The sequence below is a fragment of the uncultured Roseobacter sp. genome (assembly GCF_947488185.1).
GTDB lineage: Bacteria > Pseudomonadota > Alphaproteobacteria > Rhodobacterales > Rhodobacteraceae > Roseobacter.
In genome coordinates this window covers 340,594-794,900 of record NZ_CANKYM010000003.1, presented here as the reverse complement: position 1 = coordinate 794,900, position 454,307 = coordinate 340,594, and the positions used below count along the sequence as shown (strand labels likewise).

Below are 454,307 nucleotides of genomic sequence, written 5' to 3'. Positions count from 1 at the left end.
GCAACTTCACCCACGAGGGTTATAAGCAGGCCGTCGAGACCGCCAAGGACTACATCCGCGCAGGCGACATCTTTCAGGTGGTCCCAGCGCAACGCTGGGCGCAGGATTTCAAGCAGGACCCCTTTGCGCTCTACCGCTCGCTGCGGCGCACGAACCCCTCGCCCTTCATGTTCTATTTCAACTTCGGCAGCTTTCAGGTCATCGGGGCCAGCCCGGAAATCCTCGTACGCGTCTTTGGCAATGAGGTCACGATCCGCCCCATCGCGGGCACCCGCCCCCGCGGTGCCACGCCGGAAGAGGACAACGCGCTGGAGGCCGATCTGCTGGCCGATCAGAAGGAGCTGGCCGAACACCTCATGCTGCTCGATCTGGGGCGCAACGATGTGGGCCGCGTCGCCAAGATCGGCACCGTGCGCCCTACCGAAGAATTCATCGTCGAACGCTACAGCCACGTGATGCACATCGTCTCCAACGTGGTGGGCGAGTTGCAGGACGACAAGGACGCGCTCGATGCGTTTTTTGCGGGCATGCCTGCGGGCACCGTCTCAGGCGCGCCCAAGGTGCGCGCGATGGAGATCATCGACGAGCTGGAGCCTGAAAAGCGCGGGATCTACGGCGGCGGTGTTGGCTATTTCAGCGCAGGCGGCGACATGGACATGTGCATCGCGCTGCGCACGGCGGTGGTGCAGGGTCAGACGCTCTACATCCAGGCTGGCGGCGGCGTGGTCTACGACAGCGACCCCGAGGCGGAGTTCCAGGAAACGGTGCATAAATCCAACGCCATTCGCCGGGCCGCCGCAGATGCCGCGCGTTTTTCAGGTCAGGGCAACAGCTGATCCATGCCGCGCCAGCCCTTTGAAATTGCGGGAAAACACATCGGGCCCGGCAGTATCGAAACAGTCCACCTTCCCGTCTCCATCCTGCCCGACCACACGCCGGTTAACCTCTCCGTGCAGGTCCATCACGGCAAACGCGCGGGGCCGGTGATGTTCATCTCGGCGGCTGTGCATGGGGATGAGGTGATCGGGGTTGAGATCGTGCGGCGTCTGCTGCGCGCGCCGCAACTCAAATCCCTGCGGGGGACGCTGATGGTGGTGCCCGTGGTGAACACCTTTGGCTTTCTCAACCGCTCCCGCTATTTGCCTGACCGGCGGGATCTGAACCGCTGCTTTCCCGGTCACCCGTCGGGCTCGCTCGGCTCCCGTTTGGCGCATATCTTTCTGAACGAGGTCGTCTCGCGCTGCGATGTCGGGATCGATCTGCATTCCGCGGCGATCCACAGAACGAACCTACCGCAAATCCGTGTCTCGCCCGGTGATGCAGGAACACGGGACATGGCCGCAGTCTTTGGCGCCCCGGTTGTTCTGACATCGCCCTTGCGTGACGGGTCGCTACGGGCAGAGGCCGCCGCGCGCGGCACACCGGTTCTGCTTTATGAGGCGGGCGAAGGCCTGCGCTTTGACGAAATGGCCGTGCGGGCCGGGGTCGCCGGGATCCTGCGCGTGATGCGCAGCATGTCGATGCTGGCGGCGAAGGGCATCGCCAAGGCCAAGGCCAAACCCTATGTCTGCACATCCTCCACCTGGCTGCGGGCGCCTGCCGGGGGCCTCTTGCGCACCTTCCGCGCAGAGGGTGAAACTGTTGTCGCAGGTGACGTTTTGGCCACGATCTCGGACCCCTTTGGTGGGTTGGAAACCGATCTCATTGCCCCCTCGCCCGGCATCCTGATCGGGCGCGCGATCCTGCCGCTGGTGAATGAGGGAGACGCGGTCTTTCACCTCGCGGCCCTCAGCCCCAGCGTTGCGGAAGACACGGTTGAAGACCTGGCTTCCCAGCTCGAAACAGACCCGCTCTTCGACGAAGACGAGATCATCTGACACCGGAAACTGCATCCATTTTTCAGTAAATCCGTCTCAATTGCGGGCTAAAAACCGGGGTCGCGCGCCGCCCAAGCCCGGTTTTCTTGAGAGTATCGAAACTCAGGCAGGTCATTTTGTCAGGACAAGCAGGGCTTTTGATCCGTTGGGGGGTCGCCTTGCATCGCGCAACGACGTCTGGGGCCCGGGTTGACTGGTATTCTCAAAAAGCTGACACGCGGATTTATCCGCCATGTCTGTATCACGAGACCACAATCCTTGTGGAAGCGATACGCCTTGGGCCTGTGTATCGTCTGCATCACGATCTCGGGCGCACATTACGCCTCCATCGTCGCCATTTCCGAATCCGAAGCGGACGCCGAAGCAAGCCAGATCAGCACAAGGCAGGTCATGCTCAGCCAGCGCATCCTTTTCCTGATGCGCGAGAGTGAACGCAACCCGTCAGCGGAAACGGAAGCGCGGTTGCTGTCCGCCATCAAGCTGTTTGAGGATTCAAATATCTGGCTTACAACGCGCAGGGATCTGTCATCGGAACTCCAGCGCCTCTACTTTGACGATCCTGAATTTCCTCTGGACTACTTTTCCCGTCGATTTGTCTCCACCGCGCGCTACACCATCGAGGCCGGCGGTGAGGTAAAGACGAACATGCAAAACCAACTGGTGGCACTGGGTCAGCAAAACCTGCTGTCGGCCCTGAACAGGGCGGCCAATCTGCACGAAGCGCAATCCATAGCGCAGACCCACTGGCTGCACCGGCTGGAAACCATCGCACTGGCCACGGCGCTGTTGATCCTCATGATGGAAGCGTTATTCATTTTCCTGCCCGCACAGGTCTCTGTAAGCCGCACCATCCGGCGGTTCGAACGCCGTGGAAAGCAGCTGAACGCCTCTTTTGAATCCATCCGTCAACGCAACAAAGAGCTGGTCGCCGCACGCAATAACCTGACCCATGCGGCCAATCACGATGCACTCACCGGCCTGCTGAACCGCCGGGCGCTCTATGACTATCTGTCCGGGATCGGAACAGGTTCCAGCGGAGACGTTGCGGTCAGCGTCATGAAAATCGACCTGGATCGTTTCAAGGCCGTCAACGACAGCCTGGGGCATAAAGCGGGTGATGACGTTCTGATCGAAGTAGCCCGAATCCTGCTGGCGCATGCCCGCTCAGATGACCTTGTCGCCCGGATTGGCGGTGACGAATTCGTCATTGTCGTCAAGGCACCAAAGTCAATGGATGACCTCGAACACTTGGGTGACCGTCTGGTGACGGCCATAAGCCAACCCATGCAGATTGAAGGCACCCCCTGCGAAATCGGCGCCAGCATCGGTTTTACGCTGGCAACCTCATCAGTGGCGACGCCGGATCAATTGCTGATCGAGGCGGATCTCGCTCTTTACAAGGCGAAACGCGACGGCAGAGGGCAGGTTTGTGCGTTCTCCGGCGATCTGCGCGAAGAAATCAGCAATCGACAAGCGCTCTTTGCAGAGATCACACATGCACTTGAGGCGGAGCATTTCGAACCGCATTTCCAGCCACAGGTCTGTACCGACAGCGGTCAGCTGTTCGGGTGTGAAGTTCTTGCGCGCTGGCGGCACCCAGACCGCGGCTTGATCGCGCCCGCCACTTTTATTGCTGCAGCGGAAGAAGCAGGTCTGATCCGCCAAATCGATTTGATGATGCTGGAGAAAGGGTTGGATGCCCTGGAAGATTTCCGCACGCGCGGCATTGACGTGCCGACCATCTCGATCAATGCCTCCCCCGCAACTCTGCGTGACCCGAACCTGCCAGACCGCCTACTACAGGAAGTACTCGCTCGTGGCATGGCACCTAGCGATCTGACGATCGAAGTCCTGGAAAACACGCTCATCGAAAGCGACGATGACGATGCCATCCAAACCGTGGAGAACCTGACAAAAGCTGGGTTCTCCGTGGTTCTGGATGATTTTGGCACCGGCTATGCTTCCATGTCGAACTTGTCACGGCTCCGCATTGACGGGATCAAGCTTGATCGATCCATCGTGGAACCGGTGCCGAAAGTCCGCGCCGAAAGCATCATTTCCGCGCTTGTGGCCCTGTCCCGCAATCTCAACATGCGCGTGGTGGCCGAGGGCGTTGAGAATGACGCGCTTTTCGCCCGGATCAAAGAGCTGGGATGCGACGTTGTGCAGGGCTACGCCATCGGGCACCCCATGGCTGCAGAGGATTTTGCCGATTGGTATCGAAACTTCGTCGATAAAACGGCCCAACGCGCCTGAAGAAGTCTATTGCTGCGTGGTCAGCGCTGCGGAAACCGGCACCAGCGCCACCTGCTCCGCACGATCCTGCAACCCCCATAGCAGCAGAGCCGAAATTGTATCTTCACGCAGACGCCCCAGCATGATCACCGCACCGTCCCGTCCCGCCCGAAACGCTGCCTGATCCAGAAAACGGCGGATCACGCTTGGGGTCTGATCGCTGCTGTCAAAGTCTCGGAATACCACAGCAGATGGCACTCCGGCCCTGGCAGCAAGTTTCTGTACGGTATTGAGGCCCTTGTTTTGGGTCACAAAACCATGGCCACTCGCAGCCAGAATTTCGGTTACCTGCCGCGCAGCGTCCCGGGAGCTCTGAACCCCTTCACCCACACCTTCCAACACCCCAACAGCCTCCGGAACCGCATCCAAGGCCACAGCCAGCGACACCTCTGCATCACCCGCCTTCGCGCTCTGCGGCAAGTTCACGGTGGCCAGCACTTCAAACCCCTCTGCGCGATAGGCCGCCATCCGTTCTTTCGCATCGGGCAGGCTGCTGTCGACTGCAAAGCTGATCGGATAGGGGAAACTGCGCAACGCGGGCAGCCCAATCGTATCACGTGATAAATCGACACCTTCGTCCATCAGCACGATCGCCATTACCGGCTTCCCATCCAGATTATCATGCGGCACGGCGAAACGCTCAACAGGACGTTCAGAAATCGTAACCTCTGCTGCCGCATCCTCTTCCGCCTCTGGTAAGAGTATCTCTTCGGGGCCTTGTGCCGCGGGATCGTTCAGCGTCGGCAGGCGGTTGATCTGAACATCCGGTGCCAGATTGCCAAAGGTCCCGACCGGGGTGCCGATGCCTGCCAAGACATCTTCGGAAGCCAGTTCCGGCGCGTCTACGGCATCCTGCGGTAGCGGCGGAGGTGATATGTCGGCAGTCTCGACGTCGTCCTCCACGTCCGAGGCAGACGGTGAAGGCGCGGTCACTGCAGTCTGCGCCGGTTGTGGCGCGGGCCCATCCTCTGCCGTGGCAGGCGTATCGCTTGGCGTGGGCGCATCCGGTTCAGGCTCAAATGCTTGTGTCTCGGACGCAACATCAGGGAGCGGCGGTTGAACAGGTTCCACTGAAATGGACGTGTCTGCAAAATCTGCCTCGGGCGCCACGTCACCCTCCGGCGCAAGACCCGAAGGCTGCACGTTTACAGAGGGTGACTCAGGCTGCGCCGGATCTTCGCTGAGTGCCAGTTCCTGCGTGACTTCCGGCTCCGGTGGCTGTGCAGGGTCCGTGGAGACATTGATCCCCGCATCAACCACCGGCGCTCTCAATCCCATGGCTTGCGGATTGGGCACAACGGGTGTCTCCGTCGTACCCGCACTGATGACGGTTTGATTGCTGTCCACTCCCGGATCACTCAAGAGCGCGGCTGTCCCCGTTTCCGGCTGAGCCGCGGATCGGACCGTGTCCTCGCGCACCGCGGCAAGCGTGTCAGGTTGAGGGGCCGGCGCTTTTGGGGCCTCCTGCCCAGTCACTGGCACACGGTCGCCGCTGGTCGTCTTCGCAGCGGTGGTTGCCGGTTGAGGCGCGTCATCTGTTACGGGCGCAGAAGCCTTGACCACCGGCGCGGTCGGTCCTTCCACAACAACAGATGCAACGCCCGCCGCACACAGGCTGGCCGCCGCACCCCATAAAGCGCCTCTCAGAAATCCTCGTGCCACGCTCCGCTCACCTCTTCGTCTCACACCCGGCTCCGCTGCTGCGTCGAAGACCGGTCCCACTGTGCGGTTCAGACCGCCCCTCACCTTTGCGCCCCTTGACGCAGCGCTGCAAGCCTGAACATGTATGCGCGATATATACCGCGCTAGAGCCCCCGGCCTCCAGCCCTGAATTCAAAGTTTTGGACATGCTGCTGCTGATCGACAACTACGACAGTTTTACCTACAACCTTTTGCATTATTTGGGCAGCCTTGGGGCGGATGTTGTGGTCCATCGCAACGATGCTTTGGATGTGCAGCAGGCCATGGCCATGAAACCGCAGGGCATTCTGCTCTCGCCGGGCCCCTGTGACCCGGATCAGGCAGGAATTTGCCTAAGCCTCACCCTTGCAGCGGCGGAAACCGGCATCCCCCTGATGGGCGTTTGCCTCGGGCACCAGTCCATCGGGCAGGCTTTTGGCGGCAAGGTTGTCCAGGCCAAGGACATCGTGCACGGCAAGCTGGGCCAGATCAGCCACACGGGCAAAGGTCTTTTTGCCGGGCTGCCCACCCCCTTTGCCGCCACGCGCTATCATTCGCTGATCGTGGATCGGGAGACGCTGCCCGACGCGCTGGAGATCACGGCCGAGCTTGATGATGGCACCATCATGGGGCTGCAGCACCGGCATCTGCCCATCCACGGCGTGCAGTTCCATCCGGAATCAATCCGGTCCGAGCATGGTCACGCGCTGTTGCAGAATTTCATCGACGAGATGAAGGTGCCGGCATGAGTGACGCGCTCAAGCCGTTGATTGGCGCGGCAGCCACCGGCCCCTTGACCAAGGATCAGGCCGAGGCGGCGTTTTCCATCCTGTTTGAGGGCGAGGCCACACCCAGCCAGATCGGCGGGCTTCTGATGGCACTGCGCACGCGCGGCGAAACCGTGGATGAATATGCCGCTGCCGCCGCCGTGATGCGCGCCAAATGCAACGCCGTGCGCGCGCCCGAGGGGGCGATGGACATCGTCGGCACCGGAGGGGACGGCAAGGGGACGCTGAACATCTCCACGGCAACCGCCTTTGTCGTGGCGGGCGCCGGTGTCATTGTCGCCAAACACGGCAACCGCAACCTCAGCTCCAAATCCGGCGCGGCGGATGCGCTGACCCAAATGGGTTTGAACGTTATGGTAGGCCCGGATGTGGTCGAAAAAGCGCTGAAGGAAGCCGGGATCGGTTTCATGATGGCCCCGATGCACCACCCCGCCATTGCCCATGTGATGCCCACGCGGGCGGAGCTCGGGACCCGCACGATTTTCAATATCCTCGGCCCGCTGACCAATCCGGCGGGCGTGAAACGTCAGCTGACCGGCGCGTTTTCCCGCGACCTCATCCGCCCCATGGCCGAAACCCTGGGCGCACTGGGGTCAGAAAAGGCATGGTTGGTGCATGGGTCAGACGGCACGGACGAGCTGACTATCACCGGGGTGTCCTGGATAAGTGCGCTGGCGCCGGACGGCACAGTCTCTGATCTGGAGGTGCACCCCGAAGATGCCGGTCTGCCCGTGCATCCGTTCGAGGCGATCATCGGGGGGACGCCAGAGGAAAATGCGCGCGATTTCAATGCGTTGCTGGACGGAAAAACCTCCGCCTACCGCGATGCCGTTTTGCTGAATGCCGCGGCGGCGCTGCTGGTTGCCGATGCGGTCGCCGACCTCAAAGAAGGGGTCGAGAAAGCCGCCGCGTCCATCGACAGCGGTGCTGCACGGGCCAAGATCGACGCGGTCGCGAAAATCACGCAAGCCGCGTGAGCGGTTACTCTCTCAGCGCGTTGGGGCAATGGCGTAGCCTGCCTTTTTTTACGGAGACCTGGCCGTACTTGCAGGAACAGCTGGCCGCAGACACGCGCCAGATCCTGCCGCCCGCGCCCCAGGTGTTCCGCGCCCTGGAGCAGGTTCAACCCGGTGACGCGCGGGTCATCATCCTCGGACAGGACCCCTATCCGACGCCCGGACATGCCCATGGCCTGGCGTTCTCCGCCGATGCGGACACACGGCCACTTCCCCGCTCATTGAACAATATTTTCAAAGAGATGCAGGAGGATATCGGCACACGCCCGCGCACCGCAGACCTTGGTTTTTGGGCCGATCAGGGCGTTTTGCTGCTCAACACCGTGCTCACGGTCCCCGCAGGCGAGGCCAAGGGGCACGATAAACTGGGATGGCAGGCGCTGACCACGCAAGTGCTGGACCGTTTGTCCGATCAGCCCCGTGCCTATCTGCTTTGGGGGGCGGGTGCGCATAAAGCGGCTCTGGGGGTTGATGCGGACGTCAATCTCAAGATCGAAACGGCCCATCCGTCGCCTCTCTCCGCGCGGCGTGGTTTTTTTAGCTCTCGCCCGTTCAGTCGCACCAATGCGTGGTTGCAGGCTCGTGGTGACCGCGCCATAAATTGGGCCAACCCGCCGGAGGCACCATGACTGAAACCATTCTCGACAAGATCAAGGCCTACAAGCTGGAGGAAGTGGCCGCCGACAAGGCCGCCAAACCGCTTGCAGAGGTGGAGGCCGAAGCACGCGAAGCGCCCCCCGTGCGCCCCTTTGCCGATGCGCTGCATCATGCCTCGATCCATGGCTATGGGTTGGTTGCGGAAGTGAAAAAAGCCAGCCCGTCCAAAGGGTTGATTCGGGAGGATTTCGACCCCGCCGCCTTGGCGCAGGCCTATGCCGAGGGGGGAGCAACCTGTCTTTCCGTGCTGACCGACACGCCGAGTTTCCAGGGCGCCAAGGAGTTTCTGGTTGCCGCACGCGGTGCCTGTGACCTGCCCGCGCTGCGCAAGGATTTCATGTACGATCCCTATCAGGTTGCCGAAGCCCGCGCGCTTGGCGCCGATTGCATCCTGATCATCATGGCCTCTGTCAGCGACGAGCAGGCCGAGGAATTGGAAGAGGCCGCGACCGAATGGGGCATGGATGCGCTGCTTGAAGTCCACGACGAGGCGGAACTGGACCGGGCCGGGCGGCTGAAAAGCCGCCTCATCGGCATCAACAACCGCAATCTCAAGACCTTTGAGACATCCCTGGATACGACGCGCACCCTGTCCCGCCGGGTGCCGGAGGATCGGTTGATCGTCGCGGAATCGGGCCTGGGTACGCCCGCGGATTTGGCGGATATGGCGCAGTATGGCGCGCGGATTTTCCTGATCGGGGAAAGCCTGATGCGGCAAGAGGATGTGGAACAGGCCACGCGCGATCTTCTGGCCAACCCGATCACGGCTGGAGGCATGTAGCATGGCCGGCAAGCTCACCCACTTTGACGGCAAGGGCGACGCGCATATGGTGGATGTCGGCGAAAAGCCGGTCACCGACCGGATTGCGACGGCACGCTGCAACGTTAAGATGGCGTCGGAAACCTTTGATATCATTTCAGAAGGGCGCGCCAAGAAGGGCGACGTCCTCGGGGTTGCACGGCTGGCGGGGATCATGGCGGCCAAGCGCACCTCAGACCTCATTCCGCTCTGTCACCCGCTGCCCATCACAAAGGTTTCCGTGGAATTTGCGCCCGATCCTGCGCTGCCCGGCTTTGAAATCGAAGCGACGGTGAAGACAACCGGCCAGACCGGGGTAGAAATGGAAGCGCTGACAGCAGCCTCCATCACGGCGTTGACGATCTATGACATGGCGAAGGCCGTCGACAAGGCCATGCAGATCACCGACCTGCGTGTGGTTCTGAAAGATGGCGGCAAATCCGGCCGGTTCGAGGCGTCATGATACCGGTTGCCGAGGCGCTGGCGCATCTGTTTGCTCTGGCGGACCCGATGGGCACGGAAACCGTGCCGCTGCGCGCGGCGGCGGGCCGTGTTCTGGCGCAGGATGTTCAGGCCAGCCGCACCCAGCCGCCCTTTCATGCGTCTTCCATGGACGGCTATGCGCTGCGCCGCGCAGAGGTTGAACCGGATGCGATGTTCAAAGTCGTCGGCGAAGCGGCGGCAGGGCACGCGTTTGACGGCAAGGTCGGCCCCGGCCAATGCGTGCGTATTTTTACTGGTGCCCCGGTGCCAGACGAAACGGATTTCGTTGTCATTCAGGAGGACGTCACCCGGCGCGGCGATCTGATTACGCTGAACCGCGACATGGATGGCAAGGACAACGTCCGCCCCGCCGGCGTCGATTTCAAAGCGGGGGACAGCATGACAGCGCCCCGGCGTCTTCGCCCTTCCGATGTGGCCCTGCTGGCGGCGATGAACATCGCGCAGGTACCGGTGATCCGCCGCCCCTCGGTGGCGATCATGGCCACGGGCGACGAGCTTGTCATGCCGGGAGAGACACCCGGCCCCGATCAGATCATCGCCTCCAACACCTTTGGGCTTGCCGCGCAACTGGAGGCCGAGGGGGCAGATGCCCGCCTCATCCCCATCGCGCGGGACACAGCGGCCTCGCTGAAAACGGCGTTTCAACTGGCCGCCACCGCCGATCTGATTGTCACCATTGGCGGCGCGTCTGTCGGCGATCATGATCTGGTGGCGCCCGTTGCCGAAGAGCTTGGCATGCAACAATCCTTTTACAAGGTTGCGATGCGCCCCGGCAAACCCTTGATGGCCGGGCGGTTGAACGGCACGCCGATGATCGGCCTTCCCGGCAACCCGGTCTCCGCGCTGGTGTGTGGCAAGGTGTTTGTTGCGCCCGTGATCCGCGCCATGCTGGGCCTCGGGGCGCATCCCGCACCCCAAATGCAGACGACGCTTGCCGCCGCCCTGCCCGCAAATGGCCCACGCGAACATTACATGCGCGCGACCGTCGCATCGGATGGCCTTCGCGCCTTCGATCAGCAGGACAGCTCTCTGCTCAGCATTCTGGCACGCGCCAATGCGCTTTTGGTCCGCCCGCCGCATGACCCCGCGCGCGATCCAGGTGAGCGGATTTCCTATCTGCCGCTCTGAAACCGTTGACACAAAACGGGAACATCTCTAGAACAAATGTTAATTCAGGCGTCGGAGGACCATGAGATGCTCACCAAGAAGCAGTTGGATTTACTGGAATTCATTCACAAGCGCGTGCAACGCGATGGCGTGCCGCCCAGTTTCGATGAAATGAAGGAGGCCCTCGACCTGCGGTCGAAGTCCGGCATCCATCGGTTGATCACGGCGCTGGAGGAACGCGGGTTTATCCGCCGCCTCGCCCACCGCGCGCGCGCCATCGAGATTGTCAAATTGCCCGAAAGCCTCGGCGGCGCTTCGACCTCCGGCTTTGCGCCGCGTGTCATTGATGGCGACAAACCGGACGCGCCGATGCCCGCAAATGCACAATCTGTCCGCCCTGTGGCGGCGACCGAGGTACCCTTAATGGGTCGGATCGCAGCGGGCGTGCCGATTGAGGCCATCAGTCAGCATTCCCAAAGTGTCGCGGTTCCCGGTCAGATGCTGTCCGGCTCCGGAGAGCACTATGCGTTGGAAGTGCGCGGCGACTCGATGATCGACGCCGGGATCAACAATGGCGATGTGGTCGTCATCAAAGAGACGAACGTGGCAGATAACGGCGACATCGTCGTGGCCCTGGTCGAAGATCACGAAGCAACGCTGAAACGCTATATGCGCAAGGGCAATGCGATTGCTCTGGAGGCGGCCAACCCGGCCTATGAGACCCGCATTTTCAACGAAGATCAGGTCAAGGTGCAGGGCAAGCTCGTTGGGTTGATCCGCACTTACTGACGGCGCATCTTGTCGCGGTACCACGGGGTCCAGAGCCTGTCGCCCGTCCGGTCACGAACGGAACTCAGGCGCACCCCATCTCCGCTCTGCATGATGGCAACGGCCCCCATGTCCTGTAGACGTTCCGGGTCAAGTAGGATGCAAGATGACGCGCGTTTCGGCAGGTCCTGATTGGCGACGACAATCTGCCCCTCGGCGCATCCGTCAAAAGCCGCAACCGCCTTTTTGCCGGACAAGTGGGTCACACCGATGCCCCCCGGCAGAGGGGCTGCGGGTGTCTCGGGCCAACGCGCGGCCGCCGTGAACTGATCGGTCGCATCGCCGTCATTCTCAAGCCAGTTCTGCGCGACAAAGCCTGCGCCCTTGGCCTTGCTGAGCGCACGGCCCTGATCCGTCATCACCCCCACAAGCGCGCCATTCTCGGCGATCAGGCCTACCGGGCGATCCGTCGTGGCCCAGAGCCAGAAGGCGACAAGCACAGGCGCAACCCCGATCAGCCGCGTCCGCCCCTGCCACAGGCAGAGCCATAAGAAGCCGAGGGCAATCATCGGCAAGACAATGACTTCGGGTCCATGGACAAAGGAGCGCGCGCCATCCAGATTGGCCACGAAACTGCCCACCCAGAGGATCCAGCGCAGCCCGACCCCCATGATCCACAACCCGATCCAGTCCAGCCCGAGAGGAGCCAGGATCAGCGCCAGCACGGCAGCGGGGATCACCACCGTGCCCATCATCGGCACCGACGTCAGGTTGGCCAGCAGCCCGTAATGCGAAATCGCGTTGAAATGCGCAGCCCCGATGGGCGCCGTGGCCAACCCGGCCACCCCTGAGGAAATCAACACCGCGACAACGGGCTTGGCCCATTTCGGCCCCATGCCGATGCGGTGATCGCGCATGTATCCAAAGACCGCGACAAGGGCGGTCGTGGCGGCGAAAGACATCTGGAACCCCGGACCAAGCAAGGCTTCGGGCCGCAAGAGCAGGACAATCGTGGCAGCGATGGCGACGGCGCGCAGGGAAATCGCCCGACGGTTCAGCATCAGCGCCGTCAGCGCCACGGCCACCATGATGAACGCCCGTTCGGTTGCGACATTGCCGCCCGACAGGGCCAGATAGCCGGAGGCCACGATCAGCGCGCCGCCCGCCGCCAGTTTGCGCGCAGGCACCCGCAGTGCCAAAGGCGGGACCAGCGCGATTGTCAGGCGCAGCAGGGCAAAGACGAACCCGGTCAACAGGCCCATGTGCAGCCCGGAAATTGCCAGCAGATGCGCCAGATTGCTGGCGCGCAGGTCATCGAGCGCTTCCTGGCTGATCGAACTGCGCGCACCGGTGGTGACCGCGACGGCAAATCCGCCCACGTCACCGGGCAGAATATCCAGCATGCGTTTGGCAACGGCCATCCGCACCCGGAACACAGCCAATTCCAGTTGATCATCCTGGGGTGGTGCGATTGCCAGCAGCGGCACCCGCGTGTAACCGACCCCGCCCAATTGCCCGAACCAGGCGTGGCGCTGGAAATCAAATCCCCCCGGTTCCACCGGTCCGCCCGGCGGGGAGAGATGCGCCGTGGTCATGACACGCAGGCCCGGTGCCGGGGCGATGCTGAGGCTCTGATCGCCGTGCAGCGAGATGCGCACCCGCTCCGGCGTACGTTGGGGCGAGACCCGCTCCAATACCACCTGATCCAATGTCACGCGCAGCGCATCTGAGCTGCTGCGGTCCAGATTGACCACACGCCCCTCGACGGGTCCGTAGTACCGCCAGCCCATGACCGGGCTTGCCACATCATGCGCCCGGTAGGCCGCCAGCAGGAAACCAGATGCGACAAGGACAAGGGCGATGGCCAGCGGGCTGAACGCCTCCCCCAACCACCGGCCCGCCAGCAGGATCAGAAAGGCACCCAAGCCCACGCTGGCCAGAAAGACGGTGGAAGGTTCGAACCGCAGCAGAAAGTAGAGGCCGATGCCAATGGCAAGACACACCGGGACCCATTCAAAGAGCGACCCGCGTTGATCGAGCAAAATGGCCCGGATCCGTGTCACGCAGCACCTCCTTGCCCCCGGTTAGCGCACTGGATAGACAGACACTCTAGATTTACGCCCCTCATGGTTACTGAAAGGTAAACACCTGCATGTCCGCGCCCGTTGTCACCCGTTTCGCGCCCTCTCCCACCGGTTTCCTGCATATTGGGGGCGCGCGCACGGCGCTCTTTAACTGGCTTTATGCGCGAGGACGTGGCGGCAAGTTCCTGCTGCGGATCGAGGATACGGATCGCGCCCGCTCCACCCCCGAAGCCACAGCCGCCATCCTTCAGGGCATGGCGTGGCTGGGTCTCGATCACGATGGCGAGATCGTCAGCCAGTTCGAAAACGCGCCCCGTCACGCCGCCGTGGCCGAGGAGTTGCTGGCCGCCGGCAAAGCCTACAAATGCTTTGCCACGCAGGAAGACATCACCGCCTTTCGTGAAGCCGCGCGCGCCGAAGGCAAAAGCACGCTCTACCGCTCCCCGTGGCGCGATGCGGACCCAAGCACCCATCCCGATGCACCCTATGTGATCCGGATCAAGGCACCGCAATCGGGCGAAACCGTGATCCGGGACCGCGTGCAGGGCGATGTCACCATCCGCAACGACCAACTCGATGACATGGTGCTGTTACGTTCCGATGGCACGCCCGTCTACATGCTGGCGGTTGTTGTCGATGACCATGATATGGGCGTGACCCATGTGATCCGGGGGGACGATCACCTCAATAATGCCGCGCGCCAGATGATGATCTACGAGGCGATGGGCTGGGATGTGCCGGTCTGGGCGCATATCCCGCTGATCCACGGACCCGATGGCAAGAAACTGTCGAAACGCCACGGCGCATTAGGCGCACAGGAATATCAGGCGATGGGTTACCCGGCAGCGGGCATGCGCAACTACCTCGCCCGACTGGGGTGGAGCCATGGCGATGACGAATTTTTTACCGATGCGCAGGCCCGCGACTGGTTCGATCTGGATGGAATCGGCAAAAGCCCGGCGCGGTTTGACCTCAAAAAGCTGGAAAACCTGTCGGGCCAGCATATCGCACAATCCGATGATGCCGCGTTGCAGCAGGAAATTGCGGAATACCGTGTCGCGGCAGGAGAACCTGCGTTGACGGACGCGCAGTCAGACGCCTTGCTGCGCGCCATGTACTGCGTGAAAGAGCGTGCGAAGACCTTACCCGAACTCCTTGATAAAGCACAGTTTGCGTTAACCTCCCGCCCTGTAGAACCGGACGAGAAAGCAGCCAAGAACCTTGATACGGTATCCCGTGGTATACTCAAGGATTTGACGCCGCAGTTGCAAACTGATAGCTGGGACAGAGAAAATCTGGAGGGCCTCCTGAACGCTTTTGCGGCAAGCAAGGACACCAAGTTCGGGAAACTGGCCGGGCCTCTGCGCGCAGCGCTTGCAGGCCGGGCGGTCACACCTTCGGTATTCGACATGATGCTGGTTCTGGGCCAAGAAGAGACCCTCGCCCGTTTGACAGATGCAGCTGAAGACGCCGGGTAATACCCTGCGCAAGGAATTGGCCCGATGCGCCCTGCATCAAGAGCCGGATGGCGGGTGCGCCCGCGAGCAAGACAGGAAGGACGTCCCATGGCCGAAAGCACAAAATCTGCAAAGCTGAGCATTGACGGCAAGGAGTACGATCTGCCGATCTTTTCCCCGACGGCCGGGCCGGACGTGGTTGATATCCGTAAACTCTATGCTCAGGCCGGGGTGTTCACCTATGATCCCGGTTTCACCTCGACCGCAAGCTGCGATAGCACCATCACCTTCATCGACGGTGACAAAGGCGAGCTGCTGCACCGGGGCTATCCCATCGACCAGCTGGCCGGCATGTCGCATTACCTGGAGGTCTGCTACCTGATGCTCTACGGCGAGCTTCCCTCGCCCGCGCAGCTGGAGGATTTCGAGAGCCGTGTGACCAATCACACCATGCTGCACGAGCAGATGATGAACTTTTTCCGCGGTTTCCGCCGGGATGCGCACCCCATGGCCGTTATGGTCGGCGTGGTCGGCGCGATGTCCGCCTTCTATCACGACAGCACCGATATTGCCGATCCATGGCAGCGCGAGGTCGCCTCGATCCGCCTGATTGCCAAGATGCCGACGATTGCCGCGATGGCTTATAAGTACACAATCGGCCAACCCTTCGTTTACCCGCGCAATGATCTGGATTATGCCTCCAACTTCCTGCGCATGTGCTTTGCCGTGCCTGCCGAAGATTATGAGGTCAATCCGATCCTCAGCCGTGCGATGGACCGGATCTTTACCCTGCACGCGGATCATGAGCAGAACGCGTCCACCTCCACGGTGCGTCTGGCGTCCTCTTCAGGCGCGAACCCCTTTGCCTGCATCGCAGCCGGTATTGCCTGCCTCTGGGGCCCGGCACATGGCGGGGCGAACCAGGCCTGCCTGGAGATGCTGAACGAGATCGGGACCGTGGACCGCATCCCCGAATTCATCGCCCGCGCGAAGGACAAAGAGGATCCCTTCCGCCTGATGGGCTTTGGTCACCGGGTTTACAAGAACTTCGACCCCCGCGCCAAGGTGATGAAGCAATCCGCTGACGAGGTGCTGGACCTGTTGGGTGTGGAAAACAACCCGATTCTGCAGGTCGCCAAGGAGCTGGAAGCCGCAGCACTGGCCGACCCGTATTTCGCGGAGAAAAAGCTCTTCCCGAATGTGGATTTCTATTCCGGCATCATCCTAGAGGCGATGGGCTTTCCCACGTCGATGTTCACGCCAATCTTTGCGCTGAGCCGCACGGTCGGCTGGATTTCGCAGTGGAAAGAGATGATCGCTGATCCGCAGAACAAGATTGGTCGCCCGCGCCAGCTTTACCTTGGCGAGACCTCGCGCAACTACATCGACATCGAAAACCGCTGACAAACCGTCCTGCGTCGGCATGTGCCGGCGCGGGGCCCCGCAACAGGCGAATCACCTGAGAGTGTCGCTGTGGACAAAGCGCCCTTTCTGCTGAGATTACCGATATTTGCGGCGCGGACTGTCTCTCAATCCTTCAGCGAAATGTGTTCGAAATGTGTCATTGTTTCGGACCTCTGCATAATAAACCGCATTTCTTGACCCTTTGGATCACGACCCTTTAGGTAGAGGCGTCGGGTGCGCAGACCGACCCGTCGATCCCTGCCATATTTCGGTAGGATTTCGAAGGACGAGGTTTTCTGCGCCAGTTGAATTGGGTTACGCGGGGTTGGGTGCGTCAGGCACCCGCATGTGCAGGGCGCATCATCGCGGAATGGTATTGTTGCGAGGCGCGGATGACACGACAGATGGACGGCTCTTATCAGAAAACTACCCCTCTGGCGCGGCGGATGCCGGTGACCACGGGCCCCGCCAGCGGACTCGAAGGGGCGATTATCCCCGACGTGGCCGAGGATGAGGACAAGATCGCCGTGGTTTACGACAAGGGAGAGGCACCGCCCACCATCACCATCACCGACGTTTCAGGTGGGGTGCAGACCGTGCATGCAAACGGCGTGGCCGTGGCCATTGTTGCCTGTGCCGATGGTCCGCGGCTGACTGTGGACGATGTACTGCTTGTAGAACGTTTCGTGACCGCCAGGGACTGACCCTAGCGGCCTTCGAACTGGGCGGGGCGTTTTTCGGTGAAGGCCAAGACACCCTCTTTGAAATCCCGTGATTTGCCGCAGTGGCCCTGCTGCTTGGCCTCCAGCGTCAGCTGGTCTTCCATCGAATTGTCCCAGCTGCCCCGGATGACCTTCTTGATCGCCGCATAGGCCGCCGTCGGGCCCTGCGCCAGATGCGCCGCGCGGGCCTTCCAATGCGCGTCAAATTCCGCATCCGGCACCGCTTCCCAGATCAGGCCCCAGTCATCAGCCTGCCGGGCGCTGATCTTATCGGCAAAAAGGGCGGCCCCCATGGCCTTGGCCGTGCCCATGGTGCGCGGCATTACATAGGTGCCACCGGCGTCCGGGATCAGGCCAATGCGGGCGAAAGCCTGCAGGAAATAGGCGCTCTCCGCCGCGATCACCACATCGGCCGCCAGCGCAAGGTTCGCCCCTGCCCCTGCCGCCGGGCCGTTCACCGCCGCAATGGTCGGCACCGGGCATTCGATGATCGCGTGCAGCATCGGCTGGTATTCATCGCGCAGGGTGCGTTCCAGATCGAGGTTGGCGGCACTCACCCGGTCGCCCAGATCCTGACCGGAGCAAAAGGCCTTGCCCGCGCCGGTGATCACCACCACACGCGCAGTCTTGCCCGCCTCGGACACGGCATAGGCGATCTCCGCCCGCATCTGCGTGCTGAGCGCATTCATCTTCTCGACCCGGTTCAGGGTGATCGTCGCCACGCCATCCTGCAGCGTGTAGATCAGCGTCTGATAGTCCATGTGGCTTCCTTTTCTTACCGCGCCCCCTGTCATAGCAAACTGACCGGTTCAGAAAAGAGCAACGAGGCGTCAATCTTTCAGGATTTCACGCAGGCGCGCCTCTTCTTCCGCTGACAGGGCTGCTTCCTGCGGCGCCTTGGCATGGGATCGCCCGCGCAGATATCCATAGCCGACGCCCAGAGCCAGCAGCAGCATCGCCGGTCCCGCCGCCCACAAAAGCCAGGTCGACCCGCTGGCGCGCGGTGACATCAGGACAAATTCGCCATAGCGGGCCACGAAGAAATCCAGCACCTCGGCATCACTGGCCCCCTCGGTGATCAGCTCGCGCACGGTGCGGCGGGCGTCCTCGGCCCAGTTGGCGTTCGAAAAGGCCACCGATTCCGACTGGCACACCACACAGCGCAGGGCGTGATCAATCGTGCGGGCCCGCGCCTCCAGCACCGGGTCGTCCAGCGCCGTGGACGGGTCCAGCGCCCAGAGCGGGCAGGCCAGCAGCATCAGGATCAACGCGAGGCGTATCATTCCGCAGGCACCGGAACAGCGCCCTTGCGCGCACCGGCAGCAACGCGGAACCGACGATCCGAAAGGCTCAGCAATCCGCCCAGGGCCATCAGGCCGGAGCCGATCCAGATCCAGTTGGTCATCGGCTTGATGTAGGTCCGCACCGCCCATCCACCGTCGTTCTGACGGTCGCCGATCACCACGTAGACGTCGCGCGCCAGGTCATAGTCAATCGCCGCCTCGGTGGTGGGCATCTGGGCCACTGGGTAGATGCGTTTTTCCGGCCGCAGCTGTGCAATCTCGCGCCCGTCCTGCGCCAGCGTGATGAACCCCGTGGTGGCGAGGTAATTCGGCCCCTCGCTGTTCACCACATCATCCAGCGTGATCGTGTAGCGCCCGATGCTGTAAGGTTCGCCGAATTGCGCGACGCGGATGTCCTCCTGCTGCCACGCCATCAGGCCCGACACACCCATCATCGTGATGCCAAGACCGGCATGGGCAACCATCTTGCCCCAATCGGCGCGGGGCAAGCGCATCAAGCGGCCCAGGCGCCCGGACCCACGCCCGGTGCGTTGTGCCAGATCGACGATGGTGCCCATGACAACCCAGGCCGCAAGGAACATGCCGATGGGCCCCAGCAGGGTCCGCCCCGATTGCATCGCATAGGCCAACCCGCCAATCGCCAGCGCCAGTACAAAGACATAGCGCAGGGGGCGCATGGCCCGCATGATCCGCGCGCGTTTCCACGGCATGGCCGAACCGATGGGCAGGATCAGCCCCAACACAAGCATGAATGGCGAAAACGCCATGTTGAAGAAGGGCGGGCCGACGCTCAGCTTGCGGTCAAAGAACATCTCCGCCACCAGCGGCCACATCGTGCCCACGAAGACCACGAAACAGGCCACGGCGAGCAGCAGGTTATTGGCGAGCAATGCGCTTTCGCGGCTCACGAGGCCAAAGACGCCTTTGGCTTCCATCGTGCTGGCCCGCAGCGCAAAGAGAATGAGTGCGCCGCCCATAAAGAACCCCATGATCATCAGGATGAAGACACCGCGTTCGGGATCATTGGCAAAGGCGTGCACGGAGGTCAGCAGGCCCGACCGCACGATGAAGGTGCCGATGAGCGAGAAGCCAAAGGCGAGAATGGCCAGCAGGATCGTCCAGCTTTTCAGTGCCTCACGCTTTTCCACCACGATGGCGGAATGCAGCAGGGCCGCAGCCAGCAGCCAGGGCATGAAGGAGGCGTTCTCCACCGGGTCCCAGAACCAGAAACCGCCCCAGCCGAGCTCGTAATACGCCCACCAGGAGCCCAGAGCGATGCCAATGGTCAGGAAAATCCAGGCCGCCAGCGTCCAGGGCCGGACCCAGCGGCCCCAGGCCGCATCAACCCGACCTTCGATCAGGGCGCCGACGGCAAAGCTGAACGCCATGCTCAAGCCGACGTAACCGAGATAGAGAAAGGGCGGATGGAAGGCGAGGCCCGGATCCTGCAGCAGCGGGTTCAGGTCCTGCCCGTCGAAGGGCGGCACCGCCAGCCGCAAGAACGGGTTCGACGTGAAGAGGATAAAGGCGAAAAACGCCACCCCGATGGCGGATTGCACCGCCAGCACCCGCGCCCGCAGGGTCGGTGGCAGATTGCCTCCGAACCATGCGGCCATCGCGCCGAAGAGCGTCACGATCAGAACCCAGAGCAGCATGGAGCCCTCGTGATTTCCCCATGTGCCGCTGATCTTATAGATCATCGGCTTGGCCGAGTGGCTGTTCAGCGTGACCAGACGCAGGCTGAAGTCAGAGGTGATGAAAGCATACATCAGCGCGGCGAAGGAAAAGGCCGTCAGCAGAAACTGCGCGGAGGCAGCGGGCTCCGCCACCGCCATCCACGCGGGCCAGCGCTTGTGCGCGCCGACCAGAGGTACCACCATCTGAACAATGGCCACCAGGAAGGCCAGGATCAGCGCGAAATGTCCAAACTCTGTGATCATGGCCCTGAGTATACGGGGCCACGCAGAGGCTTCCAATGACAATCGCGCCAGCCGAGGCGATCACTTTGTCGCGGCTGGACCTTTCCGGGCACGCCAGTCGACAAGGGCGGAGTTATCATCCGGCAGCACCGACAGGCTCGCCAGGCGCGCATCGTGACCGGTATCGGCAAGACCCGGCGACGTGGGCCGCAACGCGCGGAGCGTGGAGAGATTTTCCGCCACCTTCGGCGCCAGCGACATGGTTTGCGCAATGGATCGCTGGAATTGCTGGCTTTTGACCTGATGCCGCGCGCCGAAGTAGAAGGACACCACCACCCCCAACAGCCACCACAAAGGTTCCGGCACCAGTGCGATGCCCTGCATGCGCGCGGAAAACCAGATCGGGTCAATCATTGCCGCAAGGAAAAGCCCCAGCGTCCCCAAGGCCAGCGCCGGACGTGGTATCCGGTTGACGCCATCCATCACCTGATCGAACCAGCCCTGTTTGGAGGCTTCGAATTCGCGGGCGAACTGTTTCATCGCCTCAAGGCGCAGCTCCTGCGACCGCTCCGCCCCCTCTTCGGTGTTCTCCCGAAACACCTCCGCAGTTTCCAGTATCACGTTGCGATCATTTCCAAAAATGATGTTGAGAAATCCCGAGATCAGACCCATCCTGCCACCCTTTGCTTAAATTGCTGCTCTGTCATGTGATATTGCCGGGAGATGAACTCCTCGGCCCGCTTGATCCAACCGCCTTTGCCGCCGGCACGTGTGCGGGCATATTTTCGGCTAGCAACACGTCTGTCCGCGATGCGGAAATAATAGTTCCGCCGGGCAATCCCGTAGGCGTCGGCCAGATGGTTTGGCGCGTCGAGATAGGCCGCCTGTGCCGCCGCAATGCTCTTTGGCCCCAGAATGCCATCCACGGCAATCTTGTGCCCCATATCCCGCAACAGCCGCTGCAGGATTTTCACCGCATTGGCGCCCGCGTTAACATACATGTCAAAGACCGAGGCTTGCAGCACCGGCGGCAGCAAAGCGATCAGCGGTTTCTCGAAATAGTGTTTTTCAAAGATCTCAATCGCATGCTCCCGGGTCAGCGCGCGCACGTCGGAGATCGTCACCGCCCCATCCCGGTCCAGATCGATGCCCAGGGCCCGCATGGTATGGATCGTCACGCCGTAGTTGGTGGCCCCGCCCGGGTCGTCGGGGTCGTTCACGAACCCCCCCTCGCGTGCAACGATTTCCGTCGCGATCTCTCTGACCGTTTGCATATTGACTGCCCTCCGCTCGCATCACGTCGCGGCGGATAAAGTCAATTAATGGTAAACATGGGCTAACGGTGCGTTCTTAACCACCGTACGGTGCTAACCGTTCGGGTCCTGATAGACCCCTTGCTCCTTGAGCGCATCCACGACCTCTGCAGGCATGTAGGTTTCGTCATGTTTTGCAAGGATTTCATGGGCTTCGAAGACGCCGTCAATGTAGCGCCCGGTGCCGACCATCCCCTGATTTTCCTCGAAAAGATCAGGCAAAACGCCGGTGTAGGTCACCGGGACAACGGCACCACCATCGGTCACGCTAAAGCGGATCGTCTCGCCCTGTCCGCGCACGATGGAGCCTTCCTCGACCAGCCCGCCGATGCGGAAGACCTCAGATGGTCCCGGCGGTTCGGCCACGATCTGGCTGGGCGCGCGGAAGAAGTTGATGCCATCGCGCATCGCATAACCGATCAGCGCCGTCGAGAGCGTCAAGGCCACCACCGCCACGGCGATGACCTGAATACGACGCTGTTTCTTGAGACTTTTCATCCATCCTCACGGGAAAAGCGGGGCCATCATCAGCCCTGCGGTCTCTTCAATATCTAACATCAGGTTGGCATTTTGCAACGCCTGCCCGCTGCTACCTTTTGTCAGGTTATCAAGCGCGCCAATGATGATCGCCCTGCCGTCAATGCGGTCCGCCGCAACGCCGATATGACAGAAATTGGAGCCACGGACATGGTGCGTGCTGGGGGTTTCTCCGAACGGCAGCACCTCGATGAAGGGCTCGTTCTCATAAGCATCCACCAGCGCCTGATGAACCGCATCTGCCGCCCCCTTGACATAGGCGGTCGCCAGAATGCCGCGATTGGCCGGGATCAGATGGGGCGTGAACTGTATCTTGACCGGCCTGCCCGCCAGGGCGCTGAATTCCTGATCGAATTCACCCAAGTGCCGATGCGTCCCACCCACGGCATACCCGTGGTAGCCTTCGGACAATTCGGCATGTAGCAGGTTTTCCTTCAGGCTCCGCCCTGCCCCGGACACGGCGCATTTGAGATCGAGGATGATCTCGTCGAGGTCGATCAACCCGGTCTGGATCAGGGGACGCAGCACAAACTGCCCGGTCGCCGCATTGCACCCGGTGCCAGCAACCAGCCTCGCCGATCTTATTTCGTTGCGGTAGAACTCGGTCAACCCGTAGACCGCTTCCTTTTGATGCTCCACCGCGGCGTGTTCATTGCCGTACCACTGCCGGTAGGCCTCCGGGTCCCGCAGACGGAAATCCGCGCTCAGATCGACGATCTTCAGGTCGGCGGGCAATTTGGCAATCACCTCCTGGCTGGTCTTATGCGGCAGGGCGCAAAAGCACAGATCGATGTTTGCAAAGTCGATGTCACCTATTGGCAAAAGCGTGGGCAGGTCCAGATGGCGTAGATGCGGGAACACCTGCGCCATGGACTGCCCGGCTTTGGAATGTGCGCCAAGCGCGGTGATGTTCAGATGAGGATGCTCGGCGATCAGCCGAATGAGTTCTGCGCCCGTGTAGCCAGAGGCGCCAAGGATGGCGATGGAATAGGTCATGGAAGGTCCGTCTCGATAGAGTTGAAATGCTCAGGCAGATTGAAAGGTGATCTGTCGTCGCAAAAACTGTGTCGCCCGGTCGCTCACACGGCGCGGATCGCCGGTGGTCAGGAAATCGCTGTCGCCCGCCCCCGCCATATCGGCATGACGGGTCAGATAATCCGCCAGGCTCTCTGCAACCAATGTCGCCTGACTGAATACCCGCACGTTCTCGCCAAGGGCATCCTGAAAGATGTCCTGCAGCAACGGGTAATGCGTACAACCCAGAATGGCCGCATCCGGATCGGGCATCTTGCGTTTGAGCGCGTCGACGTGGCTGCGCACCAGCGCCTCCGCCAGGATCATATCGCCATCCTCTATGGCATCGACAACGCCACCGCAGGCCTGCGCCTCCACATCCACGCCGATGGCCCGAAACGCCAGTTCCCGCTGAAACGCGCGGCTGGCAACGGTGGCAGGCGTGGCGAACAAGGCGACATGTTTGACGTCCACTTCGCGTGGCGGGGAATTGTCCCCCCACTGCCGTTCAGTCATCGCCTCGATCAGCGGCACGAAAACGCCCAGCACCCGCTTGTCCTCGGGCACCCAGGATTCCTGCATCCGACGCAATGCTGCCGCCGACGCGGTGTTACAGGCGAGAATCACCAGATCACACCCCGCCTCGAAAAGCCGCGAGACTGCCGTACAGGTCAGCTCATAGATATCATCCGCCGTGCGCACTCCGTAGGGCGCATGGGCACTGTCCGCCAGATAGACAAAGGGCACCTCAGGCAGACGCTTCTGCGCTGCCTCCAAAACGGTTAACCCGCCCAATCCGCTATCAAAAATGCCAACTGCCATGCGTCCGGTGCCTTTGTGGCACCCGCTCAGGACCGGTGCCGCTCTTCGAATTCATAACCCAGATCAAATCGTTTATCCGGGTCCGTGGAAAGCTCATACGTTGCTTTGCGCAGGAAATCCATCATCGCTTTGCCGTCTTTCGCCAAAGGGTCGAGCACATCACGCCCAATGGGCTGCCCAACGGCAATGCGGACGGGCGTGTCCACGCGTTTTCGGAACTCCTTGATCAGCAATCCCATGCGCAGCGTGGAATGCATGTGACTGGCGATCTGAAACAGGCGGCTGGTGTGCCCGTCAAAGTAAACCGGCAGGACCGTGGCACCGGACTTGCCGATCATGCGCGCGGTAAAGCTGCGCCAGCCCGGGTCCATGGGGCGCGAAAACGGGCGCGCGGCGGTGCTGACCGTGCCGCCCGGAAAGATACCAATCGCCCCCCCATCGCGCAGATAGTCGAGCGCCGTTTTCCGGGTGGCAATATTGAGCGCCAACGCGTCCTTGGTCGTCTCGAAACTGATCGGCAGAATGACACGGTTCAGATCCTCGGCCTTGCGGAACACTGAATTGGCCAGAATGCGGAAATCGCCCCGCGTCCGCGCCAGAATGTGCCCCATCATCAGACCGTCGAGAATGCCATAGGGGTGGTTGGCGATCAGGACCAGCGGTCCGCCGCGCGGAATGTTATCCAGCGACCCCGACACGACATCGAGGGAGAGACCATAGCGGTCCACCATAACATCAAAGAAATCGCGGCCCCTCGCGACCTCACGTTCATACCCGCGGGCCCGCTTAATGAGACGCAGACGACCGGTGCTGTTCTCCATTACGCGGATCAGGGCACGGCCACCTTTGGTTTCGGCGGAGTATGAATAGCTGATATCCCGCGTGATGTTGCGGCGCATCCCTTTGGCTCCGTGCATGGTCGGTCTGGCCAAACCCTAGCTTTGGTGACGCTCTATGCCCAGTGATTATAACACCAATGTGACACTACTCCGCGGCGCGCGCCGTTTCCGTGCCCCCGGCGCGTATCGTTGCCAGCAATTCCTCGCGCCGCTTGGCCGCTTTTACTTCATGCGCTTCCTTGACTGGCCCAAACCCCTTGATCTGAAGCGGCAGTTCCGCAAGCGCAATCATGGCAGGCTTCGTCGCATCGCTCAGCAGGGGCAGAACCTCGCGCATGTCACGCTCATATTGCTTGATCAGCGCGCGCTCCATGCGGCGTTCCCGCGTGTATCCAAATGGATCGAAGGGCGTGCCGCGCAACCGCTTGAAGCGGGCCAGGATGCGCAGCGGTTTTTCCAGCCATGGACCGAAGGTGCGTTTCATGGGCCGCCCGTCAGGGCCCTTTTTGGACAACATCGGCGGGGCCAGGTTGAAGGTCATTTTGAAATCACCGTCAAACTCTGCCGTAGCCTTCTCCCGGCTCGACAAGAGCAGGCGCGCCACTTCGTATTCATCCTTGTAAGTCAGCAGCTTATGATACCCTTTCAAAGCGGCATCGCGCAGATTTTCGTCTGAAATTCCCTCGAGGAACTTGCGGTACTTCCGCGCGAGCCGACCGCTTTGATAGGCGGTGAGGTGATCCGCCCGGAAAGCAATCTTCTCCTGCTGCGTCTTCGGAAGCTGAACGACCTTGGGCGACAACACCGCCGCCGCATCTTCCGGGAACAGCACCGCCCACCGGCCAATGTCAAAGGCGCGCAGGTTCCGCTCCACCGCAGCGCCGTTGAGCGTGATGGCTTGCGTAATGGCCTCAGCCGATAGAGGGATCAGCCCTCGCTGCCAAGCCGCGCCGAAGATCATCATGTTGGAAAAGATGGAATCGCCCAAGGTTGCCTTGGCGAGGTCTGAGGCGTCAAAGAGATCAAGCCGGTCTTTCAGCCGCGCTTCGAGCGCCAGGGACAACCGTTCGCTGGGCAATTGAAATTCCGTGTCGCGGGTAAAGTCGCCGGTGATGATTTCATGGCTGTTGACCACGGCCCCGGTACGGTCCGCGCGCGTCAGACCAAGTGTCTTTGCCCCGGCAGAGACAACAAGATCACCGCCAATCAGCGCATCCGCCTCGCCGGTTGCCACTCGGATTGCGTTGATATCCCCGGGTTTTTCGGCAAGGCGGCAATGGATATGCACGGCGCCACCTTTTTGCGCCAGCCCGGCCATCTCCATCATACCAGCGCCCTTACCATCAATATGCGCCGCCTGCGCCATCACCGCGCCGATGGTCACGACACCCGTGCCACCGACGCCTGTGATCACCACGTTCCACGTGCCGTTGATCGTGGGCAGATCAGGCTGTGGCAGGTCGGGCAAGTCCAGCTTTGTGGTCGGGTCTTTGCGGACTTTGGCCCCCTCCAGCGTCACAAAGGACGGGCAAAAGCCTTTCACACAGCTGTAGTCCTTGTTGCAGGAGGATTGATCAATGGCGCGTTTGCGCCCCAATTCCGTTTCCTTTGGCACGATGGACACGCAATTGGACTGCACTCCGCAATCGCCACAGCCTTCACAGACGTCCGTGTTGATGAAAACGCGTTTGTCCGGATCGGGGAACAGCCCCCGCTTGCGGCGCCGGCGCTTTTCAGCGGCACAGGTCTGGATGTAGACAATCGCCGAGACACCAGACTGCTTTGCAAACTTCTCCTGTACAGTTTGCAAATGTGCTCTCTCGTGGATTTCAACATCGGAAAACGCCTTGAGATCAACATCTTCTTTCTCATCATAGACCACGGCGATGTTCGGCACACCCATCGCCTGCAGCTCCTTGACGATCCGAGGCGCATCCAGATCCCCTTCATTGTGCTGTCCGCCGGTCATGGCCACGGCGTCATTGTAAAGGATCTTGTAGGTAATGTTGGTCTTCGCGTTCAACGCCGCACGAATGGCCTGCACACCGGAATGGTTGTAGGTGCCGTCTCCGAGGTTCTGGAACACATGGCCACGCGTAGAAAACGGCGCCTCGCCAATCCAATTCGCGCCTTCGCCGCCCATGTGGGTGAAACCGGTGGTTTCACGGTCCATCCACTGCACCATATAATGACATCCGATGCCTGCGTAGGCACGTGACCCCTCCGGCAGTTTCGTGGAGGAGTTATGCGGGCAGCCGGAGCAAAAGTACGGCAACCGGGTCGCGATATCCTCGGCATTGTCGTTTCGGCGGGCGTCTTCAAGAACTTTGAGGCCTGCAAGTAACCTATCGTTATCACGCCCTTCTTCGATCAAAATGCCGCCCAACTTCTCGGCAATCATGATCGGATCGAGCGCGCCGCGTGTCGGGAACAGCTCTTCGCCGTGCATCGACCCTGCACCGCCGCCCTTGTGCCAGCCATAGACCCGCCGGCCGCGGCGATCATCGAAAATCGCTTCCTTGATCTGCACTTCGATCAGCTTGCGCTTTTCCTCCACAACGACAATCAGATCGAGGTCTTCGGCCCAGTCGTGGAAGCCTTTCATATCAAGCGGGAAGGTCTGGCCAATCTTGTAGGTGGTGATGCCCAGCCGCTCCGCCTCCGCACCGTCGATGTTCAAGAGCGTCAGCGCATGTTCCAGATCGAGCCAGTTCTTGCCCGCGGCGACAAAACCGATCTTGGCACCCGGTTTGCCCCACACACGCTTGTCCATCTTGTTGGCGTGGCTGAAGGCTTCCGCGGCAAAGCGCTTGTAGTCGATCATGCGCGCTTCCTGCGCGTGCGGCGTGTCGATGAGCCGGATGTTCAGCCCGCCGTCCGGCATCTCAAAGGTCGGCAGAACAAAAGACGCGCGTCCGGAATCCGCGTCGACGACGGATGTCACTTCGATGGTGTCCTTCATCGTCTTCAACCCGACCCACAGGCCGGAAAACCGGCTGAGCGCAAAGCCGTAAAGCCCGTAGTCGAGGATTTCCTGCACCCCTGCGGGGCTCACGACCGGCATATAGGCGTCCACCATGGCCCATTCGGACTGGTGCAACACCGTGGAGCTTTCGCCGGTGTGATCATCGCCCATGGCCATCAGCACGCCGCCGTGCGCAGAGCTGCCCGCCATATTGGCGTGGCGCATCACATCGCCGGTGCGGTCCACCCCCGGGCCCTTGCCGTACCACAGGCCAAAGACACCATCGAACTTGCCTTCGCCGCGCAGTTCCGCCTGCTGGCTGCCCCAGAGCGCCGTGGCCGCCAGGTCTTCGTTCAGGCCCGTCTGAAAGGTAATGTCATGTTCGGACAGGGGTTTCAGCGCCCGCTGCATCTGTATGTCCACCGCGCCCAGTGGTGAGCCACGGTATCCCGTGACCAGCCCAGCGGTGTTCAGCCCCGCGGCGCGATCCAGCGCTTTCTGCATCATCATCAGGCGCACAAGAGCCTGCGTGCCATTCAGCAGCACCGGGCTCTTTGTCAGGTCGTAACGGTCATTTAGCGATACTTTCTGAGTGCTCATCGGTCGCCTCCCCAGCGTTTGCCCAGTCTTGCACAGATTTACCGCAATATTAGGTCACAAAGACTGACCTGTATAGGGGATTTTTTACTTTTCGCCGCTCAGATCACCACCTTCTCTGTATTTCGAAACAATATGTCGCTAGGACGTGCCGGAGGGTTTGCACGGGATGCGACATGGATTGGGATAAGCTTAGAATATTTCACGCAGTAGCGGATGCGGGGTCTTTGACCCACGCCGGCGATAAGCTGAATCTGTCGCAATCGGCGGTCAGTCGGCAGGTGCGTGGGCTCGAAGAGATGCTCAACACCACGCTGTTTCACCGCCACGCACGGGGCCTGATTCTCACCGAACAGGGGGAATTGCTGTTCGACGCAACGTCGGCCATGACCAAACGGCTCGACACGGCCTCTGCGCGCATTCGCGACAGCGAAGAAGAAGTGTTTGGCGAGCTTCGGGTCACGACGACAACCGGGTTCGGCACGCTCTGGCTCGCGCCTCGCCTGCCCAAGCTCTATGAGCAATACCCGGACCTTAAAATCGACCTGATGCTCGAAGAGCGCGTGCTCGACCTGCCAATGCGCGAGGCGGATGTCGCCATTCGCATGAAAGAACCCAGCCAGGCCGACCTCATTCGCAAAAAGCTGATGATGATCCGCATGTGTCTGTTCGCCACGCCCGATTACCTGGCAGAGAACGGCACGCCCAAAGAAATCGAGAACATCGCGGACCACAGGCTCATCTGCCAGAATACGGACAGCGATCAGGTGGGCGCCGGTCTGAACCTCGTCCAGCACCTGATGACCTATGACATCCGCTCGCTTCTGACGGTCAACAATTACTTCGGTGTTCTGCAGGGCGTCCTGCACAACCTCGGAATCGGCGTACTGCCGGATTACGTCACACAGGATTTTCCCGATCTGGTGCGTGTGCTGCCGGATTTGGAATCCGCAGATGTGCCTGTTTTTCTGGCATATCCGGAAGAGTTGCGGCATTCCCAGCGGGTCTCTGCCTTCAAGGATTTCGTTCAGGAAGAGATCATCAGTTACCGCAAACAGTTGAGAGACAAACAGAATCCTTGATCATCCGGTCAGCTATGCAAAATCCGCATATCTGACATGCTGACTCTTATACAGAATTAGCCTTGATCGTGTGCAGGTCGCCACTTATTTGATCTCGTGAAGGAGCGGATGCCCTGCATCTGCCTTCATACCTCCCTGTTGGACTTGGCCGAGCTTCGTGCTCGGCCTTTTTTTTTCGTCAAGGCCGATCCGGCTTTGCCCTTTTCCCTGCCTGCCCCTTCCTCTAAAGACAGCGCAACACTGCCACGGGGGGCCTGACGCGCGATGACTGAACCTGCCATCACACCGGATCTGATCGCAAAACACGGGCTGAGCCCGGATGAATACGAGCGCATTCTCGAAATCGTGGGCCGCACGCCGACATTTACCGAATTGGGCATCTTCTCCGCTATGTGGAACGAGCATTGCTCCTACAAGTCGTCCAAGAAGTGGCTGCGCACCCTGCCTACGGAAGGTCCGCAGGTAATCTGTGGCCCGGGCGAGAACGCGGGCGTCGTGGACATCGGCAACGGCCAGGCGGTCGTGTTCAAGATGGAGAGCCACAACCACCCCAGCTATATCGAACCCTATCAGGGCGCGGCCACCGGGGTGGGCGGCATTTTACGTGATGTCTTCACCATGGGTGCACGGCCCATCGCGGCGATGAATTCGCTGAGCTTCGGAGAGCCCGCGCATCCCAAGACCCGGCAATTGGTCAACGGCGTTGTCGAGGGCATCGGCGGCTACGGCAATTGTTTCGGTGTCCCAACTGTCGGTGGCGAGGTCCGGTTTGATCCGGCCTATAACGGCAACTGCCTTGTGAATGCCTTTGCCGCCGGTCTCGCGGATGCAGACAAGATTTTCTACTCCGCCGCCTCGGGTGTCGGCATGCCGGTGGTCTATCTTGGTGCCAAAACCGGGCGCGACGGTGTCGGTGGGGCCACCATGGCCTCTGCCGAGTTTGACGATACCATCGAGGAAAAACGCCCCACCGTGCAGGTTGGTGACCCCTTCACCGAAAAGCGCCTGATGGAGGCGACGCTGGAGCTGATGCAGACGGGTGCCGTGATCTCCATTCAGGACATGGGGGCCGCCGGGCTGACCTGCTCCGCCGTGGAGATGGGCGACAAGGGCAACCTCGGCGTGCGGCTCGATCTGGAAAACGTGCCCGTGCGCGAAGACGCCATGACCGCCTATGAGATGATGCTGTCAGAGAGCCAGGAGCGCATGCTGATGGTGCTGCGCCCCGAGCTGGAAGCGGAAGCAAAGGCGGTGTTCGACAAATGGGACCTCGATTTCGCAATTGTCGGCGAAACCATTGCCGAAGATCGCTTCCTCATCGTGCACAATGGCGAGGTCAAAGCCGATCTGCCGCTCAAGACACTGGCAGGCACGGCCCCGGAGTACGATCGCCCGTGGGAGGAAACCCCCGCCCCCGCCGCCTTTACCGAGGATTTGGAAGTCGATCCGATGGATGCCCTCAGGAAGCTTATTCTGAGCCCGAACTACGCGGCCAAGGAATGGGTCTACACGCAATACGACACAATGGTCATGGCCGATACCGTGCGCATTCCCGGCATCGGCGCAGGCATCGTGCGGGTGCACGGCACCGACAAGGCGCTGGCCTTCACCTCGGATGTCACGCCGCGCTATGTGCAGGCCAACCCGGTTGAGGGCGGCAAACAGGCCGTCGCCGAAGCCTACCGCAACCTGACCGCCGTCGGGGCCACCCCCTTGGCAACGACCGACAACATGAATTTCGGCAACCCGGAAAAGCCGCGCATCATGGGCCAGTTCGTCGGCGCGATCAAAGGCATTGGAGAGGCTGTGAAGGCGCTGGATATGCCTATCGTTTCGGGCAACGTATCGCTTTACAACGAAACAGACGGCGCGGCGATCCTGCCGACACCAACCATCGGCGCGGTGGGTCTGATTGCGCATGTGGATGACATCATCGGCTGTGACGTGAATGAAAATCAGGTGGCGCTGGTGCTGGGGGAAACCGCCGGGCATCTGGGGCAATCGGCCCTGCTGGCAGAGGTCTTTGACCGTGCCGAGGGCGATGCCCCGCCGGTGGATCTGGCACAGGAAGTGGCGCATGGCGATTTCATTCGCGCCAACCGCGCCGCCATCGCCGCCTGTAGTGACTTGTCTGATGGCGGTCTGGCATTGGCTGCCTTTGAAATGGCGGAAAACGCCGGGTTGGGTGTGACACTGGAGACGGGTGACACCGGCAAACTCTTTGGCGAGGATCAGGGGCGTTACCTGATCTCCTGCGAAGCGGATGACGCGGAAACATTGCTGGCTGCGGCCAAAACGGCCGGTCTCACGCTGGAGAAAGTCGGCACCTTTGGCGGCTATGACGTCAAGATGGGTGGCAGCACCGCGTCAATGACGGCGCTTTCCGTCTTGTACCGCAGCGCCTTTGCCGATGCGGTCGCCTGACGTCTAGCTGTCGATCAGCCGCATGAGCCGGTCTTTCTCGCCCATGTCATCAGGGCGGGAGAGCGAGGCTGCGAGGTCTTCAAGCGAGGCAATGGAATGCCCAGCGCGAAAGCTGTCCACATGGGGCAGCATCGCCCGGATACCCTGCGCCTTTGGGGCAAAACCTTCCCAGCGCAGCAAGGGGTTCAGCCAGATCAAACGACGGGCAGAGAGATGCAACCGCTCCATCTGACGGGTCAGCGCCGCCGGGTCATCCCGGTCCAGCCCGTCGGTGATCAGCAAAACCACCGCGCCCTGCCCCATGACCCGGCGGGACCAGTCGCGATTGAAGCTGGTCAGACAATCGCCGATGCGCGTGCCGCCTTCCCAATCCTGCGCCTCGGCCCCGGCGGCGGCCAGGGCCGCGTCCACATCCCGCTGTCGCAGATGTCGCGTGATGTTGGTCAGCCGCGTGCCAAAGGTGAAGGCATGCACCTTGGCCCAGCCCGCGCCCTTGGCATTGGCCACCGCGTGCAGAAAATGCAGCACCACCCTACTGTACTGGCTCATCGAGCCTGAAATATCGCAGAGCACGACCAGATTGGGCCAGCGCGGGCGCGGCTCCTTGAGGGCAATCCTGTGCATCTCGCCACCCTGCCGCATTGACGCTCGAAGGGTGCGCGCTGCATCAACCCGGCGGCCGGTCAGGCTCGCCTTGGCGCGGCGTGACAGGATCGGCGGAACCGGCAGGTTCAACCGGGCCAGCATGCGTTTGGCCTCCGCCATTTCCGCCGTGCTCATCTGTTCGAAATCGAGGCTGCGCAGCCGTTCCTGACTGGACATGGTCAGGCTGGCGTCGATCTCAATCTCGGTTGTGTCTTCATTCTCCGGCACATCCTCGCCAAAATCCGGTGCTTCGGCCCCGTCCAGCAACGCTTCGGCGGCGCGTTTCTCAGCGGACTGCGCCTTGCGATCCTCCTGCACCCCGCGCACCGCCGGGATCATGTAGGACATCATGTGCTCCAGATAGCGCGGATCGCGCCAGTAGAGCCGGAAGATTTGTGCAAAGACCAGACGATGCTCGGGCCGGTTTACGAAACAGGCATGCAGCGTCCAGTAAAAATCCCGTTTGTCGGTGAACCCCGCTGCTTCGACCGCGCGAATGGCATCAATCACCCGCCCCGGCCCGATGGGAACCCCTGCCCGGCGCAGGGCGCGGGCAAAATGCGTGATGTTGCCCGCCAGCTTGGGGTCATCCGGCAGCTCAAGGGGGGCGTATTCAGGCATTGTAGTTCAGATAAAAAGCCACACCCACTGAAGCCAATGGCAGCAACAGATGCCAGCCAAACACGTAGAAGCGCGCAAAAAAATCAAAACTTCTCATATTCCAGCGAATTTGATCAACATCTTTAGTGAGCTTTTCGAGATCACTGGAAATCCGTTGTAAGTCCTCTTTTCCATCAGGCAATACTGCAATTCCGTCGACGATGTCTTGAAGTCGTGTCTCATTTGGAGCCCCCCACCGGCTGCCGCCAGGTAGTTTGCCGGTCACATTCCATCCGCGATATGAAACGTAGTCACTATACCACTGGACCAAGTGTGCTGCTGCAATGGCACACAAAAGTTGGAGAAGTGGGATGAATTTGGCATGGATGACTTTCAGTCCGATCAGAGAATTGTCAGCAACGTCGATCCAGCCAACTCCGGCCAAGCCGAGCAGCAAGGAAAGAAACAAAGTCGTTCTTCCAGTGGCGCGTGTTGGTCGAGAAATTGCGCCCTTTCCCTGAAAGTTCACGCCACCTCCAGCGTCGCTTTGACCTGATCGAGGATGCGTTTGGCCTCGGATCCCTGCAGTTTCTGGATGTCGTCCTGATACTTGAGGATCGCGCCCAGCGTATCGGCAATCACCTCTGGGCTGAGGTTGATCACATCCAGCGCCAGCAGGCATTTCGCCCAGTCGATGGTCTCGGCCACGCCGGGCTTCTTGAACAGATCTTCGGTCCGCAATTGCTGCACAAAGGCCACCACTTCCCGGCTGAGCGCGGCAGCCGCTTCGGGGGCGCGCGCGGCTAGGATTTCCATTTCCCGCTCGAAATCGGGATAGTCCACCCAGTGATAGAGACACCGGCGCTTCAGCGCGTCATGCACTTCGCGGGTGCGGTTGGAGGTCAGGATAACGATTGGCGGTTCCGGTGCCTTGATGGTCCCCAGTTCCGGGATCGTCACCTGAAAATCGCTCAACGCCTCCAGCAGGAACGCCTCAAAGGGTTCATCTGTCCGGTCCAACTCGTCGATCAGCAGCACCGGCGCGCCGTTTTCATCCGGGCGCATTGCTTCCAGCAGTGGCCGTTCGATCAGGTAGTCGTCGCTGAACAGCTCCGCCTGCAAATCCGCGCGGGACTGATCGCCCGCCGCTTCCGCTGTGCGGATGGCGACCATCTGGGCGGGGAAATTCCACTCGTAGACGGCGGTGGATGCATCCAGCCCCTCGTAGCACTGTAACCGGATCAGCCGCCGGTTCAGACCGGCAGACAGGGCCTTTGCAATCTCGGTTTTGCCAACGCCTGCCTCCCCTTCGAGAAAGAGCGGACGCCCCAGACGCAGCGCCAGAAACACCACCGTGCCAAGCGCCCGGTCGCACACATATCCCTGCGCCGACAGCATCTCCTGAACGGCGTCAATCGTATCAAACCCGGTCATGCATTCTCCTCTTTTCCCGCAAACAACCTGCACTCCACGGCAGGCGGGTCAAGCGTTGATGACTTGCCATTTGGTCTACGTTGACGCGATTTACCGCAAGTGGCATGGTCAATCGGCGACAATTGAGAGGATCGGCAATGACCGATATCCCCCGGCAGACGAGCACATTCTCCATCAGGCGCGTTTCCGGAAAGCCGACGCGCTGTGTCTGATCAGCGACCAAGGATCACCGCCGTATTGACGGTCAGAAACGAAGCGGCGTTTTTGCTGGAATGGCTGGCGCATCACCGCGCGGCAGGGATCACGGATTTCGTAGTCTGCTCGAACGATTGCAGCGATGGCACCGACGCGATGCTGGACCATCTGGAGAGTCTCGGCTGGCTAGCGCACATCCGCAACGACGGACCCTATGGAAAACGCGGCATCCAGTTTACCGCGCTGCATCTGGCCGACAAACATCCATCCGTCCGCAATGCAGACTGGCTGCTGCCGCTCGATATCGACGAATTCGTCAATGTGAAATGCGGCGACCATACGCTGCCCGCGCTGATCGCCGCGCTGCCTGAGGCCACAGCCATTACCCTGACATGGCGCCTTTTCGGCAATGCAGGCGTTCAGGATTTCACAGACACTCCGATAACCCGGCAGTTCACACGCTGCGCCCCCGAGGTCATCTATTGGCCCTGGCGGGCGGCGATGTTCAAAACACTGTATCGCAACGATCAGACCTACGGAAAACTTGGGGTGCACAGACCGAAGGCACCGGACGCAGATCGGGTTGGCGGTGCAAGGTGGTTTGACGGTGAAGGGCGAGAACTGGGCACACCCTTCAAACGCAACCGCATTTTCTCTGACTACGGGCAACCCAATCACGCGCTGGTGCAGCTCAACCATTACCCGTTGGGCGCAATGCAAAGCTTTGTTCTAAAGGCCGATCGGGGACGCGCAGTGCACGCGGATGACCCTCTCGCGCTCGATTACTGGGTGGAGCGGAACCTGAACACCGAGGAAGATACGTCAATTCACGCTCTCCTGCCCGCCAGCACGGCAGCGTTGAACGACCTGATGGCCGATCCTATCCTGGCCAATCTGCATCACGCAGCCGTCGCGTGGCGCAAGGCACGGTTTGAAGCCCTGATGCTGCAAGACCGATTCCGCGCGCTTTATTCGCGGCTTCTCATGACGCAGCCGTCGCAGCCAGTTTCCCGCATAGCGGCAGCAGAGCTGGTGCACTTCGCCCTTCAGGATCGCCAAAACAGCAACAATTAGCGAAAATTCCGCACGTTGTTTCCGCAATTTTGCCTCAAACCAAGCTTAGTTTACAATGACAAGCCCTGCGGCATATGACCGAAGGCAGGTTGAGGAAGCGTGCCATGCCGGACGCGGCAATAAGTTTTGAACATTCGCTGGGCAACATGACCCGGCAAGAATGGATATCCGAGGTGACCGACCTGGTCGATGATCACGGATATCTGACGCCGCTCGGCCGCAAGCATATCGCCACTTTTGTCGAAGACGGCACCACGCTGCTGGTGACGTTCGAGACCCATCAAGGTATCCAGACCCTTTCAGAGCAAGCACACCCGCTGGGATGGGACATGGTCAAACGCGCCGGATGGTCCCACCTGGGGGTGATCAGCAACGGCGATACCTGGTTTCGCGATCCGGCAGTCTACGCATTTTTCGATCGCCTCGTGGACGACGGGTTTTTCGACGAATTCGATACGGTCCTGTTTTATGGCGCTGGCCCCTGTGGGTATGCGGCGGCGGCCTATTCCGTTGCGGCGCCAGGCGCAAAGGTGCTGGCCATCCAGCCACAAGCAACGCTCGACCCGCGGGTGACTGAGTGGGACAAACGCTTTACCGAAATGCGCCGAGTGAATTTCACTGATCGCTATGGGTACGCGCCGGACATGCTGGATGCGGCCTCGGAAACCTTGATCATTTTCGATCCGACCGAGACCGAAGACGCGATGCACGCCGCCCTTTTCACCAAGGCCGGTGTAACGAAACTGCCAATGCGCAACATGGGGCGAATCCTTCAGACAAGCCTCTTGCAGATGGATGTGCTGCATGCGCTGATCCTTGCGACCGGGGAAGGCGACCTGAAGCCGGGCCGCTTCGCGAAACTGATGCGGGCGCGGCGCGACCACCTGCCTTACCTACGACGCCTGCTGGCAAAGCTCGACCAACAAGGGCGGCATACTCTGGTTCACGCGCTCTGCCGTAACGTCGCTGAACGCCTCCAAGCGCCCCGCTTTATCAAGCGTCTGCAGCAGCTGACCGAAGCGGAAGACGGCTGATACTGGCACTACGGGCAAAGCTGTGCTAGCGCAGCGACATGAGCCAGACACTGACCCTGCGACGCCCGGACGATTGGCACTTGCACCTGCGTGACGGTGCGATGTTGGAGGCTGTCCTACCTGCCACTGCCCGGCACTTTGCCCGCGCCATCATCATGCCCAATCTGGTGCCGCCGGTGGTGACCGCCGCGCAGGCCAGCGCGTACCACGACCGCATCCGTGCCGCGATTCCCGAAGGCATGGATTTCACCCCGCTGATGACCCTCTATCTGACCGAAGACACCGATCCAGCGGATGTCGCAGCCGCACATGCCTCAGGTCTTGTGCATGCGGTGAAACTATATCCCGCGGGGGCCACAACCAATTCCGCCAGTGGTGTGTCCAACTTTGACAACGTGCATGCGGTGCTGGAGAAAATGGCCGAAATCGGCCTGCCGCTCTGTGTGCATGGCGAGGTGACGGATGCCGAGATCGACATCTTTGACCGTGAGGCGGTGTTCATCGACCGTGTGCTTGACCCGATCCGTAGGGCAACGCCCGGTCTGCGCGTCGTCATGGAACACATCACGACGCGGAACGCAGTGGACTATGCCCGGGCGCAGGACGACAGCCTGGGAGCCACGATCACCACGCATCACCTCGTGATCAACCGCAATCACATCCTCGCCGGCGGCATCAGGCCACATTACTACTGCCTGCCGGTCGCCAAACGGGAAGAGCATCGGCTGGCCCTGCGCGCGGCGGCCACGTCGGGAGAGGCGCGGTTCTTCCTCGGCACCGATTCCGCCCCGCACACGGACACCAACAAGCTGCTACCCTGCGGGTGTGCGGGCTGCTTTACCGCGCCCAACACCCTGTCCATTCTCGCCCATGTCTTCGAAGAGGAAGACGCGCTCGACCAGTTGGAGGCGTTCACCTCCCTGAATGGCCCCGCCTTTTATCGCCTGCCCGCCAATACCGACACCATCACCCTGGAAAAAACCGGTGCATCCTACCCCTCTCACATCGAAACCGCTGACGGGCCGGTCACCGTTTTTGATCCCGGCTTTCCGCTGGCATGGGCCGTGCGCTAGTTTCTTCTGGCCAGAAATATCCCCGCCGGAGGCAAGACTCATTCCGTCACGACAGCAAAGGACCACATGATGACCCCCAGCAGCTACCCCGACGCCACCGAAATGGCCCGCCTCACCGCGCGCATGCTGCTGGAAATCAAGGCCGTCCACTTCAACGCGGCCGAGCCTTTCACCCTCGCCTCGGGCCTGCCCAGCCCCACCTACATCGATTGCCGCAAGCTGATCAGCTATCCGCGCATCCGCTCAACACTCATGGATTTCCTGACCGTCACCGTGATGCGCGACGCGGGCTTCGAAGCCTTCGACAACATCGCCGGCGGCGAAACGGCGGGCATCCCCTTCGCGGCGTTGGTCGCCGAACGGATGGGCCTGCCGATGACCTATGTGCGCAAAAAGCCCAAGGGCTACGGTCGCAATGCCCGTATCGAAGGCGACATGAGCGAAGGGCAACGCGTGCTGCTGGTCGAAGACCTCACCACCGATGGCGGCTCCAAGCTCTCTTTTGTCGATGCGATTCGCGACACGGGTGCGACCTGCGGGCACACGGCGGTGATCTTTTACTACGGGATTTTCCCGGAGACGGAAAAGACCCTTGGCGATCATGGGGTTGCTCTGCATTCCTTGTGCACCTGGTGGGATGTGCTGGCTGAAGCCAAGGCGCAGGCTGCGTTTGACGCCACAACGCTGAGTGAAGTCGAAGCCTTTCTGAACGATCCCCGTGCTTGGCAGCATGCGCGCGAAAACACCTGATCTTCCACCACATCTTGTTATCTTCGTGCATGAAGCGCCAGCATGATGTAGTCTTGGGTTTATCCACAGGTTGTCCAGAGAAACATACAATTTGCCTCTGGTGAAACGGACGAGCTAAGAAACCGCCGGGACAAGGTGAGACAGGCATGAACGAAATCGCAGCATTCAATCCAACCGGCGTCGACGTGCAATCGCCGGAGACCATGCCGCACTCCATCGAGGCTGAGCAACAGCTTCTGGGCGCGATCCTGACCAACAATGACATCTATGACCGGGTGGCCTCTATCATCGGTCCGAAACATTTTTATGACCCGGTGCACGCGCGCATCTTTGAAATTGCCGCCGCCCGGATCGCCAAAAACAACCTCGCCTCTCCGGTGACGCTCAAGGCCTTCATGGAAGATGATGAGGGCTTGAAGGAACTGGGCGGCCCCGCCTACCTCGCGCGCCTCGCCGGGGCGGCGATTTCCGCCTTCGCCGTGCGCGACTACGCACAGATGATCTATGATCTTGCCGTGCGCCGCGACCTGATCCAGCTGGGCCGCGAAATCTCCGACAAGGCGGCGACGGTCGATGTCGCCTCCGAGCCGCGCGAGCAGATCGTGGAGGCCGAACAAGCCCTCTACAAACTGGCGGAACAAGGTCAGGTTGAAAGTGGTTTTCAGAGCTTTCTCAAGGCTGTAACGGACGCTGTTAATGTAGCTAATGCCGCCTATCAGCGTGACGGCGGCCTTGCGGGCGTTTCCACCGGCCTGATCGATATGGACAAGAAACTGGGCGGGCTGCACCGCTCCGACCTGCTCATTCTTGCGGGCCGTCCGTCCATGGGCAAAACCTCGCTGGCCACCAATATCGCCTTCAACATCGCCAAGGCCTACAAGCGCGGTCAATTGCCGGACGGCTCCGAGGGGGCCATCGACGGCGGCGTTGTCGGCTTCTATTCGCTTGAGATGAGTGCCGAGCAGCTCGCCGCACGGATCCTGTCAGAGGCAGCAGAAGTGCCCAGCGAACAGATCCGTCGCGGCGATATGACCGAGACTGAATTCCGTCGTTTCGTCGATGCCGCCAAGGCGCTGGAGGCCTGCCCGCTTTACATCGACGACACGCCCGCGCTGCCGATCTCGCAGCTGGCGGCCCGTGCGCGGCGTCTGAAACGAACCTACGGGCTCGATGTGCTGATCGTGGACTACCTACAGCTGGTGCGTGGCACCGGCAAATCCGAGAACCGCGTGAATGAAATTTCCGAGATTACCATGGGCCTCAAGGCCATCGCCAAGGAGCTGGACATCCCGGTGATTGCGCTCTCGCAGCTCTCGCGTCAGGTGGAAAACCGCGAGGACAAGCGCCCGCAGCTCAGCGACCTGCGCGAATCCGGCTCCATCGAACAGGACGCCGACGTGGTGATGTTTGTGTTCCGCGAGGAATACTACAAGGAACGCGAAAAACCTGGTGACCACGATCTCGAAGCCATGGCCAAGTGGCAGGAAGAGATGGAACGCCTGCACGGTCGCGCCGAGGTGGTGATCGGCAAGCAACGCCACGGCCCTATCGGCACGGTTGAACTGAGCTTCGAGGGCCGCTTCACCCGCTTCGGCAACCTCGTGCAGCCCTGGCAGCAAGGCGGCGACCGGGAATTCTGACCCCGACCGGGTATCTTCACGTATCCTAAGACAGTTAAGTGCTGTCGCGTGCAACCGCATGCGCAAGGCGCAGTACGTCATCGACGTGCGCGCTGCAGGAAAGCCTCCCCTCTAGAACATCGGTCGCAGGCACCCAGGCCGCCGCGCTCGCGTCGTCATTCGCGTCCGGCGTTCCGCCCAGGTAGTCGCAGAGCACCGCCGCGAGCAGGAAATGGAACTGCATATCGCCGCTTGCGTCGCGGTGGATGACATCAATGTTCGTGAGATACTGCACCGGTCGGCCATGCACGCCAGTTTCCTCCCGCAGCTCCCGCGCCGCAGCAGCAAGCGCCGTCTCTCCGAGGTTCACATGCCCGCCGGGAAACCCCCAGAGGCCTGCATCCGGCGCGTTTTTGCGCTTTACCAGAAGGACATGATCCACGCGGATCACCACGGCAAGCGCTGCCAGTCTGGGCGTGCTGGTCATGATCGGTGCGATTCCCCCCCGTGCCGTGTCTTCAGATCACCATAGGTGGAAAGGAGGGCGCCTGGGCAACAAACATCATGCAACGACAATCCAGCCGGATGATCTCGACCCAGCGTGCTGGTTGTACATCCCCACCCGCTACTCTCGACATACGCGGGTGCGGTTTGCGTCGGATATCCTGCCCGAATTTTCGCGAATTGCCCCGTTGCATGCAGCTTTGTCATTTGTGATTGGACAGGCTCCGCATTCTCTGGCGCAATGGGCGCATGCGACACTGGCTTGCCTTGCTCCTGATCCTGCCCACCTTCCTGTCCGCACAAGATGTCGAAGTGGATGTGGAGCTTTTCCTCGCCGTTGATGTCTCGCGTTCCATGTCGCCTGCAGAGCTGGAAATCCAACGCCGGGGCTATGCCGAAGCGCTCACCAGCCCGCAGGTGATGAAGGCCATTGAGAACGGTCTGCTGGGCCGCATCGCCATTACCTATGTGGAATGGGCGGGCGAGTATTCACAACGGGTTGTCGTGCCCTGGACCTTGCTTGCCACGCCCCAGGAGGCACAAGCGATTGCGCATAGGATCACGGCGCGGTTCGATGCGGGCCTCAGGCGCACGTCGATCTCGGGCGCCCTGCTCTATGCCGCAGAGGATTTCGACGGCAACGGTTTTCAGGGCCTGCGCCGGGTAATTGATGTCTCCGGTGACGGACCGAACAACCAAGGTCGCCCGGTGGAACGCGCCCGTGACGCGGCGCTGGCGGATGGGTTCATCATTAATGGTTTGCCGTTGATGACGCAGGACCCTTTGAGCGAGATTTGGGGCATTCCAGATTTGGACATTTACTACCGGCACTGCGTGATCGGGGGCCCGGGCGCTTTTGTGATTCCGGTTCTGGCCTGGGATCAGTTCGCAGATGCCGTCAAACGCAAGCTGGTGTTGGAGATTGCCGGCCTGCCTGCGCGCATCTACCGTGCACAACTCACACAAGAACAACCCTACGATTGCCTGATCGGTGAAAAGATGTGGGAACAGAACCGGGCTTATTTCGACATTCCCTGACCAGGCGACGCCATCTGCGCACGGGCTTGCCCAAGGCCCAATTTTCACTTGACGCTCGCCCGATCCCTGTCAAAACGCGGGAATGGCCAGTGCAATTCTTTCCATCGACATGACCGCCCTGATTGACAATTGGCGCAACCTCAGCGCCATGGCGCAATCGGATGCCGGTGCCGTTGTCAAAGCGGATGCCTACGGTCTGGGCTTGAAGCCCATCGCCAGTGCGCTGGCGCGGGCCGGGGCGCGCACGTTCTTCGTCGCCATGGCCGAAGAAGGCGCTGCCCTGCGACAGATCCTTGGCAAAGGCCCAAAGATCAACGTCTTTTCGGGGCATATGGAGGGCGACACCGCCCTGATCCGCGACGCTAACCTGACGCCGATGCTGAATTCCATCGACCAGATGCTGCGCCATGTGGAAGCCCTGCCCGGTCACGCTTTTGGTATTCAGCTGGATACCGGCATGAACCGGTTGGGTATGGAAGATGCGGAGTGGGCCGCCCTGCGTGACGTGGCGCTCAGCCAGAACCCGACGCTCATCATGTCGCACCTCGCCTGTGCCGACGCGCCCGATCACGCAATGAACGCCCGGCAGCTGCAGACCTTCGTAGAGATGACGCAAGGGATCGACGCGCCGCGCTCTCTGGCGGCGACAGGTGGCATCCTGCTGGGGTCTGACTACCATTTCGACATGATCCGCCCCGGGATCGGCCTGTACGGCGGCCTGCCTTATGTGGACGCCCGCCCGGTTGTGGCCCTGCATGTTCCCGTGATCCAGATCCGTGATGTAAGCGTGGGCGAGACGGTGGGCTATTCGAACACCTGGGTGGCGCGCGGCCCGTCGCGGATTGCCACCATCGCCGCCGGATACGCGGACGGGATCATCCGGGCCATGGGACCGCAGGCGCATCTGCACACCGGCAGCTCCGCCGTGCCGGTAGTCGGGCGGGTTTCCATGGACATGATCGGTGTGGATGTGACCGGGCTGGCCGAAGAGCCGGACACCCTGGAGCTGATCGGCCCACATCAATCGGTGGACACCGTCGCCGGATTTTCCGATACCATAGGCTACGAAGTCCTGACCTCTCTGGGAGCGCGGTACAAACGCGTCTACGTCTGATGAAACCGCTCGCCCTGATAGGCCGCACAGTGATGGCGGCCCTGGCCACGATTGGCCGGATCGCGCTCTTCGGCGTAGAGGCCATCAGCCATATGTTGCGCCCGCCCTTCTATGGCCGCGAGTTCCTCTCCGCCCTGCTCAACATTGGATGGCTATCATTGCCGGTCGTCGGGCTGACGGCGGTCTTCACCGGAGGGGCGCTGGCGCTCCAGATTTACGCGGGTGGCTCGCGGTTCAACGCCGAGGCGGTGGTGCCGCAGATCGTCGCCGTCGGCATGGTGCGCGAGCTTGGCCCGGTGCTGGTCGGCCTCATGATCGCTGCGCGCGTGACCTCTTCCATTGCCGCCGAAATTGCGACGATGAAAGTGACCGAACAGATCGACGCGCTCGTCACCCTCTCCACACACCCGATGAAATACCTGACCGTGCCGCGCGTGCTGGCCGCCGTTCTGGTGGTGCCGCTGCTTGTCGGCGTGGGGGACATCATCGGGGTCTTTGGCGGCTATGCCGTCGCCACCGGCACGCTGGGGTTCAACCCGGCAGGGTACATCCGCAATACGGTCAATTTCCTTGAGCCGTTGGATATCATCTCCTCGCTTACAAAAGGCGCCGTGTTTGGCTTTGCCGCCGCACTCATGGGCTGCTTTCACGGCATGAATTCGGGCCGTGGCGCCATGGGCGTGGGACGGGCCACGAAGTCCGCCGTCGAAGGCGCTGCAATTCTTATCCTGGCTGCCAATTTCGTGCTCACAGGGGTGTTTTTCACGCTATGATCGAGATGAAGGGCATCCAGAAATCGTTCGGGTCAAACCACGTGCTGCGGGGTCTCAACCTGTCGATCCCCAAGGGAACCTCGATGGTGATCATCGGCGGTTCGGGCACCGGTAAATCCATTGCGCTGAAGTGCATCCTCGGCCTCGTCAAGCAGGACAGCGGCAGCATCACCGTCGATGGCAAAGACGCGGGCACCGGTGACCGCGATGCCTTTCTGGCGCGGTTCGGCATGCTGTTTCAGGGCGGCGCGCTCTTTGACAGCCTCCCCGTCTGGCAGAACGTTGCCTTCCGGCTGCTGCGCGGCTCGCTTAAACGTCCGCGCGAAGAAGCCCGTGAAATTGCCATCGAAAAGCTGCGCCGCGTCGGCCTGAAATCGGACGTGGCAGACCGGTTCCCCGCAGAACTTTCGGGCGGCATGGCCAAGCGCGTGGGCCTCGCCCGCGCCATCGCCGCCGAGCCCGAGATCATCTTTTTCGACGAGCCCACAACCGGTCTCGACCCGATCATGTCAGGCGTGATCAACGAACTCATCCGCGAGATCGTGGTGGAGATGGGCGCGACAGCCATGACCATCACCCACGACATGACCTCCGTACGTGCCATCGCCGACAATATCGCCATGCTGCACGACGGCGTGATCCAATGGACGGGACCGGTGAGCCAGATGGATAACAGCGGCAATCCTTATCTGGACCAGTTCATCCAAGGCAAGGCCGACGGCCCGATTGAAGCTGTCAGGTAAGGTTTTTGGCGACAATCCAAGCCACAAAACGCGTTTGATCACGGACAGCGAACAATCTTCGCGCGTAAGGTACGCCGTTCACCAATATCCTGCTTTCATTATAATTTTTGCCAGTTTTGGTGTATTCTGTCCCAGTAACGGTGTTTTTTGCCGACCTGTAATGATTTTGTTCGGAGTATTTCATCATGGAAATAGCCCGCCCTCTTGTCGCGATTATCCGCTCTGTCTGCCAGACCTTTTCGCTCTTTCTGATCGTCACATCCGCCTGTCTGCTGGTGATCGGTTCCGCCCTTGCCTTTAGCGGGCTGCTGCCGTGGGTGGAGCTCTCACTGGGCATCAATGGCGTACCAGTGGATCAGGCGGGCATGTACGCACAGCTGACTTTGACCGCCTTGCTTCTGGTGTTGTGCTTTTTTGTGCCCACCAACAACCGCATCATGCGGCTGGAGGCGGCGCATCACCGCTTTTCGATGCGCATGGAAGACGTGACCCGGGCCTACGCTTTGGCCCATGCAGAAGACCGCAAAGGCACCTTTCAGGCCGCGGCGGAATATGACGCCGTCAAGGAACGCATGGAGTTTCTGGGCGATCATCCGGATCTGAGCAGTCTGGAGCCCGATCTTTTGGAAGTGGCCGCCCAGATGAGCCAGATCAGCCAGAACCTCGCGCAGGCCTATGCCGACGAGAAGGTAGACCGCGCCCGTGAATTTCTTGTGCAGCGGCAGCAGGAGGTCGCGCTGTTTCAGGAGCGGCTCGACCATGCCAAGGCGCTGAACTACGACATCCGTCAGTGGCTGAACCGGGTGGAGATGGACGAAGCCGTGGCGCAGTCCCAACTGGATAGGCTGGTCAGTGAGTTGGATGAGGTCCTGCCCGAGGCCAGAAAACAGGCAGCGGGCATGGGCGGTCGCGTTGTGCGTCTGAGCAACGTCGCCGCTGAGTAGCCCGCGCTTTACCCTTTGACGCGGCAGGACGGCTGGGGCATGAAAGCCGAATGGCAAAATCCCCCTCCTTTTCCTGTTCCGCCTGCGGCAATGTCACCACCAAATGGGCCGGGCGCTGCGAAGCCTGCGGCGAGTGGAACACCATCTCCGAAGACGCCGGCATCTCGAAAGGCCCGGCGAAATCGCTGGGCGGCAAGCGCGGTGCGTCGATTGTCCTGACCGATCTTGCGACCCAAGAGGCCCCGCCGCCCCGTACAAAAGCGGGGATCGAGGAATTGGACCGTGTTCTGGGCGGGGGTCTGGTACCGGCCTCTGCGATCCTTGTCGGTGGCGATCCGGGTATCGGCAAATCCACCCTGCTCTTGCAGGCCGCGGCGCAATTTGCCCGCTCCGGCCTCAAGACCATCTATGTCTCCGGCGAGGAAGCCGCAGCACAGGTGCGCATGCGCGCACAACGCCTCGGGCTGGCAGCCGCGCCGGTGAAGCTGGCCGCTGAAACCAATCTACGTGATATTCTGACCACGCTGGAAACAGAAAAGCCACAGCTCGCCATCATCGACTCCATCCAGACCATGTGGGCCGACAACGTGGAATCAGCGCCCGGCTCCGTCAGCCAGGTCCGTGCCGCCGCCCATGAGTTGACCAGTTTTGCCAAACGCAAGGGGATCAGCGTGATCCTTGTGGGCCATGTGACCAAGGACGGCCAGATCGCGGGCCCGCGCGTGGTCGAGCACATGGTCGATACCGTGCTTTATTTCGAAGGCGAGCGCGGGCACCAGTTCCGCATCCTGCGCGCGGTGAAAAACCGCTTTGGCCCGGCGGACGAGATCGGCGTGTTCGAAATGACCGGCAAAGGGCTTTCAGAGGTGGCCAACCCGTCCGCACTTTTTCTTTCTGAACGGGGGGAGCCGTCGCCCGGATCGGTGGTTTTTGCCGGTGTCGAAGGCACGCGCCCCGTTTTGGTGGAGTTTCAGGCCCTTGTCGCCCCCTCACCGCATGCGCAGGCGCGGCGCACGGTTGTCGGCTGGGACGGCGGGCGGCTCGCGATGATTCTTGCCGTGCTGGAGGCGCGCTGTGGCATCCCCTTTGCGGGCCTCGACGTCTATCTTAATGTCGCGGGCGGCATGAAAGTCTCGGAGCCCGCCGCAGACCTCGCCGTGGCCGCCGCCCTTCTGAGCGCGCGGGAGGACGTGGCATTGCCCGCCGACACGGTGGTTTTTGGCGAAATCAGCCTCTCTGGCGCGCTGCGTCCCGCCACCCAGACCGAAAACAGGTTGAAAGAGGCGCAAAAACTTGGTTTCACCGCTGCAATTGCCCCCGGGGGCGGCAAAGCTGTTGGTGTCAGCGGGATTTCCCTGAACACGATGAGCGATCTGACCGGCTTTGTGGGCGAAATATTTGGCGCAGGCTGAAAGCCAAAAACGGAGAGGCGTTGAGCACTATGGAAGGTTTTACCATCATTGACGGCGTTGTGGCGCTGGTCATCATCGTCTCGGCGCTTCTGGCCTACGGGCGCGGGCTCGTGCGCGAAGTCATGGCGATTGTCGGCTGGATCGCCGCTGCTGTGCTGGGGTTTCTCTTTGCGCCGCAGGTGGAACCGCTGGTGCGCGAAATCCCTGTTGTCGGCGAATTCCTCGCAGACAGCTGCGAGCTGTCGATCATCGGCGCCTTCGCCCTCGTCTTTGCCGTGGCGCTGATCGTGGTGTCGCTCTTCACCCCGCTCTTTGCCTCGGTGGTGCAGCGTTCCGCTCTGGGTGGCATTGATCAGGGGTTTGGATTTGTTTTTGGGGTGGCGCGCGGCGTGTTGCTCGTGGCCATCGCCTTCTTTGTCTATGAGACCGTGGTCACGGGCGAAACTTACACCGTTGTCGATGAAAGCCGCTCTGCCGTGGTTTTTGCGCAAGTCTCCGACCGCATTCAGAACTCAGAGCCCGAGCAGGCACTGGGTTGGATCACCCAGCAATATGAAACCCTGGTCGGCAACTGCGGCACCTGATTTTTCAACGAATAGTCACTGGCTTCCCGCGAGACGTGTTGCCACCGTTGCCGCGAGGCGACAATTCCACATCAGATCATGATAGTTTCGTGACAGTGGCGGTCTGACGCCCTACATACAGGGCGACGCCTCTTACCGGATTCGGAGCTGCCCCGTTGTCCAAGATCATGCCTCCCGCACATCCTTTTGACACCTCCTTTCTGCGCGACGCGGATGAGGACGACAAGCTCAAGGAGGAATGCGGGGTTTTCGGGGTCATCGGCGTCGGGGATGCTGCGAATTTCGTAGCCCTCGGGCTGCACGCCCTGCAACATCGCGGGCAGGAGGCTGGCGGCATCGTCAGCCATCACCCAGAACACGGGTTCCAGTCCGCCCGGCGCTTTGGCTACGTGCGCGACAATTTCACATCGCAGAAGGTGATGGAAACCCTGCCCGGCCCGCTGGCCATCGGCCATGTGCGCTATTCCACCACCGGCTCCAAGGGCCAGACGGCGATCCGCGACGTGCAGCCCTTCTTTGGCGAGTTTGCCATGGGCGGGGCGGCGATTGCGCACAATGGCAACATCACCAATGCCAACGCCCTGCGGCGCGAGCTGATCGAGCGTGGCTCGATCTTCCAGTCGTCGTCGGACAGTGAATGCATCATCCACCTGATGGCCCGCTCGCTGCAACGCACGATCCCCGAACGGATGGAAGACGCGCTGCGCCGGGTTGAAGGCGCCTTCTCCGTGGTCGCCATGACCCGCACCAAACTGATTGGCGTGCGCGACCCGCTGGGCGTGCGCCCGCTTGTCCTCGGCAAGGTCGGCGAAGGCTGGGCGCTCAGTTCCGAGACCTGCGCGCTCGACATCATCGGCGGCGAATTCATTCGCGAGATCGAGCCGGGCGAAATGGTGGTGATCACCGCCAACGGCGTGGAATCGCACTTCCCCTTCCGTCCGCAAAAACCGCGCTTCTGCATCTTCGAGCATGTGTATTTCAGCCGCCCCGACAGCATCCTCGGTGGCCGCTCCGTCTATGAAACGCGCGAGGCCATCGGGCGCGAGCTGGCCAAGGAATCCCCTGTCGAGGCGGATCTGGTCTGCCCCGTGCCGGACAGCGGCACGCCTGCGGCCATCGGTTATTCGCTGGCCTCGGGCATTCCTTACGCCATGGGCATCATCCGCAACCAATACATGGGCCGCACCTTCATTGAGCCGACCGAGCAGATCCGCAACATGGGCGTACGGCTGAAGCTCAACGTGAATCGCGCACTGATCAAGGGCAAGCGGGTTATTCTGGTAGACGACAGCGTGGTGCGGGGCACCACCAGCCGCAAGATCAAGGAGATGATCCTGGATGCGGGCGCCAAGGAAGTGCATTTCCGCATCGCCTCGCCGCCCACCGCCTGGCCCTGCTTTTATGGGGTCGACACGCCACAGCGCGAAAAACTGCTCGCCGCGACCATGTCCGAAGAGGAAATGCGCGATCATCTGCAGGTGGACAGCCTCAAATTCATCTCGCTGGATGGTCTCTACCGCGCCGTAGGAGAGGCCGATGGGCGCAACAGCATGCAACCTCAGTATTGCGACGCTTGCTTCTCCGGTGAATACCCTGTTGAGCCTGCCGATCAGATCGAAAGCGGATTTGAGATGAAGGCGGCGGAGTAACCCCTCCTGCCGCAATCCGTCAGCAAGCGGCGCCAGGATTAAAAGATGCACCCGCTCTCCGATGACATCGCCGCTGTGATCGAAAAATGGCCCGAAGCAGCACAGCTTAAATTCGCCGCGCTGCGCGAGACGTTGCATGACGTCGCCGCCCACGCCGAGGTTGGCGAGGTGACAGAAGCGCTGAAATGGGGCCAACCCTCCTGGCTGCCCGCCAAGCCGCGTGTCGGATCGACACTGCGCTGCGGCTGGCACGCCAGCGAGCCAAAAAAATTCAACCTCTATGTGCATTGCCAAACCACCCTGGCGGAGACGATGCGCAGCCTTTATCCGCAGGCCTTCGAGTATGACGGTCAACGGGCGCTGCGCATGGCCCTTGAAGACCCTGCACCAGCGGAGGCAATCGAGCACTGCGCCCTTCTGACGCTGACCTATCACCGCAAGAGCGCTTGACGCGCGCGCGCAACCCGCGCATGACCGCCGCATGATAAAAACAGCCCTTATCACCGGCGCGTCCCGTGGCCTCGGCGCCGCCCTCGCCGAAGCCCTGTGCCCATCCCACCACATCATCGCCGTGGCCAAAACCACCGGCGCGCTGGAGGAACTGGACGACCGGATCACCGCACAAGGCGGCAGCGCCACGCTGGCGCCGATGGATGTGACCAACGCAGAAGCCATGGCGACACTGTGCCGAGGTATCTTCGACCGCTGGGGCAGCCTTGATCTGTGGCTGCACACCGCCATTCACGCGGCCCCTTTGGCGCCCGCCGATCACATTGATGCAAAGGATTTCGCCAAATCCACCGCCTGCAATGTCACCGCCACCGCCACCCTGATCAGCTATGTTGCCCCTCTGCTGGGTCAAAACGGGCAGGCGGTGTTCTTCGATGATCCAAACGCAGGCGCAAAATTCTTCGGCAGCTACGGCGCCACCAAATCCGCGCAAATCACCCTTGCAAAAAGCTGGCAGGCCGAAACCACAAAAACCGGCCCCAGGGTTCACATCCTGACACCAGAACAGATGCCCACTGCCACCCGCGCCCGCTTCTTTCCCGGCGAAGACCGCGCGCCCCTGAACGATCCCGCCGGTCAGGCGAAACGGCTTCTGGCAGAGATACAGGTTTCATCGGCACTATAAATATGCCCGCCGGAGGCACCCACCCTTGCCGCCTGCACACCCCTCGCCTATCAAGGCGCAAAGGGACCCATTCATGCGCATTCTCATCACAAATGACGACGGTATCAACGCCCCCGGTTTAGAGGTACTTCACGCCATTGCAACCGAACTTGCCGGCGACGGCGGCGAGGTCTGGACGGTCGCCCCCGCCTTTGAGCAATCGGGTGTTGGCCATTGCATCAGCTACACCCATCCGATGATGATCAGCGAATTTGGACCGCGCCGCTTTGCCGCCGAAGGGTCACCCGCCGATTGCGTACTCGCTGGGCTGCATGACGTGATGAAGGATTCGCCCCCTGATCTCGTGCTGTCTGGCGTGAACCGGGGCAACAACTCCGCCGAAAACACGCTCTATTCCGGCACCATCGGCGGCGCGATGGAAGCGGCCTTGCAAGGCCTGCCCGCCATTGCCCTGTCGCAATACTACGGACCGGGTAATGCCAAGACAGAGAACCCTTTCGAGGCAGCAGCCCAGCATGGCGCCGAGGTCGTCCGGCGCATTCTGGCCCGCACGCCGGAAGAAAACGGTGGCTACCGATTGTTTTACAACGTGAACTTCCCACCGGTCACGGGTGCGGACGTCAAGGGCATCCGGCTCTCCACCCAAGGCATGCGCCCGGGCACGGGGTTTTCAACCGAACCACATCTCTCCCCTTCTGGCCGCCGCTTTCTCTGGATCCGGGGCGGTAACCAGCAGATCGCCACAGCCCCCGGCTCGGACGCTGCCGACAACCTTGAGGGCTACGTGTCGGTGACGCCGATGCGCGCGGACCTCACGGCCCACGACATGATGGATCAGCTCTCGGACATCGCCACATGAGCGAGGACGCGGAACGCAAAATGCAGTTTCTCTACGCGCTCCGCTCCAAGGGGGTCACAGACAAACGTGTGCTTTCCGCGATGGAGGCGATTGATCGCGGACCCTTCATCCGGGGCATCTTTTCGGGTCGCGCCTACGAGGACATGCCGCTGCCCATCGCCTGCGGCCAGACCATCAGCCAGCCCTCAGTTGTGGGATTGATGACGCAGGCGCTGCACGTCAGCCCACGCGACAAAGTGCTCGAGGTTGGCACGGGCTCGGGCTACCAGGCCGCCATCCTCAGCAAACTGGCCCGGCGCGTCTACACCATCGATAGGCACAGCCGCCTGGTGCGCGAGGCGCGTGACCTTTTCGACGATATGGGTCTGACTAACATTACGGCGATCACGGCAGATGGCAGCTTTGGCATTGCAGATCAGGCCCCCTTCGACCGCATCATCGTAACCGCCGCCGCAGAGGACCCGCCCGGCACCCTGATGGAACAACTCAAGGTCGGTGGCATCATGGTGGTCCCTGTCGGGCAATCCGATGCGGTGCAGCACCTGATCGTGGTGCGCAAATCGGCAGAAGGCATTGAATACGAAGAATTGCGTCAGGTTCGTTTCGTGCCTTTACTCGAAGGCTTGGGAAAGGACACATAAGCTGTTATAAAGGGTGTTATAAAGTGTTGGACCAACCAATGCGTGGCCCGATTGAGGACAAGCAGATGACCCTGACGATTTCGCGCAGACGAGCGCGCCTTTCGCTGATGACCGTAACGTCACTGGTAGCACTGACCGCCTGTACCGATCCGCTGGACTTCGATCTGCGGGGCGGGCTTGGGGGCTTCAGTACCGCAAGCGCCGCAACCGGCGCCGCAACGGCCGAGCGACCACAGCCCGATGATCGCGGCGTCATCTCCTACCCGAACTACCAAGTGGCGGTGGCCGAACGCGGCGATACAATCCAGAGCATTGCATCGCGCCTCGGCGTCAGCACACCAGAGCTGGCGCGGTTTAACGGGATCGAGGCCGATGTGCCGCTGCGACAGGGCGAGGTGATTGCCTTGCCGAAACGCGTGGCTGAACCCTCCCCTGCAACGGGCGCCGTGGGAACCGGCCCGATCCAGTCCGGCAATGTTGATATCGGTACGCTGGCCGGCGACGCGATCAACCGGACGCCAGAAGGTCAGGGCGTGCAAACGGCTGCCCTTCCTCCGGCAACAACGGCAGCAACGCCAAAACCACAAACCGGTGATGAACCCACCCGCCACAAGGTTGAACGTGGCGAAACCGCCTATACCATCGCGCGCCTCTATCAAGTACCGGTCAAATCGCTGGCTGAATGGAACGGGCTGGGCTCAGATTTTGCCATTCGTGAGGGGCAGTACCTATTGATCCCGGTTGCGAAACAGGCGGCCCCGGTTGCCGCCACTGTCACCAAGCCCGGCGCAGGCTCTCCCACGCCGACCCCGCCCAGTGCTGTGAAGCCTTTGCCCGAGGCCGAGCCTCAGAAGACTGTCGCGGCCCCACCGCCGGTGGATGTGGGCGAACAGACCCAAACCTCTTCGGACGCGCGTATGGTGTTCCCCGTTACCGGTTCGATCATCCGCGAATACGCCAAGGGCAAGAACGAAGGCATCAACATCAAGGCCGACGCCGGCGCCCCCGTCAACGCGGCGGATGCAGGTACGGTGGCTGCGATCACGAAAAGCGCCGATGGCATTCCGATCATTGTTGTCCGGCACGACCCTGAGTTGCTGACTGTCTATGCAAATGTGACAGATGTTTCCGTGGAAAAAGGCACCAAGATCAAACGCGGTCAGCCCATTGCAAAACTGCGCAGCGGCAGCGATGCCTACGTGCATTTTGAGGTGCGCAAAGGCTTCGACAGTGTCGATCCGATGCCCTACCTGCAGTGATAGGCGCGCCGATCAAAACAATCTAAAAGTGTTAACGCACTGAAATAACCCGGGAAATGCCCTGATCCTGCCCCAATGCCGGATCACGGGCCATTCTGCTGCCGCGTTTCACCGTCAGAAACAATCCAACAGGTTTTCAACCATTGGACGGCACCTATGGCGATTTTCTACGCCTATACATTCGCCATTTTCGGCACACAGTCATCAACCACTGGTGGCGCGGCGATTGACTATCGCTTCGCCCCCAGCGGGGTCTGGCGCTATACCGGCACCGACACCTATTTCGTTGTCGAGGAAAACGACGGGGCCACCCAATTCAATGGCGATCCGACAAATGAAGAAGTCTCGGCGCAGGAACAGATTGGCGGTACCTGGGAGCAAACCACCGATATCGGCGGCACACAGACCCAGCTGATCTGGGACTATACTTTCGAAGTGACCGACGGCGCCGATACGTGGCGAGTCGCTGTCATCGACGTCGATCTGAACAATGACGATGCCATCCAGGCAGGTGCGGAAAACGGATACTTCCTGGTCTTTCCCGACGGCATGCCCCCGGCAGACACCGACCTGAACGTCCTTGGCATCGTCGAGAATGATAATAGCACGCCGCATCTGGGTCTCGGGGCTACTGTTGTCTGTTTTGCGGCGGGAACGCTGATCGAAACACCATCCGGGCCGCGGGCTGTAGAGACGTTGAAGGCAGATGACATGGTGTTGACACGGGAAGCTGGCGCACAGCCGCTGCGATGGGCGGGCGCGACCATGGTGCCCGCAGTGGGCGATCTTGCGCCCATCGTCATTTCAGCAGGCGTTTTAGGAAACGACCGCGATCTGATTGTCTCGCCACAACATGCCTTGCTGCTGGAAGACTGGCGGGCGGAGCTGCTGTACGGCGCGCCGGATGTCCTGGTACGCGCTGTCGACCTTCTGGGACACGACGGTGTCTACAGACGCCCCGGGGGTATCGTGACTTACTGTCACATCCTCTTTGATGCGCATCATCTGGTGCAGGCCTCGGGATTGTGGTCGGAAAGCCTCTATCCCGGTGACATGACGCTGCAGACTGTGAATCCGGCGGCGCGGATGGAAATCGAAACGCTCTTCCCGGACCTGCAGTCCTTTGGACCCAAGGCCGCGCGCTGCTTGCGCCGTTTCGAGGCGGCGTGCCTGCTCTCATGACCCATTCCTTGAGAAAAACCGCACAGACGGTCACGGCATCGTTCTTTCTCGGCAACAAGGACAGCGGATTCTGCAAATCGCTTTGCATCACTTTGCAACGCAACCGAACGGCAATGAGATGCTCTGGACGCCGCACCAAGGTTGTTCGCCTGGTTCAGCCCGTCAATCGGCCAACACCACACCCCGCCTGCCCGCCAAATCGGTAAAGTACTGCCAGGCCACGCGGCCCGAGCGCGCACCACGTGTGGCCTGCCATTCAATGGCTTCCGCATGCAGGTCATCTTCCGAGATTTCGACACCATAGGCATCGCAATAGCCGCGGATCATCTCCAAATACTGGTCCTGGTCGCAAGGGTGGAAGCCCAGCCACAGCCCAAACCGATCCGACAGCGATACCTTTTCCTCAACCGCTTCGGAGGGGTTGATCGCGCTGCCACGCTCGTTTTCGATCATGTCACGGGGCATGAGGTGGCGCCGGTTCGATGTCGCGTAGAACACCACATTCTCCGGTCGCCCTTCGATACCACCGTCCAGCACCGCTTTCAGGCTCTTGTAGTGCGCATCATCATGGCCAAACGACAGATCGTCGCAAAACAGAATGAAACGATAGGGCGCACCGCGCAGCAGGTTCAACAGGCGCCCAACGGAGGGCAGATCCTCGCGCTGCAATTCGACGATGCGCAAAACCTCATGTTGTGCACGAACTTTGCCATGTATTGCCTTCACAAGGCTTGATTTTCCCATACCTCGTGCGCCCCAAAGCAGCGCGTTGTTTGCGGGCAATCCGCGGGCAAACTGTTCGGTATTCTTCAGCAAGGTATCCCGTGATCGGTCCACACCAACCAGCAAAGGCAAATCCACCCGCGCGACATGCTGCACCGGTTCCAGACGATCCGGGTCCACATGCCAGACAAAGGCCGGAGCCGCGGAAAAATCAGGCGCGGGTTGCGGCGCTGGCGCCATGCGCTCCAGTGCCGCCGCGATGCGGTCCATCGGATCGTCGATCACTTCAGTTGGTCCTCGGAGATGTCATCGGCTTCTTCATCGTCATCCTCGAACCAGACACCTTCCTCGCGCAGCTTCGCTTCGCGCTTGGTCTCCACCCGCCGGACAAGGAAAATAGACACCTCGTAGAGCCCGTAGACCACTGTGAAGAGAATGCCCTGCGTGATGACATCGGGCGGCGTGACCAAGGCAGCCAGCACGAGAATGGCCACGACAGCATATTTCCGGACATTGCCAAGCCCCTCGGCGTTCACCAACCCGGCCTTGCCCATCAGGGTCAGAAGCACCGGCAGTTGAAAGCAAAGCCCAAAGGCCATGATGAATTTCAGCGTGATATCAAGGGATTCGTTCACCTTCCCGAAGAAGGTAATGCGAATACCCTCCTGCGCAGCGCCAGCGGCAACCGGTACCTGATCCGCGCCAGTGACAGACCCCATAAGGTCCGCGATGATCGAGGGCACATCCGCAAAGCCGAGGAAAAAGGCCATGGCCAGCGGCGTCACGACGAAATGTGCAAAGGATGCGCCCAGCAGGAACATGACGGGCGATGCGATCAGAAAGGGCAGAAAGGCGTTCTTTTCCGTACGGTAAAGCCCCGGCGCGACGAAGCGCCAGAGCTGCACCCCGATCACGGGAAAGGCCAGCGCAAAGCCAAAGACCATGGAGATGCGGAACAGGGTGAAGAGGTATTCCTGGGGCGAGGTGTACTGCATGGTGGGCGACGGATCGCCCAATTCCCTCAGGGTTTCCTCGATCGGACCCAGGAGGAATTGCAGAATCGGCTCGGCCACCGTGAAGACCAGCACGATACCGATCAGGAAGGCGATCACAGAGCGGATCAGCCGTGTGCGCAACTCCGCCAGATGCTCGATCAGCGGGGCGGCGCTTTCGTCAATGTCGTCAGATGCGCTCATGTTTCACTCTTTGCAGGTGGCTCGGAATCACGCGCCGCCTCAAGCTCGGCCGCCTTGGCCTGCGCTTCCTGCGCCTCTTTCATCTTGCGATCCGCTGCAGCGCGCGCCGTGGCGGCCTGAATTTTCTTGGTGTCTTCCGCCCGTTGAGCCGCCAGCTTGCCGGTCTCACTGTCAGGATCGAAGTTGCCCAGATCGGCAGCGGCGGATTTGACACCATCCATCGCGGAGTTAATCGGGTTCGTTGCCGTTTTCAGCCCCTTGGCCACGTCTTTCATACCGGTTTCATCGGCGGCATCATTCATGGCCCGGCTGAACTCGCGCGCCATGCCCTTGGCCTTGCCCACCGCCTGCCCCAGCTTTCGGAACAGAACCGGCAAATCCTTGGGACCCACAACAATGAGTGCGACGATGCCGATGACCAGCATCTCCGTCCAGCCGATGTCGAGCATGGTTTAGACCTTGTCTTTCTCGGTCTCGGGGGTGACGTCCTTGGCCTCTTCGGCCTTGGCGATTTCGTCCTGGCCTTCGCTGATGCCTTTCTTGAACGAGGTGATGCCCTTGCCCACTTCGCCCATGAGGCTCGAGATTTTGCCACGGCCAAAGAGCACAAGCACCACCACGGCAATCAGCAGCAGGCCCGGCAGACCAATATTGTTCAACATGTCATTTCTCCCATATCGTGCGAATCCCGACAGCAGGGCCCCGCTCAAGTCGCGTATACAACTACGGAAATCCTGCAGATCCCGAAAGCGCTGATGCGTCCAAACGGCCTTGGACACCTGTCACTTATTCAAGAAATCACAGCCTTTGAACATCAACTGACAGGTTTATGTCAGTTGATGTCTGCCATGTCCACGTCGAACGCAAGATACAGAAAGGATACGTTCATGCGCACACTCACGCGTCTTACCCCCCTTTTACCATTTGCGGCAGCGGATACTGCCGGGGGCGGCACGGCACAGATGCCGGTTGCCGAAATTGTAACCTACACAGTCAAGGAGGGTATCAAAACCGAAGACCTGTTGCAGGCGGCGCGCAAGACCGAAGCCTTCCTGCGCGACACCGGTGCCGTTCTGTCCCGTCAATTGTCGCGGGATGAAAACGGCCTCTGGACCGACTACATCCTCTGGACATCGCTTGACGCGGCCAAGACCACCGAAGCGCAGGCAATGGAACGCCCTGAATTCGCTGCGTTCTTTGCCATGATGGCGGAGGGATCAGCACAGTTGCGCCATGCGCCGGTTCTGATGCAGATGGACTAGACAGCGGGTCGGTGGCAGGGTCGGCCCATGCGCCGCACTGACCGCCTTTTCGATATAATACAGATCCTGCGCGACGGGAAACTGCACCGCGCGCAGGACATCGCGGAAACCCTTGAAGTCTCAACCCGCACGATTTACCGGGACATGGACACGCTCGTGGCCTCTGGCGTCCCGGTGGAGGGCGAACGCGGCGTGGGCTACATGATCACCGAAGCGATCAGCCTGCCGCCGCTGAACCTGACCGTGGCGGAGCTGGAGGCGCTGAACCTCGGCATGGCGATTGTGGCGGAAGCCGCTGACCCTGATCTGAAAGCTGCCGCGCTCAGCCTTGCCGACAAGGTTGACGCGGTTCTACCCACAAAGACCATCGCCGATGCCGATCAGTGGAAATTTGCGGTCTACCCTTTCGCGGATGCTGCACGCGGGTTTGCCCACATGCCGACGCTACGCGCGGCGATCCGGGCGAAACAGAAACTGCGCCTGACCTATACCTCCAAGGAGGCCCGGGTGACCACACGTACGATCCGCCCCCTGCATATGGAGTACTGGGGGCGGATCTGGACGCTCACATCATGGTGCGAATTACGCAATGATTTCCGCGTGTTCCGGGTCGATCTGATCCAGACGGCGGAGGCGCTTCCCGAGCTTTTTGTCGATGAGCCCGGAAAGACGCTGGCCGACTATGTACCCTGAGGCGTCGCAGATCGGTCACCGCGCAAGGAACGCGAGACATTAACGCTTTCGCGCTCAGCAGCCCGCCGCGTTGTTCCCGGCAAGGCCACCCGCAACCGCACCACCGGCAGTCAGGATGTCTCTGCCGGATCCGCCACCCAGCTGATTGCCAACAGCAGCACCGGCCAGAGCACCGGCTACACCGGCGCCGGTGCATCCGACCTGCCGTTGCTGTTGCGGGGTTGTTGCACAGGCCTGCAGCAGTGCCATCACACCCAAAGCGCTGAGAATACCGAATTTTTTCATCGTACTGGTCCTTTTTCAAACATTGGGTCGCCCGCGACATGCAGCGCGCCCGTAAAGGGATAACGCATAAAGTCCGAAAATAGTCCAAACTATCGAAAAAAATTACTGGCTTTGAGCGCGCAGCCGCCAATCGGTTTGCGGCGGCAGAAATGCCTCCACGCTGGCTTGCGCGATCACAATCGGGTCATCCGTGTCCGTGCCGACGTTCAGCCCACCCTTGACCACAAGCACCTCTGCACGGCCCCGCGGCAGGGTTGACACGAGGGCGTCCACATCCACGGCCTCGGGGTCTTGCACCCCGACGGTGACCTGAACCCGCATCTGGTCGTGGCTCAGTCCAACCACGCCAAAGATCGGCAGCGACGAATGCCGAAACGCATCCTCGATCGCGCGTTTGGCCGCCTTGGTGTAATCCTGCCCGTGCAGGTCGTTGCCCATGCCCATTTCTATGATCAGACGTTGTTTAGCCATCGGCCCGCTCCATGTCAAAGCCCACGGTCAGCGCCACATTGGCCATGATCGTCGGGTTGCCCTCGCCCTCAGGGCGCGCAATATCCAGCCCGCCGTGCTGCACATGCACCTCTGCCTGACCGTAGGGAAAAACCTCGAGCACCTCGGCCACATTCACCGCCTCGGGATTTTGCACACCAATGTCGACGCGGATCTGCATATCCGTTTTCTCAAACCCGAAAAGCTCCGCCAGGTTGATCGAATTGTGCCAGAGCGCGTCCTTCACCCCCCGCACCGCCGCCTGCGTATAGTCGCCGCGCCGCAGCGACGTGCCCATCCCGAATTCCACCAGCAGTCTTGTCATCGCCATCCTCCTCTGCGCCCCTCAGGCATCGAATACAAAGCATCTGTCACGCCGGATCGTCAGCCACATGACGGTCCCCGGTTGCGGCAGGAACACATTGGGCACCGTCGCGCGCAGGACGGAGCCGTCATAGTCCATCGCAAACTCCACAAGGCTTTCATTGCCCATGAACCGCGCCCGCTGCACGACGCCCCGCGCTGCGGTGCCGTCCGTCGCGGTGGGTTTGGGCCCCTGCCCGTTGCGGTCGAAATCAATGCGCAGGTGTTGCGGTCGAAAGACGATATGTACGTCCGTGCCATCCGGAACACCGGGCGCCAGAAACTGACCGAAGGGGGTTTCCGCCAAGGCGCCGCTCACCGTGGCCCGCAGCACGTTGGCATCCGAAAAGAAAGCCACGGCGGCGCGGTCCACGGGCCGGGTATAGACATTATAGGGCGCGCCCTGCTGCACAATCCTGCCGTCGCGCATCAAAGCGATTTCATCGGCCATGCGCATGGCCTCTTCAGGCTCGTGGGTAACCAGCAGGACGGCTGTGTTCTCTTCCTTAAGGATGGTCAGGGTCTCGTCCCGAATGCCGTCGCGTAGGCGATTGTCGAGGCCAGAGAAGGGCTCGTCCATCAGCATGATCTTGGGCTTCGGTGCCAACGCGCGGGCCAGCGCAACGCGCTGCTGTTCCCCGCCTGACAGCTGATGTGGAAAGCCATCGATGAAGCGCATCAGGTCCACCCGCTCCAGCAGCTCCTCCACCCGCGCGCGTTTCTGGACTTTGGTGGCCCCCTTCAGGCCAAAGGCCACATTGTCGGCCACGCTGAGATGCGGGAAGAGGGCGAAGTCCTGAAACATCAGGCCGATCTCGCGCCTTTCCGGCGGCAGGCGGAAAATCGTGTCACAGACCAGTTGGCCGTCCACGTAAATCTCGCCGCTGTCCTGCATCTCCACGCCCGCGATCATCCGCAGGGTCGTGGATTTACCGCAACCCGAGGGCCCCAGCAGGCAGGTCACCTGCCCCGGCTGAATGGCAATGCTGACGTTATCAACCACGGCGCGCCCGTCAAAGACGCGGCGCAGGTTCCTGATTTCCAGCCGTGCAGGGGGAGTGGTCACGTGGCGGTCCAAATCCGATAGAATTCATCGGGTAACGGGCTATCAGCCCTTAGGCGCGCCCGCAAGCACTGTAGCCGCGCGCGCGCCTCCACAGTACAGGCAGATCGTCCCGCCCGAGATTCAACCGGCGCGGCCAAGACCCGCCTCAGCCCAGTTCGAAGGATGCCTGCGCGCGGTCCACGCCATTGACCTGAACCGTGATCAGATGTGTGCCGGGGTGCAGCGTAAATGTCGTCGCGTCGCCTTTCAGCTTGTGAACCTTACGCACCTCGAAGGGTTTTGCCGGGGTGCTCCTGCCCTGCTTCAGCTTGAACACTTTCGCCGCCTGTTTGCCGCCCGGACGGGCAAAGGTGATCCTGTAGTCCACCAAGAGCGGCAGATCGACCTCCGCCGCGACACGGCAGGAAAAGCACAAGGCCTCCCCCATCGCGACCTGCGGCGTTTCGATATCAAGGGCGACAGACACCGGCACCTCCCCGTCAAAGCCCAGGGCAGTCATCGCTCCTGGATGCCCCTGTTTGATCAGGGTGCGCAGGGCGTGACGGGTCATCCAGTCCAACTCCTTGGGTGTCTGCGTCGCCTTTGCCTGCCACGCCGACAGCCTGCCGAGCACCAGATCGTCATGAGTTTTGGAGAGGTCATTGAGATGGTTCGCGACAGAGCGCGTCACATAGCGCGTGGGATCCCCCTGCAGCCGGTCGAGCAGCGGCAGGGTCTGATCCGGTGTCAGCGTCACGGCCTTGGCCCAGGGCAGTTTCGGACGGGTGCCTTCGCTCACCAACCGCCGAACATGGTAGTTCTGATCCACGGCCCATGTGTCCAGATCGGCAAGCGTTGCCTCGGTCCAGCGGTTGAGGAAGGGGCGGATGTAGAATTCCATCGAGAACCGCTGCGTGGCGCGGTAAAGCAGTTCCATCGCGCGGTCCCGATGGTCCTCCAGCCCGTGCCGTACGGCCAGAATGCCCGGCACCGCGTGAATGAATTTGCCAAAATCATCGTCCTTGAGGCTGGAGTCCAGCGGCGCGGGCATAGCGGCTTCCAGCTGGTCCGCCATGGTCGGAAAGTCTCCCGCCAACTGCGTCTCGATGCAATCGGCGAGCCAGTCCAGTCGCGCCATCAATTCACGGTCGGGAAATCCTGCCAGCGCCTCCGCCTGAAACCTGTCGGCATCAAAGCCGGGGACAGCACCGGCGTATTCGCTGGCCAGCTGGCCAACGGTCTCGGCATTGAAAAGCGCATCTTTGAGAGAAAACCGTTCCGCCATGGATCAGATCGTGGCGTTGGTGGCGCCGCCATCGCACAGGATGTTCTGCCCGACGATAAACCCCGCGTGCTGCGAACACAGGAAGGCGCAAGTGGCACCGAATTCCTCTGCCGTGCCATAGCGCCCAGCGGGGATGGTGGCCGAGCGGCGCGCGCGCGCTTCTTCGATGGTGATGCCTTCCCGCTTGGCCACGGGGCCATCCAGCGCTTCGGCCCGGTCGGTTGCGTGAATACCCGGCAGCAGGTTGTTGATCGTCACGCCCGAGCCCGCCACCTGACGGCTGGTGCCCGCGACATAGCCTGTCAGCCCGGTGCGCGCCGCATTGCTGAGTCCCAGCTGCGGAATCGGAGCCTTGACCGATTGCGAGGTGATGTTGACCACCCGGCCCCAGCCCCGCTCCATCATGCCGGGCACCAGCGCCTTGATCATCGCGATCGGCGTCAGCATGTTGGCATCCAGCGCCTTGATGAAGTCTTCCCGATCCCAGTCATGCCACATGCCGGGGGGCGGGCCGCCTGCGTTGTTCACAAGGATATCAGCGTCTTGGGCTGCGTCGAGCACAGCCGCGCGCCCCTCCTCACCGGTCACATCCGCCGCCACCGTTTGAACGGACACACCGTGGGCCGCGCGGATTGCGTCGGCTGCGGTTTCCAGCGCATCTGCACCCCGTGCATTCAGGACGAGATCGCAGCCCGCGGCCGCCAATGCCTGCGCGCATCCAAACCCCAACCCCTTGGAAGAGGCACAGACAACCGCCCGTTTACCATTAATACCCAAATCCATGTCATGCTCCTCCCGTGATTCATCGCATGCGTAGCACCTCGCACGCGGTGGAGACCAGTAAAACACCGGAAAGTTGACCGGTACCCGCCACAATTCTAGGTTAATGCGCTGATGCACCTTGAAGAAAGCGACCGCCGCTGATGTCCCTGATCACCACCAGCCAATCCGTATCCGTTTTGCGGGCTGCCGATTTCTTGGTGATCTCTGGCGCGAACGAAGGGGACAGCCTGAGCTTTGCCGATGATCTGATCATGGACGATATCTATGGGCTGCGGTCGGACGCCGAGCTCGCGCGGCTGGCCTTGTTGCGGGCGCACACCCACGAAATGGTCATCGGCACTGACACGGAATTGGGCACACCGGGCGCCGAGGTGCACTTGGACTGTGCGCTCACATTGATGTCACAGGATGCTCCGGTGACCGAAGTGCTGATCCTTGTGCAAGTAGGCGCTGATGGCCATGCGGAGGATGTTTTTGCGCTGCCGCTGGCACCGCTTATCCCCAAGACCGAATACCAACTGGTCGGGATCGACAGGTCCGATGCCGCCCGAAAACTGGCGCAGGTGGCCTGTGTCTCCTTTTCTCGCGGCACGCATATCACCATGGGATCAGGCCGCCAGCGCCCCATCGAAGAGCTACAGCCGGGTGATCCGGTACTGACCCGCGATGATGGGGTGCAACCGATCCGCTGGGTCGGGCACAGCACTCAACGCGCGGTAGGCGAGTTTGCTCCGATCCGCATCGCGGCAGGCACGCTTAACAACACTCGAAACCTGATTGTGAGCCCGGACCACAGGCTTTTCATCTATCAGCGGACAGATCGGTTGGGGGCTGGGCGCTCGGAATTGCTCGTCAAGGCCCGCCATCTGGTCAACGGGCAGAGCGTGACAGTGCAACAGGGCGGATTTATCGATTATTTTCAACTGCTGTTTGACACCCACCAGATCATCTACGCCGAAGGTATCGCGGCGGAATCGATGCTTGTGGATGACCGAACGGCACCCTTGCTGCCACCTGTGCTGGGACAGAATGGTCAGGACGGGCGGCCTCAACGGCACCATGATACGTTGCGGGGGCTCGACGTACAAAAGGACCTGTTGAACCATCCAGATGCGGCCGAGTTGCTGCGTCGCGCCTCGCTGCGCTGATCACAGGTGGCCTAAAGCCCACCCTACCTGCCCACCGGGAGCGCAGCGCTTGCTGTGCCCGGTCTGCCTCGCTATATGCTCGCTCATGTTGGACACCACCAAAAACCGCCCCGATCTGCCGCCTGAAATCGCGCGCCGCCGCACTTTTGCGATCATCAGTCACCCGGACGCGGGCAAGACCACGCTGACGGAAAAATTCCTGCTGTTTGGCGGGGCGATCCAGATGGCGGGCCAGGTGCGCGCCAAGGGCGAAGCCCGTCGCACCCGCTCTGACTTCATGGCGATGGAAAAGGACCGTGGCATTTCCGTGTCCGCCTCGGCGATGTCATTCGATTTCAGGGAATTCCGCTTCAATCTGGTGGACACGCCGGGCCACTCGGATTTCTCAGAAGACACGTACCGCACGCTGACGGCGGTGGATGCGGCGGTGATGGTCATCGACGGCGCGAAGGGCGTTGAGAGCCAGACGCAAAAGCTCTTTGAAGTCTGCCGCATGCGCGATCTGCCGATCCTGACCTTCTGTAACAAGATGGACCGCGAGAGCCGAGACGTCTTTGAGATCATTGACGAAATCCAGGAAAACCTCGCCATTGACGTGACGCCCGCCAGCTGGCCCATCGGCGTCGGGCGCGACTTTCTGGGGTGTTACGACATCCTGCGCGACCGTTTGGAATTGATGGACCGGGCCGATCGCAACCGGGTCGCCGAAAGCGTCGAAATCAATGGGCTGGACGACCCGAAACTGGCCGAGCACGTGCCCGCCGAGCTGCTGGAAAAGCTGCGCGAGGACCTGGAAATGGCACGCGAATTGCTCCCCCCCCTCGACATGGCCGCGATGCACGAAGGATCGCTCACCCCCATCTGGTTCGGCTCTGCGATCAATTCCTTTGGCGTCAAGGAGCTGATGGAGGGCATCGCTTCTTATGGTCCGCAGCCCCAGATCCAGTCGGCCGAGCCGCGCCAGATCCTGCCCGAAGAGAAAAAAGTGGCCGGATTCGTTTTCAAGGTGCAGGCCAATATGGACCCGAAGCACCGGGACCGCGTGGCTTTTGTGCGTCTGGCCTCGGGGCATTTTGAGCGGGGCATGAAGCTGACCCATGTGCGCTCCAAGAAACCGATGGCAATCACCAACCCGGTGATGTTTCTGGCCAGTGACCGCGAGTTGGCCGAAGAGGCCTGGGCGGGGGATATCATCGGCATCCCCAACCACGGGCAACTGCGCATCGGCGACACTTTGACCGAAGGTGAGGCGATCCGCGTCACCGGCATCCCCTCCTTTGCGCCGGAACTGCTTCAAGGCGTGCGGGCGGGCGATCCGCTGAAAGCCAAACACCTTGAAAAAGCCCTGATGCAATTTGCCGAAGAGGGCGCGGCAAAGGTCTTCAAACCCTCCATCGGGTCGGGCTTTGTCGTAGGTGTTGTCGGACAGTTGCAGTTCGAAGTTCTGGCCAGCCGGATCGAGCTGGAATATGGGCTGCCGGTGCGCTTTGAGGCCTCCCAGTTCACCTCTGCGCGTTGGGTCAGCGGTGACAAGCAAGCCGTTGATAAGTTTAGTGAAAGTAACAAGCAGCATATCGCGTATGATCACGATGGCGACATTGTGTACCTGACCCGCCTGCAGTGGGATATCGACCGCGTTGCACGTGATTATCCGGATGTGACATTGACCGCCACCAAGGAAATGATGGCCTGACACCTGCGGCACGCCGGTAGGAAAACCCGGCGGCCGCGCATGCTGTATCCTATTTGGACAGATCAGGCGCATTTATGGTAGGAAACTGGATCTGACGCTAGGGCATCCCGTCATTTCCCTTAATTCATCAAGACATAGCGCATCTGTTTGACGCTGGAGGCACATGTTGCTATGGACGCACATCATGTCGCGACATCGGTCGCCACTTGGGCCATGCGGGCCGACATGGATGCTGCTGCGGGCCAAGAAAGTGTCCGCCAAAACCGGACACATATGACCAAATTTTCTGACCTGAATCTGAATCCAAAAGTTCTGAAAGCCATTGACGAAGCGGGCTACGAAAGCCCCACCCCCATCCAGGCCGGTGCGATTCCGCCCGCTCTGGACGGCAAGGACGTCCTCGGCATCGCCCAGACCGGAACCGGCAAGACCGCCAGCTTTACGCTGCCGATGATCACCATGCTAGCGCGGGGTCGCGCGCGGGCGCGAATGCCGCGCAGTCTCGTGCTCTGCCCCACACGGGAACTGGCAGCACAGGTGGCCGAGAACTTCGACACCTACTCCAAACACCTGAAACTGACCAAGGCGCTGCTCATCGGCGGCGTGTCCTTCAAGGAACAGGACAAGCTGATCGACAAGGGCGTGGACGTGCTGATCGCCACGCCAGGCCGTCTGCTCGACCACTTCGAACGCGGCAAACTGCTGCTCACGGGCGTGCAGATCATGGTGGTGGACGAAGCCGACCGGATGCTCGACATGGGGTTCATCCCCGACATCGAACGGATCTTCTCGCTGACCCCTTTCACCCGCCAGACGCTGTTCTTCTCGGCCACCATGGCGCCGGAGATCGAGCGGATCACCAATACATTCCTCTCCGCGCCCGAGCGGGTCGAAGTGGCGCGCCAGGCCACGACCGGTGAGAATATCGAACAGGGTGTGGTGATGTTCAAAGGTTCGCGCAAGGACCGCGAACCCTCTGAGAAACGCAATGTTTTGCGCGCCGTGATCGACGCTGAAGGTGAGAAATGCACCAATGCCATCGTCTTCTGCAATCGCAAAGTCGATGTGGATATCGTCGCCAAGTCGCTGAAGAAATACGGGTATGACGCAGCCCCGATCCATGGTGATCTGGACCAGTCACAGCGCACCCGCACCCTTGACGGTTTCCGCGATGGCACGTTGCGGTTCCTCGTGGCCTCCGATGTGGCCGCACGCGGGCTCGATGTGCCGTCGGTGAGCCACGTGTTCAACTTCGATGTGCCCAGCCATGCGGAAGACTACGTGCACCGCATCGGCCGCACGGGCCGCGCGGGGCGGGACGGCAAAGCCGTGATGATCTGCGTGCCCCGCGATGAAAGAAACCTCGCCGATATCGAACGGCTGGTGCAGCGGGAGATCCCGCGGATCGACAACCCGCTCAAAAGTGCCGCACCGGTGGCAGAAAAGCCCGCCAAGGCAGAACAGGCATCCGAGGAAAAACCCAAGCGCAGCCGATCCCGCAGTCGGAAGACGGATGAGGCGGACACCGCTCAACCGGAAACTGCGGCGAAGGCCGAGCCCAAGTCGGATCCCAAGCCAGAAGAGCAGCCCAAACGCAGCCGGGGCCGCCGTGGTTCAGGGGGCGGTCGGCAAAACGACCAATCAGAGCGGAGCGGCAACAAGGTCGTGGGCTTGGGCGATCACACGCCCGAATTCATCGGCCTCAGTTTCAAGGAACGCAGCGCGGGCTGACACGCCCCCGCTTCTTCTGGCCTCAAGTATCCTCCCCGAGGGGCCGGGATGCCAAAAGCCCCCCGGCCAGACAACTCAGCTCAGACGGCTGACAACAATCGTGACCTCGGGTTTGCGCCCGATCTCGTCAAGTGCTGTCTGACGCACCGTGCGTTTCAATCCTTCATGTAACTTGTCATCGTCGCGCAGGGTCTTGGCCCCTGCCCGCGCCAGCCATTGCCCCAGATCGGTCTCCAGCACGTCCACCAGCGACGCGCGGCTGCTGCCGGTTTCCGGCAATCCTTTCAACTCGCACCATGGCTCACCCAAGGGTTCATCCTCATCATCCAGAATGACCGTGACCACCACATGCCCGTTCAGCGCCATGCGGATCCGGTCGCGTACGACCCCGTCCAGCGCGCCGATCTGCACCGACCCATCCAGATAGGTGCGTCCGGTCTCGATGTAATCCGCGATCTTCGGCTGGTTGCCGGACAGATCCACCATCATCCCGTTCACCGCCAGAACCCCGGTCATGCCATTGTGCTCCGCCAGCTTCACATGCTCGCGCAGATGCCGGTGTTCGCCGTGCATGGGGATCACGACCTGCGGCTTCACGATGCTCGTCAGCCGCTCCAGATCAGGCCGGTTCGCATGGCCGGAGACGTGATAGCGCCCGGTGCTGTCGTCGACCACATCGACACCCTGCTCGGAGAAGGCATTGATGATCCGGATCACACCTTTTTCGTTGCCCGGAATGGTCTTTGAGGAAAAGAGGAACAGATCACCCTCTTTCATCTCGATCCCCTGATACTTGCCTCGCGCCAACTGAGCAGAGGCCGCGCGGCGTTCCCCCTGTGACCCGGTCACCAGCAACATGAGGTTTTCACGCGGGATCGATTTGGCATCTTCCGGCGGCACAACAGGCGGGAAATCGGTGAGCACACCGGTTTCCACCGCCGCCTCCACCATGCGTTTCATCGCCCGCCCCATCAGAACGATCGACCGCCCGGCCCGTTCGCCCGCCTCGGCCAGCGTTTTCACACGCGCGACGTTGGAGGCAAAGGTCGTGGCGACCACCATGCCCTTGGCAGATTGCACCAGTTTGGTAATTTCCGGACCGACACTCGCCTCAGACCGCCCGGGGTCCGGGGAAAAGACATTGGTACTGTCGCAGATCAGCGCCTTCACGCCCCCCTTGCTGACCTCTGCCCAGAGCTCCGGGTCAAATGGCTCACCCACCAGCGGGGTTTCGTCCAGCTTGAAGTCACCGGAGTGGATGACCCGCCCGTCCGGGCTGTCGATCACCATCGACGAGCTTTCCGGGATCGAGTGCGAAATCGGCAGGAAACCCACGGAGAACGGCCCCGCCTGCACCTGTTCGGGCCAGGCCGAGACCACCTGCACCGCATCCTCGGGATGTCCGTGTTCTTCCATCTTCCGCGCAGCGATATTGGCTGTGAAGGGGCGCGCATAGATCGGCGCCTTGAGCTGCTCATAGGTATGCGCCACAGCGCCGACGTGGTCTTCATGGGCGTGGGTAATGAACACCGCCTCAATCTGGTCCCGCCGCTCGATCAGCCAGCTGATGTCCGGCAGGATCAGATCGACGCCAGGGCTTGTTGCCATGTCGGGAAAGGCCACGCCAAGGTCGACGACAATCAGCCGCTCCTTGCCCGGGCGACCGTATCCGTAGACATAGCAGTTCATGCCAATTTCACCCGCGCCGCCAAGCGCGAGGTAGATCAATCGTTCATTGCTCATATTATTTAAGCGGCGTCCTTGTTGAATTGGTGGATCACGGTCAGCCCGTGAATTGTCAGATCATCCTCGAAAGCGTCGAAAAGCGCCTCGGATTGCTGGAAAAGCGGGGCCAGCCCCCCCGTTGATATCACGCGCATCTCGCGTTCGCGTTCTGCCTTGATCCGGGCACATATCTCACGCACGAGCCCGACATAACCCCAAAAAACACCTGATTGCATGCAAGTCACCGTATTGGTGCCGATGACCGCCTGCGGCTTGGAAATATCTACATGCGGCAGGGCGGCGGCGGCCTGGTGCAGCGCCTCGAGGCTGAGATTCACGCCCGGCGCAATGACCCCTCCGATATAGGCCCCATCCCTGTCGACCACATCAAAGGTCGTGGCCGTGCCAAAATCCACCATGATCAGGTCGCCACCGTAAAGATCATGCCCCGCCACCGTGTTCACCAACCGGTCGGGGCCGACAGCCGTGCCCTGATCCACCCGCACATCCACCGGCAGCAGACAATCCGGTTTACCCACCACGAGAGGCCGCGTGTTGAAATACCGATCCGCCATGACGCGCAGGTTGAAGACCACCCGCGGCACCGTCGAGGAGATGATCATATCGGTGATCTGCGCCTCGATCCCCTGCAGTTTCATCAGCGTGCTCAACCAGACGTAATACTGATCCGCCGTGCGCTGCCACTCCGTCGAGGTACGCCATGACGCCAGAAACTGCTCGCCATCCCAGATCGCAAAAACGGTGTTGGTGTTGCCGCAGTCGATGGCCAGAAGCATGGCACTCCCCCTTCAAAAAAATACATCCGCCGCGGCGATAGCACGGAGCCCTTTGGGCGTGCGCAACAGCAGGTTACCATCCGCGTCCACATCCTCAAAGGTGCCGGTGATCTCCTCGCGCCCGGTGCGCGCAATGATCGTTTCCCCAAGGCGCGCGGCATGCTCCATCCAGGCGGCGCGGATCGGCGCAAAGCCCAAGGTTGTGAACTGTTGCTCCAACGGCGCATAAGCGCGGGCCAGGGCGTCCAGAAAGGCCTCTGGTCCCACGGTGATCCCCGTCTCACCGCGCAGCGACACCGGTTGCACAGCCCCCGCCTCTACCTCATCCGCCACTGGGGCCGCGACGAGGTTCACGCCAACGCCGATGGCCAGCGGCCCCATCGCAGCCCCCTGCCCGGTGCTTTCGAGCAGAATGCCTGCCACCTTGCCACCGCGCAGCAGCACATCGTTTGGCCATTTCAGGGCAAAGGCATCCGCCCGCCCGCAGACCTCGACAAAGGCGCGGTGCAGCGCCAGCGACATGACAAAGGAACGCAGAGCGGCGACATGTGGAGGTTCTGCCGGACGTAACAGCAAAGTGGCGGCAAAATTGCCCTCGGGCATCGACCAGGCCCGCCCGCGCCGTCCACGCGCTGCGGTCTGCTTGTGCGCAAGGAGCCAGAATGGCGCCGGTTCTGATCCGGCGCGGCGCTGTACCTCGTCCAGGGTCGAGTCGACCTGGGGCAAGACATGCCGCCCGTATCCTTCAGGCCAACCGATCATGGGGTCCTCGGCTCAACGTCTTCTCCCGGAGGATCAGGGGACCAGACGCAGGATGGTCAGTTGACAAGTGTCGCTGCGGCTGCTGCGGCCGCAGATTCCACGCCGAACATATTGGCAATGCCCAGCACCATCACGGCCGCTGACGCCATCAGGAAACCCCAGAGTATGGTGGAGCCGCCACTGTCCAGCCCATCGGCATTTTCGTCGCCGAAGTACATGTAGAAGACGATGCGCAGGTAGTAATAGGCACCGATGACCGACGCGACCACACCGGCAATTGCCAGCCACGCCAGATCCGCCTCATAGGCCGCGCGCAGCACGTAGAACTTACCGAAGAAGCCCAGCATCGGCGGCACGCCTGCGAGAGAGAACAGCAGCACCAGCATCGCCAGCGCCTTGCCCGGTTCGCGCTTGGCGTACATGTTCAGCGCCGCGATATCGGTCACCGGCTGGCCGTCTTTTTCCATCATCAGGATGAAGGCGAAGGTGCCCACGTTCATGGTCACATAAATGGCCATGTAGATCAGCATCGCCTGCACGCCGAGCACGGTGCCTGCCGCCAGCCCCATCAGCGCATAGCCCATATGGGCAATTGAGGAGAAGGCCATCAGACGTTTGATATTGGTCTGACCAATCGCTGCCACGGCACCGAGGAACATGGACAAGACCGACAGCAGTGCCACGATCTGGCTCCAGTCGCTGACCGCATTGCCAAAGGCATCATGCAGCACCCGCGCGAAAAGTCCCATCGCGGCGACCTTGGGGGCGGTGGCGAAAAAGGCGGTGACCGGGGTGGGTGAGCCTTCGTAGACGTCCGGCGTCCACATGTGGAACGGTACAGCGGAGACCTTGAACGCCATGCCCGCCATCAGGAACACGAGACCAAATAGCAGGCCCAGCGAGACCTCCCCCGCCTGCGCGGTTTCGATGATGCCAGAGAAGAGCGTGGTGCCCGCATAGCCATAGACCAGCGACGCGCCATAGAGCAGCAGACCAGAGGACAGCGCGCCCAGCACGAAATACTTGAGACCCGCTTCGGTGGATTTCACGCTGTCCCGGCGCAGTGAGGCCACCACATAGAGCGCCAGCGATTGCAGCTCGAGCCCCATGTAAAGCGCCATCAGATCCGCCGCCGAGACCATGACCATCATGCCCACGGCGCTCAACGCCACCAGCAGCGGGTATTCGAACCGCAGCAGATCGCGGGATTTCATGTAGCCTTCCGACATGATCAGCACCGACGCTGCGGCCAGCAGGATCGTCACCTTGGCAAACCGCGCAAAGCCGTCGATCATCAGCATGCCGTTGAAGGCGCTCTTGGCCCCTTCGCCGGTGACACCGATATAGGCGGCCAGGGCCACCATCACCCCGGCGGTCATCCAGACCAGCGTCGAGGCCAGCCCGTCCTTGGAGGTGTAGACCGCGACCAGCAGCATCACCATGGCATAGACCGCCAGCAGGATTTCCGGCAGCACGAGGGTCAGATCAGCGGAAGTCATGCGTTAATCCTTCAGTTCGACGCAAGCTGGGAGGCGGCTTCTGCCGCGGCCAGCGCCGTATCGTAGTTTGAAACCAGAGCCGCGACTGCAGGTCCGGTGATATCCAGCACCAGCGCCGGGTAGACACCCAGCAGCAGCGTCATGGCCACCAGCGGCGCAAAGATCCAGCGCTCACGTGGTGTCATGTCAGAGATCGAGCGCAAACTCTCCTTGATCAGATCACCCATGACCACCCGGCGATAGAGCCAGAGCGCATAGGCCGCCGAGAAGATCACGCCGGTGGTCGCCACCGCCGCCACCCAGGTATTGACCTGGAAGATCGCCACCAGCGTCAGGAATTCACCCACGAACCCCGAGGTGCCCGGCAGGCCCACATTCGCCATCGTGAAGAGCATGAAGATCAGCGCATAGGCCGGCATCCGGTTCACGAGGCCGCCGTAGGCGTCGATCTCACGGGTATGCATCCGGTCGTAGATCACGCCCACACAGAGAAAGAGCGCGCCTGAGATGAACCCGTGGCTGATCATCTGGAAGATCGCGCCATCAACGCCTTGCTGGTTCGCGGCAAAGATGCCCATGGTCACAAAGCCCATATGCGCGACCGAGGAATAGGCAATCAGTTTCTTCATATCCTCCTGCACAAGTGCGACCAGCGAGGTGTAGACAATCGCGATGGCGCTCATCCACAGCACCAGCGGCGTCAGAACCTCGGCCCCGACCGGAAACATCGGGATCGAGAAGCGCAGGAAGCCATAGCCGCCCATCTTGAGCAGGATCGCGGCCAGCACGACCGACCCGGCGGTCGGCGCCTGCACGTGTGCATCCGGCAGCCAAGTGTGCACCGGCCACATGGGCATCTTGACCGCAAAGCTCGCGAAGAAGGCGAGGAACAGCAGCGTCTGAAACCCGCCCACGATGGTCACACCGGCAAGGCTGAAGGTCTCGAAATCGAACTGGTGGATCAGCAGCTGCTCTATGTCCGTGGTGCCCGCTTCGGCGAACATGCCCACCATCGCCACCAGCATCAGCACCGAGCCGAGGAAGGTATAGAGGAAGAACTTGAAGCTCGCATAGATGCGGTTCGCGCCGCCCCAGATCCCGATGATCAGGAACATCGGGATCAACCCGGCCTCGAAGAAGAGGTAGAACAGCACCAGATCGAGCGCCATGAAGACGCCCAGCATCAGCGTCTCCAGCATCAGGAAGGCGATCATGTATTCCTTGACCCGCACGGTCACGTTCCACGAGGCCGCAATCACCAGCGGCATCATGAAGGTGGTCAGCATGACGAAGAGCACCGAGATTCCATCGACGCCCATCTTGTACTGCAGACCCAGCAGCCAGGGCGCCTCTTCCACGAACTGAAAGCCGGTGTCGTTGGGGTCGAACTCCGCCAAGATGAACAGAGACACGAGGAACGTCACCGTGGTCGCCGCCATCGCCAGCCACTTGGCGTTACGGTTCGCGGCGTCATCGTCCCCGCGCAGGAAGACCAGCAGAATCAGCGCTGCCACGGCAGGGATGAAGGTCACAATCGACAGAAGGTTGTCCATCAGTTTGCTCCCCCGCTCAGCGACATCCATGTGACCAGCACCGCAATGCCGATCACCATGGCAAAGGCGTAGGTGAAGATGTAGCCGGACTGCGCGCGGCCTGCGAGACGGGTGAAGAACGGGATGATGCCCATGGCCACGCCGTTGAGGCCGCCGTCAATAACGTCGCCGTCCCCGCGCCGCCAGAAGAAGCTGCCGATCCATTTGGCGGGCCCGACGAAGATGACCTCATAGAGCTCGTCAAAATACCACTTGTTCTTGAGGAACAGATACAGAGGGCGCTGGTTCTCGGCCAGACGTCCGGGCAGCGAGGGGTTCTTGATGTAGAACCAATAGGCGGTCAGGAAGCCCAGCAGCATGGCCGCAAAGGGCGAGGTTTTCACCCAATAGGGTACTTTATGCGCATCATCGAGCAGCGTGTTGTCGGGTGCGATGTAGAGCGCGCCCTCCCCCGGCTGACCGGCAAAGGCATAGTGATGCTCGCCTTCTTTGCCTTTTGCGTCGCCGTGATCGTCACCATGGTCATCAGCCTTCGCTTCCCCGTGATCGTCGCCATGCGCGCCTTCTTCCGCGTAGGGAATGCCGTAGAAGGTCGCGACCTTGTCGGTGTGGCCAAAGAACGATCCGTACCAGACCATGCCTGCGAAAATCGCACCAAGGCTCAGAACCCCCAAGGGCACGATCATCGTCATCGGGCTTTCATGCGCGTGGTCATGGGTGTGCTTGTCGCCGCGCGGCTCGCCGTAGAAGGTCAGGAACATCAGCCGCCAGCTGTAGAAGCTGGTGAAAAGCGCCGCGATCACCAGCGCCCAGAAGCCGTACATGCTGCCTGCGGCATAGGCGCTTTCGACAATCGCATCCTTGGACTGGAAGCCTGCAAACCCAATCGGAATTTCGCCCAGCGTCAGGATCCACACCGGGATGCCCACGCCGGTGATCGCCAGCGTGCCGATCATCATCGCCCAGAAGGTATAGGGGATCTTCTTGCGCAGCCCGCCATAGTTCATCATGTCCTGCTCGTGATGCATCGCGTGGATGACCGAGCCCGCGCCCAGAAACAGCATCGCCTTGAAGAAGGCGTGGGTGAAGAGATGGAACATCGCGGCCGAATACATGCCCACACCCGCCGCCACGAACATGTAGCCGAGCTGCGAACAGGTCGAATAGGCGATCACGCGTTTGATGTCGGTCTGCACAAGGCCCACGGTCGCGGCAAAGAAGGCCGTGGTGGCGCCCAACACGGTCACGAACATCATTGCCTCAGGTGCGAACTCCATGATCGGCGACATGCGGCAGACGAGGAACACGCCTGCGGTCACCATGGTTGCGGCATGGATCAGCGCGGAGACCGGCGTCGGGCCTTCCATCGCGTCCGGCAACCAGGTGTGCAGCAGCAGCTGCGCCGACTTGCCCATGGCCCCAATGAAGAGCAGGAAGGCCACCAGATTGGCCGCATTCCACTCCCCCCAGAGGAAGTTGAGCTGCGTCTCTGCCAGATCGGGTGCTGCGGCGAAGACGTCGTCGAAATTGATCGAATCTGTGAGGAAGAACAGCGCAAAGATCCCCAACGCAAAGCCGAAATCGCCCACGCGGTTGACCACGAAAGCCTTGATCGCCGCGGCATTGGCCGATGGTTTGCGGTAGTAGAACCCGATCAGCAGGTAGGAGGCGACGCCCACGCCTTCCCAGCCAAAGAACATCTGCACCAGGTTGTCGGCGGTCACCAGCATCAGCATCGCGAAGGTGAAAAACGACAGATAGGCGAAGAAGCGCGGTTTGTAGACTTCACCTTCTTTCCACTGCGGGTCGTGATCCATGTAGCCAAAGGAATAAAGGTGCACGAGGCTGGACACCGTGGTGATCACGATCAGCATGATCGCCGTCAGCCGGTCTAGCCGGATCGCCCAATCGGTGCTCAGCGTGCCGCTTTCAATAAAGCGCAGGATTTGGATCTGCTCGGTCGTGCCGTCAAAAGTCAGGAAGACAACCCAGCTGAGAATGGCCGAGACAAAGAGAAGGGACGTGGAAATCCACATCGCCGCCGTCTCGCCAAAGATTCGCCAACCGAAACCGCACAAGAGCGCGCCGACCAGCGGGGCAAAGAGGATGATGGTTTCCATGATGTCTTAGCCCTTCATCACGTTGACGTCTTCCACGGCGATGGTGCCGCGGTTGCGGAAAAAACAGACCAGAATGGCCAATCCAATTGCCGCCTCCGCCGCAGCCACCGTGAGCACAAAGAGCGTGAACACCTGCCCCACCAGATCATCCAGAAAGCTGGAGAAGGCGACAAGGTTGATGTTCACCGCCAGCAGCATCAGTTCGATGCTCATCAGCAGGATGATGATGTTCTTGCGGTTGAGAAACAGCCCGAAGATGCCGATGACAAAGAGCGTCGCCGCCACGGTGAGGTAGTGTTCTAGTCCAATCATTCTGTCCCTCCCGGCGTCTACGACCGGTTGAAGTATCCAAACGCCGCAACAACGGCAACACCTATGGCAATCAGTATGGCAACCTGATCTCCGTCCATCACAAACCCTGCCCCGGTTTAACGTCTTTGAGTTCCATCGCCAGGGCCGGGTCGCGCATCATCTGGGCCACAACATCCTGGCGTTTCACATCCGAACGGTGACGCAGTGTCAGCACAATCGCCCCGATCATCGCGACCAGCAGGATCAAACCGGCCAGTTGGAACAAGAGGAAATACTGGTCATAGAGTATCATCCCCAGCGCCTCGGTGTTGTGCCGATCAACAGGCGTGACGTTCGCGCGCAGACCTTCCGCAGCGGCATTGGCTTCCCACGACCCAAACGCCATGACGAATTGCATCAGGATCACCACGGCAATCAGCAGCGCCAGCGGCATGTATTTCGCCATCTCCGCCTTCAGCTCCGCGAAATCGACATCGAGCATCATGACGACAAAGAGGAACAGCACCGCCACCGCGCCCACGTAGACGATGATCAGCAGCATGGCCACGAACTCGGCCCCCAGCAGCACGAAGAGTCCGGCGGAGCTCAGAAACGCAAGGATCAGCCAGAGCACCGAATGCACCGGATTGCGGCTGATGACCGTAAAGAGCCCGCCCGCAATCACGCTGACCGCAAAGAGATAAAAGGCAAAAACCGTCATTCTTCGTCCTTTCCTTCGTCGAGCACCTGCTGGGCCAGTTCCAGCGCGCGTGTCATCGCAGGCAGACCTGCAAACATCGACATCTGGCCGATCGTCTCAACAATGTGCTGCTCGGTCGCCCCGGCCTCCAGCGCGTGGCGCACCGCTTGCCGGAAGGCCACGTCATTCTGTGCGCCCTGCATGGTCAGCCCCGCGAGCGTCAACAACATGCGCGTACGCGCATCCAGCGAGCCTTCGTTCAGCGCGTTGCCGAACATCATTTCCATCATGTCCTTGGGCATCGTGCCCATCATCTTCTCGAAGCCCTTGGGCGAAAACGCCTCCATCGCAGGGAAGCTCTTGGCCATCTCCTTCGCCTGGCTGAACATCGCGGCAAAGGGGTTGGCACCCTCGAAGGGGTTTTTCGGATCGCTCATGCGGCCTCCTCCTCGAAGACCTCAAGCGCGGAATTGAGCGCGTTGATCATCGCCGGGAAGCCGCCGTAAAGCGCCATCTGGTTGATCACCTCGGCCACCTCGCGCTGGGTCGCGCCAGAGCGTAGCGCGTTGCGGATGTGCACCTTGAGCTGCGGCCCGGTCTGTCCACCCAACGCCGCCAATGCGGCGACGGTTGCGAGATACCGCGTCTTATCGTCCAGCCCGTCGCGCGTGTAGTAATGCCCAAACGCCACTTCCATCATAGAGGTCGAGAACCCCGGCAGGATGGCGTCATAGCGCGCCGCCAGCGCATCCTCGATGCCCGGGTTCGTGGCCTCCGCCATCGCCTTGCCGCGCGTATATGCGTCAGAGGTGGTCATCTGTACGGCGCATCCAGTTCCAGGTTGCGGGCGATCTCGGCCTCCCAGCGTTCGCCATTGGCCAGCAGCTTTTCCTTGTCGTAGTAAAGCTCTTCGCGGGTCTCCGTGGAGAACTCGAAGTTCGGGCCCTCGACAATCGCATCCACCGGGCAGGCCTCCTGACAGAAGCCGCAGTAGATGCATTTGGTCATGTCGATGTCATAGCGCGTGGTGCGGCGCGAGCCATCCTCGCGCGGCTCCGCATCAATGGTGATCGCCTGCGCGGGGCAGATCGCCTCGCAGAGCTTGCAGGCGATGCAGCGCTCTTCGCCATTCGGATAGCGGCGCAGCGCATGTTCGCCGCGGAACCGGGGCGATAGCGGCCCCTTTTCATGCGGATAGTTGATCGTCGCCTTTGGGGCAAAGAAGTATTTCAGCCCCAGTTTCATGCCGGTCCAGACATCCTGCAGCAGGAAATATTTGGCGGCGCGGGTGTAGTCGATCTGTGTCATTGAGCAGCCTCCGCTGTTTGCCTCAGTGAGCTTCGTTCTTTGCCAATTGTCTCGTAAAAGCCGTCGAAGAACTCGATCTCGGACGGATATTCAGGCTCATACCCAAGCTCTTCCGTGCATGTCAGCCAATCATCAACCAGTATGAATCGAGTTGCTGCGGTGGAGCTTACCGGTCGGTCCCGCTCCAGGTTGAATTTAACCTTCACCATTTCGTCGATGTACTTGTAGATGGCCATAGCTTGTTCTTTGCCAGCATGGGTCTTTGCATTCATGTACATTTCCTGCGCACCCGCCACCTGATGTTCAGGCAACGCTTCAATCCACCGCGTGAATGCAGCTTCGCAGTCTGCGACTGCGGCAGAGCCGTGCATCGTACCGGAGAGACTGAGGATTGCAGCAGCCATCTTCACCCTCCCATGCCCCAGCGAGCATAAGCGCCCCAGAACCAGTCGAATTTGGCAGCAAACGCCACGAAAACCACCCAGACAAGGCTGAACGGCAGGAAGACTTTCCAGCCCAGCCGCATCAGCTGGTCATAGCGATAACGCGGCGTGATCGCCTTCACCATCGCGAAGATGAAGAAGAAGAATGCCATCTTGGCCACCATCCAGAGCGCACCATCGGGCAGCCCGGGAATGGGCGACAGCCAGCCACCAAAGAACAGCAGCGAGGTCAGCGCGCACATCAGGAAAATCGCGATATATTCCCCCGCCATGAAGAGCAGGAAGGGCGTCGAGGAATACTCCACCTGGTAGCCTGCCACCAGTTCGGATTCCGCTTCCGGCAGGTCAAACGGCGGGCGGTTGGTCTCGGCCAGACAGCTGATGAAGAACAAAAACACCATCGGGAAATGCGGCAGCCAGTACCAGCTGAAGAAGCCATACGGCCCGTCCTGTGCGGCCACTATGCCGCCGAAATTCATGCTGCCGGTCGAAATGATCACCCCGATGATGATCAGCCCCAGCGAGACCTCGTAAGAGATCATCTGCGCCGCCGAGCGCAAGCTCCCCAGAAACGGATACTTCGAGTTCGACGCCCAGCCGCCCATAATCACGCCATAAACCTCCAGCGAGGAGACCGCGAAGACAAAAAGGATCGCGACGTTGATGTCGGACAAAACCCAGCTCTCGTTGAACGGGATCACCGCCCAGGCGATCAGCGCCAGCACAAAGGAGGTGAGCGGGGCCAGCATGAAGACCGTCTTGTCCGCACCCGCAGGCACAACAACCTCTTTCACCACGTATTTCAGCGCATCCGCCACGGTCTGCAGCAGCCCGAAGGTGCCCACCACGTTGGGCCCGCGCCGCATCTGTACGGCGGCCCAGATCTTGCGGTCGCCGTAGACCAGAAAGAGCAGCGACACCATGACAAAGCCGATCACCGCCAGCACCTGTGCCAGGATCAGGACGGCAATGCCGCCGGGGGTGGTAAAGAAGTCAGCCATAGGTCCTCACACCGTCGGTATTCCAGTTTCCTTGCAAGCGGCCACGGTGACTTCGGCGTCGACTGTAGCTAGCCCGTCAGGCAGGGTTGGCGAAATCGTGTAAACAGCATCTGCTGCCCACACGCCACCCTCTTCGGTCACATTTGTGCGCAAATGTCGTACAAATCCGTATCCGCGGTCCATGGTATATTGCGCCGCCGCGCATTCAGCATAGCGCCGCACATCCTGCTCGGAGAGTGCTTTGGTCATGGCCACGTTAAATTGCACGAGATCGCCGTCCAGCGGCACTGTCTCAACCCCGAGATAATCAGGGATGAAATCCTCTGCCATTGGTACGGGCGGCGCGCAGGCCACAAGCGCCAAGGGGGATATGAGCGCGATCCGCCTCATTCAGCTGCAATCGCTTCCTGTCGGCGTGCCTTGGCGTTCGCGCTAAGTTCTGCCATCAGTTCGGACGCACGTGCAATCGGGTTGGTCAGGTAGAAATCGGTGATCGCCTGTTTGAAGGGCGCATTCGACAGGGTGCCCCCTTCAATCGGGCGAAGGGTTGTCTCGGCGATCTCGTCAATCTTACCCAGATGAGAAATCTCATCCACCAGCATCTTGCGCAGCTGTCCAATACTGTCATAGGGCAGCTGAGCACCCATTTCAGCCGAAAGCGCGCGCAGGATCGCCCAGTTTTCCTTGGCGTCCCCTGGGGCAAATCCGGCGCGCAAGGCCAATTGCGGGCGGCCTTCGGTGTTCACAAACAGGCCCGGCTCTTCGGTATAGGCCGCGCCCGGCAGGATGATGTCCGCCCGATGTGCGCCCCGGTCACCGTGGCTGCCCTGATAGATCACGAAGGGGCCGGCATCGATATCGAATTCATCGGCGCCAAGGTTGTAGATCACCTCCGCCTGCGCCACCGCCTCCATACCGCCCGGGTTGGTTGCGCCCACATCCAGCGCGCCAACACGGCTTGCCGCCGTGTGCAGCACCATGAAGCCCGCGCCCGCCGCCTCGGCAATCGCCATCGCCTCGGCCAGCACCGCCAACCCGTCGGGACGCCGCAGCGCCCCCTGGCCAACAATCACCAGCCCGTTGTCCGAGAGGTTCTCTACCGCGCAGTCGCGATACTTGGTCAGATCTGCAGGACCGCCTCCAAAATGGGCATACTCATAGGTCAGATCGACCTCTTCGCCCACCAGAGCGATATCGGCACCCTGCGTCCAGGCCTTGCGGATACGTGCGTTCAGCACCGGCGCCTCCACCGCCGGGTTCGACCCGATCAGCAGGATGTTACGCGCCGTGTCGATATCCTCGATGACCGCTGTGCCCATGTAGGCCGAGCGGTTGGTGTCTGGCAGTTGCGTGCCCGCGGTGCGGCATTCGACAACGCCGCCGCGACCTTCGACCATCTGTTTCAGCGCATAGATCGCTTCTACCGGGGCCAGATCGCCGATAACACCCGCAACCGATTTCCCTGCCATCGCCTGTGCCGCCGCGCTCAGCGCCTCCGGCCACGTGGCCGCCCGCAGCTTGCCGTTCTCACGGATGTACGGCTTGTCCAGCCGCTGCCGCCGCAACCCGTCCCAGACGAACCGCGTTTTGTCCGAAATCCATTCCTCGTTCACGCCGTCATGGTTGCGCGGCAGAAAGCGCATCACTTCGCGCCCTTTGGTGTCAACGCGGATGTTGGATCCCAGCGCATCCATCACATCGATACTCTCGGTCTTGGTCAGCTCCCAGGGCCGTGCGGTGAAGGCGTAGGGCTTGGAGACCAAGGCGCCCACGGGGCACAAGTCGATGATATTACCCTGCAAATTCGAATCCAACGTCTGGCCCAGGTACGACGTGATCTCCGCATCCTCGCCACGCCCGGTCTGGCCCATCTGGTGAATACCCGCCACTTCCGTGGTGAACCGCACACAGCGTGTGCAGGAAATGCAGCGCGTCATATGGGTCTCGACCAACGGGCCGAGATCAAGGTCTTCCGTCGCGCGCTTGGGCTCGCGGTAGCGCGAGAAATCCACACCGTAAGCCATCGCCTGATCCTGCAGATCGCACTCGCCACCCTGGTCACAGATCGGGCAATCGAGCGGGTGGTTGATGAGCAGGAATTCCATAACGCCTTCGCGCGCCTTCTTGACCATGGGCGAGTTCGTTTTCACGACTGGCGGCTGGCCCTCGGGTCCGGGCCGCAAATCCTTGACCTGCATCGCGCAGGAGGCCGCAGGTTTCGGTGGCCCGCCCACCACTTCGACCAGACACATGCGGCAGTTGCCCGCAATCGTCAGCCGCTCGTGGTAACAAAAGCGCGGGATCTCGATGCCGGCCTCTTCGCAGGCCTGGATCAGCGTCATCGCGCCGTCTACCTCGACTTCCTGATCATCAATTATGACTTTGCGTAAGTCGCTCATATCATGTGCCTTTGTTCCACATGCAGCCTTGGCCGCAGATCAATTCTGTTCGCGCAGCAGCACACCAACGGTGCTGTTACGTTCAATTTCCGCCCTGCCCAGGGCACAGTATCCCGCCGCGTCCGGCTTCAGTCCTTGCGCGGCCATATAGTCTGCCGCGCGGGTGCGCAGACGGTCTTTTTCCGCATCCGAGTCGATATGGGCATCAATCTCCGACTTCGTGTAGCCCATCGCAAGCGCCTGAGAATGCAAATCCTGCAGAGCTCCCAGCGCCCGGAAGACCCGTGCCGAAATGTCGGGGCAATTCTTGCGGATTTGGTCGGCGAGACCGACCACAAAAAGCCCATCATCAATGGATTTCACTTCCCGCAGTGGCGGGTTGTCAGCGGTCGCACCTGTTACGGTCAACGCGGCCACCGTGGCCAACGTCACAACACTCTTTTTCATATCCGGTCTCCTGCGCAGGGCAGTATGCCCCATCCACCCCATGAAATGGGGAGCGCAGGTCTTGCTATGCAATAACATGCGGCGAGACGCCAGATATGCGACGCGTGGGGTCACTGCGGGCAGGCCCCCTGCAATGTCAGCGTGTTGTTGTCGATGGGCAGCGCCTCATCAGGGTCATCGGGCCCCACAACCCATTCGATGGCGGAACTGCCATATTCGTTCACACAGAATACCGTCGCCTCATAGCGCGCTGCCTCACGGGCCCCTTCCAGCGAGGCCGATACCGGTGAGGCCGTCACCTGGAACTTGTGCCGCTCGTCCAGATCGGACAATTTCGTACGGTAGAACTGCCCGTCGAACCGCAATTTCTCTGCATCGCTGCTGCATCCGGCGAGCACGGCGCAAACAATCAAACTTCCAACGGTAAATCTCATGACACTCACTCCGCCGCCACCGGCGCGCAGGTATTGCGCTGCCACAGGTGGGCCTCTTTTAAATGCGCCCAGCCAAAGGCGTGGTCGCTGTCCCCATGTTTTTTCAGGTGTTCCAACCGGTCGAGCGCTTCCTGAAGCGTCGGTTCATGCCCTTCGGGCACCCACCACATCACAAAATGCATCTCTCCGAGCACCTCGAACCATTCGGCCCGCCGGTCGTAGAACTGCTTGTGGATGGTCCCCCAGACAAAGGTCTCCAGCGCCTCAGCCGTTTCCCAGACACTCAGGTTCGGTACAAAGAGCGGATCGCCCCCGATCGCGTTTTCCGTATTGCCGGTGCCCGGCGCGCCAGAGCCTTCCATCATCCACACGAACCCCGGCATGCGCTTGCCCAACCCGTTGATCCGGTCGAGGTTCGCCATGAAGTCAGCGACGCGCGGATCATCGATGGGGGCGACAAGGCGACCCACATTGAGTTCAGCAAGATGATGTCCGATCATGCCGCGGTCCCGCATTGCTTTTGCTTCCAGAGCTGAGCATCTTTCAGATGCGACCAGCCAAAGGCATGTTCCGTTTCGCCGTGTTGTTCCAGATGACGGAACCGCGCCATGGCTTCCTCGATGGAGGGCCGATGCCCTTCCGGGACCCACCACATCACCAGCCGCAGCGTCTCAACCGCGCCGTACCATTCTTCCTTCCGGTCATAGAACTGCTTGTGCACCGTGTTCCAGACAAAGTGCTCAAGGCTTTCGGCGTCCTCCCAGACCGAGAGCGTCGAGGCCGTGCGCGGGTTGCCCCCGAGCGGCCCGTCGGGATCAGTTTGCGCCGTCTCCATCGCCTCCTCGTCCATCATCCACACAAAACCCGGACTGCGTTGCGCGATCCCGTTCACAAGGTCCATCCCGTTCACGAAATCCGCCACACGCGGATCGTCCCAATCGTATTGGAGGATGCCGATGTTGAATTCAGCGAGGTGGCGGGCAACAGTCATGGAAGCATCTTACTCGAGGCCGTGCCTGAACAAACCACGCGGTTCCCAGCTAATGTAAGGATCCGCAAGTGTCCCCAGCGCGATGACAACCGCCGCCAAGACAATACCTCCGACAAGATAGATGTGCCAGTTACCCTTAGCCATTCGGACAGGGCGTGATGGTGCCTTTGCATATTCAATGAATTGACCACAGTCCCGACAATCGAAGGCGCCATATTGCGTGCCATTGTCGTAGCCGCATGCAGGACAGGCACCGTCAACGGCCTTGCTGAAGATAGGGTCTGCTCGCAACCAGCGCACGTCATCACTCCGCCGCCACCGCGCTCACGCGGCCCGTGCGCTTGTGCTTGTGCTTGATCCGGTCCTCGATCTCATCCCGGAAATGGCGGATGAGGCCCTGGATGGGCCATGCTGCCGCATCGCCGAGCGCGCAGATGGTATGGCCTTCGACCTGTTTGGTCACATCCAGCAGCATGTCGATCTCTTCGGGCTCGGCCTCGCCGGTGACCAGACGGTCCATCACCCGCATCATCCAGCCGGTGCCCTCGCGGCAGGGCGTGCACTGCCCACAACTCTCGTGCTTGTAGAACTTCGACAGCCGCCAGATCGCCTTGATCACATCCGTAGAGTTGTCCATCACGATCACCGCTGCCGTGCCCAGACCTGACCGCTGCTCGCGCAGGTAGTCGAAATCCATGATCGCGTCTTTCATGTCCTTGCCCGGGATCATCGGCACCGAGGACCCGCCGGGAATGACCGCCTTGAGGTTGTCCCAGCCGCCGCGGATACCGCCGCAATGGGTCTCGATCAGTTCCTCGAAGGTGATCGACATGGCCTCTTCGACCACGCAGGGGTTGTTCACATGGCCCGAAATCGCAAAGAGCTTGGTGCCTGCGTTGTTCGCGCGACCAAAGCCTGCGAACCACTCCGGCCCGCGCCGCAGGATCGTCGGCACTACCGCAATCGATTCCACGTTGTTCACCGTGGTCGGGCAGCCATAGAGCCCCGCGCCCGCCGGGAACGGCGGCTTCATGCGCGGCATGCCCTTCTTGCCCTCAAGGCTTTCCAGAAGCGCGGTCTCTTCACCGCAGATATAGGCGCCCGCGCCATGGTGCAGATAGAGATCGAAGTCCCAGCCGGATCCGGCGGCGTTCTTGCCGATCAGCCCGGCGTCATAGGCCTCGTCAATGGCAGCCTGCAGCGCCTCTTTCTCGCGGATGTATTCGCCGCGAATGTAGATGTAGCAGGCATGCGCGTTCATCGCGAAAGACGCAATCAGGCAGCCTTCGACCAGCGTGTGCGGATCATGCCGCATGATCTCCCGGTCCTTGCAGGTGCCCGGCTCGGATTCGTCGGCATTCACCACCAGGTACGCGGGCCGCCCATCGCTTTCCTTCGGCATAAAGGACCACTTCAACCCCGTCGGGAAGCCCGCGCCACCGCGCCCGCGCAGACCGGAGGCTTTCATCTGGTCCACGATCCAGTCGCGCCCCTTCTTGATGATGTCCGCCGTGCCATCCCAATGGCCACGTTGCTGTGCGCCCTTCAGCGTGCGGTCATGCATGCCGTAGATATTGGTGAAGATCCGGTCCTTGTCCTGAAGCATTGCGCTCCCCTCTCACTCGTTGCCGCGCGCGTGTTTGCGCGCGCGCCGTATCTGTAATGACACCACCAGCGCCCAGAAGAGCCCTGCAAGTGCCGCAAAATCGAACAGAAACGCATAGCGTCCGGGCATGCCCAGCTTTGGCCCCAGCCAGAGTGCGAGCAGCCACAAGACCATCGTGCCCACGATCACAAGGCTGACCAGCCGCCCCTTGGCGGCCAGCGCGCGCTCACGCGCCTGCCTGTCCTGATCCTGCGCACTCATGAACGGTCTTGCCTTCCGTCTTTCGCTCTATCGTTTCGTCGCGTCTATTCGCCGCTGGCCAGTTTCTTGGCCTGTCCCACCCAGTCGTCCCGTTCGATCCGGCCTTTGAAGCGCAGACGCTCGTCAACCCAGGCGATGTCCGAAGGCGTCAACGCCGCCACCTGATCGAAGTGCCAGATCCCCAGCCCATTCAGCGTTTCTTCCAGCTTCGGGCCCACACCGCTGATCTTTTTCAGGTCATCCGCCCCACCCGCACGAGGTGTATCGGACAACGCCGCGGGGCGCTCCGCACTTTCGGTCGCCGGTGCCGCCTTTTTCGCGACTTTCTTCACCGGCTTGACCACAGATTCGGCTTCCGGCTCCTTTTCGTACTTCCAATCCCCCTTTCGCGCGGACAGCTCTTCCTGACCCGGCAGGCGCTTGGACGGTTTGACCTTCGCCTCCTCCGACGGGCTTGGTGCGACAGCCGGGGCAACCGGGGCGGCCTGAGCCGCGGGTTTTGCGGGGGCGGCCGCAGGCGCATCCGTTGCCTGAGTACGCGGGGCGTTCGGCGCAGACAGCGGACGGCTCATGATCCAACTGATGACCCCGCCAAAGATGACAAAAACCAAGAGCCCGACAAAGGCGCCCTGCATGAAACTCCATCCGCCCAGAACCCACAGCAGAACGGCCGCCAAGACGCCCCCTGCCAGTGCCACAAGCCAACTCCCCAGAGCCATGCCGATCATTCCGTTATTGTTGTCCATCCCGGTACCTTTTTTTCCTGTTTTTCCCTGTCAGTCTCTCACATTATCGGATTTTAACAATTTTGGAAATTCACGTGGATGCGCCATCAGCGAGGCTGCGCGCCTGCGCGACCCAGTTGTCCCGCGTCACGCGGCCCTTGAAGCCCTCCAGGTTCTCATCCACCCAGGCCACTTCCGTCTCCGTCCAGGCAGCGATCTGATCAAAGTGGTAAAAGCCCATGGTGTTGAGCAGCTTCTCCAGCTTCGGTCCGATCCCCTTGATTTTCTTCAGATCATCCGCGCCACTGTCCCGCGCGGCGGAAAGGGCTTGCGGCTTCTCACCCGGGCCCGGGTCCGCCTTTGACGGTGGTTTGGCCTTCGAGGTCTCCGTGGCCTGCTGTTCGGTCACGCCGGTCCTGTCCGCCGGAGCCCCTTCGGCAGGGCGCGCATCTTTCGCAGGCTTACCGGATGCATTGGCCGGTTTGCCCTGCCACGGCATCAACAGCGGCACCTCTTTTCCGTCGATCCGCTTGACGGTGTCGCCGATGTCCACGGCCAGCTGTACGCTCGCATTGTACTGCGTCTTGCCGCTGTCATGATCTTTCAGCGACGTCAGCCCGTCCAACGGCTCTGCTGCATAGCGCCCGTTCTGCGGGCCTGGCACGGGTACCTTGCCTGCGGCGAGCTCATCGATGAGCTCGCCCATCCGCGCGGCGGTCAGATCTTCGTAGTAATCCTTGCCGATCTGCGCCATCGGCGCGTTGGAGCAGGACCCGAGGCATTCGACCTCTTCCCAAGAGAAATTCCCATCTGCCGACAGCTCATGAGCATTCGGCGCGATCTTTTCCTTGCACACTGCGACAAGATCTTCGGCACCGCAGATCATGCAGGAGGTTGTTCCGCAGACCTGAATATGCGCAATTTTACCAACGGGTTGCAGCTGGAACATGAAGTAGAATGTCGCCACTTCCAAAGCGCGGATATAGCTCAACCCCAGCATCGCCGCCACATGTTCGATCGCCGGGCGGCTCAGCCACCCTTCCTGCTCCTGTGCCCGCCAGAGCAGCGGGATGATGGCCGAGGCCTGTCGCCCCTCGGGGTATTTTGTCATCTGACCCTCTGCCCAGGCCTGATTGTCAGGCGTAAAGGCGAAGCTCTCGGGTTGGTCGGGGTGAAGGCGTCTCAGCATTTAACTCTCAAGCTCATCTATGGCAACGCAAACAGCGCGCGCGTCCTGAACACCGCTTGTTCCTTCAGCGGCGAAACGGGTGAAATCATCATCGGAAATCGCGACCTGACACAGGGATGTGGCAGCGCCATCCTGGACAAGGATCACCCCGTCACGAACATTCTCATAGCCTTCCGAGTCGTCGATGAAATCGGTAAAGTCGCGTTTGCCCGAGGAGACGAAATCAGCGTCGAGCAGACCGTAGGGAAAACAGGTTATGTTGCTACCGCTCACCGGCGCGCCCTGCGCAAAGGCCGTAAATACCTCGTCACCGACGTCAATCTTGCAGAAGCTTCCGCCGGTCTCCGTTTCAATGAACACGACATTATCGCGGATCTTGACGTGGCCTATGGACGCGTCGATCAACTCGGACATCGTTTCTGCCGACGCCAGCCCGCATCCAAAACAAACTGCAGCGCTCGTCAGAACCATCGTTACCCGTGATCCGGTTTTCGACCTGACGTTCAACGATCAACCTCCCCGAAGACCACGTCCATGGTTCCGATGATCGCCGCCACATCCGCCAGTTGGTGGCCGCGCGACATGTGGTCCATGGCCTGCAGGTGCAGGAATCCGGGCGCGCGGATTTTGCAGCGGTAGGGTTTGTTGGTGCCATCGGCCACCAGATACACGCCGAACTCGCCCTTGGGCGCCTCGACCGCGCAGTAGACCTCGCCTTCGGGCACGTGGAAGCCTTCGGTGTAGAGCTTGAAGTGGTGGATCAGGCTTTCCATCGAGGTTTTCATGTCTGCGCGGCTCGGCGGGGTGATCTTGCCACGCGCAAGGATGTCGCCCTGCCCGTCTGGCGCGCGCAGTTTCTCAATCGCCTGATGGATGATCGAGACCGACTGGCGCATCTCTTCCATCCGCACCAGATAGCGGTCATAGCAGTCGCCGTTCTTGCCGACGGGGATCTGGAAATCGAACTCGTCGTAGCATTCATAGGGCTGCGCGCGGCGCAGATCCCAGGCAAGGCCGGAGCCGCGCACCATCACACCGGAAAACCCGTATTCAAGGATGTCTTCCTCGGTGACGACGCAGATATCCGCGTTGCGCTGCTTGAAGATGCGGTTCTCGGTCAGCAGCCCGTCGATATCGACCATAAAGCCGGTCATGAATTTCTTGGCCCAGGCCTCGATATCGTCGAGCAGCTCTGGCGTGAGGTCCTGATGCACACCGCCGGGCCGGAAATAGGCCGCGTGCAAACGCGCGCCGCAGGCCCGCTCATAAAAGATCATCAGCTCTTCGCGTTCCTCGAAGCCCCAAAGCGGCGGGGTCAGCGCGCCCACGTCCATCGCCTGCGTGGTGACGTTCAGCAAGTGGTTCAAGACGCGCCCGATCTCGCAGAAGAGCACGCGGATAAGGCTGGCGCGGCGGGGGACTTCCACGCCCGTCAGTTTTTCGATGGCCAGACACCAGGCGTGCTCCTGGTTCATCGGTGCCACATAGTCGAGCCGGTCGAAATACGGCAGGTTCTGCAGGTAGGTCCGGCTTTCCATCAGCTTTTCGGTACCCCGGTGGAGCAGCCCGATATGCGGGTCGCAGCGTTCCACGATCTCGCCGTCAAGCTCCAGCACCAGCCGCAGCACGCCGTGGGCCGCCGGGTGTTGTGGTCCGAAGTTGATGTTGAAGTTGCGGATTTTTTGCTCGCCCGTGAGGGCGTCTTCAAAGCCTTTGGTGCCGTCCATCATTGTGTCGTCCTCAACCCATTTGGGGGAACTGGCGTAACAACGCCGTTGATATTGTTGACTTTCCAGGGGACGTGGAATCCCCCGCCATCAGGAATCAGCTTTTTTTTAAATTGCGCCAAGCTCACAGATGTGGCGGCTGCCAATCCAGCCAAAAACGCTCCCAATTCTCCGAGAAACTCAAACCACATCACCGCTTCTCCAGTTCCTGCAGCTTCAGGCCCATCCACCACAGCAGGGCAATTGTGCCCAGCGGGATCAGGCAGGCCGCCGCCCAGTATTTGTTGATGCCGAAAAACGGCAGCAGCTTGATCATCGGGATCGCTGTCAGGGCCGAGAGGATCAGCCACCACATGCCGTCCATTACTTGGCCTCCTGCTTTTCATCTCCCGGCAGGATGTATTCCGCGCCCTCCCAGGGGGACATAAAGTCGAACTGCCGGTATTCCTGGACGAGGCTGACGGGCTCGTAGACCACGCGCTTCTGTGCCTCGTCGTATCGCACTTCGGTGTAGCCGGTGGTCGGGAAATCCTTGCGCAACGGATAGCCGCGAAAGCCGTAGTCCGTGAGGATGCGCCGCAGATCCGGATGGCCGGAGAAGAGGATGCCGAACATGTCGAACACTTCGCGCTCGAACCAGTTGGCGGAGGGGTGCACCGAGATGATCGAGGGCACCATGGCATCCTCGCGGATGCTCACCCGCAGGCGAATGCGGTGGTTCTGGTACATCGACAGCAGGTGGTAAACCACGTCGAAGCGCTTGGCGCGGCCGGTGTAATCCACCGCCGTGATGTCCACCAGCGAGGAGAACTGACACGTCGCGTCGGCCTTCAGAAACTCCGCCAGACCGGTGATGTTCGAGGGCGTCACGTCGAGGTTCAGCTCGCCATGGGTCACGTCCCAGGCCAGCACACAATCGGTGCGTTTGGCCTCGATATACGCGCCCAGCTCTTTCAATGCGTCAGACATGGGGCCTCCTCAGCGTACGATTGTGCCAGTGCGGCGGATTTTGCGTTGCAACTGCATGATGCCGTAGAGCAGCGCCTCCGCCGTCGGCGGGCAGCCGGGCACATAGATGTCGACCGGCACGATGCGGTCACAGCCGCGCACGACGGAATAGCTGTAGTGGTAGTACCCGCCGCCATTGGCACAGGACCCCATGGAGATCACATAGCGCGGCTCGGGCATCTGGTCGTAGACCTTCCGCAGCGCGGGCGCCATCTTGTTGGTCAGCGTGCCGGCCACGATCATCAGGTCCGACTGGCGCGGGCTGGCGCGAGGTGCCGTGCCGAAGCGTTCAAGGTCATAACGCGGCATGGAGGTGTGCATCATCTCCACAGCGCAGCAGGCCAGACCAAAGGTCATCCAGTGCAAGGAGCCCGTGCGCGCCCAGTTGATGATGTCCTCTGTCGAGGTCAGCAGGAACCCTTTGTCCTGCAATTCACGGTTCAGATCCTGCGTGGCGACGTCGCGGTCTACACCGGCGACGTTGGCTCCGGCGGCTACTGCCATTCCAGCGCTCCTTTTTTCCATTCGTAGGCAAACCCGATCGTCAGCACCGCGAGGAAGACCATCATCGACCAGAAGCCCACCATCGAGATGTCCTTGAAGGCCACGGCCCAGGGGAAGAGGAAGGCGATCTCGAGATCGAAGATAATGAAGAGGATCGAGACGAGGTAAAACCGCACGTCGAATTTCATGCGCGCGTCGTCAAAAGCGTTGAACCCGCATTCGTAGGCAGAGACCTTCTCGGGGTCCGGATTGCGCACCGCCAGCACCACGGCGGCCAGGATCAGAACAAGGCCCAACCCTATGGCAACAGCCAGAAACATCAGGATGGGTAGGTATTCCCGCAGCATCTCGTCCAAGGGTTGGCTCCTTTTGTCTGCTCTGACGTGCGACACGCCATGCTGCCCCGCAGCGACTGGGGCTGCAAAGGGTTTACGCCGCTCCTCCGGCAGGGTCAACAGATGCCGCCCCGGAAAACCCCTTGATTTGGTTGCATTCCGGCAAGCGGCGTTAGCGCTGTCATTGTGCGTATTTCCGCTCAAAAAGCCAGTGTAACCGGACATATGTGATCTGATGTCACACCCAACCCGTACACAGTGTCTACGACAGGGAAACAAGGCCACTCCGGCCTTGCATGAATACGACCAAACATCAGAAGGACAGACCATGAACAGACGTTCCGCCCTCAAAGCGACCCTCGCCGCTGGCGCTCTCGCCGCCCTCACCGCCTGCGCACCTGCGCAACAAGGCAGCGATATTGTAGATATCGCGGCGTCCAACGGCAATTTCAATACGCTGGTCGCCGCCGTTCAGGCCGCAGGCCTTGAGGACACGCTGCGCAGCCCCGGCCCGTTCACCGTCTTTGCCCCCACGGATGCGGCATTTGCCGCACTGCCCGCCGGTACAGTCGAGAGCCTGCTGCTGCCTGAGAACAAGGATCAGCTGGTCAGCATCCTGACCTATCACGTGCTGCCGGGCGCAGTTCAATCGGGTGATGTACTGGGTTCGGTGACCAATGTCGCCACAGTGCAAGGCCAGACGGTGCGCGTCGACGGCACGGGCGGCAAATTTGCCGCCGCGGTCCGCGTGAACGATGCCAATGTGACGGCGGCAGATATTCTGGCGACCAACGGCGTCATCCACGTGATCGACAAGGTGCTGCTGCCAAACTAGTTCAGGCCCGGACCAGACCTGTAAGAGAAACCCGCCAGCACAGTCTGGCGGGTTTTTTGTTGGGGTTTAGGATGATCGACGATGACAACCCGACCGGCCAAACCTGTTATCTCGTTCACAAAAGACATCAATTGCGGTCAAGCGCGCCACCCGTATTCTGATGCAGTGTGTCCAGGTGAACCACAGGAACGCACCATGGCCTTGCTCGACAAACTGATCTGGCAGATCGAAGCCCATCTCGACGGGCCACTTCCCCTCAACCAGTTGGCGGATCGCTGTGCTGTCAGCACACATCACATGTGCCGCGTCTTTCAGCGCGCCAGCGGTATGTCCATCATGTCATACGTCAGGGCCCGCCGCCTCTCCGAGGCCGCAAGAGCCATTGCAACACAAGATGTGGACATTTTGCCGGTGGCGCTTGATGCCGGATATGCGTCTCACGAAGCGTTCACACGTGCCTTCGCCCGCTACTTTGGCGTGCTGCCGAGCACGGTGCGAAAGGCGCGCTCCCTCTTACCCCTTACCCTCATGGAGCCATTAGAGATGAAAAAAGAAATGATTGTAGATGTTGCAAAGCCCGAAATTCGCAATCGCGCAGGCTTTCGTGTCGTTGGCCTGAGCGACAGGTACAGCTTTGAGAATATCGCCGGTATACCAAGCCTTTGGCAAACCTTGAACAACCGCAGCACCGAGATTGAGACAGCTGTTCCCGGAGTAGCTTATGGTGTTAGCTGCGATGAAGATGGCACCGGGTATTTTCGCTACCTTGCCGGTGTCGAAGCGACAGAAAAGGCGCAGGGCATGGATTTCGTGGATATCCCGGCCAACCGCTATGCCGTCTTCATCCACGACGGGCACGTGTCCGATCTTCCAAAAACCGTTTACACAATCTGGAACAAGGCACTCACAGATGCGGGGCTTGAATCCGCCTCCGCACCGGATTTTGAGTGCTACGGCCCTCGCTTTGATGCCGAAACCGGACGTGGCCGCGTGACAATCTGGATTCCTTTGACCTGATTGGTACGTGGTCTTGAGAAAGCTGCCAGTTCAGGCCCCCCACCCTGACCTGGCGCCTTACTTTGACCTCGCGCGCCCGTACTGTTCGCAAGTCTGGCTGCTGCCCTGACCTTTACTAAGATGTCATCCATCCGGGCTTACGCTTCTCGAAAAACGCCCCAATGCCTTCGACAGCCTCCGCACTCTCCCAGCGTGCCGATAGGGCGGCAATCGTGTGCTCGACGACCGCGTCGTCAATGCGCGGTCCCAGATCGCGGGCCAGCTGCTTGGCCGCTGCTACCGCACCGGGCGCGCAGGCGAGATAGGGCAGCACCTCCGCCTCCACCGCCTCGGCCAGTGCCTTGGCAGGCACAACGCGGGCCAGAATACCCAATTCTGCCGCCTCTGCCGCGCCAAAAATCCGCGCCGACATGAAGACCCGCCGGGCGCGACCCTCGCCCATGCGGGCCAGAACATAGGGCCCGATGGTTGCAGGGATGATGCCGAGCCGCGTTTCGGTAAACCCGAACTTGGCGCTGTCCACTGCGATTGCCGCATCGCAGACGCAGGCCATGCCGACCCCACCACCGAAGGCATTGCCCTGCACCGCCCCGATCAGCGGTTTCGGCAGGGCGTTGAGCGCGCCCAGCATCGCCGCCAGTTTGCGTGCCTCTGCGGATCGTGTCTCCGCATCCATCTCGCGCTGAGCCTGCATCCACGCCAGGTCACCACCCGCGCAGAAGCTCTTGCCCGCGCCCGTCAGAACAACAACACGCACCGCTTTATCCGCGCCCAGATCGGCGGCCGCCTGTGTCAGTTCCGCCAGCATCAGGGCCGACATCGCATTATGCTTTTCCGGCCGGTTCAACGTCAGTGTCGCCACGCCACGCGCATCTGTCTCAATCGTCAAGGTCTCAAACATCTAAGCTCTCCAGTCCCGGCACGGCGCGGCCCGCGCGCACCCAATCGTCATAAATCCAGACCATGCGGTCCACGAACCATATCTTGGGCAGCGCCGTCAGGATCATCCCAAAGACCGCCCCTTCCCACCACAAAACGTAGAGACCCCAGATCATGATCCCCGCGCCCGGCAAGCTCAGCGCACTCAGCACAGCCGCAACCCGCCGGTGATGCGCCGCGATCTCGCTCCGGTGCGTCAGGAAGATACGCTCTCCCAGCACGCCCCGGCTCGCCCAGCTATCGAGACGTTTGGGCGGCGGAAAAGCACGCGGGTTGATCCAGATCCAGAGCAGCGCCAGCACGATGGGGATCAGCGCCCAGACCCCCAGCCAGACCCGGCTCCAGATCGCCAGCACCAGCAATGGCAGGGCGGTCAGCATCCGCGTCCAGACCGACCACGGGTTTGCGTGACGCAGCCAGACCGCATCATCCATGGACATCAGCCGTTCCGCGCCTTTGAAGATATCCATACCTGTGCCGTCAGCCTTCGCGCATGGCGCGCGCCATCTCTGCGGCTTCCTTGATCACGTCGATGTCGAGCCCGGTGTCATACCCCAGCGCAGTCAGATGCGCTGCCACGGCTTCGGTTGCCACATTGCCCGCTGCCCCCGGCGCGTAGGGGCATCCGCCCAAACCACCAACGGCCGCATCAAAGACCCGCACGCCGAGGCTGAGCGAGGTGTCGATGTTCTCAATCGCGCGTCCATGAGTGTCGTGGTAGTGGCCTGCAAGCCGCCCCACTGGCACCACGTCGCGCACCGCCAGCAGCATGCGCGCGATGCTGTCGGGCGTGCCCGCGCCGATGGTATCGCCAAGGCTGATCTCGTAACATCCCAGGGCGAACAGCCGGTCGGCCACGTCGGCCACGGCAGCAGGGGCCACGGTCCCGTCATAGGGGCATTCGACCACGCAGGAAACATAGCCGCGCACCGGCAGATCGATATGACGCGCCTCTTCAAGGATCGGCTCGAACCGGGCGATGCTCTCGGCGATGCTGGCGTTGATATTGGCCTTGGAAAAACCTTCTGAGGCGGAAGCGAAAACCGCAATCTCATCGACACCCGCTGCCTTGGCATCCTCGAACCCGCGCGGATTTGGCGTCAGCGCCGCATAGCGCACGCCCTCGGCACGGCTGATCCCCGCCATGACGTCTGCTGAGCCCGCCATCTGCGGCACCCATTTGGGAGAGACAAAGCTCGCGACCTCGATCCGGGAGAACCCCGCACGGCTCAGGCAATCGACAAGCGCCACCTTTTTGGCCACGGGGATATCCCGCTTTTCGTTCTGCAGCCCGTCACGCGGGCCGACCTCGAAAATCTCGCAAGGCCCCAAGCTCATATCTCATCCTCCCCGGTATGGTCTGGCCTAGTCTACAGGCCAGGGCGCGTAAAAGTCTTGCGCATAAATCCCGTCGCCCGCTGGCAGCGACGCTTGGAACCCCTCGCGCGCCGTGATCCGTGCATACCACGCAGCCGTCGCCGGAAAATCGTCCAGCGTCGCGAAATGCCGTGCCATGTAAACCGCCTGCCCCACCGAGATATCAGCGGCTGTAAAGCCTGACGTCAGGAGGTAATCGCGTTTCTCGCCGGGGGTGCTGAGCCCTGCTTCGATTGCCGCGTAGCATTTGCGCACGCGCGCGGCCTCCAGTTTCATCACGACGTGGCTGCGCATGTGATCTTCATAGAGCGCCACGTGCTGCTGGGTCAGCGCAGCCGCGTGCTGGCTGATCGTTTCCGCAAAATGCAGCCAAACGAGCCAACTCATCCGGTCGAACGACCCAGGGCTCCGGCCCAGCCCGTCCGGGCTGAACCGCTCGCACAGATACTGGGTAATTGCGCCGGTTTCGAACATGTGTTCGCCATCGATATCAAGGGCGGGTACACGGCCCGCAGGCGAGAGCCTCAGAAACTCAGGACTGCGCAGGGTGCGATCAAACGGGTAGCTCTGCACCTGGAACGGCACATCCAGTTCATGCAGCAGCCAGAGCGTGCGCATGGACCGGGTCTGCGGACAATGATGCAGGGTGATCATGCGCTCTCTTCTGCCTCCAGCCTTATGAGTGCGGCCCCCGCTTCGACCTGATCGCCGGCGCTGGCAAGCACCTCGGCCACCACGCCGTCGCGGGCCGCCAGCAGCGCGTGCTCCATCTTCATCGCCTCCAGCACGGCCAGGCGGTCGCCTGCGCTGACGGCCTGGCCGATGGCGGCGTCGATGGTCTTCACGAGGCCCGGCATCGGCGCTTCGATGAGGTTGCCGTCCCCGGCTGCCCCACCCGCCTGATCCAGCGGATCGATGTAGGTAAAGAAAAGCCCATAGTGATCAAAAACCGTGATGTCATGGCCTGCCGCCGCCACCTGCGGTGCGACATGTCCGTCAAAAACCCACTGACCGTTGCGACGCTCCGCCAAGACCTGCGTGCCGGCCACGTCCCAGCGCTGTTGGTCGGCAGAGAGCACCTCGACCGAAAGCGCATGCGTTTCATCGCGCCAGAGCAGCTGCACGCTGCGCCGCAGGGGTGCCCACAGCGTGAACCCGGTGCCGGGATCAGGGTCGGTCAGGTCAAGGGCGGCCATGCCTGCCAGTGCCAGATGCCACGGCTGCGCTTGCGGAATTTCCATAAGCGCATCGATGTCGCGAGCAATCAGTCCGGTGTCAACGTCACCCTGACCAAAACCCTTGTGCGCGGCCAGCGCGCCGAGAAAGGCCAGGTTGGTCACCGTGCCTGCAACCTCGCACCCGGCCAGCCCCTGCCGCAGGCGCGCGAGTGCGACAGCGCGGTTCGGCCCATGCACGATAACCTTGGCAATCATCGGATCGTAAAACGGGCTGATGGTGTCCCCGGCGCGTACGCCACTGTTGGCGCGCACCATCTCGGGAAAAAGCAGATGGCTCAGCGTGCCTGTTGCAGGCAGAAAGCCTGCGGGCACGTCCTCGGCATAGAGCCGCGCTTCGAACGCATGTCCGTTGATCGACAGTTGGTCTTGCGCGGTCGGCAGGCCTTCGCCTGCAGCCACCCGCAGCTGCCACTCCACGAGATCGACGCCCGTGATCGCCTCTGTCACAGGGTGCTCGACCTGCAGGCGGGTGTTCATCTCCATGAAGAAGAAGCCATCAGGCCTGAGCCCGCCCGATCCGTCCACGATGAACTCCACGGTTCCGGCGCCGCTGTAGCCAATGGCCTCCGCCGCACGCACCGCCGCATTCCCCATGGCACTGCGCATCTCCTCGGTCATACCGGGCGCTGGCGCCTCTTCGATCACCTTCTGATGGCGGCGCTGCAGGGAGCAATCGCGTTCAAAGAGATGTACCGCCTGCGTTCCGTCGCCAAAGACCTGCACTTCGATATGACGCGGTTGCGTCACGAACTTCTCGACCAGCACGTCCGGATTACCAAAGGCGGTCTGCGCTTCGGATCTCGCGGAGGTGAGCGCGGCGGCGAATTCACTTTCTTTCTCGACAAGCCGCATGCCTTTACCGCCCCCCCCCGCGACGGCCTTGATCAATACAGGATAGCCGATCTTTTCGGCCTCCTGCGCCAGCAAGGCATCGTCCTGATCCGACCCGTGATAGCCCGGCACCACCGGCACGCCTGCCTCGACCATGAGCGCCTTGGCCGCGTCCTTGAGTCCCATGGCGCGGATCGCGGAAGCGGAGGGTCCGATGAAGACCAGGCCCGCGGCTTCGACGGCCTCGACAAAATCCGGGTTCTCGCTGAGAAAACCATATCCGGGGTGAATGGCCTGCGCGCCACTGTCCAATGCGGCCTGAATAATCACCTCGCCCCGCAGATAGCTTTCCGCCGGGGGAGAGTTCCCGATATGCACCGCCCTATCCGCCATCGCGACGTGTTTCGCCCCGGCATCGGCGTCGGAATACACGGCGACGCAGCCCACACCCATGGCCTGTGCCGTTTCCATGACCCGGCAGGCGATCTCGCCCCGGTTGGCGATCAGGATCGTGTCAAACATTTCCATTCTCCAAATCTGGCCCTGAGCCGATGGAAGGCCTTATACGCTCGTTGATCCGACGCGAAACCGCGCCCGATGTGCCACCGTGCCTCTTCGCGCCGCTCTGATGAGCAGCTACCGTGGATCTGTGCTCTGCATCTGCCACGGGCCACCTCACATCCGGAAGACGCCAAACCGCGTCTCCTCTATCGGAGCATTGAGCGCTGCGGATAGCGACAGGAAGAGGACATCTCGGCTCTTGCGCGGGTCGATCACGCCGTCATCCCAAAGCCGCGCGGAAGCGTAGAGCGGGTGGCTCTGGCGCTCGAACATATCAATGGTCGGTTGTTTAAAGGCGGCCTCGTCTTCGGCAGACCAGCTCTCGCCCGCGCGTTCGATCGCATCCCGTTTGACCGTGGCCAGAACGCCTGCAGCCTGCGGCCCGCCCATGACCGAAATGCGGCTGTTGGGCCAGGTCCACATGAAGCGTGGAGAATAAGCGCGCCCGGCCATGCCGTAGTTGCCTGCGCCGAAGGAGCCACCCACCAGCATGGTTACTTTCGGTACATTGGTCGACGCCACAGCCGTGACCATCTTGGCCCCATGCCGCGCAATCCCCTCGTTTTCATATTTGCGACCGACCATGAAGCCGGTGATGTTCTGCAGGAAAACCAGAGGGATCGCGCGCTGTGAGCAGAGTTCAACAAAATGCGCACCCTTCTGGGCGGCCTCCGAAAAGAGCACACCGTTGTTTGCGATGATCCCGATGGGGCAGCCCTTGAGATGTGCAAATCCGGTCACGAGGGTTTCGCCGAAACGCGGTTTGAACTCATCGAACCGCGAGCCGTCCACCAGCCGCGCAATCACCTCGCGGATATCGTAAGGCGTGCGCAGATCGGCGGGCACCACGCCCAGGATTTCCTCGGGCTCGTAGGCGGGCTCTTCGGGGCTTTCCCATTGCACCGTTGCGGGCTTGCCGCGGTTCAGCGAGACTAATGCCCGCCGTGCCAGCGCCAGTGCATGTGCGTCATCCTCTGCCAGATAGTCCGCCACACCGCTGAGACGTGTGTGCACATCGCCACCGCCCAAGTCCTCGGCGCTGACGACTTCACCCGTCGCCGCCTTCACCAGCGGCGGCCCGGCGAGGAAAATCGTGCCCTGATCACGCACAATGATCGTCACATCGGACATGGCGGGCACGTAAGCGCCGCCCGCCGTGCAGGACCCCATGACCACGGCAATCTGCGGGATACCCAGCGCCGACATCCGCGCCTGATTGTAGAAGATACGGCCAAAGTGATCGCGATCAGGGAAGACCTCATCCTGATTGGGCAGGTTGGCCCCGCCGCTATCGACGAGGTAAATACAGGGCAAATGGTTATCTTGCGCGATCTCCTGCGCCCGCAGGTGTTTTTTCACCGTCATCGGGTAATAGGTGCCGCCCTTCACGGTGGCATCGTTGCAGACCACCATGACCTCTTGCCCCTGCACTTGACCAACACCGGCGATCACCCCGGCGCAAGGCGCCGCGCCATCGTAAAGCCCATGCGCCGCCGTCGCCCCCACTTCGAGAAACGGGCTGCCGGGATCGAGCAGGTTCGCCACCCGCTCGCGCGGCAGCATCTTGCCCCGGCTTACGTGGCGCGCGCGGGACCGCTCCCCACCTCCCAATGCAGCTGCGCCGGCCGCCTCGGCGATCTCCTCCAATGCCGCCAGATGAGCGGACCGATTGGCCTGGAAGCCTTCCGAGGCGGGCAAAGCCTGTGATGTCAGTTTCATGGAACCTCCTTCATCGCAGGACCTCGCCCGCGCGGCATTTTCATGTCTGGGGGACGCCGGGTTGCGTCCTCCCGTCTGGCATGTCCAGCAACCGCCCAAAACGGTCTACCGGATAGTCGAACTGTCGTCCCGCCTGCGTGCATCGGACGATGATCCAGACACCCTCGCCCGTGCCCGGCAAACCGGTGCAGTCGGTCAGAAGCGCCGTAGAACCGGCCTCCTCCAGATAGCGCTGTGCGTAGGTATTGATTACGTCGGATTCCGAAATGGTGACGGCGATCCACCCAAGCCGAAATGCCCAGATCGCAACAGCAACCACCAGCAGGGCCAGAGGGGTAAACCATAACCATCGCGGCATCAGCGCCAGGGACCGAAGGGCCGTTTTGCACCTTCCGCCGCATCACTTTTGCAGATCCTCAGAACCGGTTTCCGAACGGCTCTTCGCACCTGCGGCAATTTTGCACAGCCCGTCTTCGCACTCTCTTGATCTGCATCAATGCCCACACGTCGGGTCCGGCGCATCAGGGGCCAGAATTCAAAAACGGAAAGAGAAAGATCATGAAGATCACCATCAAAGCCCTCCTCCTGACCAGCGCGCTGGCGCTTGTCACAGGCCCCGCGCTGGCGCAATCTCAAGGCGATTGGACAATCGGTGTTGGTGTCGCCACCGTGAACCCGAAATCCGGCAATGGCACCCTTGCTGGCGGCGAGGCGGACATCGATGACGATGTCAGCTTTACCTTCACCTTCGAATACTTCATCCGCGACAATCTGGGACTCGAGTTGCTGGCGGCGACCCCGTTCGAGCATGACATCTCGATTGCCGGCATCGGCGCGGCTGGCAGCACCAAGCATCTGCCGCCCACCCTGTCTGTCAACTATCACTTCCCCAATGCAAGCAAGTGGAAACCCTATGTTGGCGCGGGGATCAACTACACCACTTTCTTCGAAGAGGAATCCCCGTTGGGCACCCTCGAACTGGATGATTCCTGGGGTGTCTCGCTGCAGGCCGGCGTCGATTACCAGATCAGCGATGCAGGGTCCTTGCGGCTGAACGTTCGGTGGTTTGACATCGACACTGACGCCACTCTCAACGGTGCATCCATCGGCACTGCCGAGATTGACCCCTTCCTCTTTGGTGTGGCCTACGTCCACAGGTTCTGACGCACAGGAGGCACGCAAAAGGGTTGATCCGATTTCCCCCATTGGGTCAGCCCATCGCCGCCATTAACTCGCGGCCCACAAGCATGCGCCTGATTTCAGAAGTGCCTGCGCCGATTTCCATCAGCTTCGCATCCCGGAAGAGCCGCGCCACGGGGCTATCGTTCAAAAACCCCGCGCCGCCCATGGCCTGCACGGCCTGATGCGCCTGTTTCATTGCCTCCTCCGAGGCGTAAAGACAGCAGGCCGCCGCATCCTGACGGGTTACATCCCCGCGGTCACAAGCCTTGGCCACCTCATAGACATAGGCACGCGCGGAGTTCATCGCCGTGTACATATCGGCGATCTTGCCCTGCATCAGCTGGAAATTCCCGATGGGTTGGCCGAACTGCTTGCGCTCGGAGAGGTACGGCATGATCGCATCGAGGCAGGCCGCCATGATGCCGGTGCCAATGCCCGCCAGCACAACCCGTTCGTAGTCGAGGCCTGACATCAGCACGCGCACGCCTTTGCCCTCCTCGCCGAGCACATTCTCGAAAGGCACCTCGACATCCTCAAAGATCAACTCGGCGGTATTCGACCCGCGCATGCCCAGCTTGTCGAAATGCGGGCTCGTGGAAAACCCGGTCATCTCCTTTTCGATGATGAAGGCGGTTATGCCTTTGCTGCCCGCCTCCGGGTCGGTCTTGGCATAGACCACCAGCGTATCCGCGTCCGGACCGTTGGTGATCCAGTATTTGGTACCGTTCAACCGGTAGTGGTCGTTGCGCTTCTCAGCGCGCAGCTTCATCGAAACCACGTCCGATCCCGCGCCCGCTTCGGACATTGCCAGCGCACCCACATGCGTCCCGGAAATCAGGTCCGGAAGGTATTTCTGTTTTTGCTCCTGCGTGCCATTCAGCTTGATCTGGTTCACGCAAAGATTGGAATGTGCGCCATAAGACAGCGACACCGACGCGCTGGCGCGGGCGATTTCCTCAATAGCAACGGTGTGGGCCAGATAGGACATGCCCGCCCCGCCAAACTCTTCATCGACGGTAATGCCAAGCAGCCCCAGCTCCCCCATCTCCGGCCAAAGCTCCGGGGGAAAAGTGTTTTTCTCGTCGATATCTGCTGCCATCGGCTTGACGCGGTCCTGCGCCCAACGGTGCACCACGTCGCGCAGCGCACCCACGTCCTCGCCCAGATCGAAAGCCATGGTTGCCATAAACATCGCGCCGCCCTCCCGTCAGAATTTATTGAACACGCGTTCATAAATGACACATGCCCCCTGATTGGTCAAGATAACACGCCGCCCCGTGCGTGTTACTCGGCCGCAGTCGATTGCGTCTGATAGACCGCGCCGACCTCTGCCCGGATGATCCGCGCAATCAGGTCACAGTCCTCCAGAGAGAACGTCAGGGGCACGCGCATGTCCACGATCCCCGCCAGTACCCGGTCGGAATCGGGCATCTGCGGTGTCTCGGCATAGCGCCAGCTGTCGTAGCGGCTGGTAAAGCCCAAAGGCTCCGGCGCGCCGAACCACTTCAGTTCCACCCCGCGATCCGCGCAGCGGGCCAGAACCCGACGCACATCATCGGCGGCCCAGTCGAGCAGCAGGAACTGGATGGAGGATCCGACAATCGTTTCCTCTTCGGGCCGGTCGATGACGGTCAGCCCCGGCGTACCCCGCAGCCCGGCCTCCAACCGGTAATACCGATCGTTCCACCGGGCACATTGCGTTGCCAGATCAGCCACCTGCGGCCGCAGGATTGCCGCGCGCAGGTTGTCCATCCGGCCCGAGATGTTCGGCGTTTCATAGCGGATGGTCTCAAAGGCTTCTTTCGGCGGGGCCGCCAGATGGCGTTCATAGAGCATATAGGAGCCGGACAGCATCACCGCGCGGGCGGCCACCTCTGAATCATCCGTCACCAGAAACCCGCCCTCGCCGGAATTGACATGTTTGTAGGTTTGGCAGGAATAGCAACCGACCAGACCGTGCTGCCCTGACGGAACCCCGTTCCACGCCGCACCCATCGTATGCGCGCAATCCTCGATCACCTTGATGCCAGCTGCGTCACAGATCGCCACCAGCGCCTCCATGTCGCAGATATGACCGCGCATGTGGCTGAGCAGCAGCACCTTCGCCTGCCCCGCCTTGGCCCGCAGATCATCCAGATCAATGGTCAGGGCTTCGGTCACGCCGACAAACACCGGCTTGGCCCCCTGGGCGGCGATGGCCCCTGGCACCGGGGCCAGCGTGAAGGCATTCGACAGCACCGGATCGCCGGGCTGCACGCCCAGCGCGCGCAGGGCCGTGGCCATAGCATACCCGCCCGAGGCCACGGCCAGGCAGTATTTGGCACCAACGGCTGCGGCGAACTCCTGTTCCAACAGGGCCGTTTCGCTGATCTCTTCGGCGGAGGTGTTGTAGCGGTGCAGCCGACCATGGCGCAGCACCGTGAGCGCCGCCTCGATACCGGCTTCGGGAATGGGCTCCTGCTGGGTGAAGCTGCCCTTGAAAATCTCTGTCATCTGACACCCCTTGGTTGATTGCAGCTTTGCCGATGGCCCCGGCCCCGGTCAAGCCAGCAGACGGTCCACCATCTGCGGCAGATCGGCGTAATCCGCCAGCAGGCCTTCCGGTTCCAATGCCGCCATATCGCCCCCCGCCGGGCCAAAGGTGACCAGCACACAAGGCACCTGCGCCGCCCGCGCTGTGTTTCTGTCGGTATCTGAATCGCCGATCAGCACCGAAAGCGCAGGTTCTCCCCCGGCGCGCCGCACCGCCTCATAGAGCGGCGCCGGATCCGGTTTGCGCACAGACAAGGTGTCAGCGCCGACCAGCGAGGCAAAGGCATCCCTCACGCCCAGCTTTTGCAGCAACGCCTCCGCAAGGCCCTCAGGCTTGTTGGTGCAGATGCCAACGCCATAGCCGCCGGTTTTCAATCGCTCAACCGCCTCCATTGCCCGCGGATAGACCTGCGTGTGGACGTCGATGGCCGCACCATAGGCCTCCAGCAAATGGGGATAGTAGTGATCAATTGTCGGTTCCATTTCCTCGCGACCAAGACGCGTCAGCCCGGCACGCAGCATCGCCCGCCCGCCGCGCAGGGCCGTGCCCGCATCAGCATCGGGGTCCAGCACATCGCCTTCACCCATGGCCCGGAAACAGTGATTGGCCGCCGCAATCAGGTCGCCACTGGTGTCGGCCAAAGTCCCATCCAGATCGAAAATAACAGTTTTCATGCCCGTTCTCCGCCTCATCCTTGGGCGAATGACCGCCCAGACATGTTGCAAGCCGCAACCTTCTTTGATGCCTGCGTGGCTTGCGCCGCTGCGCCAGACGGATAAACAGGGCCGAAGCAGAACACAAAGAGAAACGACATGAAAACCGCTTTGGTCATCCTCGCCGCAGGCAAAGGCACCCGGATGAACTCGGACCTGCCCAAGGTCCTCCACCCGCTCGCAGGGGCGCCGCTTTTGATCCATGCGATGCACGCAGGCGCGCGCCTGATGCCCGAAAAAACCGTCATTGTCGCGGGGCATGGTGCTGACCGGGTGCGGCGTGCCGCACTCAGCCACGATGCATCCGTCGAGATCGTGTTGCAGTCTGAACAGTTGGGGACCGCACATGCCGTGGATCAGGCGCGCGCGGTACTCGAAGGCTTCGACGGTGATGTTGCGGTACTCTTTGGCGACACTCCGTTTTTGCAGGCGGAAACCCTCGAGCGCATGCTCGCCGCCCGGGCAGAACACGACATCGTTGTGCTCGGATTTGATATCGCCGAAGTGCAACCGCGGTACGGGCGCCTGATCATGCGGGGTGACCGGCTGGAGCGTATAGTCGAGTACAAGGATGCCACCGAAGAGGAGCGCGCCATTCGCTTTACCAACAGCGGGTTGCTGCGATGCGATGCGAAACTCCTCTTCGAACTAATTGCGGAAGTGGGCAATGACAATGCGTCAGGTGAATACTATCTGACGGAGGTTGTGGCGCTGGCCAACGCGCGGGGCCTCTCCGTGACGGCGGTCAAATGCGATGAAACCGAAACGCTTGGCATCGACAGCCGCACCGATCTGGCAGCCGCCGAAGCCGGGTACCAGGCCCGTGCGCGTACCAAGGCTTTAACAGATGGTGTGACCCTGCCCGCACCCGATACCGTGCATTTCGCCTTTGACACCGTGATCGGGCGCGACACGGTCATTGAGCCAAATGTCGTCTTTGGTCCCGGCGTCACCGTAGAATCAGGCGCGACCATCCGGGCGTTTTCGCATCTCGAAGGCTGCCACGTGGCCCGTGGCGCGGTTGTGGGGCCATATGCCCGGCTGCGCCCCGGTGCCGAGCTCAGCGAGAACGTGCGGGTCGGCAATTTCGTCGAGATCAAGAACGCGCAGATCGGCGAAGGCACCAAGGTCAATCACCTCAGCTACATCGGGGATGCCACGCTTGGGGCGCAGACCAACGTCGGCGCGGGCACGATCACCTGCAACTATGACGGCGTTCTGAAACACCGGACCGAGATCGGCGACAATGTCTTTATCGGCTCCAACACAATGCTGGTCGCTCCGGTGTCGATCGGAGACCGTGCCATGACGGGCAGCGGATCGGTCATCACCTCGGATGTGGAGGCCGATGCGCTGGCCATCGCCCGCGCGCCGCAGGTCGAGAAACCCGGCATGGCAACGAAATTGTTCGATATCTTAAAGGCCAAGAAAGCCAAACTGCAAAGAGGCAGCTGAAAATGTGTGGAATTGTAGGGGTCCTGGGCAGTCATGAAGTAGCGCCCATTCTGGTGGAAGCACTAAAACGGCTCGAATACCGCGGCTATGACAGTGCCGGGATTGCCACGGTCGAAGACGGCATTCTCGACCGGCGTCGCGCTGTCGGCAAGCTGGTTAATCTTTCGGACTTGCTGGTACATGAACCGCTGACCGGAAAGTCGGGCATTGGTCACACGCGGTGGGCGACACATGGCGCACCCACCGTCGTCAATGCGCATCCGCATCAGGCAGGCCGCGTCGCCGTGGTACATAACGGGATCATCGAGAATTTCCGCGAATTGCGGGCGGAACTGGCCGAGCATGGCGTTGAGTTCGTGACGCAAACGGACACCGAAACCATTGCTTTGATGACCGAACACTACATGACGGAAGGCTCGGACCCGGTCGAAGCAGCCAGCAAGACGCTGGATCGCCTGACCGGCGCTTTTGCCCTCGCCTTCCTGTTTTCGGGTGAGGACGACCTGATCGTGGCAGCACGGAAGGGCTCGCCGCTGGCCATTGGTCATGGCGACGGCGAGATGTTCGTGGGTTCGGATGCAATTGCGCTGGCACCGCTTACCGACCGCATCAGCTATCTTGAAGAGGGCGACCGCGCCATCATAACACGCACCGGTGTCGAAATTCGCGACGCGCATGGCACACTGGCCAATCGTCCTGTCAAAACCGTGCAAATCGGGGATACACGGATCGACAAGGCAGGCCACAAACACTTCATGGCCAAAGAAATTGCCGAGCAGCCGACGGTTATGGGGCAAGCGCTCGGGAACTACCTGGATGCGAACGGCGAGATTACCCTGCCCGACCCCGGCATGGATTTCTCAAAGGTGGACCGTCTGACGATGGTTGCCTGTGGCACCGCCTCCTATGCCTGCCTCACGGCAAAATACTGGTTTGAACAGATCGCGCGCCTGCCGGTTGACGTCGATGTCGCCTCCGAATTCCGCTATCGCGAACCGCCCGTGCCGGCGCGTACTACCGCGCTTTTTGTCAGCCAGTCGGGTGAAACCGCTGACACGTTGGCGGCTCTGCGGTATTGCGAAGGTAAAGCAGACCGCATCGTCTCTGTGGTGAACGTGCCGGAAAGCTCCATCGCGCGGGAAAGTGATCTGGTGCTGCCGATCCATGCCGGGGTCGAGGTCGGCGTCGCTTCCACCAAGGCGTTCAGCTGCCAGCTTGCGGTACTGCTCATTCTGGCGCTCAAGGCCGCGCGGGATCGCGGTGAAATCGACGCCGAAACGCTGGCCGATCACCTGTCGGCCCTGCGCGGCATGCCCAGCATGCTCTCGACCGCGTTGGAAGCGAACAAAGCAATGCAAAAGGCCGCGCTCAAAATAGCCGAAGCACGTGATGTACTGTTTCTGGGACGCGGCATGATGTTCCCGCTGGCCCTTGAGGGCGCGCTTAAACTAAAAGAAATCAGCTACATACACGCAGAGGCTTATGCTTCGGGCGAACTCAAACACGGCCCCATCGCCCTTGTCGACAAATATGTGCCGGTCGTTGTAATGGCACCCCGCGATGCGCTTTTCGACAAGACCGTCAGCAACATGCAGGAGGTCATCGCCCGCAAGGGCCGCGTGATCCTTATCTCCGACAGGCAGGGGATTGAGGAGGCTGGCGAAGGCACCTTTGCCACCATCGAACTGCCCACGGTGCCCGACATCATGACGCCGATCCTCTATGCGATCCCGGCGCAGCTGCTGGCCTATCACACCGCTGTGGCCAAGGGCACGGATGTGGACCAGCCCCGCAACCTTGCCAAATCCGTCACGGTGGAATGACCCATGGCTAAGCAGTTTGATGCGCTGAGCGACGCGTTGATCCGCTTTATCGATGCCCAGCACATGTTCTTCGTGGGCTCTGCCGCGCCGGAAGGTCGGGTCAATATTTCCCCCAAAGGCATGGACAGCCTGCGGGTGCTGAGCCTCAACCGCATTGTCTGGCGCAACCTCACAGGCTCCGGGAACGAAACCGCCGGTCATCTGGCGCAAATCAACCGGATGACTCTGATGTGGTGCGGGTTTGAAACTAAACCGATGATCCTGCGCTGTTACGGCAGCGCCAAAACTCTGCACCCCAGGGATACGGAATTTGACGCGTTGAATGCGCTGTTTCCAGCCTCACCCGGCGCGCGACAGATTTACGATGTTGCGGTGGATCTGGTCCAAACCAGCTGCGGCTACGCCGTACCCTTCATGGAGCACAAGGGCGAGCGCGACGTGCTCAGCAAGTGGGCGGACGACCGGGGTGCCGAGGGTATCTCCGACTATTGGGAGACGCGCAATCAGACCACGATTGACGGCGCGCCCACGCATATTCTGGCGCAGGGCAGCGACTGAGGTTACGAGCTGACGTCCACGGTGACGAGATCGGCAAGGCTGACCTCCAGCGCCCGCATTGCAGAGAGGGACATGCGGCTGCCGGCGGTTGCAGGCCCCTCAATCGGGATCAGCGTGACGGCGACGGATTTGCCGGTTGCCGGATTTCTCACCCGTCCGGCCGATTGAGCGCTTACAAGGGGCGTCTTCAACCAAAATCCGGGCTCGGATGGGCTGCCGAGGGAGGCCACGGTTTGCCCCAACGCCCGGCCCGCCCCGCGTGATCGGGTGGCGGCCACGCGCTCCTCGGCCGTCGACTGGTCCAACGCTTCGGCTGTCCGTGCGGAACCGGTCGGAATGGCCTGCGTCTGTGCAGGCGCAGAGACGGCGGGTTCTTCCAACAGATCACCACCCCCCAAAGCCAAGTTAATCTGGTTCAGCTGCGCACAGGCCGACAGGCTCAGCACGACGGCAAGGGCAGTCAGACGAAATGAAAGGATGCGGGACATGCTCTCTCTAAACCATAGCCGCCATTCAGCATCAATGGCGTTAACCTCTTGCTGCGCCTGCCCGGGAGGATTACCTATAAAGATATGACAGTCCCATTGATTGATCCCTTTGCCCGCGCCATCACCTACCTTCGGGTGTCCGTCACAGACCGGTGTGACTTCCGATGTGTCTACTGCATGTCCGAGAACATGACCTTCCTGCCGAAAAAGGAGTTGCTGACGCTGGAAGAACTTGATCGCCTGTGTTCCACCTTCATAGGGCTTGGCGTGGAAAAGCTGCGGATCACCGGGGGGGAGCCTTTGGTGCGCAAGGGCATTCTGACTTTCTTCCAGGGCATGTCACGACATTTGGAAGCGGGCACGCTGAAAGAGCTGACGCTGACCACCAACGGCAGTCAGCTGGAGCGCTTTGCCACCGATCTTTATGCGGCGGGTGTCCGCCGGGTGAATGTCTCGCTTGATACGCTGGATGAGACGAAATTTGCGGAAATCACCCGCTGGGGCCGCCTGCCACAGGTGTTGCGCGGGATCGATGCGGCTCAGGCTGCCGGGCTGCGGGTGAAACTGAACGCGGTCGCCCTGAAAGGGTTCAACGAGGACGAACTGCCCTACATCACTGACTGGTGCGCCAAACGCGATATCGACCTGACCTGGATCGAGGTCATGCCCATGGGGGATATCGGGAATGAAGACCGGCTGGAGCAGTACTGGTCGCTGAAAGATGTCCGCGCGCGCTATGCGGAACATTACACCGTGACCGATCTGGCGGAACGCACCGGCGGCCCCGCGCGCTACGTGCGGCTGGAAGAGACCGGGCAGAAGATCGGCTTCATCACCCCGCTCAGCCACAATTTCTGCGAAAGCTGCAACCGGGTGCGCGTGACCTGCACCGGCGAGATTTTCATGTGCCTCGGACAGGAAGACGCCGCCGACCTGCGTGCCCCCCTACGCGCACATCCGGATAACGACGGTCCGTTGGAAGACGCGATCCGCGCGGCGATTGCCCTCAAGCCCAAGGGGCATGATTTCGACTATTCGCGTCAGCGGCTGGATGGGCAGATGCCACGCCACATGAGCCATACAGGCGGCTGAATACGTCCATGCGCGCGCCGCCGCTCTTTCATCTTTACGTGGCGGCGACGGTGCTGCTTGCCCCCTTTGCCGCCTGGGCTGAAATCCGCAAGCTGCGCAAGCAAGGCATTTCCGCCCTGCGCGCCCATGAGAAAATGGGGCATGCAAGCCAGCCGCGCTCGGGCAGCGGGCCGTTGATCTGGTTTCACGCGGCCTCCGTTGGCGAAAGCCTGTCGGTGCTGGCTCTGATCACCCGGATGGGCGAACTGTTGCCGCGCGCACATTTCCTGATCACCTCGGGCACGCCAACTTCCGCGGAACTGGTGGCCGCCCGTATGCCCCCCCGCACCGTACACCAGTTCGCGCCGCTGGATGCCAAGGGGCCGCTGAGCCGGTTTCTGGGACACTGGCGCCCGGATGCCGCGGTTTTTGTGGAAAGCGAGCTCTGGCCCCGCATGCTGCGGATGACGCACGAGCGCGGCACCCCCATGGCGTTGGTGAACGCGCGGCTCAGCGCCAAATCCCGCGCGGCCTGGGCACGCCGCCCGGAGTTGGCCGCCTATATCCTGCAGGTCTTTGATCTGATCCTGACGCAGAATGACGAAATGGCGCAGGCGATGGTGGATATGCATGCGCCTGCGGATCGGGTAGCACGCGGCATCAACCTCAAATCTCTCTCTGCTCCGCTGCCTACCGATCCGGCGGTGCTGGCGCAGGCACGCGCCGCCCTCAAGGGAAGACCCGTTTGGGTTGCTGCCTCTACACACCCAGGGGAAGAGCAGATCGTTCTGGCGGCGCACAAGACCTTGCTGGCGGATCATCCCGATCTCATGCTGATCCTCGTGCCCCGCCATCCTGATCGCAGTAACGCGGTGATCGACCTGATCCGGCAAAGCGACCTCAGCTTTGCAGTGCGCTCGGAGGGTGCCTGGCCCCGCGCGGGCGAAGCCGTCTATCTCGCCGACACGCTGGGGGAGCTGGGCAATTGGTACGCCCTGACGGACACGGCATTTCTGGGTGGCTCTCTGCTGCCCATCGGTGGACATAACCCGTTCGAAGTCGTCGAGGCCGGGGCCGCGGTGTTCACCGGCCCACATGTGACCAACTTTGCGGAAACCTTTGCCGATATGGAAGCGGCAGGGGCCGCGAAAACCGTTCCTGACGCCCATGCTTTGGCGCAAGGGGTCGATACCCTGTTAAGGGATCAGGCCGCCCGCGCAGATGCCTTGCAGGCCGCAGCAACCATTGTAAAAGGCAAATCCGAGGCGCTTGGCAGCATTGCCGCCCGCCTTGTCCACATGCTCAAGCTGGAGGATGACGCCTGATGACGCCGCCTGCCCCGTTGCCCTTGCGCGACATCGAGGTGATTGCCCCGAATTTCAAACGCCGTCATTCCGGCGTGACATCGACGGTGATCCGTCTGGTGCCCTTGCAGGCGCAGGATATCGCGATCACCGCCTCGGCGCCCGATCTGCCGCCTGAAGTGCCCAACATCGCCCCCGCCCGCCTGCTGTCGCTGCCCCGGTCCGGGCCTTCCGGCGCGCGGGTCTGGCATGCGCGCCGCAACGTGGAAATGGTGGCCGGTCTGGCGTTGAAGTATCTCGGGGCAAAGCGTCTGAAACTGCTCTTTACCTCGGCGGCGCAGCGGCGTCACACCGGCTTCACGCGCTGTCTCATCCGGCAGATGGACGATGTGATCGCGACATCTGCCAAATCCGCCAGCTATCTTGAACGCCCGGCCACCGTGATCAGGCATGGCGTGGATTGTGAGCAATTCGCCCCCGTGGCGGACCGTGCCGCCCTGCGCCGGTCGCTAGACCTGCCCGAAGAGGGCCCGCTGATCGGCTGTTTCGGGCGTATCCGGCACCAAAAGGGCAATGACCTTTTTGTCACCGCGATGGTGGAGGTCTTCAAAAGCCATCCGCAGGGCAAGGCTTTGATCATGGGCCGGGCCACGGCGGAGCATCAGGATTTTCTCAAGTCCCTCAAAGAGGAGGTCGCCGCCGCCGGTCTGACGGAGCGCATCCTTTTCCGGGACGAAGTACCGATTGCCGATCTTTCCCAGCACTTTCAAGCGCTTGACCTCTATGTCGCGCCGCAGCGCTGGGAGGGTTTTGGCCTGACCCCGCTTGAGGCCATGTCCTGTGGGGCACCGGTTGTCGCGACAAAGGTCGGCGCCTTTGAGGAGCTGATTGTCGAAGGGGAAACCGGCTATCTGGTCGACATCGAAGACGCCGCCGCCATTGCCGAGCGCGTCAGTCGTATGCTGTCCGATCCCCAAGCACTGGATACCATGTCGAAGGCAGCGCGGCAGAACGTGCTGGACCATTTCCGGATCGAACAGGAAGCCGCCGCCATTATCGCGGTATATCGCGCCCTGCTCGCCGCCTGACGCACCGCCGAGCGCTGGAGCTTAGCCTGCGGCAGGAAGACGCTGTTCCACAATTTCCGCCCACCAGCTACAGCCAGCCGGGATGGTGTCGTCGTTGAAGTTGTATTCGGGGTGATGCACCGCCGCGCTGTCGCCGTTGCCAACCAGAATATAGGCGCCGGGGCGCTCTTCAAGCATGAAGGCAAAGTCTTCTCCGCCCATGACCAGTGGCGCGTCTTCACACACCCCGGCGACCGATGCTGCGACGGCGGCCGCAAATTCCGTCTGCTCGGGGTGGTTGACCATCACCGGATAGTTGCGCGTGTAGTCCACCTGTGCCTGAGCCCCAAAACTCTCGGCCACACCTTCGGCAATTTTTTTCAGGCGCATCTCTGCAAGGTCGCGCATCTCATCCGACAACGTGCGCACGGTACCCTTGAGGGTCACGCGCTGCGGAATGACGTTGAAGGCCTTGGAAGAGGTCTCGAAAGAGGTGACCGAAACGACAATCTGATCCACTGGATCAGCATTGCGGCTGGCAATGGTTTGTGCGGCAATGACAATGTGGCTGGCCACCACGGTCGTGTCGATGGTCTCATGCGGTTTCGCCGCGTGCCCACCAAGGCCCTCAACCTCGATCTCGAAGATATCCGTGGCCGCGAAGAAGGCACCGGGACGAATGGCAAAACTGCCCATCGGGCGGCCCGGCCAGTTGTGCATGCCATAGACTTCCTGAATACCAAACCGCGCCATCATGCCATCGTCGCACATCTCGCGCCCACCGCCGCCGCCCTCTTCTGCTGGCTGAAAGATCACGACGGCGGTACCATCAAAGTTGCGCGTCTCAGCCAGATATTTCGCGGCCCCCAGCAACATCGCGGTGTGCCCGTCGTGCCCGCAGGCATGCATGGCTCCGGGGGTCTTGGAGGCGTATTCCACACCTGTCTGTTCCAGAATTGGCAACGCATCCATGTCCGCGCGCAACCCGATGACCTTGCCCGAAGTGTCCGATTTTCCCTTGATCACCCCGACAACACCCGTGCGCCCGATCCCGGGAACAACCTCGTCACAGCCGAATGCGGCAAGCTTTTCCGCAACCAACGCCGCGGTGCGATGGGTGTCAAAGAGCAGCTCCGGATGTGCATGCAGGTCGCGGCGCCATTCGGTGATTTCATCGTGCAATTCGGCGAAGCGGTTTTTCACGGGCATCGGATATCTCTCCTTGAAGTGACACGGGCCGTCCGGGCTGATGTCGCTGTCGAATGTCGATCTGAAACAGACACGACTGCCTTGATCTGCACCGGGAACTCTGAACGATTCTGGCCCCTTGCAGCTATCTTAATCCTCTGCCCGGCGGCTTCAACCCGAAGCTGAGTACGCATGCGTCAGCAGCATTACAGCGCCGGTCCAAGCACCATCGGCGTGCCATCGGTGAAGCGATCCAACCGGAACCGGGTCAGATCATGACCCGGCGGATTGCCCATCACCATATCTGCAAGAATGCGGCCCATGGCGGGGCCGATGCCGAAGCCATGGCCGCTCATCCCCGTGCCCAGCGTCAGGCCCGGCAGTGCGGAAATGCGGTCCACGACGGGCACGACATCAGGCATCGTATCGATCATCCCCGCCCAGGCATGCGAGATATCGAAGTGAGGGAGCTGCGGAAAGAGCGTCGCAAATTTCCGCTTCAGATCGCGGACCTTCGCGGTGTTTGGTTGGGGGTTCAGCACCCGCTGGTTCTCGAAAGGGCTTGGCGCGTCACCGGACCAGCGGCGCGCTGTACCCCAGGCATCCGGATACCCTTTGGGCGCCGTGGGCAGGAAACGGGTGCCAAAGGGATCGGCCCGCAATTGGGTGAGGAATTTCGGCAGGGCGCGCAAAGCGTCCCACCCGAGGAACAGCTCGTGGAACCCGCCGGGGGCCAGCGTGTAGCCGCCATCCGCGCGGTGACGGAAGGCAATCCGGTTGTCCGCCACACCGCCCGCTGCCACGGCGGGCAGTTCGGTCGTTTTTGCAACCGTCGCCCGCACAGAGAGCTGTGGCAGGGCGACGCCGTGGTTGCGCAGGAAGAGCGATGACCAAGCGCCCCCCGCCAGAACCACCTCCGACGTGGCGATGCGTCCGGCTTCGGTGACAACACCCGCCACACGCCCCGCCGCGAGATCGAGGCATCGCACAGCGCAGCCCTCGCGGATCTGCGCGCCCGCACGCGCAGCAATTTCCGCGAGCGCCGGTACGGCGACCCATGGTTCTGCACGCATGTCAGAGGCCGTGTGCAGGGCACCTGCGTAGGATTTACCAGTGTCGGGCAGCAATGCGCGGGTCTCAGCGGCGGTCAGCAGGCGTGTGTCGACACCCCGCGCCTGCGCAACCGGCAGCCAGTCGGCGTAGCGCGCCATCTGCGCGTCATTGTCGGCCAGATAGGTGACGCCGCCCTGCGTCAGGCCGATGTCCCGGTTGGTCTGCGTGGCGAGTTTGCGCCAGTGCTGATTGGCCTCCACCATGATGGGAAGCTCGTCGGGGTCGCGGCCTTGTTGGCGGATCCACCCCCAGTTGCGGCTGGATTGTTCCCCGGCGATCCGGCCTTTTTCGAGCAGGACAGTCGATTGCCCGGCACGCGCCAGAAAAAGCGCCGTGCAGACACCAATGACACCGCCGCCGATCACCACCACGTCTGCCTCCGCGGGCAGCGGGTCAGAGAAACGAACAGATGTCTGTTCAGAGATCGGAAAGGACATCACCGCAGACTGTCCCCATCGCGCGATCCGGGTGGCCTGAAGCCCACCCTACCTGCCGGACGTAAGGGGAGCGGTCCGGAACTCCTGTAGATCATTGCCGCAGGCGGTCGACGAGACGCTGCATAAAGCCGTGTCCTGCCTCAAAGTCCACCACCGAGATGAACTCATTGGGCTGGTGCGCCTGTGCAATGTCACCCGGACCGCAGATCACCGCCGAATACCCGGCCTCCTGAAACTGTCCGGCCTCAGTGCCATAGCTGACCACGTTGCTGGCGTTGTCGCCGGTGACGCCGCGGACGAGATTTTCTGCCGCACCATCCTGTTCCGGTTGCAAGGCGGGCACGTCAAAACGCGGCGAAATTGTGATCCGTGTGTCCGGGACAATCGCCTGCATCTCGGCTTCGACCTCGGCCACGCGTGCACGGTAGCGGGCTTCCCATGCGCTCTTGTCCTCACCCGGCACCACGCGGAAATCCATGGCAAAGTGGCAATCCTTGGCCGTGATGTTATGCGCGGTGCCGCCCGAAATCTGCCCCACATGCAGCGTGGTGAAGGGCGGATCGAACATCGCGGCCAGATCATCGGGCTCTGCCGCCTGATTGATGGCGTTCATCTGGTTGGCCCAGTCGATCAGTTTCGCGCCGAACATGATGGCGTTCACACCGCGATCCAGCAACGAACTATGCACTTCAAACCCCTGCACATGGGTGTCAAAGCCCGTCCCACCCTTGTGACCGGAGACCACGCGCATGGACGACGGTTCGCCCACGATCACCGACGCGCCCTTGGGCAGCACCGGCTGCATCGCCGCAATCATCGGCGGCGCCCCGGTGCAGCCGATCTCTTCATCAAAGCTCAATGCAATCTGCAAGGGACGCTTGATCCCTGCGTGATGCGCCTCGACCACGGCCCAGAGCGCAAGGGCGTCGAAGCCTTTCATATCGCAGGTGCCGCGCCCGAAATAGCGGCCATCCTTTTGCACCACATCAAAGGGGTCAGTGTCCCAGGGCTGGCCGTCCACCGGCACCACATCCGTGTGACCGGACAGCACAACGGCGCCCTCTTCCCAGGGGCCAACATGGGCAAAGAGCGCGGCCTTGGGCTCATCAGGGTCGGTGTAGCGGTGGGCGGAAATGCCATGGTCTGCCAGATAGTTTTCGACCCAGTCGATCAGGGGCAGATTGCTGTCCCGGCTGACGGTGGGAAAGCGGACGAGCTGTGTCATCAACGCCAGCGGGCTCAGTCTTTCAGTCATAAAGGCGACGTCCGCTCAGGTCTTCCGGGGCATCCTGTCCTTCGCGCAGCTTGTTTTCGGTCCGCACCAGAGCCGCGTCGCGTTTGTAGCCGCCCCAATCGCCTTGCAGAACGAAATGGCCGGGCTCAACTTCATCATATCGCGATGGTTCGGGCACGTAGTCGGCGGGATGGATGGGGGACGGGATCGGTTTGAAATTCAGGTCCCGCTCATCCTTGCGCTGGCGCGGATCGGCGATGGGCACGGCCTTCATCAGCGCCTGCGTATAGGCATGTTGCGGATTTTCGAACACCCGCGCGCGCGGTCCCAGCTCCACGATCCGGCCCAGGTACATGACGCCCACCTGATGGCTCACCCGTTCCACCACCGCCATATCGTGGCTGATGAAAAGAAAGGAAAGGCCAAGCTCCGCCTGCAATTCCAGCATCAGGTTCAGCACTTGCGCCTGCACGGAGACATCGAGCGCAGACACTGCCTCATCGGCGATAATCAACTTGGGGTTTAACGCCAGGGCGCGCGCGATGGCCACGCGTTGGCGTTGGCCGCCCGAAAGCTCATGCGGGAACCGGCGCATGAAGCTGCGCGGCAGTTCCACCCGGTCAAAGAGCATTGCCACGCGGTCCTGCACCTCCTGCCCTTTGAGCGTGCCGAAATTGTGGATCGGTTCGGCCACCTGATCGCTCAACTGCATCTGCGGGTTCAGCGACGCAAAGGGATCCTGAAAGATCATCTGCATATCAAGCCGCGCCTTGCGCAGCTGCGTCTGGTCCAGCGCCATGACATCGACGCCATCGAGATTGATCTCGCCCGAGAGCGGATCGACCAGCCGCAAAATCGACCGTCCCGCCGTCGACTTGCCACAGCCGCTTTCGCCTACAAGGCTGAGGGTTTGACCCCTGTTCAGCGTAAAGGACAGATCCTCGACAGCGTGCACATTCGCAACCGTGCGGCGAAAGAAGCCGCCCTTGACCGGGAAGCGCGTGGTCAGGTTCTTGACGCTCAGCAGGACCTCATCCGTGCCCTTGATCGGCTTGATCTCGTCGCCTTGTGTCCCGAGCAGCTTCATCGGTTCGGGATAGGCCTTGCCGCGCATCTCGCCCAGTTTTGGCACCGCAGCCAGCAGCGCCTTTGTATAGGGATGCTGCGGGTTTTCGAAAATCTCGGCGACCGGCCCTTCCTCGACCTTGTTGCCGCGGAACATGACCACCACGCGGTCGGCCATCTGCGCCACCACGGCCATGTCGTGGGTGATGAACATCACCGCCGTGCCGGTCTCCCGTTTGAGCCGGTCCATCAGGGCCAGGATCTCCGCCTGAATGGTCACGTCAAGCGCCGTTGTCGGCTCATCCGCGATCAGCAGGCGCGGCTTGCAGGCCAGCGCCATGGCGATCACGACCCGCTGACGCATGCCACCTGAAAGCTCGTGTGGATATTGGTCGAGCCGTCGTTCGGGTTCCGGGATACGCACCTCGCGCAGCAGCTCCAGCGCCCGTTGGCGGGCCTCGGATTTGCCCATCTTCTTGTGCAAACGCAGCCCCTCGGTCAGCTGTCGCCCGACCGTAAACACCGGGTTCAGCGCGGTCATCGGCTCCTGAAAGATCATACCGATTTCGTTGCCGCGAATGGAGCGCATCATCTCCGGATCAGTTTTGGCGAGATCAACATCATCCGTGCCGGGCCGGTCAAACAGCAGCTGCCCGCCGGTGATCTCGCCGCCGCCGAACTCCACTAATCGCATCAGCGACAACGAAGATACAGACTTGCCCGAGCCGCTTTCGCCAACCACGCAAACGGTCTCGCCGGGATCGATGTCGAAAGAGACATCCTCCACGCCCACCACGGGACCATCCTTGGTCTGAAATTCAACACGCAACCCCTTGAGCTGCGCGATTGGCTGCAGCCCAGCGCTCTGTTGATCCTGATCCAGCATTGCCGCCCCTATTGTCGTTGTTGCAGGACGCTAAAGCCATCCAGCGGGCGGTGTCAAACCCGTCCGCGGCAGTTGCCACAAAGTCATCCATCACAAGGGTTGCTTTTTCCACAAAAGATGCTTCGATGGTCACATGCATCCGGGGTTCGGCTCAAAAATTGCGTCTTTCCGCAACGTTAGGCCAGTGCAGGCGCACTGCTCCCGGTCAGCACCGCTGCGCGCATGTAAAAAACGAGGCGTGCAAAGGCATTCACGTGTCCAACATGGAGTATAAAATGAAAATCAGAACCCTATTGATGGGGGCAATCGCAACAACCGCTTTCGCACCTGCTGTCTATGCAGATGGTCACGAAGGCGAGCGTGGCAGAGACGGTCAGGTCAGCATTCTTTACTGGCAGGCCCCGTCGATCATGACGCCTTACCTGTCCGGCGGCACCAAGGATCTCGAAGCAGCGTCGCTTGTGATCGAACCCCTCGCGCGCTACGACGAAAACGGCACGCTGACCCCCTGGCTGGTTGACGAAATCCCGACGGTTGAGAATGGCGGTGTCAGCTCTGACCTCAAGTCCATCACATGGAAGCTGACCGAAGGCCTGATCTGGTCCGACGGCAGCCCCGTCACCTCTGCGGATATTGCGTTCACCGCCGAGTACTGCATGCACCCCGAAGGCGGTTGCGCCTATGCGGGCAAGTTCGACGGCGTTGACAGTGTCGAGGTGATCGATGACCTGACGGTCAAGGTCAATTTCGTCGACGCCAAGCCGAACCCTTACGGTCCGTTCACCGGCGGCACCTCGCCAATCATTCAAAAAGCGCAATTCGCGGATTGCCTCGGCGCCAAGGCGCCAGAGTGCACCGAGGCGAACTTCAATCCGATTGGGACAGGACCCTTCGTGGTCGCGGATTTCCGCCCCAATGACGTGATCCAGCTGGAAGCGAACCCCAATTTCCGCGATCCCAACAAACCGGCCTTTGCCAGCGTGACCCTAAAGGGCGGCGGTGATGCCACAGCCGCCGGCCGCGCGGTCCTGGAGACCGGCGAATTCGACTATGCGTGGAACCTGCAACTTGCGCCCGACGTGTTGGCGAAAATGGCAGAAGCCGGCAAGGGCGAGCCGATTTCGGCCTTTGGCACATTGGTGGAACGTCTGGAAATGAACCTGACGAACCCGTCGCCGGATCTGCCCGAAGGTGAACGCTCCACCGTCGCGCATCCGCACCCTTTCCTGTCGGATTTCAAAGTGCGCAAAGCGCTGTCCATGGCCATTGACCGCGAACTGCTGGTCGAGATCGGGTATGGTCAGGCGGGTCGCCCGACCTGTAATCTGGTCCCTGCCCCGGCACTCTACGCCTCGGACAACACAGAATGCCTGACGCAGGATCTCGACGGCGCCCGCGCGCTGCTGGACGAAGCCGGGTGGGTGGACAGTGACGGTGATGGTGTCCGCGACAAGGATGGCGTTAAGCTGTCGATCCTCTACCAGACATCGACCAATGCCGTGCGTCAGGATTTCCAGGCGCTGATCAAGGACTGGTGGAACCAGATCGGCATCGAAACCGAACTGCGCAACATCGACGCCTCGGTCTTCTTCGGCGGTGATCCCGGCAGCCCGGATACGTTCCAGAAGTTCTATGCGGACGTTGAAATGTACGCCAACAACTTCGACGGTACCGATCCGCAGTCTTACCTGTCCGGCTATCGCTGCGGGTTCGAGCCCAAACCGTCGAGCCAGTGGCAGGGTGAGAACATCAACCGCTTCTGCAACGAGGAATACGATGCGCTGCTCGATGAGCTGGCCCGCACCGGCGAACTCGACAAGCGCGGTGAGATCGGCAAACGGCTGAACGATATCATCACCAAGGAAACCATGACAATCGTGCCATTGGTGGACCGTGGCCGGGTATCGGCACGCTCCAACTCTCTGGGTGGCGTGATCCTGAACACATGGGATTCCGAGCTTTGGAATGTCGCCGACTGGTACCGCATCGGCAACTGATGAGAAATGTGGCGGGGCGCATTAATTCTTGCGCCCCGTCCCCCAGGTACCTATTGCGGCCTTGATCAAAAGCCGTCTGTTTCCAGACAATAACAAGACTGACGCATAAAGGCGTAGCGCATGCTGACATACACCATCCGACGGCTGTTTCTGTCGATCCCGACCTTGCTGTTCATCAGCGTCGTGATCTTCCTGCTGTTGCAACTGGCTCCGGGCGACCCGATGGCCCAGGTGCCTCTTACAGTTCCTCCCGATGTGAAACAAAAGATGCGCGATGCCCTTGGGCTTGGTGCGCCAATCCACGTGCAATACTGGAAGTGGCTGGTCCAGTTCTTCTGGATTGAGCCGCAGGTGCTGATCGACCACTGGTTCGGCACCGGGCTGGCCGAGGGCAAGCTGCGCGTGATCTCCTGGCAGACCCGCTCGCCCGTGATGGACATCGTGGTCCAGCGCATGCCGCAGACGCTCTGGGTCGTGGGCATGTCCTACGTGGTGGGCATCCTGATCGCCCTGCCCATTGGTGTTTACTCCGCCTACAAGCAATACTCGCTCTTCGATCAGGCGGGCACCTTCGTGTCGATGATCGGGTTCTCTATCCCACCCTTCTTCTCCGGCGTGCTGGTCATTGTCATCTTTTCGGTCAATCTCGGCTGGTTCCCGTCGATCTATGACACCACCCATGTGGTCACCGACTGGGCCAGCTTCAAAATTCAGCTGCAGCAGATGGTCATGCCCGTCATGGTGCTCGCCCTGCAGACCACGGCACAGATCAGCCGCTTCATGCGCGCCTCCATGCTCGACAACCTCAACCAGGACTATGTGCGCACCGCCCGCGCCAAGGGCCTCAAGGAAAGCGTTGTGGTATTGGTCCACGTGTTGCGTAACTCAATGATCCCAATCGTCACCGTGATCGCCCTCGGCATCCCGTCGATCTTCGGCGGCGCCATCATCACCGAAACACTCTTCAAGGTAAACGGCATCGGGCAACTGTTGCTGACGGCCCTCTTTGCCAATGACCTGCCGATGGTGATGACGCTGACCTTCATCTTCGCCATCCTCATCGTGCTCTTCAACCTGATTGCGGACGTGCTCTACGGTATTCTGGATCCGAGGATTCGCTATGACTGATCAAAATGTGAATGCCGCAGCCGCCGAGATCGAGATGTACGGCGCCCTCAAGGACAAGGAACCGCCCAAGGAACCCCGCAGCCAGTGGCGTGATGTCTGGGACCAGTTCCGCAAGCACAAAGGCGCGCTGATCGGGGGCGGTTTCCTGCTCTTCATCACGCTGGCTGTTCTGATCGGGCCGCTGATCTGGCAGGTCGATGCCAAGCAACTGGACATCCGCAACAAGGACATGCGCCCACTCTACACCCTGCTCTGGGACGGGGATGCGCGCACCAGCTGGGCCAAACCACTGGGCTCCGATAACCTCGGCCGCGATATCCTCGCGACACTGATCGCCGGTGGGCGTGCGTCGATGGCCGTGGGCTGGACGGCGATGATCCTGGCGCTTTTCATCGGCACGGCGGTGGGCGTCTCTGCCGGGTATTTCCGGCGGCTTGACGGACCGCTCATGCGCCTGACGGATCTGTTTCTGTCCTTACCCATCCTGCCGCTCCTGCTGGTCGCCGTGACCCTCTTCCGCCAGCCGCTCAGGGCAAGTTTCGGGCCCGAAACGGGCATGTTCATCCTCATTGTCGGCGTCATTGGCATCACCTCCTGGATGCAGACCGCCCGCATCGTACGTGGCGAGGTTCTGGCCCTGAAGGAGCGCGAATTCATCCTCGCTGCCCGCTCCATCGGCACCACGCCGTTCAAGATCATCCGGCGACACCTGCTGCCCAACGTGGTTTCCCCCATCATGGTCTCCGCCACGCTGGGCCTGGCCACAGCGATCATCACCGAAAGCGCGCTGAGCTTTCTGGGCGTCGGTTTCCCATCGGATTTCCCCACCTGGGGCAAGCTGCTGTCGGACGCGGTGCCGCGCATGGAGGAATTCCCCGAACGTGTGATGCTGCCCGGCATTCTGATCTCGCTCACGGTGCTCTCGGTGAACTATCTCGGTGACGGGCTGCGAGATGCCCTGGACCCCCGGATTCGCGGTCGATAGACCGCGGATCCGCGTGCGGACAGAGCGCAAATCCGCAGGGTTTTGGCGGAGTCCGGCACCCCGTCTCAATTCCGGATACCAGACATGGGACGGCGGGCGGGGCGTCTTTCGCGCAAGCAGAAAGAGCGCCGTCCCGCTGTCCTGTGAATACTGAAACCGTTCGGGACTCCGCAAAAATCCTGCGGATTTGCGCTCTGTCCCTTTGGTCGACTTTTCTGCGAAAAGATCGACCTATTCCACACTCTTCCTTAGCCGCCGAACCATCCACCACACCAGCAACACCACCGGCACAGTCGCCAGCGCCGTCAGCATCCCCTTGCTCAGCCCCGTGGCCTGCGTCAGCGGATAAAGCAGATACCCCACCAACGACACGGCGTAATAACTGATCGCCACGACAGACAACCCCTCAACCGTGCGCTGCAAGCGCAACTGCAGATCGGACCGTTTGTCCATGCTCTCCAGGAGCGTCTGGTTCTGGGCCGACCGCTCGACATCCACCCGTGTCCTGAGCAGGTTCGACGCCCGGATCGACCGGCTCGACATGGCCTCCAGCCGCGCCTCCGCCGAATGCACCGTGCGCATCGCCGGTGCATAGCGCCGCATCATGAACTCACCGAACTGCTGCCGCCCCTGAAACCGTTCTTCGCGCAGCGCCGCAATCCTCTGGTCCACCAACGCCTCATAGGCCCCCGTCGCCCCGAACCGAAACGATGACCGCGCCGACAGCGTCTCCAACTCCGCCGAAATGCTGAGCAGATCGTGCAACGTCTCCTCCGCAGACGCACGCTCATCACTCATCGTTCCCATCAGCCCCGTCAGCTTGGTATCAAGCTCGTTCAACCCCGGCTGCAATGCCCGCACCCGCGCAAACCCGAGCATCGACATGGTCTTATACGTCTCGATCTCGCACAGACGCTGCACAATCCGGCCAATGCGCCGCGCGCCGGTCTCCGCCCCGGCAAAAACCGCAAAGCGCAAATGACCGTTCAAATCGATCCTGAAATCCCCGGCCATGATCGCCGCACCGTCCAGCACCTCCGACGCTGCCAAGCTCTCCGAGACAAACCACTCATCCAACGAACCGGTCACAGCCGCATCCTCCGCAGGCCTCGGCACGATGTTGAGCAGGATGGACGTCATCCGTTGACCTGGCGCGCTCTCCAGCCAGTCCGACGGAAAGACATCGAATTCAGCCGGGTCAAACGGTCGCGCCACCGCCCCTTCGGAAAAGGCGGTGTAGGTCACAAACTCCGTGTGCTGCTCCCACTTCAGCCAGTATTTCCCGATCTGGCCATAGTAGTGCGTCGCCCCCGGTTGCGGATGCGGCGCACCATGCCGATCCAGCAACGCCGTCAAATGCGCCAGATCCTGCGCACGGTCCCGGCTCACAGCATCCTTAGGCTGCTTGATCGCAACATAGGCCGCGGAACAGGGCGCCTTCATCGATGGAAAAGGCCGCGCGTGCAGCTCGTTCGCCAGTTTGTAGCGCAAGGGATGATCAGAAATCGATGACATGGTTCGCTCCAGTTTCACCCCCAAGGCATAATGCCCGACCACGCGATGTCAAATTATTTTATGAATATTTTTCAAGGTGTTAACCGAGTACAATCGTATACATGGATGGGCGGCGGATACAATTGCCCCATCCATACCTCGCAAAGCCACCCGCATTCTCCAAAACACGGCACCATCCAATCCGACAGGTAGGGTGGGCCTCGGGCCACCTTTCCCCCAAAAAAACGCCGCCCCTGGGGACGGCGTTTTCCAGTATATTTCACCTCTGCTCAGTCGATCATCGGCAACAGCTTGTCGAGCGATGCCTTGGCATCTCCGTAGAACATCCGCGTATTCTCCTTGAAGAACAGCGGGTTCTCGATCCCCGAATACCCGGTACCCTGTCCGCGCTTGGACACAAAGACCTGCTTGGCCTTCCAGCACTCCAGCACAGGCATGCCCGCAATGGGCGAGTTCGGATCGTCCTGAGCCGCCGGGTTCACGATGTCATTCGACCCGATCACAATGGCCACATCCGTCTCCGGAAAGTCCTCGTTGATCTCATCCATTTCCATCACGATGTCATAAGGCACCTTCGCCTCGGCCAGCAGCACGTTCATGTGCCCCGGCAGACGCCCCGCCACAGGGTGAATGGCAAAGCGCACATTCTTGCCCTTGGCGCGCAGCTTCTTGACCAGCTCGCTGACCGCCTGCTGCGCCTGCGCCACCGCCATGCCGTAGCCGGGGATGATGATGACGCTTTCGGCTTCATTCAACGCCGTGGCCACGCCATCGGCCTCAATCGCAATCTGCTCGCCTTCCACGGCCATCTGCTCACCCGCCGGGCCGCCAAAGCCCCCGAGGATCACCGACACAAAGGAGCGGTTCATCGCCTTGCACATGATGTAGCTCAGGATCGCACCGGAGGAGCCCACCAGAGCGCCCACCACGATCAACAGGTCGTTGCCCAGCGAGAAGCCAATCGCCGCCGCCGCCCAGCCGGAATAGCTGTTCAACATCGACACAACGACCGGCATATCCGCCCCGCCGATCCCCATGATCAGATGGTACCCGATGAAGAGCGCCAGCAGCGTCAGCAGGACCAATGTCCAGCTGCCCGCCCCGCTCAGATACATGATCGTAAAGAGCAGCGACAGCACCGCAGCGCCCGCGTTCAGCAAGTGTCCACCCGGCAGCTTGTTGGCGGATGTATCCACCTTGCCCGCCAGCTTGCCATAAGCGATCACGGACCCGGTAAAGGTCACCGCCCCGATCCAGATGCCCAGCACCAATTCAATGCGTAAGATGTTGATCTCCACGGAGGTCTTCTTGGCAATCAGCTGACCGAAGGACGACAGCCCCTCATAGATGTCCTTGGGCAGGCCCACGGCCGTGTAACCATCTGCGGCCACCGCGCCCAGAACACCACCGTTTTCAACAAAGAGCGCGCTCATATTGTTGATCATGATGTCCGCATTGAAACCGACGAAGACCGCCGCAAGCCCGACCAGGCTGTGCATGATCGCCACCAGCTCCGGCATCTGTGTCATCTGCACCTTGGTGGCCAGTTGGTAACCGACTGCGGCCCCCAAACCGATCAGGATGATCGAGACACCAGACAGCCCCCAACCGGGCCCAATTAACGTGGCCAGAACCGCAATCGCCATACCGGCAATGCCATACCATACGGCGCGTTTCGCACTTTCCTGCCCGCTCAATCCGCCCAGGCTAAGGATGAAGAGAACTGCCGCGACCGCATAGGCCGCAATCGTAAATCCGTATTCCATTGTCCCCTAACCCCTTACGATTTCTGGAACATGGCGAGCATGCGCCGTGTCACGAGGAAGCCGCCAAATATGTTGATCGACGCCATGAAGACCGCAAGCGCGGCCAGCAGCGTGATCAGCATCGAGCTTGATCCGATCTGGATCAAAGCACCCAGAATGATGATCGACGAGATCGCATTCGTGACCGCCATCAGCGGCGTATGCAGGCTGTGCGCCACGCCCCAGATCACCTGGAAGCCGATGAAGACCGACAGGATGAAGACGATGAAATGCTGCATGAAGCTCGCCGGGGCCACCAGACCCACGGCCAGCACCAGCGCGCCGCCCACGGCCAGCAGACCCACCTGATTGCGCGTCTGTGTCTTGAACTCTGCAAGCTCCTTGGCGCGCTTCTCTTCCGCTGTCAGCTCCTTGGGCGCTTCTTTCTTTGGGGCTGCTGCAATCGCGGCCACCTTGGGCGGCGGCGGCGGGAAGGTGACCTCCTTGGCATGCGCAATCGTCGCACCGCGGATCACGTCGTCTTCCATGTTGTGATCGATCACGCCGTCTTTTTCCGGCGTCAGATCCGTCATCAGATGGCGAATGTTGGTGGCATAAAGGCTGGAGGCCTGGGTGCCCATCCGGCTGGGGAAATCGGTGTAGCCGATGATCGTCACACCGTTGTCGGTCACGATCTTCTCATCCGCGACCGTCAGCTTGCAATTGCCGCCCTTCTCCGCCGCCAGATCGACAATCACCGATCCCGGCTTCATGGAGGCCACCATGTCCTCGGTCCAGAGCTCCGGTGCCTCGCGGTTCGGGATCAGCGCGGTGGTGATCACGATATCGACGTCCGGCGCCAGTTCTCGGAACTTGGCCAGCTGCGCCTCGCGGAACTCCGGCGAAGACACGGAGGCATAGCCGCCCGAGGCGGAGCCATCCTGCTGCTCTTCCTCGAAATCGAGATAGACAAATTCAGCGCCCATGGATTCAACCTGCTCAGCCACCTCCGGCCGCACATCAAAGGCCAGCGTAATCGCGCCAAGGCTGGTCGAGGTGCCAATGGCCGCCAGACCGGCCACACCGGCGCCGACCACAAGAACCTTGGCCGGGGGCACTTTGCCCGCCGCCGTAATCTGACCGGTGAAGAAGCGGCCAAAGTTGTTGCCTGCCTCGATAACCGCACGGTAGCCCGCGATATTGGCCATGGAGGACAGTGCATCCATTTTCTGTGCGCGAGAAATCCGGGGGATCATCTCCATCGCGATCACAGTGGCGCCCTTCTTGGCGGCCTGCTTCATCTTGGCTTCGTCCGCCACCGGGCTGAAGAAGGAAATCAGCGTCTGATCTGCACGCAGCCGCTTCATCTCCGTGTCATCGGGCACCCGCACCTTGGCCACAACATCCGCGGCCTTCCACAGCGCCGCCGCCGTCTTGGCAACCTCGACGCCTGCGTCCTTGTAGTCGGCATCTGCAAACCCGGCCTTCGCCCCAGCGCCCGTCTCAATGATGCACTCATGACCCAATTTCTGAAGCTGGGCGGCGCTCTCGGGCGTCATGGCCACCCGTGCTTCGCCTTCAAAAATCTCTTTTGGTGTCCCGATCTTCAACTGAAGCTCCCCCGTTCTGGTTCGTTTCGGCGCGATCACGCGCAAAGGTAATTTGTCCACTACCGCGCGCTGCGACGAGGTACAAGCACTTGGCCCAGAGGGCCGCGCAATAAACGCAAAGAAATCAGAGCCACCTGCGCACTTTTTGCTCATATCGCGCAAAGTCAGCCCGAAAGACGCGGCGCATCCGGTTCTCTTCCGGCACGATGAAGCGTCTCTCCAGCACCCAAACGAGAATGGGCACGAGGGCCAAGGCCAGTACGGCGTCCCACCAGAGGCAGAGCCCTGCGAGGATCAGCACATCGGCCAGATAAATGGGGTTGCGCGAACGGCCAAAAACGCCGGACTGGATCAGGCTGTCCGGGGTTTCATGCGGGATGATCGTGGTTTTGTGACGCCGGAACTCCATCACCGCCAACAAGGTCAGCACGATGCCTGCACCGACAAAAAGACCGGCCAGAAGCAAGGTCACAGGATGCGCAAGGCTCAGACCGAACGAGAAATACTGGCTCTGGAGCCAGGCCAGCACTGCAAAGCCGACCAGCCAGACCGGCGGCACATCAAGCCATTTCATACTTTGGTTTCGACCTCTTGCGGTTGCCAAAGCTCGATCGGGTTGCCTTCCGGATCATAGACCCGCGCAAAACGTCCGTTAGGCAGTTCCTCGGGGTGCATTTCCACCTCTTCACCTGCATCGCGCAATTGGGCAACCATCGCATCGAGATCATCGACGCGGAAATTCAACATCCACTGCTTTTCAGAATTGCCGAAGTATGTCGTGTCCTTGGCAAAGGGCGCAAAAACGGTAGGCCCCTGATCTTGCGTCCAGACCGGCGTTTCGTAGTCCTTGGGTACTTCGGAAATTCCGAAATGGCGCGCATACCATGCCGCCAGACCTTCGGGATCTTCCGCACGAAAAAAGAAGCCACCAAACCCTGTAATGCGCTGCATGAGCCCCTCCAATCACATTGGACAAAGACAGATTACGCCGATGCTGCGTCCAAGACAATCACCCGCTGCTCTTGTGCTGCCCCGTGCCGCGGCTAAGCTGATCAGAGGTGGCACAAGGAAAGAGACAGGATGACGCTTGCAGGGAAACACGCATTGGTCACGGGCGGTGGTACGGGGATCGGTCTGGCAATCGCCAAGATGTTGGCTGCAGAAGGATGCCTGGTCACGATCACCGGCAGACGGCAGGCGGTTCTGGACGAGGTGGCCGGTGACGGGATTTTCGGCATGGCCATGGATGTGCGGGACGAGGCCCAGGTGGTGGAGACCATCAGCGCCGCAGTCACCGCGCGCGAACCGATACAGATATGCGTGGCCAACGCCGGCATCGCCGAAGGCCGCGCCCTGCATAAAACCGATCTGGCGTTCTGGCGCGACATGATGTCCACCAATCTCGACGGTGCCTTCCTGACCATTCGGGAAGCTCTGACGTCCATGCGCACGACAGACTGGGGCCGGGTGATTGCCGTGTCCTCGATTGCGGGGCTGCGCGGTTTGCAGGGGGCGTCCTGCTACACAGCGTCTAAACACGGGATGATAGGTCTCATTCGCGCGCTGAGCGAGGACTACTTGGGCAAACCCATCACGTTCAACGCTCTGTGCCCCGCCTATGTGGACACGCCGATCATCGCCCGCAACACCTCCTCCATCGCGGAACGGGCGGGCGTGAGTAAAGACAAGGCGCGCGCCATGATGATCTCTGCCAACCGCCATAACCGGTTGATTTCCCCCGAGGAGGTGGCCGCCGCGGCGCGCTGGCTGGTATCGACGGGATCGGAAAGCGTCAACGGACAAGCCATCGAAATCGCCGGCGGGCAAATGTAGCCGGGTGGCCTGAAGCCCACCCTACCTGCCTATCTCAACCGGTGCGCCCAGCAGGTAGGGTGGGCTTCAGGCCACCCTTGTTTGGAATTTCTTAACCATAGGGTTGATACGCTTGCCCTATGTCCAAATACATCCGGTCCCAGACACCCGGCGCCACGTACTTCTTCACCGCGCGCCTAGCAAACAGCCGCAGCACCTTGCTGACGGATGAGGTCGATTTACTGCGGCGCTGTGTGCGAGAGACCATCACGCGCTACCCCTTCGCAATCGACGCAATCGTGATCCTGCCTGCAGCGATCCATACCCTCTGGACGCTGCCGGAGGGCGATGCGAATTTCAGCACAAGGTGGAGTTTCCTGAAATCGCAATTCTCCCGCGCGCTTCCGGACCTGTCTGTGCGCACAAAAACGCAATGCGACCGCAGGGAAAAGGGCATATGGCAACGCCGTTTCTGGGAACATCGCATCCGCTCTGCACATGATCTTGAATTGCACCGCACGCTCATCCACACGGCGCCGGTTCAGGCCGGCCTCGCGGACAGGCCATCCGACTGGACCTGGACATCGCTGCACCGGGATTTGGCCGCGTCAAATGTAACGGCAAATGCGCCGCCGCCCGTGCGGTTCAGCACAATGGGCCTGAAGACAATCGCGCCCGCTGATACCTAAGCAACCTGAGCGGGCGTGAGCTTACGTCCATTCGACCACGCACGCGCCGCACGGCCAAAGGCCGAGAACAGCGGCTGCGACACCGGGTCCTTGGCCGCTTCGTACTCAGGGTGCCACTGAACCGCTAGGGTGAACCCCGGAGCATCCTTGATGAAAATCGCCTCCGGCGTGTTGTCCGGTGCAACCCCATCGACAACCACCCGTGGTGCGGCAACCTTGATCCCTTGCCCGTGCAGAGTATTGGTGACCACCTCCTGCGCCCCCATCAAACGGTGAAAGACGCCGCCCTCGGTAAAGGATACGGTATGTCGGTTCTCGAACTTTTCCTGCAGGGTCCCGTCAGGCGGCATGCGGTGGTTCATCCGTCCAGGCAAATCCCTGATCTCGGGGTGCAGAGAGCCGCCCATCGCCACGTTCACTTCCTGAAACCCGCGGCAAATGCCCAAGAACGGCTGACCGCGTTCGACGCAGGCCCGTACCAGCGGCAAGGCAATCGCATCGCGGGCACGGTCGAAATCGCCATGCGCCTCCGTTGCCTCTTCTCCATATTCCTCGGGATGCACATTCGGACGCCCGCCGGTCAACAGGAAACCGTCGCATGTCTCCAGCAGGTCATTAATAGACACATAGTCAGGGTCAGATGGGATGATCATCGGGACGCAGTCAGACACAACGGACACCGCGTCCGAATTCATTTTGCCGCCCGCATGCACAGGGTATTCATCATTGATCAGGTACTGATTGCAAATGATGCCAATGACCGGCCGCGCCATGGATGTTCCCTTCGGTTCACTTCCCGCAGATATAGCTTTGCATGGCGCAGGTTAACAGTCCATGACCGCGCAGAAACCTGTGCAGAATTGCAAAATGCCTCAACTTTCAGCACTCAGCCCCGCCGCATCAATACCCGCAAGCCCCGCAATTACATCGTTGTCCGATGTATCGCCGGTCACACCGACGGCACCGATCACCACGCCCTTCTTGTCGCGCAACAGGATACCTCCCGGAACCGGGATGACCTTGCCGCCATAGGCACCGTTCACACAGGTCATGAAATAAGCCTGCTGTTCCGCCCGCGCCATTTGCGCCGAGCCCGGAATACCCAACATGACCGACCCGTAGGCCTTGCCAAAGGCAATCTCGAACCGCCCGGGTGCGGCACCATCCTCACGCTCGAACGCCTGCACATGGCCACCGGCGTCCAGCACCACAGCGGACAGCGGCTTCAAGTCCAGTTCCCGCCCCTTCTCAAAAGTCTTGCGGATGATGGTACGGGCTTTCCTCAGGCTGATGGTCATGACGGCTCCTCATTTCATTGTTCGAAAAATATGCTGGCGCGCGCACGAAACGCGCGTAGAGACGGGCTATGGAGTCACCGGCGGCCTCAGGCGCTTGCCTTCAATTCCAGACGTCGCGCATGCAGCACCGACTCCGTATAGCCTGACGGCTGAACCCGCCCCTTGAACACCAGATCACACGCTGCCTGGAAGGCGATCCCGTCAAAACCCGGTGCCATCGGACGGTAGAGCGGATCATCCGCATTCTGCCCGTCCACCACAGCAGCCATCTTGCGCATCACCGCCATCACCTGCTGGGCATCCACAACGCCGTGGTGCAGCCAGTTGGCAATATGCTGCGCCGAAATCCGGCAGGTGGCGCGGTCTTCCATCAAGCCCACATCGTTCATGTCCGGCACCTTGGAACAGCCCACGCCCTGATCGACCCAGCGCACGACATAGCCCAGAATGCCCTGCGCGTTGTTCTCCACTTCGCGGGTCTTCTGATCGTCGCTCCACTTCTGATACTCGGCCAGCGGGATGTTCAGCACCGTATCCACATAGGCGCGCCGCCCGCCCGCTTTCAGTTTCTCCTGCACCGCAAAGACATCGACCTTGTGATAGTGCAGCGCATGCAGGGTCGCCGCCGTCGGGCTCGGGACCCAGGCACAATTCGCACCCGACTTCGGATGCTCAATCTTCTGCTCCAGCATTGCCGCCATCAGGTCGGGCATCGCCCACATGCCCTTGCCGATCTGCGCCTTCCCGCTCAGCCCGCATTCCAGACCGATGTCCACGTTCTGGTTCTCATAGGCGCCGATCCAGTCCTTGCGCTTGATGAAATCCTTGCGGCTGAACGGCCCCGCCTCCATCGAGGTGTGGATTTCGTCACCCGTCCGGTCGAGAAAACCGGTGTTGATAAAGGCAACCCGCGATTTCGCCGCGCGGATACATTCCTTGAGATTGACGGAGGTGCGCCGCTCCTCATCCATGATCCCCAGCTTCACCGTGTACTGCGGCAGCCCCAGAATCTCCTCGACCCGCGTAAACGTCCGATCGGCAAAGGCCACTTCTTCGGGCCCGTGCATCTTGGGTTTGACCACATAGACCGAGCCTGTCAGCGAATTCCCCCCATCCCTTTGCAGATCATGCATCGCAATCAGCGTGGTGATCATCGCATCCATCACGCCCTCGAAAACCTCATTGCCGTCCTTGTCCAGAATGGCAGGGTTTGTCATCAGATGGCCGACATTGCGCACCAGCATCAACGCGCGTCCCTTCAACGTCACCTCTGCTCCATCCGGTCCGGTAAACGCGCGGTCCGAATGCAGGGCGCGGGTCACCTGCTGGCCACCTTTCTCGAAGGTGTCCTGTAGATCGCCCTTCATCAGACCCAGCCAATTGGCATAGGCAACGACCTTATCCTCGGCATCGACACAGGCGACGGAATCCTCACAATCCATGATCGCAGAGACCGCGCTCTCCATCTGCACATCCGCAAGCCCCGCCTGATCCCGGCTGCCGATCGCATGTGTCCGGTCAAAGACCAGCACCACATGCAGGCCGTTGTTCCGCAAAACCACACTGTCTGGTGCCTTCGGGTGGCCGGTGTAGCCGATGAATTTCTCCGGCTGCATCAACGGCTGATCGTCGATCAGCAGAGCGCCATTGTGAATGTAGTAGCGCCGCGCATCGGCGTGGCTGGTTTTCTCAGCCGGAAACGCTTCATCCAAGAACACGCGCGCCCGGGCAACGACGCGCGCGCCGCGGCCCTGATCGTAGCCGCCTTTTGGTGGGGCGCTGCCCATGGCATCCGTTCCGTAGAACCCGTCATAAAGGCTCCCCCACCGGGCATTGGCCGCATTGAGGGCGTAGCGCGCATTGGTGATCGGCACCACCAACTGCGGCCCGGGCACACGCGCGATCTCGTCGTCGACATTTGCCGTGTCGATCTCAAAAGCGTCGCCTTCTTCAACCAGATAGCCAATCTCACGCAGGAAAGCGCAATAGGCCTCGTGGTCATGCGGGCTGCTACGCCGCTCCACATGCCAGGCATCGATCTTGGCCTGGATATCTGCGCGCAGACCCAAAAGCTTGCGATTTTCGGGAGCCATCTTATGCACCAGGTCGGAAAATCCCGACCAGAATGCTGCTGCATCCACCCCTGTGCCCGGCAGTGCCCGCTCTTCGAGAAATGCGACAAGTGTGTCCGCGACGCTCAGGTCACCTTTTTGCTGAAAACCGGCCATGCGTTGCACTCCTCGCTCTTGATATTCTGGCATATGCCAGAAGGTGTAAGAGGAATGTTTCCGATAGGCAACAAAGTTGGTAATGTTATTTTACCAATCAGTGGCCTGCGCTGCGAGACCGGTCGCGGCGACACCGTTCAGAGCAGTAGCGGACCTCTGCCCAGACCTTTTCCCACTTCTTGCGCCACGCAAAGGGCCGCCCGCAGACCACGCAAGTCTTTTGTGGTAGATCCCCTTTGCGGCGCATAATTCAGATGACCAGATGCAGCGCTTCAACAGCGGCAGCGACCTCGTCTCCACTCATCAGCCAAACGAAGATGGCAATCACGATCACAGCCAGAAACAACCCACCCCACAGGCCCCAAATGGCCGGTTTATGGCGTTTCTTCTGGCGTTCGATGTTTGTGTCAGGCGCGGACATGGTCTCTCCTTTTCACGGCTGTGCAAGCCGACTTGCGACTTGCTTCTCATCCTCCTAACGTTTGCGCTGTCTGTTCCGTTCCATGAAAGATGAAGGTGACCCATGCGAGATGCCGCCCCGCAAACCATCTATCTGCGCGACTACAAACCATTTGGGTTTGAGGTCACCTCCGTTTCCCTGACTTTTGACCTGGATCCGACCGCAACCCGCGTGAAAAGCCGCATTGCCTTTGTGCCAAAGCCGGACGCCGGGGGCCGCATGTTCCTGCACGGCGAAAAGCTGAAACTGATATCTGCCCAGATAGACGGGGCACCCGTCACGCCGGACCTGAGTGACGAAGGCCTGACCTGCACGGTGCCCGATGCGCCCTTTATCTGGGAAGCCGAGGTCGAAATCGATCCGCAGAACAACCTCGCCCTCGAAGGGCTCTATATGTCGAACGGCATGTATTGCACGCAATGCGAGGCCGAAGGGTTTCGCAAGATCACCTACTACCCCGACCGCCCGGACGTGATGAGTGTCTTCACTGTTACCATAAACGGCCCGCATCCGGTGCTGCTGAGCAATGGCAATCCGGTCAGCGCCGCTGACGGTCACGCTGAATGGCACGACCCCTGGCCCAAACCCGCCTATCTCTTTGCTCTCGTCGCAGGTGAACTGGTGGCGCACCCTGGCACATTTACCACGCAATCCGGGCGCACCGTGGATCTCAATCTCTACGTCCGTCCCGGGGATGAGGGCAAATGCGCCTTTGGCATGCAGGCGCTCGAGGACAGCATGAAGTGGGACGAAGACGTCTATGGGCGCGAATACGATCTGGACATCTTCAACATCGTGGCCGTGGACGATTTCAACATGGGCGCGATGGAGAACAAGGGGCTGAACATCTTCAACTCCGCCGCCGTGCTGGCCTCGCCCGAGACCTCCACAGATACCAATTTCGAGCGGATCGAGGCGATCATCGCGCATGAGTATTTCCACAACTGGACCGGAAACCGCATCACCTGTCGCGATTGGTTCCAGCTCTGCCTCAAAGAGGGCTTGACCGTCTTTCGCGACAGCCAATTCACCTCGGACATGCGCTCTGCCGCGGTGAAACGCATATCGGACGTGATTGATTTACGCGGACGGCAGTTTCCGGAGGATCAGGGTCCGCTGTCGCATCCCGTCCGGCCAGAGAGCTTTCAGGAGATCAACAATTTCTATACGGCAACGGTTTATGAAAAAGGCGCCGAGGTCATCGGCATGCTGCGCCGGCTGGTGGGCGCTGATGCCTACGCCAAGGCGCTTGATCTCTACTTTGACCGCCACGACGGTCAGGCCTGTACCATCGAAGACTGGTTACAGGTGTTCGAGGATGCCACCGGGCGCGATCTAACCCAGTTCAAACGCTGGTACAGCCAGGCTGGCACGCCGCGTGTGACTGTAAAAGATGCTTGGTATGCAGGAAGTTACATCCTGACCTTCACGCAAAATCTTAAGCCATCGGCAACCACGCCCGACCCGCAGCCGCAGGTGATCCCAATTGTCACCGGGCTGCTGTCGCCATCGGGTGCAGAGTTGGTGCCCAGTCAGGTGCTGGAACTGACGGAGGCGACGCAATCCTTCACCTTCGAAGGACTGCCGGAACGGCCTGTCCCATCGGTTCTGCGCGGATTTTCCGCGCCGGTGGTGCTGGAAAGCGAGCTGTCGGAGGATCATGCGGCCTTCCTGCTGGCCCATGACACCGACCCGTTCAACCGGTGGGAGGCCGGGCGCGGATTGGCCAGGGCCAGCCTGCTGGCGATGATCCGCGGCGGCAGCGACCCGGACCCAAAATACCTGGACGGCATTCGGGCGGTCCTTGGAGATGCAGAGCTTGACCCGGCCTATCGCGCGCTGATGCTGAGCCTGCCCAGCCAATCCGATCTGGCAACCGCGCTGCACGACGCGGGCGAGACCCCCGATCCGGCAGCAATCTGGGCCGCCTCCGAGGCGATGCGCGAGGCGCAGGCCCAGCACCTCGCGGATCTGCTGCCGGGGCTCTATGCAGACCACCAGATCACGGAAAGCTTTGCGCCTGATGCGTCCCAATCCGGACGCCGCAGCCTCGCCAATGCCACGCTCTCTCTGCTGGGCCGTCTGGAAGGCCCTGAACGCGCGCAGGCGCAATTCGATGCCGCCGACAATATGACCCAGCAGCTTGCGGGCCTTGCCGTGCTGCTGCGCCAGAAGGCCGGCAAGAGCGCCCTTCAATCCTTTGAAACCCAATGGAAAGAAGACAGGCTGGTGATGGACAAGTGGTTCGGCCTGCAGGTCATGCAGGCCGAGCCGGACGCCGTGGCATCAACCGCCGCAGCGCTGACCGGTCACGCGGATTTCAACTGGAAAAACCCCAACCGGTTCCGCGCCGTTCTGGGCGCGCTCGCCACGCATCACGCCGGGTTCCACCACGCCAGCGGCGCTGGTTACCGGCTGCTGGCGGATTGGCTGATCAAACTGGATCCGCTTAACCCGCAAACGACCGCGCGCATGTGTTCCGCCTTCCAGACGTGGAAACGCTATGACGCGGACCGTCAGGCGCTGATTTCGACCGAACTTGATCGCATCCTCGCCCTGCCCGACCTCTCCCGCGACACCACCGAAATGTTGACCCGAATTCGAGGATCCTGACCCATGAAACCTGTCCTGCTCATCACCGGTGGCTCTGCCGGTATCGGCGCTGCTTGCGCGCGTATCGCGGCTAAAAAAGGCTATGATCTGGCACTGAACTTCCGCACCGATACCACCGGGGCCGAAGCCGTCGCCGCAGAGTGCCGCGCGGCAGGCGCGAAGGTCATCCTGTGCCCCGGCGATGTGTCTGACCCCAAGGCCATCGCGGATATCTATGAAAAGGTTGATGCCGAATTCGGTCGTCTCGACGCGCTGATCAACAACGCCGGTGTGGTCGATCAGACCGCCAAGCTGACGGACATGGATCACGCCCGGCTGAGACGGATGTTCGACATCAATGTGATTGGCGCGATGCTGGTCGCCAAGGAGGCGGTGCTGCGCATGCAGGCGCAGGGTGACGGCGGTGTGATCGTGAACATCTCCTCCGCCGCCGCACGTCTGGGGTCGGGCAACCAATACGTGGACTACGCCGCCTCCAAGGCCGCAATTGACTGCTTTACCAAAGGCTTGTCTGACGAAGTTGCAGCGGACAACATCCGCGTCATGGCGATCCGTCCCGGCCTAATCGAAACGGAACTGCACGCCAAGGGCGGCGAACCGGGCCGTGCGGACCGGCTGGCGCATATGGTGCCAATGAAGCGCAAGGGCTCCGCCGACGAAGTGGCGCAGGCAGCCGTCTGGCTGCTCACGGATGAGGCAAGCTATGTGACCGGATCGACGCTGGACGTCACGGGTGGCCGCTGAGCCGTTCAGCTATCAACGTCAGGGCCGCAATCGGGCAACGCTCTGGGCGGTTCTTGGCGTCTGGACCGTTTTGCTGCTCGCCATCCTCTGGGTCGAGGCCGCGCCGTGGCTGATGGGGATCGTGGCGCTCTTTACCCTGCCCGCGCTCTGGGAGCTTTACGCCAACCCCGCCGCCGGGCTGACCATGGATACGGAGGGCATCTACTGGTCCACCGGCAGGCGAGAGGCCGCGCTGCGCTGGTCAGAAGTGGATCACATGCGGCTCGACACCCGTCTCGATTTTTCGGTCCGGGCAACGGCGGTGCTGACCTCGGGGCGCAAAATCCGCCTGCCTTATGAATGCACGCCACCTCACCAGCGTTTCGAGGACGCGCTGCACGGGTTTGGCATCCGAACCGAACGGCACCATTTTTCGCTGATCGGCTGATCTAGCGATCTTCCCCGTGGGTTTGACGGGGCCTGCTGCGCGCGGCCCGGACCGGTTTTGGCGGCGCCGCGCAATAGGGCTGCTCCTTGACCCATGCGGCAATATCGCGGCGTTTGGACGGCACCCGCATCGGACCCCAATCCGCTGCCACGCCGCGCCATTTGGTATCCCGGCCCGCAATCACCCCGTCGCGCGGTACCGTAACCGCCATGATGCGGATGGCGCAGCTGAGGTTGTCACCGCCATCCTTCAACGCCTCACCGCTGCCAGCGCGGCATTCGTAGCCACGTGCAGTCGCCGGGGCGATCTGCAACAACCCATACCACTTGCCACCGCCACCAACGGCCCAGGGTTTATAGGTGCTTTCGTGTTTCGCAAGCGCGGACATGAACCCAACCCAGAAAGCCTCACGCCCAGCGGTACCTGCCACTTCATAATAAGGACACCAGTCAGCGATATCCGCGGGCACCATATTCACCAGCGCCTGGCCATGACTTTGCAAGGCGCGCAGGGCCGCCGCGTTCCACAGACGGTGGTTTTCCATGTGGCTCCACCGCATACTTGGCAGTGGTTCACGCGCCTCTGCCGCCTGGGTAGCTTGCGCAAAGACCGGGCTCGTCGTCAGGCACATCAGGCCCGCAACAAAGGTCAGGATCATCTTCATTCAGCCTCTATGCGACGAGACTGGCCCAAGGTGCAAGCGCCTCTGCCGTGCATCAAACGACGCAGTCACAAATCCGCTCAACCCCCGCGTGAAACCAGACAAAATCATCGTTACCAATTGATAAACAACCGCACTTCATTGTCTCTGCGTCCGGGCGCAATCAACGAGATATCTCCGTGCCGGTGCCATGTTTCAGCCCCAAACAACCGGCATCCTTCACAGCGTACCAAGTTGGAAGTTTTAAATGTCGCTGCTGCACCGTTACGCCAAAACTGCCTTGGCCCATTTGCGTCGATCTGCGCCTACACCTGCTGAACAGAGTATGGACAGGCCGATCCATGCGGGCCTGCAAAGACCTACCCGCCCGGAAAGTGCTCTCATGATCGCCTGTCCGAATCCAACCGAAGAAGAAAATGCCCGCGATACGCATCAGTTGCGCGGCCAGTTTCTCGCACGTCAGGACCGATGGATGGAATTGGCCGAGGGCATTCGCCTCGCCGAAACCGTGCGGCGGGCCACGCCGGGCGGCATGCCGGTTGCCGATCTACTGAGCTATGGCGCGCGCTCGGATGTTGTGCTCGCAGTAGAACATGCCCTCTTCGATGGACGGCCTGCGCGCGGCGCCCCGTTGTTGAGCGGAATCGAAGCGTTGGAGCTGATGCTCTCTGATGCTGAGAATGACGTGACCCTAGCCACTATCGTGGCCCAGGCGCATATGGACATCGGATGGGCGTGGCGCGGCACGGGATGGGACAGCCAGATACCGCGTCGCAACCGCGAGGCCTTTAATGCACATTTCGACCGTGCACGTGACATCCTGATGCCGTTTGATATGCGAAAGATCGACTCGCCTGTTCTGGCCGCCGCAAAATGCGCGCTGCATGGTGCCGGGCGCGGCACGCCTGATGATCTGGCCCGCGACTACGAGACATTGATCGATCTTGATCCGGGCAACCCTGGTCCAATGCGGGCGCTTGGCAACTACCTCAGCCCGCGCTGGTTCGGCACCCATGCCCGGCTGGAGCTTGAAGCCCGGCGGACTGCGGCCCGTACCCAGGCGATCTGGGGCGCAGGGGCTTACACCTGGGTTATGTTTGATGCGCTCTCAGGGGATGACACAGCCTGCGCGGAACTGGATCTCGAGTTTTTCGTTGAAGGGCTGCACGACATCCTGGATCGCAAGCCACATCAATACACCGTCAACCTGCTCGCCGCCTATTGCGCCAATACCGTCGGCAGCAACTTCAGCGGTTACGATCCCGCCGATCAGGCACGATCACAAATCGCGGCCTGTGCAGATTGGATCGTGCGCACGCATATGACCGAATTGCATCCGCTGATATGGGCCCACGCCGCGACCGGCTTCGACAACAATCTGCGGGTGCATTCCCCGCGTGGCTTTGCGGCGGCAGGCCAAGCCGAAGCTCTGCGCATCATCGCCGATCTCTTTCGCCGGGAGATCGCGCAGGGCAAACGCATCATTTTCACCGCCAACGGTCCCGTGACCAAACCAACCTGAACCCGTCGAAAGGAAGCATCATGGGCACGATACCCGCAGACGCCACCCACTGGGACAGTGGAGACTGGATTGACTGGCATCGCAAGGGCACGCCGCCGCATGGAGATACGTGCACCGGGCCATCCGATGACCCTGCGGCTCGGCTGCACACTTTGTACATGCGCCTGCTACAGTCTGCCCGCGCCTATTTCGAGCTAACGGGCGAGCATCTGCCGATATACGAGGGCATCGCCCGCCTGCACGTCGCCATCGCCTTTGATCTGCCGACGCGAGGACCGGTTCGTTGTCACGATGACTGCAAACCTGCTCAACTGATCACCATCGCACCACACGGACCCCACGATATCGTCAGTGTTGATATGTCGCTCCCGTTTTGTTGTCTGATTGTCGTACGGATTAAGGATAACTTCACCAGCGAAGCCCGCATGGTGCCAGCCGACGCCCTGCCAGACAGCGCGGGAGATACCGTGCAACTGCGCTGGCGCGATCTCCCAAGCACCCACTGATGGACACCCGCGACGGGGGCTTGCAGCACTGCGCATGCTGGCCTAAACCCGGTCCCACACTGAGACTTGCCTCATGAGGGACCACAATGCTGGATCTGACCTACGACACCCCGAAACCCAAAGTCATTTCCGGCGCGAAACATGACTGGGAACTGGTCATCGGCATGGAGGTCCACGCGCAGGTCACCTCAAAGGCGAAACTCTTTTCCGCCGCCTCCACCACATTCGGCGCGGAGCCCAACAACAACGTCTCATTCGTCGATGCGGCCATGCCGGGCATGCTGCCCACGATCAATGAGTACTGCGTCGAACAGGCGGTGCGCACCGGGCTGGGGCTGAAGGCAGAAATCCATCTGGAGAGCGCTTTCGACCGCAAGAACTACTTCTACCCCGACCTGCCGCAGGGCTATCAGATTTCGCAACTCTATCACCCCATTGTGGGCGAAGGAGAGGTGCTGGTGGAAATGGGCGACGGCACCGCGCGGCTGGTCCGCGTCGAACGCATCCATCTCGAACAGGACGCAGGCAAATCGATCCACGACATGGACCCGAATATGTCCTTTGTCGACCTCAACCGCACGGGCGTTGCGCTGATGGAGATCGTCAGCCGCCCTGACATTCGCGGCCCCGAAGAGGCGGCGGCCTATCTGGGCAAGCTGCGCCAGATCCTGCGCTATCTCGGCACCTGCAACGGTGACATGCAATCGGGGGCGATGCGCGCGGATGTGAACGTGTCGATCTGCCTGCCCGGTCAGTATGAAAAGTATCAGGCGACACAGGATTTCAGCCATCTGGGCACCCGCTGCGAGATCAAGAACATGAACTCCATGCGCTTCATCCAGCAAGCCATCGAAATCGAAGCCAAACGCCAGATTGCCATTGTCGAGGCGGGCGGCGAGGTCGATCAGGAAACGCGGCTGTTTGACCCCGACAAGATGGAGACACGCTCCATGCGCTCCAAGGAAGAGGCGCATGACTACCGCTATTTCCCCGACCCCGACCTGCTGCCCCTGGTGATCGAACAGGCCTGGGTCGATGAGATCGGCGCAAACCTGCCGGAACTGCCGGACGCAAAAAAGGCGCGGTTCATCAGCGATTTCGGTCTGTCGGATTATGACGCGTCAGTACTGACTGCCGATCTCGACTCCGCAGGTTATTTCGAAGCCGTAGCTGCAGGCCGTGACGGCAAGATGGCGGCGAACTGGGTGATCAACGAGCTTTTTGGTCGCCTCAAGAAAGACGACACCGACATCACCGACAGCCCTGTCTCCCCAGCGCAGCTTGGGGGGGTCATCGACCTCATCGCGTCTGACGCGATTTCCGGCAAGATTGCCAAGGACCTCTTTGAAATCGTCTACACCGAAGGGGGCGACCCGGCAGAGATCGTCGAGGCGCGCGGCATGAAGCAGGTGACCGATACCGGTGCCATCGAAGCAGCCGTGGATGAGATCATCGCAGCCAACCCCGACCAGGTTGCCAAGGCGCAGGAAAATCCCAAGCTGGCGGGCTGGTTCGTGGGACAGGTGATGAAAGCCACGGGCGGCAAGGCCAATCCCAAGGCCGTCAACCAATTGGTGGCGCAGAAACTGAAAGGCTGATCGCGACCGACAAACTGCGCGAAGGCAACGCAATACACTTGAAAATCTACGGTAACATGGGTGCCCCGCCGACAATCAATTGGCGGCGATGCACCGACTTGATATAAAACAGATCACAATGCGGGAGACCGGCAAAATGCCACAGTATCAGTACCGGGTGATCAGCGCCCCAAACCGGGGCGTGAAGGCCAAGGGGATCAAATCTGCAGAGGACCGGTTTTCCCATGCGCTGGAAGACGTCATGAACCAGATGGCCGCCGAGGGCTGGGAATATCAGCGCGCCGAAACCCTGCCCTCTGTCGAACGCTCCGGGCTGGCCTCGACCACCACGAACTGGCGCAATGTCCTGGTCTTCCGCAAACCGCTGGACGAAGCTTTGCCCGACCCCGCCAGCATCATTATGCCGGTCGCGGTAGAACGCGCGGAACCGCCGCTCGCCACGCCCCAGACACCGGAAGATGACGCCTCTCAGAGCGCAGGCGCCAGCCGGATGCTCAGCGACAATGGCGTTGAGGAGGCCAGCGAAGTCTCTGGCATGACCAGCTCTCTGAAAAAGCTGGCCGCCGTCAGAAAAGAAGAAAAATCAGACAGCTGACCGGCGAGCTTAAACGTCCGCGTCAATCGCCAGCGCGTGGATTTCCGAAATCAACTGCGGCCCGAGGGCCGCGTGGATCGCCCGGTGGCGCGCAACCCGGGTCATGCCCTTGAACTGGCCCGCCCGGATCGCCACGTTGAAATGGCTTTCACCGCCCTCCGGGTAACCGGCATGGCCGCGATGGCTTTCGCTGTCATCGATGACTTCCAACATGTGGGGCGCAAAAGCTTCGCGCAACCGATCTTCAATCTCTTGTCGTTTCGACATTTTTTTGCCCAGACCCCTTCACTCTTTCCGTGTGCAGTCTAAACTAAGCGGCCTCGACTCGTATAGGTGCCAATATGCCAAAACAAGATCCCTTTGGATTCGATATGTCCGTCTCTTCTTCCAAGAAGAAAAACCCACGTGGTCGGCGTGGCATGTCCGGTGCCTCCGAGACGTCGACACGCGTCTGCGATCACGAGGGATGCAACGAGCCGGGCAAGTATCGCGCACCAAAAGCGCCGGACGTTCTGGATGATTTCTTCTGGTTCTGTCAGGCGCATGTGCGCGAGTATAACCTGAAGTGGAACTTCTTTGACGGCACCACCGAGGCCGAGCTCAACGCCCAGATGTCAAAGGACAAGGTTTGGGAACGGAATACAAAACCGATGGGCGACCCGGAGGCACGCGCCTGGGCGCGGCTGGGCATCGAAGACCCGCATCAGGTGCTGGGCGCGAATGCCACGCAGAACCCGGGACGCGGGGCACAGGCGGGCCGCCGCCTGCCGCCCACCGAACGGCGCGCGCTGGAGATTCTTGAGGCCAAGGACACCTGGACCAAGCCCGAAGTGCGCAAAGCCTACAAGGCGCTGATTAAGGTCTTGCACCCGGATATGAACGGCGGTGACCGCAGCCAGGAAGAACAGCTTCAGGAAGTGGTCTGGGCCTGGGATCAGATCAAGGGCAGCCGCAACTTCAAGGATTGATGGCACCATCACTTTCGCCCAACTGGACCGCCCCTTCCCCTTGCACCTGCGCAATATATGTTGCACCAGATGATCCGGGCCCGCGCGGCCCGCTTTTCGCATTTTTGTAAAGGGGGTATGACCTCATGGCCGACGGCGCACTGGATATCAACACTAAGCCCACCGAAGAGATCCACGTCCGCGACGTCTTTGGCATTGATACGGACATGGTGGTCAAAGGCTTTGCAGACCGCAGCGACCGCGTGCCGGATCTGGACACGACATATAAGTTCGACCCCGACACGACGCTGGCGATCCTGGCAGGTTTTGCGCATAACCGCCGCGTGATGATCCAAGGCTACCACGGGACGGGCAAATCCACGCATATCGAACAGGTTGCCGCGCGCCTCAACTGGCCTGCCGTCCGGGTGAACCTCGACAGTCATATCAGCCGGATCGACCTGATCGGCAAGGATGCGATCAAGTTGAAGGACGGCAAGCAAGTCACTGACTTTCAAGAAGGTATCTTGCCATGGGCCCTGCGCAATCCGACCGCGATCGTCTTTGACGAATATGATGCGGGCCGGGCGGATGTGATGTTCGTGATCCAGCGGGTGCTGGAGGTGGACGGCAAGCTGACGCTGCTTGACCAGAACCAGGTGATCACGCCGCATCCCTTCTTCCGCATCTTTGCAACGGCCAACACCGTAGGCCTTGGGGATACTACCGGCCTCTACCACGGTACCCAGCAGATCAACCAGGGTCAGATGGATCGCTGGTCTCTGGTCGCCACGCTGAACTATCTCAGCATCGATGCCGAAACCGCCATCGTTCTCAGCAAGAACCCGCATTACAACACCGAGAAGGGCCGCAAGATCGTCAAGCAGATGGTCACCGTGGCGGACCTGACGCGCACGGCTTTCATGAACGGCGATCTGTCGACCGTGATGTCGCCGCGCACGGTGATTGCCTGGGCGCAGAACGCTGAAATTTTCCGCAACGTGGGCTATGCGTTCCGCCTCAGCTTCCTCAACAAATGTGACGAGCTGGAGCGGCAAACCGTCGCGGAATTCTACCAGCGGCTCTTTGACGAAGAGCTGCCGGAGAGCGCGGCCAGCGTCAGTCTGGGGTGATCTGCATGCGGGGATCAGAACCATGCACCTGGGACTGATTGGAGGCATCGGCCCCGCCGCGACCGTTGTTTATTATCAGCGGCTCACCTCCCTTGTGCGATCTAGGGGACATCGGCTGGAGCTGACGATTGTGCATGCGGATGTGGATGAGTTGATCCGCAACAACCTTGGCGATCTGCGGCAGGAACAGGCAGAGGCATACGCGCGGCTGATTGATCGGTTGACGGCAGCGGGAGCCGATTGCGCGGCGATCACCTCTTTGGGCGGGCATTTCTGTTTCGCCGAGACCGAAGCCCTCTCCTCCCTGCCTCTGATCAGCGGCGTGACCCCTCTTGATGCGTATTTTGCGGAGCAAGGTGTCAAGAGGATCGGGCTTTTGGGCACCGAGGTTGTCATGCGCACCAAGCTCTACGGGCAGTTGAGCCGGACACATGCCGTGGCGCCCGACGGCAACATGGAAGAGGTCGGCACCGCCTACCGGAACATGGCCGTGCGCGGCGACTGCGCCGAAGAGGATCGCGCGCTGTTTTTCGAGGCCGGACGCCGGATGGTTGCGGATCAGGGTGCCGATGCAGTGGTTCTGGCCGGGACGGATCTGAACCTTGCATTTGACGAGCACGACCCGGGGTATAAAGTGATTGATGCGCTGGATGTGCATGTTGCGCTCCTGGCCGATCTGGCCACGGGCAAGGCGGCCCTGCCGCACCCAACGAGAGGCACCCAAGGATGAGCAAACCGTCAGACAATCCGGCAGACGCGTTCAAGAAGGCGCTGTCCGAGGCCACCAAGGTGATGGCGCATGACCCGGAATTGACGGTGTCCTATTCCGTGGACCCGGCAGGCCTGTCGGGCGATGCCATGCGCCTGCCGCAGGTCAGCCGCCGGATGACGCGGGACGAGGTGATGCTGGCGCGGGGCACGGCGGATGCGCTGGCTTTGAACCGGCGCTATCACAACGGTCAGACCCATGCGAAGTATCAGCCGCAAGGAGACATGGCGCGCGATTTGTACGAAGCGATGGAGACCGCCCGCTGCGAGGCGATGGGCGCGCGCGACATGCCCGGCACGGCGGGCAACATCGATGCCAAGATCGCCCATGAGGCGATGCGCAAGGGCTATGATCAGGTCACCCAGGCGGCGGATGCGCCACTGGCAACGGCGGCGGGATATCTGATCCGCCATCTTGCGACGGGTCGTGACCTGCCGGCGGGTGCCCAGAACGTGATGGAGCTCTGGCGCGGGTTCATCGAGGATCAATGCGGCGGGACGCTGGATAATCTCGATGAGACGCTGAGCGACCAGTCGGCCTTTGCGAAATTTGCCCGCCAGATGATTTCCGATCTGGGGTATGGCGATCAGCTGGGCGACGATCCCGACCAGATTGACGAAGATCAGGAAGACGAGGCCGAGGAGGGTTCCGAAGACGACAGCGAGCCTGACAGCACCAGGCAGGATGATCAGGACGACGAAGAGGCCGAAGGCTCCCCCGAGCAGAGCCAGGAAGAGCAGCAGGACGCCAGCCAGGCCCAGGTTTCCATGGATGACATGGCTGATCAGGAAATGGGCGATGAGGCGGAGATGCCGGAGGGGGAGGCCCCGATGGAGCCGCCTGCCCCGCCCCCTGCATCGGATGCGGACCCGAATTACCTTGTGTACCTGAATGATCATGATGAAGAGATCGGGGCGGAAGAGCTTGCCGAACCGGTGGAGCTGGAGCGGCTGCGGGCCTATCTTGATCAGCAGTTGGAGCCCTTGAAAGGGGCCGTGAGCCGGTTGGCCAACAAACTGCAGCGCCGCTTGCAGGCACAACAGAACCGGTCCTGGGAATTCGATCTGGAAGAAGGCATGCTGGATGCCGGGCGATTGGCGCGGGTGGTTGCCAACCCGACGACGCCCTTGTCCTTCAAGGTCGAGAAGGACACCGAGTTCCGGGATACGGTTGTGACCCTGCTTTTGGATAACTCCGGTTCCATGCGGGGACGACCGATTTCGATTGCCGCGATCTGTGCCGATGTGCTGGCGCGCACGCTGGAGCGCTGCAACGTGAAGGTCGAAATCCTCGGCTTTACCACGCGGGCGTGGAAGGGCGGACAGGCGCGCGAGGCCTGGTTGAACGACGGACGCCCACAGCAACCCGGGCGGCTCAACGATCTGCGCCACATCATCTATAAATCCGCAGACGCGCCCTGGCGGCGGACACGGCCCAATCTGGGACTGATGATGAAAGAGGGGCTGCTGAAAGAGAACATCGACGGTGAAGCGCTGGAATGGGCGCACCGCCGGATGCTGATGCGGCATGAGGCGCGCAAGATCCTGATGGTGATCTCCGATGGTGCGCCGGTGGATGACAGCACCCTGTCGGTGAACCCGGCGAACTACCTTGAGAAGCATCTGCGCGACGTGATTGCCATGGTGGAGAAACGCCGGGCGGTGGAACTGCTGGCCATCGGGATCGGGCATGACGTGACGCGGTACTATGACCGCGCCGTCACGATCACGGATGTGGATCAGCTGGCGGGGGCCATGACCGAGCAGTTGGCGGCCCTTTTTGACAGCGATCCCCGGGCGCGGGCGCGTGTGATGGGGATAAAGCGCGCAAGCTGATCCCGGCCCTCCGGGGGGCATATTGATCGGAACAATGAAAGGGCGTCCATGTTTCAGAGCTTTGAAGTCACCGCACGGCCCGAGCAGGGGCCGCCCCGGCTGGAGGCCCTGAGGGAGATGATTGCGGGCGAGGGGCTCGATGGGTTTCTGGTGCCGCGCGCGGACGCGCATCAGGGCGAGTATGTCGCAGCGCGTGATGAGCGGCTGGCCTGGTTGACCGGGTTCACTGGCTCTGCCGGGTTTTGCGCGGCACTGGCGGAGGTGGCCGGGGTTTTCATCGATGGGCGCTACCGGACGCAGGTCAAGGCGCAGGTGGCGGAGGCATTCACGCCGGTGCCCTGGCCCGAGACGTCGCTGGGTGCGTGGCTGCCGGAGCAACTGCCGGAGGGGGGTGTGGTTGGGTTTGACCCCTGGTTGCACAGCGCCGGGCAGATCGAGACCCTGCGCAAGGCGCTGCAGGATACCGGCGTGGAGATGCGGGCCTGCGACAATCTCGTGGATCGCATCTGGTCGGATCAGCCCGAGGCGCCCTTGGGCGTGGTCAAGGTGCATCCGCTTGAGTTTGCCGGGGAGAGCCATGATCAGAAGCGCGCCCGGCTGGCCGAAGAGCTGCGCGAGGATGGGCATAAGGCGGCGGTGATCACGCTGCCGGATTCGCTTTGCTGGCTGCTCAATGTTCGTGGGTCGGATATTCCGCGCAACCCCGTGGCGCAGGGGTTTGCCATCCTGCACGATACCGGCGCGGTGGATTTATTCATGGCGGCAGAGAAGCTCGCGGATGTGCGCGATCATCTGGGCCCGGATGTGACGCAGCACACACCAAGCGATCTGACGGCGGCGGTGGATGCGCTCGACGGCGAGATCCGCGTGGATCGGGGCACCCTGCCCTTTGCGCTGGCGGAAATTCTGGGAGACCGCGCGGTCTTTGACGGCGACCCCTGCGCCCTGCCCAAGGCGCGCAAGAATGATGCCGAGATCGAGGGCGCCGCTGCCGCCCACCTGCGCGACGGCGCGGCCGTGGTGGAACTGCTGGCCTGGCTTGATGCGCACCCCGCCGGCAGCCTGCGTGAAACTCAGGTGGTGACCAAGCTGGAAGGCTTACGCCGCACGGACAACGCGCTGCAGGACATCAGTTTCGAGACCATCGCCGGCACTGGACCGAACGGGGCCATCATGCACTACCGCGTGACGGAAGAGACCGACAGCGTGCTGGAAGACGGTCAGTTGATCGTGCTGGACAGCGGCGGGCAGTATCTGGACGGCACCACGGATATCACGCGGACCATCGCCATCGGTGCCCCGCCTGAGGACGCCTGCGAGGCTTTCACCCGCGTGCTGCAGGGGATGATCGCGATGAGCCGGCTGCGCTGGCCTGTTGGGCTGGCCGGACGGGATATTGAGGCCATTGGGCGGATGCCGCTCTGGCTTGCCGGGCAGGATTTCGACCATGGGCTTGGCCATGGCGTTGGCACTTATCTGAGCGTGCATGAAGGACCGCAGCGCCTTAGCCGGGTGAGCCATGTGCCTATCGAGGCCGGGATGATCCTGTCGAATGAGCCCGGATACTACCGGGAGGGCGCATTCGGCATCCGCATTGAAAACCTGATCGTGGCCCAGGAGGCGCCGGACAAACCCGGCGGCGACAATCACCGCAAGATGCTGAACTGGCGCACGCTGACCTTTGCGCCGATCGACCGCCGCCTGATCGTCGCTGAGCGGTTGACGGTGGCCGAGCGCGACTGGCTCAATGCCTATCACGCTGAGGTTTCAGAAAAAATCGGCCCCCGCCTATCGCCCGCTGCGAAAACGTGGTTGGATGCCGCAACTGCGCCCATCTGACGCCCGCCGCGGCGTCATCGTCCTGTTACAGGCGGCGCGGATAGAGTTTGACGTCAAGAGGGGGAGACGCTTGCCATGGCAGACCATATCACCATACGGAAGGCGGACGGCACGTGGAGCGTGCGCGCTGGCGGTGCCGTGCTTGGGGAAAGCACCGAGGCGCTGGAACTGGTCGAGGGCGACTACCCGCCCGTGATCTATTTTCCGCGTGGTGATATTGCGATGGCCTTTCTGGACCGGACGGACAAGTCGACCCATTGCCCGCATAAGGGGGACGCCAGTTACTATTCAGTTGTCACCAAGAGCACGACGCTCAAGGACGTCGCCTGGTCCTACGAAGATCCCAAGGACGGGGTGGCGCGGATCAAGGATCACCTGGCGTTTTATGCAAACGGGGATGTGACGGTAGAGCAGATCTGATCAGGAGTGCTCTTCGGCCGCCGTGGCCGCCAGAGCGCGATTGTAGACCTTCAGTGCATCCACGTGGAACAAAGCCCCTTGTAACTCAGGGGGTGACGCATCCGCGCTCAGTGTGACCACGGGGATGAACCGCACGCCAGTCTCGAAAATGGGCATGGCGGATTCCAGCGTGGCGTTGGTGTCGATGTAGACCCCGTCGCCGATCATTTCCCAGCAGGCATCTTCGCTGGCGGCCCGTTCGTCATCCATCGGGCGCATGACTGTACCGACCCGGAACATCGCCAACAAGTAGGCTTGCGGTCCCGCAGCCAGATGAATGCCCCGGCGTTCAAGCTGCGTCAGAAAGAAACTACGGTCAACGAGGCGCGAAGCCAGCGCGGTGGACATCGAGACGGCCACCATCACGGCGAGCCCGGTTTGCCAGTCCCCGGTCAGCTCGAACACGATCAATGTCGTCGAGATCGGGGCACCCAGGACGGCTGCCGCAACCGCGCCTGTTCCTGCCAGCGCATAGAGAGATATGGAGCCTGAGACATCGGGGAAAATGCTGGTTGCGATCAGCCCGAAACTCAACCCCGTGAGCGCGCCGACCATCAGCGACGGTGAAAAGATGCCGCCCCCCATGCGCCCGGCCATGGTGATCGCCACGGCGACGGCCTTCAGAACCGCGAAGATCACGGCCTCGTGCAGCAGCAGTTGACCGTCCATGGCCAAGAACGTCGTCTCATACCCAACGCCGATGATATGAGGGAACCAAATCGCGATTGTCCCAAGCATGGCACCGGCGACTGCGGGGCGCAGCCAGCGCGGCAAGCCCGTCCGATCCTGCAAGCGGTTGCCGAAATCCTCCGCCCAGAAAATCGCCTTCATCAAGGCCACGGCGACGAGCCCGCAGACCAGGCCCAGGATCAGGTAGGCCGGCATTTCCTGATAGAACTGCACTTCGTTCACGGTTGTGAGGGTGAATTCGGTCACCCCGCCAAATTCCAGCCGGTTGATCACCGTCCCCGCCGCACTGGCGATCACGATGGGGGCAAAGGCGTGCACCGCAAAGTGACGCAGCACCACCTCAAGGGCAAAGAGCGCCCCGGCAATTGGCGCGTTGAAGCTGGCCGACACGGCCGCGGCCACGGCACATCCCAGAAGATCGCGCCCGGTGATCCCATTCGCGTGCATGCGCCGGTTGACCCAGGTGGAGATTACGGCAGCGAGGTGGACAACCGGCCCTTCCCGCCCGGTTGAGCCGCCAGTCCCCAGCGTGATCATTGAGGCCAGCGCCGAGGCCAGGCCTGCGCGGGTTTCCACGCGGCCATTGTGCATCGCGGCACCGTGGATCACATCCGCCACCGACCGCGCCCGACCGTCCTTGGTGAAAACATGCAGGATCACGCCCACGACCAACCCGCCACAAATCGGGATGATCAGCACCAGATACCACGGCAGGGATTCCGCGAAACTATGCAACAGACGGACATCTTCGGTCCCATAAAGATAGGTTTGCAAGGCATTGACGCCCTTGCGAAAAAACAGCGCGGCAAACCCCGCGGCGATCCCGATAAGCAACGCGATGAACCAGAACTGGATTTGGTTGGGCCCCCGGTGACGCAGCAACCGCAACCCATCCCGGCAGGTGGTCAGCGCTACGTCGAGCTGCTGGGATAAGATGGATCGCTTGGACATCACTTCGTACTCTGGCTACACCCTGTCTAGGCCAAGCCGCCTATGGGGGAAAGCCCTTTGACCACTCTATCCCGCGAGGAGGGCACGCGCAGCGCCCCGTGCCTCTTCCGTGATCGTATCGCCGGAGAGCATGCGCGCAATTTCGTCGACCCGGTCCGGCGTCGGCAGCGGTGTCACGGTGGAGGTCGTCATGCCATCCGACACCTGTTTTTCCACCCGCCAGTGATGCGCGCCCAGGGCCGCGACCTGCGGCGAATGCGTCACCACCAGCACCTGCCCCTCGCTGGCCAGCGCCGCCAGCCTGCGCCCGACGGCATCTGCCGTGGCCCCGCCGACACCCCGGTCGATTTCGTCAAAGATCATCGTCAAGCCGGTCTGGCCCTTGGTCAGACAGACCTTGAGCGCCAACAGGAACCGGCTGAGCTCCCCGCCGGAGGCAATCTTGTTGAGCGGCCCGGAGGGCGCACCGGGGTTGGTCGCCACGGTAAAGGCCACGGCATCGGCACCTTCGGGTCCCGGTAGGTCCTCGGAGATCTGCGTCTCGAAGACGGCACGTTCCATCTTGAGGGGGGCCAGCTCCGTACTGACGGCCTTGTCCAGCTTTTTGGCCGCCCGGCGACGCACTTCGGTCAGAGCTGCCGCAGCAGATGCATAGCGCGCTTCTGCTGCCTCGCATTGTTGGCGCAACGCCGCCAGATCGGCATCACCGGCATCGAGGGCCGCAAGCTTGTCCCGCAGGGTTCCCGCGAAACCGGCCAGATCATCGGGGAGGACGTCGTGCTTGCGGGCCAGCGCGCGGATGGCAAAGAGCCTTTCTTCGGTGTCCTCAAGCTCCGTTGGATCAAAGGACAGCCCGTCAATAGCAGCAGTAATGCCCCCCATCGCGTCATGGAGTTCCACCAAGGCGCGGGACAGCGATGCCATGGGGGCTTCCAACGCTCCCTCCGCTTGCTCTGCAGCGCCATCCAGCCACCGCAGCGCGTCGCTGAGCGCGGCTTCCGCGCCCTGCTGGCCAAGGATCTCATGCGCGCGGATCACATCACTGCGGATTTTCTCGGCCCCTTGCATGGTCCTGCGACGCACGTCCAGCGTGGCCTCTTCTCCCGGCTCGGGCGACAGAGCATCCAGCTCGGCAACTGCATGACGCAAGAACTCTTCTTCGTCGCGAATTGCGGCCATCGCGGCTTCTGCCGCCGCCAGCGCCTTCGCTGCCTTGCCCTTCTCCGCCCAGGCCGCGCGACATTTCGTGATGGCCGCCTCGAGACCGGCAAAACTGTCGAGGATCAGTCGATGCCCCCGCGGGTTCAGCAGCCCCCGATCGTCATGCTGGCCATGCAGTTCCACCAACGTGTCCGAGAGCTGCCGCAACACATCACCCGAGCAGCGCCTATCGTTGACCCAGGCCGTCTTGCGCCCCTCCGAGGTATTGATCCGGCGCAGGATCAACTCGTCTCCCCCCGGCAATCCCGCCTCCTCGAGCACGGCATGGGCGGGGTGGTCGTCAGGCAAATCGAACCAGGCCGTCACCTCGCCCTGCGCCGCCCCCTGCCTGACCAGATCGGCACGGCCGCGCCAGCCCAGCACAAAGCCCAGGGAATCCAGCAGGATCGACTTGCCTGCCCCGGTCTCGCCCGTCAGCACGTTCAGACCCGGCTGGAAACTCAGTTCCAGCCGGTCGATGATCAACATGTCGGAGATATCAAGCCCGCGCAGCATATATCGCCCCGCTTGTCATGGCTGTCGGATCAGAGCCATTCGCCCTTGACCGTCTGGCGGTACACCTGCCGCAACCAGCTGTCACCGGCGGCCTCCAGCGTCAGCCCCTGCCCGGTCAGCAGCGCAAAGCTGTCCTCGTACCAGTCGGTGGAGCGGTAGTTGAAGCCCAGAATGGCGCCCGCCGTCTGGGCCTCATCGGTCAGCCCCAACGACAAATAGGCTTCCACCAAGCGGTGCAAAGCTTCGGGCGTATGGGTGGTGGTCTGGAAATCCTCAACCACCACGCGGAAGCGATTTATCGCCGCCGTGTAGTGATTCCGGCGCAGGTAGTAGCGCCCGATTTCCATTTCCTTGCCCGCCAGATGGTCAAAGGCGAGGTCGAATTTCAGGATTGCGGAGCGGGCATAGTCGCTATCCGGGTAGCGCTCGATCACTTCGCGCAGCGACTGCAGGGCCTGAAACGTCAGCCCTTGATCCCGCCCGACCTCATCAATCTGATCATAGTAGCTGAGCGCCAGAAGATACTGTGCATAAGCCGCATCGTCGTCTTCGGGGTAGAAATCGATGAACCGCTGCGCAGCAGACCGGCTGTTGGGGTAGTCCTGATCCCGATGATAGGAAAACGCCTGCATGATCAGCGCACGACGGGCCCAGTCGGAATAGGGATAGAGCCTTTCGATTTCGGAGAAGAAGAAGGCGGCATCATCAGGCCTGCTGCGGTTCAGCTCAAACTCGCCGCGTTCAAAAATCTGCTCTGCTGAATAGGTCTCCAGCGGAATCTCTTCGGGGTTGAAAAAGTTACCACCCGAGCGCCCCGAGTCCCTGCCGCCGCATGCCGCCAGCGTTGCCGCCACCAGCAGTGCCGTGATTACCCGCTTTCGCGACCCAAGCTTACTCATGCTCTGCCACCTTTATTCCGTACCCCCGCACGACGCAATTTGCGCGAACTCTGAGAGGTCCTAGCACAGAAATTTCCCGTGCAAAACGCCCATTGCGCCCTTTGTGTGCGCACGTCTTATAAAGCTTGCTTGAGAAAAGGCACCACCGGGAATGAAGAGGCGCGTCATCGGGTTAGGCGACGGCTGGAATCTCGTCCCAGATCAGGCCGTAGCCCGGCAGGCGCGATGCCACGGTCTTGTCGCAGACCACCATGCGCACTGCACCCGGTGTCGCGAAAAGGTTGCGCAGCAGCGTGTTGGTCAGAGAGTGCCCTGCACGCACCCCGGTATACAGCCCGATCAGTGGTGCACCGGCCAATGCCAAATCGCCCAAAGCATCCAGCATTTTGTGGCGTACAGGTTCATCCATGTGCCGCAATCCGCCCGGGCTCAAGACACGATCACCATCGAAAACAACCGCGTTCTCGCCAGGTGCTCCACCGAGCGCCAGACCGTTCGCGCGCATCGCGTCCACATCCGCCTGACGACAGAAGGTGCGGCTATCACAGAGTTCGCGCGCGAAACTGCCATTGTTCATCACCAGCGACTTTTTCTGGTGACCGATTGCCGCATCGGCGAAATCAATCTCGAAGTCGATCTGCAACGTGTCCGCAGGTGCCAGCGTTGCAGATGCTTCGCCATCAGTTACGGTCACAGTTTTCAGAACTTCCAGCGCCCGCACCGGTGCGGGCAGTGTCCGCAGACCGCGCTGCATGATGCCGCGCACGAAGGGCACGGCGGAGCCATCCAGGATCGGCACTTCCGGACCGTCAATTTCCACCAGCGCATTGTGCACGCCGCAGCCCGCGAGTGCCGCCATGATGTGTTCTACAGTAGAAACCTGCAGACCGGCTGCATTCTGAATCTTTGTGCAAAGAGGGGAACGCAGAACGGCGTCCCAGCGTGCGGGGATCAGGCGATCCCCGACGGCGACGTCTGTGCGGGAAAACCAGATGCCATGCTCTGCGGTCGCCGGTCTGATCGTGACCGTCGCCTTGTGACCTGTATGAAGGCCACAGCCCGAAAAGCTGATCGCTGATTTGATCGTAGTCTGCACAATAGCCCCACAAAACCCACGGACCCTCCGGTCCTGTTGAACCCGTACCTATGGATTGAACCTATGAGGCTCAACTCAATCTTTGCAACGGACTGAAACACATCTGTTACATTTAGGCACAAAGGCGCCTGCACCACGTTAAGATGCTGATTATAAAAGAAAACGGGCCGCAAAAAAGCGACCCGTTCTTGCAAATTCGTGAAGAGATCAGTTGGCTTGGCGACGCAAAAACGCGGGAATTTCGATGCGTTCCTGATCTGGATCAGCCTGTTCCTGCGGCATTGGGGCCGGTTCTGCTGTCCGCTGCTGTACCGGGGGCTGCTGACGCGGAGCTGGCTGTGCACCGCCTTCACCATGGCCCGTCATCCGGTTAATCAGCGAATTGATCCCGAAGCGAGGGCGCTCCTCCTGCGCAGCAGCCGGCGCTTCCGCAGGGCGATGAGCCTGCTGTGGGCTCGCCTTCTGAGCCGCAGCGCGCAGGCGGGCCATTGCTTCGGGCGACGGAGTGCCGGGTGTCGGTGCGCGCGGGGCAACGAAGGCCTCTGGTTCCGCTGGCGTATCGACGCGGTTGGGCTCAAAAGCCGCGACCTGAGGCTGATAGGCTGGTGCCGGAAGATCATCGTCGTCATCGCGAGAAAAAATATCTTCGCCTCTGCCTTCCGCCGCCGTCTGCTCCGCTTCGAGCGACTCAAACAGCATCGGCTCTTCGGCTGCCTCTGCTACAACACTTTCCTGCGGCTCTGGCATGGCCATAACCGCCGCTGTTGGCGCGGGCGCTTCTTCTTCAGCAACCACCGCAGGTTTCAGCGGCTGCGACAAAGACCGGCGTGGCACGGGAATTTCCGTGTTCACATCCGTTGCGTCGATGCCGGTGGCAACAACGCTCACGCGCATCAGGCCGCCCATGTCCGTATCCAGCGTGGAGCCGACGATGATGTTCGCCTCCGGGTCCACCTCTTCGCGGATGCGGTTGGCCGCCTCGTCCAGTTCGAAGAGGGTCAGGTCGTGACCACCGGTAATGTTGATCAGCACACCCTTTGCGCCGCGCAGGCTGATTTCGTCCAGCAGCGGGTTCGCAATTGCCTTCTCAGCCGCCTGAACCGCGCGATCCTCGCCATCTGACTCTCCCGTGCCCATCATCGCCTTGCCCATCTCGTCCATCACGGCGCGTACGTCGGCAAAGTCGAGGTTGATCAGGCCCGGACGCACCATCAGGTCCGTCACACCCTTCACGCCCTGATACAGAACGTCATCCGCCATGGAGAAGGCTTCGGTGAAGGTGGTTTTTTCATTCGCCAGACGGAAGAGGTTCTGGTTCGGAATGATGATCAGCGTATCGACAACCTTTTGCAGCGCTTCGACGCCATCTTCGGCCTGACGCATCCGCTTGGCGCCTTCGAACTGGAAGGGCTTGGTCACAACACCAACAGTCAGCACACCCAATTCGCGCGCAGCCTGCGCGATGATCGGTGCCGCTCCGGTGCCGGTGCCGCCGCCCATACCGGCTGTAATGAAACACATATGCGCACCGGCCAGATGGTCGACGATCTGCTCGATGCTCTCTTCAGCGGCAGCAGCGCCAACAGAAGCACGCGCACCGGCCCCCAAACCTTCGGTGACTTTGATGCCCAACTGCACGCGATTGTCGGATTTGGCTTGCTGCAGCGCCTGCGCATCGGTGTTGGCCACGACGAACTCGACGCCATCCAGCTCTTTCTCGATCATGTTGTTGACCGCATTGCCACCGGCACCACCCACGCCAAACACGGTAATACGAGGTCTGAGGTCCGCCTGTCCGGGCATCGAAAGAGTAAGGGTCATAATACAATCCGCCTGTGCTGCTGCCCCGCATTCACGGGTGTTTTTGGTGCCTATTCAGGGCTGACACTACCCTTTGAGCGTCGAAGCGTCACGTAAAAAACATCATTTCGACACAAAATATGGGCTAAAAACGGCGTCAAACCCCTGCTAGCGGTAGTCTTTGGCAAGATGTCGCGCAACAGCGCGCAACCAACACTAGAAAACGCGTAAGGGATTCGGTCGGATGCGAAGCACCCGATGCGCGACTCGCGCGCCAATTCTCACAATGTCTGACGACTGCTCGGTCGCCTTGGGGCCTCTTGCGGGCCTTGTCTGGAAGGTACCATAGCGCATGGGCTACGTCACCGTGATTCGTATTGCCGTGCCCTTACCAATTGTCGCGAAACCAGCGGACCGCACGTTTGAGTGACCGGTTCGGATAGCGTTCCGCCGGGATATCGAAATCCCACCACTCGTCTTGTGGGTGGGCGGCGAAAAGTGTGAGACCAACCACCGAGGCAAAGCTGGGGCCGGTTGCGACCTGCGGCAGCCCGTGCACCCGCAGAGGACGGCCCAGACGCACCTGTTGCCCAAGGATCTTGCTGGCCAACCCGTCAAGCCCGGGTATCTGACTGCCCCCACCTGTCAGCACAATCTGTTGGCTGGGCAGATGATCAAACCCGGCCGCATCCAGACGGGCCCGCACCTCTTCCAGAATCTCCTCGACACGGGGACGCATGATGCCGATGACCTCGGCACGGCTGGCGGTGCGACGGTCATGTTCGAAATCGCCGGTGTCACCGCCAATCTCGATCATCTCACGGTCGTCCATACCGGTCGCATGCACACCACCATGCATGGTCTTGATCCGTTCGGCCATGGACATGGGCACCTGGAGGCCCATGGAAATGTCACCGGTCACATGATCCCCGCCCATCCGCACGGTATCCGCAAAGATCATGTGCTTCTTGATGAAGATCGACACGCCCGTGGCCCCGCCGCCCAGATCGATGCAGGCAGCCCCCAACTCCTGCTCGTCCTCCACCAGCGCCGCGATGCCGCTGACATAGGCCGACGAGGCGATGCCTGCGAGTTCCAGATCGCAGCGTTTGATGCAATGCGCCAGGTGCTGCACCGCCGAGCCATCGACGGTCAACATATGCATATCCACCGACAGCGCATTCCCCAGCTGCCCCCGGGGATCGCTGAGGCCCGAGCGGTGATCCAGCGCGAAATTCACCGGCTGCGCGTGCAACACTTCACGACCCACGCCGTAGTCAGGCACATCGCAGGCGGCCAGCGCCCGCGCCACGTCCTGTTCATCCACTGCCTTCCCTTCGAGCTCGACCTGAGCATCGAGCCCGTAAGACCGCGGATCGGCCCCGGCAAAGCAGGCGATCACGTGATCGACCCGGATGCCCGCCATCTTCTGCGCGCCCTGCAGGGCGGTCCGAATGGCCCGCTCCGTCTCCTGCATGGCGTGGATCTCGCCGAAACGCACGCCGCGCGAACGGGTGGTAGCAGCACCAATCACCCGGAACTGTGACTGTCCGGCGAGCGACCCGATTTCGCCCTCTTCACCCAGATCGCCGATGCCGTCAAAGCGCAGCACAAGGCAGGAGATTTTGGAGCTTCCCACGTCCAGAATGGCCACTACACCGCGCTGCATGGCCGCTTTGCGCATGTTGCGCATCTGGCGCTGGCTTTCATACAAGTCCATCATTCCTATTGCCCCGAAACCTTTTTTATTTCCCACCACAACGTGGCTGCTTGTTCGCTCATCTGCACCGTCGGGCGGGTGCCAAGGCGCATATCAACCCGCACCACATCACGCCCGAGCACATCCTCGGCCGCGTCCAGCGCGATCACCCGTTCGAGCGCCTCAACCGCCCCCTGCTCCGGCAGCAGAATCCGCTGATCCCGGTCCAGCACCACGTCCCAGCGACGCGCACCCATGCGCACAATGCCGCGCAACCGGACTCCAAGAGGGGCGGCTGCCCGGTAGAGATTGAGCGCCTCTTTCACGTCGCCTTCCGCGCCCTCGCCCGCGATGACCAGCAGGTCAGGCCGATCCATGCGCTTGTCCAGTTTGCCCAAATGCGCGCCGGTGATGTCGACCAGGGTCAGACCGTCCCGGCTGCGCCAGATGGCAACCGGCGTGCGCGGTGTGACATCGACCTGCAGCACCCCGCCGGGACGGATGCGCACGCCCACCGTCTTGACCGGCGCGAGCCCGGCGATCTTGTTCCGGATCTCTGTCAAGTTGAGGTCGAAAGAGCTGATCGGGAAATCCAGCGGCACGATCTCACGGATGTCCTGTGCGAGTCCATCGTCGCCGCCGTCAATCGCCATCAGCTGAACCATGAACTCGGGCCGCGTCTCGAAACTGGCGCGGGCCTCGGCGACTGTGTCGCGGATCATCTGGCGGTTGGCGTCCTCGGACAGCCACCATGTGGCGGCCCCAAATGTGAGCGCCATCGGCACGCCTGCACGCAACATCAGCAGGAACGCGGGCGTCAGCATCAGCCGCTGCATCCGCCAGGCCCAGCGGGAAGGTGCAGGATCGCAAGGCCCCGGCTTGCGCGACATCAGCGATCGCATGAAGCGTCCTCCACCATCCAGGCGCAAAGCTGCCCGAAACTCATGCCGCAGGCCTGTGCCTGTTCCGGCGTCAGCGACGTCGCGGTCATACCGGGCTGCGTGTTGGTTTCCAGCAGGATCAGCCCCGCCGTGCCTTTGCTTTCATCCCAGCGGAAATCGGTGCGGCTCACGCCCCGGCATCCCAACGCGCTGTGCGCCCGCAGGGCATAGTCCATGCAGAGGTCAAAAATCTGAGGCGGCACGTCCGCAGGCACCACGTGCCGCGACCCGCCGGGTTTGTATTTGGCATCGTAGTCGTACCAGCCATCGGTCAGAATATCCGTGACCGTCAGCGCCCGGTCCCCCAGAACGGTGGTCGTCAACTCGCGGCCCGGCGCGAAGGCCTCGACCATCACCTGTTCCGGCATGTCCGCTGCCAGTTGCGGCGGGCCGTTGCTGTCTTCATGCACAAGATAGATGCCGACGGACGAGCCTTCGTTGTTGGGCTTCACCACATAGGGCGGCGGCATGACATGGCGGCTGCGCACCTCGGCTGAGGGGACCAGAATGCTGGGGACCGTCGGCAGGCCTGCAGCAGCAAAGGCCGCCTTGCTGCGCTGTTTGTCCAAGGCCAAAGCGGAAGACAGCACACCGGAATGGGAATAGGGCATGCCGATCCACTCCAGCAGCCCCTGCACGCAGCCATCCTCGCCCCAACGCCCATGCAGGCAGTTCAGAACAGCATCCGGTTCGAGTTCCGCCAGAACAGAGCACAGATCGGGGCCCGCATCGACCTCGATCACCTCAAATCCTTCTCCCCGCAGCGCGGCAGCACAGGCTTGTCCACTTGACAGAGACACTTCGCGCTCAGCCGAAGGGCCGCCCATCAATACCGCCACACGTTGGGGTGTCCTGCTCGACTGACCCACTTGGTGCCTCTTTACCAGACCTCTGGGGCCCGTTCCTCGTTGTTCTGGTCCGACTTTTGCGCCGGTTCACCGTCATTTATTTGCATGCAGTCTGGCGGGATCGTGGTTAAGGAACCCTTAATTCTCGCCCACGCGCATGATTTCCCATTCTAGCGTGATACCGCTTTGGGCGTAAACCTTTTTTCGCACCGCTTCACCCAATCCTTCCAGATCCGCCGCGGTGGCGCCCCCGGTGTTGATCAGGAAGTTGGAGTGCTTCTCGCTCATCTGGGCGCCGCCAAGCTGCGCCCCGCGCAGGCCAGCATCGTCAATGACTTTCCACGCCTTGAGATCATGCACGTCATCCGCCCGCCCGGTGGAGGAAAACCCCGCCGGATTTCGAAAAGTCGACCCGGCGCTGCGGTCTTTTGTTGGCTGGGTTGCGTCACGCTTGGCGATCTGATCAGCCATGCGCGCGTGTAATTCTGCGGGATCGCCTTTGGGCGCGGCAAATGTGGCCTGTGTCAGGACGCAGCCCTTGGGCACCTGGCTCTGGCGGTAGGCAAAGCGCAAATCGTCTGGCCGAAGGGTGATGATCTTGCCGTCGCGGGTCACGGCCTGCGCCTCCACCAGCACATCCGCCGTATAGCTGCCATAGCAGCCCGCGTTCATCCTGACCGCCCCGCCAATGCTGCCCGGAATGGTGCGCAGGAATGTCAGATCGCGCCCGGCATCCGCAGCCTTTTTCGCCACATGGGCATCCAGGGCGGCAGCCCCGGCGGTCACAAGACCGTCCGTCACCTCGATCCCGTTGAAGCCACGCCCCAGACGGATCACCACGGCGCGCAACCCGCCATCGCGCACGATCAGGTTGGAGCCGACACCCATGGGGAAGACGGTGATTTCGGGTGACAGACTGGCCAGAAAATCGCTCAGGTCCTGCAGGTCCGCCGGTTGAAAGAGCCAGTCCGCAGGGCCTCCGACCCGCAGCCATGTCAGATCGCTCAAGGACCGGTTGGGCGTCAGGCGGCCACGGACGTCAGGCATATCTGTCATGGTGGGAGCCTAACGCAGGGTCCGGCGTTTGATCCAGCGCCCCAGATAGATCACCGGCCAGCGCAGCACCGACACCCCGCCCGCCATGACCAGCAAGCCGAGCCAAGGCCCGTGCAGCCAGGTGACATAGCCAACGATCGGAATGCCGATGGCGATCAGCATATAGGCGTTGCGCCAATGGTGGTCCTTGCTGGGGGTCATGGCCAGTACATTGGCCACCACGGCCCAGAGCGCGGCCAGAATGAGGGGAAGGCTCATTTCGGGATCTCCGGTCTTTCGCCACGGGCCCGGGCCAGAAAATAACGCAGCGGATTACGAAACATGGATACAAAAGCAAAAAGCGCGAGGGCCGCAGCCCACCAGCTGACGTCAAAGCCGATCCAGAGGATCAGGCAGGGGGCGGCGATCAGAAGGGTGACACCGGGGATGTATTGATGGCGCATCGGCAGCATCGCCACCAGGGCGGAGGCGAAGACCCACGCGATGCAGACCCAAAGCAGCATCAGGCGGCCCCTTTGCGCAGACGGTCGGGCAGGCCATTGGCCCAGGTGCTGATGGTACCGGCGCCGAGGCAGACAACCATATCGCCTGGACGGGCCTGTTCGCGCACCAGCCGTTCCAGATCGTCTTCGCCAACGACGGCACGGGCATGGCGGTGACCGTGACGAATAAGGCCTGCCACCAGATCATCGCGGCTGGCGCCCTCGATAGGGTCCTCCCCGGCACCGTAGACTTCGGCAATGCCGACTACGTCGGCGTCGTTGAAACAGGCACAAAAGTCATCGAAAAGACCAGAAAGCCGCGTGTAGCGGTGCGGTTGGTGCACGGCAATCACGCGGCCTTCGGTCGCCTGCCGCGCCGCTTTCAGCACCGCGGCGATTTCGACCGGGTGGTGGCCATAGTCATCAATGATCGTCACGCCACTAACTTCGCCCACGCGGGTGAAGCGCCGGTTAACGCCGCCAAACTTGGCTAACGCGTCGCGAATCTGCTCGCCCTTCATGCCCAGATGGCGCGCCACCGCGATCGCGGAAAGCGCGTTGGAGACATTGTGGTCCCCCGGCATCGGCAGGGTGCAGCCTTCGATCAGAATGTCTTCGGCCTGCAGCGCCACATCGAAATGCGCAATGCCGTTTTTATAGCTGAGATTGGTGGCACGCACGTCGGCCTGCGCATTGAACCCATAGGTCACGACGCGGCGGTCGGTGATCTTGCCCACCAGCGCCTGCACCTCCGCATGATCGGTGCAGCAGACGGCGACCCCATAGAACGGGATGTTGGAGACGAAATCCAGAAACCCCTGCCGCAGCGTGTCGAAATCGCCCCAATGCTCCATGTGCTCGGGGTCGATGTTGGTCACGATGGCAATGGTCGCGGGCAGCCGGTTGAAGGTGCCGTCGCTCTCGTCGGCCTCCACCACCATCCATTCGCCCTCACCCGCCCGCGCGTTGGAACCATAAGCGTGGATGATCCCTCCGTTCACCACCGTCGGGTCAAACTCGCCTGCGTCGAGCAGTGTTGCCACCATCGTGGTCGTCGTGGTCTTGCCATGGGTGCCCGCCACCGCGATGTTGGATTTCAGGCGCATCAGCTCCGCCAGCATCTCCGCCCGTCTGACGATCGGCAGACCCTGCGAGCGCGCGGCATCAAGTTCGGCGTTCCCGGGCTTGATCGCGCTGGAAATCACGACAACCTCGGCATTTGCGATATTCTCGGCGCGCTGCCCTTCAAAGACATGCGCGCCCAGCTCTTCGAGCCGCCGGGTGATCGGCGTTGCCTTGAGGTCCGAGCCTTGCACGGTATAGCCATGGTTCAGCAGCACCTCTGCGATGCCCGACATGCCGATGCCGCCAATGCCGACAAAGTGGATGGGCCCGACGTCGCCGGGCAGTTTGGTTGCTGCGCTCATGTGCTTTGCCCTTTTGCTGCCAGCTGCTCGACCATCTCCACCAGTGCCTCCGTGGCGTCCGGCTTGCCGAATCCGGCAGCGGCGCGCGCCATGTGCATGGCGGCGTCCGGATTGTCCAGCACCGTCAGAATATGTTCCGCAACGGCATCCACGTTCAAACGGCTTTCCGGGATCATGATCGCCCCGCCCGCCTGCACCAATCCGCGGGCATTGGCGGTCTGGTGATCGCCTGTTGCCGCCGCATAGGGGATGAGGATCGACGGTCGGCCAATGACCGACAGATCGGCCACGGATGACGCCCCTGCCCGGCTGATCACCAGCTGTGCTTCGGTCATGCGGCGCGGCACATCGTTGAAAAAAACCTGCGCGTCGGCGTTGATCCCGTGTTCGGCGTAGAAACTCGCAACCCGCTCCAGATCTTCCTCCCGCGCCTGATGGCTGACCCGGATGTTGCGCAACATCTGCATTGGCAGCGCGGCGATGGCGGGCGGGATGACGTCGCTGAGAATACGCGCCCCTTGCGAGCCGCCAATCACCAGCAGCTCCATGGGATAGTCGCCCGGGGCAATGTACCCGGCCTCCGCGCGATCAAGAATGGCACGCCGTACCGGATTGCCGGTGTGGTGACCCTCCACATCCCCGGGCAGGTCGGTGGGCCACGTCCCACATGCGATGGCATCGACGCGGGGGGCAAAGACCTTGTTCACCCGGCCCAGAATTCCGTTCTGTTCGTGGATCATCCGGGGCAGTTTCAGCAGATGAGCCGCCGAGAGCGCCGGGATCGTCGGATACCCGCCAAACCCCACAACCACGGCCGGTTTGTCCCGCATGAAGCCCCAGATCGACGCAAGCGTCCCAAGCACAAGGCGCGGGGCCACCACCGCCTTGGCCAGCAGCCCGCCGCGCGCAAAGGTGGCGCTGCTGATTTCTTCGATCTCGGTGGAATGCGGGAAGCCCTGCGTATACCGCGCACCGCGCGCATCGGTGCTGAGCTTCACCCGCCAGCCGCGATGCAACATCGCCTCGGCCAGCGCCTGCGCGGGAAACATATGCCCGCCGGTACCGCCTGCGGCGATCAGCACGAGCGGTTGCGCGCTCACGGCGCGCGCCCGCGCGACAGCAGATCGCTGATTTCACCCTGTGGCCGTGTCCGCGTGAAAGCAAGCAGCATGCCCACGGCGATGCCGCTGGCAATGACCGAAGACCCGCCATAGCTGACAAAGGGCAATGTCATGCCCTTGGCAGGCAGCAGGCGCACCGCGACACCCATGTTGATCATGGCCTGGACGCCCAGCGTGCAGGCAAGCCCGGTACCCGCAAGACGGATGAAAGGATCGCGCTCGCGCACCAGCCGCAGCAGCGACCGCACGACCACAGTGGCATAGAGCGCGATGATCACCAGTACGAGGATCAGCCCGTATTCTTCGGCGGCCACCGCGATGATGAAATCGGTATGCGCATCAGGCAGCGACCATTTCACCTGCCCCTCGCCCACGCCGACGCCAAAGAATCCACCCTCCTGAATGGCGTTGGTGGCATAGCCAAGCTGCGTGCGTGGATCGATTTCCGGCGACAGGAATCCATCGATCCGCCGCGCGAAATGCTCGGACCCGGAATAGGCCAGCGTGCCCCCAAAGACGACCAGCGCCGCCATACCCACCAGCAACACCATCGGCGCACCCGCCACGAAATACATCACGCCCCAGCTGAAGAGCACCAGACAAGCCTGACCGAAATCAGGTTGCAGCACCAGCATCGACGCAATGGCGACACAGAGGGCGAGCGACCATGTCTTGCCGGGCGGGCCATTCAGCTCCGTCGAGGCGGCCATCATCCAGGCCGCCACGATCACGAAGGCGGGTTTCAGAAACTCCGACGGCTGCACGGAGGCGAACCCAAGCCCGTACCAGCGCACGGCCCCCTTGCCGAAATCGGTGCCGAAAAAGGGCAGCAAGGCAAGGGCGACAAAGGCGGCGACGAACCCCAGAACCGCCAGACGCCGCACCAGAACCGGCGACATCATGGAGGTGAGGATCATAGCCACCAGGGCAAACATGCCGAAAACCGCCTGGCGCTGCACATAGTGAAACGGTTCGAACCCGTTTTTGGCCGCAAGTGGCGGCGAGGCCGCGAGCCCCAGCAAAAGCCCTACGGCAAAGAGCATCAGAATGCAGGACATCGCCCATTTGTCGATCGTCCGCCACCATTTGGGAAGGATCGGCTCGCCATCGCGAACCGGAACTGCGCCATAGACCATTTCCGTCATGGGTGCCTGCCTTGACTTACTATACTGCCTCGATGCGCCCCTTTTCGGGGTCTGCTGCCGTCACAGTAGCGCGAAATCCTCCCCAACGCCAGCCTCAAGGCTTGCCATTGGTCGGTTTTCGCGCCAGTTGGCGGCGATGCAGGTTGATACGGCAATCATAGGCGCAGGGGCCGCTGGCATGATGTGCGCCGCCCACGCAAAAGGGCGCATTCTGCTGGTGGATCACGCACGCGCACCGGGGGAGAAAATTCGCATCTCCGGCGGCGGGCGCTGCAATTTCACCAATCTCTACACCGATGCCGGGGCATTTCTGTCCAGAAACCCGCATTTTGCCAAATCGGCTCTGGCCCGCTACACGCAATGGGACTTCATCGATCTCGTCGATCGCCACAGCATCGCCTGGCACGAAAAGACGCTGGGCCAGCTCTTTTGTGACACCTCCGCCAAGGAAATCATCGCGATGCTCCGGGGATTGATGCAGCAAAACGGCGTCGATCTGCGGTTGCAAACCACGGCACATGGTTTTGCAAAATCGCCCGACGGGTTCACCTTCACCTTGAGCAGAGACGCGGCTGCGACACCGGTCACCGCGAATACCCTCGTGATCTGCACAGGCGGAAAGTCGATCCCTAAGATGGGGGCGACCGGTCTCGCATACGACCTTGCCGCCCAGTTCGGCCTGCCGGTCACCGAAACCCGCCCCGCACTGGTCCCCTTCACCTTTGACAAGGAACGGTTTGCCGATCTTGCGGGCGTCTCCGCCAAGGCCCGGATCACGGCGGGCGCCCAAAGCTTTGACGAAGCCCTGCTGTTCACCCACAGAGGCCTCTCCGGCCCAGCCGTCCTGCAGGCGTCCTCCTATTGGCGGGAGGGCGAGGAGGTTTCCGTCAATCTTTCCCCAGATACCGACCTCATGGACAAACTGCGCAGTCAGCGCAAACAGTCGGGACGGCGCAACCTGACCACGGAACTGGCGGCCCACCTGCCCGCACGTCTGGTGGAGCATCTGGCGCGCGAAATCGACCTGACGGGCAATCTCGCGGACCAGTCCGACCAGCACCTTAGCAGCATCTGCAACAACCTGTCCGACTGGCGGCTGAAACCCACCGGCACCGAAGGCTACCGCACGGCGGAAGTTACGCTAGGCGGTATCGATACCGATGCTCTCTCCGCCCAGACGATGGAGGTAAAGTCAGTACCCGGGCTTTACTTCATTGGCGAAGCGGTCGATGTCACCGGTTGGTTGGGTGGATACAACTTTCAATGGGCGTGGTCTTCAGCCATGGCCGCAGCACGGGCGCTCAATACCTGAGCCTTCATTGTTCTGAAAATATGCCCGCCGGAGGCAGCCCAAAGCCCGAAAAGAGCAAAAAATCAGAGATAAGCCCGAACCGCCGCCACGAAATCGTCACCGCGCTGCTCGAAGTTGTCATATTGATCGAAACTGGCCGCCGCAGGGGCCAGCAAGATGACATCCCCCTCCTCCGCCTCGGCCACGGCCCGCGCCACCGCCTTTTCCATCGTGGTGCAAACCTCGGCCTCCATCGGCAGCTGCATGGCAAAGGACGCGGCCTCCCGACCGATCACATAGGCCTTGCGCACCGAGGATGCGGCGCCAAGCTCTGCCAATCCGCCCTCTTTCTCCAACCCGCCGCAGATCCAGCGCACCCGCTCGAAGGCAGACAGCGCCTTGGCCGCCGCATCCACATTCGTGGCCTTGCTGTCGTTCACAAACCGCACGCCGTCCTTTTCGCCGACCAACTGACTGCGATGCGGCAACCCGCTGAAACTGTGGAACGCGCCTTCGATCACCTTCGGCGCCAATCCCAGAGCCCGACAGACAGCATAGGCCGCACAGGCATTCTGGTGGTTATGGGCCCCCGGCAACCCCGGCACCCCGCGCAGATCGATGGACCCCGCCTGCTTGCCTTTGCGGTACTCCGACAGGAACCCCTTGCGCGCAAAGACCTGCCACCCCGGCCCCGTCAACTTTCCAGCGACAGAGACGCGAATGACCCGGTCATCCCTGCGCCCCTCGGAGAGCTGTCCGGCCAGATACTGCCCCTCGGGCTCATCCACGCCAATCACCGCCCGGTCCGGCCCGCCTTCGGAAAAGAGCCGCCGCTTGGCGGCAAAATACCCCCCCATCCCCGCGTGCCGGTCCAGATGATCCGGTGAGAGATTGGTAAACACTGCGATATCCGGCGTCAGGCTGCGCGCCAGCTCGGTCTGGTAGCTGGAGAGTTCCAGCACGACAACTTCGCCGTCAATGGGCGGCTCCAGATCAAGCACCCCACGCCCGATGTTCCCGGCCAGCTGACAGGGACGCTCAACCTCTGACAGAATATGGTGGATCAATGCGGAGGTCGTGGATTTCCCGTTCGACCCGGTGACAGCCACAACGCGCGGTGCAACGTCAAACCCGTTCCACGCATGTGTCGCAAAGGACTGAAAGAAGAGACCAATGTCATTGTCGACCGGCACCCCCGCCGACAGCGCGGCTGCAACAACCGGGTTCGGGGTGGGGTAGAGATGCGGAATGCCGGGGCTGACGATCAGACGCGCGATATCGTCAAAATCAGCCGCCGTGCGAAACGGCTGGCAGGTGAACCCCTCCGCCTCGGCGCGCTCCCTGGCAGCCGGGTTGTCATCCCAGCAAAGCGGCGTCGCCCCGCCCGCCGCCAAGGCGCGCGCGGCACTCAACCCCGAGCGTCCCAGCCCCAGCACGGCAACTTTCTGACCTTGCACACCTACAACCGGAATCACGCGCGGCTCTCCTTTCACGTTTCGGAGACACTGCCGCCCGGAGCGCCCGGGGGCAAGGCGGTTAGTGCATTGGTGGCAATGTGCAGACTGCTTTTAGGGTACCTCGGCGGTCGGACGCAAGGTTCACAAGAGTTTCAAGGCACAAGCGTTAACGATTATATCGAGTAGGCTCCTTGCTAAGCAGTACGCCTTTGCATGTGTCGGCGCCCGAAATGATCGATAGTGCGCAGCGCGTCTAACTAGGGTCTGACCGCACGGCAAGCAGTAAGGTTGCCTTCAATTTGTTGAATATGCGAATGATCTGGCGGAAGAGCCGATTTAAAAATTTTCAGAGCTCGAATGTAGTACTGCTCCGCTTCCTCGAAGCGATCCAGCCCCAGCACCACAAAGGCGAGGTTGTTGAGATGGATCGCATAGTTGATATGCGCATCTCCTATTGTAATCCGATCAATCTCTAACGCCCGAAGGTAGAGTTCTTCCGCCTCCCCGGACCGCCCCATTTCATTGACTAAACGCGCGAGGTTGCTGAGGCGAATTGCATAGCTGGGGTGCTCCTCACCGATAGCTACACGGTCAATCTCAATCGCCTCACGATACAGCCTCTCGGCCTCCTCAAGCCGCCCCTGTTCGCGCAAAACGCCTGCGAGGTTGTTTAGGCGGGTTGCATGTTCCGGATGCCCCTCACCGATGGTCACACGATCAATCTCAAGCGCCTCACGGTAGAGACGCTCTGCGTCGTTCGGACGACCATGTGCTCGTACAATACCCGCAAAATTGTTGATTTCGGTCGCATAAGCCACGCACTTATCACCTTCTCTTACCTTAACATGAGCTACAACAAGTTCTTGCGCTTGCAATGCCTCCATAAACTTGGCCAAACGCCATGAAATACGGGCGTAAGCCCGAAGGTAGTTGAGATCACTCTGCATCTCGGCAGCGCGTTTATAGTGGGTGTAAGCGTCTTGCCACCTGATAGCGTCCTCAGCCACCATACCGCGTCCGTAGGCCGCTTTGGCCGCCGTTATCAGGGCGCGCTCTTCCGTTTCCGCCAGAAGTGCATCAATTTCACCGTATTCGAGCTCCCGAAACGCTGCCAAAGCGCTGCGAATGCGGTTTTCGCCTAAGGCATGCTGCGTCGCTGTATCGTCGAGCAGTTGTTCAATCTGAGTTACACGGTTAGTATGCTCTTGCAGAGCCTGCTCGGGGTTGGCAAGCCTTTCATTCAAGTCCGACTTTTTTGCGCGCAACTCAGTCAGTTCTCGCTCCAGCTCCGCCCGTTCAAGTTGGTTCACCTGACTGACAAGGGCGTCTTTCTCGGCAATCAACGCGTCGATGCGGGCGTCCTTGCGACGCATTTCCTCAATAAAGAGTGCCGGATCGATACCGTGTATGTCACGACCTGCCTGCTGAACACCTGTGGAATCCGCTACGTTGTTGTCTGTGCGTCCGATCATCCGGCTTGATCAATGTCTGTGCTGTTTCGGGATTCGTTGTGAGTTGTTCCCACGCTACCTGACTGCCGGACCCGCGCCGAACTATCAACGATATTGATCTTTTTTGCTTCGCTTTGGATTTGATGAACTGTCGCCACCCAATGTAAACGCTAGCAGCAGCCACGATCACGCCTGCGATCACCCAATAATCCATACCCGTTTGCGGCATATACCACTCCATCATTGCCCTGTTGCAAGTGTGTGGCATGTCCAATGTTCTGCCAAGCGTTAAGGGCGATCGTCGGGCGGTACATAGTTTCGGCAGGTTGGCCTTATCGCACTTTCAGTGTGGCCAGCCCGATCATCGCGAGGATCAGGGAAATGATCCAGAAACGGATAACAATGGTGCTCTCGGCCCAGCCTTTTTTCTCATAATGGTGATGGATGGGAGCCATCAGGAAAACGCGTTTCCCGGTACGCTTAAAATAGAGAACCTGAATGATCACCGACAGCGCCTCCACCACAAAGAGACCGCCGACGATGGCCAGTACGATCTCGTGTTTGGTGCTGACGGCGATGGCGCCCAGGGCACCGCCCAGAGCAAGGCTGCCGGTGTCGCCCATGAAAACAGCGGCGGGGGGCGCGTTGTACCACAAAAACCCAAGGCCACCGCCAAAAAGGCCTGCGCAGAAGATCAGGATCTCGCCCGTGCCGGGCACGTAGTGCACATCGAGGTATTCGGTGAAATCGACCCGGCCTACCGCATAGGCAATGACACCCAGTGTACTGGCCGCGATCATGACCGGCATGATTGCAAGCCCATCCAGTCCGTCGGTGAGGTTCACAGAGTTGGCCGCACCCACGATCACGATCATGCCGAAGGGGATGAAGAACATCCCCAGATTGATCAGAACATCCTTGAAAACGGGCAGCGCGAGACGCCCGGCAAGCGGATCATACTCCGCCACCCGCGCCGCCAATTCTACGTCATTCGAGGCGTGGATCGACATGGCCCAATAGGTCGCAATCCCCGCGATGACGAACCCTAGCAGCAGCCGCACCTTGCCCGGCACCCCCTTGTGGTTGCCCTTTGACACCTTGGCGTAATCATCGGCAAAGCCGATGGCGGCAAAGCTGAGCGTCACGCAGAGCACGATCCAGACAAATGGGTTGTCGAGCCGCGCCCAGAGCGCCGTGGAAGTCACCAGCGCCCCCACGATCAGCAGACCGCCCATGGTCGGCGTGCCCGCCTTGGCGAAATGCGTCTCGGGACCGTCGTCGCGGATGGGCTGGCCCTTGCCCTGACGCTTGCGCAACACGGCGATAAGCGGTTTGCCAAAGAGGAATCCAAAAACCAGCGCGGTCAGAAAGGCGCCGCCAGCGCGGAAGGTAATGTAGCGAAAGAGGTTATAAAAATCCCCCCCATCCGACAGCAGCGTGAGCCAGTAAAGCATCGATTATCCTTCTTCCACATCCAGCGGGGCATGTCCCATTTTGCGGATGGCGTCAACGATGAGACCCAGCTTCATGCTCAGCGACCCCTTGGCGAGCACCACATCGCCACTGTCGAGCCTGCGTTTCAGACCTGGCAGCGCCTCCTCGGCGGTCTCGAACCACGCCCCGCGCTGCGCCTCGGGCAGAATATCGTACAGCGATCGCATGAGGGGTCCGATGCAATGCACCACGTCCAGCGATTGCATCGCCTGCAAGTGCGCGAGACCGGCATGCAGGGCAATCTCATCCGGCCCCAATTCCTTCATATCGCCCAGAAAAGCGATGCGCCGCCCGCGTGAGACGCGCCCGATGTCATTGGTAACCGGGGCTGCGGCAAGCACCTCCAGCGCCGCCTGCATGGACGTCGGGTTTGCGTTGTAGCTGTCGTCGATCAGGTCCAGCGTCATGCCCACTTCGACAGCATCAAGGTGTATGCGTTCGCGTTGCCCCCGCCCCTTGTAGGGTTTCCACCGGCCTAGGGCGGCGACGGCCAGCGCGATATCGGCATGCAGGGCAGCCACCACCGCCAGCGCGCCGAGCGCGTTCATGGCAAAGTGACGTCCCGGCGAGGCGATTTTGTAAAGCAAGGGCTCCGCCCCGATCTGCGCCTGAACGACCGTGGTGTCCTCCCGCAGATCGGCCCGGATCAGTTTGAAATCATAGCCGTGTTCGCCAAAGCTGATATCGCGCAGTTTGCAATCCTGGGCCTTGGCCATGAGGATCGCCGCAGTTTCGACGTCTGCATTCAGCACCGCGATGCCGTTCGGCACAACGCCCTCGAAGATCGAGGCTTTTTCCACGGCGATGCCGGTGATGTCGTCGAATGCCTCCAGATGCGCGGCGGCCACGGTGGTGACCAGCGCCACATGCGGTTGTGCCATCCGGGACAGTGGCGCAATTTCGCCGGGGTGGTTCATGCCGATCTCGATCACCGCATATTCAGTGTCGGCGGGCATGCGCGCCAGCGTCAGCGGCACGCCCCAGTGGTTGTTGTAGCTGGCCACGGAGGCGTGGGTGCGGCCCTGCACGCGCAGCATCTCCAGCAGCATCTCCTTCGTCGACGTCTTGCCGACAGAGCCAGTGACCGCCGCGACCTTACCTCCCATGCGCGCGCGCCCCGCCCGTCCCAGAGCCTGCAGCCCCGCCAACACGTCAGGGACAATCAAGAGGGGCGCATCTTCCGCCACGCCATCGGGCCGGTGTGTGACTAGGGCTGCCGCAGCGCCTTTTTCCAGCGCTTGGGCCAAAAATTCATGACCGTCACGCTGATCTTTCAGGGCCACGAAAAGGTCACCCGGTTCGATACTACGGGTGTCGATGGATACGCCCGTCGCGGTCCAATCGGTGGTGGCCTGCCCGCCTGTCGCCGCCGCCGCGTCCTGCGCGGTCCAGAGGGTCATGCGAACCTCCCGTCCAAGGCCGCCACCGCGACGCTGGCCTGCTCCACATCGTCGAAGGGCAGGACATCGTCGCCCACGGTCTGGCCGGTCTCGTGGCCTTTGCCCGCGATCAGTAGCGCATCCCCGGGCCCCAGCGCGTCCACACCGCGCAGAATAGCCTCGGCCCGGTCACCTACCTCCTGTGCGTCGGGCGCGCCCAGTAGCACCGAGGCACGGATCGTCGCGGGGTCCTCGGAGCGGGGGTTGTCATCGGTCACGATCACCAGATCGGCGTTCTCTGCCGCTGCCTGCCCCATCAAGGGACGTTTGGTGGCATCGCGGTCCCCGCCTGCGCCAACGATTGCGATCAGCCGCCCGACGACATGCGGGCGCAGCGCCTTGAGCGCGGTGGCAACGGCCCCCGGCGTGTGGGCGTAATCCACAAAGACCGTGGCGCCATTGTCGCGTGTCGCCGCCAGTTGCATCCGACCCCGCACAGTCCTGAGATCCTCGAAGGTGTCGAACACCACGTTGGGCTTTTCACCGCAGGCGATCACCAGCGCGGCGGCCAGCAAAACATTTTCGGCCTGAAAATCCCCAATCAGGTTGAGGCGGCGCACGTAGGATTTGCTCAGATGGAAGAACTGGACCGTCTGGCCGGTGGCATCGACCTGAATGTTGCCAAGATGGAAATCGCCGATGTCCCGCCCGACGGAGACCACAGGGCAGCCGCGTGCATTGGCAATCGCCGCCATATCGACGCCGCGCTCTTCCTCGATGTTGATTACCGCCTTGGCCTCTTCGGGCAGCACCCGCGCGAACAGCCCCGCCTTGGCATCGAAATAGGCCTCGAAGCTTTCGTGGTAGTCGAGGTGGTCCTGCGAGAAATTGGTAAACCCGGCAGCCTTGAGCGTCACGCCGTCCAGACGCCGTTGATCCAGCCCGTGGCTGGAGGCCTCCATCGCCGCATGGGTAACCTCGTGCTCGGCGGCCTCGGCGAGCGCGCGGTGCAGGGTGATCGGCTCGGGCGTGGTGTGCATCAGCGGCGCGGTCCACGCGCCTTCCACACCGGTGGTGCCAAGATTGATCGCGGCGTGACCCAGCAGCGTCCAGATTTGCCGCACGAAGGTGCTAACGGAGGTTTTGCCATTGGTCCCCGTGACCGCCACCATCACCGGTGGCTGCCGCCCAAACCAGAGCGAGGCGGCGCGCGCCAGAGCCTCGCGCGGCTCGGACGTCACGACCAGGGCAACCTCGCTGGCGTCCAGCTCCTCCGCCGCGATCTTGGCCCCTTCGGCATCTGTCAGCACAGCCGCAGCCCCCATGCGCAGGGCGTATTGGATGAACTCGGCCCCATGCATCTTGACGCCCGGCATGGCGGCAAAGAGAAACCCCTCCTGCACGTCGCGGCTGTCCACGGCCAGCCCGGTGACCTCCGGATTGCGCCCGGCTTTGGCCGTCAGGCCGAGGGAGGAAAGTGTCTTTGCGTCTGTGCTCATCGGCTCCGCCTTTTCCGGCTCAGTTCCGGGTGAGCTTTACATCGGTAAGCACAGCAGGTTCAACGGTTGGCCTGAGACCCAGCAGCGGGGCGATGCGTTTGATCATCTCCGCCGCCACGGGCACGGCGGTCCAGCCGGCGGTGCGGCGCGGTTTTTCACCGGTGGTGTCCACGGCCTCGTCCAGCGTCACGATCAGCACATAACGCGGGTCATGTGCCGGGAAGATTGAGGCAAATGTCGCGATCACCTTCTCCTCGTAATACCCGCCCTGCGGGCGCGGTTTATCCGCCGTACCGGTCTTGCCACCCACGGCATACCCCGCGACATCGCCAAAGCTGGCGGTGCCCTCGGTCACCACCCGCCGCAGCATCTTGCGCGCAGCACCGGCAGAACGTTCGGAAATCACCCGTTCCCCGGCCTGCGGCCCATCCTGCTTGAGGATCGTCGGTTGCACCTTCAGGCCGCCATTGGCAATCGCCGCATATCCCGCCGCGAGGTGCATCGGGGATATCGACAGCCCGTGCCCGTAGGAAATGGTCATTGTACTGAGTTCGGACCAATTCTTGGGCAGCAGCGGTTTGCCCGTCGCCGCCTCGACAATCTCGAAACCCGTGGCCTCCAGCATGCCCATGGTGCCCATGAAATCCCGCTGCCGCTCCACGCCGATCTGCTGGGCAAGGCGGGCGGTGCCGATGTTGGAACTTTTCTCGATAATCTTGGAGACGGTCATCGCGTTGCCGTAGTGGCGGAAATCACGGATGCGGAATTTGCCCCAACGCAGCGGCCCCTTGGTGTCGATCACCGTATCGGGGCTGACCAGCCCCAAATCGAGCGCCTGTGCGACCGCAAAAATCTTGAAGGTCGAGCCCAACTCATAGACGCCCTGCACCGAGCGGTTAAAGAGCGGGCTATCCGAGGCATCGCCGGTGACCGCCGGACGCGGACGGTTGTTGGGATCGAAGCTGGGTAGGGACACAACACTGACGACTTCGCCGGTGTGGACATCCATCAGGATGGAGGTCGCGCCCTTGGCGTTCATCAGCTTCATGCCACCATAGAGCACACGCTCGGCCGCGGCCTGCACAGTCAGGTCGAGCGATAGTTCCAGCGGCTGGTTGCCATTGGCAGGATCGCGCAGATGATCGTCAAAATACTTCTCGACCCCGGCGACGCCAATCACCTCGGCGGCATGCACCCCTTCGCGCCCATAGCTGGCCCCGCCCAGCACATGCGCGGCCAAGCGACCATTGGGATAAAGCCGCATGTCGCGTGCGCCAAAGAGCAGGCCCGGATCGCCGATCTCATGCACCGCCTGCATCTGTTCCGGGCTGATCTTGCGCTTGATCCAGATGAATTTGCGCTTGCCGGTAAAGTCTTCCAGCATGTCTTTTTCATCCAAGTCAGGGAAGACACGCGCCAATTCACGTGCCGAATGCGCAGGATCGACCATCTGCGGTGGTTGCGCATAAAGGGAATGCGTCTCGAAATTCGTGGCCAGCAAGCGCCCGTGCCGGTCGACGATATCCGCGCGGCTGGCGTGGATCCGGGCGCCCGGCGCCTCAACACGCGGCTCCGTCGGCTCGGCTGTCGCCAAAAGCCCCATGCGGGCACCGATCACGCCGAAAGCCACCACGAAGAAGAGCCCCAGCACCAGCAAGCGCCCTTCGGCGCGCTGGCGGGACTGATCGCGCATCTGCTCGTGCCGGATGCGGATGTTTTCCCGCTCAATAGCGTCGGGGTTCTCCCCCTTGGCGCGGGCATCAAGAATGCGCGCCAGCGGGCGCAGGGGTGTCCGGATCATGGGCGGCTCTCCTCGGTCACATCACCGGCGAGGCTGGAGACATCCACTGGATTGGTGATCGGCAGCAGTGGATCGGGCGGATAGGCCACCTGCCCCACAAGGCCGAACTGCTCTGGGCGCAATTCCAACAGGCCAAGCCGGTCAAAGTTGATCTCCGCCAGATCGCGGAGACGGTCGGGCCGGTTCAGATAGGCCCATTCGGCGCGCAGCACCGCCAGCCGTTCGTGTGCTTCGCGAATGTCCAGCCGCAGCGCGCGGGTATCCGCCAGCGCCGCCTGTGTGGCATAGTTTTCCCGATAGGCCCAGAACGCCAACCCGATCACGGCCAAGGTGGTCAGAATATACAGAACCGTTCGCATTAACTCACCTCCTTGACCATCGGCATGCCGATGGATTTTGCGTCGACCTCGCCCGCCGGGGCATCCGTGCGGACCGCCACCCGCAGCTTGGCCGACCGGGCCCGCGGGTTACGCGCAATCTCTTCTGCATCCGCCGCGATTGCCTTGCGCGATTTGAGCGTGAAGGCCGGTGGGGCCTTTTCCTGTTCCGGGGCATATCTGTTGGCATTGCCGCCCGTCCCTGCCCGCGCGGTCAGGAAGCGTTTGACCATGCGGTCCTCGACCGAATGGAAGGTGACAACGGCCAATTGCCCGCCGGGCTTGAGCGCGCGCTCCGCCGCCATGAGCCCCTGAAACAGCTCACCATATTCATTGTTCACTGCGATCCGCAGCGCCTGAAAACTGCGCGTGGCGGGGTGCGACTGACCGGGCTTGGCGCGCGGCAGACAGCCCTCGATGATGCCCGCAAGGCGCAAGGTCGTCGTGATTGGGTCCTGTTCACGCGCGCGCAGAATGGCTTTTGCAATCCGGCGGCTGGCGCGTTCCTCGCTGTATTGGAACAGGATGTTGGCCAGGGTCGCTTCATCCGTCTCGTTCACAATGTCGGCGGCGGACGGGCCATCCTGGCTCATGCGCATGTCCAAAGGCCCGTCGCGCATGAAGGAAAATCCCCGCTCCGCCTGATCCAGCTGCATTGAGGACACGCCCAGATCGAGCACGATCCCATCGAGATCGCTGGCATATTCGTCCATTTTCGAGAAAACACCGTGCTGCTGCGTCAGCCGACCCCCGTAGTCAGCCGCCCAATCCGCAGCCATCTCGAACGCCAGCGGATCGCGGTCCACCGCAATCACCCGTTCAGCGCCCGCCTCAAGGAACCCGCGCGTATACCCGCCCGCGCCAAAGGTGCCGTCCAGCCAGACACCGGTCACCGGCGCCACCGCCCTCAGAATGGCGGGCAACAGGACGGGAATATGGGGGGCGGATGTGTCAGAGGAGGCCGCAGCAGCCATGGCTCACTCCCCTTGCTTGGAATCCAGGAAGACCAGCGGATCGAAATCATCCGGCAATTCATCGAGCCAGGCCTCGGTCTTGGCCGCTTCCTCCGCCTCATAGGTCTCGGGCTTCCAGATCTGGAAGGTATCACCGGCGGCGATGAAAAACGCCTCGCCGTCCAGCTCAATCTTGTTGCGCAGCTTCGCAGGCAGCACCAGACGCCCGGTTTCGTCGACAGAGGTTGGGAAAGACTGTCCGTGAAAGAGACGCTGGAGCATCTTGCGCTCCATCGCGCCGCGCGGCAGTGCGTCGATCTTGTCGTCCACCTCGTTGATGGCCTCGATCGTGTAGCATTCCAGGTAGTTGCGGCGGTGATCGCCGTAGACGATGACCAGTTCCGGGGCGTCACCGGAGGACCAATTGGGATCGGCGGCCTCGATCACACGGCGAAAAGAGGCTGGGATAGAGACCCGCCCCTTGGTGTCGACCTTGTGATGGCTTTCGCCTCTGAACCTGCGGCTCACTGCCTTATCCCAATCTTTGACGCCACTTTAAGATTGACGCCTATCCCCCTGCCGTGAAATGGAAACGGCGGGTTGATCTGCTGCCACTGATCAACCCGCCGCCCTCGTCCCGCATCTGCGGGGAAGTCCAGCTGCGCGCGCCACCTGGGGGGATGTCTGCTCGCTCGCGCGCCGGATCTCTTGGTCGGATGAAAGCGAGGTGCCTGTATGAAACCTGCTAGAGTTTTTATTTGCGTGGGGTCGTTTGCTGCCCCGGTCTCGTTCTCATCTGATGCAATAGGGATACAGCGGGAAAGTATGGGATAGCAAGGGATTTTTAGTTAGCAAATCTCTAATTTTCCTCTTTTGGCGTTAACAAACAACAGATGCAAGAGGAGTTGGCAGGTAAAGTCTTCCACAAGTTGACAATATGGCTCAGCCAAACACTATATATAGTAGACCCTCTGCTTCACAAAAATTTCCCCTAATATCCCAACAATTTTGCAACCCTGCCTCACACTCTCCTTTTGTTTCCTTTTTGTTCCATCAAATTCCCTAATATCAAGACTTTTTTTTTGATTCGCGATCTCCTCCAACGCCGTGCCAGACCCTACTGACCGCGCAGACGCATCATGTCCCATGATGTCCCATGGCAATCCAAACGCCCGGCAGAAAGCGCGGGATAACGTGTGAAACCGGTCACGAGGATTCTAGTATGAAAACTGACATCGCTATATTGCGCCACACCTTCGGGCTGATTTTTTCGAGCCCCTGGCAGACCCTGGTAGTCACAGCCCCGGGAACACTCACCTTCGTTGCAGCATTTTTTCTTTTTGGTCGTCTGGTCTTTTCGGATGCCGCCATGCAGTCAAGTTCGTTTTTCTCGCTCGCACTACTGCTACAGTTCGTGGCAACGATTTTTGCCAGTATTCTGATCGCTGTGATGTGGCATCGCTATGCTCTCCTGCAGGGCGATGACAGAGCCCTTATCATGCGGCCAAAACCATCCGCCTACGGCCGCTACTTTTTCGCTACGATCTTCATTGGCCTGATCGTCTTGCCAATGTACTTGGCTGCGGGCTTTGTCATTGGCTCGGCGACGACAGCCCTCCTCGACCCCTTTGCGCAGGGGCGACTTGGAGCCGGGATCGCGATTGGTCTGGTCCTGACACTTCTCATATCCTGGGTCTTGATACGGATTGGCTTGATCCTGCCCGCAATAGCGATCAACGCACGACTGAGCATGATCGACAGTTGGAAAGCAACAGCATCCGTCTCATTTGTATTGATCCGGGTAATCCTCATCATCGCCGTGCTGAATATCCTGTTGAACATAGCCCTGGTTCAGTTTGTGTGGGCCATGCCGCTGACCGGAATCGCGGTTCAGGTCCTGCTGTCTTTTTTCCAGATACTGGTCACACTCAGCCTACTCAGCACGCTATACGGATATCTGATCGAAAAACGGGAACTGGCGTAGCCCGCCAAATCAGGCCATGCCTCCCTTGATCAGACCCTCGGCGATACGCGCGTAGGCCTCAGCCATCGCCCCGTCACCAGCAGCCACGGGTGTGCCACCGTCGCCCGCAAGGCGTGTGTCCAGATCGATCGGCAGTGCGCCCAAGAGAGGCACACCCAGTTTCTTTGCTTCGGCGGCCACACCACCCTGCCCGAAGATCTGATGCTCAGACCCGCAATCGGGGCAGACGAACATCGACATGTTCTCGATCAGCCCCAGCACCGGCGTCTTCAGCGTGTCGAACATATCGAGCGCCTTGCGGGCATCTATAAGGGCCACGTCCTGCGGGGTGGAGACGACGATCGCCCCGGTCAACTCACTCTTGGTACAAAGCGTCAGCTGCACATCCCCCGTGCCCGGCGGCAAATCGACGAGCAGGATGTCCAACTCCCCCCATTCCACCTGCCCCAGCATCTGCTGCAGCGCGCCCATGAGCATCGGCCCGCGCCAGACCACCGCCTTGCCCTCCTCCAGCATGAAGCCGATGGACATCAGCGTGACCCCATGGGCGTGCAGCGGGATGATCGTCTTGCCGTCGGGCGACGCGGGGCGTTTGTTCACCCCCATCATGCGCGGTTGGGAGGGACCGTATATATCAGCGTCGAGCAGCCCCACCTTGCGGCCCGCCCGCGCCAGTGCCACCGCGAGGTTCGACGATACCGTGGATTTGCCCACCCCGCCCTTGCCAGAGCCGATGGCGAGAATGCGTTTCACCCCACTTGGCTTGGTCGGCCCTGCCTGCGGTTTCGGGTGCCCGCCGATCTTGAGGCTGGGCGGCGCGGGCTTTTTCTCCGCCGGACCATGGGCGGTCAGCGCGACCGAGGCTGTCTCAACCCCCGGCAGCTCCCGCACAATCTGCTCGGCAGCATCGCGGAGTGGCCCCATCTGGCGCGCGACCTCCGGGCTGGACGCCTCGATCACGAACTTCACAGTACCGCCGTGAATGGTCAGGGCACGAATCAAATCATGTTCAATAAGGCTCTTGCCATCCGGTAACGCCACACGCGCCAGCGCTGCCTCAATTTCGGCCTTCGTTACAGACATGCTCAATTTCTCCTCATATGCGCCGTTTTGGTAAGCGCCTGTTTCCGCTAACAGTATTTAGGGTCAATAACTGCTTAACCCTATAGCAACACGCATAAATTTACGCTAGGTCGCCCATGCATTTGCTGCATAGCAGCATTGTTTAGCTGTCTATTGTGCAGTCGCAGCATAAGCTTAAATATGGGTCACAACAGAACGACGAACGAAAGATGAGGCACAACAAATGGCCTACTACACACAAACGAATTCCGCATCCACCAGCCTGATTGAACGGGCGCTGGCTGCAACCGCGAACCTGCTTCAGGCTGCCGCGCAACGCTATGCGACATATCGCGTGTACCGTGAGACGTATAACGAACTGGCGCAGCTGAACGACCGCGACCTGAACGATCTGGGCCTGTCCCGGTCGATGATCCGCGGCCTGGCGTTGGAAGCAGCGGAAAAATACGCAGGTAAGTGAACCTGTTTATAGATCAGACATTCGTCTCCTCCCTAGAGTGTCTGTAACATGCGACGGCATTCATCCTCCTCCCGGATGTCGTCGCCCTTACAAAAGCGCATGAAAATGCGCGCCTCTCCCTCCGGCCCATCGGGCAGCCGGGACAGGTTACCAGATCAGGCGCGCCTTTCCTCCTCCCTGGGGCGTCTGTGACCAGGCAGCGGCATTCATCCTCCTCCCGGATGCCGCTGTCCCTAACACCCAAGCCGAGATGGCTTGTTGTCATACGCTGCAGGGGCTTTCCTCCTCCCTAGTCGCTGCAGCGGACAAAGAAGGCGGCTCCCTCCTCCCGGGTGCCGCCTTTTTCCTTTACGGGCAAGGATTGCAGCCCTTTGGCAGGGGCAAGGACCGCTGGCCGATAATAGCTAAAATTTCGTGACATGGGTGACTTGGCCCCCTGTTCTGGCAACCTTGCGCCACTGGGACCATCCAGCGCGGTCCTGCCCTTGACGCCAGGCCTCAAGAACGTAGAGACAATGACGGCCTCTTCAATTACTGCGAAGTACTTTGGCGCCAGGACCGTTTCATGTGTCGGTTTCTGCCATTTCTGCAGCTTCCCAACCTACCAGCTTGGGAAATGGCGTCACAACGTCGTCTGAGTAAAATGGTAAATTGTCGAACCAACCGTTCGCGCTTGCCGTTGCCAGCGCTTGAAAGATCGTTTCCACATTCAGTTTTCGCCGGATTGATACCTGCAGGGAGTTATTCCCTCCATATGGCGAACTCATTGTCAGCGCGCTGGCCGGGTGCGAACTTGTAGCCAAAGTGTGCAGAAACCGGAGTTCCTGCGCTGACAGAGTATTGTCGTCTAAGTTCGTCAAAGAGGCGCAGTGTTGGAAACCTTCTATTGCGAGCTGAGCCACGGCTTCCAGGTCCGAACGGTTAAACCGGATATTCTCGCTAAACTTTTCTTCGCTGTCCGAAGATGAAAACGTTACTGCGATACGTGCGCCATTTGGCCGTGTGCTCGCATAGCACATTCCCTTGGTCCCGACATTGTGCTCTTCCCTGTCATCCCAAAACTCTCTTACAAGTGGAGATGACGTACTCAGATCGCTAAACAGAAAACTGTCATTTCCGGACTTTGCTTCCAGAAAGACTGGATCGACGAATTGATATGACTTCTCCTCGTGTCGCCGAAGCCAATTTTGCCCGTATGACGTACACATGCGCGATGAAAAGTTTGCGGATCGTCCCTGCTCGACAACAAACAGAGAAAAATGCTGGAATCCCGAGTTGGTCGCAGCCTGCCAAAGAAGCTGCGAAAGCTCAGTAAGGTTGTCGCACACACTGATCGAGTTGGCCAGTTCCTCCATGTCATCCGTGCGAAACTGGATGGCATCAGACTCTTCGATGATGTGCGAAATCCTTTTCAGCCCCTCCATAACTTGGGCTGGTCGCTGTGCATCATTACCGATGGCTTCTTCCAGAACTGCTCTTACCCAGTGCGACATGGTCTCTTTCCAGCTGCCTTCACCTTGGTATCGATAGCTCTGGTTAATATAGGCTAAATCTTGCCGATAATTTTTGACTTTTTTTCTGTATGTTAGCAGGATTCAAGAAGCCATCCGCAACGCATCGGCAGATTACCGCTGATTCTAAGGAGTATTGTTGAGTGTCACCAAGAGCTCCGGTTTCGATCCAGAAATAAAAAGCGCGAATTGTCGCGGCTTGGTTGGCCGAAGTTGGTTTCTATCCTCTCTCATATGGTCGAAAGTAATGCGAGAAGCTACTCGCCATTTATGTCTAGGGACCAAAAAACTCGCAGTGAAGTCACTCATATTAAGGGTAGCAAGCTGACCTGAGCGATCTTCGGAGCCAGCAGCAACATAGATTAGACCCTCTTGCCTATTCATTCTGTTTACAGAAGCGTCTGTTTGCGTCACCTGAATCCAAAACAGCTCGGTTACAGCAGGACCCGGACAGCGCTTGTTAGAACGGGATATCGTCGCAGCCGGTCACGAATTTCGCCACGACCTTCTTCACACCTGCCTTTTCAAAGGCAATCTCCAGCTTGTCACCTTCGATGCCCTGAATGGCGCCGTAACCGAATTTCTGGTGGAAGACGCGCTCCCCCATGGTGAAGCTGGAGACCGCAGACATATCGATCACCGTGTTCTTGCTTTCGCGGGGCTGGCTGACCGGGCGGTCCTGGCTGCGCGCCTGCAGGCGGCGCCATCCGGGTGAATTGTAGACATTTGCCTCGGCGGCCGCATTGTGCAGGTTCGATGTCGGTGCCGCCGCGCCATAGCCGCCCCCATAAAGGCCCGGCGGGGTCAGCACCTCCACATGGGCCTCGGGCAATTCGTCAATGAAACGCGACGGCATGGATGACTGCCACTGACCAAACACCCGACGATTGGCGGCAAAGGAGATGGTGCACAGCTCTTCGGCCCGCGTGATGCCCACATAGGCCAGCCTGCGTTCTTCTTCGAGGCCCTTCATACCGCTTTCATCCATCGACCGCTGCGAGGGGAAAAGACCGTCTTCCCACCCCGGCAGGAAGACCACGGGAAATTCCAACCCCTTGGCCGCATGCAGCGTCATGATGGAGACCTTTTCGCCGCCATCATCGGTCTCGTTGTCCATGATCAGGCTGACATGTTCGAGAAACCCCTGCAGGTTCTCGAAGTTGTGCAGCTGGTTGATCAACTCCTTGAGATTTTCCAGCCGCCCCGGTGCTTCGGGCGTCTTGTCGTTCTGCCAATGCGCCGTGTAGCCGCTTTCATCGAGGATTATTTCGGCAAGCTCCACATGGCTCACATCTGGGGGGCCATACTCCAGCTTGACCGGACCCTCGTCGATCACATCGTCGGTCTCAGAGACGGAGATCAGGCGACCCTTCGTCATCTGGCCCCAGCGGTCGATCCCGTCAACAAGCTGCGCCAGCGCCGCGCCGCCCTTGCCGCCGATGGCGCGTGTTTCCCCAACCAGACGCGCGCCTTCCAGCAGGGAGACCCCGTTTTCACGCGCGATGCGCTGGATGGTTTGCCGCGCCTTGTCGCCAAGGCCGCGTTTGGGCGTGTTCACGATCCGCTCAAAGGCCAGATCGTCGTCGGGGCTGACAGTGATGCGAAAATAAGCCATCGCATCGCGGATCTCCATCCGCTCATAGAACCGCGGGCCGCCGATCACACGGTAGGGCAGCCCGATGGTCAGGAAGCGATCCTCAAAGGCGCGCATCTGGTGAGAGGCGCGCACCAGAATGGCCATCTGGTCGAGGCCAAAAGGTTTCATACCCCGCGTGCCGCGCTGCGCAGCTTCCACTTCTTCGCCGATCCAGCGGGCTTCTTCCTCGCCGTCCCAATGGCCGATCAGACGCACCTTCTCGCCCTCAGTGAGGTCCGTGAAAAGCGTCTTGCCCAACCGGCCCTCATTGCCCTCGATCACCCCGGAGGCCGCGGCGAGAATATGCGGGGTGGAGCGGTAATTCTGTTCCAGCCGGACCACATGGGCACCCGGAAAATCCTTTTCGAACCGAAGTATATTACCGACCTCGGCCCCGCGCCAGCCATAGATCGACTGGTCATCGTCGCCCACGCAGCAGATGTTCTTGTGTCCACCCGCCAGCAAGCGCAGCCAGAGGTACTGCGCAACATTGGTATCCTGATATTCATCCACGAGGATGTAACGGAACCAGCGCTGATATTGCTCCAGCACATCCGGGTGGGTTTGGAAAATCGTGACCATATGCAGCAGCAAATCGCCGAAATCTGTGGCGTTCAGCTCGATCAGGCGCCGCTGGTACTGCGCATAGAGCGCAACACCACGGTGATTATAGGCGCCTGCGTCGCTGGCAGGCACCTTGTCAGGCGTGAGCGCACGGTTCTTCCAGCCGTCAATGATGCTTGCCAATTGCCGCGCAGGCCAGCGCTTGTCGTCGATCCCGTCGGCCGCCACCAGCTGTTTCAGCAGCCGCAGCTGATCGTCCGTATCCAGAATGGTGAAGTTGGATTTCAGCCCCACCAGTTCCGCATGGCGGCGCAGCAGCTTCACGCAGATCGCATGGAAGGTGCCCAGCCAGGGCATCCCCTCGATCTGCTGGCCCAGCATCTGGCCAACGCGCTTTTTCATCTCGCGCGCGGCCTTGTTAGTGAAGGTCACGGCCAGGATTTCGTTGGGCCGGGCAGACCCGGTGTTCAGCAGATGCACGATGCGGGCGGTCAGCGCGCGCGTTTTGCCCGTCCCCGCCCCGGCGAGCATCAGGACCGGCCCGTCCAGCTTCTCCACCGCTTCGCGCTGCGCCGGGTTCAGACCATCAAGATAGGGTTGCGACCGCGCGGCCATCGCCCGCGCCGACAGCGATGCGCCGTCAAAGGCGTCTATTTCATCGTAACTGCTCATGGCGATATCGTACCGAAGTCAGGCGGCGATTTAAAGCTATGTTCTTATAATGTTCAATAATCTGCACATCGGACCCGAAACGGCTCAATCTGACGAAAACTGGACTTAAAAACCAATCACATGCAGGCTACCGCCCCCCAAAGTTTAAGGAATTGGAAATGTTACCACTTCATCCCTTGGCATGAGGGTGCACAAGGAGTGTGTTAGTGGAAACCGCAGAACAGACAAAGAAGCTCGCGGAAATCGTGACGCAGGAAAATGCCAGCGCCAAAGCCCGCAAATATGGCGTGGTGGCGCTTTTGATCGTCATGGCGGCGGCCAACATCTTTGCGAACATCAAGCTTCCCTACCCGATTGTCGACCGCATGCTGGAGGCCGACATCAAGGAGGAAGCCAAGCTTTGGCGCAAACGCGTTCTGGACCAGCTCGGTCATGGCGCGGAGACGTTCGAGCTGACCACCGAAGCAGACACCTCGGGTGAAGACTTGAGCGCCTACGGCGGTGCTGGCGGCAATCAGCACGGCCTCACCGATCTGGACATTTCCTTCCTCAGCCAGATCACGCGCGCCTCGGACATCTACCGCTTCAAGATGTTTGACGCCGAGGGTCGGGTTTTCTGGTCCAGTCGCCCGTCCGATATCGGGGCGATCAACACCAAACCATACTTCATCGGCGAGGTGATGAATGGCGAATCTTACTACAAACACGAGATGAAACCGGCATCCGATGTAGATGACTTTGAACTGCACGCCCTGGCCGATACCAATGAGATGACGCGCGAAGTCGCCGAGGTGTACACGCCCGTGGTCCGGAATGGCTCTGTGATCGGGGCGATCGAGTTTTACACCGACATCACCAAAAAGCGCGACACCTTCGCTTGGCGCATCGAATGGTTGATGATGATCGTCTCGACCGTCTTCATGACGATTTTTTCCATCATCGTTTTGTCCGTTCTGCGGCGCGGACGGCGTCAGATGCACGAACTTGAGACGCGCACCACCAAGGAACGCAAAAGCCTGGAGCGCCAGATGCAACTGGCCCGCGAGGTGAGCCTTCTGGGTGAGCTGAACGAGTGGCTGCAGTCAAGCCGGTCACTGGACGAATTGTTCGAAATGGTCGCGCGTTTCATGACGCATATGCTGCCCGACTGCGAGGGCAGTGTGTATGTCTACTCCAATTCCCGCGACGTGTTGGATGGCGCGACTTCCTGGAACGAGGGCGACCACAAGGCCCATATCCATCCCGAAGAATGCTGGGGGCTGCGCCGGGGCCGGACCTATGTTTACGGCACGTCCAGCATCGATTTTGTCTGCGAGCATGCCGAACCTCATGATGACCGGCCTTACTTCTGCTTCCCGATCCTTGCACATGGGGAGACGGTTGGCCTGATGCACCTGAAAGCGAAGACGATGATGTCGGTCGATGCCTTCAAGGAATATCAGAAGCTGGCGCAGATGTGCGCGGAACAGATCAGCCTGGCCATTGCCAATGTGCAGATGCGCGATCAATTGCAGGAACGGTCCGTGCGCGATCCCTTGACGGGGCTCTTCAATCGCCGCCACATGACGGACTATCTGCGCAAGATGATCCAGAGCGCGCAGCGCACCGAAGAGGTGTTCAGCATGCTGTATCTCGACGTGGACCACTTCAAGAAATTCAATGACAACCACGGCCATGATGCGGGCGACATGGTGTTGCGGACGGTTGGTGAAGCTCTGGAACGGGCCTGTGATGGCGATGAAATCGCCTGCCGGATGGGGGGCGAGGAGTTCATGCTTTTGCTGCCGGGCACAGATCGGAAAACCGCTGAAAGCCGGGCGGAAAAACTGCGCCGGGCGATAGAGGCAATCACACTGCGCTATGGTGAAAAGAACCTGCCCCGGATCACGGTGTCGGTCGGCGTGGCGCTGTTCCCCGATCACGGACACATGCCACAAGACCTGTTGCGCGTCGCTGATGACGCCATGTATGAGGCAAAGGCGCAGGGCCGCAACCGGGTGGTCGTGGGCAGCACCGAGGCCGACACCTTTGACGGGGACGCTGAGACAGAGGCGGACCGTGCCTTTGAGGAACATGCCAAGGTCGGGACCATTTCGGCCGCCAGTTGAACGCCACCGGGTGGAGCCTGCGCAAAGCAGGCAAAGGACGCTTTCCGCGCCGCCCATTGGTTGCTAGCTTCGCGCCATGGACCTGCACAATACCTACCCCAGCCTCGTCGATTTGCGCCAGCGCGCACAGCAGCGCATCCCGAAATTTGTCTGGGAATACCTTGACAGCGGGACCGGGCAGGAAGCCACAAAGGCGCGGAATCGCAAGGCCTTGGACCGCATTGGCTTTGTCCCGTCCATCCTGCACGGTGAATTCGATCTTGACTTGAGCATGCCGCTTTTTGGGGACACCCTTCCCCTGCCCTTTGGCATCGCACCCGTTGGCATGTCGGGGATGATCTGGCCGGATGCGGAAGCGCATTTGGCCCGCGCTGCGGGCCGGGCGGGCATCCCCTACAGCCTGTCTACCGTGGCCACCCAGACACCCGAAGACATCGCCCCACACCTTGCGGCGGATGGCTGGTTTCAGATGTACCCGCCACGTGACGAGGCCATTCGCACCGATATGCTGAAACGCGCCCGTGCCGCGGGTTTCTCAACGCTTGTGTTGACGGTAGACGTGCCGGTGGCCTCGCGCCGCGAGCGCCAGACGCGCTCTGGCCTGACCCTGCCGCCCCGGCTAACGCCACGTTTGATGGCCCAGGTCGCCCTACGCCCCCGCTGGGCATTTGAAATGGCGCGGCGCGGATTGCCCCGGATGCGCACGCTGGAGAAATACGCCAGCGTGGCCACCACGGCACTCTCCTCCACGGCGCATGTGGGTTATCTGCTGCGCACCTCGCCCGATTGGGACTACGTCGCCTGGCTGCGTGATGCGTGGGAAGGCCCCTTGCTGATCAAGGGCGTTCTGCGCGCCGACGATGTGCCTGCCTGTGAAAAGATCGGTGTGGACGGGCTTTGGGTGTCCAATCACGCGGGGCGCCAGTTCGATGGTGCGCCAGCTTCAATCGAGGCGCTGCCGCGCATCCGCGCAGAAACCGACCTGCCGATCATCTTCGATTCCGGGATCGAAGGCGGGCTCGACATCCTGCGGGCGCTGGCGAGCGGCGCGAATTTCGTCATGTTGGGCCGCGCGTTCCACTTTGCCCTTGCTGCCCTCGGCCCCCCAGGTGTCGATCACCTCGTGGACATCCTGCGCAAGGATTTGGCAGCCAATATGGGGCAATTGGGCGCGCGGGATCTGGCAAGCCTGCCGCCCCCCACTGTCCTGTCTTAACCTGGATCGACCCCAACGGTGACATGGGTGTTTCGTGCGAGCAGTCCCGGCCTTGCGCGCCACCCAACCCCGGGGCGGCCAGGACACATTACCCATCTCGAACTCTCTGTCAGAGGGGATCACATGACGTTGATACCCCGGCCAATGTGCACCCTTTTCAGACGTCAGGGAAGTTACCGGAAAGCTCAATCAAGAGGGAATATCCCCGCTCCAACGGCGTTTACAGAGGGTTCAACCGTCGCAAAACGCCGTTCAAACACGGATTCTTGCGATATACCCACTACTACGTGTTGTTGCAGTTACCCAAACGTCATACACGTTGCTGCACCTGCACAATAGCCCGAAAGACCGGAGCCTCCTATGACCGACTTCCGCAAAATCCTGATCGCGAACCGCGGTGAGATTGCCATCCGCATCATGCGTGCCGCCAATGAGATGGGCAAGAAAACGGTGGCCGTCTACGCGGAAGAGGACAAACTCGGCCTGCACCGGTTCAAGGCGGATGAGGCTTATCGCATTGGCGAGGGGTTGGGGCCCGTTGCTGCATATTTGTCGATCGATGAAATGATCCGGGTCGCGAAGGCCTCCGGCGCGGATGCGATCCACCCAGGCTACGGGCTGCTGTCGGAGAACCCCGATTTTGTCGATGCCTGTGATCAGAACGGCATCACCTTCATCGGTCCGCGCGCGGAAACCATGCGTGCCCTTGGCGACAAGGCCAGCGCCCGCCGGGTGGCCATGGAGGCCGGTGTGCCGGTCATTCCCGCCACGGAAGTGCTGGGCGATGATATGAAGTCCATCAAGTCGGAGGCGAAGGAGATCGGTTACCCGCTGATGCTCAAAGCCTCCTGGGGCGGCGGTGGGCGCGGCATGCGTCCGATCCAAGGCGAAGGTGAGCTGGAAGAGAAGGTGCTGGAGGGTCGCCGCGAGGCCGAGGCCGCCTTTGGCAATGGCGAGGGCTATCTGGAAAAGATGATCCTCAAGGCGCGCCACGTGGAGGTGCAGATCCTCGGCGACAAGCACGGCGGGATGTATCACCTTTACGAGCGGGATTGTTCGGTGCAGCGCCGCAACCAGAAGGTCGTGGAACGCGCCCCTGCCCCCTATCTGACCGACAAGCAGCGCGACGAGATTTGCGAGCTGGGCTATAAAATCTGCAAACATGTGAATTACGAATGCGCGGGCACCGTCGAATTCCTGATGGATATGGACGACGGCAAATTCTACTTCATCGAGGTGAACCCACGCGTGCAGGTCGAACACACGGTGACCGAGGAGGTCACCGGTATCGACATCGTTCAGGCGCAGATCCTGATCGCCGAGGGCAAGAGCATTGCCGAGGCGACGGGCAAACCCACGCAGAAAGACGTGCAATTGAACGGCCACGCGCTGCAGACCCGGATCACCACCGAGGACCCGCAGAACAACTTCATTCCTGACTATGGCCGCATCACCGCCTTCCGCGAGGCCACGGGCATGGGCATCCGTCTGGATGGTGGCACCGCCTATTCCGGCGGTGTGATCACGCGCTACTACGACAGCCTGCTGGTGAAGGTGACCGCCAAGGCGCAGACGCCGGAGGCGGCGATTTCTCGCATGGACCGGGCCTTGCGCGAGTTCCGTATCCGGGGCGTCAGCACCAATATCGCCTTTGTCGAAAACCTGCTGAAGCATCCGACGTTCCTCGACAACACCTACCACACCAAGTTCATTGACGAGACGCCGGATCTCTTCCACTTCACCCGCCGCCGGGATCGCGGCACCAAGGTCTTGACCTATATCGCGGACATCACGGTGAACGGGCACCCGGAGACCAAGGACCATCCGCGCCCCGCAGCCCATGTGCGGAACCCCAAGCCCCCCGCGCTCAAGGCCGACCCGATGATGGGCACGCGTAACCTGCTGGAACAGAAGGGGCCGCAAGCGGTTGCTGATTGGATGAAACAGCAGCGGCAATTGCTGATCACCGACACCACGATGCGGGATGGACACCAATCCCTGCTGGCTACGCGCATGCGCAGCCATGACATGATCAAGGTGGCCCCGACCTATGCCGCCAATCTGCCACAGCTTTTCAGCGTGGAATGCTGGGGCGGCGCGACCTTTGACGTGGCCTACCGGTTCCTGCAGGAATGCCCCTGGCAGCGCCTGCGTGACCTGCGGGCCGCCATGCCGAACCTGATGACCCAGATGCTGCTGCGCGCCTCCAACGGCGTTGGCTACACCAACTACCCTGACAATGTGGTGCAGGAATTCGTGCGGGTAGCGGCCAACACCGGTGTCGATGTCTTCCGCGTCTTCGACAGCCTGAATTGGGTTGAAAACATGCGTGTCGCGATGGACGCAGTGATCGAGAACGGCAAGGTCTGCGAGGGCACGATCTGTTACACTGGCGATATCAATGATCCGGATCGCGCCAAGTACAATCTGAAATACTACGTCGATATGGGTAAAGAGCTGCGGGACGCTGGCGCCCATGTGCTGGGCCTCAAGGACATGGCTGGGCTGCTGAAGCCCGCCGCCGCCCGTCAGTTGATCAAGGCGCTGAAATCCGAAGTTGGTCTGCCCATCCACTTCCACACGCATGACACCGCAGGCGTAGCCTGCGCCACAATCCTCGCGGCCTCCGAAGCAGGCGTGGACGCAGTGGATTGCGCGATGGACGCGCTCTCGGGCAACACGTCTCAGGCGACTCTTGGTTCTGTCGTGGAGGCGCTCAAGCACACGGATCGCGACACCGGGCTGTCCATGCAGGCGGTGCGTGAAATCTCTGACTACTGGGAAGAGGTGCGCAGCCACTATGCGGCCTTCGAGACCGGCATGCAGGCCCCCTCCTCCGAGGTTTATCTGCACGAGATGCCCGGCGGTCAGTTCACCAACCTCAAGGCGCAGGCTGCCAGCCTCGGTCTGGAAGACCGTTGGCACGAGGTGGCGCAGACCTATGCCGATGTGAACCAGATGTTCGGCGACATCGTGAAGGTGACACCCTCGTCCAAGGTGGTGGGTGACATGGCGCTGATGATGGTGTCACAAAACCTCTCCCGCGCGGACGTGGAAAATCCTCAGACCGATGTCGCCTTCCCCGACAGCGTTGTCGATATGATGCGCGGCAACCTTGGCCAGCCTCCCGGCGGCTTCCCGGCTGGCATTCTGGAAAAAGTGCTGAAGGACGAAAAACCCAACACCGAACGCCCGGGCAAGCACCTGCCCCCCGCCGATCTGGAAGCACTGCGCAAGGAAGCGTCGGATGCAATGGAAGGCCGCGAGGTCGATGATGAGGACCTCAACGGGTACATGATGTATCCCAAGGTCTTCCTCGACTACATGGGACGGCATCGCACCTATGGCCCCGTGCGCGCACTGCCGACGAAGACGTTTTTCTACGGCATGGAGCCCGGCGAGGAAATCTCTGCCGAGATCGATCCCGGCAAGACTCTGGAAATCCGTCTGCAGGCGGTCGGTGACACCAACGAGGATGGCGAGGTCAAGGTCTTCTTTGAACTCAACGGCCAGCCCCGCGTAATCCGGGTGCCCAACCGCCTGGTCAAGGCCACTACGGCGCAGCGTCCCAAGGCGGAAGTCGGCAATGCCAATCACATCGGCGCGCCGATGCCCGGTGTCGTCGCCTCGGTCGCCGCCAGCGCCGGCAGCAAGGTCAAAGCAGGCGATCTGCTGCTGACCATCGAGGCGATGAAGATGGAAACCGGCATCCACGCCGAACGCGACGCGGTGATCAAGGCGGTGCATGTGACGCCGGGTGGTCAGATCGATGCCAAGGATTTACTTGTGGAGCTTGAATAGCCGAGACTTTCCAATGGAAATGAAACACCCCGCCTTGTTGGAAAGGCGGGGTGTTTCTCCTTCGCGAAAAAGGCCCCACACAGGGGCCTTTTGTCATTCATGATGTATTGAAATCAGGTTTTACGGAAACGACGCATCGCGCCGAGACCACCAAGACCGGCGATCAGCATCCAAGCGGCAGCTGGCAACGGAACCGGCGTAGTCGGATCGCCCATGTACCAAGCGTTGATGTGCGAGAATGCACTTCCGGCGCCGGAATTTGCATTGTCATATGTGAACCACGTCCCGGACAGAGCCTTGGTCAGATCGAGGTTGTAGAATGCAAATCCGTTCCCGTGCTTCACGGAAATGCCCACTGTCGCGTAGTTGTTTGGGTTGATAATCGACCAGGTGTTGCTGGCCACGCTCACAGTCAATCCAAGGTTGCCGTTTCCCTGACCGCTCGCGCCGTCAGGATTATCCCCCTGCACTTCTGCCCCGGAAATCCATCCAGCGGCCGAAATCGGACTGTTGTTTCCGGTTGAGTTGCCCTGTGATCCGCCAAGATTTCCGCAGATCGATCCGGCGTCAGCAACGGAAAGATCCATGCCAGCCTGTGTTGCGGAAAAACTCTTGCCTCCACAGCCTTCAATAACCGCCGCACTGGATGTGCCAACACTTAATCCGAGCGCGACAAATCCGACCGCCGCTACTCTAAAAATCCAATTCATTTCAATTCTCCAAACCCCATGCCGCTAAAGCAGCAATCCCCAAAAAGGCGCGAAACAGACGCCCTTACGTCAACGTAACAAAACCTCGGCCAGTTACATGGAAAAAAAGGTTGAAAACGCTTTTTTTTGCCGCAATTGAGGATGTTTCACTACCAACAGTGGAAACTATCGGGGTGGCTCTCCTGTTTGACTGCCTAATGCAGCGTCAATCAAGCTGCTTTCGACTGCGGCACGAGCGTACATCTCATGATTCGCGGACATGGCATTGCGCGAACTCAGGTTGATGATCGCTCTGCCAAAAATTCTGCTGTCAGCCATATCTTGCCCTACCAACAATTTCCATGACACAGCTTGCCTATGAAAATATCTTCCTTTTCCATCATCGTCCCTGACTATGACGCGGGCCTTGCGTTTTTCTGCGGCGTGCTCGGTTTTGATCTGATTGCCGACATCCCGCAGGGCCGCAAACGCTGGGTGGAGGTGCGTGCCCCCGGTGCTGCGCTCTCTGTCGTACTGGCGCAAGCGGACGGCGCGACACAGCGGGCGATGATCGGAAATCAGGGTGGTGGTCGCGTCTGGCTGTTCCTGGAAACCGATGACTTTGCGCGAGACCACGCACATCTCAAGACACATGGCATCGTTTTCGAAGAAGAGCCGCGCACCGAAATCTACGGCACCGTGGCCGTCTTTCGCGACCCGTTTGGCAATCGGTGGGACTTGATTCAGAAAACTGTTTGACTGCTTTGCGAAACACGTTTTGCACAGCGGAAAAACAGAAATTTTTTTGCTTTGGGGCGCGGTTTTCTCTTGCAGGCACCGAACAGCAGAGGTATCTCACGCCTCACCCAAGGATGCGGGCGTAGCTCAGGGGTAGAGCATAACCTTGCCAAGGTTAGGGTCGGGCGTTCGAATCGCCTCGCCCGCTCCAATGGGGACCAATCACGAAGAATCACGTCAAAAAGAGAGACCTGTCTTCCGTTGGGTTTCGGCTATTTGATCAGCAGCCGTTCACAATCGGAATATGTGATCCTTTTGGTCGGCCAAATGCTCAAGGCAGACATTTGGCCGCAATGCTTTTCGTGATCGCCTTTCAGCAAGGCACCGGACGTATGGAAGTAAGACAGATATGACCCGTCTTACCCATTTGTTGCTCGGCAGCAGCTTGAGAAAACTCGCCTGTAGTTTCAGCCTTCCAGCCGTCGGCTGGTGTCTTCGGTCCGATCTCCGGATGCCATTCTGGAGAATGCAACACGCCAGCCCTCGGCGAGTTCAGGCACCATCGCCAGCTCCGCCGCATCCTCCTCGGAAATACGCCGCGTGAGGCGCGCAGCCGTAACGCGCCTGACCGACCAGTCGGGCTGTCGGCGCTCGATGAGCTGCACCTCGTCACCCACCGCCACTCGGCCATTCTCTAAAACCCGGTAGTACCAGCCCGTCCGCCCTGTCTTCTGGAACAGATAGGCCATACGGCTGTTCTGCGTATGCTCGGACACCTTCCAGCAAGGCTGTCGCCCTTGACTGATCTGAACGACAGCCGTTCCGAAACGCAGGATATCTCCGACACATAGCATATCTTCGGTCATGCCGGACGTGGTGACGTTTTCGCCGAATGCAGCCGGGATCGTCCTCACCGGAATCTCTCCTTCTGCTATCCATGATGCGTAATGGTCCGAAGCATAGTGGTGGATCGCCTTGTCACATCCGCCGTGGTTCTTGAGATCGGCCTGCGCATCCTCAACAAATCCGTTTTCGTCGATCAGCAAGGGGCCGGCCACCGCCGTTTTGCCAATCGCCGAGGGCTCCCGGCCCTCCCAGCGATTTTGTATCTGGCCAACGAAAAGCCCGTTTATCCGGGATGTCAGGAATGCCGCGGTCATACGCTCTCCTGTTCATGACAGATCTGATTTCCTTCATCAGGTGACAGCGTCACGTCCAGCAATGCGCAAAAGGGAACACCTTCAACGTTTCGATGATGAATGCAGGTTTTGCACAGACCGAATTCGCGGCCCTCATTTTCAGCGAGCGCATTTTGAAGCGCGTTGCGCAGCAAGCTTTGCAAGGCGTTTTGATCGTCCCTGCCGAGCGCAGACACTGCACTTTGCAACGGCGCAGGGCGCTCCGCCGCTATGCGTCCCGCTTGCGTCAATTCATAGCTGATAACCCGTCTGTCATGCTCTGAACGATGCTCCTTCACGTACCCTTTCTGGAGTAGGGATTTCAGGGATTGGGTTGTCGTTCCCCGAGTTGTTCCAAGATAATCCGCCACATGCGACGGGCTTCTGGAAAATCGGTTGGCCCGACAAAGATAGCCGAGTACGGCGCGCTGAGAGGGGTTCAAATCCCCTGCCCAGCCAGCGGCCGCATCCAACCTTGCAAGTCGATTTATCAGTTCACGGATATGCGTATCTGTTGCCATGGACGAAATGTATCGAGTCGAAATTACTATTGCAATAGTTTCGACTCGATATTATTAGTGAGTCGAAATCACCTAAAAGGATACGACATGACCAAAACTCTCTTTGCCCTCTCTGCGGGTATTGTCCTTCTCGGCGCGACAGCCTTCGCGGCGGGCAATCACGATTACGGGCACGCAGTCACCCAGAAAGGCGCCGTTCTCTCAGATGCAGATGGCACAAAGGTTGCCTCATTTGACATTCTGGCGGCACATGCGCACCGCACCGGCAATGTCGTCACGTTCCATATGACCACAAACGGCATGGCGGGCGCCGATGTCCCTAACCCCATTGGTGAAGTGGGCGGTTCGACCGTGTTGTCCTATGTCTGGCCCACATCACTGGATCCTTCCGCCGTCGGTTTCGAAAGCGGCACCGGAATTCTCGCGCTGGCGGCAACCAGCCACCCGGACTTTGACGACACGCCGCTCTATGATGAAAACAACGATGGCGATCCGACCAATGACGGCGTGATCTGGCACAGTCATTGGGTGGTTCTGACACCGACCGAGGCATGCGGCGTAGGCGCGCTTGCAGTGCGCGATATTCCCGAGGGGGAGACCCCCCAACTCCCGGCGACTTGGCCAGGCTTTCCGATCTTCCTTGACAGTCCGGGGTTCACACCGCTTTTTGATGGACCAGAGATTGCGATCAACGTCGGCTTTCGAAGCGATGTCGAATTGGCAGGCGTCGCCTACGACGGCGTGACATCCGCCTTGCGCGTGAATGCGAACATTCATTCACCTCTGCTCTGCGTCGTGGATGTTTTCGATGTCGCCTCTGGCGATCTGAGCTTGCCCGGAAGAATTAAGTAGAGCCAACCTGGGGGGCCAGTGGCCCCCCTATCTCTTCAAGGTACCGCTCTCTGGTATACGTCAGGACTGAGGGTCATGCTTTCGGAAGAGCCGGTTTTCTCTCCAGCCAGATTGGTCGCCAGATGTCAGACGCGACACTTACCGCCTCCGGAACGGTAACTAGCCATTCATGTCCTGTAGCAAGCGCCCGTGTTTTTGAGTGGCCTCCAGCAGGTTGCCAAACGTGCGAACACCTTTGCCCTCAAGCAGTGGCAAAAGCTTGACCAAGGCTTGCGCAGTCGCTTGAGCATCACCGAGCGCGGTATGACGTAGATGCGCTGGCAAGGTCACCGCCAGACGGTCGCAAAGCGCATCGAGGGAGTGCTCCTCATTGGTGCCGAAGACCACGGCAGACAGGAGCACGGTGTCCAATACCGGATGGTTCCACTCCACTTCCATGTCGGATTGGAACCTGCGCAACAAACCTATGTCGAAAGGCGCGTTATGCGCGACGAGAACGGCATCTCGGGCGAAGTGGTGAAAGCTGCGACCAGCCGTGCCGATGTCGGGCGCTGCTGCGACATCGGCATCAGTCACACCGTGAATCTTCGTTGAGGCGGGCGGGATGGCACGGCCGGGATTGACATAGGTATCCAGCACTTCACCCTCGACAATCCGACCATTCAGCACCCGTACGGCGCCCAGCTGAACGATCGCATCCTTTTCGACCGACAGACCGGTTGTCTCGGTATCAAAAGGCACGAAGCAAAGGTCGCGCAGCGGCATTTCCTTGATCTCTTTTGTCTCGGACGCATTCATCAGATCAAAATCAAACACCAGCGGACGCGGGTCTATCGATGGGCTTTTCACCGTCTTTACGTCCAGACAGAGCATATGACCATCGCCGCCCAGGGCTTTCAGCCTTGCGTTGAAATCGCCATTTCCAGCGGTGTCCTGCAGTGTAAAAGTTACCTCTCCCGCCCCTTTCGACAAAGTATCCATCGCCTCATGCAGCGGGCCGAGGTCGAAGTAGTCGGCGAGCGGTGCTTTCAAGCGCGGCGGTGCAATCTGTGACAGCACGTCAGCAGCCTGTGCATCATAGAGCACGATTTCCCGTGCCGGATTGAGCAGGATCGTTGCAATCGGGATTTCGGTGAGCAGCGCGGTGAGCCGCGCGCTCTCCGCTTTAAGCCGCTCCGTCTCGCGCGCGACCTCGGCGGCAGTGTCCATGACCGAGCTGCTCATCGTCTCCGACAGCGCGCTGGCGGCGGGCGCCAGATCGCCGAGATAGCGCGCCGCTTCGGTATCGACGGCACAGTCGACACCGGAATGCGCGCGCAAGCGCAGATCGGCAGAGAGGCGCGTGATGGGTTTGGCCATATTCTCGTCGAACAGCAGCCAGATGCCGAGCGCGAAGCCGGTATTCAGAAAGGTGAAGGCAATGAATGCGGTGAGAAAGGGCGCCGCGGGCAAGCCCGCTTCACCCCGCGACCACCCGAAGGCCAGCGCCCCCGCCGCCAGCGCCGCACTCACAAATGCCACGAGGCAGAAGAAGAGAAAGACGCGAAAGCGCAAGGAGAGGTTGGTGAACATCTCAGGTCTCGCACACCAGTGTCAGGATCGGATCATCCGCTGGCATTGTCTGCCAATCAGCATCGGACACGGTGCCATCCGCGGCAAAATCAGCCCCGTCAATCAGCAGGGCGGATTGCGACAGCCTGCAATCAAACAACATCGGGGCCTGGTTGACCGGCGACCAGCGGCCAAAGAAATAGATATCCGCAAGCCGCTGATCGGGCAGGTTCGGGTGTCTACGCGCCGTGCCCGTGTCTACGGCAGCAAAGCGTTTGGTATAGGGCCACACCTGGGTCCACGGACGTAGCCAGCCTTGTTCCTCAACCGTTGTGGCGATCTGCACACCCTGGGGCAGTCTTTCTGCAGTACGTCCAAACCAAGTGTATTCGTTCGAGATGGTCATGCCGATCATGCCCGCGCCAGCCGCCACCGGCATCACCCACTTCGGCAGGCGCCGACCGGTGATGATATTGAGCAGCATGGCAACGCCAGCACAGGCGATCCCGGCGAAGATAGTGGCGATGAGTTCGACAAACATGGGCCTATCCTAACGCGCCTTTGCCCGATCCTACAGCGGATTGCATCGTCTTCACGACCACGAAGGCGTCCCGCAGGTGGCTGCGTTCGAAATCCGAGAGCGTTGCGGGATCGAGATAGTTGTTCGGTTTGTTGCCTGCCTTGATCTGCGCCGCCTGATGGTCGAGCCGCGTCGTCGCGATCAGGTCGTAGGCGTGCAGCAGGTCGGCGCCGCCCGAGGCCGAGAGCACGCCCGCCCTTTGTGCGGCCTCCAGCCGGGCGCGGGTGTTCACCGGGCTGAGGTGTCCCTGCAGCGTATAGACACGGCCGAGATCGACGATGGGCACGACACCGTTGTGCTTGAGGTCCAGCTGGTTTCGGTGCTCGCCCGAGCGGATGGTCGCAAGCCCGCGCAGCAGTCCCAGCGGCGGCTGGTGTTTGAGCGAATTGGCGATCATATGCGCAGTGAAGATCGAGTTCTTCGACGCCGCCGCCAGCGTTGCCTCTTGCAAGTCACTGAAAAGGCTGTGATCCCCGCCAATGGGGCGCAGGTCGAACATCACCGAGGCGAGCATCTGTGCTTCGGGGTTTGGCGTGGCGATCCAGCCACGGAAGTAGTCCTTCCAGACCTGCAGCGGCTGGCACCAGCGCGGGTTGGTCGCCATCATATCGCCGGGGCAGTAGAAATACCCGCAGGTGTCGAGCCCGTCGCTCACGTATTTTGCCAGGGCGGCGAAGTAAGGTTGGTGCGCCTCCATCATCTCATCCGACAAGATCAGGCAATTGTCCTGATCCGAAACGCCTGTCTGTTCCTGCCGACCCTGGCTGCCGCAGGCGAGCCAGAGGTAGGGCACCGGCGGCGGCCCAAGCTCCGCTTCGGCCAGCGCCAAAAGCCGCCGGGTCGCGGTGTCTGCAATATCGGTGATCAGCCGCGTGACGACCTCATGCCGATTGCCCGCCTCGACCAGCTGCACCAGCAACTCCGGGATTTTTGCCGTCGCCCGTGCCATCTCGGTGGCATCGGAGGCTTTGGCCACGCGGCCCACCAGATCGGCCGAGGACATGGCTTGTGCCCGTGTCAGATCCGTCTGCGTCACAATGCCCACGAGGTCCGCGCCTTCGATAATCGGCACATGACCAATCCCGCGCTCGACCATCAGGTGCAGCACATCCGTGACCAACGCTTTGGGGTCCAGCGTCATCGGGTCCTCCGTCATGATCGAGGAGACCGGGGCCGTGGGGTCATGGCCTTCAGCGATGACGCGCCCGTTCATGTCGCGCAGGGTGACGATACCACGAAAACCCGCACTGTCGCTCACACAGATCGACGAGATGCGCTTGGCGTGCATCTGGCCCGCCGCGGTGCGGATCGGTGTCTCGGGCGCGCAGGTCATCGGATCGCGCGTCATCAGCTGCCCAACGGGCAGCGTTGTGAGATCGGTTTGATCGGTGCGGGCCGGTCGTCGTCGGTCAAAGAATTTCGCAACCGGCGTATGGGCGTCGATGAGCGCAAAGAGCGTGTCCGATGGCATCACGATCAGCGTTGTGTCATCGGTTGGCGTAGCCGTGCGGCTTGCGTCTTCGCCGCGCAGCAACGCGCGCTCGCCAAAGGAGTTGCGTGGACCAAGGATTGAAATCTGGACGTCGGTCTCGTCGGTGACTTCGACCTCACCGGCGGCGATGATATAGAGGCTGGTGGCAGCGTCGCCCACTGCAAACACTGTCTCGCCCGGCGCATAATCCTTCGCGTCGCAGACCTTTGCCAACGTGTCGAGATCGGCATCCGACAGGCTGTCATACGGGTGCACGGAGGCGAGGAACTGTCTGTGATGGGCCGGAAGGGGCATGTGTCAGCCTCTTGAAGCGGGATGCCCTGCCCGAAGGAGGATCGGGCAGGACGGGCCTGATATGGGAGGCACCGCCACGGTTCCCCGTGGCGGCGTCAGGCAGTCTTAGTGGCCGTCAGCGGCCACGCCAGCACCACGCGGGATGCGGACGCTTTCGACGAGGTCCTTGATCTCCTGCGGGGTCTCTTTGGTCATGCCGGAGACCACATAGGCCACCGCGAAGTTGACCGCCGCCCCGATGGCGCCGAAGGAGGTCGACTTGATCGGGCCCAGCAGCGGGTCAGCATCCGTGAACGTGTTGGTGTCCGGGATGAAGAACCAGCCTTTGTGCAGGAAGATGTAGAGCAGCGTGACCACCAGACCGGCAAGCATGCCTGCCACCGCGCCGACGTTGTTGATGCGGGTCGAGAAGATGCCCATCATCAGCGCCGGGAAGATCGAGGCTGCCGCGAGACCGAAGGCCAAGGCCACCGTTTGCGCCGCAAAGCCCGGTGGATTGAGGCCCAGAAGGACCGCCACCACAATCGCCGCCGCCATCGACACCCGCGCCGCCAGAAGCTCGGATTTCTCCGACATGTTTGGCGTCAGTTGCCCTTTCAGCAGGTCGTGTGAGACCGCCGAAGAGATCGCCAGCAACAACCCTGCCGCCGTCGACAGCGCTGCCGCAAGGCCACCCGCCGCCACAAGGCCGATCACCCAGCCCGGCAGGCTTGCAATCTCGGGGTTGGCAAGCACCAGGATGTCGCGGTTGAAGTTGGTCAGCTCATTGCCTTCCCAGCCGTTCTCCGCGGCCTTAGCTTGCAGATCGGCGTTCTGATCATTGTAGTACTGGATCTTGCCGTCGCCGTTCTTGTCTTCCCAACCCAGCAGGCCAGTCTTTTGCCATGTGGCCATCCAGGCGTACTCGGGGTCGGTTTCGATCTGCTCGACGCTGACCGCTTCGCCGCTTGTGCCATTGGGCCACATCAGCTCGGAGATATTCAGCCGTGCCATGGCACCCACAGCAGGGGCTGTCAGATAGAGCAGCGCGATGAAGACCAGCGTCCAGCCTGCGGACCACCGTGCATCGGACACACGCGGCACGGTGAAGAAGCGCATGATCACGTGCGGCAGACCGGCGGTGCCGATCATCAGCGACAGGGTGAAGAGCACCATATTGATGGTCGACCCATGCGCTGCGGTATACTCGGCAAAGCCCAGGTCGGTCACAATCTGGTTCAGCTTGACCAGCAGCGGCTCGCCACTTTCCGTACTGCCGAAGAGACCCAGCGCCGGGATCGGGTTGCCCGTCAGTTGCAGCGAGATGAAGACCGCCGGGATTGTATAGGCGGTGATCAGCACGCAGTATTGCGCCACCTGCGTATAGGTCACGCCCTTCATGCCGCCGAAGACCGCATAAGCGAAGACCACGCAGGACCCGATGAGCAGACCCCAGAAGGCGTCGATCTCAAGGAAGCGGCCAAAGGCGATGCCCACACCCTGCATCTGGCCGATCACGTAAGTGATGGAGGCCACGAGCAGGCAGATCACAGCGACCATGCGCGCGGTGCTGGAATAGAACCGGTCGCCGATGAACTCGGAAACGGTGAACTTGCCGAACTTGCGCAGATAGGGCGCAAGCAGCAGTGCGAGCAGCACATAGCCACCGGTCCAGCCCATCAGGAAGGACGAGTTGTCGTAGCCGGTGAACGCGATGAGCCCCGCCATCGAAATGAAGGAGGCGGCAGACATCCAGTCAGCAGCGGTCGCCATGCCGTTGGTGACAGGATGCACGCCGCGCCCAGCGGCATAGAATTCTGATGTGGAGCCCGCGCGGGCCCAGATCGCAATGCCGATGTAGAGCGCGAAACTCGCGCCCACAAACAGCAGGTTGAGTGTAAACTGGTCCATTGTTCCTATTCCTCGTCCACGCCGTGTTCACGGTCGAGCTTGTTCATGCGCCAGGCGTAAAAGAAGATCAGCGCCAAGAAGACGAGGATCGACCCTTGCTGTGCGAACCAAAAGCCCAGGTCGGTGCCGCCGACGGCGATCCCGGCCAGAAGTGGGCGCAGGATGATCCCGAACCCGAATGAGACCAGCGCCCAGATGGCGAGGCTGATCAGGATAAGACGCACATTGGCACTCCAATAGGCGTTGGTGTCGTTTGTTTGGGACATATTGCCCTCCTCCGTGTGATTCCCTGAGGCCGGGGCGGCCTCCCTCAGTTGGTCAGGCCGTGGCCTGCGCCACCACGCTTTCGAGTGCGGTGGCAATCTCGTCAATCGCGCCCATGGCCGGGATGCGCGACAGCGCCCCTTGGCCCGCGTAGTAGTCGATGAGCGGCGCGGTCTGTGCGTGATAGGCTGCGAGCCGCTGCGCCACCGTCTCGGCATTGTCATCGGCACGGCGCTTCATCTCGGTGCTGCCGCAATGGTCACAGACGCCCGGCTTGGCCGTCGGTTTGAACGTGTCGTGATAGCCTTCGCCGCAGCCGCCGCAGGTGAAGCGGCCCGAGATGCGGTCGACCATGGCCGCGTCATCCACTTCAAGGCTGATCGCGGCATTGATCCGCTGGCTCGTGGCTTGCAGCAGCGCATCCAGCGCCTCGGCCTGCACGGTTGTGCGCGGGAAACCATCGAGGATTACGCCTCGCACGCAATCCGCGTCAGCCAACCGATCACTCAGGATCGCGATGACAATCTCATCGCTGACCAGATCGCCGGCCTCCATCACCGCCTTGGCGCGCTGGCCTGCGGGCGTGCCCGCAGCCACCGCCGCGCGCAACAGATCGCCGGTGGAGAGCTGGACCAGGCCATGCCGGTCTTCGAGCATCCGCGCCTGGGTGCCTTTGCCGGCACCGGGAGGGCCAAGCAGGATCAGAACCGGGGCAGTGACGGGTGTTTTCGAGCCATCCATCATGCATCCCCCCGGTTCATGCGGTTTTCGATGAGGTCATCGACCACGGACGGGTCCGCGAGAGTCGAAGTGTCACCGAGCGCGCCAAAGTCATCCTCGGCGATCTTGCGCAGAATGCGCCGCATGATCTTGCCGGAGCGTGTCTTCGGCAGGCCCGGCGCCCATTGAATGAGGTCCGGCTTGGCGATGGGGCCAATCTCGGTGCGGACCCATGTTTCCAGCTCCTTGCGCAGCGCGTCCGTGGGCTCTTCACCGTTCATCAGGGTCACGTAGGCATAGATGCCCTGCCCTTTGACGTCATGCGGGTAGCCGACCACGGCGCTTTCGGCGACCTTGGCATGCGCGACCAATGCGCTTTCCACCTCAGCCGTACCCATGCGGTGACCGGAGACGTTGATCACGTCATCCACGCGGCCCGTGATCCAATAGTCGCCATCTTCATCACGGCGGCATCCGTCGCCCGAGAAATAATAACCTTTGTAATCAGAGAAGTACGTCTTCTCGAACCGCGCGTGATCCCCCCAGACAGTGCGCATCTGACCGGGCCAGCTGTCCGCGATGCACAACACGCCGTCGACGCCATTGCCCTCAATCACCTCGCCCGAGGTCGGCTCCAGCACAACCGGCTGCACGCCAAAGAACGGCTGTTGTGCGGCACCTGGCTTCAGCTTGGTGCTGGGCAGCGGGGTCAGCATGTGGCCGCCCGTTTCGGTCTGCCAGAAGGTGTCGACGATGGGGCATTTGCCCTTGCCGACGACCTCGTTGTACCAGTTCCAGGCTTCGGGGTTGATCGGCTCACCGACCGAGCCCAGCAGGCGCAGGTCGGACAGATCGTGCTTTTCCACCCACTCCTTGCCCGCGCCCATCAGCGCGCGGATCGCGGTGGGGGCCGTGTAGAACTGGTTGACCTTGTGCTTGGCGCAGACCTCCCAGAACCGGCCCGCATCTGGATAGGTGGGCACACCTTCGAACATGATCGTGGTCCCGCCATTCGCCAGCGGACCATAGACGATATAGCTGTGGCCAGTCACCCAACCCACATCCGCGGTGCACCAGAAGACATCGCCGTCGTGGTAGTCGAAGGTGATTTCATGGGTCATCGCAGCATAGACCAGATAGCCGCCGGAGCTGTGCACAACGCCCTTGGGCTGGCCCGTTGAGCCGGAGGTGTAGAGGATGAAAAGCGGATCTTCCGCGTTCATCTCAACCGGCGCGCAATCCGCCGAGGCCGCAGCCATCAATGCCGTGCAATCGTAATCGCGATCTGTCCATGTGGTCTGCCCGCCGGTGCGTTTGACCACCAGACACTTGACATCGTCCTTGCAGTGCAGCAGCGCGGTGTCGGTGTTGGATTTCAGCGGCGTTTCGCGTCCGCCCCGGGGGGCATAGTCTGCAGTTATGACGACTTTCGCGTCACAGCCGTTGATCCGCGCGCCCAGTGCGTCCGGGGAGAAACCGGCGAAAACGATGGAATGAATGGCCCCAATCCGCGCACAGGCGAGCATGGCATAGGCCGCCTCGGGGATCATGGGCAGGTAGATGACAACACGGTCGCCTTTTGCGACGCCCAGCTCCCGCAACACATTGGCCATTTTGCTGACAGAGCGGTGCAGATCGTTGTAGGTGATGTGCTGGGCTGCGTCCTTCGCCGGGTCATCCGGCTCCCAGATGACGGCGGTCTGGTCGCCGCGCGTCTCAAGGTGGCGATCGATGCAATTGGCCGAGACGTTCAGCGTGCCATCTTCGAACCAGCGGATGTCAATGTTGCCGGGCGCAAAGGACGTGTTCTTGACCTTGGTGAAAGGCTTGATCCAGTCGATCCGTTGACCTTCCTTGGCCCAAAAGGCGTCAGGGTCCTGCACGGATGCGTTGTATATCCGCGCATAGTCCTCTGCAGTCACATGCGGCCGTTTACGCGCGGTGCTGTCTGGCGACACCTCGGTCGGCGCTAGCAAGTCTTCCGTTGTCATAGGTATCCTCCTCGTGCTGCGCCGCGTTGCATCCCAACCATCGGGGGTACGTGGCGCTTGCCGTCAGAGCATACTCAGAATTGTAAATTGAGCATCCTTTTCATTGGTTTCATTGGTATTTTTTGTAAATGTTTTTTCGGAAATAGCGATTTCTTGTAAAAGACTTCTCAGGTGGCGAGATTAATCAATGATTACTTCACCGTAACAATCTTGCTCCAACCCATGGTCCACGGCAAAAATATACCAAAGCACACCAGCCAGTATCAGACTTGGGCTTTGGAGCTGCGACAAATTGTCCACTCGCTCAAAATTCCCGTCTACCGGGAGTTTCGCCAACGCCCTTTTGGACGCACTACAGGAATTCGCACTGGTGTAATCATGGATGTGAGTCGCCCGAAGTCTTGGGCGGACCTAACTGCTAAAATCACAGGATAAATGCCCTAGTTTACCGGATGCCCGTCATTTGATGAGACCATCAAAAGTGCCTCAAGAGCTCTGTCGGGCACGCAGCCTACGGCAAGGCAAAGAAGTACCAGCCGCTTTCGCAAGGAACGATCTGCCCCCCTCCTCGCACAACCTGAGCCCTGTTGTCAGTTGGCCTGATTAAATCGGCGCAAGACAGCATCCCCACGCCTCTGGGCGCTGTCGAGAGCCGATTGCGCATCTGCTTCTCCTGACCAGACCGCCTCAAGCTCTTCGTTGATGATCCCACGCAGCAGGTCCAGCGCATTCAGGCGCACCCCTCTTGAGTTATCTGTCAAAACGTCAACAGAAATCTGCGTCACGGCGACATCCGTGCCCGGGTTCGTTGCATAAAACCCCTGAGCCCTTGTGAGCTGTACCGCATTATAGGTGATCGGCAGATACCCCGTCGCTTGATGCCAACGCGCCTGCGTGTCGGCCGCGCTAAGATAGGCCAGAAATGCGGCCGTGGCCTGATACTCCGCCTCTGTCTGCCCTTCCATGATCCAGATGGACCCGCCGCCGACAGTCGAATTCTGCGGCCCGTCCACCAAAGCTGGCCAGTAAGGCAGAGGGCGCACGTCAACATCGAAATCCGCGCTGGCATGGATCGAGGCGTATGCCGCAGAGCTTTCTGTCAAAAGCGCGCATTCCCCGGCGCGGAACTTTGCACCCGCGGCATTGCGACGTCCTTCGTAGACGAATTTACCTTCCTGCGCCCAAACACCCAAAGCGTTGATGTGCGCCACCTGCGCGGCACTGTTCAGGGCAAGCGCTGCATCACGCCCGCCCAAACCGTTTGCCTGCGTGGCAAAAGGCACGTCGTGATAGGCTGAGAAGTTTTCCAGATGAATCCAGCTAGGCCAGCTGGTTGTCAACGGACAGGTACTGCCTGCTGCCTTCAATAGGCTCAATACATCATTGACCTGCTCCCAAGTGGACAAATCAACTTCCGGATCAATCCCGGTAGCGGCAAGCGCGTCCCGGTTCACCCAAAGCACCGGTGTTGACGTGTTGAACGGCAAGGAAAGCATTCTGCCGTCCAGGTCCGAAAAAAGAGCCCGGATGCCGGGGATGTAAGTGTCACCTGTGAACTCGGGGTCGCGCATGACCATCACGTCATGCAGCGGTTTGAAAGCACTTGGGGTCGAGACCATGGCAGCGGACCCGACATCGTCGACCATTAGCAGGTTTGGCCGATCATCCGCACCAAGAGCCTCGAGACCGGCGCGAAGGGTCTGCCCATAATCCCCCTTGCGAACGGCGGTTACTATCACGTCGTTCTGCGCGGCATTGAACGCGTCAACTTGTGTGGACATGAGCTCCGCCAGCCCCCCGGAGAACGCATGCCAGAACGCGATTTCCGTCTGCGCCGCGAGCGGAGACGCGGGCGAGCAAAACAGGGCTGCAGCCAAAATCATATCACTAAATTTCACCGGGCACTCCATTTTCGGATGACAATCGCCACCGCACGGGACGGATATCCCAGTGATCGTACAACAGAGAGTTTGAGACAAGGTTTAAGGGTACACGTTTGGCTCATTTCGCATGTCCCAATGCGCGTATCGACACCCAAACTCCGCGCTATTCTTTAGAGACCGTGCGCAGCTCGGAGAACTCCGGGTGACATCCGAGTTACATATATGGACACCAGGGCACTTCGCCATTCGTTCAAAAAGTTTATTGCCGTTTCAAAGCGTAAAGCCGCTTGCGCCCATTCCTCACGCAGCCTTGAATTGACAGGGCATATTGCGCTCGTGTTTTTTGCGCCAATTGTATCGCATATTAGTCTGGAAATTTCTGTCAGACACCACATGCACGTAGCAAGGGGGTATTTTACCATGTCATTTATCCAATTTCGCACGGCACCTTTTGCCGTTGGACGCTGGCGGGTTGATCCCGGCGCCCGTGCCATCAGCGATGGCTACGTTGAAAAAAGACTTTCTCCACGGGCTTTTGGCGTGCTCTCAGAACTATGCACCGCCGATGGGCAAACGGTCACTCGCGAGGCGCTTCTGGATGCTGTCTGGCCCAATGTCACAGTGACCGACGAAAGCCTCAGCCAGGCGGTGGCAGAACTGCGGCGGGCCTTCCGCAACGGGAGAAATGCCGAACCAATGATCGGCACCGTCGCCAAGGTGGGCTACCGGTTACTGGTGCAAACCCGGCCGCTTGACAGCGTCACGCCACAGTTCTCGCCGCAGGTCCCGGCAATGTCGATCGATGCGTATATTCGTGTGCTCGAATCGCGTACCGCACTGGCACGCGGAGACCGCGACGCGGTACGTCGCGCAACAGAATTGAGCCGTGAAGCCGTTGCACTTGCGCCGGAGGCTGCCATGGCGCAGGCTCAGCACGCAATTTCGCTGGCGCACACGGGGCTCTATGGCGGTGGCACGAGACAAACACTGCTGGCGGCTGCGGAACATGGCCAGATCGCGGTTTCCAGCGCCGCAACCTGCGCCATATCACACAGCGCATATGGTTTTGCACTGGCCAGCCTTGGCCGCGATTCTGAGGCGAGTATGGCCTTCGCGCGCAGCATCGAGCTGGGAGACCGGGATGGCGAGGGTCACTACCTCGCTGCGCGCTCGGCCTTTGCGTCCAGACGTCATCGCGAGGCCGCCACGCTGGCGATGCGCGCCGCCGAACTGACCGTGGATCCCGCGCGCGCACTCTTTCTTGCGGCCCGCGCTGCCAAGGCTTTCGACTCTTCGCTGTCTTATCGGATTTCGGCGATTTGTCGGCGTGGGGTGGAGGCGCAACTTGCACTGAACCCCGATGATCCAAGGTCCTGTCAGACGCTTGCCCCTGTACTGGCCCTGCTTGGCAAGTCCGAAGCAGCATTCAACAAGCTCTGCGGCCATGGCGCGGCAACTTCGCTCTGCCAGATTCACGACACCTTTGCCTTTGCCACGATGGGCGAACATGATCGTGCATTCGAGGCCCTCTCTTCGGCCGTTGACGAAGGCTACCGGGATCACATGTGGCTCGAGCAAGAGCCCATGCTGCAGAACCTGCGAAAAGACCGCCGATATGCGCGGATCACGCGCCATCTCGCCGCCGCGTGACAACGGCTGGCGTCCTCTTCAATTGATGGGAAACTGCGCCAGGCACTGATTGGCGTAGCGTCGGAAATCATCCAGTGTTTCGATGACATCACGCCGGTCACGCACGATGCGAAGCGCCGCCTTTTTCTGCCGCCATGTGCCGCTGACATGGTCAACGAGGATGCGGACGGTGATGTCCAGCATCACGTCTTTCTCCAACTGGCCGATCCCGCCCGACGATTCCAGGGCCACCGCTGTGAAAGCAAGCGTATTGGCACAGCGCAAGGCGGCGGCCTCTTCGCCGGCGTAGGTTTTCTGCCCTGCCGCCAGGGGCCCGGCACAGATCACCAGCGCCAGCGCGCCAAGGCCACGCCGCAACCTCAAAAGACCTTGAACGTCATCGTCGTCAGCGACCGCTCAATCCCTTTGATGTCCAGTAAATGATCATTGATGTATTTGCCCACATCTTCGTCCTTGGGAATGTAGAGCTTCATCAGCAGGTCGAAATCGCCGCTGGTCGAATAGAGCTCGGAATGGATTTCGCGCAGGGCGATCTCCTCCGCCACCCGGTAGGTCGTGCCCGGTGTGCAGCGGATCTGGATAAAGACGCATGTGGCCATGAATGCTCCTGGTTGGGCGGTTCGCCTCGGCCCCAAGCTGACATATACGGCACGGGCGCTGCAATCCCGAATGTCACATCTTGGCGCGGACCCGCAGGCTGCTATAAGGGCGCGCACTCACTTCAGCCCGGAGGCCCCTATGCGCAGCCACACCCTCACCCGTTCCACTGCGGAGACGGAGATCACCGTGACCCTCGATCTGGATGGCACAGGCTCTTACGACAACCAGACCGGTGTTGGATTTTTCGATCATATGCTGGACCAGCTGGCGCGCCATTCGCTGATCGACATGACCGTGCGGGCACAGGGCGATCTGCACATCGACGACCATCACACGGTGGAGGATACCGGCATCGCCATCGGTCAGGCGCTGGCTGCCGCCCTGGGTGACAAGCGGGGCATCCGCCGTTATGGCGCCTGCCTTCTGCCGATGGATGACGCGCTGGTGCGCGCAGCACTGGATCTATCGGCGCGGCCTTTTCTGATCTGGAACGTCGATCTGCCCACCGCCAAGATCGGGACCTTTGACACTGAATTGGTGCGCGAATTCTTTCAGGCGCTGAGCACCCATGGGGGCATCACGTTGCACGTGGACATGCTGCATGGGCTCAACAGCCACCACATCGCGGAAGCGGCGTTCAAATCAGTCGCCCGCGCGCTGCGCGACGCGGTGGAGGTTGACCCGCGCAAGGCGGATGCGATCCCCTCGACCAAAGGTGCGCTCTGACGTGCTGACGGCGATTATTGACTATGAAAGCGGCAATTTGCATTCGGCGCAAAAGGCGTTTGAGCGCATGGCACGCGAAACCGATGGCGGCGAGATTGTCGTGACCGGGGACGCGGATGTTGTGGCGCGGGCGGACCGCATCGTATTGCCGGGCGATGGCGCCTTTCCCGCCTGCATGGCCGAATTGAAAGGCCATTCCGGCCTCTACGCGGCGATGGTCGAAGCGGTGGAGACCAAGGGCCGTCCCTTCATGGGGATCTGCGTTGGCATGCAGCTGATGGCCAGTTGGGGGCGCGAATACACCGATACCGAAGGGCTCGACTGGATCGCAGGTGACGTGCGCAAGATCGAACCGTCAGATCCCGCGCTCAAGGTGCCCCACATGGGCTGGAATGATCTGGTGCTGGACGGTGCGCACCCGGTCTTTGACGGCATCAAGACCGGGGATCACGCCTATTTCGTGCACAGTTATCACATGGAAGTCGCGCGCGACGAACAACGGTTGGCCCATGTGGACTATGGCGGCGATGTCACGGCGGTGATCGGCACTGGCACGATGATCGGCCTGCAGTTTCATCCGGAGAAAAGCCAGGCTGCGGGTTTGCGCATGATCGGGAATTTCCTCACCTGGCGCCCCTAAGCGGACCGACCGAGTGATACATGGGATGGGCATCCGCGCACTGCCCGCGCGGGTGTCACTCCTGATACTGGCTCGCGACCACGATTGGCGGCGAGCCGAAAGAGACCGTGTTGCCCTCATTGTCCAGTACGGACCAGCGCGCCGCAAAGAGGTAGTAACTGCGCGTTTCCCACCCCGCCTGGTCACGCTTGAAGCGCGGCCGCCACGCGCCTTCGATCAGAACCGGCAATCGAATGTGGTCCGTATCCGGCTCCTTCGCACCACTGGCCGCCGCTTTCTTGACCGCATGAGTCATCATGGCGCGCAATCGCGCCTCCAGCGGGCCCACTTCCTTGACCCGCCGCCCGGCGAAGGCCACTTCGATCTCAATCGTGCGGTTCACGAACCCCCGTACGACAAGATCATTGCGCCCGTTACGCATCATCTGCGGCACCAGCTCAACCGAGAGCTGCCCGACCTTGTTCTTGAACAGACCTGAATCCTCGTATTCAGGTGTCACTTCGGATGCTGGTTTGCGGCGTTGTGGCATTCGGCGGCCCGGTGCGAGTTCCCATCAGAAACGCCCTACCCCCAAGGCGCGGGAGCAAGGATCAACACCTGTATTAAGCCACTACCTGTTAATGAAGCGTTGAGCGGGGGGCTTCGGTCAAGGCCCAAGTCAGTTCTTCCGCCCACATGTAAACGCGGCAGGCTGCCCTATTTTGCGCGCGACCATGTCTGCTTGGAGCAGATCAAGCCACCTGCCACGCAGCCCGACAGGCGCATGCTATCACCGTCAAGTGCGATTTTGCCGATGTAGATTTTATCGTTGGACGGGCGCCAGACCTTACCCTTGTATTTGCCGCCGCCTTCCGCCGCCATATCGATCACCAATGTCTTCCCGATGTTGTTGGACTGGTATTCACCATCCGCATTGAACGTCCGCTCGATCGTGCCGCAGTAGTTCGGCCCACAGGGTGCCATTGCGACCAGAGCATAGGCGCCGTCATCCGGCTGGGTTTGCCAGATGCCTTCGATAGGATCGGCCAGTGCTACACCGCCGCATGTCGCGAGTGCGAGTGCTGCTGTTGTCAGGTTCTTCATATTGTCCTCCCTTTTGCGCGGCAGTCTCCGCATTCCGGGGCGGGCTCTGCAAGCATGACCCTGCGTCGCGTTGCAAAACCATGCCAAAGCGTGCAAGAGACGGTCTATGCCATACCCCATATCGAAACAGGACCCGCACCATGATCCTTTACCCTGCCATTGACCTCAAGGACGGTCAGGCCGTGCGCCTTTTGCACGGGGATATGGACAAATCGACCGTCTTCAACGATGACCCGGTCGCCCAGGCGCAGGACTTTGTCACCGCCGGGTGTGAATGGCTGCATCTGGTTGACCTGAACGGCGCTTTCGCAGGAGAGCCGGTGAATGCGGCCCCGGTCGAATCGATCCTCAAGAGCTGCACCATTCCGGTGCAATTGGGCGGCGGCATCCGCGATATGGCTACAATCGAAGCCTGGCTCGAAAAGGGGCTGACCCGCGTCATTCTAGGCACCGTGGCCGTCGAAAACCCCGATCTGGTGCGCGAAGCGGCACGCACCTTCCCGGGGCATGTGGCAGTGGGCATTGATGCCCGCAACGGGTTTGTCGCCACCAAAGGCTGGGCCGAAGAAACGGACGTACGCGTGACCGAGCTGGCCAAATCCTTCGAAGACGCCGGGGTTGCGGCCATCATCTACACCGACATTCTGCGGGACGGCGCGATGAAAGGCCCCAATATTGACGCCACTGCGGCGCTTGCTCGCGCGGTGTCGATCCCGGTGGTCGCCTCGGGCGGCGTGTCGTCGCTGGAAGACCTGATCGCCCTGCGCGATTGTGGCGCAGATCTTCAAGGCGCAATTTCCGGTCGCGCCCTCTATGATGGGGCCATCGACCTGAAAGAAGCACTTGCAGCACTGAAGGCCTGACAAGCATGATTCCAGTCGTCACCAAAACCGACTTGCCTGTGCAAAGCCGCCTGCACGCACGGATGGCACCGGGTGACTTTCTGGATTGCTACCGGGTCGCCAGCACCCTGCCCGCGCCCTCGGCGGCACGCATCATCGTGGATTTTCCGGGATGGGCAAAAGGTCTTGTCGCCCTGCGCAACCTGCTCACCGCGCCCTTTGGTCTGATGAAGGACGGCCCGGAGGCGGCGGAAAAAATTGGATTTTTCCCCGTTGAATACAGCGCAGACGACGAAGTCATCGCTGGCTTTGACGACAAGCACCTCAATTTCCGCGTCAGCGTCCTGAGCGATGCCGGCATCGTCTTTCTAGCCACCTGGGTGCATCCGCATAATCTGGGGGGGCGCCTCTATCTGCGGTCCATCCTGCCGTTTCACATCCTGATTGCCCGCAACGCGCTGGCCCGTGTTGCCCGCGCTGAACGCGATGGCCGGTCCACCCTCCTGCCGGAATGAGTGCCACATGCTGAAAACCCGTATCATCCCCTGTCTGGATGTCGCCGAAGGGCGTGTCGTGAAAGGCGTGAATTTTGTCGATCTGCGCGATGCGGGCGACCCGGTGGATGCGGCCATCGCCTATGATGCGGCGGGGGCGGACGAGCTTTGTTTCCTCGACATCACTGCCACCCACGAAAATCGCGGCACGATGTTCGACGTGGTCAGCCGGACCGCCGAACACTGCTATATACCGTTGACGGTTGGGGGCGGTGTGCGCACCTCCGCCGATGTGCGCGCCCTGCTGCTGGCGGGCGCCGACAAGGTGTCGTTCAATTCCGCCGCTGTGGCCAACCCCGATGTGGTGGCGGATGCCGCGAACCAGTTCGGCAGCCAATGCATCGTGGTGGCCATCGACGCCAAGACCGTCAGCCCCGGCAAATGGGAGATTTTCACCCACGGTGGCCGCAAGCCAACCGGCATCGACGCCGTCGCATTCGCCCGGACCGTGGCGGCAAAAGGCGCGGGTGAAATCCTGCTGACCTCGATGGACCGTGACGGCACGCGCGCCGGGTTCAACCTGCCGCTGACCCGCGCCATTTCCGATGCAGTACCGGTGCCGGTGATCGCCTCGGGCGGCGTGGGCACGTTGGATCACCTGGTGGATGGCGTCACCGAAGGCGGGGCCTCTGCGGTGCTGGCCGCGTCGATCTTTCACTTTGGCGACTATACCATTGCCGAGGCCAAGACGCATATGGCCGCTGCGGGCATCCCCATGAGGCTGACATGACCCTAGACGACCTGTTCGAAACCATCGAAGCCCGCAAATCGGCGGACCCTGATAGCAGCTGGACGGCACAACTCCTGGCCAAGGGCCCGGAAAAATGCGCCGAGAAATTCGGGGAAGAGGCGGTAGAGGCGATCATCGAGGCGGTGAAGGGCGACAAGGAGCGCCTGACATCGGAGGCGGCAGACGTGCTCTACCACCTGCTGGTCATGCTGGCCGCCTCGGACGTGACGCTGGATGAGGTACTGCGCGAGCTTGGCCGTCGTCAGGGCCAATCCGGACTGGCGGAGAAAGCGGCACGCTCCTAGAGCCGTGATGAGACGATCCCGGTGGCAAAGCCACCCATGCGCAATTCCCCGAACAAACGCTGATATTCGATCTTAGGGCAGCGATTCTGGATCACGGTGACACCGCGCGCTTCGGCCTGTGCAGCGGCATCGGCATGTTCCACCCCGATCTGCATCCAGATCGTCTGCAGCTTTGGAAAATGCGCCAGGGCTTCATCGACAATTGGCGGCACGGCGTCTGAGCGGCGGAAGATATCGACCATATCCACACCACCTTCGATATCGGACAGCGCGCCCCGCACCTTTTGCCCCAATAGCACCTCCCCGGCATGACGCGGATTGACCGGCACCACCTGAAACCCCTTCAGGGACAGGTACCGCGCCACGTAGTAGCTGGGCCGCACCGGGTTCATCGACACGCCCACCACAGCAATGCGGCGCGTGCGGGTCAGAATTTCCTTAAGCTGGGCGTCCGAATAAGTCATGACTCTTCCTACCTGTCCCGACGCCCGAAAAAAAGAGCGCCCGATGCTATAAAGCAAGGGGCGCGCAGAGGTACGGAACGAGGGACAGTCATGAAATCAAAAAGCGTTCCGAGCTCTTTGACATGACACTTAGATATGCGTGCAAACCCGCATATCCAGACTGTCTCGCAAATCTGTGAACGAAACGTTAAGTTTTCGCGCAGAAACCCGCCAGAATGCTCAATCAAAGATATCTTCGATCACGTCAAAGGCCTCTTCCATCAGATGCTGCATGAAACCCTTGCGCCGCTTGTAACTCTGGCGCCGTGGTTTTTGTTTTTTCATTTTCGGGGTTTTGGCCGGTTTCGACGATTTGCGCACGGCGGAGGGGCGCACAAGCTCGGTTTTCCCGGGATGCTCCTGCGGCAGGCGTTTCAACTCGTGCAGCGGCGCGCCGCAGCTGGAGCAGACCAACTCGTGCCGATCCCGGCCCAGCACCAGCGCGGCGCGTGTCCCGCAATAGCAACATGTTGCAATCTTCGTTGAATGAGCCATTCAGCGCGTCCTAAACCTCAAGCGTCATGCGGACGCTCTGGATGCATACAAGGCGATTGCTGCCGCGTTCGAGACGTTGAGCGAGCCGAATTGACCGGCAGCGTCGATCCGCACCAGCGCGTCCACCGTTTCCTTGGTTTTCTCGCGCAGCCCCGGCCCTTCGGCGCCCAACACGAGCGCCACGGGCCGGTCGCGCTTGCCCTCGACCGCCGCCTCAATGGTTTGGGTCGCCTCACCATCCAGCCCCAGCACCAGATAGCCCATGTCCTGCAGGGCCTTGATCGCATCGGCCAGATTGCGGACGCGGATATAAGGTTGGCGTTCAAGGGCGCCGCTGGCGGTTTTGGCCAAGGCCCCGGTTTCAGGGGCGGAATGGTGCCGCGTGCCTACCACGGCAGATGCCCCCAGAACCTCGGCCGACCGCAGGATCGCGCCCACGTTATGCGGATCCGTGACCCGGTCGAGCATCACCACGCGCGGCGATGCCGGGCCGATGCAGACATCCTCCAGACGCCCCCAATCCAGCGGTTTGACCTCCAGCGCGGCCCCCTGATGCACCGATCCAGGATCGAGCGGGGCTGCAAATTTGCGCGAATCGACCACTTCCGGCGTTACGCCGGCGCTCTCGATGGCCTCCGCGAGCTTGTTGTGCGCGTTCAGCGTCACCACCAGCCGCAGTTTTTCCCGCGCAGGGTTCATCAGCGCATCACGCACGGCATGCAGGCCAAAAAGCCAGACCGTCTCGCGGCCTTGCGCCTTTTTATCCTGCTCTTTCTGCACAACCCACTTGGGTTTTTTCATCGGATCGATCCTGTTCATTCAAGCGCCAAAAAGGTTCTGATTTCGCCTTGACGCCTCTGGGCACCGCTTGTAATCACGCCTCCACCGCAGGTGCAATGCATCAGCGGCGTGGGCGACAGGCCGCAAGGTGTGGCAGGGGACTGTAACTCCCTCGCGGAGACGCACGCCTGGTTCGATTCCAGGGTCGCCCACCATCCCGCACTTTGGGGTTGAAATATCTCCTAACACCTTGAAAGGATAGGTGTTTTTCGCGGTTCGATAACCCTCTTTCCGGCAGTACCGCAATGGCTCGGAAAACACCAGTTTGAGCACTGTTCGCTTGAGTGCGAGACTGCCTTTTATATAAAGATTACAAGGATTTGCGAGGAACTCGAACACCGGTTCGATAAACTCGTCATGGTGTCCTTTCGGCGGCAAGGTTTGCTCCGCCTGCTCCACCAGCAAGATCCTCTGACGTTCCAGCTTTTCGATACGGCTCTCGCAGGCTTTCACGACCGTGGAGCTACCGGATTCGACGATCCGGTCGAGTAGCTTTTCGATCTGGCTATCAACACTGCTGATCTGTTCCTGTAGCGCCTCCTTGGCCCGGTGAGCCTCGGACAGGCGCAGCTTCCACCCTTTGACGAACATGGCCTTCGCCAGCCCCAGGATGTGTGTGGCGGGCTGTAAATTCCGCAATAGCGCCTCAACCCCGCCCTCGATATCGGCACGCCGGATGGACTTGCGCTTGGAGGCGCAGGTAGGCGTATCGCAGAGATAATAGGGATAATGCTTGTTGCGGCCCTTTGACCAGCACGAGGTCATGGGCTGCTCGCAATCATCGCACAGCACGAAGCCACGCAAAGGGAAATCCTCGTTGATATCCTTGCGCGCGGGCGCATAGACAGCGCCGCCCAGAATTTCCTGAATGCGCTGATGGATTGCAAAGCTGATCAGGGGTTCATGATGCCCCTTGCGCAAGGAGACGTTCCAATTGGGCGCTTCGACATACCCGGCATAAACGGGCTTCCTCAGCATGTCCTTGACCTTGCTGGGATGCACATAGCCGCTGGTGCCGCTTTTGGGGAATTCCGGCCTGGACTCCAGAAATCGCTTCACTTCGGCTTGCGATGCAAACATGCCGTTGGCGTAGCCGTGCAGAGCTTCGGCAATAATGGAGGCCACAGGCTCATCACGCACGAGAATTTTCCCGTGCGCCTTGTCTTTCGCATAGCGATAACCAATCGGCGGATGGAAGACATAATAGCCCTTCTCCACACGTGCGGTCATTTTCTGGACAACCTGACGGCTGTTTTGCTCCCGCTCCAACTGGCCTTGCGCCGCAAACATCGTCTCGACAAAGCGGCCTTCGGGCGTATCATCGAACTTGAAATTCGGAGACTCCACAACCGCACCGAACGCATCCAGCTTTTCTCGCAAGGTCCAGTGGAACTTGGTGTCACGGGCCAGCCGCTTCAAATCATCGAAAACGACGATGTAGTTTTGATCCTTTTCAGCAGCCAGATAGGCCAGCAAAGCCCGCATGGCCGGGCGTTTCATGAAATCGCCCCCACCCGTGAAATCATCGGTGAAGACCATTTCAACGCTGTAGCCGCGCTCATCTGCATATTGGCGGCAGCGATGTTCCTGGCTCTCCAGACCGTGGCCATCTGTCTTTTGCTTCCGGTCAGAGACCCGGCAGTAAATCACCGCCAGTGCTTCCTTGTCGGGCATCAGGTGTTGTTTTGATTGCATGAGCGATACCTTTCCCGGAAGCGACACCGATCAGTTAGCCATGATCGGGGTCGTCCGTAATTTTGTCAGTTTGTTCGGCAATATTTGCGTTTCCTCTATCGGAATCCGTTTGAGCATCCGTTTCAAGGTCTTTTGTGAGTTGTCCACAGGCCAGTTGGACAGGATGCGTCCCGAACCCGATTTCCACGAAGGTCAGGATGATCGGCCATAGGGCCTGAATGACCTGTCGTTTCTGATCTTCGCTCAGGCCTGGATCATCCAGAAACTCCATGAACCCGGCTTCATCAGCAGCGCTTAAAGACTTCCTTTCGTCGTCTTTCGACGCCGCTGTATCAAAGGCCTGCAGCAGATCGCTGCGCTCAAAATTGTTGCCGTCCATCACTTTCCATCTCCAATTCTTGCATGAGAATAAATCTCGTCATGGCCCGCTGGCCGCATGAGTTGGGTTGTGATCGCCAAAATGGCTGTTGAATGGTTTCCGGCTTCATTGCGCGATCCTTGCGCCCCGGATTATTGGTCTCAGTTTGGGCGAAATTCCTTTGCAAGCCGCTACGGACCTGCGTTTTGCCCGGACCATCACTTACCATTTTACCACCATAGGTAGCATTATCGCAAATATCACCCGCAAAATATGGGGTTTTCAGAACACTGGGCATAGCGAAACGACCTCCTCAGAACGGAATTTCATCGTCGATATGTGACCGCCCGAGGGCCTCGTTAAGCGCGCGCATGGCGGCGTTTCGCTTGTCATCAAGATGCGCGAGATAAGCGATGTGGATGGCCATGGTGGCGGCTTGATCCAGGCTCCGGTCATGATGACGCGCCAGCTCATCAAGCTGGGCCGTGGTAGCCGGACCAAGGCCTAAGTCCGCCAAGGAGCGCTGCTGTTTGCATGTGTGGTGCATAGTGTTTTCCTTCTATCGTTCCTGTTCCTGATCACGGCCTTTGCGGCCAAAATCATGGGCCGTGCGAAAGTCTTCCCGGCCCTTTTGCGAGCGGCTGTGAAAGCGCCATCGCATGCGCCTGGCCAGCCTCGCATTCTCCTGCACAGCCTTTTCGCGGGACGCCGCATCTTCCGGCGTAAGCTCCAGCGATGGATCATCAGGTTTGCGCCGTTCCATCCAATCCAGCATCTCGCGGGTCTTGATGCGTTTCTCGAACAGCTCTTGCGGGGCGGCCTTGCCGTCGCGACGCTCTTGCGCTTGCCCCTCGGCACCGGCCTTGAATTGATCACGGATACCCATCACCGCTCACGCTCCTGATCACGATCTTGATCGCGTGCCCGCGTGGTTTGACGGATTTGGGTGCGGCGCTCGCGGATGGCGTCATAGGATTTCTCGGCCAAACGCGAGAGCTTGAGCAGATCATTTTGCCCAAAGCTTTGCGTGTCGCGATACTGCCCCTCCTTATCCTGGTAGGACCGGGAGAAAGTGACGCTGTGATGTGCGCCTTTCTCATGGGTGTTCTCCCACACGCTGGCCTTGATGTTGCCATCACGCAGGCGTTCTACGGGTGTTTTCTTTTTCTGTTCGTCAGCCATTTTGATCTCCTTTCCTGGCTAGAATTTTGGTTTAAAACCATCGACATATCGCAGCGGCAGGCCGCCGGAATATTGCGGTAGATGTGCGAGGCGCTCTGGCGCGGCCTCTTCGATGATCTTGCGACGGCGTTTGCCGAAAAAAGTGCGCACATGGACGGACTGCATGTCTCGCTCTTCATTGGGGTTCGGCAGGTAGTGCCCGGCAAACCGCCGCTGAGTAAAGTAAGGGCGCTTATCCGCAATAAAGGGATGGAGGTGATACCCCCGCGCAATGACCAGCATGCGACCCTCATCCAGATTCAAAAGCTGATCCGGTTCCATCAGGGCCTTGCGCATCTTGGTCTTGTGTTGCGCCTCATAGTCGTAGCGGCGCATTTGCAAGCCTGCCTCGTATGGGTCGCCGCCTTCCAGCATGACTTTCCGCCATGCTTCGGCAGCGGCCACCTCGGCACGTTTCTGGATCAGCGGATCATCCACGGCGATGGTCTGGAAGCCCAAGGCCAGAGACCGCGCTTTGGCCGTCTCAAAATCTCGGATGCCGCCGCCTAGATCGAGCGTGATGGCCGCGTTGGCCTCAAGCGTGGCCTTGCCTGTAGAACCAAGATTGCGCAGGATTTGCCCGTCATCCTGATAGAAGACGTATGGCGTCAGGCCGTAGCCCCGGCCAATCGAGAAGAACTCTGCCAGTTCGCCAAAGCGACCGAGACGCGCCGCCTCATCAATCAGCAGATTGACCGACCGGGCTTGGGGGCTCCGCTGCTTGATTGTGCGAATGGCCGAGAAAAACTGACGCACGAGCGGCGCGAGCGGCTCCAACTTGTCATCGGCGATGACGAACGAGACGATCACTGGCCTGTTGCCTGTGATAACCTCCAGCGAGAAATCCGCCGCCTTGTCATCCACGAAGGTGTCCCGCAAATGCGAATCGGTCATGAATGAGAGCGCATTGCTCAGGCCGCCCATGATGCTGTCAAACAGCTTCGGTGATCCGGCGTAGGTCTCTTTGATTTCCATGAAGGTGGCGCGCAAATCCGGCGTGCCAGCCTCCGTCGCCAGATCAGCCCATGCAGTAAAAGCTTCAAAATCTGCGCGCATTGCGGCCACGATATTGAACAGCGCCATAAACGATGTGCCGCCAGACAGATGGACATCGCCGCGCACAATCGCATCGCCAAAGCGGCGCGCCGATTGATCGAAGAATTTGTTATCGCCGCTTGAATCCGGCAGAAGCGTCAGCATGAAACGCTGGCTATCCGGCACAAGGCTGGTTGAATCTGGCTTAAGGTGCGAGAGCAACGACACGCGGAGCGCCGGAAAGTCTGCGACGCCGAAAGGATCAATGACGTAAAGTGGCTTACCAACCTGCGCGCAATGCGCTTCGATTATTCGGCTTAGCTCAGCGTTCTTCACATCCAGCAGAACGAAGGACTCAGCTGGACTTCCGAGGATCATGGGCACTGCGATTTGTGAGGTTTTACCGCAACCCGCACCGCCTGTAATTTTTACGCCAGCACGGTTGCTGTGATGGATCGGCTTCTCGCCAACAAGCCCAAATTCAACGCCTTTGGGCTTAAGCAAGCCCGTATCTTGCACCTCATCAAGGCGCGCAAAACGGGCATCGCCATAGGGCGAGCTACTCTGGTATGTCACGTGGATTGTCCTTAGATTGGGCCGGTATGGCGGCAGACTTTGCTGCCATACCGGGACTTCATCGTCTCAAAGTGGGAGGCTGGTTCGGGTCCAATCGACGCCAGTCTCTCACTTCTCGGTGTATTGCCGCTTCGAGGGGATCAAAGACGCGATCTTGAAAAGGATAGCTGATAACGCTCCAAGCCCTGCGGTGATCATCACACCCACGGCGAGCGCGTCGTTTAGATACGCACCATAAAGCATGAAAAGCGCAAATACACCGATGCAACCAGCAAGTCCTTCAAGGAAGGATTTGAAAGGTCCCGAGACTTTTGTTTTCTTAAATTCAGCCATGTTTACTCCTTTTGGCTTGAGACCCAGAAATGGGCGGGAATTGACCTTTGACAGGATTGTCAAAAGCCAAGAACGGGCAGCGGAGACCCGCTACGAACTGTGAAGGTGATGGCGCTCAAGATCAGCGCGGTCAGCACGATCTTGAAGAACTTGTAGGCGATACCGCCACCAAGAACGTAAGTGCTAAGCGTGGCGATATAGGCCAGTTCAACTGGAACCCTCGCTTCGAAGTAAGCAAGCACGGCATCAAAGTATCCTTCAATTGCATTGGCCATCACGAAGATGGTCAGCACTGCCGATAGTAAGCCTGCCAGATGCTCGACATCCCTTCTTTTATTGTCAGGTGGTTGGTTCAATTTCATTCCTTTCATGTGCGCAGAAGACGTAGGTATCCTGTCACCGGACTCGCGCTTTTTCCGGCGGGGAATTGGGTTCTTTTGTAGATCAATCGTGGAAGCATATGTGTTAACACGTGATACCTATTTCAAGGCATCAACGGTATAATCTGCTAACATTTCTTGTGAAAACTAGGAAATCTCTGGTTTTTCAGTATCTTCGCCCGGTGTCGGTTCCAGCAAAGCGCGGACATCAAGCCCTTCTTCAATCGCTTTTACGACAGCAGCGCGCAGCCAGTCATTACGCGGAACACCCGCTTCATCGGCAGCGCCGACAACGGCATCAAAAAGGCTATCTTCCAAACGAAGGCCCACTTGTTTCTTGTGAACTTTTCCTGACGTGGACAAACCCTCAACCTTTACACTCTGTGGAGATGATCCGCCTTTTACTGGCGGCGGTGATTGCTTTGCGGCCCCGGCTGCGAATTGTCTGCGCATCCATTCCTGCTGAGACAGCCCTGCATCGCGCGCAGCATTTTGAACAGCTTCCAGAAGCGTTTCGCTTAGTCTGACTGATCTTTGTACAAGCTGGCCGTCGTCCTTATCCAATTTCTCTTCAACATCTTGATTTTTATTATTTTTATTCCCTCCAATATACCCGACCATCGCATTTGGGTCAAATTCCGCTGGCTGGTATTGCTCCAGTTCATCCTGCAACTGAGCAATTTGATCTTTGAGAAATAGCTTCTGTTTCCTCAGGCGTCCCAGAGTGAGGACATCAGCGTTCCGCATTCTATCAATTGCGTCGACAAGATCACGGTGTTCCTGTTCCGTCACCCGGAGTTTAAGTCTCAGAAGCTCTTCAGCCCGCATCGCGCCTGCAACACCTTCCTCCTTTAGGTCATCACTCATCGGTTAGCCTCCATCTTGTATAAGTACGGCGCGGTATCATCTGTTAGCAGATATGCGAGGAATGTCAAAAGAGTTGGTGTTGCACATGGCCAGTTAACGCCGCCTTAACCAATTTTATGCATAATATTCAGTGTGATACGAGATATTGATCTAGAAACGTTCAGCCTGAAAGCGCAATTTACTAAACACGCGCAGGATTTTGACGACCTGCAGAATGAGATGGCCGGGCGCGATGTCGGGCGGATTGAACGGTTCCTGAACGCTGACATCCGCGAAGACAAGATCAGCGGCAAACGCGGCACCCGCAAAGATGCGGGCCTGACCAATCTGCAAATCCTGATGATAAACAATCCGGCCTATGCCGCGCTGTTCGAGGAAACCTTTCAGGTTCTAAGTGACGCTCAGCGCGAGTTGGATGACTTGCTCCAGCGCGTTCAAGCCGAGATCAAACAAGCCAATGCTGCGCTTGACGACAAGTTGGATCGCGCGGCGAAACTACCGGATGGAACCAAGGTGTTCAAAGATCAAAACGGCGATATCCGCACAGAGGATGGCACATTGGTGGCCCCGGAACTTGCAGCCACAATTCTCTGGCGCGGCGATGAACCAACACTTGAAGCGGTCAATGCGGACAAGGAACGGCTCAATCGCCTGAGTGATTTGGCCGATGATGTGCGCGCTGGCCAGGCCGAGATCGGTGGCATGCAATCCGGCATGGCGGATGAAACCGAGCCGCCAAGCGCCGATGACTTGAACGGTTTCAAGAAACGCGCCGAGGAAATCACCCAAGGCACCGAACAACGATTTGAACAGGAAATGACGCGCTCAGCGCCAACTGTCTCTAAGACCAGCGTAGAAGCTACGTCTGACTTGGTCGTGCCAAAACTCTAACCATATCAGAAATCCCCGCACTCCTTCTCAATCACGGCCAGGATGACGGCTTGAGGGTGAAAGTCCGGCAATCCGCGCATCACTTCTAAAATTCGGGCAGATCGCTGCGGTTGGCTGGCGTCGCCGCCGCCAAACCACGCATCAATGCATTCCGCAATATGGCCATGCTCACCCGTTTGCGTTGCGACAATCCCGATCATGGTGACAGAGGCCTGAAAGTAACCGTCCTGCTTGTCTGCGCTCCATTCCAGTACATCCGCGCTGGTGAACCCATCGGCAAAAGATTGCTGTGGACAGACTAGGCAAACCGCCAGAAACGCTTTGCCGGATGCCTTTAATACATTGATCATAAACGAAGGTTTTTGATCACCCGCACTTTAACAGGAGGAAATATGGGCGTATACACGGAAAGCCGCGATTTGCGGCGCATCGCATCGGCAAAACGGGTCAAAGCGGTGCGACAGCGGTCTTGCTCAGAAAGGTTCGTTTTTGAGCAGCACCGGAGGCCCAGCTCATGAGTATTTGGCCGAGTATTCACGCGACCGGGCGACGGATTGGCTATGCCCGCGTATCCACCAAAGACCAAAAGCTCCGCATGCAGCGCGATGCACTCAGCGATGTGGCATGCGATAGAATTTTCGAGGATCACGGCATCTCTGGCAGCACAGCCAGCCGTAGCGGGCTGGATGCGATGCTTTCCGAACTGCGAGAAGGTGACACTGTTGTTGTCTTCAAGCTAGATCGTCTGGGCCGCTCTGTCCTGCATCTCTCTGATCTATTGGTCCGGCTCAGAAACGATGGCATCCATTTCTGCAGCCTGAGTGAGGGCATCAACACCACCACGCCTGGCGGCAAGCTGATCTATCACGTTTTCAGCGCCTTTGCGGAGTTCCAGCGTGACCTCATCGTGGAAAACACATTGGCTGGACTACAGGCCACGAAACGGCGCGGCACAAAGCTCGGCAGGCCGCCTGCGCTGAATATCGAAACGGCAATATTGGCGCATCAAAGCATCCGCCAGAACGGCCTCTCCATCTCCGAAGCCGCCCGCCGCATCGGCGCGGACCGCTCCACGCTGACCCGTTGGCTCAGTGCAATCGACGGCGAGTAAGGCGGCTTTATTCACTCGCGGCCCTTTATCTCAACTATCAGACGCAATTCATCTCTGAAGCCCGGCACATCAGAAAACGCTAATGAACGATGGATCATGGCGCTTTTGGGAAAGTTAAAAAAGTTATCCCCAGACAAAGAATTACTTAGTAGTCGTATTGATTTCAAAGCACCCATGGGTGTGGCAGATTATTCTGCCGCAATAGTTAGTTAGTATTTCGAGGTGTTAACGAATGAGTTTGAAAAGCAAAATACCTAAGAAGCCACTGAGCTACCTTGTTCTTTCAGTGATCGTTGTTCCGCTATTATTAGCGCTAGGTCTTGATTTTCGGTTTGGGCCTGATCTTAGGCTTAGCACGAAGGTTATTGACCCAAAGGACTCGGAATATAATCCAAAATCGTTTCTAGTAGCTGACTACAACGACTATCAGGACCTATTCGAGGCTCTCAAAGGAACGTTCAAGTTTGGAAGCAGTCCCGAAGAGATTGAAGGTGTTCTTCAAAATTCAAAACTTAATATCAAAGTAAATCCAATTTTACGAAAAGATGAAAAGCTTGAAAAACAGCTAATCTACTCTGTTTCATCTAGTGGCTATTGGCCCAGTGGCTTCTTGTGCCGTGGGAGGTCATCAGACCAGATTCGTATTGAATTTACGTTTGATGAAGCGGACGAGTTACGCGGAATAAGAATTTTTGAACCATGTAACTACTGGGCAACATTTAGGGTTAAGGAGCTAAACTAATGAGTAATGGTAAAATTTATGTTGGCAGCAGTGAGGTCGATTACTATCTGACGATACCTACTGGATTCAATCACACTTTTATTTTTTACGATCAGGACGGCGACCTAAACACGACGCACGATCAATTCTTTATAGATGCCGTTCCTAGCAGCATAAATCCTTTCACAAATCAATTGACGGTTCGCTCAGGCGACTTTGCTGGACTAGACGACAAATTGGACTTGGATACAGACAACGATGGTTTTGCCGATATTGCTCCCTCCACTTTGAACTTAGTTGATATTACTTCCAACTTTTCTGATGCGGCTACTGGTTGGGCAGACCTAAAGGACCATGCTGAGCGCTTAGGAACTTACGAAGCTGCAATAGCGTCGCACAACACTGGAACGGACTATTCTGCGTTTTTCTTTAACTGCAACATGGTCACAAACACCTTGCTGGTTGGTGCAGGAACAAACCTTATTCTCAATATCCCGCAAGGGACTGGCGACTATGTTTGGCTGGCAGATATACCCGGCTACAACCGCGTTCTCGACAGCACGCAAGCAGACGCTCTAACACTGGCTGCTGGCGGGAACTACGTATTCACTGACAAGGCTGAGACCTCTGGAACAGACACACTCACACTGCAAGACGGAGCAACGCTTTTTCTCTCCAGCGAGGACGGTAATGCGCCAGTCTCAGATATTGAAATCATCCTGCAGGGCAATCCGTCCGGGGTCGTGACCTACCAAGCGCGGGGTTGGGACGATCTAGCGGTTCTCGTCGACGGCGAAGAAGTGATTTACATTGAAGACGGGCGCAGCACAGCAGCTGGCGTTGACCTTGATCTCAAGGTCGATCTCGGCAGTGGCACCTACTCGCCGATCAAGGACCTAACCACTCTCACATCAGCTGATTTCGAAAGCACACAGCTCGGCGGAATATCTCCGTGGTTCACATCGGCGCTCGGTTCACTTTCCGCATTACGCACGACATGGGACCCTCTCGTGATCGACATGGACTCTGACGGCCTTGCTGTCGATTACATGGCCAGCAACTCGGTCTACTTTGATTTGAACAATGACAACTTCGCCGAAGCAACCTTTTGGCATGGTGACGGATTTCTTGTGCGTGATTTGAACAGCAATGGCCGGATCGACAATGGTGGAGAAATGTTTGGCACAAGCACTATGGATGGCTTTACGCATCTGGCGACGTTCGATGCAAATGCCGATGGCGTGATTGATGCCAGTGATGCAGTTTGGTCTGATCTGCAAATCTGGCATGATACGAACGCCGATGCGCAGACCCAGAGCGATGAATTATTGAGTCTGGCGTCGCAAGGCATCACAGCAGTTAATCTGACTTCGACAGCAACTGGCAATCAGGCGGGGTTGACCCATACTGGAACCGTTTCAACCACCACAGATTCAGAACAAATCGGGAACTATTTCTTTAGTACCACGACTGCCAACAGCCAATATGCGCTGGACTACAACTTTGATATCCGCGCAGCTTTCCTGCCGAATTTGCGTGGCCACAACCAAATGGCAGATCTGAGCATCGCGATCAGCCTAGATAATGATGAAACCGACCCTGACAGCCTGATCTCTATTGTGACGGATATTGCCTCCTACAGCTTGAGCGAGGTTTTCGAGAACTGGGATACCGTAAAGGGCAAGATCAATGATCTGCTATTCCGCTGGGCGGATGTCGATGCGGTCAGTCCAACGAGCCGGGGTGATTTCGCAGACGGACAGAAAGTCGCCTTCCTTGAAACCTATCTTGGTGAAGGATTTGTCGATAACGCCGGGTGGGGTAATGACCTCGGCGTTGCGCAGGCAAACGAGTTTGAAACCATCTGGGAAGGAAATGTCTTCGCGCGGCTCATGAGTTCGGTCCTTGTGCAAACCGCCGCCGGTAGTTTGCTGGATCAGGGCTACGATTTTGATAATACGCGAATTGATGATTACACCAATCTGACACTTGATCAGACAGCGCTGGATGCCCTTGAGGCTGCGGCCACTGCACTGCCAGATACGGCGGCAAGGGAGGCATTCTGGGTCACTGTCGGCGAATTCATCATGAATGCGCGCGAAGCCAATGCACAAGGGCAAGTCACGATTTCATCGACAGAAGAAGCGAAGATGAAGGCGGCCATCGAAGGTAGTGATACAGCGCTCACATGGGAACTAGCTGATCACGACCCTCAAAACGGCACGACATCAATAGAATACAAGCTGTTCAATCCATCCGGTGACGTTGTTAACGGCGACGCAAATGCAAATGATTACACGATTGATAGCATCTATGGCGGGACTGCCGATGATGATGAGATTTACGGCTTTGGCGGTGATGATGTTTTGGCGGGCGGTCAAGGCAATGACGTTCTGGAGGGCGGAGACGGCAATGACACGCTCTTAGGTCAGGCTGGCTTTGATATCCTGATCGGTGGTGCTGGAAATGACACCCTGAAAGGCGGTGGCGGCGTCGAAGGTGATCAGCTTCATGGCGGTGAAGGCGACGATATGCTGGAAGCAGACACCACGTCTCAAGGCATGGTGTTGCTTGAAGGTGGGAATGGCGATGATACCTATCGCGCTGGAGCAAATGCTTGGATAGACGAAACGACCGGCAGCGGTACCGACACAATTGTTCTCGGTAACGGCATTATAGCCGCAGATTTGAGCTACTCCCGTATTGGGAATGGTGATCTGGCGGTAGACACGAACGGCTATGGCAGCTTCTTCATTCGTGATCACTTCAATTCGCCAACAACGCCTGTGGAAACTATCACTTTTGATGCAGGCGGGCCTGATGTTGATCTTACCACACTCGCTATCCAGGTGACCACCAACGGAACGGAATTCGATGATGTCTTAGACGGTGTCACGAGCGGCGGCAGCGTCGTGGATACGATCTACGGCAAGGCCGGAAACGACACCATTAACAGCGGCGCGGGGGACGACACGGTATATGGAGAAGATGGCAATGATCAGATTGACGGCGGGGCCGGTGATGATGATCTACGCGGCGGGAAAGGTGATGACATCTACATCGCCAGCGCTGGAAACGACATCATCAATGAAGGGAATACCGGCGACTACGATGTTCTGAAATTTACTGATGGAACCGTATTTGACGATCTTGCATTTACTAGAGACTCCACAAGCACCACAGTTACCATCACGCACAACACCGGCAGCATTGATCTGATCGCTGGTACAACGCGGGACAAGATCCAAGAGTTTCAGTTTGCTGATGGATCAACTGCGTTGGCAAACGCTGCTTCGGTAACGACGACCGGCACATCTGGTGACGATGTGCTCTTTGGTTTCGTTAGTTTTGCAGACTACGATACGCTAATTGGTCTTGACGGCAATGACACGCTCGTGGGCGGCAATAGTGATGATTTTCTTGATGGAGGAAATGGTGACGATGTTCTGCGTGGAGAAGGCGGAATCGACACAATAACCTATGCCTCTGCAACAACGGGCATCACGGTTGATCTCGGATACGCTTTTAATCAGATTACCGGCCAAGGAACTGACAAAATCACCGATGTTGAGAATGTTATCGGCTCGGCTTACGGCGATACGCTGACAGGAAGCTCAAGCGATAACCTGTTTGAAGGTGGGCTTGGCAATGACACGTTGGACGGTGGAACTGGCGTGGATACCGCTTCTTATGCGAATGCGAGCGGCGCGGTCACTATCAATCTGACGAGCCAATCTGCATCCGGCGCAGATGGATCGGACACTTTCATCAGCATAGAGAATGCGATTGGATCGGATTACGACGATACCTTTGTCGGCGGCGCTACGGCCAACATACTGCGCGGGAATGGTGGTGTGGATACCATCACGGGATGGGCCGGGGCCGATATTCTCTACGGTGGTACAGGCAACGATATTCTTTACGGCGATGATACCAACTCTGTTGCGAGCTATGTTGGTGCTGGTGATGACACCATCTACGGTGACGCGGGCGAAGACACGATTGCTGGCGGTGCAGGCAATGATACGCTGTATGGTGGTGATGATGATGACACAATCTATGGCGCAGCCGGGGACGATGTTATTCACGGCGACGCTGGTGATGATCTGATCTACGGTGACTATGCGGTTGCGGGCGCGAATGACGGGTCTGACACGATCTTCGGGGGCGCTGGAGCAGATACGATTGTCGGGTCCGGCGGTGATGACGAACTGCATGGCGGTGACGGTGTGGACACCATTCACGGCGGCGGCGGTGAGGATGAAATCTTCGGTGATGGCGGGAACGACATTATCTACGGTAATGACGATGACGATACGCTACATGGCGGTGATGGCGAGGATGTCATCTACGGCAATGGCGGACTGGACACCATTTACGGTGATGGCGGCAATGACCAGATCAATGGCAATGAAGTGACCGACTACATCTATGGCGGCGAAGGCCATGACTGGATTTGGGGGTACGAGGCCGATGATGTTCTGTATGGCGGCAACGGCAATGACACGATCTATGGCGATGATCAGTATAACACCAGCGGTTTTGTTGGCGCAGGTAACGATGAAATTCACGGCGAGGCCGGGAACGATGTTCTTTCTGGTGGCGATGGGAATGACACCATTCATGGTGGTGATGATAGTGATACGCTTTACGGCCATAACGGCAATGACGTTCTGAACGGCGATGCCGGGCTGGACCTCATGTATGGTGGAAACGGCAACGACACCATGCGCGGCGGCGGAGATGCCGATACGCTTCTGGGCGGTGACGGGGCCGATACGCTTTATGCGGATGAAGGCATTGATAAGCTCTGGGGACAGGGCGGCGTTGATACGTTTGTCTTTGAAGGTGAAACCGCCTTTAATGGGCGCGATCTGGTGCGTGATTTTACTGCTGGCGAGACCATCGATATCTCGGATGTCTTGAGCGATTTTGGCTATGTGGATGGCACGGATGTCTTAAGCGATTGGGTGCAGATCACCTATGCGGGCAATCACAGCTTCCTGGAAGTGGACCGTGACGGCACGGGCACGACCTATTCCATGGCGGATTTGATGTATACGGAGAATTACAGCACATTAGCTATGAGTGATGTGGTGACTGTGTAAGCCCGATTTCACAACGTTTTGCGGGTTAAGGCGCGACGCAAGATGTTGGTGGTAGTACCACTTTGAAAATTTTGACAAATTCTCAAAGGCAGTACTTTCACCCATCTTGGCAAGGGAGCCCGCTGCGCGCTCCCGTTGCATCCCACCGGCTGTGGCTCTTCCTTGGTTTCGAACCCAACTCAGAGCCAGTAGATCGTATCGCCGATCAATCACTCGCAGGAGACTTCGCTCTCCCTGCACCCATCGACTTGGCGGGCGTTCCTGCCCCCAAGACCCCAGACCATGTCATGGAGACGATTTCATCGAGAGCAAAGGGCGTTCCTACCCTTGTGCAATCCAGACCAGGACGGGAGCTATCGCGCTACCCTTCCTTGGAACCATCCTATCGACCAAGGCTGTTTCACGCCCTTGGAGCCCAGACCAACCCTGCGCGGATTGGATGTCGCCACCTTATCAAAGTTGGATCATGTTCAAGGGACCTTTAGCGGTCCTTTGGCATCCAGACCGGCGTGGTGTGGATAATCGTTGTTAAAACGGGATTTCGACATCCACCTGATTTTGAACAGAAACTTGAATTGGAGTATGTAAATCAATGTCCATGTTTGGAGCACTCAGCGTGGCGATAAGTGCGTAGCGACCCGTCCTGCGACAATTTTTCGCCGATTGACGCCACCAACCTACAACCGGTTTGACACAGACTAGGTCTCGCGCTGCCAGAGCAGCAGCTGGACCAACCCATTCGTCACTGTGAAGGGAACCAGCAGAAACGCTGTTCGGACCAAATTTCCAACCAGAGTTATCTCCGCCTTTTGGACCTGGGCCTAGCGGGTCTTCGCGTTCTTTCGGGTTGGTACGTTTGATGAAATCATCTTCAGTTTCGAGGCGTCGCTTCAGATCAAATCTTAGGCCGAAAGATTGATATCTCTGAGCATCAATTGAAGCAAACCTTCCAGGATTTGGTTCGACAAAATAGGATAGTGTTAGTTTAAGTCGCACATCCTGATCGCCAATGCCCTCCAGCAACTGTTTTGGCCATGGGAGCTTATAGAAATGACAGTCAGAAAACTTCTTTTGCCCATCCTCAACCTTGAACGGTGTAATGGAATTTTGGGCAATTAAAGCAAGATGATTATTTGCGGAAGCCGCTGCCCTCGAAAAGTCGGGGACTCCGTGACCATATCGACGCAAGAAAGATTGACGAGCAGTCATTCCGCCAGCGTTATCCATTTCTTGAAGCATTTTTGGCGTCCATTCAGCGCTGTGTACGATCAGCGCGCGAATGGTTTCTGGCCAAAAGTCTGGGTAGGTCGCACAAAGCTGCGTTGCTAGACGTGCACACTGCGCCGACGCTGCACTTGTTGCTGCAAACGGCATCAAGGGCTGGGTGTCTACGTTCCCGCCTGTAGTTAGCAACGCCAACGAGTCGAGACTAAGCGCTTCAGTACCTGCGGGGCTAATCGCCCTGTTTCCGGCCTCCATGACCACATCAGGTTTGAAAGCTGTCCGGCTTTGTGGCCAAGTGACTGACGTCCTAGTGAAAGGGCTGAGATCACCAGCATCGGCTATAGCTGTCCACCCAATGTAACCCGCGTCATCGATATCTGTCTTGTTGGTATACCCGCCGACGCTTAAGGCGTTCCATGCCTGCGAGGGGTCTTCTATAGGTAGTTGATCAGCAGGGAGGATGTTGTTTACGTCTATTTCTGACGGCGCATTTCCAGCTGAAACGACAAAAAGTCGTGACGGCGCACCGTCTTCATCTCCTGCCATTTTGCCAACCGCAGCTTGGTCAATCGCTGAGCTCCATGTCGTAGCTCGCGCGCCAGATACATTATCGTTTGTGACAGCCAAACAGAATACTCGTTTCCGTTCAGCATTATTGATCTCAGCCAGAGAGGTTGCTGATTGGGTAATCGAGCCGTAAGACTTTGGGTCGTTTGCAGGAAAGCCATCTGGAGGTAAAATCTTCACAGATTCAACTCTATGCTGGAGATTGATCGCGCTTTGATCTTCAAGGCGTGGTGTTAGGTCGCCGAGCAATGCTAGGCCTGCCATACCCGTACCATGACCTGTGTCATCAGTAGCGCCCCAATCCGCATTCACCGTTAAGAGGTCGCCAGTAGAGATAGCCGGTTCAAGAAGTATATGGGCTCTGTTCACACCTGTGTCTAACAGGCAAACTGCGGGAGCATCACCCGCAGGCCATGTCACCCGTTCTGCCAGATTTTCTGTCCATTGAGTTTGATCAGCATGATCGGCCTCAATGAAAAACACAGGAGTCGCGCTCGCCCGTCTTAATTCTGAGATTCCTGCTGTGGCAAACAGGAGGAGCTCAATTGTAACCCTGATAGCTCTAATTGGTATGACTGTGCTTTCAGGGAACTTCAGCCAATAATGGCTCTCAGCAACAACGCAATTTATCGCTTCGGCGGCATCTTTGACTTGATCAGCCAATTCGGCGTAGCACCAAACTTCCCACCAAATCTCATCCTGTGCTTCTTGTGGCAGCGCATCTGGCTCATCAGTCCAAAATGTTTCCAATCGGGCGCGTCTGATCGCTTCGATAGGTTCGACCTTATCTCTTTTCGGTGGAGCCCCACGGTCGTTCAAATCACCATTAATATACTCATCGATGATGTTCTCCAGAACTGGCCGTGCATCATCTGGCACGAACAGGGCAACACGGATCTCGTTGTCATTCGTGGTCGAGACAGCACCCGGTCTAATTTTGTCTCTTTTGCGCTCTAACGTGTCTATAGGGTTGGTTCCGCGTCTCAGTGCCACCTCTAGGAACACGCCATCTGTATGATCTAATCGATCATCTTCGAGCCGATCATCGTCCGCTTCGACGAATGCCGCTCGCATTTCGGCTTGAAGCCTCGCGCCATGTTGCGCTCGAATTCGCGGCGCCGCACCTCCGCCCATCTTTTGTCTTGAGGCTTGGTAGGGTCGAGGAATAACTCGCGTGGTGATGTCAATGTGAGGTTTATCAAATTCTGCCATGAGCTAGGCGCATTATCTTTCCACCTTCGAGAAAGCGTCCCGCATCTCTCTCCGGTCATTTAGACGCCGAAGGACATCTTCTGTTTTTATGGTGTCGCGTTCGTCAAGAATGGCTGTTTTTACGGCGTCCTCAGAGGCACGTGCAATTTCAGATTGGCTAAGCCCCGCCGCAGCCTCGGTGATTTTTTTCCACGCTAACCTCGGACGTTTGAGTGGCTTGAGGCATTTCTCAATTAGAGACTTTATCTGTTCATTGGAGGGGGACTCAAACTCTATCACAGTATCAAAGCGCCTGAGGAGCGCGCGATCCAGAAGCTCTGGATAATTCGTAGCGCCTAGCAGAATACTATCCGTCGCATTGGGCTGTTCCATCAGCTGCAAAAATGAATTCAAGACTCTCCGCATTTCGGCCACGTCATTCGTTGCTTTTCGGTGACCGCCAATCGCGTCGAACTCATCGAATAAATACACGCCCCGGTGCTTGAGAGTTTCGTCAAATACTAGGCGAAGCTTCGTAGCTGTTTCCCCCATAAATCTTGTGATCAAAGATTCTAGCCTTATCACAAAAAGGGGTAGGTGCAGCTCACCGGCAAGCGCTTCTGCCGTCATCGTTTTCCCGGAGCCGGGAGGGCCAACAAATAGCACACAGCGGTTCGGTGTTTTTCCGTGCTCTCGAAGCCAATCCCGTTTCGCCTGTTGACGGATAAGGTCCTCTAGTTTTTCAACAACAGGTTCGTGCAGCACTACATCCTTGAGGCGAAGTCGTGGTTCTCTGAGGTCAATCAGGGATTCAAGTTCACCGCGTGGCTGCGCAAACGGGATAGAAACACTCGCGCCCCTCGATTTTGCCGCTCTTGCTTCATCAACAGCAGCCCGAAGGTCTTCTGCTGTGGTACGGTGGCCTTGTCTCGCTTCAGCAGCCGCAATCTGCAGGGCAATTGAGTAAAATTGCTCGTCATCTCCGGATGCTCTGCTCTTGAGCATCGCCAAAATTTGTTTCGTGTTCGACATGTTACGTTTGCCTGTGCCGGATTTTTACCAGCTTTGGTTTATTGTCTATAGATCATTATAACCCATCTATATTCTTGCTGGTATTGATTTTTTCGACAGCACGTTCGGATGAGTCGTTCCAGAGTCGTCCCTAACATCATGGATGGTGCATGCTGCCCTGACAAGGCGGTCTCTCAACATGTTTTGGGTAGAAGTGCATCCTTTGCGCACCCTGCTGGGCCTGGCTTTCGTGAACTGAGCCCGCATTCGTCGGTCTCAGCCATTCGGCTTCCATCCCTTGCGCATCTATCGCCAGTCCTGATGGACTGACACTTCTCTCCTTTTGTTTGGGGCTTGCAGCCCCTGACCATCAAGACCCAAGCGCCCTGTTGGGCGCGCTTTGGCGCGTATCCCCGTCCTTCCTCCCTTTGGTCGTGCAGGGCGGGCGATCCCCCTCGCGCCTTCGCGGATCATTGACGGCCATCCCCCTGCTCATTGGCACAGGCCTAGTCCAGTTGCATGCGCAACTGACTATCCAATGAAGGGAAAAGACCAATGAAAAAGGACATTTATCAGAAAGTAACAAACAAGATTATTGCCGATCTAAAACAGGGCGAGCTGACATGGCTCAAACCGTGGAGCGCTGGCAACACGGATGGGCGGATTATCAAGCCCTTGCGGCATAACGGGCAACCTTACAACGGTATCAATGTGCTGATGCTTTGGGGCGCAGCCGTGGATTGCGGGTTTGTTTCACCGCATTGGATGACCTTCAAACAAGCAAAACAGATGGGCGCGCATGTGAAAAAGGGCGAGCGCGGCAATTTGGTGGTGTATGCCAACACCATCACCAAAACCGAAGAACAGGAAAACGGCGAGGAAGAAGAGCGGAAAATCCCCTTCATGAAGGGCTACAGCGTGTTCAATGTAGAGCAGATCGAAGGTTTGCCCGAACACTACTATGCCAAGCCGCCGCAAGTGATCGCCCCCGCTCAGAGGATTGATCATGCCGATAGGTTTTTTGACGCATTGGGCGCTGATATCCGAGACGGTGGAGCCAAGGCTTATTACAGCGGCGCAAGCGATCATGTGCAAATGCCGAGCTTTCAGGCGTTCCGCAGCCCTGAATCCTATTATGCGACCTTGGCGCATGAGCTGACCCACTGGACGAAGCACAAGAGCCGTTTGGATCGTGAGTTCGGGCGCAAGAAATGGGGTGATGAAGGTTATGCCAGAGAAGAGCTTGTGGCTGAATTGGGCGCGGCCTTTCTTTGTGCTGATCTGGCACTAACACCGGAGCCCGGCACAGATTACGCAGCCTATATTCAAAGCTGGCTCAAGGTCCTGAAAAACGACAAGCGCGCGATCTTTAGCGCCGCAGCCCATGCGCAGCGCGCAGCAGACTACCTGCACAGCCTCCAACCCTTGGCAGAAGAGCAACCCAAGCAAGCAGAAGGAGTTGCCGCGTAAGCGGCGGCTCCGGCCAAAGGAGGATAAGATCATGAAAAATCACAACATCACATGGCGCAATATCGAGATTGAGATTACTTACACGCCGGACAAATTCGGCTTGGTCGATCATATCGAACTGCATTTTGACAAGCGTCTGTCGCTGCCGGTTTCTGACACTGGCTATCGTTCCAACTTCATTCCCACGGGCACGGTCAATGCGCATGGCGGCGCAGTCCTATTTGTTACCAAGTGGCTCGATCACGAGGCGGGGCGCACCGGATGGAACGGCGCGCAGATGTCATTGTTTTAACAAAAAAACGCGCCCGCCATCTGGCGGGCGCGTGCTTCGCAAGATCATGGCGATCTCGAAGCAAGTTCAGCGCGGATCGTCTCAATGGACGCCAGCGCATTGTCGCGTTCTTGCGAATGTTGAGGCCGAGTTGCCGCAGCATTGAAAGCCTTGCGCAGCAGACCGCGCAATTCGGCGGTGCTAAGTGCGGCGGCTTGAAAACGTGTGACCAGTTTCATGTGATCCTCCTGTTTTTCTCAGGAGGCCCCGACCATCGGAGCCTTTCGGCCCCGGACCACACATAATCATCGGGTTGTGAAGGTTCCGCATGGATCGGCGGTCACCACCGAAACAGGGAAGATCACATTAGAAACGTCACGCTTGATAGCTTCAGTCAGTTCACGACAGATTTCGACTGGTGCAAGCTATAATTCTAGGGTGATGTGAGAAAATTGGACTGAAAAGCACTGGTCGTCGTTTATGGTAGCAACAAATAGCCCAGTCAAAATCAGATGGAGTGCGGCCAATGCCTTCGGACAACAACCAAAACGAGGAGCCTGATGATACAGCGCTGGGCGGAGCTAATGGTATTACGAACCCTGCTTCAAAGATTTCAGCGGAGATGTGCAAAGAAATCTACAAGGAAAACATGGGCCATTACAGGTATTTTGGAACTATGAGAGCCAGAATTGCCTACGCACCAGCGACGATTGCTCTCGCGGTTGTGTCTGCCTTTGCAGTCACGAACGATAAGATCAGAATATCGATGGTATTCATTGTGATCGTATTTGCACTCATCTACGTCATAAATGCACTTCTTCAAAAAGAGCAAAGTATATGTGCGAAAATTTGCAAGATCGCGCAAGAAGAATGGAGAAACCACATCTCAGGTAATCAGGGGGAGCCTCCAAATTCTAAGGAATTCAGACGAAGAGCAAAAGATGGCTTGCCCATGAGGGGCTTTAGGCCCGACTTTGCTTCGCTGGTCTTGCTGGTTTTTTTAGTAACGTTGGGTTCATTCCCAATCGCTGTACTTAGCCCATACGCTACGGATGTTTCACAGATGGCTGATCCTGAACCTTCTGTTGTTGAGCCTCTTCTGCCTGCTCCGCAGGATAAAAATATTGGTACGCCAGATACTGAGAAGCACCCAGAACCGACGCTACCGTAATAAACAGCGCTGTTATGGCTCCCGCTTCCTTAAGTTTTTCATTGCGCTTCTCCTTTGAACTCATGACCGATACTCCAATTACTGGTTAAAAAAATGAATGAAAATAGCACTTTGCTTGTCGATCTGTCAAATTTCACAAACGCTAATTCTTCGCCATCAGATCAGAGTAGCAAGACCTTCTAAAACGGGCCGTCATTGCGCGAAGGTCCGCGCGGCTTGAGTTCAGGCACCATCACATCGGCCTTATTTTTGTGATTGGTATGGGCAAGACGGATAGACAGGCGCACTGTATCTTCTGCCGCCAGTTTGAAATGGCGACTTAACTCGTCGAGTTGACGGGCATGCGCCTCATCTAAATTGAGCATGAGTGTGTGTCTCAGCCGAGGAGATTTTCTCGAATCTCTCGACCAAATCGGGCGCTGCATCCTCATATCCCTTCAATATGTCCTTATTCACAACGGCATCAATTCGGTTTGACCTAAAGCCTACAACAATCTCAGCGCTCGGTCAGCCTTCCACCATATATGTTGATGAATGATAACTTTCTGCTTTGAGCCCATAGTGCCAGCAATTCTGTCGTGATAAAATATTGACACGGGGAACTGGTTGAGGTCCGAAATTTTTGTGAAGGCAGGCTTTGAAGGTGAGTTTGGAGAAGGCGCTCAAAACGGCATCAGAAATCTACGCGGAGCACTACGCCGATGCTACCGTGGTTCTGCTTGCTGGGTCCGTCGTTCGTGGTGAAGCTACGCAACATTCTGATCTGGACTTAATCATCGTCTATGACCTGCTTGATCAGGCGCGCCGAGAATCTTTCTTTCACGACGGCTGGCCCGTTGAAGCCTTCATTCATGATCCGAAAACGTTAGATTACTTTTTTCGAAAAGTTGACCGTCCTTCAGGCGTCCCATCTCTACCTGACATGGTGGCAGATGGGGTCGAGGTGTCCCAACCAAACAAAACCACAACTGAAATCAAAACACTGGCACGAACAATTCTGGACGAAGGCCCACCGGTCTGGACTGATGTGGACAGGAATAATTCACGCTATGCAATTACTGATTTAGTCGATGACATCCGTTCGCCCCGGTCTGTTCATGAGCTCCATGCGACACTCATGTATCTTTACCCTGCCATGGCAAACCATTATTTCCGTTCAAGAGGCATTTGGGCGGCCAAGGGCAAATCTATTCCCCGGAAACTGGCTGCTATCGCCCCGGAATTCGCAAAGCGATTTAGTTCAGCCTTCGACGCCGCGTTGACAACTGCTGACACGGACCAAATTATTCAGCTATCGGCAGACTTGTTAGAGCCTGATGGGGGATTTCACTTTGATGGAAATTCTCGTTTGGCCCCTAAAAATTGGCGAAGTAGCTGACAGCAACATCTGATCTGAACGGCAATAAAGTCCGCTCTGTGTGAATTCATGCGCTGCGCAGCGAACGACGGCTCACCGAATGACAGGGGGGATCAAATTAGAAGCGCCATGCTTGAGAGCCGCCATCGATCACGACGAGTCTCGGTTCGGTACATAAGCCATATGTCAGGGCTTGAACGTAGTCCCAAACTTGCGCCCAAAGTTTCTCATCCGATTCACTGGCCGCATCAAGCATGATTTGCGCTTGCACGTAGATATCCAAACCGCACCGGTCACAATTTTCATCTAGATTCGACGCTGCAAAATAGGCATCCGCCGACATTGGGATCACCCAAATCTGGGGCTCATTCGGAATCGTATACAACTGCGCACCCCCCCCCCTTTAAAACGGGCCGTCATTGCGCGACGGTCCGCGCGGTTTGCATTCCGGCACCATCACATCGGCCTTGTTTTTGTAATTGGCATGGGCAAGCCGAATGGACAGGCGCACCGTATCCTCTGCCGCCAGTTTAAAATGGCGGCTTAACTCATCGAGTTGACGGGCATGCGCCTCATCTAGATTGAGCATGAGTGTATGTCTCATGGCATTCTCCTTTTCTTAGGTTGGTTTAAAATCATTGCCGCGATTGGGTTCCTGGGATCGCTCGCGCTGCTTGGTTCGGCTTCGATCTTGCGCTTGCTTTTCTGGTACGCGGCCAAGCTTCATAGCGCCCGCAACAGCGCGGTTCAGATCTTGCAGTCTTTGCTGTTGTTTTTCGCGGGCAAGCTTGATCTGACGTTGCAGATTGCGCCGCTCAGCTAATTGCCGCTGAATAACTTGCTGCTTTTCGGCACGGTCGCGGGTTTGCGCACGCGCAATTTCAGCCTCGTTCTGCTGACGGATTTGGCGGTTCTTACCGGTGATCCAGCCCCAGAGGCCGCGAATACCCTTCGGCGTGCGATCCGCACGAGTTCGTTCCTCACGCAGCCATCGCTCTTCTTGCACGCGTTTGGCGTCTTCGCGAGTTTTCCGGTGGCGCTGCACCATCTGCTCACGTTGAAATTCCGCAGCGAGATTGGTCTTTTGGGCTTTCTGCTCTTCTTCCTTCGCCCAGGCTTTAAGCTTGGGCGTCAAAAGCCCCCCAACCTTGGCCTTGGCTTCGTTAGTGGATAGCAGCTCTTTTGGATCACCGAGGCGGGCTTTCAGGTCTTTGGCCTTAGCACCACTCATGCGAGAGAGCGAATAAACCTCACCTCGCCAATCCACCGCAACAAAGCCGCGTTTATCACCGCGCGCGAGCCAGAGGCCCTTATCCTGCAAGGCTGCCTCAAAAGCTTGCGCATTATCAGAGCCGTTCCAGCATTCGCGGATCAGGGATTTTGTGAGCTTGGGGTCTTGTTTGGTACGCTTGGCTTGCTGCCATTCTTCCAACGTAAAGGCGAGCGGATCACGGTTCCGCTTGTCGCGAAACCCGTCCGGCAATCGCCAACCATGTTCCAGATACAGCTCCCGCGAGACATCATTCAGGCGGTTCTTGTAGAATGGCATGTCGATAGCCTTCATCTGCTCGCCATCGATCCGTGACCAGACGCAGTGCGCATGCCTGCGGCCTTCCTTTTCGTGAAAGACGATGGCGCGGGGCTGGTTCTCCAGACCGAGCTGGATTTCGATCTGGCCGATGGCCGATTCAAATGCCTCGACTGGCACATTCTCATTTTCTGGTGGGTTGAGGCTCAGGGAAAAGAACGGCTTCTTGCAGCGCGTTCCGCGCGCCACGGCCTCGCTTTCCTGCATTGCGCCATGCATGTCATCAGACACAAAGCCGCGCAGATCATGTAGCTCGACATGCTCGTTATCGCGGGCATTCATCAAATGCCGGGCGAGTTCCTTGCCAGAGCCGCGCACATTGCCTTTCAGGATCATGGGCCACCATCCGATCCAAGCGCGCGCAGTAGTTCACCCCGCATCGCCGCAATGTCGGCGCAGGCTTCTCGTAATTCGGCTTCTATTTCAGGGTGAACAGGCAGGGTTCCGGTGTTTACGGCCCGTGCAAGCTGATTGAGGTTGTTGGATAAACGCGAGCTGCCCAAAGACGCCAATACCCGCCCCAGAGCCTCATGATCGGCCACAGGCTTGGTATTGCGCCGCCGGACCTTGGACAGATCGCCATCGAACAGAACAGCCTTGATATACGCCCCCAAAGGCACGCCATTGGCCGCTTCTTCCAGCCTGGCACGTTCTTCAAAGGTCAAACGCAGCGAAAACGGCGCTTCCCGCTTCTTAGGCCCGCTTTTGGCTAACTTATTGAAATTATGGCGCGATATTGTCATTTTCGCACCTAAGATCGTCTAGATCAAAGTGCGAAAGCTGACTTTCCCAATCCTGTAGAATCTCGAACAAGCGGTTCGATTCTTCTACAGTCAGGTCCACCATTCACGACATCTCATCCAACCTCTTACGCGCAAACCGCTTTAGTCGTGACCGACTTGGCCCTATAGTTGGGGCAAAATACCTTCAACGAACAGGCGGATATGGCCGCAACGGCTGAGAATTTCACACCAGATTTCAACGTGGTGGTCGTCGCCCATGAGGGTCGGTTGACCTATGAGGCGTTGCTTTTCGCGGCTTCTCTGCGCCGCTCCAGCCCAGACTTCAAGGGTCGCCTGCTGATCGCAGAACCGCAGCCCGGTCCCTTGTGGCCGAAGGACCCCCGCATTTCAGATCGGGGTGTACTGGAGATGCTGGCGCAGCTTGAGGCAGAGATCATTCCCTTCGAGTCTCGCCATTTTGGGGCCAGGTATCCTTACGGCAACAAGATCGAGATGCTCAGGGAGCTGCCCGAAGGCGCGCCCTTTGTCTTTTTTGACACTGACACGCTGATTAACGGGGATTTGACTTCCGTGCCTTTCGACTTTGACCGCCCCTCCGCCTCGCTCAAACGAGAAGGCACATGGCCGAAACCGGAACTCTACGGGCCAGGATACAGCGATTTGTGGCGGTCGCTTTACGACAAGTTCGGGTTGGACTTCGAAAGCTCGCTTGATCGGAACCAACCGGATGAATACTGGCGGCGCTATCTCTACTTCAATGCAGGTTACTTCTTCTACAGCTGCCCGCGCCGCTTTGGTGCGCTCTTCGAAGACTATGCCGTAGCCATCCGGGACGACCCGCCAAAAGAACTATGTGCGCAGGAAATGACCCCCTGGCTGGATCAGATCGCGTTACCGCTGGTGATCCATGCCCTGGGGGGCGGGCGTGACACGCTGCCAGAGGGGCTGCTCGACGGCTCCGTCAGCTGCCATTACCGCATGTTCCCGCTGCTCTACGCCCGCGAAAGCGACACGGTGATCGAGGTGCTCGAAGAGATCGCGGCCCCCAACAAGATCAAGAAACTGCTCAAGGCGCACGCGCCGATCAAACGGAATGTCTATCAGGGACGCGGGGCGAAGGTGCGGGCCCTTTTCGATCAGGAAAACATGCCACGCCGCGAGGCTGCCATCCGCAACCGGATCAAATCGGCTGGCTTCTGGATGCGCTGAGGCAAAGGCCCTGCAAGCTGGCACTCTTGTATGCCTGCCCCCCATCGCCTAACGATACCGTTAACGAAGTCCTCAGGAGGAACCCCATGACAGACGGCCCCGACTACGGTTTTGACACCCTGCAGATCCACGCAGGCGCCCGTCCCGACCCCGCGACCGGTGCGCGCCAGACCCCGATTTACCAGACAACGGCCTATGTGTTCCGGGATGCGGACCACGCCGCCGCTCTCTTCAACCTGCAGGAGGTGGGGTTCATCTACTCCCGCCTGACCAACCCCACCGTCGCCGTGCTGCAGGAACGGATTGCAACGCTGGAGGGCGGTGTCGGGGCGGCCTGCTGTTCGTCAGGGCATGCAGCGCAGATCATGGCGCTCTTCCCGCTGATGGGGCCGGGCAAGAACATCGTCGCCTCCACCCGTCTTTATGGCGGAACCGTTACCCAGTTCAGCCACACCATCAAACGGTTTGGCTGGGAGTGCACCTTCGTGGATTTCGACAATCTGGACGCGGTGAAAGCGGCGATCAACGACGACACGCGCGCAGTCTTCTGCGAGTCCATCGCCAACCCCGGCGGCTACATCACAGACCTCGATGCGATCTCGAAAATCTCCGATGCGGCGGGCATTCCGCTGATCGTGGACAACACCTCGGCCACGCCCTACCTCTGCCGCCCGATCGAGCATGGCGCGACGCTGGTGGTGCATTCAACCACCAAATACCTGACCGGCAACGGCACCGTCACCGGGGGGTGCGTGGTGGACAGTGGCAAGTTCGACTGGTCGGCGAACGACAAATTCCCCTCGCTCAGCCAGCCCGAACCTGCCTATCACGGGCTGAAGTTCCACGAGACCTTCGGGCCGCTGGCCTTCACCTTCCACTCCATCGCCATCGGGCTGCGCGATCTGGGCATGACCATGAACCCGCAAGCCGCACACTACACGCTGATGGGTACCGAAACGCTGAGCCTGCGCATGGAGCGGCATGTGGAAAACGCCGAGACCGTGGCCGGTTGGCTCGAAAAAGACCCGCGCGTTGACTATGTTACCTATGCCGGGCTCAAGTCGTCGCCTTACAATGATCGGGTCAAGAAAATCTGCCCCAAGGGCGCTGGCGGGTTGTTCACCTTTGCGATCAAGGGCGGGTACGAGGCTTGCGTGAAATTCGTGAACGCGCTGGAAATCTTCAGCCACGTGGCGAACCTCGGCGATACCCGCAGTCTGGTGATCCACTCGGCATCGACCACTCACCGGCAGCTCACAGCGGAACAGCAAGAAGCCGCGGGCGCAGGACCCAGCGTCGTGAGGATTTCCATCGGAACCGAGAATGCCGAAGACCTGATTGCCGATCTCGATCAGGCGTTGTCGAAAGCCGCAAGCTGACCTCCGCCACGTAAAAAGGGCGCCTCAGCGGCGCCCTTTCGATTTGGTTTGCGACCGGATCACTCCACAATTGCAAACACGACATTCACTTGTGAAGCAACCGACACTTCACCCTGCGCAATCGGCACATCCGCTGCCGAGCGCGACATCGGCATATTCATCATCTCCGGCCGGGCACCGCCAACATATTCGCTAATGCTCTGGATCGGGCCAAGGGTCACCCCCGCAGCCTCGGCCAGTTGTTGCGCGCGATCTATCGCATCCGCCACCGCCGCAGCGCGTGCAGCATCCTGAGCGGGTTTCGGTTCCTGCAAACCAAAGGAAAGACCGTTGAAGGAATTGGCCCCATCCGTGATCACGAGATCCAGCACGCGCCCGAGCGTATCAAGGTCCCGCACCCGGACCATCAACATGTTGGTGGCTGAAAACCCGGTGATCCGCCGAGTGTTCAAGGTGTAGTCAGACCAGACCGGCTGGAGCGAGAGCTGATCTGTCTGTATGTCCCGCGCGGCAAGACCTGCCTGTTCGAGCCGACTGAGCACAGCGGCGACCCCTTCGCTGGTGGCGGACATGGCCGCTGCGGCCTCTTTGGCCTGATGGGTGACGCCAAGACGAAGGGTCGCCATATCCGGTACGGTCTCAGCAGTGCCGATACCAGTGACCGTGATGATCCGGTCCTCATCCGCCATTGCGACCCCTGTGGTGAGGATCACCAGTAGCATCGCCTTCAAAACATGTCTCATTGTTAATCTCCTGATTGCAGCGGCATCTGATACGGCCCTTACGGTTTGAACAAGTGGTAAACTTGGCGTTTACTTTTCCTCGGCAAAGACCCGCTATATGCTCTGCCAATATATGATCGATCTGTGCAAGAACCACGATGACTGGTAAACCCGCGCTATGAAACCAAACTTCGCACTTTCCCTGTCGTTCGACAGCATCCGTCTGCTACATCGCTCGGGGGACGGGTGGCGCGTGATCGGCGAGGTTTCGCCGGAAGCCGAGCAGGTGGGCGCAAAGCTTACCGTGCTACGCAAAACGGCCACCGCGATGGCCCCGGATGGGCTGCGCTGCAAACTGGTTATCCCCAACGAGCAGCTGCGCTACCTCAGGCTGGCGACCCCCGGGCTCGACCTCGCGGATCGGCGCGATGCGGCACGCGATGCCTTGGCGGGGGAGACGCCCTATGCGCTTGATGACCTGGCTTTTGACGTAGCGGTAGACGGCGATACCACGGATGTCGCCGCGGTGGCCCTTGAGACCCTGCAGGAAGCAGAGGACTTCGCGGTAAAGCACCGGTTCCATCCGGTAAGCTTCGTCGCGATGCCAGAACCGCAGAACTACGCGGGAGAGCCCTATTTCGGGCCAACCCGCGCCGCGCGGGAACTGCTTGACCCCGGCCAGACCGTGGAGCCGGATGGCGTTTCCATTGTTATTGTTGGCGATGTGGAAACCCCGAAAGGCCCCGTGGCAAAGGAACTGCCCGGCATGCCGCCGGTGGCCGAGCCTGTTGTCAAACCCAAGACTGAAGCCCTAACGTTCAAATCGGCCAGACAGGCGGAAGCGGAACGGGCAGACAGCCTGCAGGATGCCTTGCAAAGCCTACGCGCCTCGGAGCCTCAGGTGGCCGATGTCACGGCGCCTGATCTGCCCCCACGGGATATCGAGGCTGAGATCGCCCCATTTTCCAGCCGCCGCACATCCTCGGACCCGATATCTGGACCCCGTGACACGGCGCCTGCCTCGGCAGCCTTTGGCTTTGCAGAACCCGCAAAGCCCTACACCCCAAAACAAGACGCCCCCAAGGCCAGATCGGTCCGTGTTCCCCTGCCAGCTGCGGCACCCATGGCAACGAAACCCGCAAATGAAGCCGAACGCTATACCGTTTTCGGCGCACGTGAAACGCAGGAAGTGGCGCCGCGAAAGCGGGTGTTGCCCTTGGGGCTTGCGGCGGTTCTGGTTCTGGCTGTTGTGGGTATCGGCACCTGGTCCTTCGGGAGCCTGCAGGACCGCATCGCCGGGTGGCGCAATGGCGCGGCACCCGAGATCACGGCTGTCGAGGTCGCCCCGCCAATCCAGCCGGCCACATCCCTGTCAAATCCGAACGCAAGCGATGCAACGGAACTTTCCCTGCTGGACCCAGGTCTCACGGATGAGGATGCGGCGGTTTTGGATGCTCTGCGCACGCCCCTTTCCGATGACACAGCGCCCGAACAATCGCCCGACGATTTTCGGGCAAGCTATGCCGTGACCGGTATCTGGCCGCAGGCTCCCGATGTGCCAACGCCGCCACCTCTTGTGGACATCGAAGACCTATACGTGACCAGCATCGATCCGATTGAGCCCGCCTTTGATGCCGTGGCACTGCCGCCTGCCACCTCATTTTCTCAGGACGTTGCTCCTGATGCTCCAACCTCACCTGCCGCAGCCGGTACGACCTTCGCATTGGACAATCGTGGTCTTGTGGTGCCGACGGCGCAGGGCACGCTGAACCCCGATGGCGTAAAAGTCTTTGCGGGCGCGCCTCCTACACGTCCGACGGCATTCCCATCGCGCGCAGCTGCGGCGACCGAATTGGCCCCGGTCCAAACGGCACTCGCTGCGTTCCGACCACAAACACGCCCTGGTGATCTGGTCGAAACAACGGAGCGGGCGACCCTCGACGGGCTCACCCGCTCGGAGCTTGCGGAATTGCGCCCCCCCGCTCGGCCTGCACCAGCGCTTGTGCCTGCAAATGCAGCCAAGGCTAGCCTTGTCCCGCTGGGTGACGGTGCCGCCCCCCTTTCGGAACAGGGGTCAGATCGTGTTGTCGCCAGCAGCGAAGAGTTGGCTCTCGCCGCGTCGTTGCGGCCGGACGCCCGGCCCAACAACTTCGGACAGATCGTCGCGAGAGCGCAACGAACCGCGGCTTCAGCTGCCGCCGTTGGCGCGGCCAGCATCGCCCCACGCGCGGTTGCGCCGAGCATCCCTTCAAGTGCATCCGTGACGCGGGAGGCAACGATCCGCAACGCGATCAACCTGCGTAAAGTGAACCTGATCGGCGTCTATGGCACACCGTCAGACCGCCGTGCACTGGTGCGGCTTTCCAACGGCAGATACAAGAAAGTTCAGGTCGGCGACCGTATCGATGGCGGCCGGATTTCCGCCATTGGCGAAGGCGAGTTGCGCTATCAGAAACGGGGGCGCAACCTCGTCCTCAAGATGCCCAAAGGGTAGCGCTGCCACCGGCTATACATAGGCACCTAAGCACCAGCAGGTAGGGTGGGCTTCAGGCCACCCCTACTCCGCCGCCAGTTCTCCGCTGTCGATCTGCTCTTGCTCGATGCTCTCGAAAAGCGCCTTGAAGTTTCCCTCGCCGAACCCATCATCACCCTTGCGTTGAATGAACTCGAAGAAAATCGGCCCGATCACCGTCTTGGAGAAAATCTGCAGCAAGATCTTGGTCTCGCCACCGTCTACAACGCCTTCGCCATCGATCAGAATGCCGTGTTTTTTCATCCTGTCCACGGGTTCGTCATGGCCGACCACACGGTCATGACTGAGCGTGTAATATGTCTCCGGCGGACCGGGCATGAACTTCAGCCCGCGCGACGCGATCTCATCCGTGCTGTCATAGATGTCGCTGGAGCCTACGGCGATGTGCTGAATACCCTCGCCCTTGTATTTCTTCAGGTAGGAAACGATTTGCCCGGTCTCTCCCCGATCCTCGTTGATCGGGATACGGATACGCCCGCAGGGCGAGGTTAACGCACGGCTAAGCAGCCCGGTAAACTTGCCCTCGATATCGAAAAACCGGATTTCACGAAAGTTGAACAGATCGCCGTAGAACCTGAACCATTTGTCCATGTTCCCCTTGTGCACGTTATGGGTCAGGTGATCGAGATAGTAGAAGCCAACACCCGCAGGCTTCGACTGGGCAATCCAGTCATACTCTTCGTTGTATGGGCTGGTATCGTAGTATTGATCCACGAAATACAGCAGCGACCCGCCAATCCCGACAATGGCTGGCACGTCCAGCACTTTGCCCGCCCCCTCATAGGGCTCCGCGCCTTTCGATACGGCATGGTCGAATGCTGCCTGGGCATCTGCGACACGCCAACCCATAGACGGCGCGCAGGGACCATGCGCCTCGACGAAACGCGCCCCGAAACTGTCTGCTTCGGCGTTCAGCACGTAGGTGATATCGCCCTGCTGCCACAACTCAATGTTTTTGGCCTTATGGTTGGCCACATGCGCATACCCCATGCGCGCAAAGAGATCCCGCAACTCTTGCGGATCAGGATGGGCAAACTCCACGAACTCGAACCCATCCGTCCCGGCGGGGTTCTCCCCGGTGATCGTGGATTTCGGTGCGTCATGCGGGAAAGGGCCCATGGTGATCTCCAGTCAGCAAAGCGAGTCGCGCCCGATGCGCGAATTTTAAGCAGAATACAGCCTTTCACGCGCATTTTCCGCGCAATTTCCATAGCAAGTGTAGACTAAGGCGCGGAATTTCCGCATGATGAGCGCAACACGTGCGAAAGCCCCGCATCATGCTCGACGACACCGACACCCGCCTCTTGCAAGCGCTGCAACGCAACGCCCATCTGACGGCGCAGCAATTGGGCGAGATGTTGAATCTCTCCTCCAGCCAGGCAGGCCGCCGCCGCCAGCGGCTGGAAGCCGATGGCTACATCCGCGCATACGTCGCCCGGCTCGATCCCGCGCATCTGGGACTGCACGTTCAGGGCTTTGTGCAGGTGCATCTGGGCACGCACGGACCGGATCACTCCAAGAGCTTTGCCCGCCTCGTCAACACCCGCCCGGAGATCACGAGCGCATGGACAATGACCGGCGATGCGGATTATCTTTTGCGGGTTTACTGCGCTGACTTACCGGCCCTGAATGCGCTGATCCACGACGTGCTGCTGCCGCATCCGGCTGTGGCGCGGGTGCATAGTCAGATCGTGATGGACCAGCTGAAATCCGATGGGCCCCTGCCCACCTGACCCCCGATGAGGAGACGTCACCCACATGGATAGCTTCCTGTTCCAGGCCTCCATCTACCTGGCCGCCGCCGTCATTGCGGTGCCCTTCGCCTCGCGCCTGGGGCTGGGTTCGGTTCTGGGCTACCTGGCCGCGGGGATCATCATTGGCCCGCTTCTGGGACTGGTCGGGTCTGAAACAGAGGATTTGCAGCATTTCGCCGAATTCGGCGTGGTGATGATGCTCTTCCTGATCGGGTTGGAACTCGAACCCCGTGCCCTCTGGGACATGCGGCACAGGCTCATCGGATTGGGCGGGTTGCAGATCACGATCAGCGCGCTTGCGCTCATGGGGATCGCCATGGCTTACAATCAGCCATGGGGTGTTGCACTTGCCATTGGTCTGGCGTTGTCGCTGAGTTCTACCGCGATCGTTCTGCAAACCCTTTCGGAAAAGGGCCTGATGCAGACAAGTGGCGGGAGATCTGTTTTTTCTGTTCTGTTGACCCAGGACATTGCCGTTATTCCCATCCTCGCCTTTCTGCCGCTGCTCGTCGCCACAGTGCCGGCGCAGATTGCGACAGACGGCTCGATCCAGCGCAGCGGCGAGGAGGCCCATGACAAGGCGCATCAGAGCCTGTCTCTGGTCGAAGGCTTGCCCGGCTGGGGCGTGACGCTGGTGACCATCGCGGCCATCGCGGCGGTCATCTTTGCGGGCATCTTCCTAACGCGCCCCGTTTTCCGATACATCCATTCTGCGCGCCTGCGCGAAATGTACACTGCGCTCGCGCTGCTGATTGTCGTGGGCATTTCGTTTCTGATGACGCTGGTAGGCCTCTCACCAGCTCTGGGCGCGTTTCTGGCGGGTGTGGTGCTGGCCAGCTCCGAATTCCGCCATGAGCTCGAGACTGACCTTGAGCCGTTCAAGGGCCTGCTTCTGGGGCTCTTTTTCATTACCGTCGGCGCGGGCATCAACTTCACGCTGCTCTTTGACAATGTGCTCAATATCGTCGGGATGGCCTTGCTGGTCATCCTGATCAAAGGGCTGATCCTGTTCTTCCTAGGCCGCGCTTTCAAACTCAAGGGCAAGGATCACTGGCTCTTTACCCTCGCGCTGGCCCAAGCCGGGGAGTTTGGCTTTGTCCTTGTGTCTTTTTCCGTCGTGCAGGGGGTCATTCCACGCGGCGTGGCGGAAACGCTGCTGCTCGTCATCTCGATTTCGATGCTGATCACGCCCCTGCTCTTCATCATCTATGATCTGCTTTCGAAACGCGCGCCCGATACGAGCGAACAGCATCCAGACGACGAGATCGACATCGAAGGGCCGGTCATCATCGCGGGCATTGGTCGTTTCGGTCAGATCGTGAATCGGCTGGTGCAGGCAAATGGCTTCAACACCGTCGTGCTTGATCATGACATGGAAACCATCGCCGTGATGCGACGTTTCGGGTTCAAGGGGTTTCTGGGCGACCCGACCCGCCCCGATATCCTGCGCGCGGCCGGTCTGGAGTCCGCCCGTGTGCTGGTTGTCGCGTTGGATGATGCCGAGGCGGCAATCAAACTGGTGCAATATGCGCGCAAGCTGCGCCCCGGGTTACACATCGTCGCCCGTGCCCGCGACCGGACCCACGTCTACCGGCTCTACCAGGCTGGTGCGGATGACATCGTGCGCGAGCTTTTCGACAGTTCCCTACGCGCCGGGCGCTATGTGCTGGAGAACATGGGGCTCAGCGAATACGAGGCTTCGGAGGCGGAGCGGATCTTCTACCATCACGACCGCCACTCCGTACAGGAGTTGGCACAGCTTTGGGATCCGGAGGTTCCGGCCAGCCAGAACCCCGCCTATCTCGCTCGTGCCAAGGAGTTGCAAAAGGAACTCGAGACCGCCTTCCTCAGCCGGGATTCTGAAAAAAAGCAAGCCTGATGCAGTTTTCACGGCGCTCAAGGATCAGGCGTCGGTGACACCGGCTTCTGCGAAAGTCGCCATGCCGCTTAAGCAGGCAACGGCGCCTTTCAACACACCGATGGAAAGCGCCGCGCCCGAGGCTTCGCCCAAGCGCAGGCCAAGCGACAACAGCGGTGATTTACCCAGGGCGTCCAGCATCCTTTGATGCGCGCCCTCGGCACTGAGATGGCTGGCAACGCAATGATCCAGCGATCCGGCCACGGTCTTTTCCAGACAGGCGGCGGCGGCACAACAAATGAAGCCGTCCAGCAGGACCGGGATACGCAGGCTCCGCGCCCGCGCAATCGCGCCTGCCATGGCCGCCACCTCGCGCCCGCCCAAACGGCGCAGGGTCTCCAGACCATCACCCTGGCCGCCGTGCAGCGCAACGCCTTCGGCCACCACGCGGGTCTTGGTCTCCAACCCCGCATCATCCACGCCTGTGCCGCGCCCGGTCCAGTCGGACGCAGTGCCCCCGAAAAGAGCCGCCGCCAGCGCCGCTGCAGAAGTGGTATTGCCGATGCCCATCTCGCCGGTGACCAAAACGTCTGCGCCTTCATCCACCGCTGTCCAGCCTGTCTGCAGGGCCTCGACCAGGTCCGCCTCGCTTATCGCGGCGGTTTGCGTGAAATCCGCGGTCGGCCTGTCGAGCGCAAGCGCATGCACGTCAAGCTGTGCGCCAAAGGTGCGCGCCAGCTGGTTGATCGCCGCACCGCCGTGCTGGAAGTTCAGCACCATCTGCGCGGTCACTTCCGGCGGGAAGGCCGACACCCCCTGCGCCGCAACCCCGTGGTTTCCGGCGAAGACAATGATCTGAGGTTTCTCGACCACCGGGCGCGCGGTGCCGCGCCAGCCCGCATACCAGATCGCAAGATCCTCCAGACGCCCGAGCGCGGCGGGCGGTTTGGTCAACTGACCGTTTCGCGCGGTGGCGGCGGCCATGGCTTCTGTGTCGTTGCCCGGCTGTGCGGCCAGAAGGGACCGGAAACCGGCCATGTCCGAAAAAGCTGCTGTCATGGGGTCCCTCGGTTGCAACATCCTGCGCACCTGATTACCCAATGAACACGTCCCCACAAGCCTCGAACGACACGGCACCCTATGAAAACCGACAAAATCCCTTTCTGGCTGACCGATCTTCTGCTCGCAGGGTCTTTGCTGAGCCGACTGCCCTTGCCGCATGTGCCGGACACCGCATTCGAGCGCGCGGCACATGCCTGCTGGGCCTATCCGGTTGTGGGGGCGGTGATCGGGGGTCTTGCCGGGATTGCAGCCAGCATTCTGCTGGCGATGGGGCTGCCAGCCGTTTTTGCGGCAGGCGGTCTTCTCGCCGTTCTGATGCTGCTGACCGGTTCCATGCACGAGGATGGGCTTGGCGACACGGCGGACGGTTTCTGGGGCGGGTTCGACCGAGCGCGGCGGCTTGAGATCATGAAGGACAGCCAGACCGGCACCTATGGCATCCTGGCCCTGCTGATCGTAACCGGGCTGAGGTGGTCTGCCTATGCGGCTCTCCTGCCCCTGGGCCTCTGGTCGGTGGTTGCGGCCGCGACCCTCTCACGCGCGATGATGCCCTGCATGATGGCCGCCCTGCCTCATGCACGGGAGGCTGGCCTGTCGCAGAGCGTGGGGCGTCCGGATGCGCCGACGGCGGTTCTGGGATTGGGCACAGCGCTCTTGCTAGCCGGGCTATGCGTCGGAGGCGCGGCCATCGGCGGCCTGCTGGTCGCGCTGGCTGTCACCGGCGCGTTGGGCTGGCTCGCACACCGGAAGATCGGCGGACAGACCGGCGATGTCCTCGGCGCGACGCAGCAACTGGCCGAGGTTGGCATTCTGGCAGTTTTCGTGCTGCTGCTGACATAGAAAAACCGCGCGCCCGGCGGACACGCGGTTTTTTCAAGAGCAATAGGGGGATCAGGCCGCAACGCGGCTTTCTAATACGTCGCCCACCTGCTTGGCAGCGGCCAGCTCATCGCCACCGCTCACAGCAGCCACTTCCCGCGTCAGACGCTCCAATGCGGCCTCATAAAGCTGACGCTCCGAATAGCTCTGCTCGCGCTGATCATCGGTGCGGTGCAGGTCGCGCACCACTTCGGCAATCGCAATCAAGTCACCGGAATTGATCTTCTGCTCATATTCCTGCGCCCGGCGCGACCACATGGCCCGCTTGACCTTGGCTTTCCCTTTCAGCGTCTTCATCGCATGGGTGATCACGTCCGGCGAGCTCAGCGCCCGCATCCCGATTTCCGTGGCCTTATGCGTCGGCACCCGCAGCGTCATCTTGTCCTTCTCGAAGGAGATCACAAAAAGCTCCAGCGAAATCCCGGCCACTTCCTGTTCCTCGATCGACAGAATTTGACCCACGCCGTGCGCGGGGTAGACGACGAATTCGTTCGGGCGGAAATCAAGTTTCTTCGATTTGGTCATTCAGTGTTCCTTAGAAAACGGCAGTGGCCCGCAGGATTTTGACAGTCAAAAACACACTGAGCGTTGACCGTGAGGCCGCGCGTTCGAGTGTGTGGCTATCGATTTTCCAGTGCCAGCCACCGATCAGGTCGCAAGGCGATGAGCATATCCGTTATTGCTTTGTGACGACAATATAACACAAAAACGGGCCGCAAAAAAGCGGACCCTACGTCAATTCAAGGAAAACACCGCGAAACGAAGCGATTAAAGAGGAAATACCGGCGCGAATTGCTTCGAATCAGCGCGAAATTTGCCTCATCCGCCCTCGCCGGGCTTCTCGGAGAAGTACTTTTCGAGCTTCCCGGTCTCACCATCGCGCTCTTCAGCATCGGGGAGCGGGTCCTTCTTGGTGATGATGACCGGCCACATCTCGGAATACTTGCGATTGAACTCAACCCATTTCTCCGTATCCGGCTCGGTATCCGGGCGGATCGCGTCCGCGGGGCACTCAGGCTCGCAGACGCCACAATCAATGCATTCATCGGGGTGAATGACCAGCATGTTCTCACCCTCGTAAAAGCAATCCACCGGACACACTTCGACGCAGTCGGTGTATTTGCAGGCAATGCAGCTGTCGTTCACGATATAGGTCATCGGACCCTCTTTTCCCCAGTCTCTGAAGGGTAGCTAAATGAGCCAACCCGATCATTCAAGGGAGCGCGCCTTAGAAAGATCAAGGATGCGGCGATCCCGCTTTGTCGGGCGACCTTTTCCCTCAAAGGCCGGGTTTTCCGGGGTGGTTTCCTTTGATCTGGGCTCCGGCGGGGACAAATCGGTATAAAGCGTCTGCGCTTCGGGGGCCGGACCGCGCCGCACGCCTATGGCCAGGATGCGGATCACCCGAACGTGATCGCCCTGCGCAAAGGTCAGCACATCCTCGGGGCCCACCATCTGGCTGCGTTTCTCCGTACGCACTCCATTGACGCGCACATCCCCCGCAGCCACCCGCGTGGCCGCCAGCGAGCGGGTTTTGAAGAACCGCGCATGCCAGAGCCATTTGTCGAGGCGGAGTTTTTCAGCCAATCACTTGGTGTCCTTCAGCCCCATGAGGGCGGCGGCAAAGGGGTTGTCCGGGTCGATCTTCTTCTCCGGCTTGGGCGGCCGGGCGGAGAATTTCTGCGCGCCCTTGTCCTTGTCTCCACGGGGGCCGCCGCGTTTGCCTTTGCCCCCCGGTTTGCCCTTACCCTTGCCTTGCGGGCGATCCCCGCCCTGACGGCGGTTGGACGCCCCGGCGTTGCGCGGCGGGCGACCCCAGGTGAACGTGTAGAAGGTTTCAAGCTCCGGGCCTGCCTCTTCCGCATCCGGGGCTTCCCCAAGGGGCGTCTCTTCGGCAGGTGTCACCGGAACAGGCGTTTCGCTGTCAGGTGTCTCCGGCGTTGGGATGGCAGGAGCCTCGGCGGCCTCCGCCTGATCCATAACCGGTGTGTCGCCTTCCGCTGGTGCGGGCTCGCTTGGTGTCACCACGGCATCGACCGGTTTCACCTTGGTCCGCTCGCCTTTGTCGGCCTTGTATCCAAGACCCTGCATGAGATCGGCAAATTGCTCGAGCGTCATCCCTGTGATGGAGAGCATGTCAGCGTTGGCTTCGAACCCGGCGCGCGAATTCTCGCCGCGCAGCATATCCGCGAGCCGCTCCAGCATGTCGATGCGGATCGCGCGTTCCCCCGCGTTACGGTAGCCGGACATCGTGTCTGCACCCGCCGGGGCCGTCTTGTCCGCAGGAATGGTCACCAGACCGGGGGGCGGGGCTTCGGGGAAATCCTGCACGCCCTGCATCAAAGACCACAGCACCAGCCGCAAGCGCGTCGGCGCGGGTTTCAGCAGAAGCGGCATGAAGATCGTGAACTGACCAAACCGGATGCCATGCTTGCGCAGCGCGCCGCGCGCATCCTGATCTAGTGCCTTTACATCGTCGGCCACGGTGGCCCGCGGCAGCACACCCAAGGCCTCCACCATCTGGAAGGCGAACCCGCGCGCCAGACCGGCGAGTTCCTCGTCCCGGCTGAGGTTCAAGAGCGGCTCGAACAGGGCTGCGATCTTGCGGTCGATGAAATGCTGCAACCGGCGCTGCACCTTTTGCGCAACCTCGGGGCCTGCCACATCATCCACGAACACCTCGACCTGCGGCTTCAGCGCATCGGCACCGGCCACCAGTTTGCCGACGGCGTCCTTGCCCCAGATAAGCCCCCCCTGCTCGGTGAAATCGATTTCCGTGTCGGGCGCATTGTAGAACCGATCCGCGCGCAGATGGAATTGCGGCCCAAGCGCCTGCAGCGCCGCCGATTTGATCGTCTTCGCCTCGGCGCCACCGGCACCCTTGTCCTGTGAAAAGCGGAAACCTTCCAACCGCCCCACAAACTCACCTTCGACGGTTACTTCGCCGGTATTCGATACTTCTGCCACCATGGCTTCCTTCTGGCCGAGCCGGCGCAAGAGCACGGATGTGCGCCGGTCTACGAATCTTTGCGTCAGACGCTCGTGCAGCGCATCCGACAATCGGTCTTCTACAGAACGCGTTTGCTCCCGCCAATGACTTTCATCAATCGTCCAGCCTTTGCGCTGCGCGACATATGTCCACGTGCGGATAAACGCCAATCTCTTGGATAACGCATCAATGTCGCCATCGGTTCGATCAATTCTGTTTATACGCTGCGCCAGCCAGTCGTCGGGTAAGTTGCCACGCTCGTGCAAATGGTTGAAAATCGCCTCCAGAAGGCCCGTGTGCTCGGCGTGGCTAATGCCGCGAAAATCGGGAATGCGGCACACGTCCCACAACAGCCTGACGGAGGGCCCGTCGGTGCACCGCGCCGCCACTTCGGCGTCCTGTGCCAGCACCTTGAGCGCACCCAAATCGTCCGCTTCACGGGCTTTGACCAGCACCTCGCCATTCGGCGGGGCTTCAAGGCTGGCGATCAGACCGTCGATGGTGCCGAATCGCAGTGCATGATTGCGCCAGTTGAGCTTTTTCAACGGTGTGAACCGATGCGACGTGATCGCCTCGGCCACCCCTTCGTCCAGCGGAGAAGCATCGCCCGTGACCCCGAAGGTACCGTTTTTCATACCCCGCCCGGCACGCCCCGCGATCTGGGCCAGCTCGTTCGGGGCCAGGGGCCGCATCCGCCGCCCGTCGAATTTCGACAGCGCCGAAAACGCCACATGGTCCACGTCAAGGTTCAGCCCCATGCCGATGGCGTCCGTGGCCACCAGATAGTCCACCTCACCGTTCTGGTACATGTCGACCTGCGCATTGCGCGTACGCGGGCTGAGCGCCCCCATGACCACCGCCGCACCGCCCTTCTGACGCCGAATGAGTTCGGCGATGGCATATACATTCTCAACCGAAAACCCGACGATGGCGCTGCGCGGCTTCATCCGGCTTATCTTTTTCGGACCAACATAGGTCAATTCGGACATGCGCTCGCGCTGAACGAATTGCGCCTGCGGCACCAACGCGCGGATCGGGCCGCGCATGGTGTCGGCGCCCAGAAACAGCGTCTCGTGCAGCCCTCGCGCGCGCAGCAACCGGTCGGTGAACACATGGCCACGCTCCGGGTCGGCGCAGAGCTGGATTTCATCGACGGCCAGAAAATCGCAGCCGATCCCGTCCGGCATCGCCTCGACCGTGCAGATCCAGTATTGCGTGCGCGGCGGCACGATCCGCTCCTCACCCGTCACCAGGGCCACCACGGAAGGGCCACGCGCGGCCACCACCCGGTCGTAGACCTCGCGCGCCAAAAGCCGCAGCGGCAGGCCGATCACCCCTGTGCGGTGGCCCAGCATGCGTTCGATGGCATAGGTGGTCTTGCCTGTGTTGGTCGGGCCCAGAACGGCCACGACCCGCGTGTCACCTGTCACGGCGCTGTCCTTCGTTTGTTGCTGCTCAGAGGGTCCGACCGATGCCGCGCCGCTTGAGCTGCTCCATCGCCGTTTTCGCGTTCTCATGGTTGGGATGCAAGGCCAGAACACGTTCAAAGGCCGCGGCGGCCCGGTCATGGTCGCCGAACTCCTGCAACATCACGCCAAGCCCGAAGATCGCATTGTAATTGTTGGGATTTAACGCCAGCGCCCGCTCCAGATCATCCAGCGCGGGGCCATAGAGCCCGGCCTGATAGAAGGCGGTCGCACGCGCATGCCAGCCTTCGGCAAAATCCGGCGCATGGTCGGTCAGCGCTGTCAGGTGATTGATGGCCTTTTCCGTCTCCTCCTGCTCCAACGCGTCCCGACCACGTTTGAGCAAAAGGTCCATCGACGCGGACCCCGACCTGTCCCAGATCAGGGACAATTCACGGTCCAACCGCGACGCCTCTGATTCGGGCGCCTCGCGCAACTGTTGCAATAAAGCCTCTTCGCTTTGCTGAGCTTGCGCTGGCGCGACAAAAACGAGCGCGATGACAAATGCCGTAACGACACGTTTGAGGAAATAGAGTTTCATGGCCATAACACACTTGATTGTAACAGGCATGCAGGGCAATTCCAGTGCCCAAAGATGCCGTGAACCCAAAAGGGCGTGAAGATGAGCGATATTGTGACCGAAGCCGTGGCGGCGCTGAACGAAAAACTGGCAGGATCGGATTTTGGCGGCACGGCAAAATTTGACATCGCGGGCGAAGGCTGTGTGATGATGGACAGCTCCGGCGCGCGCGCGGGCGACGAGGCCGCAGACGTGACACTGAGCGCGGATGCCGAAACGTTTAAATCCATTCTGGACGGCGATACGAACCCCACAAGCGCCTTCATGACCGGTAAGCTCAGCGTGGACGGCGACATGGGCATGGCCATGCAACTCGCCTCTGCGCTGGCCTGATGAGCCTCAGCCCCGCCCCTTTTCTCAGCGACATCGCTTTTGGAGAGAAAGGCGGGGCTGCGCATTGGGCGCAGACGTCTGACGATCTGCGTGTGCGGATCGGCCAATGGTCGAAATCGGAGGCAAAAGGCACGGTGCTGATCTTTCCCGGACGCACCGAATTCATTGAAAAATATGATGGTTGTGCGGCCGCACTGGCTCGGCGTGGTTTTGCCAGCATGGCCATTGACTGGCGGGGCCAGGGTCTGGCAGACCGACTGCTCGACAATCCGTTGATGGGCCATGTCGAGCATTTCAGCGACTACCAGAAAGACGTGAATGCCTTGGTCCGGGCAGCGCGGACGCTGGAGATGCCACGCCCGTTTTTCCTGCTGGCCCACTCCATGGGGGGTGCCATCGGCCTGCGCGCGGCGATGGAGGGGTTGTCGGTGCAGGCCACGGCCTTCACTGGCCCGATGTGGGGCATTCGCATTGCGCCGCATTTGCGACCGGTGGCCTGGACGCTCAGCCATGTGATGCCGCGCGTCGGACAGGGCCACCGCCTGCCCCCAGGTACCACGATCGAACACCATGTCCTGACCGACGGGTTTCAGGACAATCTGCTCACGCGTGACCCGGAGCAGTTCGAAATGATGCGAAAGCAACTCGAAGCGCACCCCGAACTGGCTCTGGGCGGGCCCAGCTTCGTCTGGCTGCGCGAGGCCTTGCTAGAAACGCGGCATCTGGCCAGCCGCCCGTCACCCAACCTGCCTTGTGTCACCTTTCTGGGCACCAACGAACGCATTGTCGATATCAGCGCCGTACACCGCCGCATGGATGCGTGGAAACGCGGCACGCTCGAACTGGTGCCGGACGGCGAGCATGAGGTGCTGATGGAAAGCGCGGCAGTGGCTGATCCGCTCTTTGATCGCATGGCTGAGCTTTTTCTCAGCGGCGGCCACGGCTAGGGTCTGGGCAAAAGCTGCCAGCCGTCTAGATTGGCTGACATGAGTTCTTCCCCCTCCCTCACATTTACAGACCATGGCATCTACTGCGCTGCCGGTGATTTCTACATTGATCCCTGGCGTCCGGTGGAGCGTGCCCTGATCACCCATGGTCACGCGGATCACGCCCGCAGTGGCCACCAAAGGTACCTTGCGACGAACGCAGCCCTGCCGGTCATGCGTCACCGTCTTGGCGAAATCAACGCGCAGGGCATGCCCTATGGCGAAGTGGTCTCCATCGGCGATGCGCAGGTCTCTTTCCACCCTGCAGGCCATGTGCCCGGCTCCGCGCAAATCCGGGTAGAGGTCGCCGGGGAAATCTGGGTGGCCTCAGGGGATTACAAGACCGAAGACGATGGGCTGTCAGAGCCGTTCGAGCCGCAGAGCTGCCACCACTTCATCACGGAATCGACCTTCGGGCTGCCGGTCTTTCGCTGGCAGCCTCAGGCCCAGATCGCGCGGGAGATCAACGACTGGTGGGTGGCCTGCGCAGCAGCGGGCAAGACCGCGTTTCTGGGGGCTTACGCTCTGGGCAAGGCACAGCGATTGTTGACCATGCTGCATGCGGATATCGGCCCGATCCTGACCCATGGCGCCGTGGAAGCCACCAACAAGGTGCTGCGGGCGCAGGGGATTGACCTGCCGGACACCGTACATGCGACGGCTGAGATCGACCCCAAAGCCTATCCGGGCGCTCTGGTGCTGGCGCCGCCCTCCGCACTGGGCAGCGCCTGGGCCCGGAAATTCGGTGCGCAGGAAAACGCCTTTGCCAGCGGCTGGATGCAGTTGCGCGGGGTCCGGCGCAGGCGCGCGGGGGATCGGGGTTTTGTCATCTCCGATCATGCAGACTGGCAGGGACTGCTCGACACGATCAGGGAAACCGGCGCAGAAAACATCTATGTGACGCATGGGTATACGGATATCTTCACTCGGTATCTGGTGGAAAACGGCTGGAAAGCGCAGGTTGTGCCCACCGAGTTCGAAGGAGAGACGCTGGACACGGAGGGCAAGGAATGAAGCGCTTTGCCGCCCTCTTCAACGCCATCGATCAAAGCACCAAAACCACCGTAAAAGTTTCTGCTCTGGCGGATTACTTTGCCGAAGCGCCTGATATGGACCGGATGTGGACCATAGCGCTGTTCTCCGGGCGCAGACCGAAACGGGCGGTGACCACCACCAAGCTGCGCGAATGGGCGGCGGAAGAGGCGCGCATTCCGCCCTGGCTCTTTGAGGAGAGCTACCCAATTGTCGGCGATCTGGCCGAAACCATCGCGCTGGTGCTGCCCCCGAATGAAACGTCTTCAGACGAAAGCCTGTCGCATTGGATCAACGCCTTGCGCGCGCTGGCCAGTGTCGAGGAAGAGGACCGGAAGGCCGCGGTTCTTCAGGCTTGGGCGCAGCTTGGCGGGACGGAACGCTTTGTTTTCAACAAGCTGATCACCGGCGGGTTTCGCATGGGGGTCAGCCAGAAACTGATGACCCGCGCGCTGTCCCGCGCCACCGGCAAATCGGAGGCGGAACTGGCGCACCGCCTGATGGGCAACTGGCACCCTGACGACACCACATGGGATGCGCTGATCGAGGCCGAAGACGCCTCTGCCGATGCCTCGCGCCCCTACCCGTTCTATCTCGCCTATGCGCTGGAAGACGGCCCCGACGCCCTTGGCGCGCCCCAGGATTGGCGCGCAGAGTGGAAATGGGACGGCATTCGCGGCCAGCTGATCCTGCGGGACGGGCAGCACTTTGTCTGGTCGCGGGGCGAGGAGTTGATGACTGACCGGTTTCCGGAACTGGCGCGCGCGGTGGATTTCCTGCCCCCGGGCACGGTGCTTGATGGGGAACTGCTGGTCTGGCATCCGCAGACAGAAAGCCCTGCGAGCTTTAACGCGCTTCAGCGCAGGATCGGGCGCAAGACGGTGCCGAAAAAGCTGCTGGCCGAAGCGCCCGTCGTTCTGCACGCCTATGACCTGCTCGAATGGGAAGGGGCCGACATGCGCGAGACCCCCTTTGCCGAGCGCCGCGCCGTGCTGGAACGTGCCTGCGCCGATCTGCCCGCCGAAGCGCCGGTGCGGCTCTCTCCCCAGCTTGATTTCGACAGTTGGGAGGACCTCGCGGAGGTCCGATCCGTCGCACGTGACGAAAACGCCGAAGGGCTGATGCTCAAACGTGCCGACAGCCCCTATCTGGTGGGCCGCAAGAAGGGCGACTGGTGGAAGTGGAAGCTCGACCCGCTGACCATCGACGCGGTGATGATCTATGCCCAGGCGGGCCACGGGCGGCGCGCCAATCTCTTCACCGATTTCACCTTCGCGGTCTGGAACGGCAATGATCTGGTGCCCTTCACCAAGGCCTATTCCGGCCTGACGGATGCGGAGTTCCGCGAGATCACGAAATGGGTGCGCAAGAACACGCTGCAACGCTTTGGTCCGGTGCGGCAGGTGACGCCGCATCATGTGTTCGAGATCGCCTTTGAAGGCATTCAGGCCAGCCCGCGCCACAAGTCTGGCGTTGCCCTGCGGTTTCCGCGTATGTCGCGCTGGCGGCGGGATAAACCGCTGCAGGAAGCCAACACGCTGGACGACTTGAACGACATGCTGAGGATTTATGGATAAGCCGGACGCCATTCTGCCACCGCCCCCACAGGCGCCCCTGAAACGTGCGCCCGATGGGGCCTGCGACGCGCATGTGCATCTGGTTGCCAATCGGGAAGAATTCCCCTTGTGGGACGGTCGGGCGGAGAACCCCGCCCCCGGCCCGGATCTCGACGGCTGGCTGGAGATGTTCCGCACCCAGCTGAATACGCTTGGATTTTCGCGTGGCGTGATCGTGCATTCCATTCTCTACGGTACGGACAACAGCGTCACCGTCGAAGCGGTTCGGCGCATGGGGCCCGGTTTCAAGGGTGTCGGGCTGCTCGCCGATGGTACCTCCGACCGGCAGATGGATGATTTTGTGAAATGGAACATGGCCGCCGTGCGGCTCAACTACGTGCACGGCGGTGTCCTGAGCTGGGAGGGTGCCAAAACCATGGCCCCAGCCTTGGCCGAACGCGGCCTGCACATCCAGATGCTCTGCCACGCGGATCAGCATATGGCTGAGATTGCCGACGATGCGCGCGCCCTGAAGACCGATGTCGTCTTTGATCATATCGGCTGGCCCAAGGATGCGTTGACGCCAGACTCCGCTGGTTTTCAGGCGCTCTGCCGCCTGCTGGCCGACGGGAAGGCCTGGGTGAAGCTTTCGGCGTTGTATCGCCTGTGCCCTGCCCCTTACACACAGGCGGACCCGCTGGTGGCCGCGTTGATCGCGGCCAACCCGGAGCGTTGTCTTTGGGGCTCTGATTGGCCGCATCTGATGCTGGCGGATGCGCAGATGCCGCAGGCTGCAGACCTTCTGAACGCCTTTGATCGCGTGGTTCCCGATGAACAGACCCGGCAGCGCATCCTCGTGGACAACCCGGCGCGTCTTTTTGGGTTCGACACTGCATGAAGGCAGCGGCCCCGCTTGTCCCGCCGCCCTGCCCGACATAGGTATAGCGAAACACTGATGAGGTCCTTGATGTTTCAACTCCCCTTTCCCCTGCGCGATGCGAATACTGCCGGTACCGGCGCCCCTCTGGGCGATTTGCCTGAGTGGAATCTCGATGACCTCTACACCGGGGAAGACGCCACCGAACTCAAGCGTGATCTGGACTGGCTGGAACAGGCCTGCGCGAGCTTTGCATCCGACTACGAAGGCAAGCTGGGCGAGCTGGATGCCCCGGGATTTCTGGACTGCGTGTTGCGGAACGAAAAGATCAACCAGATCGCCGGGCGCATCATGTCCTTTGCCGGTCTGCGCTACTACCAGCTGACCACCGATGCGGGCCGGGCCAAATTCATGTCCGACCTGCAGGAGAAGATCACCAACTTCACCACGCCGCTGGTGTTTTTCACGTTGGAGATCAACCGCCAGCCGGATGATCATCTGGAGGGTCTTTACGCCCAGAACGCCGATCTGGCGCGCTACAAGCCGGTCTTTGACCGCATCCGGGCGATGAAGCCCTATCAGCTGAGCGACGAGTTGGAGAAGTTCCTGCACGATCTTGGCGTCGTCGGCGATGCCTGGGAGCGGCTTTTCGATGAGACCATCGCGGGGCTGGAATTCGAGGTGGAGGGCGAGACGCTCAACATCGAAGGCACGCTGAACCTGCTGACCGATCCGGTGCGTGGCAAGCGCGAGGCGGCGGCGCGGGTGCTTGCCGAGGTGTTTTCCGACAACATCAAGACCTTCGCGCGGGTGCACAATACGCAAGCCAAGGAAAAGGAAATCGTCGACCGCTGGCGCGGGATGGAGACGGCGCAGCTGGGTCGTCATCTCAGCAATCAGGTAGAGCCCGAAGTGGTCGAAGCGCTGCGCAACGCCGTGGTCGACGCCTACCCCAAGCTCAGCCACCGGTATTACGAGCTCAAGCGCAAGTGGCTGGGCCTCGACAAGATGCAGGTCTGGGACCGCAATGCGCCGCTGCCGATGGAAGACACCCGGATCGTCAACTGGGCCGAAGCCGAGAACACGGTCATGGACGCCTACAACGCCTTTGATCCGCGCATGGGCGAGATTGCAGCGCCCTTTTTCAGCAAAGGCTGGATCGACGCTGGCGTGAAGCCGGGCAAGGCCCCGGGCGCCTTTGCACATCCAACCGTCACCAACGTGCACCCCTACGTGATGCTGAACTATCTGGGCAAACCCCGTGATGTGATGACGCTGGCACATGAGCTGGGCCACGGCGTGCATCAGGTGCTGGCGGCAGAACAGGGCGAAATGCTGTCCTCCACCCCGCTGACACTGGCCGAAACCGCGAGCGTCTTTGGCGAAATGCTCACCTTCCGCAAAATGCTCGACCGGGCCGAGACGCAGGCACAGCGCAAGGTGCTGCTGGCCGGCAAGGTCGAGGACATGATCAACACGGTCGTGCGGCAGATCGCGTTCTATGATTTCGAATGCAAACTGCACGCCGCGCGCCGGGGGGGTGAGTTGACGCCTGATGACATCAACGCGCTGTGGATGAGCGTCCAGGCCGAAAGCCTTGGGCCTGCCTTTGAATTCATGGACGGCTACGAGACCTTCTGGGCCTATATCCCGCATTTCGTGCATTCGCCCTTCTATGTCTACGCCTATGCCTTTGGCGACGGGCTGGTGAATGCACTTTATGCGGTTTACGCCGAAGGCGACGCGGGTTTTGAAGACAAGTATTTCGACATGTTGAAAGCGGGTGGTTCCAAACACCACAAGGAATTGCTTGCGCCATTTGGGCTTGATGCGTCTGACCCTGCGTTCTGGGACAAGGGGCTCAGCATGATCTCGGGCTTCATCGACGAATTGGAGGCGATGGAGGACTGATCTCAGCCCTCCGGCCTGCCACCCGCCTCGAAAACCATATCCATCATGGCCTGCGTGCCCTTGCTGAATTCCAGCGGGCACGCATAGGGCACGCCCTCGCGGACCGATTCGCCGAAGGCTTCCACCTGCAGGACGTAATGGTTTACACCGGGGAACCTCTCGATCACGCGGGTGTGGACTTTGGACTCCAGACATAACTCCGCCTGATCGAAGACGCCTGCATTGAATGGGCAGGTCACGCGCAAAACGCCCTGATCGCCGTGAAACACGATCTCCTGCCGGTTGAAGAGACGCATGGAGACCACCGCGGAATAGGTGAAATCGGGGAATTTCGCAGCCATCTGCACAAAGGTATCGACACCGTTTTCGTAGTCGATATGCGCGAAGGGCACCGAAAGCGGTTCCTGCCCGGTAACATACCGCACCGACCCGAAGGTGTAGACGCCAATGTCCGGCAACCCGCCGCCCCCCGCCGCCGCCTGATTGCGGATGTTGCCCTGATCCGCGTTGAAATAGGAGAATACCGCGTCCACGTGGCGGAGTTGCCCGATCGCTCCCTCCGCGATCAATTCTTTGGCCCGCACGAATTGCGGATGATGCACGATCATGAACGCCTCGGCGGCCAGCAGCCCGGAGGCATCGCGCGCCGCAATCAGCCCGTCGAACTGATCCGCCTGCAGGGTCATCGGCTTTTCACAAAGCACATGTTTGCCAGCCGCCAGCGCTTTCAGGCTCCAGTCGACATGCAAGTGGTTGGGCAGCGGGATATAGACGGCATCCACCTGTTCATCCGCCAGCAACGCATCATAGCTGTCATGCACCCTGAGCCCCGGTGCAAGGGCATCGAAAGGGGCCACCTTAGCCGGAGCCGACGTGGCCAGCGCCATCAGTTGCGAACCTCTGGCGGCATGGATGGCGGGCCCCATGAAGTTTGCTGCAAAATTGGATGCGCCCAGAATGCCCCAGCGTAGTGATGTCATGCCCATATCTCCCTGTTTCAACGCAGATTAGTGCAAACAAGCGGACAGAGGGTAGGCGTCTTTTCAAAAAAGAAACCCCCGCAACCGTCAGGCTGCGGGGATTCGAGAAAGTGTTATGAGGTGTAGGATCAGGCGCTGGCCATCATTCCCTTTTCCTTAGCAAGGTCGCGCATTTTCTTCTGAAGCTTTTCGAATGCGCGCACTTCGATCTGCCGAATCCGTTCGCGGCTGACGTCGTACTCAGCGCTGAGATCTTCAAGAGTGACCGTCTTGTCGGACAGGCGACGTTGCGTGAGAATGTCCTTCTCGCGATCATTGAGAACGCTCATGGCCTCGCCCAGCAGCTCGCGACGCGCTTCGAGCTCGTTGCGCGCCTCGTAATCGCCAGCCTGGTCGGCATCTTCATCTTCGAGCCAATCCTGCCACTGCATCGCACCTTCGGTTTCAGACCCGACGGTGGCATTCAAGGATGCGTCACCGCCCGACATGCGCCGGTTCATTGAGACCACTTCGGCCTCTGTCACACCCAGATCGGTGGCGATGCGGGTCACGTTTTCAGGACGCAGATCGCCCTCTTCCAGCGCGCCAATGCGGTTTTTTGCCTTGCGCAGGTTAAAGAAGAGCTTTTTCTGGCCGGATGTTGTCCCAAGCTTCACCAGGCTCCAGCTGCGCAGGATATATTCCTGGATAGAGGCACGAATCCACCACATGGCGTAGGTCGCAAGGCGGAACCCTTTTTCCGGGTCAAACCGCTTCACAGCCTGCATCAGGCCCACGTTGGCCTCCGAAATCACCTCAGCCTGCGGCAGGCCATAGCCGCGATAGCCCATGGCGATCTTGGCCGCGAGACGCAGGTGAGATGTCACCATCTTATGCGCCGCAGCGGTGTCTTCCTTCTCAACCCATGCCTTGGCGAGCATGTATTCCTCTTCGGGTTCCAACAGCGGAAACTTGCGAATTTCCTGCATATAGCGGTTCAACCCGCCTTCTGGCGTTGGCGCCGGTAGATTTGCATAATTTGCCATAGAAGCCTCCCAATGTTTACGGGCTTAACATGCTAGATAGGGTCTGAACTGATCAGTTCAAGTTGTCAGACCCGAAAATGTTAACGGAAACGATACAACCGTCGGATTAACGAAAGACTGACACAAAGCGCCAGCGTTAACACTTCACGTATCAGTGCGCTCACGCAGGCTTGCTGTTTGTGTCAGAACCGCGCGCTACGTCGATCAAATCGCTCATATCCTGCGGCAAAGGTGCCTCGAACCGCGCATTTTCGCCGGAAATAGGGTGTATGAACCCCAAAACAGCCGCGTGCAGCGCCTGGCGCGGGAAATTCTTGATCGCTTCGGCCGCCGGTTCGCTCATCGCCTTCGCAGCAAGTTTACGCTTGCCGCCATAGGTGGGATCGCCCACCAAACCGTGCCCGGCATGGGCCAGATGCACCCTGATCTGATGCGTTCGGCCCGTTTCCAACCAGCATTCCATCAAGGCCAGAACCGGCGGCTGGCCAAACCGCTCCACCGTGCGCGCCCGCGTCACCGCGTGACGCCCTCCGTGAAACAGCACCGCCTGCCGCTGCCGGTCGGTGCGATGGCGCGCCAGCTGGGTGGTCAGCTTCAAGATATTGCCAGGCTCAAAACTGGCCCCTTTCACGCCGCGTAACCGTGGGTCATTCGCATCGGGCACGCCGTAAACAAGCGCCTGATAGTAGCGTTCCACCGAATGCGCCTCGAACTGCGCGGCCAAACCGTGATGGGCCGCATCCGATTTCGCTACCACCAGCAGGCCCGATGTGTCCTTGTCGATCCGGTGCACGATACCAGGGCGCTTCAACCCGCCGACACCGGACAGATCGGACCCGCAATGCGCCAGCAGAGCATTGACCAGCGTGCCCGACGGCGTGCCCGGCGCAGGGTGCACCACCATGCCCGCCGGTTTGTTGATCACGATCAGATCGTCGTCCTCGAATACCACGTCCAGCGGGATATCTTCGGGCAGGATATGGCTGTCCTGCGCCTCTTCCACGTCAATGATCACCTCTGCTCCCGCTTCGATCCGGGCCTTGGGGTCCTGCGCCACGGTACCGTCTACCCGCACCGCCCCTTCTGCGATCAGGCGCCCGATACGGGTGCGCGACAAGGCCGCCTCCACTGGCACATCGCGCGCAAGCGCCTTATCAAGGCGCGACGGCGGTGTTTCGTCGATGGAAAAGCGGATTTGGCGGAGCGGCATGGATAGTCCTGAAATAAGGCCGGAAGACGAGGGTCAAGAACCCGCCAACCTGAGGTTTCTGCGGCGGTTGGTGACAGTGCTGACCGCGACGATGATTGGCGGTGTTCTACTGATCATCTTCCTGATTGTCATGCGTTTCAATGATCCCGCGCCCGATCTGCCGACCGAGATCACCTTGCCCGGCGGCGCGCGGGCTATTTCCTTTACCCAAGGACCCGATTGGTACGCCGTGGTGACGGATAACGACGAGATTCTGATCTTTGACCGCGTCACGGGTCAGCTCGAAAAAACGATTTCCGTTCAATAGCTTGATTGCAGCTTCAAGTGGCCGGAGGGAGGGTGGTACCACCTCCCCGGCTTGAACGGGGGACCTCCTGATCCACAATCAGGCGCTCTAACCAACTGAGCTAAGGCGGCACTGGGTTGGATTTAACGGCCCCATTTACAGATTGCAAGAGGGTTAGAAGCGATAGCTCCAGCTCTGTTCGACCAGATCCTGGCCAAAGGAATGCACCGGTTTGGTGCTCTCCAACTGCCAGCCATGGGCCTTGTAGAGCGCGCAGGCCGCCTTGTGGCTTTCATGGGTCCAGAGTTGCATGCCCTGATAGCCACGGTCCTTTGCAAAGCCCATGCAGGTCTCCAACAGCCGTTTGCCCAGGCCCTTCCCCCGCGCTTGCGGGACGAGCAGGAACAGCCGCAGTTTGGACGTCGTTTCGGACAGTCGAACGCAGAAAATCGAGCCGAGGCGTGCGCCGTCTTCCTCTGCAATCCACCCGCGTTCCAGTTCTGGATCGTGTTCGGCGATGAAGGCGTCCAGGATATCGCCCACCAGAATACCAAAGCTGTCGTCAAACCCTTCGGTCTTAGCATAGAGACGACCGTGCTGATCCACGAGCCAGTCTCGGTCATCGGCGGTAAACTGTCTGATGGTCACGCTATCCATGTCCGCACCAAAACCCAAGTCGTCTTGCCTTTCAACCCCGCTCAGGCTAGCGATGCACCCACTTCACTCAGGAGAAATCACATGGGCATCGACACCGAACGCGAGATTGAGGCCAATTTGCAGATCGGGCCCACCGACAAGGGCATGGTCCGGATCTATGTCGAATCGCAGGGCCTTGAAATTCCGATGGATTTCTCGCCCGATGATGCTGATGAAATCGCCGATGAGATCACCGCCGCCGCCAATCGGGCGCGGAACATGCGCGGCGGCAAACGCTAACCCCAGTCCAGCCCTATGTCAGGGTCACGCAACCCTTGCAAACGGCGCGCAGCCGTGGTCGCGAGTTTCTGAACCATCGATTTCCGGCGCGCAGCCGCCAGCTTGTCTTCAGGCCCCATGCGGATGACTTCCGCGCCATAGGCATCCGCGATGATCAGACCGGTTTCCAGTGGCAGCAGTTCCGTCGGGAAGCTGTCATCCACGGCCCAGAAGAACCGATCGCACCATTCCAGGTAGCCCTGCCACTTGCTGTCTGACTGATAGTCGGCCCGGCTCGATTTGCATTCGATCACCCAGATCTCGCCTTTCGGACCCAACCCCATCAGATCGACCCGCAATCCGCGGGCGGGCACAAGCTCTTCAACGCTCGCGAACCCGTAGCTCGCCAGAAGCCGCGCCGCCCCACGGGCCAGAAGCTGGCCGGGTTGGAAACTCTGCAGATCATCATGCGCCATGCATCAAATATGAACATATCGGGAACATCGCGCAAGGATATTCCTGCGCTCTGTTGGTATTGCCCCTTGTTACCCGGTGGGTGGCGGCCTAAGTGAGACAGGTGACGGGTTCTGCTCTTCGCGTGACTGGTTACGTTCCAGTGGCCTTAAGCAAATCCGAGGGAGCTGGCTCTGTCCTGGCCCTGGCCAAGTTACCTGGCGCCCACCTGTACATACAGGTCCTCGGGAATAAAAAACCAAACGGCTGCAGCGGGCCCGTCACACAGACCCGCAGGACAATTCATCGCTCAGACAGAAATCCGATGGCGGATCAGCGACGCTTGTGCAGCGCCCGCTTTTCTTCGACACGGACAGGGATCAGCAATTCCTCGCGCTGCGGCTGCGCGAACGCACTGCGGATCAAACGAAGGATGAAATTGAACATTGCCAGTCTCCTTTGTCTTAGAAGATGGCACTTGATGCCGAAATGTCCAGAGGCAAATGACGCGAAATAGCGCTAACAGGACTCTTTACGCACCGTCTCTGCAACCAGCACGGGCACCCCCTGCCGGGGACCGAAACCACCATCATCGCCCGAATCGGGTTTGTCCGCCATCGCAGTGATCGCCCAGGCAAATTGCACGCCGGAAAACACAATGCCGTTAAGCACCCAGAAGACGGCAACGGCCATGACGGCCACGTCCGAGCCGGACACAAGATGCCACAGATTGGCGACGTTCAGCCATAAAACAAGGAAAACAAAGGCGCCCGCCGCCGCAAATCCGGTCAACGCGCTTTTCACGTATAATCTGACGACTCGCGGCATGGATTTCTCCTTTGCCCTGATCATAGCGCCGTCACGCGCGAATTCAAAAGGCTTCCGGTTGCGCTTCGCGGGCCATGTGATCCAGCACCGCATTCACGAATTTCGGTTCCTTGCCGTCAGGGAAAAAGGCGCGCGCCACGTCGACATATTCGGTAATCACAACTTTGGGAGGCGCGTCCTTGCGTTGCAACTCTGCCCCTGCTGCCCGGAAAAGTGCCCGCAGCGTCGGGTCGATCCGCGCGATGGGCCATTTCGCCACCAGCGCCCGATCCGTCATCTGGTCAATCGGCGCCTGGGAGTTCACCGCGTCTTCAAGAACGGCCGCGAAAAGCTCGATGTCGCCATCCTGCATCTCGTCGCCGTCATAGGTCGCGCCAAAACGATGGTCGAGGAATTCCGCCCGCACCGCTTCGACGGTCTGCGCGGAATGCTCCATCTGGAACAGCGCCTGCACGGCGTAAAGCCGGGCGGCGGATTTCATTTTCCGGCGCTGGTTGCCGGAGAGGTTGCCATGCAACGATGTCATGCGGTTTTGGATCCGTCACTTGAACCGGCGATCAGCGTGTCCTGCCCTGCTGGCTTGAACCCGATGCCTTTGGATTGGGTGGCCCATTTACGGGCCATTGCCACCAGATGCAAGGCCGCCGCCGCCGCCCCGCCGCCTTTGTTCTGGCCCTGCACATCGGCGCGCACCTCTGCCTGCGCCCGGGTCTCCACCGTCAGGATACCATTGCCGATGCAAAGCCCCTGCAGGCCCAGCAATTGCAAGGCCCGGCTGCTGTCATTGCAGACGGTTTCGTAATGCGTGGTCTCGCCCCGGATCACGCAGCCAAGCGCCACGTAACCATCGAAGTTGCTGCGCCGGTCGGAGATGCCGATGGCCGTCGGCACTTCCAGCGCGCCGGGCATTTCGACCAGTTCCCAGGTGGCACCTGCCGCTTCGATCTCGGCTTTGGCCCCGGCCACCAGATTATCGGCGATATCCTTGTAATAGGGCGCCACGACGATCAGGATTTTCACCGGCTTGTCGAACTCCGGGCGTGGCAAGACATAGTGCTCTTCATTCACAGCCATGGATCACTCCTTGGTAATCGGGCGCGTGCCCACGATGGTCAGGTTATAGGCCTCAAGCCCGAGGTATTTTGTCTGCGGACTGTCGGTCAGCAGGATCAGCTCGCTCAGGCCCAGCGTTGACATGATCTGCGCCCCGACACCGGTGCGTTTGATCGTGCGCGGGCCATCGTCTTCATCCCCGTCCAGACGCAGCTTGGGATGCGGCTCCCGGAAAAGCAGCACGGCACCCCGCCCCTCTTCGGCGATGATCTCCATCGCGCGGGGCAGTTCGTCGGCCGGGCTTGGCCCCAGCCCCAGCACATCTTCGAGCGCGTTGAGCGCATGGGTCCGGACCAGCACCGGGGCATCGGCGCTGATATCGCCTTTCGACAAGATAACATGATCTGTACCAGTAATCTCGTCGGAGAAAATACGCATATCCCAGTCCCCGCCATAGGCGGAGGTGACGGTGCGCGCGTCGCGCTGGCGCAGCAGATTGTCGTGCTTATGGCGGTAGGCGATCAGATCGCTGATGGTGCCGATTTTCAACTCGTGTTCAGCAGCGAAATCCACCAGATCCGGCAGACGGGCCATGTCACCATCGGGCTTCATGATCTCGCAAATCACGCCCGAGGGGTGCAGCCCCGCAAGGCGGCTGATGTCCACGGCGGCTTCGGTATGCCCGGCGCGCACCAGCACACCGCCCTGCCGCGCGCGCAGCGGAAACACGTGACCGGGCGTGGCGATATCTGCCTGCCCCATGTCCTCATTGATGGCCACGGCCACGGTCAACGCCCGATCCGCCGCCGAAATGCCCGTACTGACACCCTCGCGCGCCTCGATGGAGACGGTGAAAGCCGTCTCGTGACGAGAGGAGTTGTTCACCGCCATCATCGGCAGACCCAGCGTCTCGACGCGATCTGCCGTGAGCGGCATGCAGATCAGCCCGCGCCCATGGGTCGCCATGAAGTTGATCGCATCGGCGTCGGCAAATTGCGCCGGGATCACCAGATCACCCTCGTTTTCGCGATCCTCGTGATCGACCAGGATGAACATGCGTCCCTGCCGCGCGTCTTCGATGATCTCTTCGATGGGTGCGATGCTGGCCCGCAGGTCTGTCTCAACCGGTCCGGGTGTTTCAAAGCTCATGGCGCGCGTGCCTTTCGTTTCACTTGGCTGGCTCATATCGCAGCGCCCGCACCTTGACCAGACGCGCGCTGCGCTCAGGTGCTGTGCATTTCTCCAAGGCGCGCGACGTAACGGGCCAACGTATCGATCTCGAGGTTGACCGCATCTCCGACAGCCACATCGCCCCATGTTGTCGCGACTTTCGTATGAGGGATGAAGTTGATGCCGAAATCGCAGCCCGACACCTCGTTCACGGTCAGCGAGGTGCCATTCAACGCAACCGATCCCTTAGGGGCGATGAACCGCGTAAGTTCAGGCGGCGCACGCAGAACGACACGGGTACTATCCCCTTCTTCAGCCACTGAAATGACCTCGGCAACCCCATCGACATGCCCTGAGACGATATGACCGCCAAGCTCGTCCCCGACCCGCAAAGCCCGTTCCAGATTGACGCGTTTGCCCGCAACCCAAGTGCTCAGATTGGTTTTGCCCACCGTTTCAGCACTCACCTGCACCTCGTACCAGTCGGGGCCCAGATCCACGACCGTCAGACAGACACCGTCAGAGGCAATGGAGGCCCCCATGTCAATGCCAGCGGTGTCATAGCCGGTCTGGATACGTACGCGAAGGTCACCCTCCTGGGTGACTGCGCTGATCTTGCCGATGTCGGTGATGATGCCTGTGAACATGAGACCTCTCTGGGCGGGTGTACTCAGTGAGTTAGCCGCGCAGGCCCGCACTGACAAGACCCCGCGCTTGCCGCATCGACCATAAAATGCCATAAGAACAGCGGGGTGACAGCAAAGAGTGAACTGCGATTGTGAGCAAATCCCTGGCTGCAGCCCCCAACGTGCAAAATACCGAGCGCGTGTTTTTATTCTTGCAAGGCCCGCACGGCCCATTCTTTTTCCAGCTCGGGCGTCAGTTGCAAAAGGCAGGCGCGATGGTCTGGCGTGTGGGCTTTAACACTGGTGACAGCGTTTTTTGGCCACAAAAACGCAGCTATATCCCTTTTCGTGCGGCACAGGAGGAGTGGACCGGCTTTATCGCCGAGCTGTTGCAAGACAAGGGTGTGACCGACATTGTGCTCTATGGTGATACGCGATGGATGCATGCCCAGGCCGCGATTGTCGCCAAGGCCAGCAACATCCGCGTGCATGTCTTTGAAGAAGGCTATCTGCGACCATATTGGGTCAGTTACGAGATTGGCGGCGCCAACGGGCATTCCCCCTTGATGGACATGCCGCTCGGTGCGATGCGGGATGCGCAGGCGCGGGGCAGTTTTGACCCACCTGTCCCGCCAAGTCACTGGGGGGACATGCGGCAGCATGTGTTCTACGGGGCGCTCTACCACTGGTTTGTAATGTTCTGGAACCAGCGCTATGCGCGCTTTCGCCCGCACCGCTCCTTGCATGTAGGACAGGAATTCAGGCTCTACATCAGACGTCTTTTGCTGATGCCTTTCCAGGCGCTTGAGCGACGCTTTGCAACCTTTCGTCTCCAAAGTGGCCGGTTCCCATACCATCTGACATTACTGCAATTGGAACACGATTCCGCCTTTCAGATGCATGCCCCATTTGACACCCAGTCAGATTTCCTGCGCCTTGTGATCTCACAGTTTGCAGCCGGCGCCCCGGTGCATCATCACCTCGTGTTCAAGGCTCATCCGCTGGAAGACGGGCGGGTGCCCCTGCGCCGCGATATAATGCGACTGGCGCGCGAACACGGTATTTCTGACCGGGTGCATTACCTGCGCGGTGGCAAACTGGCGGGCATTCTGGACGAGGCCTGCAGCGCGGTGACCGTAAATTCAACCTCAGGTCAGCAAGCGCTCTGGCGAGGCATCCCGCTGAAAGCATTTGGCGACGCCGTGTATGACAAACCAGAATTGGTCTCGAACCAACCTCTTGCAGAATTCTTTGCTGATCCGGCACGTCCAGATCTGGAAGCCTACAGAGAATTCAGAAGCTTTCTGTTGCAGACCAGCCAGTTACCGGGGAGCTTCTACGCAAGTCGAGGACGTGTCCAATTGCTGCGTGGGGTGGTTGATCTGATGCTGTCCGGGCGGGATCCTTACCAGATAAACGACCTCCCGACCGAGGCGCATGAGCAACAGTTGCGGGTGGTGACATGACCCAAACCCGTTCAAATGCTGGATTTTTAAAAAATATACGATAGGCTGTCTCCAAATACGTCGGGAAAAACCGGCGATTTGAGGCAGAATTCGAATAGGTCGAGGAGACCGAGCAGTGAAAACTTCCGGTATTCGGTGGGCGCGCCCCATCGCTCTTGTGACGGCTTTGGCCGTCTTGGCGTCGTGCGGGTTGCCGAACGTCGGCCCCAACAAACGCCAGATTTACCAGGGCTCGGTTCAGAAAGAGGGGGACGCATTTGTCGTCGCGGTGAATGATCGCGTGACCCGCGCGATCGCCATTGTGCCCGCTCTCGGGTTTTCCGAAAGCTTCAAAAACTCTGCGCGCATCGGCTCGGATACGATCCAGCCCGGAGACATTTTGGGGCTGACGATCTGGGAAAACGTTGACGACGGCCTGCTGGCGGCAGAGACAAGCAACGCCACCCTGCTGGAAAGTGTGCAGGTCGATGGCGACGGGTTTATCTTTGTACCCTATGCGGGTCGCATCCGCGCTGCCGGAAACTCGCCGGAGGCCATTCGCCGCATCATCACCGAAAAGCTTGAAGAACAGACGCCCGATCCGCAGGTCGAAGTACGCCGTCAGGCGGGTGATGGCTCAACCGTGTCATTGACCGGGGCCGTTGGCGGTCAGGGCGTTTACGCCATCGAACGCCCGACACGAACCCTCTCCACCATGCTGGCCCGGGCAGGCGGCGTGACAATTGAACCGGAAATTGCGCAGATCACGGTCATCCGCGGTCACGAACGCAGCCGCATCTGGTTCCAGGATCTCTACAATCATCCCGAGTTGGATATCGCTCTGCGCGGCGGCGACCGAATTCTGGTCGAGGAAGATACTCGGTCGTTTACCGCGCTGGGGGCCACGGGGGCACAAGCCCGCGTCCCGTTTCAGTCCCAGAATCTCTCGGCTCTGGAGGCCATAGCGCAGGTGGGCGGGCTGGTATCTTCAACGTCGGATGCCACCGGCGTTTTTGTTTTCCGCAATGAGCCGCCTGAAGTGGCAGCACAGGTATTGGGGCGTGACGATCTCATCGGCGCGCAGCGCATGATCTACCTGCTGGACCTCACGGAACCCAATGGCATGTTCGTGGCCCGCGATTTCGTCATCCGCGACGGCGACACGCTCTATGTTACCGAAGCACCGCTGGCACAATGGAACAAGGCTGTCTCCGCTGTCTTCGGCTCGCTTGTCGGACCTGCCGCCTCCATCGACCAATTGGCCAACTGACGCCTCTTATGGGCACGACGGGTGACCCAGGCACCGCCGGACAGGAAACTGCCCGGCGGCTTTACGTTTACAACGGCGGTTTCCTGACGCAAAAGCGCATACGCCGCATCCTTAGACTCAGTGGATACGACGTGAAGATCGGCACCCCCGGAGACGGCGATCTGGTGGGTGTCTGGGGCATGAGCCCGACGGCACATCGGGGCGAGGCCGTCGCAGACCGCAAGGGCAGCGGACTGGTTCGGGTCGAGGACGCCTGGCTGCGCTCGCTGCATCCCGGCCGCGTGGGTGAGCCGCCGATGGGGTTGCTGATTGATCATGCGGGCGTGCATTACGATCCTTCAACGGTCTCGGACCTCGAAGATCTGCTGGGCAATCATCCCCTGGACGACACGGCATTGCTCGACACCGCGCGCGGCGCAATCGCGCGCCTGCAGGAGGCGCATCTGACAAAGTTCAGCGCGGTCGATCCCGCGCTGCCGCCCCTGCCCCCGGGCTATGTTCTGGTCCTGGATCAAACCCGCGGCGATGCCTCGGTGACCGCCAGCGGCGCGGATCGGAACCGGTTTTTGGAAATGCTCTTTGTCGCGCAGGAAGAACACCCCGGTGCGCCTATCGTCATCAAGACCCACCCGGAAACCGTAGCCGGGTTTCGCCAGGGCTATTTCAAAGATCAGGACCTCTCTGATCGGGTACGTTTTCTCACCGACCCGGTCAGCCCCTGGATACTGTTTGAGGGGGCCATCGGCGTCTACACCGTCTCGTCGCAACTGGGGTTCGAGGCAATCTTTGCAGGCCATCGCCCCCGGCTCTTCGGGCAGCCCTTCTACGCTGGCTGGGGGCTGTCGCAGGACGAATTTCCGGTACAACGGCGTCAGCGCACCCTGACCCGCGCGCAACTCTTTGCCGCAGCCATGATGCTCTACCCGAAATGGTATGATCCTTACGCGGATCGCCTCTGCGATCTGGGCGCTGCAATGGAGGTAATAGCCGCGCAGGCGCGCGCGTGGCGCGAGGACCACAAAGGCTGGGTAGCCTCCGGTATGCGCCTTTGGAAACGCGCGCCGCTGCAACGTTTCTTTGGCCAGCACACACCGATGATCTTCGAAGAACGGCCTGCAGAGGCGCGCGCCACGGATCGGCCGTGGATGGTCTGGGCCAGCAAGGCTGCCGTCGGTCACCGCGACGCCCTGCGCGTGGAGGACGGGTTCTTGCGCTCGCGCGGGTTGGGGGCGGAGCTGGTGCCACCGCTCTCGCTTGTTGTTGACGATCTGGGCATCTACTACGACCCCAACGCGCCAAGCCGTCTGGAAAAGATGATCTCCAGCCGTACGCAGCTGCGACCGGATCAGGAGGCGCGGGCGCACGCGCTGATCCGGCAGCTGGTGCGCAGGCGCGTCACCAAATACAACCTTGGCGGCGCGACGGACCCGTTACCGGACGGGCACCGCATTCTCGTCGTGGGGCAGGTCGAAGATGACGCTTCCATCAGGCTCGGCACAACATCCGTTTCCCGCAACCTCGATCTCCTGAAGGCGGCTCGGGCGGCACGCCCGGAAGCGCAGATCATCTACAAGCCCCACCCGGATGTCGAAGCAGGTCTGCGGGCTGGCACCTGTGACGCCTCCGATCTGGCGGATCACATCGCGACAAAGGCGGATGTCCTGACGCTGCTGGATCAAGTGCACGAGGTCTGGACCATGACCTCGCTGCTGGGGTTCGAGGCCCTGTTGCGTGGCCTACCTGTCACCACGCTGGGCGTGCCGTTTTACGCAGGTTGGGGATTGACCACGGACCTTGGGGATATCCCGCCGCGACGCCGCGCGACGCCCTCGCTCTGCGGGCTGGTGCATGCGACATTGATCGACTATCCGCGCTACGTTGATCCAAAGACCGGCCTGCCCTGCCCGGTCGAAGTGGCCGTCGAAAGGCTGGCGGACGGCGATCTTCCTCCGCCCGGCCCCACGAACCGACTTGTGTCAAAGCTTCAAGGACTTCTGGCCAGCCGCGCGCATCTGTGGCGCGAATGAGTTACCCGGAGGCGCGCTGCCAGATGTGCAGCACGTCCCCTCCGATGGTCTGGTTTTGCTTCAGCACATAGCGCTGCGCCTGCGCCAGATGCCCAAGACCCAGGGCCCCGACGGAAGGCAGCCCCTCCGCCCCGATGGCAAGACCGGCGGTAAAGCCGACCAGTTCATCCACCAGATCCGCTTCGATCAGGCTTGCCGCCAACGCGCTGCCGCCTTCGCAAAACACGCGTGTCAGCCCATGTGAGGCCAGCTGCCGCAACAGGTCCTGCGGGTCCAGCTGCCCGCCCTTTGCCGCGCAGGGCAGAAGCGTGGCACCCAGATCGTGCCACGTCTGCATCAGCGTCCCGTCCGCATCATGGCCGTGGCAAAGGATCACAGGAACCTCCTGCGCCGTGCGGGCCAGACCACTCATCAAGGGCAAGTCGAGACGGCGGCTGACCACAACCCGCGCCGGTTGCCAATCGACGCCCAGACCCCGCACCGTCAGGCTCGGGTCGTCCTTGCGCGCCGTCCCGCCGCCAACCATCACCGCGTCGTGCCGTGCCCGCATGGCATGCACGGCGCGGCGCGCATCCGGCCCCGTGATCCACTGGCTTTCGCCGGTACCGGTGGCAATGCGTCCATCAAAACTGCTCGCCAGTTTCAGAGTTACAAAAGGCCGATCAGTGTTGAGCCGGGTGAAGAAACCTGCATTCGCCGCGCGCGCTTCACGTTCCAGGAGGCCGGTATGCACCTCGATGTCCGCCGCGCGCAGCATCGCGCACCCCTGCCCCGCAACCCGCAGATCGATGTCTTCCACCGCGACAAAAACCCGCGCCACGCCAGCATCGATGAGGGCTTGGGCACAAGGCGGCGTCTTGCCGTGATGTGCGCAGGGTTCCAGCGTGACATAGACATCGGACCCCAGTGCGCCAGAACCCGCCTGCGCCAAGGCTTCCGTCTCCGCATGCGGCCTGCCACCGGGCTGCGTCCACCCGCGACCGATCACGCGCCCGCCTTTGACGATAACGCACCCGACCGCCGGGTTCGGCCATGTCCGCCCCAGCCCGCGCCGCCCCAGGGACAGCGCAAGCGCCATGAAACGGTCGCGCGCGCTCACTCTTCCGGTGGCACGTCCGGCCGCAATTCGCTGACAAATTTATCGAAATCATCCGCAGCCTGGAAGTTCTTGTATACGCTGGCAAAACGAACATAGGCCACGGTGTCGATCCGTGCCAGCGCCTCCATCACGATCTCACCGATCTGCTTGGAATTGATGTCCGTCTCGCCCATGCTCTCCAGCCGCCGCACGATGCCGGAGATCATCTGGTCAATCCGATCGGGATCAATCGGGCGTTTCTGCATCGAGATGCGGATGGACCGTTCCAGCTTGTCGCGGTCGAAATCCTCGCGCTTGCCGTTGGATTTGATCACCACCAGATCGCGCAGCTGGACCCGTTCGTAGGTTGTGAACCGCCCGCCGCAGGCCGGACAGAACCTGCGGCGCCGGATCGATACGTGATCCTCCGCAGGTCGGCTGTCTTTCACCTGAGTGTCAATGTTTCCGCAAAACGGGCAGCGCATGGGCCGTCCCCCTTCATGTTGTCTATCTGCCTCTTTGTGGGATCGCCGCCCCACTTATCCATACTTATAGGCGAGCGCCTAAGTTTTGGGTAGAGGGGATTTGTTCACCAACATGTGGTAGGCGAAATGCGCTCTCAGTCGTTGCTCAGAAATGACACCGCAACGCAGCGGGTGTGGGGCCGTGTGCGATGTTCAAAGAGGTAAACGCCCTGCCAGGTGCCCAGCATCATCTGCCCGTCCGTGACCGGGATCGACAAATGTGTGGGCAGCAGCGCGGCCTTGATATGCGCAGGCATGTCGTCCGGACCCTCGTAGGTGTGGGTCAGATAGGACATGGACGGATCAGTGGCGGGCGGCACCAGGCGGGCAAAGAAATTGGCAAGGTCCGTCTGCACCTCCGGGTCCGCGTTTTCCTGAATGAGCAGGCTGGCCGAGGTGTGGCGGACAAAGAGCGTAAGCAGCCCGGACCCTTTCAGGTGCGGGATCTGATCCGTGAACTCGTACAGCCCCTGGCCGCCGGTGGCGATGGTGATCTCCACCGTTTGGTTACTTGTCACCTAAAAATCCGCTCGCCCTGCTCATCGATCACCTGCTTGGCCTTGCGGAAACAAGCCTTTTGCGCTTCTTCCAGACCCTGCACGGTGTCTGCGCGGATCAGCTGATGGCTGAGCGTCTCGCCATCCACGTCTTTCTCGATCAGCGCGGAGACACGGTAAGTGTTGCCTTCCGCAACGGGCGTCGCCGTGATCCGGAACCCCTCATAGATTTCGGTCGATGCCTCTGATGCGGCGCCCTTGTTCCCGCCGCCGAATAGTTTTCTTAGCAATGACATTGCGCGCCCCTTCGATATTTCGTGTAGCCTAACGGGGCATAGCTCGTTGGGAAAGTCACTTAGATGGCAACCAGCTGAGCACTCAATAAGAACCCCAAGAGCAGTCGCCTCAATTGGTAAGAATGCGCAGTGCCTCCGCCGGTGTGTGTACGGCTTTCAAACCATGCAACGCGAGTTTATCCGCGTTCTTCTGGAAATCCTTTGTGTTCGTCATCACAAAGACATCACGTTCGGCATTGAGGTGCGCCCAAAGCGTGTGAACATCGTACCACGCGTTCCGCCATTTATGAAAATTCTCGCCTTGGAGTTCCGCCTGCGTCAAACCCGGCGGCAATTCGCGGTCTATGTTTGGGAACATAGCTGTCCAAAGCGCGCCGACGCGCTCTTCAAACGTGTCATCCACGACAACGGACATGTTAATATAGGTCAAGTCAAAAACGAGCGGTCCCATCACACGATCAAAATCGCCCCAGCCAAGCGCTTCTATGCGTGTGTTGAACTGAGTCGCCGTAACTGGAAATGTTTTTGAGCCTCTAAGAGCCTCGGACGCGGACACCGTCGCAATCCCCACGGATATCTGTGCCGAGATCAAAAGGTTGCCGTCTGTTGCAACATCCTCGCCATTTTCGACGGCGAGGACGCAATTCCAGTCGAGCGTGTAAGTGGCCTTACTGATCCAGGAAAGACCGAAGTTTGCGCGACCGGCTGGGGTGCTTGAGCTTTCGCAGAGCCTTCGCCTCGATCTGGCGGATGCGTTCGCGGGTCACGCTGAACTGCTGGCCGACCTCTTCCAGCGTGTGGTCGGTGTTCATGCCGATGCCAAAGCGCATGCGCAGCACGCGTTCCTCGCGCGGTGTGAGGGATGCGAGCACGCGGGTCGTGGTTTCCTTGAGGTTCTCCTGAATGGCGCTGTCCAAGGGCAGCACGGCATTCTTGTCCTCAATGAAATCGCCAAGCTGGCTGTCTTCTTCGTCGCCAATTGGTGTCTCCAGCGAGATCGGCTCCTTGGCGATCTTCATCACCTTGCGGACCTTTTCCAGCGGCATCTGCAGCTTTTCGGCTAGCTCTTCCGGCGTCGGCTCGCGGCCAATCTCGTGCAGCATCTGGCGACCGGTGCGGACCAGCTTGTTGATCGTCTCGATCATATGCACCGGAATACGGATCGTGCGCGCCTGATCCGCGATGCTCCGCGTAATCGCCTGACGGATCCACCACGTCGCATAGGTGGAAAATTTATACCCGCGGCGGTATTCGAACTTGTCCACCGCCTTCATCAGGCCGATGTTACCTTCCTGAATAAGATCAAGGAATTGCAAGCCGCGGTTGGTGTATTTCTTGGCAATGGAAATCACCAGACGCAGGTTCGCCTCGACCATTTCCTTCTTGGCCTGACGCGCCTCTTTCTCGCCCTTCTGCACTTGTTGCACGATGCGGCGGAACTCGGAGATATCCAGACCAACATATTGACCAACCTGCGCCATATCGGTGCGCAACTCTTCAACCTTGTCGGTGGAGCGTTCGATGAACATCTGCCAGCCCCGGCCCGATTTCTCGGCCATCCGCTCCATCCAGTTCGGGTCGAGCTCGTAGCCGCGGTATTCATCGATGAATTCGCGGCGGTTGATCCGCGCCTGATCCGCCAGCTTCACCATTGAGCTGTCGATCTGCATGATGCGCCGGTTGATGCCGTACAGCTGGTCGATCAGGGCCTCGATACGGTTGTTGTGCAGGTGCAGCTCATTCACCAGCAGCACGATTTCCGAGCGCAGTTTCTGGTAGAGGTCTTCGTCGGACTGCGAAAAGGTGCCGTCCTCGTTCAGCGTGGCGGAAATCCGGCTGTCCTGCATCTCGCTGAGCTTGACGTAATCATCGGCAATGATGTCGAGCGCTTCCAGCACCTGCGGCTTCAGCGCGGCCTCCATCGCGGCCAGCGACATGTTAGCCTGATCGTCATCGTCGTCGTCATCATCCTGGGCAATCGGATTGCCGTCGGCGTCCAGCTCCGGGCTGGCCTCTTCCTTCTTTTCGGTCGTGCCATCGGCGGCCACCACGGGCTCATCAACGGCGCCGTCTTCGTCCATCTGGTTGCCAAAAGTCGCCTCAAGGTCGATCACATCGCGCAGGAGGATTTCTTCGGACAGCAATTCATCGCGCCAGATCGTGATCGCCTGGAACGTCAGCGGGCTTTCGCAAAGCCCGGCAATCATGGTGTTGCGCCCGGCCTCGATCCGCTTGGCGATCGCAATCTCGCCCTCACGGCTCAGCAGTTCGACCGAGCCCATCTCGCGCAGGTACATGCGCACCGGGTCATCGGTGCGGTCCAGCTTCTCGGAGGTGCCGGAGCCCAGCGTGACCTCACGCGTGCCTTCGGTGGTCGTCAGCTCTGTCGACCCCTTGGCTTCTTCTTCCTCGGCGTCTTCGTCTTCGATGATGTTGATGCCCATCTCGGACAGCATCGACATCACGTCTTCGATCTGTTCGGAACTCACCTGGTCAGGCGGCAACACCGTGTTCAGCTGGTCGTAGGTGATGTAGCCCTTTTCGCGCGCCTCGCCGATCATCTTCTTGACGGCGGCCTGGCTCATATCAAGCGAATGGCCTGCGTCCTGATCGTCTGGTTTCGCATCGGTGTTGCTGTCTTTGGCGGCCATGCACTGCTCCTCAAGGGTCTCATCGATTCGCTCGCCCGAATCACTAGGGAATCATCTAGTGGTTTTGGGTGATTCGGCCACCCGTTTACCTTCTTTTTCTGCCGGTTTCCCGTTCAAATATGGTTAACCACCCGGTTTCTGGTGCTTAATGGCATCAAGTAATGCGTCCAGCGCACCCCGTTCCTCCCGACTGATTCGCGCACCATTGTCGCCCAGATCGTATTCTGCCGTGTCCTCCTGCCCGCTTCTGCGGGCCCGGTCCGCGGCCTGTGCGGCTTCGGACAACCGCCAAGTTAGGCCTTCGTCCGCCACGCCGTTGAGGTCTTCAACTGCTTCGGCAATTTCTGCGTCGAGGCCCCGTGCGCTGTGCAATTTGGCCAGCTCTTCGGCCACCGTCATGCGCGCCTTTTCCACATCCCCAGGGGACCGGATACACGGCACAATGGCGACATGGCGTTGGGCCAGCAGGTTTTCAAGGGTCTCTGCGCCAAGAGCGTCGGATATACGGGTGCGTAGGGTATCGGCATCCAGATCCATATCGCGGAGCAGCAGTTGCCGCAGGTCGGCGTGGAGCGGATCAGTGCAGCGCATCTGCTCGATGCCGGACTCGAAAGGCTCGATCACCTCCGGGCAGGTCACCAGTGCCGCAAGAATAACCGCTTCGCGCAGATGTTCAGCGGTGCGGCTGTCGTCCGAGGCGGCAAGCACGGAGGCCTTGGTCGAAGCCAAAGCACTTGCCGGCGCGCCTTTCCAGCGCCCCTGCCCCTTGCCCGACTTACCCCCACCTGACGGGCGCGCGGGCCGAAACAGCTGCCACCGCAAGTCCTTGATTTCCTGACCATAGTGGCTGCGGATCGACGGATCTTTGATGGTCATGATCCGGTCGCGCAGGGCCTTGTCGAGCGCGGCCTTGCGCTCCGGACTGTCAAAGACCTTGCCTTCGGTTTCGCGCTGCCACAGCAACCGCACCATCGGCAGCGCCTCATCCAACAGCTTTTGCAAGGCGGGCGCGCCCTGTTCGCGCAGCAGATCGTCGGGGTCCTTGCCCGGCGGCATGATCGCGAACCGCAAGGACCGCCCCGCCTCCAGCAGCGGCAGCGCCAGATCGATCAGCCGCATCGCCGCGCGCAGACCCGCCGTATCGCCATCCATCGCGATGATCGGTTCGGGCGCGATCCGCCAGAGCATATGCAACTGGTTGTCCGTGATCGCGGTGCCGAGCGGGGCCACGGCCGCCTCGAACCCGGCGGAGGCCAGGGCGATGACATCCATATACCCCTCGGCCACGATCAGCGGCTGACCCTTCCCGGCGGCTGTCCGCGCGGGGCCCTGATTGTAAAGGCTGCGTCCCTTGTCAAAGAGCTCGGTTTCCGGGGAGTTCAGGTATTTGGCGTTGTCATTGGGGTCCATCGCGCGGCCGCCAAAGGCAATCGCACGCCCCCGCGCATCGCGAATGGGATAGATGATGCGGCCCCGGAAGGTGTCATAGGGCTTGCCCCCCTTGGACGAGGGTTTGGCCAACCCTGCCTCCAGGATCAGCTGATCTTCGACATTCTTTGCCTTGAGATGGTCCCAGAGGCCCTGCCACTGATCCGGCGCGAAACCGATCTCCCACCGCTCAAGCGTTTCGGCACCCAGCCCACGCCGCTCCAGATAGGCGCGGGCCTCTGCCGCCGCCCCGGTGTTCAGCTGCAGGCGGAAAAACTTGACCGCCTGCTCCATGACTTCCGCCAGTTGGGTGCGTTTATCTGCTTTCTGCTGGGCTTGCGGGTCGCGCGCGGGCATCGGCATGCCCGCCTCACGCGCCAGAATCTCCACGGCTTCCATGAAGCCGACATTCTCCGTCTCGCGCACAAAGGAGATCGCGTCCCCCTTGGCGTGGCAGCCGAAGCAATAGTAGAATCCCTTGCGGTCATCGACGTGGAAACTGGCGGATTTTTCCTGATGGAATGGGCATGGCGCCCACATATCACCCTTGGCCTGATTGGATTTGCGCTGATCCCACATGACCTTGCGCCCGACAACTGATGTCAGGCTCAAACGGGTGCGCAATTCATCAAGAAATCCGGGCGGCAGGCTCATGGCGCAAGTATCAGGCCAGGCCCCGGCAGAGTCCAGTAGCCGCCCGCTAAATTACCGCAGGGCTCGCGGCATCACTGCGCCAGACAGGCGTCCTTCCAGACCTGGGCCAGATCGTTGTCGCGCACGTCCTTGCGCGGCATTTCGTAGATCCAGGGGGTGACCAGCGGAATGGCATTGTTGAACTTCGCAGGCCAAGCCGGGTCACTGGCCAGCACCGTTTCCTTCACTTTGGCTTCCCGGACGCGGTCTAAACGCGCCTGACGCACGGCCGCCACAACATCCGCCTGATAGCCGCAGCTGACTTCCTTTTCATCCTGTGCAACCGCAGGCAGGGCGGTCAGGGTAAGGGTTCCCGCCAGTACAAAACGCAACATTTAAACTCTCCGCATCCATTTCGATGAGCGCATCTTACCCGCGCGCTGCGACAGCTTCCATAGCCTGTTTCAGATCGTGCACCAATGTGCCGGCCATCGCGCGAAAGACAAGGATCAGGAAGCTGTCTGCCCCGACCCGCGTGATCGCTCCATTCATATGCATGATCAGTGTGCGCGCCGTATGGCCGCGTTTGAAATGCGCCGCCCGCAGGTCAATCGGCACCAGCCGCGCCAGCACCTCCTCGGCCCGCTCTCCAGTGACCGTGACACTGGCCCAGGCGTCGCTTTGATCCGTCAGCGCCGCCGTCCCTGCCAGCGTGAGATCAGGGGGCGGCCCCGCCAACAGAATCATATCGCGCCCGAACCAGAGCGCGCGGCACCCGTCCTTGCCCGTTGCCCGGTTGGCCGCCGGATAGGCAAGGCCATGTGCCACTTTGAAGGCGTCCGCTGCCTCCGTCGCCCGTCCCTTGTAAGGTGCGATCGAGGTCAGGCGGCCCAAATCGACCTCAGCCACGGAAACGCTGCCAATCGTCATCGGCAGAAGACCGGCGCAGGGGCTTTTCGCACTCAGCTCAACCACGGGTCCGCCCTCCTTCCGGATCGACAAAAACGGGCGAACAAATCTCCACCTCTGTTTCAATCCCGCGCAAGTGATCGACCAGCCGCAGGGTTTCACCCATCCGCTCCGGCCCGCGTTTGACAAAGCCCAAGGCGATGAAATGACCAAGCGTTGGCGAAAAGCCGACGGAGGTCACGTAGCCCTGATCGTTCTCGCGTGTCGCCGCCGCATCCCGCTCAAAGAGATGCGCGCCCGCCGTCAGTTCCTTGACCGCGCCGACAGGTTTCAGCCCCACCAACCGCTCCCGGTCAGGGTCCACCAGCCCCTCACGCGCGGCCATCGCCTGACCGATGCAATCCTTCTTCGCGCTCACCATACGCGCGAACCCGATGTCGAACGCCGTGGTGCGCCCGTGGATTTCAGCGTGGGTGATGTGACCCTTTTCAATCCGCAATACGTTCAGCGCCTCCATACCATAGGCGCCCCCGCCCAGCGCCTCGGCACGCGCGAGCAGCAACTTGAACAGGCTTTCCCCGTAGCGGGCGGGCACGGCCACCTCATAGGCATGTTCGCCCGAGAAGGAGATGCGGAAAAGCCGCCCCTGCACACCGGCCATACTCACCGGGCCACAGGCCATGAAAGGCCAGCTTTCATTGTCGATACGGTCGTCCAGCAGATCGTTCAGCAGCTCACGCGATTTCGGTCCGGCGACGGCGAACTGCGCCCATTGTTCGGTCACGGAGGTGAACCGCACATCCAGATCGGGCCGCAACACCTGATGCACGAATTCCAGATGCCGCATCACGCTGCCCGCCGCCGCCGTGGTCGTGGTCATCACGTAATGCTGTTCCCCCAGCCGCGCCGTGGTGCCATCGTCCATCACATAGCCGTCTTCGCGCAGCATCAGGCCATAGCGCACGCGGCCAACCTTCAAGGTGGAGAACGTGTTGGTGTAGACAGAATCCAGCAGCGCGGCGGCACCCGGCCCCTGAATGTCGATCTTGCCCAGCGTCGAGACATCACAGATGCCCACCGCATTGCGCACATATCCAACCTCACGGTCACAGGATTGCCGCCAGTGGGTTTCGCCGGGTTTCGGGAAGTAGCTGGGGCGATACCAAAGCCCTGCTTCGATCATCGGCGCACCCATCGCAACGCTGATGGGATGAGAGGTTGTCAGACGCCGGGGCGCAAAGCCTTCGCCCTGCGCGCCCGCCCCGAAAGCCGCAAGCGAGACCGGCGTGAACGGCGGGCGGAAGGTCGTGGTGCCGGTCTCCGGGATCCCGCGTCCGGTGGCATCCGCGAGCAGCGCCAGCGCGGCCACATTAGAGTTCTTGCCCTGGTCGGTGGCCATACCTTGCGTGGTATAGCGCTTCATGTGCTCGACGGAACGGAAGTTCTCAGTGGCTGCCTGCCTGACGTCCTTCACCGTGACATCGTTCTGAAAGTCGAGCCACGCCCGTCCCTTCCCCGGCACCGCCCAGAGCGGAGAGAGGCGATAGGGGCTGCCCTCCGCATCAGGGACAGCGCCGCGGGGCACCTTCAGGCCCAGCTCTTTCAGCGCGGATTTCGCAGCCTGTGCACCCGCAGCCAGACAGGCGGCGGTGCTGAAATCGCCATTGCAGGCGCCTGCGGCCTCCAGCCCCGGCACGCTGCCGGGTGTCGGCACGAAACTGGCGATATCCTCGCGCCACGTAGGCCGCCCGTTCATGTGGCAGGTCACATGCACGGTCGGGTTCCAGCCGCCGGACATCGCCAAACAATCCACCTCGAGCTCTTCGGTGATGCCGTCGGACTTCACCGTAATGCGCTTGAGCCCCAGACGCCCGGCGCTGCCGGTGACCATGCCCCCTGCGTAGGTCGGAAACGCGTGCCCTTTCAGTTCTGCATCCGGGCGGCTGTCGATCAGGGCGGCCACTTCGACACCGGCTTCGATCAGATCCACGGCCGTCCGATGCGCATCATCATTGTTGCCAAAAACCGCAACCCGCTGCCCCGGGCTGACCCCCCACCGGTTCAGGTAGGCCCGCACCGCCCCCGCCGTCATGATGCCGGGGCGGTCATTGTTTTCAAAGGCAATGGGCCGTTCCAAGGCGCCCGCCGCGAGGATCGCGCGTTTGGCGACGATACGCCAAAACGTTTCCAGCGCGGCACCTTCTTCAGGCGCAGGCAGGTGGTTGCTCACCCGCTCCAAGGCCGCATAGGTGCCATGATCATAGGCCCCGACAAGCGTGGTCCGGGTCATCAGCCGGACGTTCTCCATGCTGCGCAACTCGGCCACGGCCTCTGTGGCCCAGTCGCTGCCCGGCATGCCGTCCACAATATACGTCTCGGCGTTGAGCCTGCCGCCCATGCGGCTGTCCTCATCGACCAGCAGCACGTCAGCCCCGGCCCGCCCCGCCGTCAGTGCGGCCATCAACCCGGTAGGTCCGGCGCCGATCACCAGCAGATCGCAGAAAGCATAGGCTTTCTCGTAAGTATCCGGGTTATGCGCCCCGCTCAGCCCGCCCAGACCGGCGGCGCGGCGAATGACCGGCTCGTAAAGCCTTTCCCAAAAGGCGCGCGGCCACATGAAGGTCTTGTAATAGAACCCCGCGCCCAGAAACGGCCAGGCCAGATCATTGACCGCCATCACATCCGTTTTGAGCGAGGGCCAGGCATTCTGCGAGCGGGCGCGCAGCCCGTCATAGACCTCCTGCGTCGTCGCCCGCACGTTGGGCTCCTGTGACGCGCCCTGCCCTATGGTCACCAGCGCATTGGGCTCTTCGCTGCCTGCCGAAAGAACACCGCGCGGGCGGTGGTATTTGAACGATCGCCCCATCAAGCGTTGACCTGCGGCCAGCAGCGCGGAGGCCACCGTGTCGCCTTCAAAGGCCGAATATCCGATCTCGTCCAACTGAAAGCGCAGCTTTTTTGACCGGTCGACCAACCCCTTGCCGTCAATCCTCATCCCTGTGCCTCCACCAGCGCCACGGCATGCACTTCATGGGTCGATGTGTTCCGGTCCACCACCAGCCAACTGCCGCATCCGGCCTCGTGATGCCAAAGCTCGCGGCGCAGGCCCGAAGGGTTGTCACGCAGGTGCACATAGTCGTCCCATGCGGAGACATCAGCGTCGCGCGCGGGCCGGTCCAGCGCAACCGCATCCCCCTGATAATAAAACTCACGGCGGTCGCGCTCACCGCAGATGGGACAGGTCAGCCGCATGGTGCCACCCTTCGTTTCTTCTGGCCATAAATATCCCCGCCGGAGGCATCCATCATATCCACCTCAATGCAGGTTGTGCTGAGAGCCGGTGCCCTCTTCATCGAGAATGCCCCGCCCGGTGCGGAAACGGTCCAGCCGGAAGGCGCTGGCCGTCTCGTGATGCTGCCCGCTGGCCATCAGATGCGCAAAGGCGTAGCCCGAGGCGGGCACCGCCTTGAACCCGCCGTAGCACCAGCCACAATCAATGAACAAACCTTCCGTGTCGGCCTTGTCGATGATCGGCGACCCATCGGGCGTCATATCCATGATCCCGCCCCAGCTGCGCAAAAGCTTGGCCTTGCCGATCATCGGCATCAGCGTCATGCCCGCCTCCATCACATGTTCGGCGGTCGGCAGGTTGCCGCGACTGGCGTAGGAGGCGTAGAAATCCAGATCACCGCCAAAGACAAGGCCACCCTTGTCGGATTGGCTGATGTAGAAATGCCCCATGCCAAAGGTGACCACGTGGTCGATGCAGGGCTTCAGCCCCTCGGTCACAAAGGCCTGTAGAATATGGCTCTCAATCGGCAGGCGCATGCCCGCCATCGCCGCCACCTGACCGGAGCGGCCCGCCACCACGATCCCCACCTTCTTGGCCCGGATCGCCCCACGCGTGGTCTGGACGCCGCGCACGACACCGTTTTCGATATCGATACCGGTGACTTCGCAGTTCTGCAGCAAGTCCACGCCGCGCTGATCCGCCCCGCGCGCATAGCCCCAGGCCACAGCGTCGTGCCGGGCCGTACCGCCGCGGGGGTGCAGCAGTCCCCCATAGATCGGAAACCGGGTATTCTCGAAATCGAGATAGGGCAGATGTTTGCGCACGCCCTCACGGTCCAGCAGGATGGCGTCATCGCCTTGATTGATCATGGCGTTGCCCCGGCGCACAAAGGCGTCGCGCTGCCCGTCGGAGTGGAAGAGGTTGATCATGCCCCGTTGCGAATGCATGACGTTGTAGTTGATATCCTCCTCCAGCCCCTCCCAGAGCTTCAGCGAATGGCTGTAGAACTCCGAATTGCCCGGCAGAAAGTAATTGGCTCGCACGATGGTGGTGTTGCGCCCGATGTTACCGCCGCCGATGTAACCCTTTTCGAGCACGGCGATATTGGTCATCCCGTGGTTCTTGGCGAGGTAGTAGGCTGTGGACAGACCGTGCCCGCCGCCGCCAATGATCACCGCGTCATATTCCGCCTTTGGCTCAGGGTCGCGCCAATGCGGTGTCCAGCCTTTACTCCCGGTAAGGCCTTCTTTCAGAACGCGCAGGCCTGAAAATTTCACGTGGGGCACTCCATGCTTTTCGGCAAACTTAACAGCAGTCCCGCGCGCTGTCCGCGACCAAATCCGACCAATCATGTCGCGGAGAGACCGGCGGTGCTCACTCCGCGTAGACGGTTGCCTTTTCCTCTTTGCTGATGATCCGGGGGGTGGCGACCGGTGCGCCGGCGGCATCAAAAAACGGGCTCTGCCGTGCGGTGCCATTGAGATAGGCTGCCAGCGCGCGTTTCGCGAGCCCGCCCATCATGCGCCCCAGCCCCTTGTCTTTGCGCGGCCCACCGGGGAGCGCTGCCTTCGTGAACCCATGGGTGACCACGGGCCCGAAGGCTTCCGTACTCTCGAACAGCGGGCCCCACATGCCCGCCAGCGGCATGCGGGAGGAGCCCACCGTATTGGCCAGCGGCGTGTTACAGCAGGCCGCATACCAGCGGTGCAGCCCCTTGGGCGAGAGCCTCAAGCAGGCGATCTGGTCTGCGCCTTGCGTAATCTCGATCCGCGCGGGCAGCACCTGCACCAACGGACTGCCGCCGCCGGGCTCCAGCGCCTCCATCTGATCCATATGCCGCGCAAATGCCCGGCAGTCCTTGCAGAAACAGATCAGGTGGCATGCGCTTGCGGGGGACGCGTCATGCACAATCCCGTTCAGCGTGCCACAGGAACAAGAAAAAGCGACATCCGTCATACCTACACCCACCCTGAAAACTGACGGTTCCGACGGCCCGTCGTGGCGGTCGCCGGAACCATGTCGGGGTGGACATTACGCAGAGTCGATCCGGCTCACAAGCCTTTCGCGCGATAGCTTGCAGCAACCTTGTCGATGGCCACCAGATAGGCCGCCGTGCGCAGATCCTGCACGTCATCCCGGCCATGCCAGACGTCTGCCATAGACTGATATGCGATCCGCATCGTGTCATCGAGACCGGAGCGGACAAGTTCCAGCTCACCCGCGCCGCGCAGGTACTTCTCTTTGAAATCCGGGCTCAACTCCCAGTTCAATTCCTTGTCCCGCGACAGGCGCTCCAGCTCGTTGATGATCAGCTGGTGGCGCGATTCCTCCTGCCTGCGGCCCATGCGACCAAAGCGGATGTGGCTGAGGTTCTTGACCCACTCAAAATAGCTGACGGTCACACCCCCGGCGTTGGCGTACATGTCCGGGATCATCACGACGCCGCGTTCTCGAAGAACCTGATCGGCCCCGGCAGTGACCGGCCCATTCGCGGCCTCGATGATCAGCGGCGCCTTGATCCGGTCCGCGTTCTGCAGGTTGATCACGCCCTCCAGCGCCGCGGGGATCAGAATATCGCAGTCTTCCTCAAGAACGGTTGCACCATCCTTGACGTGGTGCATGTCCGAATACCCGGCGATGCCGCCATGTTTCGCGATCCATTCGCGCACCTTGTCAACATCCAGCCCTTCGGGATTGAAGAGCGCCCCGTCCCGTTCGATGATGCCGATGATGGTACTGCCATCTTCGTCACGCAGGAACTTGGCGGCGTGGTAGCCCACATTGCCAAGGCCCTGAACGATCACCCGCTTACCATCAAGATCGCCGCTCATCCCGGCTTTTTTCACGCCCTCCTCGTCGCGGAAGAACGCCCGCAACGCATATTGCACGCCACGCCCCGTGGCTTCGACCCGCCCCGCGATCCCGCCTGCATTGGGCGGCTTGCCGGTGACACAGGCGTTGCCGTTGATGTCGGTGGTATGCATGCGTTTGTACTGATCCGCGATCCAGGCCATCTCGCGTTCGCCGGTGCCCATGTCGGGCGCAGGAACGTTCTGCGAAGGGTTGATCAGATCGCGCTTGATCAGCTCATAGGCAAAGCGGCGGGTGATCTGTTCCAGTTCATGTTCATCCCATTCACGCGGATCGACACAGAGCCCGCCCTTGGAGCCGCCAAACGGCGCCTCGACCAGCGCGCATTTGTAGGTCATCAGCGCCGCCAGCGCCTCAACCTCGTCCTGATCGACGCCCATGGAATAGCGGATACCACCTTTGACCGGCTCCATATGCTCAGAATGCACCGACCGGTAGCCAGTGAACGTATGTATCTTGCCCCGCAGCCTGACACCGAACCGCACCGTGTAGGTGGCGTTACAGACCCTGATCTTTTCCTCCAGCCCAGGCGAAAGATCCATCAGGCCAACGGCCCGGTTGAACATCTGGTCAACGCTATCTCTGAATCCCGGTTCCATGCTGTGCTTGTTCAATGTCTTTCTCCTGCTGGTCGCCACTGTTCTGCGTCTGGTGACAATCGCACCCTATGATGGTGAGTCGTTCATTGCCAGTTTTTTGGGCGGCTTACGAAGAACGCGTGAATGTCGCCGCTCTTGCCGCCGTCCCAGAATTCGAAACAGTCGCCTCCCCAGAGCCGACACCGTTTCCAAAAGCGCCGCTAACGGACAGATTTAAGAATAAAATTTTAACTTTTTTAGGGGGTGAAACCGCGTTCCGCCCGCTTTTTGCCACAAAAGGAGAGCATATCCAGAAGCTAATTTTCAGCGGCGCAATGCCGTTAACGCAATAAGTTGGTACCCGTATGACACGCATTTCGCCGGAGAACCCCGAAGAGAACGCTGCACGTCCGCACAGGATAACGGACTTTGCACGCAACGAGGATGGGGTCATTACGATCTTTACCATTTTCATTATGCTCATGATGCTCATGGTTGCCGGGGTCGGTGTCGACCTGATGCAAAACGAGATGCGCAGGACCGCCCTGCAGAATACGGTTGACCGCGCTGTTCTGGCCGCAGCTGACCTCGATCAGACGCGCCCGGCCACGGATGTGGTGGAAGACTATTTCGACAAGACCGGCCTCCGCGAATTCCTGACCAATGTGGATCCCAATCAGGGGCTGAACTATCGCACTGTCACGGCCGAAGCATTCATGCGGACCAACACGCAATTCATGGGGCTGCTTGGGGTCGACTCGCTGCCGGTGCCTGCCTTCAGCCAAGCGGTTGAAGATGTTCCTAATGTAGAAATCTCCCTCGTGTTGGACATCTCGGGCTCCATGCGCTTTTCGAACCGGATGAAGAACCTGCGCCCCGCCGCAAAGAACTTCATCGACATCGTTCTGGTTGGACCGTCGGCAAACACAACATCGATCAACCTGATCCCTTACGCCGGTCAGACCAACCCAGGCCCATTCATGTTTGGACGACTGGGGGGGGATCGCTACTCAGCAGCGGCTTTGGATGAGGATGATGGCGGCATCGACGAGCTCTTCAACAACACCCAACTGCCCTCGAGCGATGACGCGGGCACTGGTAGCGACGCCAGCGTGCGGTACGTTTATCCTAACGTGTCTTCCTGCCTTGAGATCGATAACAGCGATTTTTCCGACGACCGTTTGCCGTCTGATGGGTACTACACACAGACCGCGCATTTCATGAATTGGAAAATCGCCTCTGAAATCGTCCGCGACGAAGATGACAATCCGGTCCTTTTTGATGAAAACGGAGATGTGGTCGAAAGCGGCGGAACAACCCGGTCCGTGATGGACTGGGGCTGGTGCCCGCAGGACCAAACGTCAATCATCTACGCGTCCAACAACGCCACCGTGCTCAAAAACCGTATCGACACCATGCGGATGCATGACGGCACCGGCACTCACTATGCCATGAAATGGGCGCTCGCGCTGCTCAACCCCGATACGCAGCCCGACTTCGCACAGATGGCATTGCCTGCAAACAATCTGGTGCCGGCACAATTCAACAATCGCCCGCTGGCCTATGATGACAGCGAAACGGTAAAGTACATCGTCCTGATGACCGACGGGCAGATCACCGAGCAGGTGCGTCCGAAGGATACCATGCACACGTTGAACCCGACCAAACACCTCGGTGCGCGTTCGTCAGACCGCAAGACCATCACGTCAAAATCGACCAACGTCACAAACTTCAAGAAGCAATGCGACCTGGCCAAGGAGGAGTCGCGCAATGTGGTGATCTACACGATTGCCTTTGAGGCTCCCGGCACGCCGGAAGACCAGATGAGATATTGCGCCTCAAGCACGGGTCATTTCTTCAAGGCCACCGGGAAAGAAGAAATCGCCGAAGCCTTTGCAACCATTGCACGCCAAATCAATGAACTGAGGCTGACCCAATGATCCGCCGCATCTCTTCCTGCCTAAAGCGTTTTCGCAAGGACGAAGAAGGGCATATGATCATCGAATTCGCGATCATTGTGCCTGCCATCTTCAGCATGTTCCTCGCGTCCGTGGAGTTCGGGATCTATTCAATGCGCCAGATGTTTCTCGACCGCGGTCTTGACGTGACGGTGCGTGCCATTCGGCTCAACACCGGGATCGATCTCGACAATGACGGGATCGTTGACTTTGATCACGACGTGGTCAAGCAAATGATCTGCGATAACTCGGGTTTCCTGAACACCGGTTCCGAGAACAACTGCGACCGCACCCTGCGTCTCGAGATGGAGCCGGTCGATCCGTTCAACTACGCGGGTCTCTCGGCTGACATCGACTGTGTGGACGTCTCTGAACCGATCAACCCGCCACGTGGCTTCACCAACGGTGTAGAACACCAGCTGATGGTCATGCGCGCCTGTGTGAAATTCGATCCCGTCTTTCCATCCACAGGCCTTGGCTTCGCCTTTGACAAAGACGGTGCCGGCAAAGCCATGATGGTATCCATGTCCGCCTTCGTTCAGGAGCCGATCTAATGCGCATCCCTGTCCTCACCCGCGCCCGTTTTGCGATCAGAGATTTTGCCAGACGTGAAGACGGCAACCTCGCCCTTGAGGCTGTGATCATCACGCCGATTCTGTTCTGGGCTTATATGGCGCTTTTCGTGATCTTTGACGCGTACCGGCAGCATAGCATCAACCAAAAGGCCGCCTATACCATTGGCGATATGGTCTCCCGCGAAGACCGCGCCCTTACCGATGCATATATGACCGGCACGCGCAGCCTGTTCGACAGCCTGGCCCGTTCGGCAGAGCCGTCGACAGTCCGGGTCACTTCGGTATGGTTTGATGCTGCAAACAACCGCTACGTCTGCGAATGGTCGGAATCCATCGGTACTGTTAGCGATGCGACGATAAAACAAGTCGAGAACTGGGACACGCTCCTGCCCATCATGCCCAACCTAGAAAGAATTACCGTCGTTGAAACCTGGACGCGGTATGTGGCACCTTTCAATGTTGGAATTGGCGATCACGACATCCATAACTTCATTTTCACCCGGCACCGGAGCAGTGGTAGCAACAACTGGCAGGATAATGGCGCCGCTTGCGTTTGATTAGTCGGCTTCACGCTCTGCCAGCATGACGGCGATGATTTCCGCCATGTATTTCGTCTGACGACCGGGCGTCATACCGCCAACACCTACACGGCGACCAAACCGCCACCAAAGCCCCGGACGCCAGTTGCGTGTTCCGGGGTTTTCCAGTCTCAGCAGAAATCCGTTGGAGGGTTTGAAGGCAAAGGCGCCTCGGTCGATTCCGGTGATCTCTGCCACGTCGGCGATGACAACGCCGCCGCTGTCGCGCAACTCGTTACGGGTGAGTTCCAGCACATGCGCAGTGGAGCGGCGCATGGCGTCCGCCACCATGAGAGCCGTGATGCCCAGTGCAACCAGGAACACCTGCCAGCCAAAGCTCGGCGGTGTGACAAAAGCTACATAGATCACCAACACCCCCAGAACGCTCAGAAGACCGATGCCGAGGAAACGGCGTCCCGCCGAGGCTTTCACGGTGGCGAGCACCTCGGTGTCGGAATCGTCTTGCATTGTCGGCACCTTTTCGGCTGGGCTCACGCCTCCTACCGCGCCGGGCGGGTTCAGTCCAGACGTGACAACGCGGGCATCAGACGGCGGAGGCTGCCGGGGCGATAGGTGGGTCTGCTGGCCAGCCGTAGGCGCACGCTGTTATCCAGATCACCAACACGCGCGGGCCCGGCGCGCCAGCCCAGGAGGCGCGGGAACACCCGGTAGATCCAGCGCGTGTCATTCAGCTCCTCACTGGGCGCGGCAGGGTCCGGCCTGACCTGCGGAAGTGCCAGCCCAGGTTTGAGTTGCAGGCCCTGCTGGGCGGCCCCCTCCCAGATCCAGGCAAGGGTGATATCGGTCAACGCCCGCGTCTGTGCAGACCCGCCGACAATGCTGTGGGTGCCGACGAACCATACCTGCTGATAAGGCCGCCCGGCGCTCTGATCTTGTCCGTTCAGGCCTGGCTCTTCTCCACGCGGTTCAAGATTGTCCCAAAGGCTCGGGTCGAACAGCACGCGCTGTTCGTCCAGCGCCACGGCATGGCGGGCGGATTCCACAAGATGCGACAGGGTGGTGTCATGAAACTGGTAGCGCGCATTCCACCATCCGGCGATGCGCCCGAAGATACTTTCAGGAATGCCCAGAGCGCCAACCGTGTCCCAGACCCCCAGGTAGGCGATCCGCACAAGGCAGCTGTCATCCCCGCGGTCCATCACATCCGCCTGGCTGGTGGCGAACTTCGGCGACAAGCGGCGCCGCGCGGCGCGGATATGCGGCATGTCGGGCGTGTTCCGGGCGCCTCTCTTGCGATAGAGACGGAACGCCCGGCGCAGGTTGGCGGGCGTGGGATCGGCCAGTATGCCGCATTTACGGATCATGCCCGCCAGCGAGCGCGCCGTGTAGGCCCCGCGCGAAAACCCGAAAATCAGGATCTTGTCGCCCGGACGGTAGCATCTGCAAAGCTCCAGATAGGCCGATTTGATGTTGCGGTTGAGACCCCAGCCAAAGAGCCCACCGCCCATCTTGCTGATCCAGCGCCCCAGATCGCTGATCATGCCGGTGCCCGTGCCCACGCCTTCGAAATACATCACCTGTTGCCCCGCGCTCCGGCGGCAGGCGGTCGAGAGGCGCAGGACATGTGTTGCCGCGCTGTTTTGTGCCGAATTCCACGTGCCATCGCAGAAGATCGCGATATGTGCCATTTGCCATTCCCCTTTTGCGCCCTAGACATGACAGAAGGGTCATCGCAGGCGCTTAACCGGGCGTACGCTGCGTTCACCAAGGCGCTGTCAAAGGAACAAACATGGCACCCAAATCCTCGGCATATCTGGCTTTTCTTTTGGCGGTCGCCTTTGCGGCATCGCCGTTTCTGGTGTCGGATTTCTCCGGGTTCGATCCCGAACAGTTCCCGGTGCCGCAGGAGGATCCACCCGTGCAGCCTGCGGGGTATGCGTTCTCGATCTGGGGGGTGATCTACCTGTGGCTGATTGCGGGGATGGGGTTCGGGGCCCTGCGCCGCGCCGATGCGGCGGATTGGCATGCCATGCGGGCCCCTTTGTGCGTGTCGCTGGGGTTTGGTGCGATCTGGCTGGCGGTTGCGGTGCGCAGCCCGGTCTGGGCCTCGATCCTGATCTGGGCGATGCTGATCAGCGCGCTGGTAGCTCTTTACCGCGCGCCCGCGCGCGACCGTCTCTGGGCGGCCTATCCGCTGGGTCTTTATGCGGGCTGGTTGAGCGGGGCCAGTTGCGTGTCTCTGGGGCTTTTGGCGGCGGGGTATGGCTGGACGGACGGGCCGACGGCAGCCCTGCTCTTTGTCTTTATCGCGCTGGTCCTGGCCTCTGCCATTCAAACCACGCTGCGCCGGACGCCGACCTATGGGCTGGCGGCGATCTGGGCGCTTGTCGCCATCGTCGTGCAGAACATGTCGGGGGATCCGATGGTGGCAGCGCTGGCGGGTGGGGGCGCGGGCGCGCTGTTGGTGCCCGTCTTCAAGGCCTGGCGCGCAGAACGCGCCGGAGGCAAGGTGGCCTGAAAGCCCACCCTACCTGCCGGGATCAATCCTTGCGCCGCCCCTCGGTGTGTTTGCGCAGCTTGGACGGTGCGGCCTTCTTGCGCCCCTTGTAGGGGTTCGCCTCGTTTTGCCCGCGCATCCAGAGCCGGATGGGTGTGCCCGGCATGTCGAAATCCAGACGCAACCCGTTGACCAGGTAGCGGCTATAGCTTTCAGGCACTTTATCGGGGTGGCTGCACATCACCACGAAGCCTGGCGGGCGTGTCTTGGCCTGTGTCATGTAGCGCAGCTTGATGCGTTTGCCCTGTGGCGCGGGGGGCGGGTGCGCCTCGACCATACCGGCAAGCCAGCGGTTCAGATGTGCCGTGCTGACCCGGCGGTTCCAGACCTCATAGGCGCGCATGATCGCCGCCTGCAGCCGGTCGAGCCCCCGTCCCGTCTTGGCCGAGACCGTGATCAGCGGGGCGCCGCGCAGCTGCGGCAGGAGCCGTTCGAAGCTTTCCTTCAGCTCCTTGAGCTTGGCCTGTCGGTTTTCCTCGATGTCCCATTTGTTGACGGCGATGACCACGGCCCGTCCCTCGCGTTCGGCCAGATCGGCGATGCGCAGATCCTGTTGTTCAAAGGGAATTTCCGCATCCAGCAGCACCACAACCACCTCGGCGAATTTGACCGCACGCAACCCGTCGCCAACCGACAGCTTTTCCAGCTTTTCCTGCACCTTGGCCTTCTTGCGCATGCCCGCCGTGTCAAAGATGCGCATCGGCACCGCCTGACCCTCCGGCCCGGCCCAGTCGATGCGCAGCGAGATTGCATCGCGGGTGATCCCGGCCTCGGGGCCCGTCAACAGGCGGTCCTCGCCCAGGATCTGGTTGATCAGCGTCGATTTCCCGGCATTTGGCCGTCCGACCACCGCCACCTGCAAGGGTTTTTTGGCCGTCGGCATCGGGATCGTCGCCTCCATGTCGCCGTCCTCTTCGTCCAGTGTGACGTCGATGTCGGGGGCGTCTTCCTCGGCGCGCTCGGCAAACTGGTCGGCCAGGGGCATCAGATGGGTGTAGAGATCGTTGAGCCCTTCGCCATGTTCGGCAGAAAGGCGAATGGGCTCCCCCAGACCCAGCGAATAGGCCTCGATCACACCGGCATCCGCCGCAGACCCTTCCGCCTTGTTGGCCGCCAGAATGACATGCGCGGATCTTTTGCGCAGAATATCGGCAAAGACCAGGTCGGAGGGGGTGATCCCCACCCGCGCATCCACCATGAAGAGGCAGATGTCGGCCATATCCACCGCGCGCTCTGTCAGGCGGCGCATGCGGCCCTGCAGGCTGTCGTCGGTGACCTCTTCCAGCCCCGCAGTATCGATCACGGTAAAGCGCAGGTCGGCCAGTCGCGCGGCCCCCTCGCGCAAATCACGTGTCACACCCGGCTGGTCATCGACCAGCGCCAGCCGCTTGCCCACCAACCGGTTGAACAGAGTTGATTTGCCCACGTTGGGCCGCCCCACGATGGCGAGGGTAAAAGACATGACAAAGGCTCCGAGAACCGGGTAAAAAGGCGCTTTACCCTAGATGGGCGTCAACGGAAAGCGTGCAATTGGCCGTTTGTGGAGACAACGTAGAGCACCCCCCCTGCCACCACTGGCGCAGAGGTTGCCCCACCGGGGATGTCAACCGTGTTTACAAGCGCACCGCTTTCGGGGTCGAAACTGCGCAGCAGCCCGTCGTTGGAAGCAACATGGACGCGTCCGCCCGCCAGCAGGGGGCCATGATGCGCAAAGATCTCGGACCGCCGCTTGGGACGGTCCTTGACGAAATGCGGCATCTGCGTGCCCCAAATGCGCGTGCCATCGGATGCGTCGATGCGCAAAAGCTCTCCCAGTTCCGAGATCACGAAGATGCTGTCACCGGCGGGCACAACGGGGCCAACGGCGCCCTCGCGTGCTGTCCAGTTGCGTGCACCCGAATCGACGTTGAGTGCAACGATCCGGCCTGCTTGGTTGCCAACAAAGACATTGTTGCCCGCAATCACCGGCGCACCGGTCACATCACCCGCAGCGCCAAGGGCGCGGGCAAACCGTTGCCCCAAAGCAGACGCGTCCCAGCGGCGCAGTCCACCCCGGCGAAAGACAGCCTGAATTTCACCTGAGCCGAAGGCGAAGATTGCCAGATCATTGGACACCGCAGGCGCAGGAGCACCAAGTACGTTGTTCACGTCCGGTGATGCGTTCAGTTGCCATTCGATACGTCCGTCCTCTGCCCGAAGCGCCCAGCCGGTATCGTCACCCGATGTCACATAGACCAGATCACCAAAGGCTGCGGGTTGGCCAGAGCCTGTGCCTTCGAGGTTTTGCCGCCAGATCTCATTGCCCGTCGTGGCCTCCAGCGCCACCAGCGCGCCATAGCCCAGTGACACATAGAGGCGACCGTCCTTGTAGGCCATTCCACCCCCGGTCGCCGCCCCGGCATCATCGCGATATGGGGTGACATCCTGCCGCCAGACGGTTTCGCCGCTGGCGGAGGTCGCTGTTACCAAGGATTGGGAATCCAGGGTGAAGATCAGACCGCCCGCGACAACCGGGTCTGCGGTGATCCGATGACGACGGCTGTCACCTGCGCCGATATTAGCCGTCCAGATGCGTTGTGGAGAGGCGCCGAGCGCTGGATGCGCCACCCGGAAGGATGGCGATCCGATGCCTTGAGTCCATTCCGTGTTCGATTGAGCAGTTGGCAGGGAAATCGCGCGCGGCGCATCTTCGGTCTTAGCTGCAAGAGCGACGGTTTCGCCCTCCTGAAGCGCCGAACGGATGCTCTCACGTTTCCCGGGCAAAATGACATCCGGTTCCGAGCACGCCATCAGAAATGTCGCCGCCGTCAAAAGCGCAAAGGTCGCGCGCCCTTGTCCAGAGGTTCTAAAAAAGTACATCATACCCTGCTCGCTTCACCCATTACGCCGCCCAAAATCCGTGCCCTATCTGCGGGTCAATTCCCCGAGATGGGCAGGTTATCCAGATCCGGGGTGCCTCCCAGAGCCACAATCACCTGTAAGGCGCGCTGTTGCAAGTCCGAGGTCACGGCAGCATCCTGCAGGACGTCCTGATATCGACCAATCGCAGCATCGGTGTTTCCCTCGGCCACGTCGATCAGAGCCAGCTGTTCAACGGCCAGCAGACGCAACGGGGAGCCGGGGGCCGCAAGTGCTTCGAACTGTTGACGTCGGGTTGCGGCATCCAGTGTATCCGCCTGCAACATCAGCGCCTTGAATCCGGCGATCTGGCGGTAGATTTCATCCACATCCGGATTGATGGCGACCGCGTTCAACTCTGTCACGGCCTTTTCGAAATCGCCTGCCCGCTGGGCTTCTGAGGCTGTGAGCATTGCAACCAGCGCCTGCGCCGTCGGGTTCTCTGAGGACAGGCCCGTTAGCGCGTCAAGGCGTGCGTCGGGCGTGTCCGTGCTCAACGCCGCCAGCATGCCATCTCCCAGCGCTTCGGCCTCGGCACGTGCCGTTGCCTTGCGATACTCTGACCAGGCCGCCCCGCCAACGATCAACACCACTGCGAGCGCGCCGATCCAGCCATAGCGCTTGAGCAGCGCGAACAGACGGTCGCGGCGGACCTCGTCATTGACCTCGTCGATAAAACTATCCGTGTCGCTCATGATCACCTGCTGGCAAGAAATTCCGCCCCTCATAACGCGGTCCTCAGCCCAAGCCAAGACCCGGCATCAGCCCGGACTGAGCCACCCATTGCCTTACCTTGCAGAAATTACTAATCTGAACTGGTCAGTTTAGCGTAACTGTCGTATTGAGCACGCGCCACGCGACGGCAATTTCTGGCCGGGCGCGGTTCTGACAGTCCAGTGCGAGGCGATCGACATGCGTATTTTTTCAATTCTTGCAGCCCTTGTGGTTTCTGCGATCCTGGCGTTGTTCATTATTGACCGGCCGCGCCTCTTCAACATGCTGGGCATGGGCAGCGATGCGGCGGAAACGGCAGAAACGTCTGAGACAGACACGGCGCTTGACGCAGATACCAGCCTGGTAAAAGTTGTTGTCTTGCGGTCCACAGCGCGTCAGATCGACACGGCTGTTTCCTTGCGCGGTCAGACCGAGGCGGCCCGTACCGTGGATGTCCGCGCGGAAACCTCAGCAACCGTGGTGTCGGAACCGCTGCGCAAGGGCGCACGCGTCGAGGCAGGCCAACCCATGTGCCGCCTTGATGAAGGCACCCGCGGCACCGCGCTGGCGCAGGCAGAGGCCGAACTTGACGAAGCCCGCTCGCGCGTGCCGGAGGCGCAGGCGCGTCTGACGCAATCGATGGCCCAGCTCGAAGAGGCCAAGATCAACCTCAACGCCTCCGCCAAGCTGAGCCAGGGCGGTTTTGCCTCGACAACCCGCGTGGCTAATACCGAAGCGGCACTTGCAACGGCAGAAGCAGGCGTCGAGAGCGCACGTGCAGGACTGCGTGGCGCGCAATCCGGCATTCAGAGCGCGCAGGCCAGCGTTGCCACGGCGGAAAAGGAGATCGAACGGCTGATTATCCGCGCGCCTTTTGCGGGACTTCTGGAAAGCGACACGGCGGAGCTTGGCTCCTTGCTGCAGCCCGGATCGCTCTGCGCCACGATCATCCAGCTTGACCCGATCAAGCTTGTCGCCTTCGTGCCGGAAACCGAAGTGGCGCGCGTGGTCCCGGGCGCCATGGCCTCCGCGCGTCTGGTGGCCGGGAGCGGTGCGATTACCGGAGGGCCCGAGGCGCGGAGCAACGAAGTGCGCGGTCAGGTCACCTTCCTCTCCAGTTCCGCCGATGAAACCACCCGGACCTTCCGCGTGGAGATCGAAGTGCCCAATGCCGATGGCAAAATCCGCGACGGTCAGACCGCCGAAATCCTTGTCTCCGCCGAAGGCGCGGTGGCGCATCTGCTGCCGCAATCGGCCCTCACCCTGAATGACGAGGGCACGTTGGGCGTGCGCACGATTGATGCCGATGCCATCGTGGAATTTCACCCCATCGCGCTGATGCGCGACACGCCGGAAGGTGTCTGGCTGACCGGGCTGGAGGAGAAGGCGGATGTGATCGTGCTGGGTCAGGAATTCGTTATCGCGGGCGTGCAGGTGGCGCCAACCTATCGGGAGCTTAGCCAATGACAGGTATCGTCGATTGGGCCGCTGGCCGGGCGCGGATGGTGCTTGCCTTCATCCTGCTCAGCCTTGTGGTGGGCGGCTATTCCTACACAACCCTGCCCAAAGAGGGCGAGCCGGACATTGAAATCCCCGCCCTTTTTGTCTCCGTCCCCTTCCCGGGTATTTCCGCGGCCGACAGTGAAACGCTGCTCGTCAAACCGATGGAAACCGAACTGGCGGACCTCGACGGGCTGAAATCGATGTCGGCCACGGCGGCGGAAAGCTACGCAGGCGTGGCGCTGGAGTTCGAGTTCGGCTGGGACAAGACCAAGATCCTCGCGGATGTGCGGGACGCCATGGGTAAGGCCGAAGCCGATTTCCCTGATGGGGCGGAGCAATACTCGATCAACGAGATCAATTTCTCCGAGTTCCCGATCATCATCGTGAACCTCACGGGCCCCGTGCCGGAACGCACCATGATCCGCGTGGCCAAGGACCTGCAGGATGATCTCGAAGCGGTCGATGCGGTTCTCGAAGCCGGGATCGCCGGCAGCCGGGACGAGATGCTCGAAGTGCTGATCGATCCGCTGCGTCTGGAGGCCTACAACGTCACCGCAGGTGAGCTGATCAATACCGTGCGCAACAACAACCAGCTGATTGCTGCTGGCGAAGTGGACAGTGCGCAGGGCACTTTTTCGGTGAAAATCCCGTCGTCCTTCGATGAGCCGCGCGATGTCTACAACCTGCCCGTCAAGACCAACGGCGATCGGGTGGTGACCCTTGGCGATCTGGCGGAAATCAATCCGACGTTCGAAGACCGCACCGGCACGGCGCGCTTCAACGGGGAAAACTCCGTGGCGCTGCAGGTGGTCAAACGCAAAGGTTTCAACCTGATCGATACCGCCGAGATCGTGAAAGACATGGTCGAGGAAAAGAGCGCGGGCTGGCCTGAAGGCTTACGGGCGGCGGTCGAGGTAGGCACATCGAACGACCAGTCGCGAATCGTGAATGCGATGGTGCAACAGCTTCTGGGGTCCGTCTTCACCGCCATTGCGCTGGTGATGATCGTCGTTCTCGCGGCTCTGGGCATTCGTGCCGCCTTGCTGGTGGGCTTTGCCATTCCCACCTCCTTCCTGCTTTGTTTTGCCTTTCTGGCACTGATGGGCATTTCCATCTCGAACATCGTGATGTTCGGGCTGATCCTTGCCGTGGGCATGCTGGTCGACGGTGCGATCGTGGTGGTCGAATACGCCGACAAGCGCCAACAGGAGGGCGTGGGCCCGATGCAGGCCTATGTGGATGCCGCCAAACGCATGTTCTGGCCGATCATCTCCTCCACCGCCACGACGCTTTGCGCCTTCCTGCCGATGCTCTTCTGGCCCGGTGTGCCGGGCGAATTCATGGGCATGCTGCCGGTCACCCTGATTTTCGTGCTCTCGGCCTCGCTGGTTGTCGCGCTGATCTACCTGCCCGTGATGGGCGGCGTCACGGGACGTCTGGAACGCTGGATGTCCGACTATATGACGGCGATTGCCGGGTTGCGCTGGTACCTGCATCTGGCGCTTTTCCCCGTCGCCTTTGTCATGATGGCCGTCGTTGGCCTCATGGGTCCCATTTTCGGACTGATCGGCACGCAATTTGCGGCCATGAACAGCCTGCAGATCGTCTCATCGGTGATCCCCACACTGCTGGTTGTTTTCCTCTTCATCCTTGCCGCCACGGCCTGTCTCTTCGTGGCCTTGGGTGGCTTCTTGCTGACGCTGGTGTCGGCTTTTGCGCTGCTCACACGCCTTGGCGGGTTTGGCCGATGGCTGGTCAGCAAGTTCTTTCGCAGAGAGCCTGACCAGATCAACGCAGGATACCAGCGCTCGGCCTTCGGATATTTCATTCAGAGCATTGCCGGCAATCCAGTCATGCCGCTGGTCATGGCCGGCATCGTGTTCATCTTTGTCGGCTCCGTCCTGATGTTCTTCACCAACAACAACAAAGGCGTGGAATTCTTCGTGGAGTCCGAACCCGAACAGGGCATCGTCTACGTTCTCGCCCGCGGCAACCTCTCGTTGGAAGAGAAAGACAGGCTTGTGCGCCAGGCCGAAGACATCGTGTTGGCCCATCCCGGCATCAGTAATGCGTTCTCCTTTGCGGGCGAAGGCGGGTTGAACACGGACACCTCCGGCGGCGCCCGTCCCAAGGACCTGATCGGACAGGTGCAGTTTGAAACGATCCCTTGGGAGGATCGCGCAGGCCGCCCCGATCTGGACGGCAACATCGTGATTGCCGAGCTGACGGAGCATCTTTCAACGCTGCCGGGCATCAAGATCGAAGTGCTGGAAGTGGCCGATGGCCCGGCGTCGGGCAAGCCCGTTCACCTACGCCTCAAGGCAGACGATTTCGTGTCGCTGACCGACGCCGCTGCCATCGCACGCGCGCAATTCGAACGCACCCCCGGCTTGACCCTGATCGAAGACACCCGCCCCCTGCCCGGCATCGACTGGCAAATTGACGTCGACGTGGAAAAGGCCGGACGCTACGGCGCGGATGTGGCCACCGTCGGAGCCATGGTGCAACTGGTGACGCGTGGCTTGATGCTCGACACTATGCGAGTCGACAGCTCGGACGAGGAAATCGACATTCGCGTGCGCCTGCCGGAAAGTGACCGGGTGCTGTCGACGCTTGACACGCTGAAAGTCCGCACGCCGGACGGGCTGATCCCGCTGTCGAATTTCATCACCCGAACGCCGGTGCCAAAGCTGGCAGAGATCAACCGTATCGACCAGAAACGCTATTTCGATGTGAAGGCGGATGTGGGCATGGGTCTTGTGAAGCTTGTAGAAACCCGCCGGGAAAACGGCACCGATGTGGATGAGACGCTGGCCGTCCTGCGCCCTGCCGGTGCGGATGCCGACATCACCGCAGCAGACCAGACGGCCTATAAGATCACCGATCGTATGGCCCCGGCAGATCGCGATTTGCAAGCCGGTATTGATGCCGGAAACCTCCGTTTCATACCGGTGAATGCCAATGAGCGTATTGGCGTGCTAAGCGCATGGCTGGAAAGCGATCCTCTGCCCGAGGGGATTACCTTTGAGTGGACCGGAGACCAGGAAGAACAGGCGGAAAGCCAGGCCTTCCTGCAATCCGCCTTTGCCGCGGCTCTTGGGCTGATGTTCATCATTCTGCTGGCGCAATTCAACAGCTTCTACAACGCGATCCTCGTGTTGCTGGCTGTGGTGCTGTCAACCACGGGTGTGCTCATCGGCATGCTGGTGATGGATCAGACGTTTTCGATCATCATGACCGGCACGGGCATCGTGGCGCTGGCCGGCATCGTGGTGAACAACAACATCATTCTGATCGATACCTATCAGGAGTACAGCCAGTACATGCCGCGCATCGAGGCGATCATCCGCACCGCACAGGCACGCATCCGGCCCGTGCTGCTGACCACGATCACCACCATGGCGGGTCTCGCACCGATGATGATTGGTCTCAGCCTGAACTTTGCAGAGGGCGGCTATACGTTCAACAGCCCCACGGCCCTGTGGTGGAAGCAACTGGCCACGGCCGTGGTGTTCGGGTTGGGGATCGCAACCGTTCTGACGCTGATCGTGACCCCGTCAATGCTGGCCATCCGGGTCTGGGCCACGACCTACGTGCAGTGGCTTGCGACCCTGCTGGCCAAGATGTCAATGGGCCGCGCCAGCCGCGTCGCGCGGGACTGGGCGCTGCAGAAGGATGCCCGCCGCGTGGTGTCGGGAGAGATCCTCTGGGAAGAGGATGCGCTGTCACCGGCACCCGACCATGCCGCCACGCTGAAAGCCGCTGAATAGCGGCCTTCACGCGGGCGTGACGGGACATCCGGGCGATCCATGCTAGGGTTGAATCATCGCATTTAAACAAGGAAGTCCGATGATCCGATCCCTCTTTTTCGCCAGCCTTCTGGGCCTGAACATCACCGCCACCGCAGGAGCCGCCGATATGATCGAAAAGACAAGCCCCCATTCGGTTGCAGAAACCATTGACCGGCTGGAGGCTGCTGTAGAAGCCGCAGGGGCCACTGTCTTTGCGCGGGTCGATCACGCGGCAGGCGCTGCGAAAGTGGAGATGGACCTGCGCCCGACGCAGATGCTGATGTTCGGCAATCCCAAGCTGGGCACACCGGCGATGCTCGATGGGCAAACCGCGGGTCTGGACCTGCCGCTGCGCGTACTGGCCTACGCCGACAATGAAGGTATGGTGCGCGTGGTCTACCACGACCCTGCTGATTTTGCCGGGGCCCATGGGCTGCCTGCGGACGCCGAGTACGTGCAGATGATGACCGGGGCCCTGGATAAGCTCACCTCAAAAGCAGTCGCGACCGAGTGACCGCAAGGGTGGCCTGAAAGCCCACCCTACCTGCAGGCAGCATCGGGTGTGGCAAACAGGTAGGGTGGGCTTCAGGCCACCTTCGGCGCAAGGGTCAGGCCGCCTCGTCAGATTGCTGACGCGCCCAGAGTTGTGCGTAGCGACCGCCCTTTTCCAGCAGGTCCTCATGTCGGCCCTGTTCTACGACCTCACCCTGTTCCAGAACGATGATTTTATCCGCTTCGGCAATGGTCGACAGCCGGTGCGCGATGGTCAGCACAGTACGCCCCCGCCCCGCCTGCATCAGCGCTTCCTTGATGTCCTGTTCCGTTTCGGAATCAAGCGCCGATGTCGCCTCGTCCAGCAACAAGATCGGCGGATCCTTCAGCAACGTCCGCGCGATCCCTACCCGCTGTTTCTCCCCGCCCGAGAGTTTCAGCCCTCGTTCCCCAACCGTCGTCTCGTAACCGTCCGGCAGGCGTTCGATGAAGTCGTGGATCTGTGCCGCCCGCGCCGCCTCTTCTATGTCCGCCTGCGTCGCCCCATCGCGTCCGTACCCGATGTTGTACCGGATGGTATCGTTGAACAGCACCGTGTCCTGCGGCACAACACCAATGGCCGCGTGCAGGCTTTCCTGCGTCACCTGGCGCACATCCTGACCGTCTATGCGCAGGGCGCCTCCGCCAACGTCATAGAAGCGGAACAGCAACCGGCCGATGGTTGATTTCCCCGAACCGGTGGACCCGACGATGGCAACCATCTCACCGGGCTCCGCAATAACGCTGACCCCCTTCAGGATCGCCCGCTCGGCATCATATCCAAACCGCACGGCGTCAAGCTCCACACGCCCGCCCGTCACTTCAAGCGGCTTGGCATCGGGCGCGTCCGTCACCTCTGCCGGTTGTTCAAGCAGATCAAACATCTCGCCCATATCCACCAACGCCTGCCGGATCTCGCGATAGACCGTGCCGAGGAAATTCAAGGGGATGGTGATCTGAACCATGTAGGCATTCACCATCACGAAATCACCCACCGTCAGCGACCCGTTCTGCACCCCGATCGCGGCCATAATCATCACCCCGATCAACCCGCCCGTGATCAGGAGAGACTGGCCAAAGTTCAAAAACGCCAGACTGTAGTTGGTTTTGATTGCCGCCGCTTCGTACTTCTCCATGGCGCTGTCGTAGCGTCGGGCCTCGCGCGCCTCGGCACCGAAATACTTGACTGTTTCAAAGTTCAGCAGGCTGTCGATGGCCTTCTGGTTGGCATCGGTGTCCTGGTCGTTCATCTCCCTGCGAAGCTTCACCCGCCACTCGGTCACTGCAAAGGTAAACCAGACATAGAGCGCGATGGTGGCCGCAACCACGAGCAGGTACCAGAAATCGAAGACCACCGCGAGAATGATCCCAACCAGCACCAGCTCCAGCATCAGCGGACCGATCGAAAAGAGCAGGAACCGTAGCAGGAAGTCGACGCCCTTCACCCCACGTTCGATAATCCGGCTGAGCCCGCCGGTCTTACGGGTGATGTGATACCGCATGGAGAGCTTGTGGATGTGATTGAAGGTCTCGAGCGCGAGCATCCGCAAGGCACGCTGGCCAACCCGCGCAAAGACCGCATCCCGCAACTGCTGGAAGCCGACGGTCATCAACCGCGCAACACCGTAGGCAACCGTCAAGCCGACAGCGCCAAGTGCCAGCATGGGCACGCCTTCCTCGGCCAGCGCGTCAACGGCGCCTTTGTAGAAAAACGGTGTGCTCACCGAAATCAGCTTGGAAAAGATCAAAAGCGCCATCGCACCAAGAACCCGGTGCCTTACCCAGGCAGGATCTTCCGGCCACAGGTAGGGCGCGACCTTGCGGATCGTTCGTAGACCCGATTGCCGTTCCTCATTTTCCGTCTTTTGTGCATCCGTCGCATCATCCGCGTCCGGGCTCGTGGTCGTATCGGCTGGCATGAAGTGTCCTGCTTGCGTTCAAAGGCTTACGTAAGGCACTCATCCGGCCTTTGCCAGTCAAAGAGGGGATTATTCGCGCGTTATCTGGGCGCGTTGATGCGGCGTGCTATTCAACCGGCAGATCAAACACCTGTCCCGGATAGATCAGATCGGGGTCACGAATGTCGGTGCGATTGGCCTCGAAGACACGCACGTAAAGCAAACCTTCACCGTATCTGTCGCGTGCAATGGCCCAAAGGGTGTCGCCGGTCTGGACCGTCACCGCGCGCACCGGACCCTCCTGCCCCGCGGACGCTTCTGCCAGGATTGCAGGCGCCTCGCGTTTGAATGGCGTCTCCAGGCGGCTCGTTACGTCACCGGCTTCGTTCACCTCATCAACCCGCAGTTGGTAGATGCCCGCATCGACCTCGGGTATCTCACCACGCCAGCCGCCACTCACGTCGACGGGCAAGCCGCCGACAAAACGGTTGTCGAGATAAACACGCACTTCAGATGTTCCGGCAACGGCCCGGCCCGACAACTGCACATCGCCGGTCTCGGAATACCCAATGGTGTCAATTGCAATCGACGACAGCACTTGCGGTTGGGATTGCAGCAACTCGACCCCATCCTCGGTCGATTTGAGCACGGCGACAGATTGCGATGGGCTAGCAGGCTCCACCTCAGCGACCTCTGCCTCACTTTCCCGGGTTGGCTCGGGTTGCGCAGGTGCGGTCGCCGACGGGGCCTCAACATCTGGCCGGGATGGCGTGTCAGTCTCATCAGCTGTCACAACGGTGTCAGCATCGGGGACCTTAGACCTTTGCGTGGTGTTCGGCGCAAGCGTCGCAAGCTCTTCGGCCACCGGAGCATCTACAGGATCAGCGCCCTGCGATGGGTTTGTGACTTCAGGGGGTTCTTGAGCCGCTTCAGCCGTAACCGTTTCATCCTGCTGGATGGCCTCCGGTGCAGGCATTGCGTCCGACGTCGCGACCTCCTCCGGTCCACCTGTATCCGGGCTCCTCTCTGCAAGCGCGGTATCTGCCGGAGCCGCATCCCCAGAAGAGGACAGGCCGACCTCCGGCGGACGCGCAGGTGCGGGGTCCGCCTCCACCGTTTGCACCGGAAGCGGCGCCAAAATCACGTCTTCAGCCGACATCACAGGCGCGCCCGCCCCGTTTGCCTGCAGCGTGAGAACGCGCGCGTCATCGCTTGGGGCTACAACACCCACGGCCGCAAAGGCACCATTCGCATCCGCCGTTGCAGTTGCCACCTCCTCGCCATCCACCAGCACAGACACCTGCGCGCCGGGTTCCGCGCGTCCGGCGATAACGGTCAGACCGTCGTCCTCCAACCGGACCTCATCTATACTTGGGGCAACGCGTGGCTCGGCCGCACTGTCCCCGTCCGCCGCTTCATCATCGGACGCACCGCCTTCAGTCGCCGCATAAGGTGCATCCTGCGAGGGCACCGACGCATCCTGACCTACGATGGCGGCCAGTTCTTCGTCACTTGGCGCGGGTTCCGGGCCAAAGCTGAGGTAGGCACCCGCTGCAATCACCGCGACGATCACGATGCCAGCCGCCAACAATCCTGTGCCACCTGATTTGGTGCCAGCCCCCTCTTCGCGCATAGTATTCTCTTCTTCCCGAATGCTCGCCGTCCCGAGCAGTGGGACAGACGTTGAGCCTACATATCAACTGCTCTATCACCGGTCAAAACCCCGGCGATCACATTTGCCATTAATTTCAACGGTAAGGGATACTCTCATGCGCCTGAAATCTGTCTGCGTCTACTGCGGTTCGCGCCCAGGCGCCGATCCCGCCTATCTGTCGGACGCCACGGCACTGGGCAGCACGCTTGCGGCCGAAGGCTGGCGTCTGGTCTATGGCGCTGGCGATGTGGGGTTGATGGGGGCGGTTGCGCGGGCGGCGCAGCAGGCGGGCGGCGAGACCTTTGGCGTGATCCCGCAGCACCTTGTCGCCTGGGAGGTCGGCAAGACCGATCTGACCTCTTACGTGGTGACCGAGACGATGCACGAGCGCAAGAAAGTGATGTTCATGAACTGCGATGCAGTCGTGGTTCTGCCTGGCGGTGCCGGGTCGCTGGACGAGCTTTTCGAGGTCCTGACCTGGCGCCAGCTCGGCCTGCATGAAAAGCCGGTATTTCTTGTAAATACAAATGGTTATTGGGACCCTCTGCTGGCACTTTTAAAGCATGTCGCCGATCAGGGATTCGCCGATGACACGCTGCACGGCTACTATGAAATCGTGCCCGATGCTGCCGCCGCGCGGGACGCCTTGCGCCGCGCCTTGTCCTGACGATAGGCGGTGGCGGAATAGAGCGCCAGCGCGCTCCAGATCAACGTAAATGCCGCCACGTGCCACGGTCCGAAGGGTTCCGAGAAGATAAAAACCGCGCAGGCAAACTGTAGCGTGGGGTTGATGTATTGCAGCAGGCCGACGGATGTCATCGCCAATCGGCGGGCCGCGTAGGAAAACAGGATCAGCGGCAGCGCGGTGATCGGTCCGGCAAAAATCAACAGCGCCATCGTCTGCCGATCACCACCAAAAACCGCACCACCATCGTGATGCGTTTGCAACAACACGAGCAGCGCGATCGGCATCAACAGCAGGATTTCCCCGGTCACGGACACCACGGGGCCTGCATCCTGCTGCTTTTTGATCAGCCCGTAGAAGCCAAAGGTGATCGCCAGCGTCAGGGCAATCCACGGCACGGTGCCCAGACCCACGGTCAGGATTGACACCGCCAGCGTCGCGAAGGCCACCGCCACCCATTGCGTGCGGCTCAACATCTCGCCAAACACCAGACGCCCGATCACAACCGCCACCAGCGGGTAGATGTAGTATCCCAGCGACGTCTGCGTGGTATTGCCGTTCTGCACCGACCAGATGAAAAGCGACCAATTCGCCGCAATCATCAGCGAGGCAATGGCCACCAGTGTGAATGTGCGCAGGGTGTTCATGGAGCGGGTGATTTCGCGCAGCCGCCCCTGCACAGCGAGCAGCCCGGCAAAGAGGACCAGTGACCAGATCATCCGGTGCGACAGAACCTCGACCGCCGGAATGTGCGACAACAGCTTGTAGTACATGGGAGAGAGCCCCCAGATACTGCAGGCCCCGATCATCGCCAGCACGCCTTTGGTTTGCTCGTTCATCGCACCCCTGCTCCTCTGAGCGTGGTTGTGATCCGAATTGGCACGGTCAACAAGTAAAAAGGCCCCACCCCCCGGGCAGGACCTTTCGAATGCGCAGGAAAACGGTGGCCTGGGATCAGAGCCGGCTGGCTACGTTCTCCCAGTTCACGAGGTTGTCGAGGAAGTTCGAAAGGTAGTCGGGTCGCTTGTTGCGGAAATCGATGTAGTAGGAATGCTCCCACACATCGCAGCCCAGCAGAGCCGTCTGACCAAAGCAGACCGGGTTCACGCCATTCTCGGTCTTGGTGACCTTCAGGCTGCCGTCGGTGTCTTTCACCAGCCACGCCCAGCCGGAGCCGAACTGGCCCGCGCCCGCGGCCTTGAAGTCATCCTTGAACTTGTCGACCGATCCAAAGCTGTCGGTGATCGCCTTTTCCAGCTCTCCCGGCATCGCGCTGTCGCCCGGCCCCATCATCTCCCAGAACTGGTTGTGGTTCCACAGCTGGCTGATGTTGTTGAAGATGCCGTTCTGCGCGACGGCAGAGGCGTCATAGGTGCCCTTGATGATCTCTTCGAGCGATTTGCCTTCCCACTCGGTGCCCTCGATCGCCTTGTTGCCATTGGTCACATAGGCGTTGTGATGCAGATCGTGGTGATACTCCAATGTCTCCGCGGACATGCCTTTGCCAGCCAGAGCGTCGTGGGCATAAGGAAGATCAGGAAGTGAAAAAGCCATTGCGGGCCCCCTTTGTCATTTCAGTTGGGTGTACTGCACATGAAGCGCAGCCGCTCCGGAGTTCAAGTGTTAACGGGCGCAAAAAGTGCTCCGACTGCGGATTTCGATGGGAAAACCCCCGCCGACCGGGCCAGGATCACGCGATCAGCTGGTGCGCTTGGTACAGGTCCCCGTGCCCGAAAACTGATTGTGATAAAGATCTGGTCGCGCATAGACCGAAATCTTTCCATTCTTGCGAATCGTGGCTTCAAAGTCGAAGTAGGGAGTTCTCTGATTTTCGCCGTTCGTATAGTCCTTGATGGTCCATTTGACCGTCAGCCTGTTGGCCGTTTGACGCACACTGTTTGCCGCAACGGGCGCCGAGTACACCTCAAGAACAAAGGCATCACTGACCGTCGCAGTACCATTGTCACGCACCACAATCGCGATTTTTTCGGAAATCCACCCCTTACCGCGTTTGAGATTGGTCATATCGCAGTCATAGAGCACGCCCTGCGCCGCGAGGGCCGGTACCGGAAGAAACAAAAAGAGCAGAAATGATAAACGCCGTAGCATACAGTATCCAGAAATTGTGGGCACACGCATCGCATCCCGAACGAGGCGAAATCACACGGATTTCACGCACATCACCATCGGAACCACCCGCGCACCGGATTGGTTTCCGCGCAATGCTTGCAGTGACGCCAAGTGGCGTCAACTGTTACTCTTGGTAAACGCCCACCGATGACCCGGGCTGTGCCGCAACAGTCAGCAAATCAAAGACATATTGTGCTTGGGACCGGAAACAAATGATGTGAAACGCCTCCTCCTCCGGCATCCAGAAGGCGGCGGGGACCTGCGCCAGCCGTGTGCGGCGGAACATGCCGGGGGTGAACTGGTCGGGGGCCAGATCCACCGGGCTCAGCTTGGCCATGACCTCGCGCCCACCCACCCCGCTGACCCGGAACATTGCCCGGGCATCGGAGACGTTGACGGCGAGCGCATGCGATTTCGCCAGCACCTTGTGCATCCTGTCCAGGGTCTCGCCCACGGCATCGTAGGGGCAAAGAAGCAGGAGTTCATCCGGGCTCATCCAACACAGGGCGCGATCCTTCTCGGCCGTGACCATACCCTGATCCGGCATTGCGGTACCGGACGCCGAGGTGGCGGCTTTTTTGACCGCGCTGGCAGTAAGATCGCCGCGCAGGGTGATCATCCCCTGAAGGGGAGCTTCCGCAAGTGTCGCGATCCCGTTGTCGGCAGACGCGCCGCCCAGAGCAGTGATCGGCTCAGACATTGGCTTTCTCCCCGTCCTTGTCATAGAAAACCGGATCCACGATGCGCGCCTTGTAGGTCGCCCCCTCGGTGCCGGGGAATTCCAGCACCTCACCCATGCGGTCGGGGCCATGCAGCACCAGCCCCATGGCGATCCCCTTGCCGAGATTGGGCGAGTGGTAGCTGGAGGTCACGCGCCCGATCATGGTCTTTTGACCATTGGCATTTTCGCCTTCGCCCACCGCATAGGCGCCGTCGGGCAGCACCGCGCCCGAGAGCGTTTCCAGACCCACCAATTTCCAGCGCTCAGGGTCGGTCATATGGCTCCGCTCCTGCGCGCGTTTGCCGAGGAAATCGTCCTTTTTCTTTGAGATCGCCCAGTGCAGCCCCAGATCCTGCGGGATCACCGTGCCATCGGTCTCGTCCCCGATCATGATGAACCCCTTTTCTGCACGCAGGATGTGCAGGGCCTCTGTCCCGTAGGGCATCACACCCAGATCGTGACCGACGACCATCAGCGCATCCCAGAAGGCCTGCCCCTGCCCCGCATCGACCGCGATCTCATAGCTCAATTCGCCCGAGAAGGAGATGCGATAGACGCGAACTTTGAAGCCGCCGAGGTGGCCATCGGCCCACTCCATGAACCCGAGCGCGTCTTTGGAGACATCCATGCCGCCCAGTTTTTCCAAGGCCTTACGCGCGTTCGGGCCAACCACGGCCACCTGCGCATATTGCTCGGTCACATTGGCCACATAGACCTGCCAGTCCCACCATTCAGTCTGCAGCCATTCTTCCATATGCTGGTGAATGCGCTCGGCGCCGCCGGTGGTGGTGTGGCAGAGGAAGGTGTCGTCATCGACCCGCGCCACCACGCCATCATCAATCAGGAAGCCGTTTTCCGAACACATCAGCCCATAGCGACATTTACCGGGCTTCAGCGTGCTCATCATGTTTGTGTAGAGCATGTCGAGGAACTTACCCGCGTCGGGCCCCTTCACGATCAGCTTGCCCAATGTCGAGGCATCGAGCAGCCCGAGATTCTCGCGCGCATTGCGCGTCTCCCGCATCACGGCATCATGGGTGTTCTCGCCGTCGCGGACATAGGCATAGGGACGGCGCCAATGGCCAACCGGCTCCCACTCCGCGCCATGCGCGTCGTGCCAATTGTGCATCGGCGTGCGGCGGATCGGCTGGAAGACGTCGCCCCGTGCCTCACCTGCAATCGACCCCATGGAAATCGGCGTGTAGGGCGGGCGGAAGGTGGTGGTGCCCACCTGCGGGATGGTGCTGTTCAGCGCCCCAGCCAGCGTGGCCAGTCCGTTGATGTTGCTGAGCTTCCCCTGATCCGTCGCCATGCCGAGGGTGGTGTAGCGCTTGGCATGTTCGACGCTCTCAAACCCTTCCTGCGCGGCCAGTTGCACGTCCGAGACCTTCACATCGTTCTGATAATCCAGCCAAGCCTTGCTGCGCAGTTTTACACCTGCACCCTGCGGCATCAGCCAAACCGGCATCATCGGCGCTTCTTCCAGGCTGTCACCAACAGGACAGCTGGTCTGGCGTACCTTGAACCCTGTGGCCGCAGCGGCAAGCTTGCCCGCCTGATCGCCATCGCCCAAAGAATCGGCCAATCGCAGCGCGCCGTTCGCGGCCCCGGCGGCTGTCACAAATGCCTCGCCCTGCGCGCCCATCGGCGCTTTGTCCACATCAGGACGGAAATGCGCCTGCGTCTCATCCCAGATCAGTTTGCCGCCACAATGCGACCACAGGTGCACCACCGGTGACCAGCCGCCCGACATGGCCACCGCGTCGCAGGCGATCTCTTCGAGCACAGCCCCTTCGCCCGCCTGGCTGCAAACGCAAACACCAGTGACGCGCTTGGTGCCTTTCACCTTTGCGATGGCGTGCCCCATCATCACCCGGATGCCCAGGGCTTTTGCCTGCTCCATCGCGGGGCTGTCCTGTGCCAGCACCCGCGCATCAAGGATCACGGGCACGCTGAGGCCTGCGTTTTTAAGGTCAAATGCCGTAAGGTAAGCATCATCATTGTTGGTCACGACCACCGTGCGATCCCCGGTGGAGACACCGTAATTGACCAGATAGTCACGCATGGCAGAGGCCAGCATGACGCCGGGAATGTCGTTTCCTGCGAAGGGCAAAGGACGTTCGATTGCGCCAGTGGCGGTCACGATATGCCCCGCCCGGATGCGCCACAAGCGATGCCGAGGTCCGGGATTTTCCGGCGCATGATCACGCAGTTGCTCATAGCCCAGGACGTAGCCGTGATCATAGACGCCAGCGCCCATCAGCCGCTTGCGCAGCGTGACATTGGGCATTGTCTCCAGTTCGGAGACGATTTGATCCACGTAGTTTTCCACAGGCACGCCATCCACCGTGCCGCCATCGACGGGGCCACGTCCGCCCCAATAGGCGGACTGTTCGACCAGCAGCACCTTGGCGCCTGTCGCGGCGGCCGTCTTGGCCGCTTGCAGCCCCGCCACACCGCCGCCGATGACCATTACATCGCAGAAAAAGTGAAAATGCTCGTAAGTATCTGCATCCCGTGCCTTGGGGGCACGACCCAAGCCGGCGGACTGGCGGATGAACGGCTCGTAGACATGTTTCCACAAGGGCCGGGGATGCATGAACATCTTGTAATAGAACCCGGCGGGCAGAAACCGGCTCAGATGCGTGTTGATCGCGCCAACGTCAAATTCCAGGCTGGGCCAGTGGTTCTGGCTCTGCGCAGTCAGCCCCTCGAAAAGTTCGGTGGTAGTGACCCGCTGGTTGGGCTCGAAGGTGCCTTCAGCGCCCATATTCACCAGACCGTTGGGCTCTTCAGCGCCGGCGGCCACCAACCCCCGCGGGCGGTGATACTTGAACGAACGCCCGACCAGCATCTGATCATTCGCCAAAAGAGCGGAGGCCAGCGTGTCGCCCTCAAAGCCGCGCAGCTGTTTGCCATTGAAGGTGAATTTCAGGGCCTTTTGCTTGTTCAGCAGGCGGCCACCTGTTGCAAGGCGCGTACTCATGACTGGGATTCCGGCATAGATGGCGAAGGGGGGATTTGCATATTTCTGGAACAATGAAAGATCATTCGAACTCTCTCCACGCCCAATTGGGGCGTTTTTCAGAGATCTTGTCCCGCAGATCCTTGGGCGGCTCCGTGGTCTGGGCGGAATAGATCCCGAACACTTCCAGCGTGGTGGTGCAGCGTGCGGCGTGAAACCATTTACCGCAGCCGTAGGCGTGCCGCCACCGCTCAAAGTGCACGCCGCGCGGGTTTTCCCGCATGAACAGATAGCCTTCGAAGTCATCCTCGGATGCGCCGGGGCCAAAGCGTTTCAGATGCGCTTCACCGCCTCCCTGGAATTCGGTTTCCTCGGCGGTAACGCCGCAAACGGGACAGGACAGGATCAGCATGCGTAGGCTCCGGCCATCGGGGGGCGGCACGCAAAAAAGGCGGGCGTCCGGAGACGCCCGCCTTTGGCGGTCCGCAAAAATGAGAGGGTGTTATTCGACGACAGCGGGTGCTGTGTCAGCGGGTGCCGCCGGTGCGGTTTCGATAGCGGCAGGATCTGCGGCGCCATCGGGATCTGTGGGCACGGTGCTTGTGCCAAGAACGGCCAGCAGGAAGACGAAAGCGCCGATAACCACGAGCGCGATGAAAATGCCTTTGCCACTGACGCCATCGTTATGGGTCGTATAGTCAGCCATTGTTTTGTCTCCTTGTTACGGGAGGCCAGTGTGAAGGCTGACGGCCCTGTCGCAACCACAGCAGGCGCCGTGGTCTGATTTCGGCGAGCAAAAGCCAGATAAGCGCGCATCGGGAAGCCGAAAAATGCCGATTTAGGGGTAAAATGATAAAAACCGCCCGGGCGACGGGACGCCCGGACGGCTTTATTGCACATCGATTTTTCGAGTTTAATTGCCCGAGACGGCTTCTGCTGCGCTTTCCAGGGCTGTGTCCGGGCCTTCGACCGAGACAGCCTCGCCACCGGCCAGCATGAAGTACGCCAGAATGGCGACGACAACCACGAGTGCGCCAACGATAAAGGCGATACCGGTGTTGCTACCACTGGAGCTTGATTGATCGGACATGTTGTTTCTCCTTTTCGCGTTGCGATTGAAAGGAGAACACCCTGCCCACGGGAAAAGTTCCGTGAAACATGCACCTTACGACTGTCGCCAAATCTGGTGCGCTGCGCTACACTGTGTGCAGTCCGGGTGAGGAGGATCCGATCATGAGCCACGAGATGACGGCGGTTCTGGTATTTGGCGTCATAGGTGTACTGGCGTTGGTCATGCTGGTGCGCGAAAGGCGCGGCATTGCGGCGCGAAAGGCAGCGCGCGGCGGACGTGAGGTGAATGTCAGCAACCTGATTGCCTTTGGGTCTGCCGCGGGTGAGGGCGAGAAAACGCACACTGACTGACGCCCAATGCCCGCCTTGGTCCATCTTATCGCCTTTGACAGGCTGCTTTTGCAGGTCCTTCCCGTAGTCTGGCACGGTATCGCACGCAAGCCGGATGGGATCGGCGGACCGGGGGATGGCGGCGGCTGACATCAGTGCGCGACCCCGGCAGCGACACTTTCATCAATGAACCGACCTTCGCGAAAACGCTCCAGTCCAAAGGCATCCGTTAGGGGACCGTGTCCCTTTGCCATCAGTTCCGCCATTGCCCAGCCTGAGCCCGGCGTCGCCTTGAATCCGCCCGTGCCCCAGCCGCAGTTGATGAACACATTCTCCACCGGGGTTTTCGACAGGATGGGGGAGCGGTCGCCGGTGATGTCCACGATCCCGCCCCATTGGCGCAGCATCTTCAGACGGCTGACCATCGGGAAGGTCTCGACCAGGGCGCGCACGGTTTCCTCGATGTGGTGAAAGGATCCGCGCTGGGTGTAGTTGTTGTAGCCGTCGGTACCGCCGCCGATCACCATCTCGCCCTTGTCGGACTGGCTCATGTAGCCGTGCACCGTGTTGGCCATGACCACAACGTCCATACAGGGCTTGATCGGCTCGCTCACCAGCGCCTGAAGGGCCACGGATTCAATCGGCAGCCGGAAGCCCGCAAGCCCCGCCACATGTCCCGAATTGCCCGCTACCACGATGCCGAGCTTGTCGCAGTCAATCGCGCCCTTTGTCGTGTCCACGCCCACGACGCGGCCATCCTCGCGGCGCACAGCCGTCACTTCGCATTGCTGGATCACATCCATGCCCATATCGGAACAGGCCCGCGCATAGCCCCAAGCCACCGCATCGTGCCGCGCGGTGCCGCCGCGTGCCTGCCAGAGCCCGCCCAGAACCGGGTAGCGCGGCCCGTCGATGTTGATAATCGGCACCAGCTCTTTCACCCGGCGCGGCCCGATGAACTCGGTCTTTACGCCCTGCAGCGCATTGGCATGGGCGGTGCGCTGGTAGCCGCGCACCTCGTGATGGGTCTGCGCCAGCATGATCACACCGCGCGGGGAGAACATCACGTTGTAGTTCAGGTCCTGGCTCATCGTCTCATAGAGCGACCGAGACTTCTCATAGAGCGCCGCCGAGGGATCCTGCAGGTAGTTGGAGCGGATAATCGTGGTGTTGCGCCCGGTATTGCCACCACCCAGCCAGCCTTTTTCAAGGATGGCCACGTTCTTGATCCCGAAGCGCTTGCCCAGATAGTACGCCGTGGCCAAACCATGCCCCCCGGCCCCTATGATGATCACGTCGTATTTCTTCTTGGGCTCCGCCGCACGCCACGCCCGCTCCCACCCGGAGTGATACCGCGCAGCCTCGCGCGCCACGGCAAAGACGGAATAACGTTTCATGGCAAGATCACCCCAAGACGAATAGGCCGGATTCGGATCGGCATTCAGATTGCTATTGTTCTGCGTTACTGACCGGAAAAGAGGATACTAGGCGCGGCGCTTTCTAACAAGTTTGCGACACAAGCCGCAATTGAGACAATTGCGCGCGCAGGCGTGGTGATTTGTCCCTTTTGCCCGCGCGCATTGATCGCTAAGTCAGGGGCGCAAGGAGCATGACTGAATGGCGTTATTCTGGATCTTGGCGGGCGGGCTCGCCCTGGGCGTCGCGATTTTGCTGGCATTGGGTCTGCGGGCACCGCGCACAGGCGCGGCGGTGCCGGCGGCGGCCTACGATTTGCGGGTCTATCGCGACCAGCTGCGCGAGGTTGAAAAGGACCTCGCGCGCGGCGTGGTCAGCGAGGAGGACGCGGAGCGTGTGCGTGCCGAGGTGTCGCGCCGTATTCTTGCCGCCGATGCCGCTCTGAAAAAGGACCACGTCACCGCAGACGCCAGCAAAGGCGCGCCGGGGATCGTCGCGGGCACGATTACCCTTGTGCTGATCGCGGGCAGTGTCGGGCTTTACCTGCAACTCGGGGCACCGGGATACGGCGATCTGACGCTAGCCGACCGCATCGCCTTTGCCGAGGAAGCGCTGGCCGAACGCCCCAGTCAGGCCGAAGCAGAAGCCAGCCTGCCCGAACGCGGGACCCCGCCGGAGGCGAGCCCGGATTACGTCGCATTGGTCGAACAGCTGCGCGACACGGTGGCCCGGCGGCCTGATGACCTGCAGGGGCATATTCTGCTGGCCCAGAACGAAGCGAATCTAGGGAATTTCCGCGCTGCCGCAGAGGCCCAGGGCGAGGTCCTACGCCTGAAAGGGGTCAACGCAGAGGTCGCCGATTACGTCGACTATGCCGACATGCTGGTACTCGCGGCGGGCGGTTATGTGTCGCCGGAGGCGGAAACCGCGCTGCGCACGGCGCTCAGCGTGGATCAGAGCAACGGCACCGCGCGCTACTACCTTGGCCTGATGATGGCCCAGACCGGACGGCCCGATACCGCCTTCCGCATGTGGGATGCGCTACTGCGCGAAGGACCAGAGGACGCACCGTGGATACCGCCCATACTTGCACAGATCGAAGACATGTCGTTCCGGGCAGGCGTCAACTACCAGTTGCCCGAGATTGGCACCGGGCGTGGCCCCTCTGCCGCTGACATCGACGCGGCGGGCGATCTTTCCCCGGCGGAACGGCTGGAGATGATCCAGGGCATGGTTTCGGGCCTATCCGAACGACTGGCGACGGAAGGCGGTCCGGTGCAGGATTGGGCACAGCTGATCAGCGCGCTTGGCGTGCTGGGTCAGACCGGACAGGCGCGCGCGGTCTATGACAATGCCATCGAGGTCTTTGCCGAAGACACCCGCGCATTGGACCTACTGCTGCGCGCGGGCCAGCGCGCCCGTGTTGTCGAATGATACACGAAGAGATTGGTGATTTCGCCGACGCCCTGCCCCCGATGCACAGCATTGCCGGTCTTGATCTGGGCACGGTCACCATTGGTGTTGCGGTCTCCGACACCTTCCTGTCCATCGCCACGCCGCTGGAAACAATCAAGCGGCGCAAATTCACGCAGGATGTCGCCCGGCTGACGGAAATCCTCGCCGCGCGCCGGATCGGCGGTCTGGTGCTGGGGCTGCCGCGCAACATGGATGGCTCCGAAGGGCCACGCTGCCAGTCCACGCGGGCCTTTGCGCGCAACCTTGACCGCACTGACGGCTTCGACCTGCCGGTCACCTTCTGGGACGAGCGTTTGTCCACCGTTGCCGCCGAACGCGCGCTGCTGGAGGCGGATACATCGCGAAAACGTCGCGCCGAGGTTATTGATCACGTGGCCGCGGGGTTTATCTTGCAGGGAGCGCTGGACCGGTTGCGGGCCATTCGCGTCGCCAATGAAGGGTAGCACATGACAGACGACATCTGGCGCCGCGATGAGGCGGAGAGCCCCTGCATCAAGGTCTGCGTGATCCACCCAGAGGCACGGCTCTGCACCGGCTGCCTGCGCTCCATCGACGAGATTAGCGCATGGTCGCGCATGACGCCCGAGGCGCGCCGCGCCGTGATGGCGGAACTGCCCCTGCGCGGCAGCCAGTTGAAAAAACGCAAAGGCGGGCGCGCCGCGCGACTGGCGCGTTAGCAGACACGACAGCTATGGAACTATCCGACGCACACCGATCCGCCCTCGATGACATCCTGACCTGGCGGCGCGATGTTCGGCACTTCCTTCGCGACCCGGTAGCGGCAGATGTGCTGGCCCGGCTGCAGCGCAGCATGGACCACGCCCCCTCGGTCGGTAACTCCCGTCCCTGGCGCGTGATGCAGGTCGACAGCCAGGACAGGCGCGCACGGATCATCGAGAGTTTCGAAGCCTGCAATACCGCCGCCGCTGAAGCCTATGCACCCGAAGCACAGCGCGACTATCTCGCCCTGAAGCTTGCCGGATTGCGCGAGGCCCCGGTGCACCTGGCCGTGTTCACTGATCTCGCCGTCGAAGAAGGACGCGGGCTGGGGCGGCAGACCATGCCCGAGGTGCTCTCCTATTCAACGGTCATGGCGATCCACACGCTCTGGCTGGCCGCGCGAGCGGAAAACATCGGCCTTGGCTGGGTCTCCATCCTTGATCCGGTCGCCGTCGCCGCGATCCTTGACGCACCACCCAGCTGGTCCCTGACCGGCTATCTCTGCCTAGGCCACGCCGAGCGTATCTCCGACACACCGCTGCTGCACGAGGCGGGATGGCAGGCGGACACCACCCAACCCTGGATCATCAAGTAGCGCTCAAACAGCCTGCAGTTTGCGCGCTTCCTCTCCGGCCAATTCCAGCAGTTGCTGCATGAAGGGCTTGCCGAGATCGTCTTCGCGCACTGCGGCGTAAAGCCTGCGGGTGATCCCTTTTTCGGTCAGGGGACGCGTGATGTAGTCGGAAGAATACTTGACCTCCCGCACCACCCAATCCGGCAGCACCGATACCCCGCGATTGGAGGCGACCAGCAGCAGGATCACCGCCGTCAACTCCACCTGCCGGATCGCGGCAGGCTCGACCTTGGCGGGGATCAGGAGTTGGCTGAACACATCAAGCCGGGTGCGCTCCACCGGATAGGTGATCAGCGTCTCCCCCCGGAAATCCGCCGCCTCGACATAGGGTTTCTGCGCCAGGGGATGCGTGCTTGCGGCCACAAAAACCGGCGCGTAATCAAAGAGTTCGACAAACCTCACCCCCGGCAACTCCTCCGGGTCGGAAGAGACCACCAGATCAACCTCTTCTTTCAACAGCGCAGGCAGCGCGTCAAAGGCCAGCCCGGGGCGGATATCCACATCGACATCCCCCCAGCTTTTGCGGAACTTCTCCAGCACCGGGAAAAGCCATTCGAAACAGGCGTGGCATTCGATGGCGATATGCATCCGGCCCGTGCTGCCCGCCCGAAGCCCGGTGAATTCCTCTTGCAGCGCCTGCACCTGCGGCAGGACCTGTTGTGCCAGTTTCAACAGACGAATACCCGCCGGCGACAGCTTTAGCGGCTTGGACCGGCGCACAAAAAGCTCGACCCCGGCCTGATCCTCCAACCCCTTGATCTGATGGCTCAAAGCGGACTGTGTGATATGCAACTGATCCGCTGCACGGGCCAGCCCCCCCGCCTCGTGAATGGCCTGGATCGTGCGCAGGTGGCGAAACTCGATATGCATGCGTGCCTCATGTTAAAGATGAGAGTTATGAGTTTGTCTCACGAAGTGAGGTATGGCACAAGGTGGCAACTCATAAGGACGCCGCCCGATGCCCACCCCATCCGTTTCATTCGAAGTCTTCCCGCCCCGCTCCATCGATGCCTCGTTCAAACTGTGGGAAACCGCGCAGGCACTGGCGCCGCTGGAGCCGCGATTTTTCTCGGTCACCTACGGCGCGGGCGGCAGCACCCGTGACCTGACCCATGACGCGGCCTACACGCTGCACAAGTCATCTGGCCTGCCGGTTGCCGCGCATCTGACCTGCGTCGGCGCGTCAAAGGCCGAAACCCTCGCCGTGGCCCAACGCTTTGCCAAGGCGGGCATCACCGACATCGTCGCGCTGCGCGGCGATGCGCCAGAAGGTCAGGACAGTTTCACAGCCCATCCTAACGGTTTCGCCAATGCGGTCGAATTGATCGAGGCATTGGCGCAGTCCGGCCAATTCACCCTGCGCGTGGGTGCCTATCCTGAAAAACACCCCGAGGCCGCCAGCCAGCAGGCCAACATCGACTGGCTGAAGGCAAAAATCGACGCGGGCGCGGATGAGGCGATCACCCAGTTCTTTTTCGAGGCCGACACCTTCCTGCGGTTCCGTGATGATTGTGCCAAAGCGGGGATCACGGCGCCGATTACACCGGGCATCCTGCCCATCATCAACTGGACCAGCGCGCGCAAGTTCGCCCTGCGCTGCGGCGCGACCATTCCGGCCTGGCTCGATCAGGCGTTCGATGCGGCAATCCGCGATGACCGGCACGATCTGCTGGCCACAGCCATCTGCACAGAACTCTGCTCCGACCTGGTCGACGAGGGCGTCGAGGATCTGCATTTCTACACGCTGAACCGCCCCGATATGACGCGCGAGATCTGCCACGCACTTGGCGTCACGCTGGCTACCTCGGGCGTGCGCGACGTTGCGTAATCCTTGTTCCCAAATCCGATAACCGCTTAGCTCCAGACATGAATTCCACCGTGCCGGAGCTCGCTATGGCAATTGCTAAATCCCCCGCCGATCTGCTCACTCAGGCCGATGTCCTGTCGATGTCCGGGCTTGAATTCATGCAGGGCATCCTGGCCGGTCGCCACCCCGGTCCGCCCATTGGCGAGACCATGGGCTACACCCTGCACGCCGTGTCCGACGGGCGGGCCGTCTTTCGCGGCACGCCGGAATTCAACGTGACCAACCCGATGGGGACGGTGCATGGCGGCTGGTACGGGACCCTGCTCGATTCCGCCATGGCTTGCGCCGTGATGACAAAAGTACCGCGCGGCTCGATCTACACAACGCTGGAATTCAAGATCAACATCACCCGCAACATCCCCCTTGGCACGACCATCGATTGTATCGGCGAGATTGATCATGCCGGTCGGTCCACCGGTGTCGCGCATGGCGAAATTCGCGGGGTCGAGGACGGCAAGCTCTATGCCACCGGGTCAACGACCTGCATCATTATGAAGATGACATGATCCGTCACTGGCAAAATTGCACCGACCCTGCATCCGGGAGTTGAACGAATCTCTCGGCCCTGCTACCCGTGCCGAACGGAAACCCTGACAGCAGAAAGGTCAGACATGAAATATCGTCAACCACATATGCTTTGCACAGCGGGCGTAATTGCCAGCTAAAGCGGTCTGACAGGTTTCTACTCCGAAGGCCGCCTCATGATGCGGCCTTTTCTTTTATATATCCTCCTCATGCGGCGGCTTTCCATCATTCATGGAGAGCACAAATGCCAAACTTATCACTCTACATCCCCCTCAGCCGGTCGCGCGGTGTTCTGTTGCGGTTGGTGGCGGTTTTAATCCGGTCGCCAAGACGGCTGCGGCGCGACCCTTATGCGCGCGCGCATCTGCCCGCCTACCTGCGGGAGGATGTGGGTCTCGAACCGGAGGTTGAACACCCTCCGCCTCTCTCACACCGGTTCCCGTTCTGACCGGTTCCGACCCGAGCCATTCGTGGCTCGGGTCATCTGTTTCGGTTTGCAAATCTGTTGGCAGAGACGTTGCCAAGTGCCGGTCCGCTGTTTCCGGGCCGCGCGTTACTGCGCGCGCGTGACAACCCACGGGGAAATCTCATCCAGCACGCCCGGCGCATAGGCGCGGCTTCCGCTGAGCAGAAAGCGCAACCCCGCCAGAACGGTCCAATCGGCGGGGGTCTGGAAATTGAAGTGCTGCGCCCGCAGTAAACTGTGCGTTGCTTTCGGCACGATCCGCACATCATGTTGCAGATTTTTCGCATATAAATCAGCCGTTTCGGACGGGTCCACGTTCAGATCATCCGCGCCCATCAGAACCAGGGTCGGTGTCGTCATTGCCAGCACCTCTTCGGTCGCATCGACCCCATAGTTGCGCCTGACGAAGGCGCAGCGCGCCGCGCTCATGTCATCGCGGCCTGCACACGTGGACCCATCCCGGAAAATTCGATCATTCTCAGCGAGGTTTTCAGCGACAGCCTGCTCGATTTCCCCAGCAGTGTGCCCCTCTCTCTCAAGGCGTCTTGACGTATAATATGCCCCCTGGTGACGCCAGTTCACGGCAGGCCCGATCAGCACGGCGTATCCCGCACTGGTGTCCGTTGCAGCCTTGGGCACAACCCAACCTGCCTGCGAAAAGCCCAGAAATCCCAAGGTGTTATGCGTAAATCCTTGCTGGTCTCTGAGATACTCGAAGGCGGTCACAGCCTCTTTGGTTCGGTCTGCCATCGACTGCGCCAACCAGTCACCATCGCTTTGCCCGATACCCGGTTTGTCCCAAGAGAAAACGCCAACGCCCCGGGCCACCAACGCGTTGACCAGCGGCAGATAACTGCTGTCAGACCACCTGTCCTGCGGCCCATCCCCATGCACAATCAGGACAATGGGCGGCGCATCCACTTTCGGAGGCAAGACGAGCGTCCCGGCCAGGCGGTGACCCTGCGCTGTAAACACATGTTCAGAAACGCCAGCGTTGGCGGGGACCTCAAACGCACGCATGACGCCCAAACCGGCAAAGACCGTCACCCCAAGAAGGGCCAAAACACCCCAGACTGCGTATCGTTTCAACAGATCCCTCGTGCACACCTACAACGCTGCACGTCTTCACACCGATTGGAATACTGTGCAATGGCCAATGGGGAATTTCACAGCGCTCCGTCGCAGCAAACCGCCTTTTTCAGACCGTCTTTCCGAACCCCATCCAGCCGCGCGGTGCGGGGGCCACGGATTGACGCAAGGCGACGCTGTCATGGATCTGCTCGGAAGGGTCCTGCAAGGGTCTGCGCGCGCGCCGGGTGATGAACCATTTGCCATTGCCACGAAAGGTTCCCAGCATGGGGGCCGTGGCATCCTGCGCAAAACGGGTGGTCCAGCCATCGGGCAGCGGCAGACCACTCATCTGCGCTCGCTCCATCATCCAGACCAGCGGAATGTTCGACAGGGGCCGTGCCTCCTCGAACCCGCCCAGTTGTCCGCCGACATCACCATGGGTGCCAGCAAACCAGACCTGCTCCACCCGCCCTTGAAACCCCTCGGGCGAGGACCAGAGGACCGGCGCATAGGCCGCCCGCGTCTCGTCCAGCGCTAGCGCCTGAAACCCCGATTTCACGTTGTGGCTGAGGTGCGGGCTGTGAAAGGCATGCCTTTTTTCACTGAAACGCCAAAGGATCGGTGCGTTGAAGCCCAGCGATTTCACCGTATCCCAGACGCCGATCATCTCAATCTCGACCCCTTTGAGGCAATGCGCAGCAGCAAACTGGTGCGCGCAGTCGCTGGACGGATCGCCTTCATAGTGACGGTAGACGTCCCGGATGTTCCGCTCGGTTGCATCCTCCGCCTTGAGAAGGCCCATCAGGTCGATCATTCCGGCAAGGCTGCGCACCGCATAGGCCCCCCGCGAATACCCAAACAGGAATATTTTGTCCCCCGGGCGATAGCGTGACGCCAGATAGCCATAGGCGCGGCGGATCTGCCGGTTGATGCCACGCCCCATCATCACATCCATGGCCGAGCGCCAGCTGTCCCACTGCAGCCCGGGCTCGTAATAAATTGATAGCGGACTGCCCACTTCACGACACAGGTGATAGGCGCGCCCGGCGTTGGTCTCGCAGCCCGGCTCCAGCGAGGACATCGTGCCATCAAGAATGACGACATGGGTGACAGGGCCGCGGCGTGGGCCAAAATCGCTGTCAGGCCGGCGCCAGAACCTGCTGCGCAGCCAGCCGAGCCACCTGTTATTCCGCCGCGAGGACCTCACCGTTCAACAACTCCCAAACTTTATGCGGGGTGAAAGGCATATCCGCCTGACGCACCCCCCGCTCCCAAAGCGCATCCTGAACCGCGTTCGCAACAGCAGCCAATGCACCCACCGTCCCCGCTTCGCCACAGCCCTTCATCCCCATGATGTTGGCGGTGGAGGGCACCGGTTCCGATGTAAAACTAATAGTGGGTATGTCGTCCGCACGCGGCAAGGCGTAGTCCATGAACGATGCCGTGAGCAACTGACCGTCTTCGTCAAAGACAACATGCTCCGTCAGCGCCTGGCCAATACCCTGCGCCACCCCGCCATGCACCTGCCCTTCGGCCAGCATCGGGTTGATAAGATTGCCGAAATCATCGACGACGGTATAGCGGTCCACGGTCACGACTCCTGTCTCAGGGTCCACAATTACCTCTGAAACATGGCAACCGTTGGGAAAGCTTCGGGCATCCAGAGTGGCGCGTGCTTCATGCACCAGGAGATCGTCGCGGCCCTGCGCACGCGCCATTTCTGCCACGTCCAGCATCGTAGGGCTCAGGTTAGAACCATCTGCGCGAAAGCGTTCATCATCAAAGGTGATCTCGGCGGCAGGCACGCCCATTTCGTCGGCCAGAAACGCGATGAACTTCTCAGTCATCTCCGCAACCGCTGCCAGAGTCACGTTGTTCTGCACAGTAACAGACCGCGACCCACCGGTGCCGCCGCCCTCCGCGATCAGATCGCTGTCGCCTTGAACCACTGTGATCAATTCCGCAGGAATACCCGTCTGGTCCGCCAGGAAATTTGCGTAGACCGTCTCGTGCCCCTGCCCTGTGGATTGCGTGCCCACGTAGATCGTCACCGTACCATCCTCGTTAAAAGCCACCTTCGCGCCTTCGGAAGGATCGCCCAAAATACTTTCGATATAGTAACACAAACCGACGCCGCGCATAAGGCCCTGATCCTTATCGGCTTTTTTCCGCGCGGCGAAACCCTCCAGATCCGCCTCGGAAATGGCGCGGGTCAGCAGCCGGTCAAAGTCACCAACGTCATAGGTTTCGCCCACCGTGGTTTCATAGGGAAACTGGTCCGCCTTAATGAAATTCCGCCGCCGCAGCTCGACCGGATCAACACCCAATTCGCGCGCTGCCCGATCCATCAGACGCTCCAGCACATAGATGGCCTCGGGCCGCCCGGCCCCACGGTAGGCGTCCACATATGTGGTGTTGGTATAGATGCCCTCGACCCGCAGCCACGTGTTTTGCACATCATAGACGCCCATCAACACGCGGCTGAAGAGCTGGCTTTGAATGAACTGCCCAAAATGGCTATTATACGCCCCGAGATTGCAGCGCGAGTGCACCCGGTAGGCGGTGATCCGGTTGGTCTCGTCAAAGGCAAACTCCGCCGTGGAGGTCAGATCACGCCCCGCATTGTCGCTCAGCATGGCTTCTGTCCGCTCCGACATCCAGCGCACAGGGCGTCCGGTGACCCGCGCGGCCTCCGCCGCCAGCGCGTATTCCGGATATGGAAACCCTTTCATGCCAAAGCCACCGCCCACATCCGGCGTGGTCACGCGTACCAGATCGGGCTCCAACCCGAACGCCTTGGCCAGCGCGTCCTTTTGCCCCCAGACACCCTGCCCGCCCAGCGAGACATGCAACCGATCGCCATCCCATTCGGCGAAACACCCGCGCGGCTCCAGCGAATTCACGATGATCCGGTTGTCACCCACCTCCAGGCTCACTGTGCGGGCAGCCTTGGCAAATGCCGCCTCGGTTGCCGCCTCATCGCCGATCCCCCAGTCGAAGCCACGGTTATCCGGGACATCGTCATGCACCGCCGGACCGCCCGCCGCGATGTCCATCTTGGCAGGCAGATCGTCATAGTCGAGCATGATGAGCTCCGCGGCGTCCCGCGCCTGATCCAGCGTGTCCGCGACGATGAAAGCCACCGGCTCGCCGACAAACCGCAGCTTGCCCTTGGCCAACAAGGGACGTTTAGGTGCCGCCCCCTGCGACCCATCGCGGTTCTTGATCGTGGCCCCGAACATGTTGATAGTCATGCCCGCCGCCTCCAGATCATCGACCGTCAGCACCGTCTGAACACCCTCCGCCGCCCGCGCGTCCGAGACATCCAGCCCCGTGATCGTCGCATGGGCAACCGGGGCGCGGAACACAAAGGCCCGCAATGCATTCTCAGGCGCGATATCGTCCACATAGCGCCCGTGCCCTGTCAGAAAGCGGACGTCTTCCACTCGTTTAATCGATTGTGACTTGCCGAACTTTTCCATGGGGGACTCCTTTTCGCGCACTGCGTTCAGGCGGACACTAGCGGCACCCGCACGCTTGTCCAGTCGTCCCTGCGATAACGGTTGAAACAGCGCTTTAGTCCGCTTTCTTCGAAGATATTCCAGAGGCCCCGCCCGGAGCGGGTGCGGCGGCCCCGCTGCCAAGGGTGGCCTGAAGCCCACCCTACCTGTTCACCACACCCGTCGCCCCCTGCAGGTAAGGTGGGCTTCAGGCCACCTTTGCCGGTCAAGTTTTCCCCCGTGCCCGCCTTCCCCTTGCCCGCATCCTCCGGTAGACCCCCGCCAAGATCAGACAGAGGATGCGATCATGGCGCTCGACAAGACTTTTGACGCTCAGCAAGCCGAAGCCCGCCTGTACGCGGCATGGGAAAAATCAGGCGCTTTCAAGGCCGGCGCAAATGCCACGCGGGAAGAGACGTTTTCCATTATGATCCCGCCCCCCAATGTGACGGGGTCGCTGCACATGGGGCATGCCTTCAATAACACGCTGCAGGACATCCTGATCCGCTGGCACCGCATGTGCGGGTTCGACACGCTCTGGCAGCCAGGCACGGATCACGCGGGCATCGCCACGCAGATGGTGACCGAGCGCGAGATGATGCTCAATCAGGAGCCCAGCCGCCGCGACATGGGTCGCGAGAAATTTATCGAGCGGGTCTGGCAGCAGAAGGTCAAGTCGCGCGGCACCATCATCGGGCAGCTCAAACGACTCGGGGCCTCCTGCGACTGGTCGCGCGAGGCTTTCACTATGGGCGGCGCGCCGGGCGACCCGGAGGCGGGTCAGGGACCGAACTTCCACGATGCGGTTATCAAGGTCTTTGTCGACATGTACAATAAGGACCTTATCTACCGCGGCAAGCGACTGGTGAACTGGGACCCGCATTTCGAGACCGCAATCTCCGATCTGGAAGTCGAGAATATCGAGGTCGACGGCCACATGTGGCACTTCAAATACCCGCTCGCGGGCGGGGCCACCTATGAATATGTGGAGAAGGACGAGGACGGCAACGAGACCCTGCGCGAGACCCGCGACTATATCTCCATCGCCACCACGCGACCTGAAACCATGCTGGGGGATGGCGCGGTTGCTGTTCATCCATCAGATGAAAGATACGCGCCAATCATCGGGAAAATATGCGAAATTCCGGTTGGACCAAAGGAACACCGCCGCCTGATCCCGATCATCACCGATGAGTATCCGGACAAGAATTTCGGCTCGGGTGCGGTCAAAATAACCGGGGCGCATGACTTCAACGACTACGCGGTTGCCAAGCGCGGCGGCATTCCCCTCTACCGGTTGATGGACACCAAAGGTGCGCTCCGCGAGGACGGCGCGACTTACGCCGAAGCTGCCGCGCTTGCAATGGCCGTGGCGCAGGGGGAGCGGACCCTCAGCGAGGCCGAAGCCGACGCGGTCAACCTTGTGCCGGACGATCTGCGCGGGCTCGACCGTTTCGAGGCGCGCAAGAAGGTGGTCGCGCAGATCACCGATGAAGGCCTCGCGGTGATGCAGAGAGTCACCAAACTGGACGGAGACGGCAACGAGGTTGAGCACCTTGTACCCTTTGTCGAGGCCAAGAAGATCATGCAGCCCTTCGGCGACCGCTCCAAAGTGGTGATCGAACCGATGCTGACCGACCAGTGGTTTGTCGAGACCTCCAAGATCGTGCAACCCGCGATTGACGCGGTGCGCAACGGTGATGTGGCGATCCACCCCGAGCAGGACAAGAAGGTCTATTTCAACTGGCTGGAAAACATCGAACCATGGTGCATCTCCCGCCAGCTCTGGTGGGGGCACCAGATACCGGTTTGGTATGGCGCACCGAAAGGAAGTGACAACACTCCACGCAGTTTAGAACTGAAAGAGAATGTTCCGTTTTGCGCCGCGAACGAAAACGAAGTGCTTAAACTAGCAGCAGACTACTATGGCGAAGAGTGTATCATCGTACGAGATACGTGGGAGTACACCGAAAAGCTGGCCACGGAAACGCGTCCAATGCTGGTTCGCGACCCCGACGTCCTCGATACCTGGTTCTCCTCCGGCCTCTGGCCCATCGGCACCCTGGGCTGGACCGGGGACGCGGAACAGGACGCCCAGAACGCGGCGCTGCAAAAATACTTCCCGACCTCCATCCTGATCACCGGCTTCGACATCATCTTCTTCTGGGTCGCGCGGATGATGATGATGCAATACGCCGTGACCGGCCAAAAGCCTTTCGACACGGTTTACGTGCACGCGCTGGTGCGCGACGAGAAGGGCAAGAAAATGTCCAAATCACTGGGCAATGTGATCGACCCGCTGGAGCTGATCGACGAATATGGCGCCGATGCCGTACGTTTCACGCTGACCGCCATGGCCGCCATGGGGCGCGACCTGAAGCTCAGCACGCAGCGGGTGGCCGGGTACCGCAATTTCGGCACGAAACTCTGGAACGCCTGCCGCTTTGCGGAAATGAACGGCGTCTACGCGCAGGCAAACACCGGTGCCCGCCCGGAGCCCTCGGCCGCGGTGAACAAATGGATCATCGGCGAGACCGCGAAGGTTCGCGAGGAAATTGACACCAGCCTGCAGAATTACCGGTTCAACGATGCGGCCAATGCCGCCTACAGCTTTGTCTGGGGCAAGGTCTGCGACTGGTACGTGGAGCTCAGCAAGCCACTGTTGCAGGACGACGCCAATGCGGCGCTGGCCCCGGAAACCCGCGCCACCATGGCCTGGGTGCTGGACCAATGCATGATCCTGCTGCACCCCATCATGCCCTTCATCACCGAAGAGCTCTGGGCAGCCACGGGTCAGCGCGACAAGATGCTGGTGCATGCGGATTGGCCTGACTACACGGCGGCAGACCTTGTGGACCCGGTAGCGGATCAGGAACTCAACTGGGTTGTTGCGCTGATCGAGGCCATCCGCTCTGCCCGCACCCAGATGCACGTGCCCGCGGGCCTCTACGTACCCTTGCTGGTCACCGATTTGGATGCGGCGGGGCAATCGGCCTGGGATCGTAACGAGGTGATGATCAAGCGGTTGGCGCGGGTCGAAGCCTTGTCTCGGGCCGACAACTTCCCCAAGGGCACAGTGACCCTCGCCGTCACTGGCGGCAGCTTTGGCCTGCCGCTGGCCGATATCATTGATATCGCGGAGGAGAAGGCGCGGCTGCAGAAAACGCTCGACAAGCTTATGAAGGAGTTGGGCGGCTTGCGCGGACGGTTGAACAACCCGAAATTCGCAGCCTCCGCACCAGAAGAGGTGGTTGCTGAAACCCGCGCCAACCTTGCCCTGCGCGAAGAGGAAGAGGCGAAATTGCAAGAGGCGCTCGCACGGCTGGCCGAATTGGGGTAAAATCGCCCCATGCGCAGCTTTCGTTCCCTCATCGAAAGGCAGATCGCCAAGGCGCGGGCCTCGGGCGGTCTGACCGGATTGAAAGGTGAAGGCGCTCCCCTGCCCGACCGTCCCGTTGAAACCGGGGAGCAGGCGGCGGTGTCGACGGCCATGCGGATCATGGCCGAGGCCGGCGTGGTGCCCGAGGAATTCACGTTGAAAACCCAACTGGACGCGGCGCGCAAAGCCTATGCCGCCGCCCCGGACGCGAACACGCGCAAAGAGGCGATGGCCAAGCTGGCCGATCTGGAGATGCGCTACGAGATTGCCCGCGAGGCGCGGCGCAAGTTCATGTCCTGAGAGACAGGGTTACTTGAACACCGGCGCGCGTTTGGCGAAGTGCGCCGCGATGACCTCCATCTGTTCGGGCTGTCCCAAGAGGCTGGCCTGCGTGCGCGCTTCGGCCAGCAGAACCTCCTCCGCCGTCTCGCGTTCCGCGCAAGCGATCAGCGCCTTGGCCGCCCGTATGGCCTTGGGGCTTTTGCCCGCAAGCTCCCGCGCCAGATCGAAGGCCGCTGTCAGCGGGTTCTCGGCAATCTCGGTAACAAGGCCCCAGCGCTCGGCCTGATCTGCCGGAATGGGCGTGGCGGTATAGATCAACCAGCGCATGACATCGGAGCGCACGAGCCGGGGCAACAACACCATCCCGCCCATGTCCGGAATAATGCCCCATTTCATTTCCATGACCGCCAGTTGGGTATCCGGCGCGGCAATGCGGATATCCGCGCCCAAGGCGATCTGCATGCCTGCCCCAAAGACCGTCCCGTGCAGCGCCGCAATCACCGGAATCTCCAACCGGTGCCAGATCATCGCCACCTCCTGCCACTGGTTGGTGGTGCCCTCCCCATGGGTGCGCGGCAGGATCATCGCCTCGATATCCTTGCCGATCATGCCGCCCAGCGACCCGATGTCGATGCCTGCGCAGAACCCTTCTCCCGCCCCGGACAAGACCGCGACGCGCGCGTCGGAGGCCGCCACCTGCTGGCCCGCGTCGATCAGCGCTGCGAACATCTCGGGGTCGACGGCATTGCGTTTGTCCGGGCGGTTCAGCTGCACATGGGCGATGTGGTCGGTAAGGGTGACGAGGACGCGGGACATCGGATTCTCCTTTTTCGCTGCCCCCACCAGAGCGCAGCGGCAACATATTGACCAGACAAACGTTGGGGAAATCTCACTCTTGCCCATGGCGGCCAAGCCGTTTTAAGAGACGCCATGACCAACTACCGCCTGACCCCGCTTGCCCGATCCCTGCCCGGCACAGTACCCTTTGTCGGCCCCGAGGCCCAGGAACGCGCGCGTGCCTGCCTTTTTGATGCCCGCCTCGGCGCCAATGAGAACGTCTTTGGCCCCTCGCCCATGGCCACCCGTGCCATGGCCGAAACGCCACAGTGGATGTACGGCGACCCCGAAAGCTATGAGCTGCGCGAGGCGCTGGCCGATCATCACGGCATCCGGCCCGATATGATTGTCGTTGGTGAAGGGATCGATGGGCTGTTGGGCTATCTCGTACGGATGATGGTGGCGCAAGGTGATGCGGTTGTGACCTCGGACGGCGCCTACCCGACGTTCAACTACCATGTCGCGGGCTACGGCGGCGTTCTGCACAAGGTACCCTACAAGGACGATCACGAAGACCCCGACGCCTTGTTTGCCAAGGCAGCCGAGGTGGATGCCAAGCTGGTCTATCTTGCGAATCCCGACAATCCGATGGGCACGGCGCATGACGGGGCCGATCTGGTCGCAGCCATGGAAAAGCTGCCCGCGGGCACCCTGCTGGTGCTGGATGAGGCCTATCTGGAATGCGCGCCCGGTGGCACCGCCCTGCCTCTACCCATGGATGATCCCCGGGTCATCCGGATGCGGACCTTTTCCAAGGCTTACGGGCTTGCAGGCGCACGTGTAGGCTATGCCATGGGGGCGCCCGACCTGATTGCCGCCTTTGAGAAGGTGCGCAATCACTTTGGCATGAACCGCGCGGCACAGGCTGGCGCGGTTGCGGCCCTGGAAGACCAGACCTGGTTGCGTTCGGTGCAGGCCCGCATCGTCGCGTCGCGCCATCGCATCCGGGATATTGCCCGCAAAAACGGGCTCAAACCGCTGAACTCCGCTGCCAATTTCGTGTCCATCGATTGTGGCGGCGGGTCGACATATGCGGCGAATGTGCTGCATGAGATGGTTGCACGGGGGGTGTTTATCCGCATGCCATCAGTTGCGCCGCAAAACCGCTGTATCCGGGTCAGCTGCGGCACCCCCGCGAACCTCGACATCTTTGCGGAAGTTCTGCCCGTTGCCCTGCGAGCCGCAGAAATGAGATGACGAAAACCGCCTAATCTCTATAATTTGCGCATCGGTCAACGGACGGAATGCGCCATGGACAAACACAGACTGGGTCGCGCACCCAATTACACCAGAGCCTGCATCGTGATGTTCGGGGTCAACCTGACGTGGGTCTTGCTGTTTCTCTTCGCGATCTGGGGATTGGTCGCAGCGGTCTTCCTGGGGCTCGCCGTGAACCGCTGGCTGGACTGGCTCGACCACCGACGTCGCATGGAAGACGCGCGATGGTCGCTCCCGCCCCGACGCTAGTGTTCTGCAATCACGGCTGCGGCGGCTGAAAGCGCCCCGGCGCCATGCGGGATCTCCAGGGCTTTCATGCCGGCTTCCATCCCGCCCAGCAGCCCCATGATCATGTGACCATTCACATGACCCATATGTCCCAGCCGGAAATGCCCGTGCCAGGCCGGATCATCGCGGTCCACCATGCCCAGGCCGATCCCGAGCGTCAGGCCAAGCCGCTGTTCCGTCCAGTCCCGCAGGTTTGTCGCCAGCGGCGCGTCCAGGTGCAGCGCGGTGACCGCCCGGCTGCGATGCGATGCATTATCGATGTTCAGACGCAGGGGCCCTTCTGACGCCCAGGTCTCGCAGGCGGCCCAGATGGCGCGGGCCAGGAGGTCGTGCCGCGCCCAGACCGCCTCCATCCCTTCGGCATGGACCATGTCGAGCGCGGCGCGCAGCCCGTAGATATGCTGCGTGGGGGCCGTTCCATTCCAATACTGGTAGAAATCTTCCGGATGGGCGCGTGTGGTCCAATCCCAATAGCTGCTTACCCGTGGCAGGGCGGCGCGCACCTGCGCGGCCTTTTCGTTGAAGAAGACAAACCCCATGCCCGGCGGCACCATCAGCCCCTTCTGGCTGCCTGTGACCATGACGTCGACGCCCCAGGCGTCCATCTCAAACCGGTCACAGCCCAGCGAGGCAATGCAATCCGCCATCAGCAGCGCGGGATGGCCAGTCGCATCCATTGCGCTGCGCAAGGCGGCAATGTCGTTGCGGACGGACGTGGAGGTGTCCACATGCACTGCCAGCACGGCCTTGATCTGGTGCTCCTTGTCCGCCGACAGCGCCTCGGCCACCCGGGCCATGTCCATCGGGGCGGATTTGCCGAAATCCAGAACCGCGACCTCTGCGCCCAAGGCAGCGGCCATGCCGCCCCAACCGGTGCCAAAATGGCCGGTTGCGGGCACCAGCACCTTGTCGCCGGGCGCAAGGACGTTGGCCAATGCCGCCTCCCAGACCCCATGTCCGTTCGCGATGTAGAGCGCGACCTCTCCCTTGGTCCGCGCCACCCGTTTCAGATCCGCCACCAGATCAGGCATCATATCGGGCAGTTCCCCGGAGTAGATATTCGGGGCGGGCCGGTGCATCGCATTCAGCACCGCCTCCGGCATCACGGAGGGGCCGGGAATGGCGAGATAACCGCGTCCGGCGGGGTTTCCGGGTGATTGGGGCATAAAGGCTGTCCTTTTTACGTGGCGCAACCTTAGCCGTCTATTTCGCCCGGTCAATCAGCGAAGCGCCCGGCGTCGAAATTGACGAATTCAATGCGAATAGATCGGTCTCAGCGGCGGTAGCTTTCGGCCAGCCGTTGCGGGGAAACGCCGCTGAAATAGCGCAGCAGGGTCCAGAGGTTGCGCGCCCCGCGCCGCAGCCACCCTTGCGCGCGATATCGGGCGGCACTGGTCTCCGCCACCGCATCGATCGGCACCAGCTTGCCTTTGAGCGCGCGGGCCAGTGCGACGTCTTCCATCAGTGGCTGGTCCGGATAACCGCCCGCATCGGCGTACATTGCCCGTGGCAGCAATAACCCCTGATCTCCGTACGGCAGCCCGAGATGGCTGCGCAGGTTGGCCCAGCCTGTCACCACGCGCCCAGCCACGCCCCCATTGGCAAAGGCCAGCCGGAACCAGCCCGCCTTGCGCGTGTCCAGATGCAGGATCGCCGGGCCGACCCATCCGGAACGCAGTTGCGTATCTGCGTGCAGTACAAGAAGCCATGCACCCTGCGCCCGCGCACATCCCCGCGCCAACTGCCCACCGCGCGACGCCGAGCCGGTCACAACCTCCGCACCCCAGGCCTTGGCCACCGCAACGGTGGCATCGTCAGAGCCACCGTCGCTCACGATCAACTCGCGGATGATACCCGCCTCCAGCCCCGGCATGAGTGCTGCCAGACAGTCGCCGAGATGGGCCTCCGCGTTCAGTGTGGGGATGATCACCGAAATCGGTGCACGCATAGGTTATGCCTCTTCTTCTTTTCGGCGACACGTCTATATGTCATTGAAGGCGAAAAGAGGACCCCCCCATGACCAAACGTCGCATTCTTCAGATTTCCGGCGCTGACGCACGGGAGTTCCTGCAGGGGTTGATCACCAACGATATCGAGCGGCTGCGTGACGGGCTGGTCTATGCCGCTCTGCTCACCCCGCAGGGGAAATACATCGCCGATTTTTTTCTCGCCGCCGCGCCGGACGGCATTCTGCTGGATGTGGCCGACGGCCTTGGCGACGCGCTGACACAGCGCCTGACGATGTATAAACTGCGCGCCGATGTCACGATCACGCAAGCCCCGCTGCATTTGCACCGTGGCCTTGGAGAGCCGCCCGAGGATGGGTTTGCCGATCCGCGTCACACCGCTTTGGGCTGGCGCGCCTATCGGGATGCGCCCCAAACGGACGATGATGTGGATTGGACGGCGCTGCGGGTGGCACATCTGATCCCGGAAACCGGGGTCGAACTGACCCAGGATACCTTTATTCTCGAAGTAGGGTTTGAGCGTCTCTCCGGCGTGGATTTCCGCAAGGGATGTTACGTCGGGCAGGAAGTCACCGCGCGCATGAAACACAAGACCGAGCTGCGCAAAGGCCTGGCACAGGTCCGTATCTCCGGCGCGGCTGAGACGGGCACGGAAATCACGGCAAATGGGAAGCCGGCGGGCACCCTGCTCAGCCGCACGGAGGATGCGGGTATCGCCTACCTGAGGTTTGATCGCGCAAAAGGTGAGATGTCAGCGGGCGAAGCGACCATCACGCGCAACAATGCTTGAGGCTACGCGGGTGCCGCACCTACCCGTGCATCCCAAGCGCCTTCGGCGTATTGTGTCGCGCCTCAGGCGCGTTCCGCATATTCCATCGTTTCGGTGTTGACCACGATGTCTTCATCCTGCCCGACAAAGGGCGGCACCATGACCTTGACCCCGTTGTCCAGTACCGCGGGCTTGAAGGAATTTGCCGCCGTCTGACCTTTGACCACTGGCTCGGTCTCGACAATCTTGCACGTCACCTTCTGCGGCAGAGTCGCGTTCAGCGCCTCTTCCTCATAGAATTCGACGACGATGGTCATGCCGTCCTGCAGGAACGGACGCCGTTCGCCCAGCAACTCGGCGGGCAACTGCACCTGTTCATAGGTTTCTGTATCCATGACGACCAGCATGCCTGCGTCTTCGTAGAGGAACTGCTGGTCCTTCTGCTCCAACCGGACCCGCTCAACCTTGTCGGCACTGCGAAAGCGTTCATTCAATTTGGAACCATTTCGGAGATTACGCAGTTCTACCTGTGCAAACGCACCGCCCTTCCCGGGCTTCACATGGTCAACTTTGACCGCAGCCCAAAGGCCACCATTATGCTCCAGAACATTCCCGGGGCGGATCTCGTTTCCGTTGATTTTAGGCATATGACCGAACCGTGGCAAAAGGTTGATGAATTGTTGACGCACCCTATATCTGGCAGGTTGGGTGGTGACAAGACAACGATATCTCGTGCTGCATCTGCAGAGAGCTATGCGCACGATGCATGGAAGTCATGCAATTACGGGGTATCCGAATCGTCTGAACTCCGCCATAAGGAGCGTCATGCCGAAAGACAAGAGCAAGAATAATGGAAAGGACGACGAATGAAGGATTTCGTTGACGGCACAGCCTTCAATAACGAGCAAGGCAATCGTGCACGTAAACTTTTTGCAGCCGTGGTACTGGCTGCATTGGACGACGCCATCGCGGACGACAAGAAGTATGGCAATGGTCCTGAGCAAATCGCACGCTGGGCGCGGTCGCGCGACGGCCGCGAAGTGTTGAGCTGCGCCGGTATCGACCCCAACGAGCGGGTTGTGTCCGGACTGATGGAATTCGTGGGCAAAGGTGTCCGGACGTCTGTTGCGCTGTCGCGTGAAGAATCCGAACGTCGCAATGCTGCACAACAGGCCGAAGCTGCCTGATCAAAATTCGATCTTATGAACAAAAGCGAGCCCCGGTCGGGCGCGCTTTTGTGTTTTCAGCTGTCTGTAAAGAAGAACAACCACTGCCGCACGATCCAGATTTCGGCGAGCAGTAACAGCGTGATCAACACCAGCAATCCCCATCCGAACCTGCGCTGCCAGAGCGTGATCGCGGCCAGACTTGCTGCAACGGCCTCAACGGGTGCCAGCCACATCGCCCCATGATCGCGATCCCAATAGCTGAGCGGGCTTTCGAATACCCAGCCCGTCAGGGGCCAGAAATGCGCCCGCCCGTCATCATGATGCAGCGGAAAATCAAAGCACAGATGGAGCAGTCCCGCCCCCGTCAGGGCGATCGCCCAGGGCGCACCGCGCCAGAGTGCCACGGCAAACAGCCCGCCCCAGATCAGAAACGAGTTGTCGATCGCAAAAATCATCTGCCAGTTGTGGGAGAAGTAGAGCTCGTCAAACACGACCTGCGGAGCAATACCAAAGATGTAGAGCGCACTGCCTGCCAATAGGTACAGCGACAGATCCGGCAGCAAAGCGCCCGCAATCGCGGCCCAGACAACGGGGCGGGTGCTCTTGCGGCCCATCACAGCGGCCCCGATCAGCAAATGTGCGGGCGTGTTCATGAATGGTCCTTTTCCTTTGCGCGATCATGCGTCAGGTTGCGCCAAACATCAAAGAGGAACGCCATGGCGCGCGCCATCATGATCCAGGGCACCGGCAGCAATGTCGGCAAATCGATGATCGTCGCCGGGCTTGCGCGCGCCTATACACGCCGGGGCCTTGCCGTGCGCCCGTTCAAGCCGCAGAACATGTCGAACAACGCCGCCGTCACCGTCGATGGCGGTGAAATCGGGCGGGCGCAGGCGTTGCAGGCAAAGGCAGCCGGGATCGCACCGCACACGGATATGAACCCGGTGCTACTGAAACCGCAATCGAGCACTGGCGCCCAGATCATTGTGCAAGGCCAGGTCTATGGCCAACAGGACGCGCGGGATTTCGGGGCGGCCAAGGATCGCCTGATGCCCTTTGTGCTGGAGAGCTTCCATCGGCTGGCGGAAGGGTGCGATCTGGTCCTTGTCGAAGGCGCTGGCAGCCCGGCGGAAACCAATCTGCGCGCGCGCGACATTGCCAATATGGGGTTTGCCCGCGCGGCTGAGGTGCCCGTGGTGCTGATGGGGGATATTGATCGCGGCGGCGTCATCGCGCAGATCGTGGGCACGCAGGCCGTCCTTGACGACGCGGACCGTGATCTCATTAAAGCCTTTGCAATCAACAAATTCCGGGGCGACGCTCGCCTTTTTGATGAAGGTCGTGACGATACCTGCGCACGCACCGGCTGGCCCTGTCTGGGTGTTGTCCCCTGGTTCGAAGGCGCGGGCCGCCTGCCTGCCGAAGATGTCGCCGACCTGCCCGCGCGCGCCAGATCAGGCGGGGCTGGTCTCACTGTCGTAGTGCCGCAGCTGCCACGCATCTCCAACTTTGACGATCTGGACCCGCTGGCCGCCGAGCCGAATGTCAACGTCATCATCGCCCCACGTGGGGCTCCCCTGCCGGTCGAGGCTGACGTCATCCTGTTGGGCGGCAGCAAATCGACGCTGTCCGATCTCGCCGCCCTGCGCGCCGAAGGCTGGGATGTCGATATTGCCGCCCACGTCCGTCGCGGCGGGCACGTGCTGGGCCTGTGTGGCGGCTACCAGATACTGGGCAATTCGATTGCGGACCCCGAAGGGATCGAAGGGCCGCCGGGGGCCGCTCCCGGTCTTGGGCACCTGAACGTAGAGACTGTGCTGCACCCACGCAAGACGCTGGCGCTTAGCGAGGGAACGCACTTGGAAAGCGGCACAGCGCTCAGCGGCTACGAGATACACATGGGCGATACGCAGGGGCCGGACTGCGCGTATCCCTGGCTCAGCATTGGCGGAACACCGACTGGGGCAAGTGCCAAGAACGGCCAGATCCAGGGCTGTTATCTGCATGGGATTTTCAGCTCGGACGCGTTTCGCGCCGTCTGGCTTGCGCAGTTCGGACAGACTTCACAGACGGCCTATGACGCCCAAGTTGAGGCGACGCTGGATGATCTGGCGGATCATCTGGAAACCCACCTTGATCTGGACTCCCTGCTTGCGTTGGCTCGGCCACCGGTGATCCGCCCCTAGTCCGCCGCGCTCAGAAAGACGGATCAGTCGAGGTCGCGCGCCGCCAGGGCCCGATGGATTTCGCGGCGGACCAGCTTGCGCACATTCCGAGTGATCCGCTCGCCCAAGGCCCCTTGCAACTCGGAACGCACAATATCGGCAACGAGATCACGCAGCGCTTCTTCGTCCAGAACCTGGTCATCAATGGGACTTTTCGCAGCAAGAATTTCGGTGGGCGCAACCTCTGCGTCATCCGCCTTGTGCGCCTCGCCTATTGGTGTGCCGGTCGCATCCAGTTCCGCTGCATCTGGCCATGCCATGCCTTCGGCTTCGGTTCCGGCGTAGTCATCTTTGCTGACACCATCCGGTTCCCACTGATCCGACGTCTTCGCAATCGCCGTTTCAAGCTCTGCGATTTTTGCCGTTAACTCGTTTACGCCAAACCGCGCGGTTGCCTCGTCTTTTGTTGTTTCGGTCTCTTCAGTGGTTTCGACAGACACTGCGTCCGCATCAGAAGAAAAAACCGTCTCCTGATCTTTCGTTTCAGAAGTGTCATCAGTGCGCGTTATCGTATTTTCGGAGTCGCTATGCGCGTTTTCAGGCAGATTCACCGCATCGGCTGGCTGCAAGCGCAAGACATCGCTTTCAGAAACCCGCTGCTGCTGCGACAAGATCAATCGATCAGGCGTCTCAGGTGCCATGGAAGATACTCCTTGGACCTTGTTATCACTCACCAAACGACGGATTGAAGACAACACGTCTTCCACATCTGAATTCGAAACCGGTTTTGACATACTGCACCACGCTTACTCACTTCAACTCTACCCCTCAGGCGATTACCGCACAATGGGTCGTTATAGTTGTCAGTCTTTTTGTAATGCACGCAAAACGCGATCAAGCCGTTGGCCCTGTGCTGACGAAGGCACAGGCGCGTCTTTCACCAGATCGTAGTAAGCGCTGGGGTCATATTGCTGCACACCCAGCGAAAGATCCCGTGCAGTCAGACGCCCGGTCGCCTGCAAAACGGCGTAGGCCGCGACATAAAGGTTGGCCTGAGCCGAAATCCGGGAAGTCTCCGCATCCAGAAGCTCTTGCTCCGCATCCAGCACATCCAACGTGGTCCGGGCACCTAGCGTGGCCTCTTCCCGTACACCTTCAAACGCGATACGTGCTGCGCGAATACGCTCTTCACTGGCTTGCAAGCTGGCGCGCTGCGCGGCCAGTGAGGCATAGGCGGAACCGACATCCTGTGCGACCTGCTTGCGCACTTCGATCAGGTTGCCACGCTGTGCGTCGCGCGACGCGATTGCAGACCGGATACCGGCAGACAAAGCGCCCCCGCGATAGATCGGACCAGTCAATTCGATGCCGATGCTGCCAGAACGCGTGTAGTTGCTGTTTCCAAAGGTCTCGGACACGCCAACGGACCCCACAGCCGACACGGTCGGGTTGAGCGATGCTTTTGCACGCAGGATGTTGAGTTCCGACACCGCAACGAAATGCTGGGCTGCCCGCAGATCAGGATGGCTTTGCACCGCACGAGCACGCGCGTTTTCCACATTGCTTTCCAGTCTGGGCAGTGATGGTGGTGGCGTCAGCTGTCCAGGCGTATTGCCCACTACGCTGCGGTATTCTTCTACCGCTTGCAGAAGATCACCTTGAGCAGTTGCCAGACCACTACGTGCTTCGGCGAGGCTCGATTCCGCTTGCGCCACGTCGGTGCGGGTCACCTCGCCCACCTCAAACCGGTCCTGCGCAGCGCGCAGTTCCTGCGTCAGCAGTCTGAGGTTGTTCTGACGCAGGGACACGAATTCACGCGCGGCGACCACGTTTAGATAGGCGGACACCGCCCGCAGTAGAACGTTCTGCTCCAAGCTTATGAGCTGTTGGCGCGTGCCCAGCACGGTTTCCTTCGCCGCATCCACACCCAATGACGTTGCGCCACCATCATAAAGCAGCAGCGACGCGGCCAGGCCGACAGTGCCTGTTGTGGCTTCCAAATCGCTCACGGTGGAACCGCCGGTTGTCGTCAAAGATCGACGATCTCCAAAGTCGCGGGTCAGATCGGCGCTGTAGTTGAGAATGGGGCGTAAAGCAGCAACTGCCGCAGCCACATCTTCATCCGCTGCGCGCAGAAGAGCGCGGTTTTGTTCCAGCAACCCACTGGTCTTGTAGGCTCCCACCAAGGCGTCCGCCAATGTCTCGGCTTTCATCGGGTGTCCGACCAGAACACCCACAAGACCTGCAGACCAGGCCAGACCGCGGTAGAAGGATATCAACCGTTTCGATTTCTTCGCTTGGGCCATTTTTGTACGCCTCTTCCTGCCATTGCCCTGCCCGGGCCCCTGATTGAATTATAGTTCGAATACGTGTTCTTTTCCAAAACCTGCCAGCACCGGCGCGCCGGCGTTGAACGACATCCGCCAGGAAATTACGCCACCGTTCTTATGCCCGATGCGCACCTCACCCAGTGCACCCTGCATGAAAAGGCAGGCGACCCGACCACCATCCTTGATCTGATCCTGCAGTGTCAAAGGCAACTCGGTGATCCCACCCTGCACCAACATCACATCGTAAGGCCCATGCTGTGACGCGCCTTCGGCAAGCGGACCTACGTGCAAGATGACATTGTCCACGCCAGCCTCAGCCAGAGACTCCTGCGCCTCGGACGCCATGGTTTCATCGTCTTCGACGGCAACCACGGCTTCGGCAACATGCGCGATTACGGCAGAGGAATACCCCATGCCCGCACCCACATCGAGCACGAGCTCGTCATTGGAAACATCCAATGCATCCAGCATCTTTGCGAGCGTTCTTGGTTCGAGGATGACCCGTCCTTCACCCAACTCTAGGTTTTCGCCCATGTAGGCCGCTTCACGTTGCGCTGCCGGTACAAAGTTCTCACGTGGCACTCTCAGCATCGCATCAATGATGGGAAATTTGGTCACATCAGACGGTCTGACCTGCGTATCTACCATCATCGTGCGGCGGGCGGCGAAATCGGTCATGTGGCTAAACTCGTCCGTTCAGTTGTGTGTTTTTCAGATGTGCCACATTCATTCGGCTGCGGCAACGCTCATACGCTGTATTTTGCCGCTTTGTGGCACTTGCAGCATCATAGCTAATCGGATAGCACTTCGCGCACACCATGTAGGGCGAGTTGGCGGAGTGGTGACGCAGCGGATTGCAAATCCGTGTACACCGGTTCGATTCCGGTACTCGCCTCCATTTAAAATCAAACACTTAGCGGAAATCTTTTTTGGGTAGGATAAAAATCCCTACTCACTTGCCTACCCTTTCATGCTTCGTTCTGTTCCCGTTCCACCCCCGTAACGCATCAGGGGGAGCGGTGTGACCGCCCCAAACCGAACTACAACAGCTCTCCCCGGCTCTGCCTGGGACGTTTGGCACAAGGCGGGATTTGATTGCCGCAATACGACGCCACTTTGTAGTCTTGTTTGAAGCCGATCTTGCCGAAAGCGGTTATCTGGTTTCCGAAACCAGCAAGTATTGCGGCCCTTGAGGGGGGTGCCGAACGAATATCTCATCGCATCCGTCACTTCAGTATAGTTGTGACAAGGCGGTCTAGCCGTATCAAAACTTGGGCATCACCAATCATAAACGGGTCAGAAACGTCCTCGCTTCGAACAGGGCTTCAAGCGACGCAGGGGTGTTGAGTCTTTCCAGCAAGTCCAGTGTCTTTTGCGACGTGTCCTGTTCCATCCAGAGCGGCGACTTTTTTAGGAACGGAAAACCACATTCAAAAATATTGAACTCCGCCGTGGCATAGCTGACGCCTTTGCGGGCAGCCGCGGTGAGAATGAAACCGATCAGATCCAGTTTGGGCATGGCGGAAAGTTGTGATTCAACGCTCGCCTGGAGTTGCCGAAGCTTGCGATCATCCATGATGATCAGCATTTCCGCGATATGACGCAGCCGGGCCTCTTCGAGACTGGCAAGCTTTTCCGGTATCGTTGCAGAATCAAACGTTGCACCGTGCGTCAATCCATTGCTGATTGCCCATCGGGTCAATCCGATCTCACCCCGCCTCACAGTGCGTTTCTTGCTATTGCTGAGGGGAAATTTCTTCCAATAGCGCAGGAAGCCCGGATGAGACAGTGTCCTGCTTGAAAAGCTAAGCGCATACGAACAGTAGTGAAAATTCGGGTGGTCAGTACAATAGTCGACTTTAATACTGCGATAGCTCTCTGGATCGGGGCGGGACATTCCGTAATTTGAGGCCGCTCCAGCAAAGTCAACATTCAGTGCCTCGACCTGATCGAGCCAATCGGTCTTGTCTGTGATAGGAAACCATGATGAATCATTCAGCAAGACGAGTTGTCCTAGGCTGGCAAGTTCGTCTCCCATCGACAGCAGCCCATCCCGGTAGCCGCCAAAGTCATATCCGAAATTGGGGCGTTCAATGTAGCGATGACACAACGCCAACACACGGTTTTTGTCTGCCGGCGAAAGTGGACAATTAGAGACCACCGTCGTCGCGATATTCTTTCGCAGCAGATACCGAAGAGATCTTTCGTGTGATGCCAAAAGCCCTTTTGACGGGAACATGAGATAGACTGCCCGCCTGGGGCCGGCATCTATTTCTCCCGGCTCCTGCCGAACCCGGCCGGACAAGAAAAAGTCGTAGTAGCCCGCGCCGAACAACCACGTCGTGAACGACGCCGGAAACTTCGCTGAATTGCTCAAAAGGCGCGTCAGTTCGCGTTTGAGTTTCCATCGAGGTATCATCTTGAGCCTTTTACCGTTTACCGCCGGACAAGTGCAAACAAGTTCCGGTTGTACTTCTTACCTGCCCTCCCGGCGCCTTCTCAACCGCCGGACGGATTTGCACAAGCCCTTTTTTGTGGTGCCCCGGCTTCTGCTCGCTCCCGGCCAGAATAAAACTTCAGGCTCACGGACATCGGCAAACACGCCCAGTCACGTTAGTATTCCAAGTATCACGTTCACATCAAAAGAAGCGCTGATTTGCAACCATTCTGTCCGATGCACGGGTGAGGAACGCGTGCGCACCAAGTCATTCACACAACGGCTTAAAGGCCAAACAGCAAGTTTATGTCGACAAACGCGCCCACCGTGTATTCGGCCGGTTTCTTTGGTCAGTTGGCGATCGTCGGGCATCAACAAACATCCCCTCATTGTTGTGTATTTTGGCCTGCCAAGCCTTGACACCACACCCCGGCGCGGTCTTTCAGGGCAGCGTTTCTGGATGCTTTACAGTACCGGTAATCCCACATACCTAGGAGACAGTATGAGCAGCGACATAAAGCAAAGAGCGAAGGACGCAGTCCAGGCATCTTACGGCAAGATGTTGCGTCGGCTGCTGCGGGAAAACTTCAAACTCCAAACTCGAAATTATTCCATCGCGATCGGTGCGATGGTCGTTATCGCGATAACAACCGCCCTCACAGCCTGGATCATGGAAGACATCATCGATTCACTCGTGGAGTCATCTGAACCCGGCAGAGTTCTGTCCGTTGCCGCTGCTGTGGCATTGATCTTTACGATCAAGGGTGCTGCAACATACGTCCAGGTTGTATCACTCAGCCATGCAGGCAACAGTATTATCGCTTCGCAACAGCGCCGCCTGTACAATTGCATTTTACGGCACGGCGTTGCCTTCTTCAGCGATAGCGGAGTTTCGGACATTCTAAACCGGGTCACAAGGTCCGCGCAGGGTGCACGGACGGTTATCGAGCTCATTGTGATGGGCGCAGTCCGTGACACGCTGACACTGGTCGGTCTGATAATCGTCATGTTTTATCAGCAGCCTACGCTTTCAATGATATCTCTGATTGTTGGGCCGCTGGCGCTTTTGGGGATACGGCTGCTCCTGAAGCGCGTCGGAAACATAGTACAGGGCCAGATCGCCTCTTCGAAGGAGATCATCAAAATAATCAATGAAACATCCTCGGGCATCCGTGTGGTCAAAGCCTTCGCGCTTGAAAAACAGATGGAGGACAGGATGCGAGAGGCCGTTTCGACGGTAGAAAGCCGAACAAATGCCATGGCACGGCTGAGTGCAGCAACAAGCCCGCTGATGGAAACCCTTTCCGGTTTTGCAATCGCCGCAGTCGTCGCTTTGAGCGCGCTGAATCTTTTTGGCGAGGCCTCCACAACCGCAGGCGGCCTTATGTCTTTTGTGACGGCACTTTTGATGGCCTATGAACCGGCAAAACGCCTTGCACGCATGCGTATCAGCATTGAGAGTAATATGGTCAGTGTGGCGCTGATGTACGAAGTCCTGGATACACCAATTGCAATTGTCGAAAGCGAGAACGCCGCGGATCTGCCTGAGGGACAGGGGACCGTTTCCTTCAGGTCCGTCAGTTTTCAGTATGGCGCTGATCAGAACCAACCCGTGATCAAAAATCTCGATGTGGAGTTTGAGGCCGGCAAGACAACAGCGCTGGTCGGACCATCCGGTGGTGGCAAATCTACAGTTATCAACCTGATCATGCGACTTTATGATCCGACTGCTGGCCATATCGAAATCGATGGTTACGATCTTCGGGAAGCGACAATTGCATCCTTGCGGGAAAAGATTGCATTTGTCGGTCAGGAAACTTTCCTCTTTGATAGCAGCATCCGGGACAATATTGCGCTTGGTCGCAAGGGTGCCACGGAAGATCAGATTGCCGAGGCAGCCCGTGCGGCCAACGCGCACGAATTCATTGTGAAAATGCCGCAAGGCTATGACTCTCCAGCCGGCGAAAACGGTTCTAACCTGTCAGGCGGACAACGTCAGCGTATTGCAATTGCGCGTGCGGTCCTGCGCGACAGTCCAATTTTGCTGATGGACGAAGCAACGAGTGCTTTGGACAGTGGATCAGAGAATCTGGTCAAGGAAGCATTGCTCAGGCTTAGCGAGGGGCGGACAACAATTGTCATCGCACACCGCCTTGCGACGGTACTGAACGCACACAAGATTCTTGTTCTCGAAGACGGCCAGATAATCGAACAAGGAAATCTGAATGAATTGCTTGAACTGGATGGTGTATTCCGAAATCTCTACGACCTTCAGTACAATCAGGAATCCACGCCCAACTGACTGACGCCCGCACACAAAAGCCGAGGGGGTTACTATTCGAATTGCAGCCCTCGAACATCGCAACGTACTGTCGCACTCAAGGCCACTGACAGGCCCTTGCATAAGACGATCCCGGCAGGACACAACAATCTTCAAAAGGGTTGTGCATATGACAACCAAGAAAAACCAAATCGTTGTTTATGGTTGTTTTTTTGGTGAGCCCGAACCCTTCAACCCAACGTCTCTGGGAACCGGCGAAGAGTATGATCGCGTATTGGTCACGGATCGCCGGGATCTCAGTGTTCCCGATGGCATCAGGCTATTGCATCAGCGCTCTGATGCCCTCGGACCGCTGCATGAATCGCGGCGGGCAAAACTGATGCCGCACCTTTTTTTTCCGGAGTACACTTGGTCAATTTACGTGGACAATCGGGCTTCGCTTGTTTCCTCACCCGCTGAAATCATAGACAGAATTTCCCAACAACTCGCGGCCCCGCCGACACCCGGACGCTACCTTTTCCGGCATCAGACCAGACAATTCGTTCGAGACGAGCTGGACACCTGCTACCAGGTCGGACTTTTCAACGAGGAGACCTGGCGACTGCTACACCGAACATTTCAGTCTGTGGACCTGCCCCACATGCCTGATCTGACACAGAACACCATCATGATTCAGATGGCCGGTGACGTAAAAACAGATGAACTGAATGCCCTTTGGTTTGAGTTGTTCCTGCGCTATTGCAGGCGTGATCAATTGACACTGAATCTCGCTGAACACATCGGCCGGCAGAAATGGACGCGGTTGGATTTTCCAATGACAGAGGTGGCCGACTGGCCGGTTATTCGTGACGATCAGCGCGCGCGCGACATTCGATCCAATACAGTCGACAAGCCGCGGGCCCTGTCCTTTGCGAGAATACTCTACAAGCGTCGCAAAAACAGAATTTTGCGGAACATCCTCAAGATGAAGGAAAGCCACGGGCTGCCGTAGTCTGCAGCAACATGCAACCGATACCTGCCTTTGTTGTATAGTGGCACGTGCAGATATCTTTGAATTGCAGGCAGGAAATTCAGCCATTAAAGGACGTCGCATGAAAAGCAAAAAACTAAGAAAGCTGCGCAGCAAAGCGAGCCGCTTCGTTGGCTATCGGACCCTGATGGGCACACACGGTATATATGGCTTTGCGCATGGAAAATGCGAAGCCAACCGGATCGCGCTGGTGAACCATCTGGTCACAGTCTATGGCTACAGGCACTATCTCGAGATTGGCACACGGAACAAGTCGGACATGCACGAGAATATTCTTGCAGAGTTTCGAACATCCGTTGATCCCGACCCGACCGCCGAAGCAGACCATTGCTGCACGTCAGATGAGTATTTCAAGACGACTGCGGATACGTTCGACATTATCTTCATTGACGGGCTGCACACCGGCGAGCAGGTATACCGCGATATCAATGGCGCACTTGCAGCACTCAACCCCGGCGGCGTTATTCTGTTGCACGACCTGAACCCTCCGACGGCTTTCCATGCCCGTGAGGAATACGAGGTGAACGGCACTTTTCCATCTTGGAACGGCACAAGCTGGGAGGGATATGCGCGGCACCGTGTCGAAAGTCCGAACCTTGAAATGTATGTCGTGGATGTCGACTGGGGCGTGGGTTTTGTGCGCCCGGGCAGACAGATATGTTATTCCGGATCCGTGTCGGGATACGAAAATCTGGAGCGGGACCGTCATACATTGCTGAATCTGATAACCGTCAGGGATTTTCTTCAGCGCCACCCGAAAGCACGTGTGCCCTATTCGCCGCTCGACCCATTGATTGCACGCTCCTGAACCACCGGCCAAGGGTCAGGTCAGATAATCCAGAATGTCCCCGAACTGACGCGCAATCGCTTCATGGCTAAACACCTGTCGCATCTGCGCCATTCGGCTCAGTGCTTCTTGCCAGGCAGGGCCTCCATATGCATCCTCGGCCAGATCAAGACCGTCCAGAATGGCCGTTTCAGAGTTATCCGCAATCAGGAAGGGGTAGTCATTCCCCAGTAGTTCGACAGCATCATCAACGTCCTTGTTGATTAAAACAGGCGCCCCCATCTGGGCTGCAATAAACCCTTTGGTAAAAGGCTTGGCCACGATGTCGCCGGGTTCTTCTTCAACCATCCTGCGCACGCAATAGTGCAAGTTGTAGTCAGGCAGAGTTTTACTTGCATCTTCGATCTGATCGGCACGATCAATGTTCAGAACAGATATGCGCTTAGCGATAGAAGCTGAAATGATCGTGTTTCGGATATCCCCGAAGTAAACGGCGTTCAGACTGTCAGACGGACGGACCTTAAGACCCGCAAGGCGTGCATCCGTATTGTGATGCAGGAGGAAGGGCTGGCCGGACACTGGCGCGCCTGAAGCTTCCGCTTGGCTGATCAGATCCCGCATCTTCCGCAGAGCGCTCTCTGATGCCGCGATATGCACATCAGCCCGTCGCTTCGTGACCAGTCTCAGATCGGAGTCCACGTAATCGAGACAGGTGAGAGCACCACGGTATCTCAGGATATCCAGCACGCGACTCCGCAGTTCCGGCAGCGAGATCTTTGCAAATACGATTACATCGCCCGGTTTTTGCCTCAGGGCCCAAAGTTCCTGGCCCAGGCCGCGACGGCGAGGCAGTTTTTCAATTTCGATCCTGACCCGTGAGCCCAGTTGTTGTTCAAGTATCCTGATAAGCTGCACGACCCGCAACTCAGCACTGCCGAAGTTGATCCTCTTGCGGTGTACAACAAACCGGATCGTTGTCTGCTTTTTCATAAGTCAGTTTTCTTTATTTCAGTTGAATGGGCTGGCGATGCCGGACTCCTGGCACAAATCCAGGCTCGTAAACCTGGTGACCTCACGCGCTGTGGCGTTGGTATCCCCTTATAGATGAAAGACATCCGACATAAAGAGCGCTTTTGGCAGACTTGCGGCGCGGGGGCAGGTCATCCGGTCATCCAGACATGTCTGCCCCCTTGAGGCCCCGCGATCCTATCTGTTCCGCGCAATTTGACGTTCTGCCCGTTCCACTTTCCGACGTATCCTGAGCAGCAACCACCAATAGGCCAACATCCTCGCTGGCTTCCCCATACGCACCCTTTTGCGCACTTGATCATCGGACAGGTTTTCTATCTTCCGGAAAGCTGCTTCGACCTGAGCGTTGTTCTTGTCCCCGGTTTTTGCAGTCAACTCCCCCCGGCGAACCAAATCGGCGGCAAGAACGGTCATCCCCAGGGTCTCTGGCCCATCTTTTTCGTAGTAGGTCTCAGCATCTTTCAAAATACCCAACTGGTACTGGATATGCCTTGCGGACTGCTTGTTTTTGATCATCTGCATCAGCTTAAGGGTCCGGTGAAACCCGAAATGGAAAGCCTGATACCTGTCAGGATCAGGGGCGTGATCAACATAAATTGCCAAGCCCTCGGGATCCCGCAACATCGTTCCTTCGTATTGCGGATCAGGATCAACAAACAGCTGGTCGTGTTTTTCCAATTCCCATCGGACGCGCGGGCTAAAACCGTGTACCCCGTAAATTGCGCGGTTTGTGTAGTGATCCTGAACCATCGATACCACATGGTCGACACCAGGATTGTTCTCAAAAACCCGGTTCACTTCCTGAAGAGCCGTTGGCCGGTTCAGAACCATATCCGCGTCCAGCTTCAGAAAACGATCATAGGAATCCGCGTTGCTCATGATCATCTGATAGAGCGCTTTATGTGCCGCCTCATTGTCCAGCCCGGCAATAACCTCGTGGCTGACATCTACTCCCTGCTGAGCCGCCACAGATGCCTTGCACGCGCCAAACTCATTTTCGCCGGAGTGCAGTGTTATGACTAAAAAGCGGGGTTTCATTGGTGGCCGGAAAGTTCGTTCAGCGCGTCCGTTAACGTCTGCCGTGGTCGCGCATAGGGGCCTGCGCTTTCAGGCGATGTCCCAAATGCGCTGCGGTAGCCGCAGGCCCGCGCGTATCTCTGCACCCGTGCGTTTTCACCACCATAGGGATAAGCCATCGACGTGACCGGCGTTCTCAGCCTGCGGGCCAGCCGTAGGCGCGGAAACAGCAATTCGTAAAGCTGTGTCCGTTTCCCGACATCCGGCAGATGCAGGTGCCTGTGGGAGTGCGCCCCAATGTCAATCTGCGAATGCCCGGCCAACTCAGCGGCTTCGTCCCACGATAGGAAAACATCACTGACGAACTGTTCTTTGGTGGTGTTGTTTTCAGCCGCCAAACGGTCGATCAAACGAACACGCCGTTTGTAAGACTGCGGTTTCAGCGCCCTATGCACTCTTTTGAACGCTGCTTCCCGCGCCTCTGGATCGCTACCGGTGTCAAACTCTTCTCCAAAAACTTGAACGCGGGGCAACGTCGACACCATGTTGGACGCGACAATCTCGTAGGGAAAAACCGTGCGGTCCAAAAAGCCCGTTGTGAGGAACAAAACCAGTCGTGCCCCGGTCCGCTCAAGCAACGGCAAAAGGAGCCGGACGGACCGGTAACCATCATCCGCCGTAAGAACTTTTTTGCCGCTTTCTTCAAGGTAAGTTTCCACATCCGAAAGCAGATCTGCATTGCTCAGATTGGCACCAGACAGCCCGTCAGTGGTTTCGCGGATGTCATGTAGATAGACCACCGCGTCCCGCTCGGGCACGTCTACCATCTCTTGCTTCGCCACGCCGACAAGTCCCGCCCCGAGATACGTTCCAGATCCAAGATATCAGGTTCAAAAACTTCGTACAGCTTTGCAATACAACGGTCATCAATGTCGGCAAGGGTCTCCATTGTCTTGCGACCCATGGCCCTGTCATAGCGTTTCATTACAGATCGCAGCAGGCGGTAACGCATCATGATCTTATCCGCAGCTTTGCGTCGCTGGGACTTGCGTTCCCCTGCGACGTTCACGCGACGCGCGAACAGATCGGGGCGCTCAAATCTGGAAATCCCGACAAAGTCACAGATTTCATCCATCAGTTTTTGCGGGTTCGCGGAAACATCATCGAAAAAGCCGATAAACACATTCTCCTCGCCGAACAGCTCTGCATATCTTCTGTAGTGACCTGCATACATTCCGGGTAAAACCCAAGTGTCAAACAGATCGTAGTTCTCAAAGACTTCTTCGAACGAAAAGCCGATCTTCAATTTCTTTTTCTCGTGCCAGTAGTGCGAAAAAGCCCGTTCAACAGGATGGCGCGCACTGATGATTATGCGCGCATCAGGGTTATAGGCATGAATACGCTTTGCGGCATCATGGTCCCTGATGTGACTGGGCGTAGGGTCAAGATATCGTGTGAAATTTCCAGTGGGAAACAGCCCATGATACCAGTCTTCTCCGCGCAGATAGTGCATGTCGAAGTAATGTACTGAATCTTTGGGAGGAACGGCAACATCCGGGTGATGGCGGATCGCATCGAAAAACCACGTCGTTGCGGTCTTTTGAGGCCCGATATGGAACATATCCACTTTCATTGCGCTCTCCTAAGGTGCATTCGAGCCAAACTGCCCTGCGTTCTTTGATGCAGTTTGAGCTCTAGAAAATCATCAGCTCCTGACGAGATACGCCAGTTCATCCGACTTACTCCACGTAACGATCGAATAGCCATGGCGAGCCAGGTGTTCTCTGAGCTTGCCAAGCTTTTCGATTGAGAGTTTATTGAACTCGTAACCGAAGCCCAGCGGCCTGTGCCGTTCAAGATCGACGGAATAAACCACCTGATCATCGAATCCCTCGGCATCGATCTGCACGAATGGTTGATCGCCTAGCCGATCCGCGTGATCATCGATCAAACGTGACACTGTCATACATTCCACCTCTACCTCTTCAATACGGTCCTCTGGTGGAATTTCATCAATACCTACAAGATTCATCGACTTTTCAAGAACGTGATTTCGATCAAAGGACGTAATACCAGAGGCGATGATGCCGCGATACCGATCTGAATACTCGGCTTTCAGGCGGTAAAGAGTAAGCTTCCCTTCCGGGCCCAGAGCTACATTCAGGCAGGCAACGTTTTCGTTCCCGGCGTAGTTCTCTTTCAGCTGCTCAAAAATATCCGGCAAGGGTTCTACCAGAACGGCCTTTACATGGGACTTGTTCCTGATCAGAAATCTGTTGATCGGGTCCACCGTAACGCCATCATTCGCACCGCACTGCAGCACACCGATTTTACCTTCGTGTGCAATCAGGCCAGTCAGAAACCCATCAACAAATTCTGGATTTGCGGTCACCAAACCGGGTTTTGAGACAGCTTTCTGGTTGGCTTCTACTTTGTCCAACCCCAGAAGCCGGCGTATTTTTCTGCGCATCTGATGATTTAGTCCCTGTAACCGCGACGTCATAATGTCGGTTCCATGATCCTTTTGCAAGGCACCGAAATGACTGGTTTTCCAGATGCATATGTCGACTGTCTGACACTCCGCGCGCGCTGGCGTCAAGGGACCGGAACGGCTGATCCGCCTAACGACAGCTACTGGCACTATGACAGCTGAGCCCCGTCCCCAACCGCCCTCGTCCTGGCTGTGACAGGGCTTAGGGTGCTTTCAAGGGCTGCTCGCGCGTCGCGTCCAGCCTGTCCGGGAAAATCGAGTTGTCCATGTAAAAACCGGTTGGTTTCTTGATCGTTTGGTGAGGCATTTGTCGATCCCATCCACCCCTTACTTGCGCGTTCGGACGATACCGAATGAGGGAGAGCCCTGCCGCGCTGCTCACCCTCATCTATCTCAAGCCGATTGTCTAAAACTTCTCGCAAACAAGAGGGCACGACCCGGCATCAACCTTGAGTGCGCAGCCACTCCATGACGGCCGGACGCACCGACATTTCACCGCGGTGGCGCGCGTCCGCGATGACCTTGCGAACCTCTTCCAGATTGCTGCGGCGGAGCAGGTTCTTCACCGGACCGATTGAGGCAGGGCGCATCGAAAGACTGCGCAATCCAATCGCTGCAAGACACATGGCCTCAACCGGGCGTCCGGCGTCCTCGCCGCAAAACGACAGCGGTGTGCCCGTCTTGGCACAGCGTTCGACGATGCCCTCAAGAAAGCTCAGGAAAGAGACGTTCAGCGTGTCATAGCGACGGCGCACGCGTTCGTTCTCGCGGTCCGCCGCAAAGAAAAACTGCTTCAAATCATTGCCACCGATGGAGAGGAAATCCACCTCCTCGAAAAACTTCACCGGTGCAAAGGCGAGGCTGGGTGTTTCCAGCATGGCCCCGATCTCGACGGTTTCCGGCAGCACATGTCCGAGACGTTCCTCGGCAGCCAGCGTCTTTTCCATCAGCCTGCGGGCGGCACGGTACTCTTCGAATTGCGCAACGAAGGGGAACATCACCGTCAGCGGACGCCCGTCAGCCGCCCGGATCAGGGCCTGCAGCTGCATCCGCATGATGCCCGGTTTGTCCAGCCCCACCCGAATGGCCCGCCAACCCAGGGCAGGATTGGGCTCGTCATTCGGTTTCATGTAGGGCAGAACCTTGTCCGACCCGATGTCGAGCGTGCGAAAAATCACCCGCTTGCCCTGCGCCGCGTCCAGCACCCGCGCGTAAAGAGCGACCAGCTCGGAGCGGCGTGGCATCTGGTTGCGCACCAGAAACTGCAGTTCAGTGCGGAAAAGCCCAACACCCTCGGCACCAGAATTCGGCAGGGACGGCAGATCCGCCATAAGGCCTGCGTTCATGTGCAGCGACAGGACCGCACCATCCCTGGTTTCGGCAGGTTTGTCGCGGATCGAGGCATAACGCTCCTGCGCGGCGGCCAACATCGCGATCTTGTCGCGGAAGGCGCTGACCACGGTGTCGTCAGGACGCAGATGCACGACGCCCTGCTCCCCATCCACCATGATGTGATCGCCATTCAGCGCCTCAGTCGTGACCCGGTTGGCATGCACCACCAGCGGGATGGCCAGCGCGCGCGCGACAATGGCCGCGTGGCTGCCCACTGACCCTTCTTCGAGCACGATGCCTTTGAGGCTGCGCCCATATTCCAGCAGTTCCGCAGGCCCGATATTGCGCGCGATCAGGATCGGGTCGGCGGGCATTTCCGCACCCGTATCCGCCCCCTGCCCGGTCAAAATCCGCAGCAGACGATTACTGAGATCATCCAGATCGCTGAGACGTTCCCGCAGGTAATTGTCGGTCACCTGCCCCATGCGGGCGCGGGCCAGCGACTGTTCCTTCTCGACCGCAGCTTCGGCGGAGAGGCCGTTAGAGATATCTTCCTCCATCCGCCGCATCCAGCCTTTGGAGTTGGCGAACATCCGGTAGGCTTCCAGCACCTGCTGCTGATCCTTGTCGTGACTGCCCGCGATCTCCAGCATTTTGTCGACACCAACACGCAGTTGTTCGACCGCTTCTTTCAGGCGCTCCAGCTCACGCACGGGATCGTCCGCAATCGGGTTGGTCACCACCACGCGCGGTTCATGCAGCCAGACATGTCCTTCGGCCGCGCCCTCCTGCCCAACGGTTCCGCGGAACATCGCCGGTTGCGAGTGGCGCGCGGACATCGCCGCGTTGTCGCCGATGAAAGCGCCAAGTTCGGTCATCTCAGCCAGCACCATGGCCACGACCTCCAGCGCATAGACCTCATCCGCCAGAAACTCGCGCGCCGTTCTGGATTGCACCACCAGAACGCCCAGCGCCTCCCCCAGCCGCTGTACCGGCACGCCGAGGAAACTGGAGAACACCTCCTCTCCGGTTTCCGGCATAAAGCGGAACCCCCGGGCCTGAGGCGCATCAGCCGTATTCACCACCTGACGGCGCCGCGCCACCTGGCCCACAAGGCCCTCGCCCAGTTTCATGCGGGTTTTATGCACCGCGTCCTGATTGAGCCCCTCCGTGGCGCAGAGCTCCAGCGTATCCTCATCGCGGAAGAGATAGATGGAGCACACCTCGCACCCCATGCTGTCGGCAATCAGATGGGTGATCTTGTCGAGCCGGGCCTGTCCTTCGACATCGCCCGCCATCGCATCGCGCAGCCGCCCCAGCAGCTTGCGCGATCCGGTTTCCAGACGTTCTGCCACGCGTGCGATCCTCCCACGTCTTCGAGCACCCGTCCGCAGTCAACGCGGATCAGGCGGCTTTTTCCAGCTCGAAGGCATCATGCAGCGCCTGAACGGCGAGTTCCATGTATTTCCTGTCGATCAGCACCGAAATCTTGATCTCCGACGTGGTAATGACCTTGATGTTGATGCCTTCGGCACTCAGCACCTGAAACATTTTCGCGGCAACCCCGGTGTGGGACCGCATGCCGATCCCCACAACAGAGACCTTGGCCACATCCGTGTCGGCGATGACTTCGTGAAAGTTGATCACACCATCGGCTTTGGCGTCCGCTACGGCTTTTTCAGCCCGCGCGACCTGATCGGTCGGGCAGGACCAGGTCATATCCGTGCGACCTTCCTCGGAGATGTTCTGAACGATCATGTCGACGTTCACGCCGCCATCGCTCAGGGCCGTAAAGATACTGGCCGCGATGCCCGGGCGGTCGGCCACGCTGACAAGGGTCATCTTTGCTTCATCGCGTGAAAAGGCCACGCCCGCCACCACATTGCTTTCCATGATATCCTCCTCGTCGCAGACCAGCGTCCCTGCGTTATCCGATTGTTCTTCAAAACTGCTGAGCACGCGCAGCCGCACCTTGTAGCGCATCGCGAGTTCCACAGACCGTGTCTGCAGGACCTTTGCCCCCAGCGACGCGAGCTCGAGCATTTCCTCAAAGGCGATCTTTTCCAGTTTGCGTGCCTTTGGGCTGACCCGCGGATCGGTGGTGTAGACACCATCCACATCCGTATAAATGTCACAGCGCTCTGCTTCGAAAGCCGCAGCGAAGGCCACAGCCGTTGTATCGGACCCGCCCCGTCCCAGCGTGGTGATCCGCCCCTCGGGGCTCACCCCCTGAAACCCGGCGACAACGGCAACCTTCATGCCCTCGCCGAACTTCGCCATGATATTGTCCGGGGGAATTTCCTCGATCCGCGCGGCGGAATGGGCGGAGGTGGTTTTCACAGGCACCTGCCAACCCTGCCAACTGCGCGCGGGCACGTCCATTTCCTGCAGGGTCAGCGCCATCAGCCCGGCGGTCACGTTTTCGCCGGAGGAGACCACAGCATCATATTCGCGCGCATCATAGAGCGGCGATGTCTCGTTCACCCAGCCCACAAGTTCATTGGTCTTGCCCGACATGGCCGACACGATGACGATCACATCGTAGCCCTTGGCCACTTCGACGCCAACGCGCTTGGCCGCGCGCCGGATACGGTCCAGCGTGGCCACGGAGGTGCCACCGAATTTCATCACCAGAACAGGCATGATGCGCCCCTTGCATTAATCGCGGCGGGTTTACGCTGTGGCGCAGGGAACCACAAGCCGTTCAGGGGCTCATTGCGTGCAATCGTGTCGCGGGATTTCAGAAGGCGTGGGGGCGGCCATCCCAGGTTTCAAAGACACCGGTGCGGGTCACGTCAAGCGCATCGAAACGGGCAACCAACCCGTTCACGGCTTCGTCTACGGTGATTTCCGCTGCAGATGTGCCCATGTCGGTCTGCACCCAGCCCGGGTGATAGATGCCCACCGCAATCCCTTCGGGCATCAGGTCACTGGCCAGATTACGCCCCAGGTTCAGGGCGGCGGCCTTGGAGGACCTGTAGATGTAGCTGCCGCCCGGCGCACGCTCTGACGATGCCATTTGCGACGAGATGATCGCGATCCGCCCCGCCTTTGACAGACGCAGATTTGGCAGCAGCGACTGTACGGTCAAAAAGACACCGGTCACGTTGACGGCAAAGGTCTGGGCCCATTGCTCGAGCGGGTAGCCATCCTCGAGCATCTGCCCCTTGTCCAGGTAGACACCGGCGTTGCAAACCAACAGGTCGACCGCTTGCCCGTCCAGACGGGCGGCAAGGGCTGCATGGCTTGCCGGATCAGTGACCTCCAGCGGGTGGTCTCCGTCCCGCGCCGTGCCGATCACCTGCTCACCGCGCGTGCGATAGGCGGCAGCCAGCCCCGCGCCGATCCCGCGGTTCGCACCGGTGATGACAATGGTCATGACTTCAATTGGCCTTTCGGTTGGGCAAAAACGGCAGCGGTGCGACCGGGATACCATCCTCTATCAGCTTTTTGGCCTCGGCACCGTTCGCCTCGCCATAGATCGCCCGTTCCGGCGTGGCGCCCAGGTACATCGACCGCGCCTCTTCCGCAAAGCGCGGCCCGACGTAATCCGCGTTATCTTCGACATGGCGTCGCAGTTCGGTCAGCGCCTTTTCCTGCTCCGTCTTCGACATGCGCAAAGGCTTTTCCGGCACGCTTTCCGCCGAGAGCGCAACACGCGGGGCCATCACCGCCTTGTCTACGGTCTCCGATCCGCATACGGCGCAGGCCACATGTCCTGCCGCCTGCAGCTTGTCAAAGGCTGACGCCGACTGAAACCAGCTGTCGAAGTCATGCCCCTGATCACATTTCAGCGCATATTGAATCATGGCGCGCAGAATACTCCAAAGCCGTTACCAAGTCTTTATGACATGGGGCAGAGACCACCTGTCGTCAAGAAGATCTGGCCGAGGTACGTGGATCGAAGTCGCGCAGAATGCGCGCCAGTTCGGGTTCGTCCACGAGGCGCGCCGCTTTCTTACGCGACATCCACGCGCGCTCGCGCTGGCCGGCTTCGGGGTAGTCATCGGCCAGCGTTTCGACCTCCACGGCATAGACCATGGCAAGGCAGGGCAGCGCGCCCAGATCCTCCGCATCCTTGCTGTAGGAAAAGATACCCAGGCAGCGCCCGTCGGATGCCCCGCGCACACCGGCCTCTTCCCAGGCCTCCTGCACGGCGGAGCCTGCGGGGGTGAGACCATCCATGGGCCACCCCTTTGGCACGATCCAGCGTTTCGAGCCGCGCGAGGTGATCATCAGCACGCGGATCTTGCCTTTCTGAACCCGGTAGCACAATGCTGCAAACTGCGTCCGCACGTCCCGCTTGCCTGCGCCTGACAGCGATATTGGCAGTTGTTTTATCATAGTGAGATCACAAGAACTCTGGAAAAACCGGCGCGGAATGCGTCGCTGAATATCCTCAAATATGCCCGAGGATGAGCGGTTTGCCAACAAATCAAGGCCTGCACGGCAGAACAGACCGGACCCTGTGACAATCTTGAATCAGCGCAAATCCCGCGAGGCCATGCGCACGCGCAATCTGGCCACCAATTCCTCAATGGGCACATCCGCGTCTATCGACAGTTTTCGCAGACCGAAATGGACATGGGCCATTTCCTGGTAGTAGGTCGTATAGGCGTAATTTGTCGCGGCCCCGGCCACCGCCCCCAATACCGGCACGGTCTGCGCAGCCAGCTTCTGGCCCAGAACCGTGGCCAGCCTTGGGGCCACCCGCGTGATGATGCTCTGTAATGCAGGACCGGTCAGCGTCACCCGCGCAGAGAGAAAGCCAAGATCGGCGCCGTCATCCTCCGCCAAGGGTCCGGCAGCGGCGAACACCTCGATGCAGTCGAATTGCACGCTTTCCGACGACGGATCGAACCCGTGTTCGACGGCGACCCCCTGAATGATCCGCAGCAAAAGGGTCGTGGTGACCGGCAGTTCCGCGAGCGCCGTGGGCAGCCCGCCGACCCCGCCGGCGGCGCCCATGGCCGTGCCCACCACGGTGTTGAGCCAGCCTTTCTGATCCGGCACCACATCGCGGCTGCTGTGCGCCACCTTCATGGCCTGCTCCAACGCCCGGCGCGTCGCCTCCTGCAGCCCGGACTGGGCGGCGTTGGGCAATCGGTCCAACAGACCTTCGGCACGCCCACCGATGATGTTCAGGAGATCGACCGCCCCGCCACTGGCGCGTTTGTAGCGCCGTGCGAGCGCATCCAACTGCGCGTCCACATCTACCGGTACAATCTGTGAAATATCATCCATAAAATCTCTCCTCTTTCAAAGATGGGGAGAGATGTGCCGTTTTCAATCAGGCCCCGGACCGTCGGACGGGTACCGCTGAACCGTTCCGGCGATGCCCTTCCACGCGCCGGGCACCAACGCCTGCCCCAACACACGGTCCGGATTGGTGGGGGGGGGCATGACAACACCGCTCAGCTTTTCAAAGCCGAACCGCGCGTAGTAAGGCGCGTCGCCAACCAACATCACCCGCGCCCACCCGTCACGCGCCGCAAGCGCCAGAGAACTGCGGATCAGCTCACTTGCCAACCCTTCCCCCTGCCGCGTGGGGTGCACGGCGATCGGACCCAGCAAAAGAGACACCGCCCCTCCGGCCAGAACGGGCCAGTAGCGAATTGCGCCCGCCAGGATGCGATCCACATCCCGCGCAACCTGATTGAGGCTTGCCACGGGGGCCACGTCATCCCGCAACCGGTAGGACGACAGCGCCTCGCGTCCGGGCGCAAAACACAGATCGAAAAGCGCTTCGACCTCATGCACATCCTGCGCGGTTTCTACTTTCAGTTCGTACACGGCAGGCGCGTTGCCCCGGCTTGGGTTTCAGGTAGCCCGCCCGTAGCACATGCGTTACACCGGCTGCAAACGATCAGGAGTTTCCAATGTTCTACCGCCCCGCCGATGGCCATGGTCTGCCGCATAATCCCTTCAACGCCATCGTCAGCCCGCGCCCCATTGGCTGGATTTCAACGCGCGATGTGCAAGGGCGCAACAACCTGGCCCCCTACTCCTTTTTCAACGCCGTGGCCTATGTGCCGCCCCAGGTGATGTTCGCCTCTACCAGCAGCAAACCCGACCGGGGCGACACCAAGGATTCCGTGGCGAATATCCGCGAAACCGGCACCTTCTGCGTGAACATCGTCGAATACGGCATGCGCGATGTGATGAACGCCTCCTCCGCCCCGCTGGCAAAGGATCAGGACGAATTTGACGCGGCGGGCATCACCCCAACGGAATGTACCGAGATCGACTGCGCCCGCGTGACCGGTGCGCCTGCCGCACTCGAATGCCGGATGACCCAGATCATCAAGGTCGAGGGCGAGACCAACTTTGTGGTTTTTGGTGAGGTGGTGGGCGTTCATATCCGAAACGACACCATCGTGGACGGGCGTTTCGACGTCACCAGTTTCCAGCCGCTCAGCCGTCTGGGCTATCATGACTACGCCCGCGTGACAGAGCTTTTCGAACTGGTGCGCCCAGGCATGTAGGCGCCTGACACAGCAACAGCAACGCCCTCTCCATCTTGTGCTATGGTGCAATCCATAGGTGCACGGCGGTATGTATTTCCACCGCCGGTAAAAGAAGAGAGAGGTATCATGACCAATTTCAATCATTCGATTATTCGCGCAGCCGTCTGGAACCTTGCCGGTTACTCTTTGCCGGGGCGTCCCGTGGGGATCTCCGCGCGTTCCAAGAAGGCGGAGAAACAGGCAGAAGGTCTGGCTTTGCTGGATGCGGAGTTTGTCACGCTGGTAGAGGTGTCACCGGCCAGTTACATCGAAACGCTGGTGCAAAAACTGAAAACCTACGGCGTCGAGTACAACCACACCCTCCTGCCTCAGAAGAGCGGCAATATTCATATCGGTTTTCTGCACAAGCCCGGCATAGAGGTAACCAATCCACGTTTCATCGAAGGCTCAGAAGGTGATTACACCGGCGGGCGCCAGGCCTTCGCAGTCGATATCAAGATCGCCAAGCTCAAGGCCATCGTCATCGGCGTGCATCTAAAGTCCGGACGCAACAAGCCGCAGCAGAAGATGCGCGACAGTCAATGCAAGGTGATCGGTGACTATATCTCGCAGATCCACCAGACGCCGGGGTTGAAGCGCCGCGCCATCTTCCTGATGGGGGATTTCAACATGATCCCCGGGCAGGACGTGTCGAACTTCCACTTCCTCGGCGGGGATGATGTGATGGACTTCGTGTCCTCGTGGGATCTGCAGGATCGGTTCTCACATGTTCTCGAAAAAGGCCGCGCCAACCTGCTGGACGGGTTTGCCGTCAGCCGTAATTTCTCGACGGATTACATCAAGGGCAGTCTGCGGCTGTTCCCAATGCACTGGACCATGGACATGGGGCGCGAGGCCTTCCGCAAAAGCGTCTCGGACCATCTGCCCTTCGTGGCAAGCTTCAAAATCTACTAACCCCGTCGCTCCGCAGGAGCGACGATGCAGACAAGTGGGTTTGCAAAGCAAACCTGCGGCCTGTCGCGGCCCCGTTTGCCCTCGATCATCCCAAGCGGGACGGTGGGCGGGGCGCCTTGGCCACAGGCCAACAGCGCCGTCCAGCGTCAGTGTCCGCCCAACATCCCGGTCCGCACCGAATAGTCCACCGCCAGCGCGTAATCGGGGTCGTCGTCGCTGTCGACCATCAACTGCCCGGCCTTCTGCAAAAGCTTGTGACAATCCCGGCTCAGATGACGCAGCATCAAGGTCTTGCCCGCTGCTTCATATTTCGCGGCCAAAGCCTCAATGGCCTGCAGCGCCGACTGATCGACCACGCGGCTCTCGGCAAAGTCCACAATCACCGTATCCGGGTCGTCCGCCACGTCAAAAAGCTCCATGAACCCGTCCGATGACCCAAAGAACAGCGGCCCATTGATCTCGTACACCTTGGCGCCCTTTTCAGTATGCGACTCCCGCGTGGTGGCATAAATGCGCCGCGCGTTGTTCCAGGCGTAGGCCAGCGCACTCACGATCACGCCCACGACAACCGCAACCGCAAGGTCTTCCATCACCGTGACAACCGTCACCAACAGGATCACGAAAGCATCCGTAAAGGGTACCTTGCGCAGGATCGTCAGGCTGTTCCAGGCAAAGGTCCCGATCACCACCATGAACATCACACCGACCAGCGCCGCCAGTGGAATAAGCTCGATAATCGGCGCGCCCACCAGGATGAACAACAACAGAAAGATGGCCGCCGCAATCCCGGCCACCCGCGTGCGGCCGCCCGATTTCACGTTGATCATCGACTGACCGATCATCGCACAACCGCCCATACCGCCAAAGAACCCGGTGACCGTATTGGCTACGCCCTGCGCGATACACTCCTGGCTCGCCCCGCCACGCTGGTTGGTCATGTCGCCCACAAGGTTCAGCGTCAGCAGGCTCTCGATCAGACCAATGGCTGCCAGGATCACCGCATAGGGCAGGATGATCTCGAAGGTTTCCCAGTTCAGCGGCACCATCGGGATGTGCAGGCTCGGCAAGCCGCCCTGAATGGAGGCCAGATCCCCCACCCGCGGCACCTCCAGCCCAAAGCCGATCACCACGGCGGCAACAATACCAATGCCCGCCAGCGGCGCCGGGATGGTTCTTGTGATCCGCGGCATGACCCAGATGATCGCCATGGTCGCGGCCACCAATGCCAGCATCAGGAACAACGGCTGACCGCTCAGCCATTCACCGCCCCCCATGCCGTGGCCTGTGTTCTCCATGGTCCCCGGCACCTTGAACTGGCTCATCTGCGCCAGGAAAATAACAATGGCGAGGCCATTTACAAAGCCCAGCATCACCGGATGCGGCACCAGCCGGATGAACTTGCCCCACTGCATCACGCCCGCAAAGACCTGCAAAAGCCCCATCAGGACAACGGTCGCAAAGAGATATTCGACCCCGTGTTCAGCCACCAGCGCCACCATCACCACGGCCAGCGCCCCGGTCGCCCCCGAAATCATGCCCGGACGACCCCCAATCAATGCCGTGATCAGGCCCACCAGAAACGCCGCGTAAAGCCCGACCAGCGGGTGCACCCCTGCGACAAAGGCAAAGGCCACCGCTTCGGGCACCAGCGCCAGCGCCACGGTCAGACCCGACAACAACTCGATCCGCAGCCGGGCGGGCGAAAACCCGTCCTCCGGCATCCAGCGCAGATCGGTCACGTCCAAATTCTTAGTAAAGCTGCTGAACGTCGTTCGCGCCATGCTCAATATCCTAAATCGTATCTTGTGAAAAAACCGGACCGGGCCGGTAGATTTGCGCGCTCCCTAGACGCTTTCGCCCCAAATGGAAACCCCACCGACCTGCGCGGTTATGGTAAATATTTCATGAACGCCCGCGCGTCGGCCCTTCACAAACAGCAATGCAACGTTACTCTGCCCGCAATTAATGCGATTTTAGCATCTGAGCCTTTCATGCCCCTCATCCGCACCCGCGCCGATATAGACGACCTGCTCGACGGCCCTACTCCCGCCGAAGAAAAGCTCCTCGCTGCCTCTCTGGCCGGGAAGCCCTGTTATCTGGGCGATGCGGTTCCCCCAAAAGGCACGCCAGACCCGCAGGTCCGCATCCGTGCCGGTGTCCTGCGCTATCTCATCACCGGTGGCTGCGAGGCACACCCCGTGGCCAATTGGGGCGTAGAGCTTTACGGCGCCCGTATCACCGGCACTTTGGATCTGAGGCTCGCAACTGCGCAAGGAGTCACCGGGCTCATCCGGTGCCGTTTTGACGAGCCAATTGAGGCGCTCCAGGCGAAACTACAACTTCTCAGCTTGGACGGCAGCGCGTTTCCAGCGCTCAACGCCCAAGGCGCAAAGGTAAAGGGCGACATTTTCCTGCGAAACATCACCGCAGAGGCAACCGTTGCAATCAACAGCGCCACCATCGGCGGGCAGCTTTCCTGCACCGGTGCCACATTCAACGCGACCGCTGGCCACGCCCTCAACGCCCAAGGCGCGCAGGTAACGGGGAGCGTCTACCTGTGCAAGATCACCGCAGAGGCAACCGTCACGGTCAGCGGCACCACCATCGGCGGGCAGCTTTCCTGCACCGGTGCCACATTCAACGCAACCGCTGGCCACGCCCTCAACGCCCAAGGCGCGCAGGTAACGGGGAGCGTCTACCTGCGCAAGATCACCGCAGAGGCAACCGTCACGGTCAGCGGCACCACCATCGGCGGGCAGCTTGGCTGCGACGGCGCTACATTCAACGCGACCGCTGGCCACGCCCTCAAAGCCCAAGGCACGCAGGTGACGGAGGGTTTCTTCTTTCGCGGTGTCAGAACAGGCCAGGGCGTGATCGATTTGAGCGCGGCACAGGTGGGTAGCCTGGTGGACGATCCGCGCAGTTGGCCACCCAAAAACAGGCTCATTCTGAACGGTTTCACCTACACGCGTATCCGGAATGCAGAGTTTCCGCGGCTCTCAGACCGGCTCGACTGGCTTGCCAAGGGCAGCACTTGGGGTCATGAGTTCCTCCCTCAGCCTTATACCCAGCTTGCCAAGGTCTACCGCGAGATGGGGCAAGACGGCGATGCGCGCGATATCCTCGCCGAGCGGGAGCGGCGTTTGCTGCGGCACCGCTTTTTTAGTGCAGTTAACCTCAATAACGGGACACCAGAAGACGGTGTGACCCTCCGGCAGATCAATTTCCACGTCATCCTGTGGTCCTTTCTGGCGCGCACCGTGGTGGGATACGGCTATCACCCGTTTCGCAGCGTGATGATCCTGTTTGCCTTGATCGCCCTCAGCGCCGTTTTTGCCGACCGGGCGTGGCAGACAGGCGGCATCACCCCGAATTCCGCGCATGTTCTGGTGTCACCGGGTTGGCTTGCCCACCATGCTGTTGAGGGCGCGCCCGCCCATGTCTGGATTGGTGACGTCATCCCGGCGGGATGGTCCCCCGACCCCGAGACACCGGAGCAGATGTGGCCCGACATGGCCCCCGGCCGCGATTGGGAGACGTTCAATGCGCTGGCCTATGGTGCGGACATTGCCATTCCGATCATCGCGTTCGGCCAGACCGATGCCTGGGCGCCATCGGCCACGCGTGGGGCTTGGGGAACGTTTCTGTGGTGGTGGCGTTGGGTCGCAACCACCACGGGCTGGATTGTAACAGGTCTTGCGGCCGCCGCCGTGACCGGCATCATCCGGCGGGACTGACGCACGCGCCGCTCACGAAAAATCAACCTGCCCACCCCATTGATTTCACCGCCTATTCCCGCCACGATCCAAGCTGGACACAGAACGGAGCATACTATGACCGCACCCAAGATCGCCGTGATTGGCGGCTCTGGCATTTACGAGATCGACGGGCTGGAAGACACCAACTGGACCAGTATGGAAACCCCGTGGGGTGCCCCGTCAGACGCGATCCTGACCGGACGGTTGCACGGCACGGAGATGGCGTTCCTGCCCCGGCATGGGCGCGGCCACATTCATAGCCCGACCTCCGTCCCTTACCGCGCCAATATCGACGCGCTGAAACGGTTGGGCTGCACCGATGTGGTGTCTATTTCGGCCTGCGGTTCCTTTCGCGAGGAGATGGCGCCGGGAGATTTCGTCCTTGTCGATCAATTCATTGACCGCACGTTCGCGCGGGAGAAATCCTTCTTCGGCACCGGCTGCGTAGCGCATGTGTCGGTCGCTCACCCGACCTGCCCGCGCCTGACCGACGCCTGTGAGATCGCCGCGAAGGACGCAGGCATCACCGTGCACAAGGGTGGCACCTACCTCGCGATGGAAGGGCCGCAATTCTCGACACTGGCCGAATCCAAAATGTACCGTGAAAGCTGGGGCGCGGATGTGATCGGCATGACCAACATGCCGGAGGCGAAACTCGCCCGTGAGGCCGAGCTTTGCTATGCCTCTGTCGCGATGATCACCGATTATGACAGCTGGCACCCCGATCATGGCGAGGTGGACGTGACCCAGATCATCGCCACGCTCATGGGGAACGCGGACAAGGGCCGCGACATGGTCCGCCGCCTTCCCGAATTGCTGGGACCAGAGCGCACGCCCTGCCCGCATGGATGCGACCGTGCACTCGAATACGCGATCCTGACTGCGCCGGAAGCCCGCGATCCGGCCTTGATGGCGAAACTCGATGCGGTTGCCGGTCGCCTTTTGTGATCCGCTGGCTCTTCCTCATACTTCTCTGGCTTGGCCCCTCTGCGGGCGCGCAAGACTACATTTCCGTGCCGGATGCACCGCTGAGTGATGACGCCTTTTACAATCTGGTCAGCTGTGCCGCCGCCCCCGGCGGTCCATGTGCCAAAAGCAGCGTGCGGTGGCCGGAAGAAAAAGCACGCGACCTCAGCCTGGGCATCGTCGCCATCCATCAAAATTACCCGCGGCTTCTGCGCACACCGATCCACCGCACGCTTTTCCAAGCAATCGCGGAAGTCAACGCCGCCGGCGCAGGGCTGCATCTGCGCCGGGCCGACCCGGACGAGACACCGGACATCGCGATCTATCTGGTGGATCAGAAGATCGGCAGCACAATCCGGAACTTTCCGGAGCCCGAGTTGAACGGCAATGAAATGCCCGCCGCGATGTTTTGGGTCTGGTGGAACGGCAAGAATGAGATCCAGCGGGCCGTCATCCTCTTTGCCCGCGATGCAAGGTGGGAGGAAGTGCAGTCCATCATGCTCGAAGAGGTCGTGCAGGCAACCGGCTTGATGACGGACATCGACAGCCCGTGGTACAGGTTCCGGTCCATCTTTGCTGAGTTATCTGACAACACCGTCACCCGACTGCAACCGCAAGACATTATGGCCTTGCACCGACACTACCCACCTCAATGACGCCCACCCGACCATGACGCTTGACGTGGCGTGGCTCAAACCACTTTAACTGGCGGGGTGTCATCGCGAAAACCAAGGAAACACAATGCCTCTTGATCTCTGGCTGACATTTGTCGCCGCCTCCACCGCCTTGCTGCTGATCCCCGGTCCGACCGTCCTGCTGGTTCTGAGCTATGCCCTGTCCAAAGGCCGCTCTGTCGCGGTCGCCTCTGCGGCAGGTGTTGCCATGGGCGATCTGATCGCCATGAGCGCTTCGCTCGCGGGACTGGGGGCGTTGGTCCTGGCCTCGGCCACGCTCTTCACCCTGCTGAAATGGGTCGGGGCTGGGTATCTGGTCTGGCTGGGGATCAAGCTGATCCGCTCCGCCCCCAGCGCGGGCCTGGCGCCAGCCACCCTCGAGATCAACGCAAAGGGTGTTTTTGGCCACACCGCCGCCGTCACTGCGCTCAACCCGAAATCCATCGCCTTTTTCATCGCCTTCGTGCCACAGTTCCTGCGCCCGGAGGCCCCTTTACTCCCGCAGTTTGCGCTTCTGATTGCCACTTTCGTAACGCTCGCCGCGGTAAACGCACTGTCCTATGCGCTGCTGGCAGACCGGCTGCGCCGCGTCATCGGTCGCCCCTCGGTTCTGACATGGATCACCCGTGCGGGCGGAACAACACTGATCGGCATGGGCGTGCTGACCGCCACGCTCCGCCGCGCAGCCTGAGGAAGAACACCATGAAAACGGTACAGGACTACATTCGCACCATCGTGGACTTCCCGCATGAGGGGATCATGTTCCGCGACGTCACCACGCTCTTTGCCGACCCGCGCGGCTTTCGCATGGCCATCGACCAGATGCTGCACCCCTACGCGGGGCTTGAGATCGACAAGGTCGTCGGCCTGGAAGCGCGCGGTTTCATCATCGGCGGGGCCATCGCGCACCAGCTGTCGGTCGGCTTCGTGCCGATCCGCAAAAAGGGCAAACTGCCCGGCACCACGATCAGTCAGGATTACAAACTGGAATACGGCGAGGCGATTGTCGAAATCCACGACGATGCCATCAAGGCCGGCGAAAAAGTGCTCGTGGTCGATGACCTGCTGGCCACCGGCGGCACCGCAGAGGCCGGGATCAAGCTCCTGGAGCGGTTGGGTGGCGAAATCGTCTCCTGCGCCTTCATCATCGACCTGCCGGAGCTTGGGGGGCGCAGAAAACTTGAAGCCATGGGCATGGATGTCCATGCCCTCTGTGCGTTCGACGGCCTCTAAACCCGCGCCGAAAACCAAATCCTGGAAGGATTTGAAAAACATCGTGTGGCGCGGCAGCGCCTCATTTCTTGAGGACCGCGCCGGGGTTCATGATGCCCAAAGGATCGAGCGCGGCCTTGATCGCCCGCATCGCAGAGAGTTTGGCGGGATCGCCGTAGCGCTCCAGATCCTCCACTTTCAGCCGCCCAATGCCATGCTCGGCGCTGACCGATCCACCAAGCCGGTGCGCAAGATCGTGTACGACCCGCTGCAATTCGGCGCGCTGGTTGGCATGATCCGACGCCTTCTGCCCCGGCAGGGGAAATATGTTGTAATGGAGGTTGCCGTCTCCCACGTGGCCAAAGCAGTTGATGCGGAAGGTGCCGACCCCTCCGATCACCTCCCTGCCTTCGGCAATGAATTCCGGAATGGCGCCGAGGGGGACCGACACATCGCTGGATATGATCGCCCCCACACGCTTGTTGGCCTCCGGGATGTGCTCGCGTACGGACCAGAACGCGTCCGACTGCTGCGCGCTCTGCGCAATCACCCCGTCCAGGGCCACCCCCTCTGACGCGGCCACCTCGAACAGATCCGCCAACGCCGCCTGAGGGTCCAGACCGGCGACCACCCCCACCTCAATCAATACCGACCACTCGGGCCGCGCAGCAAAAGGCTGGCGCACCTCGGGCAGGGTTTCCGCCAGAAACGCCAGGCCCTGACCGTTGATCAATTCAAAGCCACTCACCAATTCGCCCAATTGCGATCGGGCCAGTGCCAGAAGGGACAAAGCCGCCTCCGGTGACGGCACGACAAAGATGGCCGTTCCCATAGCCGCCGGACGTGGGCTCAGCTTCAACGCTGCTGCCGTGATCACGCCCAGCGTGCCTTCCGACCCGATCAGCAGGTTGCGCAGATCATAGCCGGTGTTGTCCTTGCGTAAGCGCTTCAACCCGTGCCAGATCTGCCCGTCGGGCAGCACCGCCTCCAACCCCAGACAGAGATCGCGGGCATTCCCATAGCGCAGCACCGCCGTGCCCCCGGCATTGGTCGCAAGGTTTCCGCCAATCCGCGCCGATCCTTCGGAGGCAAGCGACAGCGGAAACAGCCGACCCACCTCTTCCGCCGCAGCCTGTACATCGGCCAGCACCGCACCGGCCTCGCAGATCAGCACGTTTTCCTCCGGATAAACCGCTCGAATTTCCGTCATTCGCTCCAAGGACAGAATGAGCGGCAACGGCCCGTCCGGCGATATCTGCCCGCCCACAAGCCCGGTGCCCCCCGCATAGGCCACAATGCCCACGCGCGCATCGGCAGCCAACCGCACAATCGCCGCCACCTCTTGGGTTGTGCGCGGCAGGGCAACAAGCGTTTCACGCCCATGGTAACGGCCCCTTGGCTCCTCCAGATGCCGCGGTTCGGTTGTTTTGATCACCCCCTCCGGCAAATGCTGGCGCAGGCGTGTCTCAAAGGCGGAATCGGCAGGGTTTAAATCCATACCCCTTGATCCCCCGCGCAAGAACGCGATGCAAGGGGGCTCAGGGCGTGCTGAGAAGAGCCGGGCGTAAGACCATCACCGTGGGCCGCCCCGGCAACCGGTCCAGCGAGATGTCCAGCGCGGGGCCGCCGACCTCCACCACCGCAAATTCATCCGACATGCCGGTCAGGAATTCATCCAGCGCATAAAGCGAAAACCAGTGCATCGGGATCACGACAGAGGATTTCAGCCGCTTCAACACCCGGATCATCGTGGGCAGATCCAGCGTATAGCCACCGTCCACCGGCGCCATCACCACATCCAGCCGCCCGAGGGCCGCATATTGCGCCGCATCCGGTTCGTGATGCAGATGCCCCAAATGCCCGACACATAAGCCCGCCAGTTCAAAGACGAAAATCGAATTCCCCTTCTCCTCCACCCCGGAAAACTGCGACCGGATATCGGTGGAGACATTGCGGATCAGCACCTCACCCAGATCAAGATGATGCTCAATACCCACTCCGAACGGCCCCCAGCCGGGCAACACATGCGGGATCGCCGGATCCGGGTGCGCCGTCCAATGGGTGTCATGCGCATGGTTCATCGTCACCACATCCGGGATCATCGGGGCCGATCCGGTAAACCCAGTGAAATCCGTCACCATGTTCAGCCCGCCATGGCTGCGGATCAGAAAACTTGCGTGGGCAATGTAGTGAATGCGCACCGTCTCTTCGGCCACCGCACCCAGGCTCGCAGGCACCACATACTCCAGACCCGGCGCTGCGGCCAATGCGACGCAATGGCTCGGTGTACGCTCCTGCGCCACCGCCGCCTGCGCCATAAAAACAAAAACTGCAAAAAGCCGAATGAGCATGACCACCTCCCACGCAGATAGCCTATCGCGATCTCCCGATTCACCGAAGGGTTTTCAGGCGCGCCGCCGATACGACAGGCCGTTCGCCCAAAAACGCGCCTCAACACCTTCTTCTGGCAAAAAATATCCCCGCCGGAGGCACGCGGCTTTTGCAAAAAGCTGCAAAAGAAAATCCTACCCCGCCTGCGTCTTGCCGCGCCGGTCGCTGCGCAGGGCGGCATAAAGCACATGGGTGCGCCAGCGCCCGTCAATCTGCAGATAGCTCTGCGCCACACCTTCGTATTTGAACCCCGAGGTTTCCAACAATCCGCGCGAAGCGGCGTTCTCCGGCAGGCAGGCCGCCTCGATCCGGCTGAGATCCAGTTGCGTAAAGGCATGGTGCACCAATGCGGTGATCGCCTCGCGCATATACCCCTGCCGCGCAAAGGGCTCCCCTGTCCAATAGCCCAAGGTGCCCGCCTGTGCGGGACCGCGCCGAATATTGTCGAGCGTGATTGCCCCCAGCAGCGCATCATCCTGCCGCCGGATCAGGAAAAGCGGCAGCGCCGTGCCCCCCGAGACCGACCGCTGCGCCCAATAGACCCGGTTGGTAAAGGCCTTGCGCGTCAGATGATCCTTGGCCCAGCTGGGCTCCCAGGAGGTCAGGTAATCCTTGCTGTGCGCCCGCAGCGCGGTCCAGGCCCGGAAATCCGAATGGATCGGCGGGCGCAAGGTCATCCGTTCCGTTTCAATGCGGAGTTTCCGAAACCCGCGCAGCATCACGCCGCCCGACGCTCCTGCAAGGCCGCGAGGCTCGGGGCATCTTCAACCGGTCCGTAAAGCGCCAGCGCCGCCGGGGCCGCAGAAGCCATGTCTTGCGCAAACTCGCGCACGTCGCCCGTGGTCACCGCGTCGATCATCGCTACGGTCTCTTCCAGCGGCGGCACGCGGTCCCAGATCTGCACCAGCCGCGCCAGACGCTCCGCCCGGTTCGACTGGCTTTCCAAGCCCATCAGCAGCCCCGCTTTCATCTGTGCCCGCGCCCGTGCGACTTCGGCCGGGGACATGTCAGAGGCCGCGCGTTTCATCTCATCAATGGTGATCTCGGCCAGCTGCGGCAGTTGCGCCGCGCTGGTACCCGCATAGATCGTGGTCATGCCGGTATCGGCATAGGCGCCCGCCTGCGCAAAGATCGAATAACACAGCCCGCGATTTTCGCGGATTTCCTGAAACAGGCGGCTCGACATGCCGCCGCCCAGGGCGGAGGCGTAGATCTGTGCCGTATAGATGCTGTCATCCCGGTAGCCGGGGCTCTCGAAGGCCAGCGCAAAATGCGCCTGCTCCAGCGCCTTCGGCTGGCGCCGCTCGCCGCCCAAGAACCGTGCTGCGTCCGCGTCAAAGACCGGCCGCGCCTCCATGCCGCCGAAGAGCTCTTCGGCCAGCTTCACAATGGCTTCATGATCCACCGCACCCGCCGCAGAGAGGATCATCTGCTCAGGCCCATAGTGCTGCTTGATGAACCCCTGAAGGTCCGCGCGGGTGAAATTGGCGACCCGCTCTGCCGGGCCGAGGATGGTGCGGCCCATCGGATGATCCGGATAGGCCTGCTCCTGCAGCCAGTCGAAAATCACATCATCCGGCGTGTCGAGCGCCTGCCCGATCTCCTGCAGGATCACGCCGCGCTCCACCTCGATCTCGGCCTCTTCCAGCGTCGGGTTCAGCAGAATGTCGGCGATCACGTCCAGCGCCAGGGGCACGTCGTTCTGCAACACCCGCGCGTAATAGGCCGTGACCTCGCGACTGGTGTAGGCGTTGATGTACCCGCCCACGTCTTCGATGCTCTCGGCGATCTGCAGCGCGGTCCGGCGCTTGGTGCCCTTGAAGGCCATATGCTCCAGGAAATGCGCAATGCCGTTCTGCTGCGGGGTCTCATGCCGCGCACCCGCGGTGACCCAGACGCCGACGGAGGCCGAGGCAAGGCCGGGCATTTCTTCTGTTACGATGCGGAAGCCGTTTGGCAGGCGGTGTTGGTTCAGTGTCACGCAGCTCTGTGCCCTTTGATATGCGCGGTGAGGGCTGCCAGATCATTTGGCACCCGGCTCACCCGTTCCGCGCGTTCATACAGGTCTGTCATACGCGGGGGCAAGGGGGGCCGTTGCGTCGAAGCCTGTTCCACGGCGTCAGGAAACTTCGCCGGATGCGCTGTGGCGAGCGTGATCATCGGCGTGCCGGTCACCCGATGCGCCTCCGCCACCTTCACGCCCACGGCAGAATGCGGACAGAGCAGCTCGCCGGTTGCCTGCAGCGCGGAGGCAATTGTGGCCGAGGTTTCCTCCTCGGAGGCGCGACCCGAGAGGTAGTGCGATTGCAGCACCTGCATGGCGCCCTGGCTCACCTCGAAACCGCCCGCTTTCAACTCTTCCATAAGCTGTACAATGGCCGGACCCTCGCGGTCATAGGCATCAAACAGCGCGCGCTCGAAGTTGGAACTGACCTGAATGTCCATAGAGGGACTGATCGAAGGCACGGTTTCACCCTTGTGGTACCCCTGCCCCTTGAGGCAGCGGTCGAGAATGTCGTTCTGGTTGGTCGCGACCACCATCTTGTCGATGGGCAGACCCATGCGTTTGGCGATGTAGCCCGCGAAGATATCGCCGAAGTTGCCCGTGGGCACGGTGAAGCTGACCGGGCGGTGTGGTGCGCCCACCGAGACGGCGGCAGAGAAATAATACACCACCTGCGCCAGCACCCGGCCCCAGTTGATCGAATTCACACCCGCCAGCTTGACCTCATCGCGGAAGGTAAAATCGTTGAACATGTCCTTCAGCCGCGCCTGGCAGTCGTCGAAATCGCCGTCCATCGCCAGCGCATGCACGTTGCTCTCCGTCGGCGTAGTCATCTGCCGCCGCTGGACTTCTGAGATGCGGCCATGCGGGTAGAGGATGAAGACATCCACGTTGTCGAGACCCCGGAACGCCTCAATCGCCGCCGAGCCGGTATCGCCGGAGGTGGCGCCCACGATGGTCACCCGCTCCCCCTTGCGCCCAAGTGCAGTCTGGAACATCTGCCCGATGAGCTGCATCGCAAAGTCCTTGAAGGCCAGCGTCGGCCCGTGGAACAGTTCCAGCAGGAAATGCCCCTGATCGAGTTGCACCAGAGGCGCCCGCGCCGCATGACCAAAGCCTGCATAGGCCCGGTCGATGATCCCCTCGAACTCGTCATCCGTGAAAACATCGCCGACAAACGGCCGCATCACGCGGTACGCAATCGCCTCATAGCTCAGACCCTCCAGTCGCGCGATCTCTGCCCCGGTCATCTGCGGGATCGTCTCGGGCACGTAGAGACCGCCGTCGCGGGCCAAGCCGGTCAACATCGCCTCCTCGAAATTCAGGATGGGTGCGGTGCCGCGGGTCGAAATGTAACGCATGGTCTCAGCTTTTGTTGGCCGCCTTTGGACGACGCAGGAAAATGGCGGTCATCGCCAGCCAGATGGCAGACAGCGAGAACCATGTGATCGCATATTGCAAGTGATCGTTCGGAATACCAGCGGTGTCTACCGGCCAGGGCGTCACGCCAAGGTCCGAATCCGGCGCCTCGCGCAACACGACCAGCACCGGCTCGGTGCTCAGCGTGCGGGCCATGGCGGGCACGTCGCGGGCAAACCAGATGTTGGTGTCAAGGTCAGGTGCGGGCGTGAACCCATCCGCCTCAATGGGATCATCGAGATTGCCAACCAGCGTCACCGGTCCCTCCGGTACTGGCGGCAGAGCAGTAATGCTATCTGCCACCCAGCCGGTATCAACCAGCACCCGACCATACCCTTCTGACTGAAACGGGCGGATGATGCGGTAGACAGCACCAATGGACTTCCGTGACGCCAAAACCCGGACATGGCCCCCTTCGGGATCGAATGCGCCGGTAAGCCGCACCGGCGCATAACGGCGCGGTTCAGGCTCCAGCGCGTCGCGCAACGCCACCGGGTCGGCGGCTATCTCGGTCTCGATATGGGTCAGCAGACCTTCTTTCCAGGCCAGGCGCTGCACCTGCCAGATGCCGAGGCTGATCAGGATCGCCGCCCCTCCCAGCCCGAAGATCAGAAAGAATGCCAGTCGCCGCATGAGTGTTCCGGACCTAAAAGGAAAAGCGCGCGAGAGCCGCGCGCTTTTTTCTCAAGACATGTAAGGCCGTTTAATGCGCTCCGGGCATCTGCCCGACACCCCAGATGTAAACGGCAAAGAAGAGAAACAGCCAGACCACGTCCACAAAGTGCCAGTACCAGGCGGCGGCCTCGAAGCCCACGTGTTTCTCTGGCGTGAAATGCCCCTTCAACGCGCGCACCAGACAGACGGTCAGGAAGATCGTCCCAATGATCACATGCGCGCCGTGAAAGCCGGTGGCCATGAAGAAGTTGGAGTAGAACTTGTCCCCGCCGAACTCCCAGCCCTTGTAGAGCAGGTAGGAGTATTCGTAGGCCTGCAGCGCTGTGAAGAGCACACCGAGGATGATCGAGATCGCCAGACCCCAGATCAGATCCTTGCGGTTGTTTTCATGCACCAGCGCGTGGTGCGCCCATGTGACCGCGCAGCCCGACAATAGCAGGATCAGCGTGTTGATCAGCGGCAGGTGGAACGCGTCCACGTGGTAGATTTCCGGCTGCACGTATTCCGTGCCCGCGTATCCGCTCATCGGGTAGATGGCGTGTTTGAAGAAGCTCCAGAACCACGCGGCAAAGAACATCACCTCGGACATGATAAAGAGGATGAAGCCATAGCGCAGGCCAATCCTGACCACGGGGGTGTGATCGCCGATCTTGCTTTCAGCCACGACCTCGGACCACCAGCCGAACATCACATAGAGCACGGCGACGAAACCGCCCCAGAACATGAACGGCGTGATCCCCTGCATCCACAAAACGGCGCCAAAGAGCATGAAGAACCCGGCGAGCGCGCCCAACAGGGGCCAGATCGAGGGATTCAGAATGTGGTAATCGTGGTTCTTTTCATGGGCCATGACGTCGCTTGCCTTATCTTGGTCAGTTCAGACTTGTGTCTGAGGTTGGTTCCATGTCCTGCACGGCGGCATAGCCTTCGGGCAGGTCAATTTCGTAGAATGTATAGGAGAGTGTGATGGTATGTATATATTTTCCGTCACGATCATCGACGATTTCCGGGTCCACGTAGAAGGTCACCGGCATCTGCACCCGTTCGCCGGGCTGCAGGATCTGTTCTTCGAAACAAAAACACTGGATCTTGTTGAAAAAGCCGCCCGCCTGATAGGGGGTGACATTGTAGCTGGCAGAACCTGCAATCGGGCGGTTCGTCGGGTTGTAGGCCTCGTAAAAGGCCAGGCCGGTTTCACCGATGCGCACTTCCATTTCGCGTTCGACCGGCTTGAAGGTCCACGCCATTTCGCTGTGCAGCGAGCCATCGAAACGCACTTTTATCGTCTGGTCCAACACGTCATCCGGGGCGACATCGGACACGCCGGTCACACCGCCAAATCCGGTCACCCGACAGAACCAGTCGTAGAACGGTACGGAGGCCCAGGCGAGCCCGCCCATGACAAGCACGACACTGACAGTCTGGGCAACGGTTTTCGCAGGTCCTGACAGCGCCATTACTGGGTCAGCTCCTCTGCCTTGGGCAACTCAAAATCGCCATTGGTGACCTTGGTGAAGGTCAGAGCCAGCACCAGCACGACGAAGCCGGCCAGCATCAGGCCAACACCGATGTTCCGGCCCTTGCGCCGCGTGTGCAGTTCATGTTCAGGCTTGAAAGTCATGGCTCACCACCCCCCCATGCCAAAGGGGCGCAGCATCGCCTCGATCAGGATCATGCCAAAATGTGCAAAGAGGTACCACAGCGACAGGCGGAAGAACTTCTTTTCGACCCGATACGCGTCAGCCTCGGCCTGCGCTTCATCGCGGCGCCAGATGTCGAACGCCCCCTTCAGGAACAGCGCATTCAGGAGGACAGCGGCGGCAAGGTAAAGCGGGCCGCCAATGGCTGTGAACCCTGTGCCAACCGCCAGCAGCACCAAGAGCAGCGTATACCCCAATACATGCGCCCGTGTGGCACGACGCCCGTGGGTGACGGTCAGCATCGGCACATCCGCATCGTCGTAGTCTGATTTCATGAACAGCGCGAGCGCCCAGAAATGCGGCGGCGTCCACATGAAGATCAGCGCGAACATCAGCCAGGCCTCGACCGAGAAACTGCCCGTGGCAATCGCCCAGCCGATCACCGGCGGGAAAGCTCCAGCAGCGCCACCAATCACGATGTTCTGCGGCGTGGACCGTTTCAGCCACATGGAATAGATGACGGCGTAGAAGAAAATGGTGAAGGCCAGCAGCCCGGCAGCCAGCAGGTTCGCGGAGAGCCCCAGCATCATCACCGACAGGCCCGACAACGCCAGCCCGAGCGACAGAGCCTCGCCCGCTGGCACCCGACCCGAAGGGATCGGGCGCTTGGCGGTGCGGCGCATGACGGCGTCGATATCCGCGTCCCACCACATGTTCAGCGCACCGGAGGCCCCTGCCCCGATCGCCACGAACAGGATGGAGGAAAACGCAATTACCGGATGCACGAAGACCGGCGCCGCCAGCAACCCCACAAGGGCCGTGAACACCACCAGCGACATGACACGCGGCTTCAACAGGGCAAAATAATCGCCCAGTTGCGTGTCATATTCTCCGGCTGGAGTTGTGTAGCTCGCATCAGCCATTCATGTGCCTTCTATGCCATCAGCAGGTAGGGTGGGCTTTCAGGCCACCTGTGCCAGATCAGTTCGACGCGATCACGCGGGTTTGCGGAATGCCTGCGTATTCCTCTCTCGCTCCGGCCAGCCACTCGGCATAGGCCTCTTCCGAGACGACTTTCACGGTGATCGGCATATAGGCGTGGTTCAGACCGCACAGCTCTGAACACTGACCAAAGTAGATACCTTCCTGCTCCGCCTTGAACCACAGCTCCGCCAGACGTCCGGGCACCGCATCCTGCTTCACGCCAAAGGCGGGAATGGTCCAGGCATGGATCACGTCACCGCCTGTGACCTGCATGACGATGGTCTTGTTGACCGGCACCACGACGGAGGTATCGGTGGCCAGCAGGAACTCCTCTTCGGAGAAACCAGCCGCTTCCAGTTGTGCAATCACCTCGGGTGATTTCTGGTTTGTGCCCCCCGTTGCAGGCGCACCAATCATGTAGCTGGAGAATTCGAACCCCTCATCCACATACTCATAGTCCCAATACCATTGATATCCGGTCACCTTGATCGTGATATCCGCTTCGGGAATCTCCTGCTGCTTGAACAGGATCGGCAGAGAGAACGCACCGATGAACACCAGGATCACAATAGGAATCACGGTCCAGGCGATCTCAACCGGTGTATTATGGGTGAAGGATGCAGGCTCCGCATTGCGCTTGGCATTGTAGCGGATGGCGACCCAGAGGATCAGCGCCGTCACGAACAGCGTGATCGCGGTGATGATCACCAGAATCATGCCGTCCAGCCACTGCAGGTCTTCCGCCAGCTCGGTCACGGCAGGTTGAAAGCCCATTTTGCCATCCACGGGACGCCCAATGATTTCTAGATTGTCCTGTGCCTGGGCCGCTGTTGCTGCAAAACCAGCCATCAGGCCTGAGAATGTGAAAAAACGTTTCATGTGTCGTCCTGATCTTGGGATCATCTTTGGTTGGCGGGCGGGGAAAGGACTGCGCACCATCCCGTCCGTTGTAATCTGTGCTCTTACAATCATATTCTGATCGCGAGATAAAGAGTTCAGCTTGCGTCATAGAGACGCTGAATGCAGATTTACCCGCCTTTGGAGGAAATCACCTATGACAGACACCCCTTTCACGCCCTTTCAGGATGCGCTCGACCGGGATGCGGCCCTTGATGTGCTGCGCGCAGCGACCCAGGGCGCGGATGATGGGGAGCTGTTTCTGGAACGGCGCCGCTCCGAGGCGCTCGTCTTCGACGACGGGCGTCTGAAGACGGCCAGCTACGATGCTTCGGAGGGGTTCGGCCTGCGCGCCGTGTGCGGCGAGGTGGCTGGCTACGCTCATTCCACCGAAATTTCGGAAACCGCTCTGAAACGCGCCTCCGAGACCGCGCGTCTGGCGGTGGGCGACGGCGGCGGCACAATGGCGGACGCGCCAAACCCGACCAATATCAAGCTTTATACCGATGAAGACCCCATTGCCGGGGCTGCCTTTCCCGTCAAGATCGATACATTGCGGCAGATCGATGCTTTTGCCCGGGACCTAGATGCGCGGGTCGTGCAGGTCTCCGCGACCATTGCCGCCAGCCTGCAGGAAGTCGAAATTCTGCGTCCGGACGGGCAGTCGTTCCGGGATGTGCGCCCGATGACGCGGGTGAATGTCTCGGTGATCGTCGAGGAAAACGGACGCCGGGAAAGCGGCTCCGCCGGGGGCGGTGGCCGTGTGGGCTTGGATGGCCTGATCGATCCGGCGGACTGGCAGACCAAGACGCGCGAGGCGCTGCGGGTGGCTGTCGTGAACTTGGGCGCGGTGCCTGCCCCCGCTGGTGTCATGGATGTCGTGCTGGGCCCGGGCTGGCCCGGTATCCTGCTGCACGAGGCCATCGGCCATGGGCTGGAGGGGGATTTCAACCGCAAGGGCTCCTCCGCCTTTGCCGGTCTCATGGGTCAACGCATCGCCAGCAAGGGCGTGACCGTGCTCGACGATGGCACAATCCCGGACCGGCGCGGCTCCATCAGCATCGACGATGAAGGCACGCCCTCGGGCAAGAACACTTTGATCGACGACGGCATTCTGGTGGGCTTCATGCAGGACCGGCAAAACGCCCGGCTGATGGGCGTGGCCCCCACTGGCAACGGGCGCCGTGAAAGCTATGCCCATGCGCCAATGCCACGGATGACCAATACCTATATGATGGGCGGCGACAGCGACCCGGGCGACATTCTCGCTGATCTCAAGGATGGCATCTACGCTGTGGGGTTTGGCGGCGGTCAGGTGGACATCACCAACGGCAAGTTCGTCTTCAGCTGCACCGAGGCCTACCGGGTGGAAAACGGCAAGGTCGGTGCGCCGGTCAAAGGAGCCACGCTGATCGGGGATGGGGCCACCGCGCTCAAGCAGATTCGCGCCATCGGAAATGACATGGCGCTTGATCCCGGCATGGGCAATTGCGGCAAAGCAGGACAATGGGTGCCGGTGGGCGTGGGCCAACCCACGTTGATGATCGGTGGCCTGACGGTGGGCGGTTCGGCCTCCTGATCCGGGCCACTCTCCCCAGAAATAGCGAGGCCAACACGGGGCATTGATTCATGCGTTGTTAACCAACTCGCCTTAAACCTGATTCTGCAACGGACGGAGACGCGGATGACTGATGACAAGGACCACAATCCTTCTTCCACTCACCCCCCACTCCCACCCACCTCGGAAGACGAACAGTTCTCCCGTCTCCGTTTGTTGCGATCCCGCCGGGTTGGCGTAACGACGTATAAACGACTGCTGACTGAACACGGCACTGCGCAGAACGCGCTGGCCGCGCTACCTGAGGTAGCGCGTGCCGCCGGCGTTGAAAAATACCAGATTTGTCCCGAAGCCGTGGTGCAGGCCGAGTTGAATGCCGCACGCAAAGTCGGCGCGCGCCTTATCATGCAGGGCACCCCGGCCTACCCCGAATTGCTTGAAGACCTGGACGACGCCCCTCCGTTTCTATGGGTTATGGGGGATCCAAGCCTTCTCAAACGCCCTATGATTTCACTTGTGGGTGCGCGCAACGCCTCCTCTCTCGGCACCCGCATGGCCAAGGCGCTCGCCCGCGACCTCGGTGCCGCCGGTTACGTGATCGTCTCCGGCCTTGCGCGTGGTGTCGATGCGGCAGCGCATCTCGCCGCTCTGGCCACCGGCACAGTTGCGGTGCAGGCAGGTGGGGTCGATGTGATTTATCCCACCGAAAACATGAAGCTGGCACAAGACATCATGGCAGCCGGGGTAAGGGTGTCGGAACAGCCTATGGGGCTCCAGCCGATTGCGCGGCACTTCCCGAGCCGAAACCGCATCATCTCCGGCCTCAGCCGCGCGACGGTTGTTGTCGAAGCTGCAGCAAAATCAGGTAGCCTGATCACGGCGCGGGACGCGCTGGACCAGGGACGCGAGGTTCTGGCCGTCCCGGGCAGCCCCTTCGACGCCCGCGCCGCCGGGTGCAATCAGCTGATCCGAGAGGGATCTACATTGGTGCGCGGTGCAGATGACGTGTTGGAAGCGCTCACCCCCTTGCATGGCAACGCGCCGGAACTGCCGTTGCAGCTGCCGGTTAAGACCGTAGAGAAAAAGCGCCCCGCGTTGAAAGAAGTGGCCGCGTTGCACAACAAGATCCTGTCGCGCCTGAGCCCCGCCCCCGTGGCCGAGGACCAGTTGATCCGCGATCTGGCCGTAGCCCCCGCAGAGGCGGCGCCGGTTCTGCTGGACCTCGAAATGGACGGCAAAATCACGCGCCGCGCCGGTGGCCTGCTGTCTCGCGCCTGAGTGTTATCTGCACGTTATCTTGCCACGCCACGCCATAGCCGATTCTGTCCGGGATCGAGCCAAGTTTTCCATTGAATTTGACCCGATGCGCCGCTGCTATCCACGCGGAAAACTGCGTGCGACAAGAATGAGCAGATTGACAAAATCCGCTTGCACAGCACATCTGGCTTGAGCATAGACGCAGAAAATTTCACCCAGAGGTGCCCCAGTACATGCCAGTTGTAGTTGTTGAATCCCCGGCTAAAGCCAAGACAATCAACGCATATTTGGGGAGTGACTACACCGTCCTGGCCTCTTACGGGCATGTCCGCGATTTGCCCCCGAAAGATGGTTCTGTCGACCCCGAGAACGAATTCGACATGCTCTGGGAGGTGGCCTCCGACAGCAAGAAACACGTCAAAGCGATCGCGGATGCGCTGAAAGATGACAACGCGCTCATCCTCGCGACCGACCCTGATCGCGAGGGCGAGGCGATTAGCTGGCACCTGCAGGAAGCGCTAACCAAGCGCAAGTCGATCAAGAAGGATACCCCCGTCTCCCGGGTCGTGTTCAATCAGATCACGAAAAAGGCCGTGACCGAGGCGATGCAGAACCCGCGCCAGGTCGATATGCCACTGGTCGAGGCCTATCTGGCGCGCCGGGCGCTCGACTATCTGGTGGGTTTCAATCTCTCGCCGGTGCTCTGGCGCAAACTGCCGGGCGCGAAATCCGCGGGCCGCGTGCAATCGGTCACCCTGCGCCTCATCGTTGAGCGCGAGATGGAGATCGAAGCCTTCCGCAACCGCGAATACTGGTCGGTCAAGGCGCAGCTCGCCACACCGCGCGGGCAGGAGTTCGATGCACGTCTGACCGTTCTGGCGGGCAAGAAGCTCGACAAATTCGATATCGAGAACCAGACACAGGCCGAAATGGCCGTGCAGGCCATCAGCTCCCGCGATCTGACAGTGCAGTCGGTCGAGGCCAAGCCTGCCAATCGCAACCCCGCCGCCCCTTTCATGACCTCAACCCTGCAGCAGGAGGCCAGCCGCAAGTTCGGCATGGGCGCGCGCCAGACCATGTCCACCGCGCAGCGGCTCTACGAGGCAGGTTACATTACATATATGCGGACCGACGGCATCGACATGGCGCCCGAGGCCGTGCAGGCCGCCCGGGACGCGATTGGGACGCTTTATGGCAAGGAATACGTGCCCGGCAGCCCGCGCATGTACAAAAACAAGGCCAAGAACGCGCAGGAGGCCCACGAATGCGTGCGCCCCACAGATATGATGACCAAGGCGGAGGATCTGAAGACCTCCGATGCCGATCAACGCAAGCTCTATGATCTGATCTGGAAACGCACGCTGGCCTGCCAGATGGAAGCCGCCCGCATGGAACGCACAACTGTCGATGTGGGCAGCGCCGATGGCCAGATCATGCTGCGCGCCACCGGTCAGGTTGTGCTCTTCGATGGCTTCCTGCGGGTCTATGAAGAAGGCCGTGACGATGTGGTGGATGAGGACGACAAGCGCCTGCCCCAGATCGACGAAGGTGACAAGATGGACAAGCGCGCCGTCACGCCGGAGCAACATTTCACCCAGCCGCCGCCGCGCTATACCGAGGCCACGCTGGTCAAGAAGATGGAAGAGCTGGGCATCGGGCGCCCCTCGACTTACGCGTCGATTGTCACCACAATTCAGGATCGTGAGTACGTTCGTAAGGACAAGAACCGCCTGATCCCCGAGGACAAGGGGCGTTTGGTCACAGCCTTTCTGGAGAATTACTTCCGTAAATACGTCGGCTACGGCTTTACCGCCGATCTGGAAAACGAGCTCGATGACGTGAGCGCCGGCGATGCGGAATGGAAGGAAGTGCTGCGGCGCTTCTGGCGCGATTTCTCCGCCGCCATTTCTGAGACCGCCGACCTGCGTATCACCGAAGTGCTGGAGAAGATCAACGAGGTGCTGGAGCCGCATCTGTTTCCACCCAACGAGGACGGTACCGACCCGCGGCTCTGCCCCAACTGCGGTGCCGGGCGACTCAGCATGCGCACGGCGCGCTCCGGCGGGGCCTTCATCGGCTGCTCGAACTATCCCGAATGCCGGTACACTCGCGCCTTCGGTCCGCCCGGTGAAGAAGACGACAGCGGCATCCCGCCCGAGGGCAAGCTGCTCGGCGAGGACGCAGGCGACAAAATCTACGCCTTCAAGGGGCGCTTCGGCCCGTACGTGCAGCGCGGCGAGGTCACGGAGGACAACAAGAAGCCACCGCGCCAGTCGATTCCCAAGGATTGGCCGCCCGAGGATGTGAACCTGCCGCAGGCGCTCAAACTGCTGTCCCTGCCCCGTGAAATCGGCCCACATCCCGAAGATGGCGTGACCGTATGGTCAAACATCGGGCGGTATGGGCCTTACTTGAAACATGCGGCCTCCACCTCGGAGCGCGGCGGCACAAACGCCAATCTCGAGAGCATTGATGAGGTGTTTACCGTCGGCATGAACCGCGCCGTGCAGCTATTAGCCGAAAAGGTCGCCAGCCGTGGCGGGCGTGGTGCTGCGGCCAAAACCCTGCGGGAGTTGGGCGAACATCCTGATCAGGGTGGCCAGATCAGCATCATGGAAGGCAAGTATGGGCCTTACGTGAAGTGGGAAAAGATCAATGCAACGCTGCCCAAGGGCACCGAACCGGACGATTTGACCATTGAAGCAGCGATCCTGCTGATTGATGAAAAGGCTGCCAAAAAGGGTACGGGACGCCGCAAGACAGCTGCAAAAAAGAAGGCGCCGGCCAAGAAGAAAGCAGTCGCCAAAAAAGCATGAGCTCCGGACTTCTGCAGGATAGTGCAGCTTTTGCCTGAAAGTGGTCAAAGCGGTTTGACCGAGGCCAAAGCTGTTCTATATTCCCAGTTGAATGACATGATCGCCAGTCAACGAGCGGTTATTGTACATGAGAAGGCGTTCGGTCTTTCGGTCGGGCTCAGGGAGCGAGATGAACAATCGGCATGATACAGCGTCGCTGACGCTCTATGGAGTATTGCGAGATCGCAAGGCACTGGTTGCCTGCATATCCGAAGGGCGTGGTACCCTCTATTTTCGTAGGAAGGCTGGTACAGGGACTGCACATCCCAACGATAAAACGGATGCGCCGCAGCACATGCGTCAAGATGATGTGAGCAGCCTGCGCAGCACATGTGGGCGATGCTTCGCACGCGGCACATATGAACAGCGCGCCGAGTGGCGCGTAACTCGAGCAGCGTGAGGCGCGCCGGATATGGCAGATTCTCTAAATTCTTTGCTCATTGAAGACACCTCTTTCGACGGGTTCAGCCGCACGCAGCTGCCGTTGATCATGACCAACCCGCATCTCGAAGATAACCCTATTGTCTATGTCAATCAGGCTTTCACACGGCAAACGGGGTATGCGCGCAGTGCGGTCATCGGTCGTAACTGCCGCTTTCTGCAGGGCGAAAACACCGAAAAAGCGGCTGTAGACCTGCTCCGGGCCTCCATTGAGGCCAAGGAGTCTGCAACGGTGGACCTGCTGAACTACCGTGCGAACGGCGAGCCTTTCATGAACAGGTTGGTGATTGCACCGATCTTTGATGAAAATGAACAGGTTCAGTACTTCATGGGTGTCCAGCAAGAGTTGCGCCACGGCGAGCGCAGCGACACGGCCGAACAGATCAACGCTCAGTTGATAGAAGTACAGGACCGGGTCGAGGCGGATATGTCGATGATCATCAGCATGATCCGGCAACAGTCAAATTCGACGTCTGTACCGGCTGAATACGCTGCGCTGACCCGGCGCATCGAAACGCTGCAGCTGCTTTACGAAGAAATGAAGCTGTCTGATATGCAGTCAAACCGCGACAGTATCCACATGGGGAGCTATCTGTCGCGCCTCTGCTGCGCGATTGGACATGTCTATGGACGTTCCGGTATTCGGCTTAACCTGCAGATCGATCCGCTCGACATCCCAATCGAGACCGCCTCCCGCGTTGGGCTTGTGGTGGCGGAGCTGCTGACAAACGCCTTCCAGCACGCTTTCGATCGCATTGATACCGGGCTTGTGGAGGTGCGGATGACGCAGCTCAGCGCTGGCGGTCTGCGCGTGACCGTTTCCGACGACGGCGTGGGCATTCCGAACTACATGACCTGGCCGGACACCACCACCGTCGGTGGGCGCATGGTCAACGGCCTGATCGAAGGTCTTGAGGGCACTTTGCAACTCGGACGCGGGGCCGCAGGAAGTTTTGTCACAATAGATGTCCCGGCGGGCGCCACTCTGACACGATAGATCGCGTGCTCGGGCGGAGGACGGCGCTCCGCACCCTCCCTCCCACACGACGGCAAGGAAACCTATGACGAGTGCAGGCAAGCCTACAGTATTGAAATTTTGTGGTTCGACGGGGGCACTCAGTGTCCGAGTTTGACATCACCCGCAGTGTTGATGGTACCAAGGGACGCTATGTGCTGATCCAGAACGGGCACGAAGCCGACCTGACATATTCTATTCTCTCACCGCAAACGGTCATTGCCGATCACACGGCGGTTCCGGATGCGCTTAGGGGGTCGGGTGCCGGACAGGCTCTCGTGGCCCGATTGATTGCAGATGCACGCCTGGAAGGCTTCAAGATCGTACCGCTCTGCCCGTTTGTGAACGCGCAACGCCGACGCCATCCTGAATGGGCCGACGTCTTCAGCGTCTAGTTCATGGCGGCAAAGACGCAGCCATCCGTAATCAATTCAGGTGGTGTTTTGCACAATCCGCGCGCAACCTGAAACGCGGCCAGAACCTTGGGCACATAGTCCCGGGTCTCGGGAAAGGGTGGCACGCCCTCGTGGCTGCGTACGGATCCTTCGCCTGCGTTGTACCCGGCCAGCACCAGAACCGGGTCGCCTGCGAACTCCCCCATCAACCAATCAAGGTATTTGACACCGCCCGCGATGTTCTCGGCGGCAATCAGGCTGTCCTGAACTCCAAAACGTGCTGCCGTATCAGGCATCAATTGCATCAGGCCCTGCGCCCCCGCCTTGCTAATGGCATCCGGCCTGCCAGATGACTCAACGGAGATCACGGCGAGCACCAAAGCGGGTGATACCTTCGTTCCAATGGTGGACTTTAGTATCTCGACACCATTGGCCTGCGCGATGCTCTGCATATGCTGCAATCTTGGGGCTGCAATTTTCCCCGACCCGGTGATGACATCCATGATGGTCTCAAGTCGTCCCGGCTGCACGTCGAAAATGGAGGGCGACACCCTGTCCCAGAACCAGCTGTATTGGCCAAGCGGCTGCGTGGCAGGTGGCGGTGCGTCCGCTTCAGGCAGCTCCGGTTCAGGTTTCGGCACCGCAAGTGCTGCCTTCTGCGCCTCGGGGTCAATCTGCACCTTAATCCGTTTTTGCCCGGTTTTTGGCACCCCGACCCGCTTCGCTTCGAAGACAGGAAAGGGTTTTGGTGTTTCGGCCTCTATGGAATCGCCTGAAAACGCCACGGCAAAGGCCGCGATACATGGTAGGATACGCATATCGACTGCTCGCGATCTGTTTTGTGCGTTGTTTTGCAGCCAACATCGCAGAGAAACCCACGTCACACCAGTAAATCCGGGCCTTGAACGCGGCGATTTTGCCACATTCGGGCGTCACTTTAATGAAATGTAAACATCAGAGAGTTTTTTTTTCTTTCTGATTCATCGCGTTACGATTTTTCTGGCGATTTTCGACGGCGAATCCTCAAAAGTCACATTTGCCGCCAAAATCATGCCCCAATCCCTTGGCTATATTGCTGCATACCAAGTCGGACGGGCCAAACGAGAGAAACGGTCACTGAGGACGGCAAGGTTAGCAAGTGAAATCTAAATGATCCTTTGGAGGGACATACCATGATGAAATTTATCAAGAACTTCCGTAAAGACGAAGACGGTGCCGTGACAGTTGACTGGGTTGTGCTGACAGCCGCAGTTGTTGGCCTGGCGATCGCAGCTTATCAGTCCATCGAAGATGGCGCGACAGCTCTGACCGACTCCACATCTTCGTTCCTGGGCACCCAGACAGTTGGCAGCATCGGCGAATCTTCGTCCAGCGGCAGCAGCTAATACAGGCGCCCTTACCGCCTGACTTTATTTGATGGGGCCGCCTTCATTCGCGTGAACGCGGCCCTGTTTTTACCCGGACCCACACAAGGTTCCTCAATTGAAAGCATCACACATGTTGCACGCTTTTAAAAATTTCAAAGACGATGAGGCCGGGGCTGTTACTGTAGACTGGGTGGTCTTGACTGCCGCAGTGGTTGGACTTGCAGTTGGGCTCGTTGTTGAGCTCAAAGCCGGTTCCGCCGGACTAACCGAAAGTACCGAGAGTTTTCTCGGCACCCAGGTTGTCGGCGAGATTGGCGAATAAAGTTACATTGCGCCAAACAGACTCAATTGAACCTCCCTGTCCTCGTACAGGGCGGTTCTTTTTTTGTGAAGCGAAGACCTCAGACGGATCCAATGATGCGTGACGACAGGCTTGATGTTGTTGCGCTTCACGCACTGCGCAAATGCCCCAATTGGATATGATTGTTGCGATATCCGACAGAAAGCCCTGCGTCTGACACGCGTTAATCCCGAAATTGCCACAATCCCTTGGGATAACCTTGGCAAAATGACCTGTTTGTTTACGGGCCATGTGAAACACGAGGTAAGATTATGCGAATGATATTCGGATTGGTGCTTCTGGCCGGGCTCGCGCTGGCTGGCGGCGCGGTATACATGGCAAAGAACTACATCGGCACCTACCAGGCCGAACTGGCGCGCGCCAAGCAGAATGAAGCGCAGCTTGTACCAACCCAAATCGTCTACGTCGCTACGCGTGAGCTGGGGTATGGCGAACGGCTGACAAAGGAAGATGTCCGCCCGGTCGCCTGGCCGCAATCCGCGATCCCCGAAGGCACTTTTAGTGACATCGAACTGCTGTTCCCGGCAGACGAAGAAGAGCCTCGCTTGATCGTTCGGGCGATGGAGAAAGACGAGGCCGTGCTGGCCGTGAAAGTCACCGAGCCTGGTGAGGACATCGGTCTGACCACCCGTCTGGAAAAAGGCATGCGTGCTTTTGCGATCCGGGTCGACGTTGCCAGCGGCGTGTCGGGCTTCCTGCGTCCGGGTGACCGGGTTGACGTGTATTGGACAGGTCGCGTGGAATTCGGCGGCGGCAGTGAAGATGTCACTAAGCTGATCGATACGTCTGTCCGCCTGATCGCTGTGGACCAGGACGACAAGACCACCAACGGTGCGCGGATTGCCCGGACAGTAACGGTAGCAGTGCGCCCGGAACAGGTTGCGGCCCTTGCACAGGCTCAGTCTACCGGGACACTTTCCCTGTCGCTTGTGGGCGTTGGCGACGACACAGAGCTTTCCGAAATCGAGGTCGATCAGGTTTCTCTGCTCGGTCTGAAGGAGGCAGCACCTGCACCCAAGGTAGAGCAAAAGCGGGAATGCAGCATCAGAACCCGCCGTGGGGCGGAAGTTGTGGCGATCCCGATCCCCTGCACAAACTAAAGCAAAACCAACACATTACGAAGGCGCCGCACGTCCCTGCGGCGCCTTTCATTTTTTTGTCTGTTGCCATTTATCCACATAAAGGCAGGTGCAGAACCCGTTGATTCTTGCAAAAAAATCAAAACCGACGCAGAGTACAGCCTATGCGGGCACCAAGACCCGAAACCGAGGCGTGATCAAAAAGGGCAGGTCACATGAAAATTGATGGAATGTTTAAGGCGGCCCTTTTGGGGCTGACACTAAGCGTGTCGCCGCTGGCGCTTACCGCACCAGTCACGGCACAAGCAGACACATTGCGTGTGGTCACCAAGGGCACCAATAAGACACTTGCGGTTCCCATGAACCGCGCGGTTGTTGTTGAAAGCGAAATTCCTTTCGCCGAACTCAGCATCGCCAATCCCGGCATCGCGGATATCTCGTCCCTGTCGGACCGCAGCATCTACGTGCTTGGCAAAACACCGGGCATGACGACATTGACGCTGCTGGATGCAACCGGTCAGCTGATTACCAATGTCGAGGTGCGTGTTGCACCTGATGTAACGGAATTCAAAGAGCGTTTGGGCCAAATCCTTCCCGGCGAGCGCATTGAAGTGCGCACCGCGAATGATGGCATCGTTTTGTCCGGCACGGTATCCAGCTCTCAAAAACTGCAAAAAGCACTTGATCTGGCGCAGCGCTACGCGCCGGACAGAGTGTCCAACCTGATGAGCGTTGGTGGCATTCAGCAGGTAATGCTGAAAGTACGCTTTGCCGAGATGAACCGCACAGTATCCAAGGCCTTCAGCACGTCGCTGGCGCTGGATAACCCGCTGTCAGGCGGGGATACCGGGCAGATCGGGACCGGCACCTCCAACACATCAGGTGGCGTTGCCAACTCTCTCAACGGCCTGATCCCGTCCAGCAATGACAACTTTGGTGCCGTCCTCTTCGGCTTCAACGTCGGATCGACACAGGTCGGTATTTTGCTCGAAGCCCTTGAACGCAAAGGGGCCGTGCGCACATTGGCTGAACCAAATCTGGTTGCCCTGTCCGGGCAGGAGGCGAATTTCCTTGCGGGCGGCGAATACCCCGTTCCAGTCGCGCAAGACAGCGACACGATCAGCGTGGAATTCAAACCCTTTGGTGTCGAGCTGAACTTCGTCCCCCGCGTGGTAGACGAAGACATCATCAACCTGCAGCTTTCCGCAGCGGTCTCGGCAATTGATCCCTCCAATGGTATTTCGCTGGGCGGTGGGTTTGAACTTGACGCCTTCTCGCGCCGCGAGACCTCCACGACGGTCGAGATGCGCGACGGTGAAAGCTTTGCGATTGCAGGCCTTTTGCAAGATGATTTCACCGATCAGTCTTCGCAACTGCCCTGGATCGGTGATGTGCCCATTCTGGGTGCCCTGTTCCGAAGCGCGGACTATCAACGCAGCCAGACGGAACTGGTGATCATCATCACCGCCCACCTGGTTTCCCCTACCCGTGGCGAGGCCCTGTCCTTGCCAACTGACCGGATCAAGCCGCCGACCGAACAGGATCTGTTTCTCTTTGGTCGGACCACCAGAAACGCCAATGCACCCCGCCGGGGTGCCGCCGGCGAAGTCGCCAAGCAAGACTTCAGCGGGTCCTACGGCTACGTGATGGAGTGATAGGATGGAACGCCTGACATATCGGAAAACACACGCAGTTGTCCTGCTTGTCGGTCTTGCGACCCTCGCGGCGTGCGGCGAACAGGGAAGCGGCGGGAAATGGTTCCGCGAAGCCGGAGCGCAGCTTGACAGCGGCGAGTTTGGCAACGCAACGATGCAAAACATGGTTGCCCATGTCTGCAACCCGAACGGCAGCACGTACAAGACCGGCAAGATCGGCACATCGCCAAAAGATCCTGTGGTTGTCCTTGATCCTGTGAGTTCTCCTGCAAATCCAGTGTACCGCGTACATTGTACAGGTCGGCTGGACGGAAAATATGCTCGCGTGATCTATCGCGACTATGTTGGCAGCGCTGGACAGGCCATCACTGTCTCGACAGCGACAGGCGAGTAGAGCCCCCGGCTCTACTCCAACAAATCCGCCCTCAAACACGGTTATTGTGTCGAGATACCCAACAATTGGGCGGATTAAGCCCTAATCTCGCCCAAGTTCACTGCGACTTTCCCTCCAATGGGACACTTATGTCCGGCCACAGAGCTGGGCATGGGCGGTCGCAGGGGACGTTGGGGTGACATAAAAAACAATCCTCCATCGGCTTTCTGCCTCGCCCTTGAACACAAAGGAAGACGAGGCAATGAGCACAATGCCGCAACCGGATACATCACTTATCGTCGCCTGCACGGTCAGTCGCGATGTGCAAAACTTCGATTTGCTGATTGAAGATATGGAGTTGGCACTCGGCGAGAGTTGGGGCGATCTCGGTTTTGCTGAAGCGCTCGCTTTTTTTGGACAGCCGGAAGCGCAAGCGCTTGAATTCATTGCCCTCGCCATTGACGAAACCGACGAGGACAACCTGCCGCTCATGGGTGAGATTATCACGCAGGCCAAGGCGCGGGGCATCAAGGTCATTCTGATCGCTGAAGACGTGACCCCCGCATCCCTGCATTCCTTGCTGCGTCAGGGTGCGGACGAGTTTGTCCCCTACCCGCTTCCTGAAAACGAATTGGGCGAAGCCATCGAGCGGGTACGCATGCAGGAAGAGGCGTTGCCTGCCTCCGCCGCCGCCCCCACCTTGCAATCCTCAAATCAAAAAGAGGGTGCGGTGATCGTTGTGCACGGCTTGGCTGGCGGCACTGGTGCCACCACCCTCGGCGTCAACCTGGCTTGGGAACTGGCGACAGCCGAAAAAGAAAACGGCCCAAGTGTGTGCGTACTGGATCTCGATCTTCAATACGGTGCTGTCGCAACCTTCCTCGACCTGCCGCGTCGCGAAGTTGTCTACGATATGCTGTCTGACACCGAAGGCATGGACGACGAGATTTTTGGCCAGTCACTGCTGACCTTTCAGGACAAGATGCAGGTGCTGACCGCGCCGATGGAAATGCTGCCACTGGACATCATCACAGCCGAAGACGTGAACCGTGTGCTCGATATGGCACGTCGGCACTTTGACTACGTGGTGATCGATATGCCCTCAACGCTGGTCAGCTGGTCCGAAGCGGTCCTGAGCGCTGCCCACGTTTACTTTGCAACCGTTGAGCTCGACATGCGCTGTGCTCAAAACACCCTGCGTTTCAAGCGGGCGTTGCAGGCCGAAGAACTGCCGGTCGAGAAACTGCGCTACGTCATGAACCGTGCACCAAAGTTTACCGATCTCAGCGGCAAGGCTCGTGTGAAACGGATGGCGGAAAGCCTCGGCATCTCGATTGATGTGCACATGCCCGACGGTGGCAAGCCCATCACGCAGGGCGCCGACCACGGTCTGCCGCTTGCGCAATCCGCTCCCAAGAACCCATTGCGGCGCGAGATCGCGAAACTGGCGGCATCGATCCACGAGTTGAACACCAATGACGTAAAAGCGGCCTGATCCGCCAAAGGAATAGCGCATGTTCTCGAAGTATAAAAAGCCATCGGCGACCCCGCCTGCCGCGAGCAAGGAAGCAGCACCCGTCGCCGATATCGCGTCAGCCAAGCCAGCAGCCGCGGCAGCGGTGACCCGCAAAGCGGCACCGGCGTCGTCGGCACAGGTCACGCCGATGGACAAGGAACGAAAGCGCAAAGAACGCATGGGCGAGATCAAGCTCGATCTCCACCGTGTGCTGCTCGATAACCTGAACCTGTCGGCCCTGGAGCATGCGACCGAACAGGATTTGCGCCAGGAGATCAGTGCAATTTCGAGCGAGTTTCTGGAAGAACGCAGCATCGTTCTGAACCGTGAAGATCGCCAGAACCTGACATCCGAGCTCTATGACGAAGTGACAGGCCTTGGGCCACTCGAAACCCTTCTGAAAGATGAAACCGTGAACGATATCCTCGTGAACGGGCCACAACAGATTTTCGTGGAACGCTCCGGCAAGCTGGAACTGACCGACGTCACCTTCAAGGACGAACGCCACCTTCTGCGGATCATCGACAAGATCGTCTCCGCCGTGGGCCGCCGTGTCGACGAAAGCAATCCTTACGTGGACGCCCGTCTCAAGGACGGTTCGCGCTTCAACGCGATGGTGCCGCCGGTGGCCGTGGACGGCAGCCTCGTTTCCATCCGGAAGTTCAAGAAAGACAAGTTGGGTATCGATGATCTGGTAGAATTTGGCGCTTTCACCGAAGAAATGGCTGCATATTTGCAAGCAGCTGTCGCCACGCGCCTCAATGTGATCGTCTCGGGAGGTACAGGTTCGGGTAAAACGACAACCCTCAACGCACTGAGTTCCTTCATCGACAATGCTGAACGCATCCTGACCATCGAGGATACGGCGGAGCTGCAACTGCAACAGACCCATGTGGGCCGGATGGAAAGCCGCCCGCCGAACGTCGAAGGCAAGGGCGAGGTCTCGCCCCGCGACTGTCTGAAGAACGCCCTGCGGATGCGCCCCGACCGGATCATCGTCGGCGAGACACGCGGTGAAGAGGTCATCGACATGCTGCAGGCCATGAACACTGGCCACGACGGCTCCATGACCACGATCCACGCCAACTCTGCCCGAGATGGGGTGAGCCGTCTGGAGAACATGATTGCCATGGCCGGGATCGAAATGCCTCTGAAGGCCGTGCGCTCCCAAATCTCTTCGGCCGTGAACCTCATCGTGCAGGCTTCGCGCCTTCAGGATGGCTCACGCCGCATGACGTCGATCACAGAGATCACCGGCATGGAAGGTGAGGTCATCTCGATGCAGGAGATTTTCCGTTACCAGCGCGTTGGCCTGACACCCGAGAACAAGATCATCGGTCACTTTACCGCCACCGGCGTCCGCTCGGCCTATGCTGAACGGTTCCGCATGTGGGGTTACGACTTGCCACCTTCCATCTACGAGCCCATCGCGGCCGAATAAGGATCAGGATAATGAGTGCAGAACCAATCATCTACGGCTTGATTTTCATCGGCGTACTGGTGCTGGTCGAAGGCCTGTATCTGGTCACCTTCGGCAAATCGATCAGCCTCAACAGCCGCGTGAATCGCCGGTTGGAAATGCTCGACAAGGGCAATGGTCGCGAAGAGGTGCTGGAAAAGCTGCGCAAGGAAATGCAGCAGCACATGAAAAGCCGTAGCATTCCGCTGTATTCCCTGTTGGGGGAAAAAGCACAAAAGGCCGCCATTGCCTTTACGCCACGCCAGTTGATCATGGTTATGGCGCTGCTGGCGGGCGTCGCCTTCATGGGACTGACCGTGGGCACCGCGACAGAGGTTGGCGTCCGCGCCCTGCTCTCCGTCGGCATTGGTGTCGGGGCAGTCTACTTCTGGGTGTCCTCCAAGGCGAACAAACGTCTGTCGATGATCGAAGAACAACTGCCTGATGCAGTGGAACTGATGGTGCGGAGCTTGCGCGTGGGTCACCCGTTTTCCTCGGCCATCCAGATCGTGGCCAAGGAAGTTCAGGATCCTTTGGCCTCGGAATTCGGCATGATTGCAGATGAATCCGCCTATGGTCGCGATGTGGGTGATGCACTCAAGGAAATGGCGGAACGCCTGGACATGCAGGATCTGCGCTTCCTTGCCGTGGCCGTGACAATCCAGCAGACTTCGGGCGGTAATCTCGCCGAAATTCTGGCCGGTCTGGCCAAGGTGATCCGCGCGCGCTTCCGTCTCTTCCGCCGTGTGAAAGCGATCACCGCAGAGGCGAAATGGTCCGGCAAGTTCCTGTCCGCCTTCCCGATCGTGGCATTGATCGTCATCAACGTCTCTGACCCCAATTACTACGATGAGGTGCGCGACCACGCGCTGTTCATTCCTGCGTGTTTCACCGTGGGCATTCTACTCGCACTGAACCTTCTGGTGATGCGCATTCTGACCGATATCAAGGTGTAGGGAACTGATCCAATGGAATTCTTAAGCTCTTTCAACACCATGATCATCGAACTTCTTGGCCCTCTTGGCCCGATCATTATCCTTGGCACCATCGGCTTGATCATGGTTGCTGTGACGGTCACACTGATCCTGCAACAGCCCGAAGACCCAATGGCAAAGCTGAAGAAATCGGTCCAATCGCCCAATGCGGCGAAGGAACCGCAGCAGCGCCTGCGCCAGGGAGAACGCAACGAGCAGTTGCAAAAGTTCGCCAGTTTCCTGGAACCCAAGGACGTGGCCACGCTCAGCAAGAAGCAACTGCAGCTGACGCAGGCGGGTTATCAGAGCAAGGATGCGGTGCGCATCTTCCATTTCGCGCAGTTTGCCTTGGGAATCCTGGGGCTGCTCGGCGCCTTTGTCTACCTGATCATTCTGGGCGGTGGCGAAGGGTTCAGCAGCAACAAGATGATGATCTACTTCATCGTGCCCGGCGGTATCGGGTATTATCTGCCCAGCTACTGGGTGACCCGCCGGGTCGAGATGCGCAAGGAGGAAATCACCCGCGGTTTCCCTGACAGTCTGGACATGATGCTGGTCTGCGTCGAGGCGGGCCAATCGCTCGATCAATCCATCGTCCGCGTGGCGCGCGAATTGCACGCCTCCTACCCGGCGCTGGCGCAGGAGTTCGACATGGTCGCCTATGAGATGAAGGCCGGTAAAGACAAGGTTACGGTGCTCAACGATATGGGTGAACGTTGTGGCGTACAGGACGTATCCTCGTTTGTGACCGTTCTGATCCAGTCCGCAACCTTCGGGACATCCATCGCCGAAGCCCTTCGGGTTTACGCCGGCGAAATGCGGGACAAGCGCGTGATGCGCGCGGAAGAGGCCGCAAACAAGTTGCCAACCAAGATGACCCTTGCCACTATGATGTTGACCGTGCCGCCACTGCTGATCATCCTGGTCGGTCCTTCGGTACACGGCATCACGCAACTGGGAAACATGGGCGCTAACTGATGACATCAAGGCTGACGTGGGCGCCTTGGCCCGCTGCCTTACTAATCGCCGGTCTCGGACTTGCCGCCTGCAACACGGGCGGCAGTTCCGTTCCCGAGGGTCAGATTGATGCTCCCGGCGTTGACCTGAACGCTGACGCGGTGGATGGAATTGAAGTCGGTCATCGCCTGATAGCAGCCGGGGAATACGAACTGGCGATTAGATCTTTCAACCGTGCCGCTCTTGATCGAGGCAAGATTGACGCTGAAATCCTTGCGGGCTTGGGCAGTGCCAACCTTGGGCTGGGCCGTTTGGGTCAGGCTGAAACCCTTCTGCGCCGTGCCATTGCCTCCGAGGGCGCGCAGCCAGAAGACTGGAACAATCTCGGCGTTGTGCTCATGGAAGCGGGCAAAACGGTCGAGGCAGAGCAGATTTTCAAACGGGCCTTTGCCCTCGACAATGGCGAAAGTGTCGCAATTCGCGACAACTTGCGCTTAGCACTCGCAAAATCCGAAAATTCTGCTACAACAGCCTTACAAACCGACGACTATAAGTTGGTCCGGCGTGGCAGCAGTGATTTCCTGATCCGTCCAACGCCGTAATTGAGGTAAGAGCAGTAAAAGGACGCACAGCATGCGCCATCCTATCCTTCTGTCCGCCTGTCTGGCGGGTGCAGTACTCGTTGCAGGCTGCGCCGAGAATGAAGACGAAACCGTTGAACGCGCTTTTCAGGACGTCAACGTTGTCGATGAATCCAATTTGAACGATGTGATGCTCACCGTAGCGGACCCCAACGAGGCGGTAAATTACTTCACCCGAACCGCCAAGGAAAAGCCGGACCGCATCGATGTGCAGCGCGGGCTTGCCTATTCGCTGGTGCGCGCGAAACGCTTTACCGAGGCGGCGACTGCCTGGGAAAAAGTGACCACGATGGAGGGTACCACGGCCGAAGATAGCGTGGCCTTTGCCGACACCCTCATCCGCACAGGTGACTGGGCCAAGGCCGAAGCCACGTTGGACGCGCTGCCGCCAACGCATGAAACCTTCAACCGATACCGGCTGGAGGCGATGCTGGCGGACAGCAACGAAGAATGGACCAAGTCCGATAGTTTCTACGAGATCGCGACAGGGCTGACGACAAAACCATCAGGCGTGCTGAACAACTGGGGGTATTCCAAGCTGACCCGCGGTGACTACAAGGAAGCTGAACGCCTCTTTGGCGAAGCCATTCGTCAGGATCCCACACTCTTTACCGCCAAGAACAACCTCGTTCTGGCCCGTGGCGCGCGGCGGGATTATACCCTGCCGGTGATCCCGATGGATCAAACAGAACGGGCACAACTGCTGCACACCATGGCTCTGTCGGCGATCAAGCAAGGTGATGTGAGCGTCGGCAAATCACTGTTGCGGGATGCCATCGAAACGCATCCGCAACACTTTGAGCCAGCCGTGCGCGCGTTGAACGCACTCGATACCTGACGGCAGGCACCCATGGCAATCACGGCCTCTTCCGCCTGGTGGTTTTTGCCATTCGTGCTGCCCTTGTGCTTTTACGTGGCCTTCACCGACCTGTCGCGGATGAAGATCACCAACCAGACAGTGATCGTGCTGGCATTGGTTTTCGTGGTGATTGGGCCTTTTGCAATGCCCAGCTTTGATGTGTACCTGTGGCGATTGGCGCAACTGGCAATCATGCTGGTCCTTGGCATCCTGCTCAACGGGATCGGGGCCATGGGTGCAGGCGATGCAAAATTCATAGCAGCCGCAGCACCTTACGTGGCATTGCCTGACCTGCGGCTGATCATGGCGCTGCTCGCAGCATCACTGCTTGCCGCCTTCGTCACCCACCGCATTGCGCGCGCCACCGGCCTGCGCAACCTGGCGCCCCATTGGGCCAGCTGGGATCAGGGCAAGAAATTCCCCATGGGGCTCGCACTTGGCATGGCTCTTGCCCTCTACTTGATCCTCGGTGCTCTTAAAGGCGCCTGAATTACGCCATTTTTTCTCGTTACAGTTCCGGCAAACGGGGTGCACGTCACCGCGATAAAACTGCTGTTATTGAGGACCGACCCATGAATATGCAAACCGCCAACGTCATGGCGCCACCACCGCCCCGCACGTTGGAAGACATGAAGCTTTCCACCGTGATGATGCGCGACATCGTTTTGAAGACAATGTTCCGCAAGAACGTGGATATGGTCAGCGATCTTTCCAAGGCGATTTGCCTGCCGATCCCGGTGACACAGGAACTCGTGGATATGGCCCGCGAGCAACGTTTGCTGGAGGCGACAGGCACGCTCAATGCCAATAACGGCAATGAAATGGGCTACCAGTTGACCGAACAGGGCAAGGCCCGCGCGCTCGACGCCCTGTCGCAATCGGAATACTTCGGCGCCATGCCAGTGCCGCTTGATGTCTACCGCGAACAGGTCAAGCGCCAATCCGTGCGCAACATGCAGATCACCCGCGATCAACTAACCGGTGCGATGGGCCACCTCGTGCTGCCTGACATGCTGCTCGACCAGTTGGGCCCGGCAGTCTCCGCCGGGCGCTCGATCCTGATGTACGGCCCGCCCGGCAACGGTAAATCCTCCATCTCCAACGGCATCCGCGACGCGCTTGGCGACAACGTCTTTGTCCCGCGCGCCATCGAATACGCGGGCCAGGTGATCACCGTCTATGACCCCATCGTGCACGCCGCCGTGCCGATGGAGGAAGACGATCCAACCTCTTTGCGCCGCGCGACCAAGTTCGACATGCGCTATGTGAAATGCGAGCGCCCCACGGTGATCACCGGCGGTGAGCTCAGCCTCGACATGCTCGATCTGGTCTACAACCCCACCGCGCGCACCTATCAGGCGCCGTTACAGCTGAAATCGACCGGCGGCATCTTCATCGTGGACGACCTTGGCCGCCAGGCTGAGCCACCGCAGAGCCTTGTGAACCGCTGGATCGTTCCCCTGGAAGAAAGCAAGGACATCCTCGCCCTGCAATCGGGCGAAAAGTTCGAGGTGCCCTTCGACACGCTGGTGATCTTCTCCACCAACTTCCACCCGAATGAGATCTTCGATCAGGCCGCCCTGCGCCGGATTTTCTTCAAGATCAAGATTGATGGCCCAAACCAGGAAAACTTCCTGAAAATCTTCGCCATGGTCGCCAAAAAGCGCAAGATGCCGCTTGACGAGGCCACGCTGGTGCACCTTCTGAAGGTCAAATACCCCGAGATCGACAACATCTACGCCAACTACCAGCCGATTTTCCTGATCGACCAGATGATTTCAATCTGCGATTTCGAAGGCATCCCGTACCAGATGTCCCCGGATCTCATCGACCGCGCGTGGGCAAACATGTTTGTTAAAGACGAGCATATCGTGAAATAATCCGACACTGCCTGTGCAAAGAAAACATCTGTATTAAGCTCATTTTGACGGATGCTGCGGAAGGCAACGGGAAACAGCAAGCAATGAAATCAGGTCGGGGCAGCGCCTGTTCGCGTCGCATGCAGCAAACGACGTGCAGTTGAGAAAGATATACTGAAAACGAAGAAGACTTCTTTGCAGGCGTAGGAAATCGAAACCGTGAAAAATCTGTCGGGGCACTGTCTATGCGGTTCAGTCTCTTGGGTTGCCGCTGATCCAATTCTCTGGGCAGCGCTCTGCCATTGTGAAGACTGCCGCAGAGCATCATCTTCCGATTATGTCAGTTGGTTCGGCGTCCAGCGACAGACTGTGGCCTGGTCGGGGCCTCGCAAAATCTACCGTTCGTCGCCAAAGGTGGCGCGGAGTTTTTGCGGCGACTGTGGTTCACCCCTATCTTTCGAAACGGACGTTTTCCCGGACGAAACCCATCTATACGCTGCGACTTTGATTGATCCGACCTTGTACAGACCGACGGCCCATATCTTCTGGTCCGAACGGTTGCCATGGGTCGAAGTACAAGATGCTTTGCCGAAGCATATGAAAGGTTTGCAGGCCTCCGCCGAGGCAGGGCAGCATCTCTTGAACAATCCTGACTAGGTGTCGATTGCTCTCAGGTTCCAAGGCATGCAACGGCGCCGCCATTCATCATGCTTGAAGGCCCGTTTTAGCCAGCGAGCAGCCGTTGCCTTCTGTTTTTAGTGCTCAATGTGCGGCTGCTTGCCCAAACTCTCAAGACGATCCCGACACAATTTTCGCGCTTATTTTCGAGCAAAACAAACATTGCTCCCGGTTCGCGAACGCGCGTTTTGACATGCCCGACGCATATTGCGTTCAAATCTTTCTCCCATTTCAAGAGTGCTTTGGAGTTTCATTCGCTGTACGACGGGGCTGGTCCCCGACACGCGATCCGCTATCTTGCCCCGCATGACCGCCCTCCCCCGGATATTCAACGATTGGTTCTCCGCCAAAGGCTGGTCCATCCACCCGCACCAGCAACAGATGCTCGACCGCGCCGACGCACCCGCCCTGCTGCTCATCGCGCCGACCGGCGGTGGCAAGACACTGGCCGGGTTCCTGCCCACGCTGGTCGATCTGGCAGAGGCGCCGCACGATGGGCTGCACACCCTCTACATCTCGCCGCTCAAGGCCCTGGCTGCTGATATCAAACGCAATCTGACGACGCCGGTTACAGAAATGCACCTGCCCATCCGTGTCGAAGACCGCACCGGCGACACGCCCGCGTCCGCCAAGAAACGCCAGCGCGCCGACCCGCCGCACATTCTGCTGACCACGCCGGAAAGCCTCGCCCTGCTCACCTCCTACGAAGACGCCCCGCGCATGTTCAAAGGCCTCAAACGCGTGGTGGTCGATGAAATCCATGCGCTAGCGGAAAGCAAACGCGGCGACCAACTGATGCTGGCTTTGGGGCGCCTGCAACGGCTCTGCCCCGATCTTCGGCGTGTCGGTCTTTCTGCCACGGTCGAGGACCCCGCTGCCATCGCGCACCAGATGGCGCGCCATCCAGACCCCTGCGACATCCTGCTGGCGGATCCCGGGCCTGCCCCCGATATCTCCATGCTGACCACAGACGAGGCCCCTCCGTGGTCAGGGGGCGGTGCCGCCTATGCCATCCCCGCTGTGCTCGACCAGATCCGGCAGCACAAGACCACGCTGATCTTTCACAACACCCGCGCGCAGGCAGAGATTTTCTTTCATAACCTATGGCTTGCCAATGAGGACAGCTTGGCCGTCGGCATCCACCACGGCTCCCTCGACCGACAGCAACGCGAGCGCGTCGAGGGTGCCATGGTGCGCGGTGAGTTGCGCGCGATTGTCTGCACCGGCAGTCTCGATCTTGGCATCGACTGGGGCGATGTGGATCTGGTGATCCAGATCGGCGCGCCCAAGAACGTCAAACGTCTGGTGCAGCGGATCGGACGCGCGAACCACCGCTATAATGCGCCCTCCAAGGCGCTGCTGGTGCCTGCAAACCGCTTCGAGGTGGTGGAATGTGTGGCGGCGCTTGAGGCGGTACGCGCAGGTGCGCTGGACGGTGACCCACGCGGTCCCGGACCCCGCGACGTCCTGTGCCAGCACATTCTGATTACTGCCGCAGCCGGGCCCTTTGACGCCACCGACCTCTATGAAGAGGTCATCACGGTCGGGGCCTATGCTGCGCTCACGCGGGCCGCATTCGATGCCTGTCTCGATTTCTGTGCCACCGGCGGTTACGCCCTGCGTGCCTATGACCAATGGCAGAGATTGCTGCAGCGTCCGGACGGTCGGTGGCAGCTACGCGACCCTCGTGCAACCCAGAAAATCCGCATGAACATCGGCACCATTCAGGATACCGACACCCTGAAGGTCAGGCTGAAACGCAGTCGCGGCGGCAAGCCTCTGGGGGAGATCGAAGAGGGGTTTGCCGCCTCCCTGACCCCTGGCGACACCTTCCTGATCGGAGGCCAGATCGTGCGCTATGAAGGTCTGCGCGAGATGACCGTGGAAGTGAGCCGCAACGCCGCTAAAAAGCCCAAGGTCGCCACCTTCATGGGCACCAAGTTCGCCACCTCAACCCAGCTCAGCGCCCGCATCATCGATATGTTCCAGCAGGAGAGCTGGCCGGAACTGCCCGCCCACACGGCAGATTGGCTGGCGCTTCAGCGCGAGGTCAGCCAACTGCCCAGACCGGGACGTCTGCTGATCGAAAGCTTCCCCCATGACGGGCGGGAACAGACCGTAATCTATGGGTTTGCCGGGCGCAACGGGCAGCAGACGCTGGGCCTTTTGCTCACCAAGCGGATGGAGGAGATGGGGCTGAACCCGATGGGTTTCGTGGCCACCGACTATGCCACGCTGATCTGGGGGCTGAACGCGATCGATACCCCTGCCCCGCTTTTTGATCTCGACGCCCTGCAGGACGGGTTGGAGACCTGGCTCGCAGGCAACGCCGTAATGAAACGCACCTTTCGGGCCAGCGCGACCATTGCGGGGCTGATCCAGCGTAATACGCCGTCGGCGCGTAAATCCGGACGGCAGGCGACATTCAGTTCCGACATCCTCTACGACACCCTGCAGAAATACGACCCCGGTCATTTGCTGCTGGACATCACGCGCGAAGAGGCGCTGCGCGGTCTGGTGGACTTCGGGCGGATCGAAGAGATGTCGCGCCGTGTCGCAGGCCGGATTGATCACCTGAAACTGACGCGGGTGACCCCGCTGGCGGCCCCGATGTTCCTGGAGATGGGGCGGGTACCGGTGAAGGGTGCCGCCGAGGAAAAGCTGCTGGCCGAAGAGGCCGCGCGCCTGATGGACACTGCCGGGATTGCGGATGTCACGCCGCAACCGTCAAACAGGCCGCGTTGGCGCGTGGGCTATTGAACCCCTTGCAACCTTCGTGGGATTGCGCAATGAACAAATCATGAACTGCCATGATTTCAGTTTTGCCACCGCGTCGCTCAAGGCCCTTGGGTCGGGCGCCCTTTGGTGGCCGGACGAAGCGCTTTTGTGCATCTCGGATCTGCATCTGGGCAAGTCGGAACGGGTGGCGCGGCGCAGCGGGCAATCCCTGCCGCCCTATGAGACCCATGACACGCTGACCCGGCTGGCCGCTGATCTGGCACGCAGCAATGCGCGCATTGTGGTTTGTCTCGGTGACAGCTTCGATGATCTGACCGCCGCCGCCGCCCTGCCCGAGGACATCCGGCTCTGGATCACACGGCTGCAGGCGGGTCGCCGCTGGATCTGGATCGAGGGCAATCACGATCCGGGCCCTCTCGAATTTGGCGGCGAACATCTGCAGGAGTTGACCGTCGGTCCTCTGACCTTTCGCCATATTGCAGCGCCCGACGCCCAGGGAGAGGTTTCCGGCCATTATCATCCCAAGGCCGACCTGCAGGCCCGGGGAAGACGTATCTCCCGCCCCGCATTCCTGTGCGATTCCAATCGGTTGATCTTGCCAGCCTACGGCACCTATACCGGGGGGCTCCGCAGTCACAGTGACGTGCTGGGCCGGTTGATGCAGCCAAAAGCGCTTGCCATCCTGACCGGTCCTGTGCCCACCTGCATCCCGATGCCACGCTGAGAGGTGCAGATGGACCCCGCTCATAAAGACCGCATTCAGCGGAGTTTTGACGCCCAGTCGATGATGGCGACGCTGGGGGCAAAGATCACGCGAATCGCCGCAGGTGAGGTCGACATCACCGCGCCGATCCTGCCCGGCGCGCGGCAGCAGCAGGGGTTTGGCCACGCCGGGCTGACCTTTGCCATTGGCGACAGCGCGGCAGGTTACGCGGCGCTCAGCATGATGCCCCTGGACAGCGAAGTGGTGACGGCGGAGATCAAGATCAACCTGCTTGCCCCCGCCATCGGAGACCACCTGCGCGCCACCGGCACGGTGATCAAGCCGGGCAGACGTCTGGTCGTCGTCAGCAGCAAGGTACATGCCCTGCAGGACGGTCAGGAAACACTGATCGCCATCCTGCAAGGCACCATGGTGCCGGTGCCGCTCTGACCGTCAGACGGTCAGCCCTTCGGGCTCGGGCAGATCATTGGCGCGGCAGCAGGCCGTCACCGTGTTGGCCAGCAGGCAGGCGATGGTCATCGGGCCGACACCGCCGGGCACCGGCGTGATCGCCCCGGCCACAGCCGCGCAGCTGTCATAGTCCACATCGCCGACAAGGCGGGTCTTGCCCTCGCCCTTTTCCGGCGCGTCCAGACGGTTGATGCCCACGTCGATCACGGTGGCACCGGGCTTGATCCAATCGCCCGGTACCATTTCGGGGCGGCCAACCGCCGCCACGACGATATCGGCGCGGCGCACCACATCGGGCAGGTCCTTGGTGCGGCTATGCGCAATGGTCACCGTGCAGCTATCGCCCAGCAGCAGTTGCGCCATGGGCTTGCCGACGATGTTCGAGCGGCCAATGACCACGGCATCCATGCCGGACAGGGATCCATGGTGGTCCCGCAGCATCATCAGGCAGCCCAGCGGCGTGCAGGGCACCATGGACTTCTGACCGGTGCCCAGCAGGCCGACGTTGGAGATATGGAACCCGTCCACATCCTTTTCAGGCGCAATGGAATTGATGACCAGATCTTCGTCCAGATGTTTGGGCAGCGGCAGCTGCACCAGAATGCCGTGGATTTCGGGATCGTGGTTCAGATCGTCGATCACCTTGAGCAGGTCTGCTTCGGACGTTGAGGCGTCGAGCTTGTGCTCGACCGATTTCATGCCGACTTCGACGGTCTGCTTGCCCTTGGAGCGCACGTAGACCTGGCTCGCCGGGTCCTCGCCCACCAGGACAACCGCCAGCCCGGGCGTGATCCCGTGATCGTCCTTGAGCCTGGTCACATGGTCCGCGACCTGGCCGCGCACTGTGGCGGCGAATGCTTTTCCGTCGATGATCTTGGCTGGCATTTCTATCTTCCTGTTATCTTTCAAAAGTGACCTTGTGGGTCCAGTCCTCGCCGTCGCTGATCACCAGTTCCTCAAAGTGCATCAGCTGCAGCAAATCGTAAAAAGTCGCCACATATTGCAGTTCTTCCTGCTGGAAGAAGCCGCCCTGCCGGACGGCGACCGTCAGCTGCGCCATGATCGCACGCGCCCGGTAGAGCGTGGAAAACACCTCGTCATCCAAAGCGATCAGGATGAGCGTATCGGCGTCTTCTCCTTTGGCGAAAAAGACGAACCGCGGGCTTTCGGGCGATTCCAACTGCGCCGAGGTCAGTACGTTCACGAAATCGATGCGCACCGGTTTGCCCGCGCCGCCGCCATCCCGGACCACGCGGTCGAACGTTTCTTCGGAGGTGACATCGGGGTAGTAGTACCCGACATAGCGGTCCTGCGCGGCGGCAGTCCCGGCAACGAAAAGCGCGCAAAGCAAGGCAATCCATCTGGTCATCATCATCTCCCTGAATGTCATGACACAAAGCTTGCGGGCATCATGTGCCGGGGGCAACAGATTTCGCCGCCCCCGCGTCATTCATCAGCCGGTCGTGATCAGAACAGACCTTCGACATCGCCATCGGCATTGAGCTTGATGTTCTCAGCCGAGGGCACGCGTGGCAGGCCCGGCATGGTCATGATCTCACCGCAGATCGCCACGACGAACCCGGCGCCCGCGCTCAGGCGGACTTCCCGCACGGGGATGTTAAAGCCGGTCGGTGCGCCGCGCTCGTTGGGATCAGTGGTGAAGCTGTACTGCGTTTTCGCCATGCAGACCGGCAGGTTGCCATAGCCCTGATCTTCCCAATCCTTGAGCTGGTTGAGAATTTTCTGATCCATCACCGCGGCATCGGCGCGGTAGATCTTGGTGGCGATGGTGTTGATCTTGTCGGCCAGGCTCATTTCGTCCGGGTAGATCGGCGCGAAATCCGCGTCGCCCTTCTCAATGGTTTCCACAACTTTGGTGGCCAGATCGGCGGAGCCTTCGGAGCCCAGCTCCCAATGGCGCGACAGCACCGCTTCGGCGCCCTGACCGGCCACGTACTCCTTCACGGCCTGCACTTCGGCATCGGTGTCAGTCACGAAGTGGTTGATCGCCACGACCACCGGCACGCCAAAGGATTTTACGTTCTCGATATGACGGCCGAGGTTCGCACAACCATTTTTCACCGCGTCCACATTCTCAGCCCCCAGATCCGCCTTGGCCACGCCGCCGTTCATCTTCATCGCGCGCACGGTGGCCACGACGACCACACAGGACGGCGCAAGACCGGCCTTGCGGCACTTGATGTTGAGGAACTTTTCAGCACCCAGGTCGGCACCAAAACCCGCTTCGGTCACCACATAGTCCGCCAGTTTCAGCGCGGTTGTCGTGGCGATCACAGAGTTACAGCCGTGTGCGATGTTGGCGAAAGGTCCGCCATGCACGAAAGCCGGGTTGTTTTCCAGCGTCTGCACCAGGTTCGGCTGCATCGCGTCCTTCAGCAGCACGGTCATCGCGCCATCAGCCTTGATGTCGCGGGCGTAGACAGGCGAGCGGTCGCGGCGGTAGGCCACGATCATGTCGCCCAGACGTTTCTGCAGATCGTTCAGGTCCTTCGACAGGCAGAGGATCGCCATGACCTCGGATGCCACGGTGATGTCAAACCCGGCCTCGCGCGGGAAGCCGTTGGCCACGCCGCCCAGAGACGTCGTGATCTGGCGCAGCGCGCGGTCATTCATGTCGACAACGCGACGCCAGACAACGCGGCGGGTGTCGATCTCAAGGCTGTTGCCCCAATAGATGTGGTTGTCGATCATCGCCGAAAGCAGCGAGTGCGCAGAAGTGATCGCATGGAAGTCGCCTGTGAAGTGCAGGTTCATCTCCTCCATCGGGACGACCTGCGCGTATCCACCGCCCGCAGCGCCGCCCTTCATGCCGAAGTTCGGCCCAAGCGAGGCTTCACGGATGCAGACAGCCGCTTTCTTGCCGATGTGGTTCAGACCATCGCCCAGACCGACAGTGGTGGTTGTCTTGCCCTCACCTGCGGGTGTCGGGTTGATCGCGGTCACGAGGATCAGCTTGCCGTTTTCATTGCCCTGCACCGAGTTGATGAAGCTCTGCGAGACCTTCGCCTTGTCATGGCCATAGGGCAGCAGATCGTCGCTGGAGATCCCCAGCTTTGCGCCAATCTCCTGAATTGGCTTTTTCGACGCGGCGCGTGCGATTTCGATGTCGGATTTGTAGGCCATGGAAGAATCCCCCTGAATGCGCCGCGCGCGGCAGTTTTGCTGCGTCATGCTTACGAGCGCGCCGAAGCTGGCAGAAGGGCAATTCCGACATTTCCACCACTATCCGCGGCGGCAAGCGCACCAATCGTTTCTTTTCGGAAACGAATGTTACGTTCGGGCGTCTGCGAGATGGGCCCAGACCGGCTGGTCCGGAATATGCAGGGTGACGGTGTCGCCGACAGCGACAGACCCCTCGCGTTCGACCCAGGCAGTCACGCCACGCCGGTTTTTCGCCGCCGGTTTGAACGCCGCGCCAAACCCGGGGTGGTCCTTTTCGATCTCTCGCCCCGGCAACACGCAGGGCCGGTTTTCCATGTCGATGGTGATGCTCGCCCCGCTGGGCATTTGCAGGCGCGAAGACGGCGGCACGTGAGTGAAATCGGGGATGCCTTCGATCACCATCGAGGCGCCGACCCACGCAGGGTCAATCAGGTCCAGCCCCATGTCGCGGGCGGTTGCGGCCAGTTCTTCGGCGGAGAGCACGGAGAGCTGACGCACATTGCGGATTTCGGTGCCCTTGGGATATTGCGCCTTGGTACGGACGCAAGAGGGGCGGGTCAGCCCGCCGTGACATTCCCCGTCGATGCCGTGAAAAGTTAACTCAGCGCTGTTCAGCGGCTCCGCCTGCAACAGCGTCTCGCTGTCGATGACCCGGCCAAGCCAAGTGATCTTTCCCGTGAACCCGGTGGGCAAAAGTGCGGGCATTCGATGTCCTTCCGACAAGTGGTGCGGCCAAGGGATCAGAGCCTCGGGCAAAAGAAAAGGCCCCGCCGCAGCGGAGCCCATGAAACTTTGTGATCGGATCATTGCGACCCGTGATCAGGTCGAAGGCTCCGGTTCCAACCCGCCATCGGAGGGCGGTGTTTTCTTCGCCTTGGCCTTGGCTTTCGGAATGGCCGTGACGCTGGGTGCAGAACCGCCATCCGGCTTGTCTTCCTCATCCGCAGGCGGCACCGGCGGCTCGCCGTTCATCACGCGCTTGATCTCATCGCCGGTCAGCGTTTCATATTCCAGCAGACCTTGGGCGAGACGTTCGAATTCCGTCTCGTTTTCCTTGATGATCTTGAGCGCCCAGTCATAGCCGTCCTGGATGAACTTCTGGACCTCCTCCTCGATCAGCTCCTTGGTATTGGCGGAGACCGAGAAACCAGCCGTGTTCCCCTGGTAGCCTTCGGCGGCTTCGGAATAGTCGATGTTGCCGACCTTGTCCGACATACCCCAGCGTAGGACCATGGCACGCGCGAGGCCCGAGGCCTGCATGATATCGCCCGCCGGCCCGTTGGAGACCGCCTCCGGCCCGTATTTGTGGATTTCCGCCGCCTTGCCCGCCATGGTCATGGCCAGACGCTGGTGGCATTCGTCCTTGAACATGTTCAGACGATCCATTTCCGGCAGGCTCATCACCATGCCCAGGGCACCGCCGCGCGGAATGATCGTGGCCTTGTAGACCGGATCGCATTTGGGCAGCATCATACCGACCAGCGCGTGACCGCTCTCGTGGTAGGCCGTCATCTCTTTCTGTTCCTGCGTCATGACCATGGAGCGGCGCTCCGCCCCCATCATGATCTTATCCTTGGCCTGTTCGAAATCGATCATCGTCACGAAACGACGTCCGACCCGGGCAGCACCCAAAGCCGCTTCATTCACAAGGTTCGCCAGATCGGCGCCGGAAAATCCGGGCGTGCCGCGCGCGATGATGCGCAGATCGACATCCGGGCCCAGCGGGGTCTTGCGGGCATGCACGCCGAGGATTTTCTCGCGGCCCTTGATGTCCGGGTTGCCCACGGTCACCTGACGGTCGAACCGGCCCGGGCGCAGCAGCGCAGGGTCCAGCACGTCTTTACGGTTGGTGGCCGCGATAATGATCACGCCTTCATTGGCCTCAAAGCCGTCCATCTCGACCAGCAGCTGGTTGAGGGTCTGTTCGCGCTCGTCATTGCCGCCGCCGTAACCAGCACCCCGGTGGCGACCCACCGCGTCGATCTCATCGATAAAGACGATGCAGGGCGCGTTTTTCTTGGCCTGTTCGAACATGTCACGGACCCGGCTCGCGCCAACGCCGACAAACATCTCAACGAAATCCGACCCCGAGATTGTGAAGAAAGGCACGCCCGCTTCGCCCGCAATCGCACGCGCCAGCAGTGTTTTACCGGTCCCAGGAGGGCCCTCAAGCAGGGCACCTTTCGGAATTTTACCGCCCAAACGACTAAACTTTTGCGGATTACGCAGGAACTCGACGATCTCTTCGAGTTCTTCCTTGGCCTCATCGATTCCCGCTACGTCGTCAAATGTCACGCGGCCATGCTTTTCAGTGAGCATCTTGGCCTTGGATTTGCCAAAGCCCATGGCACCGCCTTTGCCGCCACCCTGCATCCGGTTCATGAAGTAGACCCATACGCCGATCAGCAAGAGAAACGGCAGGAGCGACATCAGGAAGGTCTGGAAGCCCGACTGCTGTTGTTGCTCGGCCCGCACGGCGATGTCGTTCTCGATCAAAAGCTGTGTGATTTCAGCATCTTCGGGCTTGATCGCAACATAGTCGGCACCGTCCTCCTGACGGAAACGAACCTGTTCCCCATCCAGTGTAACGTTGCTGACATTACCGGACTCCACCGCGTTGACGAATTCCGAATAGCTGATTTCACGGCTCTGAAGCGTGCTGCCGGGGCCGCTGAACAGATTGAACAGTGCCAGGATCAGAAGGAACAGAACGACCCAAAAGGCGATGTTGCGTGCGTTACCCAACGAAATTCTCCCAAATATGCGCGTGGTGCGGATCGGCATGATACCACCACCCGCTTAAGATAGACACTGTGCCGCCATGTTCAATGCGATAAAAGTGCGGCAAAGAATGCTTCTTCGCCGCCCTCGATCCGCGCGTGCCAGCCGTTTCTGTAGCCCGCCATGGGGGCAGCCACCAGTTCCGTGCCGCGCCAGACCGCGGGTGTGACGCGCAAGACATCGCGGGGGCGCTCTGTTGCGCGCCAATCCGGCACCTGATCCAATCCGTCCGGCCCAAGCGCCGCGATATACAGCTGGTCATCCGGTAACCCGCCCTGAATGTGCCAGCGCCCGTCCCAGATCACACCCATTGGGCAGGTCACCTCACGCACCGGCTGATATTCACGGAAAACCCACAAGGCGTCACGATCCCGCCACGCCTGACAACCGTCTACAGTGCCCCCTGTCCCGCCTTTCAACGACTCGATCAGGGCCAGAACCGGGCGACGGCGCGGGGCGTAGTCGGAGCCGCTGATCCACCCCAGCGCGCTAAGCAGGATACGGCGGGCAATTTCATCCGGCAGCGTCCGGTACGCGCGCCAGTCAATGCGCACAGCGCCAGCCTCGATACGGGTGATGCGACGCGCTTCCAGAAAGGCCTGCCAGCTCAGCGCGTCGCGCGCCCGCGCCATGTTGAAAGCAACCTGACCCAGCGCCTGCGCATCAATACCCAGAGGGGCAAGTAGCTTGAGCGCCTCGCGCATCCTGACCCGGTTGAACCGCCGGTCGTCGTTGCTGGGGTCTTCAAGCCAGGTTGCCCCCCGCGACTGCAGATCATGGCGCAGATCGGCGCGGGTGATACCCAGAAGCGGGCGTATCCAGGTGATGCCCCAAGCCAGGCGTCGCGGCGTCATGGCCGACAGACCATCCACCCCTGCCCCGCGTGCCAATCGCATCAGCACGGTTTCGGCCTGATCGTCGAGCGTGTGACCCAGCGCGACAGTCTGCAGCCGGTTTTCCCGCGCCCAGTCCGCAATCAGTTTGTAGCGCGCGTCCCGGGCCTCCTTTTGCAGGTTGCCCTGACCATCCCATCCGGTCCACGGCAGCACAGTGTGGGGGATGCCCAGAGACTGGCACAACTGCCCGACTGTCTTCGCCTCTTCGGCAGCCTCTGCGCGCAGCCCGTGATCCACGGTAACAGCATGGAGTTGCAGCGGATGGCTCTCGGCGAACGCGTGCAAAAGATGCACCAAAGCGACAGAATCGCCGCCGCCGGACACGGCAATGCCAAGTGCCGGTGGGGGATTGGGCAGCAGATGTTTCGCAACCTCACTGCCCAGATCCTGCGGCATTACATCACGCACAGCCCAGGCGTTGCATCTCTGCGCGGGCCTGCTCGGCCGCGGGATCGGTGGGAAAGCGCAATCCGACCTCACCCAGGGTCACGCAGGCTTCCTGCGTCTGGCCAAGCCCGCCGAGCGACCGCCCAAGGCGGAACAGAGATTGCGGCGCGAGAGGGCCGGTCGGTGCCACGCTGAAACTATTGAGATAGGCACGCGCGGCTTCACGCGTGTCTCCCAGGCCTTCGAGGGCCTCACCGCGCCCAAGGTCTGCCCCTGACGCCAATGGGCCACCCGGGTAAGTCTGTGAAAAACTCTCAAACAGCGCGACCGCCTGTTGGAAATCGCCCTCCGCAAGCGCCGCTTGTGCCTTCTTGAAGTCTTCTTCTTCGCCGACGGCCAGTTGTGTGCCGCCTTCGGGCAAGGCAGTTGCCGTACCGGTGCTGGGGGTCGGAGCCGCGGGGGCGACGGTGGCCGGGATATCCCCGCCAAGCGTGCTGGTCTCTCCCAGCGCCGCGATATCGCCGCCTTCAAGCTCGACCAGCCGGAATTCCAGATCCCCAAGACGGTTGGTGCCATCCTCGACGATGCGGTTGATGCGGAACTCCAGCTCCTCGGTCTTGGAGGTCAGCCGCTGCATCTCTGCTTCAATTGCGGTCATCCGGTCCAAAACCGACGCACCGCCCGTATTGACCGAGGCCCCGCCGGTCGTGGAAAGCTCACGCCGCAGCTTCTGGATCTCCACGTAGAGCACGGTCATCTCTTGCCGGATATCGGCCAGGGTTTGATCGTCCTGCGCGGCAACACTGAGCGGCAGCAGCGCAAGGGCGGTGACGATAGCGACCAGATTGCGCATGGGTTATCCTGTCAGGCCACCGGCCAGCACGGTCACCGCGCGGCGGTTCTTGGCATAGCAGGCCTCGTTGGAGCAAATCTCAATGGGGCGTTCCTTGCCATAGCTCACGGTGCGCAACCGGTTGCCCGCCACACCTTTGGAGACCAGGTATTCCCGCACCGCATTGGCCCGGCGCGCGCCAAGTGCCACGTTGTACTCGCGGGTACCCTGCTCGTCAGCGTGACCTTCGATGATCGCGGTGAAATCGGTGTTTGTCAGAAGCCATGTGGCCTGACCGTCCAGAATGACCCGCCCCTCGTCCGTCACGGCAGATTGGTCAACGGCGAAAAGTACCCGGTCGCCAATCGTCTGGTTGAAATACGCGGGTGATGTCGGGTCATTTGCGCTGCCCGGCACGATTGCACCGCCGCCCACACCGCCTGCGCCGCCCGCCGTGCCATCGGCACCGAAACGTCCAGGGTTCGTACAGGCGGCCAGGGCCAGCCCTGCAACGAGTAGTAGGATTTTTGCCGTAAGTGTCATGCTCTCTGCCTCATATGGATAAGCCGTTTATTATTTTGTCGGGGTTTTACCACAGGCGGCGGCCCATGGGAACGATTTCAGGGGCCTCACTGCAAAAGCGGCGACCACGAGGGGTCCGAGCCACCCTCAGGTGTGCGCACGGGGCGCAGATTGCGGCCCGAAATATCGACCGAATAAAGCGATGAGCGCCCGCCTTCGCCCTGGGTTTCACGGGTAAACATGATGACGCGGCCATTGGGCGCCCATGTCGGCCCCTCATCGAGGAAGGAGGCGGTCAGCAGCCGCTCTTCCGATCCATCCGTGCGCATGACGCCGATGTGGAACCGCCCACTGTTCTGCTTGGTAAAGGCGATCAGATCGCCGCGCGGCGACCAGACCGGCGTGCCATAGCGCCCCGGCCCAAAGGAAATGCGCTGCGCTTCGCCACCGCCCGCAGGCATAATATAGAGCTGCTGCGAGCCCGAGCGGTCGCTTTCAAAGACGATCTGGCTACCGTCAGGTGAAAAGCTTGGCGCGGTTTCAATCGACGGGGCGGAAGTCAGCCGCGTGGCACCGCCCCCGCCGACATTCATCGCCCAGATATCGGTGTTGCCGCCCTGGCTGAGCGAAAAGACGATGTTCTGCCCGTCCGGCGCAAAGCGTGGTGCAAAACTCATGGTGCCATCCTGGCTTTCCAACACCCGTTGCTGCACCGAGCCTACATCCAGCACATAGATGCGCGGAAAACCGGTCTCGTAACTGGTATAAAGCACCCGGTCCCCGCTCGGCGAAAAGCGGGGCGCCAGCACGATGGCGCTGCTGTCGGTCAGGTACTGCACGCCTGCACCATCGTAGTCCATGATCGCAAGCCGCTTTTGCCGCGCGTCCTTGCTGCCGGTCTCGGACACAAAAACGACGCGGCTGTCGAAATAGCCGCCCTCGCCCGTGATCCGGCTATAGACTGCATCAGCCACCTTATGCGCCATGCGGCGCCAGCCCTCGGTTGTGCCGGTGAACTGCAGGCCGTCCCCCATCTCCGCACCCGAGAACACATCATAGAGCCGGAACTTCACCGCCAGCTGGTTGCCCTGCACCGAGACCGCCCCGGTGATCAGCGCCTGCGCGTTGATCGCTTTCCAATCGGCGTATTGCACGGGTGCCGCAAAGCTGCTGACCTGGCTGATGAAAGCGTTTACCGGGATTTCCCGGAAAAGTCCCGTCCCCGACAGATCAGCAGAGACAACCTGGCTGATCTGTGCCGCCAATCCGCCTGCGTCTCCGGTTTCCGCCTCGAAGACCGGCAGGGCAAATGGCAGGGGTTCAATAACCCCTTCGGTGATCTCGATCCGCAAGGGTCCGTCGCTTTGCGCCAGCGCTGTGCCTGACCAAAGCCCGCCAAGCGCCAAGGCCGCACTCAATACCATTCCCAGAAATCTCATTTGATACGCATCCTTTCGGGATTGAACGTCATCTCAATATCCTGCCACTGGCTATATTTTTCCACGGGTAATTCGAAGCCTCTTGCGCCACATCTGATAATTGCGCGGCGCGCTGCCTCAAACGCCTGCCGGGCGGCCTGCTCCGTGCCACCGGAACTGGACGTCATGCGGATAGAGGAGGTGACCGGTTTGCCATCCTGGCTCATCGCCACGCTGACCACCACCGTGACGTTGAGCGCATCCGTGGAAAGCGACCCTACGTTCCAACAAGCCTGCACGGCAACTCGCAGTGTGTCCTTCTCCCCGGCGGTCAGTGGCGGCCCCTGCGGCGCGCTTGGCGCGCTTGAGGGCGTGTTCTCACCACTCAACGCCTCGGCCAGTGCGGCGGCAACCGGATCTTCCGCCTCTGGCTCTGGCGCCTCACTTGCGGGTGGGTCGGGCTCTTCGGTCTCAGCCGGTTGCGCGGTCTGCACCGGGGCGTCGGGACGGCGCGCAGGGGGGCGCGCCGATGTGTTCGGCACAGCGCTCGGACGCTCCGCCTCGGTGACAATCTCCGTCGCCGCAGCCTCGGGTGCGGTTGCCTCAGCAGGCTCCTGAGGGGTCTCGCCCGCTTCATCCGGTGCCACGGCCTCCTGCTCCACCGGGTCCGGGGTCGCTTCGGGATCGGGTTGGGCAACGGCCTCCGGGGCCACGCGCTCGGCAGCTTCGGGCACCGGCGTGTCGCTGACCTCCGGCACCAGAACGGCCACATCTGCGGGCGGCTCTGGCAGGACCGGTGCCTCGTCACTGACCTCCGCCTGCGGCAGGGGTTCGATCTGCGACACGTCCGGGGCCTCTTCAACGCTCGGCGTCTCTGCGGGCGCGGGCGTTGATTGATCGTTCACCGTATCTTCGGTCGCCGCGATCTCCGGGGCGTCCGGTGTCACCTCAGGGCTGGAAGGTTGCGCCACCTCCGTCGTCGATTGCGGCGCCTGCCCGGCGGCCACCATGGCCGCGTATTCCTCCCCCGAAATCACTGACACAGCGCGGGCCTCAAAGGGCAAGGGTTCGGCGGCGAAGACATCGCCGAAGACCAGCCAGCCGATCAATGCCAGATGCCCCGCGCCTGAGATATAATGCCCGGTATGCACCGCGCCCTACCGGTCCTGCCCGTCCAGCGTCGGCCCACCGATGTCCGTGACCAGCCCGATATTGGCAAAACCGCCCGCGTTCAGCGCGCCCATGACCTCCATGACCTGCGCATAGGGTACCGCCCCATCCGCGCGCAGGAAAACCTGGTCACTGGTGCGTTCCGCAGCAATTGCGCGCAGCTTGGGGATCAACTCCCCCCGCGCCGTTTCGGTGGTCTGGATCTGCAGGTCACCCGTCGCGGTGATGGTGATGGTCAGCGGTTCTTCCTGTTCCGTCGGCAGCGCACCGGCAGCGGTTTTCGGCAGTTCCACCGGCACACCGACGGTCAGCAAGGGGGCCGCCACCATGAAGATGATCAGCAGCACCAGCATCACATCCACAAAGGGTGTGACGTTAATCTCGGACATCGGCTGCGCCTTGCCGCGCCCGCGCCGCCTGCGCCGCGTGCCTTCGCCCTGGTTCTGAATGACGCCTGCGCCCATGACCTATCCGTCCAACTGGCGGCTGAGGATCGTTGCGAATTCATCCGCAAAAGCCTCGTAGCCCGAGAGGATCTTATCACAATCGGCGCTGAGCTTGTTGTAGAAGATCACCGCCGGGATCGCCGCCAGCAACCCCAGCCCCGTGGCCAGCAAGGCCTCGGCAATACCGGGGGCAACCACGGCGAGGTTGGTGTTCTGCTGTTCTGCAATCTCGATGAAGGCGTTCATGATCCCGATCACCGTCCCGAAAAGCCCGATAAAGGGGGTCGACGACCCCACGGTCGCCAACACTGTAAGTCCGCCGCGCAGATAGTCGGCTTCCTTATTGATCGCCACATCCATTGAGCGATCAATCCGCGAGGTGGCCCCGGCGATCAGCCCACCATCGTCGCGGTGCGAGCGGCGCCATTCGGTCATGCCCGCCGCGAATATCTTCTCGGAACTGCCCGAGGGCGCCGGGCCAACCGTTTCGAAAAGACCGTCCAACGGCTCCCCCGACCAGAAGGCTTGATCAAACTCTGCCGCCTCGGCACGGGCGCGCCGGTAGACAATTAGCTTCATCACGATGATCGACCACGACCAGAAGGAGGCCACGATCAGCATGATCATCACGATTTTTACGATTAAGGTCGCGCGGGCAAAAAGCCCCCAGAATGAGAAATCAATCTCATGCGCCAATGCCAGCGTTTCTGCTTCCATGATGCCTGCTCTTTACTGTTCACCGCTCTTGGGTCGTTTTGCCGACCTCAATTTCACGCGATTCTATCGAAGAACAATGCGGATTGCTATCACTATGCTGTCATGACGCCGGGGTTATTGGCATTGAGCGGAGTTCTGCTGGCAATCTGGTGGGCTTTCCGCCCGCGCCGATACAGGCAATCGTGACGTCGGCGGTAAAGAGCAGATCGTCATCGCGCCGCACCTTCTGGCGCATGACCATGCGCGCGGGCGTCATTTGGATAAGCGTGGTTTCGACGTCCAGCGTGTCGTCAAATCGTGCGGGCCGCAGATACTCGGCCTCCACCCGGCGCACCGCAAAGACCACGCCCTCGGCCTTCATCGCCAGTTGGTCGATGCCGATATCGCGCACCCAGTCGCTGCGGGCGCGTTCGATGTAGCGCAGGTAGTTCGCGTGGTAGACAATGCCCGCCATGTCGGTGTCTTCATAGTAGACGCGGAGCCTGAAACGGTGCATCGGCCTAGCCCTCCCAGTGACAGGCCGCGGCCTGCGTCACCAAGCCGTCGGCCCCGAAATAGAGCGTCTCTGCCGCCAGCACGCCGCGGTGGTTCTTGTAGGTGATCACCATCATCTCGTGGCCCTCGAACACATCCTCCACGGTGAAGATCAGGTCGGGCTGTCCCTCCAGCGCCTTTGCCCAATAGGCCCGCAACGCCTCCTTGCCGCGGATCGTACCGTCGCCCATCAGGGCTTGCGCCTTGCGCGAGTGAAAGACGATGTCATCACTATAGTGCGCCAGGATACGGTCGAGATCATGGCTGTTCCAGCCTGCCTGCCATGCCTTGGCAAAGGCTTGATAGTCTATCGTGCTCATTGCACCTGCCCAATGCGCGCCGCAAGGCGCAGCGCATGGCTGCTGTCCTGTGCTGCCGGGGGCATGACCGGATCATAGGCCGCGCGGATCAGCGCGGAGATCTCCGGCCGCAGGATGGTCTTGTCACCCGCCACGGCCAGCGGTGACTGCTGCCGGAATGCAGCGTCCGACCACAACAGCACTGACTGCACGATCTGGCTCAGCGCCAGGGTCTGTGCGGGCACGTCGCTCAAGGCCTTGTCCATGCGCAGGAAGACGAAACAGGCCTTGATCGCGCCTTCCGGATCGAAGTGAAAGACACGGTACTGATTGGCCTCCGCCGCTTTCAGCTTCTCCACCAGCGGTCTCAACTCAAGGATCAGCCGGTCCAGCCCCGGCACCTCGGGCAATTCGTCCCAGTCCTGAAAGAAGAACACCATGAGGTTGCTGCCCAACTCCGGGTCCGTCTCGGCCATCTGATGGCCGGACAAGGTCATCACCGCCTCCAGCGCGCCTTTAATGACTGCCAGGGTCTCGTCGGTCACGCCGAAGACCACCGGCGCAATCGGGCGGCCCCAACGGGCAAAGACATAGTCTCCGCTCTCACGTGTGAATAGAGCCTCGATCTTGGTGGCGTCGATCATGTGGGTCTTCTTGCCTTCGCTGTTCGGATCAGGTGGGGAAGGTGGTGCACCGGATCAGCCCCCAAAGAGATCGGATTGCGGTTTCGGCGCCTGCAGCCCGAGGTGTGTCCAGCCCTTTTGTGCCAACATCCGCCCTCGCGGGGTGCGTTGGATCAACCCTTGCTGCAAGAGGAAAGGCTCAATCACCTCCTCCAGCGCATCCCGGCTCTCGGACAGCGCAGCGCTCAGAGTTTCGATCCCGACGGGCCCCCCCGCATAGTTTTCAGCCATCAGACGCAAGTAGCGCCGATCCGCCCCATCCAGCCCCAGATGATCGACCCCCAGGCGTGTCAGCGCCATGTCGGCCAGATCGCGTGTCACCTTGCCATCGCCCTCAACCACCGCGAAATCCACAACCCTGCGCAAAAGCCGCCCGGCAATCCGCGGTGTGCCGCGCGCGCGCCGCGCAATCTCACGCGCGCCGCCTTCATCCGCCGGCGCCCCAAGCTTGCGTGCATTCCGGTCCACGATGATGAACAACTCGTCCTCTGTATAGAACTGCAGCCGCGTGGGAATGCCGAAGCGGTCGCGCAGCGGCGTGGTCAGCAACCCCATGCGTGTGGTGGCCCCCACCAGCGTAAAGGGTTGCAGCTCGATCCGTACCGTGCGCGCCGCCGGTCCCTCACCGATCACCAGATCAAGTTCAAAATCCTCCAACGCGGGGTAGAGCACCTCTTCCACTGCCGGGTTCAACCGGTGGATTTCATCGATGAAGAGCACATCGCGTGGCTCCAGATTGGTCAGGATCGCCGCCAGATCGCCCGCCTTGGCCAGCACCGGGCCGGACGTCATGCGAAACCCCACCCCCAACTCGCGCGCCATGATCTGCGCCAGCGTGGTTTTGCCCAGACCGGGTGGGCCGTGAAACAACGTGTGATCCATCGCCTCGCCGCGCTGCCGGGCGGATTGGATGAACACGCGCAGATTGGAACGCGCCTCGGCCTGCCCCACGAATTCATCCAGCATCTGCGGACGCAGCGCCCGGTCGTGATCCTCGGGCAGCGGCTCCGGCCGCACGGTGGGGTCAATATCGCTCATGGGGTGTCCTGCAGGGTCCCGGGCATCTTAGCCCTTCGGCGCTAGAAGTTTCAACGCCGCACGAATAAGCGCTGGGGTATCCGCCTCAGGTGCCTCACCCGCCGCTTGCGCCACAGCCCCCGCAGCGTCCCCGGGACCGTATCCCAGATTGCCCAGAGCCGACAGCGCATCCGCCTGAGCCGAGGGCGACATCTGCGGCGCGGGGGCCGCCGTGGCGGGGGTCTCGATGACCGCCGCCCCGGCATCGCCGGTCGCGACGGCAAGGGTGCCCCCCATGGCCATCACACCCGGCGCCTTATCCTTAAGGTCCAGCACCACGCGCTGCGCGATTTTCGGACCGATCCCCTTTGCCGCCTTGACCGCGTTCCAATCCCCCAGCGCAATGGCGCGGCTCACACCGTCGGGCCCCAAAGCGCCCAAGATGGCCAGCGAGGCCTTGGCCCCCACCCCCTGCACCGAGGTCAGCAGCCGGTGCCATTCCTTCTCTGCCAGTGTCGTGAACCCAAAAAGCTGCATCAGATCTTCGCGCACCACAAGATCGGTAAAAAGCGCCACCGCCTCGCCCACGCCTGGCAATGCGGCCAGGGTCCGCTCAGAACAATAGACCAGATAGCCAACGCCGCGCACATCGATCAACACGTGATCCGGAGCGCGATACTCGATCCGGCCGGTGATCTTGCCGATCATGCCCGCGCCCTCTCAATGGCAGCACTAAGCCCACCCGCGCCGCTATGATGCACATGACAAATGGCAATCGCCAGTGCATCCGCCGCGTCGGGCCCGGCAATCTCTGCACCGGGCAGTTGCAACTTCACCATATGCATCACCTGCCGCTTATCCGCATGGCCCACACCGACCACCGCCTTCTTGACCGAATTCGGGGCATATTCGCCAATGCTCAGCCCCGCCTGTGCCGGTACTAACATCGCGATCCCGCGGGCCTGACCCAGCTTGAGCGTGCCCGCGCCATCCTTGTTCACGAAAGTCTGTTCGATGGCTGCCTGCTGCGGGGCATGTTCCGCGACCACGGCACTCAACTGGCTATGCAGGGACAACAGACGCTGCGCCAGATCCGTACCACTTGAATGACAGATTCCATTGGCAACATGGCTGATCCGGCTGCCCAAAACGTCAATCACGCCCCATCCGAGGTTCCGCAACCCCGGGTCGATGCCAATTACCCGTATCATAAGCCCTGCCCTGACCATTTAAGTCGTTTTTTAAGCATTAGCACGAAAGGCGAACATCCGCAAAGTGCTTCATTTTCCAGACGGCAATTCAATCAAATGGCAAACACTGACCCAATCGAAGGTCAAATACGTCAGATTCCGGTCTGTTTTCGACACGTAGTCGATTCCATTTTATGTTTATTTACATACTGTTAACCACAACGTGAACCCATGCACGGAATGCATATCAAACATGCATTTTCACATCTTGCTCAAAATTCAGGCAATCCCTATCTGCAGCTCATCACACACCGGCATGACCGGTTCACCTTCAGATAAAGGACGGCTACAATGGCTACTTTTGATACTTCCCGCACCACCTATGGCTCCGCAACTGTTGCAAGCCGTTTCTTCAGCACCATTAGCGCAGCAATTGCCTCCATGATCGCATGGAACGACGCACGCGTGACGCGCAATGCCCTGGCAGGCCTGACTGATCGTGAACTCGAAGACATCGGCCTGAGCCGTTCGGACATCGACGCAGTCGCTGAAAGCAACATCATCCGCTAAGCGCTGCTGTCGTGCCATGTTGGCGCAGATACGAAAAAGCCGCCTCTTCCGAAACGGGAGAGGCGGCTTTTTTAACAGTGAACACCTTTGGAGGGACGTTCATTCACACACCCGAACAGAACCTGGTTCCGTTCGCACACATCAGGGTAGTTTCGTGACAATCGTCTCGGCCACATAAGACGAAACGACGTCTGGTTGCATCACCCACGCCACAACCTGTTCAAACATTGTGCCAGCCTCCAAGCGCTCAATGCGCCCTTCATACGTGGCAAGCCCGGTCGATACGATCATCAAAGACTTAAAGAGCAAAATGCCGACAACGGTGAAGACAATCGTGCGGGGTCTGATCGGGAACCGCGCACGCTTGGGCTCGACCGTGATCAGGCCATCGGGGCCGATCTTTGCAGTGTAGCCGCGCGCCATCTTCTTGTGTTTCGTGCTGAGCACGGCAAGGCGTTTTTCGAATTGAGCGTAATCTGTCACCACACTCTCCTGAAGATCAGGCCCCCACCGGATCTATTCAAAATTGCCGCTAAAACGTCTCAAATTCAAGACAAACCACCAAAATGCGGCGGAAATGGGGCAATTAAGGCAGTTCTCTACCCAGAGTAAGCGTGGTCCAGTCAACAATCTGCTCGCGGTGAATTAGATTGATGCCGGCATCGGCATAAACCTCGATCACATCATCGGCCTGCTCATTCAGAATACCAGACAGAATCGCGTGTCCGCCGGGGGCCAGATGCCGCGCCATATCCGGGGCCAAAGCGATCAGCGGCCCCTTCAAAATATTGGCAAAAACCAAATCGAACGGGCTTGTGGCAAGCAAATCTGGATGATCAAAACCCGCCGCTTCAAGGCACAAAACCCGCCCCTCAAGTCCGTTTGCCGCCGCATTACTGCGTGCCACCTCGACAGCCACCGCGTCGATATCGCTTGCCAGTACCGGGTTTGGCCAGATCCGGGCGGCGGCCATGGCCAGAACCGCCGTGCCGCAGCCGATATCTGCTACTTTCTGGCCCACCACACCCGCATTCGCCAGTCTGTCCAGCGCACGCAGGCACCCCAGCGTGGTGCCGTGGTGACCGGTCCCAAAGGCCATTGCGGCCTCGATCAACAAGGGCTCCGCCCCCGCCGGCACCTGATCGGCGTCATGGCTGCCGTAGACAAAAAAGCGCCCGGCAGCGACGGGGGCCAATTCGCGTCGCACATGCGCAACCCAATCGGTCTCCGGCACTTCGGAGACGACAAAGGGTTTCGCCCCGACGGCAAGCGCAAGAAGCGTCAACGCGGTGTCATCCGGCGGGTCCGTGAAATACCCGCCGACTTCCCACAGGCCGGAGCCGTCTTCGACTTCGAAAACACCAACGCCCGTGGGCTCCGGATCCAGCGCCTCCATGGCGGCGCCGAGTTTCTCGGCGGCGGCCTTGCCGGGCAATGTGGTCAGGGCGGTAAAAGTGGGCATCAACGTCTCCGGTATCGGTCCGGGTTCGGGTAGGGCCGGGCGGGCGGAAGGTCAAGCGTCTCGGGCGGGACGGGCCGGAGACTTTGCACAAAGCGCCACCCCCAGAGGGCGGAAAAGGCGCCAGCAAGCGCCCCGGCCGCTGCCTGGCCGTAGATCACTCCCGGCGCACCGTAATATGTGGCCAGCAGGGCTGCGGCAGGCCAGCTCATCGCCCCGTCCTTCAGCCAGTTGACCACCGTCGAACGCCCGGGTTTGCCGAGATTGTTAAAGGCCGCGTTGGAGACAAAGAGCGCACCGACAAAGATGAACCCGCCCACGCCAATGGTGGTGAAGGCCCAAATCACCTCCGCGCCCTGCCCGCTCAACCCGAAGACCGCGATCACATGCGGCGTTGCAGCAAGCAGAAGCGCCCAGGTCACGCCGGTGTAGATCAGACAGAAAATCAACGCATCACGGTAGGTCGTGCGCAAGCGGTCACACTGCCCCGCCCCGTAGTTCTGGCCAAAAATCCCACCAATCGCGCCGGAGAGGGCAAAGATCCCGCCAAAAGCCACCACCGTCAGCCGCCCGACCACGGCCCAGGCCGCAACGGCGTCATCACCAAAAGGTGCCATCACAATCGTCAGGAAGTAATTACCCGCCGGTGTCGCCATCTGCGTTGCAATCGCGGGCACCGCGACGATCATATAGGGCCACAGGATCTCGGCCGTCATCCGCAGATCAGGCATCGCGATCAGGCGGTGCTGGTGAGCGGCGTAGAAGAGGCCCAGCCCCATCAGCGCAAGCCGGAATGCGCACAGGCCAATCGCCGCGCCATCCAGCCCCAGACCGAGCCAGAGGATAAGAACCGGATCCACTAGCATCAGAAGGGAGCCGGACAACAGGGTCACATACATCGCCTTCGCCCCCAGCCCCTCGGCGCGCAAAGCCCCGGAGGCGACCATGCCCACGGCCATGAAGGGCAGCGACGGGATCGTGAACCCCAGGTACCGGGCCGCGAGGGCAGCCGTCTCGCCGCTGGCGCCCGCCAGTGCCACGAGATCATGCCGGAAAAGGACGATCAGAACCGCAACAACCGCCTGAATGATCGCGGCAATGGCAATGGCACCGCCGGCCTGCCGCCGGGCCGCCTCCCGGTTACCCGCGCCAATGCTGCGCGAGATCAGCGCCGTCGCCGCGATCATCAGCCCCACTCCGGAGGAGACCGAAAAGAACTGAATTGCATAGGCAAAACCGATAGCCGCCACCAGCGACGGATCGCCCAACTGCGACACCCAGAGAAGATTGGCCGCATCCACCAGGAAAACGAAGGTGATGCCCATGGCCCCCGTAGCCGTCATGCGCACCACATGCCCCATGGTTGAGCCGGTCAGAAACCGCGCATCGCTCATTCCGCTGCTGCCGTCACCGGGTGGGAAAAGATGGTTTCATTGCCCTTCTCAGGATGGCGCGGGATCATCATCGCGAGGATCAATGAGACCCCAGCCATCGCCGCCGCCAGGAAAAACACCGCAGCGGGTGACGCCAGCCACAACAGCCCCAGCAATACCGGCAGAAAAACCGCCGCGATGTGATTGATCGTGAAGGCGACTGCAGCCGTGGGGGCGATGTCGCCCGGGTCCGCGATCTTCTGGAAATAGGTCTTCAGCGCCAGCGCGAGACCAAAGAAGATGTGGTCGATCACGTAGAGCGTCGCGGCCACCGCCACGCCCCACCCGAGATAGTAGACGCCGCCATAGGACAGAAACACAATGATCAGCCCAATGTATTCAAAACCGAGCGTGTGGCGTTCGCCAAAATAGCTCACCGCGCGGCCCAGCAAGGGGGCCACCAGCATGTTGATCACCAGATTGATGAGGTAAAGCAGCGTGATCTCATGCACGTCATAGCCAAACTTCTCGACCATCATGAAGCCCGCGAAGACCACGAAAATCTGTCGCCGCGCACCGGACATGAACTGCAAGGCGTAATAGAGCCAGTACCGCCGACGCAGGACCATCTTCTTGATCTGCGGATTGGGTGCCTCGAACTGCGGATAAGCGATCATCGCGAAAACCGCGATGGCAACGGTGATGCCGCCCCCGATCAGGTAGACGATGTTATAACTGAGCTGCAGCGTGTCCCAGAGCGCCATGATCGCCAGATAGGCCACCAGCGTCGCAGCTGACCCGGCCGCCAGCAGCCACCCAAGCATCTGCGGCGCTTCTTTCTTGCTCAACCACTGCAACTGCAGCGACTGGTTGACCGTCTCGTAGTAGTGAAAGCCAATCGAACTCAGCATGGTGATGGTCAAAATGCCGCCCATCGACGGGAACCAGGCGGTGACCGCCGTGGCTGCCCCCAGCAGGATCAGGGACACCAGACCGAGCACCTGTTCCCGCATGAAAATAATGATCGCAATTACCCCCACGGCGAGGAAACCGGGGATCTCCCGCACCGTATGCAGCAAACCGATGTCGCCCCCGTCAAAGCTGGCCGCGTCGATCACGAAGTTGTTCAGCAAGGCGGACCATGTATTGAAGGCAATAGGCATCGCCAGCGCCATCAGGAACAACAACGCAATCGGTCGCCGCCAAAACGGCAACCGCTTTGCATCTGCAAGTTTCACAAATTGGGCCATGGCCGACCCATATGCTTTTTGCTTTCCTTTGACGAGGCGCAAAAACGCACAAAACCTGTCCGCAGACGCACCTGCCGTTTCATTGTTCGTCAAATATGCCCGCCGGAGGCCCCTCTCGCGGCGCAAGCGCGAGAGGGAAAATGCTCAGTAAAAACTCTGCGGATCGATATCCACGGCCAGCCGCAGATCACCCTTGATGCGCAATTGCCCGACCCATCTTGCCAAGGCCTCCTGCAGCGGCGCAGATTTCTCCGCCTTGACCAAAAGCCGCACCCGGTGTCGCCCCCGCACCCGGGCGATCGGCGCCGGAGCCGGGCCAAAGACCTGCGCGCCGATGGCCCGCAGCGGAGCATCTTGACGGGCCAGGAAGTTGCCCGCATCAAAGACCATTGCCACATCCGGCGCGCTCAGAATGATCCCGGCCATGCGCCCGTAAGGCGGCACGCCTGCCGCCTCCCGCTCACGCGCCTCCGCCGCCCAGAACCGCTCCTCATCCCCTGCCAGAATGGCGCGGATCACCGGATGCTCCGGCTGATAGGTCTGCATCAATGCGGCGCCCGGTTTCTCAGCCCGCCCGGCCCGCCCGGCCACCTGCCGCATCAGCTGAAAAGTCCGCTCTGCCGCACGCAGATCCGAGCCCTGCAGCCCGAGATCCGCATCGATCACCCCCACCAGCGTGAGTTTGGGAAAATTGTGCCCCTTTGCCACCAGCTGCGTGCCGATGATCACGTCTGCGGCCCCCTCAGCAATGCCCTCGATCTCAGCCTTCAGCGCCCGCGCCGAGCCATACATATCCGAGCTCAGCGTTGCGATGCGCGCCTCGGGAAAAAGCGCCGCCGCCTCCTCGCCCAACCGCTCGACACCGGGGCCGACAGCGGCCAGCTTCCCTTCGACCTCACAGGAAGGACAGACCTGCGGCATCGGCTTGGTCTCACCACATTGATGGCAAACCAGCCGCTTGAGGAACCGGTGCTCGACCATGCGCGCATCACAGTGATCGCAGCCGATCTGATGCCCGCAGGCCCGGCAGAGCGTGATCGGCGCATAGCCGCGCCGGTTGATGAAGAGCAGCGACTGCTCCCCAGCCTCCAGCCGCGCCTGCACCTCGCGCTGCAAGACTGCAGAAATCCAGCGGTTGGACGGCAGCTGCTCCGCGCGCATGTCAATCGCACGCATCTCGGGCATGACCGCCGGACCAAAGCGCGAGGTCAGCTCCAGACGCTTGTATTTGCCAGCCTGCGCATTCGCCCAGCTCTCCAATGACGGCGTGGCCGAGGCCAGCACCACCTGTGCGCCGCAGATCGACGCGCGCAGCACGGCCATGTCGCGCGCGTTGTAAAGCACGCCTTCCTCCTGCTTGTAGGAGGTGTCATGCTCCTCATCGACAACGATCAGCCCGAGGTTCTGAAACGGCAGGAACAGCGCCGACCGCGCGCCAATCACCAGTTGCGCATCGCCCTGCCCGACCATGCGCCAGATGCGGCGGCGTTCGGTCATCGTCGCCCCGGAATGCCACTCCGCAGGTTTGGCACCGAAGCGCTCCTGCACCCGTGTCAGGAACTCCGCCGTCAGCGCGATCTCCGGCAACAGCACCAAAGCCTGCCGCCCGGCACTCAGCGCTGCCGCCACCGCCTCCAGATACACCTCCGTCTTGCCGGACCCGGTCACCCCGCGCAGCAGCGTGGTGCCATAGCGTTCCGACCGCACCGCCTCGGCAAGTTGCGCAGCACCTGCCGCCTGATCGTCGGTCAGATCTTTACCCGGCAGCGCCGGATCGAGCCGTGGAAAGGGCAGATCGCGCGGGCTTTCCTCTTCGGCGACGGCGCCCTGCGCCACGAGGCCCTTCACCACAGACGGGCCCACCCCGGCCATCTCGGCCAGTTCCTTCAGCGTGAATGCCAGATCGCCGTAGTCGGCCAGAACATCGAGGACCTTGCGCCGCGCCGCCGTCATCTTGTCGGGCTCCGACGCCCCGCGCCGGTAGATCTTGCGCATCGAGGGCGGATCACCTAATCCCGGCGCGCGCGTGGCCAACCGCAACATTGCGGGCAGCGGTGTCAGCGTATAATCGGCAGCGCGCTCCAGGAAGCTGCGCATCTCCGCGCGCATCGGCGCCACGTCGAGCACGCGCAGAACAGCGCGAATTTTCGCCAGATCATAGTTGCCCTTGCCCGGCCCCCAGACCACGCCCAACACCTTGCGCGGTCCCAGCGGCACCTCGACAAAGGCGCCCAGATGGCACCCGCCTTCAGGTGCACGGTAATCCAGCGCACGGCCCAAAGGCTGCGTCGTCAGAACACCGATCAGGTCACCCTGGTCGTAGAATTGTGGCATGCTCAAAGGGGCAGGCTCCGGCAGGAATAGGCATTTGAGGGTTTAAGCATCGCAGATCATGCGGTAAAGCCAAGCGCAAGACGGAAAACTGTTAGCGTTCACATCTACCTCCGAAAGGACCCGACCCATGAAATTCTTTGTCGACACCGCCGACACACAGGCGATCTCCGAACTCAATGATCTTGGCATGGTCGACGGCGTGACAACCAACCCGTCCCTGATCCTGAAATCGGGCCGCGACATTCTTGAGGTGACCAAGGAAATCTGCGGCATCGTGGACGGCCCTGTCAGCGCCGAAGTCGTGGCACTTGAGGCCGAAGCGATGATCGCCGAGGGGCGCAAGCTAGCCGAGATCGCGCCGAACATCACCGTCAAACTGCCGCTCACCTGGGACGGGCTGAAGGCCTGCAAGGTGCTGTCAAGCGAAGGCAAGATGATCAACGTGACGCTCTGCTTCTCGGCCAATCAGGCGCTGCTAGCCGCCAAGGCCGGTGCGACCTTCATCAGCCCGTTCATCGGACGCCTTGACGACATCAACCTTGACGGCATGGACCTCATTCAGGACATCCGCACGGTCTATGACAACTACGGGTTTGAAACGGAAATCCTCGCCGCCTCCATCCGCTCGGTCAATCACGTGCAGGAGGCCGCGCTGATTGGTGCCGACGTCATGACCGCGCCGCCGGAAGTGATCAAGAAGCTGGCAACCCATCCGCTGACTGATAAGGGGTTGGAGCAATTCATGGCCGACTGGGCCAAGACCGGTCAGAACATCCTCTGACCGGCACGCTGTCGAGACTATGCATGCACCAGCGCCTCAGCTCAGGGCGCTGGCACCTATTGGCAACACCTCGCCCATCTTGATGTCGGGACGCGAAGTTCAGGGCAGATTTTATGGGAATGTCGTGCTAGGGTTGTGAAAAAATAATGAGTAAGAAAATGAGCAGCAGTCCCAAGATTGAAGACGCTCTGAGAGAGGCGATCATCTCTCAACCCGATGTCATTCTGGACGACAAGGATGTCATGAATGCGTTGATTGCCGCGAATGAGCGGTCGATGGGGGCCAATATCGTCGATCTGCGCGGCATCGCGATGGACCGGATGGAGACCCGGCTGGACCGGCTCGAAGATACACATCGTTCGGTGATTGCGGCGGCTTATGAAAACCTCGCGGGCACCAACCAGATTCACCGCGCCATCCTGCGCATGCTGGACCCTGTGGACTTTGAACCATTTCTGAAAGATCTCGGCGGCGATGTTGCGGAAATCCTGCGTGTCGATGCGGTCAGGCTTGTGCTGGAGACGGCGCAAGGCGACATGGACCTGGTGCTGAGCAGCCTTAGCGATGTACTGACGATCGCGGATCCCGGGTATGTAGAGGATTACCTGACGCAGGCGCGCGGCGGTGCGTCGCGGCAGGTGACCTTGCGGCAGGTGCAAAGCGGGTCCGAACGCCTCTATGGCGACAAGGCCGCCTGGATCAAATCGGAAGCATGTCTCAAGCTGGATTTCGGCTCGGGTCGTCTGCCCGGCCTTCTGGTGCTCGGCGCAGAAGATCCACATATGTTCGGCCCACAACAGGGCGCCGATCTGTTGGTCTTTTTCACTGGCGTGTTCGAACGGGCAATGCGCCGCTGGTTGTCGTGAGCCTGATCAGTCCAGCCGCGCGGGATGCGCTGGAGACCTGGCTGAGCCATCAGCGGGCCTTGAAGGGCGCAGCGCCAAACACCGTCACTGCCTATCAAGGGGATGTGGTTGAATTCCTCGCCTTTATCACCGAGCACAAGGGCGAGCGGCAGGGTCTGGCGGCCCTTGCGCGCATTACGGTCACCGATATGCGCGCATGGATGGCGCAGGCCCGCGGCAGCGGGATCGCGGCCCGGTCGCTTGCGCGCAAGCTCTCCGCGGTGAAGGCATTTTATCGGTGGCTGGCCGAGCGAGAGGGTTTTGAGCCAACCGCCGTTTTGTCAGTGCGCGCGCCCAAATTTCAAAAGAAGTTGCCGCGCCCGCTGGCCGAAGACGCTGCGCGGAACCTGATAGATGCCATAGAGTTGCAGTCCGAGAAGCCGTGGGTGGCCGCACGGGATGTGGCGGTTGTGACATTGCTCTGGGGGTGTGGGCTGCGCATATCCGAGGCACTGGGATTAACCGGAGCAGAGGCACCCCTGCCAGACGTGTTGCGTATTCTGGGTAAGGGCGGCAAGGAGCGCGTCGTGCCTGTCGTGCCCGCAGCACGCACTGCACTTGATGCATATCTGAAGCTTTGTCCCTATCCCTTGGAGCCTGATCAACCGCTCTTTCGGGCGATCCGTGGCGGGCCATTGGGCCCGGGGGCGATCCAGAAAGTCATGGCGCGGGCCCGCATGCAGCTTGGCTTGCCAGCGAGCGCCACGCCCCATGCCATGCGCCACAGCTTTGCAACGCATCTGTTGGACGCAGGCGGTGATCTGCGCGCCATTCAGGAGCTTTTGGGCCACGCCTCCCTCTCCACGACCCAGGCCTATACGGCCGTGGATACCGCCCGCCTGATGGAAGTCTACGACCGCGCACACCCAAAGGCCTGAGGCCGCTCACGGCTTTGTGCGGCGAGTTTACCCGTCCGTGTGCGGCACCTGTGGCAGTGTCGACCTGCGGCATACCGCCGCATACAATAACCTGAGGGACCTCAATGACACGTTTCAGCCTAGCCCTGTCTGCCATGGCCTTTTCACTGACCGCGACCGCTTCCCATGCTGCGGACTGCGCGTATAACGCAGAAAGCCCGTTCGATCTCGAACAGTCCGAGATCGACGTGCTCTATGATTGCGTGAAGGATGCGATGGCAGAAGGTTACGCCAAGCAGGGGGACGCAACCGGTTCCGAATACCGTAGCTGGACCGTGACGGCGACATCCGCCGCCGTGCAAGGCGCGCACAGTAAACGCGCGCTTCTGACCTTTGCCAATGACATCGCCGCCGAACAATATCTGAAGTTCGAAGAAGAAGGTGTTGTCATGCCCGTGGGCTCAGTTCTGGCCAAGGAAAGTGTGTCGTTTAGCAAGAAGAAGAAACAGGCCCGACCCGGTCCGCTCTTCATCATGACCAAGGTGGCTGCGGGCGAAGCGCCTGAAACCAATGATTGGGTCTATGGAGGTTTGCAACCCAACGGCAAGCCAATGAAGTTCAAGCAGGCTTTCTGCCATGACTGCCATGCCGCCTGGGAAGATCAGGATTTCCTCGCCTATCCGGTCGAAGAGGTGCGCGTCGGCAACTAGACCACTGCAAAACTGGTGCATTCTGGCCCGTTCGGTCGCCCGGCGGGCCTTTTCCTTTTGCATCCCGTAGCCCCTTGCGGCATGAACGCAGCATGACTTTGAGGTTACGCGCGCTTGGCGTGCATTTGTTTACAGCCACGGGCGCGGTTTTCGCCATGCTGTCCATGCTGGCAGCGGTCGATGAGAAGTGGGACCTGATGTTCCTCTGGCTTGTCGTGGCCTTTTTTGTCGATGGCATTGATGGCCCGCTCGCACGGCACTACCATGTGAAGGTCAACGCGCCGGAGTTCGATGGCGTGCTGCTCGACCTGATCATCGACTATCTGACCTATGTCTTCATCCCGGCCTTTGCGCTCTTCAAGTCTGGCCTTATGGATGGCTGGACGGGGTGGTTCGCGATCATTGTCATCACCTTCGCCTCAGCCCTCTATTTTGCCGACACGCGCATGAAAACAAAAGATAACTCCTTCTCAGGCTTTCCTGGGTGCTGGAACATGCTGGTCCTGGTGATCTTTGCCTTGCAACCGAACTTCTGGGTCTCGCTCGCGCTGGTAACGGCGCTCGCCGTCGCCATGTTCCTGCCGCTGAAGTTCGTACACCCTGTGCGCACAGAACGCTGGCGCATTATCACCCTGCCTACAGCGCTGGCCTGGACATTCTTTGCGGGCTGGGCGGCCTGGGTGGATTTCCATCCCCAAAGCTGGGCGCATTGGGGCCTGGTCGCGACGTCGGTCTATCTGGTCTTTGCCGGTATCGCGCAGCAGTTGTTCCCCCAGCGGGATGCGACTTAATCACGAAAGGGTGGCCTGAAAGCCCACCCTACCTGTCTGCCACATTGGGCTCATCCAGCAGGTAAGGTGGGCTTTGAGGCCACCGTTGCTCAGCTCAAATCAGCAGACCGGCCGCTTTCTCATGACGCAGCAGCGCGACCTTGGTCTCGACACCGCCTGCACCGGAAAAACCCGTCAGGCCTTTGGCACCCATGACCCGGTGGCAGGGGATGATGATCGGGATCGGATTGCCACCGCAGGCCTGACCCACGGCCTGTGCCGGTGCCCCCAGAGCCTTGGCGATATCGCCGTAAGTGCAAGTATCGCCAAAGGGGATCGCATAGATTGCATCGCAGACGGCACGCTGAAATTCACTGCCCTGCACCTGCAGAGGGAGATCAAAGACCTCACGTTCTCCTGCATCATATTCTCGCAATTGACTTGCCGCCCTCTCCAGTACTGGAGATGTATCCTCACGACGCGCCTTGCCCCAGCGGACCGCTGTGATGGCCCCTGCGTCTTCCACGAGCACCAGATCACCAAATTGGGTTGAGACGGACTTTTCCAACATAGACGTAATCGTGACGCGAGACCCGCACCACGGCAACCCGATTTCTGCGCTTCCGAAGGAACAGCGGCAACCCGAAGGCCGCCGCCCGCCGTTTTCAGCTCATTGCAGTGTTGCAGCGTCCGCAAACGCCCGTATGCGCATGCGCGCCCACGTCCGGCAGCACTTTCCAGCAGCGGGCGCATTTCTCGCCCTCCGCCTTCGCAAAGGCCACCGCAACGCCCGGCACTTCCGGTAAGGTAAATGCACCCTCCGGTGCTGCTGTGCCCGTGACGGTTACCTGCGAGGTGATGCAGATGTCCTCGAATGGTAGCGCCTCGAGCACCGCGCGAAGGGCACCATCTGCCACATATACAACCGGGGCCGCCTCAAGCGATGCGCCGATGACCTTGTTGGTCCGCTCTACTTCCAGTGCTGCAGTGACGACGCGGCGCGCAGCACGCACACCAGACCATTTCGCTGCAAGCTCCGGCGCCAGCCAGTCATTGGGCGTTTCCGGGAAGTCCTGCAAATGCACCGAACTGCCCGCCTCCGGGAACCGTTCCAGCCAAACTTCTTCCATCGTGAAGACCAACACCGGCGCCAGCCATGTGGTCAGGCGATGGAAGAGCAAGTCCAGCACCGTGCGTGCCGAGCGGCGCGCCACCGTATCCCCATCACAATAGAGCGCGTCCTTGCGGATATCGAAGTAGAAGGCCGACAGATCCACCGTTGCAAAGGTGAAGACCGCCTGAAACACGCCCTGAAAGTCATACTTCGCATAGCCCTCGCGCACCGTCTGATCCAGTTCCGCCAGACGGTGCAGCACCCAACGCTCCAGCTCCGGCATTTCCGATACGTCCATTCGGTCCGCCGCGTTGAAATCATTCAGCGACCCCAGCATGTAGCGCATGGTGTTGCGCAAACGGCGATACCCATCGGCCACGCCCTTCAGGATTTCCGGCCCGATCCGCTGGTCCAGCGTGTAATCCGTCTGCGCCACCCAGAGCCGCAGGATGTCTGCACCGTATTGCTGCACGACCTTTTCCGGCACGATGGTATTGCCGAGCGATTTGGACATCTTCATGCCCTTCTCATCCAGCGTGAACCCATGGGTCAGCACCGCGCGATAGGGTGCATGGCCTTGCGTGCCCACCGATTGCAGCAGCGAGGAATGAAACCAGCCACGGTGCTGGTCGGTGCCTTCGAGATAGAGATCGGCCACACCGTCTTCGGATCCGTCTTCGCGGTCACGCAGGGTAAAGGCGTGGGTCGATCCGCTATCGAACCACACATCAAGGATGTCGGTCACCTGATCGTAGTCATCGGGGTTCACGACATTGCCCAGAAAACGCTCTTTGGCGCCTTCCATGTACCACGTATCCGCGCCTTCGGCCTCAAAAGCCTCGACGATGCGCGCGTTCACCTCCGCGTTGCGCAGCAGGAAATCCGGATCCGTCGGCAGCGCGCCCTTCTTGGTGAAACAGGTCAGCGGAACGCCCCAGGCCCGCTGGCGCGACAGCACCCAGTCGGGCCGCGCTTCCATCATCGAATGCAGCCGGTTGCGCCCGGATTTGGGCGTCCATTGCACATTGTCGATCTCGGTCAGCGCCCGTTCGCGGATCGTTGTACCGTGTTGATCCTGCCCGTCGCCCACCGGCTTGTCGATCGCCGCAAACCACTGCGGCGTGTTACGATAGATCACCGGTGCCTTGGAGCGCCAGGAATGCGGATAGCTGTGCTTGATCTTGCCCCGCGCGAGCAGCCCGCCCACCTCGGTCAGCTTGCTGATCACGGCGCTGTTGGCATCGCCTTCCTTGCCGTTCGGCTTCAGGATCGCCTTGCCGCCAAAGAACGGCAGGCCATCGCGGAAATGCCCCTCGTCCGTGACGTTGTAGGTGATGACATCCTGCAGCATGCCCAGATCACGGTAGAGCTCATATTCCTCCATCCCGTGAGAGGGGGCACAATGCACAAATCCCGTGCCCTCTTCGTCGGTCACGAAATCCGCCGCACGGAAATCGCGGATATCATCCCACTCGCCACCACTGCCCTCGGCATCTTTCAAGGGATGCGCCACGCGTAGCTGGCTCAATTCCTGCGCCGTCACATCCCGCACACGGCGGTACATGGTGTCATCCAACCGCGCCCGGCCCAGCACATCCGCCGCCAGCTTGTCCGCCAGCAGATACCGGTCTCCGATGTTCGCCCAGCATTCGTCCGGCCGCCCGGTGATTTCGTACAGCCCGTAAGAGATATCTGCCCCGTAAACCACTGCCTTGTTGGACGGCATGGTCCAGGGCGTGGTGGTCCAGATCACCACATAGGCCCCGTCCAGATCAGACATCGCCTGCACCTGGCCCGCGTCACCCGTCACCGGCGGTGTGGTCTCATAGATCATCGCCCGGAACTTCACCCAGATGGTGAAGCTTTCCTTGTCGTGATACTCAACCTCGGCCTCGGCCAGCGCGGTCTTTTCGACCGGCGACCACATCACGGGCTTTGATCCCTGGTAAAGCGTGCCGTTCATCAGGAATTTCATGAACTCCTCGGCAATCACCCGCTCCGCATGGAAATCCATGGTCAGATAGGGCTTTTCCCATTTGCCGGTGATCCCCAAACGCTTGAATTCCTCGCGCTGGATATCCACCCAGCCTTCAGCGAACTTGCGGCACTCCTGACGGAAATCGACGACGTCCACATCGTCCTTGTCCTTGCCCTTGGCGCGGTATTGCTCCTCGATCTTCCACTCGATGGGCAACCCGTGGCAGTCCCAGCCGGGGATGTAGCGCGCGTCAAAGCCCATCATCTGCTGGCTGCGCACGACCATATCCTTGAGCGTCTTATTCAGCGCATGACCGATGTGCAGATGCCCGTTGGCATAGGGGGGTCCATCGTGCAGCGTAAAGGAGGTGCGCCCCGGCTTTTCGCGCAGCCGGTCGTAGATGCCGATCTCCTCCCAGCGCGCCAACCACTCCGGCTCGCGTTTGGGCAGGCCCGCCCGCATCGGAAAGTCGGTTTTCGGCAGGTTCAGCGTTGACTTATAGTCAGGTTTTTCAGCGGCTTCGGTGGTGTCGGCGCACATTGCGGACGTCCTTCAGATATCTTGGCGGAATGGGGAAAGCGGTCGGTGCGAGCGGCTCAAACACCTTGGCCCGGCGTCTCATGATCTCAGAGCGCCGGGGATATAATTCGAATGATAATAACGCGGAGGTCATCCATGCGCGCCTTATAAGCAGACCGGCACGGCGCGACAAGTCCCAAGCAGCGAAGGCTCTCAGGAGGCAGGTAGGGTGGGCTTCAGGCCACCTTGCCCCTCAGTCGTTCACATGCGCCCAGGCCGCGGACATCACCACCGATCCTTCGCCCACAGCAGAGGCCACGCGTTTGACAGAGCCTGCGCGCACGTCCCCCACGGCAAAGACACCGGGACAGGAGGTTTCATATTGCGTCCGCCCGCCCGCATCCGCTCCTGTCAGCACAAACCCCTTGTCGTCCAGCTTGATCAACCCGGAAAGCCATTCGGTATTGGGCGCCGCCCCGACCATGACAAAAAGCGCCCCTGTTCGCAGGTCCCAGTCCTGACCAGAGGCATTGTCGCAGATGGTGATCTTGTCCAGCGTCTCTTCCCCGTGCAACGCGGTCACCTCGGTGCGGGTATGGATGGTGATGCGCGGATGCGTGGTGAGACGTTGCACCAGATAATCAGACATCGAGGATGCCAGCGAAGGCCCGCGTACGAGCAGATGCACATGGCGCGTGGTGCGCGCCAGGAACATCGCGGCCTGCCCTGCCGAGTTACCACCCCCGATCACGGCCACTTCCGTGTCCCGGCAATAACGCGATTCCACTTCCGTGGCCGCGTAATACACGCCTGCGCCTTCGAACCCTTCCAGACCGTCCAACGGCATGCGGCGGTACTGGACACCGGTGGCCACGATCAGGGCCTTGGCGCTCACCTCCTGCCCGTCATCCAGCATTGCGTGAAACCATTTCTCGTCGCACTGACGCAAAGCAGACGCGCGCCGGGGCACGGAAAACTTGGTGCCGAACTTCATCGCCTGCACCTCTCCGCGTCCTACCAGATCACCACCCGAAATGCCCGTCGGAAAGCCCATGTAATTCTCGATCCGGCTTGACGTGCCCGCCTGCCCGCCCACGGCCATATCCTCCAGCACCAGCGCGCTGAGCCCCTCGGCCCCGGCATAGACACCGGCAGCCACACCCGCCGGCCCGCCGCCGACGATCAGCACATCAAAACTGGCGTCCTCCTGCGTTTCCAGATGCAGCCCGAGCATCTGGGCCACGCTGCGCGGCGTCGGTGGGTCGATCTTGCGTTCACGCCCGAAAATCACACCCGGCTGTGCTTCCTCGATCCCGCATTGCGCAGCCAGGGCCATCGCCTCATCCGATGTCACCTCGATCTCGCGAAAAGGGATGCGGTTGCGCGCGGCAAAGCTCGCCACATGCCGGATGTCGCGGCTGATCTCCGATCCGATCAGGGTTAGCGCAGAATCCGATTGCTCCACCGCCCGGCGGCGCCGCGCCGCCAGTACCGTCACGACAATGTCGCTCATCTCCGGCATGTCGGACATCAGCTGCAGCATCTCATCGCGCGGCACGCAGAGCAGTGTGCTGTCCACCACCGCGCGGGCACCCGCCAAAGACACGCCGCCCGAGAGGAACTGCAAGTCTCCAAAGAACTGCCCCGGCCCCAACGTCGCATTGCCCATGCGCTCCATCGTCATCGGATCGACCGCTTCGACCTCACCGTCGACGACATAGTGAAACTCCGCCGACTCCGCCCCCGGCTCCTGGATCATCTCACCGGCCTTCTTGGCGCTGACGACACCTTTTTTGCGCATCGCCGCGACATGATCAGGCTCCAGCGGCCTGCGCACCATCGTGGCAAGGTCAGCAGCAAAACTCTCCATTCAATCGTCTCCCATGAACCCCATCATCGCCGTCGCGGTTCAGGATTTAGACGATCCGAACAATCCGCTGAGGCTGCTCTTAATGATATTGGGTACTTTCGGCTTTTTTCCAGCCGCAAACGGCAAAGGACGGCAGACTTCCATCGCCGCGACCCCGACACGTGCCGTCAGCGCGCCATTGACCAGCCCCTCGCCGAAGCGGCGCGAGAGCTTGCCAATGATAGACCCGCCCAGCACCGGCTCCAGCAGATCATCCCCCACGGCAACGGCACCCGTTGCCACCAGATGCGCCATCACCGCACGGGTCAGACGCCACCCCCCCAGAAACCCCGACCGCCCGCCGTAGACCTCAGCAATACGCCGGATCATACGCAGGTTGGCCGTCAACGCCGCGGCCACATCCGCCAGCGCCAGCGGCACCAGCGCCGTTACCGTCGCCACCTGCCGTGCGGCGGCTTCGACCTCACGCTGCGCGGCCTGATCCAGCGGCCCCAGCAACTCGCGGTCCGCCAAAGCGAGCAGGCTCGACGCATCCATCTGATCACGGCGCAGCTCGGCCAGCCGGTCCCGGCCCCAGCGGGTATCCTCACGCCCCTTGTACAGCGCCACCAACCGATCCGTGACCACCCGTGCCGCCTCAAGATCCTCGTCCACCAGCGCGGTATCGGCGGCGCGGCGCAGACCGTCCACCCGGCCGAGCCGACCCAGAGCAGCAATCTCGCGCAGGGCCAGCACAGCCAAAACAAAAAGGAACGCGCCCAAGAGGCCAGTGACACCCCAGCCCAGGATCGCGTTGCGCACGACCAGATCGGTCAGAAACCCCCACGCCTTGATCGAGACAATCGCACCGACAAGGGCGATGCCCAGTGACCAGAACCAGCGCACCAGTCGCGACGGTTTGCGCGCGGCAATCCCGGCAGCCACCTGCATCGCCTGACCGCTTGGCATTCCCGGTGTGTCGTCCGGCACCGGCGGCGCGTCCGCGACGGTCAGCGTGTCGGCTTTTTCATCTTCCAGCTCGATCAGGACTGGGCCCCGGGCCATCAGAAAGCCCCTTTGACCCACTCGAACCGGATATCCGGCAGGCCAGCATCGTTTTCGCTGCCGTCGGTCCGCGCGGTCTCGACGAAGCCGCGCAACCCGTAAAACCTCGTCGCCGATGAATTCGCCTGGTAGCTCCACAGCGCCAGTTTGTCCGTCTCTGCCTTGGCATCTTCCAGCAGTGACGTGCCCACGCCGCTATCCTGCGCGTCCGGCAAGACATAAAGTGCGTGGATTTCCTCTTCCCAACGCGCAATGAACCCAACGACCTTGCCATTTTTCTTGGCTACGCGGACCCAGCCTGCCTCGATCATGTCACCTGCGTACATGATCTCTTCAGCTGCCGAGTGGAGCCGCGGCAACCAGGGCATCATGTCGTTGGAGGCCGACAGGATGTGACCTACCGCACCTGCATCAAGCGTGCGCGCCGGTGAAATGGTGATCGTGCTCATAGCCTATCCCCTAAAAGGAATTGGGCTGCCTTATCAAGCCGGATATGCGGCGGACCATCGCCGGGGCGCAAAGTTAGCGGGGAAGGTGCGAAATTCATCACACGGTAGTCGTCTTCCAGCCAGCTTTTTGCACCATTGCGCGCAGGCGTCAGCAGGTGGCTGGGATACTCGGGCAGCTCCCCGGGGTAGAATGCTGCCTGTTTTCCGCTGTCGAGCAGGGTACCGCGCACCACATCCAGCGTCTGACCGTCGTGGGGTACCGTATCCTCGATCGTGGCGCGCAGAGAGGCGATGGCCATGGCGGACGTCTCTGCACCCGCGAACCGGGCCCGGTCAACGGCCCCGCGCACCAAGGCCTCCATGATCGCGGTCAGCCGCCCGTGTTGCCGGTGATGCAGGTGATCCGCCTTGGTGGCCGCGAAGAGGATTTTCTCCACCCGCTTGCCCTGGAAAAGCTGGGTCAGGAACGCATTCTGGCCCGGGCGGAAGGCACCAAGGATGTCAGCCATGGCACCGCGCATGTCCTCAACAGCGCGCGGCCCCTTGTGGATTGCGCCCAAGGCATCGACCAGCACAACCTGACGATCGATCCGGGCGAAATGATCGCGGAAAAACGGACGCACGACCTGGTGTTTATAGGCTTCATAGCGCCGGGTCATTTCGCGCAGGAGGGATTTGCGCGGGGCCGTCCCGTCGGTGGGCAAAGGCGCAAAGGTGAGCACCGGCGATCCCGCCAGATCCCCCGGCAGCAGGAACCGCCCCGGCGTGCAATCATAATATCCCGCCTGTCGTGCCGCATTCAGATAATCGGTGAAGGCCGTGGCGAGGGCCTTTGCTGCGGGTTCTTCAAGCGCCGCAGCCGGGTCCGTTGACGCAACCAAGGCCGTGAACGCCGACGCCTCCGCGCGGTCTTTGATCCGGGTCAGAACCTCTGCGGACCAGGTTGCATAATCCTTTTCGAGCAAGGCGAGGTCGAGCAGCCATTCACCGGGATAGTCCACGATATCCACGTGGATCGTGCGCGGCCCCTGCAGCCCGGCGAGCAACCCTGCGCGCTGCACCCGCAGGGACAACCGCAATTCCGAGATGGCCCGCGTGCTGTCCGGCCAGGCGGGTTCGCGCGCCGTCAACTGCGCCAGATGGGTCTCGAAATCGAAGCGCGGCACGGTATCATCCGGCTGCGGTTGCAGGAAAGCCGCCTCGATCCGGCCCTCGGCCGCCGCCACCAGATGCGGCATGCGGCCTTGATCCAACAGATTGGCAATCAGCGAGGTGATGAAGACGGTCTTTCCGGACCGTGCAAGCCCGGTCACACCGACACGCACCACCGGCTCGAACAGTGTCTCGTTTACAGTATCCTGCACGTTTTCGATCTGGCGCAGCACCGTGTCGGCGATTGAAGTGATGACCAAAGCCTGCCTGTCCCTGCAGTTTTCGTTTTGCAACACATAAGCGCTGGCGCGCGGGGGTACCAGAGGCTTCAAAGCCATTTGACGCGACACGCGCTGCGCGCTAGGGCCTGCGCCATGCCGCGCTATGCATTAAAAGTCGAGTACCACGGGAAGCCATTTGCCGGGTGGCAGCGCCAGAAGGCGCAGGCCACGGTCCAGGGTAAAATCGAGGCCGCCCTGGCCCGCTTGGAGCCGCGCGCGCATACGATTGCCGCGGCAGGACGGACGGATGCCGGGGTGCATGCGCTGGGGCAGGTTGCCCATTGCGACATGATGGAGACATGGGATCCCTTTCGCCTGTCGGAGGCGTTGAACTATCACCTGAAGCCCGATCCGGTGGCAATTGTCGCCTGTGCCGAGGTTTCCGATGACTGGCACGCCCGGTTCTCCGCGCTGCAAAGGCAATACCTCTTTCGCATCCTGATGCGCCGGGCACCGGCCACCCATCAGGACAGGCTGGTCTGGCAGGTCAAACACGAGCTGGACGTCCCTGCCATGGCGAGGGCCGCCGCGCATCTGATCGGGCGGCATGATTTCACTACTTTTCGATCCACCATCTGTCAGGCGGACAGCCCGGTGAAAACCCTGGACCGTCTGGATGTGGTACGGGTGGAGACGCCCCACGGACCGGAAGTGCATTTCGATGTGCGCGCCCGGTCCTTTCTGCACAATCAGGTGCGCAGTTTCGTCGGCACGCTGGAACGTGTCGGCGCGGGCTCCTGGCCTCCGGATCAGGTTGCCAGCGCATTGGCCGCGCTGGATCGCGCCGCCTGTGGGCCCGTCTGCCCGCCACAGGGACTCTACCTTGCACATGTGTGTTATGAAGAGAATCCGTTTGCATAGCCAAAGGTGGCCTGAAAGCCCACCTTACCTGCCTTCAATGATTGTCGCTTTCCCAACGGCCACACCTATGCCTGGTGAGGCGTCGCTGGCGCAGATGACATCAAGCGCCTAACCAAGGTTGGTCAAAATCGCGCTACTTGAGTTTTCCAATTCAAATCTGGTTAGTTGTCCCCAAATTTGCATCATTGCTTTACAAAATCACCTCTTCGCGGATTTTTGTTCGCTTTCGTTTACACGAGTCCGCTGTCTTTCGGTTCCGCCCCAGAACCGTAATTTCATCACACGCGTGCCGTGGTGGGTCAGGCCAAGGGCCCAACCCACCGGGCACTCGTTACCCAAACTCCCCAGGTACTCGTTAAACTGGCTCCGGACTGCGCCAGAATGCCTTTGTTAACGGTCGGAGAACTCGGGAAGTAGCCGGTGGGTTCCATTAGCTGGCAAGAAATGTAAGCAAAATTCTGCTGTTACCGCTGCGGCTCAGTGCATCAGGTTCACCCTGAGCGAAACGCGGCAGCCTGCAATTCACCCAACGGCTTCATGGAGAGCCTTCAGACTTTTTCCTGCGTGTGTTTGCGCAGTTCTGCGCGTGCCACCTGACGACGATGCACTGCGTCCGGTCCATCCGCAAACCGCAAGGCGCGCTGCCAGGTCCAGGCCATTGCAAGGGGCGTGTCCTGGCTGATCCCCTGCCCGCCGTGCATTTGCATTGCCTCGTCGATCACCTTCAATGCCATGCGCGGGGCGACAATCTTGATTTGCGAAATCCAAGGAGCTGCGGCACGCGCGTCCCCCTGATCCATCATCCAGGCCGCCTTGAGGCACAAGAGCCGCGCCTGTTCGATCTCCATCCGACATTCCGCAATAATGTCGAAATTCGCGCCGAGATTCGCCAGCGGTTTACCGAATGCCTCCTTTTGCAATGATCGGCGACACATCAACTCCAGCGCAGCTTCCGCCTGACCGACAGACCGCATGCAGTGATGAATGCGCCCGGGGCCCAGCCGACCTTGCGCGATTTCAAACCCGCGTCCTTCACCCAGCAACATGTTCTCGACCGGCACCCGGACGTCCGTGAAACGGATGTGCATATGCCCGTGGGGCGCGTCGTCGTGGCCAAAGACATGCATGGGCCGCAAAATCTCGATGCCGGGCGTGGCGGCATCGACAACGATCATCGAATGCTGCTGATGTCTGGGTGTCTCCTCATCCCCGGTCCGGACCATGACGATATAGACCTTGCAGCGCGGATCCCCCGCCCCCGACGCCCAGTATTTCTCCCCGTTCAGGACATAGTCGTCGCCATCCCGCACACAGGACATGGCGATGTTGGTGGCATCCGAAGAGGCGACATCGGGTTCCGTCATCAGATAGGCCGACCGAATTTCGCCTTCGAGCAGCCGCCCGAGCCAAAGCTCCTTCATGGCCGGTGTGCCGTAGCGCTCGAACACCTCCATATTGCCGGTGTCCGGTGCGGAGCAGTTGAAAACCTCCGCGCCGAGCGGCGTTTTCCCCATTTCCTCGGCAAAATAGGCGTATTCCACCGTGCTGAGACCAAAACCCTTCTCGCTGTCGGTCAGCCAGAAATTCCACAGGCCCGCCGCCTTGGCCTTGGTCTTGAGCCCTTCGAGGATCTCGGCCTGACGATCCGTGTAGGTCCAGCGGTCCTCTTTGCCGATCTCCGCGTGGTATTCGGCCTCCATCGGCATCACCTCGTCACGGATCATCGCCGCCACCCGGTCCAGAAGGGCCCGATTTTCCTCCGCCATGCCAAAATTCATATCCATCGCCCGCGCCTCCCTGATCGGTAATCGGGGCTTTCCCCGCGCCCGCAGAGTTGCTTAGATCACCGGGACTTGTCCATGGGTCACGAGGGAGATTTGCCGATGCACCGCTATGCCCCGAAAGAGCTGGAACGCTATCTGGCCGCGCATGTCGACGGTTTTGGCACGCTGGACGGTTTCGAGAAATTCTCGGACGGGCAGTCAAACCCGACCTACCGCGTGACCAGCGGCGGCACCGACTATGTGCTGCGGGCCAAGCCGCCTGGCAAACTTCTGAAATCCGCGCATGCGGTCGACCGCGAGTTCCGCGTGATGCAGGCGCTGGCGGCCACCGATGTGCCGGTGCCGCAGGTCTATCACCTGTCCGGAAGCGACACCCCGCTGGGCACCCAGTTCATGGTCATGGAAATGGTCGAGGGGCGCATTTTCTGGGACCCGGCCCTGCCCGAGATCGACCGGGAAGCGCGTGGGCGTGTTTACGATGCGATGAACGGCACGCTGGCCGCGTTGCATAACGTGGTGCCTGACGAGGTCGGTCTGGCGGACTATGGCAAGCCCGGGAGTTATTTTGCGCGGCAACTCACGCGATGGTCCGGTCAGTATCACCAGACCGCCACCGCTCCGCTGTCGGATGTGGATTGGCTGATGCGCTGGCTGGACGAGCATATGGTGGCGGATGACGGTGCCGGCGGCATCGTGCATGGCGATTTCCGCATCGACAACATGATCTTCGCGCCCGATAGCGAAGAGGTTGTGGCGCTGCTCGATTGGGAGTTGAGCACATTGGGCCATCCGCTCGCCGATCTGGCCTATCAATGCATGCATTGGCGGTTGCCGCACGCGGGCCACTTCCGTGGCCTCGGCGGTGTGGATCGCGCGGCCACCGGCCTGCCGGACGAAGACGCCTATGTCACGGACTATTGCGCGCGGCGCGGAATTGCCCGGCCAGATTACTGGGTGTTTTACGTGGTGTTTTCGTATTTTCGCCTGCTTGCGATCCTGCAGGGTGTGTTGAAACGCGGGCTGGATGGCAATGCGTCAAACCCCAAGGACACAGGACGCCTGCGAGAGATCATCACCTTAATGGCACAGGACGCACGCGCTCTGGCCGAAGAAGGATAAGGTCATGAAAACCATTGAATACTTCTACGCCTGCCATTCGGTTTATGCCTATTTCGGGGCCTGGCGTCTGGCAGAGATTGCCGGTGAACATGGCGCGCAGGTCATCCACCGACCGTTCGACTTTGATCCAGTCATGGCCGCGGCAGGGGGTACCCCGTTCAACGCGCGCCCAAAACCTCAGATGGATTACTTTTTCGGGCGCGAGTTGATGCGGTGGGGGGAATTTCGGAACCTGCCCTGGATCATGCGGCGGCCGACCCATCACGACAATCCGTTGGCCCTCGGCAATGGTGCGATCATCGCGGCGCAAGAGATGGGATGGGACGTGCATGCCCTGAGCCGCGCGCTGCTGCAGGCCCATTGGCGCGATGACGCGGACCCGGCGGACAGAGGTACGGTTGCCCGCATCGCAGAGGGCCTCGGCATGGATGCGGAGACCTTGGTGGCAGAAGCCATGAGCGACGCGACACAAGAGCAGCATGTTGCCAATACAAAAGAGGCCATCGCCCGCCATGTCATTGGATCACCAACCTATTTCGTCGAGGGTGATATGTTCTACGGGCAGGACCGGCTGGAAATGGTTGCGCGTGCGCTGGTCAAACCTTTTGCCCGCTTTAGGGATCACAAAGCTTGACGACCCCGTGTGCCCGTGTTCCGAAAAGACACGAGGGGGACGGGATGACGACTCAGCACCAGAACTATGACGTGATCATCGTAGGCGGCGCGATCTACGGCTCGAGCGTGGCGTGGTGGCTGACCCAGATGCCCGGGTTTCAGGGGCGCGTTCTGGTGGTGGAGAAAGACCCCACCTATGAAAATGCCGCGACCAGCCATACCAACAGCTGCATCCGACAGCAGTTTTCCAACAAAGTGAATATCGGTGTGTCGCAGTTCGGCGCGGAATTCATCAAGAACTTCCGCCGCTTCATAGGGGATGATCCCGAAGTGCCCAATCTAGTGCTGCAAAGCTACGGCTACATGTACCTCGCCGACACACCCGAATTTGCCGAAACCCTGCGCGAAAGCCAGAAAGTGCAGGCCAGCCTCGGTGCAGGCACCAAATTCATGACGCGGGATGAGATCGCCGCCAACTATCCCTTTTACCGGCTCGATGACATCCTCGGGGCCAATCACAATCTGGTGGATGAGGGCTATTTCGACGGCGGTACCATGTTCGACTGGTTCAAGCGCATGGCGCGCAAGAACGGCGTTGAATATGCCCATGACGAGGTCACGGCGATCACGCGTAATGGCAACCGCGTCACCGGGGTGACCCTGAAATCCGGCGATTCGATCGCCTGCGGTGCGCTGGTGAACACTGCGGGAACGCGCGGGGCACTTGTGGCGCAAATGGCAGGTCTCGACATCCCCATCGAGCCGCGCCGCCGCTATACTTACATCTTCGATGCCGCCCACCCGCTGGACCGCGATCTGCCCCTGACCATCGATCCCACGGGCGTGCACATGCGCACCGACGGGCGCTATTACCTCGCAGGAGGGCCGCCCGACGACGACCCGGCGGTGGATTTTGACGATTTCAACGCCGATCACGGGCTCTGGGAAGACAAATTCTGGCCGATCATCGCCACCCGCATCCCGCAGTTCGAAGAGATCAAGCTGATCAACATGTGGGTCGGGCATTACGACTACAACACGCTCGACCAGAACGCGATTGTCGGCCCGCATCCTGAGGTGTCGAACTTCCTGTTCTGCAACGGATTTTCGGGACATGGATTGCAACAGTCACCGGCTCTCGGGCGCGGGTTGGCCGAGCATATCGCCTATGGGGAATACCGCAGTCTTGATCTCAGGCCCTTCTACGTGGACCGGGTCTTGCGCGGCGAGAAATTCTTGGAAAAGGCCGTGATCTGACGGTCAGGAAGGACAAAGATGAAACTGGTTTTGACAGGGGCCGCAGGCCGCTTGGGCTCTTATCTGCGCGAACCGCTGGCGGCGATGTGCGACACGCTGGTCAGCACCGACATCGCCGACGATATCGGCAAACTCTATAACGGCGAGAGCTATGTTCAGGCCGATCTGGCACAGATGGACCAGATCGCGCCCGTGCTTGAGGGCGCGGATATGATCATCCACTTCGGCGCCATCGTGGATGAAAAACCCTTCGAGGAACTGCTCGGGCCCAATTTCGTCGGCTCCTACAACATCTGGGAAGCAGGCTATAAGGCAGGCGTGAAACGCATCGTCTACGCGTCGTCGATCCACGCCGTCGGCATGCACCTGAAATCGGATTTCATCGGCATCGATGCGGAGCACCGCCCGGACACATTCTACGGGCTGGCCAAATGCTTCACCGAAGATCTGGGCCGTATGTATTGGGACAAACGCGGGTTGGAATCGGTGCACCTGCGCATCCTGTCCTGCGCGCAGGTCACGAATACCCGCGCTCTGGGCTCTTGGCTCAGCTATGATGACCTCATCCAATTGGTGACCCGCGCGATTGACACCCCGTCCGTGGGTTTTGGGATTGTCTACGGCGTGTCCAACAACGACCGCGCACCGGTGGACAACGCCAAGGCATCCTTTCTGGGCTACCGCCCGAAAGACAATGCAGAGCAGTTTGCAGCGGAGATACTGGCCGAAGCCCCCCCTGTCGATCTGAAGGATCCCGGTCAGATGTGCCATGGCGGTCCCTTCTCTTCCGTCGATCTGGGGCAAAGCGGGCTGGCGCAGATGAACATTGTGAACGACAAAAAGGAAACATGATCCTGCTGCATTGATATACGTCCAAGCTAACTTTTGCTCCCATGTGTGAGTGGCCTTGGCATCCGGTTGCTCACATACATGTCCCCGGTCGGACGCACCCAGAGTTGGCGCACACTTAACCACGGTGAACTGACCGCACGCAGGTCAATACTGGTAGCAACTTTTCTTGTGCTATCGGATTGCCGCTTGGCGTCGGAACGCTTCCCGCCAGGCGGCAATTCGAGGATCACGCACCATTCCAGTCGACGTCACGATGGGGTCCAGCCCTCTGATCATCACCATCCCGCATGCCAGCACGCAAATTGCGCACAGCATCATGCAGCGGCTGAATGACGTCGGGCGGGCACTGATCGACACGCACTGGCATATCGACCGGCTTCACCACGATTTGGTGGAGGACGTGACGGTCGTGAAACCGAGTTTCCATCGGTATCTCTGCGACCCGGATTGCAATCCGTCCGCGTGGGATGACAAAGGCAGTGGTCTCAACCTGACACCCTCGGCACCCATTCTCAATCAGGATGGACAGGCGATCTGGAGGTATGCTCCCGACAAACTCGAAATGGCCAGCTGGCGCTCTGCCTTTTACGCACCATATCACGCGGCGCTTGCGACACAGATTGCCCGAGTAAGATCCAAGCATGGTTTTGCGGTCTTGTATGATTGTCGGGCGACGCGGTCGGAAATTCCAAATCTGTTTGATGGTGTTGCGCCGAACTTCAGCATCGGCACATACATGGGTGCCACATGCGATCACAAGCTTGCAGCCTGTATCGCAGGGATTTGCCTAAACCAGAAAAACTACACCAGTGATATCAACAAGCATTTAAAGGGTGGATGGATCGTGCGCCGCTACGGGTGTCCAAAACGCGGGGTGCACGCGCTGCAGATGGAGCTATCGTTGTCGACCTACCTTCAAGCCGAACGGGATCCGTGGCTTTACGATCCCGTGAAGGCACAGGCAGCACGCATCGTGTTGGCAAAAATCCTGAACCACTTGAAATCCTGGATACCTGATTGATCCAGTATTAAGTCATGAAAACATGTCACTATGAGCCATACTTAACTAAATACATGAGATATTTTCCGGATGTCGCAGCCTGATGGCGCGGCACTCAAGTCTCAAACCCACGGCAATTGAGATGACACAATAATCGATCAGGCAGGCTGGCTTTCTGCGCCTTTGAGTTTACGCAAGGCAACGGCCCAAAAGCGCGTTGACAGCAGTACGCTGGCCAGCCCGAGCCCCACGACCAGACCAAGCCAGACACCGATCCCCTTAAGGTCCCAAACAAAGCCAAAGAGATACGAACAGGGAATGCCCACCACCCAGTAGCTCAGCGCCGCACAGATCATCGGCACACGCGTGTCCTGTATGCCACGCAGCAATCCCAGCGCAATGACCTGCGCCCCATCGACCAGTTGGAACAGCGCTGCCATAGCCAAAAGCCCGGTCCCGATCGCCAGGATTTGCACACGTTGCGGCTCGTCTTCCTGCATGAAAAGGGAAATCAACGGCTCCGGCAGCACCAGGAACAATACGATGGTCAAAGCAGCCGCGCCTAGCGACATCGCTGTGACCATCAAGGCGCCCTTTTCCATATGGGCCGGGTCGTGCCTTCCGTAGGCGTTGCCTGCACGGATCGTCGCCACGTTGCTTAGCCCCATGTGGACCATGAATGTGATCGACGCGAGTTGCACCGCGATCCCATGCGCCGCCAATGGCACCGTGCCAAGCCAACCCATCATCATTGCAGAGGCCGCGAACAACCCGACTTCGCTGAGGCTGGTCAGCCCGATTGGCCAGCCCAGCCGGAACACCTGCGCCAGCATCTGCCAGTCCGGGCGCCACAACCGCTGAAACAGCGCGTGCTCCGGTAACGACAGGGCGGCGTAGACCGTGACCCCGACGAGCCCCACAAGTTGCGTTGCAACGGAGGCGATGGCCGCCCCGGTGATGCCAAGTTCCGGCGCACCCCAATTGCCAAAGATCAGTGCGTAGTTGACCAACCCGTTGATCACCGCACTGATTACGGTGATCCACAGCACGACCTGCGTGCGCTCCAAAGCCGCAAGATAGGATTTGAGCACCATCACCAAGAGAGCCGGTATAATTCCGAAACCGGCGACAGAGAGATACGCGCTGGCATCAGCAGCCAGCATCTCTCCCTGCCCAAGCAGCCGCAACAATGGCTCCGACCAGACCATGAAGGGCAGTGCGAGAAGCCCGAAAGCGAGGCTCAACCAAAGCCCCATACGCGTGGCACGGCGAAGCCCGATTTCATCGCCTTCGGCAGCAAAGGAAGCAACCATCGGCATAACCGCCCAGGCAAATCCGGACCCAAAAATAAAGAGCACAAAGAAAAAGGTCGATCCGAGGGTAACTGCCGCCAGCGCGTCCACCCCATACCAGCCCAGCATGACAGTATCCGTCACGCCGATTGCCATCTGCGCCAGGTGACCGCCAATCAGTGGCAAGCCCAGGACCAGGATCGCGCGCCCGTGCTCAGGATATGTCATCACTTTTGCCATACCCATGCCTTACGCCGCGAAAATGCCCGGTGGAAGAGGGCGTTTGCCATCAGCTTTGAAAAAAGTGTGATGCTCTTAAACGGGACAACAGGGTCCTGAGTACAAATCCGGTCACATCTCGTTCGGGCTTGGCATCAGAAAAACCGTGATCTGGACACAAAAAACACCGCATAAGTGCTTGAATGACGGGGAAAACCTGTCAATCTATGCGTGCAGGTAGGACGATACCCGCTTGGAGCATACGATGACCGCAACACGCCCTCTCGCCGCCGTGGCAGCCCTAATTGCGGCTCCCGCACTGGCAAACCCGGTGGATATGGTGCGTCCCGATGCGCCAGAGTTGGCGCCGTACGGTCTGCTGCCGATTGGCGTCCGGACGTTGGAACTGGTGAACCCCGAGCAGATCGATATCGTCAATATCGACGGCCAGAAGCAACCGCTCTATGACCGCCCCCTGAGAGCGGAAATCTGGTATCCGGCGGCGGAGGGCACGCAGCCTGGTGGCACCTACCGTGCCATGCTGCGCGATGGCAAGACCGAAGTAACCCTCACCGGGCGGGCGGCGCGCGATGCAGCACCTGCTACAGGCGAACGTTACCCGCTGATCCTGATCAGCCACGGCTATCCGGGCAATCGGTTTCTGATGGCCCATCTGGGCGAAAATCTAGCCTCCAAGGGATTCGTGACCGTTTCCATCGATCACACCGACAGCACTTATTCGGACCAGGCAGCCTTCGGGGCCACCCTCTATCACCGCCCCTTGGACCAGCGTTTTGTGCTGGATCAGATGGCCGCGCTCGATGGTGACCTCGGCGCGATCATCGACGCCAGCGCGGTGGGCGTGATCGGCTATTCCATGGGAGGGTATGGTGCATTGATCTTTGGGGGTGCCGGTGTGACCCAGGCCTCCACCGAGTATAGCTGGGGGACACCAAATGGGCTGCTGGCAAGCCACCAGGCCGGATCCGAGAGCCACGAAGCCCTGGTCGATCCGCGCGTACGTGCGATCATCGCCATCGGACCGTGGGGACGTAACGCCGGCTTCTGGGACACCAACGGCCTGGCCGGTCTGCGCGTGCCAACGCTGCTCATGGCGGGCGGTTCGGATGATGTTTCGGTGTATGACGCGATCCGCACCATTTTTGCCGAGACCAGCGGCACAGATCGTCACCTCCTGACATTCATTCATGCCAATCACAACGCGGCTGCCCCGATCCCCGCGCCAAAGGAAGCCTGGAAACCAGTCGAAGACCTCGATTTTGTGCCCTTCGAGCACTATTCCGACCCGGTGTGGGATACGACGCGCATGAATAACATCGCCCAGCATTTTGCGACCGCCTTCTTCGATCTGCACCTCAAGGGCGATATCAGCAAACGCCCCTATCTGGACCTGATCCCCAACTCTGATGACGGCATTCAAGCACTGGACGAAGAGGCCCGACCGACTGAAGATCATAGCTATTGGGCTGGATTTCTCGCCCGTACGGCGAAGGGGTTACGCTTCGAAACCCTGAAAAAGGGCGAATAGCTCCGCGTCTGGTCATGCAGAGGCATTACGGCAATCATTTCAGGACAGGTTATCGCCTGAAGAGATTGATTTACATGTGTGAACAATCCGATCTCGACCACAAGCCATCTTCCGCGCACGGCAACAGCTTATCGGTGCCCCCAATCGTCCGGATCATCCGCGTTTCCGGGCGACAACCCGATGATGTCGCCTTTCGTTGAACACCCCAATCCAAGCACCGTACGGTTGGCATAGGAAAAATAGCTGACCACCTGATTGACCTCGAGGATTTGGCCATCATCGAACCCGGCTGCTCGCAGCTCTTGCACATCCGCTTCGATCAGCATCGCCGGTGTCCGGGTCAGCTTTCGGGCATAATGCATCGCCACCTGTTGCGCGGGGTCGAGCGGTATCGTCCGCATGTCATCCGTTGCAATACACTCACGGATAGCGTCGGCTCTGTCATCATCTCCCAATACTCGCTTCATACCTGCAAAGTGGTGGTCCTCGCAGTACGCACAGCTGTTCAAGTGAGAGACCCACACGCCTAAAACCTCCAGAAACCACTTTGGCAGCGTGTTCCCGGAATGATGCAGCACATGCTTGTAGATCGCCATATGACCTTCCATCGTGTGCGGACGAAGGGAGTGCGCCATCATGATGTTGTCGACATTGTTGCCAGGACCGGCGATGCGTTCATAAAGCATGCGCAGTTTGCCGGTGGCTTTTTCAAAAGGAACAGTAGTGATCCAGGTCATTGCTCATCCGTGTCTGCAAGATGGGTTTCGGCAGAACAAGTCCGATATCATTGGAAATGCCAAGCGCATAAAAAAGCCCCACCAGAATGGCGGGGCTTTCCTAGGTAAGAAATCGCGTCCAGTTGAAACCGGATCAGGCGTTCCGCTTGCGCATCCGCAGCGCGCCGAACCCACCAAGGCCAGCCAGCAGCATCATACCTGCTGCAGGCAAAGGCACAGGTGCCAAATTGATGTTGATATCGCCATGACCGGCAGCAGTACGTGCGGAGTTGATCGGATCAGGCCCGGAGTAGGTATCGTCGATTTCAGCAACCCAGCTGAACCATCCGGCACCGCCCAGACCACTGTTTTTGTCATTTGCACCTTCACCCAATTGGAAGGGAATATCCTTTGTGTCCGTATTTGGGTAGGCGGTCAGGCTCAGAACCAAACCAGCGAGGTCGCCGATACCGGTCAGTGTCGCCGACGTCATGTCGAAGAAGGACCAAGTCCCATCGTAGCTGCCACCGCCAGTCTTAACTTCCGTACCTGGTACATTCGGATTGCGCAGCACGTAGCTTACATCAACCAGCATCTCATAATCTGTGGTTACATTGTTGCGGATCTGGCCAGTCAGCTTGGCCGTTCCGTTGTCCTCACCAACAACGAACTTCCCTGCATTGGGTTTGAATTGCCAATAGGCATTGATGCCGTCGAAAAGACCCGGCAGCCAAACGGTATGGTCATTTCCGTTCGTTGTTACGCTGGTCGCTTCGTATGTACCCTCATACATCGTTGCCGCGTCAGCTTCTCCGCTGATCAGTGCCGCTGCGGAAATAGCCACAGCGGTCACACCACTTTTTATCAAACTAAAACTCATCAGACGTTTCCTCGTTCCCTAAACGAGCGCGCCATGATCTGAACAATGGATCAGCATGTACGCGCTTCACCCTTCCCTGGGTATTGTTGTCGAATTTTTAGTGAATATTTAATGCCACATACATTGCCGCCACCCAACATAAACTTTTGAAAACATGTCTTAATTCCCGCAGCGCGGGAACTGAGAGCCATTTACAGAACATCAGCACGACTTATGGCACCGCATCACGGCAAAGCTCGCGCGATACGGGAGAGACGGCGTCGATTGCACAAGGTAGGGTGTGACGCTGATTCGCACACCTCAAAGCTTCGGCGAATCCTTCCCCCCTGCCCGCGGCTCTGCCATAATCACGGCAAACATAAGAACGAGGTTCGAGCCCGATGCCCAACGATCTGCTGTCCAATACCGCGGCGCCTGACTATGACGCCTCCTCCATCGAGGTGCTCGAAGGGCTGGAGCCCGTGCGCAAGCGCCCCGGCATGTATATCGGCGGCACCGACGAGCGCGCGTTGCACCATCTCGTGGCCGAAGTGCTCGACAACTCCATGGACGAGGCGGTCGCGGGCCACGCCAACCGGATCGAAGTCGAACTGCATGATGACTACGCCGTCACCATCCGCGACAACGGCCGTGGCATCCCGATCGACCTGCACCCCAAGTTCCCCGACAAATCCGCGTTGGAAGTCATCCTCTGCACCCTGCACGCAGGCGGAAAATTCTCCGGCAAGGCCTACGAGACCTCCGGCGGTCTGCACGGCGTCGGCGCCTCCGTGGTCAACGCGCTATCTGACTCCATGGTCGTGCAGGTCGCCCGCAACAAGGAGCTTCACGAGCAACGCTTCTCCCGCGGCCTGCCGCTGGGACCCATCGAACAAATCGGCGCCGCCCCCAACCGCCGCGGCACCACCGTGACCTTCCACGCGGACCCCGAGATCTTCGGCTCCCACCGCTTCAAGCCCGCGCGCCTCTTCGCCTCCATCCGCTCCAAGGCCTACCTCTTCTCCGGCGTCGAAATCCGCTGGAAATCCGCCATCGACGACGGCGAAACGCCCACCGAAGCCACCTTCCACTTCCCCGGCGGCCTCTCCGACTACCTCGGCGAAACCCTCGGGGCCTCCACCACCTACGCCGACAAACCCTTCGCCGGGACCGTCGATTTCAAGGAAAAATTCGGCCAGGCGGGCAAGGTCGAATGGGCCATCAACTGGACCCCCTCACGCGACGGTTTCATCCAGAGCTATTGCAACACCGTGCCCACGCCCGAAGGCGGCACCCATGTGGCCGGGTTCTGGGCCGCGATCCTTAAGGGCATCAAGGCCTACGGGGAGCTGTCGAACAACCGCAAGGCCGCGCAGATCACCCGCGAGGACCTAATCTCCGGCGGCTGCGCGCTGGTGAGCTGCTTCATCGCCGATCCCGCCTTCGTCGGCCAGACCAAGGACCGCCTCTCCACCGAAGCCGCGCAGAAAATGACCGAAGGTGCCGTGCGCGACCACTTTGACAACTGGCTGGCCGCCGACACCAAATCCGCAGGTGCCATCCTCGACTTCCTCGTGCTGCGCGCCGAAGAACGCCTGCGCCGTCGACAGGAAAAAGAAACCGCCCGGAAATCCGCGACCAAGAAACTGCGC

General features: G+C 60.4%; 440 protein-coding genes, 4 tRNA genes and 1 pseudogene (2 of these 445 only partly in view). 179 read left to right on the top strand and 266 right to left on the bottom strand.

Translation table 11 applies throughout. The features are described from left to right. The 3 genes from trpE to Q1A52_RS15055 all read left to right on the top strand — a co-directional run. Positions 1–836, top strand: the 3' portion of a protein-coding gene (trpE, locus tag Q1A52_RS15065) for an anthranilate synthase component I (protein ID WP_300017003.1). 676 nt of this gene lie to the left of the window's left edge; the window shows 836 of its 1,512 coding nt (coding positions 677–1,512); its start codon lies beyond the left edge, outside the window; its stop codon occupies positions 834–836. A gap of 3 nt (positions 837–839) precedes the next feature. Beyond that, on the top strand, positions 840–1,877 hold the full coding sequence (locus Q1A52_RS15060; protein WP_300017000.1) for a succinylglutamate desuccinylase/aspartoacylase family protein: 1,038 nt from the start codon (positions 840–842) through the stop codon (positions 1,875–1,877). A gap of 189 nt (positions 1,878–2,066) precedes the next feature. After that, positions 2,067–4,133, top strand: coding sequence for an EAL domain-containing protein (locus Q1A52_RS15055; RefSeq protein ID WP_300016997.1), 2,067 nt, complete (start codon positions 2,067–2,069; stop codon positions 4,131–4,133). 6 nt (positions 4,134–4,139) lie between these two features. Here the strand turns inward: Q1A52_RS15055 and Q1A52_RS15050 are convergent, their stop codons facing one another. Then, the gene (locus Q1A52_RS15050; RefSeq protein WP_300016994.1) at positions 4,140–5,834 is read right to left on the bottom strand and encodes a divergent polysaccharide deacetylase family protein; all 1,695 of its coding nucleotides are present in this window, start codon (positions 5,832–5,834) and stop codon (positions 4,140–4,142) included. Positions 5,835–6,019: 185 nt separating this feature from the next. Between Q1A52_RS15050 and Q1A52_RS15045 the strand changes: the two genes are divergently transcribed. The 7 genes from Q1A52_RS15045 (at position 6,020) to lexA (ending at position 11,512) form a co-directional block, all read left to right on the top strand. Beyond that, positions 6,020–6,601: an aminodeoxychorismate/anthranilate synthase component II gene (locus tag Q1A52_RS15045; RefSeq protein WP_300016991.1), complete on the top strand. Its 582-nt coding sequence runs from the start codon at positions 6,020–6,022 to the stop codon at positions 6,599–6,601. Beyond that, positions 6,598–7,617 (top strand): anthranilate phosphoribosyltransferase, encoded by a 1,020-nt coding sequence (gene trpD, locus Q1A52_RS15040; protein WP_300016988.1) that lies wholly within the window; start codon positions 6,598–6,600, stop codon positions 7,615–7,617. The genes Q1A52_RS15045 and trpD overlap by 4 nt, the downstream gene beginning before the upstream one ends. After that, a complete protein-coding gene (locus tag Q1A52_RS15035) occupies positions 7,614–8,285 on the top strand; it encodes a uracil-DNA glycosylase (RefSeq protein WP_300016985.1) in 672 nt (223 codons plus the stop codon). The genes trpD and Q1A52_RS15035 overlap by 4 nt, the downstream gene beginning before the upstream one ends. Beyond that, positions 8,282–9,094: an indole-3-glycerol phosphate synthase TrpC gene (gene trpC / locus Q1A52_RS15030; RefSeq protein ID WP_300016982.1), complete on the top strand. Its 813-nt coding sequence runs from the start codon at positions 8,282–8,284 to the stop codon at positions 9,092–9,094. The genes Q1A52_RS15035 and trpC overlap by 4 nt, the downstream gene beginning before the upstream one ends. A 1-nt stretch (position 9,095) precedes the next feature. Further along, on the top strand, positions 9,096–9,575 hold the full coding sequence (gene moaC, locus Q1A52_RS15025; RefSeq protein WP_300016979.1) for a cyclic pyranopterin monophosphate synthase MoaC: 480 nt from the start codon (positions 9,096–9,098) through the stop codon (positions 9,573–9,575). Then, a complete protein-coding gene (gene glp, locus Q1A52_RS15020) occupies positions 9,572–10,744 on the top strand; it encodes a gephyrin-like molybdotransferase Glp (RefSeq protein WP_300016976.1) in 1,173 nt (390 codons plus the stop codon). Before moaC ends, glp begins: the two co-directional genes overlap by 4 nt. 66 nt (positions 10,745–10,810) lie before the next feature. Next, positions 10,811–11,512 carry a transcriptional repressor LexA gene (gene lexA / locus Q1A52_RS15015; protein ID WP_299826993.1) on the top strand — a complete coding sequence of 234 codons (702 nt, stop codon included), beginning with the start codon at positions 10,811–10,813 and terminating at the stop codon, positions 11,510–11,512. Here lexA and Q1A52_RS15010 read toward each other — a convergent pair. After that, positions 11,506–13,554 carry a ComEC/Rec2 family competence protein gene (locus tag Q1A52_RS15010; protein ID WP_300016972.1) on the bottom strand — a complete coding sequence of 683 codons (2,049 nt, stop codon included), beginning with the start codon at positions 13,552–13,554 and terminating at the stop codon, positions 11,506–11,508. The two genes, lexA and Q1A52_RS15010, sit on opposite strands and share 7 nt — an antisense overlap. Before the next feature lie 89 nt (positions 13,555–13,643). On the opposite strand from Q1A52_RS15010, the gene gltX reads away from it, so the two are divergent. The 3 genes from gltX (at position 13,644) to Q1A52_RS14995 (ending at position 17,140) form a co-directional block, all read left to right on the top strand. Continuing rightward, positions 13,644–15,053, top strand: coding sequence for a glutamate--tRNA ligase (gltX, locus tag Q1A52_RS15005; RefSeq protein WP_300016969.1), 1,410 nt, complete (start codon positions 13,644–13,646; stop codon positions 15,051–15,053). Between the two features lie 87 nt (positions 15,054–15,140). After that, positions 15,141–16,436 carry a citrate synthase gene (gltA, locus tag Q1A52_RS15000; protein WP_300016966.1) on the top strand — a complete coding sequence of 432 codons (1,296 nt, stop codon included), beginning with the start codon at positions 15,141–15,143 and terminating at the stop codon, positions 16,434–16,436. A gap of 392 nt (positions 16,437–16,828) precedes the next feature. Then, the gene (locus Q1A52_RS14995; RefSeq protein WP_300016963.1) at positions 16,829–17,140 is read left to right on the top strand and encodes a hypothetical protein; all 312 of its coding nucleotides are present in this window, start codon (positions 16,829–16,831) and stop codon (positions 17,138–17,140) included. Between the two features lie 2 nt (positions 17,141–17,142). Here Q1A52_RS14995 and Q1A52_RS14990 read toward each other — a convergent pair whose 3' ends face one another. The 10 genes from Q1A52_RS14990 to Q1A52_RS14945 all read right to left on the bottom strand — a co-directional run bounded on the left by Q1A52_RS14990 (position 17,143) and on the right by Q1A52_RS14945 (position 28,471). Next, the gene (locus Q1A52_RS14990) at positions 17,143–17,919 is read right to left on the bottom strand and encodes an enoyl-CoA hydratase-related protein (RefSeq protein ID WP_300016960.1); all 777 of its coding nucleotides are present in this window, start codon (positions 17,917–17,919) and stop codon (positions 17,143–17,145) included. Positions 17,920–17,988: 69 nt separating this feature from the next. After that, a complete protein-coding gene (locus Q1A52_RS14985; RefSeq protein ID WP_300016957.1) occupies positions 17,989–18,441 on the bottom strand; it encodes a cytochrome c-type biogenesis protein in 453 nt (150 codons plus the stop codon). Further along, a complete protein-coding gene (locus Q1A52_RS14980) occupies positions 18,438–20,402 on the bottom strand; it encodes a heme lyase CcmF/NrfE family subunit (protein ID WP_300016954.1) in 1,965 nt (654 codons plus the stop codon). Before Q1A52_RS14980 ends, Q1A52_RS14985 begins: the two co-directional genes overlap by 4 nt. Positions 20,403–20,462: 60 nt before the next feature. Next, on the bottom strand, positions 20,463–21,053 hold the full coding sequence (locus tag Q1A52_RS14975; protein ID WP_300016951.1) for a holin family protein: 591 nt from the start codon (positions 21,051–21,053) through the stop codon (positions 20,463–20,465). Then, positions 21,044–21,655: a holin-associated N-acetylmuramidase gene (locus tag Q1A52_RS14970; RefSeq protein WP_195820474.1), complete on the bottom strand. Its 612-nt coding sequence runs from the start codon at positions 21,653–21,655 to the stop codon at positions 21,044–21,046. The genes Q1A52_RS14975 and Q1A52_RS14970 overlap by 10 nt, the downstream gene beginning before the upstream one ends. Before the next feature lie 93 nt (positions 21,656–21,748). Beyond that, positions 21,749–22,192, bottom strand: a complete 444-nt coding sequence (ccmE, locus tag Q1A52_RS14965; RefSeq protein WP_195820475.1) for a cytochrome c maturation protein CcmE — start codon at positions 22,190–22,192, stop codon at positions 21,749–21,751. A 6-nt stretch (positions 22,193–22,198) separates the two neighbouring features. Further along, positions 22,199–23,227, bottom strand: coding sequence for an N-acetyl-gamma-glutamyl-phosphate reductase (gene argC, locus Q1A52_RS14960; RefSeq protein WP_300016946.1), 1,029 nt, complete (start codon positions 23,225–23,227; stop codon positions 22,199–22,201). 30 nt (positions 23,228–23,257) lie between these two features. Further along, entirely contained in the window at positions 23,258–24,067 is an 810-nt protein-coding gene (gene murI / locus Q1A52_RS14955; RefSeq protein ID WP_300016944.1) for a glutamate racemase, read from the bottom strand. A gap of 26 nt (positions 24,068–24,093) precedes the next feature. Further along, on the bottom strand, positions 24,094–24,966 hold the full coding sequence (locus Q1A52_RS14950; protein ID WP_300016941.1) for a lysophospholipid acyltransferase family protein: 873 nt from the start codon (positions 24,964–24,966) through the stop codon (positions 24,094–24,096). Between the two features lie 85 nt (positions 24,967–25,051). Next, positions 25,052–28,471, bottom strand: coding sequence for an indolepyruvate ferredoxin oxidoreductase family protein (locus Q1A52_RS14945; protein ID WP_300016938.1), 3,420 nt, complete (start codon positions 28,469–28,471; stop codon positions 25,052–25,054). Positions 28,472–28,644: 173 nt separating this feature from the next. On the opposite strand from Q1A52_RS14945, the gene Q1A52_RS14940 reads away from it, so the two are divergent. Both Q1A52_RS14940 and purL read left to right on the top strand, forming a co-directional pair. Further along, positions 28,645–29,550 (top strand): LysR family transcriptional regulator, encoded by a 906-nt coding sequence (locus Q1A52_RS14940; protein WP_195820479.1) that lies wholly within the window; start codon positions 28,645–28,647, stop codon positions 29,548–29,550. A 264-nt stretch (positions 29,551–29,814) separates the two neighbouring features. Then, positions 29,815–31,974: a phosphoribosylformylglycinamidine synthase subunit PurL gene (gene purL / locus Q1A52_RS14935; RefSeq protein ID WP_300016935.1), complete on the top strand. Its 2,160-nt coding sequence runs from the start codon at positions 29,815–29,817 to the stop codon at positions 31,972–31,974. Positions 31,975–31,977: 3 nt separating this feature from the next. On the opposite strand, the gene Q1A52_RS14930 is transcribed toward purL, so the two are convergent. From Q1A52_RS14930 to Q1A52_RS14920, 3 genes are read right to left on the bottom strand one after another with little or no spacing between them, the layout of a single operon-like run. Next, complete coding sequence (locus Q1A52_RS14930; protein ID WP_300016932.1) at positions 31,978–33,240, bottom strand: VWA domain-containing protein; 1,263 nt, start codon at positions 33,238–33,240, stop codon at positions 31,978–31,980. Then, the gene (locus Q1A52_RS14925; protein WP_300016929.1) at positions 33,233–33,748 is read right to left on the bottom strand and encodes a hypothetical protein; all 516 of its coding nucleotides are present in this window, start codon (positions 33,746–33,748) and stop codon (positions 33,233–33,235) included. The genes Q1A52_RS14930 and Q1A52_RS14925 overlap by 8 nt, the downstream gene beginning before the upstream one ends. Beyond that, positions 33,745–34,653, bottom strand: a complete 909-nt coding sequence (locus Q1A52_RS14920) for a MoxR family ATPase (protein WP_300016926.1) — start codon at positions 34,651–34,653, stop codon at positions 33,745–33,747. Before Q1A52_RS14920 ends, Q1A52_RS14925 begins: the two co-directional genes overlap by 4 nt. 237 nt (positions 34,654–34,890) lie before the next feature. Here Q1A52_RS14920 and Q1A52_RS14915 point away from each other — a divergent pair, with 237 nt between their 5' ends. The 5 genes from Q1A52_RS14915 (at position 34,891) to Q1A52_RS14895 (ending at position 40,419) form a co-directional block, all read left to right on the top strand. Continuing rightward, positions 34,891–35,922: a glycosyltransferase family 2 protein gene (locus tag Q1A52_RS14915; protein WP_300016923.1), complete on the top strand. Its 1,032-nt coding sequence runs from the start codon at positions 34,891–34,893 to the stop codon at positions 35,920–35,922. A gap of 104 nt (positions 35,923–36,026) precedes the next feature. Next, positions 36,027–36,956 carry a phosphoadenosine phosphosulfate reductase gene (locus Q1A52_RS14910; RefSeq protein ID WP_300016920.1) on the top strand — a complete coding sequence of 310 codons (930 nt, stop codon included), beginning with the start codon at positions 36,027–36,029 and terminating at the stop codon, positions 36,954–36,956. A gap of 38 nt (positions 36,957–36,994) precedes the next feature. Then, the gene (gene pyrC / locus Q1A52_RS14905; RefSeq protein ID WP_300016916.1) at positions 36,995–38,029 is read left to right on the top strand and encodes a dihydroorotase; all 1,035 of its coding nucleotides are present in this window, start codon (positions 36,995–36,997) and stop codon (positions 38,027–38,029) included. Between the two features lie 69 nt (positions 38,030–38,098). Next, positions 38,099–38,779 carry an orotate phosphoribosyltransferase gene (locus tag Q1A52_RS14900; RefSeq protein WP_300016870.1) on the top strand — a complete coding sequence of 227 codons (681 nt, stop codon included), beginning with the start codon at positions 38,099–38,101 and terminating at the stop codon, positions 38,777–38,779. Positions 38,780–38,925: 146 nt separating this feature from the next. Further along, positions 38,926–40,419: a replicative DNA helicase gene (locus Q1A52_RS14895; RefSeq protein WP_195820486.1), complete on the top strand. Its 1,494-nt coding sequence runs from the start codon at positions 38,926–38,928 to the stop codon at positions 40,417–40,419. Between the two features lie 34 nt (positions 40,420–40,453). Here the strand turns inward: Q1A52_RS14895 and Q1A52_RS14890 are convergent, their stop codons facing one another. Continuing rightward, positions 40,454–40,885: an NUDIX hydrolase gene (locus Q1A52_RS14890; protein ID WP_300016867.1), complete on the bottom strand. Its 432-nt coding sequence runs from the start codon at positions 40,883–40,885 to the stop codon at positions 40,454–40,456. A gap of 266 nt (positions 40,886–41,151) precedes the next feature. On the opposite strand from Q1A52_RS14890, the gene Q1A52_RS14885 reads away from it, so the two are divergent. From Q1A52_RS14885 to Q1A52_RS14820, 14 genes are all read left to right on the top strand, one after another. Beyond that, on the top strand, positions 41,152–41,940 hold the full coding sequence (locus Q1A52_RS14885) for a DUF1194 domain-containing protein (RefSeq protein ID WP_300016864.1): 789 nt from the start codon (positions 41,152–41,154) through the stop codon (positions 41,938–41,940). An 82-nt stretch (positions 41,941–42,022) separates the two neighbouring features. Then, positions 42,023–43,054 carry an alanine racemase gene (alr, locus tag Q1A52_RS14880; RefSeq protein WP_300016861.1) on the top strand — a complete coding sequence of 344 codons (1,032 nt, stop codon included), beginning with the start codon at positions 42,023–42,025 and terminating at the stop codon, positions 43,052–43,054. After that, on the top strand, positions 43,054–43,827 hold the full coding sequence (locus Q1A52_RS14875) for an ABC transporter permease (RefSeq protein WP_299782976.1): 774 nt from the start codon (positions 43,054–43,056) through the stop codon (positions 43,825–43,827). The genes alr and Q1A52_RS14875 overlap by 1 nt, the downstream gene beginning before the upstream one ends. Further along, on the top strand, positions 43,824–44,570 hold the full coding sequence (locus Q1A52_RS14870) for an ABC transporter ATP-binding protein (protein ID WP_299826971.1): 747 nt from the start codon (positions 43,824–43,826) through the stop codon (positions 44,568–44,570). The genes Q1A52_RS14875 and Q1A52_RS14870 overlap by 4 nt, the downstream gene beginning before the upstream one ends. Positions 44,571–44,755: 185 nt before the next feature. Then, positions 44,756–45,514 carry a DNA repair protein gene (locus Q1A52_RS14865; RefSeq protein ID WP_300016858.1) on the top strand — a complete coding sequence of 253 codons (759 nt, stop codon included), beginning with the start codon at positions 44,756–44,758 and terminating at the stop codon, positions 45,512–45,514. Positions 45,515–45,564: 50 nt separating this feature from the next. Further along, positions 45,565–46,926 (top strand): DNA repair protein RadA, encoded by a 1,362-nt coding sequence (radA, locus tag Q1A52_RS14860; protein WP_300016855.1) that lies wholly within the window; start codon positions 45,565–45,567, stop codon positions 46,924–46,926. 29 nt (positions 46,927–46,955) lie between these two features. Next, the gene (locus Q1A52_RS14855; RefSeq protein ID WP_299827137.1) at positions 46,956–47,510 is read left to right on the top strand and encodes a CvpA family protein; all 555 of its coding nucleotides are present in this window, start codon (positions 46,956–46,958) and stop codon (positions 47,508–47,510) included. Between the two features lie 167 nt (positions 47,511–47,677). Then, positions 47,678–49,159, top strand: coding sequence for an amidophosphoribosyltransferase (purF, locus tag Q1A52_RS14850; protein ID WP_300017335.1), 1,482 nt, complete (start codon positions 47,678–47,680; stop codon positions 49,157–49,159). 45 nt (positions 49,160–49,204) lie between these two features. Beyond that, complete coding sequence (locus Q1A52_RS14845) at positions 49,205–49,609, top strand: DUF1801 domain-containing protein (RefSeq protein WP_300016852.1); 405 nt, start codon at positions 49,205–49,207, stop codon at positions 49,607–49,609. A gap of 31 nt (positions 49,610–49,640) precedes the next feature. Beyond that, positions 49,641–50,294 carry an SDR family oxidoreductase gene (locus tag Q1A52_RS14840; protein ID WP_300016849.1) on the top strand — a complete coding sequence of 218 codons (654 nt, stop codon included), beginning with the start codon at positions 49,641–49,643 and terminating at the stop codon, positions 50,292–50,294. Between the two features lie 73 nt (positions 50,295–50,367). After that, positions 50,368–51,153 carry a 5'/3'-nucleotidase SurE gene (gene surE / locus Q1A52_RS14835; RefSeq protein ID WP_300016846.1) on the top strand — a complete coding sequence of 262 codons (786 nt, stop codon included), beginning with the start codon at positions 50,368–50,370 and terminating at the stop codon, positions 51,151–51,153. Further along, positions 51,150–51,794, top strand: a complete 645-nt coding sequence (locus Q1A52_RS14830; RefSeq protein WP_300016843.1) for a protein-L-isoaspartate(D-aspartate) O-methyltransferase — start codon at positions 51,150–51,152, stop codon at positions 51,792–51,794. Before surE ends, Q1A52_RS14830 begins: the two co-directional genes overlap by 4 nt. 65 nt (positions 51,795–51,859) lie before the next feature. Then, positions 51,860–53,053, top strand: coding sequence for a LysM peptidoglycan-binding domain-containing M23 family metallopeptidase (locus tag Q1A52_RS14825; RefSeq protein ID WP_300016841.1), 1,194 nt, complete (start codon positions 51,860–51,862; stop codon positions 53,051–53,053). A 156-nt stretch (positions 53,054–53,209) separates the two neighbouring features. Then, on the top strand, positions 53,210–54,235 hold the full coding sequence (locus Q1A52_RS14820) for a Hint domain-containing protein (protein ID WP_300016838.1): 1,026 nt from the start codon (positions 53,210–53,212) through the stop codon (positions 54,233–54,235). A 162-nt stretch (positions 54,236–54,397) separates the two neighbouring features. Here the strand turns inward: Q1A52_RS14820 and Q1A52_RS14815 are convergent, their stop codons facing one another. From Q1A52_RS14815 to tatA, 4 genes are read right to left on the bottom strand one after another with little or no spacing between them, the layout of a single operon-like run. Beyond that, positions 54,398–55,243 carry an ATP-binding protein gene (locus Q1A52_RS14815; protein ID WP_300016835.1) on the bottom strand — a complete coding sequence of 282 codons (846 nt, stop codon included), beginning with the start codon at positions 55,241–55,243 and terminating at the stop codon, positions 54,398–54,400. Further along, positions 55,240–56,154 (bottom strand): twin-arginine translocase subunit TatC, encoded by a 915-nt coding sequence (locus Q1A52_RS14810; protein ID WP_300016832.1) that lies wholly within the window; start codon positions 56,152–56,154, stop codon positions 55,240–55,242. The genes Q1A52_RS14815 and Q1A52_RS14810 overlap by 4 nt, the downstream gene beginning before the upstream one ends. Beyond that, positions 56,151–56,603 carry a Sec-independent protein translocase protein TatB gene (gene tatB / locus Q1A52_RS14805; RefSeq protein WP_300016829.1) on the bottom strand — a complete coding sequence of 151 codons (453 nt, stop codon included), beginning with the start codon at positions 56,601–56,603 and terminating at the stop codon, positions 56,151–56,153. Before tatB ends, Q1A52_RS14810 begins: the two co-directional genes overlap by 4 nt. A 3-nt stretch (positions 56,604–56,606) precedes the next feature. Beyond that, a complete protein-coding gene (tatA, locus tag Q1A52_RS14800) occupies positions 56,607–56,816 on the bottom strand; it encodes a twin-arginine translocase TatA/TatE family subunit (protein WP_195820502.1) in 210 nt (69 codons plus the stop codon). A 225-nt stretch (positions 56,817–57,041) separates the two neighbouring features. Between tatA and Q1A52_RS14795 the strand changes: the two genes are divergently transcribed. Next, the gene (locus Q1A52_RS14795) at positions 57,042–57,416 is read left to right on the top strand and encodes a hypothetical protein (protein ID WP_300016826.1); all 375 of its coding nucleotides are present in this window, start codon (positions 57,042–57,044) and stop codon (positions 57,414–57,416) included. A 27-nt stretch (positions 57,417–57,443) separates the two neighbouring features. Beyond that, on the top strand, positions 57,444–58,109 hold the full coding sequence (locus tag Q1A52_RS14790) for a YafY family protein (protein ID WP_299863383.1): 666 nt from the start codon (positions 57,444–57,446) through the stop codon (positions 58,107–58,109). Positions 58,110–58,163: 54 nt separating this feature from the next. Here the strand turns inward: Q1A52_RS14790 and Q1A52_RS14785 are convergent, their stop codons facing one another. From Q1A52_RS14785 to Q1A52_RS14760, 6 genes are all read right to left on the bottom strand, one after another. Continuing rightward, positions 58,164–58,394 carry a glycine zipper 2TM domain-containing protein gene (locus Q1A52_RS14785; protein ID WP_300016823.1) on the bottom strand — a complete coding sequence of 77 codons (231 nt, stop codon included), beginning with the start codon at positions 58,392–58,394 and terminating at the stop codon, positions 58,164–58,166. A 102-nt stretch (positions 58,395–58,496) separates the two neighbouring features. After that, the gene (locus Q1A52_RS14780; protein ID WP_300016820.1) at positions 58,497–58,865 is read right to left on the bottom strand and encodes a Lin0512 family protein; all 369 of its coding nucleotides are present in this window, start codon (positions 58,863–58,865) and stop codon (positions 58,497–58,499) included. Next, complete coding sequence (locus Q1A52_RS14775) at positions 58,858–59,208, bottom strand: Lin0512 family protein (protein ID WP_300016817.1); 351 nt, start codon at positions 59,206–59,208, stop codon at positions 58,858–58,860. Before Q1A52_RS14775 ends, Q1A52_RS14780 begins: the two co-directional genes overlap by 8 nt. 21 nt (positions 59,209–59,229) lie before the next feature. Next, positions 59,230–60,312 carry an ABC transporter ATP-binding protein gene (locus Q1A52_RS14770; protein ID WP_299782936.1) on the bottom strand — a complete coding sequence of 361 codons (1,083 nt, stop codon included), beginning with the start codon at positions 60,310–60,312 and terminating at the stop codon, positions 59,230–59,232. 145 nt (positions 60,313–60,457) lie between these two features. Further along, complete coding sequence (locus Q1A52_RS14765) at positions 60,458–61,576, bottom strand: hypothetical protein (protein ID WP_300016814.1); 1,119 nt, start codon at positions 61,574–61,576, stop codon at positions 60,458–60,460. Positions 61,577–61,579: 3 nt separating this feature from the next. Continuing rightward, on the bottom strand, positions 61,580–62,359 hold the full coding sequence (locus tag Q1A52_RS14760) for an SDR family oxidoreductase (protein ID WP_300016811.1): 780 nt from the start codon (positions 62,357–62,359) through the stop codon (positions 61,580–61,582). A 140-nt stretch (positions 62,360–62,499) separates the two neighbouring features. On the opposite strand from Q1A52_RS14760, the gene Q1A52_RS14755 reads away from it, so the two are divergent. The 3 genes from Q1A52_RS14755 (at position 62,500) to Q1A52_RS14745 (ending at position 66,931) form a co-directional block, all read left to right on the top strand. Then, positions 62,500–63,507 (top strand): Hint domain-containing protein, encoded by a 1,008-nt coding sequence (locus Q1A52_RS14755; RefSeq protein WP_300016808.1) that lies wholly within the window; start codon positions 62,500–62,502, stop codon positions 63,505–63,507. A gap of 85 nt (positions 63,508–63,592) precedes the next feature. Beyond that, positions 63,593–65,200 (top strand): peptide chain release factor 3, encoded by a 1,608-nt coding sequence (locus Q1A52_RS14750; RefSeq protein ID WP_300016805.1) that lies wholly within the window; start codon positions 63,593–63,595, stop codon positions 65,198–65,200. Positions 65,201–65,473: 273 nt separating this feature from the next. Beyond that, a complete protein-coding gene (locus tag Q1A52_RS14745; protein WP_300016802.1) occupies positions 65,474–66,931 on the top strand; it encodes a DEAD/DEAH box helicase in 1,458 nt (485 codons plus the stop codon). Between the two features lie 75 nt (positions 66,932–67,006). Here the strand turns inward: Q1A52_RS14745 and Q1A52_RS14740 are convergent, their stop codons facing one another. From Q1A52_RS14740 to Q1A52_RS14595, 30 genes are all read right to left on the bottom strand, one after another. Beyond that, positions 67,007–68,674 (bottom strand): ribonuclease J, encoded by a 1,668-nt coding sequence (locus tag Q1A52_RS14740; RefSeq protein WP_300016799.1) that lies wholly within the window; start codon positions 68,672–68,674, stop codon positions 67,007–67,009. A gap of 5 nt (positions 68,675–68,679) precedes the next feature. After that, complete coding sequence (locus Q1A52_RS14735) at positions 68,680–69,453, bottom strand: type III pantothenate kinase (RefSeq protein ID WP_299782919.1); 774 nt, start codon at positions 69,451–69,453, stop codon at positions 68,680–68,682. A gap of 12 nt (positions 69,454–69,465) precedes the next feature. Beyond that, positions 69,466–70,215 carry a biotin--[acetyl-CoA-carboxylase] ligase gene (locus Q1A52_RS14730; protein WP_300016796.1) on the bottom strand — a complete coding sequence of 250 codons (750 nt, stop codon included), beginning with the start codon at positions 70,213–70,215 and terminating at the stop codon, positions 69,466–69,468. 56 nt (positions 70,216–70,271) lie between these two features. After that, positions 70,272–71,714 (bottom strand): NADH-quinone oxidoreductase subunit NuoN, encoded by a 1,443-nt coding sequence (gene nuoN, locus Q1A52_RS14725; protein WP_300016794.1) that lies wholly within the window; start codon positions 71,712–71,714, stop codon positions 70,272–70,274. Positions 71,715–71,725: 11 nt separating this feature from the next. Beyond that, positions 71,726–73,267, bottom strand: coding sequence for an NADH-quinone oxidoreductase subunit M (locus tag Q1A52_RS14720; RefSeq protein ID WP_300016791.1), 1,542 nt, complete (start codon positions 73,265–73,267; stop codon positions 71,726–71,728). Further along, positions 73,267–75,387 (bottom strand): NADH-quinone oxidoreductase subunit L, encoded by a 2,121-nt coding sequence (gene nuoL, locus Q1A52_RS14715; protein WP_300016788.1) that lies wholly within the window; start codon positions 75,385–75,387, stop codon positions 73,267–73,269. The genes Q1A52_RS14720 and nuoL overlap by 1 nt, the downstream gene beginning before the upstream one ends. A 6-nt stretch (positions 75,388–75,393) precedes the next feature. Further along, a complete protein-coding gene (gene nuoK, locus Q1A52_RS14710) occupies positions 75,394–75,699 on the bottom strand; it encodes an NADH-quinone oxidoreductase subunit NuoK (RefSeq protein WP_011569388.1) in 306 nt (101 codons plus the stop codon). A gap of 97 nt (positions 75,700–75,796) precedes the next feature. Further along, complete coding sequence (locus Q1A52_RS14705; protein ID WP_300016785.1) at positions 75,797–76,399, bottom strand: NADH-quinone oxidoreductase subunit J; 603 nt, start codon at positions 76,397–76,399, stop codon at positions 75,797–75,799. Beyond that, entirely contained in the window at positions 76,396–76,815 is a 420-nt protein-coding gene (locus Q1A52_RS14700) for a carboxymuconolactone decarboxylase family protein (protein WP_300016781.1), read from the bottom strand. Before Q1A52_RS14700 ends, Q1A52_RS14705 begins: the two co-directional genes overlap by 4 nt. Beyond that, positions 76,812–77,195: a carboxymuconolactone decarboxylase family protein gene (locus Q1A52_RS14695; protein WP_300016778.1), complete on the bottom strand. Its 384-nt coding sequence runs from the start codon at positions 77,193–77,195 to the stop codon at positions 76,812–76,814. The genes Q1A52_RS14700 and Q1A52_RS14695 overlap by 4 nt, the downstream gene beginning before the upstream one ends. Then, positions 77,192–77,686 (bottom strand): NADH-quinone oxidoreductase subunit NuoI, encoded by a 495-nt coding sequence (gene nuoI / locus Q1A52_RS14690; protein ID WP_195820523.1) that lies wholly within the window; start codon positions 77,684–77,686, stop codon positions 77,192–77,194. The genes Q1A52_RS14695 and nuoI overlap by 4 nt, the downstream gene beginning before the upstream one ends. Then, complete coding sequence (locus tag Q1A52_RS14685) at positions 77,683–78,090, bottom strand: hypothetical protein (protein WP_300016775.1); 408 nt, start codon at positions 78,088–78,090, stop codon at positions 77,683–77,685. Before Q1A52_RS14685 ends, nuoI begins: the two co-directional genes overlap by 4 nt. A 2-nt stretch (positions 78,091–78,092) precedes the next feature. Further along, positions 78,093–79,130 (bottom strand): NADH-quinone oxidoreductase subunit NuoH, encoded by a 1,038-nt coding sequence (gene nuoH / locus Q1A52_RS14680; RefSeq protein ID WP_300016772.1) that lies wholly within the window; start codon positions 79,128–79,130, stop codon positions 78,093–78,095. A 6-nt stretch (positions 79,131–79,136) separates the two neighbouring features. Further along, positions 79,137–79,520, bottom strand: coding sequence for a hypothetical protein (locus Q1A52_RS14675; RefSeq protein ID WP_300016769.1), 384 nt, complete (start codon positions 79,518–79,520; stop codon positions 79,137–79,139). Beyond that, positions 79,517–81,529 carry an NADH-quinone oxidoreductase subunit NuoG gene (nuoG, locus tag Q1A52_RS14670; RefSeq protein ID WP_300016766.1) on the bottom strand — a complete coding sequence of 671 codons (2,013 nt, stop codon included), beginning with the start codon at positions 81,527–81,529 and terminating at the stop codon, positions 79,517–79,519. The genes Q1A52_RS14675 and nuoG overlap by 4 nt, the downstream gene beginning before the upstream one ends. 39 nt (positions 81,530–81,568) lie before the next feature. After that, positions 81,569–81,976 (bottom strand): DUF5333 domain-containing protein, encoded by a 408-nt coding sequence (locus Q1A52_RS14665; RefSeq protein ID WP_300016763.1) that lies wholly within the window; start codon positions 81,974–81,976, stop codon positions 81,569–81,571. Between the two features lie 110 nt (positions 81,977–82,086). Further along, positions 82,087–82,410 (bottom strand): hypothetical protein, encoded by a 324-nt coding sequence (locus Q1A52_RS14660; protein WP_299782891.1) that lies wholly within the window; start codon positions 82,408–82,410, stop codon positions 82,087–82,089. A gap of 5 nt (positions 82,411–82,415) precedes the next feature. Beyond that, complete coding sequence (locus Q1A52_RS14655) at positions 82,416–82,910, bottom strand: DUF3291 domain-containing protein (protein WP_300016760.1); 495 nt, start codon at positions 82,908–82,910, stop codon at positions 82,416–82,418. Continuing rightward, positions 82,907–83,401 carry a DUF3291 domain-containing protein gene (locus Q1A52_RS14650; RefSeq protein WP_300016757.1) on the bottom strand — a complete coding sequence of 165 codons (495 nt, stop codon included), beginning with the start codon at positions 83,399–83,401 and terminating at the stop codon, positions 82,907–82,909. Before Q1A52_RS14650 ends, Q1A52_RS14655 begins: the two co-directional genes overlap by 4 nt. Before the next feature lie 304 nt (positions 83,402–83,705). Further along, entirely contained in the window at positions 83,706–85,007 is a 1,302-nt protein-coding gene (nuoF, locus tag Q1A52_RS14645) for an NADH-quinone oxidoreductase subunit NuoF (protein ID WP_300016754.1), read from the bottom strand. A 12-nt stretch (positions 85,008–85,019) separates the two neighbouring features. After that, entirely contained in the window at positions 85,020–85,268 is a 249-nt protein-coding gene (locus Q1A52_RS14640; protein ID WP_195820533.1) for a DUF5337 domain-containing protein, read from the bottom strand. Between the two features lie 44 nt (positions 85,269–85,312). Further along, a complete protein-coding gene (locus Q1A52_RS14635; protein ID WP_300016751.1) occupies positions 85,313–86,014 on the bottom strand; it encodes a hypothetical protein in 702 nt (233 codons plus the stop codon). Between the two features lie 70 nt (positions 86,015–86,084). Next, positions 86,085–87,182 (bottom strand): NADH-quinone oxidoreductase subunit E, encoded by a 1,098-nt coding sequence (locus tag Q1A52_RS14630; RefSeq protein WP_300016748.1) that lies wholly within the window; start codon positions 87,180–87,182, stop codon positions 86,085–86,087. Then, a complete protein-coding gene (locus tag Q1A52_RS14625) occupies positions 87,183–87,653 on the bottom strand; it encodes a hypothetical protein (protein ID WP_300016745.1) in 471 nt (156 codons plus the stop codon). A 32-nt stretch (positions 87,654–87,685) separates the two neighbouring features. Continuing rightward, on the bottom strand, positions 87,686–88,909 hold the full coding sequence (locus tag Q1A52_RS14620) for an NADH-quinone oxidoreductase subunit D (protein ID WP_300017333.1): 1,224 nt from the start codon (positions 88,907–88,909) through the stop codon (positions 87,686–87,688). Further along, a complete protein-coding gene (locus Q1A52_RS14615; RefSeq protein WP_300016742.1) occupies positions 88,909–89,100 on the bottom strand; it encodes a hypothetical protein in 192 nt (63 codons plus the stop codon). The genes Q1A52_RS14620 and Q1A52_RS14615 overlap by 1 nt, the downstream gene beginning before the upstream one ends. Further along, positions 89,100–89,273, bottom strand: a complete 174-nt coding sequence (locus tag Q1A52_RS14610; protein ID WP_299826936.1) for a hypothetical protein — start codon at positions 89,271–89,273, stop codon at positions 89,100–89,102. The genes Q1A52_RS14615 and Q1A52_RS14610 overlap by 1 nt, the downstream gene beginning before the upstream one ends. Further along, positions 89,273–89,878 carry an NADH-quinone oxidoreductase subunit C gene (locus Q1A52_RS14605; protein WP_300016739.1) on the bottom strand — a complete coding sequence of 202 codons (606 nt, stop codon included), beginning with the start codon at positions 89,876–89,878 and terminating at the stop codon, positions 89,273–89,275. Before Q1A52_RS14605 ends, Q1A52_RS14610 begins: the two co-directional genes overlap by 1 nt. Before the next feature lie 9 nt (positions 89,879–89,887). Beyond that, positions 89,888–90,421, bottom strand: a complete 534-nt coding sequence (locus Q1A52_RS14600; RefSeq protein WP_300016736.1) for an NADH-quinone oxidoreductase subunit B family protein — start codon at positions 90,419–90,421, stop codon at positions 89,888–89,890. Beyond that, positions 90,412–90,777: an NADH-quinone oxidoreductase subunit A gene (locus tag Q1A52_RS14595; RefSeq protein ID WP_195820540.1), complete on the bottom strand. Its 366-nt coding sequence runs from the start codon at positions 90,775–90,777 to the stop codon at positions 90,412–90,414. The genes Q1A52_RS14600 and Q1A52_RS14595 overlap by 10 nt, the downstream gene beginning before the upstream one ends. 307 nt (positions 90,778–91,084) lie before the next feature. Here Q1A52_RS14595 and Q1A52_RS14590 point away from each other — a divergent pair, with 307 nt between their 5' ends. Next, positions 91,085–91,591 (top strand): fasciclin domain-containing protein, encoded by a 507-nt coding sequence (locus Q1A52_RS14590; RefSeq protein WP_300016733.1) that lies wholly within the window; start codon positions 91,085–91,087, stop codon positions 91,589–91,591. A gap of 195 nt (positions 91,592–91,786) precedes the next feature. Further along, positions 91,787–92,608: an AraC family transcriptional regulator gene (locus tag Q1A52_RS14585; RefSeq protein ID WP_300016730.1), complete on the top strand. Its 822-nt coding sequence runs from the start codon at positions 91,787–91,789 to the stop codon at positions 92,606–92,608. A gap of 115 nt (positions 92,609–92,723) precedes the next feature. Here the strand turns inward: Q1A52_RS14585 and Q1A52_RS14580 are convergent, their stop codons facing one another. The 7 genes from Q1A52_RS14580 to Q1A52_RS14550 form a co-directional block, all read right to left on the bottom strand. Beyond that, entirely contained in the window at positions 92,724–93,509 is a 786-nt protein-coding gene (locus Q1A52_RS14580) for a crotonase/enoyl-CoA hydratase family protein (protein WP_300016727.1), read from the bottom strand. Continuing rightward, on the bottom strand, positions 93,502–94,017 hold the full coding sequence (locus tag Q1A52_RS14575) for a DUF6653 family protein (protein WP_300016724.1): 516 nt from the start codon (positions 94,015–94,017) through the stop codon (positions 93,502–93,504). The genes Q1A52_RS14580 and Q1A52_RS14575 overlap by 8 nt, the downstream gene beginning before the upstream one ends. 10 nt (positions 94,018–94,027) lie before the next feature. Continuing rightward, positions 94,028–94,885 carry a hydroxymethylglutaryl-CoA lyase gene (locus Q1A52_RS14570; RefSeq protein ID WP_300016721.1) on the bottom strand — a complete coding sequence of 286 codons (858 nt, stop codon included), beginning with the start codon at positions 94,883–94,885 and terminating at the stop codon, positions 94,028–94,030. Between the two features lie 27 nt (positions 94,886–94,912). Beyond that, entirely contained in the window at positions 94,913–95,578 is a 666-nt protein-coding gene (locus Q1A52_RS14565; protein ID WP_300016718.1) for a glutathione S-transferase family protein, read from the bottom strand. Next, positions 95,575–97,515, bottom strand: a complete 1,941-nt coding sequence (locus Q1A52_RS14560; protein ID WP_300016715.1) for an acetyl/propionyl/methylcrotonyl-CoA carboxylase subunit alpha — start codon at positions 97,513–97,515, stop codon at positions 95,575–95,577. Before Q1A52_RS14560 ends, Q1A52_RS14565 begins: the two co-directional genes overlap by 4 nt. Before the next feature lie 153 nt (positions 97,516–97,668). Next, positions 97,669–99,273, bottom strand: a complete 1,605-nt coding sequence (locus tag Q1A52_RS14555; RefSeq protein ID WP_300016712.1) for a carboxyl transferase domain-containing protein — start codon at positions 99,271–99,273, stop codon at positions 97,669–97,671. Between the two features lie 40 nt (positions 99,274–99,313). Then, a complete protein-coding gene (locus Q1A52_RS14550) occupies positions 99,314–99,631 on the bottom strand; it encodes a hypothetical protein (protein ID WP_300016709.1) in 318 nt (105 codons plus the stop codon). 200 nt (positions 99,632–99,831) lie between these two features. On the opposite strand from Q1A52_RS14550, the gene Q1A52_RS14545 reads away from it, so the two are divergent. Beyond that, the gene (locus Q1A52_RS14545; protein WP_300016706.1) at positions 99,832–100,437 is read left to right on the top strand and encodes an OmpW family outer membrane protein; all 606 of its coding nucleotides are present in this window, start codon (positions 99,832–99,834) and stop codon (positions 100,435–100,437) included. A 46-nt stretch (positions 100,438–100,483) separates the two neighbouring features. Here the strand turns inward: Q1A52_RS14545 and Q1A52_RS14540 are convergent, their stop codons facing one another. The 3 genes from Q1A52_RS14540 to Q1A52_RS14530 all read right to left on the bottom strand — a co-directional run bounded on the left by Q1A52_RS14540 (position 100,484) and on the right by Q1A52_RS14530 (position 103,662). Then, entirely contained in the window at positions 100,484–101,647 is a 1,164-nt protein-coding gene (locus Q1A52_RS14540) for an isovaleryl-CoA dehydrogenase (protein WP_300016703.1), read from the bottom strand. Positions 101,648–101,739: 92 nt separating this feature from the next. Next, positions 101,740–102,948, bottom strand: coding sequence for an aminotransferase class I/II-fold pyridoxal phosphate-dependent enzyme (locus Q1A52_RS14535; protein ID WP_300016700.1), 1,209 nt, complete (start codon positions 102,946–102,948; stop codon positions 101,740–101,742). Between the two features lie 48 nt (positions 102,949–102,996). Next, entirely contained in the window at positions 102,997–103,662 is a 666-nt protein-coding gene (locus tag Q1A52_RS14530) for an HAD-IA family hydrolase (protein WP_300016697.1), read from the bottom strand. Positions 103,663–103,800: 138 nt separating this feature from the next. Between Q1A52_RS14530 and glmU the strand changes: the two genes are divergently transcribed. Genes glmU through Q1A52_RS14515 form a run of 3 tightly spaced genes read left to right on the top strand, consistent with a single transcriptional unit; the run spans position 103,801 to position 107,537 of the window. Continuing rightward, positions 103,801–105,156: a bifunctional UDP-N-acetylglucosamine diphosphorylase/glucosamine-1-phosphate N-acetyltransferase GlmU gene (glmU, locus tag Q1A52_RS14525; RefSeq protein WP_300016694.1), complete on the top strand. Its 1,356-nt coding sequence runs from the start codon at positions 103,801–103,803 to the stop codon at positions 105,154–105,156. 2 nt (positions 105,157–105,158) lie between these two features. Then, positions 105,159–106,979 carry a glutamine--fructose-6-phosphate transaminase (isomerizing) gene (glmS, locus tag Q1A52_RS14520; protein ID WP_300016691.1) on the top strand — a complete coding sequence of 607 codons (1,821 nt, stop codon included), beginning with the start codon at positions 105,159–105,161 and terminating at the stop codon, positions 106,977–106,979. A 3-nt stretch (positions 106,980–106,982) separates the two neighbouring features. After that, the gene (locus tag Q1A52_RS14515; RefSeq protein ID WP_300016688.1) at positions 106,983–107,537 is read left to right on the top strand and encodes a pyridoxamine 5'-phosphate oxidase family protein; all 555 of its coding nucleotides are present in this window, start codon (positions 106,983–106,985) and stop codon (positions 107,535–107,537) included. 2 nt (positions 107,538–107,539) lie between these two features. Here the strand turns inward: Q1A52_RS14515 and Q1A52_RS14510 are convergent, their stop codons facing one another. Further along, a complete protein-coding gene (locus Q1A52_RS14510) occupies positions 107,540–108,025 on the bottom strand; it encodes a hypothetical protein (protein ID WP_300016685.1) in 486 nt (161 codons plus the stop codon). An 84-nt stretch (positions 108,026–108,109) separates the two neighbouring features. Here Q1A52_RS14510 and moaA point away from each other — a divergent pair, with 84 nt between their 5' ends. The 3 genes from moaA to Q1A52_RS14495 are packed head-to-tail and all read left to right on the top strand — an operon-like array spanning position 108,110 to position 111,488. Further along, positions 108,110–109,117, top strand: a complete 1,008-nt coding sequence (gene moaA / locus Q1A52_RS14505; protein WP_300016682.1) for a GTP 3',8-cyclase MoaA — start codon at positions 108,110–108,112, stop codon at positions 109,115–109,117. An 8-nt stretch (positions 109,118–109,125) separates the two neighbouring features. Beyond that, positions 109,126–110,421, top strand: a complete 1,296-nt coding sequence (locus Q1A52_RS14500; RefSeq protein WP_300016679.1) for a 3-deoxy-D-manno-octulosonic acid transferase — start codon at positions 109,126–109,128, stop codon at positions 110,419–110,421. Next, entirely contained in the window at positions 110,421–111,488 is a 1,068-nt protein-coding gene (locus Q1A52_RS14495; protein WP_300016676.1) for a glycosyltransferase family 4 protein, read from the top strand. The genes Q1A52_RS14500 and Q1A52_RS14495 overlap by 1 nt, the downstream gene beginning before the upstream one ends. Positions 111,489–111,509: 21 nt before the next feature. Here Q1A52_RS14495 and Q1A52_RS14490 read toward each other — a convergent pair whose 3' ends face one another. The 4 genes from Q1A52_RS14490 to Q1A52_RS14475 all read right to left on the bottom strand — a co-directional run bounded on the left by Q1A52_RS14490 (position 111,510) and on the right by Q1A52_RS14475 (position 117,390). Further along, entirely contained in the window at positions 111,510–112,676 is a 1,167-nt protein-coding gene (locus Q1A52_RS14490) for a M20 aminoacylase family protein (protein ID WP_300016673.1), read from the bottom strand. Positions 112,677–112,861: 185 nt separating this feature from the next. After that, entirely contained in the window at positions 112,862–114,205 is a 1,344-nt protein-coding gene (locus tag Q1A52_RS14485; RefSeq protein ID WP_300016670.1) for an FAD-binding oxidoreductase, read from the bottom strand. Positions 114,206–114,296: 91 nt separating this feature from the next. Further along, positions 114,297–115,460, bottom strand: coding sequence for an acetylornithine deacetylase (gene argE / locus Q1A52_RS14480; protein ID WP_300016667.1), 1,164 nt, complete (start codon positions 115,458–115,460; stop codon positions 114,297–114,299). Beyond that, positions 115,453–117,390 carry an ABC transporter ATP-binding protein gene (locus Q1A52_RS14475; RefSeq protein ID WP_300016664.1) on the bottom strand — a complete coding sequence of 646 codons (1,938 nt, stop codon included), beginning with the start codon at positions 117,388–117,390 and terminating at the stop codon, positions 115,453–115,455. Before Q1A52_RS14475 ends, argE begins: the two co-directional genes overlap by 8 nt. Positions 117,391–117,665: 275 nt before the next feature. Between Q1A52_RS14475 and Q1A52_RS14470 the strand changes: the two genes are divergently transcribed. The 3 genes from Q1A52_RS14470 to Q1A52_RS14460 all read left to right on the top strand — a co-directional run bounded on the left by Q1A52_RS14470 (position 117,666) and on the right by Q1A52_RS14460 (position 121,500). Continuing rightward, positions 117,666–119,387 (top strand): peptide ABC transporter substrate-binding protein, encoded by a 1,722-nt coding sequence (locus Q1A52_RS14470; RefSeq protein ID WP_300016662.1) that lies wholly within the window; start codon positions 117,666–117,668, stop codon positions 119,385–119,387. A gap of 120 nt (positions 119,388–119,507) precedes the next feature. Continuing rightward, positions 119,508–120,515, top strand: coding sequence for an ABC transporter permease (locus Q1A52_RS14465; RefSeq protein ID WP_300016659.1), 1,008 nt, complete (start codon positions 119,508–119,510; stop codon positions 120,513–120,515). After that, the gene (locus Q1A52_RS14460; protein WP_300016656.1) at positions 120,508–121,500 is read left to right on the top strand and encodes an ABC transporter permease; all 993 of its coding nucleotides are present in this window, start codon (positions 120,508–120,510) and stop codon (positions 121,498–121,500) included. The genes Q1A52_RS14465 and Q1A52_RS14460 overlap by 8 nt, the downstream gene beginning before the upstream one ends. A gap of 231 nt (positions 121,501–121,731) precedes the next feature. Here the strand turns inward: Q1A52_RS14460 and Q1A52_RS14455 are convergent, their stop codons facing one another. From Q1A52_RS14455 to Q1A52_RS14435, 5 genes are all read right to left on the bottom strand, one after another. After that, on the bottom strand, positions 121,732–123,015 hold the full coding sequence (locus Q1A52_RS14455; RefSeq protein ID WP_300016653.1) for a DUF3422 family protein: 1,284 nt from the start codon (positions 123,013–123,015) through the stop codon (positions 121,732–121,734). A gap of 269 nt (positions 123,016–123,284) precedes the next feature. Beyond that, the gene (locus Q1A52_RS14450) at positions 123,285–124,781 is read right to left on the bottom strand and encodes an NAD(P)(+) transhydrogenase (Re/Si-specific) subunit beta (RefSeq protein ID WP_300016650.1); all 1,497 of its coding nucleotides are present in this window, start codon (positions 124,779–124,781) and stop codon (positions 123,285–123,287) included. A 14-nt stretch (positions 124,782–124,795) separates the two neighbouring features. After that, a complete protein-coding gene (locus Q1A52_RS14445; protein WP_300016647.1) occupies positions 124,796–126,370 on the bottom strand; it encodes a Re/Si-specific NAD(P)(+) transhydrogenase subunit alpha in 1,575 nt (524 codons plus the stop codon). A gap of 124 nt (positions 126,371–126,494) precedes the next feature. Beyond that, entirely contained in the window at positions 126,495–126,944 is a 450-nt protein-coding gene (locus Q1A52_RS14440; RefSeq protein WP_300016644.1) for an isoprenylcysteine carboxylmethyltransferase family protein, read from the bottom strand. Further along, positions 126,941–127,321, bottom strand: a complete 381-nt coding sequence (locus Q1A52_RS14435) for a VOC family protein (protein ID WP_300016641.1) — start codon at positions 127,319–127,321, stop codon at positions 126,941–126,943. Before Q1A52_RS14435 ends, Q1A52_RS14440 begins: the two co-directional genes overlap by 4 nt. A 129-nt stretch (positions 127,322–127,450) precedes the next feature. Between Q1A52_RS14435 and Q1A52_RS14430 the strand changes: the two genes are divergently transcribed. Continuing rightward, positions 127,451–128,203: an SDR family NAD(P)-dependent oxidoreductase gene (locus Q1A52_RS14430; protein ID WP_300016638.1), complete on the top strand. Its 753-nt coding sequence runs from the start codon at positions 127,451–127,453 to the stop codon at positions 128,201–128,203. Between the two features lie 119 nt (positions 128,204–128,322). Continuing rightward, positions 128,323–128,871: a transposase gene (locus tag Q1A52_RS14425; protein ID WP_300016635.1), complete on the top strand. Its 549-nt coding sequence runs from the start codon at positions 128,323–128,325 to the stop codon at positions 128,869–128,871. Here the strand turns inward: Q1A52_RS14425 and Q1A52_RS14420 are convergent. The 5 genes from Q1A52_RS14420 to Q1A52_RS14400 all read right to left on the bottom strand — a co-directional run bounded on the left by Q1A52_RS14420 (position 128,868) and on the right by Q1A52_RS14400 (position 132,818). After that, positions 128,868–129,644, bottom strand: coding sequence for a gamma-glutamyl-gamma-aminobutyrate hydrolase family protein (locus tag Q1A52_RS14420; RefSeq protein WP_300016631.1), 777 nt, complete (start codon positions 129,642–129,644; stop codon positions 128,868–128,870). The two genes, Q1A52_RS14425 and Q1A52_RS14420, sit on opposite strands and share 4 nt — an antisense overlap. Positions 129,645–129,743: 99 nt before the next feature. Further along, the gene (locus Q1A52_RS14415; protein WP_195820576.1) at positions 129,744–130,169 is read right to left on the bottom strand and encodes a heme-binding protein; all 426 of its coding nucleotides are present in this window, start codon (positions 130,167–130,169) and stop codon (positions 129,744–129,746) included. An 86-nt stretch (positions 130,170–130,255) separates the two neighbouring features. After that, on the bottom strand, positions 130,256–132,397 hold the full coding sequence (locus Q1A52_RS14410) for a malate synthase G (protein WP_300016628.1): 2,142 nt from the start codon (positions 132,395–132,397) through the stop codon (positions 130,256–130,258). A gap of 97 nt (positions 132,398–132,494) precedes the next feature. Further along, positions 132,495–132,644 carry a DUF2256 domain-containing protein gene (locus Q1A52_RS14405; RefSeq protein ID WP_300016625.1) on the bottom strand — a complete coding sequence of 50 codons (150 nt, stop codon included), beginning with the start codon at positions 132,642–132,644 and terminating at the stop codon, positions 132,495–132,497. 3 nt (positions 132,645–132,647) lie between these two features. Further along, positions 132,648–132,818, bottom strand: coding sequence for a hypothetical protein (locus tag Q1A52_RS14400; RefSeq protein ID WP_299782791.1), 171 nt, complete (start codon positions 132,816–132,818; stop codon positions 132,648–132,650). 102 nt (positions 132,819–132,920) lie between these two features. Here Q1A52_RS14400 and pepN point away from each other — a divergent pair, with 102 nt between their 5' ends. From pepN to Q1A52_RS14385, 3 genes are read left to right on the top strand one after another with little or no spacing between them, the layout of a single operon-like run. After that, positions 132,921–135,470: an aminopeptidase N gene (pepN, locus tag Q1A52_RS14395; protein WP_300016622.1), complete on the top strand. Its 2,550-nt coding sequence runs from the start codon at positions 132,921–132,923 to the stop codon at positions 135,468–135,470. Between the two features lie 3 nt (positions 135,471–135,473). Then, on the top strand, positions 135,474–136,214 hold the full coding sequence (locus Q1A52_RS14390) for an SDR family oxidoreductase (protein WP_300016619.1): 741 nt from the start codon (positions 135,474–135,476) through the stop codon (positions 136,212–136,214). Then, entirely contained in the window at positions 136,204–136,641 is a 438-nt protein-coding gene (locus tag Q1A52_RS14385; RefSeq protein ID WP_300016615.1) for a hypothetical protein, read from the top strand. The genes Q1A52_RS14390 and Q1A52_RS14385 overlap by 11 nt, the downstream gene beginning before the upstream one ends. A 1-nt stretch (position 136,642) precedes the next feature. On the opposite strand, the gene Q1A52_RS14380 is transcribed toward Q1A52_RS14385, so the two are convergent. After that, entirely contained in the window at positions 136,643–137,305 is a 663-nt protein-coding gene (locus Q1A52_RS14380; RefSeq protein ID WP_300016612.1) for a transglycosylase SLT domain-containing protein, read from the bottom strand. A 379-nt stretch (positions 137,306–137,684) separates the two neighbouring features. On the opposite strand from Q1A52_RS14380, the gene Q1A52_RS14375 reads away from it, so the two are divergent. The 4 genes from Q1A52_RS14375 to Q1A52_RS14360 all read left to right on the top strand — a co-directional run bounded on the left by Q1A52_RS14375 (position 137,685) and on the right by Q1A52_RS14360 (position 141,523). Next, a complete protein-coding gene (locus Q1A52_RS14375) occupies positions 137,685–138,824 on the top strand; it encodes a hypothetical protein (RefSeq protein WP_300016609.1) in 1,140 nt (379 codons plus the stop codon). A 20-nt stretch (positions 138,825–138,844) separates the two neighbouring features. Then, on the top strand, positions 138,845–139,330 hold the full coding sequence (locus tag Q1A52_RS14370; protein ID WP_300016606.1) for a hypothetical protein: 486 nt from the start codon (positions 138,845–138,847) through the stop codon (positions 139,328–139,330). Between the two features lie 86 nt (positions 139,331–139,416). Continuing rightward, entirely contained in the window at positions 139,417–140,928 is a 1,512-nt protein-coding gene (gatB, locus tag Q1A52_RS14365; RefSeq protein ID WP_300016603.1) for an Asp-tRNA(Asn)/Glu-tRNA(Gln) amidotransferase subunit GatB, read from the top strand. Positions 140,929–141,064: 136 nt separating this feature from the next. Continuing rightward, positions 141,065–141,523 carry a DUF4177 domain-containing protein gene (locus Q1A52_RS14360; protein WP_300016600.1) on the top strand — a complete coding sequence of 153 codons (459 nt, stop codon included), beginning with the start codon at positions 141,065–141,067 and terminating at the stop codon, positions 141,521–141,523. 9 nt (positions 141,524–141,532) lie between these two features. On the opposite strand, the gene Q1A52_RS14355 is transcribed toward Q1A52_RS14360, so the two are convergent. Further along, a complete protein-coding gene (locus tag Q1A52_RS14355; RefSeq protein ID WP_300016597.1) occupies positions 141,533–141,790 on the bottom strand; it encodes a BolA family transcriptional regulator in 258 nt (85 codons plus the stop codon). 74 nt (positions 141,791–141,864) lie between these two features. On the opposite strand from Q1A52_RS14355, the gene Q1A52_RS14350 reads away from it, so the two are divergent. The 6 genes from Q1A52_RS14350 (at position 141,865) to Q1A52_RS14325 (ending at position 148,466) form a co-directional block, all read left to right on the top strand. Continuing rightward, on the top strand, positions 141,865–142,491 hold the full coding sequence (locus tag Q1A52_RS14350; RefSeq protein ID WP_299782772.1) for a J domain-containing protein: 627 nt from the start codon (positions 141,865–141,867) through the stop codon (positions 142,489–142,491). A gap of 125 nt (positions 142,492–142,616) precedes the next feature. Continuing rightward, complete coding sequence (gene cobS / locus Q1A52_RS14345; protein ID WP_195820588.1) at positions 142,617–143,603, top strand: cobaltochelatase subunit CobS; 987 nt, start codon at positions 142,617–142,619, stop codon at positions 143,601–143,603. A gap of 22 nt (positions 143,604–143,625) precedes the next feature. Next, positions 143,626–144,333, top strand: a complete 708-nt coding sequence (locus Q1A52_RS14340) for an aspartate/glutamate racemase family protein (protein WP_300016594.1) — start codon at positions 143,626–143,628, stop codon at positions 144,331–144,333. Beyond that, positions 144,330–146,207: a cobaltochelatase subunit CobT gene (gene cobT, locus Q1A52_RS14335; protein WP_300016591.1), complete on the top strand. Its 1,878-nt coding sequence runs from the start codon at positions 144,330–144,332 to the stop codon at positions 146,205–146,207. Before Q1A52_RS14340 ends, cobT (Q1A52_RS14335) begins: the two co-directional genes overlap by 4 nt. Positions 146,208–146,255: 48 nt before the next feature. Further along, positions 146,256–148,046, top strand: coding sequence for an aminopeptidase P family protein (locus tag Q1A52_RS14330; RefSeq protein WP_300016588.1), 1,791 nt, complete (start codon positions 146,256–146,258; stop codon positions 148,044–148,046). A 75-nt stretch (positions 148,047–148,121) separates the two neighbouring features. After that, positions 148,122–148,466, top strand: a complete 345-nt coding sequence (locus Q1A52_RS14325) for a DUF427 domain-containing protein (protein ID WP_300016585.1) — start codon at positions 148,122–148,124, stop codon at positions 148,464–148,466. On the opposite strand, the gene Q1A52_RS14320 is transcribed toward Q1A52_RS14325, so the two are convergent. From Q1A52_RS14320 to ftsW, 14 genes are all read right to left on the bottom strand, one after another. Then, entirely contained in the window at positions 148,467–150,146 is a 1,680-nt protein-coding gene (locus tag Q1A52_RS14320; RefSeq protein ID WP_299782761.1) for a chloride channel protein, read from the bottom strand. It abuts the gene before it with no gap. A gap of 66 nt (positions 150,147–150,212) precedes the next feature. Next, positions 150,213–151,862 carry a DNA repair protein RecN gene (gene recN / locus Q1A52_RS14315; RefSeq protein WP_300016582.1) on the bottom strand — a complete coding sequence of 550 codons (1,650 nt, stop codon included), beginning with the start codon at positions 151,860–151,862 and terminating at the stop codon, positions 150,213–150,215. Between the two features lie 29 nt (positions 151,863–151,891). Then, a complete protein-coding gene (locus tag Q1A52_RS14310; protein WP_299782757.1) occupies positions 151,892–152,761 on the bottom strand; it encodes an outer membrane protein assembly factor BamD in 870 nt (289 codons plus the stop codon). Between the two features lie 172 nt (positions 152,762–152,933). After that, positions 152,934–153,857 (bottom strand): UDP-3-O-acyl-N-acetylglucosamine deacetylase, encoded by a 924-nt coding sequence (gene lpxC, locus Q1A52_RS14305; RefSeq protein WP_300016579.1) that lies wholly within the window; start codon positions 153,855–153,857, stop codon positions 152,934–152,936. Positions 153,858–154,064: 207 nt separating this feature from the next. Beyond that, the gene (gene ftsZ, locus Q1A52_RS14300; protein ID WP_299782753.1) at positions 154,065–155,678 is read right to left on the bottom strand and encodes a cell division protein FtsZ; all 1,614 of its coding nucleotides are present in this window, start codon (positions 155,676–155,678) and stop codon (positions 154,065–154,067) included. Between the two features lie 367 nt (positions 155,679–156,045). Beyond that, positions 156,046–157,380, bottom strand: coding sequence for a cell division protein FtsA (gene ftsA, locus Q1A52_RS14295; protein ID WP_300016576.1), 1,335 nt, complete (start codon positions 157,378–157,380; stop codon positions 156,046–156,048). A 2-nt stretch (positions 157,381–157,382) separates the two neighbouring features. Continuing rightward, complete coding sequence (locus Q1A52_RS14290) at positions 157,383–158,258, bottom strand: cell division protein FtsQ/DivIB (RefSeq protein ID WP_300016573.1); 876 nt, start codon at positions 158,256–158,258, stop codon at positions 157,383–157,385. Further along, positions 158,246–159,124 (bottom strand): D-alanine--D-alanine ligase, encoded by an 879-nt coding sequence (locus tag Q1A52_RS14285; protein ID WP_300016570.1) that lies wholly within the window; start codon positions 159,122–159,124, stop codon positions 158,246–158,248. Before Q1A52_RS14285 ends, Q1A52_RS14290 begins: the two co-directional genes overlap by 13 nt. Before the next feature lie 159 nt (positions 159,125–159,283). Then, a complete protein-coding gene (gene murB / locus Q1A52_RS14280) occupies positions 159,284–160,201 on the bottom strand; it encodes a UDP-N-acetylmuramate dehydrogenase (RefSeq protein WP_300016567.1) in 918 nt (305 codons plus the stop codon). Between the two features lie 9 nt (positions 160,202–160,210). Continuing rightward, on the bottom strand, positions 160,211–160,459 hold the full coding sequence (locus Q1A52_RS14275) for a DUF2484 family protein (protein WP_195820602.1): 249 nt from the start codon (positions 160,457–160,459) through the stop codon (positions 160,211–160,213). Continuing rightward, positions 160,456–160,704 (bottom strand): DUF2484 family protein, encoded by a 249-nt coding sequence (locus Q1A52_RS14270; protein ID WP_300016564.1) that lies wholly within the window; start codon positions 160,702–160,704, stop codon positions 160,456–160,458. The genes Q1A52_RS14275 and Q1A52_RS14270 overlap by 4 nt, the downstream gene beginning before the upstream one ends. Beyond that, on the bottom strand, positions 160,704–162,110 hold the full coding sequence (gene murC / locus Q1A52_RS14265; protein ID WP_195820603.1) for a UDP-N-acetylmuramate--L-alanine ligase: 1,407 nt from the start codon (positions 162,108–162,110) through the stop codon (positions 160,704–160,706). The genes Q1A52_RS14270 and murC overlap by 1 nt, the downstream gene beginning before the upstream one ends. Beyond that, a complete protein-coding gene (locus Q1A52_RS14260; RefSeq protein WP_300016560.1) occupies positions 162,107–163,210 on the bottom strand; it encodes a UDP-N-acetylglucosamine--N-acetylmuramyl-(pentapeptide) pyrophosphoryl-undecaprenol N-acetylglucosamine transferase in 1,104 nt (367 codons plus the stop codon). Before Q1A52_RS14260 ends, murC begins: the two co-directional genes overlap by 4 nt. After that, the gene (gene ftsW, locus Q1A52_RS14255) at positions 163,207–164,376 is read right to left on the bottom strand and encodes a putative lipid II flippase FtsW (RefSeq protein ID WP_300016557.1); all 1,170 of its coding nucleotides are present in this window, start codon (positions 164,374–164,376) and stop codon (positions 163,207–163,209) included. Before ftsW ends, Q1A52_RS14260 begins: the two co-directional genes overlap by 4 nt. A gap of 136 nt (positions 164,377–164,512) precedes the next feature. On the opposite strand from ftsW, the gene Q1A52_RS14250 reads away from it, so the two are divergent. Next, on the top strand, positions 164,513–165,688 hold the full coding sequence (locus Q1A52_RS14250) for an NAD(P)/FAD-dependent oxidoreductase (protein ID WP_300016554.1): 1,176 nt from the start codon (positions 164,513–164,515) through the stop codon (positions 165,686–165,688). A gap of 62 nt (positions 165,689–165,750) precedes the next feature. On the opposite strand, the gene murD is transcribed toward Q1A52_RS14250, so the two are convergent. From murD to mraZ, 9 genes are all read right to left on the bottom strand, one after another. After that, the gene (murD, locus tag Q1A52_RS14245; protein WP_300016551.1) at positions 165,751–167,142 is read right to left on the bottom strand and encodes a UDP-N-acetylmuramoyl-L-alanine--D-glutamate ligase; all 1,392 of its coding nucleotides are present in this window, start codon (positions 167,140–167,142) and stop codon (positions 165,751–165,753) included. A 239-nt stretch (positions 167,143–167,381) separates the two neighbouring features. Further along, complete coding sequence (locus Q1A52_RS14240; protein ID WP_300016548.1) at positions 167,382–168,596, bottom strand: tetratricopeptide repeat protein; 1,215 nt, start codon at positions 168,594–168,596, stop codon at positions 167,382–167,384. 311 nt (positions 168,597–168,907) lie between these two features. Beyond that, a complete protein-coding gene (gene mraY / locus Q1A52_RS14235) occupies positions 168,908–170,029 on the bottom strand; it encodes a phospho-N-acetylmuramoyl-pentapeptide-transferase (RefSeq protein WP_299782729.1) in 1,122 nt (373 codons plus the stop codon). A 3-nt stretch (positions 170,030–170,032) separates the two neighbouring features. After that, positions 170,033–171,469 (bottom strand): UDP-N-acetylmuramoyl-tripeptide--D-alanyl-D-alanine ligase, encoded by a 1,437-nt coding sequence (murF, locus tag Q1A52_RS14230; RefSeq protein WP_300016545.1) that lies wholly within the window; start codon positions 171,467–171,469, stop codon positions 170,033–170,035. Further along, positions 171,466–172,947, bottom strand: coding sequence for a UDP-N-acetylmuramoyl-L-alanyl-D-glutamate--2,6-diaminopimelate ligase (locus Q1A52_RS14225; protein ID WP_300016542.1), 1,482 nt, complete (start codon positions 172,945–172,947; stop codon positions 171,466–171,468). The genes murF and Q1A52_RS14225 overlap by 4 nt, the downstream gene beginning before the upstream one ends. Before the next feature lie 19 nt (positions 172,948–172,966). Next, the gene (locus Q1A52_RS14220; protein ID WP_300016539.1) at positions 172,967–174,748 is read right to left on the bottom strand and encodes a penicillin-binding protein 2; all 1,782 of its coding nucleotides are present in this window, start codon (positions 174,746–174,748) and stop codon (positions 172,967–172,969) included. Beyond that, complete coding sequence (locus Q1A52_RS14215; protein ID WP_300016536.1) at positions 174,745–175,107, bottom strand: cell division protein FtsL; 363 nt, start codon at positions 175,105–175,107, stop codon at positions 174,745–174,747. The genes Q1A52_RS14220 and Q1A52_RS14215 overlap by 4 nt, the downstream gene beginning before the upstream one ends. Beyond that, positions 175,107–176,099 carry a 16S rRNA (cytosine(1402)-N(4))-methyltransferase RsmH gene (gene rsmH / locus Q1A52_RS14210; RefSeq protein WP_300016533.1) on the bottom strand — a complete coding sequence of 331 codons (993 nt, stop codon included), beginning with the start codon at positions 176,097–176,099 and terminating at the stop codon, positions 175,107–175,109. The genes Q1A52_RS14215 and rsmH overlap by 1 nt, the downstream gene beginning before the upstream one ends. 3 nt (positions 176,100–176,102) lie before the next feature. After that, positions 176,103–176,606, bottom strand: coding sequence for a division/cell wall cluster transcriptional repressor MraZ (mraZ, locus tag Q1A52_RS14205; protein ID WP_299782718.1), 504 nt, complete (start codon positions 176,604–176,606; stop codon positions 176,103–176,105). 628 nt (positions 176,607–177,234) lie between these two features. Here mraZ and Q1A52_RS14200 point away from each other — a divergent pair. After that, positions 177,235–178,062, top strand: a complete 828-nt coding sequence (locus Q1A52_RS14200; protein ID WP_300016530.1) for a hypothetical protein — start codon at positions 177,235–177,237, stop codon at positions 178,060–178,062. A gap of 9 nt (positions 178,063–178,071) precedes the next feature. Here the strand turns inward: Q1A52_RS14200 and Q1A52_RS14195 are convergent, their stop codons facing one another. Beyond that, on the bottom strand, positions 178,072–179,145 hold the full coding sequence (locus tag Q1A52_RS14195) for an Mrp/NBP35 family ATP-binding protein (protein WP_300016527.1): 1,074 nt from the start codon (positions 179,143–179,145) through the stop codon (positions 178,072–178,074). A gap of 223 nt (positions 179,146–179,368) precedes the next feature. Between Q1A52_RS14195 and Q1A52_RS14190 the strand changes: the two genes are divergently transcribed. Further along, positions 179,369–179,605: a DUF1127 domain-containing protein gene (locus Q1A52_RS14190; protein WP_300016524.1), complete on the top strand. Its 237-nt coding sequence runs from the start codon at positions 179,369–179,371 to the stop codon at positions 179,603–179,605. Between the two features lie 563 nt (positions 179,606–180,168). On the opposite strand, the gene Q1A52_RS14185 is transcribed toward Q1A52_RS14190, so the two are convergent. Then, positions 180,169–181,098, bottom strand: a complete 930-nt coding sequence (locus Q1A52_RS14185; protein ID WP_300016521.1) for an autoinducer binding domain-containing protein — start codon at positions 181,096–181,098, stop codon at positions 180,169–180,171. 478 nt (positions 181,099–181,576) lie between these two features. Next, complete coding sequence (locus Q1A52_RS14180) at positions 181,577–183,988, bottom strand: ATP-dependent helicase (RefSeq protein ID WP_300016518.1); 2,412 nt, start codon at positions 183,986–183,988, stop codon at positions 181,577–181,579. Positions 183,989–184,194: 206 nt separating this feature from the next. On the opposite strand from Q1A52_RS14180, the gene Q1A52_RS14175 reads away from it, so the two are divergent. From Q1A52_RS14175 to Q1A52_RS14165, 3 genes are all read left to right on the top strand, one after another. Next, entirely contained in the window at positions 184,195–186,096 is a 1,902-nt protein-coding gene (locus Q1A52_RS14175) for a diguanylate cyclase (RefSeq protein WP_300016515.1), read from the top strand. A 76-nt stretch (positions 186,097–186,172) separates the two neighbouring features. After that, positions 186,173–187,312, top strand: coding sequence for an alpha-hydroxy acid oxidase (locus Q1A52_RS14170; RefSeq protein ID WP_300016513.1), 1,140 nt, complete (start codon positions 186,173–186,175; stop codon positions 187,310–187,312). 360 nt (positions 187,313–187,672) lie between these two features. Then, a complete protein-coding gene (locus tag Q1A52_RS14165; RefSeq protein ID WP_300016510.1) occupies positions 187,673–191,113 on the top strand; it encodes a pyruvate carboxylase in 3,441 nt (1,146 codons plus the stop codon). Between the two features lie 113 nt (positions 191,114–191,226). Here Q1A52_RS14165 and Q1A52_RS14160 read toward each other — a convergent pair whose 3' ends face one another. Continuing rightward, positions 191,227–191,823: a VPLPA-CTERM sorting domain-containing protein gene (locus tag Q1A52_RS14160; RefSeq protein WP_300016507.1), complete on the bottom strand. Its 597-nt coding sequence runs from the start codon at positions 191,821–191,823 to the stop codon at positions 191,227–191,229. A gap of 357 nt (positions 191,824–192,180) precedes the next feature. On the opposite strand from Q1A52_RS14160, the gene Q1A52_RS14155 reads away from it, so the two are divergent. Together Q1A52_RS14155 and Q1A52_RS14150 are read left to right on the top strand one after the other, a co-directional pair. Then, a complete protein-coding gene (locus tag Q1A52_RS14155; protein WP_300016504.1) occupies positions 192,181–192,561 on the top strand; it encodes a VOC family protein in 381 nt (126 codons plus the stop codon). Between the two features lie 115 nt (positions 192,562–192,676). Then, positions 192,677–192,751, top strand: a tRNA-Gly gene (locus tag Q1A52_RS14150). 256 nt (positions 192,752–193,007) lie between these two features. On the opposite strand, the gene Q1A52_RS14145 is transcribed toward Q1A52_RS14150, so the two are convergent. Both Q1A52_RS14145 and Q1A52_RS14140 read right to left on the bottom strand, forming a co-directional pair. Next, positions 193,008–193,700, bottom strand: a complete 693-nt coding sequence (locus Q1A52_RS14145; protein WP_300016501.1) for an MOSC domain-containing protein — start codon at positions 193,698–193,700, stop codon at positions 193,008–193,010. Then, positions 193,697–194,239, bottom strand: coding sequence for a MarR family winged helix-turn-helix transcriptional regulator (locus Q1A52_RS14140; protein ID WP_300016497.1), 543 nt, complete (start codon positions 194,237–194,239; stop codon positions 193,697–193,699). Before Q1A52_RS14140 ends, Q1A52_RS14145 begins: the two co-directional genes overlap by 4 nt. 87 nt (positions 194,240–194,326) lie before the next feature. Between Q1A52_RS14140 and Q1A52_RS14135 the strand changes: the two genes are divergently transcribed. Then, on the top strand, positions 194,327–195,091 hold the full coding sequence (locus Q1A52_RS14135) for a hypothetical protein (RefSeq protein ID WP_300016494.1): 765 nt from the start codon (positions 194,327–194,329) through the stop codon (positions 195,089–195,091). 159 nt (positions 195,092–195,250) lie between these two features. On the opposite strand, the gene Q1A52_RS14130 is transcribed toward Q1A52_RS14135, so the two are convergent. The 8 genes from Q1A52_RS14130 to ugpB all read right to left on the bottom strand — a co-directional run bounded on the left by Q1A52_RS14130 (position 195,251) and on the right by ugpB (position 205,771). Next, positions 195,251–196,663, bottom strand: a complete 1,413-nt coding sequence (locus Q1A52_RS14130) for a PolC-type DNA polymerase III (protein ID WP_300016491.1) — start codon at positions 196,661–196,663, stop codon at positions 195,251–195,253. 1 nt (position 196,664) lies between these two features. Then, on the bottom strand, positions 196,665–197,183 hold the full coding sequence (locus Q1A52_RS14125; protein ID WP_299782689.1) for a hypothetical protein: 519 nt from the start codon (positions 197,181–197,183) through the stop codon (positions 196,665–196,667). A 4-nt stretch (positions 197,184–197,187) separates the two neighbouring features. Further along, positions 197,188–199,008 carry a DUF294 nucleotidyltransferase-like domain-containing protein gene (locus Q1A52_RS14120; protein ID WP_300016488.1) on the bottom strand — a complete coding sequence of 607 codons (1,821 nt, stop codon included), beginning with the start codon at positions 199,006–199,008 and terminating at the stop codon, positions 197,188–197,190. Between the two features lie 105 nt (positions 199,009–199,113). Next, the gene (locus Q1A52_RS14115; RefSeq protein WP_300016485.1) at positions 199,114–200,898 is read right to left on the bottom strand and encodes a sodium:solute symporter family protein; all 1,785 of its coding nucleotides are present in this window, start codon (positions 200,896–200,898) and stop codon (positions 199,114–199,116) included. A 5-nt stretch (positions 200,899–200,903) separates the two neighbouring features. Then, positions 200,904–201,164 (bottom strand): DUF4212 domain-containing protein, encoded by a 261-nt coding sequence (locus Q1A52_RS14110; protein ID WP_300016482.1) that lies wholly within the window; start codon positions 201,162–201,164, stop codon positions 200,904–200,906. 52 nt (positions 201,165–201,216) lie between these two features. Then, positions 201,217–201,903, bottom strand: coding sequence for an adenylate kinase (locus tag Q1A52_RS14105; RefSeq protein WP_300016479.1), 687 nt, complete (start codon positions 201,901–201,903; stop codon positions 201,217–201,219). Further along, positions 201,903–203,873, bottom strand: a complete 1,971-nt coding sequence (gene acs, locus Q1A52_RS14100; RefSeq protein WP_300016476.1) for an acetate--CoA ligase — start codon at positions 203,871–203,873, stop codon at positions 201,903–201,905. Before acs ends, Q1A52_RS14105 begins: the two co-directional genes overlap by 1 nt. A 590-nt stretch (positions 203,874–204,463) precedes the next feature. Continuing rightward, positions 204,464–205,771, bottom strand: coding sequence for a sn-glycerol-3-phosphate ABC transporter substrate-binding protein UgpB (ugpB, locus tag Q1A52_RS14095; RefSeq protein WP_367278045.1), 1,308 nt, complete (start codon positions 205,769–205,771; stop codon positions 204,464–204,466). Positions 205,772–206,176: 405 nt separating this feature from the next. Here ugpB and Q1A52_RS14090 point away from each other — a divergent pair, with 405 nt between their 5' ends. After that, positions 206,177–207,406: a winged helix-turn-helix domain-containing protein gene (locus Q1A52_RS14090; RefSeq protein WP_300016473.1), complete on the top strand. Its 1,230-nt coding sequence runs from the start codon at positions 206,177–206,179 to the stop codon at positions 207,404–207,406. Positions 207,407–207,424: 18 nt separating this feature from the next. Here the strand turns inward: Q1A52_RS14090 and Q1A52_RS14085 are convergent, their stop codons facing one another. Both Q1A52_RS14085 and Q1A52_RS14080 read right to left on the bottom strand, forming a co-directional pair. Next, positions 207,425–207,763, bottom strand: a complete 339-nt coding sequence (locus tag Q1A52_RS14085) for a hypothetical protein (protein WP_300016470.1) — start codon at positions 207,761–207,763, stop codon at positions 207,425–207,427. A gap of 2 nt (positions 207,764–207,765) precedes the next feature. After that, positions 207,766–208,005, bottom strand: a complete 240-nt coding sequence (locus Q1A52_RS14080) for an Lrp/AsnC ligand binding domain-containing protein (protein ID WP_195820631.1) — start codon at positions 208,003–208,005, stop codon at positions 207,766–207,768. A 139-nt stretch (positions 208,006–208,144) separates the two neighbouring features. Here Q1A52_RS14080 and hisB point away from each other — a divergent pair, with 139 nt between their 5' ends. Both hisB and hisH read left to right on the top strand, forming a co-directional pair. Further along, positions 208,145–208,732, top strand: a complete 588-nt coding sequence (hisB, locus tag Q1A52_RS14075) for an imidazoleglycerol-phosphate dehydratase HisB (RefSeq protein WP_299827129.1) — start codon at positions 208,145–208,147, stop codon at positions 208,730–208,732. A 1-nt stretch (position 208,733) separates the two neighbouring features. Beyond that, positions 208,734–209,372: an imidazole glycerol phosphate synthase subunit HisH gene (gene hisH / locus Q1A52_RS14070; protein ID WP_300017325.1), complete on the top strand. Its 639-nt coding sequence runs from the start codon at positions 208,734–208,736 to the stop codon at positions 209,370–209,372. A 55-nt stretch (positions 209,373–209,427) separates the two neighbouring features. On the opposite strand, the gene Q1A52_RS14065 is transcribed toward hisH, so the two are convergent. Both Q1A52_RS14065 and Q1A52_RS14060 read right to left on the bottom strand, forming a co-directional pair. Next, positions 209,428–209,901: a hypothetical protein gene (locus tag Q1A52_RS14065; protein WP_300016467.1), complete on the bottom strand. Its 474-nt coding sequence runs from the start codon at positions 209,899–209,901 to the stop codon at positions 209,428–209,430. A 167-nt stretch (positions 209,902–210,068) separates the two neighbouring features. Further along, entirely contained in the window at positions 210,069–210,455 is a 387-nt protein-coding gene (locus tag Q1A52_RS14060; RefSeq protein WP_300016465.1) for a DUF2147 domain-containing protein, read from the bottom strand. Positions 210,456–210,595: 140 nt separating this feature from the next. On the opposite strand from Q1A52_RS14060, the gene hisA reads away from it, so the two are divergent. The 4 genes from hisA to Q1A52_RS14040 are packed head-to-tail and all read left to right on the top strand — an operon-like array spanning position 210,596 to position 212,886. After that, positions 210,596–211,318, top strand: coding sequence for a 1-(5-phosphoribosyl)-5-[(5-phosphoribosylamino)methylideneamino]imidazole-4-carboxamide isomerase (hisA, locus tag Q1A52_RS14055; RefSeq protein ID WP_300016462.1), 723 nt, complete (start codon positions 210,596–210,598; stop codon positions 211,316–211,318). A 5-nt stretch (positions 211,319–211,323) separates the two neighbouring features. Next, positions 211,324–211,812: a DUF2867 domain-containing protein gene (locus Q1A52_RS14050; protein WP_300016459.1), complete on the top strand. Its 489-nt coding sequence runs from the start codon at positions 211,324–211,326 to the stop codon at positions 211,810–211,812. 7 nt (positions 211,813–211,819) lie between these two features. Next, positions 211,820–212,581: an imidazole glycerol phosphate synthase subunit HisF gene (gene hisF / locus Q1A52_RS14045; RefSeq protein WP_300016456.1), complete on the top strand. Its 762-nt coding sequence runs from the start codon at positions 211,820–211,822 to the stop codon at positions 212,579–212,581. Beyond that, positions 212,578–212,886: a phosphoribosyl-ATP diphosphatase gene (locus Q1A52_RS14040; RefSeq protein ID WP_300016453.1), complete on the top strand. Its 309-nt coding sequence runs from the start codon at positions 212,578–212,580 to the stop codon at positions 212,884–212,886. Before hisF ends, Q1A52_RS14040 begins: the two co-directional genes overlap by 4 nt. Here Q1A52_RS14040 and Q1A52_RS14035 read toward each other — a convergent pair. The 3 genes from Q1A52_RS14035 to rlmB all read right to left on the bottom strand — a co-directional run bounded on the left by Q1A52_RS14035 (position 212,883) and on the right by rlmB (position 214,685). Further along, positions 212,883–213,350, bottom strand: coding sequence for a CoA-binding protein (locus tag Q1A52_RS14035; RefSeq protein WP_300016450.1), 468 nt, complete (start codon positions 213,348–213,350; stop codon positions 212,883–212,885). The two genes, Q1A52_RS14040 and Q1A52_RS14035, sit on opposite strands and share 4 nt — an antisense overlap. A gap of 219 nt (positions 213,351–213,569) precedes the next feature. After that, the gene (locus tag Q1A52_RS14030; RefSeq protein ID WP_300016447.1) at positions 213,570–213,884 is read right to left on the bottom strand and encodes a hypothetical protein; all 315 of its coding nucleotides are present in this window, start codon (positions 213,882–213,884) and stop codon (positions 213,570–213,572) included. Between the two features lie 24 nt (positions 213,885–213,908). After that, the gene (gene rlmB / locus Q1A52_RS14025) at positions 213,909–214,685 is read right to left on the bottom strand and encodes a 23S rRNA (guanosine(2251)-2'-O)-methyltransferase RlmB (protein WP_300016444.1); all 777 of its coding nucleotides are present in this window, start codon (positions 214,683–214,685) and stop codon (positions 213,909–213,911) included. Between the two features lie 110 nt (positions 214,686–214,795). Here rlmB and Q1A52_RS14020 point away from each other — a divergent pair. Further along, positions 214,796–214,879 (top strand) — tRNA-Tyr (locus Q1A52_RS14020). A gap of 493 nt (positions 214,880–215,372) precedes the next feature. On the opposite strand, the pseudogene Q1A52_RS22885 reads toward Q1A52_RS14020, so the two are convergent. From Q1A52_RS22885 to Q1A52_RS22880, 10 genes and pseudogenes are all read right to left on the bottom strand, one after another. Continuing rightward, positions 215,373–216,398: pseudogene (locus Q1A52_RS22885) on the bottom strand (recombinase family protein); the annotation flags it as partial. A gap of 55 nt (positions 216,399–216,453) precedes the next feature. Beyond that, positions 216,454–216,801, bottom strand: coding sequence for a hypothetical protein (locus Q1A52_RS14010; RefSeq protein WP_300016438.1), 348 nt, complete (start codon positions 216,799–216,801; stop codon positions 216,454–216,456). Then, positions 216,779–217,075: a hypothetical protein gene (locus Q1A52_RS14005; protein ID WP_300016435.1), complete on the bottom strand. Its 297-nt coding sequence runs from the start codon at positions 217,073–217,075 to the stop codon at positions 216,779–216,781. The genes Q1A52_RS14010 and Q1A52_RS14005 overlap by 23 nt, the downstream gene beginning before the upstream one ends. Before the next feature lie 15 nt (positions 217,076–217,090). Further along, the gene (locus tag Q1A52_RS14000; RefSeq protein ID WP_300016432.1) at positions 217,091–217,324 is read right to left on the bottom strand and encodes a hypothetical protein; all 234 of its coding nucleotides are present in this window, start codon (positions 217,322–217,324) and stop codon (positions 217,091–217,093) included. Positions 217,325–217,336: 12 nt separating this feature from the next. Further along, entirely contained in the window at positions 217,337–217,663 is a 327-nt protein-coding gene (locus Q1A52_RS13995; protein ID WP_300016429.1) for a hypothetical protein, read from the bottom strand. Further along, positions 217,663–217,959, bottom strand: a complete 297-nt coding sequence (locus Q1A52_RS13990; protein WP_300016426.1) for a hypothetical protein — start codon at positions 217,957–217,959, stop codon at positions 217,663–217,665. The genes Q1A52_RS13995 and Q1A52_RS13990 overlap by 1 nt, the downstream gene beginning before the upstream one ends. A gap of 18 nt (positions 217,960–217,977) precedes the next feature. After that, positions 217,978–219,609 carry a type IV secretory system conjugative DNA transfer family protein gene (locus Q1A52_RS13985; RefSeq protein WP_300016423.1) on the bottom strand — a complete coding sequence of 544 codons (1,632 nt, stop codon included), beginning with the start codon at positions 219,607–219,609 and terminating at the stop codon, positions 217,978–217,980. 108 nt (positions 219,610–219,717) lie between these two features. Next, entirely contained in the window at positions 219,718–219,942 is a 225-nt protein-coding gene (locus tag Q1A52_RS13980; protein ID WP_300016420.1) for a hypothetical protein, read from the bottom strand. A 59-nt stretch (positions 219,943–220,001) separates the two neighbouring features. Then, positions 220,002–220,313, bottom strand: coding sequence for a hypothetical protein (locus Q1A52_RS13975; RefSeq protein ID WP_300016417.1), 312 nt, complete (start codon positions 220,311–220,313; stop codon positions 220,002–220,004). A gap of 156 nt (positions 220,314–220,469) precedes the next feature. After that, a complete protein-coding gene (locus tag Q1A52_RS22880; RefSeq protein ID WP_367278043.1) occupies positions 220,470–221,189 on the bottom strand; it encodes a YdcH family protein in 720 nt (239 codons plus the stop codon). A 132-nt stretch (positions 221,190–221,321) separates the two neighbouring features. Between Q1A52_RS22880 and Q1A52_RS13965 the strand changes: the two genes are divergently transcribed. Continuing rightward, on the top strand, positions 221,322–222,080 hold the full coding sequence (locus Q1A52_RS13965; RefSeq protein ID WP_300016414.1) for a hypothetical protein: 759 nt from the start codon (positions 221,322–221,324) through the stop codon (positions 222,078–222,080). 5 nt (positions 222,081–222,085) lie between these two features. Here the strand turns inward: Q1A52_RS13965 and Q1A52_RS13960 are convergent, their stop codons facing one another. Beyond that, on the bottom strand, positions 222,086–222,430 hold the full coding sequence (locus Q1A52_RS13960; protein WP_300016411.1) for a hypothetical protein: 345 nt from the start codon (positions 222,428–222,430) through the stop codon (positions 222,086–222,088). A gap of 164 nt (positions 222,431–222,594) precedes the next feature. Here Q1A52_RS13960 and Q1A52_RS13955 point away from each other — a divergent pair, with 164 nt between their 5' ends. From Q1A52_RS13955 to Q1A52_RS13945, 3 genes are all read left to right on the top strand, one after another. Next, the gene (locus tag Q1A52_RS13955; RefSeq protein WP_300016408.1) at positions 222,595–223,191 is read left to right on the top strand and encodes a recombinase family protein; all 597 of its coding nucleotides are present in this window, start codon (positions 222,595–222,597) and stop codon (positions 223,189–223,191) included. A 232-nt stretch (positions 223,192–223,423) separates the two neighbouring features. Further along, positions 223,424–223,933: a hypothetical protein gene (locus Q1A52_RS13950; protein ID WP_300016405.1), complete on the top strand. Its 510-nt coding sequence runs from the start codon at positions 223,424–223,426 to the stop codon at positions 223,931–223,933. Further along, positions 223,933–229,020, top strand: coding sequence for a hypothetical protein (locus Q1A52_RS13945; protein WP_300016402.1), 5,088 nt, complete (start codon positions 223,933–223,935; stop codon positions 229,018–229,020). The genes Q1A52_RS13950 and Q1A52_RS13945 overlap by 1 nt, the downstream gene beginning before the upstream one ends. Before the next feature lie 528 nt (positions 229,021–229,548). On the opposite strand, the gene Q1A52_RS13940 is transcribed toward Q1A52_RS13945, so the two are convergent. Both Q1A52_RS13940 and Q1A52_RS13935 read right to left on the bottom strand, forming a co-directional pair. Then, positions 229,549–232,023 (bottom strand): S8 family peptidase, encoded by a 2,475-nt coding sequence (locus Q1A52_RS13940; protein WP_300016399.1) that lies wholly within the window; start codon positions 232,021–232,023, stop codon positions 229,549–229,551. Between the two features lie 12 nt (positions 232,024–232,035). Further along, entirely contained in the window at positions 232,036–233,034 is a 999-nt protein-coding gene (locus tag Q1A52_RS13935; protein WP_300016396.1) for an AAA family ATPase, read from the bottom strand. 534 nt (positions 233,035–233,568) lie between these two features. Between Q1A52_RS13935 and Q1A52_RS13930 the strand changes: the two genes are divergently transcribed. Then, the gene (locus Q1A52_RS13930) at positions 233,569–234,483 is read left to right on the top strand and encodes a zincin-like metallopeptidase domain-containing protein (protein ID WP_300016393.1); all 915 of its coding nucleotides are present in this window, start codon (positions 233,569–233,571) and stop codon (positions 234,481–234,483) included. A 31-nt stretch (positions 234,484–234,514) separates the two neighbouring features. Further along, positions 234,515–234,775: a hypothetical protein gene (locus Q1A52_RS13925; RefSeq protein WP_300016390.1), complete on the top strand. Its 261-nt coding sequence runs from the start codon at positions 234,515–234,517 to the stop codon at positions 234,773–234,775. A gap of 44 nt (positions 234,776–234,819) precedes the next feature. Here the strand turns inward: Q1A52_RS13925 and Q1A52_RS13920 are convergent, their stop codons facing one another. Continuing rightward, a complete protein-coding gene (locus Q1A52_RS13920; RefSeq protein ID WP_300016387.1) occupies positions 234,820–234,993 on the bottom strand; it encodes a hypothetical protein in 174 nt (57 codons plus the stop codon). Between the two features lie 287 nt (positions 234,994–235,280). Between Q1A52_RS13920 and Q1A52_RS13915 the strand changes: the two genes are divergently transcribed. Further along, positions 235,281–235,925, top strand: coding sequence for a hypothetical protein (locus Q1A52_RS13915; protein ID WP_300016384.1), 645 nt, complete (start codon positions 235,281–235,283; stop codon positions 235,923–235,925). Positions 235,926–236,104: 179 nt separating this feature from the next. Here Q1A52_RS13915 and Q1A52_RS13910 read toward each other — a convergent pair whose 3' ends face one another. Beyond that, the gene (locus tag Q1A52_RS13910) at positions 236,105–236,290 is read right to left on the bottom strand and encodes a hypothetical protein (protein ID WP_300016381.1); all 186 of its coding nucleotides are present in this window, start codon (positions 236,288–236,290) and stop codon (positions 236,105–236,107) included. Positions 236,291–236,568: 278 nt separating this feature from the next. Here Q1A52_RS13910 and Q1A52_RS13905 point away from each other — a divergent pair, with 278 nt between their 5' ends. Then, positions 236,569–237,303: a nucleotidyltransferase domain-containing protein gene (locus Q1A52_RS13905; protein ID WP_300016378.1), complete on the top strand. Its 735-nt coding sequence runs from the start codon at positions 236,569–236,571 to the stop codon at positions 237,301–237,303. A 97-nt stretch (positions 237,304–237,400) separates the two neighbouring features. On the opposite strand, the gene Q1A52_RS13900 is transcribed toward Q1A52_RS13905, so the two are convergent. Genes Q1A52_RS13900 through Q1A52_RS13885 form a run of 4 tightly spaced genes read right to left on the bottom strand, consistent with a single transcriptional unit; the run spans position 237,401 to position 239,613 of the window. After that, positions 237,401–237,625 carry a hypothetical protein gene (locus Q1A52_RS13900; protein WP_300016375.1) on the bottom strand — a complete coding sequence of 75 codons (225 nt, stop codon included), beginning with the start codon at positions 237,623–237,625 and terminating at the stop codon, positions 237,401–237,403. A 60-nt stretch (positions 237,626–237,685) separates the two neighbouring features. Beyond that, complete coding sequence (locus Q1A52_RS13895) at positions 237,686–237,886, bottom strand: hypothetical protein (protein ID WP_300016372.1); 201 nt, start codon at positions 237,884–237,886, stop codon at positions 237,686–237,688. A gap of 15 nt (positions 237,887–237,901) precedes the next feature. Continuing rightward, complete coding sequence (locus Q1A52_RS13890; RefSeq protein WP_300016369.1) at positions 237,902–239,206, bottom strand: relaxase; 1,305 nt, start codon at positions 239,204–239,206, stop codon at positions 237,902–237,904. Beyond that, a complete protein-coding gene (locus Q1A52_RS13885) occupies positions 239,203–239,613 on the bottom strand; it encodes a hypothetical protein (protein ID WP_300016366.1) in 411 nt (136 codons plus the stop codon). The genes Q1A52_RS13890 and Q1A52_RS13885 overlap by 4 nt, the downstream gene beginning before the upstream one ends. Before the next feature lie 201 nt (positions 239,614–239,814). On the opposite strand from Q1A52_RS13885, the gene Q1A52_RS13880 reads away from it, so the two are divergent. Together Q1A52_RS13880 and Q1A52_RS13875 are read left to right on the top strand one after the other, a co-directional pair. Beyond that, positions 239,815–240,822: a hypothetical protein gene (locus Q1A52_RS13880; protein WP_300017322.1), complete on the top strand. Its 1,008-nt coding sequence runs from the start codon at positions 239,815–239,817 to the stop codon at positions 240,820–240,822. Between the two features lie 86 nt (positions 240,823–240,908). Then, positions 240,909–242,201 carry an O-acetylhomoserine aminocarboxypropyltransferase/cysteine synthase family protein gene (locus tag Q1A52_RS13875; protein WP_300016363.1) on the top strand — a complete coding sequence of 431 codons (1,293 nt, stop codon included), beginning with the start codon at positions 240,909–240,911 and terminating at the stop codon, positions 242,199–242,201. A gap of 59 nt (positions 242,202–242,260) precedes the next feature. On the opposite strand, the gene Q1A52_RS13870 is transcribed toward Q1A52_RS13875, so the two are convergent. After that, positions 242,261–242,944 carry an SIMPL domain-containing protein gene (locus Q1A52_RS13870; protein ID WP_300016360.1) on the bottom strand — a complete coding sequence of 228 codons (684 nt, stop codon included), beginning with the start codon at positions 242,942–242,944 and terminating at the stop codon, positions 242,261–242,263. Positions 242,945–243,101: 157 nt separating this feature from the next. Here Q1A52_RS13870 and Q1A52_RS13865 point away from each other — a divergent pair, with 157 nt between their 5' ends. Further along, positions 243,102–245,417 (top strand): hypothetical protein, encoded by a 2,316-nt coding sequence (locus tag Q1A52_RS13865; protein WP_300016357.1) that lies wholly within the window; start codon positions 243,102–243,104, stop codon positions 245,415–245,417. A gap of 63 nt (positions 245,418–245,480) precedes the next feature. Here the strand turns inward: Q1A52_RS13865 and hppD are convergent, their stop codons facing one another. After that, a complete protein-coding gene (gene hppD, locus Q1A52_RS13860; protein ID WP_300016354.1) occupies positions 245,481–246,575 on the bottom strand; it encodes a 4-hydroxyphenylpyruvate dioxygenase in 1,095 nt (364 codons plus the stop codon). Between the two features lie 158 nt (positions 246,576–246,733). Here hppD and Q1A52_RS13855 point away from each other — a divergent pair, with 158 nt between their 5' ends. After that, entirely contained in the window at positions 246,734–247,189 is a 456-nt protein-coding gene (locus Q1A52_RS13855; RefSeq protein WP_300017319.1) for an Lrp/AsnC family transcriptional regulator, read from the top strand. Positions 247,190–247,214: 25 nt separating this feature from the next. Continuing rightward, a complete protein-coding gene (locus Q1A52_RS13850; RefSeq protein WP_300016351.1) occupies positions 247,215–249,089 on the top strand; it encodes a monovalent cation:proton antiporter-2 (CPA2) family protein in 1,875 nt (624 codons plus the stop codon). A 24-nt stretch (positions 249,090–249,113) separates the two neighbouring features. On the opposite strand, the gene cobT (Q1A52_RS13845) is transcribed toward Q1A52_RS13850, so the two are convergent. Next, the gene (cobT, locus tag Q1A52_RS13845; RefSeq protein ID WP_300016349.1) at positions 249,114–250,127 is read right to left on the bottom strand and encodes a nicotinate-nucleotide--dimethylbenzimidazole phosphoribosyltransferase; all 1,014 of its coding nucleotides are present in this window, start codon (positions 250,125–250,127) and stop codon (positions 249,114–249,116) included. An 81-nt stretch (positions 250,128–250,208) separates the two neighbouring features. On the opposite strand from cobT (Q1A52_RS13845), the gene cobS (Q1A52_RS13840) reads away from it, so the two are divergent. Next, positions 250,209–250,970 carry an adenosylcobinamide-GDP ribazoletransferase gene (gene cobS / locus Q1A52_RS13840; protein ID WP_300016346.1) on the top strand — a complete coding sequence of 254 codons (762 nt, stop codon included), beginning with the start codon at positions 250,209–250,211 and terminating at the stop codon, positions 250,968–250,970. Between the two features lie 51 nt (positions 250,971–251,021). Here cobS (Q1A52_RS13840) and Q1A52_RS13835 read toward each other — a convergent pair whose 3' ends face one another. From Q1A52_RS13835 to Q1A52_RS13815, 5 genes are all read right to left on the bottom strand, one after another. After that, positions 251,022–251,534, bottom strand: coding sequence for a CarD family transcriptional regulator (locus Q1A52_RS13835; protein WP_195820682.1), 513 nt, complete (start codon positions 251,532–251,534; stop codon positions 251,022–251,024). A gap of 294 nt (positions 251,535–251,828) precedes the next feature. After that, on the bottom strand, positions 251,829–252,167 hold the full coding sequence (fdxA, locus tag Q1A52_RS13830) for a ferredoxin FdxA (RefSeq protein ID WP_195820683.1): 339 nt from the start codon (positions 252,165–252,167) through the stop codon (positions 251,829–251,831). A gap of 51 nt (positions 252,168–252,218) precedes the next feature. Then, entirely contained in the window at positions 252,219–252,596 is a 378-nt protein-coding gene (locus Q1A52_RS13825; RefSeq protein WP_300016343.1) for an RNA-binding S4 domain-containing protein, read from the bottom strand. Next, a complete protein-coding gene (locus Q1A52_RS13820; RefSeq protein ID WP_300016340.1) occupies positions 252,597–255,428 on the bottom strand; it encodes a helicase-related protein in 2,832 nt (943 codons plus the stop codon). Positions 255,429–255,453: 25 nt separating this feature from the next. Continuing rightward, complete coding sequence (locus Q1A52_RS13815; protein WP_367278041.1) at positions 255,454–256,005, bottom strand: tetratricopeptide repeat protein; 552 nt, start codon at positions 256,003–256,005, stop codon at positions 255,454–255,456. An 81-nt stretch (positions 256,006–256,086) separates the two neighbouring features. Between Q1A52_RS13815 and Q1A52_RS13810 the strand changes: the two genes are divergently transcribed. From Q1A52_RS13810 to Q1A52_RS13785, 6 genes are all read left to right on the top strand, one after another. After that, positions 256,087–256,377: an SCP2 sterol-binding domain-containing protein gene (locus Q1A52_RS13810; RefSeq protein ID WP_195820687.1), complete on the top strand. Its 291-nt coding sequence runs from the start codon at positions 256,087–256,089 to the stop codon at positions 256,375–256,377. Further along, the gene (locus Q1A52_RS13805; protein WP_300016333.1) at positions 256,377–257,324 is read left to right on the top strand and encodes an alpha/beta fold hydrolase; all 948 of its coding nucleotides are present in this window, start codon (positions 256,377–256,379) and stop codon (positions 257,322–257,324) included. Before Q1A52_RS13810 ends, Q1A52_RS13805 begins: the two co-directional genes overlap by 1 nt. Before the next feature lie 39 nt (positions 257,325–257,363). Further along, positions 257,364–258,377 (top strand): ligase-associated DNA damage response exonuclease, encoded by a 1,014-nt coding sequence (locus tag Q1A52_RS13800; protein WP_300016330.1) that lies wholly within the window; start codon positions 257,364–257,366, stop codon positions 258,375–258,377. Further along, entirely contained in the window at positions 258,374–259,972 is a 1,599-nt protein-coding gene (locus Q1A52_RS13795; protein WP_300016327.1) for an ATP-dependent DNA ligase, read from the top strand. Before Q1A52_RS13800 ends, Q1A52_RS13795 begins: the two co-directional genes overlap by 4 nt. Continuing rightward, positions 259,965–260,849 carry an amidohydrolase gene (locus tag Q1A52_RS13790; RefSeq protein ID WP_300016324.1) on the top strand — a complete coding sequence of 295 codons (885 nt, stop codon included), beginning with the start codon at positions 259,965–259,967 and terminating at the stop codon, positions 260,847–260,849. The genes Q1A52_RS13795 and Q1A52_RS13790 overlap by 8 nt, the downstream gene beginning before the upstream one ends. A gap of 69 nt (positions 260,850–260,918) precedes the next feature. Further along, positions 260,919–262,739, top strand: a complete 1,821-nt coding sequence (locus tag Q1A52_RS13785; RefSeq protein WP_300016321.1) for a M3 family oligoendopeptidase — start codon at positions 260,919–260,921, stop codon at positions 262,737–262,739. Between the two features lie 2 nt (positions 262,740–262,741). Here the strand turns inward: Q1A52_RS13785 and Q1A52_RS13780 are convergent, their stop codons facing one another. From Q1A52_RS13780 to Q1A52_RS13770, 3 genes are all read right to left on the bottom strand, one after another. Continuing rightward, complete coding sequence (locus Q1A52_RS13780) at positions 262,742–263,719, bottom strand: Gfo/Idh/MocA family oxidoreductase (RefSeq protein ID WP_300016318.1); 978 nt, start codon at positions 263,717–263,719, stop codon at positions 262,742–262,744. Positions 263,720–263,847: 128 nt separating this feature from the next. Then, on the bottom strand, positions 263,848–264,744 hold the full coding sequence (gene rpoH / locus Q1A52_RS13775) for an RNA polymerase sigma factor RpoH (protein ID WP_299782610.1): 897 nt from the start codon (positions 264,742–264,744) through the stop codon (positions 263,848–263,850). 160 nt (positions 264,745–264,904) lie between these two features. Beyond that, complete coding sequence (locus Q1A52_RS13770; RefSeq protein WP_300016315.1) at positions 264,905–265,954, bottom strand: RluA family pseudouridine synthase; 1,050 nt, start codon at positions 265,952–265,954, stop codon at positions 264,905–264,907. Here Q1A52_RS13770 and Q1A52_RS13765 point away from each other — a divergent pair. Continuing rightward, on the top strand, positions 265,953–266,261 hold the full coding sequence (locus Q1A52_RS13765) for a DUF6476 family protein (RefSeq protein WP_300016312.1): 309 nt from the start codon (positions 265,953–265,955) through the stop codon (positions 266,259–266,261). The two genes, Q1A52_RS13770 and Q1A52_RS13765, sit on opposite strands and share 2 nt — an antisense overlap. Before the next feature lie 33 nt (positions 266,262–266,294). On the opposite strand, the gene Q1A52_RS13760 is transcribed toward Q1A52_RS13765, so the two are convergent. After that, positions 266,295–266,371 (bottom strand) — tRNA-His (locus Q1A52_RS13760). A gap of 43 nt (positions 266,372–266,414) precedes the next feature. Then, positions 266,415–266,897 carry a GNAT family N-acetyltransferase gene (locus tag Q1A52_RS13755; protein WP_300016309.1) on the bottom strand — a complete coding sequence of 161 codons (483 nt, stop codon included), beginning with the start codon at positions 266,895–266,897 and terminating at the stop codon, positions 266,415–266,417. 81 nt (positions 266,898–266,978) lie between these two features. Between Q1A52_RS13755 and Q1A52_RS13750 the strand changes: the two genes are divergently transcribed. Next, positions 266,979–267,176, top strand: coding sequence for a DUF6324 family protein (locus Q1A52_RS13750; protein ID WP_299826820.1), 198 nt, complete (start codon positions 266,979–266,981; stop codon positions 267,174–267,176). Here the strand turns inward: Q1A52_RS13750 and Q1A52_RS13745 are convergent. The 6 genes from Q1A52_RS13745 to Q1A52_RS13720 form a co-directional block, all read right to left on the bottom strand. Then, positions 267,173–267,631 carry an MmcB family DNA repair protein gene (locus Q1A52_RS13745; protein ID WP_300016305.1) on the bottom strand — a complete coding sequence of 153 codons (459 nt, stop codon included), beginning with the start codon at positions 267,629–267,631 and terminating at the stop codon, positions 267,173–267,175. The genes Q1A52_RS13750 and Q1A52_RS13745 overlap by 4 nt on opposite strands. Positions 267,632–268,127: 496 nt before the next feature. Continuing rightward, positions 268,128–268,436 carry a hypothetical protein gene (locus tag Q1A52_RS13740; RefSeq protein ID WP_300016302.1) on the bottom strand — a complete coding sequence of 103 codons (309 nt, stop codon included), beginning with the start codon at positions 268,434–268,436 and terminating at the stop codon, positions 268,128–268,130. 43 nt (positions 268,437–268,479) lie between these two features. Then, complete coding sequence (gene nusB, locus Q1A52_RS13735) at positions 268,480–268,962, bottom strand: transcription antitermination factor NusB (protein WP_300016299.1); 483 nt, start codon at positions 268,960–268,962, stop codon at positions 268,480–268,482. Beyond that, positions 268,959–269,510 (bottom strand): 6,7-dimethyl-8-ribityllumazine synthase, encoded by a 552-nt coding sequence (locus tag Q1A52_RS13730; protein WP_299782593.1) that lies wholly within the window; start codon positions 269,508–269,510, stop codon positions 268,959–268,961. Before Q1A52_RS13730 ends, nusB begins: the two co-directional genes overlap by 4 nt. Before the next feature lie 3 nt (positions 269,511–269,513). After that, complete coding sequence (gene ribB / locus Q1A52_RS13725) at positions 269,514–270,638, bottom strand: 3,4-dihydroxy-2-butanone-4-phosphate synthase (protein WP_300017316.1); 1,125 nt, start codon at positions 270,636–270,638, stop codon at positions 269,514–269,516. A 74-nt stretch (positions 270,639–270,712) separates the two neighbouring features. After that, on the bottom strand, positions 270,713–271,306 hold the full coding sequence (locus Q1A52_RS13720) for a riboflavin synthase (RefSeq protein ID WP_300016296.1): 594 nt from the start codon (positions 271,304–271,306) through the stop codon (positions 270,713–270,715). Positions 271,307–271,485: 179 nt separating this feature from the next. Between Q1A52_RS13720 and Q1A52_RS13715 the strand changes: the two genes are divergently transcribed. The 3 genes from Q1A52_RS13715 to Q1A52_RS13705 all read left to right on the top strand — a co-directional run bounded on the left by Q1A52_RS13715 (position 271,486) and on the right by Q1A52_RS13705 (position 276,027). After that, positions 271,486–272,751 carry a capsule biosynthesis protein gene (locus Q1A52_RS13715; protein WP_367278040.1) on the top strand — a complete coding sequence of 422 codons (1,266 nt, stop codon included), beginning with the start codon at positions 271,486–271,488 and terminating at the stop codon, positions 272,749–272,751. Between the two features lie 115 nt (positions 272,752–272,866). Next, positions 272,867–274,000: a polysaccharide biosynthesis/export family protein gene (locus tag Q1A52_RS13710; RefSeq protein ID WP_299782589.1), complete on the top strand. Its 1,134-nt coding sequence runs from the start codon at positions 272,867–272,869 to the stop codon at positions 273,998–274,000. 8 nt (positions 274,001–274,008) lie between these two features. Beyond that, entirely contained in the window at positions 274,009–276,027 is a 2,019-nt protein-coding gene (locus Q1A52_RS13705; protein ID WP_300016290.1) for a capsular polysaccharide biosynthesis protein, read from the top strand. Position 276,028: 1 nt separating this feature from the next. Here Q1A52_RS13705 and ribD read toward each other — a convergent pair whose 3' ends face one another. The 14 genes from ribD to Q1A52_RS13635 form a co-directional block, all read right to left on the bottom strand. After that, positions 276,029–277,105 carry a bifunctional diaminohydroxyphosphoribosylaminopyrimidine deaminase/5-amino-6-(5-phosphoribosylamino)uracil reductase RibD gene (gene ribD, locus Q1A52_RS13700; protein ID WP_300017313.1) on the bottom strand — a complete coding sequence of 359 codons (1,077 nt, stop codon included), beginning with the start codon at positions 277,103–277,105 and terminating at the stop codon, positions 276,029–276,031. A 17-nt stretch (positions 277,106–277,122) separates the two neighbouring features. Then, entirely contained in the window at positions 277,123–277,590 is a 468-nt protein-coding gene (gene nrdR, locus Q1A52_RS13695) for a transcriptional regulator NrdR (protein ID WP_195818790.1), read from the bottom strand. A gap of 134 nt (positions 277,591–277,724) precedes the next feature. Further along, a complete protein-coding gene (locus tag Q1A52_RS13690) occupies positions 277,725–278,147 on the bottom strand; it encodes a secondary thiamine-phosphate synthase enzyme YjbQ (RefSeq protein WP_300016288.1) in 423 nt (140 codons plus the stop codon). Further along, positions 278,144–278,422, bottom strand: coding sequence for an HlyU family transcriptional regulator (locus tag Q1A52_RS13685; protein WP_300016285.1), 279 nt, complete (start codon positions 278,420–278,422; stop codon positions 278,144–278,146). Before Q1A52_RS13685 ends, Q1A52_RS13690 begins: the two co-directional genes overlap by 4 nt. A gap of 109 nt (positions 278,423–278,531) precedes the next feature. Further along, positions 278,532–279,014 carry a hypothetical protein gene (locus Q1A52_RS13680; RefSeq protein WP_300016282.1) on the bottom strand — a complete coding sequence of 161 codons (483 nt, stop codon included), beginning with the start codon at positions 279,012–279,014 and terminating at the stop codon, positions 278,532–278,534. A gap of 76 nt (positions 279,015–279,090) precedes the next feature. Continuing rightward, positions 279,091–281,073 carry an RNA polymerase sigma factor RpoD gene (rpoD, locus tag Q1A52_RS13675; protein WP_300016279.1) on the bottom strand — a complete coding sequence of 661 codons (1,983 nt, stop codon included), beginning with the start codon at positions 281,071–281,073 and terminating at the stop codon, positions 279,091–279,093. Between the two features lie 123 nt (positions 281,074–281,196). Then, a complete protein-coding gene (gene dnaG / locus Q1A52_RS13670; protein ID WP_300016276.1) occupies positions 281,197–283,155 on the bottom strand; it encodes a DNA primase in 1,959 nt (652 codons plus the stop codon). A 71-nt stretch (positions 283,156–283,226) separates the two neighbouring features. Beyond that, positions 283,227–283,529 (bottom strand): hypothetical protein, encoded by a 303-nt coding sequence (locus Q1A52_RS13665; protein WP_300016273.1) that lies wholly within the window; start codon positions 283,527–283,529, stop codon positions 283,227–283,229. A gap of 34 nt (positions 283,530–283,563) precedes the next feature. Beyond that, positions 283,564–284,109: a sarcosine oxidase subunit gamma gene (locus Q1A52_RS13660; protein WP_300016270.1), complete on the bottom strand. Its 546-nt coding sequence runs from the start codon at positions 284,107–284,109 to the stop codon at positions 283,564–283,566. Further along, a complete protein-coding gene (locus Q1A52_RS13655; protein ID WP_300016268.1) occupies positions 284,102–287,038 on the bottom strand; it encodes a sarcosine oxidase subunit alpha family protein in 2,937 nt (978 codons plus the stop codon). Before Q1A52_RS13655 ends, Q1A52_RS13660 begins: the two co-directional genes overlap by 8 nt. Continuing rightward, positions 287,035–287,295, bottom strand: coding sequence for a sarcosine oxidase subunit delta (locus Q1A52_RS13650; protein ID WP_299826809.1), 261 nt, complete (start codon positions 287,293–287,295; stop codon positions 287,035–287,037). The genes Q1A52_RS13655 and Q1A52_RS13650 overlap by 4 nt, the downstream gene beginning before the upstream one ends. 63 nt (positions 287,296–287,358) lie before the next feature. Continuing rightward, complete coding sequence (locus tag Q1A52_RS13645) at positions 287,359–288,612, bottom strand: sarcosine oxidase subunit beta family protein (protein WP_300016265.1); 1,254 nt, start codon at positions 288,610–288,612, stop codon at positions 287,359–287,361. 97 nt (positions 288,613–288,709) lie between these two features. Further along, complete coding sequence (locus Q1A52_RS13640) at positions 288,710–289,291, bottom strand: DUF6151 family protein (RefSeq protein WP_300016262.1); 582 nt, start codon at positions 289,289–289,291, stop codon at positions 288,710–288,712. Between the two features lie 95 nt (positions 289,292–289,386). Next, positions 289,387–290,805, bottom strand: a complete 1,419-nt coding sequence (locus tag Q1A52_RS13635) for a Glu/Leu/Phe/Val dehydrogenase (protein WP_299827121.1) — start codon at positions 290,803–290,805, stop codon at positions 289,387–289,389. Positions 290,806–290,873: 68 nt separating this feature from the next. Here Q1A52_RS13635 and Q1A52_RS13630 point away from each other — a divergent pair, with 68 nt between their 5' ends. The 4 genes from Q1A52_RS13630 to Q1A52_RS13615 are packed head-to-tail and all read left to right on the top strand — an operon-like array spanning position 290,874 to position 293,874. Further along, positions 290,874–291,137, top strand: coding sequence for a hypothetical protein (locus Q1A52_RS13630; RefSeq protein ID WP_300016259.1), 264 nt, complete (start codon positions 290,874–290,876; stop codon positions 291,135–291,137). Positions 291,138–291,149: 12 nt separating this feature from the next. Continuing rightward, entirely contained in the window at positions 291,150–292,724 is a 1,575-nt protein-coding gene (locus Q1A52_RS13625) for a pilus assembly protein TadG-related protein (RefSeq protein ID WP_300016256.1), read from the top strand. Then, positions 292,721–293,296, top strand: a complete 576-nt coding sequence (locus Q1A52_RS13620; RefSeq protein ID WP_300016253.1) for a TadE/TadG family type IV pilus assembly protein — start codon at positions 292,721–292,723, stop codon at positions 293,294–293,296. The genes Q1A52_RS13625 and Q1A52_RS13620 overlap by 4 nt, the downstream gene beginning before the upstream one ends. Next, the gene (locus tag Q1A52_RS13615; protein ID WP_299782558.1) at positions 293,296–293,874 is read left to right on the top strand and encodes a hypothetical protein; all 579 of its coding nucleotides are present in this window, start codon (positions 293,296–293,298) and stop codon (positions 293,872–293,874) included. Before Q1A52_RS13620 ends, Q1A52_RS13615 begins: the two co-directional genes overlap by 1 nt. Here the strand turns inward: Q1A52_RS13615 and Q1A52_RS13610 are convergent, their stop codons facing one another. Beyond that, a complete protein-coding gene (locus tag Q1A52_RS13610; RefSeq protein ID WP_300016250.1) occupies positions 293,875–294,363 on the bottom strand; it encodes a hypothetical protein in 489 nt (162 codons plus the stop codon). A gap of 50 nt (positions 294,364–294,413) precedes the next feature. Then, positions 294,414–295,544, bottom strand: a complete 1,131-nt coding sequence (locus Q1A52_RS13605) for a DUF2235 domain-containing protein (RefSeq protein ID WP_300016247.1) — start codon at positions 295,542–295,544, stop codon at positions 294,414–294,416. Between the two features lie 101 nt (positions 295,545–295,645). On the opposite strand from Q1A52_RS13605, the gene Q1A52_RS13600 reads away from it, so the two are divergent. Beyond that, positions 295,646–296,374, top strand: a complete 729-nt coding sequence (locus Q1A52_RS13600; RefSeq protein WP_300016244.1) for a TspO/MBR family protein — start codon at positions 295,646–295,648, stop codon at positions 296,372–296,374. 22 nt (positions 296,375–296,396) lie between these two features. Here Q1A52_RS13600 and der read toward each other — a convergent pair whose 3' ends face one another. From der to Q1A52_RS13585, 3 genes are read right to left on the bottom strand one after another with little or no spacing between them, the layout of a single operon-like run. Next, positions 296,397–297,875 carry a ribosome biogenesis GTPase Der gene (der, locus tag Q1A52_RS13595; protein WP_300016241.1) on the bottom strand — a complete coding sequence of 493 codons (1,479 nt, stop codon included), beginning with the start codon at positions 297,873–297,875 and terminating at the stop codon, positions 296,397–296,399. A 50-nt stretch (positions 297,876–297,925) separates the two neighbouring features. Next, positions 297,926–299,272, bottom strand: a complete 1,347-nt coding sequence (locus Q1A52_RS13590) for a PQQ-like beta-propeller repeat protein (RefSeq protein ID WP_300016239.1) — start codon at positions 299,270–299,272, stop codon at positions 297,926–297,928. Between the two features lie 56 nt (positions 299,273–299,328). Then, positions 299,329–300,006, bottom strand: a complete 678-nt coding sequence (locus Q1A52_RS13585; RefSeq protein WP_300016237.1) for a tetratricopeptide repeat protein — start codon at positions 300,004–300,006, stop codon at positions 299,329–299,331. Positions 300,007–300,223: 217 nt separating this feature from the next. Here Q1A52_RS13585 and Q1A52_RS13580 point away from each other — a divergent pair, with 217 nt between their 5' ends. From Q1A52_RS13580 to Q1A52_RS13570, 3 genes are all read left to right on the top strand, one after another. Beyond that, positions 300,224–301,492 carry an efflux RND transporter periplasmic adaptor subunit gene (locus Q1A52_RS13580; RefSeq protein ID WP_300016234.1) on the top strand — a complete coding sequence of 423 codons (1,269 nt, stop codon included), beginning with the start codon at positions 300,224–300,226 and terminating at the stop codon, positions 301,490–301,492. Next, positions 301,489–305,298: an efflux RND transporter permease subunit gene (locus Q1A52_RS13575; RefSeq protein WP_300016231.1), complete on the top strand. Its 3,810-nt coding sequence runs from the start codon at positions 301,489–301,491 to the stop codon at positions 305,296–305,298. Before Q1A52_RS13580 ends, Q1A52_RS13575 begins: the two co-directional genes overlap by 4 nt. A 79-nt stretch (positions 305,299–305,377) precedes the next feature. After that, the gene (locus Q1A52_RS13570; RefSeq protein ID WP_300016228.1) at positions 305,378–305,833 is read left to right on the top strand and encodes a DUF302 domain-containing protein; all 456 of its coding nucleotides are present in this window, start codon (positions 305,378–305,380) and stop codon (positions 305,831–305,833) included. A gap of 94 nt (positions 305,834–305,927) precedes the next feature. Here the strand turns inward: Q1A52_RS13570 and Q1A52_RS13565 are convergent, their stop codons facing one another. Together Q1A52_RS13565 and Q1A52_RS13560 are read right to left on the bottom strand one after the other, a co-directional pair. Next, positions 305,928–307,769, bottom strand: a complete 1,842-nt coding sequence (locus tag Q1A52_RS13565) for an ABC transporter ATP-binding protein/permease (protein WP_300016225.1) — start codon at positions 307,767–307,769, stop codon at positions 305,928–305,930. Positions 307,770–307,875: 106 nt separating this feature from the next. Continuing rightward, positions 307,876–309,381: an Ig-like domain-containing protein gene (locus Q1A52_RS13560; protein ID WP_300016222.1), complete on the bottom strand. Its 1,506-nt coding sequence runs from the start codon at positions 309,379–309,381 to the stop codon at positions 307,876–307,878. A 136-nt stretch (positions 309,382–309,517) separates the two neighbouring features. Between Q1A52_RS13560 and Q1A52_RS13555 the strand changes: the two genes are divergently transcribed. After that, positions 309,518–310,069, top strand: coding sequence for a TIGR00730 family Rossman fold protein (locus Q1A52_RS13555; RefSeq protein WP_300016219.1), 552 nt, complete (start codon positions 309,518–309,520; stop codon positions 310,067–310,069). Here the strand turns inward: Q1A52_RS13555 and rarD are convergent. The 8 genes from rarD to Q1A52_RS13515 all read right to left on the bottom strand — a co-directional run bounded on the left by rarD (position 310,009) and on the right by Q1A52_RS13515 (position 316,993). Continuing rightward, complete coding sequence (gene rarD, locus Q1A52_RS13550; protein WP_300016216.1) at positions 310,009–310,926, bottom strand: EamA family transporter RarD; 918 nt, start codon at positions 310,924–310,926, stop codon at positions 310,009–310,011. The genes Q1A52_RS13555 and rarD overlap by 61 nt on opposite strands. A 115-nt stretch (positions 310,927–311,041) precedes the next feature. Continuing rightward, the gene (locus tag Q1A52_RS13545) at positions 311,042–311,641 is read right to left on the bottom strand and encodes a superoxide dismutase (RefSeq protein ID WP_299782530.1); all 600 of its coding nucleotides are present in this window, start codon (positions 311,639–311,641) and stop codon (positions 311,042–311,044) included. A gap of 144 nt (positions 311,642–311,785) precedes the next feature. Then, positions 311,786–312,112, bottom strand: coding sequence for a hypothetical protein (locus Q1A52_RS13540; RefSeq protein ID WP_300016213.1), 327 nt, complete (start codon positions 312,110–312,112; stop codon positions 311,786–311,788). Positions 312,113–312,341: 229 nt separating this feature from the next. Then, positions 312,342–312,917 carry a sarcosine oxidase subunit gamma gene (locus tag Q1A52_RS13535; RefSeq protein WP_300016210.1) on the bottom strand — a complete coding sequence of 192 codons (576 nt, stop codon included), beginning with the start codon at positions 312,915–312,917 and terminating at the stop codon, positions 312,342–312,344. Further along, positions 312,910–315,924 (bottom strand): sarcosine oxidase subunit alpha family protein, encoded by a 3,015-nt coding sequence (locus Q1A52_RS13530; RefSeq protein ID WP_300016208.1) that lies wholly within the window; start codon positions 315,922–315,924, stop codon positions 312,910–312,912. Before Q1A52_RS13530 ends, Q1A52_RS13535 begins: the two co-directional genes overlap by 8 nt. Positions 315,925–315,985: 61 nt before the next feature. Continuing rightward, positions 315,986–316,315, bottom strand: a complete 330-nt coding sequence (locus tag Q1A52_RS13525) for a sarcosine oxidase subunit delta (RefSeq protein WP_300016205.1) — start codon at positions 316,313–316,315, stop codon at positions 315,986–315,988. A 90-nt stretch (positions 316,316–316,405) separates the two neighbouring features. Then, positions 316,406–316,609 carry a hypothetical protein gene (locus Q1A52_RS13520; RefSeq protein WP_195818759.1) on the bottom strand — a complete coding sequence of 68 codons (204 nt, stop codon included), beginning with the start codon at positions 316,607–316,609 and terminating at the stop codon, positions 316,406–316,408. Between the two features lie 207 nt (positions 316,610–316,816). Then, positions 316,817–316,993 (bottom strand): hypothetical protein, encoded by a 177-nt coding sequence (locus tag Q1A52_RS13515; RefSeq protein ID WP_299782519.1) that lies wholly within the window; start codon positions 316,991–316,993, stop codon positions 316,817–316,819. 68 nt (positions 316,994–317,061) lie between these two features. Here Q1A52_RS13515 and Q1A52_RS13510 point away from each other — a divergent pair, with 68 nt between their 5' ends. Next, entirely contained in the window at positions 317,062–317,325 is a 264-nt protein-coding gene (locus tag Q1A52_RS13510) for a hypothetical protein (RefSeq protein WP_300016202.1), read from the top strand. 131 nt (positions 317,326–317,456) lie between these two features. Here the strand turns inward: Q1A52_RS13510 and Q1A52_RS13505 are convergent, their stop codons facing one another. After that, complete coding sequence (locus Q1A52_RS13505; protein WP_300016199.1) at positions 317,457–318,701, bottom strand: sarcosine oxidase subunit beta family protein; 1,245 nt, start codon at positions 318,699–318,701, stop codon at positions 317,457–317,459. 220 nt (positions 318,702–318,921) lie between these two features. On the opposite strand from Q1A52_RS13505, the gene ccmI reads away from it, so the two are divergent. The 4 genes from ccmI to bluB are packed head-to-tail and all read left to right on the top strand — an operon-like array spanning position 318,922 to position 321,511. Further along, entirely contained in the window at positions 318,922–320,154 is a 1,233-nt protein-coding gene (ccmI, locus tag Q1A52_RS13500) for a c-type cytochrome biogenesis protein CcmI (RefSeq protein WP_300016196.1), read from the top strand. Next, complete coding sequence (gene ruvX, locus Q1A52_RS13495; protein WP_300016193.1) at positions 320,151–320,639, top strand: Holliday junction resolvase RuvX; 489 nt, start codon at positions 320,151–320,153, stop codon at positions 320,637–320,639. Before ccmI ends, ruvX begins: the two co-directional genes overlap by 4 nt. A gap of 3 nt (positions 320,640–320,642) precedes the next feature. Next, the gene (locus tag Q1A52_RS13490) at positions 320,643–320,873 is read left to right on the top strand and encodes a DUF1289 domain-containing protein (protein WP_300016191.1); all 231 of its coding nucleotides are present in this window, start codon (positions 320,643–320,645) and stop codon (positions 320,871–320,873) included. Positions 320,874–320,887: 14 nt separating this feature from the next. Next, a complete protein-coding gene (gene bluB, locus Q1A52_RS13485; RefSeq protein WP_300016188.1) occupies positions 320,888–321,511 on the top strand; it encodes a 5,6-dimethylbenzimidazole synthase in 624 nt (207 codons plus the stop codon). Positions 321,512–321,514: 3 nt separating this feature from the next. Here bluB and Q1A52_RS13480 read toward each other — a convergent pair whose 3' ends face one another. Continuing rightward, positions 321,515–322,420, bottom strand: coding sequence for a LysR family transcriptional regulator (locus tag Q1A52_RS13480; RefSeq protein WP_300016185.1), 906 nt, complete (start codon positions 322,418–322,420; stop codon positions 321,515–321,517). 88 nt (positions 322,421–322,508) lie between these two features. Between Q1A52_RS13480 and metF the strand changes: the two genes are divergently transcribed. The 3 genes from metF (at position 322,509) to Q1A52_RS13465 (ending at position 324,390) form a co-directional block, all read left to right on the top strand. Next, a complete protein-coding gene (gene metF, locus Q1A52_RS13475; RefSeq protein WP_300016182.1) occupies positions 322,509–323,378 on the top strand; it encodes a methylenetetrahydrofolate reductase [NAD(P)H] in 870 nt (289 codons plus the stop codon). Positions 323,379–323,443: 65 nt separating this feature from the next. Further along, positions 323,444–323,923, top strand: a complete 480-nt coding sequence (locus tag Q1A52_RS13470; RefSeq protein WP_300017309.1) for a PaaI family thioesterase — start codon at positions 323,444–323,446, stop codon at positions 323,921–323,923. Between the two features lie 263 nt (positions 323,924–324,186). Then, complete coding sequence (locus Q1A52_RS13465) at positions 324,187–324,390, top strand: hypothetical protein (protein WP_195818748.1); 204 nt, start codon at positions 324,187–324,189, stop codon at positions 324,388–324,390. 105 nt (positions 324,391–324,495) lie between these two features. On the opposite strand, the gene Q1A52_RS13460 is transcribed toward Q1A52_RS13465, so the two are convergent. The 3 genes from Q1A52_RS13460 to Q1A52_RS13450 all read right to left on the bottom strand — a co-directional run bounded on the left by Q1A52_RS13460 (position 324,496) and on the right by Q1A52_RS13450 (position 328,961). Beyond that, positions 324,496–325,497 carry an alpha/beta fold hydrolase gene (locus tag Q1A52_RS13460; protein ID WP_300016178.1) on the bottom strand — a complete coding sequence of 334 codons (1,002 nt, stop codon included), beginning with the start codon at positions 325,495–325,497 and terminating at the stop codon, positions 324,496–324,498. A 109-nt stretch (positions 325,498–325,606) separates the two neighbouring features. Next, the gene (locus Q1A52_RS13455; RefSeq protein ID WP_300017306.1) at positions 325,607–326,647 is read right to left on the bottom strand and encodes a DUF2235 domain-containing protein; all 1,041 of its coding nucleotides are present in this window, start codon (positions 326,645–326,647) and stop codon (positions 325,607–325,609) included. A 16-nt stretch (positions 326,648–326,663) separates the two neighbouring features. Further along, positions 326,664–328,961: a xanthine dehydrogenase family protein molybdopterin-binding subunit gene (locus Q1A52_RS13450; protein ID WP_300016175.1), complete on the bottom strand. Its 2,298-nt coding sequence runs from the start codon at positions 328,959–328,961 to the stop codon at positions 326,664–326,666. Between the two features lie 325 nt (positions 328,962–329,286). Here Q1A52_RS13450 and Q1A52_RS13445 point away from each other — a divergent pair, with 325 nt between their 5' ends. Then, a complete protein-coding gene (locus tag Q1A52_RS13445) occupies positions 329,287–332,319 on the top strand; it encodes a valine--tRNA ligase (protein ID WP_300016172.1) in 3,033 nt (1,010 codons plus the stop codon). Positions 332,320–332,328: 9 nt separating this feature from the next. Next, entirely contained in the window at positions 332,329–332,658 is a 330-nt protein-coding gene (locus Q1A52_RS13440) for a DnaJ family domain-containing protein (protein ID WP_300016169.1), read from the top strand. A gap of 9 nt (positions 332,659–332,667) precedes the next feature. Here the strand turns inward: Q1A52_RS13440 and Q1A52_RS13435 are convergent, their stop codons facing one another. Then, entirely contained in the window at positions 332,668–333,456 is a 789-nt protein-coding gene (locus Q1A52_RS13435) for a crotonase/enoyl-CoA hydratase family protein (RefSeq protein ID WP_300016166.1), read from the bottom strand. A gap of 114 nt (positions 333,457–333,570) precedes the next feature. Here Q1A52_RS13435 and Q1A52_RS13430 point away from each other — a divergent pair, with 114 nt between their 5' ends. Continuing rightward, positions 333,571–334,674, top strand: coding sequence for a pyridoxal phosphate-dependent aminotransferase (locus tag Q1A52_RS13430; protein ID WP_300016163.1), 1,104 nt, complete (start codon positions 333,571–333,573; stop codon positions 334,672–334,674). 54 nt (positions 334,675–334,728) lie between these two features. Then, positions 334,729–334,944 (top strand): hypothetical protein, encoded by a 216-nt coding sequence (locus Q1A52_RS13425; protein ID WP_300016160.1) that lies wholly within the window; start codon positions 334,729–334,731, stop codon positions 334,942–334,944. Here Q1A52_RS13425 and Q1A52_RS13420 read toward each other — a convergent pair. Further along, positions 334,941–336,149 carry an aminotransferase class V-fold PLP-dependent enzyme gene (locus Q1A52_RS13420; RefSeq protein WP_300016157.1) on the bottom strand — a complete coding sequence of 403 codons (1,209 nt, stop codon included), beginning with the start codon at positions 336,147–336,149 and terminating at the stop codon, positions 334,941–334,943. The genes Q1A52_RS13425 and Q1A52_RS13420 overlap by 4 nt on opposite strands. Positions 336,150–336,256: 107 nt before the next feature. Further along, positions 336,257–336,931, bottom strand: a complete 675-nt coding sequence (locus Q1A52_RS13415) for a TIGR04283 family arsenosugar biosynthesis glycosyltransferase (RefSeq protein ID WP_300016155.1) — start codon at positions 336,929–336,931, stop codon at positions 336,257–336,259. Between the two features lie 68 nt (positions 336,932–336,999). Between Q1A52_RS13415 and Q1A52_RS13410 the strand changes: the two genes are divergently transcribed. After that, positions 337,000–337,740: a folate-binding protein gene (locus Q1A52_RS13410; RefSeq protein ID WP_300016152.1), complete on the top strand. Its 741-nt coding sequence runs from the start codon at positions 337,000–337,002 to the stop codon at positions 337,738–337,740. 62 nt (positions 337,741–337,802) lie between these two features. On the opposite strand, the gene efp is transcribed toward Q1A52_RS13410, so the two are convergent. Beyond that, positions 337,803–338,366, bottom strand: coding sequence for an elongation factor P (gene efp / locus Q1A52_RS13405; RefSeq protein WP_195818737.1), 564 nt, complete (start codon positions 338,364–338,366; stop codon positions 337,803–337,805). Positions 338,367–338,585: 219 nt separating this feature from the next. On the opposite strand from efp, the gene Q1A52_RS13400 reads away from it, so the two are divergent. Beyond that, on the top strand, positions 338,586–338,906 hold the full coding sequence (locus tag Q1A52_RS13400; RefSeq protein ID WP_089420757.1) for a DUF6280 family protein: 321 nt from the start codon (positions 338,586–338,588) through the stop codon (positions 338,904–338,906). Between the two features lie 56 nt (positions 338,907–338,962). On the opposite strand, the gene Q1A52_RS13395 is transcribed toward Q1A52_RS13400, so the two are convergent. Next, positions 338,963–339,541 carry a cobalamin biosynthesis protein CobQ gene (locus tag Q1A52_RS13395; protein ID WP_300016149.1) on the bottom strand — a complete coding sequence of 193 codons (579 nt, stop codon included), beginning with the start codon at positions 339,539–339,541 and terminating at the stop codon, positions 338,963–338,965. A gap of 63 nt (positions 339,542–339,604) precedes the next feature. Between Q1A52_RS13395 and Q1A52_RS13390 the strand changes: the two genes are divergently transcribed. Then, complete coding sequence (locus tag Q1A52_RS13390) at positions 339,605–341,074, top strand: cobyric acid synthase (protein WP_300016146.1); 1,470 nt, start codon at positions 339,605–339,607, stop codon at positions 341,072–341,074. A gap of 23 nt (positions 341,075–341,097) precedes the next feature. Here the strand turns inward: Q1A52_RS13390 and Q1A52_RS13385 are convergent, their stop codons facing one another. From Q1A52_RS13385 to Q1A52_RS13375, 3 genes are all read right to left on the bottom strand, one after another. After that, a complete protein-coding gene (locus Q1A52_RS13385; protein WP_300016143.1) occupies positions 341,098–341,754 on the bottom strand; it encodes a hypothetical protein in 657 nt (218 codons plus the stop codon). A 162-nt stretch (positions 341,755–341,916) separates the two neighbouring features. Then, the gene (locus Q1A52_RS13380; protein ID WP_300016141.1) at positions 341,917–343,359 is read right to left on the bottom strand and encodes a TolC family outer membrane protein; all 1,443 of its coding nucleotides are present in this window, start codon (positions 343,357–343,359) and stop codon (positions 341,917–341,919) included. A gap of 48 nt (positions 343,360–343,407) precedes the next feature. Then, the gene (locus Q1A52_RS13375; RefSeq protein ID WP_300016139.1) at positions 343,408–344,061 is read right to left on the bottom strand and encodes a protein-L-isoaspartate O-methyltransferase; all 654 of its coding nucleotides are present in this window, start codon (positions 344,059–344,061) and stop codon (positions 343,408–343,410) included. A gap of 146 nt (positions 344,062–344,207) precedes the next feature. Between Q1A52_RS13375 and Q1A52_RS13370 the strand changes: the two genes are divergently transcribed. Beyond that, positions 344,208–344,281, top strand: a tRNA-Cys gene (locus tag Q1A52_RS13370). A 387-nt stretch (positions 344,282–344,668) separates the two neighbouring features. Here the strand turns inward: Q1A52_RS13370 and Q1A52_RS13365 are convergent. After that, a complete protein-coding gene (locus tag Q1A52_RS13365; protein WP_300016137.1) occupies positions 344,669–345,802 on the bottom strand; it encodes a rhamnan synthesis F family protein in 1,134 nt (377 codons plus the stop codon). A gap of 520 nt (positions 345,803–346,322) precedes the next feature. Between Q1A52_RS13365 and Q1A52_RS13360 the strand changes: the two genes are divergently transcribed. The 3 genes from Q1A52_RS13360 (at position 346,323) to Q1A52_RS13350 (ending at position 349,939) form a co-directional block, all read left to right on the top strand. Next, positions 346,323–348,122: an ABC transporter ATP-binding protein gene (locus Q1A52_RS13360; protein WP_300016135.1), complete on the top strand. Its 1,800-nt coding sequence runs from the start codon at positions 346,323–346,325 to the stop codon at positions 348,120–348,122. 148 nt (positions 348,123–348,270) lie between these two features. Continuing rightward, complete coding sequence (locus tag Q1A52_RS13355) at positions 348,271–349,092, top strand: glycosyltransferase domain-containing protein (RefSeq protein WP_300016133.1); 822 nt, start codon at positions 348,271–348,273, stop codon at positions 349,090–349,092. A 100-nt stretch (positions 349,093–349,192) separates the two neighbouring features. Next, positions 349,193–349,939 carry a class I SAM-dependent methyltransferase gene (locus tag Q1A52_RS13350; RefSeq protein WP_300016131.1) on the top strand — a complete coding sequence of 249 codons (747 nt, stop codon included), beginning with the start codon at positions 349,193–349,195 and terminating at the stop codon, positions 349,937–349,939. 15 nt (positions 349,940–349,954) lie between these two features. Here Q1A52_RS13350 and Q1A52_RS13345 read toward each other — a convergent pair whose 3' ends face one another. The 12 genes from Q1A52_RS13345 to Q1A52_RS13290 form a co-directional block, all read right to left on the bottom strand. Continuing rightward, positions 349,955–350,908: a hypothetical protein gene (locus Q1A52_RS13345; protein WP_300016129.1), complete on the bottom strand. Its 954-nt coding sequence runs from the start codon at positions 350,906–350,908 to the stop codon at positions 349,955–349,957. 216 nt (positions 350,909–351,124) lie between these two features. Next, positions 351,125–351,985, bottom strand: a complete 861-nt coding sequence (locus tag Q1A52_RS13340; RefSeq protein ID WP_300016128.1) for a hypothetical protein — start codon at positions 351,983–351,985, stop codon at positions 351,125–351,127. Beyond that, positions 351,982–352,806: a polysaccharide deacetylase family protein gene (locus Q1A52_RS13335; protein WP_300016126.1), complete on the bottom strand. Its 825-nt coding sequence runs from the start codon at positions 352,804–352,806 to the stop codon at positions 351,982–351,984. The genes Q1A52_RS13340 and Q1A52_RS13335 overlap by 4 nt, the downstream gene beginning before the upstream one ends. Then, positions 352,785–353,597, bottom strand: a complete 813-nt coding sequence (locus tag Q1A52_RS13330; RefSeq protein ID WP_300016124.1) for a sulfotransferase domain-containing protein — start codon at positions 353,595–353,597, stop codon at positions 352,785–352,787. Before Q1A52_RS13330 ends, Q1A52_RS13335 begins: the two co-directional genes overlap by 22 nt. Positions 353,598–353,669: 72 nt before the next feature. Then, the gene (locus tag Q1A52_RS13325) at positions 353,670–354,467 is read right to left on the bottom strand and encodes an FkbM family methyltransferase (protein ID WP_300016122.1); all 798 of its coding nucleotides are present in this window, start codon (positions 354,465–354,467) and stop codon (positions 353,670–353,672) included. A 431-nt stretch (positions 354,468–354,898) separates the two neighbouring features. Continuing rightward, the gene (gene ptsP, locus Q1A52_RS13320; protein WP_300016120.1) at positions 354,899–357,142 is read right to left on the bottom strand and encodes a phosphoenolpyruvate--protein phosphotransferase; all 2,244 of its coding nucleotides are present in this window, start codon (positions 357,140–357,142) and stop codon (positions 354,899–354,901) included. 49 nt (positions 357,143–357,191) lie between these two features. Continuing rightward, positions 357,192–358,430 carry an aspartate kinase gene (locus Q1A52_RS13315; protein ID WP_300016117.1) on the bottom strand — a complete coding sequence of 413 codons (1,239 nt, stop codon included), beginning with the start codon at positions 358,428–358,430 and terminating at the stop codon, positions 357,192–357,194. A 97-nt stretch (positions 358,431–358,527) separates the two neighbouring features. Continuing rightward, positions 358,528–359,166, bottom strand: coding sequence for an SDR family NAD(P)-dependent oxidoreductase (locus tag Q1A52_RS13310; RefSeq protein ID WP_300016114.1), 639 nt, complete (start codon positions 359,164–359,166; stop codon positions 358,528–358,530). 4 nt (positions 359,167–359,170) lie between these two features. Continuing rightward, positions 359,171–359,596 (bottom strand): DUF1178 family protein, encoded by a 426-nt coding sequence (locus Q1A52_RS13305; RefSeq protein WP_300016111.1) that lies wholly within the window; start codon positions 359,594–359,596, stop codon positions 359,171–359,173. Between the two features lie 64 nt (positions 359,597–359,660). Further along, the gene (locus tag Q1A52_RS13300; protein WP_300016107.1) at positions 359,661–360,131 is read right to left on the bottom strand and encodes an NUDIX hydrolase; all 471 of its coding nucleotides are present in this window, start codon (positions 360,129–360,131) and stop codon (positions 359,661–359,663) included. A gap of 138 nt (positions 360,132–360,269) precedes the next feature. Further along, entirely contained in the window at positions 360,270–361,031 is a 762-nt protein-coding gene (locus Q1A52_RS13295) for an EcsC family protein (RefSeq protein ID WP_300016105.1), read from the bottom strand. A 42-nt stretch (positions 361,032–361,073) separates the two neighbouring features. After that, positions 361,074–361,580, bottom strand: a complete 507-nt coding sequence (locus tag Q1A52_RS13290; RefSeq protein WP_300016102.1) for a GNAT family N-acetyltransferase — start codon at positions 361,578–361,580, stop codon at positions 361,074–361,076. Positions 361,581–361,666: 86 nt separating this feature from the next. Between Q1A52_RS13290 and Q1A52_RS13285 the strand changes: the two genes are divergently transcribed. Then, the gene (locus Q1A52_RS13285; RefSeq protein WP_195818625.1) at positions 361,667–362,272 is read left to right on the top strand and encodes a flavin reductase family protein; all 606 of its coding nucleotides are present in this window, start codon (positions 361,667–361,669) and stop codon (positions 362,270–362,272) included. Between the two features lie 108 nt (positions 362,273–362,380). Continuing rightward, positions 362,381–363,208, top strand: coding sequence for a GMP synthase (locus Q1A52_RS13280; RefSeq protein WP_300016099.1), 828 nt, complete (start codon positions 362,381–362,383; stop codon positions 363,206–363,208). 146 nt (positions 363,209–363,354) lie between these two features. Here Q1A52_RS13280 and Q1A52_RS13275 read toward each other — a convergent pair whose 3' ends face one another. Further along, a complete protein-coding gene (locus Q1A52_RS13275; protein WP_300016096.1) occupies positions 363,355–364,989 on the bottom strand; it encodes a SulP family inorganic anion transporter in 1,635 nt (544 codons plus the stop codon). A gap of 210 nt (positions 364,990–365,199) precedes the next feature. On the opposite strand from Q1A52_RS13275, the gene Q1A52_RS13270 reads away from it, so the two are divergent. The 5 genes from Q1A52_RS13270 to Q1A52_RS13250 all read left to right on the top strand — a co-directional run bounded on the left by Q1A52_RS13270 (position 365,200) and on the right by Q1A52_RS13250 (position 369,839). Continuing rightward, positions 365,200–366,945 carry a hypothetical protein gene (locus tag Q1A52_RS13270; protein WP_300016093.1) on the top strand — a complete coding sequence of 582 codons (1,746 nt, stop codon included), beginning with the start codon at positions 365,200–365,202 and terminating at the stop codon, positions 366,943–366,945. A 96-nt stretch (positions 366,946–367,041) separates the two neighbouring features. Further along, positions 367,042–367,914: an S-methyl-5'-thioadenosine phosphorylase gene (locus Q1A52_RS13265; protein WP_300016090.1), complete on the top strand. Its 873-nt coding sequence runs from the start codon at positions 367,042–367,044 to the stop codon at positions 367,912–367,914. Next, positions 367,911–368,588 carry a DUF2927 domain-containing protein gene (locus tag Q1A52_RS13260; RefSeq protein WP_300016087.1) on the top strand — a complete coding sequence of 226 codons (678 nt, stop codon included), beginning with the start codon at positions 367,911–367,913 and terminating at the stop codon, positions 368,586–368,588. The genes Q1A52_RS13265 and Q1A52_RS13260 overlap by 4 nt, the downstream gene beginning before the upstream one ends. 85 nt (positions 368,589–368,673) lie before the next feature. Next, positions 368,674–369,297, top strand: a complete 624-nt coding sequence (locus Q1A52_RS13255) for a LysE family translocator (protein WP_300016084.1) — start codon at positions 368,674–368,676, stop codon at positions 369,295–369,297. Positions 369,298–369,308: 11 nt separating this feature from the next. Further along, positions 369,309–369,839 (top strand): adenine phosphoribosyltransferase, encoded by a 531-nt coding sequence (locus Q1A52_RS13250; protein WP_300016081.1) that lies wholly within the window; start codon positions 369,309–369,311, stop codon positions 369,837–369,839. Positions 369,840–369,900: 61 nt separating this feature from the next. On the opposite strand, the gene Q1A52_RS13245 is transcribed toward Q1A52_RS13250, so the two are convergent. The 11 genes from Q1A52_RS13245 to coxB form a co-directional block, all read right to left on the bottom strand. After that, positions 369,901–371,316 (bottom strand): FAD-binding oxidoreductase, encoded by a 1,416-nt coding sequence (locus Q1A52_RS13245; RefSeq protein WP_300016078.1) that lies wholly within the window; start codon positions 371,314–371,316, stop codon positions 369,901–369,903. A 40-nt stretch (positions 371,317–371,356) separates the two neighbouring features. Further along, positions 371,357–372,169, bottom strand: coding sequence for an MBL fold metallo-hydrolase (locus Q1A52_RS13240; protein ID WP_300016075.1), 813 nt, complete (start codon positions 372,167–372,169; stop codon positions 371,357–371,359). 174 nt (positions 372,170–372,343) lie between these two features. Beyond that, positions 372,344–372,928: a GNAT family protein gene (locus Q1A52_RS13235; RefSeq protein WP_299782413.1), complete on the bottom strand. Its 585-nt coding sequence runs from the start codon at positions 372,926–372,928 to the stop codon at positions 372,344–372,346. After that, entirely contained in the window at positions 372,928–374,190 is a 1,263-nt protein-coding gene (locus Q1A52_RS13230) for a pitrilysin family protein (RefSeq protein WP_300016072.1), read from the bottom strand. Before Q1A52_RS13230 ends, Q1A52_RS13235 begins: the two co-directional genes overlap by 1 nt. After that, entirely contained in the window at positions 374,187–375,575 is a 1,389-nt protein-coding gene (thrC, locus tag Q1A52_RS13225; RefSeq protein ID WP_300016069.1) for a threonine synthase, read from the bottom strand. Before thrC ends, Q1A52_RS13230 begins: the two co-directional genes overlap by 4 nt. 4 nt (positions 375,576–375,579) lie before the next feature. Beyond that, a complete protein-coding gene (locus Q1A52_RS13220; protein ID WP_300016066.1) occupies positions 375,580–376,266 on the bottom strand; it encodes an SURF1 family protein in 687 nt (228 codons plus the stop codon). 70 nt (positions 376,267–376,336) lie between these two features. Further along, positions 376,337–377,158, bottom strand: a complete 822-nt coding sequence (locus Q1A52_RS13215) for a cytochrome c oxidase subunit 3 (RefSeq protein ID WP_300016063.1) — start codon at positions 377,156–377,158, stop codon at positions 376,337–376,339. A gap of 22 nt (positions 377,159–377,180) precedes the next feature. Then, on the bottom strand, positions 377,181–377,765 hold the full coding sequence (locus tag Q1A52_RS13210; protein ID WP_195818610.1) for a cytochrome c oxidase assembly protein: 585 nt from the start codon (positions 377,763–377,765) through the stop codon (positions 377,181–377,183). Then, a complete protein-coding gene (locus Q1A52_RS13205) occupies positions 377,765–377,929 on the bottom strand; it encodes a cytochrome C oxidase assembly protein (protein ID WP_299782398.1) in 165 nt (54 codons plus the stop codon). The genes Q1A52_RS13210 and Q1A52_RS13205 overlap by 1 nt, the downstream gene beginning before the upstream one ends. 3 nt (positions 377,930–377,932) lie before the next feature. Next, positions 377,933–378,871, bottom strand: a complete 939-nt coding sequence (gene cyoE / locus Q1A52_RS13200) for a heme o synthase (RefSeq protein WP_300016060.1) — start codon at positions 378,869–378,871, stop codon at positions 377,933–377,935. 58 nt (positions 378,872–378,929) lie between these two features. After that, the gene (gene coxB / locus Q1A52_RS13195; RefSeq protein WP_299782394.1) at positions 378,930–379,811 is read right to left on the bottom strand and encodes a cytochrome c oxidase subunit II; all 882 of its coding nucleotides are present in this window, start codon (positions 379,809–379,811) and stop codon (positions 378,930–378,932) included. A gap of 175 nt (positions 379,812–379,986) precedes the next feature. Here coxB and tldD point away from each other — a divergent pair, with 175 nt between their 5' ends. The 5 genes from tldD to Q1A52_RS13170 all read left to right on the top strand — a co-directional run bounded on the left by tldD (position 379,987) and on the right by Q1A52_RS13170 (position 387,350). Continuing rightward, positions 379,987–381,408 carry a metalloprotease TldD gene (gene tldD, locus Q1A52_RS13190; protein ID WP_300016057.1) on the top strand — a complete coding sequence of 474 codons (1,422 nt, stop codon included), beginning with the start codon at positions 379,987–379,989 and terminating at the stop codon, positions 381,406–381,408. 105 nt (positions 381,409–381,513) lie between these two features. Further along, positions 381,514–382,665: a DNA-processing protein DprA gene (gene dprA, locus Q1A52_RS13185; RefSeq protein ID WP_300016052.1), complete on the top strand. Its 1,152-nt coding sequence runs from the start codon at positions 381,514–381,516 to the stop codon at positions 382,663–382,665. A gap of 212 nt (positions 382,666–382,877) precedes the next feature. Further along, the gene (gene topA / locus Q1A52_RS13180; protein WP_300016049.1) at positions 382,878–385,460 is read left to right on the top strand and encodes a type I DNA topoisomerase; all 2,583 of its coding nucleotides are present in this window, start codon (positions 382,878–382,880) and stop codon (positions 385,458–385,460) included. A 451-nt stretch (positions 385,461–385,911) separates the two neighbouring features. Beyond that, the gene (locus tag Q1A52_RS13175) at positions 385,912–386,937 is read left to right on the top strand and encodes a PAS domain-containing protein (protein ID WP_300016046.1); all 1,026 of its coding nucleotides are present in this window, start codon (positions 385,912–385,914) and stop codon (positions 386,935–386,937) included. 122 nt (positions 386,938–387,059) lie between these two features. Further along, entirely contained in the window at positions 387,060–387,350 is a 291-nt protein-coding gene (locus tag Q1A52_RS13170; RefSeq protein ID WP_300016044.1) for a GNAT family N-acetyltransferase, read from the top strand. Here the strand turns inward: Q1A52_RS13170 and Q1A52_RS13165 are convergent. After that, positions 387,347–388,168, bottom strand: a complete 822-nt coding sequence (locus Q1A52_RS13165; RefSeq protein WP_300016041.1) for a lytic transglycosylase domain-containing protein — start codon at positions 388,166–388,168, stop codon at positions 387,347–387,349. The genes Q1A52_RS13170 and Q1A52_RS13165 overlap by 4 nt on opposite strands. 354 nt (positions 388,169–388,522) lie before the next feature. Here Q1A52_RS13165 and Q1A52_RS13160 point away from each other — a divergent pair, with 354 nt between their 5' ends. The 17 genes from Q1A52_RS13160 to Q1A52_RS13085 all read left to right on the top strand — a co-directional run bounded on the left by Q1A52_RS13160 (position 388,523) and on the right by Q1A52_RS13085 (position 405,020). After that, positions 388,523–388,735 (top strand): hypothetical protein, encoded by a 213-nt coding sequence (locus Q1A52_RS13160; RefSeq protein WP_299782381.1) that lies wholly within the window; start codon positions 388,523–388,525, stop codon positions 388,733–388,735. Between the two features lie 112 nt (positions 388,736–388,847). Further along, the gene (locus Q1A52_RS13155; protein ID WP_299782379.1) at positions 388,848–389,039 is read left to right on the top strand and encodes a hypothetical protein; all 192 of its coding nucleotides are present in this window, start codon (positions 388,848–388,850) and stop codon (positions 389,037–389,039) included. 290 nt (positions 389,040–389,329) lie between these two features. Further along, positions 389,330–390,178 carry a Flp pilus assembly protein CpaB gene (gene cpaB, locus Q1A52_RS13150; protein WP_300016038.1) on the top strand — a complete coding sequence of 283 codons (849 nt, stop codon included), beginning with the start codon at positions 389,330–389,332 and terminating at the stop codon, positions 390,176–390,178. A 194-nt stretch (positions 390,179–390,372) separates the two neighbouring features. After that, complete coding sequence (locus Q1A52_RS13145; protein WP_299782375.1) at positions 390,373–391,812, top strand: type II and III secretion system protein family protein; 1,440 nt, start codon at positions 390,373–390,375, stop codon at positions 391,810–391,812. 4 nt (positions 391,813–391,816) lie between these two features. Further along, positions 391,817–392,206: a hypothetical protein gene (locus Q1A52_RS13140; protein ID WP_299782373.1), complete on the top strand. Its 390-nt coding sequence runs from the start codon at positions 391,817–391,819 to the stop codon at positions 392,204–392,206. Positions 392,207–392,447: 241 nt separating this feature from the next. Further along, on the top strand, positions 392,448–393,680 hold the full coding sequence (locus Q1A52_RS13135) for an AAA family ATPase (RefSeq protein WP_299782371.1): 1,233 nt from the start codon (positions 392,448–392,450) through the stop codon (positions 393,678–393,680). Positions 393,681–393,699: 19 nt separating this feature from the next. Next, the gene (locus tag Q1A52_RS13130; RefSeq protein WP_300016035.1) at positions 393,700–395,142 is read left to right on the top strand and encodes a CpaF family protein; all 1,443 of its coding nucleotides are present in this window, start codon (positions 393,700–393,702) and stop codon (positions 395,140–395,142) included. A gap of 11 nt (positions 395,143–395,153) precedes the next feature. Then, positions 395,154–396,116, top strand: a complete 963-nt coding sequence (locus tag Q1A52_RS13125; protein WP_300016030.1) for a type II secretion system F family protein — start codon at positions 395,154–395,156, stop codon at positions 396,114–396,116. 12 nt (positions 396,117–396,128) lie between these two features. Beyond that, positions 396,129–397,112, top strand: a complete 984-nt coding sequence (locus Q1A52_RS13120; RefSeq protein ID WP_299826742.1) for a type II secretion system F family protein — start codon at positions 396,129–396,131, stop codon at positions 397,110–397,112. Further along, positions 397,112–397,693: a tetratricopeptide repeat protein gene (locus tag Q1A52_RS13115; RefSeq protein ID WP_300016026.1), complete on the top strand. Its 582-nt coding sequence runs from the start codon at positions 397,112–397,114 to the stop codon at positions 397,691–397,693. The genes Q1A52_RS13120 and Q1A52_RS13115 overlap by 1 nt, the downstream gene beginning before the upstream one ends. Positions 397,694–397,724: 31 nt before the next feature. After that, positions 397,725–398,570, top strand: coding sequence for a tetratricopeptide repeat protein (locus tag Q1A52_RS13110; protein ID WP_299782362.1), 846 nt, complete (start codon positions 397,725–397,727; stop codon positions 398,568–398,570). A 12-nt stretch (positions 398,571–398,582) separates the two neighbouring features. After that, entirely contained in the window at positions 398,583–399,080 is a 498-nt protein-coding gene (locus Q1A52_RS13105) for a prepilin peptidase (protein ID WP_300016024.1), read from the top strand. A gap of 83 nt (positions 399,081–399,163) precedes the next feature. Beyond that, entirely contained in the window at positions 399,164–400,471 is a 1,308-nt protein-coding gene (locus tag Q1A52_RS13100) for an ATPase (RefSeq protein WP_299782358.1), read from the top strand. Between the two features lie 198 nt (positions 400,472–400,669). Beyond that, positions 400,670–401,107 carry a GFA family protein gene (locus Q1A52_RS22875; RefSeq protein WP_367278036.1) on the top strand — a complete coding sequence of 146 codons (438 nt, stop codon included), beginning with the start codon at positions 400,670–400,672 and terminating at the stop codon, positions 401,105–401,107. A gap of 327 nt (positions 401,108–401,434) precedes the next feature. Further along, positions 401,435–403,888, top strand: a complete 2,454-nt coding sequence (locus Q1A52_RS13095) for a ligase-associated DNA damage response DEXH box helicase (RefSeq protein ID WP_300016021.1) — start codon at positions 401,435–401,437, stop codon at positions 403,886–403,888. A gap of 40 nt (positions 403,889–403,928) precedes the next feature. Further along, the gene (gene pdeM / locus Q1A52_RS13090) at positions 403,929–404,591 is read left to right on the top strand and encodes a ligase-associated DNA damage response endonuclease PdeM (protein ID WP_300016018.1); all 663 of its coding nucleotides are present in this window, start codon (positions 403,929–403,931) and stop codon (positions 404,589–404,591) included. Positions 404,592–404,600: 9 nt separating this feature from the next. Then, entirely contained in the window at positions 404,601–405,020 is a 420-nt protein-coding gene (locus Q1A52_RS13085) for a PaaI family thioesterase (RefSeq protein WP_300016015.1), read from the top strand. A gap of 3 nt (positions 405,021–405,023) precedes the next feature. On the opposite strand, the gene folD is transcribed toward Q1A52_RS13085, so the two are convergent. The 18 genes from folD to ruvC all read right to left on the bottom strand — a co-directional run bounded on the left by folD (position 405,024) and on the right by ruvC (position 421,137). Beyond that, positions 405,024–405,926 (bottom strand): bifunctional methylenetetrahydrofolate dehydrogenase/methenyltetrahydrofolate cyclohydrolase FolD, encoded by a 903-nt coding sequence (folD, locus tag Q1A52_RS13080; protein ID WP_300016012.1) that lies wholly within the window; start codon positions 405,924–405,926, stop codon positions 405,024–405,026. Positions 405,927–405,939: 13 nt separating this feature from the next. Further along, on the bottom strand, positions 405,940–406,410 hold the full coding sequence (locus Q1A52_RS13075; protein ID WP_300016009.1) for a hypothetical protein: 471 nt from the start codon (positions 406,408–406,410) through the stop codon (positions 405,940–405,942). A 98-nt stretch (positions 406,411–406,508) separates the two neighbouring features. Next, positions 406,509–408,185 carry a formate--tetrahydrofolate ligase gene (locus Q1A52_RS13070; protein ID WP_300017303.1) on the bottom strand — a complete coding sequence of 559 codons (1,677 nt, stop codon included), beginning with the start codon at positions 408,183–408,185 and terminating at the stop codon, positions 406,509–406,511. A 147-nt stretch (positions 408,186–408,332) separates the two neighbouring features. Further along, the gene (locus tag Q1A52_RS13065; protein WP_300017301.1) at positions 408,333–408,929 is read right to left on the bottom strand and encodes an MOSC domain-containing protein; all 597 of its coding nucleotides are present in this window, start codon (positions 408,927–408,929) and stop codon (positions 408,333–408,335) included. A gap of 114 nt (positions 408,930–409,043) precedes the next feature. Then, positions 409,044–410,969, bottom strand: coding sequence for an ATP-dependent zinc metalloprotease FtsH (gene ftsH, locus Q1A52_RS13060; RefSeq protein WP_300016006.1), 1,926 nt, complete (start codon positions 410,967–410,969; stop codon positions 409,044–409,046). Between the two features lie 80 nt (positions 410,970–411,049). Next, entirely contained in the window at positions 411,050–412,297 is a 1,248-nt protein-coding gene (gene tilS / locus Q1A52_RS13055) for a tRNA lysidine(34) synthetase TilS (protein WP_300016003.1), read from the bottom strand. A 4-nt stretch (positions 412,298–412,301) separates the two neighbouring features. Further along, positions 412,302–413,141, bottom strand: coding sequence for a tol-pal system protein YbgF (gene ybgF, locus Q1A52_RS13050; protein ID WP_300016000.1), 840 nt, complete (start codon positions 413,139–413,141; stop codon positions 412,302–412,304). A 3-nt stretch (positions 413,142–413,144) separates the two neighbouring features. Continuing rightward, positions 413,145–413,663, bottom strand: a complete 519-nt coding sequence (gene pal / locus Q1A52_RS13045; RefSeq protein ID WP_300015997.1) for a peptidoglycan-associated lipoprotein Pal — start codon at positions 413,661–413,663, stop codon at positions 413,145–413,147. 86 nt (positions 413,664–413,749) lie between these two features. Continuing rightward, entirely contained in the window at positions 413,750–415,081 is a 1,332-nt protein-coding gene (tolB, locus tag Q1A52_RS13040; RefSeq protein ID WP_300015994.1) for a Tol-Pal system beta propeller repeat protein TolB, read from the bottom strand. Then, positions 415,078–416,211: an energy transducer TonB gene (locus Q1A52_RS13035; protein ID WP_300015991.1), complete on the bottom strand. Its 1,134-nt coding sequence runs from the start codon at positions 416,209–416,211 to the stop codon at positions 415,078–415,080. The genes tolB and Q1A52_RS13035 overlap by 4 nt, the downstream gene beginning before the upstream one ends. 6 nt (positions 416,212–416,217) lie before the next feature. Continuing rightward, the gene (tolR, locus tag Q1A52_RS13030; protein WP_300015988.1) at positions 416,218–416,694 is read right to left on the bottom strand and encodes a protein TolR; all 477 of its coding nucleotides are present in this window, start codon (positions 416,692–416,694) and stop codon (positions 416,218–416,220) included. A 3-nt stretch (positions 416,695–416,697) separates the two neighbouring features. Beyond that, on the bottom strand, positions 416,698–417,393 hold the full coding sequence (tolQ, locus tag Q1A52_RS13025; RefSeq protein ID WP_300015985.1) for a protein TolQ: 696 nt from the start codon (positions 417,391–417,393) through the stop codon (positions 416,698–416,700). Between the two features lie 100 nt (positions 417,394–417,493). Beyond that, on the bottom strand, positions 417,494–417,889 hold the full coding sequence (ybgC, locus tag Q1A52_RS13020; protein ID WP_300015982.1) for a tol-pal system-associated acyl-CoA thioesterase: 396 nt from the start codon (positions 417,887–417,889) through the stop codon (positions 417,494–417,496). Positions 417,890–417,893: 4 nt separating this feature from the next. Next, positions 417,894–418,247 (bottom strand): nuclear transport factor 2 family protein, encoded by a 354-nt coding sequence (locus Q1A52_RS13015; RefSeq protein WP_300015979.1) that lies wholly within the window; start codon positions 418,245–418,247, stop codon positions 417,894–417,896. Then, positions 418,244–418,870 (bottom strand): hypothetical protein, encoded by a 627-nt coding sequence (locus Q1A52_RS13010; RefSeq protein ID WP_300015976.1) that lies wholly within the window; start codon positions 418,868–418,870, stop codon positions 418,244–418,246. Before Q1A52_RS13010 ends, Q1A52_RS13015 begins: the two co-directional genes overlap by 4 nt. A gap of 54 nt (positions 418,871–418,924) precedes the next feature. After that, on the bottom strand, positions 418,925–419,947 hold the full coding sequence (ruvB, locus tag Q1A52_RS13005) for a Holliday junction branch migration DNA helicase RuvB (protein ID WP_300015973.1): 1,023 nt from the start codon (positions 419,945–419,947) through the stop codon (positions 418,925–418,927). A gap of 27 nt (positions 419,948–419,974) precedes the next feature. Further along, the gene (gene ruvA, locus Q1A52_RS13000) at positions 419,975–420,634 is read right to left on the bottom strand and encodes a Holliday junction branch migration protein RuvA (protein ID WP_300015970.1); all 660 of its coding nucleotides are present in this window, start codon (positions 420,632–420,634) and stop codon (positions 419,975–419,977) included. After that, positions 420,631–421,137 (bottom strand): crossover junction endodeoxyribonuclease RuvC, encoded by a 507-nt coding sequence (ruvC, locus tag Q1A52_RS12995; protein ID WP_300015967.1) that lies wholly within the window; start codon positions 421,135–421,137, stop codon positions 420,631–420,633. The genes ruvA and ruvC overlap by 4 nt, the downstream gene beginning before the upstream one ends. Positions 421,138–421,467: 330 nt before the next feature. Here ruvC and Q1A52_RS12990 point away from each other — a divergent pair, with 330 nt between their 5' ends. Next, positions 421,468–421,686: a DUF1127 domain-containing protein gene (locus Q1A52_RS12990; RefSeq protein WP_299782319.1), complete on the top strand. Its 219-nt coding sequence runs from the start codon at positions 421,468–421,470 to the stop codon at positions 421,684–421,686. Between the two features lie 141 nt (positions 421,687–421,827). Here the strand turns inward: Q1A52_RS12990 and Q1A52_RS12985 are convergent, their stop codons facing one another. The 5 genes from Q1A52_RS12985 to Q1A52_RS12965 form a co-directional block, all read right to left on the bottom strand. After that, a complete protein-coding gene (locus Q1A52_RS12985; protein WP_300015964.1) occupies positions 421,828–422,169 on the bottom strand; it encodes a hypothetical protein in 342 nt (113 codons plus the stop codon). 103 nt (positions 422,170–422,272) lie between these two features. Then, positions 422,273–423,148, bottom strand: a complete 876-nt coding sequence (locus tag Q1A52_RS12980; RefSeq protein WP_300015961.1) for a 50S ribosomal protein L11 methyltransferase — start codon at positions 423,146–423,148, stop codon at positions 422,273–422,275. After that, entirely contained in the window at positions 423,148–424,539 is a 1,392-nt protein-coding gene (locus Q1A52_RS12975; RefSeq protein WP_300015958.1) for an MATE family efflux transporter, read from the bottom strand. The genes Q1A52_RS12980 and Q1A52_RS12975 overlap by 1 nt, the downstream gene beginning before the upstream one ends. Continuing rightward, positions 424,536–425,768: an MFS transporter gene (locus tag Q1A52_RS12970; RefSeq protein WP_300015956.1), complete on the bottom strand. Its 1,233-nt coding sequence runs from the start codon at positions 425,766–425,768 to the stop codon at positions 424,536–424,538. Before Q1A52_RS12970 ends, Q1A52_RS12975 begins: the two co-directional genes overlap by 4 nt. Positions 425,769–425,912: 144 nt before the next feature. Then, complete coding sequence (locus Q1A52_RS12965) at positions 425,913–428,102, bottom strand: primosomal protein N' (protein ID WP_300015953.1); 2,190 nt, start codon at positions 428,100–428,102, stop codon at positions 425,913–425,915. A gap of 127 nt (positions 428,103–428,229) precedes the next feature. Here Q1A52_RS12965 and fsa point away from each other — a divergent pair, with 127 nt between their 5' ends. The 5 genes from fsa (at position 428,230) to Q1A52_RS12940 (ending at position 432,146) form a co-directional block, all read left to right on the top strand. Further along, a complete protein-coding gene (gene fsa / locus Q1A52_RS12960) occupies positions 428,230–428,883 on the top strand; it encodes a fructose-6-phosphate aldolase (protein ID WP_299782309.1) in 654 nt (217 codons plus the stop codon). Between the two features lie 158 nt (positions 428,884–429,041). Next, entirely contained in the window at positions 429,042–429,749 is a 708-nt protein-coding gene (locus tag Q1A52_RS12955) for a DUF484 family protein (protein ID WP_300015950.1), read from the top strand. Then, positions 429,746–430,666, top strand: coding sequence for a tyrosine recombinase XerC (locus Q1A52_RS12950; protein WP_300015947.1), 921 nt, complete (start codon positions 429,746–429,748; stop codon positions 430,664–430,666). Before Q1A52_RS12955 ends, Q1A52_RS12950 begins: the two co-directional genes overlap by 4 nt. Before the next feature lie 104 nt (positions 430,667–430,770). After that, positions 430,771–431,355 carry a cytochrome P460 family protein gene (locus Q1A52_RS12945; RefSeq protein ID WP_300015944.1) on the top strand — a complete coding sequence of 195 codons (585 nt, stop codon included), beginning with the start codon at positions 430,771–430,773 and terminating at the stop codon, positions 431,353–431,355. 92 nt (positions 431,356–431,447) lie between these two features. Continuing rightward, positions 431,448–432,146, top strand: a complete 699-nt coding sequence (locus tag Q1A52_RS12940) for a phosphatidylcholine/phosphatidylserine synthase (RefSeq protein WP_300015942.1) — start codon at positions 431,448–431,450, stop codon at positions 432,144–432,146. Positions 432,147–432,240: 94 nt separating this feature from the next. On the opposite strand, the gene Q1A52_RS12935 is transcribed toward Q1A52_RS12940, so the two are convergent. The 6 genes from Q1A52_RS12935 to Q1A52_RS12910 form a co-directional block, all read right to left on the bottom strand. Next, the gene (locus Q1A52_RS12935) at positions 432,241–432,696 is read right to left on the bottom strand and encodes a methylated-DNA--[protein]-cysteine S-methyltransferase (protein WP_300015939.1); all 456 of its coding nucleotides are present in this window, start codon (positions 432,694–432,696) and stop codon (positions 432,241–432,243) included. 94 nt (positions 432,697–432,790) lie between these two features. Then, complete coding sequence (ileS, locus tag Q1A52_RS12930) at positions 432,791–435,757, bottom strand: isoleucine--tRNA ligase (RefSeq protein WP_300015936.1); 2,967 nt, start codon at positions 435,755–435,757, stop codon at positions 432,791–432,793. A 232-nt stretch (positions 435,758–435,989) separates the two neighbouring features. Next, complete coding sequence (locus Q1A52_RS12925; protein ID WP_300015933.1) at positions 435,990–437,606, bottom strand: cyclic nucleotide-binding domain-containing thioredoxin-disulfide reductase; 1,617 nt, start codon at positions 437,604–437,606, stop codon at positions 435,990–435,992. Between the two features lie 39 nt (positions 437,607–437,645). Continuing rightward, positions 437,646–438,650, bottom strand: a complete 1,005-nt coding sequence (locus tag Q1A52_RS12920; protein ID WP_300015930.1) for a YcjF family protein — start codon at positions 438,648–438,650, stop codon at positions 437,646–437,648. Then, entirely contained in the window at positions 438,650–439,099 is a 450-nt protein-coding gene (locus Q1A52_RS12915; protein WP_299782291.1) for a GNAT family N-acetyltransferase, read from the bottom strand. The genes Q1A52_RS12920 and Q1A52_RS12915 overlap by 1 nt, the downstream gene beginning before the upstream one ends. Continuing rightward, positions 439,096–440,511 carry a YcjX family protein gene (locus Q1A52_RS12910; protein WP_300015927.1) on the bottom strand — a complete coding sequence of 472 codons (1,416 nt, stop codon included), beginning with the start codon at positions 440,509–440,511 and terminating at the stop codon, positions 439,096–439,098. Before Q1A52_RS12910 ends, Q1A52_RS12915 begins: the two co-directional genes overlap by 4 nt. 114 nt (positions 440,512–440,625) lie before the next feature. On the opposite strand from Q1A52_RS12910, the gene truA reads away from it, so the two are divergent. Beyond that, complete coding sequence (gene truA / locus Q1A52_RS12905; protein WP_300015924.1) at positions 440,626–441,393, top strand: tRNA pseudouridine(38-40) synthase TruA; 768 nt, start codon at positions 440,626–440,628, stop codon at positions 441,391–441,393. Between the two features lie 548 nt (positions 441,394–441,941). On the opposite strand, the gene Q1A52_RS12900 is transcribed toward truA, so the two are convergent. Beyond that, positions 441,942–443,177, bottom strand: coding sequence for an acyl-CoA dehydrogenase family protein (locus Q1A52_RS12900; protein ID WP_300015921.1), 1,236 nt, complete (start codon positions 443,175–443,177; stop codon positions 441,942–441,944). A 99-nt stretch (positions 443,178–443,276) separates the two neighbouring features. Here Q1A52_RS12900 and Q1A52_RS12895 point away from each other — a divergent pair, with 99 nt between their 5' ends. From Q1A52_RS12895 to Q1A52_RS12875, 5 genes are all read left to right on the top strand, one after another. Next, the gene (locus Q1A52_RS12895; RefSeq protein ID WP_300015918.1) at positions 443,277–444,296 is read left to right on the top strand and encodes a phosphotransferase family protein; all 1,020 of its coding nucleotides are present in this window, start codon (positions 443,277–443,279) and stop codon (positions 444,294–444,296) included. A gap of 4 nt (positions 444,297–444,300) precedes the next feature. Next, entirely contained in the window at positions 444,301–444,930 is a 630-nt protein-coding gene (locus tag Q1A52_RS12890; RefSeq protein WP_300015915.1) for a 2-hydroxychromene-2-carboxylate isomerase, read from the top strand. A gap of 44 nt (positions 444,931–444,974) precedes the next feature. Further along, entirely contained in the window at positions 444,975–446,168 is a 1,194-nt protein-coding gene (locus Q1A52_RS12885) for an FAD-binding oxidoreductase (RefSeq protein ID WP_300015912.1), read from the top strand. Positions 446,169–446,186: 18 nt separating this feature from the next. Then, positions 446,187–447,020, top strand: a complete 834-nt coding sequence (locus Q1A52_RS12880) for an NAD(P)-dependent oxidoreductase (RefSeq protein WP_300015910.1) — start codon at positions 446,187–446,189, stop codon at positions 447,018–447,020. A gap of 253 nt (positions 447,021–447,273) precedes the next feature. Further along, the gene (locus tag Q1A52_RS12875) at positions 447,274–448,041 is read left to right on the top strand and encodes an N-formylglutamate amidohydrolase (protein ID WP_300015907.1); all 768 of its coding nucleotides are present in this window, start codon (positions 447,274–447,276) and stop codon (positions 448,039–448,041) included. A gap of 137 nt (positions 448,042–448,178) precedes the next feature. On the opposite strand, the gene Q1A52_RS12870 is transcribed toward Q1A52_RS12875, so the two are convergent. Next, positions 448,179–449,552 (bottom strand): MATE family efflux transporter, encoded by a 1,374-nt coding sequence (locus Q1A52_RS12870; protein ID WP_300017298.1) that lies wholly within the window; start codon positions 449,550–449,552, stop codon positions 448,179–448,181. Between the two features lie 244 nt (positions 449,553–449,796). On the opposite strand from Q1A52_RS12870, the gene Q1A52_RS12865 reads away from it, so the two are divergent. Then, on the top strand, positions 449,797–451,080 hold the full coding sequence (locus tag Q1A52_RS12865) for a dienelactone hydrolase (protein WP_300015904.1): 1,284 nt from the start codon (positions 449,797–449,799) through the stop codon (positions 451,078–451,080). 128 nt (positions 451,081–451,208) lie between these two features. Here Q1A52_RS12865 and Q1A52_RS12860 read toward each other — a convergent pair whose 3' ends face one another. Together Q1A52_RS12860 and Q1A52_RS12855 are read right to left on the bottom strand one after the other, a co-directional pair. Further along, the gene (locus Q1A52_RS12860; RefSeq protein WP_300015901.1) at positions 451,209–451,817 is read right to left on the bottom strand and encodes a carboxymuconolactone decarboxylase family protein; all 609 of its coding nucleotides are present in this window, start codon (positions 451,815–451,817) and stop codon (positions 451,209–451,211) included. A gap of 133 nt (positions 451,818–451,950) precedes the next feature. After that, a complete protein-coding gene (locus Q1A52_RS12855; RefSeq protein ID WP_300015898.1) occupies positions 451,951–452,676 on the bottom strand; it encodes a VPLPA-CTERM sorting domain-containing protein in 726 nt (241 codons plus the stop codon). Positions 452,677–453,056: 380 nt separating this feature from the next. On the opposite strand from Q1A52_RS12855, the gene parE reads away from it, so the two are divergent. Continuing rightward, positions 453,057–454,307, top strand: the 5' portion of a protein-coding gene (parE, locus tag Q1A52_RS12850) for a DNA topoisomerase IV subunit B (RefSeq protein ID WP_300015895.1). The gene runs 708 nt beyond the window's last position; the window shows 1,251 of its 1,959 coding nt (coding positions 1–1,251); the start codon lies at positions 453,057–453,059; its stop codon lies beyond the right edge, outside the window.

What these genes read in the sequence shown, in the direction of transcription:
- Q1A52_RS15060 (WP_300017000.1), top strand. Translation starts at nt 840, where the DNA reads ATGCCGCGCCAGCCCTTTGAAATTGCGGGAAAACACATCGGGCCCGGC.
- Q1A52_RS15045 (WP_300016991.1), top strand. Translation starts at nt 6,020, where the DNA reads ATGCTGCTGCTGATCGACAACTACGACAGTTTTACCTACAACCTTTTG.
- trpD (WP_300016988.1), top strand. Translation starts at nt 6,598, where the DNA reads ATGAGTGACGCGCTCAAGCCGTTGATTGGCGCGGCAGCCACCGGCCCC.
- trpC (WP_300016982.1), top strand. Translation starts at nt 8,282, where the DNA reads ATGACTGAAACCATTCTCGACAAGATCAAGGCCTACAAGCTGGAGGAA.
- moaC (WP_300016979.1), top strand. Translation starts at nt 9,096, where the DNA reads ATGGCCGGCAAGCTCACCCACTTTGACGGCAAGGGCGACGCGCATATG.
- glp (WP_300016976.1), top strand. Translation starts at nt 9,572, where the DNA reads ATGATACCGGTTGCCGAGGCGCTGGCGCATCTGTTTGCTCTGGCGGAC.
- lexA (WP_299826993.1), top strand. Translation starts at nt 10,811, where the DNA reads ATGCTCACCAAGAAGCAGTTGGATTTACTGGAATTCATTCACAAGCGC.
- gltX (WP_300016969.1), top strand. Translation starts at nt 13,644, where the DNA reads ATGTCCGCGCCCGTTGTCACCCGTTTCGCGCCCTCTCCCACCGGTTTC.
- gltA (WP_300016966.1), top strand. Translation starts at nt 15,141, where the DNA reads ATGGCCGAAAGCACAAAATCTGCAAAGCTGAGCATTGACGGCAAGGAG.
- Q1A52_RS14995 (WP_300016963.1), top strand. Translation starts at nt 16,829, where the DNA reads ATGACACGACAGATGGACGGCTCTTATCAGAAAACTACCCCTCTGGCG.
- Q1A52_RS14990 (WP_300016960.1), bottom strand. Translation starts at nt 17,919, where the DNA reads ATGGACTATCAGACGCTGATCTACACGCTGCAGGATGGCGTGGCGACG.
- Q1A52_RS14985 (WP_300016957.1), bottom strand. Translation starts at nt 18,441, where the DNA reads ATGATACGCCTCGCGTTGATCCTGATGCTGCTGGCCTGCCCGCTCTGG.
- Q1A52_RS14980 (WP_300016954.1), bottom strand. Translation starts at nt 20,402, where the DNA reads ATGATCACAGAGTTTGGACATTTCGCGCTGATCCTGGCCTTCCTGGTG.
- Q1A52_RS14975 (WP_300016951.1), bottom strand. Translation starts at nt 21,053, where the DNA reads ATGGGTCTGATCTCGGGATTTCTCAACATCATTTTTGGAAATGATCGC.
- Q1A52_RS14970 (WP_195820474.1), bottom strand. Translation starts at nt 21,655, where the DNA reads ATGCAAACGGTCAGAGAGATCGCGACGGAAATCGTTGCACGCGAGGGG.
- ccmE (WP_195820475.1), bottom strand. Translation starts at nt 22,192, where the DNA reads ATGAAAAGTCTCAAGAAACAGCGTCGTATTCAGGTCATCGCCGTGGCG.
- argC (WP_300016946.1), bottom strand. Translation starts at nt 23,227, where the DNA reads ATGACCTATTCCATCGCCATCCTTGGCGCCTCTGGCTACACGGGCGCA.
- murI (WP_300016944.1), bottom strand. Translation starts at nt 24,067, where the DNA reads ATGGCAGTTGGCATTTTTGATAGCGGATTGGGCGGGTTAACCGTTTTG.
- Q1A52_RS14950 (WP_300016941.1), bottom strand. Translation starts at nt 24,966, where the DNA reads ATGCGCCGCAACATCACGCGGGATATCAGCTATTCATACTCCGCCGAA.
- Q1A52_RS14945 (WP_300016938.1), bottom strand. Translation starts at nt 28,471, where the DNA reads ATGAGCACTCAGAAAGTATCGCTAAATGACCGTTACGACCTGACAAAG.
- Q1A52_RS14940 (WP_195820479.1), top strand. Translation starts at nt 28,645, where the DNA reads ATGGATTGGGATAAGCTTAGAATATTTCACGCAGTAGCGGATGCGGGG.
- purL (WP_300016935.1), top strand. Translation starts at nt 29,815, where the DNA reads ATGACTGAACCTGCCATCACACCGGATCTGATCGCAAAACACGGGCTG.
- Q1A52_RS14930 (WP_300016932.1), bottom strand. Translation starts at nt 33,240, where the DNA reads ATGCCTGAATACGCCCCCCTTGAGCTGCCGGATGACCCCAAGCTGGCG.
- Q1A52_RS14920 (WP_300016926.1), bottom strand. Translation starts at nt 34,653, where the DNA reads ATGACCGGGTTTGATACGATTGACGCCGTTCAGGAGATGCTGTCGGCG.
- Q1A52_RS14910 (WP_300016920.1), top strand. Translation starts at nt 36,027, where the DNA reads ATGCCGGACGCGGCAATAAGTTTTGAACATTCGCTGGGCAACATGACC.
- pyrC (WP_300016916.1), top strand. Translation starts at nt 36,995, where the DNA reads ATGAGCCAGACACTGACCCTGCGACGCCCGGACGATTGGCACTTGCAC.
- Q1A52_RS14900 (WP_300016870.1), top strand. Translation starts at nt 38,099, where the DNA reads ATGACCCCCAGCAGCTACCCCGACGCCACCGAAATGGCCCGCCTCACC.
- Q1A52_RS14895 (WP_195820486.1), top strand. Translation starts at nt 38,926, where the DNA reads ATGAACGAAATCGCAGCATTCAATCCAACCGGCGTCGACGTGCAATCG.
- Q1A52_RS14890 (WP_300016867.1), bottom strand. Translation starts at nt 40,885, where the DNA reads ATGACCAGCACGCCCAGACTGGCAGCGCTTGCCGTGGTGATCCGCGTG.
- Q1A52_RS14885 (WP_300016864.1), top strand. Translation starts at nt 41,152, where the DNA reads ATGCGACACTGGCTTGCCTTGCTCCTGATCCTGCCCACCTTCCTGTCC.
- alr (WP_300016861.1), top strand. Translation starts at nt 42,023, where the DNA reads ATGGCCAGTGCAATTCTTTCCATCGACATGACCGCCCTGATTGACAAT.
- Q1A52_RS14875 (WP_299782976.1), top strand. Translation starts at nt 43,054, where the DNA reads ATGAAACCGCTCGCCCTGATAGGCCGCACAGTGATGGCGGCCCTGGCC.
- Q1A52_RS14870 (WP_299826971.1), top strand. Translation starts at nt 43,824, where the DNA reads ATGATCGAGATGAAGGGCATCCAGAAATCGTTCGGGTCAAACCACGTG.
- Q1A52_RS14865 (WP_300016858.1), top strand. Translation starts at nt 44,756, where the DNA reads ATGGAAATAGCCCGCCCTCTTGTCGCGATTATCCGCTCTGTCTGCCAG.
- radA (WP_300016855.1), top strand. Translation starts at nt 45,565, where the DNA reads ATGGCAAAATCCCCCTCCTTTTCCTGTTCCGCCTGCGGCAATGTCACC.
- Q1A52_RS14855 (WP_299827137.1), top strand. Translation starts at nt 46,956, where the DNA reads ATGGAAGGTTTTACCATCATTGACGGCGTTGTGGCGCTGGTCATCATC.
- purF (WP_300017335.1), top strand. Translation starts at nt 47,678, where the DNA reads ATGCCTCCCGCACATCCTTTTGACACCTCCTTTCTGCGCGACGCGGAT.
- Q1A52_RS14845 (WP_300016852.1), top strand. Translation starts at nt 49,205, where the DNA reads ATGCACCCGCTCTCCGATGACATCGCCGCTGTGATCGAAAAATGGCCC.
- Q1A52_RS14840 (WP_300016849.1), top strand. Translation starts at nt 49,641, where the DNA reads ATGATAAAAACAGCCCTTATCACCGGCGCGTCCCGTGGCCTCGGCGCC.
- surE (WP_300016846.1), top strand. Translation starts at nt 50,368, where the DNA reads ATGCGCATTCTCATCACAAATGACGACGGTATCAACGCCCCCGGTTTA.
- Q1A52_RS14830 (WP_300016843.1), top strand. Translation starts at nt 51,150, where the DNA reads ATGAGCGAGGACGCGGAACGCAAAATGCAGTTTCTCTACGCGCTCCGC.
- Q1A52_RS14825 (WP_300016841.1), top strand. Translation starts at nt 51,860, where the DNA reads ATGACCCTGACGATTTCGCGCAGACGAGCGCGCCTTTCGCTGATGACC.
- Q1A52_RS14820 (WP_300016838.1), top strand. Translation starts at nt 53,210, where the DNA reads ATGGCGATTTTCTACGCCTATACATTCGCCATTTTCGGCACACAGTCA.
- Q1A52_RS14810 (WP_300016832.1), bottom strand. Translation starts at nt 56,154, where the DNA reads ATGAGCGCATCTGACGACATTGACGAAAGCGCCGCCCCGCTGATCGAG.
- tatB (WP_300016829.1), bottom strand. Translation starts at nt 56,603, where the DNA reads ATGCTCGACATCGGCTGGACGGAGATGCTGGTCATCGGCATCGTCGCA.
- tatA (WP_195820502.1), bottom strand. Translation starts at nt 56,816, where the DNA reads ATGTTGAACAATATTGGTCTGCCGGGCCTGCTGCTGATTGCCGTGGTG.
- Q1A52_RS14795 (WP_300016826.1), top strand. Translation starts at nt 57,042, where the DNA reads ATGCGCACACTCACGCGTCTTACCCCCCTTTTACCATTTGCGGCAGCG.
- Q1A52_RS14790 (WP_299863383.1), top strand. Translation starts at nt 57,444, where the DNA reads ATGCGCCGCACTGACCGCCTTTTCGATATAATACAGATCCTGCGCGAC.
- Q1A52_RS14785 (WP_300016823.1), bottom strand. Translation starts at nt 58,394, where the DNA reads ATGAAAAAATTCGGTATTCTCAGCGCTTTGGGTGTGATGGCACTGCTG.
- Q1A52_RS14780 (WP_300016820.1), bottom strand. Translation starts at nt 58,865, where the DNA reads ATGGCTAAACAACGTCTGATCATAGAAATGGGCATGGGCAACGACCTG.
- Q1A52_RS14775 (WP_300016817.1), bottom strand. Translation starts at nt 59,208, where the DNA reads ATGACAAGACTGCTGGTGGAATTCGGGATGGGCACGTCGCTGCGGCGC.
- Q1A52_RS14765 (WP_300016814.1), bottom strand. Translation starts at nt 61,576, where the DNA reads ATGGCGGAACGGTTTTCTCTCAAAGATGCGCTTTTCAATGCCGAGACC.
- Q1A52_RS14760 (WP_300016811.1), bottom strand. Translation starts at nt 62,359, where the DNA reads ATGGATTTGGGTATTAATGGTAAACGGGCGGTTGTCTGTGCCTCTTCC.
- Q1A52_RS14755 (WP_300016808.1), top strand. Translation starts at nt 62,500, where the DNA reads ATGTCCCTGATCACCACCAGCCAATCCGTATCCGTTTTGCGGGCTGCC.
- Q1A52_RS14750 (WP_300016805.1), top strand. Translation starts at nt 63,593, where the DNA reads ATGTTGGACACCACCAAAAACCGCCCCGATCTGCCGCCTGAAATCGCG.
- Q1A52_RS14745 (WP_300016802.1), top strand. Translation starts at nt 65,474, where the DNA reads ATGACCAAATTTTCTGACCTGAATCTGAATCCAAAAGTTCTGAAAGCC.
- Q1A52_RS14740 (WP_300016799.1), bottom strand. Translation starts at nt 68,674, where the DNA reads ATGAGCAATGAACGATTGATCTACCTCGCGCTTGGCGGCGCGGGTGAA.
- Q1A52_RS14735 (WP_299782919.1), bottom strand. Translation starts at nt 69,453, where the DNA reads ATGCTTCTGGCCATCGACTGCGGCAACACCAACACCGTTTTTGCGATC.
- Q1A52_RS14730 (WP_300016796.1), bottom strand. Translation starts at nt 70,215, where the DNA reads ATGATCGGTTGGCCTGAAGGATACGGGCGGCATGTCTTGCCCCAGGTC.
- nuoN (WP_300016794.1), bottom strand. Translation starts at nt 71,714, where the DNA reads ATGACTTCCGCTGATCTGACCCTCGTGCTGCCGGAAATCCTGCTGGCG.
- Q1A52_RS14720 (WP_300016791.1), bottom strand. Translation starts at nt 73,267, where the DNA reads ATGGACAACCTTCTGTCGATTGTGACCTTCATCCCTGCCGTGGCAGCG.
- nuoL (WP_300016788.1), bottom strand. Translation starts at nt 75,387, where the DNA reads ATGGAAACCATCATCCTCTTTGCCCCGCTGGTCGGCGCGCTCTTGTGC.
- nuoK (WP_011569388.1), bottom strand. Translation starts at nt 75,699, where the DNA reads ATGATTGGACTAGAACACTACCTCACCGTGGCGGCGACGCTCTTTGTC.
- Q1A52_RS14705 (WP_300016785.1), bottom strand. Translation starts at nt 76,399, where the DNA reads ATGACGGTTTTTGCCTTTTATCTCTTTGCGGTCAGCGTGATTGCGGGC.
- Q1A52_RS14700 (WP_300016781.1), bottom strand. Translation starts at nt 76,815, where the DNA reads ATGAGCGATCCGAAAAACCCCTTCGAGGGTGCCAACCCCTTTGCCGCG.
- Q1A52_RS14695 (WP_300016778.1), bottom strand. Translation starts at nt 77,195, where the DNA reads ATGACCACCTCTGACGCATATACGCGCGGCAAGGCGATGGCGGAGGCC.
- nuoI (WP_195820523.1), bottom strand. Translation starts at nt 77,686, where the DNA reads ATGACACAGATCGACTACACCCGCGCCGCCAAATATTTCCTGCTGCAG.
- Q1A52_RS14685 (WP_300016775.1), bottom strand. Translation starts at nt 78,090, where the DNA reads ATGGCTGCTGCAATCCTCAGTCTCTCCGGTACGATGCACGGCTCTGCC.
- nuoH (WP_300016772.1), bottom strand. Translation starts at nt 79,130, where the DNA reads ATGGCTGACTTCTTTACCACCCCCGGCGGCATTGCCGTCCTGATCCTG.
- Q1A52_RS14675 (WP_300016769.1), bottom strand. Translation starts at nt 79,520, where the DNA reads ATGAGGCGGATCGCGCTCATATCCCCCTTGGCGCTTGTGGCCTGCGCG.
- nuoG (WP_300016766.1), bottom strand. Translation starts at nt 81,529, where the DNA reads ATGAGCGACTTACGCAAAGTCATAATTGATGATCAGGAAGTCGAGGTA.
- Q1A52_RS14665 (WP_300016763.1), bottom strand. Translation starts at nt 81,976, where the DNA reads ATGAAAAAGAGTGTTGTGACGTTGGCCACGGTGGCCGCGTTGACCGTA.
- Q1A52_RS14660 (WP_299782891.1), bottom strand. Translation starts at nt 82,410, where the DNA reads ATGAGATTTACCGTTGGAAGTTTGATTGTTTGCGCCGTGCTCGCCGGA.
- Q1A52_RS14655 (WP_300016760.1), bottom strand. Translation starts at nt 82,910, where the DNA reads ATGATCGGACATCATCTTGCTGAACTCAATGTGGGTCGCCTTGTCGCC.
- Q1A52_RS14650 (WP_300016757.1), bottom strand. Translation starts at nt 83,401, where the DNA reads ATGACTGTTGCCCGCCACCTCGCTGAATTCAACATCGGCATCCTCCAA.
- nuoF (WP_300016754.1), bottom strand. Translation starts at nt 85,007, where the DNA reads ATGCTTCAGGACAAGGACCGGATCTTCACCAATATCTACGGCATGCAT.
- Q1A52_RS14640 (WP_195820533.1), bottom strand. Translation starts at nt 85,268, where the DNA reads ATGAGTGCGCAGGATCAGGACAGGCAGGCGCGTGAGCGCGCGCTGGCC.
- Q1A52_RS14635 (WP_300016751.1), bottom strand. Translation starts at nt 86,014, where the DNA reads ATGGACAACAATAACGGAATGATCGGCATGGCTCTGGGGAGTTGGCTT.
- Q1A52_RS14630 (WP_300016748.1), bottom strand. Translation starts at nt 87,182, where the DNA reads ATGCTGAGACGCCTTCACCCCGACCAACCCGAGAGCTTCGCCTTTACG.
- Q1A52_RS14625 (WP_300016745.1), bottom strand. Translation starts at nt 87,653, where the DNA reads ATGGTTCTGACGAGCGCTGCAGTTTGTTTTGGATGCGGGCTGGCGTCG.
- Q1A52_RS14620 (WP_300017333.1), bottom strand. Translation starts at nt 88,909, where the DNA reads ATGGACGGCACCAAAGGCTTTGAAGACGCCCTCACGGGCGAGCAAAAA.
- Q1A52_RS14615 (WP_300016742.1), bottom strand. Translation starts at nt 89,100, where the DNA reads ATGTGGTTTGAGTTTCTCGGAGAATTGGGAGCGTTTTTGGCTGGATTG.
- Q1A52_RS14610 (WP_299826936.1), bottom strand. Translation starts at nt 89,273, where the DNA reads ATGGACGGCATGTGGTGGCTGATCCTCTCGGCCCTGACAGCGATCCCG.
- Q1A52_RS14605 (WP_300016739.1), bottom strand. Translation starts at nt 89,878, where the DNA reads ATGTCTGACGCATTGAAAGAGCTGGGCGCGTATATCGAGGCCAAACGC.
- Q1A52_RS14600 (WP_300016736.1), bottom strand. Translation starts at nt 90,421, where the DNA reads ATGGCAGTAGCCGCCGGAGCCAACGTCGCCGGTGTAGACCGCGACGTC.
- Q1A52_RS14590 (WP_300016733.1), top strand. Translation starts at nt 91,085, where the DNA reads ATGAACAGACGTTCCGCCCTCAAAGCGACCCTCGCCGCTGGCGCTCTC.
- Q1A52_RS14585 (WP_300016730.1), top strand. Translation starts at nt 91,787, where the DNA reads ATGGCCTTGCTCGACAAACTGATCTGGCAGATCGAAGCCCATCTCGAC.
- Q1A52_RS14580 (WP_300016727.1), bottom strand. Translation starts at nt 93,509, where the DNA reads ATGTTTGAGACCTTGACGATTGAGACAGATGCGCGTGGCGTGGCGACA.
- Q1A52_RS14575 (WP_300016724.1), bottom strand. Translation starts at nt 94,017, where the DNA reads ATGGATATCTTCAAAGGCGCGGAACGGCTGATGTCCATGGATGATGCG.
- Q1A52_RS14570 (WP_300016721.1), bottom strand. Translation starts at nt 94,885, where the DNA reads ATGAGCTTGGGGCCTTGCGAGATTTTCGAGGTCGGCCCGCGTGACGGG.
- Q1A52_RS14565 (WP_300016718.1), bottom strand. Translation starts at nt 95,578, where the DNA reads ATGATCACCCTGCATCATTGTCCGCAGACCCGGTCCATGCGCACGCTC.
- Q1A52_RS14560 (WP_300016715.1), bottom strand. Translation starts at nt 97,515, where the DNA reads ATGTTTGACACGATCCTGATCGCCAACCGGGGCGAGATCGCCTGCCGG.
- Q1A52_RS14555 (WP_300016712.1), bottom strand. Translation starts at nt 99,273, where the DNA reads ATGAAACTGACATCACAGGCTTTGCCCGCCTCGGAAGGCTTCCAGGCC.
- Q1A52_RS14550 (WP_300016709.1), bottom strand. Translation starts at nt 99,631, where the DNA reads ATGCCGCGATGGTTATGGTTTACCCCTCTGGCCCTGCTGGTGGTTGCT.
- Q1A52_RS14545 (WP_300016706.1), top strand. Translation starts at nt 99,832, where the DNA reads ATGAAGATCACCATCAAAGCCCTCCTCCTGACCAGCGCGCTGGCGCTT.
- Q1A52_RS14540 (WP_300016703.1), bottom strand. Translation starts at nt 101,647, where the DNA reads ATGTTTATGGCAACCATGGCTTTCGATCTGGGCGAGGACGTGGGTGCG.
- Q1A52_RS14535 (WP_300016700.1), bottom strand. Translation starts at nt 102,948, where the DNA reads ATGACAGAGATTTTCAAGGGCAGCTTCACCCAGCAGGAGCCCATTCCC.
- Q1A52_RS14530 (WP_300016697.1), bottom strand. Translation starts at nt 103,662, where the DNA reads ATGAAAACTGTTATTTTCGATCTGGATGGGACTTTGGCCGACACCAGT.
- glmU (WP_300016694.1), top strand. Translation starts at nt 103,801, where the DNA reads ATGAAAACCGCTTTGGTCATCCTCGCCGCAGGCAAAGGCACCCGGATG.
- glmS (WP_300016691.1), top strand. Translation starts at nt 105,159, where the DNA reads ATGTGTGGAATTGTAGGGGTCCTGGGCAGTCATGAAGTAGCGCCCATT.
- Q1A52_RS14515 (WP_300016688.1), top strand. Translation starts at nt 106,983, where the DNA reads ATGGCTAAGCAGTTTGATGCGCTGAGCGACGCGTTGATCCGCTTTATC.
- Q1A52_RS14510 (WP_300016685.1), bottom strand. Translation starts at nt 108,025, where the DNA reads ATGTCCCGCATCCTTTCATTTCGTCTGACTGCCCTTGCCGTCGTGCTG.
- moaA (WP_300016682.1), top strand. Translation starts at nt 108,110, where the DNA reads ATGACAGTCCCATTGATTGATCCCTTTGCCCGCGCCATCACCTACCTT.
- Q1A52_RS14500 (WP_300016679.1), top strand. Translation starts at nt 109,126, where the DNA reads ATGCGCGCGCCGCCGCTCTTTCATCTTTACGTGGCGGCGACGGTGCTG.
- Q1A52_RS14495 (WP_300016676.1), top strand. Translation starts at nt 110,421, where the DNA reads ATGACGCCGCCTGCCCCGTTGCCCTTGCGCGACATCGAGGTGATTGCC.
- Q1A52_RS14490 (WP_300016673.1), bottom strand. Translation starts at nt 112,676, where the DNA reads ATGCCCGTGAAAAACCGCTTCGCCGAATTGCACGATGAAATCACCGAA.
- Q1A52_RS14485 (WP_300016670.1), bottom strand. Translation starts at nt 114,205, where the DNA reads ATGTCCTTTCCGATCTCTGAACAGACATCTGTTCGTTTCTCTGACCCG.
- argE (WP_300016667.1), bottom strand. Translation starts at nt 115,460, where the DNA reads ATGACTGAAAGACTGAGCCCGCTGGCGTTGATGACACAGCTCGTCCGC.
- Q1A52_RS14475 (WP_300016664.1), bottom strand. Translation starts at nt 117,390, where the DNA reads ATGCTGGATCAGGATCAACAGAGCGCTGGGCTGCAGCCAATCGCGCAG.
- Q1A52_RS14470 (WP_300016662.1), top strand. Translation starts at nt 117,666, where the DNA reads ATGAAAATCAGAACCCTATTGATGGGGGCAATCGCAACAACCGCTTTC.
- Q1A52_RS14465 (WP_300016659.1), top strand. Translation starts at nt 119,508, where the DNA reads ATGCTGACATACACCATCCGACGGCTGTTTCTGTCGATCCCGACCTTG.
- Q1A52_RS14460 (WP_300016656.1), top strand. Translation starts at nt 120,508, where the DNA reads ATGACTGATCAAAATGTGAATGCCGCAGCCGCCGAGATCGAGATGTAC.
- Q1A52_RS14455 (WP_300016653.1), bottom strand. Translation starts at nt 123,015, where the DNA reads ATGTCATCGATTTCTGATCATCCCTTGCGCTACAAACTGGCGAACGAG.
- Q1A52_RS14450 (WP_300016650.1), bottom strand. Translation starts at nt 124,781, where the DNA reads ATGGAATACGGATTTACGATTGCGGCCTATGCGGTCGCGGCAGTTCTC.
- Q1A52_RS14440 (WP_300016644.1), bottom strand. Translation starts at nt 126,944, where the DNA reads ATGAAATGGCTTGATGTGCCGCCGGTCTGGCTGGTCGGCTTTGCAGTG.
- Q1A52_RS14435 (WP_300016641.1), bottom strand. Translation starts at nt 127,321, where the DNA reads ATGCAGCGCATTACAGGGTTTGGTGGCTTCTTTTTTCGTGCGGAAGAT.
- Q1A52_RS14430 (WP_300016638.1), top strand. Translation starts at nt 127,451, where the DNA reads ATGACGCTTGCAGGGAAACACGCATTGGTCACGGGCGGTGGTACGGGG.
- Q1A52_RS14425 (WP_300016635.1), top strand. Translation starts at nt 128,323, where the DNA reads ATGTCCAAATACATCCGGTCCCAGACACCCGGCGCCACGTACTTCTTC.
- Q1A52_RS14420 (WP_300016631.1), bottom strand. Translation starts at nt 129,644, where the DNA reads ATGGCGCGGCCGGTCATTGGCATCATTTGCAATCAGTACCTGATCAAT.
- Q1A52_RS14415 (WP_195820576.1), bottom strand. Translation starts at nt 130,169, where the DNA reads ATGACCATCAGCCTGAGGAAAGCCCGTACCATCATCCGCAAGACTTTT.
- Q1A52_RS14410 (WP_300016628.1), bottom strand. Translation starts at nt 132,397, where the DNA reads ATGGCCGGTTTTCAGCAAAAAGGTGACCTGAGCGTCGCGGACACACTT.
- Q1A52_RS14405 (WP_300016625.1), bottom strand. Translation starts at nt 132,644, where the DNA reads ATGCGCCGCAAAGGGGATCTACCACAAAAGACTTGCGTGGTCTGCGGG.
- Q1A52_RS14400 (WP_299782791.1), bottom strand. Translation starts at nt 132,818, where the DNA reads ATGTCCGCGCCTGACACAAACATCGAACGCCAGAAGAAACGCCATAAA.
- pepN (WP_300016622.1), top strand. Translation starts at nt 132,921, where the DNA reads ATGCGAGATGCCGCCCCGCAAACCATCTATCTGCGCGACTACAAACCA.
- Q1A52_RS14390 (WP_300016619.1), top strand. Translation starts at nt 135,474, where the DNA reads ATGAAACCTGTCCTGCTCATCACCGGTGGCTCTGCCGGTATCGGCGCT.
- Q1A52_RS14380 (WP_300016612.1), bottom strand. Translation starts at nt 137,305, where the DNA reads ATGAAGATGATCCTGACCTTTGTTGCGGGCCTGATGTGCCTGACGACG.
- Q1A52_RS14375 (WP_300016609.1), top strand. Translation starts at nt 137,685, where the DNA reads ATGATCGCCTGTCCGAATCCAACCGAAGAAGAAAATGCCCGCGATACG.
- Q1A52_RS14370 (WP_300016606.1), top strand. Translation starts at nt 138,845, where the DNA reads ATGGGCACGATACCCGCAGACGCCACCCACTGGGACAGTGGAGACTGG.
- gatB (WP_300016603.1), top strand. Translation starts at nt 139,417, where the DNA reads ATGCTGGATCTGACCTACGACACCCCGAAACCCAAAGTCATTTCCGGC.
- Q1A52_RS14360 (WP_300016600.1), top strand. Translation starts at nt 141,065, where the DNA reads ATGCCACAGTATCAGTACCGGGTGATCAGCGCCCCAAACCGGGGCGTG.
- Q1A52_RS14355 (WP_300016597.1), bottom strand. Translation starts at nt 141,790, where the DNA reads ATGTCGAAACGACAAGAGATTGAAGATCGGTTGCGCGAAGCTTTTGCG.
- Q1A52_RS14350 (WP_299782772.1), top strand. Translation starts at nt 141,865, where the DNA reads ATGCCAAAACAAGATCCCTTTGGATTCGATATGTCCGTCTCTTCTTCC.
- cobS (WP_195820588.1), top strand. Translation starts at nt 142,617, where the DNA reads ATGGCCGACGGCGCACTGGATATCAACACTAAGCCCACCGAAGAGATC.
- Q1A52_RS14340 (WP_300016594.1), top strand. Translation starts at nt 143,626, where the DNA reads ATGCACCTGGGACTGATTGGAGGCATCGGCCCCGCCGCGACCGTTGTT.
- cobT (WP_300016591.1), top strand. Translation starts at nt 144,330, where the DNA reads ATGAGCAAACCGTCAGACAATCCGGCAGACGCGTTCAAGAAGGCGCTG.
- Q1A52_RS14330 (WP_300016588.1), top strand. Translation starts at nt 146,256, where the DNA reads ATGTTTCAGAGCTTTGAAGTCACCGCACGGCCCGAGCAGGGGCCGCCC.
- Q1A52_RS14325 (WP_300016585.1), top strand. Translation starts at nt 148,122, where the DNA reads ATGGCAGACCATATCACCATACGGAAGGCGGACGGCACGTGGAGCGTG.
- Q1A52_RS14320 (WP_299782761.1), bottom strand. Translation starts at nt 150,146, where the DNA reads ATGTCCAAGCGATCCATCTTATCCCAGCAGCTCGACGTAGCGCTGACC.
- recN (WP_300016582.1), bottom strand. Translation starts at nt 151,862, where the DNA reads ATGCTGCGCGGGCTTGATATCTCCGACATGTTGATCATCGACCGGCTG.
- Q1A52_RS14310 (WP_299782757.1), bottom strand. Translation starts at nt 152,761, where the DNA reads ATGAGTAAGCTTGGGTCGCGAAAGCGGGTAATCACGGCACTGCTGGTG.
- ftsZ (WP_299782753.1), bottom strand. Translation starts at nt 155,678, where the DNA reads ATGACCCTTACTCTTTCGATGCCCGGACAGGCGGACCTCAGACCTCGT.
- ftsA (WP_300016576.1), bottom strand. Translation starts at nt 157,380, where the DNA reads ATGATGGACTTGTATGAAAGCCAGCGCCAGATGCGCAACATGCGCAAA.
- Q1A52_RS14290 (WP_300016573.1), bottom strand. Translation starts at nt 158,258, where the DNA reads ATGCGATCGCTGATGTCGCGCAAGCCGGGGCCTTGCGATCCTGCACCT.
- Q1A52_RS14285 (WP_300016570.1), bottom strand. Translation starts at nt 159,124, where the DNA reads ATGGGCGGCCCTTCGGCTGAGCGCGAAGTGTCTCTGTCAAGTGGACAA.
- murB (WP_300016567.1), bottom strand. Translation starts at nt 160,201, where the DNA reads ATGACAGATATGCCTGACGTCCGTGGCCGCCTGACGCCCAACCGGTCC.
- Q1A52_RS14275 (WP_195820602.1), bottom strand. Translation starts at nt 160,459, where the DNA reads ATGAGCCTTCCCCTCATTCTGGCCGCGCTCTGGGCCGTGGTGGCCAAT.
- Q1A52_RS14270 (WP_300016564.1), bottom strand. Translation starts at nt 160,704, where the DNA reads ATGCTGCTTTGGGTCTGCATCGCGTGGGTCTTCGCCTCCGCCCTGGTG.
- murC (WP_195820603.1), bottom strand. Translation starts at nt 162,110, where the DNA reads ATGAGCGCAGCAACCAAACTGCCCGGCGACGTCGGGCCCATCCACTTT.
- ftsW (WP_300016557.1), bottom strand. Translation starts at nt 164,376, where the DNA reads ATGACGGAAATGGTCTATGGCGCAGTTCCGGTTCGCGATGGCGAGCCG.
- Q1A52_RS14250 (WP_300016554.1), top strand. Translation starts at nt 164,513, where the DNA reads ATGCAGGTTGATACGGCAATCATAGGCGCAGGGGCCGCTGGCATGATG.
- Q1A52_RS14240 (WP_300016548.1), bottom strand. Translation starts at nt 168,596, where the DNA reads ATGATCGGACGCACAGACAACAACGTAGCGGATTCCACAGGTGTTCAG.
- mraY (WP_299782729.1), bottom strand. Translation starts at nt 170,029, where the DNA reads ATGCTTTACTGGCTCACGCTGCTGTCGGATGGGGGGGATTTTTATAAC.
- murF (WP_300016545.1), bottom strand. Translation starts at nt 171,469, where the DNA reads ATGACCCTCTGGACCGCGCAGGACGCGGCGGCGGCGACAGGCGGGCAG.
- Q1A52_RS14225 (WP_300016542.1), bottom strand. Translation starts at nt 172,947, where the DNA reads ATGAGCACAGACGCAAAGACACTTTCCTCCCTCGGCCTGACGGCCAAA.
- Q1A52_RS14220 (WP_300016539.1), bottom strand. Translation starts at nt 174,748, where the DNA reads ATGATCCGGACACCCCTGCGCCCGCTGGCGCGCATTCTTGATGCCCGC.
- Q1A52_RS14215 (WP_300016536.1), bottom strand. Translation starts at nt 175,107, where the DNA reads ATGCGAACGGTTCTGTATATTCTGACCACCTTGGCCGTGATCGGGTTG.
- rsmH (WP_300016533.1), bottom strand. Translation starts at nt 176,099, where the DNA reads ATGGCTGCTGCGGCCTCCTCTGACACATCCGCCCCCCATATTCCCGTC.
- Q1A52_RS14200 (WP_300016530.1), top strand. Translation starts at nt 177,235, where the DNA reads ATGGCAATCCAAACGCCCGGCAGAAAGCGCGGGATAACGTGTGAAACC.
- Q1A52_RS14195 (WP_300016527.1), bottom strand. Translation starts at nt 179,145, where the DNA reads ATGTCTGTAACGAAGGCCGAAATTGAGGCAGCGCTGGCGCGTGTGGCG.
- Q1A52_RS14190 (WP_300016524.1), top strand. Translation starts at nt 179,369, where the DNA reads ATGGCCTACTACACACAAACGAATTCCGCATCCACCAGCCTGATTGAA.
- Q1A52_RS14185 (WP_300016521.1), bottom strand. Translation starts at nt 181,098, where the DNA reads ATGTCGCACTGGGTAAGAGCAGTTCTGGAAGAAGCCATCGGTAATGAT.
- Q1A52_RS14180 (WP_300016518.1), bottom strand. Translation starts at nt 183,988, where the DNA reads ATGAGCAGTTACGATGAAATAGACGCCTTTGACGGCGCATCGCTGTCG.
- Q1A52_RS14170 (WP_300016513.1), top strand. Translation starts at nt 186,173, where the DNA reads ATGGACCTGCACAATACCTACCCCAGCCTCGTCGATTTGCGCCAGCGC.
- Q1A52_RS14165 (WP_300016510.1), top strand. Translation starts at nt 187,673, where the DNA reads ATGACCGACTTCCGCAAAATCCTGATCGCGAACCGCGGTGAGATTGCC.
- Q1A52_RS14160 (WP_300016507.1), bottom strand. Translation starts at nt 191,823, where the DNA reads ATGAATTGGATTTTTAGAGTAGCGGCGGTCGGATTTGTCGCGCTCGGA.
- Q1A52_RS14155 (WP_300016504.1), top strand. Translation starts at nt 192,181, where the DNA reads ATGAAAATATCTTCCTTTTCCATCATCGTCCCTGACTATGACGCGGGC.
- Q1A52_RS14145 (WP_300016501.1), bottom strand. Translation starts at nt 193,700, where the DNA reads ATGACCGCGGCATTCCTGACATCCCGGATAAACGGGCTTTTCGTTGGC.
- Q1A52_RS14140 (WP_300016497.1), bottom strand. Translation starts at nt 194,239, where the DNA reads ATGGCAACAGATACGCATATCCGTGAACTGATAAATCGACTTGCAAGG.
- Q1A52_RS14135 (WP_300016494.1), top strand. Translation starts at nt 194,327, where the DNA reads ATGACCAAAACTCTCTTTGCCCTCTCTGCGGGTATTGTCCTTCTCGGC.
- Q1A52_RS14130 (WP_300016491.1), bottom strand. Translation starts at nt 196,663, where the DNA reads ATGTTCACCAACCTCTCCTTGCGCTTTCGCGTCTTTCTCTTCTTCTGC.
- Q1A52_RS14125 (WP_299782689.1), bottom strand. Translation starts at nt 197,183, where the DNA reads ATGTTTGTCGAACTCATCGCCACTATCTTCGCCGGGATCGCCTGTGCT.
- Q1A52_RS14120 (WP_300016488.1), bottom strand. Translation starts at nt 199,008, where the DNA reads ATGCCCCTTCCGGCCCATCACAGACAGTTCCTCGCCTCCGTGCACCCG.
- Q1A52_RS14115 (WP_300016485.1), bottom strand. Translation starts at nt 200,898, where the DNA reads ATGGACCAGTTTACACTCAACCTGCTGTTTGTGGGCGCGAGTTTCGCG.
- Q1A52_RS14110 (WP_300016482.1), bottom strand. Translation starts at nt 201,164, where the DNA reads ATGTCCCAAACAAACGACACCAACGCCTATTGGAGTGCCAATGTGCGT.
- Q1A52_RS14105 (WP_300016479.1), bottom strand. Translation starts at nt 201,903, where the DNA reads ATGGATGGCTCGAAAACACCCGTCACTGCCCCGGTTCTGATCCTGCTT.
- acs (WP_300016476.1), bottom strand. Translation starts at nt 203,873, where the DNA reads ATGACAACGGAAGACTTGCTAGCGCCGACCGAGGTGTCGCCAGACAGC.
- Q1A52_RS14090 (WP_300016473.1), top strand. Translation starts at nt 206,177, where the DNA reads ATGTCATTTATCCAATTTCGCACGGCACCTTTTGCCGTTGGACGCTGG.
- Q1A52_RS14080 (WP_195820631.1), bottom strand. Translation starts at nt 208,005, where the DNA reads ATGGCCACATGCGTCTTTATCCAGATCCGCTGCACACCGGGCACGACC.
- hisB (WP_299827129.1), top strand. Translation starts at nt 208,145, where the DNA reads ATGCGCAGCCACACCCTCACCCGTTCCACTGCGGAGACGGAGATCACC.
- Q1A52_RS14065 (WP_300016467.1), bottom strand. Translation starts at nt 209,901, where the DNA reads ATGCCACAACGCCGCAAACCAGCATCCGAAGTGACACCTGAATACGAG.
- Q1A52_RS14060 (WP_300016465.1), bottom strand. Translation starts at nt 210,455, where the DNA reads ATGAAGAACCTGACAACAGCAGCACTCGCACTCGCGACATGCGGCGGT.
- hisA (WP_300016462.1), top strand. Translation starts at nt 210,596, where the DNA reads ATGATCCTTTACCCTGCCATTGACCTCAAGGACGGTCAGGCCGTGCGC.
- Q1A52_RS14050 (WP_300016459.1), top strand. Translation starts at nt 211,324, where the DNA reads ATGATTCCAGTCGTCACCAAAACCGACTTGCCTGTGCAAAGCCGCCTG.
- hisF (WP_300016456.1), top strand. Translation starts at nt 211,820, where the DNA reads ATGCTGAAAACCCGTATCATCCCCTGTCTGGATGTCGCCGAAGGGCGT.
- Q1A52_RS14040 (WP_300016453.1), top strand. Translation starts at nt 212,578, where the DNA reads ATGACCCTAGACGACCTGTTCGAAACCATCGAAGCCCGCAAATCGGCG.
- Q1A52_RS14035 (WP_300016450.1), bottom strand. Translation starts at nt 213,350, where the DNA reads ATGACTTATTCGGACGCCCAGCTTAAGGAAATTCTGACCCGCACGCGC.
- Q1A52_RS14030 (WP_300016447.1), bottom strand. Translation starts at nt 213,884, where the DNA reads ATGGCTCATTCAACGAAGATTGCAACATGTTGCTATTGCGGGACACGC.
- rlmB (WP_300016444.1), bottom strand. Translation starts at nt 214,685, where the DNA reads ATGAAAAAACCCAAGTGGGTTGTGCAGAAAGAGCAGGATAAAAAGGCG.
- Q1A52_RS14005 (WP_300016435.1), bottom strand. Translation starts at nt 217,075, where the DNA reads ATGCCCAGTGTTCTGAAAACCCCATATTTTGCGGGTGATATTTGCGAT.
- Q1A52_RS14000 (WP_300016432.1), bottom strand. Translation starts at nt 217,324, where the DNA reads ATGCACCACACATGCAAACAGCAGCGCTCCTTGGCGGACTTAGGCCTT.
- Q1A52_RS13995 (WP_300016429.1), bottom strand. Translation starts at nt 217,663, where the DNA reads ATGGGTATCCGTGATCAATTCAAGGCCGGTGCCGAGGGGCAAGCGCAA.
- Q1A52_RS13990 (WP_300016426.1), bottom strand. Translation starts at nt 217,959, where the DNA reads ATGGCTGACGAACAGAAAAAGAAAACACCCGTAGAACGCCTGCGTGAT.
- Q1A52_RS13980 (WP_300016420.1), bottom strand. Translation starts at nt 219,942, where the DNA reads ATGGCTGAATTTAAGAAAACAAAAGTCTCGGGACCTTTCAAATCCTTC.
- Q1A52_RS13975 (WP_300016417.1), bottom strand. Translation starts at nt 220,313, where the DNA reads ATGAAAGGAATGAAATTGAACCAACCACCTGACAATAAAAGAAGGGAT.
- Q1A52_RS22880 (WP_367278043.1), bottom strand. Translation starts at nt 221,189, where the DNA reads ATGAGTGATGACCTAAAGGAGGAAGGTGTTGCAGGCGCGATGCGGGCT.
- Q1A52_RS13960 (WP_300016411.1), bottom strand. Translation starts at nt 222,430, where the DNA reads ATGATCAATGTATTAAAGGCATCCGGCAAAGCGTTTCTGGCGGTTTGC.
- Q1A52_RS13955 (WP_300016408.1), top strand. Translation starts at nt 222,595, where the DNA reads ATGAGTATTTGGCCGAGTATTCACGCGACCGGGCGACGGATTGGCTAT.
- Q1A52_RS13950 (WP_300016405.1), top strand. Translation starts at nt 223,424, where the DNA reads ATGAGTTTGAAAAGCAAAATACCTAAGAAGCCACTGAGCTACCTTGTT.
- Q1A52_RS13945 (WP_300016402.1), top strand. Translation starts at nt 223,933, where the DNA reads ATGAGTAATGGTAAAATTTATGTTGGCAGCAGTGAGGTCGATTACTAT.
- Q1A52_RS13940 (WP_300016399.1), bottom strand. Translation starts at nt 232,023, where the DNA reads ATGGCAGAATTTGATAAACCTCACATTGACATCACCACGCGAGTTATT.
- Q1A52_RS13935 (WP_300016396.1), bottom strand. Translation starts at nt 233,034, where the DNA reads ATGTCGAACACGAAACAAATTTTGGCGATGCTCAAGAGCAGAGCATCC.
- Q1A52_RS13930 (WP_300016393.1), top strand. Translation starts at nt 233,569, where the DNA reads ATGAAAAAGGACATTTATCAGAAAGTAACAAACAAGATTATTGCCGAT.
- Q1A52_RS13925 (WP_300016390.1), top strand. Translation starts at nt 234,515, where the DNA reads ATGAAAAATCACAACATCACATGGCGCAATATCGAGATTGAGATTACT.
- Q1A52_RS13920 (WP_300016387.1), bottom strand. Translation starts at nt 234,993, where the DNA reads ATGAAACTGGTCACACGTTTTCAAGCCGCCGCACTTAGCACCGCCGAA.
- Q1A52_RS13915 (WP_300016384.1), top strand. Translation starts at nt 235,281, where the DNA reads ATGCCTTCGGACAACAACCAAAACGAGGAGCCTGATGATACAGCGCTG.
- Q1A52_RS13910 (WP_300016381.1), bottom strand. Translation starts at nt 236,290, where the DNA reads ATGCTCAATTTAGATGAGGCGCATGCCCGTCAACTCGACGAGTTAAGT.
- Q1A52_RS13900 (WP_300016375.1), bottom strand. Translation starts at nt 237,625, where the DNA reads ATGTCGGCGGATGCCTATTTTGCAGCGTCGAATCTAGATGAAAATTGT.
- Q1A52_RS13895 (WP_300016372.1), bottom strand. Translation starts at nt 237,886, where the DNA reads ATGAGACATACACTCATGCTCAATCTAGATGAGGCGCATGCCCGTCAA.
- Q1A52_RS13890 (WP_300016369.1), bottom strand. Translation starts at nt 239,206, where the DNA reads ATGATCCTGAAAGGCAATGTGCGCGGCTCTGGCAAGGAACTCGCCCGG.
- Q1A52_RS13885 (WP_300016366.1), bottom strand. Translation starts at nt 239,613, where the DNA reads ATGACAATATCGCGCCATAATTTCAATAAGTTAGCCAAAAGCGGGCCT.
- Q1A52_RS13880 (WP_300017322.1), top strand. Translation starts at nt 239,815, where the DNA reads ATGGCCGCAACGGCTGAGAATTTCACACCAGATTTCAACGTGGTGGTC.
- Q1A52_RS13875 (WP_300016363.1), top strand. Translation starts at nt 240,909, where the DNA reads ATGACAGACGGCCCCGACTACGGTTTTGACACCCTGCAGATCCACGCA.
- Q1A52_RS13870 (WP_300016360.1), bottom strand. Translation starts at nt 242,944, where the DNA reads ATGAGACATGTTTTGAAGGCGATGCTACTGGTGATCCTCACCACAGGG.
- Q1A52_RS13865 (WP_300016357.1), top strand. Translation starts at nt 243,102, where the DNA reads ATGAAACCAAACTTCGCACTTTCCCTGTCGTTCGACAGCATCCGTCTG.
- hppD (WP_300016354.1), bottom strand. Translation starts at nt 246,575, where the DNA reads ATGGGCCCTTTCCCGCATGACGCACCGAAATCCACGATCACCGGGGAG.
- Q1A52_RS13855 (WP_300017319.1), top strand. Translation starts at nt 246,734, where the DNA reads ATGCTCGACGACACCGACACCCGCCTCTTGCAAGCGCTGCAACGCAAC.
- Q1A52_RS13850 (WP_300016351.1), top strand. Translation starts at nt 247,215, where the DNA reads ATGGATAGCTTCCTGTTCCAGGCCTCCATCTACCTGGCCGCCGCCGTC.
- cobT (WP_300016349.1), bottom strand. Translation starts at nt 250,127, where the DNA reads ATGACAGCAGCTTTTTCGGACATGGCCGGTTTCCGGTCCCTTCTGGCC.
- cobS (WP_300016346.1), top strand. Translation starts at nt 250,209, where the DNA reads ATGAAAACCGACAAAATCCCTTTCTGGCTGACCGATCTTCTGCTCGCA.
- Q1A52_RS13835 (WP_195820682.1), bottom strand. Translation starts at nt 251,534, where the DNA reads ATGACCAAATCGAAGAAACTTGATTTCCGCCCGAACGAATTCGTCGTC.
- fdxA (WP_195820683.1), bottom strand. Translation starts at nt 252,167, where the DNA reads ATGACCTATATCGTGAACGACAGCTGCATTGCCTGCAAATACACCGAC.
- Q1A52_RS13815 (WP_367278041.1), bottom strand. Translation starts at nt 256,005, where the DNA reads ATGAAACTCTATTTCCTCAAACGTGTCGTTACGGCATTTGTCATCGCG.
- Q1A52_RS13810 (WP_195820687.1), top strand. Translation starts at nt 256,087, where the DNA reads ATGAGCGATATTGTGACCGAAGCCGTGGCGGCGCTGAACGAAAAACTG.
- Q1A52_RS13805 (WP_300016333.1), top strand. Translation starts at nt 256,377, where the DNA reads ATGAGCCTCAGCCCCGCCCCTTTTCTCAGCGACATCGCTTTTGGAGAG.
- Q1A52_RS13800 (WP_300016330.1), top strand. Translation starts at nt 257,364, where the DNA reads ATGAGTTCTTCCCCCTCCCTCACATTTACAGACCATGGCATCTACTGC.
- Q1A52_RS13795 (WP_300016327.1), top strand. Translation starts at nt 258,374, where the DNA reads ATGAAGCGCTTTGCCGCCCTCTTCAACGCCATCGATCAAAGCACCAAA.
- Q1A52_RS13790 (WP_300016324.1), top strand. Translation starts at nt 259,965, where the DNA reads ATGGATAAGCCGGACGCCATTCTGCCACCGCCCCCACAGGCGCCCCTG.
- Q1A52_RS13785 (WP_300016321.1), top strand. Translation starts at nt 260,919, where the DNA reads ATGTTTCAACTCCCCTTTCCCCTGCGCGATGCGAATACTGCCGGTACC.
- Q1A52_RS13780 (WP_300016318.1), bottom strand. Translation starts at nt 263,719, where the DNA reads ATGACATCACTACGCTGGGGCATTCTGGGCGCATCCAATTTTGCAGCA.
- rpoH (WP_299782610.1), bottom strand. Translation starts at nt 264,744, where the DNA reads ATGGCAAATTATGCAAATCTACCGGCGCCAACGCCAGAAGGCGGGTTG.
- Q1A52_RS13765 (WP_300016312.1), top strand. Translation starts at nt 265,953, where the DNA reads ATGGATAGTCCTGAAATAAGGCCGGAAGACGAGGGTCAAGAACCCGCC.
- Q1A52_RS13770 (WP_300016315.1), bottom strand. Translation starts at nt 265,954, where the DNA reads ATGCCGCTCCGCCAAATCCGCTTTTCCATCGACGAAACACCGCCGTCG.
- Q1A52_RS13755 (WP_300016309.1), bottom strand. Translation starts at nt 266,897, where the DNA reads ATGGATAGCGTGACCATCAGACAGTTTACCGCCGATGACCGAGACTGG.
- Q1A52_RS13750 (WP_299826820.1), top strand. Translation starts at nt 266,979, where the DNA reads ATGGGCATCGACACCGAACGCGAGATTGAGGCCAATTTGCAGATCGGG.
- Q1A52_RS13745 (WP_300016305.1), bottom strand. Translation starts at nt 267,631, where the DNA reads ATGGCGCATGATGATCTGCAGAGTTTCCAACCCGGCCAGCTTCTGGCC.
- Q1A52_RS13740 (WP_300016302.1), bottom strand. Translation starts at nt 268,436, where the DNA reads ATGCCGCGAGTCGTCAGATTATACGTGAAAAGCGCGTTGACCGGATTT.
- nusB (WP_300016299.1), bottom strand. Translation starts at nt 268,962, where the DNA reads ATGACATCGTTGCATGGCAACCTCTCCGGCAACCAGCGCCGGAAAATG.
- Q1A52_RS13730 (WP_299782593.1), bottom strand. Translation starts at nt 269,510, where the DNA reads ATGGCTGTGAATGAAGAGCACTATGTCTTGCCACGCCCGGAGTTCGAC.
- ribB (WP_300017316.1), bottom strand. Translation starts at nt 270,638, where the DNA reads ATGAGCTTTGAAACACCCGGACCGGTTGAGACAGACCTGCGGGCCAGC.
- Q1A52_RS13720 (WP_300016296.1), bottom strand. Translation starts at nt 271,306, where the DNA reads ATGTTCACAGGCATCATCACCGACATCGGCAAGATCAGCGCAGTCACC.
- Q1A52_RS13705 (WP_300016290.1), top strand. Translation starts at nt 274,009, where the DNA reads ATGGGCACGACGGGTGACCCAGGCACCGCCGGACAGGAAACTGCCCGG.
- ribD (WP_300017313.1), bottom strand. Translation starts at nt 277,105, where the DNA reads ATGGCGCTTGCGCTGTCCCTGGGGCGGCGCGGGCTGGGGCGGACATGG.
- nrdR (WP_195818790.1), bottom strand. Translation starts at nt 277,590, where the DNA reads ATGCGCTGCCCGTTTTGCGGAAACATTGACACTCAGGTGAAAGACAGC.
- Q1A52_RS13685 (WP_300016285.1), bottom strand. Translation starts at nt 278,422, where the DNA reads ATGTCATTGCTAAGAAAACTATTCGGCGGCGGGAACAAGGGCGCCGCA.
- rpoD (WP_300016279.1), bottom strand. Translation starts at nt 281,073, where the DNA reads ATGGCCGCCAAAGACAGCAACACCGATGCGAAACCAGACGATCAGGAC.
- dnaG (WP_300016276.1), bottom strand. Translation starts at nt 283,155, where the DNA reads ATGAGCCTGCCGCCCGGATTTCTTGATGAATTGCGCACCCGTTTGAGC.
- Q1A52_RS13665 (WP_300016273.1), bottom strand. Translation starts at nt 283,529, where the DNA reads ATGTTGCGTTTTGTACTGGCGGGAACCCTTACCCTGACCGCCCTGCCT.
- Q1A52_RS13655 (WP_300016268.1), bottom strand. Translation starts at nt 287,038, where the DNA reads ATGAGGATTGACGGCAAGGGGTTGGTCGACCGGTCAAAAAAGCTGCGC.
- Q1A52_RS13650 (WP_299826809.1), bottom strand. Translation starts at nt 287,295, where the DNA reads ATGCGGCTGACCTGTCCCATCTGCGGTGAGCGCGACCGCCGTGAGTTT.
- Q1A52_RS13640 (WP_300016262.1), bottom strand. Translation starts at nt 289,291, where the DNA reads ATGACGGATGTCGCTTTTTCTTGTTCCTGTGGCACGCTGAACGGGATT.
- Q1A52_RS13635 (WP_299827121.1), bottom strand. Translation starts at nt 290,805, where the DNA reads ATGGAACCGGGATTCAGAGATAGCGTTGACCAGATGTTCAACCGGGCC.
- Q1A52_RS13630 (WP_300016259.1), top strand. Translation starts at nt 290,874, where the DNA reads ATGATGGTGAGTCGTTCATTGCCAGTTTTTTGGGCGGCTTACGAAGAA.
- Q1A52_RS13625 (WP_300016256.1), top strand. Translation starts at nt 291,150, where the DNA reads ATGACACGCATTTCGCCGGAGAACCCCGAAGAGAACGCTGCACGTCCG.
- Q1A52_RS13620 (WP_300016253.1), top strand. Translation starts at nt 292,721, where the DNA reads ATGATCCGCCGCATCTCTTCCTGCCTAAAGCGTTTTCGCAAGGACGAA.
- Q1A52_RS13615 (WP_299782558.1), top strand. Translation starts at nt 293,296, where the DNA reads ATGCGCATCCCTGTCCTCACCCGCGCCCGTTTTGCGATCAGAGATTTT.
- Q1A52_RS13610 (WP_300016250.1), bottom strand. Translation starts at nt 294,363, where the DNA reads ATGCAAGACGATTCCGACACCGAGGTGCTCGCCACCGTGAAAGCCTCG.
- Q1A52_RS13605 (WP_300016247.1), bottom strand. Translation starts at nt 295,544, where the DNA reads ATGGCACATATCGCGATCTTCTGCGATGGCACGTGGAATTCGGCACAA.
- Q1A52_RS13600 (WP_300016244.1), top strand. Translation starts at nt 295,646, where the DNA reads ATGGCACCCAAATCCTCGGCATATCTGGCTTTTCTTTTGGCGGTCGCC.
- der (WP_300016241.1), bottom strand. Translation starts at nt 297,875, where the DNA reads ATGTCTTTTACCCTCGCCATCGTGGGGCGGCCCAACGTGGGCAAATCA.
- Q1A52_RS13590 (WP_300016239.1), bottom strand. Translation starts at nt 299,272, where the DNA reads ATGTACTTTTTTAGAACCTCTGGACAAGGGCGCGCGACCTTTGCGCTT.
- Q1A52_RS13585 (WP_300016237.1), bottom strand. Translation starts at nt 300,006, where the DNA reads ATGAGCGACACGGATAGTTTTATCGACGAGGTCAATGACGAGGTCCGC.
- Q1A52_RS13580 (WP_300016234.1), top strand. Translation starts at nt 300,224, where the DNA reads ATGCGTATTTTTTCAATTCTTGCAGCCCTTGTGGTTTCTGCGATCCTG.
- Q1A52_RS13575 (WP_300016231.1), top strand. Translation starts at nt 301,489, where the DNA reads ATGACAGGTATCGTCGATTGGGCCGCTGGCCGGGCGCGGATGGTGCTT.
- Q1A52_RS13570 (WP_300016228.1), top strand. Translation starts at nt 305,378, where the DNA reads ATGATCCGATCCCTCTTTTTCGCCAGCCTTCTGGGCCTGAACATCACC.
- Q1A52_RS13565 (WP_300016225.1), bottom strand. Translation starts at nt 307,769, where the DNA reads ATGCCAGCCGATACGACCACGAGCCCGGACGCGGATGATGCGACGGAT.
- Q1A52_RS13560 (WP_300016222.1), bottom strand. Translation starts at nt 309,381, where the DNA reads ATGCGCGAAGAGGGGGCTGGCACCAAATCAGGTGGCACAGGATTGTTG.
- Q1A52_RS13555 (WP_300016219.1), top strand. Translation starts at nt 309,518, where the DNA reads ATGCGCCTGAAATCTGTCTGCGTCTACTGCGGTTCGCGCCCAGGCGCC.
- rarD (WP_300016216.1), bottom strand. Translation starts at nt 310,926, where the DNA reads ATGAACGAGCAAACCAAAGGCGTGCTGGCGATGATCGGGGCCTGCAGT.
- Q1A52_RS13545 (WP_299782530.1), bottom strand. Translation starts at nt 311,641, where the DNA reads ATGGCTTTTTCACTTCCTGATCTTCCTTATGCCCACGACGCTCTGGCT.
- Q1A52_RS13540 (WP_300016213.1), bottom strand. Translation starts at nt 312,112, where the DNA reads ATGACCAATCTCAAACGCGGTAAGGGGTGGATTTCCGAAAAAATCGCG.
- Q1A52_RS13535 (WP_300016210.1), bottom strand. Translation starts at nt 312,917, where the DNA reads ATGTCTGAGCCGATCACTGCTCTGGGCGGCGCGTCTGCCGACAACGGG.
- Q1A52_RS13530 (WP_300016208.1), bottom strand. Translation starts at nt 315,924, where the DNA reads ATGAGTACGCGCCTTGCAACAGGTGGCCGCCTGCTGAACAAGCAAAAG.
- Q1A52_RS13525 (WP_300016205.1), bottom strand. Translation starts at nt 316,315, where the DNA reads ATGCTGATCCTGTCCTGTCCCGTTTGCGGCGTTACCGCCGAGGAAACC.
- Q1A52_RS13520 (WP_195818759.1), bottom strand. Translation starts at nt 316,609, where the DNA reads ATGGCTGACTATACGACCCATAACGATGGCGTCAGTGGCAAAGGCATT.
- Q1A52_RS13515 (WP_299782519.1), bottom strand. Translation starts at nt 316,993, where the DNA reads ATGTCCGATCAATCAAGCTCCAGTGGTAGCAACACCGGTATCGCCTTT.
- Q1A52_RS13510 (WP_300016202.1), top strand. Translation starts at nt 317,062, where the DNA reads ATGCACCTTACGACTGTCGCCAAATCTGGTGCGCTGCGCTACACTGTG.
- Q1A52_RS13505 (WP_300016199.1), bottom strand. Translation starts at nt 318,701, where the DNA reads ATGAAACGTTATTCCGTCTTTGCCGTGGCGCGCGAGGCTGCGCGGTAT.
- ccmI (WP_300016196.1), top strand. Translation starts at nt 318,922, where the DNA reads ATGGCGTTATTCTGGATCTTGGCGGGCGGGCTCGCCCTGGGCGTCGCG.
- ruvX (WP_300016193.1), top strand. Translation starts at nt 320,151, where the DNA reads ATGATACACGAAGAGATTGGTGATTTCGCCGACGCCCTGCCCCCGATG.
- Q1A52_RS13490 (WP_300016191.1), top strand. Translation starts at nt 320,643, where the DNA reads ATGACAGACGACATCTGGCGCCGCGATGAGGCGGAGAGCCCCTGCATC.
- bluB (WP_300016188.1), top strand. Translation starts at nt 320,888, where the DNA reads ATGGAACTATCCGACGCACACCGATCCGCCCTCGATGACATCCTGACC.
- Q1A52_RS13480 (WP_300016185.1), bottom strand. Translation starts at nt 322,420, where the DNA reads ATGCATATCGAGTTTCGCCACCTGCGCACGATCCAGGCCATTCACGAG.
- metF (WP_300016182.1), top strand. Translation starts at nt 322,509, where the DNA reads ATGCCCACCCCATCCGTTTCATTCGAAGTCTTCCCGCCCCGCTCCATC.
- Q1A52_RS13470 (WP_300017309.1), top strand. Translation starts at nt 323,444, where the DNA reads ATGGCAATTGCTAAATCCCCCGCCGATCTGCTCACTCAGGCCGATGTC.
- Q1A52_RS13465 (WP_195818748.1), top strand. Translation starts at nt 324,187, where the DNA reads ATGCCAAACTTATCACTCTACATCCCCCTCAGCCGGTCGCGCGGTGTT.
- Q1A52_RS13450 (WP_300016175.1), bottom strand. Translation starts at nt 328,961, where the DNA reads ATGGAAAAGTTCGGCAAGTCACAATCGATTAAACGAGTGGAAGACGTC.
- Q1A52_RS13445 (WP_300016172.1), top strand. Translation starts at nt 329,287, where the DNA reads ATGGCGCTCGACAAGACTTTTGACGCTCAGCAAGCCGAAGCCCGCCTG.
- Q1A52_RS13440 (WP_300016169.1), top strand. Translation starts at nt 332,329, where the DNA reads ATGCGCAGCTTTCGTTCCCTCATCGAAAGGCAGATCGCCAAGGCGCGG.
- Q1A52_RS13435 (WP_300016166.1), bottom strand. Translation starts at nt 333,456, where the DNA reads ATGTCCCGCGTCCTCGTCACCCTTACCGACCACATCGCCCATGTGCAG.
- Q1A52_RS13430 (WP_300016163.1), top strand. Translation starts at nt 333,571, where the DNA reads ATGACCAACTACCGCCTGACCCCGCTTGCCCGATCCCTGCCCGGCACA.
- Q1A52_RS13425 (WP_300016160.1), top strand. Translation starts at nt 334,729, where the DNA reads ATGGACAAACACAGACTGGGTCGCGCACCCAATTACACCAGAGCCTGC.
- Q1A52_RS13420 (WP_300016157.1), bottom strand. Translation starts at nt 336,149, where the DNA reads ATGCCCCAATCACCCGGAAACCCCGCCGGACGCGGTTATCTCGCCATT.
- Q1A52_RS13415 (WP_300016155.1), bottom strand. Translation starts at nt 336,931, where the DNA reads ATGCGTGCACCGATTTCGGTGATCATCCCCACACTGAACGCGGAGGCC.
- Q1A52_RS13410 (WP_300016152.1), top strand. Translation starts at nt 337,000, where the DNA reads ATGACCAAACGTCGCATTCTTCAGATTTCCGGCGCTGACGCACGGGAG.
- efp (WP_195818737.1), bottom strand. Translation starts at nt 338,366, where the DNA reads ATGCCTAAAATCAACGGAAACGAGATCCGCCCCGGGAATGTTCTGGAG.
- Q1A52_RS13400 (WP_089420757.1), top strand. Translation starts at nt 338,586, where the DNA reads ATGAAGGATTTCGTTGACGGCACAGCCTTCAATAACGAGCAAGGCAAT.
- Q1A52_RS13395 (WP_300016149.1), bottom strand. Translation starts at nt 339,541, where the DNA reads ATGAACACGCCCGCACATTTGCTGATCGGGGCCGCTGTGATGGGCCGC.
- Q1A52_RS13390 (WP_300016146.1), top strand. Translation starts at nt 339,605, where the DNA reads ATGGCGCGCGCCATCATGATCCAGGGCACCGGCAGCAATGTCGGCAAA.
- Q1A52_RS13385 (WP_300016143.1), bottom strand. Translation starts at nt 341,754, where the DNA reads ATGGCACCTGAGACGCCTGATCGATTGATCTTGTCGCAGCAGCAGCGG.
- Q1A52_RS13380 (WP_300016141.1), bottom strand. Translation starts at nt 343,359, where the DNA reads ATGGCCCAAGCGAAGAAATCGAAACGGTTGATATCCTTCTACCGCGGT.
- Q1A52_RS13375 (WP_300016139.1), bottom strand. Translation starts at nt 344,061, where the DNA reads ATGACCGATTTCGCCGCCCGCCGCACGATGATGGTAGATACGCAGGTC.
- Q1A52_RS13365 (WP_300016137.1), bottom strand. Translation starts at nt 345,802, where the DNA reads ATGATACCTCGATGGAAACTCAAACGCGAACTGACGCGCCTTTTGAGC.
- Q1A52_RS13360 (WP_300016135.1), top strand. Translation starts at nt 346,323, where the DNA reads ATGAGCAGCGACATAAAGCAAAGAGCGAAGGACGCAGTCCAGGCATCT.
- Q1A52_RS13355 (WP_300016133.1), top strand. Translation starts at nt 348,271, where the DNA reads ATGACAACCAAGAAAAACCAAATCGTTGTTTATGGTTGTTTTTTTGGT.
- Q1A52_RS13350 (WP_300016131.1), top strand. Translation starts at nt 349,193, where the DNA reads ATGAAAAGCAAAAAACTAAGAAAGCTGCGCAGCAAAGCGAGCCGCTTC.
- Q1A52_RS13345 (WP_300016129.1), bottom strand. Translation starts at nt 350,908, where the DNA reads ATGAAAAAGCAGACAACGATCCGGTTTGTTGTACACCGCAAGAGGATC.
- Q1A52_RS13340 (WP_300016128.1), bottom strand. Translation starts at nt 351,985, where the DNA reads ATGAAACCCCGCTTTTTAGTCATAACACTGCACTCCGGCGAAAATGAG.
- Q1A52_RS13330 (WP_300016124.1), bottom strand. Translation starts at nt 353,597, where the DNA reads ATGAAAGTGGATATGTTCCATATCGGGCCTCAAAAGACCGCAACGACG.
- Q1A52_RS13325 (WP_300016122.1), bottom strand. Translation starts at nt 354,467, where the DNA reads ATGACGTCGCGGTTACAGGGACTAAATCATCAGATGCGCAGAAAAATA.
- Q1A52_RS13315 (WP_300016117.1), bottom strand. Translation starts at nt 358,430, where the DNA reads ATGCCTGTTCTGGTGATGAAATTCGGTGGCACCTCCGTGGCCACGCTG.
- Q1A52_RS13310 (WP_300016114.1), bottom strand. Translation starts at nt 359,166, where the DNA reads ATGACCATTGTCATCACCGGTGCGAACCGCGGGATCGGCGCGGGGCTG.
- Q1A52_RS13305 (WP_300016111.1), bottom strand. Translation starts at nt 359,596, where the DNA reads ATGATTCAATATGCGCTGAAATGTGATCAGGGGCATGACTTCGACAGC.
- Q1A52_RS13300 (WP_300016107.1), bottom strand. Translation starts at nt 360,131, where the DNA reads ATGATAAAACAACTGCCAATATCGCTGTCAGGCGCAGGCAAGCGGGAC.
- Q1A52_RS13295 (WP_300016105.1), bottom strand. Translation starts at nt 361,031, where the DNA reads ATGGATGATATTTCACAGATTGTACCGGTAGATGTGGACGCGCAGTTG.
- Q1A52_RS13285 (WP_195818625.1), top strand. Translation starts at nt 361,667, where the DNA reads ATGTTCTACCGCCCCGCCGATGGCCATGGTCTGCCGCATAATCCCTTC.
- Q1A52_RS13280 (WP_300016099.1), top strand. Translation starts at nt 362,381, where the DNA reads ATGACCAATTTCAATCATTCGATTATTCGCGCAGCCGTCTGGAACCTT.
- Q1A52_RS13275 (WP_300016096.1), bottom strand. Translation starts at nt 364,989, where the DNA reads ATGGCGCGAACGACGTTCAGCAGCTTTACTAAGAATTTGGACGTGACC.
- Q1A52_RS13270 (WP_300016093.1), top strand. Translation starts at nt 365,200, where the DNA reads ATGCCCCTCATCCGCACCCGCGCCGATATAGACGACCTGCTCGACGGC.
- Q1A52_RS13265 (WP_300016090.1), top strand. Translation starts at nt 367,042, where the DNA reads ATGACCGCACCCAAGATCGCCGTGATTGGCGGCTCTGGCATTTACGAG.
- Q1A52_RS13255 (WP_300016084.1), top strand. Translation starts at nt 368,674, where the DNA reads ATGCCTCTTGATCTCTGGCTGACATTTGTCGCCGCCTCCACCGCCTTG.
- Q1A52_RS13250 (WP_300016081.1), top strand. Translation starts at nt 369,309, where the DNA reads ATGAAAACGGTACAGGACTACATTCGCACCATCGTGGACTTCCCGCAT.
- Q1A52_RS13245 (WP_300016078.1), bottom strand. Translation starts at nt 371,316, where the DNA reads ATGGATTTAAACCCTGCCGATTCCGCCTTTGAGACACGCCTGCGCCAG.
- Q1A52_RS13240 (WP_300016075.1), bottom strand. Translation starts at nt 372,169, where the DNA reads ATGCTCATTCGGCTTTTTGCAGTTTTTGTTTTTATGGCGCAGGCGGCG.
- Q1A52_RS13235 (WP_299782413.1), bottom strand. Translation starts at nt 372,928, where the DNA reads ATGCTGCGCGGGTTTCGGAAACTCCGCATTGAAACGGAACGGATGACC.
- thrC (WP_300016069.1), bottom strand. Translation starts at nt 375,575, where the DNA reads ATGCGTTACATTTCGACCCGCGGCACCGCACCCATCCTGAATTTCGAG.
- Q1A52_RS13220 (WP_300016066.1), bottom strand. Translation starts at nt 376,266, where the DNA reads ATGCGGCGACTGGCATTCTTTCTGATCTTCGGGCTGGGAGGGGCGGCG.
- Q1A52_RS13215 (WP_300016063.1), bottom strand. Translation starts at nt 377,158, where the DNA reads ATGGCCCATGAAAAGAACCACGATTACCACATTCTGAATCCCTCGATC.
- Q1A52_RS13210 (WP_195818610.1), bottom strand. Translation starts at nt 377,765, where the DNA reads ATGGCGCTGTCAGGACCTGCGAAAACCGTTGCCCAGACTGTCAGTGTC.
- Q1A52_RS13205 (WP_299782398.1), bottom strand. Translation starts at nt 377,929, where the DNA reads ATGACTTTCAAGCCTGAACATGAACTGCACACGCGGCGCAAGGGCCGG.
- cyoE (WP_300016060.1), bottom strand. Translation starts at nt 378,871, where the DNA reads ATGGCTGATGCGAGCTACACAACTCCAGCCGGAGAATATGACACGCAA.
- coxB (WP_299782394.1), bottom strand. Translation starts at nt 379,811, where the DNA reads ATGAAACGTTTTTTCACATTCTCAGGCCTGATGGCTGGTTTTGCAGCA.
- tldD (WP_300016057.1), top strand. Translation starts at nt 379,987, where the DNA reads ATGACAGACACCCCTTTCACGCCCTTTCAGGATGCGCTCGACCGGGAT.
- dprA (WP_300016052.1), top strand. Translation starts at nt 381,514, where the DNA reads ATGACTGATGACAAGGACCACAATCCTTCTTCCACTCACCCCCCACTC.
- topA (WP_300016049.1), top strand. Translation starts at nt 382,878, where the DNA reads ATGCCAGTTGTAGTTGTTGAATCCCCGGCTAAAGCCAAGACAATCAAC.
- Q1A52_RS13175 (WP_300016046.1), top strand. Translation starts at nt 385,912, where the DNA reads ATGGCAGATTCTCTAAATTCTTTGCTCATTGAAGACACCTCTTTCGAC.
- Q1A52_RS13165 (WP_300016041.1), bottom strand. Translation starts at nt 388,168, where the DNA reads ATGCGTATCCTACCATGTATCGCGGCCTTTGCCGTGGCGTTTTCAGGC.
- Q1A52_RS13160 (WP_299782381.1), top strand. Translation starts at nt 388,523, where the DNA reads ATGATGAAATTTATCAAGAACTTCCGTAAAGACGAAGACGGTGCCGTG.
- Q1A52_RS13155 (WP_299782379.1), top strand. Translation starts at nt 388,848, where the DNA reads ATGTTGCACGCTTTTAAAAATTTCAAAGACGATGAGGCCGGGGCTGTT.
- cpaB (WP_300016038.1), top strand. Translation starts at nt 389,330, where the DNA reads ATGCGAATGATATTCGGATTGGTGCTTCTGGCCGGGCTCGCGCTGGCT.
- Q1A52_RS13145 (WP_299782375.1), top strand. Translation starts at nt 390,373, where the DNA reads ATGAAAATTGATGGAATGTTTAAGGCGGCCCTTTTGGGGCTGACACTA.
- Q1A52_RS13140 (WP_299782373.1), top strand. Translation starts at nt 391,817, where the DNA reads ATGGAACGCCTGACATATCGGAAAACACACGCAGTTGTCCTGCTTGTC.
- Q1A52_RS13135 (WP_299782371.1), top strand. Translation starts at nt 392,448, where the DNA reads ATGAGCACAATGCCGCAACCGGATACATCACTTATCGTCGCCTGCACG.
- Q1A52_RS13130 (WP_300016035.1), top strand. Translation starts at nt 393,700, where the DNA reads ATGTTCTCGAAGTATAAAAAGCCATCGGCGACCCCGCCTGCCGCGAGC.
- Q1A52_RS13125 (WP_300016030.1), top strand. Translation starts at nt 395,154, where the DNA reads ATGAGTGCAGAACCAATCATCTACGGCTTGATTTTCATCGGCGTACTG.
- Q1A52_RS13120 (WP_299826742.1), top strand. Translation starts at nt 396,129, where the DNA reads ATGGAATTCTTAAGCTCTTTCAACACCATGATCATCGAACTTCTTGGC.
- Q1A52_RS13115 (WP_300016026.1), top strand. Translation starts at nt 397,112, where the DNA reads ATGACATCAAGGCTGACGTGGGCGCCTTGGCCCGCTGCCTTACTAATC.
- Q1A52_RS13110 (WP_299782362.1), top strand. Translation starts at nt 397,725, where the DNA reads ATGCGCCATCCTATCCTTCTGTCCGCCTGTCTGGCGGGTGCAGTACTC.
- Q1A52_RS13105 (WP_300016024.1), top strand. Translation starts at nt 398,583, where the DNA reads ATGGCAATCACGGCCTCTTCCGCCTGGTGGTTTTTGCCATTCGTGCTG.
- Q1A52_RS13100 (WP_299782358.1), top strand. Translation starts at nt 399,164, where the DNA reads ATGAATATGCAAACCGCCAACGTCATGGCGCCACCACCGCCCCGCACG.
- Q1A52_RS13095 (WP_300016021.1), top strand. Translation starts at nt 401,435, where the DNA reads ATGACCGCCCTCCCCCGGATATTCAACGATTGGTTCTCCGCCAAAGGC.
- pdeM (WP_300016018.1), top strand. Translation starts at nt 403,929, where the DNA reads ATGAACTGCCATGATTTCAGTTTTGCCACCGCGTCGCTCAAGGCCCTT.
- Q1A52_RS13085 (WP_300016015.1), top strand. Translation starts at nt 404,601, where the DNA reads ATGGACCCCGCTCATAAAGACCGCATTCAGCGGAGTTTTGACGCCCAG.
- folD (WP_300016012.1), bottom strand. Translation starts at nt 405,926, where the DNA reads ATGCCAGCCAAGATCATCGACGGAAAAGCATTCGCCGCCACAGTGCGC.
- Q1A52_RS13075 (WP_300016009.1), bottom strand. Translation starts at nt 406,410, where the DNA reads ATGACCAGATGGATTGCCTTGCTTTGCGCGCTTTTCGTTGCCGGGACT.
- Q1A52_RS13070 (WP_300017303.1), bottom strand. Translation starts at nt 408,185, where the DNA reads ATGGCCTACAAATCCGACATCGAAATCGCACGCGCCGCGTCGAAAAAG.
- Q1A52_RS13065 (WP_300017301.1), bottom strand. Translation starts at nt 408,929, where the DNA reads ATGCCCGCACTTTTGCCCACCGGGTTCACGGGAAAGATCACTTGGCTT.
- tilS (WP_300016003.1), bottom strand. Translation starts at nt 412,297, where the DNA reads ATGCCGCAGGATCTGGGCAGTGAGGTTGCGAAACATCTGCTGCCCAAT.
- ybgF (WP_300016000.1), bottom strand. Translation starts at nt 413,141, where the DNA reads ATGCGCAATCTGGTCGCTATCGTCACCGCCCTTGCGCTGCTGCCGCTC.
- pal (WP_300015997.1), bottom strand. Translation starts at nt 413,663, where the DNA reads ATGACACTTACGGCAAAAATCCTACTACTCGTTGCAGGGCTGGCCCTG.
- tolB (WP_300015994.1), bottom strand. Translation starts at nt 415,081, where the DNA reads ATGAGATTTCTGGGAATGGTATTGAGTGCGGCCTTGGCGCTTGGCGGG.
- tolR (WP_300015988.1), bottom strand. Translation starts at nt 416,694, where the DNA reads ATGGGCGCAGGCGTCATTCAGAACCAGGGCGAAGGCACGCGGCGCAGG.
- tolQ (WP_300015985.1), bottom strand. Translation starts at nt 417,393, where the DNA reads ATGGAAGCAGAAACGCTGGCATTGGCGCATGAGATTGATTTCTCATTC.
- ybgC (WP_300015982.1), bottom strand. Translation starts at nt 417,889, where the DNA reads ATGCACCGTTTCAGGCTCCGCGTCTACTATGAAGACACCGACATGGCG.
- Q1A52_RS13015 (WP_300015979.1), bottom strand. Translation starts at nt 418,247, where the DNA reads ATGAGCACGATAGACTATCAAGCCTTTGCCAAGGCATGGCAGGCAGGC.
- Q1A52_RS13010 (WP_300015976.1), bottom strand. Translation starts at nt 418,870, where the DNA reads ATGATCGACGCCACCAAGATCGAGGCTCTATTCACACGTGAGAGCGGA.
- ruvB (WP_300015973.1), bottom strand. Translation starts at nt 419,947, where the DNA reads ATGAGCGATATTGACCCCACCGTGCGGCCGGAGCCGCTGCCCGAGGAT.
- ruvA (WP_300015970.1), bottom strand. Translation starts at nt 420,634, where the DNA reads ATGATCGGCAAGATCACCGGCCGGATCGAGTATCGCGCTCCGGATCAC.
- ruvC (WP_300015967.1), bottom strand. Translation starts at nt 421,137, where the DNA reads ATGATACGGGTAATTGGCATCGACCCGGGGTTGCGGAACCTCGGATGG.
- Q1A52_RS12990 (WP_299782319.1), top strand. Translation starts at nt 421,468, where the DNA reads ATGGCTACTTTTGATACTTCCCGCACCACCTATGGCTCCGCAACTGTT.
- Q1A52_RS12980 (WP_300015961.1), bottom strand. Translation starts at nt 423,148, where the DNA reads ATGCCCACTTTTACCGCCCTGACCACATTGCCCGGCAAGGCCGCCGCC.
- Q1A52_RS12975 (WP_300015958.1), bottom strand. Translation starts at nt 424,539, where the DNA reads ATGAGCGATGCGCGGTTTCTGACCGGCTCAACCATGGGGCATGTGGTG.
- Q1A52_RS12970 (WP_300015956.1), bottom strand. Translation starts at nt 425,768, where the DNA reads ATGGCCCAATTTGTGAAACTTGCAGATGCAAAGCGGTTGCCGTTTTGG.
- Q1A52_RS12965 (WP_300015953.1), bottom strand. Translation starts at nt 428,102, where the DNA reads ATGCCACAATTCTACGACCAGGGTGACCTGATCGGTGTTCTGACGACG.
- fsa (WP_299782309.1), top strand. Translation starts at nt 428,230, where the DNA reads ATGAAATTCTTTGTCGACACCGCCGACACACAGGCGATCTCCGAACTC.
- Q1A52_RS12955 (WP_300015950.1), top strand. Translation starts at nt 429,042, where the DNA reads ATGAGCAGCAGTCCCAAGATTGAAGACGCTCTGAGAGAGGCGATCATC.
- Q1A52_RS12945 (WP_300015944.1), top strand. Translation starts at nt 430,771, where the DNA reads ATGACACGTTTCAGCCTAGCCCTGTCTGCCATGGCCTTTTCACTGACC.
- Q1A52_RS12940 (WP_300015942.1), top strand. Translation starts at nt 431,448, where the DNA reads ATGACTTTGAGGTTACGCGCGCTTGGCGTGCATTTGTTTACAGCCACG.
- Q1A52_RS12935 (WP_300015939.1), bottom strand. Translation starts at nt 432,696, where the DNA reads ATGTTGGAAAAGTCCGTCTCAACCCAATTTGGTGATCTGGTGCTCGTG.
- ileS (WP_300015936.1), bottom strand. Translation starts at nt 435,757, where the DNA reads ATGTGCGCCGACACCACCGAAGCCGCTGAAAAACCTGACTATAAGTCA.
- Q1A52_RS12925 (WP_300015933.1), bottom strand. Translation starts at nt 437,606, where the DNA reads ATGGAGAGTTTTGCTGCTGACCTTGCCACGATGGTGCGCAGGCCGCTG.
- Q1A52_RS12920 (WP_300015930.1), bottom strand. Translation starts at nt 438,650, where the DNA reads ATGGCCCGGGGCCCAGTCCTGATCGAGCTGGAAGATGAAAAAGCCGAC.
- Q1A52_RS12915 (WP_299782291.1), bottom strand. Translation starts at nt 439,099, where the DNA reads ATGAGCACGATCACCATTTCACCGGCGCGCACGCTTGATGCAGGTGCG.
- truA (WP_300015924.1), top strand. Translation starts at nt 440,626, where the DNA reads ATGCCGCGCTATGCATTAAAAGTCGAGTACCACGGGAAGCCATTTGCC.
- Q1A52_RS12900 (WP_300015921.1), bottom strand. Translation starts at nt 443,177, where the DNA reads ATGGATATGAATTTTGGCATGGCGGAGGAAAATCGGGCCCTTCTGGAC.
- Q1A52_RS12895 (WP_300015918.1), top strand. Translation starts at nt 443,277, where the DNA reads ATGCACCGCTATGCCCCGAAAGAGCTGGAACGCTATCTGGCCGCGCAT.
- Q1A52_RS12890 (WP_300015915.1), top strand. Translation starts at nt 444,301, where the DNA reads ATGAAAACCATTGAATACTTCTACGCCTGCCATTCGGTTTATGCCTAT.
- Q1A52_RS12885 (WP_300015912.1), top strand. Translation starts at nt 444,975, where the DNA reads ATGACGACTCAGCACCAGAACTATGACGTGATCATCGTAGGCGGCGCG.
- Q1A52_RS12880 (WP_300015910.1), top strand. Translation starts at nt 446,187, where the DNA reads ATGAAACTGGTTTTGACAGGGGCCGCAGGCCGCTTGGGCTCTTATCTG.
- Q1A52_RS12875 (WP_300015907.1), top strand. Translation starts at nt 447,274, where the DNA reads ATGGGGTCCAGCCCTCTGATCATCACCATCCCGCATGCCAGCACGCAA.
- Q1A52_RS12870 (WP_300017298.1), bottom strand. Translation starts at nt 449,552, where the DNA reads ATGGCAAAAGTGATGACATATCCTGAGCACGGGCGCGCGATCCTGGTC.
- Q1A52_RS12865 (WP_300015904.1), top strand. Translation starts at nt 449,797, where the DNA reads ATGACCGCAACACGCCCTCTCGCCGCCGTGGCAGCCCTAATTGCGGCT.
- Q1A52_RS12860 (WP_300015901.1), bottom strand. Translation starts at nt 451,817, where the DNA reads ATGACCTGGATCACTACTGTTCCTTTTGAAAAAGCCACCGGCAAACTG.
- Q1A52_RS12855 (WP_300015898.1), bottom strand. Translation starts at nt 452,676, where the DNA reads ATGAGTTTTAGTTTGATAAAAAGTGGTGTGACCGCTGTGGCTATTTCC.